This is a genomic window from Arthrobacter sp. TJ-236 (assembly GCF_058269235.1).
In genome coordinates, this window is the sequence record NZ_JBZCNI010000001.1 from 1318555 (window position 1) to 1763435 (window position 444881).

Consider the following 444881-nt stretch of genomic DNA (forward strand, 5'->3'; position numbering starts at 1 on the left):
AGATGAGGGATTCGAACCCCCGTAGGCGTTGCCAGCTGATTTACAGTCAGCCCCCTTTGGCCGCTCGGGTAATCTGCCGAACGTCTTCACTGGAAGACCGCCCGCGGCAAGCGCGGACAAAAGAACTTTACAGACAAACCCGCCCCGAGACGAATCGACCGTCGGCTAGAGACCGGCAGCCACACGCCGCTCGATCTGCGCGTAGAAGGCGTTCGCCTGCTCGGGCGTGACCAACCGGAGGAGGACCGCGCGGTCGAGGTCCGCGCGCACGCCGGCGAGCCGCTCGCCGTCCGACGTCGCGGGGTACGCGGTGGTGGCGAGATCCACCCCTCCCACGGTGAACGCCGTGTCCGCCCCGAGAACGACGTCGTCCAGGCCACGCCCGGCGTCGTCCGCGTAGGCGGAGCTCGCGCTCACCACCCTGGTCGGGGCCGCGAGGGCGGGCGCTGCACCGAAGCCGGTCAGCGAGGCCGCGGTGGCCGCGGTGGCCGCGGCGAACACGGAACCCGCGAGGGCCTTGCGGAGGCGGACGCGGTAGCGGCGGCGTGGCTGGTCGGGCATGATCTTTCTCGCTCCTTCGGTGCATCGTCTGGCCTCACCGTGTCACCGGAATCTGTACTCCCCTCCCGCTCCCGCTGGGTGCGGGCTGTGAAGGGCGCGGCGCCGTCGAGCGGGGTTGGCGATAAGCTGGAGGCCAGAAAACCCAACCATCTCCAGGAGGCATCGTGGCGAGTGAATCCACGTTCGACGTCGTGAGCAAAGTGGACAAGCAGGAGGTCGCCAACGCGCTGAACCAGGCGCAGAAGGAGATCGTCCAGCGGTACGACTTCAAGGGGGTCGGCGCGGAGGTGGACTTCAGCGGCGAGAAGATCCTCATGAAAGCCAACTCGGAGGAGCGCGTACTCGCGGTCCTCGACGTCCTGCAGTCCAAGATGATCAAGCGCGGCATCTCCCTGAAGTCGCTCGAGACCGGAGAGCCCTACGCCTCCGGCAAGGAGTTCCGGCTCGAGACCGAGATCAAGGAGGGCATCGCCCAGGATCTCGCGAAGAAGATCAACAAGCTCATCCGCGACGAGGGGCCCAAGGGCGTCAAGTCGCAGATCCAGGGCGACGAGCTCCGGGTCAGCTCGAAGTCGCGCGATGACCTCCAGGCCACCATGGCCCTGCTCAAGGGCTTCGACGAGGCCGATCTGCAGTTCGTGAACATGCGCTGACCCTGCAGGAGACGACACGACGACGGCGGCCCCACTTCTTCGCTGGAAGGTGGGGCCGCCGTCGTTCGTGATGCAGTGCGGAGGAGGGTGACGCCTAGCGCCGGGGAGCCCGGGCCATGCCCTCGAGGCGGGCGATCCGCTCGCCCATGGGCGGGTGCGTGGCGAACAGCCTGCTCATGCCGCCGCCGCGGAACGGGTTGGCGATCATGAGGTGCGAGGTGTTCACGAGCCGCTGGTCCTGCGGCAGGGGTGCCCGCTGCGTACCGCTCTCGAGCTTGCGCAGTGCCGAGGCGAGGGCCAGGGGGTCATCCGTGAGGGCGGCGCCGTCCTCGTCGGCGTCGAACTCGCGCGTGCGGCCGATGGCCGTCTGGATGAGGCCCGCGGCGAGCGGCGCGAGGATCGCGAGCAGCAGCGCCCCGATGGGGTTGCCGCCCTGCCCACGGTTCCCGCCCATCATGCCGGTGAAGGCGAACATCTGCGCCACGGACGTGATGACGCCTGCGACGGCCGCCGCGATGGATCCCGTGAGGATGTCCCGGTTGTAGACGTGCATGAGCTCGTGGCCGAGCACACCGCGGAGTTCGCGCTCGTCGAGGAGCTGCAGGATCCCCTGGGTGCAGCACACGGCCGCGTTCTCGGGGTTGCGGCCGGTGGCGAACGCGTTGGGCGCCATGGTGGGCGAGACGTAGAGCCGCGGCATGGGCTTCTGGGCGCGGGCGCTCAGCTCCCGCACGATCCGGTACATGGCGGGCGCCTGCTGCTCCGTGACCTCCACGGCGCGCATGCTGCGGATGGCGATCTTGTCGCTGTTCCAGTAGCTGTAGAAGATCGAGCCGACGCCGATCAGCGCGAACAGCCAGATGAACATGGAACTGCCGGTCGCGGCGGCGATCGCCGCGCCGAACACGAGGAAGACGCCCATGAGGGCGCCGAACAGCAGTGCCGTCTTGGCCCCGTTGAAGTGGTTGTGCACTGGTACTCCTTGTGACGAGAGGGCGGGTGGGCCCGTCAGGTGAAACGGCGCACCCTCGCTGCCCGTTCCTGTCATGGTACGAGTCCGGGCTGACGTACGCCGGCTCAGGGCTCTGGACGCCGCGAATCGTACTGTGCGAAGCGCGGCTGCCAACGCGCGACGGCGAGCACCAGGAGGGCGCACGCGATCCCGCCGACGACGGCGGTCCACCCCTCTCCCAGCCACGTGGCCTGACCGCCCGCCACCATGTCGCCCAGGCGTGGGCCACCGGCGACGACGACGATGAAGACGCCCTGCAGGCGCCCGCGCATGGCGTCCGGTGTGGCCGACTGCAGGATGGTGTTGCGGAAGACGCTGCTGATCGAATCGGCGATGCCTGCCAGCACGAGGCAGGCCGCGGCGGGCAGCACCCACACGGAGAGCTCGCCCTCGCCGGGCCGGGGCAGGGCGGAGGAGGTGGCCATCACGACCACGAGTCCGAAGCCGGCCACGGAGGCACCCCACCCCACGATGGACCAGATGACGGCGAGGCCCTGCCGGTGGATGTGCCCGAGGGGCCCGGAGAACAGCCCGGCGAGCACCGCCCCGAACGCGCCGGAGGCGAGCAGGATGCCGACCGTGAGTTCCCCTCCACCGATCAAGACCGCGCCGACGGCGGGCAGGAGCGCGCGCGGCTGGGCGAAGATCATCGCGATGAGGTCGAGGATGAAGGTCATGCGGATGTTGGGGCGGGTGCCGAGGAACCGGAAGCCCTCGAGCACCGTGGCGAGCCCGGCCCTGCGCGTCTGGCCCTCGGGCGGCAGCGGCGGGAGCTTGTAGAGCGCCCACAGCGCGAAGGTGAACGTGACGACGTCGACCGTGTACGTCCAGGCGTAGCCCACCTGCGCCACGAGCACGCCGGCGAGCAGCGGGCCGAGCGTGAACGCCAGTCCGAAGGTGATCATGCTGAGCGCGTTGGCGGCGGGCAGCAGCTCGGGACGGACGAGGCGCGGGATGATCGAGCTGCGGGTGGGCTGGTTGATACCGGCGGCACCGGATTGGACGGCGATGAGGAGGTAGAGCAGCCAGACGCTGTCGACGCCGATCCACGCCTGCGCGGCGATGGCCATGGTGGTGCCCCACAGCGCGAGCCCGGACCAGAGTGCAACCTTCCGGCGGTCCTGGGCGTCGGCGATCGCTCCGCCGTAGAGCCCGGCGACGACCAGGGGCACGAGCGCGAAGAAGCTGAGCAGGCCCACGCTGAACGTCGACTGCGTGAGGGAGTAGATCTGCAGGCTGACGGCCACGATGGTGAGCTGGGTGCCGATGGCGGACAGCGCGGTGCCGATGTAGAGCCTGCGGAAGGCCGGTGACTCCTTCAGCGGGGTGATGTCGGCGAGGAGGCGGGGCACGGCACGAGTCTAGTGGTGCAGTGGTTCGCACCGGCAACGATTCGCGCAGAGAGGGCTAGGCGAGCCTGCGGACGGGGTTCCCGCCCATCCACGCCGCGATGGCCTCGACCGCCTGGGTGTAGAAGACCCGGTAGGTGCCGTCCGTGACGTACCCGAGGTGCGGTGTGAGCACGGTGCGCGGGGTGCTGCGGAGCGGGTGGTCGGCGGGCAGCGGCTCCACGTCGAAGACGTCGAGGGCGGCTCCGCCGATACGTTCCTCGCGGAGGGCCTCCACCAGGGCATCGGTGTCGATCAACGGCCCGCGGGAGGTGTTCACGAGGAGGGCGGACGGACGCATCAGCGCGAGCTCGGCTGCCCCCACGAGGCCGCGGCTCCGATCACTGAGTTTGTAGTGGAGCGTGATGACGTCCGAGGTGCTCAGCAGCTCCTCCTTCGTGACCGCTCGGACGCCGAGCCCCGCCGCGTGCTCGGGGTCGAGGTTCTGGCTCCACGCGACCACGTCCATGCCGAACGCAAGGCCGATCCGCGCCACCCGTGCCCCCAGCCGTCCGAGCCCCACCACGCCGAGCCGCCGGCCCTCGAGATCGCCACCCACGGTCGTCTGCCAGCCGCCGTCGCGCATCCCGACGTGCTCCAGCGGGATGTTGCGGAGGGCGGCGATGATCAGGCCCCAGGTCAGCTCAGCGGTGGCGGACGGCGGCGAGTCCGTGCCGCACACCACGATCCCTAGGGCAGCGGCGGCGTCGAGGTCGATCGCCGCGTTCGCCCTGCCGGTGGTGACCAGCAGGCGCAGGCCGGGCATTCGCCGGAGCCGCGCAGCCGTGAAGGCGGTCCGCTCCCGCATCGCCACCACGACGTCGGCGCCCTCGAGCAGCGCCACGAGGTCGTCGTCGTCGGACACGGGACGGCGCACGAACTCCACGTCCGCTGCCACTGAGTCCCACGGCGCGTACCCGGCGGCAACCCCCTGGTAGTCGTCCAGAACCACGATCCGCATCTCGACCTCCTCCTCTCCGTGCGGGCCTCGGCCCGGGGCGGGAAGCGCCTCAATCAAGCTCGGTCACCCTCCCGTCCGTGGAGCGCACCCCTACGAGCTCCAGCTTCCCATCCGCGGCGACCCGGTAGGCGATGGTCTGGCCGTCCGTCAGGTAGGCGGCGGACTCGTCGGCCGAGATGTCCTGCGTCATCTCCCGGCCCTCGAGGACGTACGGCCACTCGATCGGCCCGCACACGGACACGGTGCCGTCCGGGTACGCGAGACCGACGGCGCTCAGGATGCCGCCCGGCCCGACGGCGACGAACGGCTCCTGCCCTTCGGGCAGCACGAGGTCACTCGCGACCTCCTGCGGGAATCGGCCGAGGCCGGCTTGCAGACTCTCGACGACGTCGCACGCCGTGAACGTACCCTCGCGACGGGGTGCGCAGGCTCCTGTGTCCGGGTCGCAGATGATCACGGACCCCGTGGTGCCCGTGAGCCCGTCGGGCAGGAAGCGGACACGGGCGTCCGTCGGCACGGGCGACGGACAGGCGTGCGGATTCACGGAACAGACGTCGAGGGGTACACCCGCCCGGGGCTGCACGGGCGTGGTCGCGGAGGGCGGTGCAGGAACGGCGGTCGCGGTGTAGGCCGCTCCCGCGAGGAGCAGGAGGCCGGCGACGGCGAGCGCGCGTCGTCGTCGTGCTCCGGCGTGCGGCGCGGGCGCCGGGTCCGCGGCGTCAGCTACCGGGGAGGGCGCACCGAGGTCCGTGATGCGCACGGAAGCATCATCGGAGGGGACGGCGTCCTTCGGCATGGACCCAGCCTGTCGCCGCAGTGCCGGGACCGCAAGCGTCAGGGGGTGCCGGGCTCCGCAGCCGCGAGGGCGCGGTCGATCTCGTGCAGCACGCGCTCGTCCTTGATGGGGCGGAAATGCCCCATGGTGTCGAGCTGGATGTTGCGCGCGCCCTCCACGTGGCTGCCGCCGGGGATGTGCGGGTCGAAGCGGCCGTAGATGGACGTGATGCGGGAGTTGAGGTCGAGCTTCGCGCGCAGCGTCCGGAGGGTGCGGTTGCGCGGCGAGAACGCGCGGATGCTGGGGAGGAGGAAGAACTCCGCGTAGATGGAGCCCGAGAACGGGGTGTTGACGGCGACCAGGCGGGTGATGCGCGCTCCGGCGTCGGGCAGGGTCATGAGGAACTTGCCGATCAGCCCGCCCTTGCTGTGGGCCACCACCACCACGTCCGTGAGGTCGAGCTCCTCGAGGTACGCGGCGGCCACGCGGGCCATGTGCTCCACCGTGCCCCGGTTGTAGCCGAGCTTCTGCACCACGTGCACGGGGTGGCCGGCGAGGTGGAGGTGCCGGGCTACGGGCCGCATGAACTGCCAGGTCTCGTAGATCCCGGGGATGAGGAGCACGGGCACCTTGCCGGGCGGGGCGTCGGGCGGAGGCGTGAGGTACTGCGCGGGGTCCACGCGGAAGAGGAAGCCGTGGGCCTGCCAGTAGCCCACGTAGGCGTAGTCGAGCGCCCAGGCCCAGCCGCGTTTCAGGAGATTCACCCTCCCCACGGTAGCGAGGACGGCGGAGCTGCGGGGCGCGGATACCGGCGCGGCTTATTATGACTAACTCAGATTAAGTGGTTGGATGGGGCCATGACGCAGACCGCAGCCACTCCCGAGGCCCGAGAGGTCCTCTGGGCGGCTGCCCTGCATGCGGGCGGGCGTCGCGTGACGCGCCAGCGCCTCGCCGTCCTCGCCGCTGTCGAGCAGGTCCCGCATTCCACGGCCGACGACGTCGCTGCCGCCATGGCCGCCGCACTACCCCAGATCACCGTGCAGTCCGTCTACGTGATCCTCGCGGACCTCACGGACCTCGGTTTGCTGCGTCGCATCGAGGCGCCCCACTCCCCTGCCCGCTACGAGACGCGCGTGGGCGACAACCACCACCACGCCGTCTGCACCGGCTGCGGGCGCATCGAGGACGTGGACTGCGCCGTGGGTCACGCACCCTGCCTCACCCCCGCATGGTCCGCCGGGGCCCGACGCATGACCATCCAGATCGCGGAGGTCATGTACCAGGGCCTCTGCGACGACTGCCGCGCCGGATCCGGCGCTCCCCCACACCACCCCTGACGATCCCTAGAAGAAGGAGCACCATGTCCGTGTTCAGTACCACGCAGTCCGGCGCCCCGGTCATCGATGACAGCAACTCGTCCGTCCTCGGCCGTGACGGCGCCATCCCCCTGACCGATCACTACCTCATCGAGAAGCTCGCCCAGTTCAACCGCGAGCGTGTCCCCGAGCGCGTGGTCCATGCCAAGGGCGGCGGAGCCTTCGGCGTGTTCGAGACCACCGAGGACGTCAGCATGTACACCCGTGCGGCGCTCTTCCAGAAGGGCGCGACGACGGAGACCCTCGCCCGGTTCTCCTCCGTGGCCGGCGAGCAGGGCTCACCCGACACCTGGCGCGACCCCCGCGGCTTCGCCCTGAAGTTCTACACCTCCGAGGGCAACTACGACCTCGTGGGCAACAACACCCCGGTGTTCTTCATCCGCGACGGCATCAAGTTCCCCGACTTCATCCACTCGCAGAAGCGCCTTCCCGGCACCAACCTGCGCGACGCCGACATGCAGTGGGACTTCTGGACGCTCAGCCCCGAATCCGCGCACCAGGTGACCTGGCTCATGGGTGACCGCGGCCTGCCGAACTCGTGGCGCACCATGAACGGCTACGGCTCGCACACCTACATGTGGATCAACGAGTCCAACGAGAAGTTCTGGGTCAAGTACCACTTCAAGTCCAACCAGGGCCACGAGGTCCTCACCGTCGACGAGGCGGAGTCGCTCGCCGGCTCGGACGCCGATCACCACCTGCGCGACCTCTCGGAGAACATCGCCAAGGGCAACCACCCGAGCTGGGACCTCAAGGTCCAGATCATGCCGTACGACGACGCCAAGAACTACCGTTTCAACCCGTTCGACCTCACGAAGGTGTGGCCGCAGGGCGACTACCCGCTGATCCCGGTGGGCACGCTCACGCTGAACCGCAACCCGGAGAACTACTTCGCGCAGATCGAGCAGGCCACGTTCGCGCCGTCGAACTTCGTGCCCGGCATCGCCGCGAGCCCGGACCGCATGCTGCAGGCGCGCATCTTCTCCTACGCGGACGCGCACCGCTACCGCGTGGGGACCAACCACGCGCAGCTGCCGGTGAACATGCCAAAGAACGAGGTCAACAACTACTCGAAGGACGGCGCCGCGCGCTACCACTTCAACTCGGCGTCCACTCCCGTGTACGCACCGAACTCGGTGGGCGGCCCCGCGGCCGATCCGTCGCAGTACGGCGCGCACGGCGGCTGGGAGAACGACGGCGACCTCGTCTACGCGGCTCACTCGCTGCACGCCGAGGACGACGACTTCGGCCAGGCCGGGACGCTGTACCGCGAGGTGTTCGACGACGCCCAGCGCGCCCGCTTCCTCGAGACCATCACCGGTGCCGTGGGTGGGGTGCAGAGCGATGACATCCGCGCCCGCGCCATCCAGTACTGGGCGAACGTGGACGCCGAGCTCGGAGCCAAGCTGGCCGCGAACCTCGGCCATGGCGTGACGCCGGCCACCGAGTCGGAGGCCGCGCTCTACTAGGCGCTTCGCAGGGAAAATTGGCAGTGAAGGAAGGGGCGGATCCGCATGGGTCCGCCCCTTCCTGCGTCTGGCTGCTCAGACGCCGTCCAGCAGCCCGATCGACACGTCCCACAGCCGCTCCGCGTTCACGGGGTCCAGCGCGTAGGGCCGCACGCCGTACAGGCCGTCGACGATCGCCGGGACCGTCTCCGCCTGCCGGCAGTCCTCCAGGTACAGCCCGCCCACGCCGTCGAGCAGGGGTGAGGTGGCCGCGAACACCGAGGTGGCCGCGCCCTGAGCGGGGGTCTTGCCGGTGAACCCAGCGGCGGCGGACTGCGCCTTCACCGCGGCGAGGACGTCGGGATCCCAGTGGCGCTGCAGATTGGTCCAGATGCCGCCGGGCATGAGGGCGTTGGCGGTGATGCCGTCCTCCGCCCACCGCCGGGTGGCCTCGACGGCGAACAGGACGTTCGCCGTCTTCGACTGCCCGTAGGCCTGACCGGCGTCGTACGGCCGGCGGTCGAAGAACAGGTCCCCGTACACGATGTCGGAGTTCCCGTGACCGCTGGAACTGACCGACACGATCCGCGCCCCGTTGGCAGCAACGAGCGCCCGGTGGAGGTGCAGCGCGAGCGCGAGGTGCCCGAGGTGGTTCGTCGCGAACTGCAGTTCCCAGCCCTGCGCCGTCCGGAGCTCCGGCGTCATCATGATGCCCGCATTGTTCACGAGCAGGTGCAGCGGGCCCGTCCACGCGTCGGCGAAGGTCCGCACGGACGCGGGGTCGGCGAGATCGAGCCTCCCCACCTGCACGACGGCGCCCGGCACGGTCGCGCGGATGTCGTCCGCCGTACGCGCCCCGGCGTCGAGGTCCCGGACGGCGAGGGTCACCTGCGCCCCGGCATGGGCGAGAGCGCGCGCGGTCTCGACGCCGATGCCGGACGCGGCGCCGGTCACCACCGCCGACCGGCCACCGAGGTCGACGTCAGCGACGACGTCGAGCGCCGTGCTCTCCGCCGTGAAGGGTGAGGTGAAGGCGCTCATCGTGTTCCTGTCCTGGTTCCCATGGGTCAGCCCAACCGCGTCGACGAGATACCGCCGTCGATCGCGAGAACGCTCCCCTGCATCATGCGGGACGCGTCGGAGACGAGGAAGAGCACGCCCTCGGCGATGTCCTCCGGCTGCACCACCACGCCGGCCGGTGTGGTGGCGGCCATCGCGTCGAGGACCATGGCGGCGGCTTCGTTACCCGGCGTCAGGGTGACTCCGGGCGAGACGGTGTTGACCCTGACCCCGCGCGGGCCGAACTCGGCGGCCCAGGAGCGGGTGAGCTGCTCCACGGCGGCCTTCGTGGCCGTGTACACGGCGGCGAACGGGTTGCCCACGGAGCCCATCCAGGAGCCGACGTTGACCACGGCTCCACCGCCGGCCGCGACCATGGCGGGGAGGAGCTCCGCCGCGAGGACGTGGGGTGCGCGGAGGTTGACGGCGAGCATGGCGTCGAGGTCCGCGTCGGCGAGGTCGGCGGTCGGTGTGGCCGGGTAGATGCCTGCGTTGTTGACCAGGATGTCGATGCGTCCGCCGAGCAGCGCGGTCGCATCCGCCGCGAAGCTCCGGAGGGCCGGGTAGTCCGCGCCGAGGTCGACGGCGAGGAAGCGGGCCTCTCCGCCGTCGTCCGTGATGCTCGCGACGACGCCCTGGCCGCGCGCGGCGTCGCGCCCGGTAACGAGGACGACGGCGCCTGCCGCTGCGAGGGTGCGGGCGATCGCGGCGCCGATGCCGCTGGTGGAGCCGGTCACGAGGGCGGTGCGGCCGGCGAGGGGGGTGGTGGCGAGCGGTGATGGTGTCATGCTCCAGTTCTAAACTCCTACGAGGGGCGCCACCAGATCAGGGCGGACCGGGGCATGGCAGGGCCACCCTGGACGCCGGGCGAACTCCTACAGTGGAGGCATGCCCGCCAACCGCCAGCAGCTCGGAGCGTTCCTCCGCTCGCGACGCGACGCCCTGACGCCGGCCGAGGCCGGGATTCAGGCCTTCCCCGGCCCGCGGCGCGTGCCGGGGCTGCGCAAGGAGGAGCTGGCCGTGCTCGCCGGCGTCAGCGCCGACTACTACAGCCGCCTCGAACAGGGGCGGCAGGCGAACATCTCGCGGAGCGTCCTCGACGCGCTGGCCCGGGCCCTCCGCCTCGACGACGTCGAGCGGACGCACCTGTACACGCTCGCGGACCCGTCGATCCGTGCGCGGCCCGCGGTCGCCGCGGAGCAGAAGGCGGACCCCGGCCTGCTGCGGCTCCTGACCGCGCTCGACGACGTCCCCGCCTTCGTCCTCGGGCGGCGCAGCGAGATACTCGCGACCAACGCACTCCTCACCGCGGTACTGCGGGACTTCCCGCCGTCGTCGTCCCTGGCCCGGTTCATGTTCTTCGACCCGATGGCGCGCGAGCGCATCGTCAACTGGGAACACTTCGCGGCCACCACCATGGCGGCTCTGCGCGGCGAGCTGGGCCGGCATCCCGAGGATGCAGCGCTGATCGCGCTGATCGACGACCTCACCGGCGCCGACCCCGACGCCGCGCGCTGGTGGGACGATCACGGGGTCCAGGACTACGCCTCCGCGGCGAAGCGCATCCTGCACCCGATCGTCGGCGAGCTCTCGTTCGACATCGAGACCGTCCTACCGCCCCGCGCCGTGGACCAGGTGATCGTGGTCTACACCGCGCAGCCCGACTCCGACACCGCACGGAAGCTCCCGTTCCTCGCCAGCTGGAGCCTGGAGCGTGCCGTCAGCTCGTGACGGTGGTCGGTTCGCGTGCACCCGGCCTGTCACTCGTCCGGGTCCACGTCCTGCGATCGTCCCGACGGCAGCGGACCATCGGAAGCCTTCCACTCGTCGGGCCGTTCGCCGGGATCGCCCTCCGGACGGTCGGCGGCGTCCTTGCGTGCACGGCGCGCCGCTGCCTCCCCGAGACCGATGTGGAACCAACGGGCTGATCCTTCGTCCTTCCCTGCTCACGATGCTCAGCTCCGGACAGGACGCCCGGAACGGCGGCCGCTGCGCGAGACAGCCCCCGGTGACGATGACTCGTTCCCGGGGATCAGGCTCAGGGCGCGGTGATGAAGCCGTTCTCCACCATGAACTCGAAGGCGACGTCCGCAGGTTCCTCGCCCTCGACGTCGACCCTGAGGTTCAGCTCGCGGAGCGCCTCATCGGTGAGGGTGGGCGCCACCTGCGCGAAAACGCCCTCGAGCTCCGGGTAGCGCTGCAGCGTCTCAGCGAAGAACACCGGGGCGGCGTTGTACGCGGGGAAGAAGCCGAGATCGTCCTCGAGGATGGTCAGCCCCAGCGCGTCGATCCGCCCGTCCGTCGCGAAGACCTCGCCGAAGTTGCAGGCGCCCGTGTCCGTGGCCCCGTAGATGGCGCCGGTCTCGTAGATGCCGATGTTCTCGTCCGGCACGCCCGTCGCCGCTCCGCGCTCCAGCCCGTAGTGCGCCAGCATGGGTGACATACCGTCGGCGCGCGAGTTGAACTCGGCCTCCACGCAGAAGGTGCGCTCCTCGGGCGGCAGCTCCGCGAGCTGCGACATCGCGGTGATGCCGCCGAGCTCCTCGACGGCCTCGCTGCGCACGGCCATGGCATAGGTGTTGTTCAGCGGCGCGGGCTCGCCCCAGATGAGGCCGTTGACGACATCGGCGTCGCGGACGGCCACGTACTGCTCCTCCTGATCGGGGATCCCGGCCGCCTGACCGAGGAAAGCGAGCCAGGCGGTACCCGTGTACTCCCACGTGACATCGGCCTCGCCGGCCACCATCAGATCGCGCACCGGCTGCGAACCCGGTGCGTTGGTGAGATCGGTGACCTCGAACCCCGCGGCCTGCGCCGCCAGCACGGAGATCTTCCCGAGGATCAGCTGCTCCGTGAAGTTCTTCGACGTGACCGTCAGTTCGGCGCCGGCAGCGCCCTCGATGGGGCGGATGGAGCCCGGCCCGGCGTCGGGCACGTAGGACGTGGCGGGCTGCAGCCCGCATGCGGACACGGCGGACAGAACGACGGCGGCTCCGGCGCACGCCGCGAGCCCGCGGACCCGGCGGCGGCGTCTCGCCACCGTGGTGCCCGGACGGTGATGGTTCCTGGTGCTCACGAGAGTCCCTTCGGTCGCGCGACGAGTTCGACGACGCGGCCCGCCCAGTCGACGAGCAGCGCCAGCAGCGCGACGAACACCGCCCCCGCGATGAGCACGCGGGAGAGGCTCAGGTTCACGCCCGTGGTGATGAGGATGCCGAGGCCGCCGCCGTTGATGAACGTGGAGAGCGCGGCCGTGCCGACGAGAAGCACCAACGCCGTGCGAATGCCCGCGAGCATGATGGGTACGGCCAAGGGAAGCTCCACCCTGAACAACACGGCCGCGGCACTCATGCCCATCCCGCGCCCGGCCTCGACGAGCCGTTCGTCCACCTGGTTGAGCCCCACCATGGTGTTCCGCAGCACCGGCAGGAGCCCGTACAGGACGAGCGCGACGACGGCGGCCCGGAAACCGAACCCCAGCCATGCCGCGAGCAGCACCACGAGGCCGATGGCGGGCGCCGCCTGCCCGATGTTGACGACGGCGAGGATGGGACCGGACACGCGTCGGAAGGGTCCGCGCGTGAGGAGTATCCCGAGGGGGATCGCGATCACAAGGACGATCAGCGCTGCGAGGAGGGTCAGTGCCAGATGCTCCCGGGCGTACCCGAGGATCGCGGCGGGGCTGAGCGTGGTCTGCTCGGTCGGCGTGAGCTCCGCCGTCAGCAACCACACGGCCAGCAGGCTGAGCGCGATGAGGATCGCCGTGAGCTGGAGGACGAGCGCGCGCCAAGATTGCCGGCGGACGCCGTCGATCGGTGGCTGTGGCGCACGCGGGACGTCCGCGGCGACCTGTGGGCCACCGCCGGTCGATGCCTCACTCATCGTCGGTGACCTTCCCGGCCGTCTGGAGGGATCCGGCGTCATCGGCGGAGAGGTCCACGGCGGCCATGCCGCTCGTGTTGATGCCCACCGGACGACCCTCCGCGTGGGAGGTCCTCGCCCGGGCGTGTGCCTGGCTCATGGCCACCATGACCGTCTCGACGTCGATCACGCCGAGGAAGCGGTCGCGGGAGCCGGTCACGAGCGAGGCACCCACCGAGGAGACCAGCATGATGTCGAGGGCGTCGTTCAGCGTGGCGCGCTCGCCGACCACGGGAAGCCGGTGATCGCGCGTCTCGGGGACGCGTTCCAGGCGGGCGAGCTGCCGCCGCGAGAGCCACTGGATCGGTCGATCGCGATCGTCGAGGATCACCGCGTGGTCGTGCCCCTCGGCGTCGAGCCGTGAGAGGACGTCCGTGGTCAGCGCCCCCGGTTTCGCGGTCACGGCAGCCTGCAGGTCCACCTCGTTGACGCGGGTCAGGGTGAGCTGCTTCAGCCCGGCGCCGGAGCCGATGAAATTCTCGACGAACTCGTTCGCGGGCTCCGCGAGGATCCGCTCGGGGGTGTCGTACTGCACGAGCTGCGCACCCTCGGTGAAGATCGCGATCCAGTCACCGAGCTTCACGGCCTCGTCGAAGTCGTGCGTGACGCAGACGATGGTCTTCTGGACCTCGCGCTGGATGCTGATGAGCTCGTCCTGCAGGCGTACCCGCGTGATGGGGTCCACGGCGCCGAAGGGTTCGTCCATCAGGAGCACCGGCGGGTCCGCGGCGAGGGCGCGGGCCACGCCGACGCGCTGCTGCTGGCCGCCGGAGAGCTCCCGCGGGAATCGGTCACGGTACTCGGCAGGCTCGAGCGAGACGAGCTCGAGGAGTTCGTCCACGCGGGCGGTGACCCTCTCCTTGCTCCAGCCGAGCATCTTCGGAACGATCGCGATGTTCGCGGCGACGGTCATGTGCGGGAACAGTCCGCCGGCCTGGACCACGTAGCCGATGCGACGCCGCAGGGTGTCCGCGTTGATGCCGGTGACGTCGTCGCCGTCGAGGACGATCCGACCCTCGGTGGGCTCGATGAGCCGGTTGATCATCTTCAAGGTGGTGGTCTTGCCGCATCCGGACGGACCGACGAGCATCACGATCTTCCCGGCGGGGATCTCGAGGGTCAGGCCGTCCACGGCGGCCTTCTCCTGGCCGGGGTAGCGCTTGGTCACCTTGTCGAGCAGGATGCTCGCTCCGGAGACCTGCGCTGCGGGGTCCTGCTGTGAAGGCTGGGTACGGGGGGAGTCAGACACGGATACCTCGCGGGATGGTGAGCCGGCTGAGGCCGACGAGAAGGAGATCGAGGACGAGAGCCAGGATGATTACGGCAACGGTGCCGGTGACCACGGACTCGAGGGAGTTGGCGCCGCCGAGGCGCGCCAGACCGGTGAAGATGAAGCCGCCGAGGCCGGGGCCGAGGACGTAGGCGGTGATGGCGGCGATGCCCATCACCATCTGGGCGGAGACGCGCACGCCCGCGAGGATGACGGGCCACGCCATGGGGAGCTCGACGCGCCACAGGGTCTGGAACCGGCTCAGCCCGACGCCGCGGGCGGACTCGAGCACGGAGCCGTCGATGCTCGTGAGCCCCACCACCGCGTTCCGAAGGATCGGCAGGGTGGCGAAGAAGACCACCACGATGACGGCCGGGAGCACACCGAAGCCGAACGGGGCGATCAGCAGACCCACCAGTGCGAACGCTGGGATGGTCAGCCCGATCGCGGAGACGCTGTTCGCCGCCGCGGTCAGCCCCGCACTGCGGTACACCAGGGCTGCAACCACCACCGCCAGCACCGTGGCGAGCACGAGGCACTGCGCCACGAGCGAGAAATGCTGCCAACTCGCGAACAGGATCTGACCGAACCTGTCGCGCACGAAATCGATCACGTCCCACCTCCTCCATACGTCCCCATGCCTCGGGGGTGCGGCCGTTCCGCCCTCTCGCGCGCCGAACGGGCCGGGGCAGGTCATCAACACTACGCCTACTGATGATCGTCCCCCGGGCCGCTCGACGTCGGCGCATACCGTCCGGCGCATCGACTCCGCGTGTCGGACCTGCGCGCATCGCGGTGGTGGCACGTGGTGCTGGACGGTGCGAGACTGCAGCAGACACCGCACGTACGCCTGGGGACCGAGGAGGGAGACGACATCGAGAACGACTTCACGGTCACGCAGGACGCCGGGATCGCAGAGGTCGTGTGGCGGCCGGGGTCCGTGATCGGGCCGGCCGAGCTCGACGTCCTGGCGAACACGATCACCCACGCACCGCGGTGGCAGTCGCGTCCCATGCTCGTCCACCTCGATCTCATCCGGCACATCACACCGGCGGCCCGCCAGATGCTCGTCGCGTACCGCCACGAGGGGCCGATCGCGCTCACGGGCAGCGACCCCGTGGACCGGGTACTGGCCGCGTTCATCGCCCAGTCCCGCAGCCGCACGCGCTACTTCGCCCGGACCGAGGAGGCCCGCGCGTGGCTGGCCTTCCTTGAGCAGGACCGCCGCGCCGCCGCGCCGAGAGCTCAGCTGCCCCTGGAACCCAGCGAGCGGTCAGACCTGGTGACTGCTTCACCTCAGCCCTGACGCCCGGTGGTCGATCACCGGGCGTCAGGGCTGAGGTGATCGCGGGAACCGGGTGCTTACCGGTTGCGAGCTCATGCCTTCGATGGGAGGCCCGCCGTGGGCCTGTCAGGTGCTGTCACTACACTTCGTGCAAGGGGACGGGGATGGTGATGGATACACCGGAGCGGCGCTTCACGATCGAGTGCGAGGACGGTACCCTCGTGCGTGTCCGCTGGTCGCCCTCGCTGGTCCTCCGCAGCTCGGACGGCCGCTCGCTCACGGAGGCCCTCGACCACGCACTTCCCGGTCGCCGCGCGCACCTGCTGATGTTCCTGAACGGTATGGCCTTGCTGAGTCAGGGCGCGCTGGCGTACTTCGCCCAGCGGGCGTCGCTGTCCGCCGTCGCCCTCCTGGGGCCGTCCGTGCTGGACCCGGCGCTGACCGAGTTGTACCTCGAGGTCTACGAGCCGCCGTTCCCGGTCGCCTACTTCGACGCCGAGACCGCCGCCCGCTCGTGGCTCACACAGCAGCCCTTGATCGGCCCGCCGCTCGACCCGCCGTTCCCGTCCCCGCGCGACCCGCAGTCCCCGCCGTCGGAGTCTCCAGGCTGACCTAGATTGGGGAGATGGACTCCGCACACGACGACGGCCGCCCGACACCGCGCATCAGGGTGGGTGTGTACCTGGTCCGCGGTGCGGGCGAGAACACCCAGGTGCTGGTCTTCGACCAGGTGGACCATCCGGAGGCCGGCACGCAGGTGCCCGGCGGCGGCGTGGACCCCGGGGAGTCCCTCGACGCCGCCGCCCGCCGCGAGGTGCTCGAGGAGACGGGCCTCGTGATCGACGGCCCGCTGCGCGCACTCGCGGCCGGCCACATGCTCATCGACTTCGCACCCGGTGAGCAGGTCAGCGTGTTCTTCGAGGCACGCACGGACGAGTCCCGGAACGGGTGGGACCACGTGGTCACGGGCGCGTCCGGGACGCCCGGGCCGGGTGACGACGTCGGGCTCCTGTTCCGCTGCTCCTTCGTGCCGCTCTCCCGGGCGATCGCGGCGGCGGACTCCTACCACTTCAGGTACACGCCCCTGATCGCCCGGGGCTGACCTGCAGGCGTAGTTTCGCCTCACCGGGGACTAGCGGGCTGCGAGCTCCCGTTCCTCCGCGACGGTGCGCCCGGCGGGTTCCTCCCGCTCCAGACGCGCACCCTCGACGTCGACGTCGGGCAGGGTCCTCTCCAGCCACCCGGGGATCCACCATGCATGCTTGCCCAGCAGGTACATGGCCGCGGGCACGAGGGTCATGCGCACCACGAAGGCGTCGAGCAGCACGCCGAACGCGAGCCCGAAACCGATGGGCCGCACCATGGCGAGGTGGGAGAAGACGAAGCCCGCGAAGACCGAGACCATGATGATGGCCGCGGCGGTCACCACGCGGGCGCCGTGGCTGAAGCCGATGCGCACGGCAGCCTTCGGGTCATCGCCGTGCACGTAGGCCTCACGCATGCCGGACACCAGGAACATCTGGTAGTCCATCGCGAGCCCGAAGAGCACCCCGATGAGGATGATCGGCAGGAAGCTCAGGATGGGCCCCGGGTTCGTCACACCGAAGATGTCACCGAGCCAGCCCCACTGGTAGATGGCCACGGTGGCCCCGAAGCTCGCGAGTAGTGAGAGCAGGAAGCCGGCGGTCGCGATGATGGGCACGAGGATGGAGCGGAAGACGAGCAGCAGCAGGATCAGCGAGAGCCCCACGACGATCCCGAGGTAGAGCGGCAGGGCCTCCATCAGCTTCGCCGAGACGTCGATGTTCGCGGCCGTCTGCCCGGTCACCGCGATGGGGACACCGGTCTGCTGCTCGATCTCGTCCGTGGCCTGGCGGAGGTCCCGGACCAGGTTCTCGGTCGTCTCGCTCGCCGGACCCTCCTCGGGGATCACCTGGAAGATGGCCGTGCGGCCGTTCTCACTGACTGCGGCGGGAACGGCCGCGGCGACGTCCGGTACCTCGCGGAGGAGGTCGTTGACGTCGAGCTGCAGGGCGGTGCGGGCGGCCTCGTCGCCCGTCTCCGGCAAGGAGGCGACGACGATCAGCGGACCGTTGGTTCCCTCCCCGAACTTCTCGCCGATGGTGCTGTAGGCCTGGAAGGCCGTGGAATCGGCCGGCTCCGTGCCGCCGTCGGGCAGCCCGACGCGCAGCTGCGCGGCGGGGACGGCGATCACGCCGAGCACGAGGACGCCGGCCAGCACCGTGAGCACGGGGAGTCGGGTGACGAACCCGCCCCACCCGGCACCCTTGGCTGCGCGGGCATCGGCGACGGAGGTCGCGGACGCACCGCCCACCGGCACCTCGGCGGAGTGCTTGCTCCCCGTGGCCCTGGCCCAGCGCCGCTTGGAGATGACGCGCCGGCCCATGACGGCGAGCAGCGCGGGGGTGAGGGTGAGCGCCACGATCACCGAGACGGCCACCGTACCGGCGGCCGAGAGGCCCATGACGGTGAGGAACGGCAGCCCGGGTACGGCGAGGGCCGCGAGCGCCACGACCACGGTGATACCGGCGAAGAGCACGGCGTTACCCGCCGTGCCGGTGGCCCGGGCGATCGACTCGCGCGTCTCCATGCCGCGGAGCATCTGCGTGCGGTGGCGGTTGACGATGAAGAGGGAGTAGTCGATCCCGACGGCGAGCCCGAGCATCAGGGCGAGCACCGGGGAGATGCTGTTCATCTCGATCACGCCGGAGAGCGCGAACGTGAGGCCCACGCCCACACCCACGCCGATGACCGCCATGAGCAGCGGCAGGCCCGCCGCGATCAGCGTGCCGAGCATCAGGATCAGCACGACGGCGGCAACGGCGAGGCCCACGGCCTCGGTGGCACCGACGATCCCGGAGACGTCCTCGACGATCTCCTTGCTGTAGTCCACGCCGACGCCCGCGGACTCCGCCTGCGCGGCCGCTTCCTGCACCGACTCCCGCAGCTCGGGTGACACGCCGTTGATCTGCTGCTCGAACTGCACGCTCGCAACGGCGGCCGTGCCGTCGTCGGACACCAGCTTCACGCCGGAGGAGGCGTCCAGCTGGCGCTGCGCCAGGTCGAGTTCCGTGCGCCCGGACTCGAGCTGCGCGCGTCCGTCCTCGAGCGTGGTCCTGGTGGCGTCCAGCTGCGCCTGCCCCTGGGCGAGCTGCTGCTCCGTCGCCGTCGCCTGCTCGGGTGGGAGCTGCGCGCGTGCCTGCTCGAACTGGCGGCGCTGTGCGTCGAGGTCCGTCTGTCCCTGGGCGAGCTGCTGCTCACCGGCGGTCAGCTCCGCCTCGCTCGCGTCGAGCTCGGCACGCCCCGCGACGAGCTCCTGCTCGCCGCCCGCCACCTGGTCCGCGACGGCGAACGGATCCACGACGCCGCGGACCCCGTCGAGGTCCGCGACCTCGGTCAGGGCGGACTGCACGGCGGCGCGCTGCTCCGGCGTGAATCCACCGTCGTCCTCCGCCGTGAACACGACGGTGCCCGTGCCTCCCACGGCGTCGGGCAGTTCCTCACGCAGCCGATCCGAGATGCGCTGCGATTCCGTGCCGGGGATCGTGAAGTTGTTGGTGAGGGTGCCCGAGAACGCGACGGCGGCACCGCCGACCGCCAGCATGATCGCCAGCCACGCGGAGATCACCCACCACCGTCGGCGATACGCGAACGAGCCGAGCCGATAGAGCAGGAAAGCCATGGGGGGTCCTAGCGCACGAAGGGAATGGGGCAGGTGGTGGGTCGGTGGTGGGAGCCTCGACGAGCGGTGTGGGCCGGTCGCCGGTCAGGCAGGGCGGTCGGGTCTCACGGGTCCGGCCGTGGGATCGGCGAAGCCGTCCCGCAGCATGGTGAGGGTCCCGAGGATGCGGTCCTCCAGGTCGGCGCCCGAGGCGTCGTCGGACGTGCTGGTGCCGGGCGCACCGGCGAAGGCGGTCGTCGAGGACGCCCAGTCGCGCATCGCAGCCTTGGTGCAGGCGAGCACACTCGCCACCAGTGCGCTCAGGTAGAGCTCCGAGGCCGAAGGGCCGAGGCGCAGGCGGAGTACCTCGACGATCCTCGCCTCCGCGCGCTCCCAGGCATGGAGCTGCGCACGCAGCAGATCGGGGTTCAGCTCGGCCATCCGGAACAGCTCACCGTGCTGGCCGAGCCCTTCCATGCGCGTGGTCTCCGCGAAGGAACGGATGATCGAGTCGAACAGGGGCTCATCGGTGACCTGGTCGAACACCGTGATGGCCGTGTCCATGAAACCGTCCATGCGTACCGTGAGGGCATCCTCGGCGCTGTGGAAGTAGTTGAAGAAGGTGCGGCGGGAGACGCCGGCCCGCTCCGCGATCTGGTCCACGGTGAAACTCCCTGGACCCACCGACCGCGCGAGGTCGAACGCCGCGTCGGCAATGGCTCGTCGCGTGTCGATCTTGTTCTGCTCACGCCGTCCGGGCGGTTCGGCGGTTTCGGTTGTCTGCACCGCTCAAGCGTACCGATCATTTTGCACGGTGTGCAACAAGAGCTCTTCGCCCAGCCATCGCCGAGGATGCGGTCGTAGTCTGGCACCGGTTCCGTTCCCGATCGAGAGGCGCACCCCCATGAAGACCCTGACCCTCGGCTCCGGCCTCGACGTCTCCCAGCTCGGCCTCGGCTGCATGGGCATGTCCGCGTTCTACACCGGCTCCGGCACGGACGACGCCGGAGCCCTCCGGACCCTGCAGCGCGCCGTGGACCTCGGGGTGACCTTCTTCGACACAGCCGAGATGTACGGCCCTTACACGAACGAACAGCTGCTGGGCCGCGCCTTCGCGGGCCGACGCGACGACGTCGTGATCGCCACGAAGTTCGGCACCATCTCACACATCGCGGGCGGCACCCCCGGACTCGACGGCAGCCCGGAGAACGTCCGCCTCGCCGTCGACGGCTCCCTGAAGCGCCTCGGCACCGACCACATCGATCTCTACTACCAGCACCGCATGGACCCCACCGTCCCGGTCGAGGACACCATGGGCGCACTCGCGGGCCTGGTCGAGGAGGGGAAGATCCGTCACATCGGCCTGTCCGAGGCGGCGCCCGCGACCATCCGGCGGGCGCACGCGGTGCATCCGGTCACCGCCCTGCAGACCGAGTACTCGCTGTGGAGCCGCGAACCCGAGGCGGAGATCCTGCCGCTCGTGCGCGAACTCGGCATCGGCTTCGTGCCCTACTCCCCGCTCGGCCGCGGCTTCCTCACGGGCACCATCCGCTCGGTGGAGCAGCTGGACGCGTCGGATTTCAGGCGCACCAATCCCCGCTTCGCCGGGGAGAACCTCCAGGCCAACATCCGGATCGTCGAGGCGGTGGACCACGTAGCGCGGCAGCTCGGCGCCACCCCCGGGCAGGTGGCGCTCGCGTGGCTCCTCGCGCAGGGCGAGGACATCGCACCGATCCCCGGGACCAAGCAGGTGGCGTACCTGGAGGAGAACGTCGCCGCGGCCGACCTCGCCCTCTCCGCCGGGCAACTCGCCTCGCTCACCGCCCTCCAGGCCCCGGTCGGGGACCGCTACGAGGACATGTCCACGATCGACCGCTGACCGGAGGCGATGAGCCGACAGAAGCCGCTCCCGTCGGTTCATGCTCCGCTGTACTATCGGGTCATGGGTCAGCATCACCACCACGGTTCGACGACGGCGCCGCGCGCGCCCCTGGCGGGTGCCCTCGCCATCACGCTCGGCGTCTTCGCGCTGCAGCTCGTCGGAGCCGTGTGGACCGGGAGCCTCGCGCTGCTCTTCGACTCGGTGCACGTCCTCACCGACGCCGCGGGGCTCGCCATGGCCCTCGGCGCGGCGACCCTCGCCGTCCGGCCGGCCACCGCCCGGCGCTCCTGGGGTTTCCGCCGGGCGGAGGTCATCGCCGCGCTCCTGCAGGCCGCGTTCCTGCTGGCGGTCGGCGCGTACGTGCTCGTCGAGGGAGTGCGGCGTCTCATCACGCCGGAGGTCGTCGCGGCGCCCGAGATGATCGTCTTCGGCGTGATCGGCCTGGCCGGCAACCTCGCGGCGCTCGGGCTCCTCGCCCGGCACCGGACCGCCACCTTCAATCTCCGCGCCGCCTTCCTCGAGGTGCTGAACGACGCCCTCGGGTCCGTGGCCGTGATCGTCGCCGCCGTCGTCATCACGCTGACGGGCTGGATGCGCGCCGACGCCGTGGTGGCACTGCTCATCGGGGCGCTGATCATCCCCCGCACCCTGAAGCTCCTCCGCGAGACCATCGACGTGCTGCTCGAGTCCACGCCCGCCGGCATCGATCTCGAGGAGGTGCGCGCGCACATCGCCCGCCTCCCGCAGGTCCGCGACGTGCACGATCTCCACATCACGCAGATCGCCACCGGCCTGCCCGTCCTCACGGCGCACATCGTGGTGGACGACGCCTGCTACCGCGACGGCTCGGCGCACGCCGTCCTCGACCAGTTGCAGGAGTGCGTGGGTCAGCACTTCGAGGTGGGGATCGACCACTGCACCTTCCAGATCGAGCCCCTGGGTCACGTGCCGCACGAGACGGAGCTGAGCCACTGATGCTGCAGACCGTGACGTCCACCTCGGTGCTGGGGCGTGTGGGCACCGCCCTCTCGGACCCCACCCGCGTACGGATCCTCGTGGCCCTGACGGAGGCTCCCGCCTACCCGAGCGAGCTGGCCGACGCCCTGGGCGTGAGCCGCCAGAGTCTCTCCAACCACCTGTCGTGCCTGCGGGGCTGCGGACTCGTGGTGTCCGTCCCGGAGGGTCGGCGCACGCGGTACGAGCTCGTGGACCCGCGGCTGGGGCACGCCCTGAACGACCTGCTGGGGATCGTCCTCGCCGTCGACCCCGGCCACCACACCCACTGAGCAGCTCCTGGGTCCCGCGCACCTGGACCCGCTGCGCGGCGCAGGCAGGAAGGGACCCGGCGATCGCCGGACCCCTTCCTGTTCACCTGTGCGCGGGTCAGCCCATGAGGCGTGAGCGGATGAGGAACCGCTTGCCCTCCGGTGCCTCGACCGAGAAGCCGCTGCCGCGTCCGAGTACCACGTCGACCGTCAGGTGCGTGTGGCTCCAGTACTCGAACTGCTCCCGGGACATCCAGAACTCGATGAGCCGCGGCTCGCCGTCGTCCTCCCCCGCGGGTGCGGCGACCCTGCCCTCCGCACCCGCCGAGACGTCCAGGACGCCGAGCAGCACGTCCGCCTCGGCCGTGATGAACTCCCCCGCCGGGTAGCACATGGGCGAGGACCCGTCGCAGCACCCGCCCGACTGGTGGAACATCAGCGGCCCGTGGATGAGCCAGAGCCTGTCCAGCAGTTCCACCGCGCTGTCCGTCAGCGCCACCCGCGAGAAGGTGTCACCCGGGATGGTCACCGAGGCTTCGACGGTCATCGCATCTCCTAGAAGAACCCGAGCTTGGATTCCGAGTAGCTGACCAGGAGGTTCTTGGTCTGCTGGTAGTGGTCGAGCATCATGGCGTGGTTCTCGCGGCCGATACCCGAGGACTTGTACCCGCCGAACGCAGCTCCTGCCGGGTAGGCGTGGTAGTTGTTCACCCACACGCGCCCCGCCTGGATCTCACGGCCTGCGCGGTAGGCCACGTTGCCGTTCCTCGACCACACACCGGCGCCGAGTCCGTACAGGGTGTCGTTCGCGATCTCCATGGCCTCGGCGTAGTCGTTGAAGCGGGTCACGGACACCACCGGCCCGAAGATCTCCTCCTGGAACACGCGCATGCTGTTGGTGCCCTCGAATACGGTCGGCTTCACGTAGTAGCCCTCGGCGAGGTCGCCTTCGAGCATGTTGCGCTCACCGCCGATCAGGATCTTCGCGCCCTCCTGCGTGCCGATGTCCATGTAGGAGAGGATCTTCTCGAGCTGATCGTTGGAGGCCTGCGCACCCACCTGCGTATCGGTGTCCAGCGGGTTGCCCTGGATCATCTTCTCCACGCGGGCGATGGCGTCGCTCATGAAGGAGTCGTAGATGGAGCCCTGCACGAGCGCGCGCGACGGGCAGGTGCAGACCTCGCCCTGGTTGAGGGCGAACAGCGCGAAGCCCTCGAGCGCCTTGTCGTAGAAGGAATCGTTGCTGTCGGCGACGTCGGAGAAGAAGATGTTGGGGCTCTTGCCACCGAGCTCGAGCGTCACCGGGATGAGGTTCTGGCTCGCGTACTGGCTGATCAACCGGCCCGTGGTCGTCTCGCCGGTGAAGGCGATCTTACGGATGCGCTTGCTCGAGGCCAGCGGCTTGCCGGCCTCGACACCGAACCCGTTCACCACGTTCACCACGCCCGCGGGCAGGATGTCGCCGATCAGCTCCATCAGGACCAGGATCGACGTCGGGGTCTGCTCGGCGGGCTTCAGCACCACGGCGTTACCCGCAGCGATGGCGGGCGCGAGCTTCCAGGTGGCCATGAGGATGGGGAAGTTCCACGGGATGATCTGCCCCACGACGCCGAGCGGCTCGTGGTAGTGGTAGGCCGTCATGTCCTCGTCGAGCTGGGACAGGTGCCCCTCCTGGGCGCGGATGGCGCTGGCGAAGTAGCGGAAGTGGTCGATGGCGAGCGGCATGTCCGCGGCGAGGGTCTCACGGACGGGCTTGCCGTTGTCCCAGGTCTCGGCGACCGCGAGCAGCTCGAGGTTCTCCTCCATGCGGTCCGCGATCCGGTTGAGCACGGATGCGCGCTCCGCCACGGAGGTCTTGCCCCACGCGGGAGCGGCCTTGTGTGCGGCGTCGAGGGCGAGCTCGATGTCCTCGGCCGTGCCGCGTGCCACCTCGCAGAAGGCCTTGCCCGTCACCGGTGAGATGTTCTCGAAGTACTGGCCCTTGATCGGTGGCGCCCACTCACCGCCGATCCAATTCTCGTACCTCGGCTTGAAACTGACCTTCGAACCGTCCTGGCCTGGCTGGGCGTAAACAGTCATTGTCCAACTCCTCGAATCCGCTGCGTACAGGACGTCGTCGTCCGTGTGCACAGCCTAGGAGGAAGGAAGTTGCACCGACGTTGCATCGTCACCGCTGCGCATCCCTCGCGGGGCGGGGTACGCGGCACGTAGGGCAAGCCGACGCCGGCCGGACACGGGATCAGGAGGGCGAGGACGTGCTCTCGGCCGATGGGACAGCAGACGGCGACGGCGTCCCGGTTGCCGGGATGCCAGGTGCCGGACTAGCAGGTGCCGGAGTGCCAGGTGCCGGAGTACCAGGTGCCGGGGTGGCGGGATCCGTCGGGTCCTCGGGATCGCCGCACGGTGGTGTCACGGGATCCGCCTCCTCGCCCGGCGCAGGCTCACCCTCGACGGGCGCCGGCGACGCAGGAGGAGCCTCAGGCCCCGGTGTCGGCGGAGGAGTCATCCCCGGCGTCGGCGCAGGAGCCGGCTCAGGTGTTGGCGACGCGGCCTGCAGGTCGGTCGGACCAGGGGTCGCCGGCGCGGCGGCACCCGGCTGCGCAGGTGCTTCCTCGCCGGGCACCTCTGGCGTCTGGTCGTCGTCGGTGTCGCACGAGGGATCCGGGTCGCTCGTGCCGGGCGGCGGAGGCGTCGGCGGTGCCGGAGGCGTCGGCGGTGCCGGAGGCGCGTGCGGTTCGAGAGGCGCAGGAGGTGCGGGCGGTCCGGGAGGCGTCGGCGGCCCCGGAGTCGCGGGAGGTCCCGGAGGCGCAGGCGTCGTGTCGGAGCCCTCGCCGTTCGGCGGAGTGATGCTGCCGCCGTCGGGACGGCTGTTGCCGCCCAGCGACGTCCCACCGTCCGCGAGCCCGTCGTTCTGGGCCCTACCGTCGGCGACGAGCGGTGACTCCTGCCGTCCCGCTCCGACGGCCAGTGCGTCGGAGACCGGAGGCTGCTGATCAGACCGCGTGGACGACTGCGCCCAGGCCGGGATGTCCGAGACATCGGCCTTCCCCGGCGTGTAGTCCTCGAGCGCACCCTTGCGCTCGCCGTGCGTGGTCGTCTCGAGCGTCCAGCGCGCGGGGTCGACGTGTTCGCCGTCGAGGATCGTCTCGAAATGCAGGTGGCAGCCCGTCGAGGAGCCTGTGGTGCCGAGCGTGGCGATGGGTTCGCCGCCGTCCACGGTGTCCCCCACGGAGACCGAGATGGCTTCGAGGTGGTTGTAACTGGTGATCAGACCGTTTCCGTGATCCACCTCGACCCTGTTGCCACCGCCCCACTGGTGCCAGCCGACGGCCCGGACCGTGCCGGCGTCCGCCGCGTACACCGGCGTCCCGCACGGAGCCGCGAAGTCCTGGCCCGTGTGGAACTCGCCCGCCTGACCGGTGATGGGGCTGGTGCGGAAGCCGAATGGCGAGGTGGGCACCAGGACGTCGAGGGGTGCGAAGAGTGCGCCCTCGGCGGGGCGGTTCGCCGGGACCGAGGTGGTGGAGATGTTGCTGGACCCTGCACCGGAACCCGCGCCGGCTGCGGCGTCCGTGATCCCGAGAGGCACGAGGAGGAAGGAGCCCACGGTTCCGGTGGGGATGAGGGCGTCGTCGACCAGGCCTGACAGCGTCACGGTCGGGGTGCGGTCGGGACCGACGGCGGATGCCGACTCCCAGGACTGCGGCACCACACCCTGGAAACCGACGAAGCAGACCACCATGGCGAGCGTCGCGTTCATCTTCGTGCGCGAGGCGCGGTTCCTCGCGGGCACCGTCGGTGTTACCTGGTGCTGTCCAACCTGCGTCACGAAATCCCCTTGTAGACCTGCTGTGTATGGCGGCCGCTGCACGCGGGATATGAGCCCACGTGACCATCTCAGCCACCATGGTCAACGGTAGTCTGCCGCCCGGCACCGCGAGACGGTTTTATTGCAATTCAGCAACAAAGTTTCGGGAAACATGAGGTGACGCAGAGGCAGCGAGCTCCGCCTCCACCTGCTCCAGGTGCGCGACGACGACGGCGCGCTTCGGTGACCGGGCCGGCAGCACCCGCAGCGCGAGGTGCCAGGCCTCGACGTCGTCCGCCGCTTCCGGTAGGGCGACGTAGTCGGACACCGTCTCCGGTGAGCCGTCGTTGAGGACGGCGTCGCGCAGGAGGGTGGACACCTCGCGGCGGAGGCGACCGATGGCCGGTGCCTGCGAGCGCGGCAGGACCGGCCCCCTGTAGATGCCCAGGGCCATGCGGTGCGCGCCACGGTGGAGGTAGTTGAGCACCTGCAGGGCGTCGACCACGAGGTCGGAGCGCAGCCGGTACGGGCGCGATTCGGGCACCACGGCATCGCCGTGCGCGGCGAGGACCCTGCGGAGCCGCAGCATCTCGGCCCTCGCCGTCGAGACGGAGGCACCCTCGGGGTAGGCCATGACGGTGAGCTCGTCCGCCGAGAGCCCTTCGGGATGCAGCGCCAGCAGCACGAGCAGCTCGGCGTGGCGGAGGCTCAGCTCGAGCGAGGCCACACCGGCGTGCAGGATCCCGTGATCCGTGCCGAGAACCTGCAGGCTGTCCCGGTAGAGCGCCGCCCGTGGCACCGACGCGCGCCTGGTCTTCGGCGTCGCCAGCCTGCGTTGCAAGCGGTGGATGCTCAGGTGTGCCTGCGCTGCCGCCACCGCCGCTTCCACGAGCGCCAGCGTGTGGGGGGCGACGGCCTCGCCGGCACCGGTGATGTCGATGACGCCGAGCACGGTGCCCGAGTCGGGATCGTGCAGCGGCACGGCGGTGCAGCTCCAGGGCCGGACATCCGGATTGAAGTGCTCCGCCCCTGCGATCTGCACGCTCCGCCCGAGGGCGAGGGCCGTTCCCGGGGCGCTCGTACCGACGGTCGCCTCGGACCAGTCGGTACCCGCCATGAACAGCATGCCCTCGGCACGGCGTCGCAGCTCACGGTCACCATCGACCCAGAGCAGACGCCCGTTCTCGTCGCCCACGGCCACGAGCATCCCCGCCTCGAGGCTCGGCTGGACGAGCAGGCGGTCGATGACGGGCATGACGGCGGCGAGCGGGTGGCCACGGCGGTAGGCCTCGAGCTCCTCCTCGGAGCAGAAGAGGGCGGCCTGCGCGGTGCCCGGCCGCGGGTGGAAGGTCAGCGACCTCATCCACGATTCCCGGACCACCCCGCGCAGCTTCCCCGCGACGTCGGCGCCGTGCTCGAGGGCCTCGTGTGCGGCGAGCGCCCCGCGTTGCAGCGCGTCGGACGAGAGATCCGCGACGGCGGCTCGGGACGGCGACATCGGCACTCCGCTTCATGACCTGTCCCACGATCGACGTGGGACAGGTCACAGCATAGCGGCGCTACTCCCCGCGGGAAATGGCGACCATGTCCTCGCGGGGAACGAGCTTCACGCGCTCCCGGATCACCTCGGCGTTGCCCGAGGTGTTCACGAAGTTGGCGCCGAGCTTCGCCTCGTGCGCGTCCAGCTTCAGCCAGCCGTCCCAGGTGGTGTAGCGGACGCCGCGCTCCTCGAGGAGGTCGATGATCGCGTCCTCGGAGGGGTTCTCGGCCGGCGGGAGGTTGAGCCTGTCCTCGAGGAGATAGCCGATGGTCTCCAGGGCGTCACCCTTCGTGTGCCCGATGAGGCCCACCGGACCGCGCTTGATCCAGCCGGTCGCGTAGATGCCGGGCACGTGGTTGCCCTCCTCGTCGATCACGCGGCCGCCCTCGTTGGGGATGACCCCGCGCTTCTCGTCGAAGCCGACCTCGGGCAGTTCGGACCCGAAGTAGCCGATGGCACGGTAGACGGCCTGCACCGGGTAGTCGATCATCTCGCCCGTGCCGCGCACGGATCCGTCACCCGTGAGCTCGGTGCGCTCGAACCTCATCCCGGCCACCTTGCCCGGCGTCTCCGGTGAGTCGTGGATCGCCACGGGAGAGTGCAGGAAGTGGAGGTGCAGCCGGCGGGAGGCGCCCGTGGGCTCGTCCTCGACCAGCCAGTTGGTGAGCGTCTTCACCATCGTCTTGGTCTGGTTGTTGGTGGCGATCTGCTCCTCGGACCCGGCATCGAAGTCGAAGTCCTCCGGGTAGAGGACGATGTCCACGTCGCGCGAGTGCGAGAGTTCGCGGAGCTCGAGGGGCGTGAACTTCACCTGCGCCGGTCCGCGGCGACCGAACACGTGCACGTCCGTCACGGGCGAGGCCTTCAGCCCCTGGTACACGTTGTCGGGGATCTCCGTGGACAGCAGGTCGTCCGCGTGCTTGGAGAGGATCCGCGCGACGTCGAGGGCCACGTTGCCGTTGCCGATCACCGCGATCTCCTTGGCCTCGAGCGGCCAGTCCCGGCTGACGTCGGGGTGGCCGTCGTACCAGGACACGAAGTCGGCGCCGCCGAAGGAACCCTCGAGCTCGACGCCGGGGACGCTGAGATCGGCGTCCTTGATGGCACCCGTCGCGAAGATCACGGCGTCGTAGAAGCGGCGGAAGTCGGAGAGGGTGAGGTCCCGGCCGTAGTTGATGTTGCCGAGGAACCGGATGTCACCGCGGTCCAGGACCTTGTGCAGGGCGTTGACGATGCCCTTGATGCGCGGGTGGTCAGGTGCAACCCCGTAGCGGATCAGCCCGTACGGCGCCGGGTACTGGTCGAAGAGGTCGATGCTCACGGCGAAGTCGCCGTCCTTGACCTCGTTCGACTTCGTGAGGATGTCGGCGGCGTACACGCCGGCCGGACCTGCGCCGATGATCGCGACCCGCAGCGGCCGGGCCGCAGCTGAGGTAGACACTGGATTGCCTTCTTTCGAGCGGAGATGATCCTGATCGACAGCTGTGCACGGAATAAGCGCACAGTTCCTTATTCTAAATGGCGCACGCCCCGCGGAGTTCAAGGAGTGGCGGAGGTCTCGTCCGGGGGTACACGGCGGGCGGCGGTGCCGCGCAGCGTGATCGAGGACCCGTGCAGGGTCGGGTGGCCGGGCGTCGGGGAATAAAAGCGCTGCGGCGGCCCGTTCCGCTGCTCGTGAGAACTACGGGTGTGCAGTCCGGCCGTCAGCCGAGGAGCGAGAACTCCGTCGGCATCCTCTTCGGCACCGCCGCCTATGGCCTGTGGGGCCTGCTCCCGCTCTTCTTCGTGATCCTCGCGCCCGCCGGGCCCATCGAGATCGTGGCGAACCGCGTTCTCTGGTCCCTCGTCTTCTGCGCCCTCCTGCTGACGGCCATGCGGTCATGGCGCCCGGTCGTCACGGCACTGCGCACCCCGAGCATCGTGGGCACGCTCGCCGTCGCCGCCCTGCTCATCGCCGTCAACTGGTTCGTCTACACCTACGGCGTCACCTCCGGTCAGGCCATCGAGGCCTCCCTCGGCTACTTCATCAACCCGATCGTCTCGGTGCTCATCGGCGTGGTGGTGCTGCGCGAGAAGCTGCGGCCCCTCCAGTGGACCGCCATCGGCATGGGGTTGCTCGCCGTCGTGGTGCTCGCCGTCGGCTACGGGTCGGTGCCGTGGATCGCCCTGACTCTCGCGTTCTCCTTCGGCATCTACGGCTTCGTCAAGAAGAAGGTCGGCTCCCGGGTGGACGCCGTCTCGAGCCTCAGCATCGAGACGGCGGTCCTCACGCCGATCGCCGCCGCCGTGATGCTCTGGCTCGGCTCCACCGGCTCCGCGACACTGATCACCGAGGGCACCGCGCACTTCTGGATCATGGCGTCCTCCGGCATCATCACGGCCGTGCCCCTGATCTTCTTCGGAGCGGCAGCCCGCCGCCTGCCCCTGACGACCATCGGCCTGCTGCAGTACCTCGCCCCGGTGATCCAGTTCCTCCTGGCCCTGCTCGTGTTCGGCGAGGAGATGCCGTTCGAGCGGTGGATCGGCTTCGGGCTCGTCTGGCTCGGCCTGGTCCTCCTCACCATCGACATGCTGCGCACGGTGCGGCGCCAGCCGCGGATCGCGCGCGCTGCGGAGCCCGCGGTCAGCGCCGCCTGACCGGACGGCGGGCGCGCCGCGTCTCCGCATGCGGGGGACGCGACGACGGCGGGTGGTCCCTTCGGTGGATCACGGCGGGGCACCATCTTCGTGCCATGACCAGAGCACAGGCAACGGACTTCCTCGTCGCGGCTGCCGTGCACCTCGCCCGGTTCGGCGTGATCATCGGCGGCCTCGCCCTCGCTCCCCTGCTCGGGATCGGCGGCTGGTATGCGGGCCTCTTCGTGAACGGCCTCTGCTGTGTCTTCGCCGCAGCCCTGGTGACGCGGTTCCGGTTGTGGCACCGCATCGGCATCACGCGCCTGTGGGCCGGTCGCAGCGCGGCTCTCTTCCTCCTCGTGCTCCTGGCCGAGGCCCTGTCATGGCTCCTGCCGTCAGGGCTCGACGTCGCACCGCCCGGCGTCGCCCTCTAGGTCCTGACGTTGCTCCTGGTCGGGTTCAACGAGGAACTCATCAGCAGGGGCGTGGCACCTACGACATCCTGACCAACGTGCTGCTCTCCGGCGTCGTGGGGTTCGCGATGGCGGCCTTCCAGTACCGCTTCCACTGGATCCTGCCGCTGGTGCTCGTCCACGCGCTCGCCGACTTCACGGCCGTCCATGCACGGGAGCCGCACGGGGACGTTTTCGCTGCCCTGACCGGCGTGATGTTCGTGGTGCTGGGCGCCGTGATGCTCCGCGGGCGGGTGTCCTCGACGTCGCGGGTGGCCGAAAGAACGACGGCGTGACCCCGCCCGCCGCGGTCCGAAGGGTCAGCGCTCGGCGCGGACCCACTCCCTCGGCACGACCACCATCGGCACCGGGAGTTCGCGCAGCATCTTGTTCGCCGTGGCCCCGAGGAACAGCTGACGGCGCTGCGCGAGGCGGCTCGATCCCACGATCACGAGCTCACCCGGATCCCACTCGATGTTGTCGATGGCCTGCTCGATGGTGCGGCCGTGCGCCACGATGATGGACGTCTCATGACCCTCGGGCAGCTGCTCCACGGCGCGCGCGAGGACGGAGTGCGCGTGCTGGTGCGCCCGGTTGATCGCCTCACCCGAATCCGAGTGCTCATGGACGTCGAGGGCAACGAGCGAGACGAGCCGGAGCGGCAGGCCACGGCGGGCGGCGGACTCGACCGCGACGTCCAGGGCTCCCTCCGCACCGGGGCGCGTGCCGACGGCGCAGGTCATGCGGGTGAAGGCGGCGCGGTGCCGGTAGCCGCGGGGCGCGAGGGCCACGGGGAGGGGTGAGCTGTGCAGCACGGCGTTGGCGACACTGCCCACCGTGAAGCGGCGGAGGAGCCCGTTGCCCGCGGCGCCGATGACGATCAGCCCGGCATCGACGTCGTGCGCGGTCTCGAGGAGTCCCTGCGCGAAGGAGTCCGCGAGCCGCACGTGCGTGGTGACCTCGATACCGTCGGGGACGTGCGCCTTCGCGCGGTCCAGCGCCTCCTGCGCCCGGCGTCCACCGGGAGCCACGCTGCCGTCCTGGGGCCAGTCGAGCACGGTCACGAGATCGATCCCGGCCGACTGCGTGAGAGCCAGGGAGGTCGCGAGTTCCACGGCCTCCTGTCCGCGATCGTTCTCGGTGTAGCCGACGACATAGCGCACTGGGCAACCCTTTCCCTGCGGTGGCGGCCTCCCTACGAGGACCTGGTGACGAGGCCGTGGTGACGACGTGACGGCGCGGCCCCGCCCGGAGACGGGCGCGGCGGCGTCGGATCACTCTAGCGCAGGGGTTCGGGGCCTGCCGGAGCCTGTCCGCGGGCCAGGACGTCCTGCCGGAAGAACGCAGGATTGATGCGCGACCACACGAGCATGAGCACCGCTCCGAGCAGGATCACGCCGATCCCGAGGATGAACACCATGCCCACGCCGAACAGCTCGGACCCGGACCCGTACTCGGGGTCCATGGAGTCGACGGCGGTCTTCACGAACATGACCATGAGGATCACGCCGCCCAGCAGCGGCGCGAGGAAGCGGAACAGGAACCCGCGCACGCTGGAGAACGCCTGCGCCCGGAAGTACCAGACGCACGCGAGGGCCGTGATGCCGTAGTAGAAGCAGATCATGAGCCCGAGGGCCGCGATGGTGTCCCACAGGGCGTTCTCGGACGTGAGGCGCGTGAACACGTAGAATCCGCCTGCGGCGAGCGCGGCGGCCACCGTGGCGAAGCTCGGTGATTTCCGCTGCGGACTGATGCGTCCGTAGCCCTTGGGCAACGCCTGGTAGTGCCCCATGGCGAGGAGGGTGCGCGCCGGCGAGACGAACGTGGACTGCAGCGACGCCGCCGAGGAGCTGAGCACGGCCATGGACATCAGGATGGCGAAGGGGCCCATCACGGGCCCGGCGAGCGCCGCGAAGATGCTCCCCTGGTTGTCCGGGTTACCGGCGCCGAACTCGCCGTCACCGACACCCGCGAAGGCGAGGGTCGCGAGCGCGACCGTCAGGTAGATGACCACGATGACGACGACGGTGAGCGCACCGGCGCGCCCCGGCGTCGTGCGCGGGTTGGTGGTCTCCTCGTTCATGGTGAGGGCCACGTCCCAGCCCCAGTAGATGAAGATCGAGAGGGAGACCCCGGCGGCGAACGCCGAGAAGGAGCCGACCGCGAAGGGGTTGAACCAGTCGGCGCTGATGGTGGTGGCGTCGAAGGCGGAGCCGTTCGCCACGTGGATGAACGCGGCGATGGCGAACCAGGCGAGCACCACCAGCTGGAACGTGACGAGCACGTACTGCACCGTCTTCGTGGCCTCCATGCCGCGGTACGAGACGTAACAGGCGAGGGCGATGAACACGAGCGTCGTCGCGATGTTCACCGGGAGGTCCAACGTGAGGTCGGCCAGCGCCGGGTCGTCGAAGAGCTGCGAGAGGAGAAGGTAGAAGAAGTCCACCGCCACGGCTGCAAGGTTGGAGAGGACGATCACGGTGGCGGCGATCAGCCCCCAGCCGCCCATCCACCCGACCCACGGACCGAACGCCCGCGTGGCCCACGTGAAGGAGGTCCCGGAATCGGGCATGGCGGCGTTGAGTTCGCGGTAGCCGAGAGCCACCAGCAGCATGGGGATGAACCCGACGAGGAAGATGGCCGGCAGGTTCACGCCCACTTCCGCGACGGTGGGGCCGAGCGCCGCCGTGAGCGTGTAGGCGGGGGCCACGCAGGACACCCCGATCACGACGGCGCCCAGCAGGCCCACCGTCCCGGAGTCCAGGCCCTTCCGGCTGAGGCCGGTTCCCCGTTCGGTCGTCTCGTCGATGCTCATGCGCGTGCCTCCGATGATGGGCCCGGCCCGACGGCGGGTGGGGCGTAGGTGCGCGGGACCACGACCATGGGGACGGTCAGCGTGCGCAGGATCTTGGCGGCCGTGGACCCGAGGAAGATGCGCGTGTGCTGCGCCAGGCGGCTCGATCCGACGAGCAGCACCTCCCCCTCGTCCCAGGCCAGGGCGTTGATCGCTTCCTCGATGGAGGTTCCCCGCGCCGTCTCGACGCTGACGCGACCTCCGGCCGCGAGCGGTGCCGCCGCCTCGGCCAGCAGCCGGTTCGCATCCTCCTCGGCACGCTCCGGGTCCGGCAGACCGGTGTCGAGCGGTACCAGCGAGACGAGCCGGAGGGGTAGGCCCCGGCGTTCGGCGGACGCGATCGCGACGGCGATGACGTCGTCGGCCCCGGCCCGCCGGCCCACGGCGCACGTGAGGCGCGTGACCGGATCGGTGCGGCGGTAGCCCTGCGGGGCGAGGGCCACGGGCACGGGGGCCGCGTGGAGGAGCGCCCGGGCCACGTTGCCCACGCTGTAGCGGCTGGCCAGACCGCGGGTGCTGGCACCGATCACGATCAGTGACGCCTCGGTGTCCTCCGCGGCGCGGATGAGCCCCTCCGCGTTGGACTCCGCCCGGATCACCACGCCGCGGGCGGTGACGTCCTCGGGCACCAGGGCGAGGCCCTCGTCCATCCACTCCTGCATCTGCTCGGTGAGGAGGGTGTCGAAGCCCTTGTCCGGCGGGTAGGTGCCCGCGTACAGCGAGTGCTCCGGTGTCACGAGCACCAGATCGAGGGTGGCGTCCTGGCGGCGCGCGAGGGCGACGGCGAGGCTGACGGCGTCATGCCCGCGTTCGTCCGCGGTGTACCCGACGATGTAGCGCATGGCTCAAGCCTCCTTGGTGGAACCGGTGGACTGCAGGCCCGCCGAGAGGGCGCGGTCCACGGCGACGGCGGTGCGGCGGCCCATCCGGATGGCGCCGTCCACGTGCTGGTAGCCCTCGGCAGCGATGTCCGAGCAGGACCAGTGGATGGGGCCCACCGGGGTCCGCTGGTCGCGCCCGTAGCGGTGCAGGCCGCCGAGGTCGTAGCTCGAGGCGTAGGCGCCGCGTGTCCATTCCTCGGAGGCCCAGTCGGATTCGTAGTACACCTCGGGTTCGAGGGCCTGCGGGCCGAGGAACCCGGCGATCGAGGAGAGGATGCGCTCCCGGCGCTCGTGCGGCGGCAGCTCGAACATGGCGTCCGCCCGCTCGTCGGACACGAAGCCCACCAGGGTGCCGCGGGGATCCTCGAGGTTCGAGTTGTCGTAGACCTCCTGCACGATCGAACCGGCGCTGAAGCCGGTGCCGGAGAGGCCCTCCTCCCGCCAGAACGGCGTGGCGTAGACGGCGTGCACCTTGATGACGAGGCCCAGTGACTGGTGCTGGTGCATCTGGAGCTGTCGGCGCGGCAGCGGAGGCTCGTAGCTGATGCGCGAGTACAGGTTGGGCGGCACGGCCACCACCGCGTAGCGCGCGTGCACGGTCGTGGTGTCCGAGACCACCGTGACGCCGTCCACGCCGTCGATCCCGCTCCAGCGGAGCGTCCGTACCGGGCTGGACAGCACCACGTCCTCGCCGAGGTCCGCCGCCATCCGCTCCGAGACCGACTGCATGCCGCCGATCACGCGCCGGTCGAGGATGAAGTTCTCGTCCACGAGGTTCGAGAAGGAGCCTGCACTCGCCGCCATGAGGACGGCCTGCAGCGCCGAGAAGGAGTGCGCGGGCTTCGTCAGCATGCCGCCTGCGATGAACAGGCCGATGTTGTCACAGGCCTCCTCGTCGTCCGAGTGCTGCCGCAGCCAGTGGTGGAAGGAGATCGTGTCGAGGGCCCGTGCGTCCGGGTGGTTCCAGGGTGCCTCGGGGCCCGCCTCCGCGACGATCTCGTCGAGGACGGCGATGAGCCGCTCCATCTCCTCCCGCGTGTAGTCGCCGACGGGGAACATGTCGCCGGAGTAGCGGATGGGTTCGCCGTCGGGGCCGATGTAGACGGAATCACCCTCCCGGTAGCGGGGGTAGGTGTCGAGGCCCAGCTCGCCGAGGAGTGCGATCAACGCGGTCTGGTCCGGCGACACCCACTGCCCGCCGAGTTCGAGCACCGCGCCGTCGACGACATCGGTGTGCGTGCGCCCGCCCACGCGGTCCCGCGCCTCGAGGACGGCGACGCTCCGCCCCGCCCGCCGGAGCTCCCGCGCAGCGGTCAGGCCCGAGGGCCCCGCTCCGATGATCACGACGTCGCGCTCGATGGTTCTCACGTGTTCCTTCCCGGCTCCATGACGCAGGCCACAAAATGAATGCCATTCATTATTGCGCCTACTATAGCTACGGGCATCCGTTCGGGGAAGGGCCGGCCGGCCCGGGATGCCGCGACAGGAGGACCACCGATGACGCCACCGCCGCCGCCCGCACCGGCGCCTCGACGGGCCGGGCGGCCACCCCGCAGCGTGCTCTCGAAGGAGCGCATCACGGAGGCGGCCCTGGAACTGATCACGCAGTCGGGGCACGAGGGCCTGACGATGTCCGCTCTCGCCCGACGCCTCAGGGTCGCCGCGTCCGCGCTCTACAACCACGCCGCCTCGAAGCAGGAGGTGCTCGGCTGGGTGCAGGACCACGTCATGACCATGGTGGACGTCGGCGCCTTCACCTCGGAGGCCTGGGACGAGGCCGTGCGGCGGTGGGCGTGGTCCTACCGCGAGGTCTTCGCGCGGCACGCCCCGCTCGTCCCGGTCATCGCCGTGATGCCCGTCGCCGACGCTGCCGGGACACTGCGGATGTACGAGGAGGTGGCCCGCGGCTTCCGCGACCGCGGCTGGCCCGAGGAGCGGATCGTCCCCGCGATCGTGGCACTCGAGTCCTTCATCTACGGCTCGGCGCTGGACGTCGTGGCTCCCGTCGACATCTTCGAGGCAGGAGGTGCCGCGGAACAGTTCCCGGTCTTCACGGCGGCGGTGAGGAGCGCCACGGCCTCGGCCGGCGAGGATCCCGCGGCGGATGCCGCCTTCCGGATCGGCCTGGAGAGCATGATCGCGGGCCTGCGGCTGCAGCTGGCCGCCTACTCGTCCTGACGCGCGGGGTGCACGAGCCGCCCCATCCGGTACGCCGTGGAGCGCAGCACGTCCACGAAGGCCGCACCCTCCGTATCCAGCCACTCGGTGAGGGCCAGCTCGAACACCGTGACGCCGTAGCGTGCCACCAGTCGGGCCTCGCGGGTCTCCACCCCGTGCCGTTCGAGCGCCGCACCGATCACGTCACCGAGCACCAGGTTCTTCAGCAGCTCCCGCTCGCGGAGGCCCTGGTCGGATTCGATGATGGCGCGCCGGGCCAGGATGTCCTCGCGCCAGCCCTCGAAGGGGCCCCTCGCCATCGCCTCGAACCCGTGCATCACGAGACCCAGCGGTGAGAGGAAGGCAGGCGCTTCGGCGACCAGCGCCTCGACGACGCCGGGGAGCTCCCGCTCCCGGAGGAACAGGACGTCCCGCTTGTCCGGGAAGTGGCGGAAGAACGTCCGCGTGGTGAGCCCGGCCCGAGCCGCGATCTGCGGGACGGAGGTCCGGCCGTACCCCTGCTCGGTGAAGAGCTCGACGGCGGCCCGCTCCAGCCGGAGGGCGGCGTCCGGAGCCCATCTGCTCATGATCCCACCGTAGCCGATGACACGGTATGTCATAGCGCGGCACCGTGATGGCAGACCAGGACATCGCAACCTCGATCAAGCGGCACCCATGCCGACCGATCGAGCGCCACTCCTCATCCCTGCCGGCACATCCCTCGAGCGAGGCACGGGGGCCTGACGCCTGATGAGCCTACTGATTGCTAGACCATCTAGCTTTACGGATCCTGAGTTAGCTGTTAGCGTTCGAGGACGGTCAAGCAACGGCCTACCGCATGTCGATTTACCGAGGTACACCATGTCTGTTGCACCCATCACTCTCGTAGCGCCCACCCCGTCCGGATCTCGTGACCATGGCGCCGCGGTTGTCCCCGAACGTTCCACCCTCGACTTCGCTGCTCCGGCCGAAGCTCCTGCGGGCCCCACGCTTCCCGATGTCCCGCACGACCTCTCGACCATCACCACTCGCGAGCTGCGCATCATGAGCAACCAGCTGTACCGCGTCCTCGACACCGACTTCCCGCCGTTCGGCGTGCAGGAGGACTACGAGGCCGTCGTCGAGGCGCTCGCCCAGCGCGAGGCCCGGGCGGCGGAGCAGACCGAGGCTGAGGAACTTCGTGAGAAGTTCCGCGACAACGCCGTCAGCTCGCGCTTCGAGCTCTTCCACGACGGCACGATGGTCGGATACGTGAAGTACGACATGCGAGCGGGCCGCGTACGGCTGCTCGAGACCGTGGTGGGTCCGGCCTACCACAGCGCGGGGCTCGAACCCGTCCTCATGCGGAACACACTGCTCAACATCCACCGCCGCCGCCTGGTGCCCCTGCCCTACTGCCCGCACGCGCAGGCCTTCCTGGCCGACAACCCCCAGTTCCGGGCACTGATCCCCACGAAGTAGCCCAACCGGGAGACCACGAGACCCCGCAGCGAGATCCTCGCTGCGGGGTCTTCTGCGTGCGGGCCTTCCTCCTCGTTCCGCTGTGCCCGGTGCGTCAGGCTGCGGCAGCCCGGATGGCGGCCTCGAGGACGTCCAGGCCGTCGGCCAGCAGATCGTCCGTGATCACGAGGGGCGGCAGCAGACGGATCACGTTGCCGTAGGTGCCGCAGGTCAGGATGATCACGCCCTCCCGCAGACAGTGCGCCGCGATCGCCTTCGTCGCGTCCGCATTCGGTGCCTTGCCGCCGCCCGGCATCACGAACTCGAGCGCCAGCATGGCACCCCGCCCGCGGAGCTCGCCCATGATGCTTCCCTCACCGAGCTCCTGCTGCAGGGCCGTGAACCGCTCCGTCACCATCTGCTCGATGTGGCGGGCCCGCCCGGCGAGGTCCTGCTCCTTCATGGTGCGGATGGCCCCGAGGGCTGCCGCGCACGCCACCGGATTCCCGCCGTAGGTACCGCCGAGCCCGCCGGCGTGGACGGCGTCGAGCAGGTCCGCCCGGCCGGTGATGGCCGAGAGCGGCATGCCGCCCGCGATCCCCTTGGCCATGGTGATGATGTCCGGCACCACGCCCTCGTGGTTCACCGCGAACCATTCACCCGTGCGGCAGAAGCCCGACTGCACCTCGTCGGCGATGAAGACCACGCCGTTGGCCGTGGCCCATGCGGCCAGCGCCGGCAGGAAGCCGTCGGCGGGGACGATGAATCCACCCTCACCCTGGACCGGCTCGATGATGATGGCGGCGACCGACTCGGCGCCGATCTGCTTCTCGATCATCGTGATGGCACGCTGCGCCGCCTCGGGACCCGTGATGGCCGGGTTCTCCTCGCGGAAGGGGTAGCTCATCGGTACGCGGTAGATCTCGGGCGCGAACGGCCCGAAGTTGGTCTTGTACGGCATGGACTTGGCCGTCAGCGCCATCGTGAGGTTGGTTCGGCCGTGGTACGCGTGGTCGAACGCGACGACGGCGTCCCGGCCGGTGGCGAGGCGCGCCACCTTGACGGCGTTCTCCACCGCCTCGGCCCCGGAGTTGAACAGGACGGTGCGCTTCTCGAAGTCGCCCGGGGTCAGCTCGGCGAGCTGCTCGGCGACGGCGATGTAGCCCTCGTAGGGGGTCACCATGAAGCACGTGTGCGTGAAGTGCTCCACCTGCTCCTTGACGGCATCGACGACGGCGGGGTCCGAGGCGCCCACGCTCGTCACCGCGATACCGGAGCCGAGGTCGATGAAGGCGTTGCCGTCGACGTCGTGGATGATCCCGCCGTCGGCGTCCGCCACGTACACGGGCACGCCCGAGGCGACGCCCTTGGCGACGACGGCGGCACGGCGCGCGGCCAGTTCGGTGGACCTGGGGCCGGGGAAGTCGCCGGTGATGCGCCGCTTCTGCTCGAGCCTGAAGCGCGGGACGGTGACGCCGGGAGTGGTTGCGAAGGTGGTCATCGTGTTCCTCGTCTTTCCTGGATCCGAGCCGTGCTCAGGCGTCCAGCACGCTCATGACGTGCTTGACGCGGGTGTAGTCCTCCACGCCGTACATGGAGAGGTCCTTGCCGTAGCCGGAGTTCTTGAAGCCGCCGTGCGGCATCTCGGCCGTGAGCATGATGTGCGTGTTGATCCACACGGCCCCGAAGTCGAGGTCGCGGGAGACACGCATCGCGGTGCCGTGGTCAGTGGTCCACACGCTTGATGCCAGGGCGTAGTCCACGCCGTTGGCCAGGCGGACGGCCTCCTCCTCGGTGGCGAACGTCTGGACCGTCAGCACGGGCCCGAACGTCTCCTGCTGCACCACGGCGTCGTCCTGCCGGGCGCCCGTGATGATGGTCGGCTCGAAGAAGTAGCCTTTCTCGCCCGCGCGCTTGCCACCGGTGGCGATGCTGCAGTGCTCGGGCAGCGCGTCGATCACTGCGTTCACGGCGTTGAAGTGGTTGATGTTGTTGAGCGGACCGAAGTAGTTCTCGGAATCGTCGTCGCTGCCGGTCCGCAGGGTGGCCGTGTGCTCGACCATCGCCGCCACGAGCTCGTCGTGCGCCTCCTCCTGGACGAGCACACGGGTGATCGCGGTGCAGTCCTGGCCCGCGTTGAAGAACGCGAACTCGGTGATCGCCTCCGCCGTCCTCCTCAGGTCCGCGTTCGCGAACACGACGGCGGGGGCCTTGCCGCCGAGTTCGAGGTGCGCCCGCTTCAGGCCCTTCGCCGCGCTCGAGGCGACGGCGATGCCCGCGCGCACGGACCCGGTGATGGAGACGAGCCCCGGCACGGGGTGCTCCGTCATGGCGGTGCCGGTCTCCGCGGTGCCGAGCACCACGTTGAGCACGCCGTCCGGCAGGATCCCCTGCGTGAGGCGCGCCAGCACGAGCGTGGACTCGGGCGTGGTGTCACTCGGCTTGAGCACCACCGTGTTACCCGCGGCGAGCGCCGGCCCGATCTTCCAGATGGCCATGAGGAAGGGGTAGTTCCAGGGCGCCACCTGCGCCACGACGCCGATAGGCTCGCGACGCACGTAGGAGGTGTGGCCCTCCAGGTACTCGCCGGCGGACTTGCCCTCGATGATGCGCGCGGCGCCGGCGAAGAAGCGCAGCTGGTCGGCCCCCACGGCGACCTCCTCGGCGGCGATCATCTCGCGCACCTGACCCGTGTTGCGGTGCTGCGCCTCCACGAGTTCGTCACTCGCGGCCTCGATGGCATCGGCGAGTTTCAACAGCATCAACTGTCGCTGGCTCGGCGTGGTCCGCTTCCACGTGGTGAAGGCGCGGGCGGCCGCCTGCATGGCGTCGTCGACGTCCGCGGGCGTGGAAATGGGCGACTGCGCCACGACCTCGCCGTTGGTCGGGTTCACGACGTCGAGGAACTCGACGCCGACGGGCGTCACGAAAACGCCGTCGATGAAGTTCCTGAGGGTCTCGGCCACGTGGCTCTTCCTTTCGGGGGGGGGTGGGGAGGCAACACGCCACCTGCGTTCGCACCGACCGTACCGCCGCCCGGGAGAGTCCCGCCACGTCCTGCTGCACAGAACCTCCGGGTACCCCCGGTGCAGGAGCACAAGGGCGCGCTACGCTGTGCGCATGGCCATCTCCCTCGACGACCTGCTGGCGGACCCCGCGCTGGGCCTCGTGCTCGAGGGCGCCGCACCGCCGCCCGCACAGGCCATCCAGTGGGTCGCCGTCACGGAACTCGAGGATCCGCGGCCTTTCCTCAACGCTGCCGAGGTGGTGCTCACCACGGGCATCCGCCTCACCACCCCAGCCGCGCAACGGGCTTTCGTGCAGCGCGCGCACGAGGCGGGCGTCCTCGCCATAGGGTTCGGCGTGGGGCTGACGTTCCCGGGCATCCCCGCGGACCTCCTCGCTGCGGCCGACGCCGTGGGCCTGCCCACGTTCCGCGTGCCCTACGAGGTTCCCTTCATCGCGATCGGCAAGCGGGTGGCGGACGCCCTGTCCGCCGATCATTATGCGGGGCTCGAGACACTCCTCGAGGGGCACGCGACCCTCGCCTCCACTCTGCTCGGACAGGGCGGGCTGGACGCGCTGCTCGCCGAGCTCGCCCGCATGCTCGGCTCCGACGTCGCCCTCTTCCAGTACGGCGCACGGATCGCAGGTGCCGCCGCCCCCGCCGCCCGCCAGGTCGCGCGTCCGGGGCGCGGAACCGGCGTCGTCGGCCGTGCCACGTCCCCGAGGACGGCGGACGGCGGACGGGAGGCTGGCGGCGCGGACGGGACCATGACGGCTCCCGGCAGATGGCACCGGCTGCCGATCGCGACGGGCCTCAAGGACCGCTGCACCCTCGCCATCGCCGAGCCCTGCGCACCCGCGGCCATCCTGACGTACGCCCAGACCCTCATCTCCGTGGAACTGACCAATCAGGCCCGGAACAGGACAGGGGCGCGCACCGCCGCGGGCCAGGTACTCGAGGACGTGGTGCGGGGCACGCTGGACGGTCCGGAGGCAGCGGTCCGGCTCGCGGGGCTCGGCGTGGACACCGCGGCGCGCCACCGCGTGGTGATGGTCGACGTCGCCTCCGGCCAGCGGCGCGCCCTTCGCACCCTCCCCCTGCCAGACGGGCTGGGCGCCGTCGTCGAGGCGCTCGTCGACGAACGTCTCGTCCTCGTGACCCCGACGTCGGGCACCGCGGAGGCGGAGGCGCTCGGCCGCTACCTGCACGGGGCGGGCCTCACCGCGCGGATCGGCGTGGGCGGTGCCTACGTGCAGCCGCAGGGGCTCCGGTGGAGCTACTTCGAAGCGGCGGACGCCCTGCAGCGGGGCCGGCCCGTCAACATCGCCGAACGTCTCACTCTCGCGTCACTGCTCATGGCGAGCGCCGACGTGCCACTCGCGGACTTCGCCGCCGGCACGCTCGCACCCCTGGAAGCGTTCGACGAAGCGCACCGCGCAGGCCTCGTCCTGACCCTGCGCCGCTACCTCGACCTCGACGGCTCGGTGGCCGCCGTCGCGGCGGACCTCGACCTGCACCGCAACACCATCCGCTACCGCCTGCAGCAGGTCAGAGCGCTCACCGGGTACGACGCCGCCGTCACGGCCGACCGCGTGCATCTCTACCTGGCGTTGCGCATCCGCTCGCTCAGCTGACAGCACGAACGGCGTGCGTACCCATCCGGACGGACGTCACGCACGAATAGCCGCCACCATCAATGCCGAGGACGCGTGCAATCATGAGTTCCAGATGTGCCGGTCTCAAGGTCCAGGGGTAACCATGTCACTGCTTCATGCCGACGAAACGGAACTGCAGGAATTCGCCCGTCAGGCGGTGCTCCAGGACTACGGCCTGCCGTCGGGCAGCACCGGCGAGGCGCGGCCGGGCGGCGCTGGCGCGGAGCTCGGTTACGACACTCCGCCGGAGCTCCTCGACCTCGTGAAACTCGCGGTGCGCATCAGCGGCATGGATGCGGGCGTCATCAACATCATCACGGCGGATGAGCAGCACCAGCTGGCCGCCGTGGGCGTGGACGCCGCCGTGTGCTCGCGGGACGACTCGATGTGCTCGAAGGTGTTCACCACGGGCGCCATCACCGCCCTGGCCGATGCCTCCGCCGACCCCCGCTTCGTCGACAATCCCTTCGTCAACGGGCGCATCGCGCAGGTCCGCTCCTACGCGTCGGTGCCCCTCGTGACCGAGACCGGCTACGCGCTCGGATCCCTGTGCGTCTTCTCCCCCGCCACGCGTTCCTTCGACGCCGAGCAGCGTGAGGGCCTCGAGATCCTCGCGCGCCAGGTGGTCGAGATCCTCGAGCTGCAGTTCAAGACACGCCAATTGGTGGCCGCCCTCGAGGTGGTGCGCCGCAGCAACGAGGATCTCGCGGGGTTCGCGGCGCGTGTGAGCCACGACCTCAAGAATCCCCTCACCGCGATCCTCGGCTACACCGAGCTCAGCGAACAGGACACGGACGTGCAGGCGAGCGGCCCTGCTGCCCGCTACTTCAGCATCATCCGCGGCAGTGCGAGCCGCATGCTCTCCACGGTGGAGGAGGTGCTCGAGTTCTCCCGTATCGGTGGCACCATCACGCGGCAGGCCGTGCGTCTGAGCACCATGATGAGCGCCGTACTCCAGGACGTGCTGCCGCTGACCAGCTCCTACGATGCGGTGGTCCTCGTTGAGGACACCGAACTGTTCGTGGACCGGGCCCAGGTCACGGCGCTCCTCCAGAACCTCGTCTCGAATGCCATCACGTACTCGGAGCCGGGAGTTCCCCCGCGCATCGAGGTGGTGGCCACGAGCGGTGAGTCCCAGGTGCTCCGCGTCATCGACCATGGCAAGGGAATCGACCCCGCGGACCGCACGCGCGTGCTGGAGCCGCTCGTCCGGTTGCACCGCGACGGCGATCCGGCGGGCAGCGGTATCGGCCTCGCCACGTGCGCGCGCATCGCGGCAGCCCACGGAGGCTCCATCACCATCGGCGGTACTCCTGGCGGTGGTACCACGGTCACGGTCGACCTCGGACCGGAAGCCTGACCCCTGGCCGTGAATGGCTGCCGGGGGTCCATGCGCCGCGGTGCTGGGCGCTGCGGCCGGAAGGACCGGCTCCGGCCTACTCCCGGGACCGGACCGGCATACCGAGACCGGCCTACCGGGACTGCAACTGCTGCGCAGGACGCGCGTGGGCCATCGGCACCCGAAAGGTGAAGGTGGAGCCCTCGCCCTCCACGCTGGTGCACGAGATGGTGCCGCCGTGGCGTTCGACGATGGCCTTCGACAGCGCGAGTCCGAGCCCGACGCCCGGGATGGCAGCGTTCCGGGCTGCCGACGTACGGAAGAACTTGGAGAAGACGCCGGACAGCTCGTCCGCGGACATCCCGCTCCCCTCGTCCGTCACGCTGCATTCGACCTGATCGTCCACCGCCGTCGCGCGGACGGTCACCCTGCCGCCGGCGGGAGAGTACTTGACCGCGTTGGAGAGCAGATTGTCGAGGACCTGCGCGATGCGCGGACCGTCACACACGGCCATGAGGCCGGGGTCGCTGAGGTCCTCGAAACGCACCAGTGGATTGGCGTTGCGCTCCGACGCCGTCCTGACGCGCTCGCGCACCAGCTCGGACACGTCGGTCGTGGTCGGGGAGATTTCGGGCGAGGCCTCGGCCGATGACAGGAGGTCGATCACGAGCTTGTGCAGACGCTCGGAGTTCCGTGACACCACGTCGAGGCCACTGGCCACCTCGGGATCCAGGTCCGGCATCCCGGTGAGCAGTTCGAGGTACCCACGAATGGCGGTCAGGGGGGTCCGTAACTCGTGGGACACCGTCGAGACGAACTCGTCCTTGGCGTTCAGCGCGGCCACCAGCTCCGTGACGTCGTTGAACGTGACCACGGACCCTTCGCGCGTACCGGTCTGCGTGGTCATGAGGCGCGACGACGTGGAGAGAACCCGCTGGTTCGGCTGCTGCCCCCACCACACCAGGTAGTCGGAGAAGATCTGGCCCTCGGCAGCCCGCTGGGTGGGTCGACGCGAGGCGGGCATGACCGTGCGCCCGTCCTGCAGGTACAGGTCGAGCTCGGCCTCGGCGGTCCCGGCGGCGCCTCCCGCGAGCTCGTGGAAGCGTTCGATCTTCCGGTTGGCCAGCACGGGCGTGCCTGCCTCGTCCACTGCGATCAGCCCGATGTCCACGCTGTTCATCACGGTGTCGAGGAGCCGCTCGCGCCGGGCGCTCTCCTGGAGCAGGCGATGCAACTCCGCGTCCTTCTCCTCCACCACGCGCTGCTGGGCCATCATGCTGGCGGTCATCACGCGCATGGTCATCCCGATGGCGAGCATGATGAAGGGGAGGAGGAAGGACTGCGTGAGGGACTGCGACGTGACGGGGATGTCGGTCACGAAGATGGGTACCCACACGATGGCGAGCGAGGCCAGGAAGCTGAGGGCGATCAGGGCGCGGGGAAACAGCCCGGAGGCCGCGAGCCAGATGACCGGGAACACCGTCAGCAGACCCACACCGGTGATGATGGTCCCCGAGCCGTGACGCATCAATCCGATCGGGATGAAGTCGAGCAGGGGGATGACGATGAAGGCCCCGTACGGCAGCCGATCCCAGGGGGTGACGATGCAGAGGATCAGGAGGACGGCCTGCAGGGCGACGCCGATCAGGAAGGGCGTGCTGGCGAAGAGATCGCGGTGGAAGAACGCTCCGCCGACGAGGACCAGGAGCACGGTGAGGCTGAGCGGAAGCTGGCTGAGAATCACGCGGGAGCGCATGGTCAGCTCGTGGAATTGTCGCGTGTTCAACGTGAGGTAGGAGAGTACCCTGTCCATACCGCCGCCCCCTCTCCATCCGCAGGTTCCACGCGCGCGCCGTGGCCCGGGCGCGCTGGCCCCGGTGCCAATCTAACGCGGCACTCCCGCGATTCGTCTCGCGGCAGCGGCGGGACTTCCTCAAGTTCTGTTCAGCTTCCGCGCAACAAACCGTCGACCATGGCGAGGGTCCCGCACCCGCCGGTCCGCCCGTAGCGTTTAATGAGCATCATGACTGACCCCCCGGAGATTCGTCGCGCACTGGTGATCGAGGACGACGCCGACATCAGGAGCTTGCTGGTGCAGATCCTTCTCCGTGAGGGCTTCGAGGTCAGCGAAGCGGGCACCGCCCGTGAAGGGCTCGAGAAGGCACGGGCCGGTGCCGATCTCATCACGCTGGACCTCAACCTGCCGGACGGCGACGGCGTGGAGATCTGCCGCGAGGTGCGAGGCTTCTCGGACGCCTACATCCTGATGATCACGGCGCGAACGGACGAGATCGAGCGGCTCACGGGCCTCGAGACCGGCGCTGACGACTACATCAGCAAACCCTTCAGCCCCCGCGAGCTGGTGGCGCGGATCAACTCGCTCTTCCGTCGCCGCAGCCGGCAGGCGGAGGCCGACGTCGCCAATGCCACCGAACGCACCCGGGCCGCCGAGGTGCAGCAGAACCTCCTGCCCCGTGACGACCTCCGGTTGCAGGACTACGAACTCGCCGGTAAGTTCCGCCCGTCGCGCAGCGTGGGCGGTGACTTCTACGACTGGTACGGGACCGACGGCGGGTTGCACCTCACGGTCGCCGACGCCATGGGCAAGGGGATGGGTGCCGCCCTGATCGCCGCGACCGTCCGGGCGATCATGCGCTCGGTCGCCGCGCAATCGGACATCGAGGGCGCCTTCGCGACGGCAGCCCGCGCCGTCGAGACGGACCTCGAGCAGACGAACTCGTTCGTGACGCTCTTCCATGGTCGCCTCAGAGCTGCCTCAGGTGTGGTGCAGTACGTCGACGCCGGGCACGGGCTGGCCCTGCACGTCGCCGCGGACGGGAGCGCCACCCGCCTCGCCTCCGCCGGACCGCCCGTCGGAGCATGGCCCGACCAGGTGTGGGCCGGCGCCAGCATGCAGCTCGAACCCGGGGACTCCCTGGCCATCGTCAGCGACGGCCTCCTCGACATCTACGAGACGGTGGACGAGTTCACCACGGCCGTTGCCGACGTCGTCTCCGGTGCAGACACCGCCGAGGCGGCCTGCGCGGTCCTGCTCCATATGGCCGACGTACCCGAGGTCGCGGACGACGTCACCGTCGTCGTCCTGCGGCGAGGACACACTGCCTGACGGGACGTCCTCGTGACATCCCACTGAACCATCGACGGAAGAGGAAGCACACATGGAGTTCACCACCGAGGACAAGGGTCGCTACACGGAGGTGGCGGCGACCGGTCGCCTGAACATGGTGGCCGCCCCGAAGCTGCGCGAGGTGGTGAACCGCGTGGTCGATGCCGGCGGGAAGCGCATCGTCGTGAATCTGGCCGGCACCAGCTTCATGGACTCCTCGGGGCTGGGAGCGCTGATCGGCTGCCTCAAGCTCGCCCGTCAGCACGGTGGTGACCTCCGGATCGCCGCCGCCCAGCCCCAGGTGACCATGGTGCTCGAGCTGACGAGCATGCACCGTGTCCTGACGCCGCACGCCACACCCGAGGAAGCCTTTCCGCATGACTGACGAGGTCCTGGCCCGACGGAGCCTCACGGAGCCGGCCGGCGACCAGGCCATCGAGAACCTCCATGCACTCCTCGACCAGCTCTGGCTGGACGCCGCTTTCGTGCCCGCGACGGACCAGATGGCGTTCACGACGGCGGTGATCGAGGCGGCGAGCAACGTGGTGCAGCACGGTGTCCCCGCCGAGGGGGCCACCCTCGCCCTCGGCGTCGACCTGACGGTGGAGACCACGCGACTGCGCGCCGTCATCAGCGAGATCGGCGCGGAGGCGCTCGACCCGGTTCCCGATCTCGAGGGCCCTCCACCCCCGATCCAGACGCCGACGGACGACGGCGCCCTCCTCGAGGACTTCGACGAGTCGGGACGGGGCCTGTCCATGATCCGGGCGCTCGTCACCACGGTCACGGTGGAGCGGCAGGGCGACACGAACGTGTGGGTACTCTCGCGCGACTCCGACGGGTCGCCGGACGCCACCACCTAGGGCAGCGCCGGCCGTCCCAGGAACTCCGCGACGTCCGCGTACACCGCGCGTGACTCTGGGAGACGCGGGAAGGCGGGGAACACGTGGAAGCCACCCGGATAGACCCTGAGCGTGACATCGGCCCCCGCGGCCACCGCCCTGTCGCGGAACATCACGGCGTCCGCCATGCAGACATCGCGCGTCCCCTGGTAGATCCGCGTGACGGGTACCTGCGCCAGCAGCTCCTCGGGGGCGCAGGCCGGGCTGACCAGCGGTGTGCGGGGATCGTCGCCTCCGGCCCACCACGAACCGGCGCGGACACCGCCGGCCACCGACAGCATGGGATCGACGGCGTCGTACTTCGGGATGTCCGGATTGGTGCCGGTGACGTCGAGCCACGGCGAGAAGACCGCGATCCGCCCCGGCGCGGGCAGCCCCGCGTCACGGAACGCCCACGGCTGGGCGACGGCCAGACCGCCACCGGCGGAGTCGCCCATGAGCGTGACGTCCTCCGGCTGCGCGGTCTCCAGCACCTGCCGGTACACCGACACCAGGTAGGGGAACGCGTCCTTGTAGGTGCTCTCCGGCGCCAGACGGTACAGCGGGATCGTGACCGCTGCGCCCGTCCGCTTGGTGAGCTCGGCGACGATCCACCAGTGCGGCCGGCCGAGCTCGTTGATGTAGATGCCGCCGTGCGTGTAAATGATGTGCGAGCGCGTGGCACCGAGCAGCGGCCGCACGGTGATGGTGCGGACCCCGTCCACCTTCCGCTCCTGGATGGTGTGGGTCTGCTTGAACGTCCACGGGATCGCGGCCATCGAGGGGTAGGTGCGGCTCGGGTACTTCGCGTCCACCCACTCGGTGCCCGCGAGATTGCGCTTGGTGGGGAGGAGACCGATCAGCCGGGAGGCAAGCCGCATGGCTCGCGACCCGTCGGCTGCACTCGGTTCGGGAAGTGCGGCGGACGTCGTCCGTCCGTCCGTGGTGCGTCCCGCCGTGGGCTGGGCGGCGCCCTCGGCCGCCTCGTCGCTCGTCATGGAGCCAGCCTAAGCCCGGCTCCGGCGTCGTCGCCTGCTCTGTCATGCTGGTCGGGGCCGCATGACGCGATGTACTCCCCCGCCCCCGGGCGGTCGTGGACTGGCCTTACCCCGCACCGACACCAGCAGTGAAAGGACGGACCGAGCCGTGCAGCTCGCCCTCGGCGCAGACCTCCTCGGCGTCTTCTTCTTCGCCGTCTCGGGGTCGCTGCTGGCCGCTCGCAAGGGGTTCGACCTCGTCGGCTCGCTGCTCCTGGCCTCTCTGGCATCACTGGGCGGCGGCGTGGTGCGCGACCTCATCATCGACATCCCGCCTGCCGCCTTCACGAATCCCGCCTACCTGCTGCCACCGCTGCTCGCGACGGTGGTGGTCTATTTCGTGTTCTCGGGCGTGGAGCGCGTCAAGAGGGTCCTGGTCCTGTTCGACGCCGCGGGCCTGGCCCTGTTCTGCATCACCGGGACCATCACCGCGCTCGAGGCGGGCCTGCACCCGGTGTCCGCCGTGTTGCTCGGCGTCACGACGGCGGTGGGCGGCGGCCTCCTGAGGGACGTCGTGGCGAACGAGATCCCCCAGCTCTTCGACCCACGCGACATCTACGCGCTGCCGGCGATGCTCGGCGCCACGGTCGTCGCGGTGCTGTATCTGACGGACACCTTCACGCTCGTGACCGGGATGCTGGCGGCGTCGCTCGTGTTCTCGCTGCGCGTGCTGGCGTGGCGCTACGGCTGGCACGCCCCGCTCGCCGCCCGGACATGGACCGCACGACGCCGGACCACCCGCTGACGCTGCTGCGCTCGGCCGGACGAAACTGGCGGCGGTCTCGCCGTCGCGCGCGCAGGGCAGCAGCCGGGCGGCGGTCTCGCCGTCGTGCCCGGCGGGGCAGCCGGGTAGCAGCCGGGCGGCGGTCTCGCCGTCGTGCCCCGTGTGCGAGACGTGGCCCAAGCGACGCCATGTGTCGGTGATGGGCGCCGTCGCCCAGCGACCGGCACCGCCCGGCGAGCGACAGCACCGACCGGTCCACGCGGATGCCGTCCGTGCAATGCCGGGGCGATCGTCCGCGGTGGACCCGCCCACGAGGTCGGCGGCTAGGATGGTCGAATTCCCACCCCCTCTCCTGGAGTACTTGTGACTGAGCTGTTCGCCGACAAATTCCGCGCCCTGGTGCCTCAGTATTTCGAGGACGAGTGGGTCGAGGAGGACGGCCTCTCCGAGGAGGAGCTGGCCGAACTCCTCCAGGGCAAGGACTTCGAGCTGCCGCTCGCCCTGCGTGAGTTCTACCGGGCCGTCGGCGCCACCGAGGACATCATGGAGGCGTTCCACTTCTTCTGGGACCCCGATGAGCTGGAGATCGAGGACGGCTTCCTCCTGTTCCTCGAGGACGAGGAGGAGCAGTACGCGTGGGGCATGCGCGTCGGCCAGCTGAACGTCCCGGACCCGATCGTGTGGCGGCGGAACAATGCCCGCGGTGAGTGGCAGAGCGAAGAGGGCACCTTCAGCGAGTACGTCCTCGACCTCTTCGAGTGGGTCTTCGAGGAGAACGACGAGGACGAGGAGAACTGATGGAGTTCGCCCACCACGCACCCGAGGGGTACCGCTGCCCGTTCTGCGACCTCGCGCGCGGTGACTTCAGCAATCCGCGGAACCTGTGCCGACCGGGCGACGTCATCTACTCCGACGACCTCGTGCTCGCGTTCATTGCGTCCCACGGCTTCGAGCCGAATCCCGGTCACGTGCTCATCACGCCACGGGAGCACATCGAGCTGCTGTACGAACTGCCCGACGACGTCGCCGGCCGCCTGATGACCGTGACGCGGGACATCGCGGTGGCGATCAAGCTGGCATGGGAGCCCGACGGCGTCTCCACCCGGCAGCACAACGAGCCGGCGGGCAGCCAGCACGTGTGGCACTACCACCAGCACGTCTTGCCGCGGTGGCACGACGACGGCTTCTACTTCACGCCGAAGCGCCCCATCGTGGACCCTGCCATCAGGGCGCGCAAGGCGGACGAGCTGAGGGCCCACCTCCCGGCGTCCTAGCGTCAACGGGGCGTCCTTTCAGGTGCTGCTGCGGGTTGGTGCTCGCGCTTCCGACCTCGAACCGCGTGTCGCGGAATGACATGCCGGTTGTTCGGGTCCTTCGGCACGGAAGAGCGTGCACGAAACAGCCGCCGCACCATCCGTCAATGTATGGGACGGCGCCCGAGCGCCGCGAGGACCATCGCCAGGAGGTTCTCCGGCGCGAACATTACGTCCTCGTAGCAAAAACGCAGTACCAGGTACCCGTTGATCATCGTCATATTGTTTCTCCTGCGGTCACGCCGTAGGGCCTGCCGGTCCGAATGGAATGCCGCTCCGTCGATCTCGACTATCAGGAAGCCCTCCACCAGGAAGTCGACCCGCCCCACTCCCGCTAGAGGGACCTGCGAACGGACGTCGAGGCCGGCACCGCGCAGGAGCAGCCGCACCACCACCTCGATCGCGGACTCTCCGGTGAGATCCACTGATGCGAGCGCAGCGCGGGCCCGGCCGTTGAACGGGCCCGTGAGCCTCGACTCGATGAAGGCGGCCGTCGTGGCACCGCGCCGCAAGGCGCACTCCACCATCGGCACCGACTCCCCGGCCGGCCTGCACTGCAGGACGTGCACGAGGACATCGGCGAGGCCGACCAGTGGCATGCGGGGGTGCGGAGGAACGGATTGTCCACGATGGTTGACGCACCCCTCGGCTGATCGCCCCGGCCGACTGACGTGCAGGTTCGACGACGGCCGGACGCACCATAGCCCGTAGTGTGCAGCAGCGGACAGGCAGGTCAGGCGTGCGCCGGCCGCCAGCGCACGAACGAGATCGGGCGGCGCCTCGGGAAGTGCAAGAATTCCCCGGCGTATGCGGAGAATCAGGCCGGCGTCGATCGCTCGCTTGATGGTTCGCTCCCCCACCCCGCGTTGGAGGAGCGCGGAGGTGCGGGCCACACCACCGGAGGATCGGAGAATCTGCTCAGGCGTCATGCACCCAGCCAAGGTGCTGACGCCCGGCGTCGCCAGTGGACCGGCGGCCATGTGGACCAGCGGATATGCAGACCGGCGGCAATGTGGACCGGGCGTGCCCGTGCACACGACGCATAGGCATGCGGCGTCGTGCACGCGCTTCAGCACGCGAAGCGCGTGTCGTGGGGCGCCACGCCGGACCTCGACGGCGACCGGCCGGGAAGCGCGCGCGCGAAGCCGCAGGGACGGCGCACCGGGTGAGCCGCCAGAAGCCGCAGGGACGGCGCACCGGCGTGAGCCGGCAGAAGCCGGAGGAGCGCTAGACGTCCCTGCTGACCACCGCGTACGCGAAGCTCGTCAGGGCCCGCTTCACCACGCTGTCCGGCAGCGGAGCGAGAACCTCCACGGCGTCCTCGGCCCACTGCTGCGCCACGGCCCAGGCGGCCTGCGTCTGCGGGTGCTCACGGACGGCGGTGACCGCAGCCGCGAGCGCCTCGTCCGAGGTGAGGTCGCTGTCCACCAGCGCGACGACGTCGGCCGCCGACACGTCGCCCGCCGCGGCAGCGCGCCGCAGCAGGAGGACGGGGAGCGTGGGAACGCCTTCGCGCAGGTCCGTGCCGGGCGCCTTGCCCGACTTCACCTTGAGCCCGGTCACGTCGATGACGTCGTCGGCGAGCTGGAAGGCGACGCCCACCTTCTCGCCGTAGGCCACCATGATGTCGACGACCTCGCGCGGCGTGTCAGCGAAGATCGCACCGAGCTGGCCGGACGCGGCGACGAGCGAGCCGGTCTTGTCCGCAATGACGGAGAGGTAGTGCTCGAGGTCGTCCTGCCCGTCGCGGGGTCCCACGGTCTCGTGGAGCTGGCCGAGGCAGAGCCGCTCGAAGGTGCGGGCCTGGATGCCGAGCGCTTCCCCGCCGAGTTCGGAAACGAGGATCGAGGCGCGCGCGAAGATGAGGTCGCCCGTGAGGATGGCCACGGAGTTGCCCCACACCTCGTGGGCCGTGGGTCCGCCGCGGCGGAACGGCGCCGAATCCATGACGTCGTCGTGGTACAGCGTCGCGAGGTGGGTCAGCTCGACGACGACGGCGGCCTGCACCACCTTGGTGCGCGTCGGGTTGCCGAGGTGCGAGGCGAGGATGGTCAGGAGGGGGCGGATACGCTTGCCCCCGGCCTCGACGAGGTGCCGGCTGGTGGCATCCGCGAGCGGATCCGAGTTGGCGATGGCCCCGCGGAGCTGCTTCTCCACCTCCATGAGGCACGAGGAGACAGACGGGCCGAGCTCCGGGTCCTCCGCGATGAGGTCGAAACCGGGAGGCAGACGGACCGCCTCGGCGTCGTCCGGAAGGTCCGTCATGTTCAGCGCGCTGCCCCGACCCACGCTGGTCCACCCGGAGTTGAAGGAATCTGTCACGGTCTAAGACTAACCACGTGCGGCGGCGCTGTGCGCATGCAGGCGGCCCGCCAGCGACGGCTGGTTGGAGGTCTTGGGCACCAGGGACTCGAGGAGGTGGATGACGCGGTCCTCGAAGCCCTTCCCGCCCGAATCGGTGAGGTTGCCGAGCATCCGCACCACGAAGCGCATGAGCAGCGGCACCGGCATGCCGGTGCGCAGGGCGAGTGTGAGGATGGCGGGCTTGCCGATGAGGTGCGCGAAGATGCGGCCCATGGTGAAGTGACTGCCCCACTGCTCGCGGACGTAGGGCGCGTACCCGGACATCACCTGGTCACGGCCGAGCACCGAACCGATACCCTCGGCCCGCACGATGAACTCGGCGGCGTAGCGCGCGGACTCCATGGCGTAGGAGATGCCCTCGCCGTTGAACGGGGACACCATGCCCCCGGCGTCGCCGAGCAGCAGCATGCCGGGGCTGTAGTGCGGGGTGCGGTTGAAGCCCATGGGGAGGGCGGCGCCGCGGATCTCGCCCACCTGGTTCTCCGATGAGAAGCCCCACTCCGAGGGCATCCCCGCGGTCCAGTCGCGGAGCACCTGCTTGTAGTCGAGCTTCCCGAACTCCGCGGAGGAGTTGAGGATGCCGAGACCCACGTTGGAGGTGCCGTCGCCCACCCCGAACACCCAGCCGTAGCCGGGAAGGGGCTTGCCGGTGGCGTCGGGCAGCTCGAGCCAGCCCTCCATCCATTCGTCGTCGGTGCGCGGGCTCGTGAAGTAGGTGCGGACGGCGACGCCGAGCGGGCGGTCGTCGCGCTTCTGCATCCCGAGGCTCACGGCGGTGCGTGTGGAGTTGCCGTCGGCCGCCAGGACGACGTCGGCCGCGAAGTCGCGGGTCTCGCCCGTCCTCCGGCCGTCGGCGTCCAGCAGGTTCACGGTGACGCCGGTGACGCGGCCGGTCTCGTCGCGCACGGCCGTGGTGACGGAGTGCCCCTCGAGGATGGTGGCGCCGGCGGTCCGCGCGTGCGACGCCAGAGCCTCGTCGAAGCCGAGGCGCGTACGGACCAGCCCGTAGTCGGGGAAGTCGCTCAGCTCGGGCCAGGGCACCTCGATGCTCCGCTTGCCGGCGATGAGGCGGAGGCCGCGGTTGCGCCGGAAGCCCTCACCCTCGCCGTGCGGCAGGCCGAGCAGCTGCAGTTCGCGGCTCGCGCGGGGCGTCAGCCCGTCCCCGCAGACCTTCTCGCGCGGGAAATAGGTCTTCTCGAGGACGGTCACCTCGACCCCGGCCTGCGCCAGGTAGTAGGCCGCCGTGGAGCCCGCGGGCCCGGCGCCGACGATCAGGACGCGCATCTAGCTCACGGCCGTCGTGCGGCGGCGCAGGCGGACCTGCCCCGGCAGCGGTGGTTCCTCGCCGGGGGCGGCAGGTGCCTTGACGGCCCGGTGGACCGCGACGATCCCGCCGTTGAGGTTCCGGTACCGGACGTCCTCCCAGCCGCTCTCGCCGATCCAGGCGGCGAGCTCGTCCTGGCCCGGCCAGGCGCGGATCGACTCGGCGAGGTACACGTAGGCGTCCGGGTTGGAACTGACCTTGCGGGCGATCGCCGGCAGGGCCCGCATCAGGTACTCGGTGTAGGTGGTGCGCCAGAGGGCCACGGTGGGCTGGGAGAACTCGGCGATCACGAGGCTACCGCCGGGGCGCGTGACCCTGAGCATCTCGGCGAGTGCCTTCTTCGGCTCGTTGACGTTGCGGAGGCCGAAGGAGATGGTCGAGGCGTCGAAGGAGTTGTCCGCGAACGGGAGGTTCGTGGCGTCGCCGGCCACGAAATCGATGTCCGGGCGCCGGCGCTTGCCGACCTTCAGCATGCCGAGTGAAAAGTCGCAGGCGACGACGTCGATGCCGGCGTCCGCGTACGGCTCGCTGGACGTGCCCGTGCCGGCCGCGAGGTCCAGGACCCGTTGGCCGGGTTCGGCCGCGACGGCGTCGACCACGATCCGGCGCCACCGACGGGTCTGGCCGAGGGACAGGACGTCGTTGACGACGTCGTACTTGGGCGCCACGTCGTCGAACATGGCTGCTACTTCGTCAGGCCGCTTCTCCAGCGATGCACGATTCACCCCGTCATTGTCTCAAACAAATGACGGCGCCCCTGACGCCCGGAGGGAGGCCCGGCAGGAGGCCGGGGGCGGCGTCGGCGCGGATTCCCGCGTGAAACCGCGGAGTAGGCTTGAAGCATCATGAGTACTTCGTCCCTCACCGCGCTGACGCCCGCGCCCGGACAGTCCCGCGGGCTCCGCAGCATCACGGTGGCCCGCGCGGACATGGACCCGCGGTCGGGCCTCCTCGAGTACGTGGTCCGCAACGACGTCCACACCTGGATCCGCCGCGGCGGCGGCCTCGTGGCCTACGGCGAAGCCGCGCGTTTCACGGTCACCGGCCCGGATCGCTTCACCCAGGCCCAGGCGTGGTGGCGCCGCGAACTGGCTGGTGCGCACGTGGTGGACGAGCTCGACGTCCCCGGCTCCGGCCTCATCGCCTTCGGCTCGTTCGCCTTCTCGAAGACCTCCCTCCACGAGTCCCGCCTCATAGTCCCCGAGGTGGTGGTGGGCTGCGACGCCGCGGGCAGGAGCTGGCTCACGTTCATCACGGACGACGCCGACGCCGAGCTGAGCGCGGAGGCCGCCGAGGCGGCCCTCGCCGCCTACCTGCTCGAGCCCGATACGGACCGCATGCCGAGCCCGGGCGACACCCTCGGACCCGGCGTCCTCAGCGAGGACCAGTACAAGACGGCGGTGGCGGAGGGCGTCACGCACGTCCAGGCCGGCGAGCTCAGCAAGCTCGTCCTGGCGCGCGACGTCGTCGCGCACCTCGACAGCCCCATCGCCACCGCGCAGGTGCTCCGTGAGCTCGCGGTGCGCTACGAGGACTGCTGGACCTACGCCGTGGACGGGCTGATCGGTTCCACCCCCGAGATGCTGATCAAGGTCGAGGAGAACACCGCCCGGGCCCGGGTGCTCGCCGGCACCCTGGACCGCGCGAACGCCCCCGCGGACGACCCCGACTACGCGACGCGCGTCCTCGCCGGCTCGGACAAGCAGCTGCACGAGCACCAGATCGCCATCGACTCGCTGACGGCAACACTGCAGCCCTTCACGAGCTCCATGACCTCGCACAGCGCACCGTTCGTGCTGCAGCTGCCCAACGTGTGGCACCTCGCCTCCGACGTCACGGCGCAGCTCGCGGCCGACGACGACGGCCAGGTACCGACGTCCCTGGCCCTGGTGCAGGCCCTGCACCCCACGGCGGCCGTGTGCGGCACCCCGACCACGGTGGCCGGCGCGCTGATCCGCGAACTCGAACACCTTCAGCGCGGACCGTATGCGGGGCCGGTGGGCTGGATCGACGCGAGCGGCAACGGCGAGTGGGGCATCGCCCTGCGGGGCGCCGTGGTGGAGACCCCCACCCGCGTGCGGCTCTACGCGGGCTGCGGCATCGTGGAGGGCTCGCAGCCCGAGGCCGAGCTCGCCGAGACCTGGAGCAAGTTCCGACCGATGATCGAGGCGCTGGGCCTCAAGCGCCGGGCGTAGCCACGTCGCTCCACCCACGTCTGGCTACAATCAGCAGGGCTTTTTCACCGTTCAGCGTCATCCATCCGCTCAAGTGAGGTAACCATGCTTTCCAACAAGACCGGCCTGCTGGCCGTGGCCGCAGCCGCCGTCCTGGCGCTCAGCGCGTGCGGAGGGGGCTCGGACGACGCGGGCTCCGCCGAGGAAGGTGGGCTCGATCTCGTGTCCGACGGCTCCCTGACCGTCTGCTCGGACATCCCCTACCCGCCCTTCGAGTACGAGGAGAACGGCGAGTACACCGGCTTCGACATGGACCTCATGAAGGAGATTGCCGCCGGGATGGACCTCGAGCTCGCAGTCCAGGACGTCGGCTTCGACGGGCTCCAGAGCGGGGCCGTGCTCGGCGCCGGGACCTGCGACATCGGTGCGAGCGCCGTGACCATCACCGCGGATCGCCAGGAGAACCTCGCCTTCTCGGACCCGTACTACGACTCCCTGCAGTCCATCCTCGTACCCGAGGACTCCGACGTCGCATCGATCGAGGACCTCGCCGGCAAGAAGGTCGGCGTCCAGCAGGGCACCACCGGTGCCATCTACGCAGAGGAGAATGCGCCGGAGGCCGAGCTCGTCCAGTACCCCTCGGACGCCGAGATGTACGCGGCGATCCAGGCGGGCAACGTCGACGCCCTTCTCCAGGACCTGCCGGTCAACCTCGGCCACACGGAGGACGGCGCCTTCACCATCGCCCAGGAGCTGCCCACCGACGAGCAGTACGGCTTCATCATGTCCAAAGAGGGCAGCGAGGAGCTGGTGACCGCGGTCAACGAGCAGCTGGCCACGCTGCGCGACGACGGCAGGTACCAGGAGATCTACGACACCTACTTCTCGGAGTAGGAACACCACGGTCCGTGCGGCGTCGGTGTCGATGACTCCGGCGCCGCACGGGCGCCACCTCCCGAAGGAAGGTCGTTCCCCCGCGTGAAACGCTCGACACGCAGACGCCTCACGCAGGGCGTCCTCTACGCGGTATTCATCGCCGTGATCCTCGTCGTCCTCCTGTCTGCGGACTGGGGGCGAATCCAGCCCTACTTCTTCAACCTCGACGTGGCACGGGAGGCATTCCCCGAAGTCCTCACGATCGCGGCGAGGAACACCATCGTCTACACGGCGATCGCCTTCGTGGGCGGCATGCTCTTCGGGCTGCTCCTTGCGCTCATGAAGCTCTCCCCCGTCCTGCCCTACCGCTGGCTCGCGACCGCCTACATCGAACTCTTCCGCGGGCTGCCGGCGCTTCTCGTGATCTTCGGTTTCGCGTTCGCGGTGCCCATCGCCTTCCAGTGGCAGGCTCCGGGCGGCAGCGTGGGCGCCGGGCTGATCGGCCTGATCGTGGTCTCGGCGGCCTACATCGCGGAGACCATCCGAGCGGGTATCGAGGCTGTGCCCAAGGGCCAGGTCGAGGCTGCCCGGTCCCTCGGCATGGGGTCCACGTGGACCCTGATCACCGTCGTGCTCCCGCAGGCGTTCCGCATCATCACCCCTCCCCTGACGAACGAACTCGTGATCCTCATCAAGGACACCTCGCTGCTCTTCATCGCGGGCATGGCGATCGGTGACCGTGAACTCACGACCTTCGCCCGCGACTCCCTGACCAACTCGGCGAACGCGACCCCGCTGGTGCTCGCGGCCCTGCTCTACCTCGTCATCACGTTGCCGCTGACCCAGCTCGTCGCGAAGCTCGAACGACACAACAAGAGAGGCCGTTGATCCGCATGGCACGCACAGCATCGGGAACCGCGGCGGTCCCGGCGATCGAGGTCCGCGCACTCTGCAAGAACTTCGGCAGCAACGAGGTGCTCAAGGGCATCGACTTCCACGTGGACCAGGGCGAGGTGGTCTGCGTCATCGGCCCTTCGGGCTCCGGGAAGTCCACCCTCCTGCGCTGCGTGAACCGCCTGGAGGAGCCGACCTCCGGCACGGTCATGGTGGAGGGCATCGACATCACGGACAGCGAGACCGACCTCGACGACGTCCGCACGCGCATCGGCATGGTCTTCCAGCAGTTCAATCTCTTCCCGCACCTCAGCGTGCTGAAGAACCTCACCCTCGCCCAGCAGCGCGCCAAGAAGCGGGGCAAGGCCGAGGCCATCGAGGTGGCGCGGCGCAACCTCGCCAAGGTAGGGCTCTCGGAGAAGGCCGACGCGTTCCCCTCCCAGCTCTCGGGTGGGCAGCAGCAGCGCGTCGCCATCGCGCGGGCCCTGTCGATGGACCCGGACATGATGCTCTTCGACGAGCCGACCAGTGCCCTGGACCCCGAACTCGTCGGCGACGTCCTGGAGGTCATGAAGCAGCTCGCCCGCGAGGGCATGACCATGATGGTCGTGACGCACGAGATGGGTTTTGCCCGCGAGGTGGGCGACCGCGTGGTGTTCATGGACGGCGGCGTGGTGGTGGAGCAGGGCAAGCCCGAGGACGTGCTCGGCGATCCGCAACACGAGAGGACGCAGCTCTTCCTCTCGAAGGTGCTCTAGCTAGGAGACCGTCACGTCCGCGACGGTGCGGCGGATGCGCGCGTGGAGGTCGCGGAGCGAGCCCCGGTCGGCGCGCACCTCGACGACGGACCGTCCCACGATGGGCCCCGCGAGGGCGGCGTCGAGATCCTCCGGCGTCGTCGCCCGTGCGTACCGCACCCCGTACGCGGCGGCGAGGGCCGCGACGTCCACGCTGTGCGGCGTACCGAACAACCGCTCGACGGCGGCACCGTAGCGCGCCGTGGTGGTCGCCGCCCCGTGCTCGAGCAGGCCGAAGATGCCGCCTCCGGCGTCGTTGAGCACCACGATCTGCAGGTCGGGCTGCGGCTCCCCGCTGCCCAGCAGAAGCCCGCCGACGTCGTGCAGGAACGTGAGGTCCCCCATCAGTGCCCGCGTTGGGATCCCCGCGGCGAGGGCCACGCCGGTGGCGGTGGAGATGGTGCCGTCGATCCCGGCCAGGCCGCGGTTGGCGTACACCTCGAGGGGGTGCCAGTCGGTGGCGGCCACGAGGTCCACGTCGCGGATGGGGTTGGAGGACCCGAGCACGAGGTTCCCGTCGGTGTGCTCCCAGACGGCGTCGGCGACGTGGAGTCCCGTCAGCCGGCCCTCCTTCTCGAGCAGCATGCGGATGGCGGCATCGGCTGCGGCTCCTGCCTCGCGCCAGCACCTCAGCCACCCAGGCGCCCCGCGCCCGGCGAACGCGAGCAGCTCGGGCAGGGAGTCGATGATGCGCTCCGGGCGCTTGCCCTCCTCGAACCAGGCCACCGGCTCGGGCAGGTAGAGCGCGTGCTCGACGTCGGCGCGGGCGAGCAGCGCGGTCACCGGCCGGGAGAGGGTGGGCCGCCCGAACGTCACGACGCGCGTGATCGCCGACCCGATGTGCTCGAGCAGCAGGCGGTACGGCGCGATGGCGCTACTGCCGAAGCGTGCGTTCGACGACGGCTCGGCGAGGAGGGGAAGGTCGAGGTGCGCGGCGAACACGGCGGCGAGCTCCCCGGCCCCATGGCCCGCGACGACGACGGTGGTGGCGTCGGCGCCCCCGTCTGATGCGGCGCGGGGCGTCGCGGAGGTCGCCGCATGGCTCGTGTCGGCGGGCTGAGCGGCGGTCGGATGTTCGCCGATGGCAGCGGTCGCAGCGGGTATGACCGCGGCGGCGGGTGACGCGGTCATACCAGCCATGGAGGTCGGCGCGGGCGACGCGGGCGTAGCGACCGTCGTGGGCGACTCCTCCACAGCGGGCGACGGCGTTGTCGCGGCGGACGATGCCGGCACTGCAGCAGCGGTCCCGGCGGCGGACGTGGAGTCGGCTGTTCCCGCCGGGACGAGCGGGTCGCGGAAGGCGAGGTTGAGATGTGCGGGCCCCGGGGGCGCCGTCGTCCTGCCGCCGGCCGGTGATCCGACGGCGGCGTACAGCGCGGCGCCGATGCGGGCCGTGGGGTCATCCCCCGCCGGGACGTCGATGCCGGCGCGCACGTGCACGCCGAAGAGGTCCGGTTGCACGGTGGTCTGGTTCGCGCCGGTACCGCGCAGTTCCTCGGGCCGGTCCGCCGTGATGACCACGAGCGGCACAGCGGCGTGGTTCGCCTCCATCACCGCCGGCAGGAGCTCCCCCACCGCGGTACCCGACGTCGTGACGATCGCCGCGGGACGGTGCCCGCCGAGGGCGAGCCCCAACGCGGTGAAGGCACCGGAACGTTCGTCGATCCGGACGTGCAGCCGTACGGTACCCGCCGCTTCCGCCTCGGCGAGCGCGTACGCGAGGGGCGCGCTCCGCGACCCGGGAGCGATCACGACGTCCGTCACCCCTGCGGAGACCAGCGCGCGGATGGCGAGCGCGGCCGCGGTGGCGGAGTCGAGGGATTCGAGGGAGCCAGGAGGAGTTTCGGTCACGCCTCCATCCTCACACCACAACCGGCCCGCGGGGTTCTCCCTCGGGAGTGGACCGCGCCGAGGAACCTCCCGTCGGTGCGTCGGGAGGAATCCGGCCGATACCCGCGGAAACGACGACGCACCCCCTCCGGCCGGAGGGGGTGCGTCGTCGTGCGCCAGGTGCTACTTGCCGTCGCCGCTCTCGCGGGCCTCGGCGACCGAGGACTTCGGGCGCGGCTTGCCCGGCTGACGCTTCCCGCGGCCCTTGTGGTCCTCCTTGGGACCCTGTGCGCCGTTGTAGATCTGCACCACGGACGGACGCGGCAGGGCGGCCTCACCCGCACGGGGGATGCCGCCGAGGGGCACGTAGTCCGGGAAGAGCGAGGACTGTGCGGCCCACGAGCCGTCCTCACCCGGGTGCTGGACGGCGACGAAGACGCTTCCGTCCTGGTCGCGGATGACCGGCCCGCACGTCTCCGCCTCGCGGGGCACCGCGAGGAACTGCTGCACGCGGCCGCGCTCGGCGCCCACGAGACCCACCTTGAAGAGGCCGTCGTTGAAGCCGATGGTGCCCGGCTGACCGTCGGTCGAGATCCAGAGGTTGCCCTCGGAGTCGAACGCCACGTTGTCGGGGCAGGAGATCGGCGAGACCTGGTTGGTGGGGTAGCCGGAGAAGTACGTGGCCGGGTTCTTCGCCGGGTCACCGCAGACGAGCAGCAGGTTCCAGGTGAAGCGGGTGCCGGTCGCGTTGCCGCCGGCCTCCGTGAGCTCCACGACGTGTCCGTCGCGGTTCGCCGTGCGGGGGTTGGCCTCGTCCGCCACGGCGTTGGTACCCACGCCGCGGTTGGTGTTGTTCGTGCAGGCCACGTAGACCTTGCCCGAGACGGGGTTCGGCTCCACGTCCTCGCAGCGGTCCATCTTGGTGGCGCCCAGCTTGTCCGCGGCGATGCGCGTGTACACGGCCACCTCGGCGGCGGTCATGCCTGCGACCACGGACTGGTTGTCGATGAGCAGGGGCAGCCACTCGCCCACGCCGTCGAATGCGCCGTCGGTGGGAACCGCGCCGCTGCCGTTGATCTCGGCCACGGAGTTGCCCTGGAACCGAGCCACGTAGAGCGAGCCCTCGCTCAGGAGCGTCATGTTCGCGCTACGGGCGGCGGGGCTGTTGCCCGGCTGCACCTTCTTCGTGGACACGAACTTGTAGAGGTAGTCGAAGCGCTCGTCGTCGCCCATGTACGCGACCACGCGGCCGTCGGAGGCGACCGTCACGTTGGCGCCCTCGTGCTTGAAGCGGCCCAGTGCGGAGTGCTTCTTCGGCGTGGACGTCGGATCGAAGGGGTCCACCTCGACGATGTACCCGAAGCGGTTCGTCTCGTTCTCGTAGCCCGCGTTCCGCGTGTCCCAGCGCGGCTCGTCGATCTCCCAGCCGCGCGAGGTGGGGCGGTTGGTGATGCCGTAGCGGCGGTCGCCCGCACTGGTACCGGGTGCCACGAAGTAGCCGTTGAAGTTCTCCTCGCCGGAGAGGATGGTGCCCCACGGCGTGGTTCCGCCGGCGCAGTTGCCGAGCGTGCCGAGGATGGAGCGGCCCGTGGGGTCGTCCTTGGTCTTCAGCAGGTCGGAGCCCGCGGCGGGGCCCGTGACCTCGTAGGGCGTGGTGGTGAGGTAGCGGCGGTTGAGCGGTGCGCCCTGAACGTAGGACCACGGCTTGCCCGGGCCCTTGCGCTCGAGCTCGACGACGGAGAGTCCGTGGGCGGCCTTGCCGATGCCGCGGACCTCGGCGGCGGGCAGGGTGGGCGGCACCATGATGTTCTCGTTGGTGTACTCGTGGTTCGCGAACAGCACCGCGCGGCGGCCCTTGCTGCCCTCGATCTCGATGACGTCGGTGTAGTCGCAGTTGTAGCCGAACTGCAGGGTCTGCGCGGCGGCCGTCTGGTTGTTCGGGTCGAACGCGGGCGCGCCGGCGAACAGCGGGTCACCCCAGCGGATCACCGGCTTCCAGCCGTAGCCCTGCGGAACGGTCATGTCGTCCACGAGGGCGTCGACCGGCGGGATGGCGTTGAACGCGAGCGGACCGGAAGGCACGCCGGGCTTCTTGCCGGGCGCGGCCTGGGCCGGCGATGCGCCTGTCTGGGACGCGACGAGCAGCGTCAGTGCGCCCGCGGCCCCCACGCCGAGTGCGCTGCGACGCGAGTACTCGCTCGAGACGATGTCGCGGAAGTAGTTGTTGCTGCTGGTGTTGCAGACGGCCTCGGAGCACGCATTGTCACACTTGAGCGCGCAGGTGACAGCGCTGCGCTTGCCCTTCGTGTGGCCGAGCATGGGGAGCAGGCGGCGCGTGGTTTCAGTCATGGGGGTGTACCTCTCACGGAGATGAACGGCGTTCGCGGTCAACAGTGCCGAGATGACCTGAACAGCCGATGGGCGCGTCGGTGAACACGAGGTGAACGGCGCCCGAACAGGATCTGCTCCGTCACCCGGCCGGGAGCACCGCCTCCTGCAGCACGTCCTCGAGGGACACGGCCCGGGACCGGGCGAGCTGCCGCTCCCGGGCGGCCTGCACGAAGGGGTCGAACAGCGCGGTCTCGGTGGGGCTCTGCTCCGGGTGCCACTGCACGCCGATGCAGAAGCGGTTGTGCGGCAACTCGACGGCCTCGACGACGCCCTCCGCGCTCCACGCCGAGGGCTGGAGGCCGAGCCCCAGGCGGTTCACCGCCTGGTGGTGGGACACCGGTGCGCCCTCGAGCCGTTGCCTGCCGAGGATGGGCGCCACCTGGGATCCGGGCCTCAGATCGACGGGGATCGGGGTGAAGCGGTGGTCGCCGAGCTGGTAGGTGCTGCCGCGGACGACCTCGGGGAGGTGTTGGTGCAGTGACCCGCCGAGTGCGACGTTGAGCATCTGCTCGCCGCGGCAGATACCGAGCAGGGGCAGGTCCATCCGGACGGCCTCCCGCGTGACGGCGTGGTCCCAGGCGTCCCTCAGCCGGTGGGGCTCGTCCGTCTCCGGGTGCCGCGCCTCGCCGTAGAGGGCCGAGTCGACGTCCCAGCCGCCCACGACGATCACGCCGTCGAGCCACGAGAGCAGCTGCCCGACCACCCCGCCGCCCGTTCCCTGCGGGGGCAGCAGCACGGGGATGGCGCCGGCGGCGAGCACGGGCTCGAGGTAGTTCCGGGGCAGGAACGCGGCGTCGAGGGTCCCGCAGCCCTCCGTTACCGCGGGATCGAGGTAGAACGTCAGGCCGACGACCGGCAGAGGCTGCGCTTCTGAACCTGTCAAGGGTGTGTTCCTTCCACGAAGACCATGGACGATTCACCCTGGACCGCTCGCGTTGACCGCGTATTTCCTGCGTGTGATCATCCCGTGTCGCCCGCGGCGGCCCCCCGCTCCCGCGCTGCGAGGATCGCGTACGTCCGGGCCAGCCGCGCCAGCCACCAGCGCCTGGTCCCCTCCGGCGCCGCGAACGCGCCGAGCCTCTCCTCGGACACCTCGACCTCGCGGACGGGCAGGGTGCCGTCCACGGGCACGAGGGAGGCCTCGGTCACGTCACCCGCCATGAGCGAGACGGTCGCGAGCCCGCAGGCGTAGGGCAGGGTGGGCAGCGCGGCGGCCAGGGCCACACCGGCCCGGATGCCCACCGAGGAGTCGAGTGCGGAACTGACGACGGCGGGGAGCCCGGCCTGCCCGATGATCCGCAGGGCCCGCCGCACTCCCCCGAGCGGCGGCGCCTTGATGACCAGGAGGTCGGCGGCGTCCTCGCGGGCCACGAGCAGGGGGTCCTCCTGACGGCGCACGCTCTCGTCGGCGGCCACGAGGACGGGAAGGCCGCGGCGCTGCAGCTCGAGGCGGACGGCCCGCAGTCCGGGTATGTCCGCCGCCGGCTGCTCGGCGTACTGCAGGTCGAAGGGCGCGAGCGCCTCGAGGGCGCGCAGCGCCTCGTCGACGCCCCACCCGCCGTTGGCGTCGATCTTGATCCCGGCGTGCGGCAGGAGGCGGCGCACCTCGGCCACGCGTGCGACGTCGTCGTGGAGTGCCTGACCGCGCTCGGCGACCTTGACCTTGACCGCGTGGACCGCGCCGAAGCGCTCCAGCACGGCCTCGACGGCGCCGGGCCCGACGGCGGGAACGGTCGCGTTCACCGGCACCGCGTCGCGCCGCGGTGCGGGGAACCCGAGCCACGCGGCCTCCACGGCCCCGGCGAGCCAGGCGGCCGACTCGGCGTCGTCGTACTCGGTGAAGGGGCAGAACTCGCCCCACCCCGCGGGCCCGCGGACCAGGAGCAGCTCCCGCTGGAGCACGCCCCGGAAGCGCACGCGCATGGGCAGGGACACCACGCGAGCCGACGCGACAAGCTCCTCGAGCGGAGGCAGGACGGCTTCGGCGCCGGGGTCGGGGGTCCCCTCGGGGGCGGGCGGCGTCTGGGGTGTCACAGGCTCAGGCTAGCGGCGCGGGTGTGGAACCATGGAGGCGATGACGTCGCAGCGAACATCCCGGGGACCAACACGTGCAGCGCGCTCGCCGCTGCTGTTCGTGCTCGCCGCGCTCGCATGCGCCGTGGTACTCGGCTGGACCTACTGGGCGTTCGTGCGGACCACCACGGGGCAGTTCGCCGACGAGTCCGCGTGGCGGGAGGCGGGCGTGGCGGCGCCGGACACCCAGCTGCCGTTCCTGAGCTTCCTTGACACGCTGCCCGCCGTCTCGATCGTCGTGGCGGCGGCGGCGATCCTCTTCGTCGCCGTCATCAGGAAGCGCTACCCGGCCGCCCTGATCGCGGTCGGCGTGATCGGCGCCTCGAACCTGACCACGCAGATCCTCAAGAACCTCGTCTTCGACCGCCCGGACCGAGGCGTGGCCACACTCGCGTTCAACTCGCTGCCGTCCGGCCACACCACGCTCGCGGCATCGGCGGCCGCGGCGGTGTTCATCATCGTGACGCCCCGCTGGCGCCCGTTCGCCGCAGCCGCGGGCGGGGCGTACTCGGTGCTCGCCGGCGCCGCGACGTTCCTCAACCTGTGGCACCGCCCCGCCGACGTCGTCGCCGCGCTCCTGGTGGTGGGTTTCTGGACGCTCATCGGGGGCCTGGCCGTGATGCGCACCGGGGACCACTGGAACTCCTGGCGCGGGTTCAACTCGTCCTGGCCGGCGGCACGCCTGTGGCTGGCACTGTGCTGGGTGCTCGGGCTCGGCGGACTGGCGGTCTGCGCAGCGCTGTATCTCGCCGTGCCGGCACTCGGGCCTGCCGCCGAGCCGGGCACCGCGAGCGTTCCCCTTTTCTTCTGGTCAGGGCTCGCGTGGATCATCGGCACGGGCTTCACGCTCGCCGCCGCGGCGGGCTGGCTGTTCGCCGCTCAGGCGCGGACGACGCCGCGCGTCACCTCCCCGTAGCACTCGCACGTCATCTCCCCGTAGCACCCGGGCGCCGCCGCCGCACGCGGTGATCGAACCCCGTCCGGCCATTGAGCCGGGGCCCGCACGCTGCCACGCTGACTGGACCGGTCGGTCGAGGGAAGAGGCGTTGGATGAGAGCCATGGTGTACCGCGGGCCCTACAAGATCAGGGTCGAGGAGAAGCCGATGCCCGTCATCGAGCACCCGAACGACGCGATCCTCCGCGTCACGACCGCCGCCATCTGCGGCTCCGACCTGCACCTGTACCACGGGCTCATGCCGGACACGCGGATCGGCCACACGTTCGGCCACGAGTTCATCGGCGTGGTCGAGGAGGTGGGCCCCTCGGTGCAGAACCTGAAGCGCGGCGACCGCGTCATGGTGCCCTTCAACGTCTACTGCGGCTCCTGCTACTACTGTGCGCGCGGCCTCTACTCGAACTGCCACAACGTCAACCCGAACGCGACGGCGGTGGGCGGCATCTACGGCTACTCGCACACCACGGGCGGGTACGACGGCGGTCAGGCCGAGTTCGTGCGCGTGCCCTTCGCGGACGTGGGCCCCCAGCTCATCCCCGAGTGGATGGACAGCGAGGATGCCGTGCTGCTCACCGACGCCCTGGCCACCGGCTACTTCGGCGCGCAGCTCGGGGATATCGTGCAGGGTGACACGGTGGTGGTCTTCGGGGCCGGCCCCGTGGGGCTCTACGCCGCGAAGTCCGCGTGGCTCATGGGCGCGGGCCGCGTGATCGTGGTCGACCACCTCGAATACCGGCTCGAAAAGGCCCGCGTGTTCGCGCAGGCAGAGACCTTCAACTTCGCGGAGTACGACGACATCGTGGTCGAGATGAAGAAGACCACCGACTGGCTCGGAGCGGACGTCGTCATCGATGCCGTGGGTGCGGAGGCGGACGGCAACTTCCTCCAGCAGGTCACCGGCACCAAGCTCAAGCTGCAGGGCGGCTCGCCCATCGCGCTGAACTGGGCCATCGACTCCGTCCGTAAGGGCGGCACGGTCTCCGTCGTCGGCGCCTACGGGCCCATCTTCAGCGCCGTGAAGTTCGGCGACGCACTCAACAAGGGGCTGACGCTGCGCATGAATCAGACGCCCGTGAAACGCCAGTGGCCGCGCCTGTTCGAGCACATCCAGAACGGGTACCTGAAGCCGAACGACATCGTCACGCACCGCATCCCGCTCGAGCACATCGCCGAGGGGTATCACATGTTCTCGGCGAAGCTCGACAACTGCATCAAGACCCTCGTCATCGCGAACCCGAGCTAGGAGGCTCCCCGTGTCAGTGCCCCAGCAGAGGTCGTCCAGCGATCCGACCGAGCCCACCGGACCGCCCACGCCCTCGCCGTCGTCGTCCTCCCGGTCCACCCCCTACGTGGCCAACAAACCCAAGGACGTGCCGTCCCCCGAGGCGCTGCGCGCGCGCATCCCGGGGTGGGGCGTGGACCTCGACCCCAAGGACAGGCCGTCCTACCCGCGGGAGGTCTACGACCCGGGGAGCACGGGGGCCCACTGGGATTACCCGGACGAGCAGCCGGGCCGGGAGGGGCGCGAGCGCTCGATCGAGCACGGACAGTTGACGCCGGTGTTCGGCACCAGCGCTCCCCTGCACGGCGTCTCCGGCGGGATCCGCCGGTACGCCTACCGGTACAGCGAGGGGCGTGCGGCGCACTGGCTGCTGCTGTTGCTCGGGGACCGGGTGGACGCCTGGGGTGCGCATGCGTCGTCGTTCGTGCGCCTGCGCCCCGACAACCCGATCACGGAGACGGGCGTGCTGTCCGAGGGGCGTCGCCACGGAATCGCCTCCCGGTTCGGGAAGAACCGCGCCGACGTCAACCACCAGTGGATCGACCCGATCGTGGTCGGCGGCCCGTGGGTCGCGGGAGCGGCGGGCGCTTTCGTCGTCGTGCGGGCCCTCGCCCGGCGCGTCCGCGCGTAGCCGGCCTACTCTCGAGGGGGCTTCCTCCCACTCCACGGTGGCATCGACTGGGAATGAAGCAGCATTCCCACGTGTGCGTCCTCTGAAGTGGGAGGAGCCGCCCGACGTCGGCCGCCCAGCGACCGCGCGACGGGGCGACTGAGCGACTGAGCGACTGAGCGACGGGGCGACTGAGCGACGGGGCGACGGGTCTACTGCGCGACGGGTCTACTGCGTGACGTCCGTCTGCAGAACCGCGCAGGACGGCGCCGCGCAAACCCTGCGGGCGCGCGTCAGTGGTGCGGGCCCGCCGATCCGGGCGAGCCCTTCGGGATGAAGTACCAGAGCACGCCCGCGCCGAGGAATCCGAGCGCGGCGGTCGCCCAGATGCCCGCTGACAACGTGGCCAGCGCCGTGACGAGGGCCAGCAGCGCCGGGCCGCCCATGTTCCCGAGATCGGTCAGGAGGCGCCAGATCCCGAGGAACTGCGGGCGCCCGGGCGAGGGCGAGAGGTCCGCGCCGAGCGTCATCACGATCCCCGAGCCGATCCCGTTGCCGAACCCGATCAGGAGTGCCACGAGCAGCAGCCCCACGGACTCCGAGGTCAGCGGCAGGAGGGTGAGGGCGGTGCCCATGATGAGCATGCACGGCACGGCGATCCACCGGCGCCCCTTGAGATCCATGATCTTGCCCGAGGGGTAGAAGATCAGCATGTCGATCGCGCCCGAGAGCCCGTAGATGAGTGCCGTTGCCGAGGCGTCGAGGCCGATGTTCTCGGCCCACAGGGGCAGCACGGCCTGCCGTGTGGAGCGGACCGCGGCGATGAGGAGCACCCCGATGCCCAGGGTCAGGAAGACGCGCGTGTGGCTGCGCATGATCGAGCGCACCGTCGGCGGGGGCGGGAAGGCGGAGGAGGACGACGACGGCCCCCCACGGCCGGCCGCCACGAGCTCGGGGACACGCCAGCTGAGGGCAGCGGCGGCGAGGCTCGCGATGCCGCCCACCCAGTAGGCGCCGTCGAGCCCGAGGACGCTCATGGCGGCCGCGGCCGCGAACGGGCCGATGAACACGCCGATGCGGGTGACCCCGCCCAGGGTGGAGAGGGCCCTCGCCCGGTAATGGACCGGCACCGCTTCCGTGAGATAGCTCTGCCGGGCCAGTCCGAAGACGGCGCCGGACATCCCCACCATGAAGACGGCGGCCGCGAACACGGCCAGCGTGGGTGCGGACAACGCGAGGAACATCGCCACCGCGCACCAGAGGGCGGCACCGACGAGGGCCTTGCGCTCACCGAAGCGGGTGGCAATGAGGGTCGCCGGGACGTTCGTGACCAGGGAGCCGATGCCCGAGAGCGTGATCACGAGCGCCGCCGTCGCGACGTCCGCCCCGAGGTCGCGGGCGGTGAGTGCGATGACCGGGAGGATCGCTCCGGTCGCCAGGCCGTAGAGCAGCGACGGACCATAGGCTCCCACCGCGATGGAGCGGAGATCGAAGTCCTTGGGCACCGTCCAACCCTAGTCCGCGGCCGTGCGGGTGCCGGTGCGCTTCCGATGGGGCGTGGTCGGCGAGATCCCGGTCAGCGCCTCATCGAATCAGCACGCAGGGTCAGCACGCCGGGTTGCTACTGACTACGTGGCGCTATTCGCCGCCGTCGGCCCCGAGCCCGCCGGCGTCGAAGGTGGCTCCACCGATGCCCGGCCAGTCGGTGAGGCCGCCGTCGTCGCTCGCGTTCGTGACGGTGGGCGTGGTGTCCCCCGCCCGCAGGTTCGCGATCCTCGTGTAGTCCGGTGCGTCGTCGTCGTCCGGCAGCTGCCACGCCGCCGGGTCCACCGTGTCGAGCGGGACACCCGGGGGCACCTCGCCGGGGATCTGCACCGCGGCATCGGGCCCGAGGGCGCTGACGACGCTCACCTGCAGGGGCACACCCTCGTCATCGTGGTTCGTCATCGATCCTCCGCTTCCTCGTCGGTTCCTCGCCGGTCGGTCGTCAGGGCGCTACTGCTCCTGCTCCGATGATCCCGTGTTCCGCCCGTCCGTCAAGGGGCCCAGTTCCTCGAACAGGGTGAGCTGCAGCCCGGCCGGTGCGCGCAGCCTCGCGTTGAGGGACCGCCAGGGCGTCTCGACGGGCGGTGCGGTGACCTCGGCGCCGCCGTCGCGCGCCCGCACGGTCGCGGCAGCGGCGTCGTCCACCTCGAAGGCCACCCTGATGCGATCGCTCGGCGCACCACCGGCCTCGACGTCGTCGATCATCCGCTTCTGCGCCGGGTTCGCGAGCTCGAGCGTGGCGCGGCCGGCGTCGAGGATGATCACCCGGGCCTCACCCTCACCCTGGAACGCCGCCTCCTCGCGCAGGCCGAGGACGTCCCGGTAGAAGGTGACGGCGGCCTCGTGGTCCTCGACCTCCAGGACGAGGCGCAGCTGCCGGACACCGCGGGTGGAATGGGTTGCATCAGCCATGACGGCAGCCTAGGTGAGCAGGATCGGCACCGACAGGCCCAGCCCGGCCGCGGCGAGGCCGAGCAGCGCAGTACCGGCGCCCGAGAGGATGGCGGCCCGGGCCTCCCCAGCCTGCAGCAGGCGGACGGTCTCGAGGCTCGCGGTGCTGAAGGTCGTGTACCCGCCGAGGAATCCCGTGCCCGCGATCATCACCCACGACGACGGCAGCGCGCCCGTGAGTACGAGCCCCGTGAGCAGCCCGAGGAGCAGCGAACCGCTGATGTTGATGATCATGGTGCCGAGCGGGAGACGGGATCTCGTGCGGGCGCGGATCACGCCGTCGAGCACGAAGCGCGCAACCGCGCCCAGCCCGCCCGCCGCACCGATCGCGAGGACCTCGAGCGGGTTCACGCAATGCCCCCGGGGTCTCGGGGGGAAGAACGACGGCGGGACGGACGACGGCGGGACGGACGACGGCGGGACCGGCCCGCCGCCACGATGCCGAGGACCGCCGCGCCGAGCCCGGTCAGGACCGACACGGCGAGGTAGGCGGCGCCGGCGAGGCCGCGGCCCTCCCCGATGAGCAGCGCGGAGTCGACGGCGAGCGCGCTGTAGGTCGTGAACCCGCCGAGGAAACCCGTTCCGAGAAGGAGCCGCGCCGCCCGCCGCCCGCCGACGTCGGGCCCGCGTACCGCGAGGGCCTCGAGGAGCAGCCCCAGGGCGAAGGCCCCCGAGACGTTGATCAGGAGGATGCCGAGCGGGAGTCCGGCGGGTGTCGGAACCACCGCGGTCAGGCCGAACCGGGCGAGCGTCCCGGCGGTTCCGCCGAGGAACACCAGGGCCAGCGACGCCGGCCGGGCGTGAAGGGGCGTGCCGCCGTCGTGCGCCGCGGCGCTGCCCGCTGACGAGCCGCCGCCGGGCAGCGGGCCGTGCTCAGACAACGTGCCGGGCGAGGAAGTCCAGGGTCCGTACCCAGGCATCCTCGGCGGGTCCGCGACGGTACGCGAAGCGGTTCGAGTCGTTGAAGAACGCGTGGCCGGCGTCGGGGTAGACCATAGCCTCGAAGTCCACGCCGGCACCGGACATGGCGGCGCGGAGCTCCGGCAGGGCGGCGACGAGGCCGTCGTCCTCCTGCCCGTAGAACGCGAGGACCGGCGCCTCGATGCGCCGGAGTTCCTCGTCCGTGAAGTCGGCGTGCCCGTAGAAGGGAACGGCGGCGAGCAGCCGTGGCTCGTGCACGGCGAGCGAGAAGCTGTACGAGCCGCCGAAACAGAACCCGATCACTGCGACCCGCCCGGCGACGTCCTCGTCGGCGTGCAGATGGTCGAAGCAGGCTTTCACGCGCTCGATCGTGACGGCGGCGAACGCCGGGTCGCGAAGCGGGGCGAGCAACGCACGGAGCGTGGGCTGCGCGGCGTTCCGGGCCTCCGGGTCGGGGTTGACGATCGCCTCACCGAGCCCCGCGGTGTTCTCCTCGGTGACGCCCTGATCAGCCAGGAGGTCAGGGGCGACGACGACGTACCCCTCGCGTGCGAAGCGGTCGGCGACGTCGCGGGTGTGGCTCACGAGGCCCCAGATCTCGTGGATGAGCACGAGCCCTCCGCGCACCGTGCCCTCGGGCCGCGCGACATAGGTGGTCAGGGGTCCCGACGGGGTGTCGATCTGCTGCAGGGTGCTCATCCGCCCACACTTGCACGCTTGCCGGGGGGCACGCCAGCCGCTGGAAAGGTCATTGCGGCGCCCCAGGCGGTCGGGCGGTCAGGCGGTCAGGCGGTCAGGCGGTCAGGCGGGCCACCATGCGAAGTTCGTGCAACGGCGGGTCGAAGCGGTCGTCCTTCGTGACGCCGTCCTTCGACCAGCCGTGCCGCTCGTAGAAGGCGATCCCCCGATCGTTACCGTTCGCCACCCACAGGTAGCCCTCCGCATAGCCCATTCCGGCGAGCTCGGCGACCGATCGTGTGAACAGCACCGAGCCGATGCCGCGGGACCACCACGAGGGGGTGAGATTGAGTGCCTGTAGTTCGCCCACACCGGCGTCGACGGCGTCCCGCGGCTTCCCGAAGCCCGACCAGCCCGCCACCCGACCATCAACGACGACAACCAGGTGCCGGACGTCCGAACCACCCACCGAGAGCCGGCGCTCCCATCCCGCCGTGAGTCGATCGAGATCCATGGCGGCGAGGTACGCGGCGGGCAGGATGTCGACGTAGGCCGCACGCCAGGCATCGATCTGTGAACGCGCGACACCCCGCGCGTCGGATGCGAGGGCTTCCCGGATCATGACGTTCGGCTGCATACTCCCCCTCGATCAGGGTGACCGTGGCTGTGGCCACCTAGGGTAACGGTATGTCCCTCCCCAGCCTGCCGGGTGGAGCTCTCCTCCGGGCCCTGTCCCTCGGTGATGCTCGCGCCCTCGCTGCGGCCTACATCGCGAACACCTCGCCCCGTGGGAGCCGTCGCGGCAGGCATCCTTCTTCACCGAGCAGGGTCAGGCAGCGCTGATCGCCACCCACCTGGGAGCGGAGGCGTCCGGAGCTGCGAGGGGGTGGGTGATCGGGCTGGAGGACGCCGTCATCGGCACCATCACGCTGAGCGGGATCGTCCGCGGCCCCTTCCTGAACGCGCATCTCGGCTACTGGCTGGATTCCCGGTTCCAGGGCCTCGGCATATGCTCCGCTGCCGTCACGGAGGTTCTCCGGCGTGCTCGCGACGAGCTGGGACTGCATCGCGTCCAGGCGTCGGTCATGCCTCGGAACACGCCCTCGCGCCGCGTGCTCGAGCGCGCGCACTTCACCTTTATCGGCACTGCGCCGTCCTACCTGCTGATCGCAGGTACGTGGGAGGAACACCTCCTCTACCAGCGGATCCTGTGCTGACGCCGGGGCAGGGACGGCGGGACGCCGGTCCGTCCGAGCGCGCCTCCGCGGGGGAAGCGAAGGAGTGATGCCCTCGACGGCCGTTGAGGCTCTCCTCTGTGACTGTTAGTTTTGTGACCCAACACACAGCGACGTGCGGAGGCGACATCATGAGTCATCAGTCCGAGGGAGCAACGACCAGCGCGGGGGCCGCCCGCCGCGAGGACGAGACGGAGGAACCGTCGCAGTCCGTGGGCCGCGTGTGGCTCCTCAGGGGCGTCGGAATCGTGGTCGCCATCGCGATCTACCTCCTGCTCGGCGGCGCGGACCTCTCGAACGACGCCCGGATCGTCGCGGCCATTGCCGGCCTCATGGCGGTCTGGTGGATGACCGAGGCCCTGCCGCTCTCCGTGACCTCGCTCCTGCCGATCGTTCTGATCCCGATGCTCACGGAGTCAACGGTCGCGGAATCCACGGCACCGTACGCCAATCCCATCGTGTTCCTCTTCCTCGGCGGGTTCCTGATCGCGATCGCCATGCAGAAGTGGAACCTCCACCGTCGCATCGCGCTGCTGACGCTCCGGCGCGTCGGCACGCATCCCAGGCGCATCATCCTCGGCATCATGATCTCCACGGCGTTCCTCTCCATGTGGGTCTCGAACACCGCCACCGCGCTCATGATGCTGCCGATCGCCCTCAGCGTCCTCACCCTCGTGGTCGAGAACAGCCGCGGCAGCACGGCCACCGAGGGCAGCACGAAGAAGGACCTCGCCGCCGGGAAATCGGTCAGCGACGTGGTGGAGGACAAGGAGGTCAGGGTCTTCGGCGTCGCGCTGATCCTCTCCGTCGCGTGGGCGGCGACCATCGGCGGCCTGGGGACCCTCCTCGGGAGCCCGCCGAACGCCATCGTCGCCGGGTACATCCAGACGGAGCTCGGCGAGGATGTCGGGTTCGTCCAGTGGATGATGCTCGGCGTGCCGATCGTCATCACCTTCATCGCCCTCGCCTGGCTGCTCATCACCCGCGTGATCTTCAGGTTCACGCTCGAGGAGATCCCGGGCGGGAAGGAGCTCATCGAGAACGAGATCTCCAAGCTCGGCAGGATGAGCCAGGGCGAGCGGGTGGTCCTCGCGGTCTTCGCAGGCGCGGCCTTCCTGTGGATCGTCCCCGGGCTGGTCTCGAACATCGGCGCCGTCGCCACGGCCGCGCCCTGGCTAGGGAGCTTCGACGACACCGTGATCGCCATCGCGGCGGGCATCGCCCTCTTCCTGATCCCCGCGGACAAGAAGGGGAACATGACCCTCGTGTGGAAGGACGCCGAGAACGGCCTCCCCTGGGGCGTGCTGCTGCTCTTCGGCGGGGGCCTGTCGCTGGCCGGGGCCGTGGCGAGCACCGGACTCGACGCATGGTTCGGCGAGCGCGTGAGTGGCCTCGGCGCGCTACCCGTGATCCTCGTGCTGGCCGCCGTGGTCACCATCGTGCTGCTCCTGACCGAGATCACGAGCAACACCGCGACGGCCGCGACGTTCATCCCGATCCTCGGCGGAGTGGCCGTGGGTATCGGTATCGACCCGCAGACGCTGCTGATCCCCGCCGCGTTGGCGGCGACCTGCGCCTTCATGCTGCCCGTCGGCACGCCGCCGAACGCGATCGTGTACGCGACCGGGAACGTGAAGATCTCCGAGATGGTGCGCGGCGGGATCGTCCTGAACCTGGTCGGCGTCATCCTCATCACCATGTTCACCGTGATCATCGGGCCGTACGCCCTGGGACTGGTGCTCTGACAGGGCATTCGAGCTGCGGGATCCTCTTTTCTCCGAGCGGACGATCAGGTTACTTTGGGAGCCTAACCATCGGGTGCCACCCAGGGCGCCCCGCGACCAAGGATTCCCATGCCCCTTCCAGTACGTTCCCGCAGCTCGGCGTCATTCATCAACCTCTCCCTCGGCGCCCTCGTCCTCGCCGCGGCGCTCGCCGGATGCTCGGCTCCGGAGGAGCCGGTGGCGGTCGAGGCTCCCTCCACCGCTGCGTCGCCCTCCGCTGCCCCGTCCGCATCCGCCGCCGCCCCTTCCGCATCCGCCGCGGAGTCGCCGTCGTCCGCCACCCCACCGCACTGGGCCTACGTCGGCGAGGCGGGCCCCGACCACTGGGGTGAACTCGCCTCGGAGTTCTCCACGTGCGCCACGGGGACGTCGCAATCGCCCATCGACCTGCCGTCGGACGCGGCCGCCGAGGCGGACGATCTGGTGCTGACCTACAGCCCCGTCGGCGAGGAGGCGACGGACACCGGCCACACCCTCCAACTCAACGCCCAGCCAGGGGCGGGCCTCATCTACAACGGCGTCGAGTACACCCTGCAACAGATGCACTACCACGACCCCTCGGAGCACACCGTGGACGGATCGGCAGCACCCGTGGAGTTCCACTTCGTGAACAAGGACGCCGAGGGCAACCTGCTGGTCATCGGCGTGCTCGGCGTCGCGGGTGCGGAGAACCCGGCCTTCGACCCGCTGATCGACGCCGCTCGCGCAGGAGGCAGCCCCGAACCGGCGACCATCGACGTGCAGAGCATGATGCCCTCCTCCCTCCAGCACTTCGCCTACACCGGCAGCCTGACCACGCCGCCCTGCTCGGAGGGCGTCCAGTGGCTGGTCATGCAGACCCCCGTGGAATTGAGCCAGGAGCAGATCGACACGCTCACCGGCCTGTACGAGGGGAACAACCGGCCGGCGCAGCCCCTCAATGAGCGGGCGGTGCACGTCGGCGGCCAGTGACGCGCGGCGTCCCTACCGAGCCGGGCCGCGGTGCTGTTGAGTGGGGTCATGAGACGCATCCTGATCCTCGGCGGCACCGCCTGGCTCGGCCGGGAGATCGCCCGGCACTTGATCGACGACGGCGACGACGTCACCTGCCTCGCCCGGGGGGCCTCCGGCCCGCCACCGGAGGGCGCCACCTTCGTGCACGCCGACCGTTCCTCACCGGGCGCCTACGACGCCGTCCGGGACACGGAGTGGGACGAGATCGTCGAGATCTCGTGGAACGTGCAGCACGCCCGGGAGGCGCTCGACGCTCTCGCGGGGCGCGCCGCGCACTGGACGCTGATCTCGTCCTGCTCCGTGTACGCGGCGCACGACGAGCCCGGAGCGGACGAATCGGCCGCCCTCGCCACCCCGGCGGACCCACCCGACCACGACGACTACGCGACGGCCAAGGTGCTGTGCGAGCAGGCATCGGTGGAGGCGCTCGGCGAGCGCCTCCTGATCGTGCGCGCAGGGCTGATCGTCGGGGCCGGGGACGGCAGCGACCGCTTCGGGTACTGGGTGGCCCGGTTCGCCCTGGCGGGCACGGAGGACGTCCTCGCACCGGATCTCGCCGGGCGCTCCGTCCAGGTCATCGACGTGCGGGATCTCGCGGCCTGGACCGTCGCGGCAGGCAGGGCCGGCGTGAGCGGCGCCTACAACGCCGTCGGCGATGCCCAGCCGTTCGCCGACGTCCTCGCCGAGGCCCGAGCCGTCGCGGGACACTCGGGCGGCGTGATCGAGGCACCCGCGGACTGGCTCGTTGACCAGGGCGTGACCTACTGGGCCGGCCCGCGGTCCCTGCCGCTCTGGCTCCCCGATTCCTTCTCCGGCTTCAACCGCCGCAGCAATGCGGCCTTCCATGCGGTGTCCCGCGCCCTCTCGCAGGGAGCGGCCGGCGCGCTGCGGAGTCTCCGGGAGACGCTCGAGTCCACGCTCGACGACGAACGCTCGCGCGGTCTCGACCGCGAGCGCAGGTCGGGGCTCACGCGGGAGGAGGAGCAGGAACTCCTCGACCGGCGCCGGCTCGTCGCGGCGCCCTAGCTCCTCGACCTCGGCAGGTACCCCTCGACCTGGCTGATGGGCCGGGCCGCTGCGGTGTCCGGGTCCGCCCCGAACTCCTTCTTGGCCCGCCGCTGCCGCAGGAGATCCCAGCACTGGTCGAGGTTCTCCTCGAGCCTGCGCAGGCGCTGGGCGTTCTCGAGTCCCTGCACGCTGTCCCCCTCGTGCTCACGTAACGCGTGTTCCTCGTCCACCAGGGATCGGATGGTGGTCAGGATGTTCTGGTCGTCCATGCAGGGCCTCCTCGCCGGGTCTGCACGTACCGTACCCGCGGACGGCCCACGTGACCAGACCCGGCGGGCACAACGGTCCGGCGCCGGTGCGCCGGTCCGGGGAACAGGGTCCGTCCGCCTCCCGTTGAACTGCATGACCCCTCTCGGAAGGCATCACCCTGCGCATCCTCCTCATCGGCATCGACGGCTCCGGCAAGAGCACGGCCGCCGTCGACCTCGCGCGGGCACTCACGGCCCGGGGGGACCACGCCGCCGTGTTCAGGACCCCCGCTGGCCGCAGGACCATGGCCCGCTGGTGGTCAGCCCTGCGCTGGACGCCGGGTCCCCGGATCCTCGACCTGCTCGAGACCCCGGCGCGCGTGACCAACGCACTCGTCGACGAGGTGCGGCTGCGCAGGTTCGACGGCGTCGCGGTGATCGACCGGGGGCTCCACTGCCAGCTCGCTCTCCGCGCGGCTCGCGGCCTGCCGCGGGGGCGGTTCGTGCCGCGGCTCCTGGGTGTGCTGCCCCGCCCCGACGTCGTCGCCCTCTTCGACGTCCCGGTCGAGGTGGCACTCGGGAGGGTCATCACCCGCGGCACGGACGTCGAGGACCCCGAGCACCTCGCCGCGCTGGCCTCCGCCTACCGGGAGCTGCCGGATGTCGGCTCGTTCGCCGTGGTCGACGCCTCACAGCCGCCGACCGCCGTCCTGCACGACCTGCTCGCGCTCGTCGACGCGCACGGTCACGCGCTGCCGTCGGAGCGCGTGCTGGCCGCCTGACGTCCCCGCGCACTGATTCAGCGACGTCGGCCGATCGGTCGCGGTGGACCGGCTCGGGTCAGAGCGCCGTGATGGTCCAGCCGGTGCGGTGTGACTCCCCCGGTTCGAGGACCACGAGGTCCTCGCCGGTGGAGAAGGCCTCGGGAGGGCACGTCATGGGCTCCACGGCCAGGCCCAGTCGCGTGCTCTCCGGCTTCTGCGGTAGGTCGGCCGTGTGGATCTGCACCCAGGGGCAGGTGGCATCCCAGGTCATCGCCGTACCCGTGCCCGCCCCCGGATCCGTCACCCGGACCGTGGCCAGTCCGCTGCCGTCGCGGATGATCCCGGTGAAGGCGTGGTCGATCTGGACGTCACCGACGGGCCGGGCGGTGCGGAAGTCGAAGGCCGTGCCGGCCACCGGCTTCTTCGCGATGGGCAGCAGCCGGTCCGGGCTGACCGTGAGGACGGTCGTGGCGGGGAGCTCGAACACCCAGTGGTCCAGCGGAGACGGGCCCGCCAGGAGGTAAGGGTGCGGGCAGACCCCGTACGGTGCCCTGCGCGTACCGGTGTTGGTGGCCCGCACGTCGGTGCGGAAGCCCAGCGAGTCGACGGAGAACCGCGCCTCGAGGGCCAGTTCGAAGGGATAGCCGTCGGAGGGATGGACCACGCACGCGAGTGTCACCGACGAGGCCGAGTGGTCCAGGAGGGTCCACGATGCCGCGTACACGAGCCCGTGCAGCGCAGTGCCCCGCTCGGGTTCGTTGATCGGCAGCTCGTACTCGACGCCGTCGAACGTGTACCGCCCGTCGCCGATCCGGTTGGGCCAGGGCGCCACGAAGGCGCCGCGGAAGTTCGGCATCTCCTCGTCGGCACCGAAGCCGACGGTCAGAGGCCGCCCCTGGTGGGTGAGCTCGCGGACGGTGGCCCCGAGGCCGAGGACGACGGCCGTGTAGCCGTCGCCCTCGATCGTGTACTCAGGACCATGTGCATCGAGCGGACTCATGCCAGGGAGAGCGCCGTCCAGGAGACGGGCGGCAGGGTGACGGTGACGGTCCCGCCGTCGATCACCGCGGAGGTGTTGGTCTTCATGCTCACGCGCTCCGGCTCCTCGAGGGTGTTCTTCGCATACACGTCGTCGTCGAACAGGGACTGCGCGTCGACGGTGCTGAACCCGTTCAGGGCAGCGATGTCGATCGTAACGGTGATCTCCTCCTCCAGTGATCGGTTGACGAGGAACACGGCCGTGTTGCCCGTCGCGTCGTCGTGCGTGGCGACGGCGTCGACGAGCGGCACCTCACCGTAGGTCCTCGTCCCGTAGGTGCCGGCGTCGAGCTTGAGTTCGAGCACCGAGCCCTGCGCCAGCTTCGAGGTGAGCGCAAAGGGGAAGAAGGTGGTCTGGCGCCAGGCCGGGCCACCAGGCTCGGTCATGATGGGCGCGATCACGTTGACGAGCTGCGCGAGCGACGCCGACGTCACGCGGTCCGCGTGCTTCAGGAGCGAGATCATGAGGTTGCCGAACACCACGGCGTCTGCCACCGAGTAGCAGTCCTCGAGCAGGCGCGGGGCCACGGGCCAGTTGTCGAGGCCCTTGATCTTGTCCACGTTCTCGAAGCGGCTGATGTACCAGACGTTCCACTCGTCGAAGGAGATGTTGATCGTCTTGGAGCTCTGGCGCACGGCCTTCACGTGGTCCGCGGTGGCCACCACGGAGTCGATGAAGTGATCCATGTCCACGGCCGAGGCCAGGAACGAGCCGAGATCGCCGTCCTTCTCCTCGTAGTAGGCGTGGCAGGAGATGTAGTCGACGTCATCGTACGTGTGCGAGAGCACCACGCGCTCCCATTCGCCGAAGGTCGGCATGTGGGCGCTCGACGAGCCGCAGGCCACCAGTTCGATGGACGGGTCCAGTTGGCGCATGGCCTTCGCCGTGCGTGAGGCGATCTTACCGTAGTCCTCGGCGGAGCGGTGCCCGAGCTGCCAGGGGCCGTCCATCTCGTTGCCGAGGCACCAGATCTTGACCTCGAACGGGTCGGGGCGGCCGTGGGCCATGCGCTGGTCGGCGAGCGAGGTGCCCTTGGGCAGGTTCGCGTACTCGAGCAGTTCCAGCGCCTCGAGCGTGCCCCGGGTTCCGAGGTTCACGGCCAGCATGAGGTCGCTGTCCACCTTCCGGAGCCAGGAGGCGAACTCGTGCATGCCCACCTGGTTGGTCTCGGTGGAGTGCCAGGCGAGGTCCAGGCGGGTGGGGCGCTCCTCGCGGGGGCCCACGCTGTCCTCCCAGCGGAAACCGGAGACGAAGTTGCCGCCCGGGTAGCGGATGGTGGAGACCCCCATCTCCTTCACGAGGTCGATCACGTCCTGGCGGAAGCCCTCGTCGTCGGCCGTGGTGTGGCCGGGCTCGTAGATGCCGTCGTACACGTGGCGCCCGAGGTGCTCGACGAAGCCGCCGAAGATGTTGCGGTTGATCCGCCCGACCGTGAAATGGGGGTCGAGCGTGAGACGTGCGTTCTGCATGGGACTACTTTCGTTGCGCGTGCGGCTGTGAGCGGCGGGAGGGATCTCGAGGGGACGGTGGGCAGCCCGGGGGCTACTTGAGCGATCCGAGTGAGAGCCCGCCCTGCCAGTACTTCTGGAGGGAGAGGAAGGCGATGATCAGCGGGATGATCGAGATGAACGCGCCCGTGGTGATGAGGTTCCACAGCGCCTCACCGCCGCTGCCCGCGTTGGAGAGGGCGGTCCACCCGTTGAGGCCCACCGTCACGGGGAGCAGCAGCGGGTCGCTGAGGACCGCCAGCGGCAGGAAGAAGTTGTTCCACGTCCCGACCACCGAGAGCAGCAGGACCGTCACGATCCCCGGGCGGAGCAGGGGCAGGGCGATGGTGAAGAACGTGCGGATCTCACCGGCGCCGTCGATCCGCGCGGCGTCGAGGAGGTCGTCGGAGATGGCCTCCTGGGCGAACACGCGCATGAGATACACCCCGAACGGGCTGAGCAGCGAGGGCAGGATGACGGCCCAGATGGTGTTCACGAGGCCCGCTTCGCTCAGGAGCACGAAGGTGGGGATCACGAGGGCGGTCAGCGGCACCATCACGGCACCGAGGAGGATCCCGAAGAAGGCGCCACGGCCGCGGAACTTGTACTTCGCGAAACCGTAGCCGGCGAGCACCGCGAGGACGGTGGCCCCCACACCGCCTGAGATCGCGTAGAGGAACGAGTTGCCGAGCCAGCGCCAGTAGATGCCGTTCTGGCGGTCGAAGAGGCCCTGGACGTTGTCCACGAAGTGGAACTCGTCGTCGAACCACAGCGGCCCCCCGGAGCCGCCGAACAGGCCCGCGGTGTCCTTGGTGCTCGCGACCGTCAGCCACCAGATGGGGGTGATGAAGTAGATGACGAGGATGAGCAGGAAGATGTGGGAGCCGATGCGGGGGCCGCCGTTGCGGGCCCGGCTGCGTGACGCCGCACTGCGGTTCCCGCGGCCTCCGTCCTGCTGCTTGATCGTGTCTGTGACGAGGGCCATGGCTTATTTCAGTCCGCTCTGCTTGCGGGTCAGGAAGAGGAAGAAGAACGAGAACACGAACACCACGATGCCGAGGGCGAAGGAGATGGCCGAGGCGTAGTTGAACTGGCTGTAGGAGAACGCCAGCGAGAAGGCGTACATGTTCGGCGTGTAGTCCGTCGGTATGGCTCCCTGAGCGACACCCCGCAGCACCTGCGGTTCGGTGAAGAACTGGAGCGTCCCGATCAGCGCGAAGATGACCACCATCACGAGTGAGGAGGAGATCATGGGGATCTTGATCCTCGTGGCGATCTGCCGGTCGGACGCGCCGTCGAGCACGGCGGCCTCGTAGATGCCGGGATCGATCCCGCGGAGTGCCGCGTAGATGATGATCATGTAGTAGCCGGCCCACTGCCAGGTCACGATGTTCACGAGACTGCCGAAGATGGCGTCCTGGGCCAGGAAGTTCGGTGCCTCGGCCCCGAACAGGGCGAAGACGGTGCTCGCCGGGCCGAACCGCGGGCTGTAGAGGAAGCCCCACATGAGGGCTCCGATGACCACCGGTACCGCGTACGGGATGAAGATCATGAGGCGGGAGAACTTGGACGCCCAGGTGGCGAGGTTGTCGAGCACGAGCGCCGCGACCAGCGCCACCAGCATCTGCGCCGGGATCATGATGAACGCGAACTTCGCGACCGTCACGAGGCCCTCAAGGAACAGCGGGTCCCCGAACGCCTTCACGTAGTTGTCACCGCCCACGAAGCGGTTGCCCGTGGCCAGGGTGCTGCTGAACAGGCTCATCCGGAACGCGAACACCAGCGGCAGGATGAGGAAGACCACGAAGACGACCGCGAACGGCGCCACGAAGAGCCACCCCCAGCGCTGTCGGCGCCGGAAGCTGCGATCGGGCCGGTGCTTCACCTGCTGCGGGGTTCCGGGTGGTTCGGCGCGGTGGGACGACGTCGGCGCGGTGGTCGTTGCCATGGTGGTCTTTCCTCAGGCTGTGGGGCGGATGACGCGGTGGACGGGGTCCACGAATGCCGGAGGGAGGGTGCGCGCACGGAGCACGCACCCTCCCCCAGGTGCTACTTCAGGGTGAAGCCCTGCTCGGTCGCGTACTGCTCGAGGGACGCCTGGAGGTCGTCGAGCGCCTGGCTCGCGTCCTTCTCGTCCTGGACCATCGCGAAGATCTGCACGGTCAGCTGGTCGTAGGCGTAGCTCTGGAAGGGGCTGTACGTCGCACCCTCGTAGCCGGCCGCGGCCTCGAGGAACACGTCCTTGTTGATCTGCTGGCCACCGAAGAAGGGGTACTCCTTGTCGGCGAACTCCTGCGAGTCGAGAACCGGCGCGTAGGACGGGAAGAGCGCCCCGACCTCGATGCCCAGGTTCATCTGCTCCTCCGAGCCGAAGATCTCCTTGGCGACGCGAGCCGACAGTTCCTTGTCGCCGGCCTGCTCGGTGACCGCGAAGGTGGAGCCACCCCAGTTCACCTGAACGGGGTTGGCGGCGTCCCACTGGGGAAGCGGCGCTGCTCGCCACTGCGCATCAGGATCGGCGTCGGAGAGGCCCTGCAGGTAGCCGGGGCCCCACGCCGCTGCCAGGTACACCGCGTACGTGCCGTCGACGAGCTTGGTGTTGTAGTCGGGCGTGAAGGCGTCATCCGTGGCGACGAGGCCGTCCTTGATCAGCCCGTCCCAGTACTCGAGGACCATCTTGGCGCCGTCGTCGTTCACGTTGATGCCGATCTCCTGCGAATTCGCGGAGTCGTAGTCGAACGGCTCGGAACCCGCCTGGGCGAACAGCGCCTGGTTGAAGGCACGTCCGTTGGTCGGGAAATCGGTGAGGACGCCGGGGGCACCGGAGGCTTTCAGCTGCTCGGCCGCGGCGCGAAACTCCTCCCACGTGGTGGGCACGGCGATACCTGCGGCATCGAAGATGTCCTGTCGGTAGACCATGCCCATGGGTCCGCCGTCCACGGGGATCGCGTACACCGCGTCACCGCTCGAGGCATCCTCCCAGGCACCCTCCGCGTAGTTGGCCTCGACGTCCGCCGCGCCGTACTCGGTCAGGTCCACGAGGGCGTCCCGGATGGTGAAGGAGGGCAGCACCTCGGACTCGAGCTGGATGACGTCCGGCGCGCCGGAGCCCGATTCGATGGAGGTGGAGAAACGGGTGTACTCGTCGTTGCCCTGCCCGGCGTTGGTCCAGCAGATCTGGACGTCGTCGTTGGCGTTGTTGTAGGCGTCCACGACCTCGTTGAAGCCCGGGTACCAGGCCCATACGGTGACCTGGGGCGCATCGGCGTTGACGATCGTGTTGGTGCAGGAGGCCGCCTCCTCGCTGCCGCCGCCTTCGCCACTGCCACCGGAGCAGGCGGTCAGTGCAATAGCAGAGGCGGCGACGATGCCGGCCGTTGCCAGGAACTTGGCTTTCATATCTTGTGCTTCCTCTCGCGGTGGGGGTCCACCGTGGTCCGCCTCGGGGGCGGCCTGTCCAGGTGCTGCAGGGAGGAGGATCAGCCGGGACGCCAGGTGAGAGCGCCCACTCGAATCTTCCTTGATCCGGGTCCGTCCTCCTGCGTGGGCACCTCGCGGGGCGAGGGTGTCGGCAAGCGTCGGTTCCGATGTTTACATCGTTGTAGGTAAACGATGTAGAAGAAGCATGCAGAGTGAGGCCCGTCACTGTCAAGCGCCATGGACAGGGAAAGCGCATCGACGCCCGAACCGTGATCGCCGGAGGCGATCAGGCAAGGGTGGGCGCCCTCCGCCGCGCGGGCGCGCAGGGGTCCCCGGCTCACTGCGCCGGCAGTTCCGGCCGGAGTCACGCTAGAACGGACGGGTGAGCCGTCTACCCGGCAAGCGCTGAGGATTCCCGTTCGATGACCCGGTAGCGCGCCTCGAACTCGCGCGGCCTCATGTCCTTGTCGCGTCCGGCGATCCGCTCCTGCAGCACGCGGACCGCGGTGTCGGCGATCTCCACACGGCCGGGATCGATCGTGGAGAGCGTGGGCAGGGAGTACTGGCCCTCGTCGAGGTCGTCGAAGCCGATCACCGCGACGTCGTCCGGGATCCGGCGGCCGGCCTCCTGCAGCACGCGCATCGCGCCGAGCGCCAGGGTGTCGTTCATGCCGAACATGGCGTCGAACCCCACGCCCGATTCGAGGAGCTCGCGCATCGAGGTGGCGCCGTTGGCCCGGTGCCAGAAGGTGGTGTACCCCACCAGGGCCGGATCGAAGGGGATCCCTGCCTCCTCGAGCGCCTGCTGGTACCCGCGCAGCCGGAGGCCGGCCGAGCCGATGACCTCGCCACGGTGACCACCGACGACGGCGATGCGACGTCGGCCCTTGGAGATCAGGTGCGCCGTGGCGGCGCGTGCCGATTCGACGTTGCTCATGGTCACGTGGTCGGTGGGTCCGTTGAAGATGCGCTCACCGAGCAGCACCAGGGGGAAGTTCACGTTGAGGTGATGGGCGTCCTCGTTGGACATGCCGAGCGGGCTGAACAGCAGGCCGTCGGTCATCTGCAGGCGCGGGCTCCGGAGGATCTCCAGTTCGCGTGCGCGGTCCCCGCCGCCGGTCTGCTCAATCAGGACCTTCAGGCCGCGCCGCTCGGCGGCCGTGATGACGGCGTCGGCCAGTTCGGCGAAGTAACTGAGAGAGAGCTCGGGCACGGCGAGGCCGATCACGCCCGTCTTCCCCGACCGCAGGCTGCGGGCCGAGAGGTTCGGGCTGTACCCGAGCTCGTTGATGGCCTCCATGACGCGCTGCTTCGTGTCGGCGCGGATGTGCTGGTAGTCGTTGATGACATTGGAGACGGTCTTGATCGAGACCCCGGCCGCGAGCGCAACGTCTTTCAATGTCGCCGCCATGCCGCTCCTCGAATGCCGTGGTGATGCGTGGTACGCCACGCGTTGTGCGAGTCTACAACGTTGTAGGATGAGCGGACATTCTCCCGGGGCTGTCGCCGCGCCATCATTCGTGCATGGTCCCGGCGCACACCCTTCCCGAGGACACCGACCGGACAAGGACCACCATGCTCCAGCAACAGGTACGCGACAGGTTGAACTGGGCCGGGAACTACGAGTACCGCGCCCGGTCGCTCGAGCATCCCACCTCCCTGTCCGAACTGCAGCGCGCCGTGGCCGGCGCCACGCGGGTCAGCGCCCTCGGCTCCCGGCACTCCTTCAACGACACCGCGGACACTCCAGGGACGCTCATCGCCCTGGACGTGATGGATCCCGACGTGGTCATCGACGAGACCGCGATGACCGTCACCATCGGCGCGGGCGCACGGTACGGAGTGCTCGCCGAGCTCCTCCAGCGCCGCGGCTTCGCCCTCCACAACCTCGCCTCGCTCCCCCACATCTCGGTGGGTGGCGCCATCGCCACGGCCACGCACGGATCGGGGGACGGCAACGGTAACCTCGCCACGGCCGTGGTGGGGCTCGAGCTCGTGACGGCCTCGGGCGACGTGCTGGTCGTCCGGCAGGGCGATCCCGACTTCGACGGCATGGTGGTGGGACTCGGCGCGCTCGGCGTGGTGCACCGCGTGACGCTCCGGATCGAGCCGACGTTCAACGTGCGCCAGGACGTCTTCACGGAGGTCCCGTGGGAGGCGGTCCTCGGGAACTACGACGCCGCCACCTCCGCGGCCTACAGCGTGAGCCTCTTCACCGACTGGACCAGCGACACCATCACGCAGGCGTGGCTGAAGAGCAGGATCGACGCCGGATCGGCGCCCACGGAGTTCTTCGGCGGCACGCCCGCCGACCGCGCCCAGCATCCGGTACCCGGCGTCCCCGCGGACCACTGCACGGAGCAGCTCGGCGAGCCGGGCCCGTGGTCGGACCGTCTGGCGCACTTCAAACTCGCCTTCACCCCGAGCAACGGCGAGGAGCTCCAGACGGAGTACCTGGTGGGCCGCGAACATGCCGTGGATGCCATCCGGGCCATGCGGGCGCTCGGTCCACGGATGGCACCCCTGCTCCAGGTGTCCGAACTCCGCTCCATGGCGGCGGATTCCCTCTGGCTCAGCAACAACCACGGCCGCGCCGGCATCGGGCTCCACTTCACGTGGAAGCGCCTGCAGCCCGAGGTCGAGGCGCTCCTGCCGGAGCTCGAGGCGGCGCTGGCGCCCTTCGGAGCCAGGCCCCACTGGGGCAAGCTGTTCACCGCCACCGCAGCCGACCTCGCTCCCCTCTACCCGCGGTTCGACGACTTCCGGGCACTCGCCCGTCGCCTGGACCCCGAGGGGACGTTCCGGAACGCCTTCCTCGACCGCACGGTGTTCGGCTCCTAGCCCCGTCCTCCTGACCCCGTTCGTAGTCAGTGCTTGCGGGTCAGCCAGGTCCAATGGGCCAGGGTGCGGAGGCGGATCAACAGTGCCCTCGATTGCTCCGGCCCGTAGGGCAGGATCGGGATGGCCTTGGTCATGTCGACGGACGCCTCGTCCATGGCCATGCGGGTCACCCTGATGGCACTGCGCATCTTGTTCATCTGCGTGGTCACCTCGGCCATCCCCACGGGCGCGCCGTGCCCGGGCACCACGACGTCGTACAGGTCCTCGAGCGCGATCATCTTGCCGAGCGTCCGCACCCAGTCCACGGGGAACGAGTCCTCGAAGGCCGGGTCCGCCCCCTCCTCCACGAGATCCCCGGCGAAGAGCACGTTGCCCGCCCCCACGAGGAGATCGTGGTCGGTGTGCCCGCGTCCGAGGTGGAAGAGCGTGGCGTGCACGTCGCCGAGATCGAGGTCCACGGGTGCGCCGTCCACGAGCCTGTTCGCAGGCAGGACGGCGGTGCCCGCGCCGTCGTTCCCGGCCATGCCCGGCTCCACGCCCGCGACGAGCGCGCGCTGCTCCTCGCCCGTCTCGCCCTGGGCCGCACTGCACCGCGAGGTGGCCCAGATGTCCTCGACGCCCTGGGAGCGGAAGTGGTCGTTGCCGAAGAAGTGGTCCGCGTGCGCGTGGGTATTGACGACCACCAGCGGGAGGTCCGTGATGTCACGGACGTGCGCGTACACCTCGGCGGCCGATCGCGGCCCCTCGCCGGTGTCCACCACGAGGGCCTTCAGAGTCCCGACCACGAGCCCCACGTTCATCCGGAAGCCGGCGGTGGACAGCACGTAGATGCCCGGCGCGAGTTCGTTCCAGGGGCTGGGGGTCTCGGCGCTGGGGGCGTCGGCGGTCATGGGTACCTCTCGGGGTCGGCGGCAACTCCCCCAGTCTAGGTGCCGGTCGCCACGGCATCAGGGGCGCTGCGGGGGCGTTCGGGAACGCGGAGGTACGGGAGGAAGACGTTGATCAGCGGCCCGATCAACAGCGCGAAGGCCACGGTCCCGAGGCCCACCGAGCCCCCGAGCAGCCAGCCGAGTGCCAGGACCGTCCCCTCGATGGCCGTGCGGACCACCCAGATCGGGACGCCGCAACGGGCGTGCAGGCCCGTCATCAGCCCGTCGCGCGGACCCGGACCCAGCCGGGCACCCAGGTAGAGGCCGGTCGCGACGGCGAGCAGCACGAGGCCTCCGACGAACAGCAGCACACGCGCCCACAGGGCGTCGGGTGCGCCGAGGACCGCCAGCCCCACCTCCGCGCTCGGGCCCACGAGCAGCGCGTTGAGCACCGTGCCCACGCCGGGCCGCTGACGCAGGGGGATCCAGAGCAGGAGCACGATCAGCCCGATGATGTTGGTCATGAACCCGAACGGGATGCCGGTCTGCAGCGAGCCGCCCTGCGCCAGGACGTCCCACGGGGAGACACCGAGGGTGGCGCGGATCATCATGGCGAGCGCGAGGCCGTAGAGGAACAGGCCCACGAACAATTGCAGCCAGCGCCGTACGCCGAGGAAGGTCATTGATCCAGTAGAGCCGGGAATTGGACTTACATCAAGATGCCAATCGTGGCATGGTGGCCCCATGATGGTTCTGAGCGCCCCGCGCCTCGCGGCCGAACTCGGTGCGTGGCGGACGGCCGGGCCCGGCTACGCCGCCCTCGCGGACCGCATCCGGCTGCTCGCCCTCGACGGCCGGCTGGGCCTCGGCACACGGTTGCCCGCCGAACGTGAGCTCGCCGGCCGGCTCGGGGTCAGCCGCACGCTCGTGGCGGCGGCCTACGCCCAGCTACGCGCCGCCGGGTACCTCGAGAGCACGCGCGGTTCGGGCAGCGTCGTCGCCATGCCCGGGCGGGGACCGGGTAGCGAGGACGACGACGGCGCGGCCGGCGTCGTCCTCGACTTCAGCAAGGCCGCGCTCCCCGCGGCACCCCAGGTGGGTGAGGCCGCCGGCGCGGCGGCCCGTGCGCTCCCGGCCTACCTCAACGGCGACGGGTACGACCTCTCGGGTCTCCCGAGACTGCGGCAGGCCCTCGCCGACCGGTACACGGCGCGCGGCGTACCGACCACCCCCGCCCAGATCATGGTGACGCTCGGGGCGCAGCACGCCATCTCGCTGCTCGCGCGGACCCTGCTGACGCGCGCGGACACCGCGCTGATCGAGGCACCGAGCTACCCGCACGCCTACGCGGCCCTGCGGTCCGCGAGCAGGCGGCTCGTGCCCGTGACCGTCGATGCGCGGCGCGGGTGGGACGACGACGGCCTCGCACAGGTGTTCCGGCGCGCCCGGCCCACGCTGGCGTACGTCATGCCGGACTTCCACAACCCCACCGGCGCCGTGATGCCCCCCGCGCAGCGCGAGCGCCTCATGGCCGCGGCTGGAGCGGAGGCCACCCTGGTGGTCGCGGACGAGACCATGGCGGAGTTGAGGATCGACGGCGCGCCCGAGCTGCCGCTGGCCGCCTACGGCCCCGCCGTGCTCATCGGTTCCATGGGCAAGACGGTGTGGGGCGGCCTGCGCATCGGGTGGATCAGGGCGGAGGAAGCGCTCATCCAGAGGCTCGTCCACTCGCGGTACGCGCACGATCTCGGGACGCCCATCCTCGAGCAGCTGATCGCCCTCGAGCTGCTCGGCACCTACGACCAGCTGCTCCGGCTCCGTGCCGCACAGCTGGGATCGGGGCGGGCACTGCTCGAGACCCTCCTCGGCGCGGCGCTGCCGTCGTGGGACGTCCCGCGGGTGGACGGCGGCCTGTGCACCTGGGTGCACCTCGGGAGTCCGGTCAGTTCGCAGCTCGCGCTCGCGGCACGGGACAGGGGCCTGCTGCTCGGCGCAGGCCCCCGCTTCGGCCCCGGCGGGGTGTTCGAGCGGTTCCTCCGCGTGCCGTTCAGCTACCCGGAGGAGGACACCCGGCGGGCGGTCGGCGTCCTCGCCGAGGCCTGGGCCTCGGTGGAACCGTCGGCCCGCGTGCAGGAGGAGTTCACGCCGGCGCTGGTCTGAGCGGGGTGGGGGCGCAGCGTGCTTCGCCGTTCGGGCTCCTCGAGGGCACACTGTCCGCATGGCCTTCGAGCGCTTCCCGATCCGACGGGTGACCGAGCACCCCGAGCATCCCCTCGCCCGTCGCAGCTGGCCGGCGACCCTCGCGCCGGTCGCCTCGATCCTCGACCACGGCCTCGACCTCGGACCCGCCACCGTCCTCGTGGGTGAGAACGGCTCGGGCAAGTCCACCATCATCGAGGCCATCGCCCTGGCGTACGGGCTGTCCCCCGAGGGCGGGTCGACGGGCGCGCAGCACACCACCCGTGCCTCCGAGTCGGTCCTCGCCGATCACCTCCAGCTGGTGCGGAATGCCGGCACCACCCGCCGCGGGTACTTCCTGCGGGCCGAGACCATGCACGGCTTCTTCAGCTACCTCGAATCGAACCCCAGCATGAGCCGACCGGACGCCGCCTTCCACGAGATGTCCCACGGCGAATCGTTCCTCGAACTCGTGGTCGACAGGTTCCGCGGGCCCGGGCTGTGGGTCCTCGACGAACCGGAGTCGGCGCTGTCCTTCTCCGGATGCCTCGCGTTGCTCGGGGTCCTCAAGGAACTCGTGGCGTCCGGGACGTCCCAGGTGATCCTGTCCACACACTCGCCCCTCCTCGCGGCGTTGCCACAGGCGAGGATCCTCGAGGTGGGCAGCTGGGGGCTGCGACCGCGACGGTGGGAGGACCTCGACCTCGTCACCGCCTGGCAGGCCTTCCTCACCTCACCCGAGCGGTACCTCAGGCACCTGTAGCGCATCGGGCGGATGGCGGACCGTCGCGCAGGGAGAGCTAGCGCACCATCCGGGCGTCGGTGATGGACGAAGCCGTGGTGCTCCGCCAGCACGTACAGGGTGAACAGCTGCCGCTCCCAGGGAGGCTGATGACCCTCCGCGGCGGGGCTCGGTGCCGACATCGCGAACCCGACGAGGCCGCCGTCGTGCTCCGCGACCCGCAGGGACCACTCCTCCCGCGGCGCCCCGAGCATGCGCGTCCACATGTCGACGCGCCCCTGCAGGTGCGCCTCGTCGAAGTAGTCCGTCGGCAGCAGGTGCCCGTAAGCCTCCCGCCACGTGGACACGTGCACCTCGGCGATCCGCGTGGCGTCCGCGGGGACGGGTGTCCGGAGCACGATGGGCGTGCCCTGGCGTCGGCTCAGCTCATGGTGGGACCGCATGGGCCCGGCTAGCGCGCGGCTCCCGCGAGGGACCCCACCAGCGGTGCTTCGTCCTCCGTGTGCACCATGCAGAGGATCTGCCGGTCGCCCATCGACGACCACCCCTCCTCGGTGGGTGACAGAGCCGTGAAGTACAGCTCTGATTCGTCGTAGGACAACCCGACGAAGGCCTCGAACTCGGTCGCGCAGAACGCATCGGCCGCGTCGGCGACCGAGGCATCGCCGGGGAAGTCGCCGTCAGGCAGCGTCGACTCTGCGTAGGCTTCGAAGACGTGGTCCTCCTGACAGGGGACGGCGGTCACCTCGCTGACGCCGACCCGTTCGCCGGACGCGGCGGCCTCAGCCTGATCGGGAGGCGCTAGCGTCGACGTGCAGTCCCCTACCTCGAGGGACAGGACGTTGGTCTCCGCTTCGGTGACGATCTCACCGGCCTGGTTGCGATCGGGCGCCGGGAGGTCGCGACTGAGCAACGAACACCCTGAGGTGCCGAGAAGGAGCACTCCCGTCACCACGCCGATACCGAGCCGGACACCTGCAGTCTTCTTGATCACCCTTGCGCTCCCCCACCGTCACGGCGCTGCTGATGCGATGCCGACTGAGGAGATCATAGGGGTGGCGTGAGCACATCGGCGTGATGACGCTCGAGAACCCTACGGCTTCATGCTCACGGTGCCGCATCGACGACGGAGGTTCACGGGATGGCCCCACCCTAACGAGCACGCCGATCGGGCGCCGCCGCCACGCGCCGTGACAGAGTGACGCATGACCGCTCTGCGCCGCACCCTGCCGGGCATCTTCTCCTTCGTGGTGTCCTTCCTCGCCGGAGTGGCTTTCGTCGCCGGCTCCGCAGTCCCCTCGACGTACATCGCCGCCCACGCGACCTCGGCGCTCCTCGGGCTCGCCGCTCCGGTCGGGTTCCTCCTCATCGGCAGGGCTGTGGGTCATCGGTTCGACGTCGTGAAGATCGGCGCGGTGATCCTCGCTCTGGGGAGCCTTCCGATCCTGATCGCCAACGGCCTGTACCTCTCATGGGGATCATCCGACGCGAGCGCCGGGGACATCGGCGGGTTCGCCCTCCTGCTCCTCGGGTGGATCGCGCTCCTCGTCACGTCCGTGGCCGGTGCCGTCGGACTCCCTGCCGCGCGCCCGGAGCTCGATACCTGAGGAAGTGACTCACCTGCAGGCCGACCAGTCGGTCGGTTCTCCTGATACTCTTCCCTCATGTCCCATCGCGAACGCATCCTCGACACCGCGCGGACGCTCACCCTGAGCGCCGGCACCATCCCCTCCCTCGATGCCATCGCCGCTGCGGCCGGCGTCTCGAAGGGCGGTCTCATGCACCACTTCCGGAGCCGGGCCGCGCTCGTCGAAGGTCTCGCCGAGCAGATGATCACGATGATGGACGGCGCCCTGGCGGCAGCCGTCGAGGACCACCGCGTCGTCGAGACCTGGCTCCGCCTGTCGATGTCGCGGGAGGAGGCGGATCTGTACCGGGCCCTCCTGCTGGCGTTCACCGACCTGGGTTCCTCGACGGGCGATCTCCTCGGCGAGGCGGCCGCTGCATCCGCGCGGTGGGAGCGACTCCTCGAGGCCGAGCTCGGCGATCCGGTGGCGGCGTCGGCGGTGCGCCTGCTCGGGGACGGGCTCGTCATGAACGCGGTGACCGGTGAGACGGTGCCGTCCGTCGAGGCCCTCCTCGTCTGGATCGGCACGAAGGGCGGTGCGGCATGACCGCCGGGCTGCTCGCCGTGATCGCGGGCCTGGCCCTGGCCGACTCGTTCAACCCGGCCACCATCGTGGCCATCACCCTGATCCTGCTGACGGTACCCACCCGCCCGGTACCCGCCGCGCTCGCCTTCGTCGTGGGCGCCATGAGCACCGTCTTCATCCTCGGCGCCGTCATCTTCCTCGCCGCGGGAGCAGCGGCCGACGCCGTGGGGGACGGTCTGGTGTGGCTGCGCCGGATCGTGTTCGTCATCGCGGCGGTGACACTCTTCATCGCCGGGTTCCGCCGCCTCAGGGAGCGCGAGCGCAAGGGCATCACCCTGCCCTCGTGGTTCGGCGTGGGCACGGCACTGCCGCTCGGCGTCATCATGACGGGCGCGGACCTCCCCAACGCCTTCCCCTACTTCATCGCGATCGAGCGGATGGTCGACGCCGACACCTCGACGGGCACGGGGCTGCTCGTCCTCGCCGGGTACGCCGTGGTGTACTGCGTGCCCTGCCTGATCCTGCTCGCGCTCGGCATGGCGCACGGCGACACAGTGCGAGCCCGGCTGCAGAAGGTCTACGAGCGCTTCTCGACGGGCACGGTGAAACGCTCCGTACCCGCCGCGCTGGGCCTGTTCCTGCTCGCACTGGGTGTCCTCAGCATCGCCCTCCTGCCCTGATCGACGCAGCCCGTCGGTCCGGGACGAGTTCTCTCCCGCGCTGGATCAGGCCTCGAGCACGGCCCCCTGCCGGCGCCCGGTGAGATGTGCTGCGAGGTACGGCGCCGTGACGCTCGTCCCCTGATCGAGCCGTGCGACGTCCTCCGGGGTGCCCGTCGCGACGATGGACCCTCCCGCCGAACCACCGCCCGGTCCGAGGTCGATCACCCAGTCCGCTCCCGCCACCACGGACATGGTGTGCTCCACGACCACGACGGTGTTGCCCGCCTCCACGAGCGTGCGCAGCTGCGCCAGGAGCAGCACGACGTCGGCCGGGTGCAGACCCGTGGTCGGCTCGTCGAGCAGGTACAGCGTGTGGCCACGCCGCGCGCGCTGCAGTTCGGTGGCCAGCTTGATGCGCTGGGCCTCCCCGCCGGACAGCTCCGTGGCCGGTTGGCCGAGCCGGAGGTAACCCAGCCCCACCTCGCGGAGCGTGTGAAGGGAGCGTGCCGCCGCGGGCACGTCGGCGAGGAACCCGGCGGCGTTGTCGACCGTCATGGCGAGCACGTCGGCGATGCTCCTCCCCTCCAGCGTGACCGCCAGCGTCTCCTCGTTGTAGCGCGCCCCGTGGCAGGTGGGGCACGGACCATAGCTGCCGGGGAGGAAGAGTAGTTCGACGGACACGAATCCCTCGCCCTGGCACGTCTCGCATCGCCCGCCCTGCACGTTGAAGGAGAAGCGCCCGGCACCGAATCCCCTGGTCCTCGCCTCGTCCGTCGCAGCGAAGGCCTTCCGGACGGCGTCGAAGAGCCCGGTGTACGTCGCGAGGTTCGAGCGGGGCGTCCGCCCGATCGGCTTCTGGTTGACGCTGACCAGCCGGTCCACGGCCTCGAGCCCGCTGATCCCGGCGACCGGTGGCCCGACCACGCCGTCCCGCTCGCCGTCGTCGTCGATTTCCTCCGGGGTGTCGTTGCGCACGTGGGCGCCCACGGCCTCGGCCAGGACGGTACTGACGAGGGTCGACTTCCCCGACCCGGACACCCCGGTGACCGCCGTCAGCACGCCCACCGGGATCTCGGCGTCGAGCCCGGCGAGATTGTGGCGGTGGATGCCGGTCAGGCGCAGCCACCCGGCGGGCGGGCGGGGTGGGGGCGTCCTGCCACCACCGGGTCCGCTGCCGGCCGGTCCTGCCCCCTCGAGGAAAGGTGCGGTCTTCGAGGCGGGAACATCGGCGAGGCCTTCGACCGGCCCGCTGTAGAGGACCGTGCCGCCGCCCTCGCCCGCACCTGGTCCCACGTCCACGATCCAGTCGGCATGACGCACCACGTCCATGTTGTGCTCGACGACGAAGACCGAGTTCCCGGCATCCTTCAGTTCTTCGAGCACGGCCAGGAGCGGCTCGACGTCGGCCGGGTGCAACCCCGCGGACGGCTCGTCGAGCACGTAGACCACGCCGAACAGGCCCGAGCGCAGCTGGGTGGCGATCCGCAGCCGCTGCATCTCGCCGGGCGACAGCGTGGGGGTGGCACGGCCGAGACTCAGGTACCCCAGGCCGAGGTCCACCAGCGTGCCGAGCCGCTGCACGAGGTCCCCGCTGATGGTCACCGAGACCTCGGTCCCCTCGCCCGAGGTCCAGGACCGGTGGGCGGTGGACGGGTGCTCCAGCGTCGCCGCCGGTTCGAGGTGCGTTGCGAGCTCCGCCAGCGGGAGCGCGTTGGCGGCGGCGATCGAGAGGCCGGCGAAGGTCACCGCGAGTGCTTCGGGCCGCAGGCCGCTCCCACCGCAGACACCACACGGCCCGGATTCCATGAAGGGCAGCACGCGATCGCGCATCTGAGGGCTCTTGGAATCGTGGAGGGTGTGCAGGACGTAGCTCTTCGCACTCCAGAAACGTCCCTTGTAGGGCTTGGCCACGCGGTCACGCTGCGGGGTCACCTCGACCACCGGCTGCTCCTCGGTGAACAGGAGCCAGGTCCGGGATTCCTCGGGCAACTCGCGCCACGGGACGTCGATGTCATGACCGAGTTCGCTGACGACGTCGCGCAGGTTCTTCCCCTGCCAGGCGCCCGGCCAGGCGGCGATGGCGCCCTCGCGGATACTGAGCGACGGGTCCGGCACGAGGGACTGCTCCGTGACGTCGCGCGCGATCCCGAGGCCGTGGCAGCGCGGGCAGGCGCCGGCCGCCGTGTTCGGCGAGAAGGCATCCGACTCCAGCCGGCCGGCGGCGTCGGCCGGGTAGGTGCCGGCTCGGGAGTAGAGCATGCGGAGGGAGTTGGAGAGGGTGGTCAGCGTGCCGACGGTCGAGCGGGCGCTCGGAGTGCCGCGCCGCTGCTGGAGGGCGACGGCGGGCGGCAGTCCCGTGATCGAGGCGACGTGCGGCGTGTGGCCCTGCTGGATCAGCCGCCGCGCGTACGGCGCCACGGACTCGAGATAGCGGCGCTGGGCCTCGGCGTAGATGGTGCCGAAGGCGAGGGAGGACTTGCCCGAGCCGGAGACTCCCGTGAAGGCGACCACGGCGTCCCGCGGGCAGTCGACGTCCACCCCGCGCAGATTGTTCTCGGTGGCGCCGATGACCCGGACGAAGCCGGGTCGGGTGGTCGGGGTGCCGGAGGGGACTGTTTCGGAGGACTCGATCACCGATACAACCCTAGGGTCCGCGGGGCGCCGGTGTCGCCACGGCATCGAGCACCCCCTCCCCGGCGCCTCCCGATGGGCTGGCGGGTCACGGCGCCGCGGCGGTCGGTGGAGGGCACCTCACCCGAGTCCGATCCGTCGCCCCTCCCTGGACACCTGCCCCTGCTCCTGCCCCTGCATGATCGAGGCCGCGACGCGGCCCGTGGCTGCAGCGACGGAGGCGTCGAGGGCGCTCCTGTCGGCGGACTCGGACTCGTGGACGAAAGCTGTGGTCCCGTGGCGCATGCCGCAGAAGCCGATGATGCCCTGCTCCACCTGCGTGGTGAACGACGTCGCGTACCCGTGCCGTGTGAACGACTCCTCGGCCGTTCCCGTCAAGGGGATCAGATGCATGGTCAGATGCTGGAGCCGCGGCTGCACCCTGCCGCCGTCGTCGTCGAACGCCCATCCGGCGATGAAGATCCGGTCGATCCATCCCTTGAGGAGCGCCGGCATGGACCACCAGTACACCGGGAAGACGAGCACCACGTCCGTGACGGCGTCGAGCCGTTCCTGCTCGCGCAGGACGGAAGGATGGCGCTGCCCCACCCCGCGGTACAGGTCCCGGTCCTCGGCTGTGAAGCGGGGGTCGAAGTGCTCCTGGGCCAGGTGCGCGAACCGAGGGTGCTGCCCTTCGAAGAACGCACCGAGACGGGCTGCGACATGGTGCGTCAGGGATTCCGGATCGGGGTGGGCCGTGACGATCAGGACGGTCACGGAGTCTCCCCATCCGCCGACCGGGCGGGCAGCAGGCGCGTCATGCGATGACCGCCGTGACTTCGGCCTCGATCAGGATCCCCGGCTCGAAGAGGATGTCGACCCCGATGAGTGCAGCGGGAACCGTCGGCATGCCGAACTCCTCCCGAGCCCTGTCCATGCCCTCGGTGAAGGCGTCGTACATCTCCGGCTTCCACCCCGCGGCGTACCACGTCACGCGGACCACGTCGTCGAAGGTTGCTCCCGCAGCGGCGAGGGACTTCGCCACGTTGCGGTGCACCTGGACGATCTGACCTGCAAGGTCACGCGGCGCAACCAGGTTGCCCTCCTCGTCCCACGCCACCTGCCCGGCGATGTGGACCTGTCGCGAGCCGGTCGCCACGGACACGTGATGGTACAGAGGGACCGAGATGTGATTCTCCGGATTGATCAGGGTGACGGGCATGATGTGTCCTTCGGTGGGATGGCGATCGAACAATAAGTTCAAGCGTGAAGTCATCGTAGCAGAATCACTTCACGCGTGAAGTGAAAGCCGTCGATACGATGACTCCATGGCTTCCTCCCCGAGCGTCCACCCCCGCGGCAGTGCGCCGGGACCCGTCGCCTGGCTGTCCCCCGACGAGAAGGAGGCCTGGACCGGGCTGGTGTCGCTGGTGCTCCTCATGCCGGGGCGCCTCGAGGCGCCGCTGCAGCAGGACGCCGGGCTGACCCTCTTCGACTACCTGACCCTCAGCCACATCTCCGAGACACCGCATCACGAGATCCGCATGAGTGAGCTCGCGTACCTCGCGAACGGGTCCCTGTCCCGTCTGTCCAACGTGGTCAAGCGCTTCGAACAGCGGGGATGGGCAACCCGGTCGTCCGACCCGTCGGATGGGCGGTACACCCTCGTGGCCCTCACCGAGGCGGGGTTCGATGTCGTGGTGGCGGCAGCGCCGACACACGTCCGGGCCGTCAGGGAGACCGTCCTCGACCCCCTCGACGAGGACGACCAGCGCGCGCTCGCCGTGATCGCCCGGAAGCTACGTACCCGCCCGGAGGACCTGGCGTGATCGGCGGATCATAGATCGCGCCGTCCTCGAGCGGAACCACCGGCCGGCACCAGCCACGTCGTCGCGACCGTTCCTACGCGTTCCTACGCAGGAGTGATGGCCGACATCAACGGAGAGTTCCCGACACTGGACGATCCCACTCCCGACAACGACGCCCTGCCGCGGCCGTCGCCACGGACGTACGGCACGTTCGACGACCACGTGGACGACGACGCCCTGGCGCTCGCGACCGAGCGCGAGGAAGTGGCCCTGGGCCTGAAGGACTACGTCCCGGACGACGTCCCCGACGCCACGGATCCGCTGCCCCCGGAAGCGGCCCCGGAAGCCGACCTCGCCCAGCGCGGGCTCCTCGGCATTCCGGACGAGTCCTGAGAGACGCCTGACAGCGGCCGGCGACCTGCGGAGCGCCGGGCGCCGGGCGCACTGCCGACGGACCGTGCCGGCGGCCGACCGTATGGTTACAGGTCGGCGACGAGGGCTCCCGGGTTCTCGATCGCGTCCGCGACGAAGCGCAGGAAGCCGCCCGCCGTGCCGCCGTCGCACACCCGGTGGTCGAAGGCGAGCGTGAGCTCGGTGACCTTGCGCACCGCGAGCTGTCCGTCCACCACCCACGGCCGATCGATGATGCGCCCCACGCCGAGGATCGCCGACTCCGGGTAGTTGATGATCGCCGCGCTGCCGTCCACGCCGAACACGCCGTAGTTGTTCAGCGTGAACGTCCCGGAGGAGAGCTCCGACGGCGTGGCGCGCCCCTCGCGCGCCAGCACCGCGAGGCGGCGGATCTCGGCGTCGAGCTGCCTCGCACTCATCGTGTCCGCCCGGCGGACGCTCGGGACCACGAGGCCGCGGTCGGTCTGCGCCGCGATGCCGAGGTTCACGCCGTCCACCCGCACCTGCTCCTGCGTGCCGTCCTCGCGCGTCACGATCCGGCTGTTCAGCTCGGGATACCGGGCAAGGCCGGCGACGACGAAGCGCGCCACGAAGGCCAGGAGGCTCGGCGTGGCGTCCGGCGCGGCACGCTTGAGGCTCGCGCGGAGGTCTACGAGGGCGGTGGCGTCGACGTCGACCCACACCGTCGCTTCCGGGATCTCCCGGCGGCTCCGCGTCATGGCGTCGGCGATGGTCCGGCGGACCCCGCGGAGCGGCGTTCGCTCCGTGATGGCGAGCCCGGAGCGTGCATCCGTCCCGGCGTCCGACGTCGTCGGCACAGGCGCGGCGTCCACCATGCTCACGGCTGCTGCCGGGGGCGCGGTCGCCGGTTCCTCAGCACCCGCCTGGACCTGCCGGGACGCGAGCGCCTGTTCGACGTCGCGCCGGAGGATGAGCCCTTTCTCCCCCGTGCCCGCGATGTCCGTGAGCCGTACGCCGTTGTCGCGCGCGAGCTTCCGGACGAGCGGGGACACGCAGATCGGCGCCACGGCGTCCTTCGACACCACGGCGACGGAGGCGACCGGCACTCCGCCGGAACGGGCCGATGCCTTGCGTGCGCGTGTCCGGCCACCCGTCAGCCCACCGGGCGTCCCGTACCCGATGAGCACGTTGCCGGAACCGGTGTCGGAAGCCGCAGCGGCCGCCGTGTCCCCGGACGTCGCCGCGGTCGGGACTCCGGCGTCCTCGCGCAGCTCGGCGGCGGCGACGGCCAGCGTGGCGACCTCCCCGGGTACAGTCGAGGCGTCAGGCACCTCTGAGTCGGCCCCTTCGGGCCGCACGGAGAGGAACGGCGCTCCGACATCGAGCACCTCGCCCGGCTTACCGTGCAGCACGGCCACCACCCCGGCGAAGGGCGACGGCACTTCGACGATCGACTTCGCGGTCTCGACCTCCGCGATGGGCTGGTCGACCACCACGACGTCCCCCTCGGCCACGAGCCAGGAGACGAGCTCGGCCTCCGTGAGGCCCTCCCCCAGATCCGGGAGCGCGAACACCTGCAACTGCGGCGAGACGGCGGGTGCGCTCACGGCTGGTCCTCCCACTGGAGGTCGTCCACGGCGTCGAGGATCCGGTCCACGCTCGGCAGGTAGAAGTGCTCGAGCTTCGGCGACGGGTACGGGATGTCGAACCCGGTGACGCGCAGCACCGGCGCGGCCAGCGAGTGGAAGCAGCGTTCCTGCACGCGCGCCACGATCTCCGAGGCCACGGAGGCGAAGCCCGGCGCCTCGGCGACGACGACGGCCCTGCCGGTCCGCCGCACGCTCTCGCACACGGTCTCGTCGTCGAACGGGACGATGGACCGGAGGTCGATGACCTCGAGGGACCGGCCCTCCTCGGCGGCGGCGGCCGCGGCGGCGAGCGCCGTCGGGACGGACGGACCGTAGGTGATCAGCGTGGCGTCGGTCCCGGCGCGGGCGACGACGGCGCGGCCGATCCGCTTGGGCGCCTGGCCGTCGTCGTACGTGCGCCGGAGTTCCTCGAGGTCCACCTCCTCCTTGGACCAGTACAGCTTCTTGGGCTCGAGGAAGACCACGGGGTCCGGTGACGCGATGGCCTCGCGCAGCATGAAGTAGGCGTCGCGGACCGTGGCCGGAGCGAGGACCGTGAGGCCGGGGGTGTGCGCGTAGTAGGCCTCGGAGGAATCGCAGTGGTGCTCCACCCCACCGATCCCGCCGGCGTAGGGGATCCGGATGACCATCGGCAGGCGCACCTTGCCTTTCGTCCGGTTCGCCATCTTCGCGACATGGCTGACCACCTGCTCGAAGGCGGGGTAGGCGAAGGCGTCGAACTGCATCTCGACCACCGGCGTCATGCCGTTCATGGCCATACCCACGGCCATGCCCATGATGCCGGCCTCGGCGAGCGGAGTGTCGAAGCAGCGTTCCTCGCCGAAGCGGGCGGTGAGACCGTCGGTGATGCGGAAGACCCCGCCGAGCGGCCCCACGTCCTCACCGAACATGAGAACGGTGGCGTCGGCCTCCATGGCGTCGGCGAGCGCGGCGTTGAGCGCCTTGGCGAAGGTGGCGGTGGCCCGCTTCACGGGCGCCGCCTGCTGGCCTTCGGGGGCCGCGACGGGTGCGTCGGTGATCTGGGTCATCGCTGGTCCTCCCCGGCGGCTTCGTTCCCGGTGGAGCCGTCGCCGGGATGCGACGCGAGGCCGTCCCGGCTCAGTTCCTCGCGCAGCTGCTCGGCCTGCTCACGCAACTGGGTGGTCTTCTCGTTGAAGACGTACTCGAAGAGTTCTGCCGGATTCACGTGGACCTCCGTGTTGAGACCCGCGCGGATGGTCGCCGCCACGGCGTCCGCTGCGTCGGCGAGCTGCTGCTCGCCGTCGTCGGTCAGTAGGTCGAGGCTACGCAGGTAGGTGCGCATGCGCGTGATCGGGTCCTTCGGCACCCACCGCTCCACGTCGTCGGCCGTGCGGTAGCGCGTGGCGTCGTCCGCGTTCGTGTGTGCCTGCATGCGGTACGTGTGCGCCTCGATGAGCGAGGGGCCGCCGCCGTCGCGCGCGCGGTCCACGGCGGCTCCGAGCACGGCGAGCAGCGCGGCGAGATCGTTGCCGTCCACGCGCTCCCCCGGCATGCCGTAGCCGATCGCCTTGTGCGCGAGGCTGGGCGCCACGCTCTGGTGCTTGAGCGGCACGGAGATGGCGAACTCGTTGTTCTGGATGAAGAACACCACGGGCACGTGGAACACTGCGGCGAAGTTGAGCGCCTCGTGGAAGTCGCCCTCGCTGGTGGCGCCGTCGCCGCACATCGCGAGGACCACCGTGGGCTCTCCGCGCAGCTTCGCGGCATGCGCGACGCCGACGGCGTGGAGCAGCTGGGTGGCCAGCGGTGTCGCCTGAGTGGCCACGCGGTGCTCGTAGGGGTCGTACCCGCCGTGCCAGTCACCGCGCAGGAGGGTGAGGACTTCCAGCGGGTCGACGCCGCGCGTGATCACCGCGACCGTGTCGCGGTACGTGGGGAACAGCCAATCCTCGTCGTCGAGGACGACGGCGGCTGCCACCTGGCACGCCTCCTGACCGTGGGACGAGGGGTACACGGCCATGCGCCCCTGGCGGACGAGCGCGTTGGCCTGGTCGTTCACGCGGCGGCCGGTGACGAGCCGGGCGTACGCGCTGAGCAGGAGGTCGCCGTCGGGCAGGGAGTAGTGCTCGTCCGGGACGTGGGTGCCCTCCGGGGACACCAGCTGGACGGGTTCCGCGGACGGCAGGAGTGCGCCGGCGGATGATGCATCCCGGCCTCTCGATCCGCCCATCAGGCTCCCGCGGCCTTCGTTGGTTGCCGTGCTCATCCTGCCTCCGTCGTCCACCGCTGAAGCGGCACTCTCAAGGCGCCGGGGTCGAATCCGACGCTGGATGCTGTGTTGCTCCAGTATGGGCAACTGAGCCGTTCGTATCCACGGATCGGCCCTAGTGTGGATGTTCGTGCGCGAAGCGCCGTATTCTGTGGACAAAAGCTCGATGTGACGCGCATTACGTGAGGAAGTGTTCCGATGACCGAGGGGCCGCTCGACGACGTCGACCGACGCATCCTGGCCGAGCTCACCAGGGACGGCCGGCAGTCCGTGACGTCGGTCGCCGAGAACGTCCACATCAGCCGCGCGCACGCCTACTCGCGCATCGCCCGGCTCACCGAGACGGGTGTGCTCACGCGCTTCACCGCCATCATCGATCCGACCAAGGCGGGGCTCCGCTCCTCCGCCTACGTGACGCTCAAGGTCCGCCAGCACTCGTGGCGCGAACTGCGCGAGGTCCTCCGGGCCATACCGGAGGTGCATCACATCGCGCTCGTCGGCGGGGACTTCGACGTGATCCTCCTGGTACGTGCCCGCGACAACGTGGACCTTCGGCGCGTCATCTTCGACCAGCTGCAGTCCATGCCCGGCGTCCTCGACACGCAGACCTTCCTCGTCTTCGAGGACCTCGACACCCGCTGATACCGACCCGCTCCGGCGGTCCCCATTATGCAGCGGAGCGGCGGGCTGCATAATGCAGAGGGCGGAGGCTCAGCTCCGCCGTAGCGCGAGAGTTCTCGATGGGGGAACCATGACGAACGACGCATCACCGGGCGGCACCGACAGTACCGAGCACGACGACTCCCGCCGCGGAGTCCCGCCGATCCCGCCCGGGCCCCTCAGCGGTCAGCAGCACTCCGATGGGTCCCCGGAGCGGACCGGCCCCGTCCCGGCTTTCGCTGCGCCGGACCCGCATGCGCCGCCGACCGGTCCGCGGTCGTCGCCGTCGATGCCACCGCCCGCCGGTCCCGGCTCCTTCGCGTCGGCGCCCGGGCAGCAGGGCTCCTACCCCACCGGCCCCGGGCAGCCGGGCTCCTACCCGATGGGAGCCGGCCAGCAGGGCTCCTACCCGATGGGAGCCGGCCAGCAGGGGCCGTACCCGATGGGACCCCCGCCGCGGAAGGGCGGCCTGCCGGTCTGGGGCTGGGTCCTGATCAGTGTGGGCGTGGTCGTCGTCGGCTTCATCGGGCTGATCGTCACGCTGTTCTTCATAGGCCTGGCAGCGAGCAGTACGCCGTCCTCCTCCGGCTCCGATCCCGTTCCCGCTCCCACCGAGATCGCCATCCCCGAATTCACCGACGACGCCGGTGCCGGGACGGCGATCGACGTCCCCGAGGTGCAACCGCTGGACGTCGCGACGACCTTCACCAAGGCGCCCTCGTGGGGGCTTCCGCCGGACCCGTGGACGATCGACGAATCACCCGTGGAGGGCATCTTCTACTTCAGTAACGACAATGGATGCAGCATGGAGCTCGAGCAGTCCATCATCGAGCCCGTGGAGGGCTTCGACGACCTGACGAGCGACGCCACGGCGAGCCAGAGCTACCTGACCCTCCTGCTCGAATACTTCGCGGAACTCGAGGGCGGCACCGCCGAGGGGACGCCCGGCTCGGTGCCCGTGAGCATCAATTTCGCGGGCGGACCGACCATGGATCTCGCGACCAGCACGCTGCCGGGGCTGACGCTCGACGGCCAGACCGGCGTGCGACTGATCGCCACCCGCGCCATGCCCGTCAACGGCGGCGTCGTGAGCACGATCATCACGTGCCCGCAGTCCGTCCTCGACGCCGAACCTGCCTACTTCGAGCAGGCCGTCGCCCAGCTGTACATCCTGCCGACGCCGTAGGTCACACCTGACGTCCGATCAGTCACGAGCGTGTGAGCTGCCCTCGGCCGCCACGGCGGAGGGCGCCTCGATCCGTGCGCGCGAAAGTGCGGCAACTATGCTCGGGCGATGGGTACCGTCTTCGATTCCATCGACAGCCGTCTGAGGTCCTGATCGAGGAACAGCCCGTGTGGTTCGTTGCCACCGCACCTTCGGGCACGGATGAGCACGTCAACGTGTCGCCCCGGGGCCACGATTCGTTCTCCGTCCTCGGGCCCGGCCGCGTGGGCTGGGTCGACTACACGGGCAGCGGCATCGAGACGATCGCGCACATCCGGGAGAACGGACGGGTCTGCATCATGTTCACCTCCTTCGACAAGCGACCCCGCATCGTCAGGCTCCACGGGCGAGGAACCGTGTTCCTTCCCGGGACAGCTGGGTTCGACGACGTCGTAGCGCTGCATCCGGAGCATCCGAGTACGCGGGCGGTGATCACGGTCGATATCAGCCGGATCAGCGACACCTGTGGATGGGGAGTGCCTGTCATGAAGGTCGAGGGTGAACGCGACCTCTTGCGTCTGCAGGCAGAGAAGCTGGGTTCCGACGGCCTTGCCGACTACCGCCAGCGGCGGAATGCGGAGAGCATCGACGGCCTGCCCGGCTTCCCGGTCGTCCCCTAGCCGGGAATGGACGTGGAAGCAGGCACTCCTCTTCGCCGTCGTGACCGGTCATGGGGCCCGAGAAGGGCTGCCGTCGGCCTGAGTCAGCGGCCGAAACGCGGCGCCCGCTTCTCCCTGAATGCCTCGAGGCCTTCGCGGTAGTCCTCGGACGCCCCGAGCACGCCCTGGACGTCGTTCTCGCCCCTGATCGCCTCCCACAGGCCGAGGCGTTCGTCGCGGATCCGGCCCACGAGCTGCTTCGACGCGACGAGGGACAGCAGCGGTCCGCTCGCGGCCCGTGCGGCCTTCGTACGCGTGAACCCGAGCAGGTCGGCGGCGGGGACGGCCCGGCTGAACAGACCGCCTGCCACCGCCTCCGCACCGGTCATGAGGTCCCCGGTGTACATGAGGTCGAGCGCGCGGTGCGAGCCGAGCCGGTCGGTGAACAGCGAGTGTCCACCGGAATCCAGCACCAGCCCGAGGTTCGCGAACGGCGAGCCGATCTTCGCATCCTCGGCGACGTAGACGACGTCGGTGGCGATGAGCAGGCCGAGGCCCACACCAAGGCAGGCACCCTGCGCCGCCGCGAAGGTCGGCGCGGGGAATTCGGCCATCTTCCTCAGCAGCGGCGTCAGAGTCACGTCGAGGAACGCGTAGGCGTCGTCGTCCTCGAAGGTGATGGCACCGAGGTTGCGGCCCGCGCAGAACGCGCGCCCCTCGCCGCGCAGCACCAGGGCGCGGACGGTGCCCTCGCGCACGCCCGCTGCGGCGTCGTCGTACGCGGCGGCGAGATCATCGAGCGCCTGGACGTCCACGGCGTTGAGCCGGTACGGAGCGTCCAACACCACCTCGGCGATGCCGTCGGCGATGGTCAGACGCACCATCGAGGGAGCCGGATCGGCGGGCGCGACCGACGGCGGGGTTTCTGCGGGCACGGGTACTCCTAGGCGTCGTAGTCGACGGCGACGGCGTCGCTCGTCGGGTGGGCCTGGCACGTGAGCACGTAGCCGTTCGCCACCTCGTCGGGCTCGAGGGCGTAGTTCTCCACCATGTCCACCGTGCCCTCGACCACCTTGGCACGGCAGGTGCCGCACACTCCCCCTGCGCATGCGAAGGGCACGTCGGGCCGTACGCGGAGCGCGGCGTTCAGGATGGATTCGCGCGCATGGGTGGGGCTCTGGACGGAACCTCGGAGACCGTCGAGGTTGAAGGAGATGGTGTAGTTCTCACCGGCCTCGGCCTGCGCGACCGGACGCCCCACGCTCCCCTCGGGACGCGTGGGCTCACCGGTGGTGAACAGCTCGAAGCGGATCTTCTCGGCCGGGACGCCGCGTTCGGCGAGCGAGTCCCGGCACAGCTGCACCAAGTCGAAGGGCCCGCAGAGGAACCACTCGTCCACGTCCTCCGTGGAGATGACCGTGCCGAGCAGCATCTCCAGCTTCTCGGCGTCGATCCGCCCGGTGAGCAGGGGCGAGATGCGCTGCTCACGGGACAGCACGTGGTGCAGGGCGAAGCGGGCGGGGAAGCGGTCCTTGAGGTCGGCGAGTTCCTCGAGGAACATCACGTCCATGGCTGCTCGGTTCGCGTAGACGAGGTCGAAGCGCACGTTCGGCCCGCTCGCGAGCATCGACCGGGCGATCGAGATGACGGGGGTGATGCCGGACCCGGCGGCCACCGCGACGAGCGAGACGGCCTGTTGCCCCGCCGTCGTGCGCGGCGTGAACTGGCCGAGCGGGCTCATCACGTCGAGGGTGTCCCCGGCCTTCAGCGATTCGTTGGCCCAGGTGGAGAAGACGCCCCCGAGGTCACGCTTGACGGCCACCCGCAGCTCGCCGGGACGCGGGTCGGCGCAGATCGAGTAGCTGCGCCGCACCTCCTTCGGCTCGCCGTCGACATCGAGCGTGGTCCGGAGCGCCACGTACTGGCCGGGCAGGTAGTCGTACTTCTCCTGGAGCTCGGCGGGGACGTCGAGCGTGACCTCGACGGCGTCCTCGGTCAGGCGGCGCACCTCGCGCACCGTGAGGCGGTTGAACGCGCTCCTCCGCTGAGTGGAGGGGGCGAGGACGACGGCCATCAGTGCACCTTGAAGTAGTCGAAGGGTTCCCGGCAGTCGTTGCAGACGTACAGGGCCTTGCAGGAGGTGGAGCCGAAGCGCGTCATCTCGCGGGTGTTCAGGGACGCGCACTGCGGGCACTTGACGCTGAGCCCGATGCGCACGGGACCGGCCGTGGTGAGGCCCGAGGGCGGCGCGATGCCGTACTCGGCGAGCTTCGCCTTGCCGTCCTCGCTCATCCAGTCCGTGGTCCAAGCAGGTGAGAGGACGAGGCGGACGGCGACCTCGCAGTAGCCGGCGCCCGTGAGCGCCGCGGTGACGTCGTCGCGGATGGCGTCCATGGCGGGGCAGCCGGAATACGTCGGAGTGATGGTCACGAGGACCTGTCCGTCCTCGGACACGTGGGCGTCACGCAGGATGCCGAGGTCCTCGATGGTGAGCACGGGGATCTCCGGATCGCAGACCGTCGCGGCGATGTCCCAGGCCGCGGCGTCCACGGCGGAGGACGGCCGGAGGTCCATGACGGTCACCATGACGCCCCGGGATGCTCGCGGGCGAGGACCTGGAGCTCGGCCAGGATGTAGCCGAGATGCTCGCTGTGACGGCCGAACCGCCCGCCGCCCACGGCACCGGGCACCTGCGGGACGTCCAGCTCGGCCTCGGCCAGCACGGCCTGCACCGCGGCGTCGAAGGGCTCACGGAGGCTGCTCGGGCGCACCGCGGCGTCGCCGAGCTTATCGAGCAGCGGGTGGTCGGTGAAGAGCTCCTCGACGTACGGCCAGGTGAGCCTGAGCCCGGCGATCATCCTGCGGCGCGACTCCTCGGTGCCCTGGCCGAGGCGGAGGATCCACTGGATGCTGTGGTCCCGGTGGTAGTCCACCTCCTTGACCGCCTTGGCGGCGATCGCGGCGAGCGTCGGATCGCTCGAGCGCACCAGGCGCGAGTAGAGCTCCCACTGGTAGAGCGCGACGACGAACTGGCGCGCGATGGTGCGGGCGAAGTCCCCGTTGGGCTGCTCCACGAGATGCACCGAGCGGAACTCCGGCTCCCGGCGGAAGTAGGCGAGATCGTCCTCGGTCTTGTCCCAGGCCTGGCCGGCGTAGGTCAGGAAGGACCTCGCGTGCCCGATCTGGTCGAGCGCGATGTTCGCGAGCGCCACATCCTCCTCGAGCTCGGGGGCACGGGAGATCCACCAGCCGAGGCGCTGGGCGAGGATCAGGGCGTCGTCCCCGAGCCACAGTGCGTACTGCGCGACGGCGTCGGTCGGCTTCGCCTCGAGCAGTGCGATGTCCTCGGGACGGAGCGCGTTGCCCGGGGTGATGCGGGTGGCGCTGGCGTTGGCCTCGCTCACAGGTGCTTCACCCCCTCGCTCTTGGTGTAGTACGTGGCGTGACGGTAGTCCTTGCCCTGCGGGGACTCGAAGAACTGGTCCTTGGAGTCGGGGTCGCTCGTGATGATCGCGGTCGCCGGCACCACCCACAGGCTGATGCCCTCGTTGCGGCGGGTGTACAGGTCACGGGCGTTCCGCAGGGCCATCTGCGCATCCGGTGCGTGGAGCGACCCGGCGTGCACGTGCGAGAGTCCGCGCGAGGACCGCACGAAGACCTCCCACAGGGGCCAGGCCGCGCGCGGCGCGCGGGGGCCCGACGACGGTGCTGTGGCGCCGTCGTCGCCCGTGGTCGATCCGCCGGTCACCTACGCCGCCTGCGCGTGCTTGAGAGCCTGCTTCTCGGCGTAGGCCGCGGCGGCCTCACGCACCCAGGCACCGTCCTCGTGCGCTTCGCGACGCCGTTCGAGGCGCTGCGCGTTGCAGGGTCCGCGGCCGGCGAGGACCTCCTTGAACTCGTTCCAGTCCAGGGGTCCGTGCTCCCAGCGGCCGGTCTCGTCGTTGAAGCGGACGTCCTTGTCCGGCAGTTCGAGCCCGAGCACGGCGATCTGCTCCACCATCATGCCGACGAAGCGTGCGCGCAGCTCGTCATTGGAGTGGCGCTTGATCTTCCACTCCATGGACTTCTGCGAGTTGGGTGAGTCCTCGTCCGGCGGGCCGAACATCATGAGCGACGGCGCGTACCAGCGGTTGACGGCGTCCTGTGCCATGGCCCGCTGTTCGGGGGTGCCGTTGGCCAGTTCGAGCAGGATCTCGAAGCCCTGCCGCTGGTGGAAGGACTCCTCCTTGCAGATGCGCACCATCGCCCGGCCGTAGGGTCCGTAGGACGCACGGCACAGCGGCACCTGGTTGCAGATGGCGGCGCCGTCGACGAGCCAGCCGATGGCACCGATGTCCGCCCACGTCAGGACCGGGTAGTTGAAGATGCTGGAGTAGCGAGCCTTGCCGGCGATGAGGTCCTCGGTCATCTGGTCACGTGAGGTGCCGAGCGTCTCCGCCGCCGAGTAGAGGTAGAGACCGTGGCCTGCTTCGTCCTGCACCTTGGCCATGAGGACGGCCTTGCGCTTCAGGGACGGCGCCCGGGTGATCCAGTTGGCCTCGGGCTGCATGCCGATGATCTCGGAGTGCGCGTGCTGGGAGATCTGCCGCGTCAGGGATTTCCGGTAGTCCGCGGGCATCCAGTCGCGCGGCTCGATCCGGGAGTCCTGCGCGATCAGTTCCGTGAAGAGACGCTCGCCGTCGGCGTCGTGGTCCGCGCGGGTTCCCGCGTCGATCGCTGTCGTCGTCATGGTGCTACCTCGCTGATCTCGACGGCGCGGCTATTTACCGACCGTTCGTTCAGTATAGGGAGGGGCGGGAGTGGCAGTCAACGGTCCGGCGGCCCTGACGGGGGCATACTGACCGAACGGTCGTGCAAAAATGACGGCATGACCGCCGCCGGAGGATCCCCGCTCACGACCGCCCGCAGGGGCCGACCGGGCTACGACCAGCAGTCGGTCCTGACCGCCGCCGTGGCCGCCTTCAACCGGCACGGCTACGAGGCCACCTCCATGGGGATGCTGGCCGAGGACCTCGGCATCAGCAAGTCCGCCATCTACCACCACGTCCCGTCGAAGGGCGACCTGCTGCGGCTCGCCCTCGACCAGGCGCTCGGCGGTCTCGAGGCCGTGGTGCAGGACGATCGCGCGAGCACCGGCGCCGCGGATGCCCGCCTCGAGTTCGTGCTGCGCGGCACCATCGCCGTGCTCATCGACCGTCTGCCCTTCGTGACCCTGCTCCTGCGGCTGCGGGGGAACACCGAGGTGGAGCGGGAGGCGCTGGAGCGACGACGCACCTTCGACCGGCGCGTGGCGGACCTCGTGGACGCCGCCCGCCGGGAAGGCTCCCTCCGCAGCGACATCGATCCGAGGACCACCACCCGGCTCATCTTCGGGACGATCAACTCGATCGTCGAGTGGTACCGCCCCGGTGGACCGCTGACCCCGGACACCCTGGCCGACGACATCATCGTCATGGTGTTCGACGGCCTGCACCGGCGCTGACCCGCCGCGTCAACGCTCTCGCGAGCCGCGCCGTCGTCCGCGGAGCCCCGCCTCCCGCCGTCGGGCGCGACGTTGACCCGCCGTCGTTCGCGGCGCTACTCGGCGCCGTCGTCGGGTACGGGCTGAGCCGTGCCGTACAGCCGCCGCACCAACTGCTCGATGTCCGGCTCCTGCAGCGAGAGGTCGGCCACCTCCGCGGTGGTCGAGATCGCGGCCAGCAGCGCGGCCGCGCTGACGCGGCGTGGATCGAAGGCGATGCTGTGGCGCACGCCCTGGGCCTCGACACCGACGTGGCGGGCGCCGTCGGGCAGAAGGAGCAGCCGCGCGTCGACCACGGGTTCGGCGAGGTCCACCATCATGGTGCGGGTGCCGCCGTCGAGCCCCGCGAGCTCCGTGAGGGCGCCGTCGAACACGAGTGCGCCGTCGTCGACCACCAACACGCGGCGGCAGAGGCGCTGGATGTCGCTCATGTCGTGCGTGGTGAGCAGCAGCGTGGTGCCGTGCTCGCGGCGCTCCACGTCGAGGAAGTGGCGGAGGCTCTCCTTGCTGATCATGTCGAGTCCGATGGTGGGCTCGTCGAGGATCACGAGTTCCGGCCGGTGGAGCAGGGCCGCGACCACCTCGCCGCGCATGCGCTGCCCCAGCGAGAGCTGACGTACCGGGGTAGTGAGGAAGCCGCCGAGGTCCATGCGTTCCACGAGCTCGTCGAACCGCGGGGACCAGTCCGTCCTCGGTAGCCGGTGCATGGCGGCGAGGATCGGGTAGGAGTCCTGCAGCGGCAGGTCCCACCAGAGCTGGGAGCGCTGGCCGAACACCACGCCGATGCGCCGGGCGAGGGCGCGGCGATCGGGCACGGGGTCGAGCCCGCACACGCGGACCGTGCCCGAGCTGGGCACGAGGATGCCCGTGAGCATCTTGATCGTCGTCGACTTGCCCGCGCCGTTCGCCCCGATGTACCCGACGGCCTCGCCCGGCTCGACCGTCACGGTGATGTCGCGCACGGCGTGCACCACGCGCCGTCGGCGCCGGAACCGGCCCGCGGACTCCATCACGTCGAAACTGCGGCTCAGCTGCTCCGCCTCGATGATCGCCATGTCAGCCCCCTGCTCCGGTGTACTTGCGGATCGCTGCGCGCCACAGCAGCAGCATGGCGCCCGAGAGCAGGATCGCGGCAGGCACGTTCAGCCATCCCGTCCAGGCGGGGATGGCGGCCGAACCCTCGACGCCGAGGATCACGAGGCTCGGGGCGTAGGCCACGAGCGTCGCCGGGATGACGAACGTGAAGAGGATCTGCATGGGCAGGAACAGCGCCGCCCCGGGCATCGTGGAGACGTACCGGCCGCCGTAGGTGAACGCGTTGGCGAACTGCCGTCCGTCCAGCAACCAGAACTGCATGGCCCCGGCGCCCAGGAAGAGCGCGCAGAAGATCACGGCGCCGGCCACCGGCGTGACGACCATCAGCAGCACGGTGGCCGGGCTCCAGTCGATGTCCGTGAGCACCAGGGCGACGACGAGGGCGGCCACCGCGAACAGGGCCCGCCCCACGCGCCGCAACTGCAGGTCCATGGTCATGAGCTGCAGCAGCACGGGCACCGGGCGGACGAGCAGCACCTCGAGCTTGCCCGTCCTGATGGCCTCGGCCATCGAGTCCGTCTCCCCCATGACGAGGTCCGCGATGGCGAAGGAGAGCGACGCGAGGCCGAACACGAGCAGCGTCTGCGCGAAGGTCATTCCCCCGAACGCCGGGACGTTGCTCACGATCACGTACAGCTCCACGAATTCGGTGAGCCCGAGCACCACCTGCCCCACGAGGTCCGTCACGAAGCTGCCGCGGTAGGCGAGCTGCGAGCGCAACCGCGAGCCCACGAGCATCCGCACGAGAACCGCCGTGCTGACGGGCCGGCTGTCGGCGTCGAGCACCTCACCCACCCTGCACCACCAACTTGGACGCGCCACGGCGCACCATGACGTGCGCAAGGGCCACGAGCGCGCCGAGCCACAGGACCTGCACGACGACGAGGCCCACGCTCTCCGCGCCGACGGTCCGGCCCGCAAGGATGTCCGCCGGAGTCTGCAGCATGGACGGGAACGGGGTGGCACGCGCCAGGTCGGCCAGCCAGGCGGGGAACCACGAGATCGGGACGAGGAACCCGCTGAGGAGGTTCATCAGCACCATGTACAGCATCCAGAACCCGCGGATCTCGACGAGCCAGAACGCGAGCAGGTTCACGATGAAGAAGCCCATGAACGTCAGCGAGAACGCCGCGAGGATCGAGACGGCGGCGAGGAGGTACGGGCCCGCCGTCGTCGGCAGTGACAGTCCGGTCACCAGCGCCCCGACGACCAGGGGCGGGATGCCGCGCGGCAGCAGGTCGAAGGCGGCGCGACCCAGGTCCTGCGACCAGTACGAGCCCACGAGGCTCACCGACCGCGTGAGGTCGATCGCGATGTCGCCGGTCCTGACCCGCCGCGAGAGCTCGGTGTTGCCGAAGAGCCCGAGGGGGCCGAGCAGCGCCTGCCCGATCCACACGTAGGTCGCGGCCTCGACCGCCGAGTAGCCCCCGATGCTCCCGCCCGCCGTCGCGATGGCGCTGAGGAGGAGGGAGGCCCGGATCAGGCCGAAGATGGAGTTGGTGAAGGCTCCTGCGAAGGCCGCGAGGCGGTAGGTGGAATAGCGCCGGAAGGACGATGCCGTCAACTCCCAGTACGCGCGCACCGGCCCGAGTCTAGTACCAGGCGCGGGGGCGCCGTCGTCGTGCGATTGGGCCCGCCGTCGTGCCGTCCGCCCCGGCCGACGTCGGATCCTCCCAGTTCACGTGCCGCTGAAGTGGGAATGCTCACGCATTCCCTTTCGACGACGCCTTGCTGTGGGAGGAAGCCTTGTCCACATAGCTCGCCCTCCCGCGAAGACCCTGGTTTCGGCACACGAAGCTCCTACCCATGGATGTGAAGCAGTACCTCGATCAACACGGCGGCATCGGTCGAGCCCGTGACATGGCAGCCGCGGGTGTATCGGAAGCCGCACGTGCACGCGCGGTCAGGAAAGGCGTCGCCACTCGGCCGGCGCGCGGGATCTACGCGCTGCCGGGTCACGACGGGCTTGCTCTTCGCGCCCTGTCACTCGGCGCGGACCTCGCATGCATCAGCGCGGCACAAGCCCGCGGTCTCCGGGTCATGCGGCAGCCGAGGAAACTGCACCTCGCCGTGGACCACGGACGAGGCATTCCCGGCGACGATCTGCTCATACATCGCGCGGTCCGACCGGTCTCGGACCTCAGCGTCTGCCTGCAAGCCGCTCGTTGCCTCCCCGAACTCGACGCGCTCTGCATCCTCGAGAGTGCAGTTGTCGCACGACGCGTAGCGATCGCTGATCTACGAGAACGCGCCACGTTCAAGAATTCCGGAGCCCTGCGCAGGCTGCTTGCTCTGATCGATCCCCACTCGGAGTCCATCCTCGAGACCGTTGCGCGATATCACCTCCTCCGCGCAGGACATCACGTTGCGTCCCAGGTGCACCTCCCCGGCGTGGGGCGGCTGGACCTCGTTGTCGACGGTGTGCTCGGGGTAGAGGCCGACGGGCGGCAACATCACACGGACCGCCGTGAGTTCGAGGAGGATCGGCGCCGCTGGAACCTCTTGACCACCCGCGGCTACCCGGTCCTTCGCGTGACCTACGCCCTGCTCGTCAACGAGCCTGACCGGTTCATCCTGCTGGTGGAGTCCGCCCTCGCCACACTTTCTCGCTCCCGCTGAGCTGCAGTTCACCCGCGTTGTGCCGGCGCGACGACTATGCGTGGGCGCTTCCTCCCACTTCATCAGGTCATCAACCGGGAATGCTCGAGCATGCCCACTTCGAGGGCTGATGAAGTGGGAGGAGCACGTGGCCTCAGGGGAGTTCCGAGCCGGGCCGCATGTTCCGCCCGACCTGGCGCCGCCTGAGGCACCCAAGCAAACGGTTGGACCGGCAGCAGGCTCCGCCAGTCCCCAGGCCGCACGCTCTGGCGCAGGCGCCGAGGCAGCCGAGCCCCGGCATCCCGCTCTGGCGCAGGCGCCGCGTGCAGCCGAGCCAGCCGAGCACCGGCATCCCGCTCTGGCGCCGCCCGGCGCCGCGCGCTCCGGCCCCGGCGCCGCCCGAAGGCGCTACTTCTGCACGAGGGTCAGGACGTCGTAGGTCGCCACGATCTCGTCGTCCTGGTTGTGCAGGACGGCGTCCCAGGCCACCTCGCCGTACTCGTCCGTCTCCCGCGGCGTGATCCGCTTCGCCGTCAGTGTCACGCGGATCGAATCACCGGCCGCGACCGGCGTGATGAAGCGCAGATTCTCCAGGCCGTAGTTGGCGAGGACGGGCCCCGGCTCGGGGTCGACGAACAGGCCCGCACCCCAGGAGAGCAGTAGGTAGCCGTGCGCCACGATCCCTGGGAAGAACGGGTTCGCGGCGGCGGCTTCCTCGTCGGTGTGCGCGTAGAACGTGTCCCCCGTGGTCTCGGCGAACGCGCTGATGTCCTCGAGCGTCACCTGGCGCAGCTCCGAGCGGACGGCGTCCCCGATGCGGAGCGTCGCGAGGTCCTTGCGGAACGGGTGCACGTCGTCGAACCGGCGGTCCGCGCCCGCGTGCCACTCGCCGGTGATGCTGGTGAGCATGTTCGGGGAACCCTGCACGGCGGTGCGCTGCATGTGGTGCAGCACGGAGCGCATGCCGCCGAGCTCCTCGCCGCCGCCCGCGCGGCCCGGTCCGCCGTGGACGAGGTGTGGCACGGGCGAGCCATGGCCGGTCGACGAGCGGGCGTCCTCGCGGTTGAGGATCAGCACCCGGCCGTGGTGCGCGGCGATACCGAGGACCAGTTCCTGCGCGACGACGGGATCGTTGGTGCAGACCGTCGCGACGAGGGATCCGGCCCCGAGGGCGGCGAGCCGGATGGCGTGCTGGACGTCGTCGTACCCGATGACGGACGCGACGGGACCGAAGGCCTCGACCGAGTGCAGCGCCCCGGCCTCGACGTCCTTCCAGGTCAGCAGGACCGGTTCCATGAACGCCCCGCCCGGCGCCTTGCCGGACGTGTTGTCGCCGAGGACGACGTCGGGCGCGTCCAGCGACCCGAACGCGACGGACGCGCCACCGGCGATCAGCTCGCGTACCGACTCCTGCACGCCCTCGAGCTGCGCGAGGGAGGCCAGCGCCCCCATCGTGACACCCTCGGCCCGAGGGTCACCGAGCGTCACGCGCGTGCGGATGCGCTCCCCCGCAGCCGCGACGACGTCGTCGACCAGTGCCTCGGGAACGATCGACCGGCGGATGCTCGTGCACTTCTGGCCCGCCTTGACCGTCATCTCGGTGACGAGGGACTTCACGAAGGCGTCGAACTCGGGGGTGCCGGGCACGGCGTCGGGGCCGAGGATCGCGGCGTTGAGGGAGTCGGTCTCGCAGGTGAAGCGGACGCCGCCGCGGGCGATGGACTCGTGTGCCTTCAGGTGGTTGGCGGTCGAGGCCGAGCCGGTGAAGGACACGAGGTCGCGGTAGTCGAGGTGGTCGAGGATGTCCCGGGCGGGGCCGGAGATGAGCTGCAGGGCACCCTCGGGGAGGATCGCCGAGCCGACGATGAGCTTCACGACGGCGGCGGTCAGGAAGCCGGTGGGCGTGGCGGGCTTCACGATGGTCGGGACGCCGGCCAGGAACGCGGGTGCGAGCTTCTCGAGCATGCCCCAGACGGGGAAGTTGAACGCGTTGATCTGCACGGCGACGCCGGGGATCCGCGTGTGGATGTGCGTGCCGAGGAACGAGCCGTCCTTGGACAGCACCTCGGGCGGCCCGTCGACGATCACGTGCGAGTTCGGCAGCTCGCGGCGCCCCTTCGACCCGAAGGTGAAGAGCACACCGATGCCGCCGTCGATGTCCACCATCGAGTCGATCCGCGTGGCGCCGGTCGTGGCCGACAGCTCGTACAGAGGGTCGCGGTGTGCGTTCAGGTACTGCGCGAGCTCCTTGAGCTTGAGCGCGCGCTCGTGGAAGGTGAAGCGTCCCAGCGCGGCCTGTCCCGTGGTGCGCGCGAACGCGACGGCCGCCGCGGTGTCCATGCCCGCGGTGCTCACGATCGCGAGTTCCTCCCCCGTGCTGGCGTCGCGGACAATGGTGCCGTCCGCGTCCGCGGCTGCGCGCTCGGGTGTCCACCAGGCGTCCTCGAGGAAGCTGGGGACGACGTCGATCTGTACTCGTTCCGGGGCGGTTGTCATGTCCGCTCGCCTTTCACTGGTGCTGCAGGATGCGTGGTGGGGCCGGGGCCGGGGCCGGTCGCGGGCGCGGAGGGTTCCGCCCAGTCGAAGAAGCCTCGCCCGGACTTCCGGCCGAGCTCTCCCCGGGCCACCTTCTCGCGGAGCACGGCCGGCGGCTCGAAGCGCTCCCCGAGAGTGGATGCGAGGTAGTCGGCGATGCCGAGGCGGACGTCCAGGCCCACGAGGTCCGTGGTGCGCAGGGGCCCCACCGGGTGCTTGTAGCCGAGGACCATGGCGGCGTCGATGTCCTCGGCGCTCGCCACGCCCTCCTCGAGCATGCGCATCGCCTCGAGCGCGATCGCGACGCCGAGCCGGGAGCTCGCGAACCCGGGCGAGTCACGCACGACGACGGGCGTCTTGCCGAGCGCGGCCACCCACGACCGCGCGGCCGCGTGGAGCTCGTCCGACGTCCGCGACCCGAGGACCACCTCGATGAGCGTGGACGCCGGCACCGGGTTGAAGAAGTGCAGGCCGCAGAACCGCTCGGGGCGCTGAAGCACGTCCGCGAGCGCGTCGACGGAGAGGGAGGAGGTGTTGGTGGTGAGCCAAGCGTCGGCGTCGAGCACGTCCTCCACCGCGCGCAGTGCCCGGCCCTTGAGGGCGGCGTCCTCGGGCACGGCCTCCACCACCAGGCCGCAGGGCGCGAAGGCCGCGTAGTCGGTCGAAGCCCGCACGCGGGCCGCGAGATCGTCGGCCGGAACCGCCGTCGTCCCCCGCTCGACGCTCCGGGTGAGCGCCTGGCGGACGCGCGCGAGCCCGGCGTCGGCCGCAGCGTCGTCCCGCTCGACGACGACGACGTCGACGCCCGCGAGCACGAAGGCGTGCGCGATCCCGGCGCCCATGCGGCCGCCGCCGAGGACGCCGACCGTCTGAGGAACGGCGAGGGACGTGGTCATGAGCCCTTCTTCCGGTCCAGGAAGCGCTGCATGCGCTCGAACTTGGCGTCGGACTCGAACAGGATGGCCTGCGCGAGCTGGTCGATCATGGGATGCGACTCGCGCGGGGCGTGGAACACGCTCTTCGTGATGCGCGTGGCCAGGGGATCCTGCCGCCCGATGCGGTCGGCGAGATCGTGCGCGGCCTGCAGGAGGTCTGCGGGCTCGTGGAGAGCGGTGACGAGCCTCGCCTCCAGCGCCTCCTCGGCGGTGAGGATGCGCCCGGCGAGCAGGATCTCCTTCGCGAGGGGCTCCCCCACGAGTTCCTTGAGCCGCCACGTGGCGCCGGCGGCCGGGAGGATACCGAGACCGGTCTCCGGGTTGCCGATCCTCAGGCGAGGCGTCCCGATCCGGAAGTCCGCCGCGAACGCGAGCTCCGCGCCGCCGCCGAGGGCGTAGCCGTCGAGCGCGGCGATCACCGGCAGCGGCAGGGCGGCGATGCACGCGAAGAGGGTCGAGTTGATCCCGGCGAGCGCGTCGTCGCGGCGGCGCTCGCGCAGCTCGGCGATGTCGGCCCCCGATGCGAAGACGCCCTCGGACCCGATGAGGATCAGCGTGCGCGGCGACTGTTCGAGGTCGGCGCACACCGCGTGCAGCTCGTCCACCATCTGCCGGTCGATGGCGTTGCGCGCCTCGGGGCGGTGAAGTTCGACGACGAGCCTGTCGGGCCCCTCGGTCAGCAGCAGGGCCGCGGGCATCAGAGGGCCTCGAGGAGCATCGCGGTGCCCTGCCCCACGCCCACGCACATGGTGGCCAGGCCCAGCCGACGCGCGGGTCCGCCGAGTTCGCGTTCCATGCGTCCGAGCAGCGTGACGGCGATGCGCGCGCCCGAGGAGCCGAGGGGATGACCGAGGGCGATCGCCCCGCCGTCGCGGTTCACGACGCCCTCGTCGAGGCCGAGCCTCCTGATACACGCGAGTGCCTGGGTGGCGAAGGCCTCGTTGAGTTCGACGGCGCCGAGGTCACCGATGCCGAGGCCCGTCCGGTCGAGGATCTTCTGCGTGGCGGGGACCGGGCCGATGCCCATGATCTCCGGCGGCACCCCGGCGGAGGCGCCGTCGACGATGCGTGCCCGCGGTGTCAGCCCGTACCGCTCCAGGGCCGCCTCGGAGGCGACGATCACCGCGGAGGCGCCGTCGTTGAGGGAACTGGAGTTGCCGGCGGTGACGACGCCGTCGGGCCGCACCACCGGCCGGAGCCTCCCGAGCACCTCGAGCGTGGTGTCGGCGCGCGGGCCCTCGTCGGTGTCGACCGAGAAGGAGGTCTTCCCGCGGCTCACCTGCACCGGCACGATCTCGTCGTCGAACCGTCCGTCCCGGATGGCGGCGAGCGCCCGCTCGTGGGACCGCAGCGCGAAGGCGTCGGCGTCGTCGCGCGTGATGCCGTCCAGCGAGGCGAGCTCCTCGGCCGTCTCGGGCATCGAGTACGTGGTCTTGTCCCGCGCCGCGAGGGCCGGGTTGGTGAAGCGCCAGCCGATCGAGGTGTCGAACACGGCGCCCGGCTTGGCGAACGCCTTGTCCGGCTTCTCCATGACCCAGGGTGCGCGGCTCATGGACTCCACACCGCCGGCGATCACGACGTCCGCCGCTCCGGCCTTGACCATGTGGGAGGCCATGATGATGGCCGAGAGCCCGGAGGCGCAGAGGCGGTTGACGGTGATGCCCGGCACGGTGTCCGGGAAGCCCGCGAGCAGGGACGCCAGGCGCGCGACGTTGCGGTTCTCCTCGCCCGCTCCGTTCGCGTTGCCGAGGATCACCTCGTCGACGACGGCGGGATCGAGGCCCGCGCGCCCGGTCACGGCGGTGAGGACGAGCGCCGCGAGGTCGTCCGGTCGCACGCTCGAGATCGCTCCGCCGTAGCGACCGACCGGTGTGCGGACGCCGCCCACCAGGAATGCCTCGGCCATGGTCGTCCCCTCGTCGAAAGTGGTGCAGCCTCGCCCAGTGGGCACGAATTACCGAACGCTCGTTCTGTAAAGACCGCCTCCAGAATTGCACGCCCCTCCTACGCGGTCAACCGCGCCCGATCCCTGATTCCCGCGTGCTGACGGCCGTCCGGTGGGTCGGGGATCCCGGTGGCAAGATGGGAACCATGACCGCTCACGACGCGCCCGACGCCGCTCGCCTACCCGTTCCCCCGCCCGCGAAGAAGGTGCCCTTCGAGCGGACCCACCACGGCGACACGTTCGTGGACGAGTACGAGTGGATGCGTGAGAAGGAGAGCCCCGAGCTCGTCGCCCACCTCGAGCGCGAGAACGCCTACACCGATGCCGTCACCCGCCACCAGGAACCGCTGCGCGAGGCGATCTTCACCGAGATCAAGGACCGCACGCAGGAGACCGACCTGTCCGTCCCCGCCCGCAAGAGGGGCTGGTGGTACTACTCGCGGACGGAGGAGGGCAAGCAGTACGGGATCCAGTGCCGCGTCGCCGCGACCGACACCGGGAACCTGGATCGCGACTGGACACCGCCCGAGGTGGTGCCCGGGCAGCCCGTGGAGGGTGAGCAGATCATGCTCGACGGCAACGTCCTCGCCGAGGGCAAGCCCTTCTTCTCCCTGGGCGGCCTGTCCGTCACGGAGGACGGCACGCTGCTCGCGTACTGCGAGGACAACGCCGGCGACGAGCGCTTCACGCTCCGCATCAAGGACCTCACCACCGGCGACCTGCTCCCCGACGAAGTGCCCGACGTCTTCTACGGGCTCGCCTTCTCCCCCGATGGCACGCGCGTCTACTACACGGTCGTCGACGACTCGTGGCGGCCCTACCAGGTCCGCGTCCACACGCTCGGCACCCCCGTGGCGGACGACGACGTCGTGTACCAGGAGGACGACGTCGCCATGTGGACGGGCTTCGAGATCTCCGCGGACCGCACGCAGCTCCTCGTCAGCATCGGCTGCTCGGAGTACAGCGAGACCCGCGTCCTCGACCTCGCCTCGCCCGCGGACGGTCTGACGACGCTCATCTCCCGCGACGAGCGCATCCTGTACGACGCCGAGCCGGTCACGATCGACGGCATGCGCCACTACCTCCTCACCCACGACCGCGACGCGAAGAACTCGATGGTGAGCCTCGTGGCGGCCGCCGAGTTCGCGCGGCCCCTCGCCGAGCAGCAGTGGACCACCGTGATCCCGCACGACGACGCCGTCCGCGTCAACGGCATCGCCATCACGCGCACGCACCTGATCCTCTCGGTCCGCAAGGACACCATCGAGCGCGTGCAGGTGCTCCCGCTCGCCGGTCTCGGGACGCCGGACCAGGCACTGCCCTCCGAGCCCGACTTCGACGAGGAGCTCTTCACGAGCAACCTCTCCAACGCGGAGTTCGACTCCCCGATCATCCGGCTCTCCTACGCCTCCTACCTGACGCCCCCGCGCGTGTACGACTACGTGCTCGGGGACGGCTCGCTCGAACTGCGCAAGGAGACGGAGGTTCGTGGCGGCTACGACCCGGCCGCGTACGTCGCCGAGCGGCAGTGGGCTCCGGCGGCCGACGGCACGCTGGTCCCGTTGTCCGTGGTCCGGCGCGCCGACCTCCGCCAGGACGGCGCCAACCCTGCCGTGGTCTACGCCTACGGCAGCTACGAGGTGAGCATGGACCCGGCGTTCTCGATCGCGCGGCTCTCCCTGCTGGACCGCGGCATCGTGTTCGTCACGGCCCACATCCGCGGCGGCGGCGAGATGGGACGGAGCTGGTACGACCAGGGCAAGAAGCTGGCGAAGAAGAACACGTTCACGGACTTCGTCGACGCCACCGACCACCTCGTCGCGTCGGGCTGGGTGGACGCGGGGCGGGTCGCCGCCATGGGTGGGTCCGCAGGAGGGCTCCTCATGGGGGCGGTGGCCAACCTCGCTCCGGAGAAGTACCGCGCGATCGTGGCGCAGGTGCCCTTCGTGGACGCCCTCACCACCATCCTCGACCCGGAGCTCCCGCTGTCGGCGCTCGAGTGGGAGGAGTGGGGCAACCCGATCACGGACCCCGAGGTGTACCGCTACATGAAGGAGTACACCCCCTACGAGAACGTCCGCGCCGTCGCGTACCCGCGGATCGCCGCCGTCACGAGCTACAACGACACCCGGGTGCTCTACGTGGAACCGGCGAAGTGGGTCGCGAAGCTGCGGGAGACGACCACGGGCACGGAGCCGATCGTCCTGAAGACCGAGATGGACGGCGGCCACGGCGGGGCCAGCGGCCGGTACTCCCGCTGGCGGGACGTCGCGTGGGACTACGCGTTCGCGGCCGACGCCGTGGGCGCCACGGAGGTGCTCGCCCGCTCCACCAGCTCGGTCGAGTAGATCACGGGCTCCGGGTGCGAGCCCGGGGCCTCGATCTCCTCGAGGAGCATGGAGCCGGCCTTCACGGCCATCTCGACCATGGGCTGCGTGATGGTGGTCAGCGGCGTCGCGGCGGTGGCGCCGACGGCGTGGTTGTCGTACCCGATCACCGCGACGTCCCCGGGCACGCTGCGCCCGGACGCCTTCACGGCCTCGATGACGCCGAGCGCCATGAGGTCCGACGCCGCGAAGATGCCGTCGATCCCCGGGTGCTCGGCGAGGAGGTTCCGCGCTGCTACCGCGGCTCCCTCCGTGGTGAAGTCCGCGTGGACCACGGGACCGTCGCGGATCCCGGCCTCGGCCAGACCTGCCCGCCAGCCCGCCAGGCGGTCGACGGCCGCGGTCATGTCCGCCGGACCGGCGACCGTCGCGAGGCGCCGCCGGCCGATCTGGGCGAGGTGCCGTGCCGCGAGCCGGCCGCCGCCTTCGTTGTCGGTGTCCACATAGGTGACCTGCGAGGTCGTGTCCCACGGGCGCCCGATGAAGATGGTGGGGAGCCCGGTCTGCGCGAGAGACCTCGTCCAGGAATCGGCCTCGTGGTGCGAGACCACGATCGCCCCGTCCACGTGCCCGCCGCGCAGGTAGCGCAGGGTCCGCGCGGAGTCGTCGTCGGCCCTCGACATCAGCAGCACCAGCTGCACGTCGGTGTCCCTGAGCGCCTCCGTGATGCCGGTGATCACCACCGCGAAGAAGGGATCCATCATGACGCGGACGTCCGGCTCGGGGATCACCAGGGCGATCGAGGACGTCCGCCGCGTCACGAGGCTGCGCGCCGCCCGGTTCGGGATGTACCCGAGTTCGAGGACGGCGCGGTCCACCGCCGCCTGCGCCTCCGGGCTGACGCGGTCCCCCCCGTTGATCGCGCGCGACGCCGTGGAGCGCGACACCCCGGCCGCGAGCGCGAGATCCTCGAGCGTCGGGCTCGGCCGGGCCGCGACGTGCCGCAGCGACCGGGGCGGAGAAGCGCTCATCACACCGACAATACGACACCCGCCCTTCCGGCATCCGTGGGCGCGGTGCCGTCGGAGGTGCCGGTCGCGGCGAGGTCGACGGGCGCACCGGTCACCGTGTTGGTGGCCGCGAGCTGTGCGTACCAGAGGGCGCTCGCCTTCGGCGTGCGCTGCTGTGTCGCGTAGTCCACCCGTACCAGGCCGAAGCGCTGGTGGTAGCCCCAGGCCCACTCGAAATTGTCCATGAGGGACCACGCCAGGTAGCCGCGCAGGTCCACGCCGTCGTCGAGCGCGTCCTTCATGGCCCGCACGTGGGCGTCGAAGAAGCCCAGGCGGTCCTGGTCGTCCACGAAGCCGTCGTCGTCGGCCCGGTCGTTGTAGGCGGCACCGTTCTCGGTGACGTAGATCGGGATGCCCGCGGGACCGGTGTACTCGTCCTGCAGCCGGTTGAGCAGGCGGCGGAGTCCGTCCGGCTGCACCTCCCAGTCCATGGCGGTGACGGGCAGGCCGCGGGGCACGGAGCGGACGCCGTGCGCTGCGACGTACGGCGAGGACACCGGACGCTCGAGTGGCGCGTGCCCCTCCTGCGGTGCGGCCTCGTCCGAGGGCGTCGTGGTGACGGCCTCGCCGTGGTAGTAGTTCACGCCGAGCACGTCGAGCGGCGTGGCGATGATCTCGAGGTCGCCCGGCAGGATGTGATCCTCGAGGCCGAGGTGGGCGACGTCCGCGAGGACGTCCGCGGGGTAGGCCCCGCGCAGCACCGGATCGAGGAAGATCCGGTTGAACTGGCCGTCGATGCGACGCGCGGCGTCGCGGTCCGCCTCACTCGTGGGATCGAGGGGATCCGGCACGGTCAGGTTGAGGGTGATGCCCAGCGTGGCGTCGGCGTCCCGGCGGCGCAGTTCCTGCGTCGCGAGACCGTGCCCGAGCAGCAGGTGGTGCGCCGCCGCGAGTGCCGCCGTCGGCTCCTGGCGCCCGGGAGCGTGCACGCCGGCTGCGTAGCCGAGGAAGGCCGCGCACCAGGGCTCGTTCAGCGTGGTCCAGATGCGCACGCGGTCCCCGAGGGCCTCGTGCATCACGGCCGCGTAGTCCGCGAACCGGTACGCGGTGTCGCGGTTGGTCCAGCCGCCCTTGTCCTCCAGGGCCTGCGGGAGGTCCCAGTGGTAGAGGGTCAGCCACGGCGTGATCCCGGCCTCGAGGAGCTTGTCCACGAGTCGCGAGTAGAACCGGATGCCCTCGACGTTCGGGGTCACCCCGTCCGGCATGCAGCGTGACCACGAGGTGGAGAAGCGGTACGCCTGGAGGTTGAGGCTCTTCATGAGCTCGACGTCCTCGCCGAACCGGTGGTAGTGGTCGCATGCCACGTCGCCGTTGTGGGCGTCCGCCACGGCGCCCGGCACGCGGGAGAAGGTGTCCCAGATGGACGGCCCCCTGCCGCCCTCGCGGGCCGCGCCCTCGATCTGGTAGGCGGCCGTGGCCGCTCCCCAGAGGAAGCCCTCGGGGAAGGTGATGTCGGTGGTACTCATCCTTTGACTGCTCCTTGCATGATGCCTGCCACGAGTTGGCGGCCCGCAACGGCGAAGAGGAGCAGCAGCGGGATGGTGGACAGCACGGCCCCGGCGAGCACGATCGAGTAATCGACGAAGTGCGCCGCCTGGAGCAGCTGAAGTGCCACCGGCAGGGTGGGGTTGGACGGATCCAGCACGATGAACGGCCAGAAGAAGTTGGTCCACGTCGCGACGAACGTGAACAGGGCGAGCATAGCGGCGGCCGGCCGCGCGGCGGGAAGCCCCACGTACCAGAAGGCCTGAATCATCGACGCGCCGTCGATCCGCACGGCCTCGATCAGTTCGTCGGGCAGGGCATCGCGCAGGTACTGGGTCATCCAGAAGACCCCGAAGGCCGTGACGACGCCGGGGATGATCACGGCCCATAGCGACCCGGTCCAGCCGAGCTTCGCCATCACGATGAACAGGGGGACCACGCCGAGCTGCGTGGGCACCGCCATCGTGGCGATGACGAAGACCAGCAGGGCCTTGCTGCCGCGGAAGCGGAGCTTGGCGAAGGCGAACCCGGCCAGGGTGGAGAAGAGGACCACCGAGGCGGCCGTGACCGTCGAGACGATGATGCTGTTGGAGAGTGCCTTCCAGAAAGGGATGCTGTCCAGCACCGTGGCGGCGTTGGCGAAGAAGTTGCCACCGGGCGTCAGCGGGACCCCCTGGCTGATCACCGAGCTGTCGTGGCTGCCGACGAGGAAGGACCACCAGAGCGGGAACGCGGAGCCGAGGATCACAGCACCGAGGAAACCGTAGGTGAGGAACCCGGGCCGGCGCATGGTGCCACCGGGGGCCCCGCGGCGCCGGGTACCCACCCCGCGCTGGGCTGCGCGGGCGGCCCCCTTACCCGCGGTCTGCTCGATCATGGGGATGGAGCTCACTTGCGACCTCCCTGGGTGGCGATGCGGCGGGTGATGAGGAAGTTGGCCATCGCGATGAGGACGATGATCAGGAACAGCAGCCAGGCCACGGCCGAAGCCCTACCGAAGTTGCGCTGGCCCCAGCCGAGCTCCCAGATGTACATGGTGAGTGTCTGCCACTGACGGTCGGCTCCACCGAGACCGGCCTGGTCGAACACGCGTGCCTCGTCGAAGACCTGGAGGCCACCGATCGTCGCGGTGATCACCACGAAGATGATGGTGGGGCGGAGCATCGGGACGGTTACCGAGAAGAACTGGCGGAGGCGTCCGGCGCCGTCGATGGTCGCAGCCTCGTAGACGTCCCTGGGGATGGCCTGCATGGCTGCGAGGAAGATCAGCGCGTTGTAGCCCGTCCAGCGGAAGTTCACCATGGTGGCGATCGCCGTGTGACTCGCGAACGAGTCGGCGTGCCAGCGGACCGGGTCCAGCCCTATTCCCGACAACAGCTCGTTGACCAGGCCTGCCTGATCAGCGAACAGGTTGTTGAAGATCAACCCGACGGCCACGGGGGCCACCACGAACGGTACGAGGACGCCCATCCGCCAGAAAGTCCTGGCCCGGAGGTTCGCATCCAGCACCGCCGCGATGGCGATGGCGAGGACGACCTGCGGGACGGACGAGAGGAGGAAGATGCTGAACGTATTGCCTACCGCGTTCCAGAAGAACGGCTGCGCGAGCACGAACTCGTAGTTCTCCAGTCCGGTGAACTCGCCCTGGCCACCGATGAGGTTCCAGGAGTGGAGCGAGACCCACGCCGTGTAGATCAGCGGGAAGAGCCCGGTGACGGCGAAGAGGACGAAGAACGGCGAGATGTAGAGATACGGAGACAGCTTGACGTCCCACGTGGACACCTTCTGGGAGAAGGCGACCCGCTTCACGCTCTTCTCGTGCGATGAGCGCTGCTTCGTGGGGGGTGGGGTATGGACCCGGTCCGTGACGGCCATCGGCTACAGAGCGCCTACTGCGGTGACGAACTTCTCCCAGGAGGAGTCGGGATCATCGGTCTGGTCGACGTCGACACGGGTCAGGGCCTGCTGCATCGCGTCATTGATCGCGAAGTACTTGGGGCCCTTGAACGGGGTGACCTCGATGGCGTTGGCCCGGTTGGCGAGGATCTCACCGGTCGGCGCGTCGTTGAAGAACGCGTTCGTCTGACCCTGCAGTACGTCGCTGTCCAGCGCCTCGACCTGGCTCGGGAAGGTGCCCTTGGACTCGAAGGCCTTGATCTGCTGCTCGGGGGCCGTGAGCCACTCGGCCAGCTTCTTGGCCTCGGCCTGGTTCTCACCCTGAGTAGGAACGGTCAGGTAGGACCCGCCCCAGTTGCCGCCGCCGCCGGGGAAGACATCAGCGATGTCCCAGCCCTCGACGCCTTCGGCGTTGCCCTCGATGACGCCGAGCATCCAGCCCGGGCAGAGCTTCGTCGCGAACGCGTCGGACTGGAAGCTCGCTACCCAGTCGTCCTCCCACTGCGTGAGGTGTGCGGAGAGTCCGTCCTCGACGGAGGCCTGCAGGACCTGCTCGTAGATGTCCTTGACCTCGGGGTTGTCCGTCGCCATGACGGTGCCGTCGTCCTCCTCATAGGCGTTCTGGACCTGGTTGATCATGCCCTGGTACGTGGCTCCCGCGGAGTCGAACCAGGCCACTCCGTCGCTGGCAGCGACGAATTCCTTGCCCTGGTCGAAGTAGTTCTGCCAATCGCCCTCGAGCATGTCCGCGACGGCTTCGCGGTCGCTGGGAAGCCCTGCCTTCTCGAAGAGGTCCGCCCGGTAGCAGACGCCCTGGGGCCCCGCGTCGGTGCCGTAACCGATGAGGGAGCCGTCCTCGGTGGTGGCGGCGGCGGTCTTGAAATCCAGCCACCGGCCCTCGACGGCGGGGTCGGTCAGGTCGGCGAACTGATCAGGGTACTCGAGCAGCTCGGGCAGCCAGTCGACCTCGATGCCCTCGATGTCCGACAGGCCGGAGCCGGCAGCGAGCCTCGTGGTGAGGTTGTCGCGGGCCTCGTTGGAAGTCGCGGCCTTCTTGTGCTCGATGGTGACGTTGGGGTTGAGCTCCTCGTATTCGGTGAAGAGGTCCTCGTAGCCGAACTCGTTGAACGTTCCGACGGACAGGGTGACGTCCGCGGTGCCGGTCTCGCCTTCGACGCCGGCATTGTCCGATCCGCCGGATCCGCAGGCGGAGAGGGTCAGCGCCAGGCAGGCGGCCGCGGCGGAAAGTGCTGTGATACGTGCTGATTTCTGCACGATGACTCCTTTGTCAGCTGGGTGCCCGCCACCGTGTGGGGCGGGTGAAGGTTCCGGAGCCACCGCAGAGGGTGACCATCGCCGGACGAACGGGTGTGGAACCGGGAAAATGAGGGCGGCACGGACGCCGGAGGGCGCGGCGGGCCACCGCTGAACGGGATACGGACGAGAGCAGACCCTTCGAATGATCTGTTCGGTGGGAGCGCTCTCACGCCGTCGAACCAGAGTCACTGTGACGCGCGCCACTGTCAAGTGGGAGCGCTTCCACGCCATCGCCAGGGAGACCTCATCTCTGCATCGCCCCATGTCAGGGGCTCGTAGCCCTCGACCGCCGTGATCGAATCGTTATCTTCCACGCCGTCGTCGGAGGGGTGGACGCCGCCGCTAGAGTGACCTGGATACGCCCGAGAACCACCTTCCGGCCCGAACCCAGGGACCCACGCACCCCAGCGGTGCGACGATACGAGGAGCAAGCGCCATGACCGCCGACCAGCCGATCCCCTGGACCATCACCCTCGGCGAGCTCGACGAGAAGATGGGCGTGAAAATCCTCGAGCAGTCCGTCGAGCGGGTCGTCGCCACCATGCCGGTGGAGGGCAACCGGCAGTCGTTCGGGCTGCTCCACGGCGGCGCCTCCCTCGCCGTCGGGGAAGCCGTGGGGTCCTGGGCCGCGGTGATCCATGCGTCCACTCTCGGCAGGACCGCCGTGGGGGTCGACGTCTCGGCGACCCATCACAGGAGCGCGCGGGACGGGGTCATCACCATCACGGCGACACCGCTGCATCTCGGCCGGACGCTCACCACGCACGAGGTGCTCATCACCTCCGAGGACGGCCGTCGGCTGTGCACGCTCCGCATCACCAATCTCCTGCTGGACAAGCCGGCGCCCACGAGTACGGTTGGCCCATGAATCCGTCGAAGCGTTCCCCCGCCCTCCGCCTCGCCGTCGTCACCGCGGCGGCAGCGGCGGCACTGCTCGGCGGAGCGGCAGCACCCGCCGTGGCTGCTCCCAACGCCCCCCTCTCCTACGTGGCGCTCGGTGACTCCTACGCCTCCGGGTTCGGGGCGGGCCAGTACGTGAACGCCTGCGGCCAGTCACCCCTCGGCCTGCCCGGCATCCTCGACTCGAAGAAGCAGGTGCAGCTCGTCGCGGACGTCACCTGCGCGGGTGCGAAGGTCGCCACGGAGGAGAAGGGCGCCATCGACCTCCCCGAGCAGGTGGCGCAGGCCAGCGCCGTCGGCGCCCTGTCGGCACGGACCGACCTCGTGACCATCTCGGCGGGAGGGAACGACGCCGGTTTCGGCCTGATCGCCGGAGCATGTATCGAGCGGTCCACCGCCGTGTGCGAGCAGGTCATCGCCGGGCAGAAGGCCACTGCGCTCCCCGTCCTCGGGCAGAATCTCGACGCCCTCTACGATTCGATCGCCGCGGCCGCACCCCGGGCGGAGGTCGTGGTCACCGGGTACCCGCACCTCTTCTCCCCCGAATTCGGCACACCGTTCATCCCCGTGGCCTCGCAGACGGCCTTCAACGCCGGCATCGACGCGGTGAACGCCGTGATCCGACACCAGGCCGAGGCGAACGGTTTCACCTATGTGGACCTCGTGCGGAAGTTCGACGGTCACGGGCTCGGTTCCCCCGACCCGTGGATCACCTTCACGCTGGGAGCGGAGGACAACCTGCACCCGACCGCCGAGGGCTACCGGTCCGGCTACTTCCCCGCCGTCCGCAGCGCCGTGAACCTGGCCCAGCTCCAGCGCTAGGGCGACGCCCAGCTCCAGCGCTAGGGCGTCGTCCACCCCGGTTCGGTCAGGCGCGCTGTCAGCGCGTCAAGCTCCGCCTGCGTGAGCCCGGCGTCCAGCAGGAACTGCCGGGCGTCGAGGGTGCGGAGCAACTCCTCGAGGTGACCCTGGGCGTCGAGGAGCGTCGCAGCGAGTTCCTCGTCCGTCTTCGGCGGTTCGTGCGGCGTCTCCTGCGAGCGGTAGCGCGCGTTGATCGCCGTCACGGCCTGGGCGTAGTCCGCGGAGATCGCGGCGTCCGGGATGCCGGCCGCGCTGAGCAGCAGGGCCATGACCATGCCCGTGCGGTCCCGGCCGGCCGCACAGTGCACCACCACGCCACCCGCGGGCGCGCCGGCCACCGCGCGGGCGATGCCCGCGAAGCGCTCGGGCCAGCGTTCGAGGTTCGTCCGGTAGTACTTCGGTGTGCTGAGGTAGGGGCCGCAGAGGGCCATGAACTCCTCGTCCGACTGGTCCTCGGTGGGCAGGTTGACGTGGCTGAAACGGTCCAGCACCGCCTGCGGCACCGGGGGGTCCTCGGGCCTGCGACCGAGCTCGAAGCCGTTCCGGAGGTCGATGACGGTTCGCACGCCGTCGTCCCACGCCTGCTGCCAGCCGGCGGCCGTGACCCACTCGTGCCGGCCCATGCGGTACAGCCGCCCCGGCTGGACGCGGCCTTCGTCGTCGCCCGTCCCGCCGAGGTCACGGGCGTTCACGGCCCCGTCCCAGTCGACGGGGGCTGCGGTCGCGGCGGCGGGGCCGGGGGAAGCACTCATGGCGGCAGCGTAGCAATCGTCGCCCGACCCGCCGGCCCTCTCCGCTCCGGCGTGCGCGGCTACACTCGACGGGTGACTTCCGAGCTCCCGGCCCAGGTATCCGACCTCTTCGATCCCACCCGCTGGCGCGTGGTGACGGGCTTCGAGGACTTCACGGACCTGACCTACCACCGCGAGGTGGAGCGCGACCCCGACGGCGCCGTCCTCCGCGATCTGCCGACCGTGCGGATCGCCTTCGACCGCCCGGAGGTGCGCAACGCCTTCCGGCCCCGCACCGTGGACGAGCTGTACCGGGCCATGGATCACGCCCGGATGACCCCCGACGTCGCCACCGTGCTGCTGACCGGCAACGGCCCCAGCCCGCGCGACGGCGGACACGCCTTCTGCTCGGGAGGGGACCAGCGCATCCGGGGCCGTGACGGCTACCGGTACGCCGAGGGCGAGACCCGGGAGTCGATCGACCCCGCCCGTGCCGGGCGCCTGCACATCCTCGAGGTGCAGCGGCTGATGCGCACCATGCCGAAGGTCGTCATCGCCGTCGTCAACGGGTGGGCGGCCGGGGGTGGCCACAGCCTCCACGTGGTGGCCGACCTGACCATCGCCTCGGCGCAGCACGGGCGCTTCAAGCAGACGGACGCGACCGTGGGCAGCTTCGACGCCGGCTACGGATCGGCGCTCCTCGCGCGCCAGATCGGCCAGAAGAAGGCGCGGGAGATCTTCTTCCTCGCGCGGGAGTACTCCGCCCGGGAGATGGTGGAGATGGGCGCCGTGAACGAGGCGGTGGACCACGCCGAGCTCGAGACCACGGCCCTCGCCTATGCCGCGGACATCGCACGTCAGAGCCCCCAGGCCCTCCGCATGCTGAAATTCGCCTTCAACCTGGCCGACGACGGCCTGGCGGGCCAGCAGGTGTTCGCCGGTGAGGCCACCCGCATGGCCTACATGACGGACGAGGCGGTGGAGGGCAAGGAGGCGTTCCTGGAGAAACGCGCTCCCGACTGGTCCTCGTTCCCCTACTACTTCTAGGAGCGGCGTGGAACTGCTGCCCGTCCACACCCCCGAAGGCTTCGACCCCCTCGGACTGCTGAAGCCCCTCGCCGCCGCGCTGGCCGGTGAGGGCCCAGCCGTCGCGCCCCACGCCGATGCCGCCGCGACCTTCGCCGAGACCCTCCCCAATGACGAGATCGCGGCGGTGATCAGCACGTCGGGTTCCACGGGCACGCCGAAGCGCACCATGCTGAGCGTGGACGCCCTCGCCGCCTCGGCCATGGGCACCGCGTTCGCGCTCAAGGCCGAGGGTCAGTGGCTCCTCACCCTGCCGGTCCACTACGTCGCCGGTTTCCAGGTGCTCGTGCGCTCCCTCTTCGCGGGCACGCAGCCCTGGGTGATGGACACCTCCGCAGGCTTCACGCCCGCTGCGTTCACCGACGCCGCGGCCGAACTGACCGATCGGGTCCGCTTCACGTCCCTCGTCCCCACGCAGCTGCACCGCCTGCTCGTGGACCCCTCGCCCGAGACGCTGCGCCTCCTTCGCCGCTTCGACGCGATCCTCCTCGGTGGCGCTCCCGCAGGGGCGCCGCTCCGCGCCCTGGCACGCAGCCACGACCTGAAGATCGTCGAGACGTACGGCATGAGCGAGACCTGCGGCGGGTGCGTGTACGACGGCGTTCCGCTCGACGGCGTGGATCTCCGCTCCGAGGACGGGCGGCTGTCCATCGGCGGTTCCGTCCTCGCGGACGGGTACCTGGGGGCGCCGGAGCTGACGCGTGAGAAGTTCGTGTTCACGTCGGGGCAGCGCTGGTTCACCACCGACGACGCCGGGGAGGTCGGCGACGACGGCACGGTCACCGTGCACGGGAGGCTGGACGACGTCATCATCACCGGGGCGCTCAAGGTCTCCGCCGCCACGGTGACCGCCGTGATCGAGCAGCTCGCCGGCGTCGAGCAGGCGATGGTGCTGGGGATCAGCAGCGACGAGTGGGGCACCGCCGTGGCGGCCGCCGTCGTGGGTGACGTCGAGGCCGAGGTCATCCGCCAGGCCGTGCACGTCGAACTGGGAGCGCACGCCGTGCCCAAGGCGATCGTGACGCTCGACGCGTTCCCGCTGCTGCCCGGCGGCAAACCGGACCGCCGCACCATCCTCTCGCTCCTCGAACGCGCCTGACCGCGTCCGCTCCACCCGACCAGAAGGAACATCCGTGGCGACTGCCGCTCAGTGGCTCGAAGGAGCCCGCCCCCGCACGCTTCCCATGGCCTTCGCGCCCGTGATCATCGGAAGTGCAGCTGCCTTCGGGCTCGGATCGTTCAAGCCGCTCAACGCCGTTCTCGCGGCGCTCGTCTCCGTGCTGCTGCAGGTCGGCGTGAACTACGCGAACGACTACTCGGACGGCATCCGCGGCACGGACGACGAGCGCGTGGGCCCCCTGCGGCTCACCGGCTCGGGGGCCGCGAAACCCGGTCAGGTCAAGGCAGCCGCGTTCGCGTGCTTCGGCCTCGCGATGCTCGCGGGTCTGGCCCTCGTGATCCTCGCGCAGTCCCTGGTGCTGATCCTCGTGGGCGTGGGCTGCATCGCCGCAGCCTGGGGGTACACCGGCGGCAAGAACCCCTACGGGTACCGCGGCCTCGGCGACGTCTTCGTGTTCGTGTTCTTCGGACTCATCGCGACCCTCGGCACCACCTTCACGCAGGCCAACGCGGTGAGTGCCGCCGCCTGGGTGGGAGCCATCTCCACGGGCCTCATCGCGACGGCCCTGCTCATGGCCAACAACGTGCGCGACATCCCGACGGACCGCGCGGTGGGCAAGAGGACGCTCGCGGTGCGCCTCGGCGACCCCGCCGCCCGCGTCACGTACGTCATGATGCTCGCGGCGGCCGTGCTGCTGCCGCTCTTCCTGAGCAACGAGTACCCGTGGGTGCTGGTGGTGCTGCTGCTCATCCCCGCCTGCCTCATGCCGAGCTGGCTGATGCTGAAGGGCAAGAAGCGCAAGAGCCTGATCCCGGTGCTGAAGCAGACCGGTCTGATCAACCTGGCGTTCAGCGTGCTGTTCGCGGCGGGCATCGTCATCAGCAGGCAGATCGCCTGACGCCTTGCGCCGACGTCGTAGGACGGCCCGTCAGGCGGACGGGTCGCGGGGCTTGCGGTCCGCGTTGACCGGCATGTTCGGGTCGAGGGCGTCCTCGGCGGCGGCGTCGTCGAGCTCCACGGCCGACCGGACGGGAGGTGCGCCGGGGGTGAAGCGACGCTGCAGGGTGGCCGCGGCGTCGTCGCGCAGCGTGCGGGCGAAGAGGTACGTGATGCACCAGGCGAGGATCGCGGCGAGCACCGCGGACACGAAGAGCCCGATCCCCAGCAGCACGCACGCCACGTAGAACACGACGATCAACAGCAGGCGCAGTGCAGTGAATTTGAGGAAGGCCACGCTTCAAGTTTACTCGCCTACACTTGGCGCATGCCCCGCCTCCTGCTCTTCGCCGCGATCCTGGGGGTCGCCGTCATCATCTACGCACTCATCGATTGCGTCATGAGCAGGAAACACGATGTGCGGAGTATCTCGAAGACCGCATGGTTCGTGACCATCCTGGTTCTGCCCCTCATCGGCGCGGGAATGTGGTTCCTGCTCGGCCGTCCGCGCAACGAGGGCCCGTCCGGACCGCGGCGCCCCGCTCCCCGCAAACCGACCGCGCCCGACGACGACCCCGCCTTCCTCCAGAACCTCGAGACCCAGCGCCGCCAGCAGGCGCGCGAGAAGGAACGGCGCCTCCGCGAGCAGCAGGAGAAAGCCCGCGAAGGCAAGACCGGAGACGCCGGCAAGGACTCCCCCACCGACGACGGCAAGCACGACGGCGAGGGCAACGACGACGCCGGCTCCGGCCCGGCGGGGGCGCACCGCCCCTGAGCGCAGTCCCACCGACGCACCGCCTCTGACCTCCGCACCTCGTTCGTCTCCGCGGGGTATCGCCCTGGCCTCCGCTCCCGTGGATCCACATGCCACCCCCGCCGAATTCCCGGCCTCCGGATCAGTCACCCGAGTGCCTGCCGGGCTGATTCTGCACGCACCTGACTCCCCGATCGACTGCCTGCCGTCCTGTGCGCGTCGGCGGCGCCGGGTGACCGACGGCCGCACCGTCCGCCCGTCCGCGCATCAGTTCACACTCAGTCCGGTCCGACGGTGCGGACCATGGCACGAGGCCTGCTTCGTCGCTCTGGTCGAGGAGGGCTTCCCCAAGGCATGCAACGACACGGTCGTCATGTCGATCCGAGGCCAGCTCGGCTCACGCGGTTCGTCAACTTCTGGTGACGTGGCGTTCGGTTCTCGGCGATCGGCTGGAGCCTGAGGAGGGCTGTCTTCCACTGCAGGACGAGTCATCCGCCTGTGGCTGGGCATGGCCCGAGATACGAGTGCAGAGGCGTCCATCTGCGGGCGAGCCACTAAGCCCGATGACGTTGATCCGCGCGTCGAGCCCCGAGTCCATCGGTCCACAGTTGACTGTTAACACCGCACCTCAGTAGTGTGCTTCTGGTCACGTCCGTCAGTGTGAGGTCAATGATGATGTTCCACCCCCGACTTGTGTGCTCGTCCATCAGTTTTCGACACCTGAGCCTTCCGGTTGCCCTCAGCACCATGAGGAGGCTTGGTTTCTCCACGCTGGATCTGGGTGCTCTCCCAGGCGTTTGCGATCACGTGCCCTTCGTTCTGAACGCCGAGGCGGTGGAGGGTGTCAGCTCCACCATTCGGTCCGCTGGGATGGATGTCTCGTCGATCAACGCGGACATCGGCGATCTCACAATGGTCCTCGACCCCGGAGCCGCCACACGACGCGAGGAACATCTCGACCTGCTGCTGGGGCTGGCCGTGAACGTCGATGCGCCTGCCCTGGTCCTTCCCTGCGGAGCCCAGTCTCGAGAACCGGTTGACACCCTCAGGAGAGACATGGTGCGTATGGCAGACGCGCTCGAGGAGGCTTCACGACGTGCTGCAGCTGTCGGAGTAGAGATATGGGTGGAAGCACCGCACTTCTACCGCCTGTGCTGGGACCTGGATCGGACCGTCGATCTTCTGGCGCACCTACCCGGGACCGTGGGTCTTGTCATGGATTTCAGTCACCTCGAGGCCTCGGGTGCAGATGCCGTCGAGTACGTCGAGATCTTCCGGCAGAGGATCCGTCACGTACACCTCCGGGATGCCGTCGCCGGTGATATCAATCGCAGCATCGGCAGGGGGACCGTCGACTTCGAGGCCGGCCTCAGAGCGTTGGAGGTATCCGGATACGACGGTCGCTTCTCCCTCGAACTCGAGACCCGGGACGTCATCGATGATGAGCGTCCACAGGCGACGGCGGCGGCCGCAACCTATATCTCCCAATTCCTCGGCTCCCCCGCGGCATGACTCCCGTGCCCGTTCGGGCACTTCCCCTGATCCAGCACCTGAACCCGTTCCACGACAAGCACCAGCAAGAGCACCATGACCAGTACAGGAGCATCATGCCCAGCGCCCAACGAACCGCCGTCATCACCGGAGCGACCTCTCCCCGCGGAATCGGCATCACCACCGCCCGCCGCTACGCGCAGGACGGGTGGGCCATCGTCGTCCTGGACCTCAATGGCGAAACGTCCGCGAAGGTCGCCACGGAGATCAGCAAGGAATTCGGTGTACCCGGATTCGGCTACGCAGTCGACGTCACCAGCGAGCCCTCCGTCACTGCAGCCCGAGCTGCCGTCGCAGCCCACATCTCAGCCGGCAACCTGCCTCCCGTCGGCGCCGTGGCGAACATCGCAGGCATCACCTCACCCGTCCCCTTCCTCGAGACCACCCTCGACTTGTGGAACAAGGTCATGGCCGTCAACGCCACCGGCACGTACCTGGTGACAAAGGCCTTCCTGCCTGCCATGCTCGAGAACGGGTGGGGCCGCATCGTGAACATGTCCTCCGTCTCCGCGCAGCGCGGCGGCGGTGTCTTCGGCAAGGTCCCCTACTCCGCAGCCAAGGCCGCGATCCTCGGCTTCACCAAAGCACTGGCCCGGGAACTGGCCGATAGCGGCGTCACCGTCAACGCCGTCACCCCAGGGGCCGTCGACACCAACATCCGGGTCGGCAGCACCCCAGAACAGGAAGCGGCCCTCGCCCGGGACATCCCCCTGGGTCGCACCGCGACGACGGACGAAATCGCCGGAGTCATCGCCTTCCTATCCTCTGATGACTCCTCCTACCTCACCGGCACCACGATCGACATCAACGGCGGAAGCCACATTCATTAGGTCCGGCTCTCTTCCCCTCCGTGGCATGCGGTCGATGGGTAGTTGGTACGCGGCCTGATGGACACATCGCGGTGGCCCCTTCGCCGACCCAGCCGCCCGGAGAACCTCCAACGAACGCGCCGTTTGTCAACTGTTGACAAGTAATGTGCCGCGGGTCACACTTGTGTGAACGCAGTGTTAACAGTCGACAAGCCCTTCTGAGTAAAGGATAACGATGAGCAACGAAGCTCTCCAGATGCGAGGCCACGTTCACGGAACGAAGGATGCCCGCAAAGTCGCCGTCGGATCAGGCGTCGGCGCCGTCATCGAAACCTACGACTTCATCGGCTTCGGAACCGCCGCAGCCCTCTACTTCGGACCGGCGTTCTTCCCCGGCGCCGATCCGGTCACAGCCACCCTGGCCTCGTTCGCCACCCTGGGCGTCGGCTTCGCTGCCCGCCCGCTTGGAGGCATCATTGGTGGCCACCTCGGGGACAAGGTAGGCCGCAAGCCCGTCCTCGTGGCCTCCCTGATCATCATGGGTCTGGCGACCTTCGCCATCGGGCTCCTGCCCACGTACGAGACCGTGGGCATCCTCGCCCCGATCCTTCTGGTCATTGTCCGCATCATCCAGGGCCTGGCGTTCGGTGCCGAATGGGGGGGCGCAATCCTCATGAGCTACGAACACGCCCCCTGGAAGTCCAAGGGCAAGTACACCGGCATCGTCCAGGCAGGCTTCCCCGTCGGACTCCTCCTGGCGAACCTCGTCTTCCTCGCCAGCGCCAACCTCATCGGGGACTGGGCCTGGCGCATACCGTTCCTTGCCAGCATCGTGCTCGTTGCCGTCGGCCTGATTATCCGGTCCAAGGTGCCTGAGTCCCCCGTTTTCGAGGACGTCAAGGAACAGGGCGACATCGTTCGGAACCCCATCGTCCAGGTCGTTCGCCAGGACTGGCGCAGCATCGTGCGTGGCATCTGCCTCCGCGTCGCCGAAACAGCCGGCTACGCCGTCGCCGTGACCTACATGATCTCCTACCTGAACACGACGGAGCTGGCGACACGGACCGAAACCCTGACGTCCCTCTGCGTGGCCTCGTTCATCGGCATCTTCGCCACCATGGCATGGGCGCGCCTCACCGACCGCATCGGACGCCGACCCCTCTACGTGTGGTCCTGCGCATTCGCCGCCCTCTTCGGCATCCCCATGTTCCTGCTCGCCAACACCGGCCTGTTCATCTGCGTGATGATCACCATCGTCATCTCCTACGCCGTCTGCCAGAACTCACTGGCCGGCGCTCAGGGAGCATGGTTCCCCGAACTCTTCCAGGCCAAGACCCGGGCATCCGGAGCTTCGCTCGCCTACCAGATCTCGGCCATGGTGTCCGGCTTCACGCCCTTCATCACCACCCTGCTCTACATCCAGCTCGGCTGGCTCGGCCCGGCACTGCTCTTCTCCACCTACGCCCTCATCGGCCTCGTCGCAGCGCTGATGACCCGAGAGACCTGGGGACCGAAGGAACGACAGCTCGCCGAGGAAGCCGGTAAGAACGTCCCCCTCCCCCAGCACGTCTGACAACCCCTCTGCCTGATACTTCTGACCGATACCGCTTCCGGGAACCAGAAAGAGCACCCATGACTCTGACATCCAGCCCCGCCACCAGCGCCCGACCCACAAACGGCCCCAGCACTACCGCCGCGGACACCACTGTGAGCGGCGCCGACCACCCCGATTTCAGCGCCCGCGTCGCCGCCGTCGAGGCGGCCGCCTACCGGGCCCGCCACTACGCACTCAACATGGGCGAAGTGCAGGGCCAGGGCTACGTCGGTCAGGCGCTGGGTTCCGCGGACATGTTCGCTGCCGTCTACGCCGACCAGCTGCGCTTCCGCCCCGCAGACCCGCACTGGACCGGCCGCGACCGGTTCCTGCTCTCCACCGGCCACTACGCCATCGGGCACTACGCCGCGCTGGCCGAAGCCGGCATCATCCCCCTCCATGAGCTCGAGACCTACGGGTCCGATGATTCCCGGCTGCCCATGTCCGGCATGGCCTCCTACACCCCCGGCATGGAGATCTCCGGCGGGTCCCTCGGGCACGGACTCGGCGTCGCCGTCGGCCTGGCACTGGGACTGCGGCTGCAGGGCTCCGAGTCGAGGATCTTCAACTTCCTCTCGGACGGCGAACTCGACGAGGGATCAACCTGGGAAGCGGCCATGGGAGCCCACCACCACCAGCTCGGCAACCTCACCGCTTTGGTCGACATGAATGCGCTGCAGGCCGACGGCGCCACCAAGACCGTGCTCAGCATCGAACCTGCCGCTGACAAGTGGGCGGCCTTCGGCTGGCACACCCAACGCGTGAACGGCAACGACGCCACGGCTCTCCTGGAAGCGCTCGACAACATTGCCCGCGAAGCCGCCCCCACCGGACGTCCCTCCGTCATCCTCTGCGACACGAAGGTCGGCAAAGGCGTGCCTCTGCTCGAGGAGCGGGAGAAAGCCCACTTCATGCGCATCGAAGAACACGAATGGCAGATCTGCCGTGAGCAGCTCACCGCCGGAGACGAAGGAAAGGCCGCGCAATGAGCACCACCACCAGCACCAGCACCACCACCGAGGCCCCCGACACCACGGCCGCCGTGAAGCCGAAGCTCAAGACCTCCGCCATGATCGCCTCCTTCGCCGATCCCGGACAGAAGACCGCCCCGGCACCATTCGGGCACGCACTGGTCAAGGCAGCGGAGCACAACCCCAAGATCGTCGGTCTGACCGCGGACCTCGGCAAATACACGGACATGCACATCCTCGCGAGGGCCTACCCTGACCGGTTCTTCCAGATGGGCATGGCCGAGCAGCTCCTCTTCGGAGCCGCCGCAGGGATGGCAGAAGCAGGACTCGTTCCCTTCGCTTCGACCTACGCGGTGTTCGCCGCCCGACGTGCCTATGACTTCCTGTGCCTGGACATCGCAGAACCGAATCTCAACGTCAACATCGTCGGCGGGCTTCCCGGGCTGACTACCGGATACGGGCCGAGCCACCAGGCAACAGAAGACATCGCCATTTTCCGCGGCATGCCGAACCTCACCATCGTGGACCCCTGCGATTCCCTCGACATCGAGCAGGCCGTTCCCCAGCTCGCCGCCTCCGACGGACCGACGTACCTTCGCCTGCTCCGAGGTAACGTCCCGACCGTGCTCGACGAGTACAATTACACGTTCGAGCTCGGCAAAGCCAAGGAACTCCGCCCCGGAAGAGACGTCCTGTTCATCTCCAGCGGCCTCATGACGATGCGGGCGCTGCAGGCCGCCCAGGACCTTGCCTCCCACAACGTCGACGTCGCAGTGCTCCACTCCCCCACCATCAAGCCGTTCGACGACGAGACCGTGCTTCGTGAGCTCGGCAAGGACCGCCTGGTGGTGACACTGGAGAACCACACCGAGATCGGCGGCCTGTTCGAGACCGTTGCCGGCGTCGCCGTCCGCAACGGTGCCTGCAGCAAAATCGTGCCGATCGCGCTGCCTGACCTGTTCCTCGACGCCGGCGCCCTCCCAACCCTGCACGAACGGTACGGTCTGTCCCGCGACCGCATCGTTCAGAAAGTCCTCAGCGAACTGGCGTAGCCCAGCCCGAATCCTTCCTGAAAGATGTCGGAAGCCGCCACTGTGAAAGACCGGTCGATCCGTAAGATCAATGTCAACTAATAAATGTCGACATTCACCACCGGCGAAGGACCCATCATGACGGCAGCACCACCATCACTCCTTGGAGGACTGGAAAAGAACAATCTCCGCCAACTGGCGCTGACTGCGTTGCGGCGTGCCATCACGACCGGAGAGCTGGCTCCGGGAACGCATCTGGTCGAGACGGAACTGTCGGAAAAGCTTCAGATCAGCCGGGGCACGTTGCGCGAAGCCATGCGGCAGCTGCAACAAGAAGGGCTCATCTCCGCTGGAGCGCGGGGACGGTTGTCCGTCCGTCACCTCGGCAGCTCCGATGTCCGCGATATCTTCCAGGTACGAGCGGCCCTGGAGGGACTGGCTGCCCGGATGCTGTCCGAGCAGAGCGATCGGGGTGCGATCGTGCGCGAGCTGGAGGACGGTATTGAGCGCATGGAGGAGTCGGCGGACGGTGCCCTGGACGACCGCATCGAAGCTGACCTGCACTTCCACCAGACGCTCTGCACCCTCACCGGCAACCAGACCCTGTTGCACTCCTGGAAGTCACTCGAGGGCTCGATCCGCATGAGCGTCATGTATGCCGGGGTGCACCAGGCCCTGAGCAATATGAGTCCACACCGGCACGCAGGCATCGTGATGGCGATCAAGATCGGCGACGCACCCGGAGCAGCCCGCGCAGTCGAGGAACACATGTACGAAACAGCACAGGTCCTCACCGGCAACGGCCGCTGAGTTAACGCACCGGTAGGACCTGGCGTGCCGAGCTACGCTGTCCTGCCTACCGAGCAGGACCCCGTCAGTCGACCGCCGCCGTAGGGCGCCGATTGAGCATCCGCCGGTGGTTCTTGTCGGGTAGGCAGTTGCTTCGAGCAGGAAGTGCGCGGCGTCATCGAGGGCTTTGCGTGCTTCGGGGAGTTGGTCCTGACGCATCGGCCAGATGCGGACCAGTCCGGGCCATGCGTCCAGGCTGACTCGTACACGGTTCTCGGACCGGAGGTCAAGGACTGGTCCGCTGTTCAGGAGGTCAAGACCCTCCTTGTTCCTCAGGCCCATCACATGCGAAAGGCCCCGCAGCGATGATTGCTGCGGGGCCTCGTGGCCGTTCACGTGGTGCTCAGCCCGCGTAGCTGTGCAGTCCCGCGAAGTAGATGTTGACGATCGTGAAGTTGAAGACGATGCAGAGGTAGCCGACGATCGACAGCCAGGCCGCCCTCGTACCGGTCCAGCCGCGCGTCGCACGGGCGTGGAGGTAGCCCGCGTAGACGGTCCAGATCACGAACGTCCAGACCTCCTTGGTGTCCCAGCCCCAGTAGCGTCCCCAGGCCTGCTCGGCCCAGATGGCACCTGCCATGAGCGTGAAGGTCCAGCCCACGAAGGCCACGGCATTCAGGCGGTAGGAGAGGTTCTCGAGGCTGAGAGCGGAGGGTACGAGCCGGAGGAATTTGGCGCCGTCCGCCTTGCCCGCGAGCAGCTTCGCCTCGCGGTTGGTCTGCAGGAGCTGCAGCACGGACATCGCGAAGGTGATCGTGAACAGTGCCGATGACGCCACGGCGATCGAGACGTGCACCACGAGCCAGTAGCTCTGCAGGGCCGGGATCAGGCGCGCCACGGGCGTGGGGAAGCCGACGGTGGCGGCACACAGCATGATGACCACGAGGCCGATCACGAAGGACCCGATGAAGCGGAGGTCCTTCCGCGTGAGGGCGACGAGGAAGATGACGGCGACGAAGAAGGCGCCGGTGGTGCAGAACTCGTACATGTTGCCCCACGGCACGCGGTGCGCGGCGAGGCCGCGGGTCACCACTGCGGCACCATGGATGACGGCGGCGAGCACCGTCAGCGAGACGGCGACGCGCGCGATCCCGCGACGTTCGCCGGACCCGTAGTCCATGGAGTCGTCGGCCGTGACGGGGGCTGCGGGCGCAGTGACGGACGCTCCGGCATTGCCGCGTGCTCCCACTCCTGCGAGGACGGGCGCCGCCTTCTCGCTCGCCAGGCGGCTCTCGAGCGAACCGATGGTCGAGCTGGACCGCACGAGATCGAGCACGAAGAAGATCAGGGCCACCACGTAGGCGATGGACGCCAGGAGCATGAAGAGCTCACTGACTTGTCCGAGCTCTTCGTTGACTGGTACTGGCATCAGTTGTCCTTCGAGTTGAGATGTGTCTGCCGCGTGCCGGAGGCAGGTCCTGCGCCGACGTCCTGCTTACCATCGTCCTCCGCTGCGGCGCCCTGCACCAACCAGCGGTCCGCGAGCAGCTTGCGCACCGCGGCACCCTCGGCGGGTAACCTGTGGTCCTCGCCGCGCGCCAGGAGCCCGTACTCCACCATGAGGCGGCCGTCGGGGTGCTCGCCTGTCCGCACCCAGAGCCTGCGGCGTCCGATGAAGAGCGACGCCGTGAGTCCCAGCAGGGCGAGGGTCGAGAAGACCAGCGCGCCGATCTCCCCGGGATCGTGGTGGATGTCGAGGGCCACGTAGCGCCGCAGGCCGTCGAACGTGATGGAACCCTTCCCCTCGGGGAGGTCGTAGGTCTGGCCGACGCCGAGCACGATCCCGCCGTCGTCGTTGTTCCTGCTGTTGAGCTCGGTCAGGTTCTCCGTGTCGAGGACGTACACGTTCTCGGGGGTGCCGTCGTCGAGCCCGAGGTCGCCGTAGTAGGAGTTCAGGTTGAGCTGCGGGTTGAAGGGGTCCGGGTCCCGCGAGAAGGAGACGCCCTCCTCGTCCACGAAGGCCGTGGGCAGGAAGAACCCCACGAATCCGAGCTGGTCCGGCTGGGCATCGGGCGCCTTGACGACCATCAGCGACGTGTACATGCCGTCCGAGGGGACGGACACCACGGGACCTTCCGAGGCGATGTTGCCCTCGCCGTCGCGCACCGTCACCACGGGCGCGTACCCGTTGCCGACGAGGTACACGTTGGTGCCGCCGATGGTCAGGGGCGCGTTGACCTTCAGCACCTCCGAGGTTTCGGGCTCCCCCGGCCCGTCCTGGGTGGTGAGGTTCGCGGTGAAGTCGAGCGGCTGCCCGTAGCTGCTCTGCTGCTCGCGGTCGAAGCGGACGTCGAAGGAGTCGAGCCTGATCGAGTAGGGCTCGAGCTGGTCGTCCGAGAAGTTGGAGCCCGGGCTGAAGCTGTCGTAGCCGATCAGCGTGTTCACGAAGCTGTCGCCCTCGACGATCACCTTCTGCCCGTTGTACCCGAACAGGCCGCCGACGGCGACGGAGATGAGCACGCCGATCAGCGACGTGTGGAACACGAGGTTGCCGAGTTCCTTCGACAGGCCGCGCTCCGCACCGATGGACGGGCGGTCGGTGGCGGCGTCGCGCACGTCCACGCGGTAGCCGCGCTTGCGCAGCATCACCGCGGCCTCCTGGGCGGCGGACGACGGCGTGAGCCCGGCTGCGCGCACCTGGTGCGCCGGCACCTCGAGCGTGCCGTAGACCGGCAGCCGGGAGAGCCGCTTGGGCGTGCGCGGCGGCGTCGACCGGACGGCCTTCGAGTGCGCGATCGCCCGCGGGATCACGCAGCCGATGAGCGAGACGAAGAGCAGAAGGTAGATGGAGGAGAACCAGACGGAGGAGTAGACGTCGAAGAGCTGGAACGCATCGAGGACGGGGCCGGTGTCAGGGTTGTCCTGGAGGTACTGGGTGACCACCGCGGGGTTCGCGGGACGCTGCGGGAACAGCGAACCCGGCACCGCGGCGACGGCGAGGAGCAGCAGCAGGAACAGCGCCGTCCGCATGCTCGTCAACTGCGTCCACGCCCACCGCAGGGTACCCACGAAGCCGAGTGTGGGCAGCACGACGTCGGACCCGGGGCGTCCTGCACCGTCGGTCCGTCGGTCCTGCGTGAGGTCCTGCTTCACCGTTCCTCTTCCGTCACTGTCATCGTTCGTCGTCGTTCGTCGTCGTTCGCGGCCCTGCGGGGGCGTCATCCTCTCAACGCCCGAGCCGCCGTTCGCGGTCCCGTTCACTGCTGCCCGTCAGATCGGCAGCACCACGTTCCCGATCACCAGGTCCTGCAGCCGGGTCACCCAGAGGTTCCAGACACCGGTGACCATCAGGACGCCGACCAGCACCAGGAGGCCGCCGCCCGCGCGCTGCAGCAGCAGCCGGTGCCGCCGGAAGAATGCCATGGCCCCCATGCCCCGCCGCACACCGAGGGCCACGAGGAGGAACGGCAGGCCGAGGCCCAGGCAGTACACGAACGTCAGCACCGCGCCTTTCAGCGCCGTGGCGTCGTCGCCGGAGATCGCGAGGAGCTGCACCGCTCCGAGGGTGGGGCCGATGCACGGTGCCCACCCGAGGCCGAACGTCACCCCGAGCAGCGGCGCCCCGAGGAGCCCCGCGGGTACACGGGCGTGGACGCGGCTCTCACGCTGGAACCAGGAGAGGCCACCCATGAAGACCACGCCGAGGAGGATCACCACCACACCGAAGACCTGGATCAGCCAGCCCTGCGAGACCGTCAGGAAGGCTCCCAACTGACCGAACAACGTGCCGTAGGCCATGAAGACCACGGAAAACCCGAGCACGAAGAGCCCGATACCGGCGACCATCCGCCCGCGCCTCTGCTTCTCGAGATCCACCCCGGTGAGCCCCGTGACGTACCCGAGGTACCCCGGCACGAGCGGGAGTACGCACGGGGAGGCGAAGGAGACCAGTCCGGCGAGCAGTGCGACGGGCAGCGCGAGCAGCATGGACCCGTTCAGCACGGTGTCGGCGAAGGCGTTCCCGGCCACGAGGGGAACCGACGCGCTGAGGGAGCCCGTCATGGTCGGCGCCGCAGCGGCGCGTCAGCTCTCGAGCGCATCGCTGATCAGAGCGTCCAGCGTGCTGCGGTCCGCGAGCCCGAGGATGCGCGCCGAGACGCGGCCCTCGCGGTCGAGCACGATCGTGGTGGGAACAGCCGTGGGAGGCACGTACTGGGTCATGTCCAGCAGCACCCCGCCGTTCTTGTCGGCGAAGCTCTTGTACGGGATGGCGAAGCTGCGCTCGAAGGCCTCGGCGGTGGCCTGCTCGTCGCGGATGTTGACGCCGTAGAAGGCGGCACCCTGCGGTGCGTACTCCTCGTGCAGGGAGACGAGGTCCGGTGCCTCCTCGCGGCAGGGCGCGCAGGACGCGTACCAGAAGTTGAGCACGGTCACCTGGCCGTCCCAGTCGGCGCTGGAGACCTCGGTGCCGTCGAAGAGTGCCCCCTCGATCGCCACGGGCTCCCCGCGCTCGCTCGCGGCGTACTCCGTCACCGAGCCGTCACCGGCGATGTAGTTCTTGCCGTCACCCGCTGCTGCCTGCTGCGCCAGCGGATCATCGGCCGTGCAGGCGGTGAGCGCGAGTGACACCGGAACGACGACGCCGAGGAGCACCCGGAGCACTCCTGTACGGCGGTTGCCCTGGCGGCGGGAGATGGTGGTCACAGCTTCTTCCGTTCATTTCTACGACGTGTAGTAATTCTATTACGCCCCGGGGACATTCGCGGCACCGGGCAGCAGATCGGCGCACGGCTCGGCGTAGCGGACACGCCGGACGACGTCGCCGTCGAAATCGAGCGACGTGACCGACGTCAGGGTGCACTCACGCTGGCGCGGGTCGTGCCAGAGGCGCCGCTGCTCCGCCGCGAGCCTCGTGACCCAGATGGGCAGCTGATGGCTCACCATGATGGCCTCGGGCGGGCGCTCGGCGTCGCTCCCCGCCAGCGCAAGGGCGCGCAGCCGTGCGTCGTGCACGCCGGCCAGGACGCGATCGGCCTGGAGGGTGTACGGCTCGCCCCACGACGGACGGAAGGGGTTGACGAGCAGTGGCCAGTAGCGCGGCTGCCGCAACCTGCTCTTGATCCGCGACATGCCCTCGAAGCGGTTCTCCGCCTCGATGATGCGATCGTCCGTCTCGATCTCGAGGCCCAGGGCATCGGCGACGGGCTGCGCGGTCTCCTGGGCCCGCGTCAGTGGCGAGGCGACGAGGTGCACGATCGCCGCGCCGTCGGCCTGCTGTCGGGCGAAGTGCTCCGCGACCTGTGACGCCATCCGGCGGCCGAGGTCCGAGAGGTGGAACTCCGGGAGCCGTCCGTAGAGGACTCCGTCCGGGTTGTGGACCTCTCCATGGCGCACCAGGTGCACGGTTGATCGCTGCATGGGTCCAGTTTCCCGCATCCGCACGCACCTCGGCCAATCGCGGATGGGTGGGCAGCCCGGCCTCCTCCGTGAAGGAGTGTGTCGCGGCGCGCTGGACGCCGAGCGCCCCCTCGGAATAAAACATGCATACGCATGCTTTTGTAGTGCGTACCTACCCACACACTTCCCAGGAGATCACCATGACCGTTCCCTCAGGCCTCACTTCCGGCACCTGGTCCTTCGACCCCGCACACAGCGAGGTCGGTTTCAGCGTCCGTCACGCCGGTATCAGCAAGGTGCGCGGCTCCTTCAAGGACGTCGATGCGTCGCTGACCGTCGGCTCCTCGCTCGAGGACTCGACCATCAGGGCCACCATCAAGACCGCCTCCTTCACCTCCGGTGACGAGAACCGCGACGGACACGTCAAGGGCGCCGACTTCTTCGACGTCGAGCAGTTCCCCGACATGACCTTCGTCTCCACCTCGCACGCCGGCTCGGGCGAGACCTACACCATCACCGGTGACCTGACCATCCGCGGCATCACGAAGTCCGTGGTGCTCGACGCCGAGTTCAACGGCGTGGCCGTGGATCCCTTCGGTGCAACCCGCGCCGGTGTCTCCGCGTCGACGACCATCTCCCGCAAGGACTTCGGCCTGACCTGGAACGCCGCCCTCGAAGCCGGTGGCGTGCTCGTCGGCGACAAGGTGACCATCACCATCGAGGCCGCCTTCGTGGCTCCGGCTCCCGCCACCGTCTGATCCCTCCGTCCGACCTGAGCGTCGGACACGCCCCGCGCATCCGCTTCCCGGACAGCGAGGCATCCGCCGCCGGCCGGCGTCGTCCCCACGGACGACGCCGGCCGTCGTCGTTCCTGGCGCTTCACCATGTGAGCCCCTCCCTCACCGATCGCCGCTGCCGAGGGTGGGCGCCGCTCTGGTGCGGCTCGAAGGCGACGAACTAGGGTGATGGTGATCGATCACCAGTGCACCGCGCAGGGAACGTCCGATGGGGGCACCGGCGGCGGGCAGCAGCAGACATCACGACGGAGGACGCCGCAATGAGCACGCCACAGGACAACCCGAACGGACCGGGCTGGAGCGCGCCCGGAGGCAAGGACAGCGGGGCCGGGCAGCCGAACCAGGGGAACCACGGCTACCAGGCGGCCCAGCCCTCGGGCTACGCCTACCCCACCCAGGGTGGGGGAACCCACGCGGGTGCTCCGGCCGACAAGGGGCCGGCACCCAAGGAGGTCATGCGGGCCTACTACCTGATCCTCGCCGCCGGTGCCCTCTACCTGATCGCCACGACGTTCTCGACGCTCATCGCGTCATCAACCATCGAGGTCGGCGGGTCTGCTTTCGCCGGCCTGACCATCGCCTTCGCCGTCATCGTGACCGCCATCTACGTTGTACTCGCCGTCTTCATCCGGAAGGGTCACAACTGGGCGCGCATCACGGCAACCGTCCTCGCCGGCTTGAACCTCGCCGGTACCCTGCTTTCGCTCGTCAGCCTGCCCTTCCTCAACGACATGGCAGCGGCAAGCGGCACGCAGTCCACGTCCGGGCTGTCCGTCGCCCTGAGCACGATCACGACGCTCCTCGGGGTTGCCGGCGTCGTCATGACCTACCTGAAGCCGGCCCGCCCGTACTTCGCGCCACGGCAGCTCGGGTACTGATCCCCGAACCTGAAACGGCTGGGACGCGCTACTGGGCGCGGGAGATCGGATCGAGATCCGTCTCCTGCGCCCTCTGTGCGTGATAGGCCAGGATCTGCAGCTCGGTGGACATGTCCACCTTCCGCACCTGGACATGTGGCGGCACCTGCAGCACCACGGGAGCGAAGCTGAGGATGCTGGAGATACCGGCAGCGACGAGGCGATCGCAGAGCTCCTGCGCCACCGCCCCGGGGACGGACAGCACCGCCATGTTGGCGCGCGTGCGCCCGAGGATCCCCTCGAGGTCGTCCACCGCGCCGACCCTGAGGAACCCGACCTCGGACCCGATGACCATCTGGTCGGCGTCGAGGAGCGCAACGATCTCGAAGCCGCGGGACACGAAACCCGAGTAGCCCGCGAGGGCGCGACCGAGGTTGCCGGCCCCGATGATCGCCACCCGCCAGTCGAGGGTCAGGCCGAGGGCCGTGGACACCTGGCGGCTGAGGTACTGCACGTCATACCCCACGCCACGCGTGCCGTAGGAGCCGAGGTAGGAGAGGTCCTTCCGCAGCATCGGGGAGTTCACGCCGGCGGCATCGGCCAACTCCTCGGAGGAGACCCTCTCGATCCCGTCCGCCAGCAGCGTGGTGAGGGCCCGGAGGTAGATGGTGAGTCGGGCCACCGACGCCGGAGGGATCTGGCGCGCCGCGTCCGGGACGGGGTGCAGGCCTGGCATGTCCGGCAGTGTCACAGTCATCGGCTCCGTTGGTAGCACCGCCGCACCTGGCGGTGTGCGCGTGTCCGGTCCCGCGGCGTCGGGGGCGGAAGTAACCCCACTGTATGCGGGCACCACGGGGCCCTCCAAGCCAGGCGGTCACGGAGCGTTCGAGGGGCTGGTGACCGACGGGCATCGTCGGGAGAGGCGGGCGCCGAGCGTCACCCTGACGACGTGCCGGCGTCAGCGGGGAGGCGCGAGCAGGCGGCGGAGTCTCGCCTCGTCGATGGACCAGAAGTCGCGCTGCACGCCATCGATGAACAGCACCGGCAGCTCCTCCGCGAACCGCGCCCCGAGCTCCGGCTCCTCCGCCACGGTCACCTCACGCCAGTCATGGCCGAGGTCGGCGGTGACGCGGGCGACGACGTCCCGCGCGGCGTCGCACAGGTGGCACTGGGCGCGGGTCAGGAGGACCACGCCGGCGCCGACCGATCCGGGTTCGCGCTCGACGGGGTCCGTGGGCTCGGTGGGGTCCAGGGGATCCATGGGGTCCATGGGGTCCACCGTACTGCGGAGCGCCTGGCCGCACGCGGGCGGTGCGAACAGCATCGCTAGACTCGGAGCATGCCGGATGCCAGCCGGGGTCTCGGACCCTCCACAGAGCGTCCGCAGCCGTCCTCGACCGGGGAGGCCGCGTTCTTCGACGTCGACAACACGCTCATGCGCGGTGCGAGCCTGTTCCACGTGGCCCGGAAGATGTACCAGCGCAAGGCGTTCACCCTGCGATTCGCGGCGGGGCTCGCCTGGAAGCAGCTGCGCTTCATCATGCGCGGCGAGACGATGACGGACGTGAACTCGGTGCGGGACGCGGCGCTGGCCTTCGCGATCGGGATCGCCCACGAGGACATCCTCGCGCTGGGCGAGGAGGTCTACGACGAGATGATCGCCTCCAAGATCTGGCCCGGCGCGCGGGCCCTCGCCGAGCAGCACCTCTCCTCGAACCGGCAGGTGTGGCTCGTGACCGGCACGCCCGTGGAGGTGGCCGCGGTGATCTCGAGCCGTTTGGGGCTCACGGGCGCGCTCGGGACGGTCGGGGAGGTCGCGGACGGCCTGTACACGGGACAGCTGGTCGGTGACTTCCTGCACGGACCCGCGAAAGCGGCCGCGGTGCTGGCCCTGGCCGAGAAGGAGCACCTCGACCTCGCACGCTCCTGGGGCTACAGCGATTCCTACAACGACATCCCCCTGCTCAGCGTGGTGGGCCACCCGGTGGCGATCAACCCCGACAGCCGCCTCCGGCGTCATGCCCGCGCCAACAACTGGCCCGTCTACGACTTCCGCAGCGGCCGGCGCGCGGCCACGCTCGGCCTGCGGGTCGCGACCGTGGCAGGGTCCGTGTACGGCCTGTGGCGGGGGTTCTCGAGGTTCAGGGCGCACTGACCGTCCCTCGCCTGGCGGCTCCGGTGGAACGACGACGGCCCGGCATCCTCGCCATGAAGCGGGAGTCCGGGCCGTGCGGGTCACTGCGGCAGTGAGCCGGGCGCTGCTACTTCTTGTTGCGGCGCTGGTGACGGGTCTTGCGAAGCAGCTTGCGGTGCTTCTTCTTCGCCATGCGCTTGCGGCGCTTCTTGATTACTGAACCCATAGAGTCCTCACAAACTGTTGTGGTGCCAGGCCTTCCCGCGGCCGTGGCCTCGGAGCAGCACTGGTGACGGAGGCGTATGCCTGCTGGCATCTACCCGGATGACGTACACAGAAGAGCGGGCAGTGGCCCGCCCAAAAGCTCCTTAATAGGGTACATCCGTTTGGTGAACGGCCCGGACGGCCCGGCGATCATGCGCTCTCGGACTGCCCGTCCACTTGCGCCTGCTGCAGGAATTCCTCGACCGCCGACTCGGGGACGCGGTAGGACCTGCCGAACTGCACAGCCGGGAGATCGCCCGAGTGGACGAGACGGTACACGGTCATCTTCGACACCCGCATGAGGTCCGCGACCTCCGCGACCGTCAAGAACTGCACATCCGAGAAGTTAATCCCGTCTGCCATCTCACCACTATTCCTTTGCATGAAGGCCTGAATCCACTTCGGGAACGGTTCGAAGGGGCATCCGAGGGCGACTGATCGGCGTGTCGCCTTGAATGATCAGGATTATCCGCCTAGGCGTTCACTGTAGTGGCTGATGTGACCAAAGTGAAAGGCCACGACTACCGCCCGCGAGGGTGCCCGGCGCGCTAGCGGTCGGCGGACGGATCCCGCCGCCGCCTGAGCTGCGAGATCAGGTCCCCGGCACGTTCCGCCGCACGGCCCATGGTCCGTCCGATCGGACGCCGGGCGTCGACGCCGGATGTCGGCCCGTGCCCGGCGAGCACCGCTGCCGCGAGCACGTCGGGTATCGGCTCCAGCTCCGCGTCGGGCACCGGAAGGACGACGGACCCCGGCACCGGGGCCTCCCCGACCTCCGCCGGCGCGGACGCGGATGGTGAACCGGCGGTCCCGTCCACGCTCCCGGGAACCGCAGTCGTCGTGGGATCGGGGCGCTCCTCGAACTCGGAGAGCCAGGCCCGGACGTGGTCGAGCGGTGCGGTCTCGAGGGAGTAGAAGCGCTTCTGGCCCTGGGCGCGCATCGACACGAGACCGGCCTCGCGAAGGACCTTCAGGTGCTTGGACACCGTCGGCTGGCTGACCTGCAGCTCGATGACGAGCTCCCCCACCGCCCTGTCACCCTCGCGCAGCGTCTCGAGGATCTGCCTCCGCGTGCCCTCGGCGATGACGGCGAAGACATCATCGATTCCCATCCGCCCACCCTAGCGATATATACGCCGTGAGGCATCCTGCGCGCGCTTCCCCGCCCGGTGTTCTGCGGCGGACGCGGCTCAGTCGAACCAGGGATCGAGCCCGTGCAGGGGGAACACGGATTTCCGGGTGGCCATCACCGTACGGTCGAGGTCGTCGCTCGGGTCGTAGCCGATGTCCCACGACCGCCACCAGGTGTCCGCGCCGTCGCCCATGAGCCGCGGGGTGTCCAGGCCGTGCCGTTCCAGCACGTAGTCCCGCCACGCTGCGGGCACGGGGGTCGCGGGCCCGATGGCGGAGTTCGCGGCCACGGCGACGAGCAGCGCCCAGGACCTCGGGACCACGCTGGCGAGGGCGTACCCACCGCCGCCCGTCGAGATCCACCGCCCGTCGCAGAGCGCGTCCGCGAGATCCCGTACGCCGACCATCAGGGCATGCTGCGCGTCCACGCTCACGCGGAGGTTGGTGAGCGGGTCCTCGCGGTGCGAGTCGCAGCCGTGCTGGCTGACGATCACGTCGGGGACGAAGGCGGCGGCGAGCTGCGGCACGACGGCATGGAACGCCCGGAGGAGGGCCGCGTCGCCCGCGGTGGTGGGAAGAGCGACGTTGACGGCGTACCCCTCGGCGCCCGGCCCGCCCGTCTCCGCGGCGAAGCCTGTGCCCGGGAACAGGCTCATCCCGGTCTCGTGCAGCGAGATGGTCATGACACGGCGGTCGTCCCAGAAGATGCTCTCGGTGCCGTCGCCGTGGTGTGCATCGACGTCGATGTAGAGGACACGCTCGGCACCGCGGTCGAGGAGCCGCTGAATGGACGCGGCGGCGTCGTTGTAGATGCAGAAGCCACTGGCCCGCGCTCGGGACGCGTGGTGCATACCGCCGCCGAAGTTGACGGCACGCACGGCGGTGCCGTCCATGAGGGCCTCCGCCGCGCCTAGGGAGCCACCCGCGAGGCGGGCACTGGCCTCGTGCATGCCGGCGAACACCGGGTTGTCCTCGGTGCCGAGGCCGAAGGCGGCGTCCGGGCGGTCGGGGTTGCCGCTGGCGTCGCGGACCGCCGCGATGTACGCGGTGTCGTGCACGGAGGCCAGCTCGTCGTCGGACGCGACCTCGGGCGAGGCGACGGTGACGCCGTCGAGGTCCAAGAGCCCGCAGTCGCGGGCGAGACGCGCCGTGAGGTGAAGGCGCTCGGGGTTCATGGGGTGCTGACCGCCGAAGTCGTAGGCCAGCATGGAGCTGTTCCAGACGACCTGGAGAGGTGGAGCCGACCCGGCGCGCGTTGACATCAAGGCAAGGGTACGCGATGCCGGATCGTCCGACGACGGGCATCGGTGGGATGCTTTACTACTGCAGGAACACTGCGCACATGGAACCGGCACTCGGGGCAGAGCGGACGTCAATGGTTAGTCAACAGCCACGCTGGCTGAAGGACGATCGGAACAGGTACTTCGGGTTACTGGCCTCGGTCCGCGACTTCGTCGACTCCTTCGCCAACAGCTCCCCCGCCCGGCTGGCCCTGTTCATCTTCACCGCGGTGATCCTTCTCTTCACGGCCCTGCTCAGCCTCCCGATGTCCTCGAGCACGGGTGAGGTGACGGCCCTGCACGACGCCTTCTTCACGGCGGTCTCGGCCGTGTGCGTCACGGGCCTCACGGTGGTGTCCACCGCCACCCACTGGTCCTTCTTCGGGCAGGTGGTGATCCTCCTCGGCATCTTCATCGGCGGCCTCGGTACGCTGACGCTCGCCTCCCTCCTCGCGCTGATCGTGAGCAAGCGGCTCGGTGTACGCGGCAAGCTGCTGGCGCAGGAGGCCCTGAACAACGCGAGCCGCCTCGGCGAGATCGGCACGCTCCTGCGGATCGTCATCACCACGTCCGTGGTCATCGAGGTGGTCCTCGCGCTCGTGCTCATCCCCCGCTTCATCATCCTCGGGGAGCCGATCTGGCAGGCGGTGTGGCACGGCGTCTTCTACTCCATCTCCGCCTTCAACAACGCAGGCTTCACACCCCACACCGACGGCCTGGTGCCGTACGAGACCGATCTCTGGATCCTCACGCCGCTCATGGTCGGCGTCTTCCTCGGCAGCCTCGGGTTCCCCGTGATCATGGTGCTCGTGCAGGTGCGCCACCGCTTCTCGAAGTGGACCCTGCACGCGAAACTCACGGTCTTCGTCTCGCTCATCCTCCTGGTCGCGGGCACGTTCGCGTGGGGATTCCTCGAGTGGGAGAACGACCGCACCGTCGGGAACCTCGGAGTCGTGGACAAGACCATCCACGCCCTCTTCGCCTCGGTCATGACGCGTTCCGGCGGCTTCAACCTCGTGGATCAGAACGCCATGAACACCACCACCATGCTCCTGACGGACGCCCTGATGTTCGCCGGGGGTGGCTCGGCCTCCACGGCGGGTGGTATCAAGGTCACCACCATAGCCGTCATGTTCCTCGCCATCGTGGCCGAGGCGCGCGGTGACAACGACGTCCGGGCCTGGGGGCGCACCATCCCTTCCGGCGCCATGCGCGTGGCCATCTCCGTGATCTTCATGGGCGCCACGCTCGTGCTGATCGGCAGCGCGCTGATCCTCAGCATGACCGACGAACCCCTCGACAAGGTGGTCTTCGAGGTCATCTCCGCCTTCGCGACGTGCGGCCTCAGCACCAACCTGAGCGCGGAACTGCCGCCCGCCGGCAAGTACGTCCTGTCCGCCCTGATGTTCGCAGGGCGCATGGGTACCATCACCCTCGCCTCGGCACTCGCGCTGAGGCAGCGCAGCACGCTCTACCGCTACCCCGACGAGAGGCCGATCATTGGCTGAGAGACCCGCCCACAACGCCCCCGTCCTCGTGATCGGCCTCGGCCGGTTCGGGGCCGCGACCGCCGAACAGCTCGTCAAGCAGGGCCGTGAGGTCCTCGCGATCGAACGTGACCCCCAGCTCGTGCAGAAGTTCGCGAGCATCCTCACGCACGTCGTGGAGGCGGACGCCACCAACATCGACTCGCTCCGCCAGCTCGGCGCGCAGGAGTTCTCCGCCGCCGTCGTGGGGGTGGGTACCTCGATCGAGTCGAGCGTGCTGATCGCCGCGAACCTCGTGGATCTCGGTATCGACCACCTCTGGGTCAAGGCCATCACGCCCTCGCACGGCAAGATCCTCAAGCGCATCGGTGCGAACCACGTGATCTACCCCGAGGCGGACGCGGGGCAGCGGGCCGCCCATCTGGTCGGTGGCCGCATGCTGGACTTCATCGAGTTCGACGACGGCTTCGCGATCGTCAAGATGTACCCGCCGAAGGAGACGCAGGGTTTCACCCTCGCGGAGTCCTCCGTCCGCTCGAAGTACGGCGTCACGGTGGTCGGCGTGAAGTCGCCGGGCGAGGACTTCACGTACGCCCGCGCGGACACCAAGGTCTCGGGGCGCGACATGCTGATCGTGTCCGGGCACGTGGACCTGCTCGAGCGCTTCGCCGGCCGGCCCTAGATGCTCCGACGCGTCGGCGGGCGTGCTGCCGTCCTGATCGGCGGCGCCCTCGTGCTCGCCGTCGTCGTGCTCGCTGCCCAGATCCACGGACTCGACCTCCGCGTGTACCGGGAGGGCGCGCTCGCGCTGCTCGGCCGCGCCGGGGACACACAGCTGTACGACGACGCCCTGATCACCACGGACACGCGCGGCCTGCCGTTCACGTACCCGCCGTTCGCGGCGCTCCTCCTCGTCCCCCTCGCGCTGGTGCCGGAGGCCGCAGCCCTGGTGGTCGTTACAGCACTCACCTGCCTCTGCCTCCTCGGGGTGGCCGCCGTCGTGGTGCGGTACGTCGGCGCCGCGACCCGTGGAGCCCGCCCCGACTGGTTCACGCCGGCTGCACTCCTGGCCGCGATGCTGCTCATCGGGATCAGCGGCCCCTGGCGGGAGGGGCTGGGGTTCGGGCAGATCAACGCGCTCCTGATGGTGCTGGTGCTCGCGGACGTCCTGCGATCCACCCGCCTGCCCTCCGGGGTACTGATCGGCCTGGCCGCAGGGATCAAGCTCACGCCGCTCGCGTTCGGGCTCGTGTTCCTGGCCCGGCGTGACTGGCGGTCCCTGGCGTGGATGGCGGCATCCTTCGCGGGCACCGTGGCCGTCGGGTGGCTGCTGGCGCCCCGGGAGTCCGCGATCTTCTGGCTGAAGGCGCTCTTCGACTCGTCGCGCGTGGGAGCCACGGCGGACCTCTACAACGTGTCGCTCAATTCCATCGCCACGCAGTCCGGTCTGCCCGAGGCACTGCAGCGCCCCGCCTGGCTCGTCGCATGCCTCCTCGTGATCGCGGTCGGCTACGTCGCGGTCAGGCGGGCGGACGACGACGGCGACCCCCTCCGCGCGGTGACCGCGAACGCCGTGGTGATGCTCGCCATCTCCCCGATCTCGTGGTTCCACCACTGGGTGTGGGTGGCGCTGCTGATCCCCGTGGGCCTGGTGGCTGCGGGCCGCACCGCCGGTGCACGCCGGACCGCGGGGCGTGTGATCGTGGCCGCCATGGTGCCGGTGATGATGTTCTCCTCCATCACGATCACCCTCACGTTCACCGGCACCGTGTCCGGCGAGGGTCCCCTCGCGCTCCGGATCTTCACCTCGCTCGGCGTCCTGCTCCCGGTGGCACTGCTGGCCCTCTGGGCGCGGACACCCGTCAGGGCGACGCCGGGCCCGAGAGTTCCCGTGTGATCTCCGCAGCACGGGCCGTGGCGGCGCGCGCGCCGTCGGTGACGGTCCGCGCGAGCCCGAGCCGCTCGAACGTCTCGATGGCGCTCTGCGTGGTGCCGTTGGGGCTCGTGACGGCGCGTCGCAGTGCCGCGGCGTCCGCCCCGTCCTCGGCCAGCATGAAGCCCGCGCCGGCCACGGTCTCGCGCGCGATCAGCGCGGACAGGTCCGCGTCGAGACCGAGCTCCACCCCCGCGGCCGCCATCGCCTCGGCGAGGTAGAACGCGTAGGCGGGTCCCGATCCGCTCACGGCCGAGAGCGCGTCCACCTGGTCCTCCGGGATCTCGACGACCGTGCCGGCGGAGCCCAGCAGGTCGCGTGCGAGCTGCACCTGGTCGGGACCTGCCGAGGTTCCCGGCGAGACGGAGAGCACTCCACGGCCCACCCGCGAGGGTGTGTTCGGCATCGAGCGGATGACGGCCTGGCCGTCGGGGAGGGCTCGCTCGAGCATCTCGATGGTTACGGCCGCAGCCACGGAGAGCACCACGGCCGAGGTCTCGAGGGATCCGGCGATCTCGCGGGCGAGCGGTACGGTGCCGACAGGCTTCACCCCCAGCACGACGACGTCCGCGCCGCGCACCGCCGCGCGGTTCGCGCCGTCGTCCTCCGCGGTGGCGAGGGCGGTCACGCCGTGGCGCTCACGGAGCTCCGCCGCCCGCTCGCTCCGGCGAACCGTGGCCACCACGCGTCGGGGATCGAGCCCGGCCGCGAGGAGCCCGGCGAGGATGGCTTCGTTCATGGATCCGCAGCCCAGGAAGGCGATGCGCGGCGTCGCGTCGGTCATGCTGATATCCTGCCACGAGGGTCTCACAGACTACTCCCAGCATCCTCGCCGTTGCCGCCCAACGTGGCGTCCTAGTGTTGGTACTACCTCAACGAGGTGCGAGTGATGAGGACCGGAATTCCTGATCCGGTCCGGCGTCGGTGGCAGCAGATGATCCCCCCAACATCTGCACAGGCCACCGGCGCCATCCTTCGTTAACGGCACTTCACGAGGACGCCGGGTACGCCCGGGTCCTCGCTACAGCTGACCGAGGTTGGACCTGGCGAAGCGCAGCGTCTCCGCCAGCCACTCCTCGCGCTCCCCCGCACCGCGCGCACGGCGTGTGCTCACCTCGACCGCGACGACGCCCTTCCACTGCGAGTCCGCGAGGTGTGCGAGCGCCTCTGCGCACCGCTGCGTACCCTGACCGGGCAGCAGGTGCTCGTCCTTGCCGTTCGGCGTGCCGTCGGTCAGGTGCACGTGCGCCAGCCTGCTGCCGAGCGCCTTGATCTCCTCGTAGGAGTCCATGCCGGCGATCGCCGCGTGGGAGAAGTCCCAGGTGATGCGCTCGTAGGGCTCGGGGACGGGATTCCAGTGCGGCAGGTACGCCTTCGCCTCGCGGCCCCGGACCTTCCACGGGTACATGTTCTCGACGGCGATCTCCACGCCGTACTCGGCAGCGATCCGTGCGATCCCCTCGGGGAACACCTCCGCATACCCGGTCTGCCAGCGGAACGGGGGGTGCGTCACCACCGTGGACGCCCCCACCTCGGCGGCCATCGCGGCGGACATCTCGATCTTCGTCCAGGCCCGCCCCCACACCTGCTGGGTGAGCAGGAGCGTCGGCGCGTGGATGGCGAGGATGGGGAGCTCGAACCGCTCCGCGAGGACGTTCAGTTGCGAGGGGTCCTGGCTCACCGAGTTGTTGGTGACCATCACCTCCACGCCGTCGTACCCGAGGTCCTGCGCCAGCGAGAAGGCGTCCACCACGGAGAGCGGGTAGACGGACGCGCTGGAGAGGGCCACGGGAATTGCGGGAACGGCGGGCATGGGAGCGGCCACGTCAGACGCCGCCGATCACGGGCGTCCGGCGTGTCGCATCGAGCTGTGCGTGCCCCACACCGGCACCCGGGAGCGGTTCGTCGGCGTCGAACATCTTCGCGTCGAAACGGCGCAGGAGCAGCCCTTCGCGCAGTGCCCACGGGCAGATGTCCATGCCGGGCACGTCGAAGAGCTCCAGCGCGCACTCCGCCACGAGGGCACCCGCGAGCACCTGCGGGGCGCGCGTTTCGGAGACGCCGTCGAGGCTCGTGCGGTCGTCGATGCTCATCGCACTGAGGCGCTTGGTCCAGAGGCGCAGGTCCTCGAGGCGCAGCTCGCGCCGGACGAACGGCCCAGCGGCCGAGGGTGCCGCTCCGGCGATCCGCGCGAGCGAACGGAACGTCTTGGAGGTCCCGGCGACGAGGTGCGGCCTGCCCAGCGGGGCGAAGCGCGGCACGGCCTCCTCCAGCGTCTCGCGGATGTAGCGCCGGAGGGCCTTCACGCTCTTGGCCGACGGCGGATCGCCCTGCAGCCAGTCGCGCGTGAGCCGGCCGGCACCCAGCGGTACGGACAGCGCCACCTCGGGGAGCTCGTCGGTTCCCATGGCCATCTCGAAGGAACCGCCGCCGATGTCGAGGTTGAGGATGGAATGGGCGCCCCACCCGTACCAGCGGCGCACGGCCTGGAAGGTCACCGCCGCCTCCTGGTCGCCGGAGAGCTCCTGGAGGTCCACGCCGGTCTCGGCGCGCACACGAGCGAGGACCTCGCGGCCGTTCCGTGCCTCGCGGATCGCCGAGGTGCAGAAGGCGAGGAAGTCCTCGGCGTCGTGGCCCGCGGCGAACGCACGCGCCTCACGCACGAAGCCCACCAGCTCGTCCTGGCCCTTACGCGAGATGCTGCCGTCCTCGTCCAGGTACGCGACGAGTTGCAGGGGCTTCTTGTGCGAGGCAAACGGCACCGGCCGTCCGCCCGGGTGAGCGTCCACCAGAAGCAGGTGCACGGTGTTCGAACCGATGTCGAGCACACCTAACCGCATCTACCCACCACCTTCCGGACCGCGCCCGTCGAGACCTTGTTCGTCATGCTGCCCGCTCCTCGCGTGCGTGGGGGGGCTACTTGCCCGCCGCGACCTTGCGCTTCGCCGGCGCCCGGCGCGTGGTCTTCTTCGGCGCCGGCCCCTTCGCGCGCTTCTCGGCGAGCATGTCGATCGCCTGCTCCAGAGTCAGCTCCTCGATCGCCATGGAGCCGGGCACCGTGATGTTCGTTATGCCGTCGGTGACGTAGGGGCCGAAGCGGCCGTCCTTCACCACGATCGGCTTCTCGCTCACGGGGTCGTCGCCGAGCTCGGCCAGCGGCGGCGTGACGGTCCTACCACCGCGCTGCTTGGGCTGCTTGTACATCTCGAGGGCCTGCTCGAGGGTGATCGTGAAGATCTCCTCCTCGGAGCCGATGGACCGCGAATCGCTGCCCTTCTTCAGGTACGGGCCGAAGCGGCCGTTCTGGACCGTGATCTCCTTACCCTCCTCGTCCGTCCCGAGGACGCGCGGCAGGTTCATGAGCTTGAGGGCTTCCTCGAGCGTCACGGTGTCCACGGACATGGACGCGAACAGGGAACCCGTGCGGGGCTTGACCTTCGCGGGCTTCTTGGGCGGCTTCGGCTTGCCGTTCTTGTAGTACTCGACCGGCTGGTTCGCGAGGTCCTCCGCCGTCACCTCGGGGATCAATTCGATCACGTAGGGGCCGTACCGGCCGTCGCGGGCCACGATGGTGCGTCCCGTCTCCGGGTCCTGACCGAGCTCGCGCTCCTGCGACGTCGGTGCGTTCATGAGCTCGATGGCCTTCTCGGCCGTCAGCTCGTCCGGCGCGAGATCATCGGGGACGTTCGCGCGCTGCGGCTCGGTGCCCTCCGGTGCGTCGGCGGGCAGCGGCTTCTCGAGGTACGGGCCGAACTTGCCCACCCGCAGGGTGATGCCTTCGGCGATCTCCACCGAGTTGATGCGGCGGGCGTCGATCTCGCCGAGATCGTTCACGATCGTGTGGAGCCCGGTGCCCTTGCGGTCGCCGTAGTAGAAGCTGTTCAACCACTCGACGCGGCCGGTCTCGCCTCGCGAGATGCGGTCGAGGTCCTCCTCGAGCTCCGCCGTGAAGTCGTAGTCCACGTAGTCGTTGAAGTGCTCCTCCAGAAGGCGCACCACCGAGAAGGCGATCCAGCTCGGCACGAGGGCCTGACCCCGTGACGTGACATAGCCGCGGTCCATGATGGTGGACATCGTCGCGGCGTACGTGGACGGGCGGCCGATACCGCGCTCGTCGAGCACCTTGACCAGCGATGCCTCCGTATAGCGCGGCGGCGGCGAGGTCTCGTGCCCCACGGCCTCGATGGCCTTCGCACCCAGCGCGTCACCCTTTGCGACGTTGGGCAGGCGCGTGCCCTGAGCGTCGTCGTCGGTGCCGTCCTCGTTCCGATCGGCGTCGCGGCCCTCCTCGTAGGCGGCCATGAAGCCGCGGAAGGTGATGACGGTGCCCGACGCCGAGAACTCCGCATCCCTGCCGTCCGCGCTTCTCGCGCCCAGGCGCAACGACGCCGTCGAACCCTTGGCATCGGCCATCTGCGAGGCGACGGTGCGCTTCCAGATCAACTCGTACAGGCGGAACTCGTCACCCCGGAGTCCCTGTGCCACCTGGGCGGGCGTGCGGAAGGAGTCGCCGGCGGGGCGAATGGCCTCGTGGGCCTCCTGCGCATTCTTGGCCTTGCCCTTGTACACGCGCCGTGACTCCGGGACGTACTCCGGCCCGTAGAGCTCCGACGCCTGCCGACGTGCTGCGTTGATCGCCTGGTCCGAGAGCGACGAGGAATCGGTACGCATGTAGGTGATGTACCCGTTCTCGTACAGGCGCTGGGCCACCTGCATGGTGACCTTCGAGCTGAAGCGCAGCTTGCGGGCCGCCTCCTGCTGGAGGGTCGACGTCGTGAACGGCGCGGCCGGACGACGCGTGTAGGGCTTCGTCTCGAGCGAGCGGACGGTGAACTGCGCGCTCTTCAGCCCCGTGGCGAGCGAGCGTGCGCTCTCCTCGTCGAGGCGAACGGCGTTGGCAGCCTTCAGCTCACCGCGGTCGGAGAAGTCCTTGCCGGTCGCGATCCGGCTGCCGTCCACGGCCACGAGCTTCGCGGGGAACGCGCTGCCCTTGCTGCTGTCCTCGGGCGTGAAGGTGCCCGTCAGGTCCCAGTAGGACGCCGTGCGGAACGCCATGCGCTCCCGCTCGCGTTCGACGACGAGACGCGTGGCGACGGACTGGACCCGCCCTGCGGACAGACCTCGCGCCACCTTCCGCCACAGGACGGGCGAGATTTCGTAGCCGTAGAGGCGGTCGAGGATGCGGCGGGTCTCCTGGGCGTCGACCATGGGGATATCGACGTCGCGCAGTTCACCCATGGCGCGCGTGACGGCTTCCTTGGTGATCTCGCCGAAGGTGAGGCGGTAGACCGGGACCTTCGGCTTCAGGACCTGCAGGAGGTGCCAGGCGATGGCCTCGCCCTCGCGGTCCGCATCGGTGGCGAGGTAGAGCTCGTCGGCGTCCTTGAGCGCCGCCTTCAGTTCGGCGACGGTCTTCCGCTTCTCGGGCGAGACGACGTAGTACGGCTCGAAGTCCTTGTCGAGGTCCACGGCGAACTTGCCGACGGAGGTCTTCTTGAGCTCTGCGGGGAGGTCCGAGGGCTGCGGGAGGTCCCGGATATGGCCCATGGACGCTGCGACCTGGAAACCCTCGCCGAGGTAGCCCGAGATGCTCTTGATCTTGCTGGGAGATTCGACGATGACGAGTTTCTTGCCGTGCTTCTTGTCCGTGGCCTTGGTCGGCACTTCTCTCCTATATATGCGAGTGCGATGCAGGCGGCGCATCAGGACCGTCCGTTCGGAAAGCCGGTGGCCGCGTTCCCCAGTATGCGCCACCCCTGCCTGCACAAGGGTAACCGCTGGTTTCAGGCCGCCGGAATCAGGAAACCCTCCCGCACGAGGTGCTCGACGTCGAGCAGCAACTCGGCGGTGAACGCCGGATCGGGCCGTTCCAGGAGCATCGCGAGGGCCCTCGCGATCTGCCCCGCGGTGAGGTCGCCGTCGCACGCCGAGGCGAACCCGGCGAGTTCCGTGCTCAGGAGCGAGGTGCGCCGGAGACCTGCCCCCTGCCGTAGGAGGATGACCCCCGGGTGCTCGGCGCCGGGCCGCTGATGGCGTTCCTCGGTGACGTCCTCGGCCACCAGCAGGAACGCGTCGGCGATGCCCACGCCCGAGGCCGCCTGCTCCGTCCGCGCCGCGAGCCAGTCCCCGCGCTCGACGGCGGCGGCGAGGTGAGGGCCCACCGGCTGCTCGATCTCGTGCGTGATCTCCTCGAGCGTCACGCGCACGAGGTCGCTCGGCGTACGGGGCCGCCGTAGCCACACCGAGCCGAAGCCGATGCCCTCGACGTTTCGCGACGCGAAATCGCGGAGGTAGGCGGCGAAGCTCCTGACGTGGGCCTCGCGGTCGCGGGTCTCCGCGGCGTCGCGCAGCCAGGTCTCGGCGTACTGCACCGGCGTGAGCTGCTCCCGCTGGATGATCCACGCATCGACGCCCGCCGGGACGAAGGCGCCCACGCGCCGGTCCCAGGGTGTCCCCTCCGTGATCTCCCAGTTGCCGAGCAGCTGGGCCGAACCGCCCGGCACGAGCACGCGCGTGACCTCGCCGATGAGCGAGGCGACGATCGCATCCCCTGCGAGCCCGCCGTCGCGGTAGGTGTAGATGTCGCCGCCCTCACGCGGCGTGATGACGAAGGGCGGGTTGGACACCACGAGGTCGAACAGCTCGCCCTCGACCGGGTCCAGCATGTTGCCGAGGCGCAGGCTCACGCGATCCCCCGGACGCTGGGGGTCGATCCCGAGCGCCGGCGCGTTCAGGAGGAGGTTGAAGCGGGCGAACGCGAGAGCCCGCTCGGAGAGATCGGTGGCCGTCACGTGCCGCGCATGCTGCAGGAGATGGAAGGCCTGGATGCCGCACCCCGTCCCGAGATCCAGTGCGCGGTCCACGGGCTTCCGGATGACGGTCTGGGCCAGCGTCAGGGACGCCCCGCCGATGCCGAGCACGTGGTCGTGACGCAGCGGACCAGGGCGTTGCTCGGCCCCGAGGTCGCTCGCCACCCAGAGGTCACCGCCCACGTCGGACGCGGTGGGACGGAGTTCCACCGCGGCGCGCCATACGGCGTCGTCCGTGGTGTCCTCGTCGGTGCCGGGTTCGTGGGCGCCGGGTTCGTGGGCGCCGGGTTCGTGCTCGCCGGGTTCGTGCTCGCCGGGTTCGATGAGCCTGAGTCGCCGGAGGCCGACGACGCCGGTGCCGGGGAACGCGGCGGCGAGGAGCTCCTCGGTCACGGTCTCCCCGAGCAGCCACAGCAGGACGGGGACAGCCCGCGCACGCTCCTCGACCGGGCCGCCCTGCGACCCGTCACCGAGGAGGCGTCGGCACTCCAGCAGGGCCGGGACCAGCTGACCGCGGCCGAGTGCCGCATAGGCGGGAGCGCCGAGCAGCGAACCGGCGCCGTCGACCGTGTAATCGAGCGCAACCAGGTCAGCAGCGAGCGCTTCGACGAGTGCGAGGTCGCGGCTCGACGGCGCCGAGGGGACGTCGTCGTCGAACTCGGTGTGACGCGGGATGTCGGGGATCATCATCAGGCGGCGCCCACGGCGAGGTCGCCGTCCGTGGTGGTCGCGTTGCATCCACCGGGACACCGCAGCGTCCGAGGATCGGCGGCGCAGTCGTCGCAGAAGAGGGTGAGTGAGCGGCACGCGGGGTCGGAGCAGTTCTCGTACCGGCTGGTGGGCGCCGCGCAACGGGCGCAGGACCCGAGCGTGACGGCGTCCTCGCTGAACTCGAGGTGCATGCGCTTGTCGAAGACGTAGAGCGAGCCCTCCCAGAGGCCCTCGTCGCGGAAGGTCTCGCCGTAGCGGACGATCCCGCCGTCGAGCTGGTAGACCTCCTGGAAGCCGCGGGCGACCATCAGGCTCGAGAGCACCTCGCAGCGGACCCCGCCCGTGCAGTAGGTGACGATCGGCTTGTCCTTCAGGCCGTCGTACGCGCCGGAATCGAGCTCGCGCACGAAGTCGCGCGTGGTGCGGACATCGGGCACCACGGCTCCCCTGAAGCGGCCGATCTCCGCCTCGAAGGCGTTGCGGCCGTCGAAGAAGACGACGTCCTCCCCCGCTCCGCGCTTCGCGTCCACGAGGGCATGCAGGTCCTCCGGGGACAGGTGCGTGCCGCCGCCCACCACACCGTCGTCGTCGACCCGTAGCTCGCCCGGCGCACCGAAGGAGACGATCTCGTCCCTCACCCGGACGCTCAGCCGCGGGAAGTCCTCGGCTCCGCCGTCCGACCATTTGACGTCCAGCCCAGCGAAACCGGGATACTCACGGGTCCGCTTCACGTACTGCTTCACGGCACCGACCTCGCCGCCCACCGTGCCGTTGATGCCGTCCTTCGAGATCAGGATCCTGCCGCGCAGGTTCCATTGCTCGCAGAGAGCGCGCTGCCACAGTCGGACGGCGTCGGGATCAGGGAGCGGTGTGAAGGCGTAATAGAGGGCTATGCGGTTCGTGGACACGGATTCAAGCGTACGTCGCGTCTCGAATCGATCACTCTGGGGCCGGCCTATGTCATTGGTCGCGTCCGAGAACTATGGTTCAGCACATGGGCGCACATGCTGATCACGACCTGTTCCGGACCTGGCTCTCGGGGTGGTTTGCGTGCCGCGGTTACGAGGTGAAGGACGACGGTCGCAGTGCATCGGTGCTCCTCACCGACCAGCAGAACCAGACCGAGCACCTCCTCTTCGATCCGACCGTCGAGCTGTTCCTCGAGCTCGCGCGGGAGACGAAGCAGGACCCGCTGCGCGTGCTGTCCGTCGTCTCCAACCGCACCCAGGAGCTCATCGACGCAGCGGCCCCCCTGGGGATGCGCGTCACCGACCGGCAGCAATCCCTCATGAGCGTGGACATGCACGGGCAGGACGTTGAGGACCCGCGCGCTCCCGGCGACGAATTCACTCTCGAGCGGAGCTCGGAGGGCGCGTGCCGACGTGTGATCGTCCGGGCGAACGGTCAGGAGGCCGCGCGGGGTTCGGTCTCCGTGGTCGGCGAACACGCCGTGTACGACCGCATCGTGACCGAGGAGGCGTTCCGTCGCAGGGGCCTGGGCAGTTACGTCATGCGCGCGCTGACGGCTGACGTCCTCGAGGACGACGTCAGCACCGGGCTGCTCATGGCGTCCGCCGACGGCCGCGCCCTGTACGAGTTCCTCGGCTGGCAGCATCTCGCCGACGTGTTCGTCATCAGAGGATAAAGCGCTCGGACGCCACGGTGTCCGGCCCGCCGATGGGAGGATGGCCGTGTGGCCGCGCACGACTCCCTCATCTCCCTCCTCGGGGGCGGTACCGACCCCGAGCAGTTGATGCATGTGCGGGAGATCCCTGCCCGCGCGGCGGAGCATGCCGCCTGGCCTTCCTGGGCTCACGACGACGTGGTCCATGCGTTCGCGCGACGCGGCGTCCACCAGCCGTGGCGGCACCAGGTCGAGGGTGCATCGTCGGCACATTCCGGTACGCACACGATCATCGCGACCGGAACGGCGTCGGGTAAGTCCCTGTGCTACCTGCTGCCGGTCCTCGACGAGATCCACCGCAGCGAACTGCAGGACCGCACCACGCTGGCACCCACGGGCTCGGTGGCGCTCTACCTCGCGCCGACGAAGGCCCTGGCCGCCGATCAGCACTCCGCTGTCACCGCGCTCGGCCTTCCCACCGTGCGCGCCGAGACCTACGACGGTGACACCGAGTCCGGGGCGCGCCGCTGGATCCGGGATCACGCGAACCTCGTCCTGGCGAACCCCGACATGCTGCACTTCGGGATCCTGCCGAACCACACCTGGTGGGCGCGCTTCTTCCGCCGTCTCAAATACGTCGTGATCGACGAGGCCCACAGCTACCGGGGTGTCTTCGGATCCCACGTCGCGAACCTTCTGCGGCGGCTCCGGCGTATCTGCGCGAGCTACGGTGCGCATCCGGTCTTCATCGGCGCGTCCGCCACGTCGGCTGACCCGGCGGCGTCCTTCGGGAAGCTGATCGGCGCTCCCGCTACGGCGGTCGACGAGGACACCTCGCCTCACGGGTCCACGACCGTGGCGTTCTGGGAACCGCAGCTCACGGGCACACGGGGCGAGAACGGCGCGGCGACCCGCAGGACGGTGATCGCCGAGACGTCCGACCTGCTCGCCAACCTCGTGTCCGCCCACGTTCGCACCATCGCCTTCATCAAGTCGCGGCGCGGCGCCGAGAGCATCGCCCAGACCTCCCGCCGCATGCTCGAGGACGTGCATCCCGACCTGCCGCACCGGATCGCCGCGTACCGCTCCGGGTATCTCCCGGAGGAACGGCGGCTCCTCGAGACCGCGCTGCGCAGCGGTGAGCTCCTCGGGGTCGCCAGCACGTCCGCCCTGGAACTGGGCATCGACATCTCCGGGCTGGATGCCGTCCTCGTGGCCGGCTGGCCGGGCACCAGGGCCTCGCTCATGCAGCAGATCGGCCGCGCGGGGCGGTCCGGGCAGGACTCCCTCGCGGCCTTCGTGGCGAGCGACGACCCGCTCGACACCTACCTGGTCCACCACCCCGAGGCGGTCTTCGACCTCGCGGTCGAGGCCACCGTGTTCGATCCCTCGAACCCCTACGTGCTCGGGCCCCACCTGTGTGCCGCCGCTGCGGAGCTTCCCCTCACGGACGCGGACCTCGACCTGTTCGGGCCGACGTTCGAGGACCTGCTCGGGACGCTCTGCGAGCAGGGCTTCCTGCGACGACGGCCGGCCGGCTGGTTCTGGACGCACCCGCAGAGCGCCGCGTCGATGGTGAACCTGCGGGCGGACGGCGGCGGTCCCATCACGATCGTCGACGCCGACTCCGGGGCACTGCTCGGCACGATGGGATCGGCGCAGAGCCATTACCAGGCGCACGCCGGTGCGGTGTACGTGCACCAGGGACGCACCTACGTGGTGGAGGACCTCGACGAGGAGAACCACTGTGCCACGGTGTCCCGTGCGCAGCCCGACTTCTACACCCAGGCGAGGGACGTCACACAGATCGAGGTCATCGACCGCGACATCAGCCGCCTGTGGGGAGGCGTGCTCGCGAACTTCGGTGACGTCAAGGTGACCACCCAGGTGGTGTCCTTCCAGCGCAAGGCGTTCTCCTCCAACGAGGTGCTCGGCGAGGAGCCGCTCGACCTCGCGGCGCGTGACCTCTTCACGAAGAGCGTGTGGTTCGAGATCAGCCCACAGCTGCTCGAGGCCGAGGGGATCTCGGCGGAGGAGCTGCCCGGCGCCCTGCACGCGGCCGAGCACGCCGCGATCGGGCTGCTCCCGCTGGTCGCGTCGAGCGACCGCTGGGACATCGGCGGTGTGTCGACGGCGCTGCACGCGGATACCGGGCAGCCGACCATCTTCGTGTACGACGGGCACCCGGGCGGCGCCGGCTTCGCCGAACGTGGTTTCGAAGCCGCGCGGGTCTGGCTGGCGGCCACCCGCGACGCCATCGCGGCATGCGAGTGCGAGACGGGCTGCCCCTCCTGCGTGCAGTCCCCCAAGTGCGGCAACCGCAACAACCCGCTGAGCAAGGGCGGCGCCGTCGCGGTGCTGTCCCTGATCCTCCAGCAGGCCGGCACCGACGACGTCCCGGCCGGAGCCGCCCGGGACGCTCACGATCCGCTTCCCCCGGTCCGGTCCTGACTTCCTCCTGATCGTCCGTTGCGAGTCGATCCGGACCGACCCCGGCCCGTCACGACGGGGGGCCGGCACGAGCCGCTCCCTTCGCATCCGGCAGCGGTCCGTGCGTGGGGACGACAACCCGCACGACCACCGTCGACATCCCTGGACCGCCCACCTCGCACGCGGTCAGCTCCGCCCCGTGCTGCTCCGCCGTGAGCCGAGCCTCAGAGCATGGGTCACCCGGTCTGAGGCCTCGAGCCGCGTCAGCTGCGGCGAGCGCCGCGAGGTCTGCTGCTGTCGCGGCCTTCGAGCCGGCGGTGGTCGCGTGCATCATGAGCGCGCCGACGGCGACGAGCATCAGGGCGAGCAACGCCAGGCCGGACATCAGCAGCGTCCCTGCGCCGCGCTCGCCGTCGCGACCCTCGTTCTCGCCGGTGGGCGTCACCGTGTCAGTCATCCTGCTCCGTCCTCCCCGTGGCCGATGCGCTCAGGTCGAGGTCCAGCAGACCTGTCAACGGACCGTCGACCGTCGTCCGCACCTCCACGACGGTCCACCCCTCACGGATGGAGACGGTCGCTACGGCGTCCTGACCCGCCAGCCGCTCGGCAGTCCGCTGGACGGCGTCCGGTGATTCGCCCCGCATCACCTCCCGCGCTCCGGCACGCGCGGCTTCCTCGAGCCGGAGTTGCTGAGTGCCGACATGCGCCGTGCCCAGCAGCAGGGCGAGGAGGACCACCAGGGCGGGCAGGGCGACAGCCACCTCTGCGGTGACGGCCCCACGATCGGCAGCGCAGGCGTCGCTCCTGGAGCGGGCCATGCGCTGTATCGAGTGGACCGGCGTGCGCGTGCGACGGACACCCGAGCCGTTCGGGGTCACCCCTGCACGTCGGTCCGCAGCGCCGCCCCGGTGGCTCCTCATCAGCCGAAGTTCAGCGCAGTCGTGATGAGTGACGTCAGCAGGCCCTTGATCTGGCTGCTCGACAACACCGCGACGAGCAGCGCAGCGAAGCCGACGGCCGCGAGCGTGGCGATCGCGTATTCCGCAGTCGCCATACCGGCTTCGCGATCCTGGAGATCCTCACCCGGTGCCGCCCTCCGGCGCCGCATCACTCCGCGCCGTTCCGCCCGGTTGAGCGTCGCGTCGTCGGGATCGGATCCGACGAGGTGGAGACCGGATGCAACACGCCCCTCACCGGGACGAACCATGGCCCGGCCCGGTGAGGGAGTGACATCGAGCCCGCCGGGTCGAACAGTTCCGGCATGGACGGGCTGGGACGCGCAGGTGCCACCCACCGTCGTCGGTCTGACGAAGGGGGAGCCCTCCGTGCGCTGCAGCTGTGTCTTCATGGTCATGTCATGTCCTTCCGGTGGTCGCGGTAGACCCGCGTCGGGTGCGACGGTCGTCGCTGAACAAACTCTTTCCCGGGCCGGCTGCCGCAGCTCCGTGAACGGCGCCTAAGTGGATAACCTCCGGCCGCTTACCCGAGGACGACTGCCCGGCGACATGTGCGCGCCGGCCTGTCCTGCACATCCCCGCGACCTCCTGCCACGTCAGAGCTCGGGCAGGAGCCCCAGGACAACGGGAACGACACCGAGGCAGATGAACGCCGGCAGGGAGCACAGCCCGAGCGGCAGCACCAGTTGCACTCCGAGGGCCGCCGCACGCCTGTCCACCTCCCGGTTGTGGCGGCGCCGCAACTGACCTGCATGCGCGTGCAGCAGCGCGGCGGACGGTGCTCCCGTCGACGTGGCGAATCGGAGCCCCTCCCTGAGCTCCGCGAAGGCAGCGGCCCGCGCCGGGGCCGGCCGCGCCGCTGCGGACGGCCCGTCGTCGACACGACGGTCGATCCCCGCCTCCCATGCGGCGTCCCAGGAGGCGCCGAGCAGACGCGCCGCATGGACGCGCGCGAGGGCGGTGGACAGGTTCTGCTCGCACGAATCGGACACGGTCGACAACGCCCGCTCGACCGATGAGCCCGCCGTCAGGAGCGCGCCGAGCAGATCGAGGATGAGGGCGGGGTCCTCCAACCCGGGACGTGCCGCGACCCTCGCCGCGGACGCCGTCCGTCCGGGTCCCCTGCGCCCTGAAGGAAGCACCAGGAGCACCGCCGTCGACGCCAGCAGAAGAGCCACGAGGAGGCCGGTCATCGGGTCTCCCCGCCGGCTCGCCGGACCAGTCGTCTCGACCAGGTCCGGGCCGCGATCGTGAGCAGGACACCTGCCAGCAGGGCGAACTGCCCGGAAAGGGAGGTCGTCAGCAACACCAGAGGATTGATGCCCAGCCCGAATCCCAAGCCGAGACCGACCACGGGCAGCCAGGCCAGCAGGACGACCGTCGCCCGGGGCCCGGCCAACGCCGTCTCCCTGGACGCCGCACCGTCGAGCTGGGCGTCGAGTTGCGTGGCGTACTGCTCGAGGATCCCTGCGAGCGGCGCACCACTCCGCTCCGCGACCTCGAGGCACGCCGCGAGATCCACCCACATGCGGTCGAGCACGCGTTCCCGCCCCGACCGGCGCCCCTCCTCGGGGGGCGCGCCACGAAGGGCTTGCGGGACACTCAGACCGAGCACCGCCGCGCGCCCTGCCGCCTCGAGCGTCGGAACCGCGGCGGCCGAGAACGCGGAGGTGGCTGCCGCATGAAGTCGAAGCATGTCCGACCACAGGGCGTGCGGTGGTCGACCCGCCCGCAGCAGACCGGCCAGCTGATGGATGAACAGGGGGAGCTCGTGCAGTTCCAGCTCCCGCGACCTCCGTCCCAGCCGCACGCTCCGCGCAGTCGGCGCCGGTGACGGGCGGCGCCGACCGTCCACCCGGTTCTCCGGACCTCGCTGCTGCCGTGCATCCGGAGGCCACCGCCCACCTCGAGCGCGCACGGTGAGCACCAAGCATCCGGCGGCGAGCAGGAGCGCGACGGCGACGCCCGTCATGGCGCGGGGGCCGGCGCGGTCCAGCCCACGGAGGCCGCGAAGTCCGGCCAGCCCTCCTCCGCCCTGCAGCTCACTCCGTCGTCGACGAGGACGGGGCGGATACGGAGGCCTCGGGCGGAATCCAGCACCACCAGTCCGATGCTCTCCACGCGTCGTCCCGCCGGACCGCGCGTGACATGCACGACGACATCGAGCGCGCTCGCTGCCTGCTGTGCGACGGCGTCCGCCGACATGCCCGAGAGCGAGGCGAGGGCAGCCAGCCGCGCGGGGACGGCGGCTGCGCTGTTGGCGTGGATGGTTCCGCCACCGCCGTCATGGCCGGTGTTCATCGCCGTCAGCATCTCCCGGACCTCGGCGCCCCTGCATTCTCCGACGACCAGACGGTCCGGGCGCATCCGGAGGGCCTGCCGCACGAGGTCGGTGAGATCCGTGACTCCCGCCCCCTCGAGATTGCCGTGCCTCGTCTGCAGGCTGACCGTGTGCGGGTGCTCCGGAGCGAGTTCCGCGGCGTCCTCGACGGTGACCACGCGCTCGTGGTGTGCCGCCAGACCCAGCAGAGCGGACAGGAGGGTCGTCTTGCCTGTACCCGTGGCACCACTGATGAGGAAGTTCATCCGCCTCCTGATCATCAGGGTGAGGGCCTCCGCCGTCACGGGCGCCAGGGTCCCGGAGGCTTGGAGCTCCCGCACGGAGAACACCCGGGACCGCCTGATCCTGATCGACAGCAGCGTGCCCGTGGTCGAGATCGGCGGCAGCACCGCATGGACGCGCAGCCCGTCGAGTCGCACGTCGACCGCGGGGCAGCCGTCGTCGAGCCGGCGTCCACCGGCCGCGACGAGGCGGACGGCGAGGGAGCGCACCTCGTCCTCGTGGGAGAAGATCCGGCCGACCCTCCGGAGGCCCTCGGCCCCGTCGACCCAGACCTCGTCGGGCCCGTTGACGAGGATGTCGGTGACGCCGGGGTCGGCGAGCAGCGGTTCGAGCGCACCGAGGCCTTCGAGTTCCGCGCGCACGCGGTCGAGCGCGGACAGCGTTCCCTCCGACCCGAGCAGTCTGCCGCTCGAGCCGACTGCCCCTGCGAACGCCGCGGCCGTGACCTGGACCTCGCCGGTCAGCACGGCCCTGCGGACCGCATCCACCATCGACGCACCTGCACCGTCGCCGTGCAACGCAGGCGGGACTCCATCCCGTGCCCGGACATCGGCGTCCGCGGCCGGCCGCTCAGCCGCACGCAGAGCTCGTCGGGTCGGTCGGTGGTCCGCGACTCCTCCATTCACGACGACGGGGCCCAGGTGCGCCCGACGGCCTCGACGGCCGCTCGCGCGCGTCGGGGTACGGCGAGGCCGGCGGTTCGCCCGGCGGCCTCCGCGCCCGCCGCACCGCGCACGAACGGAAGGAAGGGCAGAGGCCCCGGGCGCCCGACGACGTCCGCCACCAACCATGGATCGAGACCGTCCACCACGGGACCGCGGACCACGACCGTCACCGGGACCGACCCGTGCATCGCGAGGATGCGCGGCACCGCGGCGACGGTCCGCGGCCGCGACGGAACCACCAGGACGAGGTGATCACAGGCGGCGACCAGCGTCCTGTCGCCTCCGGCGACGCTACCGAGGTCGATGACCGTGACGTCGAAGGCGCCGCGCGCGGCGTCGAGGACGGCCTCCGACGTGCGCATCGGCTCTCCCGACGCGCTCAGGTATGCGTCGCCGGCGTCGTGTGAGAGTACCGCCACTCCCCTGTCCGTGGGCAGCGCTGCCGCGAACTGCTCGGCGTTGAGGGTGCCACGGATGTCGGTGAGGTCGCGCCAGCGGACACCATGGCTCGACTCGAGTCCGAGCGCCAGATCGACGCCCCCGGCGAGCGGCGCACCGTCGATGAGCAGCGTTCCCCTGCCGCCCTCTGCCGCCCACCGCGCGCACCAGTAGGCGAAGGTACTCGCTCCGCATCCACCCGCGGCGCCCATGATGCCCGTCACCGCCCCGGTAGCGGCCGGATTGAGTCGGCGCCCGATCGTCTCGGCGAGCCAGCCCGCGCCCTGCGGCAGGATCACGACCCGCGAGGACGCGAGATGGGCGGCTGCTCCCCACACCCGCGGTTCGTCCTCGCTGGTGCCCACGACGACGACCTCGCGCTGCCCCGACAGGGAGATCGCCTGGCCCTCACTCACGATCAGCACGACAGGATCGAGGGCCAACGCGTCGGTCGCCAGGTTCTCGAAATGGGGCGTCACGCCGGCGGCGGCACAGGCGCGAGCGACCTGGTCGCGGACGAACTGGGAGCCTCCGGCGAGAACCACCGGGGGGCGGCGGGGCGGCGGGATCGACTGCGTCATGGACCAAGGATGGTCCGAGCCGGACGGCGCCCCCGAGCGGGGTTGCGCTATGTGGACAACCAGCACGGCGCACCCGACGACGGGACGCCGCGAGCGCGACAGCCACCGATTGCCAGAATGACACCGCGGCAGCCGAGAATGTCCTCATGTTCATCGCCGTGGCCGCAGCACCTGCGGCGTCCGATCTCCGGGGCGGCGTGCTGGTGCAGGAACTCGACGATGCAGGCGTCCCGATCGCCGAGCCGCGTGCCGTCCCGACGACGGAACTCCCGGACGTGGTCCGCGCTGCGGAACAGCGGCGGCCTCGGTGGGTGTGGGGTTCCACGCGCCTCTGGTACCCGGACCTGCTGGCCGCGGGCGTCGACGTCGAGCGCTGCTGGGACCTCGCGCTGACGCGCGCCGTGCTCGCGAACTCACCCTTCTGCCGGCCCTCCCCCTACCTCGACTCCGTGCGCACGTCATCGGCGCCGTCGGACACCCCGGTCCCGTCCCGGATGCTGCCGCCGGCGCGGATGTCCCCGGACCAGCACTCGCTCTTCGACGATCCGCGCCCCGCCGCCGCCGCCGGGCCCGTGCTCGACGACGTCGTGGCCGAGACTCGCGCACAGACGGCCGCCGTCGCGGGTGCCCATCGGTCCGCGCGCCTCGCCCTGCTCGTGGCGGCAGAGTCCGCCGGGGCGCTCATCGCGACCGAGATGGAGCACTGGGGCCTCCCCTGGCGGCGCGACGTCCACGAGGCGCTCCTCGAGACGGCCCTCGGACAGCGTCCGCCCGAGGGCGCGCGCCCGGCGACGCTCGAACGTCTCGCCGGGGAGCTGCGCGACGCCCTCGACAATCGGAGCCTCAACCCCGACTCCCCGCAGGACATGTTGCGTGCGCTGCACCGAGCGGGAATCGATGTGAGGACGACCCGCTCGTGGGAGCTCGAGCAACACGGGCATCCTGTCATCGGTCCGCTCCTCGAGTACAAGAAGCTGGCGCGGCTCCTCACCGCGAACGGCTGGGGCTGGCTCGACGCCTGGGTGCACGAGGGCCGCTTCCGTCCCGAGTACGTGGTGGGCGGCAGTGTGTCCGGTCGGTGGGCGTCGCGCGGGGGCGGTGCCCTGCAGATCCCCCGGCAGGTCCGCGACGCGGTGCGACCCGACGACGGGCATGTGTTCGTCGTCGCCGATGCCGCCCAGCTCGAACCGCGTGTCCTCGCGGCGCTCGGGCGGGACTCGGCGCTCGCGGACGCGGCCCGGGGCAAGGACCTGTACCAGGGCATCGCGGACCAGGGGTTCGGCGGTGACCGCGCCCAGGCGAAGCTCGCCATGCTCGGTGCCATGTACGGAGCCACGAGCGGCGAGTCCGGGCGTCTGATGCCCCAGCTCACGCGCGCCTACCCGCAGGCCATCGGCGTCGTGGAGGAGGCCGCCCGCACGGGTGAGTCGGGCGGCGGAGTCGCGAGTCACCTGGGCCGCGGCTGCCCTCCCGCAACCGAGGACTGGTCCGCGCGTCAGCGCACGACGACGGCCGAGGAGCAGCGGCGCGCCGACACGGCGGCGCGGGCGCGAGGACGATTCACGCGCAACTTCGTGGTGCAGGCGACGGCGGCGGAGTGGGCGCTGTGCTGGCTCGCCGAGATCCGACGGCGGCTGGCTGGAAGCGGGATCCCCTCCCCCAGGAGCCGTATCGCGTTCTTCCTGCACGACGAGGTGATGCTGCACGTGCCGCTGGGGTCGGCGGAGGAGGCCACGGACATCGTCCGGGACGCGGCGCGGGCGGCCACCCGGCTCGTCTTCGGGGTCATCCCCGTCGAGTTCCCCGTCACGACGGTCACGGTGTCCTCCTACGCCGACGCCAAGTGATCCGCTGACCGTCCTGCCGGTTATCCACAGATCGGCGCAGCGGCCAGCGCCCGCCCCCGCCTCGCCTCTACGGTGACAGGACACAAGGGGGGAAGGGCTGGGTGCATGAGCGTTCTGACGATCGACACGGACAGGTACACGGAGGCGGCGGAACTCGCCGCGGCGGCCGGCCGGGGGCTCGCGGACGCCGTCGCCTCGGCGGATGCCGTGCTCATGGGAACGGGCGGCATGGCGGGGTGGGACGCCCTGGGCACCGATTGGGCTGGGTCCTACGATCCCGCGGCCAGGGACGTCCTCGAGGCGGCCCGGGCCCTCGCGCTCGCATCGGCGGACTCAGCGCGGGCGTTGACGTTCTCGGCAGGCAACTACATCGCCGCCGAGCACGTGGCGTCCATGGGCCTCACGGCGCTCATCGAACCGCTCCTGCCGTCGTCGATGCCCGAGGCGACGTCGTCCTGCCTCCCCTCGGCCTGTGAAGCGCACGTGGCGCTGCCGCCGGAGTACTGGGACATCGTCGCGGGGGTGGCCGGCATCATGTGGCCCACGGGGGATCCGGCGCTCCTCAGGAGCGCAGCGGCTGCGTGGACCACACTCGCCTCCGACGTCGAGCACAGGATCGGCGGCGGCACGCAGCTCGCGGAGGACGCGGTGGTCGGGTTGCTGGCGGAGGACCTCGCCCTCTTCCGCACCCGGAGTGCCATGGTGCGCGAGGCAGGCACTGCGATCGCGCTGTCCTCGCGGGACATCGCCGCGGGGTGCGAGGCCCTGGCAGGGGCGATCGAGACGGCGCACCAGGAACTGATCGACGAGACGCGCGCTTTCGCCGAGGACTGCCTTGAGATGCTGGCCGTCGGCGTGGCCTTGAGCTTCCTGACCTTGGGAGGGTCCGCAGCGATCACCTCCCTCATCGGGGTGGCGCGAACAGCACAGATGGTGATGAAGGTCCGTCAGACCATCGAACGTCTCACCGCGCTGGGCAGAGCCGCGGTCGTCGTCGCGAGCAGGCTTCCCGGAGCCGCGCGCCTCACCACCGGACTGCAGAGCCTGGCCCGCGGACCCTCGGCCCTGCGCATCACTGGCGGGACGGCAGGACGCGCGCTGCCGTCCTGGGCACCACCAACGTCCGCGGCCCTGTCGACACTCGCACCCGCGGTGCGGATCATCCGTCCGGTCGGAGCAGCGGGAGCACGCCTGCTGGACTCCAAGGCGGTGTCCGTCGCCCTGTCCAGCCCGGCTGCGCTCGTACGCGAGCAGCTCTCGCACCATGTGGGTCGGCGGGTCCTCGGTACCGCCGCCGGGCCCGGCGACGCGACGGAGCAGGTGCTCACGATGGCGGGCCGATCCGCGTCCCCGATGATCGTGCGCGCCGCCGCAGCAACGCAGATCGGAATCACGAGCAAGGAGCGATGGGACAACGCCACCGCTCTCGTGACCCTCCCCGCCTCACTCAAGGAGCGCTACGCGCCCGCCGCCCCCGGCACGCTCGCCCCCGCCGCCGGTGGTCCCGGCCGCCTCACAGCGGTGCGGCGATCTCCTGCGACCGGTCCCACGGCTGTGTCCAGCCGAGGCCCTCGAACATCGCATCCAGCAGCATCGCAGTGAATCCCCAGATGATCGCGTGCGGAGTGACGAAGGCAGGGGTGCGGCTCACGAACCCGTTGCGTCGGAGCACAGCGGTCCGGCGGTTCCCCGGTGCCAGAAGCGTGCTCACGGGGCATCGGAATACCGATTCGGACTCGGCGGCGTCGACCGCGTGGACGGCGGTCTGCTCACGCCACCACCCCAGCACCGGCGTGACCATGAAGTTGCTGACGGGAAGATCCACCTCGGGAAGGGACCCGAGGACGTCGACGCCCCTCGGGTCCAGGCCCGTCTCCTCCCGCGCCTCGCGAAGGGCCGCGCCCGCTTCGTCGGCGTCACCCGCGTCGATGCCGCCGCCGGGGAACGCCACCTGACCGGGATGGTTCGACAGCGTGGACGCGCGCATGACGAACAGGAGATCGAGATCCGTAGGACCGGGCCGCGAAACGAATGGCCCGGTTTCGTCGTCCTGACGCGGCGTGTCGACCGGCCCGGTGAACGGCGCGCCGAGCGGGGTGTCGAGCGGGGTGTCGAGCGGTGCGTCGTCCGGCGCGGGATACGCACGGTCACCCGACGGATCCTCCTCCGCCGCCCGTTCTCCGAACAGCACGAGCACGGCAGCACGGCGGCTCAGCTCCGGATCGAGCACGGCGAACTGCCAGCCGTCGGGGGCGAGGAGCGTCGCGTCAGGGCGGTCCATCGACCGGACCCACGACGTCAGCTCGTCACGGGCACTCACGGCCCGGGCTGCTTCATCGTCCCGAAGAACGTCGGAAGATCCATCCGGTCCGCCCCTGCCCGGATCAGGCACGCCTCAGGCACCGAGCCCGTGACCGGCCTCCCGGAGCTCCGCCCGGGTCCGCCCGTTCCTCATGAGCTCGAGGAGGTCCTCGCGCCCGGGCGCGAGCTCGTACTTGAGCAGTTTCGCAGCCTTCATCGGGTCGGTCTCGCCCTCCCCGAAGGCGGGGCACAGTGCCGCGACCGGACAGACGCCGCACGCGGGCTTCTTCGCATGGCAGATCCTCCGGCCGTGGAAGATGACCCGGTGGGAGAGCAGTGTCCAGTCCTTGCGCTCGAACAGCGGCCCCACCTCCAGTTCCACCTTCACCGGGTCGTCCGACGTCGTCCAGCGGAAGCGCCGCGACAATCGCCCGAAGTGCGTGTCCACCGAGATGCCGGGGGCGCCGAAAGCGTTGCCCAGCACCACGTTCGCTGTCTTCCGACCCACACCCGGGAGGGTCACGAGCTCCTCGAGTGTGGCTGGTACGTGGCCGTCGAACTCGTCGACGAGTCGGCGGGACAGCGCGAGCAGGCTGTTCGCCTTGGCGCGGTAGAAGCCGGTGGGCCGGATGATCTCCTGGAGCTCGAGCTCATCCGCCTCGGACAGCGAGCGCGCGTCGGGGTACCGCTCGAACAGGGCCGGAGTGGTGAGGTTCACCCGGACATCGGTCGTCTGGGCGGACAGCACGGTCGCCACGAGCAGCTCGAAGGCGTTGCGGAAGTCCAGCTCCGCGACGGCGTACGGATAGGTCTCGCCCAGGATCCTGTTGATCTTCCTGGCCCGGCGCTTCAGCGCGACCGGCGATTCGTCCTGCGGTTTCGGCTTCACTGCACCCACTCGATCCCGTCCGTTCGGTCCTTCTACCGGCTCACCCGACTATCGATCTGTCCGCGTCACGACCCACCCGCCTCGCGACCCGTCCCGACAGGGCGCATCGCCCCATTGGCGGATTAGTCCCGCGGCGCCCGTTCGATGTTGCGCAGATCCCGCAGGATGCCGATCGCGCCGGTGCGCTTGTCCTGCACCAGGAACTCACGGCCGCGATCCTCGATGCCCACTTCCCAGTCCCCGGGCTGCAGGACGAAGATCTCGCGCCCGTTCTGCTCGTCGAACACGGGCCGCGGGGACCCGACGGCGAACCAGAACGCCTCGACGACGTCCTCCTCCTCGGCCGATCGCGTGGCCGTGATGGGCTCCTGCCGTGCACGGCCCTGCGTGGCGTCCTCCGTCGGCGTCTCATCGCGGATCGCCTCGTGGACTCTCGTCCGGTCCGTCACCGACCGGGAGTCGTCGACGTCGTGACCGCTGCCGAGGTCGGGTCCGTCGACGGCCGAGGCCTGATCTGCCTGGTTGCCGACGACGTCGTGGTGCTCGATGGGCTCGTCGCGGTCCTGGATAGGCCGGTAGCTCGCCGTCGCATCGTCCATCGCATCGCCGGAACCACGGGAATCACGGGCACCGACGGCGCTGGCGCCGTGGCCTGCATCGTGGTCCGTCCGGTCGGCGGTTGCGCCCGGTATTGGGTCCGCCTGTGTCGGTGCTCCGGTTGATCGACCGAGGCCGAACAGTCCGGCGCCCGTCGTACCGCGATCGCCTCCGGGTGCCTGACCGGTGAGTGCCTCACCCGACGGGGATCCGACTGCGGTCTCCTTCGACGGTGACGCAGTCTTCACGGGCTTCGCGGGCTTCGGCGGCCGCGGCCTCGCCGCGGTGATGGGACGGGCCAGCGGGTGGGCGGCGGACTCCGGCCGCTCCAGGAAGTCGTCCCGCACGACGGGCAGGTGCGGCCCGACGACGGTGGCTGCCACGAGCGCCAGGGATCCGAGCAGCGCGATGAAAGGGCCGATCTGGAACGCGGTGACGGTCTGCAGGAAGAAGAAGGTGGCTGCGAGCACTGCGGTGACCGAGGCGAACTGGTCCACCGAGAGGGACCCGACGCGCAGGCCCGAGCTGCCGAGGCGCCGGCCGGCCAGGAGCGCCAACGCGATCACAGGCAACAGCATGCCGACGCCGACGAAGAAGAGCGATGCGCTGCTCCAGAACGTCGTGTAGAGCACACGGCCGCCGACGAAGGGCAGGAGCGTGCCGATGAACATCAGCAGGACGCCCCCACCGAACACGAGTTCCCGCGTGGTGAAGGGCCCGAGGACCGCCTCGGACGGGCCCACCTGACTCGGCTCGGAGGCGGTGGTGTCGGCTGCGGCGCCCTGAGTATCGGAGATGCCGGGAGACGGGGCGGTTCCGGTGGTGCCGGACGGAGCTGCAACCACCGTCGATGCCCCTGACGTGGTCGCGTCCGCGGCGGGCTGACCCACCGTCTGCCGGCCCTCGAGTGGTTCACTCATGTGGTACTCCCGTTCCTCGCGGCGGTCACCGGCGGTGCCGCCCGGCGTCGTTCAACTGATCCCACCCTAGCCACCGGCCCCGGCCTTCTCCACCAGGCGTCGTGGCGGTGGCGCCCATCCGCTCACCGCACAATCGGCGCAACTCGGCTAGGTGATGTGACGCCAGCCACAGGAGTGTCGGGTGGACTCGATAGTCTTCCGTCAGGCACGAGGTGGTGCGGGCGGCCCGCACGGCCCGTGCGCTCGAGCACTGCCGACCTTCATCATCACCGTCTTCGACACGCCACCAAAGGGGTAAGACCATGAACGCCGAGCGACAAGGCGACGCCTTCGAGAACCTGCTGCACGAGGAACGCCGCTTCCCGCCCAGCGCCGACTTCGCCGCGAACGCCGTCGCCCAGCCGTCCCTCTACGACGAGGCGCGCGCGCAGGGTGCGGAATTCTGGGCCGCGCAGGCCCGCGCGCTCCTGACGTGGGACACCGATTTCACCCAGACCCTGGACTGGTCGGACGCTCCCTTCGCGAAATGGTTCGTCGGAGGGACGATCAACGCCGCGTACAACGCGCTCGACCGCCACGTCGAGGCCGGGCTCGGTGACCGCGTGGCCATCCACTTCGAGGGTGAGCCCGGCGACACCCGCACCATCACCTATGCGGAGCTGACGCAGGAGGTCAAGAAGGCCGCGAACGCCTTCGAATCGCTCGGCGTGCAGAAGGGCGACCGCGTCGCGGTGTACCTGCCCATGATCCCCGAGGCCGTCGTCACCATGCTCGCGTGCGCGCGCATCGGGGCAGTGCACTCGGTGGTGTTCGGCGGGTTCTCCGCGGACGCCCTCCGCAGCCGCATCGACGACGCCGAGGCGAAGCTCGTCGTCACGTCCGACGGCACCTACCGGCGCGGCAAGCCCAGCGCCCTGAAGCCCGCGGTGGACGGCGCCCTCGAGAAGGACGGTCACACCGTCACGAATGTGGTCGTGGTGCGGCGCAACAACGAGCCCGTCGAGTGGACGGAGGGCCGGGACGTCTGGTGGCACGACGTCGTCGAGGGCGCCTCGGACGAGCACACCGCCGTCGCGCACGATGCCGAGCACCCCCTCTTCATCCTCTACACGTCCGGTACCACCGGGAAGCCCAAGGGGATCCTGCACACCACCGGCGGCTACCTCGCGCAGACCGCGTTCACGCACAGGAACACCTTCGACCTCCGGCCGGAGACGGACGTATTCTGGTGCACCGCGGACATCGGCTGGGTGACGGGCCACAGCTATGTCACCTACGCGCCGCTGGTGAACGGCGCCACGCAGCTCATGTACGAGGGGACGCCGGACACCCCGCACCAGGGCCGGTGGTGGGAGCTGATCGAGAAGTACAAGGTCAGCATCCTGTACACGGCCCCGACGGCCATCCGCACGTTCATGAAGTGGGGCCGCGACATCCCGAAGAAGTGCGACCTCACCTCGATCCGCGTGCTCGGCTCCGTCGGGGAGCCCATCAACCCCGAGGCCTGGATGTGGTACCGCGAGGTCATCGGCGGCGGCAACGCGCCGATCGTCGACACGTGGTGGCAGACCGAGACGGGCGCGCACATGATCGCCCCCATGCCCGGGGTCACCGCGACCAAGCCCGGCTCGGCGCAGGTGGCGGTCCCCGGCATCGCGATCGACGTCGTCGACGAGATGGGCGAATCGGTGCCGAACGGCTCCGGCGGCTATCTCGTGATCCGCGAACCGTGGCCGTCGATGCTGCGCGGCATCTGGGGCGACCCGCAGCGGTTCAAGGACACCTACTGGTCGCGGTTCGACGCCATGTACTTCGCGGGCGACGGCGCCAAGAAGGACAGCGACGGCGACATCTGGCTCCTGGGCAGGGTGGACGACGTCATGAACATCTCGGGCCATCGCCTCTCGACCACCGAGATCGAGTCGGCGCTCGTGAGCCACCCGTCGGTGGCGGAGGCCGCCGTCGTCGGGGCGAGTGACGAGACGACCGGTGAGGCGGTGGTCGCGTTCGTGATCCTCCGCGGATCCGCGAAGGACGACGACGACATCGTCACGACGCTGCGGAACCACGTGGCGAAGGAGATCGGCCCCATCGCGAAGCCGCGGAACATCCTGGTGGTCCCGGAACTGCCGAAGACCCGCAGCGGGAAGATCATGCGCCGCCTGCTCAAGGACGTCGCGGAGGGCCGGGAGGTCGGCGACGCCACGACGCTGTCCGATCCGACGATCATGCAGCAGATCGCAGTCTCCCTGCGGAAGTAGCCGAACTGCGGAAGTAGGCGAACACGCGAAAGGCCCCCGCGCAGGCGGGGGCCTTTCGCGTGTCAGGTCCGGATCAGCCGATGGTGGCGTCGACCGTGACCTCGATGTTGCCGCGCGTGGCATTCGAGTAGGGGCACACCTGGTGGGCCTGCTCCACGAGGGAGTCCGCCATATCCTGGTCCACGCCGCCGATCTCCGCGTGCAGGGCCACGGCGAGCTGGAAACCTCCGCCGTCGACCGGGTTGATGCTGACCTCGGCGGTGACCGCGGTGTCGCTGATCTTCGCCTTGCTGCGGCCCGCGACGAGCTTCAGGGCGCTGTGGAAGCAGGCGGCGTAGCCGACGGCGAAGAGCTGCTCGGGGTTGGTGGCGCCGCCTGCCCCGCCCATCTCCTTGGGGACGGCGAGGTCGACGACGAGCTGGCCGTCGTCGGTACGCGCTTCTCCGTTGCGTCCATCTCCTGTTGCAGTGGCCACTGCGGTGTAGAGAGCACTCATGGTGTCGATCCTTTCGTCCCGGCGGCTCCGGTGGCCGCTCCCTAGTAGACTAACCAGTAACTCTACTCAGGTGAAATCTGATGCGGGGTTGCGAGCAATCGATGGGAAGGATCAGTCATGCCGCTTCAGGTACCCGTGCGGGAGCGCATCCTCGCGTCCGCCACGCGACTCTTCGACACCACCAGCATCCGGGCCGTCAGTGCGGACAAGGTGATTGCCGACGCCGCCACCACGAAGGTCACGTTCTACCGGCACTACCCCTCGAAGGACCACCTGGTGGTCGCCTATCTCGAGCAACAGCTCGGGCTGCTCCAGAACGCCGTGGAGCAGCAGGTGAGGGCGGGCCGCGATGCCTGTAGCCTGCTCGAGTGGCTGGCCGAGGCCAACGGGAAGGCCGCCTGCCGGCCCGGGTTCCGCGGGTGCGTCTTCATCAACGCCGCGGCGGAGTACCCGGCCGAGGGCGGTGCGGTGCGCGACGCCGTCGGGCGGTACAGGGCGTGGCTCCACGCGGTGGTGACGGAACAGCTGACCACGCTAGGGGTGGAGGCACCCGAGGCTGTGGCGCATCAACTGATCATGCTGCGCGACGGCGCCATGGTGCACGGTTTCATGAGCGATCCGACGGCCGTGACCGCATCCCTCCTGACGGCCGGCCGCGCTCTCGTCGGCGCTCACAGGTCTGCGTGTCCACCCCTGTGACCTTCGTCCTGAAACGTGGCCCCGGCGCGCCGGCGAGAGGAAGATATCAGCGTGTCCACAACCCTTCAGCAGCCTCCCGTCACCAACCCCCGCATGGCCCGCCGCGTCGCCGGAGCCTCCTTCGTGGGGACAGCCCTCGAGTCCTACGACTTCTACGTGTTCGGCACCGCCGCCGCGCTCGTGTTCAACGTCGTCTTCTTCAGCGAGCAGGATCCCCTGGCAGGAACCCTCTCGGCCTTCCTCGTGTTCGCCATGGGGTTCGTCGCCCGCCCGCTCGGCGCCATCCTCTTCGGGCACCTCGGGGACCGGATCGGCCGCAAGCGCACCCTGATCTGGACCATCACCCTCATGGGCCTCGCGACGGGCACCGTGGGCCTGCTGCCCGACTACACCACCATCGGCATCTGGGCGCCCATCATCCTCACCGCGCTGCGCTTCCTGCAGGGACTCTCCCTGGGCGGTGAGTGGGGCGGCTCCATCCTGATCGCCACCGAGCACGCCGAACCCCGCAAGCGGGCGCTGTACGCGTCGATCCCCCAGCTCGGCTCGCCCGTGGGCACCATGCTGATCTCGGCCATCTTCCTGGTGCTGACGGTCGTGGCCCCGGACATCATGACCACCTGGGGCTGGCGCATCCCGTTCCTGCTCGCGTTCCCGTTCCTCGCCGTCGCCCTCTACCTGCGCCTGGCCATCGACGAGACACCCGTGTTCAAGCAGGCGAGCGAGGGGCACCAACTGCCCCGCATCCCCTTCCTCGAGGTCCTGAGGTCGCAGCCGGCCGCGATCGTCGTCGCCATCGCCGCAGCGGTCCTCGGCATCGGCTCCTACTTCCTCATGGTCACCTACACCCAGGCCTACGGAACCGAGACGCTCGGCCTCTCCCAGGCCACGGTGCTCAACGCCGCCCTCATCGGGTCGATCCTCCAGCTCGGCACCATCCCGGCGTTCGGCTACCTCGCGATGCGCATCGGCTCCGCGAAGGTCGTCGCCGGCGGGGCCCTCGGGACGGCCGTGATCGCCTTCCCGCTGTACTGGATCATCAGCATCGCGACCGAGCCGATGTACATCGCCGCGATCATCCTCGGAGGCATCCTGCCGACGGCGAGCTGGGCCGCCCTCGGCGGCCTCATGGCGGACATCTTCGAGCCGACGACGGCGTACACCGCCCTCTCCTTCGCCTACAGCATCGCCGCGATCATCGCCGGATTCGCGCCGTCCATCACGCAGCAGTTCGGCATCGCCACCGACGGCGCGTGGTGGCACCCCGGCGTCGTCCTCGCGGTGATGAGCCTCGTGACCGTGGCAGGGGCGCTCGGCGCCGTGCGCCTGCGCGCCCGCCTCGTCGCGGATGCCGGCGCCTGAGCCCACGCGCCGGCGCAGCACGGGTGCGGCATAGTTGAGGCATGACGCCGCCCGCACCCTCCATCCTCGTGGTCAACGGACCGAACCTGAACCTGCTGGGCACCAGGGAACCGGACGTCTACGGGACGGCGACCCTGGACGACGTGCTGCGTGTGGCCGAGGAGGCAGCCCGTGCGAGGGGGTGCACCACGACGGCCGTGCAGTCCAACCACGAGGGCGTGCTGATCGATGCCATCCACGCCGCGCGGTCGACGTCCGCGGGCATCGTCATCAACGCGGGCGCCTTCACGCACACCTCGATCGCCATCAGGGACGCCCTGGCCGGCGTCGGCCTGCCCGTGGTCGAGGTGCACATCAGCAACGTGCACCGGCGTGAGGACTTCCGTCATCACTCCTACATCTCGGGCGTGGCCGACGCCGTGATCGTCGGTGCGGGCGTGGACGGGTACCGCCTCGCCGTCGATCACCTCGCCTCGACACTGGTGCCGGCGGGCGGCGCCGGCAGCGCATCGTTCCCGGAACGTTAGACCCGGACGGGCGACGCCGCGCGGGGGCGACGGCGGTGATAGGGCACGATGGTCCTATGACGGACATCACCCCTGAGGACGGCGCGACCGGCCTGCCCCTGAATCCCGACGCTCCCCTGCTCGAGGTGCGCAACCTCGCCGTGAGCTTCCGGACCACGCACGGCGAGGTCCATGCCGTCGAGGACGCCAGTTTCACGCTGCAGCGCGGCAGCGCGCTCGCGATCGTCGGGGAGTCGGGATCCGGCAAGTCCACCACGGCCATGGCCTGCATCGGCCTGCTCCCGGGCAACGGCCGGGTCACGTCCGGCAGCATCCTCTTCGAGGGCCAGGACCTCGTGGGTCTGGCCGAGTCGAAGATGCGCTCCATCCGCGGCCGCGCGATCGGACTCGTGCCACAGGACCCGATGTCCAACCTCAACCCGGTCACGAAGATCGGCACGCAGGTCGCCGAGACGCTCCTCGTCCACGGCATGGCGACGAAGAAGAACGTCAAGCAGCGGGTTCTCGACGTGCTGACCGCGGCGGGACTGCCCGACGCCGGTGAGCGCGCCAAGCAGTACCCGCACGAGTTCTCGGGCGGCATGCGCCAGCGGGCGCTCATCGCGATCGGCCTCGCGTGCCAGCCGCGCCTGCTGATCGCGGACGAGCCGACGTCGGCCCTCGACGTGACGGTGCAGCGCACCATCCTGGACCAGATCGACTCGATGACCGAGCAGCTCGGTACGTCCGTGCTGCTCATCACGCACGACCTCGGTCTCGCCGCCGAGCGCGCCTCCCAGCTCGTGGTGATGCACCGCGGCCGCGTGGTCGAGGTGGGTCCGGCGCAGCAGCTGCTGAACGATCCGCAGCACCCGTACACCCAGTCCCTGGTCAAGGCGGCACCGAGCGTGGCGGCCGTCCGCCTGCGCCCCGGCGCCTTCACGGCCGACGCACCGTCCCGCCTCAAGCTCGCCGAGGCCGTCTACGCGGAGCACGAAGCAGATCGCGACGGCGCCGCGACCACCGATCGGACTGCGAGTACTGACGTGTCCTCGGATGCAGCTGCGCCCGCAGAGCGGACCGGTTCCGGCGCCCATGCGGCGACGACGACGTCCGACCGCCCGACCGGCGCGCCCGCCGCTGCCGCTCACACCCCTCCCGCGAACATCGTGGAGCTCCGCGACCTGACGAAGATCTACAAGCGGCGCGGCAGCAAGGAGGACTTCTACGCGGCGAAAAACGTGACGCTCGATGTCCCGCGCGGGCAGACCGTCGCGATCGTGGGCGAATCGGGCTCGGGCAAGACGACGACGGCGCGCATGCTGCTCAAGCTCATCGAGCCGACGTCGGGGACCATGACCTTCGACGGCATGGACGTCGCCACCCTGGACAAGGCGCAGCTCAACGACTTCCGGCAGCGCGTCCAGCCGATCTTCCAGGACCCGTACTCCTCGCTGAACCCGATGTTCACCATCGAGCGCATCGTCGAGGAGCCCCTCAACGCGTACAAGCGCGGCTCGAAGAAGGAGCGCTCGGCCAGGGTCCGGGAACTGATGGACCAGGTCTCCCTCCCCCAGAACGCGCTGCGGCGCTACCCGGCGGAGCTCTCCGGCGGGCAGCGGCAGCGTGTGGCGATCGCCCGGGCCCTCGCGCTGCAGCCGGAACTGATCGTGTGCGACGAGCCCGTCTCCGCGCTCGACGTCCTGGTGCAGGCGCAGATCCTCACGCTGCTGGGTGACCTGCAGTCCGAACTCGGTCTCAGCTACCTGTTCATCTCCCACGACCTCGCCGTGGTGCGCCTCATCTCCGACTACGTCTGCGTGATGAAGGACGGCGAACTGGTGGAGGCCGCGAGTTCCGAGGAGGTCTTCCAGAACGCGCGCCACCCGTACACGCGGAAGCTCCTCGCGTCGATCCCGGGGAACGAGCTCAACATCGAGCAGGACATCGCCTCGTAGCGTCCCCCGCCAGGCCCCGAACCGCCGAGAATCGGGTGGCCCGGATCGATCACCAGTCGATCCGGGCGAAGGCCTCCCGCAGCCCCTGCCCGCGCGCGGGGTTGAGATGGCACACCCAGGCGATCCTGCCCGCGACGTGCTCGCGGAACGCCGGGTGGCCGCGTCGTTGGGACTCCACCCCATGCACGCGGCAGTTGTGCAGGATCGCCCTCAGGCGGTCGTACTCCGCGCGCGTCACGTTGGGGTGCGCATTGACGACGACGCCGGTCACCGACTGCCGGACGGACGCCCCGCGGATGCGCGTCTTGGTCCGGTTCACCGCATACCCCTCGTCCGCGACGATGCGCTCCACGCCGCGGACGAAGGCGTCGGCCCGCCGGCGCAGACCCGCGGGGCCGCTGAAGGCGAGATCGTCCGCATACCGCGTATAGACGCCGCCGGCGCGCTCGGCCCAGCCGGTCAGCCGTGCGTCGAGCCGTCGCACGGCGAGATTCGCGAGGGCGGGCGACGACGGCGCACCCTGCGGCAGGTGGGGTGCGCGCAACGCCTGCAGCAGTGCGAAGCGGTCGGCGGGCGTACCGCCGTCCGGCATGGCCCGCAGCACGGCCTCGGGCACGGAGTGCGTGCAGAGGCCCGTGAGCGTGTGCGCCGTCGCCTCCGGGTACCCGGCCCGGCGCAGCGCACCGAAGACGCGCCCCGGGGTGACGTGCGCGAAGAACGCGGTGAGGTCCAGGGAGATCACCACCTCGGCGCCCGCGTGCGGCGCGGCGTTGCTCCGGGCGCTGCGACCGGGAACGAACCCGTGGGCAGCCGGGTGCAGGGGCAAGGGCGTGAGGATGCGGTCGAGCACCCGGCGCTGCACCGTCCGGAGCCGGAGGCCCGGCACTTCGAGGAGCCGCGGCACGCGACCCGGCCGGACACGCCACACGCAGCGGTAGTGCCTCAGTGCGTCGTCGCCCGCCCGACGGTTCCAGAGGCGGGTGTCCGCGAACCAGTCCAGCTCCCCCGGCGTCAGGCGCAGCTCGCGGGCCAGCCAGGCCAGGTCCGCGGCATCGGTACCGCCGGGTCCCGGCCCGACGTAGTGGACTGCGTCCGAGGCCGAAACCGTTCCCGAGGCCGGAACCGAGTCCGAGGCCGGAACCGAGTCCGAGGCCGGTGCCGACGACGGCTCTCCCGACGGCTCGAGAAGGAACCGCTCGGGGCGGATCGGCTCACCGCGCCGCGCCGCCTTCGCCACCGCGGTGGTGAACACCGGCTGCGCGAGGATCCAGCTGGCCAGCTCGCGGCGGGCGCCCGAGGGGTGCCGCGGGTAGCCCGAGAGCACCGCACGCACCAGCGGGCCGAGCCAGCGCCGCCGCGCCCCGAGGATCAGGGCACCCGCGGCGACGAGATGCTCCCGCTCCCACTCGGCAACCTCGAGGAAGGCCGTCGCGAGGAGATGGGCGAGGCCGTCGGCTCCCGGTGACGGCTGGCGGGCGAGGACCTGCGACGCGGGCGTGACGCTCCCGCTTCCCCGCGGAAAAGGCGGGCGGGTGCCACCGGCCGCCGTCGATGCCCTCGATACGGTGCTGTCCGTGGCTCCCCCTCGGTCCTCGCGATCGTGCGACGGGCCCCGGCCGACCTGCCTCCTGTTCGGGCGCTGAGCTGCGCGGAGCGCAGTCGGGCGCCTGAGGTGCTCCGGTTCTGGTCGGTCTGCGTGCCCCGGGGTAACCCCGGAGAGGACCACGCACAGCATGCGCGATCCGCCTCGGCCGGGGCCCGTCGGGCTCACCCTAGCAACGGGGTCCCCCGGCGAGCTGTACCAGCACCCCGTGGGCACATAGATTGGCGTCAGCACTGAACAGACGAGCGAACGGCGGGACGTCCATGAAGACCGGAACAGCACAGGGAACGACGACGCCGGAGGCGTGGCCCGCGCTGCGCGTCGCGGACTGGGCGGACACCCGGGCGACCCTCCACATGTGGCTGCAGGTGGTGGGCAAGGTCCGCATGCTGCACGCCCCTCTCGTCAACCACTGGTGGCAGGTGCCCCTCTACGTGACGCCGCGCGGTCTCGGGACGTCCTCCATCCCCTACCGCGGCGGGCTGTTCGACCTCGAGTTCGACGTCGTCGCGCACCAGCTCGTGGTGCGCAGCAGCTCGGGCGGGCACCGTACGGTCCCCCTCGAGCCGCAGTCCGTGGCCCGCTTCCACGAGCGCGTCATGGCGGCACTCGCGGAGCTCGACATCGATGCGCCGATCCGGCCCGTGCCCACCGAGGTGGACCCCGCGGTGCCGTTCGCCGAGGACCACCACAACGACTCCTACGACGGCGACGCGGTCGCGGCGTTCTGGCGGCAGCTCATGCAGGCGGACCGCGTGATGACCCTCTTCCGCGCCGAGTTCCTCGGCAAGGTCAGCCCGGTGCACTTCTTCTGGGGCGCCATGGACCTCGCCTGCACGCGCTTCTCCGGCAGGCCCGCCCCGACGCACCCGGGTGGAGCCCCGAACTGCGGGGACTGGGTCATGGTGGAGGGCTACTCCCACGAACTCTCGAGCTGCGGGTTCTGGCCCGGCGGAGGGGAGGAGGGCGCGTTCTACTCGTACGCGTACCCGGAGCCGGAGGGCTACAAGGACACCCCCATCGACGTCGAGGGCGCCTTCTACAGCGAGGAGTTCCGCCAGTTCCTGCTGCCCTACGAGGCCGTGCGGACGTCCGCGGACCCCGACGCCACCGCCCTCGCGTTCTTCCGCGCCACCTACCGCGCGGCCGGGACCACGGGTTCGTGGGACGAGGGCCTCGTCATCGACCCCCACCGGCTCGACCAGCACGCCCGCCCCTAGGACCGCTCGACCCCACGACGGCGCGGTGCTTCGCTCGTGGGCCGCGCGGACCCCGGACACACCGACGGCCACCACCTCTGCAGGTGATGGCCGTCTGTGTGTCGTGCTGTGTGCGGTGGTCTACTTCCTCCGGGTCTTCGGGTCGAGCGCCTCACGCAGTGACTCCCCGAGCAGGGTGAAGCCGAGCGCGGTGATGGCGATGCAGGCGCCAGGGAGGAAGGCCAGCTGGGGGGCGACGGCGAGCTCTGCCTGCGCGTAGGTGAGCATGCGGCCCCACTCCGCGGCCTGGGGAAGCCCGCCACCGAGCCCGAGGAAGGACAGCGCCGCGGCGTCGATGACGGCGGTGGCGAGCGTCAGGGTGGCCTGCACGATCACGGGCCCCATGCTGTTCGGCAGCAGGTGGCTCATGGTGATGGTGCGGCGGCTGAGCCCGAGGGTCTGCGCCGCGAGGATGTAGTCCGCGCCGCGCTGCGAGAGCATCGACGAGCGCAGGAGCCTCGCGAAGATGGGGATCTGCGAGACGCCGATGGCGATCATGATCGCGTACGCGCCCTGACCGAGTACCGCGGCGATGCTGACGGCGAGGAGCAGGTTCGGCACGGAGAGCAGGATGTCCACGAAGCGCATGATCACGTTGTCCACCCAGCCGCCGAGGCCACCGGCGAGGACGCCGAGCAGCATGCCGCCCGCGAGCCCGAGCGCCGTGGAGACCACGCCGATCAGGAGCGAGGCCTGCGCGCCCCAGATGAGCTTCGAGAGGACGTCACCGCCGAACCGGTCGAGGCCGAGCGGGAAGCCGTCGATCTCCCCGGGCCCGGGGATGGTGGTGGGCGTGATCGAGGTGCGGCCCGGGAGGTCGTTGCCGCCGTAGGGGGCCAGCAGGGGCGCGAGGAGGGCCACCAGCAGGAACAGCCCGATGATGACGGCGCCCACGATGGCCTGCGGGTTCTTCCGGAGTCGGAGGAAGGCGTCCTTCCAGAGACCGGTGCCGCGGCCGGTGTCGATGGCCGGGTCGTTGGGGGCGGCTGAACCGCCGGCGGCGGGAGGCAGGATGGTACTCATTGCACACGCACCCTCGGGTCGATGACGGAGTAGGACAGGTCGACGATCAGGTTGATCAGGGCGTAGAGGATCGCGATGAAGATGATGAAGCCCTGCAGCACGGGGTAGTCCAGGCCGAAGATCGCGTCCCGCAGGAACCGGCCGATGCCGTTGAACGCGAAGACGGTCTCGGTGAGCACGGCTCCCGAGATGAGCAGGCCGAGCTGGAGCCCGATGGTCGTGACCACGGGCAGCAACGCGTTGCGGAGGATGAAGCTGCCGCGGATGGTCTTCTCCATGAGTCCCTTCGCGCGGGCGGTGCGGACGTAGTCCGCGTTCTGCACCTCGAGCACCGAGGCGCGCGTGATGCGGACGATGATCGCCAGCGGGATGGTGCCGAGGGCGAGCCCCGGGAGGATGAGGTGGAGCACCGCGTCCCACGCGGCGTCGTACTCACCCGTGAGGAGGCCGTCCAGCACGTAGAACTGCGTGTAGTGCGTCGCGTCGATCCGGGCGTCCTGCCGGCCGTCGGGCGGCAGCAGGGACCACTGGATGGCGAAGAGGTACTTGAGGATGAACGCGAGGAAGAACACCGGCACCGTGATGCCGATCAGGCTGAGGACCACCGAGCTGTGGTCGAGGATCCGCCCGTAGTTCCGTGCCGCCAGGTACCCGAGCGGAATGCCCACGCCGATCGCGAAGATCAGGGCGACGACGGTGAGCTCGATGGTCGCGGGGAACCGCGTGGCGAACTCCTCGAGGACCGGGCGGCCGGTGTTGATGGACACCCCGAAATCACCCTGCAGCAGTTTGCCGATGTAGGTGAGGTACTGCACGATGAGCGGCTGGTCGAAACCGTACAACTCGTTGACCCGGGCCACGGCCTCGGGTGTGGCCCGCTCCCCGAGCAGGGCCGTCGCGGGGCCCCCGGGCAGGCTGCGCACCCAGAGGAACAGGAGGACGGACAGTCCGAACAACGTGGGGATGAGCAGGGCTATCCGCTTGCCGATGACGCGTAACACGGGAGGTTCCTTCCGGTTGTCCGGCCGAGGCCGGGCAGGGGTGGTACAGCGCGGATGGAGCCGGCCCCCTGACAGGGACCGGCTCCATCCGGGTACTGCTACTACTCGCTCAGCTCGATGTCCGTGAAGACCTCGTCGTTGACCGGGCTGGCCGGGTAGGACGTCACACGGGGTGCGAACGCCAGGGAGGGGGCTGGGTGTGCGAGCGGCACGGCCGGGTTGTACTCGGCGATCTGCTCGTTGATGTCCCGGTACAGCTCCGTCTGCTGCTCGCGGTCACTGATGCCGCGGGCCTCGTCGAGGGCCGCGAACAGCTCGGGGTTGTTGAACCCGAACTCGAGCTTCTCCTGACCGAAGAACACACCGATGAAGTTGTCGGTGTCGTTGTAGTCGCCGGTCCAGCCGAGGAGGTGCAGACCGTGGTCCGGGGTGCCCTGCACCTGGTTCAGGTAGTCGGGCGACCAGGCGGCGGGTGCCGGGTTGACGGTGATCCCGACGTCGCTGAGCTGGGCCTGCAGGTTGGTGAAGACCTGCTCGGGCGTCGGCATGTAGGGGCGCGAGACGTTCGTCGGGTAGTTGAACGTGACGTCGAAGCCGTCCGGGTAGCCGGCCTCGGCGAGCAGTTCACGCGCACGCTCGGGGTCGTACTCGTAGGTGGTGACGTCCTCGTTGTAGCCGTCCACGACCTCCGGGATGAACTGCGTGGCGACGTCGGTGCCCTCGGGGAGCGTCTGGTCGACGAGCGCCTGCTTGTCGATCGCGTGGTGGATCGCCTGGCGGACCAGGGGGTCGGCGAGCTCGGGGACGGCCTGGTTCATCCCGAGGTACAGGATGGTGAACGGGTCGCGCGGCGTGATGTTGAAGCCGGCGTCCGCGAGGGACTGCGTGTCGGCGGGAGCCACGAGGTCGTAGCCGTCGATGTCACCGGCCTCGAGCGCCTGGCGGCGCGCCTGCGGGTCGTCGATGATGCGGAAGATCGTGTTCGTGATCTGCCCCTTGTCGCCCCAGTAGTCCTCGTAGATCGAGATCTCGAGCTGCTGACCCACGTTCCAGGAGTCGAACTTGAACGGGCCGGTGCCCACCGGGTGGCCGAGCGCGTACTCGCTCAGTGAGGGGGTCTCGGCCGTGCCGCCGATGTCGTCGGCCGCGTACTCCTCGAGCGCCGTGGGGCTCTGCATGGCGAAGGCGGGCAGGGAGAGCGCGGCGATGAAGCCCGCGAACGGCTTCGCGAGGTTAATGGTGACCTCGTTGTCACCATTCGCCTCGCAGGACTCGTAGACCGCGTTCTCGGGGCTGTCGGCGAAGCCACGGAACAGCGACCCGTAGTAGTAGGCCACCGTCTCGGACTGCTGGATGCCGGTCCAGTTGTACCAGCGGTCGAAGTTGAAGCACACCGCTTCGGCGTTGAAGGGTGTGCCGTCGTGGAAGGTGACGCCTTCCTTGAGCTGGAAGACCGTGGAGAGGCCGTCCTCGGCCGTCTCCCAGGACTCGGCGAGCAGCGGGGCCGGGTCGGCGGTGCCGGGTTCCACGCCCACGAGTCCCTCGAAGATCTGGCGGCTCACGCGGAAGGACTCGCCGTCGCTGGCGAATGCGGGGTCGAGCGACTTCGGGTCGGCGGAGGCCGCGAAGACGAAGGTGCCGTCGACGGCGGATTCGCCCTCGGCACCGGTGTTCTCCTCGCGCTGGCTCTGCACGCAGCCGGTCAGGAGGAGTGCTGCGATGGAGATCCCTGCGGTGAGCGCAGCGCGTTTTCTCGCGACTGCACCGCGCACGGATGTGCCTCGGTTGGTCATGTGATGCTCCCTGTGACGAGTGGTTCGAACCGGATAATCGTGTATCCGCGAAAGATCGCAGCGCCGGGCGCGCGGATCCGTGTGACGAGCCTAACTTCCGGCAGAGCGGCGGACGTCATTTGGGCGGGGTGCATGGTTACGATTTGGCATCACGGGCCACTCGGCGCCGCGCTGCAATCAGCCCGGCATCGGCCGGCCACGCGGCGGACACACGATCGACACAGGAGCACCATGACGGGTACCCGGACGACGACGGCGGAACGCTACCGGCGCTTCGCGGAGGTGGAGGCCCGCGGCTACTCCCCGCTCTACGACGCCTGGTGCAGCGGCGTGGCCGGGGACGCCGAGGTGCTCGGGCTGATCGACCGACTCCCGGAGACCCGCCGGCAGCCGAACCTCCTCCTCGGCGCCGCGCGCTTCCAGGGAGTACCGCTCGACGACGCCGCCTACGGCCCGTTCCGCTCCTTCGTGCTGGCGCACTGGGACGGCATCCGCTCGGTCATGGAGTCTCGCACCACCCAGACCAACGAGGCCGGGCGCTGCGCCGTCCTGCTGCCCTACCTCGCGGCCATCAGCGCGAGCGAGGACCGGCCGCTCGCCCTCGTGGAGGTGGGCGCGTCCGCCGGCGCCTGCCTGTACCCCGACCGCTACGCCTACTCCTACTCCTACTCCTACTCCCCCTCCGCGTCGCTGGTCACCGGGACGGAGCTCCGGCCGGGCGGCGGGTCACCCGTGCCGCCGCTGGAGTGCGAGGTCTCCGGCGAGGTCGCGCTGCCGGACCGTCTTCCCGAGGTGGTGTGGCGGGCGGGCATCGACCTGAATCCCCTCGACGCGTCCGACGACGTCGATCGACGCTGGCTGGAAGCCCTCGTGTGGCCGGAGCACACCTTCCGCGCCGAACGCCTCCGGGCCGCCCTCGACGTGGTGCGCGCCGACCCGCCGTTGCTCGTCCGGGGCGATCTCGTCACCGGCACCGCCGACCTGGTGGCGCGCGCTCCGGCGGGCGCCGTCGTCGTCGTGTTCCACAGCGCCGTGCTCGCGTACGTGGACGCCGCAGGGCGGAGCCGGTTCCGCGACTCGATGATGCGGCTCGTCGGCGACCGCACGCGCCCCGTGCACTGGCTCTCGCACGAGGGCCACGGCACGCTGGCCGGCGTGCCGGGTGCGCTGGAGCGTGCGCCGGGCGAGCTGGACGGCCGGTTCGTGCTGCAGCACAACGGCCGCACGGTCGCCCGGACGGGACCGCACGGCCAATCGATCGAGGGACTGACCGAGGACTGATCGAGGGGCTGGACGGTGAGGTGGGTCAGCCCCGGGTGCACTGACCCGCGGACACGGCGTCCTGCAGGTCCGGGGCGCTCTCGGCGATGGGCCGCAGCTCCTCGAGGGACAGGGCGTACCCCACCGGGGCGTCCGCCGTGGACTTCGCGAAGACGACGCCGGCAACACGGCCCTGCAGGTCGAGGAGCGGCCCGCCGGAGTTCCCCTGCTGCACGTTCGCGGCGAGGCTGTAGACCTGCAGCGGCTGCGGGTCCGCACCGTAGATGTTGTTGACGAGCACGGGCGAGAGGTTCTGGATGCTGGCGGGCTGGATGCGGTACGGGCCGCCTGCGGGGTAGCCGGCGAAGGCCGCCGTCGTGCCGTCGTCCAGTTCGTCGCCGAGAACCAGCGGCGCGGCCTCGAGGCCGTCGACGGCGATCACCGCGATGTCGCGCGCGGTGTCCAGCTGCACCACCCGTCCCGGCAGCGCACCGTTGCCCGGCACCTCCACCACCGGCTCGTTGACGCCGGCCACCACGTGGGCGTTGGTGATCACCCGGCCGGGCGCGATGACGAACCCGGAGCCCGTCTGGTTCTGGCCGCACTGGAAGGCGGTGCCGGTGATGCGCACCACCGAGGCCGCGGCGGCCGCGAGCTCGGGGGTGTCCACGGAGGCGTCCGGCACCGCCGCGGGGGTCGCGGGCCCCACGCTCTCGAGGATGGTGGGGATGCCGTCGTCCACCACGACGGTGCGCAGCTGCGCGAGCCAGGACTGCACCGGCCCCGGCGTCACCGAGTCGATCCCGCGGATCACCTGGGACGCCGCGAGCTGCTGCGACACGAGCGGAACGCCGAGCGTGCCCACGCTGAAGGCCAGCATGGACAGGACGAGCGCCGCGACCGCCACGTTCACCACTCCACCGAGGAGCCGGTCGATCACCCTGAGTGGCGGGAAGTCCGACCAGCGGCGGATGGACGCGCCGAGCGCGGACCCGACGGCCTGGCCCGTGACGATCAGGACCACGACGGTGGCGATGACGGCGACGAGGCGCCAGGGGTTGTCGGGCACCCAGGCGCTCACGAGCGGGATGGCGAAGAACGCCGCCACCGCACCCGCGGCGAAACCGGCGATCCCGCCGAGCGTGACGAGGAAGCCGTTCCGGAGTCCCGTGACCAGGTAGCCGAGGAGCACCACCACCAGGATGACGTCGAGGAGCGTGAACTCACCGACACTGAATTCCTGCACGTGATCTCCCTGGCTGAGGTGGGACGGGACACGGCGGCGCTCCCGACACTGACCGCGATTCTAGCCGCGCAGCCTGACAGGACGGTCTCAGGACGAGCGCTGCCCGGCGCCGGAGCGTGTATCAGTCGTCACATCTGCTCCTGTACGGCAAGATGGTCAGGAGACACGAGCGGAACCGCCGACCGACGACGCAACAGGAGTTTTCATGGACATCGAAGTACTGCGCCGGGCGCCCCTCTTCGCTTCGCTGGGCGACGACGTGTTCGCCGCGCTGACCGACGAGCTCATCGAGGTGGACCTCCCGCGCGGTTCGTCCGTGTTCCGCGAGGGCGACCAGGGCGACCAGCTGTACTTCATCGTCTCCGGCAAGATCAAGCTCGGCCGCACGGCCCAGGACGGACGCGAGAACCTCCTCGCGATCCTCGGCCCCGGTGAGCTGTTCGGCGAGATGGCCCTGTTCGATCCGAGCCCCCGCACCGCGACGGCGACCGCCGTCTCGGAGACCCGCCTCGCAGGCCTCCGCAACGAGAACCTCCACACGCTGCTCGAGACCCGCCCAGAGGTGTCGGCCCAACTGCTGCAGGCCCTTGCGCGCCGTCTCCGCCGCACCAACGAATCCCTCGCGGACCTGGTGTTCTCCGACGTCCCGGGCCGCGTCGCGAAGGCCCTGCTCGATCTCGCGGACCGCTTCGGCCGTCCGGCCACCGACGGCGTCCTCGTGGCGCACGAGCTCACGCAGGAGGAGTTGGCCCAACTCGTCGGCGCCTCCCGCGAGACCGTCAACAAGGCCCTCGCCGAGTTCGTGCAGCGTGGCTGGCTCCGCCTCGAGGCGCGCGCCGTCGTCATCCTGGACATCCAGAGGCTCCGTCAGCGCAGCCGCTGAGACGCGGGCGACGCCTCCCCGGCGTCCCGCCGCGGTGCCCGTCGAACCTGGCCGGTGAACCTGGTCTGCGAACCTGGTCGCCGGACCTAGAGGCCGCGCTGCACCGATCCGCCCTCGGTGAGCTTCGGGCACTCGACCTCGAGCACGAGGGAGCCGTCCTGCTCGGAGAGCTGCGGGTGGTAGACCTTCACCGGCCGCTTGTGCGAGAGGTAGGCGATGCAGCCGCGCGAGGACCCGATCTTCTCGAGGATCACCTCGACGGCGGGCACCGAGAGTTCACTCAGCGTCCGACCCACGGAGTTCGGCTGGCCCACCTCGTCACCGAGACGCGTGGTGTCGCGGTCGGCGATCTCCTGCGCGGCCCAGCGCCATTCGCCCCACACACCCTTGCTGGCGAGGATGCTCGGCTCCTGGTTGACGGGCTGCGCGGCCGCGAAGTAGTGCGTGTCGAAGCGACGGTGGGCGAAGTCGGGGCTCAGCCAGTGCGAGAGCGGCTTGATCAGGTCCGTGCGGACACCGAGACCGCGGCGCCTCAGGATGTCCGCGAAGCTGCACTCACCCTCGTTGATGGCCTCGCGTGCCTTCATCCACTCCCGCGCATGGGTGCCCTCGACCAGCGAGGAGGCGTCCGCGCCCGCGAGCAGCACCCCGCTCTCCTCGAACAGTTCGCGGATGGCGCAGAGCACGTGGCGGCGGGCCACCCTGTGGTCCTCGACGCCCAGCGTCTTCGCCCACACCGTGGGCGCGGGACCGAACCAGGGGATGTCGTCGTCGTCGGACTCCTCGATGCTCCCGCCCGGGAACCCGATGACCCCGAGCGGTGACTGCCCGCGCCGGTAGGTGAGGTACGTCTCCGTACCCACAGCGGTGTCGCGGATGAGGACCACGGACGACGCCGGGCGGGCCTTCAGCGGCGTCCGCTCGCCGTGTTCCACCCAGCTCTGGGCGGCGGTGAGCTGATCGGCGTTCACGGGGAAGTGCCGTGTGCAGAGACGGTCCACGGCCTAGACGAACTCCGCGATGACTTCGACCTCGACGGGCGAGTCGAGGGGAAGGACGGCCACACCCACGGCGGACCGGGCATGGACACCGGCCTCGCCGAACACCGACCCGAGGAGGTCGGAGGCCCCGTTGATCACGGCTGGCTGCCCGGTGAAGGAGGGATCGGACGCGACGAAGCCGACCACCTTGACGATGCGCGTGACGCGGTCGAGGTTCCCGATCCGGCTCTTGATCGCCGCGAGGGCGTTGACGGCGCAGGTCGCGGCCAGCTGCGCGGCCGTCTCGGCGTCGACGCCGTCGAGCGCTCCCACCTTCCCCGAAGCTGTGAGTTTCCCGTCAATGAAGGGCAGCTGGCCGGAGGTGTACACGAGAGAGCCGGTGATCACGGCGGGTACGTAGGACGCCACCGGCGGGGCGACGTCGGGAAGTGAGAGTCCGAGCTCCGCCAGCCGCGCCTCGACCGCGGAAACAGCGGGAAGTTCCGCCTGCACCCCTAGCTCTTCTCCCGCTTCAGGTAGGCCACGAGACCGTTGCCGTCGGGCCCCGGAACCACCTGCACGAGCTCCCAGCCGTCCTCGCCCCACTGGTCCAGGATCTGCTTCGTCGCGTGGATGATGAGCGGAATCGTGGAGTACTCCCATTTCTTCATGGGGGAAGCCTATCGCTTGCCCGTAAACTGGAATAATGGCTGCGCGCAAATCTCCCCTCTTCGACACGGCAACCACCCTCGGCAAGATCGTCGCGTTCCTCGGGATCAGCGGACTCGCGGGCGTACTCGCCGCGGGCCTGCTCGTCCCCGTGGCCGCGGCAGCCGGCACGGGTGCGTCCGCCTCCATCCAGTTCTTCGAGGAACTCCCGGCGGAGCTCGAGCGAGAGGCGCTCGCTCAGCCCACCACCATCCTCGCCGCTGACGGATCGCTGATCGCGACGCTCTACGAGGAGAACCGCCAGCCCATCACGCTCGACCAGGTGTCCCCGTACATGAAGGATGCACTCATCGCGATCGAGGACTACCGGTTCTACGATCACGGCGGCGTGGACATGGAGGGCATCTTCGGCGCGATCGCGAGCAACCTCACGAGCGACACCACCCGCGGTGCCTCCACCCTCACGCAGCAGTTCGTCACGAACGTCCTCAACGACACCGCGCGGCAGAACGACGGCGTCGCAGTTTTCAACGGGAGCAAGTCCGTGGGTGACAAGCTCCGCGAGATGAAGCTCGCCATCGCGGTGGAGAAGGAACTGACGAAGGACGAGATCCTCGAGGGTTACCTCAACATCGTGCAGTTCAGCGGCACCAGCTACGGGGTGCAGGCGGCGTCGAAGTACTTCTTCAACGTGGACGCCAAGGATCTCAACATCCAGCAGAGCGCACTTCTGGCCGGCGTGGTCAACGGGCCCACCGTCTACAGCCCCGAACTGAATCCGCAGGGGGCACTCGAGCGCCGGAACATCGTGCTCGGCGCCATGCTCACGCGCGGCAAGATCACCCAGGCGGAGCACGATGCCGCCGTCGCGACGGACCTCGGCCTCGCCATCACCCCGACGCTCAGCGGCTGCGTGGGAGCGGCTCAGGCGCCGTACTTCTGCGACTATGTCACGCACCTCATCCTGAACGATCCCGCCTACGGCGAGATCACCGAGGACCGGAGGAAAGTGCTGTACCGCTCCGGGCTGTCAATCAAAACAACACTCGACTCCCGTGTTCAGGCGGCTGCGCAGACCGCCGTGAACGAGACGGCGAATCCCGACACCACCGACGGCGCCGTGGGGCACGCGATGACGAGCCTCGAGCCCAAGACCGGCAACATCCTGTCGATGGCACAGAACACTCGTTACCTCCCAGGTGATGCTCCCGGTGACTCCGTCCTGAACTTCAGCGTCGACCAGTACCAGGGCGGCGATCCATCGAAGAACCTGGGCGGCGTCGGAGGATTCCAGCCCGGGTCTACCTTCAAGCCGTTCACGGTCGCGGCCTGGGTGGACAGCGGCCGGTCCCTGAATACGACCATCGACGGACGGAAGCGCACCTACCCCGAGAACGACAAATGGCCGGCCAGTTGCCTTCCTGGCGGTTCTTACACCGTGCTGAGCGAAGATGGCAAGGGCTACACCCCACAGAACTACGGTGACACCAACTACGGGCCGTCCACGGTGCTACGCGGCCTGGCACAGTCGTACAACACGATCACCATGGAGACCGCCCGTCAGCTGGACATGTGCAAGATCTTCGACATGGCCTACGACATGGGCGTCCACAACGGCAAGAGCGCCAGTGGTGCGGAAGAGAAGCTCGATGTACTTGCTCCGGGGCTCATCGGCGGCGTACAGGACGTCGCCCCGCTCTCCATGGCCACCGCCTACGGCGGCTTTGCCAATGAAGGCAGTGTCTGCAAGCCCCGGGCGATCACTGAAGTGACCGCAGCCGATGGAACGAGCTACCCCGTGCCTCCGGTCGAGTGCAACCAGGCGATTTCGAAAGAAACGGCACGCGGCGTCAACTTCGCAACCCAGGAAGTCATGAGAGCAGGCTCGGGGCAGCTGCTGGAGTACGGGGAAATCCCAATGGCGGGCAAAACCGGCACCAATGACCAGCGATCACAGACGTGGTTCATGGGGTACAACTCCGGGATGGTGACGGCCAGCTGGATCGGCAACTGGAAGGCCGGCAATACGTCGCTCAGCGGCCTGCAGATCGGCGGCCGGGTCTACCCCGAGATCGACGGCTCCCTGATCGCGGCGCCCTCATGGGCCCGCTTCATGCAGCAGATCCCCGGCCTCTACGTGGGAACGCCGTTCGCCAACCCGCCGGCCAGCATGATCAACGGATCCCAGCGTGGCACCACGCAGCCCGCCACCGGAGGCACTCCTCGCCCGACGGTGCCCGCGACGCCGGGCACCGGGACCACCGGCGCAGGCACGGGCACCGGCGCGGGAAACACCGGGAACACCGGGGCGACTGGCACCGGCGGTTCCACGGGTGGTACGACTGGAGGCGCAGCGGACACCGGGACATCGGGTGACGGCGGCGACACCGACGGCGGCACTGGAGGAAACGGCTAGCGTGACATCGACTCAGACATCCCGGAGCGGGGCACCGCTCGGCTGGGCGGCAGGGCTCACCCTGACCGCGGCAGCCGCAACTCTCTCCTACGCCTCGGCCGTCGAGCGCACGCTCTACCAGGTGCGGGAGGAAACCCTGGCCATCCTCCCGGCCGGGTCACCTCCCCTGAAGGTCCTGCACCTGGCGGACATCCACATGGTGCCGGGCCAGAAGTCCAAGGCGGACTGGCTGCACGGTCTGGCGCGGCTCAAGCCGGACCTCGTGGTGAACACGGGGGACAACCTCAGTCACCGCAAGGCCCTTGCACCGCTCCTCGAGGCGCTGGAACCGCTGTTGAAGGTGCCCGGCGTCTTCGTGCCCGGCTCCAACGACTACTTCGCGCCCGTGTTCAAGAACCCGCTCCGCTACTTCGCCGGCCCGTCGATCGCCCCGAAGGAGTCCACCCCCCAGGACCTCCCCTGGGCGGACATGTTCAGCGCCTTCGGAGCGGCCGGCTGGGTGGACCTGACCAACAGGTCGCAGTCCGTCGGGTTCGGGAACCTGCGTATCGACTTCACCGGGGTCGACGACCCGCACCTCGGCCGCGACAGCTACGTCCCCTATCCGGCGGGCAGCAGCACCTCGGCCGAGGCTCCCCACATCAGGATGGCCCTCACGCACGCGCCCTACCAGCGGGTCCTCGACACCTTCACCGACGGCGGCGCTGATCTCATCCTCGCCGGTCATACGCACGGCGGGCAGGTCTGCGTGCCGGGGTACGGCGCCCTCGTCAGCAACTGTGACCTGCCGACGTGGCGCGCACGCGGACTCACCCAGTGGGAGACCAACGGCCGCTCGGTGCCGCTCAACGTCTCGGCAGGGATCGGGACATCGCGCTTCGCGCCCATCAGGTTCGCCTGCAGGCCCGAGGCCGTTCTGATCACCCTGACTCCGCGGAGCACGCGCTAGCCCTCGAGGGACAGAGGCGGAACTGCCGGTTCCCTCCCGCGGGCGCTGGCCTAGGATGGTTGCTGAGGGCCACCAACAACCATCTAGCATCGAGCATCGAAGAGTCGGCATGACGGACAAGACAAACACGCTGTGGGAATCGCTCGGACGGCTCTATCCGCACGTCCGGCCGGTCATCCCGCGCCTCGTCCTCGGTCTCCTCTGCGCCCTCGGCGCGAGCGTAATGGCGCTCTCCATCCCGCAGGTTCTCCGTGTCCTCATCAACGACGCCCTGGCCGAGGGTGGAACGGCACGCACCGTCTGGATCGCGTCCGGCGTCGTCCTCCTCCTCGGCGTCCTGGAGGCCACGTTCGTGGCCCTGCGCCGCCAGTTCGTCATCACCCCGGCGACGACGGTGGAGACGAACATGCGCACCTCCTTCTATCGCCACCTGCAGAACCTGACGGTCGAGTTCCACGACCGATGGGGCAGCGGCCAGCTGCTCTCGCGGGCCATGAGCGATCTGAACCTCATGCGGCGGTGGATGGCCTTCGGCCTGATCATGCTGGTCGTCACGTCGCTGACGGTGGTCATGGGCGTGATCATCATGTTCTTCATGAGCTGGGTGCTCGCCCTCATCTTCGTCGCGGCGGCCGTGCCGCTGATGATCTACGGCTACCGCTTCCGCACCTCCTACAGCCGTGTCTCGCGCAGGAGCCAGGACCAGGCCGGTGACCTCGCCACCACGGTCGAGGAATCCGTGCGCGGCATCCGCGTACTCAAGGCGTTCGGCCGCAGCCGCGAGGCGCTCGAGGACTTCGAGGACCAGGCGGAGGAACTCCGGCAGACCGAGATCGTGAAGGCGAAGTCCCTCGCCACGTTCTCGATGATCGTGACGCTCCTGCCCGAGCTCGCGCTGGGGACCTCGCTGATCGTGGGCGTGACCCTCGCGGCGAGCGGGGACGTCTCGATCGGCTCCCTCGTGGCGTTCTTCGCCACGGCGGCCGCCGTGGCCGGGCCCGTCGAGTTCATCGGCCCCCTGCTCGCCATGACCTTCACCGCCAAGACGGCGATCGATCGCCACTACGAGGTCATGGAGTCGGAGAACACCATCACCGATGCGGCCGAGCCCCAGGACCTGCCGACGCCGCGCGGGGAGATCGTCTTCCACGACGTCCACTTCCGCTATCCGGACGCACAGGAGGACGCCGGTGACGTGATCGCGGGCGTGGACCTGACGCTCCGCGCCGGCGAGACCATGGCCCTCGTGGGCGTGACCGGCAGCGGCAAGAGCACGCTGCTCCAGCTCGTCCCGCGGCTCTACGACGTGACGAGCGGCAGCATCACGATCGACGACGTGGACCTGCGGCAGCTCACCCTGGAGCGGCTGCGAACGCTCGTGGCCGTCGCGTTCGAGGACACGACGCTCTTCTCCACCTCGGTCCGTGACAACGTGCTGATGGGGTCGGATGCGGAGGGCCCGGAGGCGGACCGCGTGCTCGCCGAGGCGCTCGAGGTCGCGCAGGCCCATTTCGCGTACGACCTCCCGCTCGGGTCCGACACCCTGATCGGCGAGGAGGGCCTCAGTCTCTCCGGCGGCCAGCGCCAGCGGATCGCCCTCGCCCGGGCCATCGCCGCCCAGCCCACGGTCCTGGTGCTCGACGATCCCCTGTCCGCGCTCGACGTCGCCACGGAGGAGCGCGTGGAGGAGGGCCTCCGGGCCGTACTGCACGCCACCACGACGCTGATCGTCGCGCACCGCCCCTCCACCGTTGCGCTGGCGGACCGCGTGGCCCTCCTGCAGGACGGCCGGATCGCCGACGTGGGCACCCACTCGGAGCTGCTCGCCCGGAGCGACCACTACCGCTATGTGATCGCAAGCCTCGACGACGAGGAGATCGCGCAGCTCGGTCGCGAGGCCCAACCCCGGCACGACGACGAGGATGCGCTCGCATGAGCCGCACCACCGCTGCGCCCGGGCAGGCGCCCAGGGACGACGACGACCCGAAGGGGACGTCCGCCGGCGTACTCAACGAGGACGACGTCCTCCTGAACCGCGCTCAGAGCAAGTCCGTCCGCGCCCGCTCGTTCCGCCTGCTCGGCTCGCTCATCCGGCCCAACCGGCGCCAGTTCGTCTGGACCGTGCTGCTCGTGGTGATCTCGCAGGCGGCCCGGGTGGCGGGGCCCGCCATCATAGCCTTCGGCATCGACCGCGCCCTGCCCACGCTGATGGCCGGCGATCCGAGCATGCTGTGGATCGCCGGGGGCACCTACCTGCTCGCGGCCGTCCTGGGCGCCGTGCTCACCGCCGGGTACGTGCGGGCGACGGCGCAGCTCAGCCAGGCCATGCTGCTGGACCTCCGCGTCCGCGTGTTCCGGCACACGCAGCGCCTCAGCCTCGAGTTTCACGAGAAGTACACGTCCGGCCGCATCATCTCCCGCCAGACCTCCGACCTCGAGGCCCTGCGGGAGCTGCTCGACTCCGGCGTGAGCTCCCTCGCCTCGGGCGCCATCTTCATGATCCTGACGGCGGCCACGATCTTCGCGCTCGACTGGCGCACGGGGTTCCTGATCCTCGCGGCCGCGGTGCCGATGTTCCTCCTCGCACGCTGGTACCAGAAGCACTCGCAGATCGCCTACCGCGAGTCCCGCGTGGTCTCGGCCCGGCTGATCGTGCACTTCATCGAGACCATGACCGGCATCCGCGCCGTGAAGGCGTTCCGCCGCGAGCGGGAGAACGCCGAGCGCTACGACGAGCTGGCCGAGGACTACCGCACCGTCACTGTCCGCTCCATCAACCTCAACGGGGTGTTCCAGCCGGGCCTCGTCCTCATCGGCAACGTGACGGTCGCCCTCGTGCTGGTCTTCGGCGGGTTCCGCGTGCTGGGTGGCACGCTCGAGGTCGGTGCACTCCTGGCGCTGCTGCTCTACAGCAAGAGGTTCTTCCAGCCCGTGGAGCAGATGGCCATGTTCTACAACGCGTTCCAGTCGGCTGCGGCCGCGCTGGAGAAGGTCTCCGGGCTCCTCGAGGAGGTCCCCACCGTCCGTCCGCCGAAGAACCCCGTGGCGCTGCGTGAGCCCCGCGGTGACGTCCGGTTCCACGATGTCGAGTTCCGGTACGGCGACGGCCCCGTGGTGCTGCCCGCTCTCAACCTGTCCATCCACGCAGGCCAGACCGTGGCCCTGGTCGGGCAGACGGGGGCGGGGAAGTCCACCCTCGCCAAGCTCATCGCCCGGTTCTACGACGTCTCCGAGGGGCGTCTCACGCTCGACGGCGTGGACCTGCGGGAGCTCGCGCCGGAGGACCTGCGCCGCGCCGTCGTCATGGTCACGCAGGAGGCCTTCCTGTTCAGTGGCTCCGTCGCGGACAACATCGCGCTCGGCAGGCCGGATGCCACGAGGGCCGAGATCGAGCAGGCGGCCCGGGCCGTGGGTGCCGAGCAGTTCATCCTCGAGCTGCCGGACGGCTTCGACACCGACGTCAACAAGCGCGGAGGCCGTGTGTCCTCGGGCCAGCGCCAGCTCATCAGTTTCGCCCGAGCGTTCCTCGCCGACCCCGCCGTCCTCATCCTGGACGAGGCGACGTCGTCCCTGGACATCCCGAGCGAACGCCTGGTGCAGGAGGGGTTGCAGAAACTCCTCGGCAACCGGACGGCGCTCATCATCGCGCACCGTCTGTCCACGGTGGCCATCGCGGACCGCGTGCTCGTGGTGCACGACGGCCGCGTGGTGGAGGACGGTACGCCCGCCGAGCTGATCGGCGGGACCGGACGGTTCGCGACGCTGCACGCGGCGTGGAAGGACTCGCTGGTCTGAGCCGACCGACGGCAACCTGCGCGGTTTTCGTCGCCGCGCATCCTCGGCTATCCTTGGACAGTTGCCGTTCGGGAGCTTCTTCCGGCCCGGCGACACCGGGGTGTGGCGCAGCTTGGTAGCGCGCGTCGTTCGGGACGACGAGGCCGCAGGTTCAAATCCTGTCACCCCGACCCAGTTCACACGAAAGGCCCGTCGGCACCAGCCGACGGGCCTTTCGCATGGGTGCAGGTACTCAGCGCTGCGGGACGGTGACGACCTCGTAGCCGTTCGGGTTGACCGCCCCGAACTTGGCGTTCGCGAACCCGAGCGTGTTGCCGAACAGGGCAACGGTCGTCGGGACGTTGAACAGCGGGCTCGTGATGACGTCCTCCACCTCGCCGGTGGTGAGGTCCTTCGACAGGTCGATCACGCTGACCTGGTTGATGCGGTTCTGCACCGCATACAGTGTGTCGCCCTTGGCGAGGATGCCGTCGACGTTCGGCAGCGCGCCGGTCGCGATCGGCGCGCTGACCCCCGTGGTGGGATCGACGGTGTACACGGCCTGGTTCGCCGAGTGCGCCACGATCAGGGTCCTGCCGCCGTCCACCGAGGTGATGCCGTTCAGGTTGAAGCCGGGAGTCACGAGCGCGGCCGGGCCGGTGAGCGCGATGGTCCGCACCTCGCCGATCTCGCCCTGCGGACCGATCGGGAGGAAGTACAGGTCGGAGCTGCGTGAGTTCGCGAAGTACGCGCCGTCCTTCGTGAGGGTGACGTCGTTGATGAAGGCGTCGCCGGTCGCGAGCTGAACGTCCGTCACCGGCTCCCCCGTCCGGGTGTCGTACACGTAGGCCTGTCCCGTGGCCCCTCCGGCGACGAAGAGGAGGTCGTTCCGGACGTCGGCCTTCAGGCCCACGGCCACCCTTCCGGCGGGCGCGTCGATGAATTCCACCGCGGTGCCCTTCCGCACATCGCCGCGGTAGATGTCGCCGTCGGCGAGGTCCCCGGCGTAGAACGTGCCACCCTTGCCGGCGGCGATGCCCTCGGCACCGGATGCACCGGGGAGGGGGATCAGGGTGTCCTGCTGCGCCGATGCGGTAGGGGACGACGGCGGCGCCGCGACGGCGGGCGTCGCGGACAGCAGGAGGCCACTCGCCGCGGCGACGGCGACGGCGGCGCAGGTCATCGCGAGGCGGCGGCCTGCCGCCGGGCGCGTGGTCTCGGGCGTGGTCTGGGAAGTGATGCTCATCGTGCTCCTCGATGTTCTGGACGACGACGGCGCTCCGAGCGGACCGCCGTGCTGCGCGTATCGGGTTGACATGATGCGGATCGACGTCGGTACGCCGGCCCGCGTGCACTGCTGCGACTGGGAGGCCGCACGGCGAATCCTGAGCATCCGCCTTCTGGGTAACGCTCCGGTCACGGCCTTTGTCCCCCACCCCGGCCGTCATCGGCGTGACCTCGTCGGCATCGGGTCCTCTCAGCGCGTCCGGACCGGTCGGACAACGCCGTCGTGCGGTGGTCGCCTGGCTTCGTTGTCACCTTCTCGAGGCGCAAGGGTGTGTCGGCCCACGACACGCCGCTGGCACGCGTCCCATCCCCGTGAAGGCGACACCGAAGCGCGGACGCGACAGCGGGTCGACCTGCGAACACCGGAGGACGACGACTGCGGGTCAGGCGAAGGTGCGCCCCGTCAGCCGCTCGTAGGCCTCGACGTAGCGGGCGCGCGTGCGTTCGACGACGTCGTCGGGCAGGGCCGGCGGTTCGGACGCGCGGTCCCAGCCGGAGGCGTCCGAGGTGAGCCAGTTCCGCACGAACTGCTTGTCGAAGGAGGGCTGCGCCTGACCGGGGGCGTACAGCGCGGCGTCCCAGAAGCGCGAGGAGTCAGGCGTCAGCACCTCGTCGCCGAGCGTGATCGCACCGGTGGCCGGATCGAGCCCGAACTCCACCTTCGTGTCCGCGAGGATGATGCCCCGCTCGCGCGCGATCGCCTCGGCCCGCGTGTAGATGTCCAGGGTCAGGGCGCGTAGCTCTGCCGCGGCATCGTCACCGACGGTCATGACGACGGCGTCGTACGTGATGTTCTCGTCGTGCTCCCCCACCTCGGCCTTGGCGGACGGGGTGAAGAGGGCCGGCTCGAGCCGCGAGCCGTCCACGAGCCCGCCGGGCAGCGGGAGCGAGCACACGGTGCCGGAGGCACGGTACTCGAGCAGACCGCTGCCGGTCAGGTAGCCGCGGGCGATGCACTCGATCGGGTACATGATCAGCTTCCGGCAGATCATGGCCCTGCCCTCGACGGCGGCCGGCACGCCCCCCGCGGCATCGGACGCGAGCACGTGGTTGGGGATGCCCCCGAGACGCTCGAACCACCACAGGCTCAGCTGGGTGAGCACGCGCCCCTTGTCGGGGATCTCGGTGGCGAGCACGTGGTCGAAGGCGCTGATGCGGTCGCTCGCGACCACGAGGACGACGCCGTCCGGCCCGTCCTCCGGCTCGTAGAGGTCGCGGACCTTGCCCGAGTAGACGTGCCGCCAGCCCGGCAGCTCCAGGTGCGCCGGGGCGAAGACGCTCATGCGTGCGCTGCCGGCACGACGGCCGCACCGCCGGCTGGACCACCCGGCGCCGGAGCGCCGGACGCCGTCAGGGCGATGTCCGTGCGGAACTGCCCGCCCTGCAGCTCGATCTCCGCGAGGCCCTCGTACGCCGTGGCCCGCGCGGCGGCGAGCGAGTCGCCGAGGCCGACGACGGCGAGCACCCGCCCGCCGGAACTCACCACCTTGCCGTCGCGGAGGGCCGTACCGGCGTGGAGCACGCGGGCTCCCGTCACCTTGGCGGCGCGCTTCAGTCCCCGCACCCGACGACCCGTGACGGGGGCGTCGGGGTAGTTCTCGGAGGCCAGCACCACGGCGACGGCGGTCTTCGGCGACCAGGTGAGCGGGCCGATCCGGTCGAGGGCGCCCTTCGCCGCGGCGAGCAGCACGCCGCCGAGGGGTGTGGTGAGGCGCGCGAGCACGGCCTGCGTCTCCGGATCCCCGAAGCGGGCGTTGAACTCGATGACGCGCAGCCCCCGGGAGGTGAGCGCGAGGCCCACGTAGAGCACACCCGCGAAGGGCGTTCCCCGATGCGCCATCTCGGCGATGACGGGCTGGGCCACCCGCTCGATCACGTCCTGGACGAGGCCGTCCGGGACCCACTCGAGCGGCGAGTAGGCCCCCATACCGCCGGTGTTGGGCCCCTGGTCGCCGTCGTGGATGCGCTTGAAGTCCTGGGCGGGGGCGAGCGGCACCACGGTGCGCCCGTCCGAGAGGACGAAGAGGGAGACCTCGGGGCCGTCGAGGTACTCCTCGATGACCACGCTGCCACCCGCGGCGAAGCAGGCCGACGCGTGGGCGCGCGCTTCGTCGAGATCGTCCGTGACCACGACCCCCTTGCCCGCCGCCAGGCCGTCGTCCTTCACGACGAACGGGGCGCCGAAGGTGCAGAGGGCCTCGTTCGCCTGCTCGTCGTCGGTCGCGACGCGCGCCATGGCCGTGGGGACGCCCGCAGCGGCCATGACCTGCTTCGCGAACGCCTTCGACGCCTCGAGCTGCGCGGCGGCGCGGGTGGGTCCGAAGACGGGGATGCCGGCGTCGATCAGGGCGTCCGCGACCCCTGCGGCGAGGGGTGCCTCCGGGCCGATCACCACGAGGTCGGCCGCGAGGCGGCGCGCGAGCTCCGTCACGACCGCGGGATCGTTCGCGTCGACGTCGTGCACCGTGACGTCCTCGGCGATGCCCGCGTTGCCCGGCGCGGCGTGCACCTCGCGGACGAAGGGGTCGGCCAGCAGGGCCAGGACGATGGCGTGTTCGCGGCCGCCGGGGCCGAGGACTAGAACCTTCACAGTAGGACAGCCTACGGGAGCGCCGCAGAGCACGGAGGAAGCGCGGAGGATGCACGGAGGGGGGTACGGAGCCGCAGGGAGGAGCGGCGCCGTCGGGTGGCCGGGTCGCTGCGTATGCGGCGGGCACCTCGCCTACCCATACCCGCTCTGGGCCTCTCCGAATACCTGACATGAGCAAAGCCACCAGTCCCCGCCGCGGCCAGACCCTTCTCGCCGCCCTCGCCGGCATCCTCGCCGCAGGCGTGGTGCTGGGTGTCGCCGAACTCGTCGGCGCCTTCTTCCGCGCCAGCGCCACCCCGGTCATCGCGATGGGCTCCACGTTCATCGATTTCACCCCGCCGTGGATGAAGGACTTCGCGATCGCGACGTTCGGCACCAATGACAAGCTGGCCCTCCTGGTCGGCATGGGTGTCACCATCACACTCCTCGCGGCCGTCCTCGGCATCGTCGCCCTCCGGCGCTGGGCTCTCGGCGTCGCCGGGGTGCTCCTCATGGGGGCCATCATCGTGGCCTGCGTGCTGACCCGCGCCGGGGCGGCCCTGCCCGATGCCGTGCCCACCGTGGTCGGTACCGCCGCGGGCCTGCTGGCACTCCGCTGGCTGACGGCGCGGCTCCGGCACGCCGCCGTGGCTCCCTCCCCCGAGCCCGTGCTCGTCGGGGCAGGCGCACCGGCGTCGGGATCAGCAGGGTCCGACGGCGTCACCATCACCGAGCGCCCCGCAGGCACGGTGCACGACGACGCCCTCCTTCGCGCCGGAGCCTCCTCGAGGCGCCCCGCCGGCACCACCTCCCGCCGCGGCTTCTTCGCAGCGGCCGGCATCACCGCCGTCGTGGCTGCAGCGGCCGCCGGTGGCGGGCGCCTGCTCGCCGGGGCCCGCAACAACGTGGCAGCGGTCCGGGACAGCCTCGCCTTCCCCGCCCCCGCGAGCCCCGCACCGGCCCTCCCGGCAGGTGTCCAGTCGCCGACCCCGGGCGTGACGCCGTTCATCACCCCCAACGCCGACTTCTACCGCATCGACACGGCGTTGAGCGTGCCGCAGCTCGCCACCGACACCTGGGAGCTCCGCGTGCACGGCATGGTCGAGGAGGAGTTCACCCTGACCTTCCAGGACCTTCTCGACGCCGACCTGATCGAGCGGCACGTCACCCTCACCTGCGTCTCCAACCCTGTGGGTGGCAACCTCGTGGGCAACGCGAAGTGGCTCGGCTACCCGCTCCGCGAGGTGCTGGCACGCGCAAAGCCCCTGGACGGCGCGGACATGGTGCTCTCCACCAGCTCGGACGGCTTCAGCGCCTCCACTCCCCTGCCCATCCTGCAGGACGACCGCGATGCCATCCTCGCGATCGCCATGAACGACGAGCCCCTCCCCCTGGAGCACGGCTTCCCGGTACGCATGGTGGTGCCGGGCCTCTACGGCTACGTCTCCGCGACGAAGTGGGTGGTGGACCTCGAGGTCACGCGTTTCGCGGACAAGACCGCCTACTGGACCGACCGCGGGTGGTCCGACATGGGGCCCATCAAGACGATGTCGCGCATCGAGGTACCGGCCTCCTTCGCGAAGGTCGGTGCCGGCAGCGTCATGCTCGGCGGTGTCGCCTGGTCCCAGCACCGGGGCATCACCGAGGTGGAGGTCTCCGTGGACAACGGCGAGTGGCAGCCCGTGACCCTCGCGGCCGAGGCCTCGGTGGACACCTGGCGCCAGTGGTCGCACGAGGTGACCCTCGAGTCCGGTCTGCACACCATCCGCACCCGGGCCACCGACGCCGAGGACGGCGTCCAGACCGAGGAGCGCGCGGACACCGTGCCCAACGGGGCGTCCGGCTGGCAGTCGGTCCAGTTCACGGTCACCTGATCCCCGGCCAGGTGTCCTCGCCGGCCCACAGGGCTGCAGTCCCCGTGCCACACAGGCCTGCGCCTACCGGATGTCCGTTCCCTCCGGTGGGCGCAGCCGCCGTGGGGAACGGAAAAGACGTAGGGAATACTGGGACCATGCCCTCCACCTTCACCTCGGCGTCCGCCGTGGACCTCGCCGTCCTGGAACGCAGCGGCTTCATCGAGTCGCGCCACGTCGGTGCCGCCGTCGTCCTCGCCGCGGACGGCTCGGTGGTGACCGAGCTCGGCGACATCACGAGCCCGATCTTCCCCCGCTCCACGCTCAAGCCCTTCCAGGCCCTTGCGAGCATGAAAGCCGGGGTGCCGCTGCGCGGTCCGCAGGTGGCGCTCGCCACGGCCAGCCACGTGGGGAGCAACCGGCACATGGACGTGGTGCGGACCATGCTCGACGCCGCGGGCGTCACCGAGGAGCACCTGCAGTGCCCCGCCGACTGGCCGCAGGACGAAGCCGCCCGCAACGAGCTGGTACTCAGCGGCAAGGGTAGGCAGCGCATCGCCTTCAACTGCTCGGGCAAGCACGCGGCGTTCCTCTGGGCCTGCACCGAGAACGGCTGGGACACCGACACCTACCTCGAGGCGTCGCACCCGCTCCAGCAGTCCATCGCGTCCGTGATCGAGGAGTACACCGGTGAGACCGTGGCGGCGTGGGGCGTGGACGGCTGCGGCGCACCCGTCGGCGCCGTGTCCCTGACGGGCCTCGCGCGCGGTATCGGCAGGATCGCGAAGGCCCCGGCGGACAAGCACGCCGATGCCCGGGCTGCCACGATCGCGACGGCGATGCTCGACTACCCCTGGGCCGTGCACGGCGAGGGCAGGGAGAACTCGGTGGTCATGGAGGACCTCGGGATCATCGCCAAGAGCGGCGCCGAGGGCGTGCTCGTCCTGTCGGCCCGCACCGGGGCCACCCTCGCCCTCAAGGTGCTCGACGGCAACTCCCGCGCCGCCACCCTGGTGGGGCTGACACTCTTCGCCGCGACCGGCGCCATCGACGCCGAGCGCGTGGGCCCGGTCCTCGAGAAGGTGGTGTCACCGATCCTCGGAGGTGGGCGCTCCGTCGGCAGCCTGCGGCTCGCCGCCCCCGTCATGGCGCTGCTGGACTAGGAACGGACCGCGACGGGCATGGCACGACGACGCATCTCGCCCGAGGACGGGCACCGCGCGCTGCAGGACGTGGCGGCCGGCACCGCCCCGCGGCCCGTCCTCGCGACCGCCGTGCGGTTCACCCTCGAGGAGCTGGCAGAGGTCTGCCCCGGCAACAGCGTGGAGGTCCGCGTGCCACCGTTCGGCGTGACGCAGTGCGTCGAGGGACCGCGCCACACCCGCGGGACCCCGCCGAACGTCGTCGAGACCGACGCCACCACCTGGCTGGGCCTCGTCACCGGCTCGCTCACCTGGGCGGACGCGGTTGCGGCGGGCAGGGTGGCGGCCTCCGGCTCGCGCGCAGACCTCGGCGCCCTGCTTCCCCTGTTCGGCCGGCACACATGAGCGAGGGCCTCACGCTGCTGAGGAACCGCACCTCGTCCGCGGTCCGCAACGAGTCACCCTGGGCGTGGTCCACGGGACTCGCGGCGTTCGTCCTCTTCACCGTCTTCTCCGTGACGCAGTGGATCCGGCTGGAATCCCCCTCGTGGGACCTCGGCATCTTCACGCAGCTCGCCAAGGCCTACGTGGAGCCGGGCGCCCCGATCGTGCCCATCAAGGGTGAGGGCTTCAACCTGCTGGGCGATCACTTCCACCCGCTCCTCGTGCTGCTGGCACCTGCCTACGCGGTGGCGCCGTCGGGCCTCACGCTCCTGATCGTGCAGAACCTGCTGTTCGCCTTCTCCGTGGTGGTGGTGGCGCGCACCGGCATCCGGATGATCGGCACGCTCGCAGGGACCGCGGTGGGTGGCGCGTACGCCCTCTCGTGGGGGCTGCAGTCGGCCGTCGCCGCCCAGTTCCACGAGATCGCGTTCGCGGTGCCCCTGCTCGCCCTCGCCCTCGAGGCGGTGCTCCGCCGGCGTGTGGGCCAGGCGGTCGTCTGGGGCGGGCTGCTCGTGTTCGTCAAGGAGGATCTCGGGCTCACGGTGATGGCCCTCGGCGTCGTGCTCGCCTGGCGGCTGCGGACGGTCGCGGGCCTGTGGCTCGCGGCGTGGGGCGCCCTCTGGCTGATCCTCTCCGTCCGGGTCATCCTGCCCGCGCTCAATTCGGGCGGGGAGTACGACTACTCGGACCGCATCGACGTCGGCGCGATGCTCGCGGACCCCGCGGGCGCCGTCGTCGACCTCGTCTCCGGGGCCGCCAAGCACGAGACCCTCCTGCTCCTGCTGCTCGCGGGAGGCGTGCTGTTCCTCCGCTCGTCCCTCGCACTGGTCCTCGTGCCCACACTGCTGTGGCGCTTCGCTTCGGGTCAGGAGGGGTACTGGGGGCCCGAGTGGCACTACAGCGCCGTGCTCATGCCCGTGCTGTTCCTCGGGCTCGTGGACGGGGTGCACCGCCTGCGGCGGAGCCGCCGGGAGTGGGTCAGGGCCGCGGCGCTCCTCGGTGTGCCCACCGCCGTCGTGGCGTGCCTGGTCCTGCTGCCCGCGCAGAAGTTCGCCGTGCTCGCCGAGCCGGAGACGTACCGGGTGTCCGAGCGCTGGGATGCCGCGCACCGCATGATGGACCTCGTACCCGAGGACGCCTCGGTGGAGAGCGGCGTGGTGCTCATGGCCTACCTCGTGCCGGACACCCGGGTGTACTGGCTCGGCAACGCGAACCCGGCACCGGACTACCTCGTGGTGGACGCCGAGGACTGGAGCTGGGGTGCGGTGCGCCCGAGCGACGCCGAGCGGCACGCCGAGGAGCGCTATCCCGGCACCGGTTACGCCCTGGTGTTCGACGAGGCGGGCTACCAGCTGGTGCAGCGGCAGCGATGAAGCCCGGTAGCCTTAAAGCATGACCCCCGACCAGCCTGCGCAGAACGAGACGCCCCTGCCCGCCGATGCGGACGGTCGCCTCGACCCGCGGGGCGCGGTCCCAGCGGACGGCCGACCGGCCCCGGCGGACCGCGAGGACGTCCCGGGCGAGGCCGAGGACCTCCGCTCGGACCGCGAGGCAAGCGCCGCGGATCCGAGCGCGCACGTGCAGCCGGTGGCCCGAGCAGCCGGCACCGAGCCCGGCGTGGGTGATGACGCCGAACCCCGGCGGGAGGACGCTCCGGCGTACCGCGACGTCACCGTGCGGCGTGCTCCGAAGTTCGTGCCCTTCATGATGATCGGCGCGATCCTCGGCTTCACCGCCGCCCTCGTGGTCGCCTACACCGGCCCCGAGGACCCCACGCTGACGCGCGAGTCGGTCCTCGGGTTCTTCACGGTGGCACTTGCCATCCCCGGTCTGCTGCTCGCGGCCCTGCTGGTGCTGATCTTCGATCGCAGGAGCCTCAAGCGCGCCGAGCGGGCACGCGCCGAGCGCACGTTCGACGACGACTGACGGGCACCGGCCCCGATCCCGGCCATTGCGCCGCGTGAGAGAATGGGCCCATGGTGCGCGGCGACGGACAACTTTCCCATGATCTTCTCCCCGGCGAAAAAGGCCCTCAGGACGCATGCGGCGTCTTCGGGGTGTGGGCGCCCGGCGAGGAGGTCGCCAAACTCACGTACTACGGCCTCTACGCCCTGCAGCACCGGGGGCAGGAATCCGCGGGCATCGCGACGAGTGACGGCCGCAGGATCAACGTCTACAAGGACATGGGGCTCGTCTCGCAGGTCTTCGACGAGTCGACCCTCAACACGCTGACGGGGCACATCGCCGTCGGGCACTGCCGCTACTCCACCACCGGCTCCTCGCACTGGGCCAATGCGCAGCCCACCCTCGGTGCCACCGCCGCGGGCACCGTGGCCCTGGCGCACAACGGCAACCTCACCAACTCGGCCGAGCTCCACCGCATGGTGCTCGATCGCGGGAAGCCCCGCGCCGGTGAGCTCGCGCAGGGCAACACCACGGACACCGCGCTCGTGACGGCCCTGCTGGCGGGCGACGACGACCGCTCCCTCGAGCAGACCGCCATGGAACTGCTGCCGAGCATCCGCGGTGCCTTCTGCTTCGTCTTCATGGACGAGGGCACGCTGTACGCCGCGCGCGACGCCTACGGCGTCCGCCCCCTCGTGCTCGGGCGCCTCGAGCGCGGCTGGGTGGTCGCCTCCGAGCAGGCCGCCCTCGCCACGGTGGGCGCGAGCTTCATCCGCGAGATCGAGCCCGGCGAGTTCATCGCCATCGACGAGGACGGCGTGCGCAGCAGCCGCTTCGCCACCCCGACGGCGGCGGGCTGCGTCTTCGAGTACGTGTACCTGGCTCGGCCGGACGCCTCGATCGCCGGCCGCTCGGTGTACGAGTCCCGTGTGGAGATGGGCCGGCAGCTGGCGCGGGAGAACTCGGCCCCGGGTGACATCGTGATCCCCGTGCCGGAATCCGGGACCCCCGCGGCCGTCGGGTTCGCGGAGGAGTCCGGCATCCCCTTCGCCCACGGGTTCGTGAAGAACGCCTACGTGGGGCGCACGTTCATCCAGCCCAGCCAGACCCTCCGCCAGCTCGGGATCAGGCTCAAGCTCAACGCGCTCGAGTCCGTGATCCGCGGCAAGCGCATCATCGTCGTCGACGACTCGATCGTCCGCGGAAACACGCAGCGCGCCGTCGTGCGGATGCTGCGGGAGGCGGGCGCCGCCGAGGTGCACGTGAAGATCTCCTCACCGCCCGTGCGCTGGCCGTGTTTCTACGGCATCGATTTCGCCTCGCGCGCCGAGCTCATCGCCAACGGCGCGGCCGTGCAGGAGATCGCCCAGTCCATCGGCGCGGACAGCCTCGCGTACATCTCCGAGGACGGCATGATCGACGCCACGCTGCAGCCCCGCGAGAGCCTGTGCACCGCGTGCTTCACCGGCACGTACCCCATCGAGCTCCCCGAGGCCGACCGCCTGGGCAAGAACCTGCTGGAGCGTCTGGACCCGGCCGACAAGGTCGGTGCCACCGGCTGCGACCCGGGCCCCGACGCCGAGTTCGAGGCCGTGCTGACCGACGAGGACAAGAAAGAGCGGGTATGAGCGTGTCCGGACCCATCACGTACGCGAGCGCCGGGGTCGATGTGGAGGCGGGAGACCGCGCCGTCGAACTCATGAAGGACGCCGTCCGCGCGACCCACGGTGATCAGGTCATCGGCGGGGTGGGCGGCTTCGCCGGCCTCTTCGACGTGTCCCGGCTCCTGACCTACACGCGGCCGTTGCTGGCCACCTCGACCGACGGCGTCGGCACGAAGGTCGCGATCGCGCAGGCCATGGACATCCACGACACCATCGGGTTCGACCTCGTAGGGATGGTGGTGGACGACATCGTGGTGGTCGGCGCCGAACCGCTGTTCATGACGGATTACATCGCCTGCGGGAAGGTGGTCCCGGAGCGCATCGCGGACATCGTCCGCGGCATCGCGGCCGGGTGCCGCGTGGCGGGCACCGCGCTCGTGGGCGGCGAGACCGCGGAGCACCCAGGCCTGCTGGGTGAGCACGAGTACGACGTCGCGGGCGCCGCGACCGGCGTGGTCGAGGCGGACCGGGTGCTCGGCCCGGAGCGCGTGCGGGCGGGCGACGTCGTCATCGGCATGGCGTCCTCCGGGCTCCACTCCAACGGGTACTCGTTGGTGCGCCGCGTGATCAACCAGGCGGGGTGGGCGCTGGACCGCCAGGTCTCGGAGCTCGGCCGCACGCTGGGTGAGGAGCTCCTCGAACCCACGCGGGTCTACGCCGCCGACTGCCTGGCACTCGCGCGCGACGACGCCGCCCAGGTGCACGCGTTCAGTCACGTCACCGGCGGCGGGCTCGCCGCGAACCTGGCGCGCGTGCTGCCGCGCGGCCTCGAAGCCACCGTGGACCGCTCCACCTGGGGCCTCCCGCCCATCTTCACGCTGGTCTCGCAGCTCGGCGACGTGCCGCTGCCGGACCTCGAGCGCACGCTCAACCTCGGTGTCGGCATGGTCGCCGTCGTCGGGGCCGCGGGTGCCGACGCCGCTCTCGCGCGACTGAACGACGCAGGCGTGCCGTCCTGGGTCATGGGCTCCGTGGCCGCCGCGGGGACGGGCAGCACCGACGGGCCGGACTACGTGCAGGGCGCCAAGGGAGTGGACGGCGGGTCCGTGCGGTTGCTGGGCGCCTACGCCTCCTGACCCGCGCGACTCCCCCGGACGACGAAGCCCCTGACCTCTCGAGGAGGTCAGGGGCTTCGTCGTGGAAGGGCCGGCCGGTCAGCGCTTACCGGTTTGCTTGCGGGTGACCACGACGTCGAACGAGCTGGTCCTCTCGTTCCCGGCCTTGTCCGTCGTGGTGCAAGTGACGGTGGTGGTACCGATGACGAAGCGCGAGCCCGACGCCGGAGCGCAGTTCAGCGGTACAGCGCCGTCGAGGGTGTCGATCGCCGAGGGCAGGTCATAGGCGACCTTCACTCCGCTCGCGCCGTTCGACACCGCCTGGATGTCCGACGTGTCGGCGATCCGCGGCGGCAGCACGTCGGCCGGCCGGGCAGGAAGCCTGGACGGATCGACGATGCCCCAGTACGCGGGGGTGACCTGCAGCTCGTCGTCGAAGGGGAGCGGCTGCTCCCAGGGACGTGCCATCGGCCAGGTACGGAGCCAGGTGCGGGCGTTGCTGATGCCCCAGATGGTCACCGAGTCCACGGACTCGTTGTTCTCACGGAGCATCGAGAACAGGTCCCGGTAGTAGTAGCCCACTTCGGCTGCTGCGTCGGCGTCGTTCTCGAAGGCCGGGCTGTACGGGTCCACGGGTGCACCGCTGACGTCGGCACCCTGGTTCTCGGTCGAGGCGTTGACATCCAGCTCGGTGATGGCCTGGAGCAGCTGCGGGTTGAGCCGCTCCACCGCCACGATGGAATCCTCGAGCCACTCGACCGGCCGGGCGACGTCCACGTGGGCCTGGTGGCCCACGCCGTCGATCGGCACGTCCCGTCCCTCGAGCGCGCTGATGAGCGAGAGGTAGTCCGCCCGCTTCTCCGGCATCTCCGTGTTGTAGTCGTTGATGAACAGGGCGGCGTCGGGGAAGTAGCGGTCCGCCAGACGGAACGCCTCGTCCACGAAACCCTCGCCGAGCACCTGGAACCAACGGCTGTCACGCATGTCGTGCGGGTTGGCGGTGTCGCCGTCCGCGACGACCTCGTTGACCACGTCCCAGGCCCAGATGGGGCTGTCGCCGTCCGGGTAGCGGGCGTCGATGTGGTCCGCGATGCCCTTGATGTGCGCGTCCATGCGGGCTTTCAGCAGGGCCTGGTCCGCGGGACTGTTCGTGAGGTCACGGGCGCCGTCCTTGAAAAACCACGCCGGGGTCTGCGAGTGCCATGCCAGCACGTGCCCGTACACCTCGATGCCGTTCGCATCGGCGAAGTCCAGGAGCTGGTCCAGCTGGGTGAAGGTGAACTGTCCCTCGACCGGCTGCACGCTCTCGGGCTTGCCCGCGTTCTCCGGGGTGATGGCGTTGTAGTGCTTGCGGATGAGCTCCGCCGCCTCTCCCACGGTCTCGCGGGAGTCGATGGCCACGCCGACGTGCTCGATCCCGTCCGCCCCGAGGACGTCCTTGAGCCCCGGCACGTCCGCCTGGATGGGCGTCTCGACGTCCGCCGCCAGGCTGAAGTCGTCCAGGAGGAAGTCCACGCCCACCGGTCCCTCGACGTAGACCTGCACCTTGTCGGCTGCTGCTCCGAGCGTGTAGGTGCCCTTGAGTTCGGTCCAGCCGTCGGCGGAGACGCTCGCGCTCGCGCCGGCCACGCTGTCGTACCCGCTGCCGCCGCCGTTGTCACGCTGCACGGAGGCCTTGAGGGATGCGGGCTGCTGGCCCGGTGCGAGCTTCGCCCACACCGAGATCTCCACGGGCTGCCCCACGGGGAGGCCTGCGGTGACGTCCAGCGCTGCACCGTGCCAGGGCTGCGTGCGGTTGGTCACCAGCAGGCTCCCGGTACCGGTCCGGGCGTCACCGGAGCCCGCGACCTGCACGCCGTCGCCCCGGGCGGTCCAGCCGTCCGTGCCGGCCTCGAAATCACTGGAGACACCGGGGGCCACCGGCGTGGTCGCCCCACCGGTCGCGCCGCCGCTCGGCAGCGCGAACGTCCAGCCCTCGGCGATCTTCTCGTCGAGCACCGTGCGCACCGCGGCGACCGTGTTCGACCGGTCGCCGCCGCCGTCGTGGGCGAGGACCACCGCGCCGGGCGTGAAGGCCCGGCGGAGGTTCGCGGTGAGCGTCCCCTCGCTGAGGTCGTTGCCGTCCCAGTCCGAGATCACGTTCCCGAGACCGAGCGGCTGCATGCCGAGCGCCGCGGCGACCTCGCCGGTGGAACCCCAGCTGCCGTTCGGTGCGCGGAAGTAGGGGACCTGGAGCGTGGGGTCTCCGGCGGCGGCGCGGATGATCCGGAGGTTCTCTTTCAGATCGGTCTCCACCTGCGCCTGGGTCCACGAGCCCATGTCGGCGTAGGACGTGCCGTGGTTGCACAGTGTGTGGCCCTCGGCGACGATGCGCCGCAGGAGCTCGGCGCCGCCGTCGGCCTGGATGTTCTGTCCGATGACGCAGAACGTCGCGGTGACGCCCCGCTCCTTCAGGAGGTCGAGGACCGCGCCGGTCTCGCCCGGATTGGGGCCGTCGTCGAACGTCAGCGCCACGACGTTGCCGGTGCCCCGTGCGGCGGCCTGCGGCGTCGCGGTCGGGTTGACGGCTCCGCCCGGCACGAAGCCGGCGTCCGGGGTGGGCTGCCAGGCGCCGCCGTCGCCTGCTGCGGCGGTGCCCGTGATCACGACGTCGTCCACGAGGTAGTCGTAGGGCGCACCGAGATCTGCCGTGCCGAGATAGGCGCGCAACGCGGCAGGGTCTGCGCCGGTCGGCGCGTCGAACGTGCCGCTGATGGTGGTCCACACGTCGGCGGACACCGTGGTGTTGCCCACCCAGGTGTAGGACGGTTCGACGACGAAGCGCGCCGACGTCGTCGTTCCCGCCGGGGCGGAGAGCTTGACCTGGGCGGAGAACGAGTAGGTCCCTCCCGCCTGCAGGAGGTTGGCCGGCGTCTTGACGCCGTCGTAGTCGTTGGCCCTTCCGGTGACCAGCAGCGCCTTGTCACCGTCGGCGTCCACGACGGAGAGCGTCGAGTTGCCGTTGGCGACCAGCGGCCCGAAGGCGCTGTCCTCGAAGTCCTCGCTGAGGAGTACTGCCGGATCCACGGCGTGCGCGGCGGGCAGCGCCAGCGCGCCGGCGCCGGCCACCAGCCCGAAGGCCGTGGCACCTGCGATCAGACACCGTCGTCGTTGCATGGTTCGTCCTGTCCTGTCGGTTGTTCGCTCGTGAGCTCTCTCCGAGGTCACGGTCTAGCGGTTCCCGCGTCCGGGAGCTGCCTGCTCGAGGGTGTCCTGGAGTGCGTAGTAGGAGGGCTTGCGCGAGAAGTCGTTCCGCATGACGGTGGCTTCGCCCTCGCCGCTGAAGAACACCGGGACCCACGAGTACTTGTCGGTGAAGCCCCAGATGGTGAAGGAGTTGCACTCGTCCACCGCGACGCACGCCTCGAGGGCGCGGTCGTAGTAGCTCGACTGCGTGGCGAGCTGCGCAGCCGTGGGGGCGGTACCCGCCGCGACGTCCATCCGGACGTCGATCTCGGTGATGGCGGTCTCCAGTCCGAGGTCGTCGAAGCGCTGCAGGTTGGTCTGGAGGTCCCCGGGGAAGCCGTAGCGGGTGCTGAGATGGCCCTGGATGGCGAAGCCGTCCACCGGGACGCCCTGGGCCTGGAGCCTGGGGATCAGTTCGAGGTAGGCGTTGCTCTTCGCGTTGACGCTCTCCACGCCGTAGTCGTTGAAGAACAGCTTCGCCTTCGGGTCCGCCTCGTGCGTCCACCGGAAGGCGTCGGCGATGATCTCGGGGCCGAGTTCGCGGATCCAGATGTTGTCCGTGGTGCGGAGCGAGCCGTCGTCGTTGAAGATCTCATTGGCGACGTCCCACTGCTGGATCTTGCCGGCGTACCGTCCCACGACCGTCTGGATGTGGTCCTTGAGGATGGCCCGCAGCTCGTCCTTGGTGAAATCGCCCTCCTCGAGCCACGCGGGGTTCTGGCTGTGCCAGAACAGGGTGTGTCCGCGGACCACCTGCTTGTTCTCCTGGGCGAACTGGACGATCGCGTCCATCTCGGCGAAGCGGTAGGTGCCCTGCTCCGGGTGGACGAATTCCCACTTCAGCTGGTTCTCGGGTGACACGGAGTTGAATTCCGCCGCGAGCAGGGAGCGGTACTCCTGGTCGAAGGTGAACGGGTCGGGGTAGGGCTGGTCCTCGTGGTGACCGCCGCCGGCGACGGCCGTGCCGATCCTGAGGTCCTTCGGGGCCACCCAGCGGAGGGTGTCCTTCTTGTCGATGCCCTTGGTGACCCCGGGCTTCCGGGTCGGCTGTTCGGGTGCGGCGTGGGCCGTGACGGCGACGGGCAGAAGCATGGCCGACGCGAGGACCGCAGCGGCGATGGATGAACGAACCTGCATGAGCTCTCCTTTGAGGTACCTGAGGCGTGGAGTTCCGAGACTCCGACCGATAACTTCCGGAAGTTTCCGGAAATACCGTTGCTGTAGGTTAGGGACACGGCACCCGGAACGTCAAGGGTGCTGATCTTTCGACCCGGGGGTGCAGGACTGCAGCGCCCGTGTCCCGAGGAGGACCGCATGCAGGACAAGGCCCAGGCACCGCCCCAGCCGGCCGTGACCATCTCGGCCATCGCCGCGGCGGCGGGCGTCTCCATCCCGACGGTGTCGAGGGTCCTCAATGGCAGGTCCGACGTCGCACCCGCAACGCGCGAGCGCGTCGAGACCCTGCTCCGCGACTCCGGCTATCGCCGTCGAGGAGCGGTGGCACCGACTCCGTCGGGCCTCGTGGATCTCGTCTTCAACGACCTCGACAGTCCCTGGGCGGTCGAGATCATCCGGGGCGTCGAGGAGTCGCTCAACGCCGAGGGGCTCTCGGTGGTGGTCTCGGCCATCCACCGGAGGGGCGGTGCGGACTCCACGCGGAAATGGCTGGACATCCTTGCGGACCGGGCGAGCGACGGCGCCATCCTCGTCACCACCGATCTCGACTCCTTCCTGCACGCGGAGCTGCAGCGGCTGCACCTCCCCGTGATCGTGATCGACCCCGCGGGCGTGCCCGATCTCGACGTGCCCACCATCGGCGCCACCAACTGGACGGGGGCCGTGACCGCGACGGAGCACCTGCTGCAGCAGAGCCATCGGCGGATCGGCTTCGTCGCCGGACGGCCAGGCCTCTGGTGCAGCCGCGCACGGCTGGACGGGTACAGGGCCGGGCTCGATGCCGCCGGTATCGCCTTCGTCCCGGAGCTCGTGGCCGACGGCGACTTCGACTACGCATCCGGTTTCGCGGCCGGCATCGAACTGCTCGCGCTCGACGACCGCCCCACGGCCATCTTCGCGGCGAGCGATCAGATGGCCCTCGGTGTGTACGAAGCCGCCCGGCAGCGGGGCCTCCGTATCCCGGACGACCTCAGCGTGGTCGGCTTCGACGACCTCCCGGAGGCGTCATGGGCCTCGCCTCCCCTGACGACCGTGCGGCAGCCGCTCTCGGAGATGGGGATGCTCGCCGCCCGCACTCTCGTGCGCCTCATGCGCGGTGACGCCGTGGAGAGCCCGCGGATCGAACTCTCCACGAAGCTGGTGGTGCGGGCGAGCGTCCGTGCCCTGGGGTCCTAGGCCGCGTCCGGTCGCAGCGCAACACCGGATGTCACTCTTGACTCTCCTCTGAAAACGAATATGTTTGAGACGGCAACATATTACTTCTCAACACTCCTGGAGCACTCAATGACGATCGAGCCCACCCGCGATGACAAATTCTCCTTCGGACTCTGGACGGTGGGCTGGGAGGCCCAGGACCAGTTCGGTTCCGCCACCCGCGCGCCCCTCGACGTCGTGGAGGCCGTCAACCGCCTGAGCGACCTCGGCGCCTACGGCCTCACCTTCCACGACAACGACCTCTTCCCCTTCCACGCCACCGCCTCCGAGCGGCAGACCGAGATCGACCGCCTGAAGGGCGCCCTCGAGTCGACCGGCCTGACCGTCCCGATGGTCACCACCAACCTGTTCAGCCACCCCGTCTTCAAGGACGGCGGCTTCACCAGCAACGACCGCAATGTGCGCCGCTTCGCCATTCGCAAGGTGCTGGAGAACATCGACCTCGCCGCCGAGCTCGGTGCCAAGACCTTCGTGATGTGGGGCGGGCGTGAAGGCAGCGAGTACGACGCCGCCAAGGACATCCGCGGCGCCCTCGAGCGCTACCGCGAGGCCGTCAACCTGCTCGGCGACTACGTCACCGACAAGGGCTACGACATCCGCTTCGCGATCGAGCCCAAGCCCAACGAACCCCGCGGCGACATCCTGCTCCCCACGCTCGGCCACGCCATGGCGTTCATCGAGACCCTCGAGCGCCCGGAGCTGGTGGGCATCAACCCCGAGACCGGGCACGAGCAGATGGCCGGGTTGAACTTCACCCACGGGATCGCGCAGGCCCTCTACCAGGGCAAGCTCTTCCACATCGACCTGAACGGCCAGCGCAGCATCAAGTTCGACCAGGACCTCGTGTTCGGTCACGGTGACCTGCAGAACGCCTTCTCGCTCGTGGACCTCCTGGAGAACGGTGGCCCCGACGGCGGACCCGCCTACGACGGCCCCCGTCACTTCGACTACAAGCCGAGCCGCACCGAGGACATGGACGGCGTGTGGGAGTCCGCCTCGGCGAACATGCAGACCTACCTCCTGCTCAAGGAGCGCGCAGCGGCGTTCCGTGCGGACCCCGAGGTGCAGGCAGCCCTCGAGGCATCGCGGGTCTCCGAAATCAACCAGCCCACGCTCAACGAGGGCGAGGGCTACGAGGCACTCCGCGCCGACCGCTCCTCCTACGAGGACTTCGACGCCGATGCCTACTTCAACGGCAAGGGTTTCGGCTTCGTGAAGCTGCAGCAGCTCTTCATCGAGCACCTGCTCGGAGCCCGCTGACCCATGCGCGGCTCCGGGCTGGTGACCGGCGTCGACTCGTCGACGCAGAGCTGCAAGGTCGTCGTGCTCGACAGCCGGACGGGTGCGGAGGCGCGGGCGGCCCGCGCCTCCCACCCGGAGGGCACCGAGGTGGACCCGACGGCGTGGTGGGAGGCGCTGCTCACGGCACTCTCCTCCGCGGACGGCCTGGGGGACGACGTCGATGCCCTCGCGATCGCGGGTCAGCAGCACGGCATGGTGCTGCTGGGCCGTGACGGCCGAGTGCTCCGGGACGCCCTGCTCTGGAACGACACCCGTTCCTCGGGCGCCGCACGCGACCTCATCTCCGAACTCGGGGTCGACGAGCTCGTGGCGCGGACCGGCTCCTCGCCGGTGGCCTCCTTCACCGGCACGAAGGTGCGGTGGGTACGGGATGCCGAACCGGAGATCGTGCCGCGGATCGCGGCCGTGGCACTGCCGCACGACTGGCTGACGTGGCGCCTGCGCGGATTCGGCCCCGAGGGCGACGCGCCCCTCGGGCCCGTCCTCGAGGAACTGGTCACGGACCGCTCGGATGCGAGCGGGACCTCCTACTGGAACCCCGCCACGGGGTCCTACGACCTCGACCTGTTCGAGCGCATGCTCGGACGTCCCGCCCGAGAGGCAAGGGGGACGAACGGGCCGGGACAGGAGGCGGACCCCGCGTCGGTCATCCTCCCCCGCGTCCTCGCGGCGGACGCCGTGGCCGGCACGGTGCACACGTCCTTCCTCGCCTCGGACCGCAGGATCGTCCTCGGCGCAGGTATGGGCGACAACGCCGGCGCAGCCCTCGGGCTCGGCACCGAGGAGGGCGACGTCGTCGTGTCCCTCGGTACCAGCGGGACGGTCTTCGCCGTCGCGGCGGACGCCGTGGCCGACGCGTCCGGGACGGTGGCGGGCTTCGCCGATGCCAGCGGCCTCTTCCTGCCCCTCGTCGCGACACTCAATGCGGCGAGGGTGCTCTCCTCCGTGGCGGGGATGCTCGGCGTGGACCACGACGGCTTCGCCGCCCTGGCGCGCGACGCCGAGCCGGGATCCGGCGGCGTGGTGCTCGTGCCCTACTTCGAGGGGGAACGCACACCGAACCTGCCGACCGCGAAGGCCAGCATCCACAACCTGAGCATCGCCTCCGGCACGCGGGAGAACCTCGCCCGCGCGGCGATCGAGGGCATGCTCTGCGGCCTGGCCGACGCGCTCGACGCCGTCCGTGCCGCGGGCGTGGCACCGCGGCACCTGCTGCTGATCGGTGGTGCGGCACAGAACACTGCGGTGCAGGATGTCGCGGCACAGGTGTTCGACCTGCCCGTGCGCATCCCGGCTCCGGGCGAGTACGTGGCACGGGGCGGAGCCGTCCAGGCTGCGTGGGCCCTGTCCGGGGCGAGGCCGCGGTGGAGCGTCGAGACCCTGGAGGGCCGCGCCGTCGATCACCGGCCGGTCATCCGTGAGCAGTACCGGGCGGCGGTCGGCTCAGTCCGCTTCTGAGCCCCGCCTCCGACCTCCGTCCCCGGACCACGGACGTACAGGAAAGGCACCGCCCCTCGGGAGCGGTGCCTTTCCTGTTCCGGCTGAGTTCCGGCTGCGTTCCGGCCGGCGCGCCGGTCAGGTGCCGATCAGGTGCCGATCAGATGCCGGACTGGTGATTGATGCCCACCTGGTCCACCTTGCGGTGGAAGCTCATACCGGCCTTGCCGCCGAGGATCGCCGCGATCAGCGGGATCAGGACGGCGATGGCGAGGGCGATCAGGCCGCTCGCGGTGAGGGCGCTGCCGTCCACGGGGATGCTCGGCGCACCGTTGAGGCGCGAGAGGACGTTGAACTGGTCACCGGCCACGGCCGCGAGGATCGCGAGGACGATGGCGATGATGATGCCCCAGAGCCAGACGGCCAGGCCCTGCTTGGCGCCGTCGAACCGGGCCATGCGGCCCGCGACGTACCCGCCGCAGTAGTAGGCCAGGAAGAGGATCACGGCCAGGACGATCCCGCTCACGATCCCGATGGTCTGCGCGTTCTGCTGCGCCTGGTCGGCGGCCTCGGTCGCGCTGCTCGAGTTCGCGGCCCCGACCCCCACGCCGATGGCCGTGGCCAGCGCACTGAGGATGACGGTCAGCCCGATCGCCGTCAGCCAGCCGAAGAAAGCCGACCCGAACTTGATGCCGCCGAACTGCTCCTTCTCCGCGGCGACGACGTCATTGCGCCGGCTCTTCGGGGTGCTCGCGCCCGATGTGTTCTCTGTTGCCATGATGCTCGTGCTCCTTGATGAGTAGGGAAGATCGAACCCCTCGCGATGCCGGATCGGAGGAGATGATCAGTCTGCTTACTACCGTGACGGATCACGCATGCCGAGCGCAAGCGACTTATGTTGCCCCCCGTGCAACGTTTTTTCTGTCCCGCGCTGTCGTGTCAAGGGAGGAGGAGGGGCGCGAGGCGGGCTCACCCTCAGGGAATGAGCGGGGATCGTTCGCACAGCCGGGGGCGTCACGGCTCATGACACGGCCGGTTCCACCACCGACGACGCGGATGATCCGTCAGTCCTTCTCCGGCGTCTCCTCCGCGGCGTCGCGGGCACTCTCACCGGTGACGTCGACGGCGGAGGGATCAGCCAGCCCGGCGCCGCCGAGCGGCTCGGGGTGCCACCGTTCCAGGCGCCACCCAGCGGCGCGCGAGCCGTCGAGGAAGGCCGCGCCCGTGTTCCTGATGTCGAGCCGGGCGGCCCGGTCGCCGTCCATCCCGGTCCACACGGCAGTCACGACGCGGATCGCCGCCCCGTGGGAGACGACGACGACGATCTCGTCCTCGCCGTGGGATCCGGCGATGCGCCCCACCGCTGCGTCGAAGCGGTCGAGGAAGCTCCGCCCGTCAGCACCGCCCGGCAGCGTCCGCCGGAGATCGCCGTGCATCCAGCCGATCAGGCAGGCCGCGTAGTCCTGCCGCGCGGTCTCGTCGGCACGCATCTCCAACTCCCCCGCCGAGATCTCCTCGAGCCCGGGAAGCACCTGTACCGGCAGGGCCCGTGCGAGACCGAGGGGCGCTGCGGTAAGCCGGGCACGGGTCAGGGCCGAGGCGTAGATGCCGGCAATCGGCTCACCTGCCAGGGCCGCGGGAAGAGCTGCGGCCTGCGCTTCGCCGAGGGCGGTGAGCGGCGCTCCGGGAGCCGCCGTGTCGAGGGCACCTGCCACGTTGCTCGGGGTCTGTCCATGACGGACGAGGATCAGGCGCACGGGCCCAGCTGGAGTGCCGGTTCGTCGTTCTCAGCCAGTGCCTGCTCGGGCACGTTGACGTCCTGACGCAGATGGGCGTCGTCGGGCACGTGCGTGGTGTCGTCGTGGGAGGTCACGCCCCCAGACAACCACGCAGCCCTGACCGCGCGCCACCACGGCCGCGAGGATTCGCCGGCTGTTCACCGGCGCCGTCGGCCACCGGGTCGGGCCCGGAGCCGTCGAAAGGTTCCACCTGCGCGCCGAAGGCCGGGTATAGGCTGTGGGGATGTCTTTGCCGGCGGGGGAACCGCGCGTCACCCTCGCCCAGTTGTCAACAGCGGCCGGTATCTCCCTCTCCACGATCTCCAAGGTGTTGAACGGCCGCTCCGACGTGTCGGCGACAACCCGTTCGAAAGTCGAGGAGCTCCTGGAGGAGCACGGCTACCAGCGCCGCACCATGTCCGCAATGCGCTCCTACCTCGTGGAACTCGTGTTCCACGAGCTGGAGAGCGCCTGGGCCCTCGAGATCATCCGGGGTGTCGAGAACGTGGCGCGTGAGCACGGCATGAGCGTCGTACTGACGGAGTCGGGCACGCGCCACGCGCCCGGGCCGGAGTGGATCGAAGGTGTCATGGCCCGCCGGCCGGCCGGCGTGGTCCTGGTGTTCTCGGACCTTCCGGAGCACTACCGGAGAAAGCTGGCATCACGCTCCATCCCGTTCGTCATCATCGATCCCGCCGGTGACCCGTCACCGGACGTGCCGTCGGTAGGGTCCGCCAACTGGTCCGGCGGCATGATGGCCACGCGCCACCTCATCGACCTCGGCCACACGCGGATCGCCGCGATCAGCGGCCCCGAGGACATCATGTGCTCCCTCGCGAGGATCGACGGCTACAGGTCGGCCATGAATATGGCCGCCCTGGCGATCGAGCCCGGGTTCGTCCGCTACGGCAACTTCCACGTGGACGGCGGCCGCGACCACGCGTTCTCGCTGCTCCGCGGGAAGAACCCGCCCACGGCGATCTTCGCGGGCAGCGACCTCCAGGCGCTGGGCGTGCTCGACGCCGCCCGCCAGATCGGCCTGCGGGTCCCGGAGGAACTGTCGATCGTCGGGTACGACGACCTGCAATTCGCCCAGTGGTCCAGCCCTGCGCTGACCACGGTGCACCAGCCGCTGCTGCAGATGGCGGAGGAGGCAACCCGCATGGTCCTGCGGCTGCGCAGCGGTGAGCGCCCCAACAACCTCCGGCTGGACCTCGCCACGAGCCTCGTGGTCAGGCAGAGCACCGCGGCGCCCGCCGGCGCCCTCGCGCCCGACGGCGTGATCGGCCAGCGAGCCTGAGGAACACCCACCCTCACTAGGATGGGATGTGCCAGGTGCCCACCGCGCTCCTGCAGGACGAAGGAGGCGCCGACCCGTGCAGCCAGCCGCCCGCGCCCTGAACGGGCCCGAAGGACTCCGCGCGCAGAGCCTGTCGCAGATCCTGACGCTGGTGCACCGGAGCGGCCCCCTCTCGCGGGCAGAACTGACCCGACGCAGCGGCTTCAACCGGTCCACCGTCGGGTCCCTCGTGCAGGCCCTCACCGAGAAGAACCTGGTGCAGGAGGTGGAACCCGCCATCGACGGGCGGGTGGGCCGCCCCAGCCCGATCGTCCGCGTCAACCCAGGCATCGCGGTCGTCGCCGTCAACCCCGACATCGACGCGCTGACCGTAGGGCTCGTCGGCCTTGGCGGCCACGTGCACCGGCGGATCCGCCGCGAGACACCGGGCATCCCCACGGTCGCCGAGGTCGTGGAGCTCGCGCGCGAGCTCCTGCAGGAACTCGAACCCGACCTGTCACGCCTGGACCGCGTCATCGGTGTCGGGATCGCCGTCCCCGGCCTGGTGACCGCCCGGACCGGCCGCGTGCTGCTGGCCCCTCACCTCGGCTGGCAGGACGCCGATCTCACCACCCCGTTCAGCGAAGCCCTGGGTCTGCCGGTCGTGGTGGCGAACGACGCCTTCCTCGGATTGCTCGCCGAGAGCATCTTCGGTGCGGCCCTCGGGGTGGACGACGCCCTCTACCTCAACGGCAGCGCGAGCGGTATCGGCGGCGGGGTCATCACGGGCGGCGCGCATCTCGTGGGGAGCCGCGGCTACGGCGGCGAACTCGGCCACACGTCCGTGCGGCCCGGTGGTGCCCCGTGCCACTGCGGCCGGTCGGGGTGTCTCGACGCCGAGGTACGGCTGGAACGGCTGCTCGGAGCAGCGGGGATCGACGCCGGCGGGATCGAGGCGCTGGAGCAGGTCCTCGCCGGCACTCCGGATCCTGCGGTGGACGCGGAGGTGGACCGCCAGCTCGAGCTCCTGACCGCGGCCCTCGTCGACGTCACCAACATCTTCGACCCGCGGCTGATCGTGCTCGGTGGATTCCTCGGGGTTCTCGCGAGCTCACGCGAACACCAGCTGAGCGACGCCGTGAACGCCGGTGCGCTCGCCGGTGACGTGGAGGTCCGCCGTGCAGCGCTCGGGTCGGAACTGCTCCTCGTCGGAGCCGCGGAGCTGGCTTTCCAGTCCCTCCTGGCCTCACCCGCTTGAGACATCCGGTACCTGCCCGCCCGTCTCGCAAAAGCAAGAACCCACCAGCGCTCACTGGTGGGTTCTCGTATGACGCTGTGGCAGCTCAGCCGGTGCGGCGCGAATCGCTCTCGCCGTCGTCGTCCAGCTCGTCGCCGTACTTGTCCGCGTACTCGGAGTAGTCCGGTTCGACCGGCTCCGGTATCTCGGTGCGTCGATTCGACGCTCGACCATCCGGTCCTGTGAGCTCTCGCTGCAGGGCGGTGTAATCGGTGGCTGGGCTGAAGTACTTCATGTCCCTGGCCTGCTTGGTAGCTTTTGCCTTTTGACGGCCGCGCCCCATGGCGTGACCCCCTTTGTGCGTCGATCCGAGGGTGGTCACTGGGGCACGAGGCCCAAGGCTGCAGCGAGGCCCCGGAGTATTTGGTTAATTCGTCGTAAGTATAGGTTACATGCTCGGAGCGGCATCCGAGCGTCGGCGCCCAAGGCCGTCGGACAGCCGATCCGGTGGAGTGGGTGAACCGGAGGCGTCGGTCCGCCCCCGCACGGCCCACACCCGTGCTCCGGCCCGAATGTGGATAGAGTCGAGGGCACATCGCGGGCGGCCGGCGCGCGGCATCGGGAACCACGAGCAACGAGGAGACAGCGGCTCACCATGAAGCACGAGGAGCACGTTCCCACGGGACCCGAGCCCGACATCGCGCCCGAACCGGCTTCGTCACCCGAGCACGGGTCACACCCCGTCACCATGGCCGAGGACGGCGTCGCCGATGACCGCGCCCCGATCTCCGGGAGCGCGCACGACGACGAAGCAGACACCGCCGAGACCCCCGACGTCGCGGCGGACACCACTGGCGCGCACGACGACGACACCGGCCCCGCCGGCGAGGTCGCCGACAGCACGGACGCCGAACCCGTGGGCGGCCCCTACGCATTCGAGCCCGAGGGAGGGGAGCCCGGGGTCGGCGATCCGGGCCCGTACCCGGGCCTGAGCCCGAGCGTCGACCCCGGCCATGTGGGCGGCCCGGATCCGGTCGAGGGAGGTCAGCCGGATCGTGATGCCCTCGACGACACCGATCACCTCGGTGCGGAGGGTGGCGGCCCGACGAGCACCGATGGCGCCGCCGGCACCGCAGGAGCCGCAGCCGGCGTGACGAGCCTCGCGACCGCTACCGACGGGTCGCGTCCAGGCTGGACTCCTACAGCGCCCGGCGCCGACGCGCAGTACAGGCGCGACCGCACGCAACGGAAGCGGACCCGCCCGCTGCTGCTCGCGCTCGCGGCCGTCGTCGTCGTGCTGGCACTGCTCACCTGGCTCCTGGTCTCGCTCTTCGGCAGCTCGGAGGACGAGGACCTCGTGGACCCGTCCTCGCTCGCGACCGGCGAGTGCCTCGCGGGCTTCACCGTCATCACCGAGGACGCCCGGCTCGTCGACTGCTCCGAACCGCACAACGCCCAGCTCCTCGCCAGCGAGAGCTACGGCGAGGACGACGCGTTCCCGGGCCGCGAGCAACTCGCCGCCCGGGCCGAGGAAGAGTGCTCCGAGGCCTCGGAGTCGATCGACCCCGACGTCGTCACGGAGGACCTCGAGGTGACACTCCTCCGCGCCACACCGACCGAGGGCACGTGGGCCGACGGCGATCGGCGCGTCGACTGCTTCGCCGTCCTCGAGAACGGCGCGACACTGGATCGGAGCATGCTGCTCCCCTGACCCGTCAGGGGGGTCCGGGGTGTCCACGGTTCTGAAGGGGACGCAGAAGGGGGAGGGACCGATGGCCCCTCCCCCTTCTCCGTGCGGCTAGCGTGCGGCGTGTACCGAGAGCCCGCCCTCGCCGGCTCCCGGGACGCCGATCGCATCGGCCGCCGGCTCCTGCCGGTCGACCACCACGGTGTCGCCGTCCACGATGTCACCGGCGAGGATCCCCCGTGCCAGGCGATCCCCGATCTCGCGCTGCACGAGCCGGCGCAGCGGCCGGGCGCCGTACGCCGGATCGAAGCCGGTGAGCGCCAGCCACTCGCTGGCAGCGGCACTGACGTCGAGTTCCAGGCGGCGGTCCTGCAGTCGGTCGCCGAGGGCCTTGACCTGCAGGTCGACGATGCGCGAGAGCTCGTCGAGGCCCAGCGGGTCGAAGATGACGACGTCGTCGAGCCGGTTGAGGAACTCCGGCCGGAAGTTCGCGTTGACCGCGGACATCACGGCGGAGCGTTTGGCGGCGTCGTCGAGGGACGGGTCCACGAGGAACTGCGAGCCGAGGTTGGAGGTGAGCACGAGGATCACGTTCCGGAAGTCCACGGTGCGGCCCTGCCCGTCCGTGAGCCGGCCGTCGTCGAGCACCTGCAGCAGGAGGTCGAACACCTCGGGGTGCGCCTTCTCCACCTCGTCGAGCAGCACCACGCTGTAGGGCCGGCGCCGCACCGCCTCGGTGAGCTGGCCGCCCTCCTCGTAGCCCACGTAGCCCGGAGGAGCACCTACCAGGCGCGCCACCGAGTGCTTCTCGGAGTACTCGGACATGTCGATGCGGATCATGGCGCGCTCGTCGTCGAACAGGAAGTCCGCGAGCGCCTTGGCGAGTTCCGTCTTACCCACACCGGTGGGGCCGAGGAACAGGAAGGAGCCGGTGGGCCTGTTCGGGTCGGACACACCCGCCCGCGCGCGACGAACCGCGTCGGACACGGCGGTGACCGCCTTCTTCTGCCCGATCAGGCGCGCCCCGATGACGTCCTCCATGGCGAGGAGCTTCTCGCTCTCCCCCTGCAGCATGCGGCCGGCCGGGATGCCGGTCCACGCGGAGATGACCTCGGCGATGTCGTTCGCCGTGACCTCCTCCGCGACCATGAGCTCGGGCGCGTTGACACTCTGCTCCTCGGCGGCCTGCGCCTCGCGGAGCTCGCGCTCCACCTGCGGGATCTCGCCGTAGAGGATGCGCGACGCCGTCTCGAGATCACCCTCGCGCTGCGCGCGGTCGGCGTGGGAGCGCAGGTCGTCGAGCGAGGCCTTGAGGTCACCCACGCGGTTCAGGCCCGCCTTCTCGGCCTCCCACCGTGCGTTGAGTCCGTCGAGGTCCTCCTGGCGGTCGGCCATCTCGGCGCGCAACGCCTGGAGCCGTTCGAGGGACGCCTCGTCCTTCTCGCGGGACAGCGCCATCTCCTCCATGTGCATGCGTTCCAGGGACCGGCGCAGTTCGTCGATCTCCACGGGAGCGGAGTCGATCTCCATGCGAAGGCGCGAGGCTGCCTCGTCCACGAGGTCGATCGCCTTGTCAGGGAGCTGCCGGCCCGGGATGTACCGGTTGGACAGGGTGGCCGCCGCGACGAGCGCGGAATCGGCGATCGAGACCTTGTGGTGCGCCTCGTACCGCTGCTTCAGCCCGCGCAGGATCCCGATGGTGTCGGGCACGGTCGGCTCCCCCACATAGACCTGCTGGAAGCGGCGCTCCAGCGCCGGATCCTTCTCCACCCGCTCGCGGTACTCGTCCAGCGTGGTCGCGCCGATGAGCCGGAGCTCGCCGCGGGCGAGCATGGGCTTGAGCATGTTGCCGGCGTCCATGGACCCCTCGGAGGCACCGGCGCCGACCACGGTGTGGAGTTCGTCGATGAACGTGACCACCTGGCCGTTGGACCCCTTGATCTCCTCGAGGACGGCCTTCAGCCGCTCCTCGAACTCGCCGCGGTACTTCGCGCCGGCGATCATCGAACCGAGGTCCAGGCTGATGAGCGTCTTGCCACGCAGGGACTCCGGGACGTCCCCGGCCACCATGCGCTGGGCGAGCCCCTCGACGACGGCGGTCTTGCCGACACCTGGCTCGCCGATGAGCACCGGGTTGTTACTGGTGCGTCGGCTGAGCACCTGCACGACCCGGCGGATCTCGGCGTCGCGCCCGATCACGGGATCCAGCTTGCCGCTGCGGGCCACCTCGGTGAGGTCCACGCCGAACTTCTCGAGGGCCTGGAAGGTGTTCTCGGGGTCGGGGGTGGTCACGCGGCGGTCGCCGCGCACCCCGGGCAGCGCCGAGGCGAGCGCCTCCCGCGTGAGCCCCACACCACGGAGGATGGAGCCCGCGGTCCCGCCGTCCGCGGCGAGGGCGAGGAGCAGGTGCTCGGTCGAGACGAACTGGTCGCCGAGCGTCTCCGCCTCCTGCTGGGCTGCGCTGACGACCTGCAGCGCGCCGCGGGAGAACTGCGGCTGGGCGACGGACGAGCCCGACGACGACGGCAGGGCCTTGATGGCGGAACTCGCCTGGACGCTGATCGAGTCCGGATCGGCGCCGGCGGCCTTCAGGAGGGCGACGGCGATGCCCTCGCGCTGATCCATGAGGGCCTTGAGGAAGTGCGGTGCGTCGATCTGGGCGTTGCCCGCCGTGGAGGCGTTCATGGCCGCGGCCGACAGCACCTCACGGCTCTTGGTGGTGAAGTTGGTATCCACGCGCGGTTCCTTTCCGAGTGTGCAGGGGGCGTGACGATCACATTGAGTGTACTCGACTCAACTTTTCACGGGCAGCGGATATTCCCCTTGCATCGCCGCGGACGGACGCTCCGCGGGCCCGGCTCAGGGCGCGGGTACCAGCAGGTCGGCGAGCAGCTCGTCGATCTGCTGGTGCGCGAAGGCCGAGGCGTCCTCGCCGAAGACCCACCGGAGGTGACCGGCCACCTCCACGGAGACCACCCCCAGCATGCGGTGCCACCCGACGATGAAGGGCTGAACCTCCCCCGCCCGCATGGGCAGCCCGAGCCGTGACGCCGTCGCCACGAGCGACGCCCGGACTCCCGGCGCGAGGCTCTCGTCGTCGACCGCACGAAGCCGTCCGGCGGCCCGCGCCTCGACGAAGAGCGATCCGAACAGGGCACCGAAGCGCTGACCCGCCTCCACGGTCGGTCCACCTGCGGGAGCCGCATAACCGATCAGCGGCGTCCCGTACACGAGACCGAACTCGGGCCGGTGCTCGAGAGCCCAGGCGCGGAACGCCAGGGTGGCGGCCAGGATGCGGCCCTCGACGTCGTCGGGCCGGCAGGCGCGCAACGCGTCCTCGCACGCGGCGGTCACCTCATGGGTGCAGGCCGTGATGAGCAGGGTGAGCAGATCGTCCCGCCCTCGTACGTACCGGTACAGGGCGCCGGCCGTGACCCCGAGACGCCGGGCCACCTCGCGGACCACCACCGCATCCGGACCTCCCTCGACCAGGAGGGAACGGCTCGTCGCGACGATCGCGTCGATGGTCAGGGGCGTCGTGACCACGGGATGTGCCTCCGAATCTCGGGTCTTGTGCTGTGAACACTGTTCACCCTACTATCGGTGAACAGTGTTCACCCTTGCGAGGAGTTCTCCGATGCGCGTGCTCTATCTGCTCCTGGCCGTCGTCGGCGGCGTCGGCACCTGGACCTTCAACCTTCGATCCATGGCCGCGCAGGAGGACTATCTCGCCGGCTGGTTCGCGAGTGCCGCGTCGACCTCCGCCGCCGTGGATGTGATCGTGGTCGCCTTCGTCGCCTGCATGTTCATGATCCTCGAGGGCAGGCGCCTCGGCATGTCCCGGGCGGTCTGGCTCCTCGTCCCCCTCAGCTTCGTCATCGCCATCGCGTTCACCTTCCCGCTGTTCCTGGCCTGGCGGGAACACCACCTGATGCGGACCGTCGACGGCGGCGCCCCCGCGCGCGCCGAGCGGGTGCCGTCGTGACCACCGCGGCGGTCCTGCGCGCCGGGTGGCGGGTGAGCCCGGCGCTCATGCTCCTACTCGCGTGCGCCGTCGTCGTCCTCCCGATCTCGGCCGTCCTCGCCGTGGCCGACCCCACGCAGGTCGCGGGGGCTCCCGTCTGGAACAAACCGCTCAAGTTCGCCCTGTCCTTCGTCGCGTTCGCACCCGTGATGCTGTGGATCTACGGGCGGATCGAGCGCGGCCGGTTCACCCGGGCGGTGCTCGAGGTGCTCGGCTGGGCACTGATCGTGGAACTCGGCGTCCTCGTCCTCCAGGCCGCACGCGGCAGAGCCTCGCACTTCAACACCGCGACGCCGCTCGATACGACCCTCTGGGCCGTGATGGGTGCGGGCATCGGAGTCTTCTCGCTGTGCGTGATCATCGTCGGCGTTGTGCTCGCGCGGAGACGGCTGGACGGCGGCCTCGGGCTGGCGGTGCAGCTGGCCGTGCCCCTCATGACCGTCGGAGCGCTCAGCGGCTACGTCATGACCGGTCCCCGGCCCGGCCAGACGGGAATGGGCCCGGTGACCGGCGGCCACACGGTCGGCTCCTCCGACGGCGGTCCCGGCCTGCCCCTGCTCGGGTGGTCCACCGACTTCGGGGACAGCCGGGTGGCCCACTTCGTCGGGCTCCACGCCCTGCAGGCCCTGCCGCTCGTCGCGCTCGCCCTCACCTGGCTGGTCGGCCGCGGCGTGCTGAACCTCTCGGAGCACCGCATCCGTCGGATCGTCGCGGTGGCCGCGGTCGCCTATCTCGGCCTCATGCTCACCCTGTTCGTGCAGGCGCAGCGCGGCCTGTCCGTCGTCGCGCCGGACGCCCTGACCCTCGGGATGGGTGCCATGCTCGTCCTCCTGCCGGCGGTGATCGCCCTCGGTCTCGCGCTGCGGGGTGACCGCACGCCCGGCGCTCCAGCCCCGCCGTCGGTGGGGGCCCTTGTGCGCTGAGCCACGCGTGACGCACCGCGGGTCCGCTCCCGGGCGTTCGGGCTCAGCCATAATGGCCCCATGGGGAACCTCCACCGTGCCACGACCGTCCTGACCATCGCCGCCCTGGCCCTCGGCCTCACGGCCTGCACCGACGACCGCCCGACCGCGGAGGATGCCGCCAGGACACTCGCTGAAGGCCTCGCGCAGCTCGATGTGGGGCAGTCCGCCTTCGCGGGGACCGATCCGGCCGCCGTGACCGCCGACCTCGCCACGATCACGGACGGTTTCGGCCCGGAAGCGCCGGCCGTCACCGTGCGCGGCGTGGAGGAGACGGGTGAGGACAGCGCGACGGCGACCCTGGACTACGTGTGGGACCTCGACGACACGGACCAGGACTGGACCTACAGCACGACGGCGGACCTCACGCGCGTCGAGGACAACTGGCAGGCGGCGTGGGAGCCGGACGTCTTCGTCCCGAACCTCCTGCCGGACGAGAAGCTGACCCTCGCGAGCGTGCCCGGAGACCGGGGTGACATCACCGGCGCGAACGGCGAGGTGATCGTCACGCAGCGCCCGGTGATCCGTGTGGGCATCGACAAGACCCTCGTCCCCGAGGCGCAGTGGGCGGCGTCGGCACGCGCTCTCGCAACACTCCTCGAGCTCGACCCGGCCGGCTACGAGGAACAGGTGACGGCCGCGGGTGCCGAGGCGTTCGTCGTCGCCCTCGTGCTGCGCGACGACGCCGGCCGCACCGTGACGGACGCGCAGATCGACGCCGTCCCCGGTGCCCTCCGCCAGGCGGACACGCTGGAACTCGCGCCCACCCGCACGTTCGCGCGGGAGCTGCTCGGGAGCGTCGGCGAAGCCACGGAGGAGCTCGTGGAGCAGTCCGGCGGGGCCATCCGGGCCGGGGACGTGACGGGGCTCGGCGGGCTCCAGCTGCAGCACAACGCCCAGCTCACCGGCACCCCCGGGCTCGAGGTCAACGCCGTCGCGGTGGATGATCCCGCCACCCCCACGCAGCGCCTGTTCGGCAAGCCCGCCGTGGACGGCACGGATCTCGCCACCACCCTCGATCCCCGCCTCCAGTCCCTCGGTGAGGACGTACTCGCGGACGAGCCCTCGGCGTCGTCGATCGTCGCCATCCGGCCGAGCACCGGCGAGATCCTCGCCGCCGCCAACGGACCGGGCAGCGAGGGGCTGCAGACGGCCCTCCTCGGCCAGTACCCGCCCGGTTCCACCTTCAAGGTCGCCACGAGCCTCGCGCTCCTGCGCAAGGGCTTCACGCCCGAGACGCCGACCGAGTGCACGGAGGAGGTGACCGTGGACGGCCGCACGTTCAACAACGCCAGCACCTACCCCGCGCAGTTCCTCGGCACCATCCCGCTCCTCGAGACCTTCGCGCAGTCCTGCAACACGGGCTTCATCAGCACGCGCGGCGACATCACGCAGGCCGAGCTGGCGAGCGCGGCCGCTGACCTGGGGATCGGCGTCGAGGCGGCCATCGGCACCCCCGCGTTCTTCGGAGCCGTGCCCACGGAGGCAGAGGGTACGGCGCAGGCCGCCGCGATGATCGGCCAGGGCGAGGTCCTCGTCTCGCCCCTCTCGCTCGCCACCATGGCGGCTAGCGTCGGGGCCGGGGCGCGGGTGACCCCCACGCTGCTCGCCGCCGGGGAGTCGACGGACCTCGATCCCGGCTCGGAGAGTGCCGCGGAGACGGCGGCTCCCACGGACGATGCCACCTCACCGGACGATGCCGCCTCACCGGGCGACGCCGCCGAGGATCCGGCCACCGACGCCCCGCCGAGCGCGTTCTCCGCCGCCGAGGCCGCGACCCTCCGCACCCTGATGTCCGCCGTCGTCAGCCAGGGCGGCGCCCAGCTCCTGCAGGACGTGCCCGGGGAGCCCGTCCTCGCGAAGACCGGTACCGCCGAGTTCGGCAGCGAGACGCCGCCGCGGACCCACGCGTGGGTCGTGGCGATCCAGGGCGACCTCGCGGTGGCCGTGTTCGTCGAGGAGGGCGAGCTCGGGTCCACCTCGGGCGGCCCGCTCATGCAGGCGTTCCTGGCAGGTGCGGCGTCCTGACCGAGGGCGCATAACGGTTTGTCCACTTTCACGACATGGGGGTCAGAGAAGCGCAATGCATCGCATAGGTTGATGTCCGAGCGGGCCGCACGGCCCACTGACCTAATTCCGCAGTTCACCGTGAAAGGGTCTCAGTGACCACTGCAGCAATCACCATAGGCGTCATCGTCGTCGTCGTCATCCTCCTGATCGTCCTGGCGATCCTCGCCAAGATGGCACTCCACATCGCCAGTCCGGACCAGGCGCTCATCATCTCGTCGAAGGACAACAAGGGGCAGCCCGACGTCGACAGCCAGCGCGTCGTCTTCGGCCGCGTCTTCATCAACCCGTTCTCCCAGCGGGCGTACCCGCTCTCCCTGGCGTCGCGCCAGGTGTCCCTGCGCATCGAGGGCATCTCGCTGAACGGCATCAAGCTGCACCTCACGGGCGTGGCCCAGGTCAAGGTGGGTGGCGACGCCGATTCGGTGCGCAAGGCCGCGCAGCGCTTCCTCAACCAGCAGGACGCCATCGACCACTACACGCAGGAGACGCTCTCGGGCTCGCTGCGCTCCATCGTGGGCACCCTGACCGTCGAGTCGATCATCCGTGACCGCGCCACCTTCGCGAAGAGCGTGAAGGAGGAGGCCGAGCACTCCATGCACAACCAGGGCCTGGAGATCGACACCTTCCAGATCCAGTCCGTGGATGACGACTCCGGCTACCTGAAGAACCTGGGCCGCCCCGAGGCGGCGTCCGCCGAGCGCAATGCGAAGATCGCCGAGGCCCGCTCGGTCCAGGAGTCCGAGCAGGCGCGCGCCATCTCCGACGAGCAGGTGGCACTCGCACAGCAGCAGCTGATCATCCGCCGGGCCGAGCTGAAGGAAGCAGCCGACGCCCGCCAGGCGCGTGCGGACGCCGCCGGGCCGCTGGCGCAGGCCGAGCAGAACGAGCAGGTGATCATCCGCGAACAGCAGGTGGCCCTCCGCCGGGCGGAACTGCGCGAGCGCGAGCTCGACACCGAGGTCCGCAAGCCGGCCGACGCCGAGAAGTACCGGCTCATCCAGCAGGCCGACGCGAAACTCGAGGAGCGTCGCCGCGCCTCGGAGGCCACGGAGATCGAGGCCCGCGTGGACCTCGCGAAGCGGAAGCTGAGCGCGGAGGGTGACAGGGTGTCGGCCGAGGCCGACGCCGCCGCGAACACCGCCCGCGGTAACGCCGAGGCAGCCATCAACGAGGCCAAAGGCCGTGCGGAGGCAGCTGTCATCGCGTCACGAGGTGATGCGGAGGCGCAATCCACCGAAGCACGCGGCAAGGCGGAGGCCGCCGGTATCGCCGCGCAGGCCGAGGCCTACAAGCAGTTCAACCAGGCCGCCATCCTGTCGAAGGTCCTCGAGGTCCTGCCGTCCATGGCGCGGGAGATCGCGGCACCGATGTCCGCCATCGACACCATGACGGTGGTCTCCACGGACGGTGCGAGCCAGCTGAGCAGGAACGTGACGAACGGTGTGCAGCAGACCACGCAGTTGGTCAAGGACACCACGGGTCTCGACATCATCGGGCTGCTCGGTGACCTGCTGAAGAACGCCGACAAGCCGGGCACGGGCTCCAGTGCGGGGTCCAGCGGAGGCTCAACCGTGGTGGGTGGACCCGAGTAGACTCCCGGCACGCGCGAGCTCACGCCGCGCAGCACAGCACGGGTGGTGGAGGAGCCGCGACGGACGCCGTCGCGGCTCCTCCTTGCTGTGCGGGGCGCCGCCGGGCAGGTGGCGCGCAGAAACGCACAGCGGCGAAGTGCTATACAGGGTTCTACACGACGGCAGTTGACGGTCTCGAGCGGTCGTGGAGGGTTCCGGAGGTCTCACGGAGCCCTGCACCACAATCGGGCGGCGCGCCTCGGGCGCCCGCTCCACGGGGAGGTACTCATGCACCACGCGCAAGGGCCCACGCGCTTCACACCCCATCACGTCGAGCCCGACATCGTGGTGGTCCAGTGGCAGCCTTCCATCCGCTTCACCGAGCAGGACGCCGCGGACATCATCGGGTACATGCGGACCCTCGGCACGGACGGTCCGCGGCCCCTGCTGGTCCGACCGGCGGGTATGACCTCGATCTGCCGCGCCGCACTGAAGTCCTTCGCCCAGCCGGGCTGGGTCTCACGGATGGCCGTGACGGGCCGGTCGCTGATCGACGGACTGCTCCTCGACCTCTACAACGAGCTGTACGCCCCGCCCTTCGAGGTGCGTCACTTCGACGACGAGCACGCGGCCCTGCGCTGGTTGCGATCGCCCGACGAATCCCGGCCTCAGCGCACGCCGACTCCGTCCGCCCTCGCCGAGCGAGCTTCCGCCGGAGGGTTCCGCCGACGGACGGACAGGTTCAGCGGTAGGTAGGCAGATAGGTGGTCGAGGGCACGATCACCTTGCCCAGCGGTGCCAGCGAGACGGGGATGAGCTTGAGGTTCGCGATGCCGAGGGGGATCCCGATGATGCTCACGAACATCGGGATGGCCGTGAGCACGTGGCCGATGGCGATCCAGATCCCGGCCACGAGGAGCCAGATGACGTTGCCGATGGCGGGCAGCGCTCCGGTGGTCCCCCCGCGGTGCACGACCATCTGCCCGAAGGGCCAGAGGGCGTAGACGCCGATCCGGAACGAGGCGATGCCGAACGGGATGGTCACGATCAGCAGGCAGCAGATGATGCCCGCCGCGAAGTAGCCGAGGGCGAGCCAGATGCCTCCGAAGAGGAGCCAGATGACGTTCAGGAGTGCGTTCATGCATCCATTGTCCCGCACCCTCGGTAGGAACACCGAGGCATGTTCTCCGGGCTGTCCCTCAGGTCACCGGATCGGGATGACCTGCGGACATGACAGGACCCCCGGGCGCGGTGCGCTCGGGGGTCCTGTCATGGTCCTGCGTGACTAGCGGGTGCGGCGATCGTTCGACGCGGGAGCGCCGGCCCGGCGGGAGCCACCGGCACGGCGGGCGCCCTCGGTGCGGGGCGCCGACGGGGCGTGGTTCCGCTGGCCTCCCGCGGCAGGGGCCGACGGGCTGCGCTGACCGCCCGCGGCGGGCGCGGACGTGCTGGACCAGCGGACGGCGTCGCCCACGCGCTGCCCGGAGGCGGGACGCCTGCTGCGCGTCGACGTCTCCGATGCCGTGCGCGGCTCCTCCGAACGACGGCGGGTGCCCGACGCCGCGGACCCTCCGCCGTCGGACCCGAAACGCGGTGCCTGCGGCTGGTCCTTGCGGCGCTCGGCGCGGTTGCCCTGAGCCTGCGGCTCGGCGCTCACGCGGCCACGACCGCCTCGACCGCCGGCCGACGGAGCGGCGGTGCCACGACGGGCGCGCTTGCGCTCGGCGTTCGCACCCGTCGAGGTCCCGTCACCCCGGGGGGTCTCGCGGGAGGACTCACGCGCAGCGAGCAGAGCAGCACGGGTACGCGGGTCGATCCTGTCCGCGACATCGCCGATGAGCGACTGCACGAGGGGCGAGGTGGCCTTCACGTTCTCGAACGCGACGTCGACGCCGGCCGCCTTCATGAGCTTCTGGACCTCGGACTTCTGCTCGGGCAGGGTGATCGTGACCACCGTTCCCGAGGAACCGGCGCGCGCCGTGCGGCCCGAGCGGTGCAGGTAGGCCTTGTGCTCCGTGGGCGGGTCCACGTGCACCACGAGCTCGACGTCGTCCACGTGCACGCCGCGGGCTGCGACGTCGGTGGCCACGAGGACGCGGACGTCGCCCGAGGAGAACTCGGCCAGGTTGCGGTCGCGGGCGTTCTGCGACAGGTTTCCGTGGAGGTCGACGGCGGGGATGCCGGCGTCCGTCAGGGTCTTCGCGAGCTTCCGCGCATGGTGCTTGGTGCGCATGAAGAGCAGGCGGCGGCCGGTGCCGGAGGCCAGCTGGACGATCAGCTGCTTCTTCTGGGTCTGGTCGCCGATGAGGAGCACGTGGTGCTCCATGGTGGTGACGGCGGCCTGGGGGTCGTCGACGGAGTGGGTCACCGGGTTGGACATGTAGCGGTTTACCACCTTGTCCACACCGTTATCCAGAGTGGCCGAGAAGAGCAGCCGCTGGCCCTCCTTGGGTGTGGTGTCGAGGAGCTTCTTGACCACGGGCAGGAAGCCGAGGTCCGCCATGTGGTCCGCCTCGTCGAGGATGGTGATCTCCACGGACTCGAGGCTGATGAGCCTCTGGCGCATCAGGTCCTCGAGGCGGCCCGGGCAGGCGATGACGATGTCCACGCCGGCCCGGAGCGCCTTCTCCTGGCGCTGCTGGGACACACCGCCGTAGATCACGGTGGTGTTCAGGCCGAGCTGCTGCGCGAGCGGCTCGACGGTGGCGTTGATCTGGGTGGCGAGCTCGCGGGTCGGCGCGAGGACGAGGGCCAGCGGACGCCCGGGCTTGCGGCGGTACGCCGCTTCCTGCTCGGCGAGGCGGGCCACCATCGGCAGCGCGAAGGCGAGGGTCTTGCCCGAGCCGGTGCGGCCGCGGCCGAGGACGTCGCGCCCGGCCAGGGAGTCCGGGAGGGACTTGACCTGGATGGGGAACGGTTCGGTGATGCCCTGCACGGCGAGGTTCTCGACCAGCGCCTTGGGCACACCGAGGGCAGCAAAAGTAGTCATGTGAAGTACACGAGCTTTCTTCTCATCTTCCCCGGCGCCGGTTGGAGCAGGGGTTCGCCGAAGAAAAATCAGACAGTGTCCACCGCGCTCACGATCCTGGGAGCTTCATGCGGGACAAAAGAATGCGTTCTATCGACGCAGGCTGCGCGTGTGTCACGCGGAGGGTCTCCGCCGTGCGCAGGCAAGTTCTTTTACTTTACCAGCAGGTTGCACCGTTCCCGGCATCAGGGCGGGCCGATGTGTGCCGCGGCACGTCCGGGCCCTTCTGTTCGGTCAAGCGGATCCAGGACCAGCCGTCGCACGGCCCGCACGTGCTGGGCGCGGCCCGGACGACGACGTCGCACCCGGTGCGGTGCCACCGGTCGGGGACCTCGCCACGGCAGGTCGGATCTGCGAGGGTGGAGGGACGCCCGCACCCGCCTGCCAGGAGGAATTCTGTGACGCTCTCCCCCGCTGCACTGCTCGCCGACGCCCGCGACCTCGCGGGTGACATCACGGACCTCCGCCACCGCCTGCACCGCCACCCGGAGATCGGCCTCGATCTCCCCCGCACGCAGGAGAAGGTCCTCGCGGCACTCGACGGCCTGCCGTACGAGATCACCCTCGGCACGGACACCACCTCGGTCACGGCGGTCCTCCGCGGCTCGGGTGTGCCCTCCCCCGGGACGCCGCACGGCGGCGCGAAGACCGGCAACGCTGCCCCGCCCCTCGTCCTGCTCCGGGGTGACATGGACGCCCTGCCGGTCCAGGAGACCACCGGGGTGCCCTATACCTCGGAGGTCGACGGCGCCATGCACGCCTGCGGCCACGACCTCCACACCGCCATGCTCGCGGGCGCCGCGAGGCTCCTCGCCGACCGCCGCGCCGACCTACCGGGCGACGTCGTGCTGATGTTCCAGCCGGGCGAGGAGGGGTACGACGGCGCCGGCGTCATGATCCGCGAAGGCGTGCTCGACGCCGCGGGGCGGCGACCCGACGCCGCCTACGGGCTGCACGTGGTCTCCTCCCTCATCCCCACGGGCGTCGTCGCCAGCCGTGGCGGACCGCTGATGTCGGCGTCGGACGGGCTCATGATCACCGTGCGCGGGATGGGCGGGCACGGCTCGTCACCGCACTCGGCGAAGGATCCCGTGACGGTCGCCGCGGAGATCGTCACGCAACTGCAGGTCATGGTCACGCGGCAGTTCAACATGTTCGATCCCGTGGTGCTGTCCGTCGGTGTGCTGAAGGCCGGAACCAAGCGGAACATCATCCCGGAGACCGCGCGCATCGAGGCGACCGTCCGGACGTTCAGCGCGGCCAACCGGGAGCGGATGGCGGAGTCGGCACCCCGCCTCGCGCAGCACATCGCCCGGGCACACGGTCTCGAGGCCGAGGTGGAGTACGTCCACGAGTACCCGCTGACCATCACGGACCACGACGAGACGGCGCACGTGGAGGCGCAGGTCGCCGAGTTGCTCGGCCCGGACCGGTACGTGACCATGCCGAACCCGATGAGCGGCTCCGAGGACTTCTCGCGCATCCTCGAGGCCGTGCCCGGCAGCTTCGCGTTCCTCTCGGCCGTGACACCCGGCGTCGATCTCGCCGCGTCGCCCTACAACCACTCGCCCTACGCGGTGTTCGACGACAGCGTCCTCGCCGACGGCGCGGCCCTGTACGCGCAGCTCGCCATCTCGCGCCTCCAGCTGGGAGCCGCCCGGAGCTAGCGGCTGGGAGCACCGCTCCTCGACCCGGGTGCCGGTACCCTTGGGGGCGATGGAATCCGACGCCCCCAGCTCCGAGCAGCAGCACCGAACCCAGCCCCTCTCCTTCGTGCGGCGCGGCTCGCGATTGCAGGGCCGACGACGCGAAGCATGGGACGAGCTGGCAGCGGCCTTCCTGATCGACGTCCCCCGGGTGGAGAGCGCGGACACGTCCGTGGCCCCCGGCTTCGTCCTCGACCTTCCGGCGACCTTCGGGAGGACGGCGCCCCTCGTCGTCGAGGTGGGCTCCGGCCTGGGCGAGGCCATCACCCACGCCGCCGAGCAGCGACCCGACCGCGACCACCTGGCCCTCGAGGTCTACCGGCCCGGGCTGGCGCAGACCATGCTGAGGATCAGCCAGAAGGACCTCACGAACGTCAGGACGGCGCAGGTGGATGCCGCGGCGGCCTTCGCCGGGATGATCCCCGCGGCGTCGGTGGGCGAACTGTGGACGTTCTTCCCCGACCCCTGGCACAAGGCGCGGCACCACAAGCGCCGCCTCGTCAAGCAGGACTACGTGGAGCTCGCGGCCCGCGTCCTCGAGCCCGGCGGCGTCTTCCGGCTCGCCACCGACTGGTCCAGCTACGCCGTCCAGATGCGAGCGGTCCTCGACGCCAGCCCGGACTTCGAGAACCTGCACGACGGCGAGCGCCGCGGCGCCGACAGTCCGCTCACCCAGGTGTGGGAGAGCGGCGTGGAGTCGGTGGTGGGTGGCGCGCCGGTCCGTGAGGGCCGCGACCCCGTCAGCACCGGGAACACGGGAGCCAACGAGGGCGTGGACGACGTCGGCGGGTGGGCGCCCCGCTTCGAGGGGCGGCCGCTGACGAGTTTCGAGAACAAGGCGATTACCGCCGGTCGGATGGTCTTCGACCTCGCGTACCGGCGCCGTTGACGCACCGAGCTGACCGTGGGGAGGGCCATCGGGAGAGTAGTTCGGAGCCTGCTGGGGAGCGCGGTCAGGAGGGCCGGGAGCCCGCTGGGAAGCGCGATCCGGAGGGCCGGGCGCTCACCGGGGGCTGCCGGTCGGGAGCGCGACCCGGGGAGTCGGCGGAACCCGTGACGGCGCACGCACGGGCGCGTGCCCGGACGGCGCGACGATGAGCGACGGCACCTGGCAGGGACACCCGAAGGACTCCCGCGCGTACCGGCGGATCCTCCTGGCCCTGCTCTTCGCGGGCCTCGCGACCTTCGCTCAGCTCTACTCCCTGCAGGGTGTGCTCACGGGCGTGGCGGCGGATCTGCAGGTCTCGCCGGCGGACGCCGCCCTCTCGGTCTCCGCGGCCACGCTGGGCCTCGCCGTCGCGGTCATCCCCTGGTCGGCGGTGGCGGACCGCGCCGGACGACGCAGGACCATGACGTGGGCGATCACCGTGGCCGTGGTGCTGGGGTTCCTCGCGGCGGCGGCTCCCTCCTTCGAGGTGCTGCTCGCCGTCCGGTTCCTCGAGGGCGTGGCCCTCGGCGGTGTCCCGGCGACCGCGCTCGTGTACCTGTACGAGGAGGTGCAGAAGCTTCACGCCGCCGTCGCCGCCGGGACCTACATCGCGGGGACCACCCTCGGCGGGCTCGCCGGCCGCCTGGTGGCCGGTCCCGTGGGAGAGCTGTTCGGCTGGCGCGCCGGTGTCCTCGCCGTCAGCATCATGGCCGCCGGTGCCGCCGTCGCGTTCATGGTCCTCGCGCCCGCCGCACGCGGCTTCCGGCCCACCCGGCGCGGCTCCGGGCCGGGGCTGGCCGCGCGCGTCGGCGTGAACCTCCGCTCGCCCCGCCTGCTGGCGGTCTACGCGCAGGGGTTCCTCCTCATGGGCGGCTTCGTGGCGGTCTACAACTACCTGGGCTTCCACCTCGAGGGGCCTCCGTTCCTCCTCCCCGCCTCGCTCGTGAGTCTGCTCTTCCTCGCCTACCTCTCCGGCACCGTCACCTCACGCCTGGCGGGCGGACTGAGTGTCCGCTTCGGACGCCTCGCGGTCCTGGTCGCCGCGATCCCCGTCATGCTCGTCGGTCTGCTGGTCACGCTATCGCCGTCCGTCCCGCTCGCGGTGCTCGGGCTCGTGGTGTTCATCGGCGGGTTCTTCGCGGCGCACTCGGTCTCCTCGGGGTGGGCCCCGGCGCTCTCCTCGGAGGGCCGGGCGCAGGCCTCCGGCCTGTACAACGTGGCCTACTACGCGGGCTCCAGCCTGCTCGGCTGGGTCGGTGGCCTGTTCTTCGGCCATCTGGGCTGGTCGGGCGTGGTGCTCTTCACCGGTGCACTGGCGGTGACCGCGGGGCTCATCGCCGTCGTCGTCCTCCGTGGTGCGCCCGGCAGCGCGGCGACGCAGCGCTCCTGAGAGCGCGGCGACACGTCCGTTCCACTGGGCGGCGCCCCGCCGCGGCCCCGGCGGACACCTCCCGCCGGGGCCATCCCGCAGGGTAGATTCACTCAGGTCGGAGCGACCGGAGGATCCCGGGCGCACACACCGAGGGAACGCGAGCACCATGGGCATTGTGAACCGCCGGGCCGGTGTTCGGCGCGGCCGGAAGGATCCCATCGAGGCCTTCTGGCAGTGGTGGGCGGCGGACGGCGAGGAACTGCTCACCACCGCCACCCGCGCGGGTGACTTCGACGCCTACGTGGACGTCATGACGCAGCGCGTGCACGCGATCGCCCGCGGCCTCGAATGGGAGACGCGGAACGGGCAGGAGTCCGAGCACACGCTGTGCATCTCCAGCGGCGGCGACGCATCCCTCCGGCCGGTGGCCGAGCGCTGGTACCGGGCGTCCCCGCCCGCGGGCCGCCGGTGGGAGTTCATCCCCGCGCGGAGCGCCAAGCCGGACATGCTCGATTCGACCATCACCTACCGCGGCCGCACGTTCGATCTCCGCCGCACCACGGTGCATGCGAGGGTCACCCGCGCGGGCGACGGCTTGATCGTCTCCGTGCACAACCCCGGCTTCACCGGCCAGTGGGACGACGAGCACGGCCTGTGCGTCCTGCTGCTCGAATGGCTGCTGGGTGAGGACGACGTGGAGCGCTGGGTCCGGCGCGTCGACTGCATCGTGCACGACGTCGTGGACAGCTTCCCCGCGCGAGAGCTCCCCGGGCGCGTGGCCGAGCTGGCGAGGACCCTCCCGGAGCCCGGCTGGATCGTCATGCAGGGCAAACACGGTTCCGGTGAGCCGGTCTTCGTCCGGGTGCTGCGACCACTGCGGTGGATCGACCATCCGCAGTTCGACCTGCACACCGCTCTGCGCCTGCGCTACGACGCCGACGACGCCGGGCTCCCGGTCGCCGCGGCCCTCCCCGGCCTCGACGACATCGAGGACCGCACCGTCCGCGCTCTGGGAATGCGCGGCATGCTCGTGGCCGTCGAGACCTCCAAGGGCGTGCGGACGCTCCACTTCTACTCCGATTCCGAGGACCAGAACGGGCGGGACGTCCTCGACCGCGCCGCGCAGGGCCTGCGGACGATCACCGCCAGACACACTCCCGACCCCGGCTGGAAGAAAGTGCAGGACTTCGCATGACCCCTGATGCCCCTGGAACCATCCGCGTCCCCACCTTCGTCGGCCACGTGATCGGCGGCTCGTTCGGCATGGTGTTCGTCCTCGTGAACTCCTCCACGCTTCCTCCGGCGCTCGCGGTGGTGCTGCGGGTGCTCGCGGTGGCCGCGTTCGCCGTCGTCCTCGTGGCGTTCTTCCGCACGGCCCGCGAGATCCATGGGTCCGGCGGACCCCGGCCCGTCGGCTTCACCCGGTTCTACTGGGCGGTGGTCGCCGTGGAGGCGATCGCACTCTTCGGCGGCCTCGCGCTCCTCAGGACGATCGAACCCGCCGCGGCCCTGGGCTGGATCGCCCTCGTGGTCGGCGTGCACTTCTTCCCGCTCGCGCGCCTCTGGCCCGAGGGTCGAGCACAGCTGACGAGCATCGCCACCCTCATGACCGTCCTCGGGGTGGTGGGACTGGTCCTCGCGTTCACGACCCACAGCGCCGGGCTGGTCGCCGTCGTCTCCGGCGTCGGGTCCGGCGTCGTCCTGCTCGGCTGGTCGCTGCGGCAGGCGATCGATACGCTCCGCGGACGTTCCGTCGCCGCTACGCGCGCCTAGTCCCTCCCGGCGGCAGGAGGGCCTGGAGCGTGAGGGACGCGATCGCCCGGCCCTCGGCCACGGCGGTCTCCTCGTCCGCGCCCCGCAGGATCATCCCGAGCACGCCCGTGTAGACCAGCACTGTGCGGTCCGCCGCAGAGCGAGCCCGGTCCGCGCCCACCAGCGGTACCGCGAGCTCGACGAGCCGCTCGGTCAGGAGGCGGGTGTCACCGGCCAGCACGTCGTCGAGAGCACTCCCCCGCTGCGGCGTCTCCGCGGCGACCCCCAGGAACATGCACCACCGCGACGGCGTGAGCGCGCCGCGGAGGCGGAGCAGGGCGTCGAAGACCGCGAGCAGGCGGTCCTCGGGGGACGCCGCCTCGTCGATGCACTCCTGCCAGAGATCCGCCCACCGCTGCAGCCGCCGCTCGAGGGCCTGCGCCATCAGCCCCTCCTTGGTGCCGAAGTGCGCGTACAGCGTCGCCGGCGAGACACCCGCGCGGGCGAGGATCACGTCCACCGGGGTGCTCGTGACGCCGTGCGAGGCCGCGAGATCCTCGGCGGCATCGAGCAGACGGTCACGAGCTGATGATTGCGCTGGCATGGACACACCCTATAACGTTCGTTTCAATGAAACGCTCGTTACAGTCTGCCCGCGCTCGGTCGGGCCCGATTCTCCTCGTCTCCGGCGTCGCCCTCATCGCCACGACCTACGGCCTGGCGAGGCTCGGCTTCGGGTTGTTCCTGCCGGTCTTCGCCTCGTCCTTCGCGCTGACGCCGGCTACCAGTGGCATGCTCTCGTCGGGATCGTCCCTCCTGTACTGCGTCGCGTCGGGCCTCGGGCTCCTCTGGGCAGGCTCCCGCCCCCGGACGGTCGCGGTACTCGCGGGTCTCACAGCCACCATCGGGAGCCTCGGCATCGCAGCAGCGCACTCGACCGCCGTGTTCGCCGTCGCCGTCCTCCTGGCGGGTATGGGAGCCGGCTTCGCCACACCCGCGCTGGTCGAGCTCGTGCGGCGCAACGTGCAGCCGTCCCGTGAGCGGCGCGCGCAGTCCACGGTCAACTCCGGCACCGGTTTCGGGGTCGTGCTGGCCGGGATGCTGTCCCTCGTGCTCGGCGACGCGTGGCGTGTGGCGTGGATCCTCGTCGCGGTGATCGCCGTGGTGTCGACCGTCGGCGTGCTGTGCGGTGACGGCGATCCGCGGAGGTCGGTGCAGGAGCGGGCGGCGGGACGGAAGCAGGAACGGGCGGCGGGACGGATGCAGGAACGGGCGGCGGTCCGGGCAGCGGCGCAGGGACGTGTGCAGACGCGTGAACAAGTGAAGCTGCGCGACGGGGCGACGCTCGGGAGCGGTGTCCGCACCCTCGGGGGAAGTCTCCGCGACCTCGTGAGGCCGCTCGCGGGAGCGGTGCTGCTGGGCGTCGGCAGTGCGGCGGTCTGGGTCTACGGCCGCACCGTCCTCGAGGACGTCGGAGGGATGAGTCCGGCGGCATCCGCCGGAGCGTGGATCGCGCTGGGCGTGGGCGGCGGCGCCGCGGTGCTGCTGTCCCGGTGGCTCGCGTCCCGGCCGATCGCCCTGACCTGGCCCCTGACCTGCCTCGGAACCGCCGGCGCCACGGCGCTCGTGGGTGTCCTCCCGACGGTGACCGTGGCGGCGATCGCCGGGGCTCTGCTCTTCGGCCTCACCTACACGGCGGCGACGTCAGTGCTGATCCTGTGGGCCACGACGACGCCCGGGAACGGTGCCGCGGGAACGTCCGCCCTCTTCATCGCGCTCGTCCTCGGTCAGGCGGGCGGGGCGTTCCTCACGGGGATCCTGCTCGGGATCATCGCTCCCGGTGCCGCGTTCGCCCTCGCGGCAGCAATGTGCGGAGCGGCAGCGGCGGCCGCCCTCGGCGTCAGAACGCCGACGACGGGAGGTCCCGCTCGCCCTCCCGCACGGCCGTGATGATGCGCTCGGCGACGGCCTTCGGGTCCTTGCCCTGGGGGAGCTTCGGCGCCTCACCGGCGATGGGCCGCGTGGCGAGGCCGGTCTCGGTGTGCGGCGGCCGCACGTCGAGCACCCTCACGCCCTGCTTGCGCAGCTCGAGGGTCAGCGCCTTGCCGTAGGCACTGAGGCCCGCCTTCGTGGCGGAATACGCGGCCATGCCGGCGGTGGGGCTCTCGGCGACCACGGCACTGATCTGCGCGATGAAGGAATCCTTCGCGAGCTTCGGCGCGACCTCCCGCATGAGCCGCATGTAGCCGAGCAGGTTCACGAGCATGAGTTCATCGAGGGTGTCGTCGTCCACCTCGACGGCCGGGCCGAAGGCCACCACACCCGAGGCGAAGACGACGCCGTTCAGTTCCCGCCCGTACACGGCGGCCGCGATGTCAGCAGGGCCGGTGGGCTTGCCGAGATCGGCGGCGACCTGAGCGGTGACGGCGTCCCCGAGCTCCGAGGCGAGCGCGGTGAGCTTCTCCTCGGACCTGCCGGAGAGCGTGAGCTGCGCGCCCTGGGCGGCGAGTTGGCGGGAGAGCTCCGCTCCGAGCACTCCGGTTGCGCCGACGACCAGGACATGGGACCCGCTGAGCTCAGTCATGGGCCGAGTCTAACAACGGCGACCGACGCCCCACGGGCCACTGGCGACAACCGAGGACGCTACGGGCGGCCGCCGCCGTGCCGCCGCTTGAGCTCCTCGAGCTCCTGCTGCGCGGCGACCTCCGCCTCCAGTTCCTCGAAGGCCTGTTCCAGCCGGGGCGAGGAGGGGTCGGACCAGGAGAGTTCCTCGCGACCCCGGGCCTGGGCCTCGAAGCGGCGCACCTCGAGTTCGGCGTTGCGACGGGCCGCATCGATGGCCGCCGACTCCCGCGAGGACGCGCCGAGCGCCTCGTGGACGCCTCTCGTCGCCTCCGCCGCGGCCCGCCGGGCCAGGAGGGCGTCGTACTCCATCGCGTTGCGCTGCAGGCGCTCCTCGAGCCGCCGGACGTCGTCCTGCACCCTCCGCGACTGGTGCTCGGCCTCGGCCAGCTGGGAGGTGAGGGCCTCCAGCCGCTTCCGTGCGGAGATCGACTCCCGGATGGCAGCGCGCGCAGCGTCGTCGTCGCCGCGCTGCACGGCCGCCTCGGCCGCCCGCTCGACCCGGTGGAGGTAGAGGGCGGCCTCGTTGGCCGAGAGGCCGATGCGGTGATGGTGGGCGGCGAGGTCGGCGGCGCCGCGGCGGGCCTGGTCGAGGAGCGCGTGCTGGGACCGCTGGGCCTCCTCGGCCTGCACGCGCGGGTTCTTCTTCGCGTCCGCGGCGGCCGTGCGGTTCGCCGTGACGATGCGCTGGATGCGACGCCTGATGGTCACGCTCTACCCCCGAAGCCGTTGGATCACTGGTACCGAGACCAACAGTTCACCAGGCCTGGCGGTTCCCGTAGGTGTCACGCCAGGTGCTCATCGCCGAGATCTCGGTGCGCAGCCGCGCGGTGGCCTGCTCGAGCTGCAGCGTGTCCATCGAGCGGGAGGTCGCCAGGAGGGAGCGCCGGAGATCGGCGGAGAGTTCGTCGAGTGCCCGCGCCTGCGCCGAGAGGTCCCGGGTCCACTCCTGCTTGAGCGCGCGGTTGGGCTCGCGGTCCGCCGCCTTCAGAAGGGTCTCGAGGGACGCTGCGGCGCGGTCGATCTCCGCGGCCGCGCGCGGGAGGTCACCCACGGGGCGGTGCTGTGCCGCAGCTTCCTCGAGGGCGAGATGCGTGGCTCGGGAGGATCGCGTGAGGTTGCTGATCAGGCGGGCGGGTTCCCGCGTCAGGGGATCGGGCGCGTAGGCGCGCGCGGCGAGCATCCCGCGGTCCCGCGTGCGCTCGATGATCCGGGAGCGCTTGACCTTCCGGACCACGAGCCAGCCGGCCACGCCCGTTCCGGCGCCCAGCGTCGCGAGGATCCCGGCGCCGACCGCCAACGCCGCGATGATCGGCTCAAGCATCAGGACCTCCCGGTTCGACGTGCATGGTTCCAGTCTCCTCGCCCGCCCCGACGATTACCACCCGGCGACCACCCGACTACCACCCGACGGCGTCGGAGGACGACCGCGCGCGCTCCGGATCGGGCCGCCAGACCACGAGAGCCTGACTGCGCGGGCGCGGCCGCTGACCGCGTGCCAGCGTGACGACGTCGCCCGCGAGGCCCGCGGCGAAGATCCTGCTCGATTCCGACCGACCACGCTGCGCGGAGAGTTCGGAGGACAGCTCCGACACGCGCGCCTGCAGGGCGGCCACCTTGTTCTCGAGCTCGAGGATGCGTCGGATCCCCTCGAGGGAGACGCCCTCCTGGGACAGCCGCTGGATCTCCCGTAGCGTGCCGACGTCCTTCTGCGAGTAGCGCCTCGCCCTGCCGGGCGCCCGGCTAGGGATGACGAGCCCCAGGCGGTCGTACTGACGCAGGGTCTGGGGGTGCATGTCGGCGAGCTCCGCGGCCACGGAGATGACGTAGACGGGCATCGTGTAGTCCATCGGTGGCGTCCTTCCGTGCCGGTCCTCCCGGCGTTCGGTCGAATGTACTGTTACAGCCGCGCCTTCGCGGCAAGGCCGGCGCGGGGGTCGGCGTCCTTCGTGGCGTCCCTGAAGGCCTCGACGGCGGCCTCGGCCTCCTTGGACAGGTTCTGCGGCACCACCACCTCGACCGTGACCAGTAGATCCCCCGTGGCCTTGGAGGTCTTGACGCCCCTGCCCTTGAGGCGGAGCGTCCGGCCCGACGGCGTCCCCGCGGGAATGCGCATCCTCACCAGCTCGCCGGAGAGTGTCGGCACCTCGATCTCCGCACCGAGGGCGGCTTCCGGGAAGGTGACCGGGACGGTGATGCGGATGGTGTCGCCGTCGCGCTTGAAGAGCGGGTGATCCTTCACGGACACCGCGACCATGAGGTCTCCCGGGCCCGCCTGCCCGGGCTGACCCTTGCCCTTCACGCGGACCTTCTGCCCGTCGCGGATGCCCGCGGGGATGCGCACGTCGATCTGCTCGCCCGAGGGCTCACGCAGGCCGATGGTGGTGCCGTTGATGGCGCCCGCGAAGGAGATGGACGTGGTGGCCGTGCGGTCGGCGCCCTTCTGCGGACGTGGCTGCTGGAAGCCGCCGGGGAAGGTGCTGCCGCCCATGCCGCCGCCGCCGAAGAGGTCCGCGAACTCCGGCGGGAGGTTGCTGTTGGAGAAGCCGGTCCGCTGGCGCGGCCCCGCACCCTGGCCGAAGAGGTTCCCGAAGATGTCCTCGAAGCCCGCGCCGCCGCCGGCGCCAGCGCCCGGGCCCCCGGCGGAGAAGCGCGCGCCGCCGCCCATCGCACGGATGGCGTCGTACTGCTGGCGCTGCTCGGCATCGGACAGCACCGAGTACGCCTCCGACACGTCCTTGAACATCCGCTCGGACCCGGCATCCCCCTGGTTCTGATCAGGGTGATGCTGGCGTGCGAGCTTGCGGTACGCCTTCTTGATGTCGGCGTCGGACGCATCCTTGGAGACACCCAGGATCTTGTAGAAATCCTTGTCGACCCAATCCTGACTAGCCAATCGGAGTCTCCTTTCCTAGGAAGAACAATGAAGTACGGCGGGTCAAAAGCCATTTGAGGGCCCCTTAACCCGGGAGAGCCGGGCGGAGCACCGAGGAAGGCGGCTTTAATATTTCCCAGCGAGCTCTGCGAGTCGGGAAATTTCGTTGCCGCCGTTCGGTGTCCGCCCGGCGATGCAATCTACTCGGGTACTGCGACGATCACCTGCGCGGCCCGGAGGACGCGCTCCCCCTTGCGGTAGCCCGCCCGGAGAATCTGGCTGACACTGTCCGTCTGCACCTCGGCGCTCGGCTGCTGGATGAGGGCCTCATGGATGTTCGGGTCGAACTCCACCCCCACCTCGTCGATCCGCGTCAACTCGTACGTCCTGAGCACGTTCTCGAGCTTCCCCGCGATCGCCGCGAACGGGCCCTCGGCGAGATCGCCGTGCTGACGCGCGGCATCGATGTCGTCGAGGACGGGCATCAGCGTGGTGATGACCCCGATGACCGCCTGGTCCCGTGCGACGTCGCGGTCACGCTCGACGCGGCGCCGGTAGTTCACGTACTCGGCCTGCAGCCGGAGCAGATCGTTGCGGAGTTCCGCGACCACGTCCACCGCCGGGTTGCTCTCGCCGCCGGCCTCGTTGAGGATCGCCTCGGCCTGGGCCAGGGCGTCCCCCTCCGACGCGTCGGCCGCGGGAGCGGCCGGGCCGCCGGCCGCGGGATCCCCCGCAGCCGGCTCACCGGCGTCGTCCTGCTGCCCACGGACCTCACCGGTCTCGGGATCGATCTTCCGGTTGTCGCGGAAGTTCACCGGTTCCGCCTGGTGCTCTTCGTCGTTTCCGTGGTGCGGCATGGCTACTTCTTCTCGTTGGTGTCGTCGTCGACCACCTCGGCGTCGACGATGTCCTCGTCGGCGCTCGCGGAGGCGGACTGGTCATCAGCGGGGGCGCCACCGGCCTGCGAGGCGTCCTGCTGCGCGGAGGCGTAGATGGCCTCGCCGAGCTTGGACTGGGATGCCTGCAGCTTGTCGAACGCGGTCTTCACCTCGTCGTCGTTGTCCTGGCCCTCGAGCGCCTTCTTGAGGGCGTCGACGTCGGCCTGGACCTCCGTGCGGACCTCCTCGGGCAGCTTGTCCGAGTTGTCGGCGATGAGCTTGTCCACCGAGTAGGCGAGCTGCTCGGCACCGTTGCGGGTGTCGGCAGCCTCGCGGCGCTTCTTGTCCTCGGCGGCGTGCTCCTCGGCCTCGCGCACCATGCGGTCGATGTCCTCCTTGGAGAGGGACGAACCACCGGTGATGGTCATCGACTGCTCGGTGCCGGTGCCCTTGTCCTTCGCGGACACGTGCACGATCCCGTTGGCATCGATGTCGAAGGTGACCTCGACCTGCGGCACGCCGCGGGGGGCCGGGGCGATGCCGGTCAGCTCGAACGTACCCAGCGGCTTGTTGTCGCGGGTGAAGTCGCGCTCGCCCTGGAAGACCTGGATGGCCACGGACGGCTGGTTGTCATCCGCCGTGGTGAAGGTCTCGCTGCGCTTGGTCGGGATGGCCGTGTTGCGCTCGATGAGCTTGGTCATCATGCCGCCCTTGGTCTCGATGCCGAGGGAGAGGGGCGTGACGTCGATCAGGAGCACGTCCTTGCGCTCGCCCTTCAGCACACCGGCCTGCAGTGCGGCGCCGACGGCCACGACCTCGTCCGGGTTGACGCCCTTGTTGGGCTCCTTGCCGCCCGCGAGCTCACGGACGAGCTCGACGACGGCGGGCATACGCGTGGATCCGCCCACGAGGACGATGTGGTCGATGTCAGCGACCTTGATGCCGGCCTCGGAGATGACGTCGTTGAACGGCTTCTTGGTGCGGTCCAGCAGGTCCTTCGTCAGGTCCTGGAACTTGGCACGCGAGAGGTGCTCGTCGAGGTGCACGGGCCCGTCCGCCGTGACGGAGAGGTACTGGAGCGAGATGTTCGTGGAGGTGGCCGAGGAGAGTTCCTTCTTGGCCTGCTCGGCAGCTTCCTTGAGGCGCTGCAGGGCGATCTTGTCCTTCGACAGGTCCGCACCCTTGGCCTTGGCCTGCGAGAGCAGGTAGTCGACCACGCGCTGGTCCCAGTCGTCGCCGCCGAGGCGGTTGTCGCCAGCGGTGGACCGCACCTGGATGGTCGAGAACGCGTCCTCGTCCTTGCCGACCTCGAGGAGCGAGACGTCGAACGTTCCGCCGCCGAGGTCGAACACGAGGATCAGCTCGTCCTCCTTGCCCTTGTCGAGGCCGTAGGCGAGGGCGGCCGCGGTGGGCTCGTTGACGATGCGCAGCACCTTGAGGCCCGCGATCTCACCGGCCTCCTTGGTGGCCTGGCGCTCGGCGTCGTTGAAGTACGCCGGAACGGTGATGACGGCGTCGGTGACCTTCTCGCCGAGGTAGCTCTCCGCGTCGGTCTTCAGCTTCTGGAGCGTCCGCGCGGAGATCTCCTGCGCGGTGTACTTCTTGCCGTCGATGTCGACGTTCCAGGCGGTGCCCATGTGGCGCTTGACGGAGGCGATGGTGCGGTCGATGTTGTTGACGGCCTGACGCTTGGCGATCTCGCCGACCAGGACCTCGCCGGACTTGGAGAAGGCGACGATCGACGGCGTGGTGCGGGCGCCCTCGGCGTTCGCGATGACGGTGGGCTCGCCACCTTCGAGGACCGAGACGACCGAGTTGGTGGTTCCGAGGTCAATACCTACTGCACGTGACATGCAAGTTCCTTTCGACTGCCCGGGATTTGCGAGGCGCTCATCCGCCGGGCGCGTGGATTGAGCGTTCTGCACTCAACTGTAGTCCCGCGGGTCGGTAGGACCAAACCGGGTTGAGTCGAACCGACTCAGGTTGACAGCTCAGGCAGCAGGCACGGCGGTGATCAGCCCTTCCCGGAAGGCGTCGACGAAGAGGGCGTGATCCTCCCGCACCCGCTCCGCGTAGGACTCACCGAAGGTGACGATGTCCTCGATGAACGCCTCGGTCGCCGAGCCGACGGCGGCGAGGATGGCCGTCTCGGTACGGAAGGGCACGAGGTCGTGGTCGCTGTCCTCGTCGGTGGAGCAGTGGATCTTCGCCGTCGCCTGCCCCAGCGCCTCGAGCACCGGGGCCATCTGGTCCGGTTCGGTGAGGTCGTCCCAGGAGAGGTCGCGCTTGTAGGGCGAGAGTTCGGACACCACGAAGGAGACCCCGCGGAGGGTGGTGTGGCCGAGGAAGGGATCGGTGTGCGGCTGCAGTGATCGCTGACTGATCACGGCCCGGTGCCCGTCGTCCTCGAAGAAACCCCGGACGCGCTCGTCGTCGACGATCCGGCTGGGCGCCGCGATGGCCGACTGCTTGAGGGTCACGATGATGTCGTTCTCCTGTGCCTCGTCGAAGCCCTCGATCAGCACGTTGTAGGCGGGCAGCCCGGCACTGCCGATGCCGAACCCCTTCTTCCCCACGATGCCCTTCACGCGGTAGTACACGCGCCGTCGGGACCTGTCACCGTCGGGGATCGTCTCCAGGTAGCGCGCGAAGGCCTCGGCCACCTCCGCGTACTCGGCGTCGTCCAGCATCCGGATGGAGCCGTCGTCACGGAACTGCCGCTCGTCGTCCACGATCAGCGTGAGTGCGTCGAGCAGGCGTGTCCGCCGCGCCGAGCGGGCCTGCTGCAGGACGCGGTGGATGGTGCCCTCGGTGTTCTCGAGCCCGAAGGCGAAAGCCGACTGCTCGTCCTCGACGTAGTCCGCCACGCGACCGAGGTAGGCCTCGAGATAGGTACGCGCGAGAGCGCGGACGGACTGCGACGGCAGCGCCTTCTGCCAGCACAGCAGCGTCAGGGACGCGACGAGGCGGCGGAGGTCCCAGGAGAAGTGGCCCACGTAGGCCTCGTCGAAATCGTTCACGTCGAAGATGAGCCGACCCTCGTTGCTCATGTAGGTGCCGAAGTTCTCCGCGTGCAGATCGCCGTGGATCCAGACCCGGGCGGTCCGCTCGTCCGCCCAGGCGTCGTCGAGCTCCGCCATGTCCGTGTAGAAGAGGGCGGCGCTGCCGCGGTAGAACGCGTACGGATCAGCGGCCATCTTGCGGAACCGGGCGCGGAAGGCGAGTGGATCCGCCACCATCAGGTCCTGGTGGGCCTCGACGAGCGTGCTGACGATGAGCTGCTGACGTACGGTGCTGGCGTCCATGCGCCCACGGTACGCGCGCAACCTGTGCGGCCGGCGGCGGTGATGCGATACTTCCCGGATGGACCTGGACCAGTGGTGGATGCTCGTGATGCCGCAGACGCGTGACTGGCTGATCGCGCACAACGGCGAGCCGCTCTCGCCAGAGGTGGTGGCCGACATCAGCCGGGCGGGCGGCCTGATCGCCTCCGAGACCTGGTGGATGGGCGAGCGTGGACCGGACGGCGTCCACCTGTCCGACGCCGCCACGGACTGGATCGAGGAACGCGCCAACCTCGAGCGGTGAACGGGGAGGGAGCGGTCACCCGAGGACGAGCATCACGGCGAGCGCCAGCATGACGACGGCGATCAGGGCGTCGAGCACGCGCCACGCCGACGGTCGCCGGAAGAGCGGGGCGAGGTAGCGGGCGCCCACCCCGAGACCGGTGAACCACAGCACGGAGCCCAGCCCGGCGCCGGCGGCGAACCACCACCTGCCGTCGGTGCCGTGCGTGCTCGCGAGGGAGCCGAGCAGCAGCACGGTGTCGAGGTACACGTGCGGGTTGAGCCAGGTCAGGGCCAGGGACGTCCCGAGTGCGGCCTGCCACGACGTGGCCCGCGTGCCGCCCTCGGCGTCGAGCGCCTCCCCCTGCACCGCGCGCCGTGCCGCGAGGACCGCGTACCCCGTGAGGAAGAGGGCCCCGGCCCACCGCACGACGTCGATCAGCACCGGCGCGCGCTCGATGATCACCCCGAGTCCGCCGACGCCGAGGCCGATCAGCAGCAGGTCCGAGACGGCGCAGACGGTGACGACGAGGGCCACGTGCGAGCGCCGTAGGCCCTGCCTCAGCACGAAGGCATTCTGCGAGCCGATCGCGATGATGAGGGTGAGGCCTGCGGCGAGCCCGGTGGCGACGGTGGTGATCATGCCTCGAACGTAGGGCGTGACGCCCGGTGTAGACCAGCTAATCCTTCTTCAGCATGGTAAGAAGTGCTCATGAAGGACGTCGACGCCGCTCAGGCGCGTGCTCTCGCTGCCATCGTGACCTGCGGCAGCTTCGAGGCCGCGGCCGAGGCGCTCGCCATCACGCCGTCGGCCGTGAGCCAGCGCATCCGGGCTCTCGAGCTGTCCGTCGGGCGCCCGGTCGTATCGCGCACACGACCTCTCCGGCCCACGGAGGCCGGGCTCGCCGTCGTGCGCTTCGCCCGCCAGTTGGATCTTCTCGCGGCAGATCTCGCCCTGGAGCTCGCGGCGACCGGCGAGCAGGAGCGGCAGCACATCACCATCGTGGTGAACGGCGACTCCCTCCACACCTGGGTGCTGCCCGCCCTCGCCCCCGTGGCGGGGAACCTGCAGATCGAGGTGCTGCGCGAGGACCAGGAGTACTCCCTCGAGCTCCTGCGCAGCGGCGCGGCATCGGCCGCGATCACCTCGGTGGCCACTGCGGTCCAGGGGTGCAGCGCACATCCGCTGGGTGTCATGCGGTACGTACCGGTGTGCACGCGCGAGTTCCGGCGGATCTAGTTCAGCGCCGGCGCCACGCCGGACGAGCTCGCCGCCGCGCCGGTGATCGTGTTCGACCGCAAGGACGACCTCCAGGACCGCTACCTCCGCAGCCGCTCCCCCGGCGTCCTGGCGCCACCGCGTCACTACGTGCCGGCCGCCCAGGAGTTCGCGGAGGCGATCAGGCTCGGCATGGGCTGGGGGCTCATGGCGGAACTGGAACTGAGGGAGGGCGCGGCCGGTCTCGTCACCTTCGACCCCGGCGCTCACGTGGACGTCCTGCTCCACTGGCAGCAGTGGAGGCGTGGATCCCGGGCGCTCGGCGCGGTCAGCGACGCGGTGCGCCGGGCTGCGGGTGTTCTTCGACGGCAGGAGACCCCGTCATGACCTCGCCCCGGACCCGGGCGACCTCTCGGAAGTGTCGGTCGGCGTTGCTACCATGGTTGAGCGGGCGCACGCCCGTCGACAAAGGCAAACCTGGTGCGAGGCAGGGACGCAAAGCCACGGGACCCTCGGGGTCAGCCGGGCCGCCGAAGAGAACAGGGTCACGAAGCATGTTCCGGAGACGACATTCCGATGCATCCCGACCGGTAGCCGATGGCCTCGGCCGTTGCCCGGCACACGTGGTGACCGCGAAGGCCTCACCGCGCACTCCACGAACATCGGCCCAGTATGAATAGCGCCCCGGTCAGCGACCGCCGCGCGGCCGTGGTGATCGAGGACGATCTCGATATCCGCAATCTTGTGTGCGCCATCCTCGAGCAGGGCGGCTTCCAGGTGTCCGGGGCCACCACCGGGCGTGAGGGCGTGGACGCCGTCCGCGCCGAACAACCCACGGTCGTGACGCTGGACATAGGCCTCCCGGACATCGACGGCTACGAGGTGCTGCGCCGCATCCGCGCGACGACCGACTGCTACGTGGTGGTGCTGACGGCGCGCGACGAGGAGACGGACATCCTCACTGCCCTGCAGGCCGGGGCCGACGACTACGTGCTCAAGCCCTTCCGACCCCGCGAATTGCGGGCGCGGATCGACGCCCTGCTGCGCCGGCCTCGTGTCAGCGACGTGGCACTTCGTCTCGAGCCGCCCTCACCGGACGCCGTCGTCATCCCGCCGTCCGGAACCGGCGGCGGCGCACCCGCGGACGTCCTGCGCCATGGGAACCTGGTGGTGGACGGCGGTACCCGCACGGTGGAGTGCGCAGGCAAGGAACTGCCCCTCACGAAGACCGAGTTCAACCTGCTGCACGAGCTGCTGAACAGCAAGGGCGCCGTGCGGACCAAGGAGGATCTGGTCCGGGTGTCCCGCGGCAAGGAGTACCGCGGCTACAACTTCGTGAGCCGGACGGACGAGCGAGCCATCGAGGTGCACATCGCGAACCTCCGCCAGAAGCTCTCGCGCAGCGAGGGTGACCCGGACCTGATCACCACGGTCCGCGGCGTCGGCTTCAGGATCATGCCGAGTCGCTCGGCCTGAGCCGGAGCCGTCAGACCGATCCGGGATAGGTCAGCTCGAGCTGCCGCAGGGTGTCCGCGGCGCAGGCGCGGAGCACCTCCATCACGTCGGAGCCGGCAGACGCGTCCGCGGCGAGTGTGGTGCGCGCGGCCCGTGCGGCATCACCCAGCCGGCCCGCCCCGATCATGTCGGCCGAGATGCTGAGACTGATGACGGCATCCCTCGCGCCGGTCGTGTCACCATCGCGCAGTCGCAGGTCCAGGCGGTCGAGCTTGTCGCCGAGGCTCGTGGAGAAATCTCTCGCGAAGCGGGATACCACAGCTGTGTCCGAGAAGTCCTGCCGCATCTCCCGCAGTACCCGCGGATCCAGGACCATCGAGGGCGCGTCCGCTCCTGGAACGGCGTCGTCGGGGGAGGCCGCGCCGTCGTCCTGCTGGAAGCCGCGAGGCTGCGGAGTGGGATGCGTGGACACCCCCTCAGGGTAGCCACGGCTGAGTGCCCAGTACCGGTATCCACAGGTTCTTGCGCAAAGCCTGAGGATGATGCCCTCGACCTCACCGCGCCTCCCCCATCTCCTGCGGATCGGAAGAGGTCCAGCTCTCACTCCCCGGGAGTGATCGTGTATTCGAGGACCTGACGGGGATCCCCGTCCTGCCAGTTGACGCTGATCTGGACGCCGGAACCGAGCTTCGTCCCGACCGGCAAAGCCTTGTCGTGCGAGGCGTACAGGCCGGATTCGACGTCGGACACCCACTGGTCCACCGCCTCCGCCTGCACCCCGTAGGTGTCCACGGAGGCCACCACCTCGGCGACCAGCTCGTCGGGCTCATCGAAGACCCGGAACAGGGTGATGGTGTCCACGGCCGCACCACCCGAGGCGTCGAAGAGCTTCAGCGTGGGCGTCTCGAGCACCACCTCGCCCTCCGGCATCCTCACCGTGACCTCGAGCGGAGTGATTTCGTCCACCGTCACCATGGGAATGAAGGCGTCATCGGCGAGACCGATGTCGGACTTCGTCAGGGCGCCCGATGCGAGGTTCAACGTGGCGGACCGCGCATCCTTGATCGCCTCGACACCTCCCTCGTCGAATCGCGAGGATCCCGCCCTTGTCAGTTCCATGGCCTGTGCTCCTTCGTTGCTGCCTGATGACGAACACGCGGTGAGCGCCAACGCCGCGCACATCACGATGCCAGCGACGGTCCGCCGGAGGGTCGCACGCGTCACTGGTTCACCTCCACACCGAAGCCATCGATGATCCTCTGCGTGAGGTCGGGGATGGTGTTGGAGGGCCGGTTGGCCTCGAGCCGGTCGCCGAAGTCGGAAGCGATGATGCGCCGCGCCTCCTCCGGGTCGTTCTGCAGCAGCTCCTGGTAGCCCGGCAACGTGTCCTCCACGATCAACTTCCACCTGTCCTCCTGGTTGGCGATGTTCCCGTCGGGAAGTCCTGTGGTCCAGTCCACGCTGCCCTGCAGTGGGTTGTCCCGGCCGAAGACCGTCTCGGGTCCCGGTGCCCCCTCGGAGCCGCTCAGCGGATAGACCTCGGGGTAGCTCGTGGCACCGGCAATGCTCGGCTCCCCCACCAGGGTCATCCCCCACGTGACGACATCCCCCGTGCCCGAGCCGGAGGTGCCCATGAAGACCGCGAGCTGCTCCAGCTGCTCCAGATTCGCGCCGATCATGCCTGTGGCGGTCATGCGTCCCCCACTCCTCTGCTCGTGGCCTGGCTCATTGCCCTGCCCTCGACACCGGCGAGGATCTCACCACAGGCTATGGCGGGCGCCGGGTGGTGTCCGTGGAGAGAGGTGCCCATGTCCACCTCCGGGCAAGGACACCGGAGGGAAGGCCGATGTCACCGTGGTGACGGTACCCGTCCGAGCGCCGACGGCCACCAGATCGTCGGACCGAGGTCGTAGGCGAGGGCCGGGATGAGCAGGGAACGCACCAGCACCGTGTCCAGCAGCACGCCGAACGCGACCACGAAGGCGATCTGCGCGAGGAACAGGATGGGGATGACCCCGAGGGCAGCGAAGGTGGCGGCGAGGACGACGCCCGCCGACGTGATGACACCTCCTGTCACGCCGAGCCCACGCAGGACCCCCGGCCGGGTGCCGATGCGCAGCGACTCCTCGCGGACGCGGGTCATGAGGAAGATGTTGTAGTCCACGCCGAGCGCCACGAGGAAGACGAACGCGAACAGCGGGACCGAGGCGTCGGCGCCCTCGAAGCCGAAGATGCCGTTGAACACCAGCGCCGAGACGCCGAGCGCCGTCGCGTTGGACAGCGCGACGCTCGCCACGAGCAGCACCGGGGCGAGGACGGAGCGCAGCAGCACGATCAGGACCAGCAGGATCACGAGCAGCACGATCGGGATGATCTTCACGAGGTCCGCGAGCGCGGTGTCGTTCGTGTCGATCGCCACCGCCGTGACGCCTCCCACGAGCGCGTCCGTCCCGGCGTCGTCGAGCGCTGTCCGCAGCTCGCGCACCACGTCCTCGGCGCGGTCCGAATCGGCCTGGTACTCGAGCGTGCCGCTGATGAGCACGCGGCCGTCCTCGACGACGGCGGCACCGGTGGGATCCGCCGTGACCATGGCGTCGGAGATGCCCGCCTGCCCCGCGACGACGTCGAGCGCGGCCTCCTGCTCCACCTCGGGTGCCACGACGTACACCGGGCTGCCCGAGCCGGCGTCGAAGTGACGGGCCAGGGCGTCCTGACCGTCCACGGCGTTCGAGGGCGTGAGGATCAGGGCCGACTGCGGCACCCCGTTGGCCTGCAACTGGGTGAGCCCGAGTGCCCCCGCCACCAGGATGAGCAGCGAGGCCACCCACACCGCGCGCGGACGTCGCGCCACCAGCAGGGCCACGCGCCGCCACACACCCTTCAGCCTCTCCAGGCCCGTCTCGGCACTGACCGCCGCGGGGTCGTCGAGGGCAACGTGCCTGCCGTGGTGGGGTGCCGTCACGGTGGCCCGCTCTGCATTGAAGCGCGGGCGGAGCGGCCAGAACGCCGCCCTGCCGAAGAGCACCAGGAAGGCCGGGAGCAGCGTGAGAGCAGCGGCGAGCGAGAAGACGATGCCGATCGCGGCGATGGGCCCGAGGCTCTTGTTCGAGTTGAGGTCGGAGAAGAGCAGGCAGAGCAGGCCGAGGATCACCGTGGCGCCGGAGGCGAGGATGGGCTCGAACGAGCCGCGGTAGGCCACCCGGATGGCCTCCCACCTGGTGCGGTGCTCGGTCAGCGCCTCGCGGAAGCGCGCCACGAGCAGGAGCGAGTAGTCGGTGGCGGCGCCGATCACGAGGATGGACAGGATGCCCTGGCTCTGCCCGCTGAGCTGGATCCACCCGAGCTTCGCGAATCCGAAGACGAGCAGGATCGAGGTGGCCAGCGCGAACACGGAGGTCAGCAGCACGAGGAAGGGCAGCACGAGGGAGCGGTAGACCGCGAGGAGGATGAGGAACACGGCGCCGAGGGCGACGGCGAGCAGGATCCCGTCGATGCCGCCGAAGGCGGCCACGAGGTCGTTCGTGAAGCCCGCCGGCCCCGTGACGTAGCCGGTGACGCCGTCGGGCAGGTCGTCCTCGAGCGTGGTCCGGAGCTCCGCGACCACCTCCTCCAGTTCGGCGTCGGAGGAGACGAACGCGATGTACTGGACCGCGAGGCCGTCCTCCGACGGCACGGGCCCGACGACGGCGGGAGCACCCTCGGCGGGCGCCTCGAGGCCCTCGACCGAGCCGAGCGTGGCTCCGAGCTCCTCGTAGCCGGCGAGGTCGGCGGGTGCGATCGCCGTCGAGGACTCGGCGACGATCACCGCCGGGATGGCGTCCGACTCGCTGAACTGCTGCTGGAGCTCACCGGCCTCCGTGGACTCGGCGCTCGCCGGCAGGAAGGAGGCCTGGTCGTTGCTCGAGACCTCCTCCAGACGGCCGAACGTGGGCCCGCCCACCGCGGCTCCCGCCAGCCAGATGAGGACGACGACGACGGGCAGCACGACCCTGAGCCAGCGGTTCTTCATGTCTCTCCAGACCTCGGAATCAATCTCTATCGCAGAGTATATCTATGATGGAGATATATCGAACTCGCTCTAAGCTGAGCACGGAGGTGGTACATGACGACGCGCCAGGAGCTGATGGCTCTTCTGCGGCAGTTCACGATCGAGACGGACCGTTACGTCGGGGCCGCGAGCGACCGCGACAGCCTGTACCGGACGGACCTCCACGCGCTGAGCATCATGATGGGCGCCGCCGGGGCAGGCCTGACCGTCACCCCCGGCATGCTCCGCGAGGAGCTGAACCTCAGCTCTCCCGCGACCACGGCCCTCGTGGACCGCCTCGACTCCGCCGGCCACGTGACGCGGAAGCGCAGCGAGGTGGACCGCCGGCAGGTTCACCTCGAGCTGACGGACAAGGCCCGCACCACCGGCGCGGCACTGTTCGCGCCGCTGGCCCGGCGGATCGACGGCGTCTTCGACGGGTACTCCGACGAGCAGCTGGCCCTGCTCCGCACCATGATGCAGAGCGTCACGGAGGCCACCGTCGAGGCCACGAAGGACGCGCAGGGCGGCTGACCCGCGCTAGTCTCCACCCATGAACGAGGAGACCTACTCGCACGGCCATCACCCGAGCGTGCTCGCGGCGCATGCGGCACGCACGGTAGCGACCTCCGCGGCGTACCTCGAGCCGCTCCTGGAGGCCGGGATGGACGTGCTCGACGTCGGCTGCGGCCCCGGAAGCATCACCGCGGAGTTCGCCGGCATCGTGGCGCCCGGCTCCGTGCTCGGCATCGACAGCTCCCCCGACGTCGTGGCCCAAGCCGTGGAGCTGTACGAGGACATCCTCAACCTCGAGTTCCGCACGGGCAACGTCTACGACCTCGACGCCGCCGACGAGTCCTTCGACGTGGTGCACGCCCACCAGCTGCTGCAGCACCTGGCCGATCCGGTGGCCGCCCTCCGCGAGATGCGCCGCGTCCTGCGGCCCGACGGTGTGGTGGCCGTGCGCGAGGCCGACTACGGTGCCATGACCTGGTACCCGGAGGTCACGGAGCTCGGCGAGTGGCAGGAGCTCTACCGCAGCCTCGCGCGGAGCAACGGCGGCGAGCCCGACGCCGGGCGGCGCCTGGCGTCCTGGGTGTCCGAGGCGGGCTTCACCGGCGTCGAGGTGACGTCGTCGACCTGGGTCCACGCGGCTCCTGAGGACCGCGCGGCCCACGCGGCGTCGTGGGCGGACCGGGTGCTCCACTCGGCGTTCGCCGAGCAGACACTCGAGCGGCGCCTGGCGGACCAGCGGACCCTCGAGCGCCTCGCCGACGGATGGCGGCGCTGGGCACGGCTCGACGGCGGCGTGTTCCTGACGCCGAGCGTGGAGATCCTCGCGCGTGGCTGAGACCGGACACTCGCATGATGACATCCGCCGGACACCGCCGGGCCGCTGGGAGAAGATCGGGATCATTGTCACGCTCGCCCCGGTGGCACCGATCTTCCCGATCTCCGCCGCTCTCGAGGCCCTGGGGTTCTCCTTCTGGGAGCGCATCGCCGTGAGCCTCCTGGTCTTCAGCGTCGCCGCGTACTTCCTGTTCCGGCGCGTGCGGCGCGAGAGGGTGCAGCGCCAGGCCGCGGATCTGGGCCGTGGCGTCTTCGAGTGCGGCATCCGCTTCCCGCGCGCACGCCCGGGCTCGCTCTCCGACGTCTGGGAGTTCGGCACCGCGCGCCTGCGCGACGGGACACTGCAGGTCCAGGGCCAGGTGGGTGATCTCGACGCAACGCCCGTCGGGCGGCTGAAGACCTTCGCGAACGCCACGCTCATCGGGGAACCCGAGGGCAATCGTCCTCCGAAGCTCGTGGCCGGGTACCGGCGGTGGCCGGCCACCTTCCTGCAGACCGACGGCGGCCTCCTGCAGGTCATAGCGCCGCCCACCGCGACCGCCGTCTTGAAGAAGGAGCTGACGGCGTGACCGGATGGGCAGCTCTATCCATCGCGGCATGACGAACCGTGGCCTAGGCTGACGGCAAAGGTCTCGACCAAGGGGAACGGGCATGTCGAACGGCATCATCGGGCCTGACTCTGCAGCAGCGCGGGAGCTCTCGACCATCACACTCCTGGACCCGCACGTCCTCAGGTTCCTCGTATGAGCGCGCCCCTCTGGCGGCCCCGACAGTGGGATTCCCATGTGCCGCCGAGGCTCAAGGAGCCGTACCCATGGGCGCACCCCAACTACCGGGAAAGTGTCCACCCCTTCAGTAATCCCCGGAACACGGTCCTGTTCGGTGTGGGACTCGTCCTCGCCGGACTTCTCATGGCGGGAACATCCACCGACAGCTATCGAGACGAGGGCGACCCCGCGGCCCTATGGACAGGAGCGCTTCTTCTCGTGATGTTCGCTGCCGTCGGAGCGTGGGGCGTCCATCTTGGCGCGACCCGCCTCCGCTGGATCCGGCGATTCCGCGACGAGTACGGCTTCTCGCCCTTCGACCGACAGCCCGACGGAGCCGCGCCACTTCGGAGCTGGAACCAGGGCTAGGCTTCTCGGATGTACCGCATCATCACCGTCTGCACGGGGAACATCTGCCGCTCCCCCATGGCGGAACTCATGCTGACGCAGGCCTTCGCGGAGGCGGGCATGGCCGACGACGTCGCCGTCGACTCCGCAGGCACCACGGACTGGGAGGCGGGGCGGCCCATCGACGAGCGGGCGGCCACGAAGCTGGCCGAGCTCGGCATCGAGAGCCACCTCCACCGCGCCCGCCGCTTCGAGCCGACCTGGTACCGCGAGCGCGACCTCATCCTCGCCCTGGACCTCGACCACTACGGCGCTCTGCGGACCAACGCGCCCGACGACGACGCCCGCGATCGCATCCACCTGCTCCGCGAGTTCGACCCGGCCACCACGGACTCGGACCTCGACCAGCTCGGCATCTACGACCCCTGGTACGGCGACGCCAGCGACTTCGACGCGACGTGGCGCCTGGTCGAGGGCTCGGTGGACGGGATCGTCCGCTACGTCGCCCACGAACTCGAGGCCGGCTCCTCCGCCGACACCGAGACCGACGACTGACGCGCGGGCCGTGCCACTCACAGCTCCCCTCCTGATCGCGATCGACGGTCGCTCAGGCGCCGGCAAGACGACGCTCGCCGTGGAACTCGCCGCACTGCTCCGCGAACACCACACCGTCAGCGTCTTCCATCTCGAGGACGTCTATCCGGGCTGGGACGGGCTGCAGGGCGGCATCGACCGCTATGTCGAGCACGTCCTCGGGCCTCTTCGTGCCGGGCAGTCCGCCCGCTGGAACGCATGGGACTGGGTGCACGGGCGGGACGGCGCGGAACATACCACCGCGGCGGCGGACATCGTGGTGCTGGAGGGCGTGGGCGCCGCCGCAGCAGCAGCCCGGCAGCACCTCGATGCGATCATCTGGGTGGAGGCCGATGCCGACACCCGCCACCGCTCGGCCATGGCACGCGACGGCGATGCCTACCGGCCCTTCTGGGAGCGCTGGGCCGCGCAGGAGGACGCCTGGCTCCTGCGTGACAGCCCCGCCGTCGCCGCGGACGTCGTCGTGCGGGGTCACCACGGCCCGCCGTCACCCTCCGCCGTGCGCCTGGCCCTCACCTCGCTGCCCGCGTGCGCCGTGCTGCTGGCACCCGAGCGGGCGGAGCGGCGCGGGCTGACACTGGAATGCGCCACGCTCGACGCCGACCCCGACTGCGCCGCCCTTTTCTCCAGGCTCTACGGCGAGGCACCGGCAGCAGTGTGGCTGGACAGTTCCGACGCCGCGGGCTCCCCCGGCCCCCGCAGCAGGTTCAGCATCATGGCCGACGACGGCGGTGCGTTCGGGCAGCAGGCGCACCACCGGTCCGGCGTCACGGAGGTCACGGCGGGAGCGGTGACCGCACGCGTCCGCGCCCCCTTCTTCCGCTGGCTCGAGGACGTGTGGGGCCGCCGCGCCGTGCGCGCACCCGACGGCTACGCGTGTGGATTCGCGCTCGGCTGGATCGGCTACCTCGGCTACGAGCTCAAGCGGGAGACCGGCGGCTCGGACCACCCCGGGAACGACGGCGCCCTGCCGGACGCGGCACTGCTCTTCGCCGGACGTGCCGTCGTGGTGGATCACGCCAAGAGGACCGTGCACCTGCTGACGCTCGACGACGGGCGGCCGGACCGCGAGCGGGACGACTGGCTCGACCGCGCGGGGCAGGCCGTCCTCGAGGCGGCGTCGCCCCTTCCCCCGCCGTCTTCTGCACCTGCGCCATCGCCTCTGCCACCCCTGCCCGTCCCCGTGTTCCTCGGGAGGGATTCCCGTGACGAGTACCTCGCGAAGGTGAGGCGCGCGCAGGCGGAGATCACCGAGGGCACCACGTACGAGGTGTGCCTGACCACGGCGCTGACCGCGCGCGTCGGGACGATGGACCTCCTCGCGGCATACCTGCGCCTCCGGGCGGTGAGCCCCGCACCGTTCGGTCATCTGCTCCGCTTCCCCGGGTTCGCCGTGGCCAGCACCTCTCCCGAGCGGTTCCTCGCGTTGACCGCGGGCGGTGACCTGCGCGCCGAGCCGATCAAGGGCACACGCGGCCGGTCCGCGGACCCCGCCGTGGACCGCGCACTCCTCGAGGACCTCAGGACGTCGGAGAAGGACCGCGCGGAGAACATCATGATCGTCGACCTGCTCCGCAACGATCTCTCGCACCACGCGGTGCCCGGGTCCGTCCAGGTGACCCGGCTCTGCGCCATCGAGACCTACGCCACCGTGCACCAGATGGTGAGCACCATCGACGCACGCCTCCGGCCGGGCAGCGCGCGGGCCGGCGTCGTGGCCTCCGCCTTCCCCGCGGGGTCCATGACGGGCGCGCCGAAGATCAGCACCATGCGGATCCTCGACGGTCTCGAGCAGGCACCGCGCGGCCCCTATTCGGGGGCCGCTGGTTACTTCAGCCTCACCGGTGCGGCCGATCTCGCCGTCGTCATCCGGACACTCGTGCTGCAGGAGGAAACCGGCGCGGCGGGCACCACGCTGTCACTCGGTGTCGGTGGTGCGGTCACGGCCGATTCCGATCCCGGCGAGGAGTGGGACGAGGTGCGGACGAAGGCGCACGGCGTGCTGTCGGCCCTGGGTGCGAAGTTCCCGGACTGATTTCCCGGTCTGACTTCCGGTTGCCGAGCGCTGAAGAACTAGCATGGGCGGACCACGGGCGGTGATCCGAGCGGCGAGCGTGCAAGGGGGCGTCATGGGGAGTACGAGGGCCGGCGTCGTCGTCGCGGGTTTCCTCGCGTGTGCGGCGTACAGCGTCGTCGGGTCCCTCCAGATCCTCGTGTGGAGTCCGCTGGCGGTCGTTCCGGGGCGCGAGCTCGAGGAGATCTACCGCCTGATGGCCGACGCACGCGAGCCCATGGCGGTGACGTCCGTGCTCATCTGGGGCACTCTCGGCCTCCTCCTCGGAGCGTCCGTCGCCATCGCGAGCACCGTCCGCCGGTACTGGACCGCCCAGCAGGTGCTGGTCCTCTACCTCGGGGTGCTGGTCCTCGGCGGGCCGTCCTTCTTCGCGGCGTCCTTCAACCCCGGCATGAGCATGGCCGACGCCTTCGTGACCCACGGTGGCGACAGGACACCGTGGGGCCTCGTGCTGTGCAGCATCAGTGCGGCGGCGCTGCTCACCCTCGTCGGGCTGGGCTGCCGTGGAGTGCTGCAGGAGCGGGCGCGCACCCGATCGGCGACGCCGTGACACCCCTGTACGTCCGCTTCCAGGCGCCGACCCCGAACCGTCGGGGCATCCGTCCCGGCGTCTTCGCGCTCACGAACGCACTCGGTCGGCGGGGCCTCCTGACCCCCGAGGACCACCAGTGGTGGCTCACGACGAACGCCTGGTGTGACAACGCGTACGCGCACCCGGACGTGTACGACGACGCCGTGAACCCGGGCGCGCACGCGTGGTTCAGGTCCTCGGCCACGCACCTGATCGACGTCGCGGAGGAGTACCGCGCGCTGCTCGCCCGCTACGGCGTGGCCTGTGAACGGGTCGAAGCGGACACCCCGGGCCGGATCATCTACGTGGACGACGTGCAGGTCGTCGTCGTGCAGGATGAGCCCATGACACTCGACGACGAGCTCGACCTGATCCTCGCGCGGCGTGACCGCGCGGACATGCAGCCCACGCTCGACGCCCTCCTGCCGATCCTCGCAGCGCATCCGCAGAATGCCCGCGTGCTCTACGAGGTGGCCGGCGCATACGACACCGCGGGGCAGGAGGAGCAAGCTCGCCCCCTCTACGAGGACGCCCTCGCAGCCGGGCTCGACGGCGACCTCCTCATGCGGTGCTCCGTGCAGTACGGCTCCACCCTGCGCAACCTCGGCGAGCTGGAAGCATCACGGGAGGTGTTCGCCCGAGCGCGGGCGGCCTTCCCGGACTCCCCGTCGCTCGGAGTGTTCGAGGCCATCACGCTGCACGCCCAGGGCAGGCCGCACGAGGCCGTCGCATCCCTGCTCGAGCTGCTGGCGGAGACCGCGCACACGCCCGACATCGAGCGCTACGCCGCGGCGATCCGGGCGAACGCGGCGTTCATCCGCACACTCGACGGCCATCCGACGACGGCGTAGCCCCTGCGACCTGAGCGAGCGGACATCCGCCGACTCGATTCAGGATCGCAGCAGCGCCTGGACCACGCGGAGTCCCCAGCTCGCAGTCGCGCGCGTCACGAGGCGTGCTCGCCGTCGTCGGCCCCTGACGCCGCGAGCCGCGAGCGCAGCGCGGCGTTCTCCGCCTCCAGGGCATCCAGCCGGCGCCGTATCGGGGCGGCGATCTCCTCGACCTGGCGGCGCGTGTACTTCGGCTCGATGTGCTGCGGGCAGTTCCAGTCGAACGCCTCGACGGTGACGATCACGGCCCGCTCGACGACGGCGTCGTAGCCGTCGACGGCAAGGGACGCCACGAGCTCCGGCTCCTCGTCGGCGAAGACCACCCTCGCGGTGCCGAACAGCTTCAGTCGCCTGCGCCCTGCGTAGTCCATCGCGATCAGGGACACCCGGCCGGAGCCGCTCAGGTTCCCCATGGAGACGTACTGGAGGTTCCCACGGAAGTCGGCCCAGGCCAGTGTCCGCTCGTCGAGCACCCGCAAGAAGCCGGGCGGGCCGCCGCGGAACTGGACGTAGGGCCAGCCCGTCTCACCCATGGTCGCGAGATAGAAGCCGTCCCGTTCCTGGAGGAAGTGCGTCACCGTCCGCGTCAGGGTGTCAGCATCCGCCCGCCGCCGTGCCTCGGTTGCGCGCCGGCCGAAGAACGCAGCGCTCCCGTAGCGCTCCTGTACCTCCTGAACTGCGGGAGTGAAGGCGATCCCGGCAAACTGTCCGCTCATGAGGGGCCTCTCGGTGGCTGGTTCGATGTATAGTATCCTAATAGTTAGTGCACGAACAATATTCCCGACAGGACTCCCCCATGACTCCTCAGAACGACGACGACCTCCTCCTCGAGCGGCAATTGTGCTTCGCGCTCTCCGTCGCCTCCCGCAGCGTGATCGGTGCCTACCGGCCGGTCCTCGAGGACCTGAACCTCACCCACCCGCAGTACCTGGTGATGCTCGCCCTGTGGGAGGAGAGCCCGCGGACGGTCCGATCCATCGGCGACGCCCTCGCCATGGAATCGGCGACGCTCTCACCCATGCTCAAGCGGCTCGAGGCCCTCGGCCTGCTGACGCGCACCCGCGTTCCCGGCAACGAGCGTGCCCTCGCGGTGGATCTCACCGCGGCGGGGACTGCCCTCCGCGAGCGTGCCGTCACCGTCCCGACCACCATGATGCAGCGCCTCGGCCTGAGCCGTGCCCAGGTCGACGCCCTGAACGACGCGATGCACGGCATCATCAGCGCCACAGGGACCACGTTGCCCGGTCGCCCGGCGCGCACCCCGTGACGCCTCCGATCCCCCGGCACCACCCGACAGGAAGGACACGACGATGAGCGAGAAGGAACCCTTCTCGGCCCGCTTCATGGCGGCGACCGGCAAGCTGAGGATGTTCTTCGGGCCGGCGCAAGGCGGCTCGACGGCGGGGCCGATCGTCTACCAGGACGACGAGGCGCACCACCGCCGCCAGGCCGAGCTCGAGCAGTGGACGGTGGTCAGGAACCCGGACGGCTCCACCTACCTGACCCCCCGCAAGCCCACGGAGGACTAGCGACGCCCTGCCCTTGCAGCGGGCGCCGAACGGCTGTGACGCCGCACCGGCCTCCGCTGATCGGCGGGAAGCTGCGGATACGCTGTCCGTCATGACAGTCCTCGTGTTCCTCGACCCGGCACATCGCGACGGCAGGGTCGTCGACGCGACGCAACCACAGCTCATGGCCACCGATCTCGGAGCCACGCGCGGCGACGGCATCTTCGAGTCGATGCTCGCCGTGGACGGGGCACCGCGTAAGGAGCAGGCACACCTGGACCGGCTGGCGTCGTCGGCCGCGGCCCTCGACCTGACCGTGCCCGACGCCGACGCCTGGGGCCGTGCCATCCGCACCGGGCTGCGCGAATTCGCTGCTGCCGAACCCGAGCGGACCACCGCCGTCGTCAAGCTGATGGCCACGCGCGGCGTCGAGGGCTCGGGGCGCGCGACGGCGTGGGTCCAGGTGGCGCCGGTGCCCGCCGCGACCGCCCGGCAGCGCGAGGCCGGCCTGAAGGTCCTGTTCCTCGAACGCGGGTACGACAGCACCGTCGCGCAGCGCGCGCCGTGGCTACTGATGGGCGCCAAGACGCTCTCGTACGCCGTCAACATGGCGGCGGTCCGCTACGCCAAGGCGCAGGGCGCCGACGACGTCATCTTCACCTCGTCCGACGGCAAGGTGCTCGAGGGCCCGACGTCGACCGTTCTCCTCGCCTATGACCGCGACGGCGTGAAGACCCTGCTCACCCCGCAGCTCGAGAGCGGCATCCTCGCCGGGACATCGCAGAGCGCGCTCTTCGCCGCGGCGAAGAGGGAAGGCTGGGAGCTCGGGTACGGCCCGCTCGAGCCGCACCACCTCCTCGACGCCGACGCCGTGTGGCTCATCTCGAGCATCCGGCTGCTCGCTCCCGTCCTGTCGCTCGATGGGCAGGAGCTGCGCACCTCAGCGGCGCTGACGGCGGAACTGAGCGATCTCGTGGACCGCTTCGTCTGACCCACTCGGGAGCGGGCTCTGCAGTGCTGTTCGGCGATCTACATGTTTGGTTGATTCGACCGACCAGAGTTCAGAGGCGCCGATCGGTGGTTCGTCGGGATCTGGGTCGCACGAGTGACACCTGCGACATCGAAAGGCCGTTGGTGTCAGGCTGCGCCAGGAACGATGAAATCTGCTCGCTCTCGCGTGTTGTCCCGTTCGAAGTCGTCTTCCTCGATCAGCCAGCGATGCTGAAGATCGCGGTGAGTATCTCCGTCGCGTTCCGATCCCCTGCGCCGTCGCTCGAATTCATCACCGGCTCAATCGCGCTGTTGGTAGGCGGCGTCGTGCCCTCAGTAGGCGGTGCGACACCTGATCCTCGAATCGATCCCACCAGCCGGAGACCGGAGGTCCTCCACACCTCCATTGTGGCAACTGCTTCAACATCTGGTCCTGACGCTCGGCCGTCAGCCCTTGGTCACGCATCGCTGAGGGTGCGCTGGCGGCCCGTGCTCGATGTGGCGCTGCATGACGCTCCTTCCCCCGGCCTTTTTGACCCGCCGCACTCCGATGTCCTAGCGTCGTCCTAGCAATCATGAGTTCCAGCCACAGGCCCTGGCCGGTTGGACAGCAACCCTCTCCCGTAGTGGGGTGCTCCAGGTGAAGATTGGGCCGCCGGGTCAAGTCCCCCGGTTGGCAAGTACGGCGTCGTGCGGTCCTCCGAGGGGTCTTGTCCCTGGAGGGACCGCCCAACGCTCAGCCCAGAACAGCGAGCGTGTCACCTCAAAGTCATTCCCATCCCGTCGCTGCCCCGTCGGCAGCGCGCCCTCCCTCGTCACGCCCCCCTGCAGTTCCGCGGTACCTCCGCGCCATCTCGAAGGACACACCCATGATCACCTCACGCAGGCTGCTCGCCGCCGCCGCCGTCCCCCTCCTCGCCCTGACCACCGCCTGCGGCCTCTCCGGCGGGGACTCCGCCGGTGGCTCCGAGACCGTCCGCATCGGCGTCGTCGGCGCCAGTGACCCCGAATGGGCCACCTTCACGCAGGCCGCCGAAGACGAAGGCATCTCGGTGGAGATCGTCGACTTCGCCGAGTACACCCAGCCCAACCCCACGCTCTCCGAGGGCGAGCTGGACCTCAACCAGTTCCAGCACCTGGTGTACCTCGCGCGCTACAACGTCTCGAGCGACTCCGACCTCGTGCCCGTGGGCTCCACCGCCATCTACCCGCTGGGCCTCTACTCAACGCAGTACGAGTCCGTCGAGGACATCCCCGACGGCGCCACCATCGCCATCCCGAATGACGAGTCGAACCTCGCGCGTGGCCTCCTCGTGGCGCAGTCGGCCGGTCTGCTGACCCTGCGCGACGGCGGCAGCGCTTTCTCCACGATCGACGACGTCATCGCCGAGGAATCCCGCGTCACCGTCACCACGCTGGATGCCGCGCTCACCCCGACGTCGCTCCCCGACGTCGCGGCGGCCATCATCAACAACGACTTCGTGCAGGACGCCGGCCTGAGCTTCGACGACGCCATCGCGCAGGACGACCCGAGCGATCCCGCGTCGGCCGCTTACGTCAACGTCTTCGCATCCCAGAACGAGGAGAAGGACAACGAGACCTACCAGCGCCTCGTCAGCATCTACCAGGACACACAGGCCGTGCTCGACGACGTCCAGGAGACCTCCGGCGGGACCGCCGAGTTCGTGAAGGTTCCCGCCGAGGAACTGCAGTCCACCCTCGAGCGCGTCGAGGAAGACACCCGCGCCCAGGGCTGACCGCCCCCCCACCCGCCGACGGCCGGCCGCACCCCGGCCGGCCGTCGGCATGTCAGAAAGGCGACCATGCCGCTCATCGAACTGCGGAACGTCACCAAGAGCTTTCCCGCGGCCCGCCGGGGCGATCCCCCGATCACCGCGATCGACGACGTCAGCCTGGACATCGAGGCCGGCGAGATCTTCGGCATCATCGGCTACTCGGGAGCGGGCAAGAGCACACTCGTCCGCCTCATCAACGCCCTGGAGAGCACCACGTCGGGCGAGATCGTCGTCGACGGCCAGCAGGTCACCGGCGTCCCCGACCGCAGGCTGCGGAAGCTGCGCCTCGACATCGGCATGATCTTCCAGCAGTTCAACCTCTTCAGCGCGAAGACCGTGTTCAACAACGTGGCGTACCCGCTGCGCGTGGCCGGCAGGAGCCGGGACGAGATCCAGGCCCGGGTCACCGAGCTGCTCGCCTTCGTGGGCCTCGCCGACAAGGCCTCCGCCTACCCGGAGCAGCTCTCCGGCGGGCAGAAGCAGCGGGTGGGGATCGCCCGGGCACTGGCCACCTCGCCGAAGATCCTGCTCGCGGACGAGGCGACCTCCGCACTCGACCCCGAGACCACGCACGAGGTGCTCCGGCTCCTCCGCCGCGTCAACGAGGACCTCGGCATCACGATCGTGGTCATCACGCACGAGATGGATGTCATCCAGACGCTGGCCACCAAGGTGGCCGTCATGGACCGGGGGCGCATCGTGGAGCAGGGCAACGTGTTCGACGTCTTCTCCGATCCGCAGGAGGCTTCATCCCAGCGGTTCGTCGCCACCGTGGTGCGAGGCATCCCGGCGCCGGACGAACTCGCGGCGCTCCGCGAGCGCCACGCCGGGCGCATCGTGACATTCTCCTTCCGCGACGGCGACGCCTCCCAGGCCTCCGTCTTCCTGGAGCTCGCCTCCGCCGGCGTCGAGTTCGAACTGATCTACGGCGGCATCAACGACATCCGCGGCCGCGCCTTCGGACACCTCACGCTCGCCCTCACCGGACCCGACGCCCAGGTGGACGCCGCGCTGGCCGGCCTCGCCGCTCGCACCACCGTGAAGGAGCTCTCCTGATGGACGACCTCATCCCCCTCACCCCGCAGCTGTGGGAGGCCACGTACGAGACGCTCTACATCGTGGGCCTCAGCCTGCTGTTCGGCGGGCTCGGCGGCCTGCTGCTGGGGCTCGGCCTCTACACCACGCGGGCCGGCAGCATCCTCGGGAACCGGCCCGTGTTCGGTGTGCTGAACCTCGTGGTCAACATCTTCCGGCCCATCCCGTTCATCATCTTCCTCGCGGCGGCGCAACCCCTGGCGCGCCTGGTGACGGGCACGGGCATCGGGAACAGCGCCATCATCTTCACGCTCTCCCTCGCGGCGGCCTTCGGGATCAGCCGCATCGTGGAGCAGAACCTCCTGACGGTCCAGCCCGGCGTCATCGAGGCGGCGCGATCGGTGGGTGCCGGCCGCCTGCGGATCATCCTCACCATCCTCATCCCCGAGGCCCTCGGTCCGCTGATCCTCGGGTACACGTTCATCGTGGTGGCACTCGTGGACATGTCCGCGGTCGCGGGCGTGGTGGGCGGCGGAGGGCTCGGCAACTTCGCCATCCAGTACGGCTACCGGCAGTTCAACCCCGTGGTGACCTGGGCGGCCGTGATCGTGATCATCATCCTCGTACAGGCCGTGCAGTTCCTCGGCAACGGACTGGCTCGGAGAGCGTTCCGGCGCTGACGGGCCAGGCGGCTCGCGACAGCCGTTCCGGAGTGATTGCGGATGCAGGTCGTGGTGCCGCGAACCTCACCGACCGACTCCGGAGAGTAGTGGCTAGTTCTCCTCCGGTTCGGCCGTGGGCGTGCCGAGGCTCCACGGCTCCTCGGGCTCCAGGGACTCCGCAGCCTGGACCGTGTCCACTTCCCACTGCTCGGAGGCCTCCGTCAGTGGATGGCGGACCGGATTCCGCTCGCCCGCATCGTTGAATTCCGGGTAGGGCAGCGGATCGTTCTCGGTGCTGGTCATTTCCCGATCCTACTCACCACCCCGTGACCTCCCCGTGGGGCGCCAGTCTGGTCCGCTCCGAGGTCCTGTGCTATCCGCGCGACAGGCCCGCGTGTGATCCTGGGTCGATGCGACCTCTGCGCTATTCGATCAACGTCTCGCTCGACGGCTGTGTCGACCACACGGCCGGCACCGTGGACGAAGAGACCCATCACCACGCCGCGCAGACCATCGCCCGTGCGGACGCCATCATCCTCGGCCGCACCACCTACGAGCTGATGGAGTTCTGGCGGACGGCTGAGGACCTTCCGCCCTGGATGCAGCCCTTCAAGGAGTCCATCAGCGCGGCCAGGAAGTACCTGGTGTCGAGCACCCGCGAACCGGACGGCTGGAACACCGAGTCGCTCACCGGCGACCCTGTCGAGGCGGTCCGGAAGCTGAAGGAGCAACCGGGTGACGGGCTGTACGTCGGCGGTGTCACGTTGCCTCTCGCCCTCGCCGACGCGGGACTCATCGACGAGTACGAGTTCGTCGTGTCCCCGACGCTCGTCGGCCACGGACCACGGCTCTTCGAGGGACTCGCGAAGCCGCTCGACCTGCGGCTCGTGGGGATCACCGACTTCGCCTCGGGGGTGCGGGCAGAACGCTACGTCCCGGCTGGCAGCTCGTCGTCGCCCGGCGGGCAGTAGCGGCCGCTTGAGTCGGTCATTGTCGGCTTGCACTGGCTACCCTTCGGTGTGGGCACACGCAACTTTCTCATCGAGGGCGGATCCGGGACCGGGAAGACGGCCGTCTGCGAGGAGTTGGCGAGACGCGGCTACCACTCGATCCACGGTGACCGGGAGCTCGCCTACCAGGGCGACCCGCTGACAGGCGCACCGACCACCGGGATCACGGGCACCGCCGCGCATGACCATCACCTGTGGGACATGGCGAAGGTCAGAGCGCTCGCGGCTGATCAGCAGGCGGACGTGACCTTCTTCTGTGGCGGATCACGGAACGTCCACTCCTTCCTCGATGTCTTCGACGGCGTGTTCGTTCTGCGGGTCGACGCCGAGACCCTCGCGCACCGGTTGGATCAACGGCCCGACGACGAGTGGGCAGGGTTCAAACGTCACGCGGAGCGCGCGCTGATCATGCGCCTGAATGCCGACCGAGAAAACGTCTCCGGGTCGGATGTCGTGATCGACGCGACCGCACCACTCGACGTCGTCGTGGACACCATCCTCACCCTGAGTGGGCTGCACGAGTCCCGTGACAACTGCGGGCGCTCCTGATCTCCCGCGGGAAGCAGTAGTACCGGAGCAGGGAATACCGGAGAGCGGGCCGGGGCCCGTGCGGCGGCTCAGGACAGGATGAAGTTCCACGTCCCGGCCAGCACGGCCGCCGTCGCCGCGCCCCCGGCGATCACGAGCCCCACGGCGGCCACGACGGCGTCGAGCCGGGAGTAGGTGCTCTCCCGCGCCCAGGTGCGCGTTGCTCCGCCGAACCCTCGCGCCTCCATCGCCGTCGCGAGGCGTGTGGCGCGTCGGATGGCCTGCACGATCAGGCCGAACGACTGCCCCATCAGGTTCCGCGCCCGCGCCACGACCGAACCGCCCGACCCGACGCCGCGTGCGTGCCGAGCGAGTCCGAGTGTCTCCCACTGCTCCACCAGCAGGCCGACGAGCCGCAGCGACGCCAGCCCGCCGAGGACGAAACGGTGCGGCAGGTGCAGCTTCTGGGCGAGGGCGTCGGCGAGGTCCGTGGGATCGGTGGTGAGCAGGATGAAGATGCCCGGCAGCGCGAGCGCGAGCCCGCGCAACCCCACCGCGATCCCGGCCGCGACGGAGCCCTCGGTGAACAGGAACGGGCCGACGTCGAGCAGCACCCCGCCCGTCTTCTCCGCCAGCAGCGCGGTGCCGTACGCACCGAGCGCGGCGGCGATCAGGAGCGGCCAGATGCGCCGCGCGAGCCCCACCACGCTGATACCGAGCAGGGGCATGAGCAGCACTTCGGCGGTGAGGACGACGGCGGCGCTCACCCAGTCGATGCTCGCCAGGAGCACCAGCGTGATGACGGTCGCCGCGAACAGTTTCGACACCGGGTTGGCGCGCACGAGGGTGCGCCCGGTCAGGACGGGTGTCAGGGCGTCCGCACTCATGCGGCACGTCCCGGGGCGACGGCGCTCACCGCGCCACCAGCGTTCCGGTACCGGCCGCGATGTGCAGGGTGGCTCCGCCGAGCTCCGCCACGAACTCGGCGTCGTGCGTCACGGAGACCACGGCCACGCCGTCGTCGATCAGTTCACGCAGGAGCGTGACGAGTTCCGCCCAGGTGAGGGCGTCCTGGCCGAAGGTCGGTTCGTCGAGGATCAGCACGCGGGGCGCCGTGGCGAGCATCGTCGCGACGGAAAGGCGCCGCTTCTCACCGCCCGAGAGCGTGAACGGGTTGGCCTGCAGCAGATGCGTCAGGCGCAGCCGCTCGGCCAGACGATCGACCCTGCCCGACACGTGCGCTCCGCCCACGCGCTCCGGCCCGAACGCCAGTTCCTCCCCCACCGTCGGTGTCAGGAACTGGTGTTCGGGCTCCTGGAACACCGTGCCGATGCGTTCCACCAGCTGGGTGGATCGCCATCGGAACGGATCCTCTCCGGCGTCGCCGGCGAGTGCCGGGCCCGCTGTCACCGCTCCCCCGCGCGGCTGGAGCAGGCCGCCGAGGGTGAGTGCCGCCGTCGATTTCCCGGCACCGTTCGGCCCCGTGATGCCGAGGGCAGCCCCGGCGCTCACGGTGACGTCGAGCTCCGTCACCGCCGCCGGTCCCCGCTTGGTGCGGGCGACGGACAGGGAACGCGCCGTCAGCAGCGGCTCATCGACCGGAGCTTCGCCTCGCGGCTGCGGCCCGCCCACCACCGGCCGGTGCCCGGGCACCCAGACGCCGGCCGCGACGAGCCGCGCGCGCGTTGTCCGTTCGGCGAGCACGACGCCGGGAGGACCGTCCGCGAGCACGCCGCCGTCGGCGTCGAGCACGATCACGCGATCCACCACGTCCGCCCACACCGCCACGCGGTGCTCGACGACCACGAGCGTGGCACCCGTGCGGTCGAGGACACGGACCACGGCGTCGCGGACCTCGAGGACTCCCTCGGGATCGAGGTTCGCGGTCGGCTCGTCGAGCAGGAGCAGCCCGGGCTCCATGGCGAGCACCGAGGCGAGGGCGAGTCGCTGCTTCTGGCCGCCGGACAACGCCGTGGTCGGGTGATCGAGGGGCAGGTCCAGGCCCACGGCGTCGAGGGCGCGGCCCACCCGCCGCCAGATCTCTTCCCGCGGGACGGCGAGGTTCTCGGCGGCGAAGGCCACTTCATCGCCGACGCGCGCCAGGACCACCTGCGTCTCGGGATCCTGCAGCACGAGCCCGGCCCTCCCGCGGGCCGCAGCGGGGTGGGCGCCGTCGAGCGTCAGCTCACCTTCCTGCTCACCTTCGTCGTGCGCGCCGAGCAGCCCGGCGAGGCCGTGGAGCACGGTCGATTTGCCGGCTCCTGACGCCCCGAGGAGCAGCACGCGCTCACCCGGTGCGATGTCGAGATCGAGGTGGCGGGCGGCGAACGCCTTCCGGCCCGCATGGCGCCACCCCCAGCCACGGGCGCGGACGTGCGCTCGGTGTGAGCCCGTGGCCGGCGTGTGCACTGGTGTCACACGTCCGCCGTGCGGCCTGCGGCGAAAGCGGACAGGACGCCCGTCTTCGCGAGCCCGCGGAGGGCCAGCCAGCTGAGCAGACCGGCGATGACCACGCCCGAGATGCTCGCGAACACCACGTACATGAGCTTGAACTCGATGGTCCAGAGCGTGTTGTAGAGGATGTTCTCGCTGATCGAGAGGGCAAGGCCGGCGCCGAGGCCTGCGAGCAGGGCCACGGAGAGGTTCCACTTCCGGTAGGCGAACAGCAGGAACACGAGCTCTGCACCCGCGCCCTGGATGGCGCCCGAGAGCAGGGTCGCCATGCCCCACTGCGTGCCGATGAGGGCGGACACCGTGGCCGCGAGCACCTCGCAGTAGATGGCCGCGCCGGGCTTGCGGATGATCAGGCCGCCGAGCACTCCGGCGATCAGCCACCCGCCGGTGTAGAGGCCCGAGAGGGGCGGGAAGCCTGCCGTGAGCACGCTGATGCCGCTGTAACCGGCCGACCAGGCGGCGAAGACGACGCCGACGGCGACCGCGATGACCGAGGCCACCACGATGTCGACGACGCGCCACTGCCGGGTGGAGGGGGCTGCGCCGCTGCGCGACGTTGATCGGGACGTCGATGGGGATGTGGATGATGCCATGGTGCTTCCTCCTGAGGTACAGGAGGGGAGAGTGCCGGGCGAGCAGCGGATGCGGCAGCCGAGCACTCTGAGAACTCGACTCCCTTCGCCGGTACTAACCGGATCAGGTTCGAGGGTCTGCGGTGGTCCGCACTCTCAGCGCCCGATCCGGCGGCGTACCGCGGATCTGCGCTCCCCTGTCGTTTCGTTGCTAGAGCGTTCACGATCCTACACCTGACGTGCCGGCCGCTCGGCGGCAGAGTGCGCCCGCAGGATCAGTCGTCGTGGCGCTCTTCCAGGTCGGGAGAGCGGAGTAGTCACCGGCGCGGTGATCGTGTCACGTGCCCGCTCCGGAGCGGGAGCGCACGCGTCCCATCGCCGCGGAAGACCCGCTGCGACGCCGCAGGAGCCGGGCTAGGGTGGAGGAAGGACGACGACAACTCAGAAGGAGAAATCATGGACGTTGTGTTCAAGCTGCTCGGTGTGGGACTCAGCGCGGGTGCGGGCTTCGTCGGCACCAAGCTCGTCGACTTCCTGTGGCAGAAGATCACCGGCGAGGCACCGCCCAAGAGCAAGGACGGGCTCGAGAACACGCTCCGCTCGGCCCTGATCTTCGCTGTCATCTCCGGCGCGGTGAGCACCATCATCCAGGTGCTGACGAACCGCTCCACCCAGCGGGCCATCAAGCGCTTCTCGAAGACCCGCGACCTCACCTGAGCTGGGGCCGCCGGGAACGGTGACCTGGTGCCGTCGGGAACGGCTGACGGGCGGCCATCGTCATCAGACGTCCCGGCGCTTCAGTTCTGGGCGCGCAGTTCCGGCATGACCGCCTGGAGGATGCGGTGCAGACTCATGCCGATGGCCGCTGCGGCACCGAAGGGGACGTCCCTGGACGACGCCTCGTAGGCCGCGAGTTCGAGGTCCTTGAGCGCTTGCTCGGCTGCCTCGAGCGTCTCGGCGTCGCTCTCCTCCACGGTCCAGAGGTCGAGTACATCGCCGACCGCCGTGAACGCCCGCTGCAGCGTCGGCCGGACGGACGCCGGTAGAGGACGCTCACGGGACGTCCCGTGCAGTGCGTCCTGCAGCATGTTCGTGATGTTGAAGGTGTGCGAGGCGACCACCTCGAGTACTTCGACCTGTCGATGGTCCCGCCGCAGGTCACGCGGGTGGCGGCGTCGCCGGACGTTGCCCTTCCGGCTCTCGTCCGCATACTGCAGCGCGTCCCGGGCATTCCGGGCCGAGGTCGTCAGGTCCTCCCGGTGCTGCGCCCACCGGGCGTCGTCCGCCGCCCATTCCTCCTGCAGCGCCTCCCCCATCGCGCGCAGTTCTGCGGCAGCCGTCCGCCGCAGGCCGCTGATGCGCCCCACGGCGTCGTCGAGGTTCAGCGGAGGCAGGATGAGCGCGCTGACAGCCAGACCCACCCCTACTCCGACCACCGTCTGCACGAAGTAGCCGAGGGAGTAGCCGAGGTCCTCGTTGCCGATGACGAGAACGAAAAGGCCCGCCGACGCGATGCCGGAGCCGCCTCCCGCCGTTCGTCGGAGACTACCTGCGAGCAGCACACCCACTCCGACGACGAAGGCGATCGTCAGCCAGTTCGGCTCCCCGGCCCAGACGGCGATGTGGGCCAGCACGATCCCGATCGTGAGACCGGCCACCGTCTGGAGCCCCAGCTTCACCGTCCCGGCCACCGTCGGGTACATCGCGAGCAGGGCTCCCAGCGGTGCGTAGTAGGGGTAGTCCGACGGCGTACCGGGCAGGGCGAGGGCGATCGTCCAGGCGAGCGCGGCAGCGAGGGCCGCCTTGCCCGCCAGGAGGAGCTGCGGATTCACCACGGCTCCGCGCAGGCGGTCCCTCAGCTCGTCGTCGAAACGCGCAGCCAGGACTCGATGGGCCGTCGTTCTCCTTGTTCTGGCCATCTCCGCAGTATCGCACCCGCTCATGGCATCCGTTCGAGCCGATCCCGGTCCGGCGACCGGCCGTCATCTGCGTCCCGGACCGGTAACCCCAGCGCTGCGAGAACCCGCCGCGCCTGGGCCGACCGGGAGGGTTCCTCGAGCGTGATGAGCGCCTTCCAGAGCGCCCACCCGCGGCCGCGCTGCCATTCGGCGTCGCCCAACGCCAGCCGGGTACGGAACCGGTCCCGTGCAGGTGCGGCCAGCGAGGCCCAGGCAACCGCGAGGTCACAGGCGGGGTCGCCGACGCCACAGCAGCCGAAGTCGATGACCGCGCCCAGCCGCCCGTCACGCAGCAGGATGTTGCCGGGCGCAACGTCGCCGTGGAACCACCTCGGACCGCCGTCGTCCTCTGCCGCGAGCGCTGCCGCCCATTCCGCGAGCGCCGCCTCGGCGTCGACCCGCGGGCCGCTCCGCGCTGCCAGTCCTCCGACGGCAGCTCGCACCTCGCCGTCCAGGACCGCCAGGGGTGCGCCGCGGAGGGCGCTGTGCTCCCCGGGAGCAGGTCCTACGGGCGCCACTGCCCGTAGCTCCAGCAGGAAATCGGCGAGATCGTCGGCGACGGCGTCGGCGAGCGTGCTCCCCGACGCCGCCGGTGTACCCGGGATCCAGCGCCGCACCGACCATTCGAAGGGGTAGCCGCACCCCGGCCGGCCCACCGCGAGCACCTCGGGAACGGGAAGGCGGAGGGCGTCATGGAGAACAGGCAGCCAACGCGCCTCCTTCCGCACCTGCGGCACGTACCCCGCGGCGGACGGCAGCCGGGCGATGAGCCCGGCGCCCACACGGAAACTCCGGTTGTCCCAGCCGTCCTCGTCGACCGGCCGCACGTCGAGCCCTGCCCAGTCGGGGAACTGTTCCGCGAGGAGGCTCCGCACGAGGTCGGCGTCGATCAGCAGGGCGTCGGAGGTCATGGCGGCACGCTAGCGGGAGATTCGCCGCGCGCGCCAGGGGATGCCGCGGGCCGCGACGCTCGCAGCAGGCGGGACCCGTGGCCCCGCAGCGCCCCGCCTAGGATGGCCGCATGGAACACGACGCCGCCCCGGTGCCCTGGGCGACCGCCCGGGCTGAGAACCGCGACAACTGGGACGACCGCGTGCCGCTCCACGAGGAGGCCTACGCACGCGATGCCTTCGACGACCCCGCACACCTCAGCGAAGTGGTTCGCGAGGACCTCGCCGCCCTGGCGCCGTTCCTGCCGGACGGCTCCGTGGCCGGGCTCGACGTCTGCCATCTCCAGTGCCACATCGGCACCGACACCCTCTCCCTGGTCCGCGCCGGTGCGCGGGTCACCGGCGTCGACTTCTCCGCTCCCGCCCTCCAGTCGGCGGCGCAGCTCGCGGACCGTCTCGGCCTCGAGGCCACCTGGGTCGAGACGGACGTCCTCGACGCGCGGGCCGCCGTCGTCGGCGAGTTCGACGTCGTCTACACGAGCATCGGGACGGTCACCTGGCTGCCCGACCTCGGGCGCTGGGCCCAGCAGGTCGCCGCGCTCCTCAGCGACGGCGGCACCTTCTTCATCCGCGACGGCCACCCCTCGCTGTACTCGATCGACGAGGACGCACCCGGGCTGGTCCTGCGGTACCCGTACTTCGGGAGCGGACCGCAGGTGTGGGACGAGGAGCACTCCTACGTGGGGGACGGGAAGCTCGCGCACTCCAGGACCTACCAGTGGGCGCACCCCCTCTCGGAGATCCTGACGTCGCTGATCGCGGCCGGCCTGCAGATCATGCACGTCGCCGAGGCGACCACGCTGCCGTGGCGCTTCTCCTCGCGCATGGTCGAGGTACCCGGCGGGTGGTCCTGGCCCGAGGGCGAGCGGGACCTCGTGCCCTGCACCTACACGATCGTGGCCCGGAAGCCGCCCTCGGTCTGACACTGCAGCACGCCCCGAGCCACATCGTTTCCGTGGACCCGACCGCGACCGCGGGACATACTGGCCGCATGAGCACCCTCACCGCAGAGCAGATCCTCGACGCCGGCCTCGACGACTGGCGCCAGCTGGCCCAGGCCCTGCACGCCCGGTTCCGCACCGGCGACTTCACCACGGGCCTCGCCCTGGTCTCCGCCATCGGGGAGCTCGCGGACGAGGCCGACCACCACCCGGACATCACCCTGACCTACCCGCACGTGGACATCACGCTCCTCAGCCACGACGCCGGCGGCGTGACAGGGCGCGACGTGGACCTCGCCCGCCGCATCAGCGACCTCGCGAGCGAGCGCGGCATCACCGCCGACCCCGCCGCGCCGACCGTCGTGGAACTCGCGCTGGACACCGCGGACGTCGCCGCCGTCGGGCCCTTCTGGGCGGCACTGCTCACGGGCGACGCCGGAACCGTGGACGGCGACGACGTCGCCGACCCGACCGGTCGCGTACCCCTCCTCTGGTTCCAGCACACCGATGCGCACGAGACCACGCGGCAACGCTTCCACCTCGACGTCTGGGTGCCACACGACGTCGCGGAGGCACGCATCGCGGCGGCCGTCACTGCCGGCGGCACCGTGGTCGACGACGCGCAGGCCCCCTCGTTCACCGTCCTCGCGGATCCGGAGGGCAACCGCGCCTGCGTCTGCACGGCGCTGGAGCGCTGACGCTCCCCGTCGGAAGGGCCGTGCGGGGCAAGCGCCCGAAGCCCCATTTCCTATAGCATCTAGGAAAACGACCGAGAGGAATCGCAATGACGCGACTGTTCAACACACCGGAGGACTTCGTCGACGAGATGCTCACGGGCTTCGTCGCAGCATCCTCCCGATGGGTCCAGCAGGTTCCCGGCGGTGTGGTCCGCTCCACGCGGTCGGGAACTCCCACCGTCTCGCTCGTCATCGGCGGCGGCAGCGGCCACTACCCGGCCTTCGGTGGTCTCGTGGGGCCGGGCCTCGCACACGGCGCCGTCATGGGCAACCTCTTCGCATCACCCTCCGCCCACCAGGTCCGCACCGTCACCCGCACGGCCGATCAGGGCCGCGGCGTCCTCCTCAGCTACGGCAACTACGCCGGCGACGTGCTGCACTTCGACGAGGCGCAGGCGGAACTGCGCGAGGCCGGGATCGACGTCCGGACCGTGGTCGTCACGGACGACATCTTCAGCGCGCCCAAGGGCGAGGAGACCAAACGGCGCGGCATCGCCGGGGACCTCACGGTGTTCAAGGTGGCCGGCGCCGCGTGCGAGGAGGGCTACGACCTCGACGGCGTGGAGCGCGTGGCGCGCCTCGCGAACCACCGCACACGCTCGCTCGGCGTCGCCTTCGGCGGCTGCACCCTCCCCGGCGCCGACGCACCGCTCTTCGGGGTCCCGGCCGGACGCATGGCAGTCGGCCTCGGCATCCACGGTGAGCCCGGGATCGACGAGGTGGACGTCCCCACCGCCGCCGGTCTGGCGGAACTGTTCGTCGAGCGCCTCCTCGACGAGGTGCCCGAGGGCGTGGACCTCGCCGGAGCCCGCGTGGTGCCGCTCCTGAACGGCCTCGGCAGCGTGAAGTACGAGGAGCTGTTCGTCGTCTACGGCACGGTGCACCGCCTGCTCACCGAGCGCGGCCTCACCGTCGTGGACCCCGAGGTCGGCGAGCTGTGCACCAGCTTCGACATGGCCGGTTGCTCGCTGACGCTCCTGTGGCTCGACGACGAGTTGGAGCGGCTCTGGACCGCCCCCGCGGACACCCCCGGCTTCCGCCGTGGGCAGGTGGAGACGCAGGAACGCTTCGACGCCGTGGTGCAGGACGACGCCGAGGACACCGTGGGCAGCGCGTCACCGGAATCGCAGGCTGCCGCCTCGCTGATCGCCGCGGCGCTCGAGGCCGTGGCCGCCGTGATCGACGAGCACGCGGACCACCTCGGCCGGCTCGACCAGGTGGCGGGCGACGGCGATCACGGTATCGGCATGCAGCGCGGCTCCCACGCCGGACGCGACGCCGCGCGGGAGGCCGTGGCATCCGGAGCGGGAGCGGACACGACCCTCCGCCGCGCCGCGAACGCCTGGAGCGACCGCGCCGGAGGCACCTCGGGCGCCATCTGGGCCACGATGCTCAAGACGGCCGGCCAGGCACTCGGTGACGACGCCGCACCCGTACCCGCCGACGTCGTCCGCGCGGTCGAGGCGGGGCGCGACGCCGTCATGGCCTTCGGGAAGGCGTCGGTGGGCGACAAGACGATGATCGACGCGATCGTCCCGTTCGCCGAGGCGTTCGCGGCCCGCGTCGCCGACGGCGCGGACCTGCGCTCGGCCTGGACGGATGCCGCAGGAGTGGCCACGCAGGCCGCCGAGCGGACGTCGGAGCTGAAGGCGACGCTCGGGCGGGCGAGGGCCCACGGCGACAAGTCCGTGGGCACCGCGGACCCCGGTGCCGTCTCCTTCGCGCTGATCTGCACGGCGACGTCCATGCTCGACACGCCTGCCCGGACCTCTGCATCCTGACGTCCGCACCCTGACACCCGGACCGACGCCCCCACGACCACGAAAGAACCAGGAGAGACCATGGCACTCAGGATCATCATCGGCTGCGACGACGCCGGCTTCCAGTACAAGGAGATCCTCCGCGGGGACCTCGAGCAGAACGAGCTCGTGGAATCCGTGGTGGACATCGGGGTGGGCGCCGACGGGCACACCTCCTACCCGAAGATCGCCATCGAGGCCGCGGAGCGCGTGGCCCGGGGCGAGGCCGACCGCGCACTGCTGATCTGCGGCACCGGGATCGGCGTGGCGATCGCCGCGAACAAGGTCCAGGGCATCCGGGCCGCCACCGCGCACGACTCCTTCTCCGTGGAACGCTCCGTGCTCTCGAACGACTGCCAGGTGCTGTGCATGGGCCAGCGCGTCGTCGGCATCGAGGTGGCACGGCGCATGGCGCGCGAGTGGCTCACCTACACGTTCGACACCTCGAGCGCATCGAAGGCCAAGGTGGACGACATCTGCTCCTACGAGGGCGTGTAACCCTCCATGCCTGCGACCCCGCGCTTCACCATCGGCTCGAGCCTGAAGATGTACTTCGGGCACCGGCGCCAGGTCGAGTGGACGCGGCAGGTGGCGGAGATCGCGGCGGTGCACCCGGCCGTGCTCGGTGACCTGGTGCAGCCGTTCATCATCCCGACCTTCCCGTCCATCCCGGCCGTCCGCGACCTCGCCGCTCCGGCGGGGATGCTCGTGGGAGCGCAGGACGTCCACTGGGAGGAGGCAGGCGCCTTCACCGGCGAGGTGTCGGCGTCCGAGCTGGCCGAGCTCGGGATCTCCCTCGTGGAGATCGGCCACGCTGAGCGCCGGGCGATGTTCGGCGAGACGGACAGCACGGCGTCACGCAAGGTCCGGGCCGCCTTCCAGCACGGCCTGACCCCGGTGCTGTGCATCGGGGAACGGGACCGCGTGGACGCAGGGGACGAGGCCACCGCCGTCGAGCAGTGCCTGCGCCAGCTCGAGGCCTGCCTGGAGGACGCGCGGCACGCCGGCTCGCCGGGCGGCCTGATCGTCGCCTACGAACCGGTGTGGGCCATCGGCGCGCCGGATCCCGCACCCGATGACCACATCCGGGCGGTGACGAGCGCCCTGCGTGACCACGTGGCGGCGGATCCGCTCCTCGACGACGCCCGAGTGATCTACGGTGGAAGTGCCGGCCCGGGCCTGCTGACGCGTATCGCGGACTGCGTGGACGGCATGTTCCTCGGCCGCTTCGCGCACGATCCCGCGGCGTTCGAGGCGATCCTGGACGAGGCATGGGAGTTAGGGGACACACGATGACGGCGAACACGATGGCGGACCCACCCGCCGACCCGCTGGGCGACGGCGGGATCGAGGAGATCCCCGGGATCGACCGACGCGGCCTGCGGGACCGCGTCCACGACCGCATCCTCGACATCCTGCTCTCCAGTTCCATGGAGCCCGGTGCACGGCTGTCCATCGACACCCTCGCCAAGCAGTTGAAGGTCTCCCCCACCCCCGTGCGTGAGGCCATGGTGCAACTCGAGCGCACGGGCCTCGTGACCCGCCAGGCGCTGAAGGGCTACCGCGTGGCGCCCCCGCTCGGCCGGGAGCAGCTCGATGAACTCTTCGAGGCGCGCATCATGCTCGAGCTGGAGGCCGCGCGGCTCGCGGCCCCTCGCGCGGCCTCCTTCCTCCCCGCACTGCGGCGGGCTCACGAGCACCACCACGAGATGGGCGAGCGAGTCACCGCCGCCATGATGCGCGGCTCCGTTCCCGTGCGCACCATCCACGACTACTTCGACGCCGACGCCGCGTTCCACACCGTGATCCTCGATGCCGCGGGCAACCGGTACATCCGTGACATGTACGGGAACCTGGGCGCCCTCACGCACCGCATGCGGCAGGCCGTGATCCGCGGTACCAACGACGTCGCGGAGGCCGCCACCGAGCACGCCGCGATCCTCGAGGCGTTCGCCGGCGGCGACGACGCGGCCCCGGTGAACGCGCTCAGGGCGCACATCGAGGGCGTCCGCAGCAGATCGCTGAACGACTCCGTCTGACAGGCCCATCCCTGATCGGGCCTTGCTGAGGGCTGCTGCGCCGTTTATATTTCCTATAGGATCTTTCATCCGGCGAACTCTCATGCAATGGAGCACTGACATGTCCCCGCAGCCCGCATTCACCGCGCAGGAGTGGCCCATCGCCACGTGCCTCCACGGGATCCCCACCGTCACACGCGAGGGGGTGGCACTGCACGACGCCGGCGCGGAGGTCTGGGACGAGATGTTCGCCGAGGTGGAGCGCGTGGGGTTCTCACTCGCCGAACTCGCCGACAGCCACGTGCGGCCCGCGGACCTCGAGCCCTCCCGCCGCGACGAGTTCCTCTCGATCGCCGCCTCGCACGGCGTCCGGATCCCGTCAGTCCACCTGCAGCGCCAGAGCGTGATCATGCCCGGTCACGAGGAGAAGAACCTCGCCTACGCGCACCGCACCATCGACGCCGCCGCCGCGTGGGGCATGGAGGTCTTCTCCACCGGCCTGCACCAGCCCTTCAGCGATGCGCAGCGGAAGGCCCTGTGGTTCTGGACCGCCGAAGGCCCGAAGGACCCTGACGATCCCGAGCTCTTCGCGACCGCCGTCGCACGGCTCCGCGAACTCGGCAGGCACGCGGCCGACGTCGGGCTGAAGATGTCTCTGGAACTCTACGAGGACACTTACCTCGGCACCGGTGACAGCGCGGTGCGCCTCGTCGAGGAGATCGGCCTCGACAACGTGGGCATCAACCCCGACATCGCGAACCTGATCCGCCTGCACCGCCCCGTCGAGGACTGGCGGGAGCTGCACGCCAAGCTCCTCCCCTACGCCAACTACTGGCACGTCAAGAACTACTCGCGGGACGAGGCGGCGGACGGATCCTGGGCCACCAGCGTCCCCACCTCCATGGAGGCCGGCCTCATCAACTACCGCCAGGTGATCCGCGACGCCGTGGACCTCGGCTTCGACGGCATCTTCCTCTGCGAGCACTACGGCGGGGACAGCCTCGGCAACTGCGCCACCAACCAGACGTACATCCGCTCGCTGCTCCCCGGAGGGAAGACCACATGACGCAGGAACCAACCGGCCGGAGGATCGCCGTCGTCGGCTCCGGTTACATGGGCGGAGGGATCGCGCAGGTCCTGGCACTCGCGGGCCACACCGTCCGGATCGCCGACGTCAGCGCGGAGATCGCGGCCTCGAACCTCGAGCGGCTGCTCACCGAGGCCGACCAGTTCACGGCGGACGGCCTGTTCCCCGCGGATGCCCGGGCCCGCATCGAGGCGAACGTCTCGGCGGCGGAGTCCATCGAGGCCGCCGTCTCGGACGCCGAGTTCATCGAGGAGGCCGTGCCGGAACGCCTCGAGATCAAGCACGAGACGCTGCGGCGCATCTCCGCCGCCGCCCTGCCCGACGCCGTGATCGGCTCCAACACCTCGACCATCCTCATCGCCAGCCTGGCCGAGGCGGTCGAGCGGCCCGAGCGTTTCCTCGGCGTCCACTTCTCCAACCCGGCGCCGTTCATCCCCGGCGTCGAACTCATCCCGCACCCCGGCACCGCCGACTCCGTGCTGCCCATGGTCGAGGAGATCGTCGCGTCCACCGGCAAGGAGACCGCGCGGGTCAAGGACGCCACCGGCTTCGTGCTCAACCGCCTGCAGTACGCGCTGTTCCACGAGGCCACGCAGATCGTCGAGGAGGGCATCGCGACGGCGGACGACATCGACACGATCGTCCGCACGACGTTCGGGTTCCGCCTGCCGGTGTTCGGGCCCTTCGCGATCGCCGACATGGCCGGGCTCGACGTCTACTCGTTCTGCTACGCCTCGCTGCAGACCCGCTGGCCCGAACGTTTCGCGACCCCCGAGTCGCTGAAGAACCTCGTGGACGCCGGACACTTCGGGACGAAGACCGGCTCCGGGTACCTCGATGTGCCAGCCGATCGTACCGCCGAGCTCATCGCCTACCGCAACAGGGCCTACGTGGCCATCAAGAAGCTCATGGACGAGCTGGGCCCCGCGCCCATCCACTGACACCAGCCCCCCACCCACCCCAGGAGACACCCATGGCATCTGCTTTCCCCGACTCACGGTCCGTCGTCCTCACGGGCGCGGCCTCGCCCCGAGGTATCGGCCGGGCGTCCGCGCACTACCTGGCCGGCCTCGGCTGGAACATCGGCATCATCGACCTCGACGCCGAAGCGGCTCAGTCCGTCGCCGAGGAGATCGCGGCGGAACACGGCGTGACGGCGGCGGGTGCCGGCGCCAACGTGGCCGACGAGCCCGCGGTCCGTGCGGCCTTCGACGACCTCGAGGCGAAGCTGCCGCAGATGGTGGCCCTCGTGAACCTCGCCGGCGTCTCCAGCCCCGTACCGTACCTCGAGGTCACACCCGAGGAGTGGAACCGCGTCATGGGCATCAACATGAACGGCGTCCACTTCGCCACGCGGCGGGCCGTCGAGTCGATGGTCGGGAACGGCGTGGGCCGCGTGGTCAACCTGTCCTCGGTCTCCGCGCAGCGCGGCGGCGGTACCTTCTCGAAGACCGTGTACTCGGCGGCGAAGGCCGGCGTGATCGGCTTCACGCGGTCCGTGGCGCGGGAGCTGGGCGGGCAGGGCATCACGGTCAACGCCATCTCGCCCGGGCCCATCGACACCGACATCATGGGCGGCACGCTCACGGAGGAGCGGAAGACCGCCATGGCGGCCGACGGCGTCCTCCCCCGCATCGGGACGCCGCGCGACATCGCTGCGGCCATCGCCTACCTCATCAGCGAGGACGCCGGCTTCGTGACGGGGCAGACCCTGAACGTCGACGGCGGCCTCTACATGCACTGACATGCGCGACTGGTCGAAGTCCCGCCTCCTGTTCCTCGCCGTCGGGGTCGTCCTCGTCGGCATAGGTCTCTGGCTCATCGTGCCGTCCCTGGTCGGCTAGGAGTCAGCGCAGTCCTCCGCTCCACCCCACGCGTCACCACTTCCGAACAAGGAGAGCCCCATGTCCGCAACGGACGCGGTCAAAGACGACCTGGACAGCCCAGCGCTCGCCTCCGCCGTCAAGAAAGCAGCCCGGCACCTGATGCCGATGCTGATCATCCTGTACTTCGTCGCCTTCCTGGACCGCACCAACGTGGGCTACGCCGAGGATGCACTCGAGATGGACCGCGGTATCAGCGCCGGTGCGTTCGCCCTCGGCGCCGGCATCTTCTTCATCGGGTACGCGATCTTCGAGATCCCCTCCAATCTGCTCCTCAAGAAGTTCGGCGCCCGGTGGTGGCTCGCGCGTATCGCCATCACGTGGGGCATCGTGGCCTCGGCTTTCGCCTTCACCAGCGGCGACACCATGTTCATCGTGCTGCGGTTCCTCCTCGGCGTCACCGAGGCCGGGCTCTTCCCGGGCGTGATCATGTTCCTCTCCGAGTGGTTCCCCAACAAGGTCCGCGTGCAGATGTTCGCGCTGTTCTACCTCGCGCAGCCGTTCTCGCAGATGCTCGGCAACCCGATCTCCGGTGCGCTCATCTCCTTCGGTGACACCTACACCCCGTGGCGCGGCTGGCAGGTCATGTTCTTCACCGAGGGCATGATGGCGGTGGTCGCCGGCATAGCCGCCATCTTCTTCCTGATCGACAGTCCACAGAAGGCCAAGTGGCTGGATAAGGACGAAAAACGGGCGCTCCTGCGGGTCATGGAGGCGGAGGACGAAGTCCGGGCCAGCGACGGTCCGTCGGGCATCGTCCGCGCCATGGGCAACTGGAAGGTCTGGTACTTCACCATCATCTACTTCTGCCTGCAGGTGGCGGTCTACGGCACCACGTTCTACCTCCCGCAGCAGGTCAGGCGCATCATCAGCCCCGACGCCGAGTTCTGGCAGATCGGCCTGATCTCGGCCATCCCGTGGTTCGTGGGCCTCTTCGTCTGCTACTACGTGGGCAAGAACGCCACGACCATCCGGCGCCGTCGCGTCTGGGGCACCATGTTCTACGTGTCCACGGCCGTGGCGACCATCGGTGCCGCCCTCGCCGGGGAGGCGGGCATGCCGGTCCTCGCGATCGCCTTCCTGGTGGTCTCGGTCTCCAGCTTCCTGGCGTGCGGGCCCATCACGTGGTCCTACCCGACGGCGTTCCTGACGGGTACGGCCGCCGCGGCGGGCATCGGCCTCATCAACTCGCTGGGCAACCTCGGCGGCTTCGTGGCCCCGATCATGCGTACCGCCGTGGACCAGCGGTTCGTCACTGAAACGGGAATGTTCGGCACCATGTCCGTGGGTGTCTTCGCCTTCGTTGCGGCCGTGATGTTCATCCTCACCAAGCGCATGCGGTCGAAGTCGGACGCACTGCTCGAGGCCGAGGAAAAGGCCACGGCAACTCCGGGACATTGATGGCCGTCAACGAACAGTCCCTGCTCAAAGCCTTCCCCGCCGAGTACGCCGTCGCGGCGGCCGACGTCGCGGCGGCCGTCCGGCACGCACCGGACGGCCGACGCCGGGTGTTCGTGGTGCTCGACGACGACCCGACGGGCACGCAGTCGGTCGCCGACCTCCCGGTGCTCACGCAGTGGGAGGTCGGCGATTTCGCCTGGGCGTACCAGCAGGGCACCCCGGCGGTCTACGTCCTGACCAACACGCGGAGCCTCGACCCCGCGGAGGCCGCCACCCGTAACGAGGAGGTGGTGCGCGCGGCGCTCGCAGCGGCGGCGGACGTCCCGGCCTCGGGCCCCGCTCCCCTGCGGATCAGCTTCGTCAGCCGCAGCGACTCCACCCTGCGCGGCCACTTCCCGCTGGAGACGGACACCCTCGCGGCCACGCTGCGGGACGTCACCGGCGAGGAGGTCGACGGCGTGGTGGTGGTCCCGGCGTTCCCGGACGCCGGGCGGGTGACCATCGGCGGGACGCACTACGTCCGTGGCCCCGGCGCGGACCGCCTCACACCCTCAGCGGAGACGGAGTTCGCCTCGGACGCCAGCTTCGGATACCGCTCCTCCTACCTGCCGGACTATGTGGAGGAGAAGAGCGGCGGCCGCATCCCGGCGGACTCGGTGATCGTGCTCGACCTCGGGGTCATCCGGTCCGGAGGCACCGCGGAGGCGTCGTCGCGCGCCATCGCCGACGCCGTCGGGCACGCCCGCGCGGGAACGCCGATCGTCGCGGACATCGTGGCGGAGAACGATCTCCGCGCGCTCTCCCTCGGCCTCGACGAGGCGGAACGCCGCGGCTCCTCCCTGCTCTACCGGGTGGGCCCGCCGTTCATGCGGGCCCGCGCGGGCCAGGAGGTGCCGGCGGTCCTGACCGGTGCCGAGAGCTACGACCGGCCGGAGGGCTCCACGGTCGGCGGGCTCGTCGTCGTCGGCTCGCACGTCGCCGTGACCACTCGGCAGCTCGAGGCACTGACCACGCGGCACCCGAACGCCGTCGTCGTCGAGATGGACGTCGCGCAGCTCCTCGACGCGCGCGCCGAGGCGCACCTGGACGCCGTGGTGTCCGCGGTGGTCGAAGCCCTCGCCGGACAGGACGTCGTCCTCCACACCAGCCGCTCCCTCGTGAGGTCCCGGTCGCCGGAGGAGAGCCTGCGGATCGCGCGCACGGTGTCCGCCGCCGTCGTCGACGCCGTACGGCGGGTCCTCGCGCTCGCACCACCCCGCTTCGTGATCGCCAAGGGTGGCATCACGTCCTCGGACGTCGCCGCGCACGGGCTGCAGATCCGCCACGCCATGGTGCGCGGGCCCATGCTGCCCGGCATCGTCAGCCTGTGGGAGCCGGTGGGCGGGCCCGCGCAGGGCATACCTTTCGTGGTGTTCGCCGGTAACGTCGGGGACGACGACTCCCTCGTGGACGTGGTGCGGAAGCTCAGCGCCGCGTGGACGGGACCTGCCCCCACCCAAGCATCGGACGGATCACATGACTGACTACGCGGTAACGGTTCTCGGCCTCGGCGCGATGGGGCTGCCGATGGCCACGCGGCTCGCGACGGGCGTCTCGGTGCGCGGGTTCGACATCGCGGAACCCCGCCTCGCGCTCGCCCGTGAGGCCGGTATCCGCACGTTCTCCTCGGCGCGCGAGGCCACCGAGGGGACCGACGCCCTGCTACTGGCGGTCCGCAACGCCGACCAGCTCGACGAGGTGCTGTTCGGCCCCGAGGGGGTGGCTCCCGCGCTGCGGCGCGGCGCCGTCGTGATCCTCACGAGCACCGTGGGCACCGACGCCGTGGCGAGTACCGTGCAGCGGCTCGCCGAGTACGGGGTCGCGCTCGTGGACGCGCCGCTCTCGGGCGGGCCGAAGCGGGCGGGCGAGGGCGATCTGCTGATCGTGGTGGGCGCGGCACCCGAGGCACTCGACGCCGCGCGACCCGCCCTCGAGCTGCTCGCCTCCACCCTGACCGTGGTGGGTGACCGCCCCGGCGACGGCCAGGCGGTGAAGACCGTCAACCAGCTGCTGTGCGGCATCCACATCGCCGCAGCAGCAGAGGCCCTCGCCCTCGCCGACGCGCTCGGACTCGACCGCGCCGCCACCCTCACCGCTCTCGAGGCGGGCGCCGCAGGGTCCTTCATGCTCTCCAACCGCGGCCCGCGGATGCTCGAGGCGTACGACGACGGCGGCGCCGAGGTGCTGAGCCGCCTGGACATCTTCGTGAAGGACATGGGGATCGTCGGCCGTGCCACCCGCGCACACGGTCTCCCTGCGCCCCTCGCCGCGGCCGCCGAGCAGCTGTACCTCCTCGGGCAGGCCCAGGGACTGGCCGCGGAGGACGATTCCGCGATCATCCGGGTCGTCGCGCCGCAGCGCCGGGCGGACTGACGCCGGTTCGTCCGCGGGTCCGTAGCGCTCTTCGGACCTGCGGCTAGAGTTGCCGCGTGGATACCTCCTGGCTGCTCGTGCTCCTCGTCCTCGTGGTCCTGTTCGCGAGCATCAGCATCGTCGGTGCCCTGAACCGCATCCGCGACGCGAGCGAACGCAGCGCGGATCTCCTGGAGCGACACCTCGCGGACTCCGTGAGCCGCGACTCCTGACCGACGCTTCCCCGGAACTCAGCGAGGACGATCGCGCCCTGGACCGACTCCGTACAACTGTGCAGGGGGACACACGGAGAACCGCCGATGCGTCCCTCGTGTCCGGGCGATTACCGCCCCGGTGTGGGGACCGCCGGCTCGGGATCCCTGGTGAGCGTCAGGATCCCGTACCGCATGGCCCCGCTGCGGTACGCGAGGATCAGGCGGGGGATGCTCAGGAGGAACACGCGGTTTCGCCCCCGGACGGCGAGGCGCCGGGTCTCGCGGTCGACGATTAGGACCTTCAGGAGGCGACGCGCGCAGATGCTCCACGTGCGCGCCACGCGAGCGCTGACGTCCTCGTAGCCGGTGACGGTGAACCCGGCAGCCACCGCCATCCGCTCGTAGTCCTCGCGCGTTCCCATCGAGGGGAGCCTCCCCTCGCGGCAGATCGGCTCGAGCAGATGGCGTACCTTCCATGGGCCGGCGCCCGTCTCCGCGAGCCAGGCACAGACGACGAAGCGCCCGCCCGGCGTCACCACGCGGTGGGCCTCGGCGAAGAACCGGGGCTTGTCCACCATGTGTTCGCTCGATTCGATCGCCCACGCCGCGTCTGCGCTCCCGTCGGGTAACCCGTTCGCCAGCCAATCGCGAACCTCGATGGTCACCCCGGGTACGGGCAGGGCATCCGCGAAACGGGCCTGCTCGGCGGAGAGCGTGAGGCCCGTGACGCGGATCCCGCGCGTCTCTGCGAGCCGCCGGGCGGTCGATCCGTAGCCGCAGCCGATGTCGACGCACGTGTCACCCGACGAGAGCTCGAGCCTGTCCCCCACCGCGTCGCTCAGAGCGACGACGGCCTCGGCCGGCGTCTCGCGGCCGGTCGTCCACAGCCCGTGATGAACGTGATCGCCCCAGACCCGCAGGTAGACGGGATCGAGTTCGTCGTAGTGGTCCGCGACAGCGACGGCGTCCTGGGAGGTGTCCGGAAGAATCACGCCCTCACAGTACGACGCCGGCCGTCCCCGGTCCACGCGGCCGACTCCTTCGGCGGTATCTCGGTCAGCCTCTCCGCGCCGCCTGGACGATCATGAGCGGTTCCTCCGCCGAGCCCGCGAACGCCGTGCCGTCCCAGTCGCCACTGACGGTGACGACGGCGAGACCCGCCCGGTCGAGGTCCGTTGTGATCTGCTGGAGGCTACGGAACTGCAGGCGTTGCTCGACGTCCACCACATGACCCGCGTCCACGAACTCGTTGTGGCACCGCATCGTCACCACGCCGTCGTCGTCGGGAGGCGTGGTGCTGGTCGATTCCCGGAGCCGGCCCGCGACGGTACTGCGCTCGCTCCCGGGATCGTTCCATCCAGCCCACGCCCGCGCTCCCGGGTTCCGGGTCTCGAAGGCGAGCACTCCCTCAGCGTCCAGCCCCCGGGCGATGTCCTGCAGCGCGGCGTGCCAGTCGTCGCCGATGATGTGCATCGCGACGTTCCCGGTCATCAGGATCAGATCGCTTCCCCGGGTGTCGATCAGCGCCGACGTGCCGAGCCGCCACTCGACGGCGTCGCCCCGGGGCCGTGAGCAGGCGTACGCGAGCATCGCCGCAGCGGGGTCGATCCCCACGACCGTCCGCCCCGGGGTCGCGAGGGTCACCGTCAGGAGGCCCGTTCCGCAGCCGAGGTCCGTGATGCGGGTCGCGCCGGTACTCGCCGCGAGCGAGCGGTAGTAGTCGTGGTCCCGTCCGCCCGGGTTGTCCGTGTCGTACAGCGCTGCCAGGAGGTCGTCGTCGTACTCGTCGTGGGCGGCGCTCACGGTGTAGGGCACTGCTACGCCGCGCCCTCGCGCGGGAAGACGCCGTCGAGGTAGGCGCCGAGCTCGCGGGGGCTGAACGGCTTCGGCATGAAGTGATCAGATCCCGCGAGCAGGCACTGCTCCTGCGTGAGATGCGGAGGGCGGGCCGAGATGGTGAGGATGTGGGCGTCGGTCACCGCCCGCAGCTGCGAGCAGAGGTCGATCCCGTCGATGTCCGGGAGGTTCAGGTCGAGGGTGATGAGCGTGGGCTGCACCTGATCCACGAGGCTGCGGCCCTCGGCACCCGTCACGGCCTCGTGCGCCGTGAAGCCGTGGGAGCGGAGCACGATCACCAGGAGCTGACGGATGTCGGCGTCGTCCTCGACCACGACGGCAGCGCGATGCGCGCCGTCCTTCCGCACTACCGACTCCATGGTGTTCGCCCCTCGATCGCAGTCACCCTATCGCGCAGTGGGCTGTCGATCCACCGGAGCGACGCGTTAGAGCCCTCCGGCGAGCCACTCCGACAGGCGAGCGACCGGATACTTCCCCGCCGCCTTACCGTTCCGCGCGCGGCGGCAGGATCGCGACGCAATCTGCGCGAAGAGGTGTGAGGAGTGCTTCGGTGATGTCCTCGAGCTGGTGGGCCTGCGCGGGCGTCAGGCGGCTGAAGACGAGTGTCCGGACTTCTGCGACGTAGCCCGGTTCGATCTCATCGACGACACGCGCGCCCACGTCGGTGAGACGCGCGAGGACCTTCCGCGCGTCCCGGGGATCGATGCTGCGGACGACCAAGCCCCTCGCCTCGAGGCGAGCCACGATCCGCGAGAGATGGGACGGGGTGACGCCGGCGGTGGTTGCGAGGTGTGTCATGTAGGCCTCGCGTTCTTCGGTGAGTGAGAGCCGGCGCAGTACCTGGTAGTCGGCGTGACCCATCCCGGCGACACGTTCGAGATGGGTGTCCAGGGCGACCGGCAGCCACATCATGACCCCGATGAGCAGCGACCAGGCGCGGTCCTCCTGCGCGGGCAGTGCTTCCGGGGAATCCATCCCGCCATTCTAGCGACGCTTGCCATGGCAAGGACCCGGCCGTAGGGTTACTTTCCGTGGCAAGGAAATGTCGTGCCCATCGACAGGAGACCCCATGCGCGCTGCACGCTTCCATCACCACGGCGATCCGGACGTCCTCGTCATCGAGGAGGCGGCCGAACCGCATGCCGTCGCGAACTCGGTGCGCATCAAGGTCCAGGCCGTGAGCGTGAACTCCATCGACTACCTGCTGCGCCAGGGCGTCATCCAGCATGTCCTACCGCTCCCACTCCCGGCCATACCGGGACGTGACGCCGTCGGGATCATCGATGAAGTGGGCGAGGGGGTGTCCGGCGCGTCCGTCGGCGATCTGGTGTTCGGGCTCGGCGGCGTCAGTGACACCACCGCGGAACTCGCGGTGCTGACGCGGCCAGTACGCGCCCCGTGTCGATCACGTCCTACCCGTCTCCTCCATCCGGCGCGCACATGCGTTGGCGAAGAGCGGAGCAGGCAAGGTCGTGGTCACGCTGACGACCACGCCGGTGGACGTCACTGCCGTCCTCACTCCGCTCGAGGCCGAGTTCAGCAGGGTGAGCCTCGTGCTGAGGAACGCGATCGACGAGGTGGTCCGCGAACCCGGCTGCATCCGCTACGGGATCACCGAGGAGAGCGAAGGTCGCATCGTCCTCACCGAACACGGTGAGTCACTCACCGGGCTGCTGGCCGAGCCCATCCGGATCGTTCGTTCCGACCGGGCCGCGTAGCCCGATCAGCTGAACTGCACAGCGGCGAGGTCCTCCAGGGTCCTCCAGTACCTGGCGGCGACGTCGAGGTCCTGGGCGTCGTCGGGAACGACGGCGAAACCCGGTAGACCGCTCAGGCCGCGCAGCTGTTTCGGGCCGTAGTAGGCGCCACCGGCAGCCTGTGGTGAGGTGGCCGCGTAGAGCGCGGGAAGTGCCCCGATCCCAGGGTCCTGCCAGAGTGGCCGTACGTACCGGAAGCGCAGACCTTCCGGCGAATCGGGCCCCGGCCCGTCCAGGACGATGTTCGTGCGGCACACACCGGGATGCACGGCGATGCTGGTGATGCCCCAACCCGCGGCCTTGCTGCGGCGCTCACATTCGAAGGCCATGAGCAGCTGCCCGAGCTTCGTGTCGTCATACGCTCGCCCGTAGTCGTAGCTGTCGACCTTTTGGAGGTCGTCGAAATCGATGGAGCCGACCCGCGAACTCGACGTCCAGATGATGCGCGGCGCCTCGGCCTCCTGAAGAAGGGATCGCAGCCGGGCGGACAGCGCGAACGGCCCTCGTGCGTTGGTGGCGAAGACGCGTTCCAGGCCGTCCGCAGACTCTTCGCGGCCCCTGCGCCCCTGCACCCCTGCATTGTTGACGAGCACGTCGAGGCCCTGCCCGGACTCCTCCATGCGTCGGACGAAGAGGCTGACGGACCCCAGATCGGCGAGGTCGAGGGTCTCGGCGCGGATGATGGCCCCCGGGACCTCGGCGCGGATCCTGCGTGCGGCCTCCTCACCACGCTCGCGGTTGCGGGACGCGATCGTCACGTCCGCGCCGGCGGCGGCCAGTGCGAGCGCCTGGTGGTACCCGATCCCGCTCCTGCCCTCGTTCGGGTAGCCGTTGCCACCGGTGACGATCGCACGCCTGCCGACCATCGACGGCATGTCCTCGGCGGTCCAGTCGGGCAGCTCTGCGCCGGGGGCCGTGAGCCGGGCCGCCCCGAAGCCGACGGTGCCCGCCGCAGCTCCGATCCCCGCCATGGTGAGCAACGATCGGCGGGAGAGCTGGCGACGTCCAACGGTCGCGTCGGTGGCTTCGGTGCGGCGCTGTGCTGACGGTGTGGAGTCGGTTTTCATGATCGTGTCCTTCGGTGTGTGTCCGGGGTCGATCGGCGCAGGAACGCAGCGGCTACCGGAGAGTGATGGATTGGACGTGAGCGCTCACGAAGAGGCCGCGGTGAAGAGCGCACGGGGAGAAGGGCGCGCTGGCGCTCCTGAGTGAGTACGGGGAACGGCGACGACGTCGGGTGACGAGCCGCGGAGATCTGCTCCGCCGTCGACGGCGCTGGTGGTCCGACGGACCTGCTCGGGGAAGGCTAGGCGAGTGGCCCGACCGGCCGGCTGAGAGCGTTGATCAGGAAGCGCGAGACGATCTCGGCTTCCGCAGGTCCGATGACCTGCGACGCACTGTATCTGCGGAGCGCTGCCTGCATCACGCCCACCATGAGTGAACGGGTGAGAGCGGGGTACTCCACCGGCGCGAACTCCCCTGCTTCGACACCCGCTCTGACGACGTCGATGATCAGATCGCCGATCTGATCCCGGAAGGGGATGACGGCGTCGGTCAAGCGCTCCTGCCGGAGCGCCCGCTCGATCGTCTGCATCGCGATGAAGGCGCTCGTGCTCCGGGCGTGTTCGGTGAGCAGGACGATCACGATCTCGCGGAGGCGCTCGGCCGGCGTTATCGACGTGTCGTCGGCCCGCTGCGCCACCGCGTCGCCCACCTCTGCACTGCCGCGCCTCGCCGCCTCGACGAGCAAGGTGACGGTGTCGGGCGCGTAGTTGTAGACGGCGGTCCGGGCGATCCCCGACCGTTCGGCGACGTCGCGCATCGAGATGGTCTCGAAGGGGCGTTCGAGGATGAGTTCGTCGACGGCGTCGAGCAGCAGGCTCCAGGTGTGCAGCTTGTGTTCGGCGATCGTCGCCGCTGAGATCTTGGGCATTGATCTCCCCTCTCCGGTCCCTGCCAGGTGGGCATCGCGAGGGCATGGCCTTCGCTCGGTCGATGGTGCGCGCACCGTGCTAGACCCGCGTGAGGTCTCCCCTGGCGATCTTGACGATCGCGAACAGGGCAACGGGTACCACGCTGAAGATGTTGATGATCATCAGTGTCTCATTGAGAGCGGCCGCGTCCCATGGAGCGCCAGTGGGATCCAGGACCGTCTGTGGTCCGCCCCCGGCGATGAAGGTCGTCGTGGAGACGACGGCGAACATCGCGTAGGCCAGGACCGGCTGGAGGTAGGACACCGGCCGCAGGCGGCTCTCCGAACGGGCTGGGCGCCGGGTCTGACGAGCAGCGAGGATCAGGGTGAAGACCTGGAAGAAGGTCCACGTGACGAACCACCACCCCAGGTAGTTCGTGAAGGGGACGCCGAACACCCCTCCCCCGTCCTCCCAGACCCAGATGCCCCGGACGGTCGAGATCAGGGAGTCCGCTCCGACGTCGAACATCGTCATGACGGCACCGGAGAGCGCCGGGAGAGCGAGGACGTTGATCCGTCCGCCACGGGTGCGGAGGTCCAGGCGCTCGTCCGCACGGTCGAGCAGTGCGTTGGTCGTCATCCAGCTGACCCAGCCGATGCCGAAGTAGATGACCCCGATGATCACCGGGACGTAGAACAGCTGTGGCATGAGCGTGTAGTAGTAGTTCCCGAACGGGAACCCCGTGATGATGCTGAGGTTCTCCCAGGCGTTGCTGAGCACGAAGCAGATGGCGAAGAAGGCGAGGAGCAGCCGCCATCCGTACCGGCGGGAGCCCTGGATGACGGCCAGCGCCAGAGCGCTCAGCGAGACGGCCTGAGCAGCCGCGGGCAGCCCCGCCAGCGGGATGATGACGGCGGCAGCAGCAGCAGCCGCCACTGCGCACCATCCGAGGAGTCGACGGACCCTCCCCTCTGATGGTCTGCCAGCGTCTCTCGCCGCTGGCCGGAGTACGTCGGTCGCTGGTTCATGGACTGGTTCGTGGACTGATGCATGCATCGGGATCGTCTCCTCGAGGGGGTGTGCAAGTTATTGACATGTTGTCAGGAAGATAATTACATAGTGTCATGAAGAAGAACAAGAGCCTCCGGACGGCAGCGCGTTCCGGGACGGACGCCGGGCGTGACTCTGCCGAAAGTGTCAGCACGAGGACGATCGCCGCCCTCCTGGGTGCCGCCTACACGTGCACGGTGCTGTGGGTGACGCTGCGGCCGATCCCCTGGGCGGCTGCCGGCTCCGAGGGAAACCGGGGAATCCTGGACGCGGGAGCGTGGGTCGACGGGCCGGGATGGACCGAAGGCCGGCCGGTGGAAGTCCTCCTCAACGTCCTGATGTTCGTGCCCGTCGGGATCACGGGAGGTCTGCTCGTCCGGGGTGTGGCCGCTCTGATAGGCCCGTTGGTACTCACCGTCGTCATCGAGCTGGTGCAGATCCCACTCGACAGGATCTCCCATCCTCGTGATCTCGCCGCCAACGCAGTAGGCGCGATCGTCGGACTGATCGTGGTGATGATCCTCCGTCGTCGGCGGGGGCTCCGACGCAGCGCCCTGCAGCCATACCGCGGACCGGCGCCCGTTTCCGAGGGGTGGCCCGAGGGGTGGTCTGACAGACCGTGGATAACCGATGACGGACACGGTAGACAGAAGGCTTCAGCCGAGGAGGCACAGCATGATCGATCGTGAGGGTTTGAGCTCGTTCCTGCGTCATCGCCGAGAATCATTGCAGCCCGAGGACGTCGGCATGGTGCGGGGTCAGCGGCGGCGGACGAACGGCCTCCGCCGGGAGGAGGTTGCAGCGCTGTGTCATATGTCGAGCGACTACTACGCCCGGATGGAACGTGGCACCGGGCCCCACCCGTCGGAGCAGATGATCGCCTCGATCGCCCAGGGGCTCCACCTGACCCTCGGTGAGCGTGATCATCTGTTCCGCCTCGCCGGGCACACCCCGCCCCACAGGGGCACCGACAGTGAGTTCGTGAGCCCCGGACTGCTCCGGATCCTCGACCGGCTCACGGACACCCCTGCGGAGATCATCACCGAGGTCGGGGACACGCTCCGGCAGACCCCGCTCGGCAAGGCTCTCTTCGGAGACGCATCGCGGCGCAGCGGACCCGGTCGGAGCATCGGGTACCGGTGGTTCACCGACTCCACGGCCAGGGACGCCTACCCACCCGAGGAACGCGACCGGCTGTCCCGCGTCTACGCCTCGGGGCTGCGTCAGCTCGTGGCACTGCGTGGCCCGGGCTCGCGGGCAGCCGAGCTCGCCGCGCTCCTGCAGGACGACGCCGGCTTCCGCAAGGTCTGGGACACCCAGGAAATCGGGGTGCAACCACCCGAGATCAAGCGCTTCCACCACCCCTCGGTGGGCCGGCTGGATCTGAACTGCCAGACCCTGCTGGATCCGGATCAGTCCCACCGTCTCCTCGTCTACACGGCCGTACCCGGCAGTGACAGCCACGAGAAACTGCAGCTGCTGGCCGTGCTCGGCTCGCAGGTCATCACGTCCTGATCACCGACGCGTCGGCATCCGCTGTCCGGTTATCCGTGGATCGACAGGTCCTTCATGTGGCGGAGCAACCGGTGAATCATCGGAGCAGGAACCGGATCCGGTGACCCACCCCTCGAACGAAGGAACGTCCCATGCCTCGCACCCATGACATCACCCTCCCCGACCTGACCGGGAAACTCGCCGTCGTCACCGGAGCGAGCGACGGCATCGGTACCGTCATCGCGACCCGCCTGGCCGGGGCCGGCGCGGAGGTCATCATGCCCGTCCGCAACCAGGCCAAGGGCGACGCCGCAGCGCAGCGCATCCGCGCCGCCGTCGAGGGCGCGAAGGTCAGCACCCGATCGATGGACCTGTCCTCGCTGAGCTCCGTCACATCCCTCGTGGCCACGCTCGTGTCCGAGGGGCGCCCCATCAACATCCTGATCAACAACGCCGGCGTCATGCAGCCGCCCACCCGCCAGGTGACCCGCGACGGCTTCGAGCTGCAGTGGGGCACGAACCACCTCGGCCATGTCGCGCTCACCCTCGGCCTGCTGCCGCTCCTGCGCGAGGGCCGGGCCCGGGTCACCCACCAGACCAGCGTCGCCGCCCGGAAGGGTGAGATGACCTGGGACGACCTGAACCACGAGCGGAACTACGACGTCATGAAGGCATACCTCGGATCCAAGATCGCCGTCGGCCTGTTCGCCCGCGAACTCGATGCCAGGAGCCGCGCCCACGGCTGGGGTATCAGCAGCAACCTCTCACACCCCGGCGTCTCACCGACGAACCTCCTCGCGGCACAGCCCGGCATGGGGCGCGACAGGACACCCGCGTCGCGCCGCCTGATCGGACTCCTCTCCCGCATCGGCATCGCCGGCACCCCCGAGAGTGCTGCGCTGCCGGCTCTCATGGCCGCGACCGACCCCGAATACGGTGGGGACCAGTTCTTCGGTCCCCACCGCACCATCGGTGGGGCACCTTCTGTCCGGGAATTCTGGGCGCCCCTTCGTGACATGGACGATGCCCGCCGCCTCTGGGAGGTATCAGAGCAGCTCGTCGGGACACGGGCGAGTCACTGAGCTCCCGAGGCGGTGACGCGCAGGCGCCTAGGAGGCGGTGGTGCGGCGCCGCACGAGGTAGGTCCCGCCGGCCGCTGCAGCCAGGACGAGACCGCCTCCGAGAGTCATGAGCCCGGCGTCGTTCGAGGACGGCTCGACCACCGCGCCGGTCGCGGCGCCGCCGGACGGCACGCCACCCATCTGTGTCGCCACCAGGGTTCCGCACAGCGCCGGGGCCGTGGCGCCGAGGGGGAGAGCCGCGGCGGGCTCGGGGGTGAGGTCGCTGCGGCTGTTGTACACCTCGGGTGTGGTCGGGGTGGTGGCGGGGGGCTCTTGTGGTGCTGACGCGGTGTTCGCCGTCGAGCGGCACAGCCCCCCCGGATCGGCACTCCCGCGTTCCTGCCGCGGTACGCCCTCGTCGGCTTCATGGTGCGTCGCGCTCAGCAGACGCGGCCACCGCGATACCGGGCGGGTCACTCGCTTTACAGGCGGCGCTTCACCCGTGTAGGGGAGCGCACTACGCGGGCGCGTACCGCGGGCACGACGACGGTGATCAGGTGGCGCCGGTCCGCGGCCCGTCCGTCGGCGGCGCCGACGAGCGTCCGCCGTCGTCGTCCGGGCCGCGATCCTTGCCGTCGTCGTCCGTGCCGCTAGGGACCGTGCCGCTGCGGTCCGCACGGCGATGGTCCTCGCCGTGCGGGTCCGCGACCGCGCGCGCGACGACGTCGTCGAGCTCGTCGAGGGTGAGGAGGTCGCGGCGGAGGTGCCGCGTCCGGTAGCCGGCGCGCCCCACCATGTGCGCGGACACCGGGCTGACAAGCAGCTGGAACACCCAGCAGAGCACGAGTACGGGTACCAGGAGCCAGCTGCCGGACTCGACGGCGAGCGCGAGGAGGAGCAGGAGGAGTCCGAGCACCTGCGGCTTGGTGGCCGCGTGCATGCGGGAGAGCAGGTCGGGGAAGCGGACCAGGCCGATGCCTGCGGCGAGGGACATGGAGGCCCCCGAGATGAGGAGCGCGGCGACGACGACGTCCTGGAGCATGGCGCTACTTCCTGTCCGTCACGAAGCGGGCCATCGTCACGGAACCGATGAACCCGATCAGGGACACCACGACGAGCAGGATCAGGTTGTCCAGGTGCCTGTTCACCACCATGTTCAGCACCAGGGCGCCGCCGATGATCGCGAGGACGACGTCGAGCGCGAGCACGCGGTCGAGGATGGACGGTCCGCGGGCCACGCGGTAGAGCGCGAGCCCCGCCGCGACGGCGAGGATGATGCCGGCCACGAGCGCGACGACGCTCATGCGCCCCCCTCCTCTCGCCGCAGCGCCGCGAGGTCCGCGCGCGTGCCCATGATCCGGATGAGCCAGGCCTCGGTGGCGCGGACGTCGCGGCGCACCACGTCGGCGTCGGCCGCGCTCGTCACGTTGAGACAGTGCAGGTAGAGCGTGGAGGTGGAGCGGTCCACCTCCAGCACGAGGGATCCGGGGATGAGCGAGAGCGCGTGCCCCGTGGCGGTGACGAGGAAGTCGGAGTGGCTGCGGAGCTCCACGGCGACGACGGCGTTCCGCAACCTCGGCCCGCGGGCAACGGCGAGCCAGATCACCTGCAGGCTGGCGACCACCAGCTGGGCGAGGAAGCGTCCCACGAAGGCGAGCGCCAGGAGCACGTTGAACCGGCCGGTGAGTTCGACGGGCGGCAGGTAGAACACGTTGACGACCACGTAGGCGATCACCGCTCCGAAGAGCAGGGTGCCGGGGCTGAAGTCCTGCCAGAGCGCTCCCCACACGAGGACGAGCCAGATGACGAGGGGGAGCTCGGTGATGAGGGGGATTCGCTGGCGGGTCATTCGTCCGCCCCCGGTCCGAGCACGGCCTCGATGTAGGGGGTGCGGTCCAGCATCTCCTGCGCGGCGGCGTCGCTGAGGGCGAAGAGCGGCCCGGCCAGGACCGTGAGGGAGAGCCCGAGCACCACGAGGCCGATCGTGGGACCGGTCATGGTGCGCGGCAGCAGGGTCACGGGGTCCTTGCCGGCGAACCGCCCGCTGTCCTCGCCGGTGACGTGGCGTGAGGTGCCGATCATGGAGCCGTCCGCCTTGCTCGCGAGGAGGATGGGATCCGGCTCGTCGGCGTCGGCCGGGCTCCGCCAGAACGCCCTGTTCCAGACCCGCGCCATGACCAGCAGCGTCAGGAGGCTCGTTGCCACCCCGCCGGCCACGAGCGCATACGCCAGCGGCGTGCCGAGGTCCACGCCGGCCTGGATCAGCCCGAGTTTCCCGAGGAAGCCCGAGAACGGCGGGATGCCCGCGAGGTTCATGGCCGGCAGGAAGAAGAGGATGCCGAGCAGCGGCGAGAGCCGCGCGAGACCACCGAGACGGTCCACGTTGGCGGTACCGCCCCGCCGTTCGATCAGCCCGGTGACGAGGAAGAGGCTCGTCTGCACGATGATGTGGTGTGCCACGTAGTACACGGCGGCGCCCAGGCCGATCCGCGTGGAGACCGCCAGCCCGAACACCATGTAGCCGATGTGGCTGACGAGGGTGAAGGAGAGCAACCGCTTGAGGTCGGACTGCGCGAGCGCCCCGAGGATCCCCACGATCATGGTCAGCAGCGCCACGACCATGAGCAGGGAGTTGATGCGATCACCCGGGAACAGGAGCGTCTCGACGCGCACCATCGCGTAGACGCCCACCTTCGTGAGCAGGCCGGCGAACACCGCCGTCACGGGCGCCGGCGCGGTCGGGTAGGAGTCGGGCAGCCAGAACGAGAGCGGGAACACCGCTGCCTTGATCCCGAACGCCACGAGCAGCATGAGGTGCAGCACCATCTGCGTGGCCGGGTCCACGCTCTCGAGCTTCACCGCGAGGTCCGCGAGGTTCACGGTGCCCGTGGCCCCGTAGATCATGCCGATCGCGATGAGGAACAGTATCGAGGACACCACGCTGACCACCACGTAGGTGACGCCCGCGCGGATGCGCGGCGCCGATCCACCGAGGGTCATCAGCACGTAGCTCGCGGTGAGGAGGATCTCGAAGCCCACGTACAGGTTGAACAGATCACCCGTCAGGAACGCGTTGGAGACCCCGGCCACGAGGATCAGGTAGGTGGGATGGAAGATCGAGACCGGGCCGTCCTCGTCGCCGTCGGCCATGCCCTGCCCGGCCGCGTAGATCAGCACCGCGAGGCTCACCGCCGAGGAGACCACGAGCATGAGCGCGGAGAACTGGTCCACCACGAGCACGATCCCGAAGGGCGGCGCCCACCCGCCGAGCGCCACCGCGTGCGTTCCGGTCGCGGGCGCACCGAGGAGCATGACCACCTCGAGGATCAGGGTCACCGAGAGCGTGGAGATGCTCACGGTGCGCTGCGCGCGCGAGTGGCGCAGCAGCAGGAACGTCACGGCCGCGCCGAGGAACGGCAGGACGACGGCCAGCGGCGCGAGATCGGCGGCGATCACGGAGTGCCGCTGTCGTCGCGCTCGTCGCGGTCGTTCCCCGCGTAGGTGCGCGGGTGGTGGTCGGACACCGATTCGAGGAAGTCGGACGGAGCGGCCGCCACATCGGCGTCGTCCTCGTAGTCGTAGCTCGACTGGTCGGCCACGCGCAGGTCCTCGGGATCGTCCTGGACGTCGTCCTTGCGCCCGAGCACCCAGGAGCGGTAGATGATGCCGAGCATGAACGCCGTGACGGCGAAGGTGATGACGATCGCCGTGAGGATCAGTGCCTGCGGGAGGCTGTCCGTGTACTCGGCCTCCGGCGTGCCGGCCGCATAGAGCGGCGACCGCCCGCCACCACCGCTCATCGCGAGGATCAGGATGTTGGCACCGTTGCCCATGAGGATCAGGCCGAGCAGCACGCGCGTCAGGCTCCTCTCGAGCAGGAGGTAGATCCCGGCCGCGAAGAACACGCCCATGAGGACGATCAGCGTGACGTTGACCGTCATCGCCTCACTCCCTCGGTGGCGGGCGGCACCAGGGCATCGGCGCCGGCGTCCTCCTCGACGGGGTCCTCGTCCTCGCTGCGCTCGTCGATCTCGGACCCGAGGCTCCGGAGGACGTCCAGCACCAGGCCGACGACGATCACGTACACGCCGATGTCGAACACCGTAGAGGTCACGAACTTCACGTCGCCGATGATCGGCAGCCAGAACTCGAGGATGTAGCTCTCGAGGACGGCGCCCCCGACCACGAGCGGCGCGAGCGCGGTGAGCGTGACGATCGCGAGACCGGCACCGAGGAGCACCCCGGCGCTCACCGGGCTCGCCTCGGCGAGCTCGAAGCGCCCGCCCGCGAGGTAGCGCACGGCCAGGGCGAGGCCCGCCAGGAGGCCTCCCGCGAACCCGCCGCCCGGCAGGTTGTGGCCGGCGATGAGCAGGTAGACCGAGAGCATGATGATGGTGTGGAACAGCAGGCGCGTGACCACCTCGAAGATGATGGAGCGCCGCTCGGGGGCGAGGGTGCGGCCCGCCACGAGCCACGGATCACGGGAGACGTCGGCGAAGCGCGCCGCCAGCCGGCGCGCGGCGTCCTGCCTGCCCCCGGCGTCCAGCGGCTCCTGGCCGCGGTCCACCGAGCCGTCCTCGACGCCGTCGGCCCGCTTCCGCCGATCGTTCCGGCCGCGCACGAAGATGAGGCTCGCCACCCCGGTGGCCGCGATCACGAGCACGGTGATCTCCCCGAAGGTGTCCCAGGCCCTGATGTCCACGAGCAGCACGTTGACGGCGTTCGCCCCGCCGCCGACGTCATACGCGAGCTTCGGGTAGGCGAGCGAGATCGGCTCGGCGCTGCGGGAGGCCATCGCGGACATGGCGATCACCGCCATCACGGTGCCGAACGCGATCCCGAGGCCGGCGCGGAGCAGGCGGTGCCGGCTCTCCGCCCGGCTCCACAGGCGCGCCGGCAGCGAGCGGAGGGCCAGCACGAAGGCCACGAGCACGATCGTCTCGACCAGCAGCTGGGTGAGCGCGAGGTCCGGCGCCCCGTGCAGGGCGTAGAGCACCACCATGCCGTACCCGGTGACGCCGACCATCAGCACGGCCATGAACCGCTTGGCCGCACGGAGGGCTGCGAGGATCCCGACCACGATCACGACGGCGACGACCATCTGGGCCGGGGATTCGGCTACCTGGAGGTCGGTGGACAGGGGCGCGTCGAGCAGGATGAGCGCCGTCAGCGGCGTGAGGATCGCGGTCACGAGGATCACGAAGAGGTAGAAGGCCAGGGAACCGCGCTGCGTGCGTCCCGTGATCCACACGGCGACGTCGTCGAGCACGCCGATCCCCGAGCGGTAGACCACCTCGGAGTCACGAACCGCCGGCACGCGGTCCTGGAGCCGGCCGAAGGGCGTGCGGGCAGCGTGGAGGGCGAATCCACCGGCGAGCGTGAGGACCGAGAGGAACAGGGGCAGGGAGAAGCCGTGCCACAGGGCGAGGTGCGGGGCGTCGCCGTCGGACGGGAAGAGCGCCGCGTACGGCTGGACGGCGGCGTCCAGCGGTACGGGCCACAGGCCGAACACCACCGTGGCGACCGCGAGGACGGCCGGTGCGAGCACGAAAGAGGTACGGACCTGCCCCAACGGGGTCTGGCGCACGCCGTGCTTGAGCGCGAAGGCGCCCCAGACGAAGCGCGCGCTGTACGCCACCGTGAGCATGGACCCGAGGACGATCCCGCCGAGCAGGAGCGTCCCCGTGACGCCCTCCTCCGCACGGTGCACGAACGCCTCGTAGACCGATTCCTTCGCCACGAACCCGAACAGCGGCGGCACCCCGGCCATGGAGCCCGCGGCAACGAGCGCGACGGCGAAGAGCAGGGGCGACGTCGCTCCCACGCCGGAGAGCACGCGGAGATCGCGCGTGCCCGCCTGATGATCGATGATGCCGACCACCAGGAACAGCATGGCCTTGAAGAACCCGTGCGCCAGCAGCAGACCCAGCCCCGCGACCGCGCCGTCGCGCCCGCCGAGACCGGTGACCATCACGAGGAAGCCGAGCTGGCTCACCGTCCCGTAGGCAAGGACCAGCTTGAGGTCGTGCTGCCGCAGCGCCCGCCAGCCGCCGATCAGCATGGTCGCCATGCCGAGCACCATGATCACCGGGTACCAGAAGGCGGTCTCGCCGAACCCCGGGGCGAAGCGGGCCACCAGGAAGACGCCGGCCTTCACCATCGCGGCGGCGTGCAGGTACGCGCTCACCGGGGTCGGCGCAGCCATGGCACCCGGCAGCCAGAAGTGGAAGGGCACGAGCGCGGACTTCGTGATCGCCCCGACGAGCACCAGCGCGATCGCGACGTCGATCACGGTGCCACGCGCCGTCAGAGCCTCTGCGTCGGCGAGGATCGTCGAGATCCGGTAGGTCCCGGCGGTCTCCCCCAGCATCACGAGGCCCACGAGCATCGCGAGCCCGCCGAACGTGGTGACGATCAGGGCCTGGAGCGCTGAGCGCCGTGCCGAGAGCCGCGTCCTCGAGTACCCGATCAGCAGGTAGGAGAGGATCGTGGTGAGCTCCCAGAAGATGAACATGAGGATCAGGTCGTCCGCCGTCACGAGCCCCACCATGGCTGCCGCGAACGCCAGGAGCTGCGCCCCGAAGGCGCCGATGTCGTGGTCCTCGCTCGTGAAGTAGCGAGCGCAGTAGAGGAGCACGAGCGCACCGACGCCGAGGATCAGGATGCACAGGACGGCGGCGAGGGCGTCCAGCCGGAAGGCGAACTCGAGGCCGAGGCTGGGCACCCACGGCACGGTCACCGACGGCGGACCGTCCGCCCGGTCGCCGGGGATCTCCTGCGGCGCGGCGAGGACCGCGGGAAGCTGCACCATGAGCCAGACGAAGGCCGCCGCGGGGGCTGCGGCGAGGACGAAGAACGCGGAACGTCCGAGGCGGGCGAAGAGCAGGGGCGCCGCGAGTGCCACGGTGAACATGGCGATCAGTACGGCGAACATGGTGTCTCGATCTTCCGCTGGAGGGACGGTCGGGCTCCTTCCATCCTAGTCGGGCGGAAAGTTGAAGCTTCCACCACTCCCCTCGCGCGACGCGACGTGAAGGCGGTCATCGCACTGCGCCGCGGCGCTAGCATGCACTCATGAGCACTCACCCGCCGCTGCCGCAGCCCGCGGAGGCCCCGGCCCCTGCGCCCACCGTCGGCTCGGGTAGGATCTTCAGCCGTCCGGTCCTCGCCTGGGCCTCGTGGGACTGGGGATCGGCCGCGTTCAACGCCATCATGACCACCTTCGTGTTCACGGTGTACCTCACGTCGGAGGCCTTCGGCGGGGAGGAACGCGCCTCGCAGGTCCTCGGATGGGGCCTCGCCGCGGCGGGCCTGCTGATCGCCCTCCTGGCGCCCGTGACCGGGCAGCGCTCCGACCGCGGCGGGCGGCGGAAGCTCTGGCTCGGTGTCAACACCCTGGTGGTCGTGATCCTGACGGCGCTGTGTTTCTTCGTGTTCCCGGGGCCCGGCTTCCTCATCCTCGGCGTGGCCCTGATCGCCGCGGCGAACCTCTTCTTCGAGTTCGCAGGCGTCAACTACAACGCCATGCTGACGCAGATCTCCACCCCCGGGACGGTGGGCCGTGTGAGCGGCTTCGGCTGGGCCATGGGCTACGTGGGCGGGATCGTGGCGCTCGTCGTGGTGCTCGTGGTATTCATCCAGCCGGTGGTCGACTGGGCCGGAGCCTCGAGTGAGAACGGGCTGAACATCCGGCTCGTCGCCGTGTTCTCCGCACTCTGGTTCGCCGCGTTCGCCGTCCCCGTGATGTTCGCGGTGCCCGAGGTGCGGCGTCGCTCGGAGGCGACGAAGCTCGGGTTCCTGGCGTCCTACGGCCTGCTCGTGCGGCGCGTGAAGGTGATCTACCGGGAGAGCCCGCACACCATCTACTTCCTGCTGGCCAGCGCCATCTTCCGGGACGGCCTCGCCGCGGTCTTCACGTTCGGTGGCATCCTCGCCGCCGGGGCCTTCGGTTTCTCCGCGAGCATGGTGATCGTCTTCGCGATCGCCGCGAACGTGATCGCCGCGATCGGCGCAGTGGTCGGCGGGTACCTGGACGACCGCGTGGGGCCCAAGCGCGTCATCATCGGCGCTCTCGTGGGCCTGCTCGTCGCCGGGACGGCCATCCTCGTCCTCGGTACCGGGACGTACTCCTTCATCGGCATGGAGTGGACGTCGGACACCACGTTCTGGGTCTTCGGCCTGATGCTCACCCTGTTCGTGGGACCCGCGCAGGCATCCTCGCGTGCCTACCTCGCACGCCTCGCTCCGGTGGGCGACGAAGCCGAGCTGTTCGGGCTGTACGCCACGACCGGGCGCGCCGTCAGCTTCCTCGCCCCCACGCTGTTCGCGCTGTGCATCGGGATCTTCGGCTCACAGCTCTACGGCGTGATCGGCATCCTCGTGGTGCTGCTCGCAGGACTGCTCGTGCTGCTGCCGGTGCGGCCGCCCGCACGCGTGACCCGCGCCGTCGTGCCGGAGGCCTGACGTTGCAGCGGCCGCCCGCTTCCACGGACCGCCTTCGTCGTCGGCTTTCGCCACCCGCACCGCGTGTCGGGAAGGAACACGCCGGAGGACCGGGCATTCGGAGTCGAAAAGGGACAACGATGGCGGCTCCCCGCCGACTCTCCCGCCGATTCCTCCCGGGGAGCTCTCGCTAGATGCTGGTGCGGTGGAAGTTCAGGTGGCTGCGGGAGGCCGTGGGACCCCGCTGGCCCTGGTAGCGGTTGCCGTACTCGCCGGAGCCGTAGGGGTGTTCGGCCGGTGAGGTGAGCTTGAAGAAGCAGAGCTGCCCGATCTTCGAGCCGGGCCACAGCTTGATCGGCAAGGTCGCCATGTTCGAGAGCTCGAGGGTCACGTGCCCGGAGAAGCCGGGGTCGATGAACCCCGCCGTGGAGTGCGTGAGGAGGCCGAGGCGGCCGAGCGAGGACTTCCCCTCGAGGCGCGCGGCGACGTCGTCGGGCAGGGTCACGGTCTCGTAGGTGGAACCGAGCACGAACTCCCCGGGGTGCAGGATGAACGGCTCGTCCGGCGCCACCTCGACGAGACGCGTCAGGTCGGGCTGGTCCTCGGCCGGGTCGATGTGCGCGTACTTGTGGTTGTCGAAGAGCCGGAAGTAGCGGTCTATCCGCACGTCGACGCTCGAGGGCTGCACCATCGCGGGGTCGAGCGGGTCGAGGACGATTCGCCCGGCGTCGAGTTCCGCCCGGATGTCGCGGTCTGAGATCAGCACCGTCCAAAACTACCAGCCGGGCGTCAGCGGCCTATCTCCGTGCGGACGGCGAAGAGCTCCGGGAAGAACGTGAGCTCGAGGGCACGCTGCAGGAAGCCGACGCCGGAGGATCCGCCGGTTCCCGTCTTGAAGCCGATGGTCCGCGCCACCGTCTTCAGGTGCCGGAAACGCCACAGCTGGAAGTTGTCCTCGAGGTCCACGAGCTCCTCGCACGCCTCGTAGATGTCCCAGTGACCGGCGGCATCCTCGTAGACCTCCTTGTAGAGGGCCACGAGGGCGGGCTCGAACGCGTGGGCCAGCGTGACGTCCCTCGTGAGCAGACTCTCGGGGACCGCGTAGCCGCGCCGGGCGAGCAGCGCGATGAATTCGTCGTAGATGCTGCTCTGGCCGAGGAGTTCCGTCAGCAGTGCCTGCGCGGCGGGGTCGGCGTCGAACACCTGGATCATTGCGGCGTTCTTGTTGCCGAGGAGGAACTCCACCGCGCGGTACTGGTAGGACTGGAAGCCGCTCGAGGAACCCAGCTCGCCGCGGAACTCGGCGTACTCGGACGGCGTGAGCGTCGCGAGCACCGACCACTGTTCGGTGAGGGAGCGCTGGATGTGCTTGATCCGCGCGATCCCCTTCATGGCCGATCGCAGGTCGTCACCCTGAAGGTGCAGCCGCACGGCCCGCAGTTCGTGCAGCACCAGTTTCAGCCACAGCTCCGAGGTCTGGTGCTGGATGATGAACAGCATCTCGTCATGGTGCTCCGGCGTGCTCACCGGATGCTGCGCGTCCAGCAGCTTGTGCAGTTCCAGGTACCCGCCGTAGCTCATCTTGTCCGAGAAGTCCCGCTCGATGCCCTGCTCGAGGTCCCGGGTGTTCCGCTCCACCGTCATGGGCAGAAGCCTACGTGCCGCCCGAATGTCCGAGCCCGGGTCTACCTTGGGGACCAGTCGAAGGAGGCACCATGAACCCCGCCCGTACCGCCCGTACCGCCCGTCCCGCCCGCTGCGGCATCGTCCCGCCGCACCTGCTCTCGCGCCTCGCCGGCCTCCGGGATCCACGGCTGTCCGTCGCGTCCCGCGCCGCCCGGCACGCACTGCTCGAGCTGGATCCGCTCGTCGCGGAACGCTCCGACAGGCTGCGTGCCCCCGTGCGCAGCGGCAGCTCGGTGGTCGCGGGCACCCTCACCCGGCGCATCCACGACGCCGGTGGCCGCGAGGAACTGCCGGGAGCGCTCGTGCGGGCGGAGGGCGCCCCACCCACGGGCGACGTCGCCGCGGACGAGGCGTACGACGGCCTCGGCGCAACGTACCGGCTCTTCAGCGAGGTGTACGGCCGCTCCTCGATCGACGGCGCCGGCAAGGCGCTCGACGCCACCGTCCACTACGGCGCCAACTACGACAACGCGTTCTGGGACGGCGAGCGCATGGTGTTCGGGGACGGCGACGGCGAGATCTTCGGTCGGTTCACGGCGTCCCTCACCGTGATCAGCCACGAGCTCACCCACGGATTCACCCAGTACTCCACCAACCTGGAGTACCAGGGGCAGTCGGGCGCCCTCAACGAGTCGCTCTCGGACGTCTTCGGCGTGCTCGTGGAGCAGCGGGAGCTGGACCAGGACGCCGGAGCGGCCGGCTGGCTCGTCGGCGCGGGGATCTTCACGGAGGAGGTGCAGGGCTCGGCTCTGCGCTCACTGAAGGCACCGGGAACGGCGTACGACGACGACGTGCTCGGCAAGGACCCCCAGCCCGGGACCATGGCCGACTACGTGGAGACGACCGCCGACAACGGCGGCGTCCACATCAACTCGGGTATCCCCAACCACGCCTTCTACCTCGCCGCCACGTCGCTCGGGGGCCGGGCGTGGGAGGGCGTGGGGCAGGTCTGGTACGACACCGTGATGAGCGGCGACGTCCCCAGCGACTGCGACTTTCCCACCTTCGCCCGGGCCACGACCGCGGCTGCGACGAAGCGCTTCGGACAGGACAGCGCCGAGGCGGGCGCCGTCGCCGGGGCCTGGTCAGAGGTGGGTGTGATGGCGTGAGGATCGAGATCACGCGCTCGGGCGGATTCGCCGGACTGACCCGCACCTGGACGCTCGAGGTGAGCCGCACCGAGGCCGAGCAGCGGTGGCTGCCCCTCGCCGCCGAGGCGGATGCGGCGGTCGGCGGCGCGGGAGCCGAAGCAGGTTCGTCAGGTGCTCCGGGCCTCACGGGTTCGTCGGGCGGTGCGGACAGCAGTGAGGGCCAGGGCATCTCCGGCCCGACGACCGGAGGCCGCGGAGCCTCTCCCGGGCAGCAGCGCGACCGCTTCACCTACCGCATCGCCATCGGCTACACGGAGGTGTACCTCGCGGAGAGCGCACTCGCCGACCCCTGGCGGGAGCTGATCGCGCGTGCTCGAGCCGCGACTCCGGCCCGCCCGGCGGTCGACGGCGACCCTGCAGGCACGACGACGGGCGGCCGAGCCTCTCAGCCGGAAGCGACGGACCCGGGCGCGGCGGATCCGAGCGCTGCTGGTTCGGACGCGGCTCGTTCGGACGCGGCTCGTTCGGACGCCGCTGGTTCGGACGCCGCTGGTTCAGACGCAGCTGGTTCAGACGCAGCTGGTTCGGACGCGACGGATGCGGGCGCGACGGATACGGGCGCAGGGAAGCCGATAGCCCCGGAGCCGGCGTCGACGTACGGCGAAGCGGAGGGCCGGAGCGCGACGCCCGGCTCACCTCCGCCGTCGAAGCCGTGACCGTGGCCGCGCTGGTCGTCGAAGCCGCTTCATCCGACGCCGCCTCGAAGGAGGCGTCGTCGTGATCGGGCAGGTCGTACGGCGCTCCCGGGGCCGCCGGGCCCGGGTCGCCACGCGAACTGTTGTAAGGTGATGGAGCGGTTCCACCGCATGCGGGCGTAGCTCAATGGTAGAGCGCTAGCTTCCCAAGCTCGATACGCGGGTTCGATTCCCGTCGCCCGCTCTTCTCCTCCCCGGCCGGCACCTCGATGTGCCCAAGGCCACCCTCCCCGGCCCGTTCTGCGCACGGCGGCGGCAGTACCCTTGAAGCGATGATTCGCACGATGTTCGCCTCCAAGATCCACCGCGCCTCGGTGACCCACGCCGACCTCCACTACGTCGGCTCCGTCACCGTGGATCTCGACCTGCTCGAGGCCGCGAACATCCTGCCCGGCGAGCTCGTCTCGATCGTGGACATCACCAATGGGGCCCGGCTCGAGACGTACACCATCGCCGGCGAGCGCGGTTCCGGCGTCATCGGCATCAACGGGGCCGCAGCCCACCTCGTCCACCGGGGCGACCTCGTCATCCTCATCACCTACGTGCAGCTCACCGACGCCGAGGCCCGCAGCTTCGTCCCCACGGTGGTGCACGTCGACGCGCACAACCGTGTGGTGCAGCTCGGCTCGGACCCCGCCGAGGTGGTCACCGGCGACGTCGCCCGCCCTCCCTACGCCCTGGACAACAGCGCCCTCCCCCGCTGACCCGCTGCTCGTCCGGGCCCGATCCGGGCAGGATTTCCTGCCCCTCACATCGCACGTCCTGGGCGTCCACGACTCGTTGCAGGATTGGAAGCACACTTCCTAGCGCAACCGTCCGTGAAGGCATATGGTCACAAAACGAAGGTTGCTCAGGCCGTCGGCCCCCTCGGCCGGCAGTCGGGCTGTCTACAAGGATGTGGAGGCTCGGTAGGAATGCGGATGAGACGAAGGACGCGCGAAAGCGCGAAGAACCGCCCGAAGGCCGCCGCCCTGGCGGGCCTGTTGATGGGAACACTGGCGATGAGCGGGTGCGGTCCCGCCGAGGCGGACAACGCCCTCACCTGGTACATCAATCCGGACGCCGGGGGCCAGGCCGCCATTGCCCAGAAATGCACCGACGAGTCCGGTGGCCGCTACACCATCGAGACCTCCCTGCTCCCGAGTGACGCCGCCTCGCAGCGCGAGCAGCTCGCCCGGCGCCTCGCCGCGGGTGACTCCTCGCTCGACATCATGAGCCTCGACCCGCCGTTCATCCCCGAACTCGCGGAGCCCGGCTTCCTCGCGCCCGTGCCCGACGACGTCGCGCAGAGCACGTCGGAGAACGTGGTGGAGGGTGCGCTCGCGGGCGCCACCTGGAAGGACGAACTCGTGACCGTCCCGTTCTGGGCGAACACGCAGATCCTCTGGTACCGGAAGTCGGTGGCCGAAGCCGCGGGTCTCGACATGACGCAGCCCGTCACGTGGGACCAGATCATCGACGCTGCGCAGACCCAGGAGAAGGTCCTCGGGGTGCAGGGCGCGCAGGCCGAATCCATGACGGTGTGGGTGAACGCACTCATCGCATCGGCCGGCGGATCCATCATCGTGGACCCCGAGGCCACCGCCGACACCATCGAACTGGGTCTCGACTCCGAGGCCGGTGTCGCTGCGGCGGAGGTCGTGTCCCGGATCGGCCGGGACGGGCTGGGCGGCCCCGGGTTGCCCACGCAGACCGAGAACACCTCCCTGACGCAGTTCCAGGGCGATTCCGGCTCCTTCATGGTGAACTACCCGTTCGTCTGGCCCGCCACCACGGGTGCCGTGGAGGCAGGAACGCTCGATGCCGCGGTGGTGGATGACATCGGCTGGGGAATCTTCCCGCGCATGTCCGAGGATCAGGAGGCCGCTCCCCCGCTGGGCGGCATCAACCTCGGCGTCGGCGCGGAGAGCGACAACCCGGAGCTCGCCTACGAGGCCATCCAGTGCATCGTCTCGGTCGAGAACCAGTCGGAGTACTTCGTGACCAACGGCAACCCGCCGTCCAACACCGAGGCCTACGAGGACCCGCGCATCGCGGAGACGTTCCCCATGGCCGAGACCATCAGGGACTCGCTGCAGGTGGCGGCTCCCCGGCCCCAGACCCCGTTCTACAACGAGGTGTCCACCGGCATCCAGCAGACCTGGGCGCCGCCCGCCGCCGTCGACCCGGAGACCACCCCGGGCACGTCGAGCGACTTCATCACATCGGTCCTCAGAGGGGAGAAACTCCTGTGACCTCCGCAATTCCCGCCCGGACGACGACGGCGTCGTCGGCAGAAGCTGGCCCACACCTCGAGCGCGACACCGGCGAGAAGAAGGGGCGCAAGGCACCCAAGCAGTACAGCGACCGCGTGCGCGCGGAGCGGCGTCTCGGCTGGATACTCGCCGGACCGGCGTTCGCGATCATGCTGCTCGTGACGCTCTACCCGATCGTCCAGGCCATCTACGAGTCGCTCTTCCGATTCCGACTGACGGCGCCCGGGGAGCGCGAGTTCATCGGTCTCGAGAACTACCTCGTGATCCTCTCCGACGGCGTCTGGTGGGCGGACTTCACGCGCACCGTGCTGATCACCATCGTCACCGTCGCCGTCGAACTGGTGCTCGGCTTCGCCCTCGCGCTGGTGATGCACAAGGCCCTGAAGTCGGTGCGCGGGCTCCTCCGCACCGCCATCCTCGTGCCCTACGGCATCATCACCGTCGTCTCCGCCTTCGCCTGGTTCTACGCCTTCGACATCGACTCCGGCTACATCAACAACTGGTTCGGCTGGCTGCCCGGCATCGACGAGAACACCAACTGGTTCGCGGAGCCCGGGACCTCGCTGTTCGTGATCATGGCCTCCGAGATCTGGAAGACCACGCCCTTCATCTCGCTGCTCCTCCTCGCCGGCCTCGCGCAGGTGCCGGACGAGCTGAGCGACGCCGCGAAGGTGGACGGCGCCACGTGGTGGGAGCAGATGCGCAAGGTGATCATCCCCAACATGAAGGCCGCGATCATGGTCGCCGTGCTCTTCCGGGCCCTCGACGCCTTCAGGATCTTCGACAACGTGTTCATCATGACCAACGGGGCGAACGGCACCGAGGTCCTCTCGCTGCTCGCCTACCGCCAATCGATCAGCAGGCTCGAGATCGGGCTCGGCTCCGCCGTCTCCGTGCTCCTGTTCGTCTGTGTGCTCATCATCTGCTTCATCGCGATCAAGCTGTTCAAGGTCGATCTCGCGGGAACGCAGGGAGGGAAGTAATGACCAGCACCAAGAGCAAGCTCCTCTGGGCACTCGCCACCGTCCTCGTCCTCGTCTACGCGCTCTTCCCCGTGCTCTCCATCCTCGCCACGTCGTTCAAGTCACCGAGCGACCTCACGAGCGGGAAGTTCCTGCCGTCGTCGGGCACGGCCACCACCGGCAACTACGAGCAGATCCTGGTCGGGGACGCGCAGGGGTTGTTCCTCTCGGCCCTGCGCAACTCGATCGGCATCTCGCTGATCGCCACGTTCATCGCCGTCGTGCTGGCCACGCTGTGTGCCTACGCGATCGCCCGGCTGGACTTCCCGGGCAAGAAGCTCGTGCTCACCACGGCACTCGCGGTCTCGATCTTCCCGGTCATCTCGATCGTGACGCCGCTGTTCAACCTGTGGCGCACCATCGGGCTGTACGACACGTGGCTCGGCCTGATCATCCCGTACCTCTCGCTGACCCTCCCGATATCCATCTGGACCCTCGCCGCGTTCTTCCGGCAGATTCCCTGGGAGCTGGAGCAGGCCGCGCAGGTGGACGGCGCCACGACGTGGCAGGCGTTCCGGAAGGCCATCGTGCCGCTCGCGATGCCCGGCGTCTTCACGACGGCGATCATCGCGTTCTTCATCGCCTGGAACGACTTCGTGTACGGCATCTCGCTCACCTCCACGGAGGCCGCCCGGCCGGTTCCGGCAGCGCTGGCCTTCTTCACCGGGGCCTCGCAGTTCGAGGCTCCCACCGGGGCCATCTCGGCGGCGGCGATCATCGTCACCATCCCTGTGGTCCTCCTCGTCCTCCTCTTCCAACGCCAGATCGTCTCCGGCCTGACCTCGGGCGCCGTCAAGGGCTGACGCCCGACGTGTTCACGTAAAGGATCAACACCATGGCTTCCATCACCCTGAATCACCTGGTCAAGAAGTACGGTGACGGCTTCCCCGCCGTCAACGACATCAGCATCGACATCGCCGACGGCGAATTCATCATCCTCGTGGGGCCCTCCGGCTGCGGTAAGTCCACACTGCTCCGCATGATCGTGGGCCTCGAGGACATCACCGAGGGCGATCTCCTGATCGACGGCAAGCGAGCCAATGACAAGGCTCCCCGCGACCGCAACCTCGCGATGGTGTTCCAGAACTACGCGCTGTACCCGCACCTCACCGTGTTCGAGAACATCGCGTTCCCGCTGCGCCTCGCCAAGGGCAAGCACACCGAGGACCAGGTGAAGAAGCTCGTCACCGAGGCGGCTGCGACGCTGGAACTCACCGACCACCTGCAGCGCAAACCCGCCAACCTCTCCGGCGGTCAGCGGCAGCGCGTCGCGATGGGCCGCGCGATCGTCCGGCAGGCGGACGCCTTCCTGTTCGACGAGCCGCTCTCCAACCTCGACGCCAAGCTCCGCGGCCAGATGCGCTCGGAGATCTCGCAGATGCAGCGTCGCCTCGGCGTCACCTCCGTGTACGTGACCCACGACCAGACCGAGGCCATGACCCTCGGTGACCGCGTGGCCGTGCTGAAGAAGGGTGAGCTCCAGCAGATCGCCTCGCCGCGGGAGTTGTACGAACAGCCCGTCAACCTGTTCGTCGCCGGTTTCATCGGCTCGCCGTCGATGAACTTCCTGCCCGCGACGCTCGACGGGAACATCCTGCGGACCGCCCTCGGCGATCTCGAGATCCCCGCCGAGAAGGCCCAGAAGGCGGCGGGCAAGAAAGTCGTCCTCGTCGGCGTCCGGCCCGAGTTCTTCGAGGACGCCAAGCTCGTCGAGGACCACAAGCGGGTGCACGGCTCCACGTTCCACGCCACACTCACGCACACCGAGTGGCTCGGCAACGAGCAGTACGGCTACATCAACTTCGACCCGGCGCCGGAGATGCGCGAGCTGCTCAACAGTCTCGCCCGCGACATGGATGCGGACGAGCTCCGCCCGCAGGTCGTCGTCACGCTCGACGCCGCCAGCCGCATCCGCGGCGGACGTGAGGCCGAGATCTGGCTCGACACCCGCAAGCTCCACCTGTTCGACGCCGAGAGCGGTGACAACCTGACGCGCGACGTCGAGGCGGGCGCCCAGCTCACACGCGAGGCCGGCGAGGACCGCGAGGAGGAGATTGCGACGGCGCAGGGTTCGAACGGCGGCTTCGGTGGCGGCGGTTCGAACGGTCAGACGGCCGACACCGGCCACACGGGCACCGGTCACTCCGGCGGTGCCACCGCGGCAGGCGGAAACCACTCCGCCTGACCGCTCCACGGCGCCCCTCCGGCATCGAGGTTCAGCACGTCCACAGCAGGGCCGGCACCCGGCGAGGGCGCCGGCCCTGCTGTGTAGTCTGACCCTATGGTCGAACACGACGCCGCAGCCCAGGTCGCCGCCATCACCGCCGGGTACGTCTTCGAGGGGCCCACCCTGCACCTCGGAGCCGCCCTGGTGGACGGAACGCTGCACCCCGGCGCGCAGGTCGGTCTGCCGCTGGCCATGATGAACCGCCACGGGCTGATCGCCGGGGCCACCGGCACGGGCAAGACCGTCACCCTGCAGGTCATGGCCGAGCAGCTCTCCGCACACGGCGTCCCGGTGTTCCTCTCCGACATCAAGGGCGACCTCACGGGCCTCGCCGCCGCGGGCACGGCGACGGACAGGCTCACCAAACGCACCTCGAGCGTGGGGCAGGAGTGGACGCCCACGGCCTTCCCCATCGAGTTCCTCTCCCTCGGGGGCGACGGTCCCGGCATCCCCGTCCGGGCCACCATCTCCTCGTTCGGGCCCCTGCTCCTCAGCCGGGTCCTGGACCTCAACGAGACGCAGGAGTCCAGCCTGCAGCTGGTGTTCCACTACGCCGACAAGAACGGCCTCGAGCTCTACGACCTGGCGGACCTCCGCGCCGTCATCACCTTCCTGACGTCCGACGACGGCAAGCCCGCCCTCGAGGCGCTCGGGGGCCTCTCCTCGGCCACCGCCGGGGTGATCCTCCGCGAACTCGTCACGCTCGAGGCGCAGGGCATGGACGTGTTCTTCGGCGAGCCGGAGTTCGACACCGCCGACCTGCTGCGCACCGCGCCCGACGGCCGCGGCATCATCTCGGCGTTGGAACTCGTCACCCTGCAGCGGAAGCCCCGCCTGTTCTCCACGTTCCTGATGTGGCTCCTCGCCGACATGTTCGAGGAGCTGCCCGAGGTGGGCGACCTCGACAAGCCCCGGCTGGTGTTCTTCCTCGACGAGGCCCACCTGCTCTTCGCGGGGTCCTCGAAGGCGTTCCGGGAATCCATCCAGGCAACCGTCCGGCTGATCCGCTCCAAGGGCATCGGCATCTTCTTCATCACGCAGACCCCGAAGGACATCCCGGCGGACGTCCTGGGGCAGCTGTCCAACAGGGTGCAGCATGCACTGCGGGCCTTCACGCCCGACGACGCCAAGGCCCTCCGCGCCACCGTCTCCACCTTCCCGACCAGCGCGTACGACCTCGAGGAAGTGCTGACCTCGGCGGGAATCGGCGAAGCCGTCGTGACCGTCATGAGCGAGAACGGAGCGCCCACCCCGGTCGCATGGACACGCCTCCGCTCCCCCGAGTCGATCATGGGGCGGGCCCCCGAGGACACCGTGCCCGCCGTCGTCGCCGCGTCCGCGCTCCTTCCCCGCTACCGCGACGCCGTGGACAGCCACTCCGCCTACGAGAAGCTGAGTGGCCTGCCTGCACCGCAGCCGGGCGCAGCAGGCGGCGGTTCGACGACGTCGGACGCCCCGTCAGCGCCCGTCCCGGCCGGAACGGGAGGGGACGGCACTCCGCCGCCCGCTACCGGCACACCGTCCGATGACGGCGCTGCGCGGTCACGCGAGGAGCGCGACGCCGAGGCGCGGCGCATCGAGGAGGAGATCCTCGGGATGCCCTCGCGGCCCGCCCGCGAACGCCGGCAGGACGCCGCCGGCGGATCCGGCGGTGGGTCCGGCGGCACCGGCCATGGCTACGGTGACCGCGACCACCGGCGCGATGGCACCGCGCCCTCCCGCGCAGGCGGCGGGTACGACGGCGGCACGGGCGTTGGCTACGGCGGTGGCTACGGCGCCGGTACGAGCGGCGGGTACGACGGCGGCGCCTACGGGACGCCGTCGACCTACGACTCGCGCGGCGACAGCGGCTACGGGCGGGATTCCGACCGACGGCCTCCGGCGCAGCAGTCGCAGCGCGGGCCCGGGAAGGACGAGATGGCGGACCTCGCACTCAAGGCGGCCGGTGTGATCGGGAAGGAACTTGCGCGAGGTCTCTTCGGCACCAAGCACAAGAAGCGCCGGTGGTACTGAGCAGGCACGCATCGCGTCCGGCCGGAGGTGCCTGCCGGTGGTGGTGATCGAGATCCTCAGCTCCACCCTCACGGCACTCGGCGTGGGGCTCCTCCTCGCCGCCCTGGTGATCCGGCTCGTCTACGGCTCGTGGACGAAGACCCAGGCCATCAGCTTCGAGCACGAGGGGCACCCGTACTTGCGCTGGCACGACAACCGATACCGCATCGTCGAAGCCCTGTGGTCCAGCGGGAGCCGGCGCCGGAAGGGCAGCGTGCAGCCGGCGCCGCTGCCACCCGGTGAGGACGTCGTGATCCACTACCACGCGCGTCACCCGACCCAGTGGTCGCTCGAGGAGCCGTACCGCGGCACGCGCACCCTCGCCGTCGTCGGCCTCGTGTGTGCGATGGCCGGTGCCCTCCTGGGGTTCCTGCCCGGTTGAACTGCGCCGGCGGGTACCGTGGACGCTGTGCACACCACCCCGGTCGTCAAGGTCCTCGCAGCCTGGCTGCTCGGGCTCATGCTCGTGGGGGCCGCGTTCATCGGCACCGTCGCCGTCCTCAACGGGCGCGCCTACAGCCCCGAGCACCAGGTGAACCTCTACCTCGACGCCCTGCGCAGCGGCGATGGTGGCGCAGCGCTCGGGCTGCTCAACGCGACCGTGCCGGACGGTGCGGACGCCACGCTGCTGGACGGCGACGCCCTGCAGCGCTCCACCGCCGCCCTGCAGGACGTCCGGGTGGGTGACGCGCAGGCCGACGGCGCGGACCGCGTCGACGTCCCGGTCACGTACACGCTCGACGGCGCGGCCGGCACCACCGTCTTCACGCTGCAGCGCGAAGGCCGCACGTGGGGGTTCTTCGACGACTGGCGGTTCGAGCAGGGCGTCCTGCCCGCCGTCGAGCTCTCGGTCGTCAACGCGTCCACCGCGGACGTCAACGGGGCGGAGATCGGACTGCCGGATGGCAGGGCGCGGCTCGCGGCGTTCTACCCGGCAGTCGTCGCGGCCACGTACGAGGGCCGGTACTTCGCCGCCGCCGAGCGGCGTGTCGCCCTGACCGACGCCCAGGCTCCGCCACCGCCCCTCGGTCTCGCCACCGAGGCGACCCCCGACCTGACCCGGGCCGTCGACGAGCAGCTGCGCGCCTTCCTCGACGGGTGCGCCGACCAGACCGTCTTCCAGCCCGCCGGCTGCCCCTTCGCGTACCCCACCAACGAGCGGCTGGCGGGCGAGATCGAGTGGTCCATCGACGAGTACCCGGCGGTCGTCATCACCCCGAACGACGGTGGGTGGCAGGTGTCACCGCTGCGCGGCTCCGCGCGGATCGACACACGTCTCATCGACTTCTTCTCGGGCGCCGTCCGGGACGTCTCGCAGCCGGTGCCGTTCACGTTCGACGCCGACCTCACCGTCTCCGAGGAAGCCATCGTCATCACGCCCCGCGTGAGTTACTGACGCCGCCGTTCCTCGGCGCTCACGCTCAGGGATCCGGCGGTTACGGGATCAAACGCTCTGCGCGGTAGCGGTCGAACAGCGATGTGAAGGCGTCCGGAGTACGACGGTAGCCCATGAAGCCCGCCACGCGGCTCTTGCCCATGTCGGTCACCACCTCGATGTCCCGGCCGAGGTCTCCGTCGGTGTGCCACCACGAGGCCACCTTCTCCAACCGCGGTTCGGCGAGGCCGTGGCGTTCGGCGAGCTCGGCCCACTCGGACTCACGCCCGGCCATGGTCTGTTCAAGCGGTCGAGGAGCTCCGTCGAAGCCTTCCCAGTCCACACCGAAGTATGCGGCGAGCTGCGGCCACATCCAGCGCCACCGGAAGACGTCCCCGTTGACGATGTTGAAAGCTTCGTTCGCGGCGCCCGGCGTGGTCGCCGCCCAGAGCATGTGCTCGGCGAGGAGACCGGCGTCGGTCATGTCGGTGAGGCCGTTCCACTGCGTCTCGGACCCGGGGAACACGAAGGGCTGGCCGGCCTCCCTGCAGAGCGTCGCCTGCGCCGCGAGCGTCAGTCCCATGTTCATCGCGTTACCCACCGCGTGGCCGATGACCGTATGGGCCCGGTGCACCGACCAGGTGAAGCCCTGCGCGGCTGCAGCGGCGAACAGCTCGTCCTCCTGCGCGTAGTAGAAGTTCCGCACGGGCAGGCGCGGCTCCTCCTCGTGGAACGGGGTGTCGGCCATCTCGCCGGCGGCGTAGGCCTCGAACGGGCCGAGATAGTGCTTCAGCCCGGTCATGAGGGCCACGTGGGCGACGTCCTTTCCGCGGAGGGCCGCCAGGAGATCACGCACCATCCCGGCGTTGACCTCGATGTTCTCCTCCTCGGTGTCCCGCCGCGACCACGCCGTGAAGAACACCTGCGACGGGTTCTCGGGGGCGAGTACCTCGGCCAGCTGGTCGGCGGAGGTGAGGTCGGCGGAGAGCCAGCGCACGCCGTCGCGCCTCGCACCGGGCGTGCGCGACAGCGCCAGGACGTCCCGGCCCTCCCGGGTGAGCAGGTCGACGAGGGCCGACCCGGCGATACCCGTGGCGCCGACCACCAGCGCCGGCCCAGGCGCGGCATCGCTCCGTGTCGCCGCCACGCTCGTCGACGTCGTGTGCGCCGAGCGTGTGTCGGTCGGTGTCAGTTCCGCCGAGCGCGTACCTGCCTGCGTCGCGTCAGCCGAGCGAACGTCCGTCGGGATCCCGTGGTCATTGATCTGCTCGTGCGTCGTCATACTCGCGACAAGCCGGGCACGTCGGACGTTATTCCGCCGACCAGACTGTCCTGGGCACCTGCCTCCGTCGTCGGATGACGGACGGACGTCCTGACCGGCATCGAGGAGCGCAAACCCGGGCCATTGTGTCCGCTCCCGGGGTACATGTCCCACGGGTCTGACCACCCGCCGCGGCGGACCCCAGAAAAGGTGCCGTCGCCGCGGCGGACGCCTGCCGGGCGGTACCTGGGGCTAGTCGAGGCCGCGGAGGTCCAGGGTCAGCTCGGTCTCGCCGTCGGCCGTGACCTTCACCGGGATGCCCCAGTCCTGCTGGTACAGGTGGCACGCCGCGTGGTCGGGGATCTCCCCGCCGGGCTCGCCGTCGCAGGAGGCCGCCCGCGCGGTGATGTGCAGCACGCCCTCGCCGGCGTCAGGCGAGAGGACAAGCTCGCGCGCGAGCCCCGTGGATGTCCCGCCGCCCGAGACGAGCAGTGACTCCGGGGAGGCGCTGATCGTGAGTTGCGTGGGGTCGCCCCAGCGGTCGTCGAGCTTCTGGCCCTTGGGAGCGGCGAACCGCACGGTCAGGGCCACCGGACCCGCGGACATGGGCGACGTCGGGCGCTGCGTCTGGGAAGCACCCTCGTCCACGGCGAGAGCCTCCTTGGGCAGCGGCACGCGGACCAACTGGTGCTTGTTCGCCTCGACGACGATCAGCAGCGGGTCCCCTCCCTCGGCGACAGGCGTGAGGTCCACGAGCACGTCGGATGGCTCGGACAGGCCGCGCACGAGGGTGGACACCTCCCGCGTGGCCGGGTCGTAGCGGCGCACGGCGCCGTTGTAGGTGTCGGCGATGGCCACGGAGCCGTCGGGCAGGGCCGTGACGCCGAGCGGGTGCTGCAGGCGCGCCTGGTCGGAGTCGCCGTCGCGGAAGCCGAAATCGAACAGCCCGGTGCCGATGGCGGTCTGCACCTGCACCCGGCGGCGTCCGTTGACCTCGAGGAAGGACATCTGGCGCACGGCGGACGTCTCGGAGTCCGCGATCCAGAGGGTGCCGTTCGCGTCCTCCGCGAGCCCGGAGGACTGCGCGAACCAGGCAGCGGAGGCGTCGCCGTCGAGCAGACCCTCCAGCCCGGTTCCGGCAAGGACCTCGACGGCGTGCGTGCGGGGGTCGTAGCCGAAGATCTGGTGCGTCCCGGCCATCGCGACGACCACGCGCTCGAGCGTCGTCGACCACAGCACGTCCCACGGGGAGGACAGGGAGATGTTCAGGGCGTCCGTCCCGAGCTGCGCCTCGGTCAGGCGCGGCGTCTCGCTCTCCGCTCCGACCACGTGCGCGTTCTCCTGCAGCCCGGCCTTCGTGTGGTTCCCGGCGTCGAGCAGGCGCTGCGTGCCGTTGCCCGCGAGGGTGCGTACCTCGCCGGTGGCGAGCGTGACCCCGCGCAGCCGGTGGTTCACGGAATCGGCGACGACGACGTCGTACCCCACCTCCGCGGCGACGTCGGCCGGCAGCAGGGCGACGCCCTGCGGCTCGTTGAAGCGGGCCTCCCCGGCGGTGCCGTCCTGGAAGCCCTTGGTGCCCGAGCCGATGGTGCGGCGCACGGTCACGAGGTCCGCCTCGAGCTCGACGAGGCGGTGGTGACCGGTGTCGCCGACGAGGAAGGTACCGGTGCCGGGCAGCGCCACGGCCTTGCCCGGGAACCGGAGGTCGCCGGCAGTGCTCTCCGCAGGGACGTACGGTCCGTCGCCGCGGTGCAGGGTGCCCTTGGTCTCGTGCTCGGCGACGAGCTCCTCGACGAGCGAGGTGAGCCCGGCGGCATGGCCCTCACCGGAGAGGTGCGCCACGATGTAGCCCTCGGGATCGATGACCACGAGTGTGGGCCAGGCGCGTGCCGTGTAGGCCTGCCAGGTTCCGAGTTCGGGGTCGTCGAGCACGGGGTGGTGGATGTCGTAGCGCTCGACGGCGGCCGCGAGGGCCACGGGGTCCGCCTCGTGCTCGAACTTCGGGGAGTGCACGCCGACCGTCACGAGGACGTCGGAGTACTGCTCCTCGAGGGGGCGCAGCTCGTCGAGGACGTGCAGGCAGTTGATGCAGCAGAACGTCCAGAAGTCGAGGATCACGATCTTGCCGCGGAGGTCCTCGAGCTGCAGCTGCTGACCGCCGGTGTTGAGCCAGTTCCGCCCGGTCAGCGCCGAACCGCGTACCCGGTAGTTCGCACGGGTACGCGGGGACTCGACGGTCATCGGCCCGTTCCTGCGGAGTCGGCTGCGGACGCCGAGGTCCCCGAGCTGTCCGGGTAGGAGCCCTCGGCGGGGCGGAGGGGCGGGGTGGTGCTGCGGGAGCCGGCGTCACGCGCGGCAAGATCGGCGAACATGCCGTTGTAAGCCGCGAGGTCGGCGTCGTTATTCCTGTCCGCCGCGCGGTCCTTCCGCTTGGTCTCCCGTGCATCCGACCGCGACCACATGATGGCCACGCCGATCGCGAGGAGCAGTGTGGGTAGCTCGCCGACGCCCCAGGTCACGGCGCCTCCCACCTGCTGGTCGGCCAGCGCCGAGGCGCCCCACTCGCGGCCCATGTTGCCGAACCAGGACGCCTCGAGGAGCGAGGTGGATCCCATGAGGGTCACGCCGAAGAATGCGTGGAAGGCCATGGTGGCGAAGAGCAGCAGGATCCGCATGGGGTACGGCGCCCTGAACGGCACCGGATCGGAGCCGATCATGGACAGCACGAAGATGTAGCCCGTGATGAGGAAGTGCGTGATCATCAGCTCGTGGCCCACGTGCTCGCGCAGGGCGAAGCCGAAGAGCGGCGAGTAGTAGAAGACCACGATGGACGCCACGAAGTTACCGGCCGCGAAGATCGGGTGCGTGATGATCTTCGACGGCCAGGAATGCACGATCACGAGGATCCACTCGCGGAGCCCGCGCGTGCCGTCGCGGCGTGCGGAGAGCGCCTTGAGCGCCAGCGTGACGGGGGCACCGAGCACCAGGAACAGAGGGACCACCATGGTCAGGGCCATGTGGTCGATCATGTGGGCGCTGAACAGCACCATGCCGTAGATGGCGGGAGCGCCCGAGGTGAAGTAGGTGAGCAGCAGCAGCCCGATGATCCAGCTGACGAGCTTGAACGGCGACCAGGAGTCCCCGCGGCGGTGCAGCTTCATCACACCGAGGACGTAGGCGACGCCGAACGTCAGCGCCACCGTGATCCACAGCCAGTCCGGCCGCCACTCGGTGAGCCAGCGCTGCATGGTGGGCTCGGGCGGGAGGTCGTACCCGGTGAGGATACGCGCGGGTCCGGCTTCCGTCGGCAGCTCCTCGGCGCGCGGCGGGGCGGTGCGGCCGAGCGCACCGGCCACACCGGACACGGCGCCCATGATGACCAGTTCGACGGCGATGAGCTGCCACAGCACGCGGCGTGCGGACAGCTTCGACGCGGCCGATCCGGAGGGGGCTGTGAGCTGCGGGATGATCCACTGCCGGTGCATCCAGCCGATACCGCCCAGCAGCAGCGTGGCGATGGTCTTGAACGTGACGAGCAGGCCCCACTGGGAGCTCAGCTGCCCGAGGTCGGTGATGCGCAGGCTGGCGTTCACCACCCCCGAGGCGACGACGAGGACGAACGCGAAACCGGCGAGCGCGGAGAACCGCTTGAGGACCGGCAGCGCCTGGTCCCCGAGCTTCCCGCCCACGACGGCCAGGGAGATGATGCCACCGACCCAGAGGCAGACGCCGACGAGGTGCAGCGCGATGGAGTTCACGGCCGCGTTGTGGTCGTTCCCGCTGGCGGAGTGCCCGATGAGCGCCATGGGCAGCAGGTTCAGCAGCGCGAGCACGAGGGTCAGCGCGAGGCCGACCTGGGACCGCACACCGAACAGGACGGTGGCGAGGACGGCGGAGACGATCGAGGTGACGAGCCAGGCGCGGCCGGTCGAGAAGTCGGTCAGGAACGCGGCGAGTCCCTGCGTGTAGGCGGGGTCCGTGCTGAGCGGCAGTCCGGCGGCGTCCGAGTAGGTGAACAGCATGACGCCGAGGGCGCCGAGCGTCCAGGCCACAGCCGAGACGGCCGCAAGGATGAGGACGCGGGTGAAGGCGGGGTGCTCGGCGGCGTCGGCCTTGGGTGCGCGGCCCTTGCCCGCGACCTGGCGCGGGAGTATGACCACGGCGAAGACGAGCGCTCCGATGGTCGCGGCGGCGGCGGTGTTGTTCAGCACCTTGGCGACGGGCAGGCCCCAGCGTGTCAGCGCTCCGGGATCCCCCAGCTGACGCGCCGCGGAGGCGCCCGAGTACAGCAGGGCGACCACGAGGGCGAGGAGGACGACGGCGCCGGCCAGGATCAGCCACACCGGTCCGACGGCTCGTTCCGGGGAGGCCGCGGAAGTCACCTCGCGGGATTGCTTCGCTGTAGTGGACACGTACACCATTCTCTACCCGAAGTAGAAATAGGGCTAATTCCTTGCGCGGTTTCGCCCTCTGGCGAAGGGCGGCCCCAGGGGGCCGGAACGACGAAGGACCGCTGCCGTCCTGGCAGCGGTCCTTCGGTCACAGCGTGTGGGGCCTACTTCGCGGAGGCCTTGAGCTTGGAGCCCGCGGTCAGCTTGACGCTGTGGCCCGCGGCGATCTGGATGGTCTCGCCGGTCTGGGGGTTGCGGCCCGTGCGGGCGGCGCGGCTGGTGCGCTCGACGGCGAGCCATCCGGGGATGGTGATCTTCTCGTCCTTGGCGATGGACTCTGCGAAGACGTCGAACAGGGCGTCGAGGACGCCGTTGACGGCAGCCTGGCTGGTGTCTGCCTTCGCTGCTACCTCTGCAACAAGCTCACTACGGTTCTTGGCCACTTTCGGTCCTCCTGGACGTTGCTGTTGGGAACGAGCTCTTCACGGTCATGGAAGAACCTCTGTCCGAAAACCTACCAGCTTCGCCGCGTGATTCCGCGTGTTTACAGGCCTTTCCGGCCCGGAGCGGCCCGATGTACGGCCTTTTCGAGCCGTGTGGAAGGACCTCGGCGCACAAACGGAGAAGCCGGCGACCCGAGGGCCACCGGCTTCTCCACCACCGCTTTCGAAGCGGTGGTCACTGCAGTGTTACCAGCTGGACTTGGTCACACCGGGCAGCTCGCCCCGGTGCGCCATGTCGCGGAAGCGGATACGCGAGATACCGAACTTTTGGAGCGTGCCACGGGGGCGCCCGTCGATCTGGTCGCGGTTACGCAGACGGACCGGCGACGCGTTGCGGGGAAGCTTCTGCAGGCCGAGGCGTGCGGCTTCGCGAGCTTCGTCGGTGGCGTTCTCGTCCACGAGGGTCTTCTTCAGCTCGAGGCGCTTTGCGGCGTAGCGCTCCACGATGACCTTGCGCTGCTCGTTGCGAGCAATCTTCGACTTCTTGGCCATGCCTAGCGCTCCTCTCGGAATTCGACGTGCTTGCGGATCTTGGGGTCGTACTTCATGAGGACCATGCGGTCCGGATCGTTACGACGGTTCTTGCGCGTCACGTAGGTGTAGCCCGTGCCGGCAGTGGACTTCAGCTTGATGATCGGACGTACGTCCTTGTCCTTCGCCACTAGAGCTTCACTCCCCTCGCGAGGATCGACGCGACGACCGCATCGATGCCGCGCACGTCGATCGTCTTGATGCCGCGGGCCGAGACCTGCAGCGTGACGTTACGGCGGAGGGAAGGCACGTAGTAGCGCTTCTTCTGAATGTTGGGGTCGAACCGACGCTTGTTGCGGCGGTGCGAGTGCGAAATGCTGTGTCCAAAGCCGGGCTCGGCTCCGGTCACTTGGCAGTGGGCTGCCATAACTCTCCTCCAGATTAGATGAACGTGACGGAATCACTTGTGGAGCGTCCCGCCACCAGTAATGACACCGTTATTACTGCAGCTTTCCGGAGGTTGACCTGGCAGGGTGAGAGCCTGCCGAAGCGCCTCGCCGCGGGGAAGACGGTGAAGACCAGGCACGCGCGGCCTCTCGGCCGGCTGCGCCTGGGATTCCAGGTAGTCGCGGGTAGTCGGGCCGATCCCGTGTCGAGGACGACACAGCACCAGCCACGGCCAAACGCCTTACCATACTACCGACCGGATCCGGCCTCGCCAAACCTGATCCGGCACCACTCCGATCGGCTCGGCCCCGCCCGTGATCACGCCCCTCGGGCGGCTCCCGCACCGCCCCGGGAAAGGGGCCGCCGGGAGGACTCGGCGATGGAACGGAGGCGGAACGGCGAGAGGTTGGACGAGGGGCGTGGGGTCAGTCGGCGGGCGTGCCGTCGCGGTCCACGAGCATCGGATCCTCCGGCCCCGCACCGATCCGTTCGCCGGACACCTCCGCGTCCGAATCCACGATCGCGTGGCGGACCGTGGCCCCCTCGCGCACCGTCACGCGGTTGAGCAGCACCGAGTGCTCGACGACGGCGCCGGCCTCCACCGTGACGCCGGCGCCGATCACGCTCCGCCGGACCGTTCCGCGGATGGTGGCACCCGGGGCGATCAGCGAGGACGCGATGCTGGCGCCCTCGGCGATGAACGCGGGCGCGAGCTGCGGCGGCTCGGTGAGGATGGGCCACTGCGGGTCGCCGAGGTCGAGGCCCTCGCCGTCCAGCAGGTCGAGGTGGGCGCGGAGGTAGTTCACGGGTGTGCCGAGATCACGCCAGTAGGTGGTCAGCCGGTGCTCCGCCACGTTCCCGCGCTCCACGAAGTAGGGCACGAGGTGGTGGCCGTAGTCGCCGAGGTCCTCGTGGTCGTCCTGGAGTGTGTCCAGCGCGTCGAGGAGGGCGTCGGCCGAGTAGAGGAACACCTCGGCCGTGACGAGGGAGGTCCTCGGCTCCTCCGGCTTATAGGCGAAGCCGGTGACCGTGCCGCCGTCGTCCACCTCCACCACGCCGTGGGCTGAGGCGTCGCCCGCGAAGTCGACCGTGACCATGGAGAGTTCGGCGCCCGCCTCGCGGTGCGTCGCGACGACGTCGCGGTAGTCCAGCCGGTACAGGTGGTCGGAGCTCAGCACGAGCACCAGGTCCGGTGCGAAGTCGCGGATGAAGGCCGCCTGGCGCAGCAGGCCGTCCGCGTTGCCCTCGGCGAAGCCCTCCCCCTCGTGTCCGCTGAAGGGCGGGAGCACCAGCAGGCCGCCGCGCGTCCGGTCGAGATCCCAGGGCCGGCCGTTGCGGAGATGGTCGTTGATGGTCTTCGGCTGGTACTGCTCCATCACCCACACGTCCGAGATGCCGCTGTGGTGGAGGTTGGACAGCGCCACGTCGATCAGGCGGAAGCTCCCGCCGAGCGGCATGGCCGGCTTGGCGCGGTGATCGGTCAGGACCCCGAGGCGGCCGCCGGCTCCCCCGGCGAGCACGATCGCCAGGATGCGCGGATGTGCGGGGTGCCGGGAGCCGGCGGAGGGGCTCATGCGGTCCTCATTCCTCGGGCGTCCTGCCGGACGGACGCTGATGTTCCTGCGTCATCGAGCTCGGACCCGGGATCCTCCGCGTCACCGGGCGTGCCCGGCGCACACTCGGCGAGGATCCAGTGCGTACCGTCGAGCCGGCGCAGGATCTTCCGGCCGATCCGCTCCAGATCCGCGACGTCCTCGGCGTCGAGGGGATCGAACACCGACGCGCGGACCTGCTCCACGTGCGAGGCGGCGAGTTCCGCGAGCATCTCGGATCCCGCTGGTGTCAGGGACGCGGTGGTCACGCGACCGTCCGACGCGGACGGCAGCCGGGCCACCCACCCCCGGCCCTCGAGCTTCTTCACCACATGACTGAGTCTCGAGAGCGACGCCGTGGACCGAGCGGCCAGCTCGCTCATCGGCAGCGACGAGCCGTGCGATTCCGAGAGCATGGCGAGCACGTGGTAGTCGAACAGGGTGATCCGCGCCTCGCGGAAGAGCTGCGCGTCGAGGGTCGCGGGCAGGAGCGAGGTCACGGCCTGGAGCGCCAGCCAGGCGCGCCGTTCGTCGGGTGTGAGCCAGGGCGCCGCCATCCGTTCATTCTGGCACAGCGCCCGGACGCGCTCCCGGCCCCGACGGGTCCTTCCGCGCCCTTGCCCCGGCGTCACGGACCGCCCTCGCGCGGCCTCCGTGGAGAGGGTCCCGTCAGTGCTCGACGACGGCCCGGAGCGGGTGGGTCGGCGTCGGGTACCGCGCGGTGAGGGTGTCACCCGAGGAGACCTTCCGCAGGCGCCGCCCCACCCAGGGCGTCAGGTACTCCCGCGCCCACTGGGCGTCAGCGCGTACCTGCTCGAGCCGCGTGAGGGAGGGGCGGGCGTCGAGTCCGGGGACGTCGATCCGGTGCGAGGCCTTCAGCGCCTCCAGCACCCGGACCGCCATGAGCGTGTGCCCGGCCGTGGACATGTGCATCCGGTCCACGTCCCAGTAACCCCAGTCCTGGAACTCCCTCAGGCGCCAGTAGTCCACCAGCGTTGCCCCGTGCCCGTCCGCGATCTCCCGCACCCACTCGTTGTAGATGGCCGTGCGGCCGCGCGTGGTGCCGAACACCGCGGACCCGGACGCGTCGAAGCCCGTGAAGAGGACCACCTCCGCACCGCCCGCGCGCAGCCGGCCGATGCCGGCGTCGTACTCACTCATGAGGCCGTCGATGTCGATACGCGGCCGCAGGATGTCATTCGCGCCCGCGTAGATGGTCACGAGCGAGGGTTGCAGCGCGAGCGCCGCGTCGATCTGCTCGTCGAGGATGCCGCGCATCGTGCGGCCGCGGATGGCCAGGTTGGCGTAGGTCCAGGACGGGTCGGCCAGGATCAGCTGCTCGGCGACGCGGTCGGCCCAGCCACGGACGCCGTTGGGTGACTCCGGATCCCAGTCGCCCACCCCCTCCGTGAAGGAGTCTCCGAGGGCCACGTAGCGCGAGGTGTTCATCACGTCCAAAGATTACCCTCGCCCTCCTCATGGCGCGGGATAAGCTTCGTCGGAGCCGCTCGTGACGGGCCACGGCCTCCGCCGGAGCCCGTCACCGACCGTCGCAGCTCAACTCCAGCCCGTCACCGCCCGAAGGACGCCATGCCCGTCGATGCATCACCCCACGCCGCTCCGGACCCGGACACCGCCGAACCCGCCGGGTCGGGCAGCACGCGCCGCGCCGCGCTGATCATCAACCCGATCAAGGCCACCGGCTCCGACGTGCAGGACGCCGTAACGCGGATCTCCGCGGAGGACGGCTGGGAGGCACCCCTGATCATCGAGACGACGGCGGATGATCCCGGACACGGTCAGGCGCGCGAGGCACTCGAGGCCGGCGTGGATCTGGTCATCGCAGCCGGTGGCGACGGCACCGTCCGGTGCGTGGCCGAGGAACTCGCCGGGACGAACACCATGATGGCGCTCGTGCCGCTGGGCACCGGCAATCTCCTTGCCCGGAACCTCGACATCGCCGTCGATGATCCCGGAGCCGCCGTCGAGGCCGCCTTCCGCGGCACGGAGCGACGGATCGACGTGGTGCACGTGACCGTGGACCGCGCCCAGGACGCGTCGGTGTTCCTCGTGATGGCCGGCGTCGGGTTCGACGCCGCGATCATGTCCGACACCCGGGACGACCTGAAGGACAAGGTGGGCTGGCTCGCCTACGTGGACGCCGGGCTGCGGAACCTCCCCGGGAAGCCCACGCGGAGCAGCATCTCGATCGACGGCGGCAAGCCGTTCGAGCGGCGCCTGCGCAGCGTGATGGGCGGGAACTGCGGCAAGATCATGGGCGGCCTCGAGATCTTCCCGGGCGCGAGGATCGACGACGGACTGATGGACATCATGACCGTGGCCCCGAAGGGCAAGCTGGGCTGGCTCGCGGTGGTCGGCAAGCTGGTGTCCCGCGGGAAGGGCAAGGACCCCTCGCTCGAGTACTTCCAGTGCCGTACCGCGGAGGTGACCCTCCGCGAGCCGCTGGAGGTGCAGCTCGACGGCGACCCGCTGGGCAAGGCGACGCACATGGCGTTCGAGGTCAAGCCAGACGCCCTACGCCTGCGGATGCCCCTCGGGTACAAGGACCCCGCGGTGGTCAGCGACCCGCTACCCTGACGGGTGAGAACCGGGGCCCCGCCCCGGCCCCGATTCCCGTCAGGAGACGAATGCCCTCGCTCGGCGAACTGATCGCTCCGCGTCGGCTCGGTGGCAGCTTCCGGTGGCTGCTCGCCTCCACCTGGACCAGCAACGTCGGTGACGGCATCGCGCTCTCGGCGGCTCCCCTGCTGATCGCCTCGGTGACGTCGTCGCCGTTCCTCGTCGCCGCCGGCGCCATGATGCAGATCCTCCCGTGGCTCCTGTTCGGGCTCGTGGCGGGATCCGTCGCGGATCACCATGACCGCCGTCGTCTCGTCATGCTCGCCAACGGGGTGCGGGCCGTGATCGTCACGGGCCTCGTGGCGGTGCTCGTGACCGGCCAGGTGAGTATCTGGGTGGTGCTGGTCTCGGCGTTCCTCTACGGCACCGCGGAGGTGTTCGCGGACACGGCAGGCAGCACGCTGCTTCCCATGACGGTCCCGTCGGCAGACCTCGGACCCGGCAATGCCCGCATGCAGGCCGGGTATCTGGTGGCCAACCAGCTCGTCGGGCCACCGCTCGGCGCCTTCCTCTTCGCGATCGGCTCGTTCTGGCCGTTCACGGTGCAGGTCCTCTGCGTGAGCCTCGCGGTCGTCCTCGTGGCCCGGATGGCGCGGACACCCCGTCCGCAGCAGGAACCTTCGGCCCTCGTCGAGGGCGCCCGCCCCCGTCCCATCCGCGAGGGCCTCGCCTGGCTCCGCGGCAACGCGCCCGTGCGGACCCTGATCCTCATCATCCTGATCTTCAATGTCACGTGGGCTGCTCCGTGGAGCGTCCTCGTGCTCTATGCCACCGACTACCTGGGCCTCACCGCCGTCGGCTACGGCCTGCTCGCCACCTCGGCCGCCCTCGGCGGGCTCGTGGGCGTCAGCTCCTTCGGCTGGCTCGAGCGCCGGGTGCGCCTGGCCACGCTCATGCGCGTGTGCCTCAGCCTCGAGGTGGTGATGCACCTGGCCTTCGCCCTCACGACGTCGGCCGCCGTCGCGTACGTGATCATGTTCGGCTTCGGCGTCTACGCCTTCATCTGGACCACCATCTCGACGACCGTGCGGCAGCGTCTTGTCCCGATGCCGCTCCAGGGGCGGATCGGCTCGGTGAACCTGGTCGGCGTGTTCGGCGGGCTCGTGATCGGGCAGCTGCTCGGCGGGCTCATCGCCCAGGTGTGGGGGCTCACCGGGCCGTGGTGGTTCGCCTTCGCCGGCTCGGCGATCACGCTGGCCCTGATGTGGCGCGCCATCTCGAACATCTCGGCCGCCGCTCCCGCGCTCGAGGGCTAGAGCCAGGGCTGCGGGTCCACCTTCTCGTCGCCGACCATGACCTCGAAGTGCAGGTGGCACCCGGTGGAGTTGCCCGTGCTGCCGACCGCACCGAGCGCACCACCGCGGCTCACGGCCGCTCCCTGCGCGACGTCGATGACGCTGAGGTGGTTGTAAGTGGTCTGCATGCCGTCACCGTGGTCCACGACGATCCGCTGCCCGCCGCCGTAGGCGTGCCATCCCGCCTCGACCACCGTGCCGTCGTCGGCCGCGGTGACGGGGGTGCCGCACGCGCTGGCGTAGTCGAGCCCGGTGTGGAGTTCCGTGCCGTAACCGCCCATGGGATTGACCCGGTGCCCGAAGGTGGAGGCGACGGTCCCCTCGGCGACGGGCACGGCGAAGGCCTCCCGCTCCTGGACCACGGGCGAGACCGACGCCGAGAGGGCACGCGCACTCGCGATGCTCGGGGCGATGCCGTCGGTCGCCGGGCCCGCACTCTCCAGGCGGAAGGCCACCTCCGCCCCGGAGGGCGCGGTCACTGCCGGGGCGGCCGCACCGGCGGTGACGACGGCGTCCGGCTGCGCGGCGGTCGGTGCTGCCGCGGTGGTTGACGGCGCGACCGTACCCATGAGCAGCCCGGCCGAGGCGAGCACCATGCCGGCCGTCGCGGACTGGTCGCGGAGACGTGCCAGACCGGAGCGGTTCCGAGTCCCGTTCCGGCGTGCCCGCGCGCCGTGCGGACGGCTGTGGGAGCGGCGCTCCCGGCGGCTCGGCGTCGGTTCGTCCGGCATCTCCGCGCCGGCAGGGGACGTTGTGAACAGGGCGTGGGGTTGCTCGGCGTGAACGGCCTCGAGCGGAACAGCTGGGGCAGGGTGGGTGGTCGCGGCGTCGGATCGGCCCCGCAGTTCCCGACGCGTGGGGAATTGCTGTGCGGGAACCTCCACCGCGGGAGCGCCTGCGGTGGCAGTGTCCGGCTCGGGGGTACCGACGACGGCGGCGCGGCGACCTGACGCCGGACGAACGGCACGGGCGGCACCGGCGGCGGGTGCGGCGAGCGGGAGAGGCGCGACGGGCGCCACCGGGGCCACCGGGGTTGCGGACACATCCGCTGGCGCGACGCCGATCGGGTGGAGCGCATCGTCGATCGAGCGTCGCTCCGGGACCTCTCCACGCGCCTCGCCGATCGCAGTGGCCCTCAGGGAGCGGCGGCTGGGCAGCGTGTGGCAGTCGGACCCGAGCAGGACGGGGTGCTGCTGGTGCACGCGAGCGACGGGCGCACGACGGCGCCCGGACGTAACCGTCTGGGTCAACTGCTTACCTCTCTGGGGACGCCGGCGGAGTCAGCTGTCGGGTTCGAGCAAGAGTCGACTCGGCCCCCTGCCAGGCTCCGGTGCGGACCTGCCGGATACGGCAGCGCACCACGAGCACTGTGGGAGGGCTTCACCCCGAGGCGGCCTGCGCCGCCGTGATCGTGGGTCCTCCGCCCCTGTCACGAGTTGGTCAGGCGGTCCGCTGACAGGGTTGGGCGTACGGACCTGGATCACGTCTTCGGGCTTTGCTGCTCACACTGTAGGGGAGGAAACCCGTAGTTACAATTCCGTTATACACGCTGTGAACAATCAGTGGGATACTGCGGAATCCTGCGGAAAGCCGTTGGAAAAATTGAGGTGCGCACCACCCTCAGGTCAGTTCCGCCCGGCCCTTCCGCCAATACCCCATGAAGGCCACCTGCTTGCGGTCCACGCCGACATCGCGCACCAGGTAGCGGCGGAGACCGCGCACCACAGCCGCTTCTCCCGCGATCCACGCGTAGAACGGCTGGGTGCCCGGCGGGCGGTCGGGGTTGATGGTCGACTGGACGATCGCCGTCTCGAGCAGCTGCGGGGTCTCCCACAGGATGGTGCGGTCCACGTCCACGTCCTCCGGCTCGCTGCCGCCCCGTGCATCCCCGGATCCGGCGAGGGAGACCCAGCCCGGCACCCGGACGGCGTCGCGTACGGCGGCCTCGAGCGGTTCACCGTGCGGCTTGCCGTCGCGCGGGAGCCAGGTGACGGTCACGGACGACGGCGTGTGCAGCTCCTGCACGTCCGCAGCGGTGGGCACCTCCAGGAACGCGTGCCCGCCGACGTCCGCGGGCAGCGACTCGAGGATCGCACCGATCGCGGGCACCGCGGTCTCGTCGCCGGCGAGGAGCACGTGCTGGGCGAGGCCGGGGCTCCACTCGATGCCCCCGTAGGCGCCGGCCGTCAGGCACTGCGCTGCTGCGGCGTTGGGCCCGATCACGCACACGCGGTCACCAGGGCGGCTCGCCGCGGCCCACTCGGCAGCGGGGCCGCCGCGGCCCTCGGCGTCGAGGTGCATCACGAAGTCGACGTCGATCTCCGGGACCGCGCCGTCGCAGCGCGAGGCCCGCACCGTGTAGGTGCGCATGGATCCGCGCTCCTCGGCCTCCATGGCGAGCCAGGACTGGTACCAGCTCGCGCTGTCACCGCTCGCCATCACGCCCGCGATGTCCGGGCACGGGCGTCCGGCCGAGGGGATGATGATCTTGATCCGGAGGTCGAGGCTGTCCCCGGCCACTCCGAAACCCTTCAGGCACGCCCCGCCGAAGGTGATCCGGCGGAAGTTCGGGCTGAGGTCGCGCACGCGGGTGACGGCGACGTCGAACGCCAGCACCATCGGTTCGGTGTCCGCGGCAGTACGCCGTGCGGTTCGCTCGGTCACGTCGGTCATGATGCTGCCTCCACAGGGGTGGGAACGGAGTCGTGCGGGTTGGGTCGGTAGCCGGCCTGCGGTGGCGCAGGTGCTCCGTGGCTCTCGTGTTTCTCGTTGCTCTCGTGGTCCCGGGCACCGTGGTGGCGCCCGACCGGGACCACCATGGGCGTCGCGGACACGGGGTCCTGGATGATGCGGCAGTCGAGGGTGAAGACCCCGGACACGATCTCCTCGGTGACCACGGCGGCCGGCGGACCCTCCGCGACGATCCTGCCGTCGCGCATGGCGATGAGGTGGTCCGCGTACCGCGCGGCGAGGTTGAGATCGTGCAGCACCATGACCACGGTGGTGCCGGCGCGGCGGTTGAGATCGGTGATGAGGTCGAGCACCTCGATCTGATGGGTGACGTCCAGGAAGGTGGTCGGCTCGTCCAGCAGCAGGATGCCGGTCTGCTGGGCGAGGGCCATGGCGATCCAGACCCGCTGGCGCTGCCCTCCGCTGAGCTCGTCCACGCTGCGGTCGGCGAGCTCCAGGGTGTCGGTGGCCTCCAGTGCGTCGGCCACGGCGGCGTCGTCCTTCGGCGTCCACTGCCGGAACCAGCCCTGGTGCGGGTACCTGCCGCGCCCCACGAGATCGGCCACGCTGATGCCGTCCGGCGCCACGGGCGTCTGCGGCAGGAGGCCGAGCACCCGCGCCACGGACTTCGTGGACTGCTGGTGGATGTCCGTGCCGTTGAGGATCACCGTGCCCTGCGCGGGCTTCAGGAGCCGTGCGAGTCCGCGCAGGAGGGTGGACTTCCCGCAGGCGTTCGCCCCGACGATCACCGTCATCTTCCCCGCGGGCAGGGTCACGGTGAGTCCGTCGACAACGGTCCGTTCGTCGTACGCGAGGGTGATCGCCTCGGCGGCGAGGGTGTCAGCCGTCGCGCCGTCCGCACGCTGCTCGGTGGTGGTCACGGTCAGCCTCCCTGTCCGGAGCGGTTGGCGGTGGCGAGCAGCCACAGCAGGAACGGGGCGCCGAGGGCGCCGGTGACGATCCCGACGGGAAGGGCCGTGCCCGGAACGAGGTTGGCGGCCACGAAATCGGCCGCGAGGACGATCACGCACCCCACGAGCGCTGCCATGGTGAGGGACGGCCGGTTGCCGAGCAGACGCCGGGCGATGGGACCCGACAGGAAGGCGACGGACGCCACGGGGCCGGCCGCGGCGGTCGCCACGGCGGCAAGGGCCACGGCCGTGACCATCAGCCCGAGCCGCGCGGCCTCGACGCGCAGGCCGAGCCCGGAGGCGGTGTCGTCACCGAGCTCCAGCCCCCGCAGGCTGCGGGAGAGCACCGCGATGGCCGGGAGCAGCACCAGGAGGAAGAGCACCAGGACCGTGACGCGGTCCCAGGAGCTCGAGTTGAGCGAACCGCTGAGCCATAGGACGGCCTCGGAGGCGGTGCGGAGGTCGGTGCGCGTGATGAGGAAACTCACCAGCGCGTGCATCACCGCCGCGGAGCCGATCCCCACGAGGATCAGGCGGTAGCCGGCCACTCCTCCGCGCCGCGAGATCAGGTAGATGGCACCTGCGACCACCAGCGCGCCGACCAGGGCGGAGACCGACACCGCTGCTCCGGCCGCCCCGAAGAGCACGATCGCCGTCACGGCCGAGGCGCTGGCCCCGTAGCTGATGCCGATGATGTCCGGGCTCGCCAGCGGGTTGCGGAGCATGGTCTGGAAGACGGCGCCGGCGATCCCGAACGCCGCACCGATCAGCACGCCGATCACGGCGCGCGGCAGCTTGTTCTCGAGCACGATGAACGAGGCACCGGGGATGTCCGCACCGCCGAGGATGCGGAAGAAGTCCGGGATGGTGACGGTGTAGGACCCGAGCAGCACGGCGACGGCGAACAGCACCACGATGAGCGCCGCGGCGGCGCCCATGCGCGTGGCGGTGGACCGACGACGGCGCGAGCGGATGGCGGACAGCCGCGCGGCAGGGAGCGCCGGCGCCTCAGGGGCGCCATCGGGAGCCGGCGCGGCGGGGACGCGGTGGAGGGCGGTGCTCACAGCTGGGCCATCCGGCGCCGGCGCACGAGCCAGACGAAGAAGGGAGCGCCGATGACGGCGGTCATGATGCCCACCTGCACTTCGCCCGGTGGCAGGATCACACGCCCCACGATGTCCGCGCCGAGGAGCAGCACGGGCCCGAGGAGTGCGGAGAACGGCAGGATCCACCGGTAGTCCGGCCCGACCACGAGCCTCACCATGTGCGGTATCACGAGCCCCACGAACGCGATGGGCCCCGCCGCCGCCGTGGCGGCACCGCACAGGATCACGACGCCGAGGCCCGTGATCCCGCGAGCGACGTTCACGTTCTGCCCGAGCCCCCGCGCGATGTCGTCGCCGAGAGCGAGGCTGTTGAGCACCCTGCCGGTACCCAGGGTCAGGACCAGCCCGGCCAGGAGGAAGGGCGCGACGGCGCCGATGACGTCCCAGCCGCGGCCCGCGAGCGTGCCGACCTGCCAGAACCGGAACGCGTCGAGCGTCTCCTGGCTCGAGACGAGCACGGCGTTGGTCAGGCTGGCGAGACCGGCCGCGAGGGCCGCGCCCGCGAGGGCGAGCTTGACCGGCGTCGCGCCTTCGCGGCCCAGGCTCGCCACGGCATAGACGAGGACGGCGGCGGCACCGGCACCCGCGAAGGCGAACCAGAGGTAGCCGGAGGCGCCGTTCACGCCGAACAGGTAGATGCCCACCACCACCGCGAGAGCGGCGCCCGCGTTGATGCCGAGGATCCCGGAATCGGCGAGGGGGTTCCGCGCGATGCCCTGCAGTGCGGCGCCCGCGGCGGCCAGTGCAGCCCCGACCAGCAGCCCCACCACGGTGCGCGGGATGCGGGAGAGCACCACCGCGTGGTCACCGTTCGCGGGGTCGAACGCCGTGAGGGCGCTGATCATGGTGCCCGGGGCGACGCTCCTCGCCCCGATGGTGAGCGAGGCGACGCAGAGCGCCGCAAGGACGAGAGCGGCGAGGGTCAGGCGGAGGAGCATGGCGGGCGTCGTCGACCGGCGACGCCCGGGGTCGATCGTCTCCGGCAACGGCACGGAGGAGGCCTGGACTGCCATGGAGCCTCCCTCAGACGGACGATCTTCTCTGAAGTAAGGCTAGCCTAGGCTTCCCCGCATTAGGAAACGCTCCCGTTGCCTAATTGGCCACTCCCCCGGCCGACGGCGAGACCCACCGTGACCCCGCGGCCGGCCTACGCTGCTGCGGGCGGCGTGCCGTCGCCGAACGGGCGGCCACCCAGGGACTCGCGTCCGTGGGCGGAGGTCCACCCGGAGAGGTCAGGACCCTTGGGGACGATCCCGGTGGGATTGATGTCCTCGTGGACGATGTAGTAGTGCTGCTTGATCTGCTCGAAGTCCACCGTGTCGCCGAAGCCGGGCGTCTGGAAGAGGTCGCGAGCGTAGCCCCACAGGGCAGGCATCTCGCTGAGCTTGTTCCTGTTGCACTTGAAGTGCCCGTGGTACACGGGATCGAAGCGGACCAGCGTCGTGAAGAGCCGGACGTCGGCCTCGGTGATGGTGTCCCCGACCAGGAAGCGCTGACCGGTCAGGCGCTCCTCGAGCCAGTCGAGTGCCGTGAAGAGGCGGTCGTAGGCGGCCTCGTACGCCTCCTGCGAGCCGGCGAAGCCGCAGCGGTACACCCCGTTGTTGACCTCCGTGAAAACGCGCTTGTTGACGGTGTCGATCTCCTCGCGGAGGTGCTCGGGGTAGAGGTCCGGAGCGCCGTCGCGGTGGTACTCGCTCCACTCGCTCGAGAAGTCGAGCGTGATCTGGGGGAAGTTGTTGGTGACCACGGCGCCCGTGGTGGTGTCGACGATCGCCGGCACGGTGATGCCGCGTGAGTAGTTCGGGTCGCGCTTGAAGAACGCCTCCTGCAACCGCTCGATCCCGAGCACGGGGTCACGGCCGTCGGGGTCGAGGTCGAAGGTCCAGGACCGGCTGTCATGCGTGGGGCCGGGCGTGCCGAGGGAGATGGCGTCCTCGAGGCCGAGGAGCCTCCGGACGATGATGGTGCGGTTGGCCCACGGGCAGGCACGGGCCGCGACGAGCCGATAGCGCCCGGGCTCCACCGGGTACCCGTCCGCGCCGTCGCGCGTGATGCGCGTCTCGATGTACTGGGTGTCCCGCGTGAACTCCTTGCCACCGGTCACATAGGAACCCTTGGTGCTGTGGTCTGACTGCTCTGACTGCTGCGTATCGGTCATGTCCGTCAGTCTAGGGTCGCGGACGGACAGGAGGCCCGGTCGCAGTGCGACCGGGCCTCCTGGACGGAAAGGGGGATGTCCTAGCTGCGGCTGGATTCGCGACCGTACTTCTCGCGCAGTTCCCGGCCTTCGCGGATCAGCTTGATCTTCTTCTCCTGCTTCTTGTCCGCGGCCTTGGTGTCGCGCGGCGGGAGCTGGATGGTCTCCTCCGCCTCGATTCCACCCTGCAGCTGGCGGCCACGCTCCATCTCGGCGTCGAACTCGACGCCGAACAGCAGCGAGAGGTTCGCGAGCCAGAGCCACAGCAGGAACACGATGACACCCGCGATGGCTCCGTAGGTGGCGTTGTAGCTGCCGAAGTTGGAGACGTAGAACGAGAACCCGGCCGTGGTGATCGCCAAAACGATCAGCGCGATGAGGCCACCGAGGCTCATCCAGCGGAACTTGGGCTGCTTGATGTTAGGCGATCCGTAGTAGAGGACGGCGATCATGAGGACCGCGAAGAACACGATGACGGGCCACTTGGCGATGTTCCAGATGGTCAGCGCGGTGCCACCGAGCCCGATGGTGTTGCCGACCGCCTCGGCCACGGGGCCGGACAGCACGAGCATGAGGCCCATGAGGACGATCAGCAGGAGCACCACGATGGTGATGAGCAGCACCTGCGGGCGCAGCTTGAGGAGACCGCGGCCCTCCTCCACCTCGTACACACGGTTCATGGCGCGGGAGAAAGCGAGCACATAGCCGGAGGCGGAGAAGATGGCACCCAGCAGACCGATGACGAAGCCGAGACCAGCAGCTTCATTCGAAGCGAGGGCAAGGATCTGCGGCCGGATGGTGTTGACCGTGTCTTGCGAGGTGAACCCGCGGACGATCTCGAGCAGGGCATTGGTCGTGTTCTCGGCCTGCCCGAAGAGCCCGAGGAGCGAGAGCAGCGCGATGATGCCGGGGAAGATCGCGAGGACCGCGTAATAGGTCAGCGATGCGGCGAGGTCGGTGCACTGGTCCTTCCCGAACTCGCTGACCGTCCGCTTGAACACGTACTTCCACGCCGGCTTCTTGACGTCCTTCGGATCGTCGGGCTTCCGGGAATCGTTCGGGTCAGGAGCGTTCTGCGCCTTCTTGGAGGTTTCGCTCGGTGCGCCCTCGCGGACCTTGCTGTTACTGCTCACGGTGACCTCCGGGTTCGGCCCCGGTCGGTCCCGAGGCGGCTGGCTGCGCTGTACGTCTGCTTCAACTGCACCATAAGCTTACTTAGTAGTCCAGTCCCGAATCGGTGCGTCCACGTGCCCTTCCCCGTTCCACGTCCAGGAGTAGAAGCATGCGCATTGCAGTCACCGGCGCCACCGGCAACGTCGGCACCGCCGTCCTCGCGCGGCTGAAGCGTGCCGCCGCCTCCAACGAGACAATCCAGCACTCCGGCCCCACTGCCCCAGGGAACGCCGGCATCATCTCCGTCACGGGGATCGTCCGCACCGTCCCTGATACCTCCGCGGAACCGTACGACGGCGTCGACTGGCATGCCGTCGACATCGGCACCGATGACGGCCGCGACGCCCTGACGCGTGCGTTCGAGGGGGTCGACGCCGTCGTGCACCTCGCGTGGGCCATCCAGCCCAACCGCGACGAGGCAGCGATGTACCGGACCAACGTGACCGGTACCGCGAACGTCCTCGCGGCGGCCGGCGCGGCCGGGGTGCGGCAGGTGGTGTGCGCCTCGTCGGTCGGGGCCTACTCTGCTGCCGACAAGGACACCCGCAAGGACGAGACCTGGCCCACGGAGGGCATCGCGTCCTCGCACTACAGCCGGCACAAGGCCGCGCAGGAGCGCCTGCTCGACACCTTCGAGCGGGAGTACCCGGAGATCCCGGTGGCACGGCTCCGCCCCGGGCTGATCTTCCAGGAGCAGGCCGGCAGCGAGATCGGCCGGTACTTCCTGGGGCCACTGGTACCGAAGATCCTGCTGGGCGGCGTGCCGCTGCCGATGGTCCCCATTCCGAAGGCTTTCGTGTTCCAGGCCGTGCACGCCGACGACGTCGCCGACGCCTACTGGCGGGTGATCGTGCACCGCGCGTCCGGCGCCTTCAACATCGCCGCCGAGCCGGAACTGAACCCCGAGCGCGTCGCCGACCTCCTCGGCGCGAGCAGGGTGATCGGCCTGCCGGTGCGCGTGCTGCGCTGGATCGTCGCCGGGAGCTGGGGCGCCGGTCTGCAGCGCACCGATCCGGGGTGGATCGACATGGCAGCCGGCAGCCCGGTCATGGACGTCACTCGCGCCCGTGCCGAGCTGGGCTGGGAGCCGCAGCGAACGTCCCGCGAAGCCATGGCAGAGGTGCTGGCCGGTCTCCGCAGCGGCAGCGGACGGAATGCCTCACCCAAGCTGTACCGGCGCTCGGACGGCTAGGCCACCGCATTCACGCGGCTGCGACGGCGTCCGTTCGGTCAGCGCGACGGCGGTCAGGCGCCGGCGGCCGCACCGGGCGCCGGGACCCGCACCTCCGCACACGCTGCGGGGCTGGGCTCCGCGGCCTTCACCAGCGGGATGCCCTCGGGCAACTGGTCAGGCGTCGCTGGCATGCTCGCGGTGAACACCGCTCCGCCCTCGGGCTGGTTCCGCACGCTGAGAACACCGCCGTGGCTCTCCACGATCCGCCGGCAGATCGCGAGGCCGAGACCCGTGCCCGAGGCCTGGCGCAGACCGTTCGCAGAGCGGTGGAACTCCTCGAAGACGAGTTCCAGGTCACCCTCGGGAACCCCGATCCCGTTGTCCGCGACACTCACCATGGTTCGGCCGGTGGACGCCTCCACGGAGGTGGTGATGCGCACCTCCGCGGCGCCGTCCTGACGCCCGTACTTCATGGCGTTGCCGATCAGATTCTCCAGGAGCTGCAGGAACAGGCGCTCGTCGGCATACACGGGCTGCGGTGCGTCGATGACGAACCGGACGTCCGGCAACTGCGTGCCGGGCAGGGCGGTCCGCACGTCCACGATGTTCGCCGCGAGGCGCGCGACGTCGAGCTCGGACGCCGTCAGCTTCTCCTCCTTGGCGAGGCTGTAGGCCAGCAGGTTCCGGATGAGGTTACGCATGCGTCGGCTCGCCTGCTGGAGTCGCTCGATGCTCGCGCGGCGCTCGGCCGCGGGCAGGTCGGGGTCCTCGAGCATCTCGAGCCAGCCGTCGAACACCGTGAGGGGCGTCAAAAGATCGTGCGCCACGACGGCGGCGAACCGGCTGAGGTCCTGCTGATGCATACGTTCTGCCGTGACGTTGTGCATCACCACGAGCGCGCCCTGACCGTCCGGAAGCGGCACGGCGTCCACCGTCAGGTGCATGACCTCGCCGTCCCGGTGCGTGAGGTCCACGTCCATGCGCTCGGTCGCGACACCCTGCAGCGCCAGCGTCAGGGGGTTCTCCGCGTCCTCCAGGGTTGAGCCGTCCGTCTTCGTGACCTCGTACTCACGAATCCGCTCCTCGCCCGGCTGGGCCTTGCCCAGCCACCGCTCGCTCGTAGCATTCTGGAACACGAGGCGCCGCCCGGGCCCGGCCACGAGGACGCCGTCGTTCATCTTACCGATCACGAGGTCACGGAGGTCCGCGGCGGCCTTGGCCTCGGCAGTGGCCCGGTACAGGCGGTCGATCAGGCGGCGTCGCTCGTCCATGCTCAGGGCGAGGACGGCGGAGAGGGAGAAGGCGATGAACATGAACGACTGCGCCACGTATGCCGCGGCGCCCGGCCCGAGATCCTGGAAAGGTCCGCGACCCTCCAGCGTGAAGAAGACCAGGAAGGCGCCGCTGACCAGTCCGTGCAGCATGGCCCACCCCGAGCGGAGGCGGAGCCCGGCCCACATGTGCGCAGGAATGGTGGCGTAGGCGACCGGAAGCGCCGAGGCGTTGGCGAAGGTTGCGACGTACAGGATGACGGAGACGACGGCGAGCATCGCGTACTCCGCACGCCGCGCGGGCGGCAGCGACGAAGGAATGTGTCCGGCAGCCCGGGGACGGATGCTCGAGGCGATCACGATGCCCAGTGATCCGAGTGCCGTGAGCGACACCGCGTGGCGCACGAGCCACGGGATGAAGGCGGCGAGGGGCTCGGGAGACCCGTTCAGGGCGCTGCCGACGACGATCACCAGGGCGCCGACCGCGCACGCCACGAGGGCGATGGAGCCCATACGGAGATAGTCCCCGACGGTCCGGACGTCGAGACCGGGCACGAAGCGGCGGAACAGGGCAACGGCGACGATTGTCTGGGCGACACTGCTGACGGCCACCGCCACGCCGAGCACGGGGCTGAGTCCCGTGATGAGGTTCACCGCGGCGAGGATGGGCAGGCTTGCCACGACCGAGACGGCGAGGTCCGCCCGCGAGCGCGACGCCCACAGCCCCCAGAGGAAGGAGATGCCCGCCGCGGGCCAGACCAACGCGAGACCGGAGGACTCGAGGTTGGTGCTCCGCCCGAGGGCGGCCGCAGCGACGAGGACCAGGCCGAAGAGGAGGTGCAGGGCCGCCGGCGGCAACGCCACAAACCGCCCCGCGATCGCCTGCATTCGCCCCTTGCTCATGCCACTACCTGTTCAGAAACGTGAATGTTCCCGCCGCCGGACCAGGACGAGCGGGTGCGAAGCCGGAAGACCGCCGCGTCAGACAGCCTAACGGCTGATGACCTGCCGCACGGGAGGACGTGACTCTGCTGCGAGCGCTTCGTCGCGACGATGCCACTTCGAAGGCGAGCCGTCGCATGACCGAGCCATCGCCGGGATGACCGACCGACCCCTGACCGAGGTCACCGATCAGCGGAGGCAAGGACGCCCGAGATGAGCAGTTGCACGAGGACATCGGCCTCGTACGCGCCGTCACCGGCCGCACCGATACAGAGGTTGCCGATCCCCTTCAGCACGTTGTACGCATCGACCGGCGGGTGCCCGTTCACTGGTTCGAGCGCCGCCCCGAGGAGCGAGGCGCACACCGGGACGAGGCGATCGACGAAGTAGGCGTGGAGAGCGTCGGACCCCGCGCTGTCCCCCTGCAGCGCGCCGGCCAATCCGTGCTTCGTGACCAGGAATTCCACGAACAGTGTCACCCAGGCACGTAATGCCACCTCGGGCGTGGCGCTCTCCGAGAGCAATCGCGGACCGGCGTCCGCGCAGGCCTCGACCTGGCGCCTGTACACCGCGACCACGAGCTCCGAACGCGTCGGGAAGTGACGGTAGATCGTTCCCGTGCCGACGCCGGCCTTCGCTGCGATCTCCCGCACCGGGGCGTCCACCCCGGAGGTCACGAACACCGCTGCAGCTGCGTCCAGGAGAGCCTGCTCGCTCTGACGTGGTCGACCGACCTGCTTGGCCGGCACACGCCGCGGCCGTTCATCGTGCGTGTCGATCACACCGCCCCCTGCTGAGCCGACCCCTGCTTGCATAACGGAACATTGTTCCGTTATGTTTCGGAACGACGCTCCGATACCCGCATCGTAAAGCGCGACCATTCGAAAGGAAAGCTGCCATGACGTCGTCACTCGTCGACACACTGGAGGGCATCATCGGTGCCGCCACCCCGGTCGTCTCCGTCGCCCCTCTCGGACTCTCCGCTCCGGGGCGATCGCTCCCGCTGCAGGTGCGCGTCTCCGTGCCTGCAACCGGTACGGATCTTCCTGTCGTGGTGTTCTCTCACGGCAACGGGTGGAACTTGGACGGGTACGCGCCCCTGACGGCGTTCTGGGCTTCCCGCGGGTTCGTCGTGATCCAGCCCACACACCTGGATTCACGCCGGAATGGCTTCGGATTCGACCATCCGGCGTTCCCGACGATCTGGACCGAGCGGATCGCTGATCTCACACGCATCCTCGACCAGTTGGATGCTGTCGAGGCCGCCGTCCCCGGGCTTGCCGGCCGGATCGATCCCAGCCGGGTCGCCGCCACCGGTCACTCCTGGGGCGGACAGACAGCTCAGGCCCTCCTCGGAGCGCGGATCTTGGACGATACGGGGCAGGTCGGCGAGGACATGACCGACAGTCGTGTCACCGCGGGCATCCTGTTCGCCGCAACCGGTGTGGCCGGTGATGACCTGCACCCGTTCGCGCAGGCGAACTTCCCCTTCATGCGCCCCTCGTTCCAGGAACTGACCGCCCCGACACTCGTTGTTGCCGGTGACCGTGACCAGTCGAAGATGTCCAGCCGCGGACCCGACTGGTTCACCGACGCCTATACGTACAGCCCCGGCGCCACCGACCTCCTCACGCTCCACGGAGCCGAGCACGCTCTTGGCGGGATCGTCGGATACGACGTTGCCGAGACCACCGACGAGCATCCGGAGCGCGTCGCTGTCATCCAGCGAATGAGCACCGCCTTCCTCCGGACGGCCCTGCAGGGTGAACGGAACAGCTGGCCCGCTGCCCGTGCCGCCTTCAGGGACAGCGCCGGTCCGATGGGCCGCGTCGACAGCAAGCACTAGGCGCTGGTCGGTGCACTCCTCGCCGACGCTTCCCACGTGAACACGACGTCAGGGCGGAACATCCATGCAGCCGAAGCGCTTCCTGCCCGGTGACCTCGTCGCCGACCACGTGGAGTCCGGCGTCTGCACCCGTGATACCGGAGCGGTTGGCGTCCCGGACGGGACGCACCAGGGGCGGGGCACTCAGTGCCCCGCCCCTGGTAATTCCGCCGACGACGCGTCAGGCGAGGCTGGCGGTGTCGATCACGAAGCGGTAGCGCACGTCCGAGGACAGCACGCGCTCGTAGGCCTCGTTGACGGCGTCGGCCGTGATGACCTCGACCTCCGGGGCGATCCCGTGCTCGGCGCAGAAGTCCAGCATCTCCTGGGTCTCACGGATCCCGCCGATGCCCGAGCCCGCGAAGGACCGGCGCTGGTTGAAGAGCGTGAAGACGTGCAGCGGCAGGGCGTCCGCCGGCGCACCCACGTTCACCATGGTGCCGTTGAGCCGCAGCATCGAGAGATACGCGTCGAGGTCGATCTTCGCGCTCACGGTGTTGATGATGAGGTCGAAGGTCGTGGAGAGCTTCTCGAAGGTCTCGGGATCGCTCGTGGCGTAGTAGCCCGTGGCGCCGAAACGCTTGCCGTCCTCCTGCTTGCTCAGGCTCTGCGAGAGCACGGTGACCTCGGCACCCATGGCGTGCGCGATCTTCACGGCCATGTGGCCGAGCCCGCCGAGCCCCACGACGGCGACCTTCTTGCCCGGCCCTGCGTTCCAGTGGTTCAGCGGGGAGTAGGTGGTGATGCCGGCGCAGAGCAGGGGTGCGGCCGCCTCGTAGGGGATGGCCTCGGGCACCTTCAGCACGAAGTGCTCGTCCACCACCACGTGCGTGGAGTAGCCACCCTGGGTGATGGTCCCGTCGCGGTCCTTCGCGCCATAGGTGCCGACGTTGCCCTCGAGGCAGTACTGTTCCTCGCCGGCGGTGCAGTTCTCGCACTCGCGGCAGGAGTTCACCATGCAGCCCACACCCACGCGGTCCCCGACGGCGTGGGTGGAGACCTCGGAGCCGACCTCGTCGACGACGCCGACGATCTCGTGACCGACGGTCAGCGGGTACTGCTGCGGGCCCCACTCGCCGCGGACGGTGTGAATGTCGGAGTGGCAGATGCCCGCGTAGGCGATGGAGATCAGGACGTCCTTCGGCCCCACCTCGCGACGTTCGATGGTGGTGGGGACGAGGGGTTCGGTGGCTGACGGCGCGGCGTAGGCGTTGACGGTTGTGATGGCGTTCCTCCTGGAAGGTTCGGGAGCGGCGGGCGGGCGTGCTCGCCGTGGGTCTCCCTCGCGGTACTCGCTCCTCCCACGGTAGGTCCTGCCGGCGCTTCCTGCAGAACCGGTACCTCCTGCAGACCATCATGCGCTCCGCGAACACCACTGTGCCGATTGTGGCTCCCCACCCCCGCGATGGAGGATGGGAGGGCAGCTCCCATCCTCGACAGGAGACCACCATGGAGTACTCGTACGACGTCCTCGTGATCGGCGGAGGACCCGCCGGCATGGCCGCCGCGACTCGCGCAGCAGAACTCGGAGCCCGCACCGCCGTCGTGGAGCGCTCCGCCCTCGGCGGCACGTGCGTCAACTCGGGCTGCGTGCCCACGCGCGTGCTCGCGAAGACCGCGCGGCTGTTCCGCGAGGTACGCACCGCCTACGACTACGGGATCGTGGTGACCGAGCCGTCCGTGGACTGGGACAAGACGGTGCAGCGCGTACGGGCGACCGTCGCCCGGGTGCTCGACGCCAAGGGCTACGGCGCCACCATGAAGCGGCTCTCGATCGAGCTCCTCGAGGGCGATGCGACCCTCACCGGCCAGCACTCCGTCGTGGTCGACGGCCGCGAGGTCACGGCGGCGTCGATCATCCTGTGCATCGGTGGCAGCGGACGCCGCCTGCCCATCGAGGGCGCCGAGCACGCCGTCCTCCCCCACGAGGTCCTGGGACTCGAGAGCCTGCCGGGCAGCGTCGCGATCATCGGCGGCGGCCACACCGGCGCCCAGATGACCACCATCTTCGACGCGCTCGGCTCCGAGGTGCTGCTCCTCGACCTCGCGCCGCGCATCCTCATGACGGAGGACGACGACGTCGCGGCGGCCGTCACCGCGAGCTTCACCGGCAAGGGCGTGCAGGTGGAGACCGCGATCGGCGGGATCGACAGCATCGTCAAGGGCGAGGACGGCCTCACCCTGACCTGGAAGCGCGACGACGCGCAGCACTCCCGCGTGGTGGACGCCGTCATCATGGCCGCGGGCTGGCCCGCGAACCTCGGCGGCCTCGGGCTCGACGCGGCCGGCGTGGAGACCGCCCGCTCGTTCATCCCCGTGGACGAGTACCTCCGCTCCAACGTGCCCCACATCTACGTGGCGGGCGACGCCAACGGCAGCAGCATGCTCGTGCAGGCCGCCGTGTTCGAGGGCGAGACCGCCGCGGAGAACGCCGTGCTCGGCGCCACCCGCACCACACCGCACCACCTTCTGCCCGAGGGCGGCTTCACCGATCCCGACTACGCCGGCGTGGGCCTGACCGAGGCGAAGGCACGTGAGCGCGACGCCGAGTGTCACGCGGTGACCGTGCCCTACGCCGTCGTCGAGCGCCCCATCATCGACGACCGCGAGCAGGGCTTCCTGAAGCTCGTGATCGACCGGCGGCGTGAACTCATCCTCGGCGCCCACGCCGTGGGCGAGAACGCCGTCGAGGTGGTCACCGCCGTGGCGTCGGCGATGGCCGCGGGTACGGACCTTGCCACGCTGGCGCGCGTGAAGTTCGCGTACCCCACCTACAGCGCCGTGATCGGTCACGCCGCGAGGGCCGGGCTCCGGCACTAGCGCGGCACGCGCGCCAGGATCCGGTACTGCGGGTTCTGCTCGAGGAACGCCCTGGCCGCGGGGCACCCGGGGATCACCCCGAGGCGCCGCTTGTGCGCATGGAGCATGGCTTGCCGCAGGAGGATCGGCGTGAGGCCCCGGCCCTCGAAGCCGGGCGACTCCACGAGCGCTCGCAGCGTGAGCCGACCGTCCACGAGGGAGTACCTGAGGTAGGCGGCCAGTGAGCCGTCGAGGAACAGCTCGAAACGGGAGCCGAAGGCGGAGTTCTTGAACACCTGGCGCCGCGTCTCGGCGGTGCTGTGTGTTCGCGCCTGCGCGGCGCGCGCCTCGATCTCCTCGACGGCGGCGGCGTAACGCTCACCGGCGTCGAACGGAGGCCGCTCGGCGTCGAGCAGCAGGAACATCCGGTTGGCGAGGACGCGCAACTCGGACGTCGTGACGTCGGTGAGGTCCAGGGTGGCCAGTGCCGTGCGCATCCATTCCGCTTCGCGCTCCCGCTTCGTGGGAGGTGCTGGGACGAGGATGTGCTCGTTGCCCGCGGGACCGCCCGTGAGCTGGTCCTGCTCGCTGGGCTGGTCCAGATCGCTGGGCTGGTCCTGCTCGCTGGGCTGGTCCGGATCGCTGATCAGGGAGGGGGTGCAGACGGCAGACGGGTCGAGCATGTCCGGCAGGGTCGAAGGTTCTGTCATAGAAGATCCGATGATGGTCAGGTGCCGCAGCCCGCTGCTGGACCGTGGCGTGACAGACACTAGCTGCCACCACCCCCAGAAAACTCAGGAGTGTGCCGGGTGCGACCCCGTCCGAGCGGCACGCCGGGCGTCCTGGCGGCGCCAGATCGCGGCCATGACGGCCCCCGAGACGTTGTGCCACACGGAGAAGATGGCCCCGGGCAGCGCCGCTTCCGGGGTCAGGTACGTCCGCGCCAGACCCGCCGCGAGGCCCGAGTTCTGCATGCCCACCTCGATGGCCGTGGTCCTCCGGGCGGTCAGCGGCAGCCGGAAGAGCCTCGCGGCGCCGTACCCCAGCGCGTACCCGAGACCGTTGTGGAGCACCACTGCAATAAGGACGAGGAATCCTGCCGAGGCGATGACCGCGGCGCTGCCGGAGACCACTGCGATCACCACCACGGTGATGGCGGCGACGGAGATCCACGGGAGGGCCGGAAGCAGGCGCTCGACCACGCGGGGGAGGAACAGGCGCACGAGGAGGCCCACGATCACCGGGATGAGCACGATCTGCAGGATCGTCCCGCCGATCGCGGCGGCGTCCACCGGCATGTACTGCCCGGCGAGCCACAGGGTCAGCAGCGGTGTGAGGAAGGGGGCGAGCAGCGTGGAGACCGAGGTCATCGCCACGGAGAGCGCCACGTCACCGCGCGCCAGGTAGGAGACGACGTTCGACGCCGTCCCGCCCGGGCAGCAGCCCACGAGGATCACGCCGGCCGCGAGCGCGGGTGGGAGCCCCAGGGCCAGCGAGATGGCCCAGCCCAGCAGCGGCATGATGAGGTACTGCGCCACCACACCGATCACCACGGGCACCGGGCGCCGCCCGATCACTGCGAAATCCACCGGGGTGAGCGTCAGTCCCATGCCGAACATGATCACGCCGAGGAGAGGATTGACGAGCGGCCCGAGACCCGTGAAGGTCGACGGCGTGAGCACCGCCACGAGGCCGCCGGCCAGGATGAGGAGGGGGAAGAGGGTCACCGCGATCCGCGCGCTGCGGTCCTCGGCCGTGCTGGGAGCGGTGCTCGTGGGATCCATGGGTCAAAGGAATACCACGGACCGCCCGCACCTGCTTTGCTACAGTGACTTCCACCGAAAGGCAAGGCTACTTACCAACGGACCGACGGCAGGGATCACGATGGCGAAGCCCGACAAGAAGTTCACCGCGACCGAGGAATCGACGAGCAAGCATCCGCACGACTGGGGCCGCGCCATGGCTGTCGCCATCTGCCGCCTGACCGACATGGCGCGCGAGGCGGGCGACCCCGTGCACGACGAGGCGCTCATCGGGGAGGACCTCCACCTGTTCGTCGCCGACACCGAGCACGGTGTGTCCATCACGATGTCCTGGACCCCGAGCGAGCGTCAGGCAGCGGAAACTCCCGCTCTGACAGCGGGAACGGACGACGGCGGCCCGGACGGCGGCGTCGGCAGCGCCGCGGGAGGCACCAGCGACGGCGGCGAGGAGTCCCCGCACAGTACTGCGGATCAGCGGTTCGACCCGACCGGTAACAGCACGGCCGGTCTGGGTCAGTAGCACCGGACGCGCCCGCCGTCGAGCGCTAAGCAGGCTTATGATTCCCGGGGTAGGCTGACAGGAGGAACACCCGCCGACCCCGTGGAGGACAGCATGAGTGAGCGCAAGAACCCGGATCCCTCGAACGCCGGCAACCCCGACCCGGAGCAGATGAACCTCACGGGCCTCGAGCCCGGTGGCGGAGTACCCCCGGGAGAGACGCCCCCGGGCGAGGCGAGCACCACCTGGCAGCAGCCCACCATCGAGGACAAGCCGCAGTCGAAGGGCATCACGGGCCTCTGGCTCGGGCTGATCGGCATCGTCGTCCTGCTGGTCCTGGTCTTCATCATCGGCAACATCGTGGGGATCGTCGACATCGGCTGACGCCACCGGCAGCAACCGACACCCGCTGCCACCGGCTCGTACCGAGCACCTCGCACCACGCGAAAGCCCCTCTCCACTGTCGGAGAGGGGCTTTCGTCGTACCGGTGGTGTCGCGGGAGGCGTTACGCCTCCGCGCCGTCACGCAGCTTGTAGTAGTCGATCAGGGCGGATTCCTCCTCGGCCGAGAGTTCGTACGAACTCGCGGGCTTCGGGGCGTCCGTGATCTCCTTCCGGGTCCATGCCACGTGGAGGTCGTCGCCCTCGAAGCGCGAGTCGGCCAGCGGGATGTAGTGCTTCCGGGAGTTCAGCAGCCCGAGGGAGACGGTCACCCACGCGGGGATCCCCGATTCCTTCTCGAGGTGCACGTCGTTGACGACGCCGAGCTTCTTGCCCTTGCTGTCCCACGCCGTCGCGGCCTGGAGCTTGGTGATTTCGGCCTGAGCCATGGAGCTTCCCTTCGAGAGTCGGTTCGCGACCATTCCAGCCGAGATCGGTCGCGAGGGCAATCCGCGCCCCCGCGCGGGGTCACGCCTTGTCGGCGGCCTCGCCGAGCAGCGGCAGGAATCTGTCGAGGGCCCAGACCAGGCTGAGCGGGTTCGCCGCCGAGATGGAGAGGGTCAGCGTGTTGTCGCTGTCCGCCACGAGCGCACCGCTCTGCACGGCGGGGATCTGTCCGAGGAGGGGGTCGGTGCCGATCGCGGCCGCGGTGTCCGCATCGGGTACCCAGGTCACGAAGACGTCGGAATCGAGCTCGTTGGCGCGCTCGGCCGACCACGGGATGAAGAACTCCTCGGAGCCCGTGGTGGCGTCGGTGACGACGTCGGCCTGCACCATGCCGAGCTCGGTGAGGAACTTGGGCCGGTTGTCGTTCGCGGTGTAGACACTCACGCCGTCGGCCGTGCCGGGTTCAAGGTTGCCGTAGATGAAGCTCTTGCCCTCGAGCTGCGGGTACTCGGCCGCTGCCTCGGAGATGGCGGTCTCCGTCTCCGTCACGAGCTCCTCCGCCGCGTCGCTGAGACCGAGCGCCTCACCGATGATCCGCGTGGAGTCCTGCCAGGCGGTTCCGTAGGCGAGTTCGGGGTACGCGATCACGGGCGCGATCTTGCTGAGGGTGTCGTAGTCCTCCTGCGAGATGCCGGAGTAGGCGGCGAGGATCACGTCGGGGTTGGTGGCGGCGATGTCCTGGAAGGCGATGCCATCCGTCTCCGAGTACTGCACCGGCGCATCCTCGCTGCCGATCTCCGCGCCGAGCTCCTCGAGCTTGGCATCCTTCCACGGGGTGGACTGGTTCTCGTTGCCGCCGTAGGAATCGGCGGGCATCCCGACGGGCACGACGCCGAGGGCCAGGGACACGTCCGCATTCACCCAGGAGACGGTCGCCACGCGCTCGGGCTTCTCCTCGAGGGTCGTCTCGCCGAACGCGTGCTCGATCGTGACGGGGAAGGCACCGGCGTCCGCAGTTGCACTGCTCCCGCCGGTGCTGGTTCCGGAGGTGCCACTGTCGGCGGGACCGGTGGAGCAGGCGGAGAGGGAGAGGACGGCGACGGCGGCGACGGCGATCAGGCCGCGAAGGCGCGAGGGGGCCATGTGGTTCCTTGACTTCTGGGACCTCTCGATGAGGCCTCGGGACGGGGTAGAAGTAAGGCTAGCCTAAGCGCCGAGCAATTACGAAATGCTTTCGTTGCGTAATGCGTCAGGGTGTTACTGCTCCCTGGCCCTCCGCGTCTCGCGGTCGTTGGCCTTCTGCAGGGCCTCCACCAACTCGTCCTTCGACATCGAGGAGCGTCCCTTCACGTCCAGCTTCTTCGCGAGGTCGTACAGGTGCTGCTTCGTGGCGTTGGCGTCCACCCCACCGGCCGTCGGCCGGGCCTCGGCGCTGCTGCCCGCGGCCTGATCGTCCGAGGGACCCTTCTCCGCCTTCGGTTCCCAGTGGTCCCCCACCTTCTCGAACCCGTGCTTCAGGGAGGCGAACGCCGTGCGCCTGGCACGTTCGCCGTCGCCGCCGTACTGCTCCTCGGCGGCGTCGAGCGTCGCGGCAAAGGTGTCCTGCGCCTTCCGGTCCGATCTCTGCAGCGTGCTCGGCAGCGTCTCCGGCTTGACCTTGCCGTCCTTCGTGAATCGCGCCATGGTGCGTCCTCCTGCGTCGTCGTGGTCGTCCTAGCCGGCCGGTATGACGACGGCGCTCGCCGTGTCGTTCCGGGGCTCGGCCGCCGCTTCGGCGGAGAGCCCGTCCGGGGCGATCTCGAGCATGCTCGCGGTTCCGAAGACCCCCTGGCCCACGGCGATCCTATGTCCCCGCGCGGTCAGCCCGTCCACCGTTGCCTGGGGGGCGGAACCCTCGACATCGAGCACGTTGTTCGCTGCGTACGGGAAGGTGGACGCCGGGAAGGCCGTGCTCACGTAGCGCGGCCGCGCGATCGCCTCGGCTGGGGAGAGCCCGAAGTCCACGACCCCCATGAACTGCTGCAGCTGCCCCTGCGGCTGGGTGTCCACCCCGGTGTTGCCGCCCAGCAGGTACGGGCGGCCGTCACGCAGGGCCATGTACGGGTTGGAGGTGTGGCGCACGGTGGCACCCGGCGCCACCACGTTCACGTTGCCCTCCTCCAGCGACATGAACTTCATGCGCTCGTTGATGTGGATGCCGGTGTCCCCGACCACGAGGAAGTGCCCGCCGATGCTCGTGGTGACGGCGGCCGCGTTCCCCGCGGCGTCCGTGATCTGGAAGGTCGTGGTGTCCGATGCCGTGCGCTCCAGGCCGCTGCTGATGGGCCACGCGGCCGCAACACCCGGATCGATCCGCTGACGCTGGGCCGCCGCGTACTCCTCGGAGAGCAGCTGGTCCACGGGCACCGGGGTCCTCTCGGGGTCGCCGACCAGCGCGAAGCGGTCCGCGTAGGCGAGTTTCGTCGCCTCGACCTGCGTGTGCACGACGGCGGGATCGTCCGGTGACAGGCCCTCGAAGGTGTCACCCCTGAGGATGCTGAGCGCCTCCAGCATGGCGATGCCCTGGCTGTTCGGCGGGTTCTGGAAGACAGTGACGTCCTCGGTGTACGCGAGGGAGATCGGCTCGACGATCTCGGCCGAGTACTGCGCGAAGTCCTCACGCGTGAGGTACCCGCCGTTCGCGTCGGAGTACGCCACGATCGATTCCGCGATCGGACCGCGGTAGAAGTGGTCCCGTGCTGCCTGGACGGCGGCGTCACGCCCGCTCGGCAGGGCGGCGTCGTACGCGGCGGCGAGGCCCTCGAAGGTGGCCGCCATCTCCGGCTGGACGATGGTGCTGCCGGTCGCCGCGAGCGCGCCGTTGCGCACGTACAGTGCGCTGAGCGCGGGGTCGGCGCGGATCTGGGCCTCGTGCACGCCGAACCAGTAGGTCATCTCGGTACTGACCGGGTACCCGGTGCGCGCGGCGTCGATGGCCGGGGCGAGGATCACGCCGAGGTCCAGCGTGCCGTACTCCTGCAGCCACAGCATCCAGCCGTCCCACGCGCCGGGCAGGATCGCCTGGTGCATGCCGGGCGCCCCCGCACGGCCCGCGTAGTCGGCGAGGGTGGTCCGGCTGCCCGTGGGGCCCACACCGTTGACACTCGTGACCGCGCCGGTGCCCGCTTCGTAGTAGAGGCCCCAGGTGTCGCCGCCCAGCGCGCTCGAGTAGAACGGCTCGACCACGCTGAGGACGGCGGCGACGGCGAGCGCGGCGTCCGCCGCAGTGCCGCCCGCGGCCAGGATCTGCGCCCCGGCGTCGGTGGCGCGCGTGTTCGACGAGACGACGGCCTGGACCTGGGCGGGTGCGGCAGGGGTCGGCGCGGCGTCGGCGGGCGGCGTCGTCGGTACCTGGGTCGGTTCCGGGGTGGGGCTCGGTGTCGCCTCAGCCGCCGAGGACGAGGCGGTGGGTTCGGACACGGCCGTCTGCTCCCCCGCGCCGGAGACCCGGTTGACGATCAGCACCACCGCGCCGATCAGCAGCAGGACGGCGACGGTGACGGCAGCGACGAGGGGGAACGAGCGGCGCATGGGGGCCTCCTTTTCGACAGATGGTAGAACACGCAGATGAGACCCGCGCCGTGCTGGACCCGACGGCCGGACCGCCGCCGGATGCTCAGCACCCTGTGCACGCGGTGGCGGGCCGGGTACGGTGAACCACACCAGCCATTGGGCACCGCCAACCGCAGGGGATGCGGACCGGCGCCCGGCCGCCATCACCTACGCGCCAATGGAGGACATCCGTGATTCGCAGCAGCACCGACCGCCCCACCACCCGTACCCGCCGCTCCACCCGGTCGAGGTCCCTCGCCCTCGGCCTCACCACCCTGCTGGCACTGCCGCTCCTCACGTCGGGACCGGCGCAGGCCAAGGGCAACTTCCCGTCGCCCAACGGCACCACCAGCATCGCGAGCATTCTCACCTACGCGGACACCGTCAAGGAGCTCGAGAAGATCGAGCAGAACTCCCGGTACGGCGTGGACGTCTTCACGCTCGCCGAGGCGGGCACCACGGTGAACACGAGTGAGCAGGGCCGTGACCTCTACGTCGCGACGGTGGGCGACGGGCCGCAGGACGTCTGGGTGCAGGGCCGCATCCACGGCAACGAGCCCTACGGCGCCGAATCCATCCTGAGCCTGCTCAAGGACCTCGGGACCAACGGCTCCCCGGAGTACGACGAGATCCGCGACGCCTTCACCATCCACTTCATCCCCATGTACAACCCGGACGGCAGCGAGCTGAACATCCGCCAGACCGTCCTCTGGGACAGCGCGGCGAACGCTCCCCGCACGGACGCGAACGGCCAGAACCTGATCGTGGACCTCAACCGCGACTGGGTGACGGGCAAGTTCCAGGCACGCGAGTCACTCGCCTTCTACGAGTACTGGACCAAGGTGGACCCGGCCTACGGCATCGACATCCACCACCAGGGCCTCAAGCAGCAGTACGGGACGGGCGACGACGTCACGCTCTCCCTCGGGATCTCGCTCGCGCCGGGCGGGCCCACGCTGCCCACCCTGCAGGGTGGCGCGTACGACGTCCTCACCCGCCAGATGCACGGCTACGTGTACGAGGAACTGAAGGGCGCCGGCTACATCACCATGGACCGGTACCAGGTGGGCGGCAGCCTCGAGATCGACATCAAGGGCGGCGTCGTCTCCGCGATGATGCTCGGACTGAACCACCAGAACCTCAACCCCGAGGGGCATTCCAACCCGGTGGTGTTCTTCGAGACCTCCGGCAACACGAGTGACGGTTCGCTCGGCCAGAAGGCCCGCGGCAAGAGCATCCAGCAGAACATCGTGGCCATGCGCACGCTGCTGAGCGGCCTGGCGAACGGCGAGGTGCAGCAGACGGATCCCGCGGTGTGGGAGGAGATCCCGCACGCCCCGGTCACGGGCTACAGCACGGACTACGCGGGCACCCTTCCCGTCACGCCGTAGCACCAGTGCGGCTCACACAGCGAACGACGACGGCGCCCCCGCGGTGAGCGGAGGCGCCGTCGTCGTTCACCCTCGGGCGCCCAACGCTCAGCCGACCCGTTGCAGGCGAGCGAGCCCGCGTCCGTGCTGGGTGGCCTGATCCTCGGCACGGAGCTTCAGTTCGTCGGCCAGCTCGGTGAACTGGTCGAGGGCGGGGTTTACGCCGACGAGCGTGAACTCGCGGGTCACCACGTCGAGGTCCAGCTGCCAGACGTCCTCGAGGATGCGCCGCATCCAGGAGGTGGCGTGGTCCCAGCCCTCCTTCGGTGTGCCGGCGGAGTAGTTACCTCCTTGTACCGTCACCAGCACGGCAGGTGTGCCCGCCGTCGCGGGAACTGCGCCCGGGGCCATGCGTGGATCGGTGAGAACCATGTCGACGTAGGACTTGAAGTGCTGGGAGACGCCGAAGTTGTACAGCGGCACGGCGAACAGCATCGCGTCGGCGGCCACGAGCTCGTCGGTCAACTCGCGTGCCAGGGCAACAGCTGCCTTCTGACCGGGTGTCCGGCCGGTGTCGGGCGTCATCGACGCGCCCACGGCCTCCGCCCATGCTGTCGCGGGGACGGGTTCGGTTCCGACATGACGTCGGGTGATCACCGAGTCGGGGTGAGCGGCGCTCCACTCACCCTCGACGATGTCGCCCAGCGCGCGGCTCGTGGAACCCTCGGTGCGGATACTGGCATCAAGACGGAACAGGGACATGACACTCCTCTAGTGATCGCGGGTCGTCGACCCGCTTACAGTTACGATCGGTAACTCAACCCGGCAGGCCCCCGTTACCGCAAACGACCCCCTGTTACGCAGGAGTAACTCAGAGGAGTGCCGATGACGCAGCAGACGAGTATCAATGCCCTCCAGGCTCGGCTGATCGAGTCCATGCCGACGATGGCCGACCTGTGTACGAGCGACGACCCGGACCTGTTCCGATCACTGCTCTCCCGCATCGGCGACAAGTGGACCCTGCTGGTGATCGGTGTCCTCGGCGAGGAACGGAAGAGGTTCACCGAACTCTCCGAGATCATCCCCGGCATCTCGCGCCGCATGCTCACGGTGACCCTGCGTTCACTCGAACGCGACGGCCTCGTCTCCCGGACGGTCTACCCGGAGGTGCCGCCGCGGGTCGAGTACGAACTCACCGCTCTCGGGCGCTCGCTCCAGAGCGTGGTGCTGACACTCGGGGACTGGGTGAGCGAGCACCAGCACACTGTGAGGAACAACCGACACTCGTTCGACAGCGACAAGCGCGGAGTAGACGGTGCCGGCGATTGAGTGCGGACGCGGCATCTTTCACCGGCAGCAAAAGGTCAACGCTCGATCTCTTCGTCGCTCGAACCGAGCGCGACCTGCAGCACCGATGCACGTCAGCTCCCGGGCGACCTGACAGCGAGCTACGGACGGACGAAACCGTTTGCTTACACTCATGGCATGAGCAGCGCCGGAGGCATCGAGGGATGCCAGATAATCCTCGTCAATCCTGACGGCGCCGTCCTCCTGCAGCTTCGCGATGACAAGCCCACCATCGCGTTTCCGAACATGTGGGCCATCCCCGGCGGCATGCTCGAACCGGGAGAATCAGCCAGGGCGTGCATCCAACGCGAAGTCCAGGAAGAACTCGGAATCGTGCTGCCGGCGGATTCGATTCACTTCCTCACAAGGACCTGGCGATCGTACGGGGTGGAGAACACCTTCACCGCACCCTTAGGAGTGGACCTGGACGATCTCACGTTGACCGAGGGCCAACGCATCGCCTGGTTCTCCGAGTCGCACGTGGGAGCGATGCATCTTGCCTACGAGGACAACGCAGTACTGGCGGAGTACTTCTCACATCACGCAACCATGGGTCATGCGAACTCCTGAGAACCTCTGCACCCCTAGCTCCAGCGCGCGTCACCGTCGACGTACAGCCAGCGCCCGCCCTCCCGGGTGAACCGGCTGCGCTCCTCCAGCAGCCCCGCCTTCCCACCGCTGCGGAACGACGCCCGGTACTCCACGAACCCTGCATCGTCCGACGGACCGCCGAGGGTCGAGTCGACGATCTGCAGGCGCCGCCACTCCACGTCCCCGTCGAGATCCACGCCGTCCGGTCGGGTCGACGGATGCCAGGAGTCGAGCAGGTACTGCTCGAGCCCGAGGGCGAAGGCGGAGTACCTCGACCGCATGAGGGCGAGCGCCGTCGCCGCGGCGCCACCCCGGTGGAGCGGTGCGCAGCACTCCTCGTACGGCGCGGCGGACCCGCAGGGGCAGGTGTCGGCGGGCATGGGATCAGGCGGTCTCGTCGGCCACGCGGACGAGGACCTTGCCCACGGCCCCGCTCTCCACGGCGTCATGGGCGGCGCCGGTCTCCTCGAGCGGGAACCAGGTGAGGGGAAGCCCGGCATCCTCCCCGACGGGCAGCGCGCCGTCCCGCAGGGCGGCGGTGATGTCCTCCGCCGCCGCGTCGAGCGCCTCCTGCCCCACGGTGTAGAGCAGCAGGCCCTGCCACCGGACGTTCTTCACGAAGCTCGCGATGATCGGAGCGGAGAAGTCGTCCCCGCCGTTGTTCGCGTAGTAGGCGATGCTGCCGTGGTTGGCGATCACCGCCACGTCGAGCGCCGCGTTCTGCGCGGGAGACACCTCGACGACGTGATCCACGCCGTCGGGCGCGGCCTCACCGATGCGATCCGCGAGCGCGTCGTCGGGATAGCGCAGCACGTGGTGTGCCCCCGCAGACCGGGCGAGCTCGGCCTTCGCGTCGCTGCTGACCGTGGCGATGACGGTCGCCCCGGCCCAGACGCCGAGCTGGATCGCCGCATGGCCCACCGCCCCGGCGCCGCCCTGCACGAGCACCACACGCCCCGCGAGGGCACCGGGCGCGAGGCGGGAGGGGCCGTGTTCGTGGACGGTCAGCGCACGGTGCGCCGTCATGGCGGGCACGCCCAGGCTCGCCGCGAGAGCGACGTCGACGCCGTCCGGCAGGCCGACCGCACGCTCGGCGGGCACCACGGCGAACTCCTGAGCCGTTCCGGTGGGTCGACCGTGAGCCGCCAGGTACAGCCAGACGCGGTCACCGATCCGGTGACCCGTGACGCCGTCGCCCACGGCGTCGATGACGCCTGCGCCGTCCTGGTTCGGTACCACCTCGGGGAACGGGACGTCCCCGCCGGCGCGGGCCTTCCAGTCCGTGGGGTTCACCCCGGAGGTGACCACACGGACCCGCACCTCCCCCGGACCCGGTTCCGTCACCTCGCGTTCGACGACGGAGAGGACGGACGAGGGGCCTGTGGAGGAATAGACGATTGACTTCATGGCTGACGGAACCACCGAGGCCGGACCGGCATTCCCGCCGCGCGGGGTCCGGGCGGGTGCCCGCGAGCGGATGACCCGACGGCGGGAGCGACGCCGCTCAGCCCGTGGGGAGGCTCACCCGGAACTCGGTGCGGCCGGGCTCGCTCTCCACGACGACGCCGCCTCCGTTCGCCTCGACGAGCGCCTGCACGATCGCCAGGCCCAGACCGGTGCTGCCGGTACTCGTGGTCCTCGCGGTGTCCCCGCGGCGGAAGCGTGTGAAGACCGCTCCGAGCAGAGCGGGGTCGATCCCCGGGCCGTCATCCACCACCGTGATCCGCACCGAGCCCTCCGTGCGCCGCAGCGTCGTGATGATCGAGGTACCGGGCGGGGTGTCGGTGTGTGGCGATTCTTTCGCCCAGCTGTGCGTACGCTGTGCGGCCCGGCCACCGGGCGCGGGATCCGTCCGGGCACGACGACGGCGCCCCTGCTCGTCCGCGGAGGCGCCGTCGTCGTTCGTGGTTCGGTGGTCGCTGCGTCAGCCGCGCGCGGCGAGGAACGCCTCGAGGGCCGGCAGGTCGTCGGTGTTGATGTGGTCCACACCGGCATCGGCGAGCTCGGTCCAGACCGCCTCGCGGGCGGGGCCCGGGAGGTCCGGCGTCTCCCAGAAGCGGACGCGAGAGCCCTGCTCGTGCGCCGCTGCCACGTAGGCCTCGAGCTTCGCGCGCTCGGCAACGGGCATCTCGCCGATCCCGCGCCACGTGAACAGCTGGGTCCAGTTGTTGCTGATCAGCGGCATGAGCGACGACGGCAGCGCGCCTCCGAGGTCCGTCGCCCGGCCGTCGTAGAAGCTGAGGCGCTGGCGGTCCGCGGCCATGGTCGCGAGCGGGCGGTTCCCGCTGATGACCACGCTCACCGCGCCCTGCTTGACCTTGCCGTTGCTGTAGCGCGTGAGCATGCTGCGGTGCTCCTCGAGTTCGGCCTCGATGGCCGCCCACGTCTGCTCGGCGTCTCCCTTGATGTCCACGAGGAGCTGGAACTCGCCGTTCCAGCCCGGGTACACCCCGCTCGCGCGGCCCTGGACGAGCTCGTCCAGCGGGTCGAGGTACAGGCTCTCCAGGGTCACCCCGGGCGTCACCTCGTCGAGATCGTGCGCCACGAGGAGCTCGCCGTCCACGAGCCAGACGTCCGCCTCCACGCTCGTGAAGCCGCTCGCCAGGGCGTCGTACAGCGGGCGGTCGTGCTCGTAGTCGTTGTGGGCGTGGGCGGCGGCGTGCGGTGTTCCGAGCACGACGTCGTCGCGCGCGGGCGCGGCGGACGCGGGCAGTGCGGCCGTGGTGGCGAGGGTCGCGCCGGCGAGGAGCACGGCGAGCGGGCGGAGCTTCATGGGTGGGGCCTTTCCTTGGGGGACGTCCCGTCCACCGTAGGAAGCCGAGGTGATCAGCAGACTGCCTGCGGGCGACCCACCGGTGAACGGCGCGTCCCGGCCGACTCCGCCTCCGCGCCGCTCCCCCCTCAGCCGAGGGTCTTGAGGTACCTGACCAGCTCCCGCGGCGCCGACACCGGCGCCACTGCCTCGACCGCCGCGTTGTAGTTCGTGTTGGTGTTGACGTCGTACGTGAGGATCCGGCCGTCCGCCGTCTCGATGAACTCGATCCCGCACACCTCGAGGTCGTTCCGACGCGCGAACTCCTCGAAGCGCGCGATCACCGGGTGGTCGAACCCTTCGCGGAGGCTGAAGAGCTGCTGGTCCGGCTCGGGCTCGATCGTCGCCCCGGGCGGCATGATCGGCTTGCCCGTCTCGGGATCGATGGCACACGCGTCCGCGGGGCAGAGCTGGAACCCTCCGCGCGCGGTATCGGCCTTGATGGCGTAGACGAACGTGCCGCCCACGATCTCCGCCCTGGTGATGAACGGCTCGGCCGCCTGGATGTAGTCCTGTACGAGGGTTATGCCGTCCTGCGGCTCCTCGAATTCGTCCGACGCCACGTACGCGGCGAGTTCCTCGTGGGTGTCGAACTTCCGCACGCCGAGGCCCTTGCCGCCCTGGTTGTGCTTCAGGATCAGCGGCAGGTCGAAGCCCTGCGCGGCCTCGAGGATACGATCCCGGCCGATCGCGGCCACGGTGCGCGGGGTGTCGATCCCTGCCGCCCTGAGCGCCGTCAGCTGGTCCACCTTGCTCATCTCGAGCTCGAGGACCCGGCGTCCATTGACCGTCCGCCGCCCGTGCGCCTCGAGCCAGGAGAGCACGGACCGGGCGTAGTCCTTGGACAGGCCGTGGTCGCGGGTGTGCGCCGAGGCACTGATGCGTGACCAGAAGATGCCTTCCGGCGGCACGGCATCGAGGTCCAGCACGCCGTCGGTCAACAACCACTCCACCACCTCGACGCCCTCGGCCTCGAAGGCTTGCGCGAACGGCGGGAACCACTCGGGGTTCTCGTGCAGGGCGTAGACCGTGGTCACGGTGGGGTCCTTCCGATCGGTGGGTGTTTCCCGCATAACCTGCGTGGTCAGGCCCCTATTCCGGCGTCCGGCCGGCGCGGCGCCCGGTGAGCCGTTGCGCGGTGGCGCTCAGCCGGGCGCCGCTACCCGGTGAGCCGTTGGGCGGTGGGGCGCACAGCCGGTGGACCGTCCCACTCTGCAGCATCGACGCGTGGGCTGGTGAGCACATGCCCACGGTGGGAGGCGTCACTGTGGGATCGTCCGCACCGCGGGCGCCTCCGCGGATCGCCACCGCGCCCGGACATCCCCGTTCCTCCCAGTGCACGGCTCGTTCCTGAGGGATGAACGCGGTATTCCCTACTCAAGCACCCGTGGAGTGGGAGGAAGCGGACCTGGCGAGGTCTTGTCCAGCGGCACGGGGCAGCCTGAGGACCGCGGGCGTCTATCCGCGGCCCGCACTGGTGGCTAGAGTCGCGGTAGCCACCACGGAGCGGCCACGGGCAGGAACGGGGGACGGATGCGCACGAGCCCACAGCGGAGGTGGAGCGGGGGCCTGCTTCTCGCGGGTGTCAGCTGCGCGCTTGTGGGAGTGGCGCTCGTGGTCGCTGCCCTGACCGCTCCGTCGGGGAGCTTCGGCTGGTTCGCCTACGCCCCGCTCTCCGAGACGACCTTCGTGCCCGGTGACGGACGACCGGCCGCCGTCGACCTCTTCGGGTACGGGCTTGCCGTGGTAGGCCTCGTGATCCTCGCCTGGTCGCTCGGCCGCGGACGGCATCCGCGCGGTGCGTTGCTGCCGCACCTCCCCACCATGTGACGCTCGTGCTCGGCGGGCTCGCCGCGGCGGCGACCCTCGCCGTCCTCGCTGGTGGCGCCACGCTGCTGGCCTCTCCGCCGGGCTTCGACGCCCTTCCCGTGCGACCCGCGCCCGGTCGGGAGCTCAGCGTCGCCTACAGCTCGGACCTCACCATCACCCTCGATGACCCCTACGGACCTACGATGACGCCAGGTCTCCTGCTGCTGGTCGGTGGCCTGTGCCTCTGCGCCGCCGTGACGGGATGGCGGACGGGCCACCCCGGAGCGACCGGGCGCGGCCTTCCCGGGCACGGACGACCCGACGAATTGGGCGGGCCGGGCGGGCCGGGCGGGCCGGGCGGGCCGGGCGGGCCGGGTGCACCGGCGGGTACGGACGCATGACCGTCCACCCGCGGATCGTGACCCTCGCCGGGCTCACGTGCGTCGTCGTCGGACTGACCGTCGCGCTGCTGGGCGACGACCGGGGCACAGGCGCATCGACGGCAATCGGCTGGTCGCTGCTGATGGCGGGCATCGCCGCGGGCGCATGCGTCATCGGCTTTGCCCTCGGGGCCCGACGCCGGAAGCCGTAGCTCCCGCCGCGCGCGCGGAGTCGCCCTCGAAATAGCCCTCGAATAGCCCGGGAAGAAGACCCGGCAACGGCCCCGTGCGAACGGCGACGGCCGCCCGAGGGAACGCGGCGACGGGTACCCGGCAACAGCCCCCGCGCCACCGCCGCCTACTGCGGGATGAAGATCCCGTTGCCCGGCCCCAGCGGCAGATCGAGGTAGAAGAACACCGTCAGGATGGCCACCCAGGCGAGCCAGAACGGCACCACGAAGGGCAGCATCCGCGCCATCAGCGTGCCGAGGCCGGCCTCGGGCTCGTACTTCCGCAGCATGGTCAGCAGCACGATCATGTAGGGGTTGAGCGGGGTGATCACCTGCGTGGCGGAATCACCCACGCGGAAAGCGCCCTGGATGAAGGCGGGCTCGTACCCCAGCAGCGCGAACAGCGGCACGAACACCGAGGCCATCAGCGTCCACATCGAGGACCCTGAGACGATGAACAAGTTGAGGACGGACGCCAGGAGGATGAACGCCATGATCGCCGGGTACCCGGTCAGTCCGATCGCCTGAAGGCCCGAGGCTCCCGCCACCGCGATCCAGGACCCGATGCCGGACCAGTTGAACAGCGCGATGAACTGGCCGAGGATGAACGCGAGCACCAGGAAGCCCGCCATGTCCTTGATGGCCTCGCCCATGACGCGCGGCACGTCGCGCCCCGTGGTGATGGTCCCGACGATCCGCCCGTAGACCAGCCCGGGGATGGTGAAGAGCAGGAACACGATGAACACGATCGAGCTGAGCAGCGGCGAACGCGGCAGGAAGCCGCCGGTCTCGTTCCGCCACGGCGACTCGGGCACGATGACGGCCACCAGGATCACGAGGGCGACGATCGCACCGACGATCATCGACCACTTCAGGCCCCGGGCTTCGACGGGCTCGAGCTCGGCCGTGAGGATCACGGGCGCGGAGGCTTGCTCACCGTCCTCGACGATCTCGTCCACGGGCACCTTCTGGCGGTCGAGGCGCGGTTCCAGCACCTTGTCGATGATGAAGCCCGCGATGAGGATCAGGACCACCGAGGACGCGATGTTGAAGTAGTAGTTCGAGAGCGGCGTCACGGGCGAGCCGGGGTTGGGCAGGTTCTCGGTGACCGCCGTCGTGATCCCGGCGAACAGGGCGTCGAGGCTTGTGACGAGCAGGTTGGTGGAGTAGCCGGCTCCGGCCGCCGCGAAGCCGCCGAGGAGCCCTGCGACCGGATGGCGTCCGGCCGCCTTGAACACGAGGGCGGCCAGCGGCGGGATGATCACGAACGCGGAGTCCGACATCACGGACCCGACCACGCCCACGAACCCGACGGCGTAGGGCAGCGCCCACCGCGGGGCGGATCCGAAGACCCGCCGGATCAGCGCGCCGAGCAGGCCGGACTTCTCAGCCACCCCGACCGCCAGGAGGATGGGCAGCACCGTGGCGAGCGGCGGGAAGCCGAGGTAGTTGGCGCCGATGTTCTGCGTCAGCCAGGTCATGCCCTCACCCGTGAACAGGCCCTTGATGACGGTCGCCTCCTCGGCTCCGGGCACCTGCACGGTGACGTTCGCGAGCGCCATGAAGGTGGTGACGACGGCCGTGATCCCGAACAGGATGAGGAAGAGCATGAAGGGATCGGGCAGCTTGTTGCCCACCCGTTCCACGCCGGTGAGGAAGCGGTCCGTCAGGCCGGGGCGGGCTGCTGCGGTGGATGACATGTGTTCTCCTTGGCTGCTGCTGGGCGTCGGGCGAAGCGTCGGGAGGTGCGTCGTGGCGGTGCGTCGTGGCGGTGCGTCGTGGCGGTGCGTGGGGAGCGGAACGGTCAGTCGAAGTAGGAGGGCACGTCGATGGCGCCGCCCTGCTCCTCGAACTCGTGCTCGACGGCTGCCCGCAGATCGCCGTCGAACAGGTAGTCGAGGGCGGTGAGCGCGAGGCCGGCGGCGCCGTCGACCGCGCCCTCCAGCGCAGCCGGACCGGCAGCCGCCTCCGCGAACCCGCGCGTGTGCAGCGCGGTGGACGGCTCGGCGATGCGGATGAGCGGGTGGATGCCGGGGATGCGGTAGCTGACGTTCCCGAAGTCGGTGGACGCGGCGAGGGTGTCGGAGACGACGCCGAGCGGCAGCGGCGAGCGCCCGCGCCGCTGTTGCGCCGCGACCCAGCGGCCCGTGAGCGCACCGTTGGTGCGGATGGGGAGCGACGGCGGGTGCTCGTCCCACTGGAGCTCCACACCCGTACCGGTCATGAGCGCCGCCCCGCGGGCGATGTCCTCGAGGCGCGCGCTCAGGTCCTTCAGCGTGGCCGGCTGCTGCGACCGGGCGTAGAGCTTCATGACGGCGCGGCCGGGGATGATGTTGGGGCTGTCCCCGCCGTGCGTGATGGTAGCGTGCACGCGGTCCGACGGCGGGAGCTGCTGGCGCAGCAGGCCGATGCCCTGGTAGGCGAGGCTCGCGGCGTCGAGCGCGTTGCGGCCCATGAAGGGCTGGGCGGAGGCGTGCGCCTCGACGCCCATGAAGGTGAGGGTCAGCAGGCGCCGGCCGAGCCACACCTGGTCGGCGAGGTCGTACCCGTAGGGGTGCACCATGACGGCGGCGTCGACGTCGTCGAACGCCCCGTTGCGCGCCATGACCTCCTTGCCCGTGTGCCCCTCCTCGGCCGGGGTGCCGAGGAGCAGCACGCGTCCCGGAAGGCGGTCGGCCACGGCGGCGAGCCCCAGGAACGCCCCGAGACCGGCGGCGGCTATCACGTTGTGACCGCAGGCGTGGCCGATGACCGGCAGGGCGTCGTACTCCGCGAGGATCGCGATGGTCGGGCCCTTGGCGGCATCACCGATCTCGGCGCGCACCGACGTCTCGACGCCGTGCACCCCCAGCCGGGCGTCGATGCCGTGCCGGGTGATCTCCTGGTGCAGGAGCATGGCGCTGTGGTGTTCCTGGAAGGCGGTCTCCGGGTGCGCGTGCAGGTGGCGGACCACGTGCTCCAGCCTCGGGGCGAGGGCGTCCACGGCCTGCTCGACGACGTCGGACAACTCACCCGGTGCGCCGTCGAAGGTCGACGGCGTGGGTACGGCCTCGGCGGCGAGCCTGCGCGTCCGGTCGTCGATGGACTGCAGGTAGGCCTGGTCGGGGCTGGTGGGCTGACTCATTCGAGTAGCTTAGGCAACAGTCAGGTCACTGGGCAGTCCGGCGTGTTAACACCGGGTAACGCCCGGCGGGTTGCCCGTTCGGTGTCCGGTCAGGTGTCCGGTCAGGTGTTCTCGTCGGGCGGTCCGGTCAGCCGGGCAGGTCGAGGCTGATGATGCGGTCGTCACCCTGCGGCGCCGCAGTGTCGCGGCCGGTGTTGTTCGTGAGGACCAGCAGCCGGCCGTCCGCTGCCTCGAGCACGGCGCGGAGCCGCCCGTACTCGCCGACGAGGTAATCCGTCCGTGTGGACGGGTCCCCCACCGGAACGGCCCGCAATGTGGCGCCGCGGAGATTCGCGATGAAGATCGTGTCATCCACCACGGTGATGCCGCTGGGGCTCGCCTCCGCCGGATCCCACTGCTGCACCGGGTCCACGAAGCCGTCCTCCCCGGCGATGCCCTCGACGACCGGCCAGCCGTAGTTCTTCCCGGGCTCGATGATGTTCAGCTCGTCCCAGGTGTTCTGGCCGAACTCGGTGGCGAACATGGTGCCGTCCGCCGCCCACGCGAGGCCCTGCACGTTCCGGTGTCCGTGGCTGAACACGAGCGAGCCGGGGTAGGGGTTGTCCGCGGGGACGTCGCCGTCGGGGGTCATGCGCAGGATCTTCCCGGCGCGGGAGTCGAGGTCCTGCGCACTGTCCGGATCACCGGCGTCGCCTACGCCCGCGTAGAGCATGCCGTCCGGTCCGAAGGCCAGCCGGCCGCCGTTGTGGGTGGTGTTGCGCGGTAGTCCGTCGACGAGCGTCTCGGCATCACCCAGCGAGAGCGAGCCCGGAGCGCCCTCGACCTCGATGCGCTGGATCCGGTTGCCGTCCGCGCCGGTGGAGTAGGCGTACAGGCGGTCCTGGTCGTCGACGGCGAGGCCGAGCAGTCCGCCCTCACCGCCGGGTTCCACGCCCTGCACCACGCCGACCTCGCGCTGCTCCCCGTCCGCGGCGATCTCGACGATCCGCGCGGAGTCTCGCTCGCTCACGAGCAGCGCGTCGCCGAGGTAGGTCAGCGACCACGGCACGTCGAGATCGCTCGCGAGATCCTCGGCGGCGAGGTCCGCGCCGATCGTGACGTCGGCGGAGGCACCGCGGGGCGCCCCGCCGGACGTCGGCGCGCATCCGGTGATGAGCGCGGTGGCGAGGACCAGAGCCGTGAGGCCCAGGAGCGGAGTGCGGTCGATCATGTACGTATCCCTTCCGAGCGCGGGCGGATCCGAAGCAGGGACCGCCGGTCGGCCTCGAGGGTGAACGGACCGACCCTCCCCGTGAACGTCCCGGACCGACGGCGGGTGCCGCGGCCCGGACGGCAGCACGACCCCGCACTCCTAGACTGGTCGCATGACCGCAACCCTCGTGGCGAAGGACCTGTCCGGGGGCCACGCCCACCGCACCCTCTTCTCGAACCTCGACCTCACGGTCGCCCCGGGCGACGTCGTCGGCGTGGTGGGCGCGAACGGCGCCGGCAAGACGACGCTGCTGCGACTCCTCGCCGGTGCCGACACTCCCCTCGCGGGAACGGTGCGCACCACGCCGCCGGACGCCTTCGTGGGCTGGTTGCCCCAGGAGCACGAGCGCCTCGCGGGCGAGACCGTCGCCGCGTACATCGGTCGCCGCACCGGCACGACGGCGGCGACGCTCGCCATGGAGGAGGCCGCGGCGGCGCTCGGCAGCGGCGCGAAGGGCGCGGACGACGCCTACGCCGTCGCGCTCGACCACTGGATGTCCTCCGGCGCCGTGGACCTCGAGGACCGCATGCCCGCCGTGCTCGCCGACGTCGCGGGAGCCATCGATCCGGCCACACCCACCACTGCCCTCTCCGGCGGGCAGCTGGCCCGCGTGGCCCTCGCCACCCTGCTGCTGAGCCGCTTCGACATCGTGCTCCTCGACGAACCCACCAACGATCTCGACCTCGCCGGCCTCGAGCGCCTCGAGGCGTTCATCCAGAACCTCCGCGGCGGTGCGGTGCTCGTGTCCCACGACCGCGAGTTCCTCGCGCGCTGCGTCACCACCGTCGTCGAGCTCGATCTCGCGCAGAACAAGGTGGCCGTGTACGACGGCGGCTACGACGCCTTCCTCGAGGAGCGCGCCGTGGCGCGCCGGCACGCACGCGAGGCGTACGAGGAGTACGCCGACAAGAAGCAGGACCTCGTCTCGCGCGCACGGGTGCAGCGCGAGTGGAGCTCACAGGGCGTCCGCAACGCGATGAAGAAGAGTCCCGACAACGACAAGATCCGCCGACGGGCGAACATCGACTCCGCCGAGAAGCAGGGCCAGAAGGTGCGCCAGATGGAATCGCGGATCGCCCGCATGGAGGAGGTGGAGGAGCCCCGCAAGGAGTGGCAGCTGCAGTTCACCATCGGTGCCGCGCCGCGCTCCAGCTCGGTGGTCGCCACACTCAACGCCGCCACGGTGACGCAGGGCTCCTTCACGCTCGGCCCGGTCTCGCTGCAGGTCAACGCCGGCGAGCGCATCGGCATCACGGGCCCCAACGGCGCGGGCAAGTCCACTCTGCTGCGCCTGCTGCTCGGGCACCAACGCCCTGACGGCGGCGGCGCGTCCCTCGGCTCCAGCGTGGCGGTCGGGGAGATCGACCAGGCCCGCGGCCAGCTCGCCGAGACCCTGCCGCTGGGGGACGCGTTCGAGGCCCTCGTCCCGGAGATGACGCAGGGTGAGGTGCGCACGCTGCTCGCGAAGTTCGGGCTGAAGGCGGACCAGGCGCGAGCCGTCGTCGGCTCCCTCTCCCCCGGTGAGCGCACGCGCGCAGGCTTGGCCCTGCTGCAGGCGCGCGGCGTCAACCTCCTCGTGCTCGACGAGCCCACCAACCACTTGGACCTTCCCGCGATCGAGCAGCTCGAGGACGCCCTGGAGTCCTACACGGGCGCCCTGCTCCTCGTCACGCACGATCGCCGGCTCCTCGAGAACGTGAGGCTGGACAACCGGTGGAAGGTTTCCGGCGGCCAGGTGACCGCTGACGCGTGACACGATGAAGGGGAAGCGCGACGAGCCGCTTCCCGGACGAGGGGTGCCGTACCCGGAACGCGACAAGACGGCCCGCGGAAGGACGTCATGGCGTGGATCGTACTTGTCATCTCGGGAGTGCTGGAGGCCGTCTGGGCCACTGCGCTAGGAAAGTCGGAGGGCTTCACGAAACTGGGGCCCACGGTGGTGTTCGGGCTGGCGATCGTGGCGAGCATGGCGGGTCTCGCCTACGCGATGCGGAGCCTGCCGGTCGGCACGGCCTACGCCGTGTGGGTGGGGATCGGCGCCTCACTGACCGTCGTCTACGCGATGGTCACCGGCACGGAACCGGCGTCGCTCCTGAAGATCGTGTTCCTGCTCATGATCGTGGGCGGCGTGATCGGCCTGAAGCTGGTCCACTGAGCTCCGGGCACTGATCCCCTGATGCCCTGATGCCATGGACCGCGCGTCATCGGACGCCGATCAGCGCCTGCACGGCGGTCGCCAGCTCCTGCAGCGAGAAGGCATCGGCGGGCGTGAAGCCCCGCGAGGTCTCCGAGATGACGCACAGCGACCCCACGCGCCAGCCGCCCGGTCCGCGGACGGGGTAGCCGGCGTAGAACCGGATGTGCGGGGCGCCGGTCACCAGCGGGTTGGCCATCAGCCGCTCGTCCTTCGTCGCGTCCGTGACCACGAACGCGCCGGAGCCGCCCACCGTGTGGTGGCAGAAGGACGTTGCACGCGGGCCGTCGGTGCCGATGGGGCCGGCGACGGACTTGATGATCTGGTGTTCGGCCGTGATGAGCGCCAGGGACGCCGAGCACCCCGGGAAGCGGCGCACCGCCTCCCGGGTCACGGCGTCGAACTCCTCCTCTCCGCCGGGGCGGAGCAATCCGGTGCGTTCCAGGGACGCCAGCCGCAGGGCCTCGGCGCGGACGGGACCGACGAGCGGCGCGATCAGGTCGGCGGGAGTCACGTCCCAGCCGGGGTAGGAGCGGAACATCTCGTCGCCGTCGAGCCACGCCGGTTCGCTGTGCATCGGAGCGCGGAGGCCCCTGTCCGCGCTCTCGTCGAGCAGCACGTTGACCGCGCGTGCAATGAGGTTCCTGTCCTTCCGAGCCGCGGTCAGCAGACCGTTGAGGTACGCATCCACCTGGATGCCGTCCTCCGAGCCGCCGAGCCCGGCGTAGACCACCCAGACGTCGAAGGCGCTCAATCCGCCCTCCACCAGCGCCTGCTGGGCCAGCCACTGCTGTGGATCGCGCCTCATCCGTCCCCCATTGTCATCCCGGCATTCTCGGTCCGTATCCCACGACTGTGACGTACGGCACTACCGCTGAACCTTGTTCGTCACCGGTCGCCCCACGGATGAGTCCGCCTCTCCGTACCCAACCGTGGGAACCGACGGGTCGCTTGCGCCAAAACAGAGGCTGAGGCCCCGGTTCAGTTGAGGCGCGCTCGTCAGAGTGGAGGCAGGCCCGCTGGAGGACCACGACGAGGAGATGGACATGCAGCACGAGGAGACGCGGACGGCGATGAGCTTCGCAGGGCTCACGGCCTACGAGACGTGGATGCACTACTGCAACATGGGCGGCTCCACCGACTACTTCGAGTTCGATGCGTACCTCCACGGCGTCCTCGCGCTCGAGACCGACGACGCCGACCTCGTGGCCCAGGCGGTCAACGAACTGATCGACGACACCTGCCCCGACGTGGCGCCCCACTGCCGCGCACCCTACTCCTGGCGCCCCGCACCCCGCGCCGCCTGCCTCGACATCGACGAGGACGGCGAGGACATCGTGGGCCTGTCCTCGGTGCTCCCCCTCGGCGCCCTCGCCCAGCCCCCCGCTCGGCAGACCTTCGCGTCCCGCCTGCTCACGGGCCTGGACGTGCGCTCACTCGGCCGTCCGGGCATCCCGCTTCCCCCGGGATCGCACGCCGAACTCCTCGGCGACATCCTGGGCAGCGGCGTCGACGGCGTGAACGGCGGCCAGGGCGTCCTCGGCCGGATCGTCCCGAGCGACACCCCGTAGCTCCCGGCGGCGCATCTAGCGGCCTGGCTCCCGCTCGAGCGCATGGTCGTGCTCGGCGTGCGCCTTCCGGATGAGGTCCATGAACTCGGTCTCGTTCCGGATGAGCCGCTTGTACTTCTCCGGCAGCTTCTTGAGGTCCGCCTCCTCGGCGCACAGCTTCGCGTAGATCTTCTCGCGCTCCACGATGTCCGTCTCGTAGGTCAGATCCACGTACTCGGTGGCGTGCCGCTTCGCGCCCGAGATCGCGTTCTTCGCCCGGCCCTTGGGGCTGAGGACGGACGCCAGGACCGTGACCACCAGCACCCCGAGGATCACGCTCAGCGAGAGCCCCGTGCTGATCTCCACCACGTCCACATGCTCACCGTTGTTGATGAACGGCAGGTTGTTCTCGTGCAGTGCGTGGAGGATCAGCTTCACACCGATGAACCCGAGGATCACGGCGAGCCCGTAGGAGAGGTAGATGAGGCGGTCCAGCAGGCCGTCGATGAGGAAGAACAGCTGGCGCAGGCCCATGAGCGAGAACGCCGTGGCCGTGAACACGATGAACGTGTTCTGCGTCAGGCCGAAGATCGCGGGAATCGAGTCCAGGGCGAAGAGGATGTCCGTGGCGCCGATGGCCACCATGACGAGCAGCATCGGCGTGAGCACCCGCTTGCCGTTCTCCACGGTGAACAGCTTGTCGCCGTCGTAGTGCTCCGACGCCGGGAGGAAGCGCTTGGCGAGGCGGATGATCGTGCTGTCCCCGCCGTCGTCGTGCCCGCCGGGCTTCAGCAGGTTGCCCGCCGTGATCAGCAGGATCAGGCCGAAGATGTAGAACACCCAGGCGAAGCTGTTGATCAGCGCGGCGCCGAGGAAGATGAAGCCCGTGCGCGCGATCAGCGAGAACACGATGCCGAAGAGCAGCACCTTCTGCTGATCCGCACGGGGCACCTTGAAACTCGCCATGATGATGAGGAACACGAACAGGTTGTCCACCGAGAGAGCCTTCTCGGTGACGTAGCCCGCGAAGTACTCGGTGCCCATGGTGGAGCCGCCGAACACCAGGACACCCACGCCGAAGACGAGCGCGATCCCCACGTAGATCGAGGACCACACCGCCGACTCCTTGAGGCTCGGCGTGTGTGCCTTCCTAACGTGGAAGAAGAAGTCGAACACCAGCAGGCCCACGATGAAGACCACCGTTGCCGTCCAGACGTACAGGGGTACTTCCATGCGGCGGCTCTCCTCGAAGGTGATGCGCGTGTCGGGGTGACCCTCGTAACGCTACTGGCCCCCCTCTAGACTGACGCAGTCCGCACCTATATGACGAGGGAACCCGACGATGAGCCCCACGAGCCCGATGATGCGCGCCGCGGTGCTCCGAATCGCCGATCTCGCCCGCCCCTACAAGGGGAGCACCCCGCTGACGCTCGAGTCGGTGCCCGTGCCCGAACCCCGTGCCGGTGAGGTACGGGTGCGGATCACCCGGGCGAGCCTCTGCCACTCCGACCTCTCGGTGATCGACGGATCACGGGTGCGCCCGCTGCCCATGGCGCTGGGCCACGAGGCCACGGGCGTCGTCGACCGCGTCGGTGCCGGCGTGGACGACGTCCGCGAGGGTGATCACGTGGTGCTCGTGTTCGTCCCGGCGTGCGGCTCCTGCCGCGCCTGCTCCGCCGGGCGCCCGGCCCTCTGCTACCGCGGCGCCGAGGCCAACGGCAGCGGTGACCTCCTCCACGGGCCCGCCCTGCTCACGGGGCAGGACGGCGGGCGCATCAACCACCACCTCGGCGTCTCCGCCTTCGCCGAGTACGCGGTGGTGGCCCGCGAATCGGTCGTGGTGATCGACGACGACGTCCCCTTCGACGTCGCCGCCATGTTCGGCTGCGCGGCGCTCACCGGGATCGGAGCCGTCCTCAACACCGCGGCGGTCCGGCCGGGGCAGTCCGTCGTCGTGTTCGGACTCGGCGCCGTGGGGCTCATGGCCGTCATGGCCGCCGCGAAGGTGGCCCGGGCGCAGGTCATCGCCATCGACCCGCTGCCCGCCAAGCAGGAGCTCGGCCTGCGCTGCGGTGCGGAGCTTGCGGGAGCGCCCGACGACGCCGCCGAGCTCGTGGGACGCCTCACCGACGGCGGTGCGGACGTGGTCATCGAGGCCGTGGGCAGTGCGCGCGTCATCGAGTCCGGCCTCGAGCTGCTCGCCCGCGGAGGCGCGGTGGTGTCCGTGGGCCTCCCCCGCCCCGACCAGCGCATGGACCTCCAGGCCCTGCAGTTCGCCGGAGCGGGCCGGCGCCTGCTCGGCTCCTACATGGGCGACGCCGTGCCCGAGCGTGACCTCCCCGCGTACCTCGACCTGTGGCGCCGGGGCATCCTGCCGGTGGAACTCCTCCACACGGACACACGCCCGCTCGAGGACCTCAACGAGAGCCTCGACGCCCTGGCCGAGGGCCGTGTGGTGCGCCGCATCTTCACCCTCGACTGACGTCCCCGGGTGACCGGCGCGGGTCGCGGGCTGGTCCGAAGCGTGCTTACCATGAGGAAGCACGCCTACCCGAAGGAGAACGACCATGCAGCAACGCACACTCGGATCTGTCCAGGTCAGCTCGATCGGCCTCGGGGGAATGCCCATGTCCATCGAGGGTCGCCCCGACGAGGACCGCTCCATCCGCACCATCCACGCCGCGCTCGACGCCGGCGTCACCCTGATCGACACCGCCGACGCCTACCACCGCGACGCCAACGAGGTGGGCCACAACGAGACGCTCATCGGCCGCGCGGTCAGCAGCTACGGCTCCGACACCTCGCACGTCGTCATCGCCACGAAGGGCGGCCACCTCCGCCCCGGTGACGGCTCCTGGACCCAGAACGGGCACCCGGACTACCTCAAGGAAGCCGCGAAGGCCTCGCTCCAGCGCCTCGGCGGCGACGCGATCGACCTGTACCAGTTCCACCGCCCGGACACCGAGGTGCCCTACGAGGACTCCATCGGTGCCCTCAAGGACCTGCTGGACGACGGCGTGATCCGCATGGCGGGGATCTCGAACGCCACGGTGGACCAGATCCGGAAGGCGAACCAGATCCTCGACGGCAGGCTCGTCTCCGTACAGAACCAGTTCTCCCCCGCCTTCCGTTCCAGCGAGGACGAGCTGCGCTACTGCGGCGAGAACGGCATCGCCTTCCTCCCGTGGAGCCCGCTCGGAGGCATCCAGAAGGCCAGCGGACTCGGTGAGAGCTTCGCGCCCTTCCAGGAGGCCGCGGACAAGCATGGTGTGAGCCCCCAGCAGGTCTGCCTCGCCTGGGAGCTGGCCCTCGCGCCGACCGTCATCCCCATTCCGGGCGCCTCGCGGCCCGAGAGCATCACGGACTCCGCGAAGGCCGCCGAGCTGCAGCTCTCCGACGAGGAGATCGCCGCACTCTCGCAGACCGCCTGAGCCTCGGCCTTCTCAGGCCGGACCCGCCTCGACGCCCGCACGTCCTCCGGGAGGTGCGGGCGTCGTCGTGCCCGCACCTCCGTCGGGGTTCGCCGCGGCGGGTGCTCACACCCGGGGGTACTGCACCCCTGCAAGGAAGCAGATGCCCCGGGTTTGGAGCGAGGCGGTCATCGCATCCTCCGGAGCGGATTTTGAACGGCCGGTTGATGCGACTCCGGAGCGGCCGGCCGAACGCCGTAACGGTCCCCGTTGCTAGGCTGAGGAGATGTCCTCGAACCCCGTAGCCCTCATCACCGGCGCCTCCCGGGGCATCGGCCGCGCCATCGCCGAGGAGCTCGGCTCCACCCACCACCTGCTGCTCGGCGGGCGTGACCTCGGCGCGCTGGCCGACCTGTCGTCGTCGTTCCCGTCGGCGGAGCCGTTCGCCGCTGAACTGCGCGACGCCGGCCAGGTGGCCGCCGCCGTCGCCGGTATCCCCCGGCTCGACGTGCTCGTGCACTCCGCGGGCGTGCTGCGGATGGGCGCGGTGGCGGACGTCGCGGACGACGCCTGGCGGGAGAGCTTCGAGGTCAACGTGTTCGCGGTCGCTTCGCTCACCCGGGCACTGCTGCCCGCACTGCGCTCCGCCGGGGGGCAGATCATCGCGATCAACAGCGGCTCGGGGTACGCCTCCGGTGCGGGCTCGGCCGTCTACAGCGGCACCAAGTTCGCCCTGCGCGCGCTCACCGACGCCCTTCGCGAGGAGGAGCGTCCGCACGGCGTGCGCGTCAGCTCCATCCACCCCGGCCGCGTCGCCACCGACATGCAGGAACAGCTCCAGGCATGGGAGGGCAAGGAATACACCCCCGAGGCGTGGATCCAGCCGGACCAGGTGGCGAAGGCCGTGCGCCTCGCCGTCGATGCCACCCGGGAGTCGACCATCGAGTCACTGAGCATCCGGCCGTCGGGCATCAGCCTGGGCTGACGGCTGACGGCTGACGGCTGACGGCTGACGGCTGACGGACCTGCCGTGCGTGCATCCACCCGTGGTGCGCATTCCCGGGGTATCTGCTCCCCTGCGGGGGTGAAGTACCCCCGGGTCTGGACACCCGCCGCGGCGGACCGCCCTGAGGCATGACCAGTTGCGAGACGGTTGCGGGTGGAAGGGGGCCTTTCGTCAGGCCGGGTGGACCACGCGGGGCTTGCCGAACTGGGTCTGCACGCCCGGCGAGAACAGCACCGATTCCGGCGGGCCCTCGACGCGCAGGCCAGCCGAACCGAGGAGGGCGTCGTCGAACTCGGTCAGCACCGCAGGGTGCAGCGGCCACGGCGTATGGGTGTTCGGGATGTACAGGGTCCGCCCCGCGAGGGTGCTGTGCAGCCCGAAGCGCGCCGTCAGCTCGAGCGAGAGGTGATCGTCGGCGATGGTGTCGACGTCGGGCCGGACCGCGAAGCGCGTGCCACCCTGCCTCCGGAAGCGGTCGACGTCGTACCCGTACTCCTGGTCCGGACCGGATCCCCGGACGATGGGCGCGCACCGCGACCACACGTACGGGATACCGCCGGCCCGCGCGGCGAGCACAACGGCGAGGCGTGAGGCGTCGAGGGTCACGAACACGACTCCGCGCGTCCCGTCCGGCCCCCGCGAGTAGAGGCGCACGTTGATCTCGGTGAAGCTGCCGAAGAACGGCACGGGCAGCCCTTCGCCGATCCCCGCTCCGACCATCCGGAACCCGATGAGGCCCACCCAGGAGGAGCCGTCCACGACGTCGGGCACGACGCCGGCCGGCATGTAGCGCGCCACGGCCTCCGGCGCGATCCGCCAGTGCAGGAACACGGCGTCCGCCCAGAACTGGTCCATGATGACCGGGCGCGGCAGCTCCGGCGCGAGATGCCAGCCATCGGGCCGCGTGTCACGGGGCGGTACGGCGTGCGCCTCATGGCGCGTCTCAGGCTTCGGCACGGTCATATCAGCGGCTCCCCGCGGTCGTCGGGATGGTGGGTGATTAAGTCCAGTCCACCATGCGCGCAGGTCGGACCGCGCACTCGTCGGGGCCGGGCCACACGCGCGCGGGGCCCGACCTCAGAAGGCGTAACGGATCCGGCAGTAGGGCAGGTGCGTGGCGGCGAGGCGCAGGAACTCGTCGAGGTAGCCGCGCTTGTCGTAGGCCATGTAGCGCACGTTGGCGAAGCCGTTCTCCGAGCGCTTCGTCTCCTGGAGCTCGGGCCGCCAGAGGATCTCCTCCGCCTGCGGATGCCACCCGAGGTTCACCTCGTGCAGCTGCTGGTTGTGCGTGAGGAAGATGACCTCCGCGGCGAGCTGCTGCTTCGCTGCGGGCGGGAGGGCGGCGTCGAGCTGCTGGAAGAGCTCCCGCCAGTCCTGTTGCCACCCGGGCGTGACGATGACCGGGGAGAAGTTCACGTGCACCTCGTAGCCCGCCTCCACGAAGTCGTTGATGGCGGCGATCCGCTCGGCCACCGGTGTGGTCCGCACGTCGACCATACGGGCGAGCTTCTCCGGCATGAGCGAGAAGCGGATGCGGGTACGGCCCTGCGGATCCCACCCGAGCAGCTCGCGGTTCACGTACTTCGTGGCGAAGGAGAGCTTCGCAGTGGGCAGATCGCGGTACAGGTTCACGAGGTCCTGCACGTTGTCGCTGACGAGGGCGTCCACCGAGCAGTCGCTGTTCTCCCCGATGTCGTACACCCAGGCGGTGTCGTCGCATTGGTTCGGTTCCAGCTTCATGCCCTGACGGCGAACGTGCCGCTCGAGATAACCGCTGATCTGGTCGATGTTGGCGAACACCGTGATGGGGTTGCTGTACCCCTTGTGCCGCGGGACGTAGCAGTAGGCGCACGCCATGGCGCACCCGTTGGCCGTGGACGGCGCGATGAAGTCCGCCGACCTGCCGTTGGGTTTGGCCGTGAGCGACTTCTTGACGCCGATGATCAGCGCCTCCGTCTTGATCCGCACCCAGCGCTTGACGTTCGCCTCGTCACCGCTGAGCTCGGGGATGCGCCAGTGGCTCGCGACCTCGACGACGTCCGCCTCCGGCCAGCGCGCCAGGATCTCCTGGCCCCGCGGGAGCGCGGCAGCCGCCGGCTCGACATAGATCCGACTGATCTGGAGCAGCTTGGTGGCCTGCAGCATGGAACCCTTCTCGTGGCGGCGAATGCATCAAGACTACGAACCGCCACCGACACTTCCGGGGCCCGGCGATCCGCACCTACGCTGGTCGCATGGCGCTCCCGGGAGAGGACGACGACGGCGCGAGGCACGGCGTCGTCGACCTCGGCCTGCGCGACTCCGGAGGGCGATCGGGCGCATCCTACGCGTCCGGCCGAGCGGGAGGCACAGGCCCGGCACCGGTGGCAGGACCAGCCACGTCGGTGGGCACGGTGGGGACGACGGGCGTATCCGGCCCGCGACAGGAATCGGGAATCGACGACGACGCAGGTGCGATCGACGCCCCATCGGCAGGACCCCCCTATAGGCCGAGGAGCCGACGTCGGGCTGCCGCAGTCGCCATCGCGGTGCTCGCCGTGCTCGTCGTCGCCGCGAATCTCGCGCCGCGCGACCCCGGAGCAGCGCCCGAGCGGGGCGTCCGCGCGCAGGATCGACCGCTCGCGGTCTGCGAGGCCGTCGCCTTCGCGAACCAGACGGGCGGACTGCCGTCGAAACCGGCCGTGCTCCCGCAGCGCGCCACCGGATACTTTTCCTTCATGGACGCCGGGAGCGCATCCGCTGTTGCGAGCGGGCTCTTCTACCGGGACGGCTCCGTGTCCCTGTGCCGGCCCGTTGCCGACCCTGGGAAGGGCGAGCCGCGTCCCGAACAACCCGAGCTGCCGGCCCTGAGCGACAACCGCACCTACGCCTACGAGATGCGCGGCGGCGAACTGACCCTGGTGGGGGAACGGGCGGCGGACGGCACCATCACGCGTCGGGAGGAGTGAGGTGAGCCCGCTCGTGCCACGCCGCACCGGGGTGTCGCGCCGATCTTGCGGAATTCCTGCGTCCTGACGGCGGTCGGCGCCCGGATCGCGATGACAAAATTACTCCGACGGAGCACACGCCATCGGAAATCCCCTGTCGCGGCGATCGAAGTCAGAAGAGGTCTCAAGTCGATGAGTACACCACGCCCGCCCGCTGCCGGGGGATCTGCGGCCCACACCCGTCCCACGCTCCTCGTCATGACCGGTGGTCGCGAGGCCGAGCGCACGGGAGCCATGGCCGACCGCCTGGCACTGGAGACCGAGCATCTCATCGAGGCCCTGGAGGAATCGGTGGCGCGGCTGGCGCTCGCCCACCGGGCCAGCACGCCGCTGGTCCAGGACCAGATCGCCGACGACGAGGCGTTCGCCTGGGTGCAGCAGTCCATCGAGGACGTCTCGGCCACCCTGCGCGGCCTGTCCCTCGGCCGGGTGTCCGTGGACGACGGTTCCACCGAGACCGCACTGCGATCGGTCAGTAACCCCGCCTGATCTGCCTCACGAGTGCCTCTGACGCAGTACTGACGCGCGTTGCCCGGTGACCTCAGGCGGCGTCGGGAACGTACTGCTCGTACTGTTCGAGAGTTCCGTCCACCACGGGCATCTCGATGTCGGTCACGGTGCCGGCGACGCTCAGGGAGAGCACCGTCCTGGCTCCCGCGGCGTCGTCCGACGTCCGCAGCATCGCCTCGTTCGTGTCCAGCGGCAACTCGCCGTCAGCGGGCACCGTGAGTTCGAGGCGGTCGTCGTCGTCCTCGACGACCACGATCACCTCGTCCTCCGTGCCGTTGACGAGTGTTCCGAGCAAGCGCGCCGGCTCGCCCTCCCCCGCCGTCACGAGCAGCATGCTGCGGACCTCGATGTCCCCGACCGAGCCGTCGGAGCCAACGGCGATAGCGGCCCGTGATTCCTCGGCGGGCGTGCCGCAGGCGGCGATCGAGACGAGTGCGGCAGCGGCTGTGAGGGCGTGCAGGACGCCGGTGGAGCGACGCATCGGGTTCCTTCCGTGGGAGGTGGGGTCGCTCACCACTCTAGGGAGGCACCGTGTCGGTGCGGGTCTCGATGCCGCAACGTTTCCGCCGGCCGGACGGAAACGGGCGGAAGACGTCGGGCGGATCAGATGGACTGACGCGCCCGGATCCCGGCCCTGCCCATGGCATCCGTGTACGCGGACTGGATGTCCTTGAGCCACAGTTCCTGGTTCGCCGGGGTGCCCTTGAAGGCACGCTCCCCGGGCGAGCGGACCTCGTAGATCTTGAAGCCCCGCTTCGCGATGGCCCTGTTCTCGAGCTTCATGAGGCGGCGGGCGGCCTTGTGGGCGTCTGCTCCGTGCGCCACCAGCGCCGATGCGCGGGGGACCTGCTGCAGGAAGGTGAGGAGCGGCTTCACGCCGTCGGCGATCTGGTCCATGGTGAGCGCGCGGTCCTTGCCCTCGGGCAGGTACCAGGGGTGTGCGTTCCACGGCATGATGGCGTCGGGACGCAGGCCCACGGCCTCGTAGATCTGCGCCATGCGGATGCTGCTGGGGTCATCGTTCTCGAAGGAGACGAAGCCGGACGGCAGGGATGCCCCGGGGTTGGAGAAGAGACTCACGATCTTGCAGCCGTCGACGTCGTGGACGGGGTCGATGTACGGCACCTCGGAGCCCGGCTTCGCCTCGGCCAGGGTGTCGCACAACCGGTTGACGTCCTCGATCTGCGGATCGTATCGCTGTTCCCACTGCTGGGCCCTGTACGTGGGGTCTGCCATGCGCTGTACCAATTCCGCCTCCTCGCGGACGGCGCCAGAGGTGGCGCGAACATGTCCGCAGACTCCAAGACTACGCCAGTCGCCGTCGGGCGCCTTCGACGCGCGCCCTGACGGCAGCCCGGCGACGGGCCCTGACCGCTGCGCGGCGCTCTCGCTCACCAGTCGTGGACGGTGCCGTCGGAGAGGCGGTTGTAGGGCAGGTAGGCCTGCTGGTAGGGGAACGACGCCGCGGCCTCCTCGTTGAGCTCCACGCCCAGGCCCGGCGTGTCGCCGGGGTGCAGGAAGCCGTCCGTGAACGTCATGGACTGCTCGAACACCGTGGTGGTCTTCTCGCTGTGCTCCATGTACTCCTGGATCCCGAAATTGTGGATCGCGAGCCCCACGTGCGACTGCGCCGCCAACCCCACCGGTGACACGTCCGTGGGCCCGTGGAACCCCGACTTGATCTGGTACTGCGCCGCGTAGTCCATGACCTTCTTCAACGGGCTGATCCCACCGAAGTGCGTGGACGCCGCCCGCACGTAGTCGATGAGCTGCTCGCGGATCAACGTCTGGAAGTCGAAGACCGTGTTGAAGACCTCACCCACCGCCAACGGTGTGGTGGTGTGCTGCCGGATCAGCCGGAACGCGTCCTGGTTCTCCGCCGGCGTCACGTCCTCCAGCCAGAACAGGTCATACGGTTCCAGCGACGTCCCGAGCTTCGCGGCCTGGATCGGCGTCAGCCGGTGGTGCGCATCGTGGAGCAGCGGCAGTTCCGGACCGAACTCGTTGCGGACCGCCTCGAACACGGTGGGGATGTGCCGCAGGTACGCCCGGGTGTCCCAGTCCTCCTCCATGGGCTGCGCGCCCCGGCCCGCCGGCTCGAAGTCGTACCGCTCCCCCGTCGCCTGGGCCTGCGCAGCCACCCCGTAGAGCGCGGTGACACCCGGCACCGAAGTCTGCACCCGGATGGACGTGTAGCCCTCCTCCAGGTGGTGCCGGATCGAGTCGAACAACTCCGGGATGTCCCGGCCGGAAGCATGCCCGTAGGTGCGCAGCGCCGTCCGCGACGCACCTCCCAGCAGCTGATAGACCGGCATGCCGGCGGCCTTGCCCTTGATGTCCCAGAGCGCCATGTCGACCGCGGCGATGGCGGCCATCGTCACCGGACCCCGACGCCAGTACGCACTGCGGTACAGGAACTGCCACGTGTCCTCGATGCGGTGGGGGTCACGGCCGATGAGCAGCTGGGTGACGTGCTCCGTCAGGTAGGACGCCACCGCGAGCTCACGCCCGTTCAGCGTCGCGTCCCCCAGGCCCGTCAGCCCCTCGTCCGTCGTGATCTTCAACGTCACGAAATTACGGCTCGGGCTCGTCACGATCACATCGGCAGCAACGATCTTCATGCGTCCTCCTGGGGGTAGTCCACGTAGGCGAAGCGCCGGCTGTCCGGCGCCCAGCTGTTGACGTTCACCGTGCCCTGGCCGCCGAACAGCGCGACGGCGTCCCAGGCGTTGCGCGCGTCGGCGTCCGCCACGCGCAGCACCACGGGCTCGTTCCCGGGGTGCCCCTGAACCCCGGGCGCGTAGCTCAGGTAGACGAGGCGGCTGCCGTCGGGTGCGAGGTGCGGGAACCAGTTGACCCGCTCGTCGTGCGTCAGCTGCTCCACGCCGCTCCCGTCCGGGCGCATGCGGAAGAGCTGCGAGTGCCCGGGCGTGGTGGCGGCCCGCTCCGAGTTGAAGTACAGCCACCGGCCGTCCGGGCTGTACTCGACGCCGTCATGCGGGCGGTCCGTCTCGGTGAGCCGCCGGGTGGCGCCGTCGGCCACGTCCACCGCATAGATGTCGTGGGCGGGGTCGCTCTTCGCGCGGCCCACGTGCACGAGCGTGCGTCCGTCCGGCGAGACGCCGTGGAGGTACCGGGCGTGGAGGCCGTCGTCGGGCCTCGTGACCCTACGGGCGTCCCCGCCCTCGGTCGGCACCTCGTACAGATGGCCGTCCTGCGAGGAGAGGTAGAGGAAGCGGCCGTCCGCGGAGAGCACGTGATCGTTGTTCGCGTCGGTGACCGTCCCGGTGAACAGCACCCGCGGCTGACCACCGGCCGCAGCGGCCGTGCGGTAGAGCAGTCCGTCGCAGTTGAAGACGAGCCAGGCGCCGTCGGGCGTCCAGTTCGGCGCCTCGATGACGAAGTCCTCGGTCTCGAAGACGCACGAGGACGTCCGCGTGCCCACATCGAACACCATGAGGCGTGCACGTTGCCCCGGGAGCAGTCGGCGCCACGGCCCCGCGGCGTGACGCGGCCCGTCCGTCGTCGTGGTTCGCTCGTTCACCGTCGTCCTCCCGCGTGGCCCTGGGCAGCTCGGTCCCGAGGGGGCGGCGCCGCGGACGTCCGCAGCGCCTGCCCGGCTCAGGAGAGGGTGGAGGCGAACGGGTCCCAGTCCTCGGGCAGGGGCTCCGCGGCGGTGGCCGTGCTGGAGAGCGAGACGAACTCGCCGGCATCCACACTCTCCGAGATGGAGACCATCGCGTCGAGGACGTGGAAGGCCATCTCGCCCTGCGCGCGGTGCGGGCGGCCCTCGCGGAGCGCCCGTGCCATCTCGAGGACGCCGCTGCCGCGCGTGGAGGTCGCACCGACGGCGGGGATGGTCTCCGGCTCGTCGGAGCCGCGACGCGTGATCGTGAGGTCTCCGGTGAAGTTGTTCGGGTCAGGGAACGCGAGCGTGCCCTCGGTCCCGGTGACCTCCACGAAGCCTGCGCGCTTGAGCGGAGAGTCGAAGCTGAAGATGCTCTGCGAGGACTCCCCGTTGGCGAACTGCGCGATCGCGCTGACGTGGGACGGCACGGTGACGTCGAAGACCTCGCCGGCCTTCGGACCCGATCCGATGGTCCGCGTCTCGCGGGACTTCGAGCCGAACCCGGCCACCTTCGTGATGGCGCCGAAGGTCTGCACGAGGGTGGTCAGGTAGTAGGGGCCGATGTCGAACAGCGGACCGGCCCCCTCCTGGAAGAGGAACGCGGGGTTCGGGTGCCAGGACTCCGGGCCGGGCGACTGCATCAGGGTCAGCGCCGTCAAGGGGACGCCGATGTCACCGCGCGCCACGAGCCGCAGTGCGGTCTGCAGCCCGGCCCCGAGGAAGGTGTCCGGTGCGCAGCCGAGACGCAGGCCGGCCGCGTCCGCGGCCTTCAGCAGCCCGAGCCCGCTCTCGCGATCGAGCGAGAAGGGCTTCTCGCTCCACACGTGCTTGCCGGCGGCGACGGCGGCGGTGGCCACCTCGACGTGCGCCGCGGGGATGGTCAGGTTGACCACGATCTCGACGTCGGGGTGGTTCAGGGCGTCCTGGACGCCACCGGAGGCGGCGACGCCGAACTCGGCGGCGCGGGTCGCGGCGACCTCCTCGAACATGTCGGCGACGATGTGCACCGTCACGTCGGGGAAGCCGGTCAGGTTGGTCAGGTACTCCTTGCTGATGACCCCGGCGCCGATGACGGCGACTCCCACGGGCCCTGTGCGCTGGGTGTGCACGGCGTCGCTCATTTCTTTCCCTCGTTCAGGTAGGTGAGGCTGTCGGCGACGGCCGTGAAGACGTCCCCGTCGAAGTCGTCGAGTTCCACCACGGCGGCCTCGAGGCCCGGAACGGCGTCCAGCACGTCCCAGACGCGCATGGAGCCGTGACCGACGGCCACCTGCTCCCTGTCGTTCTTGGTGAGCGGGCCGTCCTTGATGTGGACGAAGCGCACGCGGTCACCCAGGCGGCGCAGCAGCTCGGCGGGGTCTTCGCCGCCCACGGCGGCCCAGTAGGTGTCCACTTCGAGGACCACGGCCGGGTCGAGGTGGCGGGCGAGCACCTCCAGCCCGGAGACGCCGTCGATGCGCTCCTCGAGCTCGAACTCGTGGTTGTGGTAGCCGACGGTGATGCCGTACTCGGCACCCTTGCGCGCGGCGGCGTTGAGCGCCTCGGCGGTGGCCTTGATGTCGGCTTCGGCGGTCCAGTGGCTGCGCTCCACGTGGGGATCGATCACGGTGCCGATGCCGAGCTTCCGCGCGGCCTCGAAGATCTCGTCCTGGTCGGCGCGGAGCAGGGGCGCGTGTCCCGAGGGGGCGCTGAGGCCGTTGGCGAAGAGGGCTTCGGCGAGTTCGTCCGCGGTGGCCACGAAGTTGTAGGGCTCCACCGCGGTGTAGCCGAGATCGGCCACGCGCTTGATGGTGCCGGGGAGGTCCGCCCCCATCGCTGTCCGCAGTGTGTAGAGCTGGAGTGAGTACGTCACTGGAGGGTCTCCTCGTCGAGATCGGGGTGGAACTGAACCGGTTCAGGCACTACGACGAACCTAGGTGATATGTGGAAGGGGGTCAAGGAATTCCTCGCGCTAGGGTGGTGCCCATGGCCAGAGAGACGATAGCGAGCCTCGCCAAGAGGCTCGGCATCTCGAAGGCCTCCGTGTCCTACGCCCTCAACGGCCAGCCCGGCGTCAGCGAGCTCACGCGGCGCCGCGTCCTGGACCTCGCCGAGGAGCTCGACTGGTACCCCAGTTCCTCCGCCCGCGCCCTCTCCCGCTCACGCGCCGGCGCCGTGGGCATGGTGCTCTCGGCGGACCCCCACCTCCTCGGCACCGAGCCGTACCACATGGGCCTCCTCGCGGGCATCGAGACCGCACTGGCGGAGGGCGATCTCGCGCTGATGCTCCGCATGGTCACGAAGGACCCGGCCCACGAGCGCGCCACCTACGAACGGTGGGCCGGCGAGCGCAAGGTGGACGGCGTGCTGCTCTTCGACCACCTGCGCGAGGATCCCCGCCCCGCGCTCCTGGAGCGTCTCGGGCTCCCGTTCGTGCTGCACGGCGCCCCGATGTCCACGGCGCCGCACGGCTTCTCCAGCACGACGGCGGACCACGCCGCGGATTCCGCCACCATCCTCGACCACCTGCGCGGGCTCGGGCACCGGCGGATCGCGCACGTCTCCGGCCCGCAGCTGTACCTCCACGAGGAGGAGCGCATCCGGCACGTCCGCCGGTGCGCCGAGCAGTACGGCCTGGAGGTGGTGCACCACGAGGCCGACTACTCCCTCGAGTCCGGGCGGCACGCGGTCACCGCGCTCCTCGGCGGGGCATCCGGTGACGCCTCCGGTGGGGGATCCGGTGAGCGACCCACCGCCGTCGTCGTCGGGAACGACCTCATGTCCATGGGGGCCCTGCTGGCCCTCCGCGCGCTGGGCCTGCGCTGCCCCGAGGACGTGATGCTGGTGAGCTGGGACGATTCGCTGCACTGCCAGCTCTCCTCCCCCGGCGTCACCTCGCTCGCGCGGAACCCGTGGCGCCAGGGGCGGGTGGCGGCCGAACTGCTGCTGGCTCTGCTGGACAACGGGCAGCCCCGGACACAGGCCATGCCACCGAGCGAACTCGTGGTGCGGGCGAGCACCGCCGCGTGAGCGCTTCGGAATAGTCGCGTCTTCCGCTGTGTCGCTCATCTTGCTCTCATCCGTGCTGGTTAGCCTGAGCAGGTACGGCTTCCCGCCGTGACCTGCAGCCGGTGACTACCTGGGGATCGCCGGCCGAACCACGAGTGAGGTACGCATGCGAGATCACCAGGGCCCCGAGTCCGCCCACGGCCGCCCGCGGGTGCTGATCGTCGCGACCGGCAGGGACCGCGGTGCACTGGCAGCCGTCCGCGCCTTCCACGCCGCAGGATGGTTCGTGGGCGTCGGCACGCCCGAGGGCGGCGGCGTCCTCGGCTCGTCGTCGGCCTGCGACGCCACCTACGTGGTCCCGAGACCACGGAACGACGGCCTGGCCTTCATCGCCGGCTTGAACGCCGCCGCGGCGGACGGCTACGACCTCGTGTTCGGCGGGGGCGACGACTGGATGGCCGCGCTCTCCGCCTACCGCGGCGAACTCCTCCTGCGCGTGGCGCACCCCGCGTTCGACGTCGTCGAGACGGTCCTCGACAAGGTGCGGCTCGGTGAGTACGCCGCGAAGGTGGGGCTTGCCGCCCCCCACACCGAAGTGGCCACCGACGAGGCGCTCGCGCACTGGGACGGCCCCGTGGTCGTGAAGTGCCGGGAGCACTGGGCACCCCAGCAGACCCGCCCGCTGCGCATCGAGGCCAAGCGTTTCGCCTCCGCCGACGCCGCGCGGCCCCAGGTCGAGCGCATCCGCGCCGCAGGAGCCCGCCCCGTGCTGCAGGCGCCGATCACCGGGACGCTCGGGGCCGTCATCGGCGTGTTCCACGAGGGCCGTCTGCTCGGCCGGACACAGCAGGTCTCGCCGCACCTCTGGCCCACACCGAACGGCGCCTCGGCGCGCGCCGTCACCGTCCCCGTGGACGAGGAGCTCGCCGCAACGGTGGAGGCCCTGCTGCTCGAGCTGGGATGGCACGGCCTCGTGGAACTCCAGTTCCTCACGGGCGCCGACGGCGTACCCCACCTGATCGATCTCAACGGCCGCTTCTTCGGCTCCCTCGCGCTCGCGGAGTCCGCCGTCGACGGCCTGGTGCGCACCTGGGGCGAGACCGTCCTCGGTGTGGACACTCCGCACCTCGCGGACGGCGCGGCCGGACGCCGGTACTCGTGGTTCGCCGGGGATCTGCGGCGTGCGCGCCTCGAGCGGCGGAACGGCCTGCTGCTCGACGTCGCCTCCACCGTCCGGTGGTCCCTCACCGCCCGGCACAGCACGTGGAGCCCGCAGGACCCGTGGCCCTCCCTGACGCTGGCGCTCGGCAGGGTGGGTGGCCGTCGCTACGTTCAGGTCCTGCGGCGGGCCGCGCGCAGCATGTCCAGAGGGACCAGGCGCTCCGGTGCCCGCAGGAGTACCAGCCCGGCGATGTAGACGGCGAGGACACCCACGCCGACCACGGCACCGACGAGCAGCGGCGCTCCGCCGTCGAGGAGAGCGAGCAGGCCGGCGCCGCTTCCCATCGCCACCGAGCCGATGACCACGGCCCGGACCAGGAGCTTCCGCGTGCGCGCGCCGTCCACCGCCCCGTGCCGCCGTGCGAGCAGCACGCCGTTCGCAGCGGCCGCCGCCACGAGGGAGACGCTCGTGGCGAGCGCGATGCCCGCCACCCCCATCACGGGTGCCAGCAGGAGGTCCCCGACGACGTTCACGACCATCGCGGCGAGCGCCACGAGCACGGGCGCCCGGGCATCTCCCAGGGCGTAGGACGTACTCACGAACACCTGCCGGACGCCCATCGCCACGAGCGCGGGGGCGTACCAGAGCACCGCGACGGCGGTGGCAGCGGCGTCGTCCTCCGTGAACGCGCCCCGCCCGTAGGCCACCCGGACGAGAGGGAGCGCCGCCACCACCAGGACCAGGGTCAGCGGGACCAGGACGGTGACGGTGACGGACAGGCCGCGGGTGACGAGGCGCCGGATCTCCGGCGCGTTGCCGGCCGCCGCGCCGAGAGCTGGGTAGAGCGGCACGAGCAGCGAGGCGATGAGCAGGGTCTCCGGGAGGTTCACCAGGCGCCAGCCGTAGGAGAGCGCGGTGATGGCGCCGTCCCCCAGGGTGGAGCCGACCGCCCGGTCCACGAGCGAGTTGACGTTGCCGATCGCGCTACCCACGAGCAGGGGCGGCATGAGGCGGGCGATCTCCCGGAAGCCGCGATCACGCAGCGCGAACCGGGGGCGGATCCGCAGGCCGATCCCGCGCAGTGGCGGGAACTGGAGGAGCAGGCGGGCGGCCGATCCCACCACGAAGCCGACGGCGAGGGCCTGGATACCGAACCGCGGCCCGAAGAGCCCGGCAGCGCCGATCATGATGATGTTGAAGGGCACGCCCTGCAGCGAGGACCAGACCACGCGCTGGTGGGCCTGCGCCACGGCGGCCAGGAGGTCCGTCCCCGCCACGAGCACCACGGCGAGCAGCATGATCCGGGTGAGCGTCACGGCGAGGTCCGCCTGCTCGCCCTCGAAGCCGGGAGCGAGCACGGCGGTGATCGGGGCGGCCAGCAGGCCGACGACGACGGCGCCGAGTCCCAGCACGATCATGGCGACCGTGATCGAGGTGTCGAAGGAGCGGTGACCGCGGCAGGTATCGCCCTCGGCGGCGACCTCGCGGGAGACCACCGGGATGACGGAGCGGGCCATCGCGTACGCGATCAGCCCCAGCACGACGTTCATCAGGCCCTGCGCCACGAGGTAGGCGTCGAGCTCGGGGCCCGCGCCGTAGACCGCGGCGATGACGACGTCGCGCACGAAGCCGAAGACCGTGGAGACCGCCGTCAGGGCGGTGACGACGACGGCGGCACGGGACACGCTCACTTCCGCCGCCTCCTGATGCGTGCCCGGTTCGGATCCCGATCATTCTGGCACGGCCGGGCCGTTCCTCCGTGCGTCACCCCGCCGGTCCTCCCTCCGGCGTGGGGCCGGGCGTAGGGTCGGACCACGGCTTCATCAAGGAACGCGTGCCCTCGATCCTGCTGGTCGACGGCATGGGGGTGCAAGGTGATGCCCACGCGGGTGGAACCGTCCAGCACCTCTCACGCGTCCGTGCCGATCCCACCCGGCCCAATCTGCGGCAGGTGCACCTGATCCCCGCCGAATTGTTCGACGACCTCGAGCGGGACGGCTTCACCGTGGGACCCGGTGACCTGGGCGAGAACATCACCACCCGCGGCGTCGATCTCCACGCCCTCCCCGTCGGCACCCTGCTGCTCGCCGGCCCCGACGCCGTGATCGAGGTGCACGGCCTGCGGAACCCCTGCTGGCAGATCGACCGCTTCCAGGACGGACTCCTCAGGGCGGTGCTCCCACGGGACAGCGACGGGACCGTGCACCGACGAGCGGGGGTCATGGGCACCGTGCACCGCGGAGGTGTCATCACGGCCGGCGACGCCCTGACAGTCGAGTTACCCGCGACCCCTCATCGACCCCTCGAGTGCGTCTGACCCCCGGCGCCGTCACCCGGACGCGTACCGCAGCGCGGTGCTAGGTTGGATCGCAGTGACATCCTTCTTCTTCCTGTGACGTCGAGTCCCTCCAGCAGCTCCCCGGCGCTTCCCTCGGAAGCGGTGATCCCGTGCGCCCCGGAAGGGAACTCCTTCGTGAGTTCCCCTGGCACCCGGACCCCCGCCGATCCCACCCGGAGAAGACATCATGAGCACACCCTCCACCAGCCACCCCACCTCCCCCGCCGAACGCCGGCACCTTCGCCCTGACTGCAGCCGGTGCTTCGCCCTGTGCTGCACGGCCCTCGGTTTCTCCCGCAGCGCGGACTTCGCCGTCGACAAGCCCGCCGGGACTCCCTGCCGAAACCTCGACGCCCGATTCTCCTGCACCATCCACGACAGCCTGCGCCCGCGAGGCTTCACGGGATGCACCGTCTTCGACTGCTTCGGAGCCGGCCAGAACGTCGCGCAGAACCTCTTCGAGGGGGTCAGCTGGCGCGCGGCACCCGAGACGGCCCCTGCCATGTTCGCCGCCTTCGCGACAGCCCGGAAGCTGCACGAGATGCTCTGGTACCTGGCCGAGGCAGCGGTCAGGACCTTCGATCCGGAGACGTCGTAGGCGGCGACGCGGCTGGGCTCGATGATTGAGGCGGCCCTGACCGACAGGCAGCGGATCACGGCCCTGGACGTCGACGAGGTGCACATAGAGGTGCGTGCGGTCCTGATGGACGTCAGCGAGGAGGTGCGCTCCTCCTACCTCGCGACGGGCGGTGAGCACCTCGGCGCCGAGCTCGTCCCCGGATCCGACCTGATGGGGCGGCGGTTGTCGCGGAGGTCCCTGTGCGGTGCCGACCTCCGGGGTGCCTACCTCATCGCCGCGGACCTGCGGGGCAGCGACCTCTCGGGCGCGGACCTCCTGGGCGCGGATCTACGGGACGCCCGCCTCGACGGCGCCGACCTGTCGACGTCCCTGTACCTGACGCAGGCGCAGGTCGCGGCCGCCCGGGGGGATGCGACGACCCTCCTCCCCGGCGATCTCGAGCGACCGCCTCACTGGTCCTGACGGAGGAGCGTGAGGTCTCGCCGGACGTAGCGCAGGTGCGCCCACTCCTCCTCGAGGATCACCCGGAGGCAGTCGCCCACGGTGGGGTGCCAGTCGCCGCCACCCCACGGGTTCTCGCGTTCCTCCGCGAGGAGGTCCTTTGTCGCCGTTGCCAGGACATCGGTGACCTGCTGCTGGCGCTCCTCCCGGACCGCGAGGACCTCCTCGTAGGACGGCGGGTCCTCGCGGAAGATCGACAGGTCGAATCCCGCCTCGGCCGCCCCGGTGAACATCAAACCGATCTCGTGGAACGGCTGCGGTGTCCCGAGGATCCCGCGGCCGAGCCAGGCGTCGGTCGCCAGGACCAGATGCCGCAGGGTCTGGGACAGCGACCACTCGTCCGGCACGTGCGCGTCGACCAGCTCCATCGGGGTATCCGCCACGGTGCCCTGCCACGCTGCCTGCACGGCGAGCCACCCCTCACGCAGGCCGTCGGGGGTCTGCGCCTTCTGCAACTCGCGGCCGGGGAACAGCCGGTTGAGCTCGGCGTCCACCAGCGGCACCACGTCGACCCCGTTGACGAGGAGTCTGCCGAAGAAGAGGTCATGGCTGTCGATGTCGAGTCCGTCCACGTCGACGCCGCGCATGGTCATGCCGCTGACGTCGGAGAACCGGAGGGTGGCACCGCGGAAGCCGGTCCTGACGAAGGTTGCGCCGTCGAACTCTCTCGTACCGAAGTAGGTCGTCATCGCCTCATTGTGGGGTGGACGGGCGTCAGGAGCCAGAGGTGCTGGCCCCGACATCGTCGTCCCGCACGTCCGGTCAGGGCGGCACGGCACCCGTCCCGGCGGCGATCAGGCGGAGTCCCTGATGATCAGCCGGTAGCTCAGCGGCGCCTTCGAGCTGCGGGTCCGCTCGTCAGCTCCGTCCATGATGCTCGCCAGGACATCCACCGCCCGGCGTGCCAGGTCCGACTTGTCGATCGCGAGGGTCGTGAGTTCGGGGGTGACCAGCTCACCGACGTCGAGCCCGTCGATGCCGACGACGCTGATCCTCCCGGGGACCGACACCCCGGCGCGGATCAGGCCCTTGAGGGCGCCGATCGCGAGGATGTCGTTGTAGGCGAGGATGGCGTCCATCGCCGGGTAGCGGTGGAGCAGTTCCGCGGCCGCGACCATCCCGCCGGTGGTGGTCTCCTCGGCGCGGAACTCGGATCCCACGGACCACGGCAGCCCGTGTGCCTGGAGGTACCGCCGGTATGCTGCCCGACGCGCGGAGTCCATCTGCACGGTGTCGATCATCGCGATCTGGCGGCGCCCGGCAGCGACCAGGTGGTCGAGCGCCACCTCGACGCCCGCCGCGTGGTCGAACTCGACGAAGGAATCGAAGCCGTCGTCGGCCGACCCGTCGAGGATGACGGTGGGGATGCCGCTCACGGCGCGCTTGAACACGTCGAGCGGGAGGGCTCCCACGCTGCCCGCCTGGCACCCCGTGATCACGAGGGCGTCGACGCGCCGGAGCAGGGATCGCAGCCGCGCTCCGGCGGTCTCCTCGGTGTCCCCGACGTCGCAGAGGATCACGCTCCATCCGCGCTCCGCGGCGATGCGACTGAGGGCTGCTGCGAGCTCGGGGTAGTAGGGGTTCCGCAGGTCCTCGACGACGAAGCCCACCGTGGTGTCCCTGCCCCTCACCAGGCCCTGCGCCGCCCTGTTGGGCCGGTAGTTCAGGGCGCGCGCGGTGTCGATCACGCGCTGGCGGGTGACGTCGCTGATATCCGGCAGGCCGTTGAGGGCACGGCTGACGGTCTGGCGTGACACCCCGGCTTCCCGTGCGACATCGAGGATCGTCGCGGCCTTCGGTGTGCTTGCCATGCCCGTCAGCCTAGTGCTAGCGTTCCGTGAACGCTCCCGTGAACGTTCACGGACTGCGTCTCACCCCCCACACGGCGGGTATGTGCTGACCCGTCGCACCTTCCCGCTCCCCGCGGTGGCGGACGCGCGGGTCGACGACGACAGGTGGCAGGACATGACAGATGGGGACCACCGGAGTGAACGTGATCTGCGGGCCCCGACGCTCCGGGATGTCGCTCTCCGGGCGGGCGTGTCCGCACAGACCGTCTCGCGCGTGGTGAACAACCAGCCCATGGTGCACCGTGAGACCCGGCGGGCTGTCTGGGCTGCCGTCGGCGAGCTGCGCTATCGACCGAACCGGGCGGCACGAACCCTCGCGACGCGACGCTCGCAGCTGATCGGCGTCGTCCTCCCGGCCGACGGGCGGACCGACCACGGCGCGTCCCTCCTCGCGATCGACCACGCCGCGCAGCAGCGCGGGTACGCCGTCGTCGTCCGGCACATCTCGACGACGGCGCCCGCACTGACCCGGGGACAACTCACCCTGCTCGTGGACCTCGGCGTCGAAGGGCTGATCATCGCGTCCCCCGCAGCGGAGCTCGTCGAGGCGGTCGCGGCACTCGCCGCTCCGGTCCCCGTCGCCTATCTCGACGCGGCCCCGGACGCCGGCCACAGCCCGGACTCCTGGTACGGGCAGGCCGCGAGGACCGCCGTCGACCAACTCGTGGCCCTCGGCCACGAGCGCACCCGGAAGGCCTGACATGACCGCCACCCGATCCCCGTCCCTGCGGCCCGGCCGCGACCCCGAGCGCGCACGCCTCGGCGTCAACGTGCTGTTCTTCACCAACGGCGCGATCTTCGCGAGCATCCTCCCCCGGTACCCGGAGATCAAGGAGGCACTGGACCTCACGAACACGGCGTTCGGCGCCGCCGTGGCCGCCTTCCCCCTCGGCGCCCTGGTGGCGGGACTCGCCGCCGGCGCCCTGATCCGGCGGTTCCGGTCCTCGCGCGTGGCGATCGTCGCGACCCTCCTGTGCGCGGCCGGGATCCTGCTGGCGGGCACGGGCACCAGCTGGCTGCTGCTGGCCGGCGGCCTCTTCCTCGCGGGGGCGATGGACTCCATCACGGACGTCGCCCAGAACTCCCACGGGTTGCGCGTGCAGAAGCTGTACGAGCGCTCCATCCTCAACTCCTTCCACGCGGTCTGGAGCATCGGCGCCGTCGGCGGAGGGGCGGTGGGAGCACTCGCGGCGCAATCGGGCACGCCTCTCGCACTCCACCTGGGGCTCACCGCCGTGGTCTTCGGGGTGGCCGCCTGCGCCATCTACCCGCTTCTGCTCGCCGGACCGGAACCGGACGAGGAACCGGACCGAGATCCGGCCGAGGAACCCGGGGTGGAACCAGAGGGGGAACCCGCAACGGACGGGCGGACGGCGGACCGCCGGGACCGCCGCTCGCCCGCTGTGGCCGGGTACGCCGTCCTCCTCGCGCTCGTCGTCATCGCCTCCTCCGGTGCCATCGTGGAGGACGCCGGGAGCTCGTGGGCCGCCATCTACCTCAGCGGCTCACTCGCCGCCTCGTCCTTCACCGCCGGGCTCGGGTTCATCGCCCTCCAGGGCATGCAGTTCGTCGGGCGGCTGATGGGGGACCGCCTGGTGGACCGCTTCGGCCAGCGGCTCATCGCGCGCCTCGGAGGGCTGTGCGTCCTGCTGGGGATGGGCGGAGCACTCGCGTTCCCCAGCATCCCGACCACGATCGTCGGCTTCGGCCTCGCCGGACTGGGCGTGGCGACGCTCATCCCCGCGGCGATGCACGCAGCGGACGAGCTGCCCGGGTTCCGAGCCGGGACCGGGCTGACCCTCATCAGTTGGCTCCTGCGCCTCGGGTTCCTCGTCTCGCCGCCGGTCATCGGCGCCGTCTCCGACGCGACCGAGCTGCGGTACGGGCTCCTGATCGTCCCGTTCGCGGGTCTGCTCGTGATCATCCTGGCCCGCGTCCTGTCCCCGAGGGCACGGGCCTGACGTGCCCGTCGCGCGCCGCACGTCGCGGCGCGCGTGAGCTGCCCGTCCGTCTGACAGGCTGGTCAGATGGACGACGCGACGCTGCAGCAGAGGATCGAACGCTTCTACGAGCAGGAGTTCGACGACGACGACCCCGCGGGCACCGTCGCGCGGATGACAGACCTCCTCGCCGACCGGCCGGAGGGCGACGCCGAGGCCCTCTTCGAACGAGCTGGTGTGCACGACGCCCTGGGGCTGGAGGAGCAGGCCATCCCCCTCTACCGCCGCGCGATCGACGCCGGGCTGGAGGGTGAGAGCTCTCTCCGCGCGCCGATCCAGCTGGCAAGCTCCCTCCGCAACGTGGGCGGTGCGGCCGAGGCCGTCACGATCCTCGAGGGCATGCCCCCTGCGGGCCCCGACGAGAGCGCCCGTCTGGCCTTCCTCGCCCTCGCCCTGCACGACGACGGGAGGCACGGCGATGCCCTGAGGACGGCCTTGCTGGCACTGATACCCACGCTCGACGGCTACAAGCGCTCGCTCACCGAGTACGCGGCAGAGCTGCGCGGCTGACCGGGTGGGTGTCGACCTGCTCGCGGCGAGTACGCGGGAAATCACGGCGGCGGCATCGGCGGCGGATGATCCCCGTCAACGGGCCGCGTTGGACGAGATCCAGCACCACCTCCGCGAATTCGGACAGGACGCCCTCCGGGAGTTCCGCGAGGAGTCGGGCATCACCGGCGAGACCTGGTTCTCCCCTGTAGTTCTCGACGCGGACATCCACGCCCTGTCCCCGTCCTTCGGGCCCTGCACCAGCCACCTCGACCTTGCGTACGCCGCCGTGGTCCCGCGCAGCGCCGGGATGAGCGTCAGCGCGGAGAGCGAGGATCTCCAGTGGTGGCCGCTCGATGCCCTGCCCCCGGGCGGCGTCGGCGGCCTCGCGGAACGCGCCGACCGCGTGCTGCGCATGGTCGAACGGCAGCGTCGCTCCGGCGGCACCTGAGGTGTGACGAAAGCGGGGAGGGTGTGAGGACGGGACCGGCGAGGGTGCGGTCGTGAACGGATCACGGCGAGTTCGCCACGGTCGTGACGACGCAGGCCCTCCTCGCCCTCCCGCCGGCCTGACCGGCCTCCCGCGTCAGGAACTCCCGGGGCCCTGCGGCGCGAGCGCCCACGCCGCGATGGTCGCGGCGACCTCGGCCGGCGGGACGCCCACGGTGTCCACCACGTGCGCCTCCGCACCCAGCCAGGAGCGGATGGCCTCGTCGTACGGCTCGAGGTACCGGAGCCGGAACGAGGACGGGCCGAGCACGGAATCGTCCATGATCCGCGCGCGCAGCGTGTCCTGGTCCGCGTGCAGCACGACGTGCCGGACCGGCACCCCGTACGAGGCGAGGCCCTCACTGATCTCGCGCCAGTACTCCTCGACCAGCACGGTCATGGGAATCACGAGCGTGCCGCCGGTGTACTCGAGGATGCGCCGGGCCGTCTCGACCACGAGCGGCCGCCAGGGCGGCCAGTGCTGGAAGTTGTCGGTCTCGGGCAGCCCCGGGTACACGTCCATCAGCGTCTCGCCGACCTTCTCGGCGTCGAACACCTGCGAGTCCGGGATCAGCTGCTGCACGAGCCGGGCGGTGGTCGTCTTCCCTGCGCCGTGGGTGCCGTTCAGCCAGACGATCATGGGCCCATGCTAGCCACGGCGGCCCCGACGACGGTCGCCTACCCGGCCGCCGCGAGTGCCGCGCCGAGCGCCAAGGCGTCGCCTGCGAGCGAGAGCGCCCCCCGCACGCCCGACTCGTCGGCCAGGGCCGGCGCCACCACGTAGCCGCTGGCCATGTCCGTGAGCGGATGGTCGCCGAGCGCGCCCCCCACCAGGACGGCGAGCTGCGCACGCACGGCGTCGAGCAGCCCGGGCGTCTTCAGCACCCCACCCCCCGCGATGATGCGCTGCGGTGCCGCCGCGTACGTGACCGTGGCCAGGAGCTGCGCGATGTAGTAGGCGGAGAGTGCGACGGCGTCGCGGCGCAGCGGACCGAGGTCCGTCCCGGGCCGCCCCCAGCGGGCGGTGATCGACGGACCGGAGGCGAGGCCCTCCAGGCAGTCGCCGTGGAACGGGCAGACTCCCGCGAAGGTGTCGGCGGGGTGCCGCCGGATCACCAGGTGACCCATCTCGGGGTGGCTGCGCAGCGTGAAGGGCGCACCGTTGACCACGATCCCGGCGCCGATCCCCGTTCCGACCGTCACGTAGGCGACGTCGTCGACCCCGCGGCCGGCACCGAAGCGGTGCTCACCGAGCGCCGCCCCCGTCACGTCCGTGACGACCCGCACGGGGGTCCCGGGTGCCAGCCGGAGGTTCGCCACCAGATCGGTGTCCTGCCAGCCGGGCTTCGGGGTCGACGTGATCCACCCGAAGCGGGGCGACGAGGCATCCACCTCCACCGGGCCGAAGGAGGCGATACCGACGGCGTCGAACCTGCCGCGGACGGCGTGGGGCGCGAGGAACTCGCGGATGGCACCCAGGGTGCGCTCGGGCGTGGTGGTGTCGATGCGCGCCTGGTCCACGAAGGTGCCGGGTTGCAGCGGGTCCGCGACGGCGCAGATCACCTTGGTGCCGCCGGTCTCGATGCCCGCGATCACCGTGGTACATCCCCTGGTGCCGCCGACGCCGCGCGGGAGCCGGACGCTCCCGCACCGCTGAGCGCGGCACTGTCACCGATGCACCGGATGATCGGCGAGCGCTCGGCGACCGCGAGGTCACCCCCGGAGAGCGCGCCGCCGTCGCGCCTGCTGACGGTGAGGACGGCGGTCTCCCCGGGCAGGAGCGTCAGCATCATCTCGTCAACCGCGAGCTCGCGTGCCGGTACGTCCAGCGCGTCGGCCAGCCGGTCCGCGAAGAGGCAGAGGTCACGGAGCAGCGTGTGTGCCTCGATGGATACCCGCACCACGCCGTCGGCGGCAACGGCGTGGGCCGTGAAGGACGGTTCGGCGATCACGAGGTCGGCGTCGGGCGCGAAGAACCACGTGGAACGCAGCCCGTCGACATCCGCCACGAGGAACTCGGACGTACTCGCCACGGCGAAGGACGCCGGCAGCGGCCCCCGCGCGGTGCCGTCGGCCGCGGCGGTGAGGGTGATCGCCTCCGAGGCGATCACCTCGCCCTCCATGGTCAGGCGGCGCACGACGACGTCGGCCGTCCACGCGGCGAGGCCGTCGTTGACGATCACGACCTCGAGGCCGTCCGGTCCGGTGGGATCGGACGTGCCGCCCGCCGTGACCGGCACGATCGCCAGTAGGTGGTCGGCGAAGGAGCGGCGGAGCGCATACCAGACGGGCTTCTCGATGCCGTCGCCGTCCACCGCGGACCAGCTGAGCACGGGCCAGCAGTCGTTGAGCTGCCAGATGACCACGCCGGCGCACCGCTCGCGGGTCCGCAACCACTCGGCACCGGCGGCCTGCGAGCGCGCCTGCACCATCTGCGTCAGGTAGTGCCAGTCCTCCGCGGCGGTGGGCTCGCCGAAGTAGGGAGCCATGCCGCGGGCCAGTTTCTCCATGCCGTCCGCGGCACGCATGTGGTGGGCCACCTGCGGGTTGTCCGGCACGAGGTCACCCTCGGTCACGACCCTGCGGAGGGTGGACCAGGCCGGGGGCGCGCACCAGCCCATCTCGGACACGAAGGGCGGATCGACATCGCGGTAGTGCACGTAGTCGACGTTGTTCCAGACCTCCCAGATGTGCACGGGCCCGGACTCGCGGCCGTTGGGGTGCTCGTCCAGCGACCCGGACCACGGGCTGTTCGGGACGTACGGGCGGGAGGGGTCCAGGCGCGCGATGACGCCGGGCAGCACGTCGGTGTAGAAGGCCGCGCCGTAGGGCCGGTCCTCCAGGATCTCGGGCCAACCCCAGTCGTACATGCCCCACACGCACTCGTTGCCGCCGCACCAGATCACGAGGCTCGGGTGCGAGGAGAGCCTCGCCACGGCCTGCTCGGCCTCGGTGGTGACGGCCGCGATCATCGCCTCGGACTCGTCGTACGCGGCGCACGCGAACAGGAAGTCGTGCCAGACCATGAGGCCGCGCTCGTCGCAGCCCGCCATGAACTCCTCGGTGGAGAAGTAGCCGCCGCCCCAGACGCGCAGCAGGTTCGCGCCTCCCGCCACGGCCTGGTCGAGGCGCTCGCCCAGGCGCTCCTCGGTGACCTCGGCGATGAAGGGATCATCGGGAATCCAGTTGTAGCCGCGCGCACGCACGCGCCGGCCGTTGACGACGAGCGCCCAGCGTGAACCGAGGGCGTCGGGCTCCTCCTCCACCACCACCGTGCGCAGGCCGATCCGCCGCTCACCCACCGCGTGGGCGCCGCCGTCGTCGTGCACCTCGACGTGGAGACCGTAGAGCGGCTGGCCGCCGAGGCCCACGGGCCACCACAGCTCGGGGTTCTCGACCGTGAGGTAGAGTACGGTGTCCTCGCCCGCCACAGGCACGGTGACCCGCGCGGCCTCGCCGCCGTCGGGCGCCGTCAGCACGCCGGTCACGCGGAGGCCCGCCGCCGCGGCGGCCGTCTCCAGACCCACGCTCACGGAGACGCGGGCCGATCCGCCGTCGAGCGCGACGGCGGGGCGAATCGACGCGATGCGCGCGCGGGTCCACGCCTCCAGGCGGATGGGCTGCCAGATGCCGGCGGTGACGTAGTGCGGCCCCCAGTCCCAGCCGAAGTTGCACGCGCTCTTGCGGACGAACGGGTACGGCTCGTCGTACGGGCGGGGCAGCTCGCCGACCTCCGCCTCGCAGGCGTGCGCGGCGTCCCAGGCGGAGCCGAACGTGATCTCGAGCAGGTTCTCCCCCCGGATCAGCAGGTGCGCCACGTTCCAGCGGTAGGCGATGTGCTGATCCGCCGTCGTGGCCACCTCGTGCCCGTTCAGGCGGACGGTCGCGAAGGTGTCGAGGCCCTCGGCGACCAGTTCCAGGCGGTCCCCGGCAGGCTCCCCGTTCCAGTCGAAGCGCCTGGCGTAGGTCCAGAGCGAGTGCCCGATCCACATCTGGTCGGCCTCCCGCAGCCCCACGTCGGGATCGTTGAGCAGACCGGCGGACAGCAGATCGGTGTGCACCTGGCCGGGCACGGTCGCGGCGATGGCCTCGCGGGAGGTCGCGTACGACGGCGAGCCCTCCGGTCCGTCGGTCCAGATGAGCTGCCAGGCGCCGCCGAGGTCGAGGGACTGCGGGGCGGGGGTGGGAACGTTCATGCACGTGCTCCAGGTGGTTCGGGCGGCGCCGGTGCGGCGCCGGTGTGGTCTCGGTGTGTCGGTGCTGGGTGCCCGGGCGGGTCAGGCGCTGAGGCGTTTCTCCGGGTTGGGTGCGGCCTCCGCGAGGAGCCGCGTGTACTCGTGCTGGGGATTCAGGATCACGTCGTCGGCCGGTCCGCGCTCCACGATCTCCCCCTTGTACATCACCAGGATGTCGTCGGAGAAGTGGCGGGCGGTCGCGAGGTCGTGCGTGATGTAGAAGACGCCGAGGTTCTCCTCGCGCTGCAGGTCGGCCAGCAGGTTGAGCACGCCGAGGCGGATCGAGACGTCGAGCATCGAGACGGGTTCGTCCGCCACGAGGATCTTCGGCTCGGGTGCCAGCGCACGGGCGATCGCGATGCGCTGACGCTGGCCGCCGGAGAGTTCGTGCGGCTTGCGCTCGGCCATGTCCGGGTCGAGCCGCACGCGTTCCAGCAGCGCGGTCACGCCGGCCATGACCTCCTCGCGGCCCGTGGCCTTGCCGTGCAGGATCAGCGGCCGCCCGATGTGGTGGGCGATCGAGTGGTACGGGTTCAGGGAGGCGAACGGGTCCTGGAACACCATCTGCACGTCGCTGCGGTACTGGCGGAGGCCCGCCCCGCGGCGTCGCACCGGCTCGCCGTCGAGCATGATGCTGCCCGAGGTCGGCTTCTCCAGCTGCATGAGCAGCTTCGCGAGCGTCGACTTCCCGCTGCCGCTCTGGCCCACGAGGGCAACCGTGCGGCCGCTCTCGATCGAGAAGCTGACGTTGTTCACGGCCTTCAGGACGCTGGACCTCATGCCCTCGCGGAGCTTGTACTCCTTGACGAGGTCCTGGACGGCGAGGGTGCTCATGGGCGGTCTCCGTTCTGGGTCCGGGAGCCGCCGCGGATGAAGTCGCCGCGCGCTCCCGTGAGGCTGGGGAAGGACGCCAGCAGGCGATTCGTGTACTCGTGCTGCGGGTTGGTGTACAGCTCCACGGCGTCGCCGAGCTCCACGATCTCGCCCTCGCGCATCACCGCGATGCGGTCGCTGATCTCGAGCAGCAGCGGGAGGTCGTGGGTGATGAAGATGACCGCGAACCCGAGGTCCGCGCGCAGCCGCGTGATCTCCCGGAGGATCTCCCGCTGCACCACGACGTCGAGGGCCGTGGTGGGCTCGTCCATGATCATGACCTGAGGGTCCAGCGCCATGGCCATGGCGATCATGACGCGCTGCCGCATGCCGCCCGAGAGCTCGTGCGGGTAGGAGCGCAGCCGCCCGCGGTCCACGCCCACGCGCTCGAGGAGGTCGCCGCACTTCGCGCGGCGTTCCTTCTTCGACAGGTCCGGGCGGTGGGTGGAGAAGATGTCCTCCATCTGCCGCTGGATGGTGATGACGGGGTTGAGCGAGTTCATGGCGCCCTGGAACACCATGGCGATCTTGTCCCAGCGGAAGGCCCGCAGCTCCTCGCCGCTGAGCTCGTTGAGGTCGATCGAGTAGCCCTCGCGGGAGTGGAAGTGCGCGCTCCCGCCGGTGATCACGGCCGGCGGCTTGAGCAGCCGGTTGATACCGTAGGCGAGCGTCGACTTGCCGCACCCGCTCTCGCCGGCGAGTCCGAGGATCTCGCCGCGCCCGAGGGAGAGGGTCACGTTCTTCACGGCCTTCACCACGCGCTCACCCTTGTACTCGACGCTGAAGTCGTCGATGGTCAGCACGGGGTGCTCGCGCGCCTGGGCGGCGCGCTGTCCGCGCTCGTCGCGGTCGGGGCGCACGACGTCGTCGTGCCCTGCTGTGGAGGACGCGCGCCCCTCCGCGCGATCACCGAGGTCCTCGATGCTGACGGCGTGGGCACCGCGGTCCGCGCCGCTCACAGGGCATCGTCCTTCGTGGCCGCACGGAGCTCGGCCTTGCTGATCTTCCACGAACGCCGCGCGGCGCGGGTCTGGGAGCGCAGCTTCGGGTTGATGATCTCGTCGATCGAGAAGTTGATGAGCGCCAGTGCCGCGCCGAACAGGGCGATCATGAGTCCCGGCGGCACGAACCACCACCAGGCACCCAGCCGGAGTGCGAGGCCGTTCTGTGCGTAGTAGAGCATGGTGCCCCAGGTGAAGGAATCCGCGGCGCCGAGGCCGAGGAAGGAGAGCCCCGCCTCGCCGAGGATGGCGAAGATGATGGCGAAGACCACCTGCGAGGCGAGCAGCGGGATCAGGTTCGGGAGGATCTCGACGCCCAGGATGCGCCAGGACTTCTCACCGGAGACCCGCGCCGCGGCCACGTAGTCGCGGTTGCGCACGCTCAGGGTGAAGCCGCGCAGCACGCGGGCGGAGCCTGCCCAGCCCGTGAGCGCCAGCACCACGGAGACCAGAAGGATGCTCTTCTCGGGCACGTAGCTGGAGATGATGATGACCAGCGGCAGCCCGGGGATCACGAGCATCACGTTGCTGAACAGCGAGAAGGACTCGTCGAGCCAGCCGCCGAAGTAGGCGCCGATGATGCCGAAGAAGGCCGAGAGGAAGAGTGTCAGCACGCCCACGATCAGGCCGACCGTGAGGGAGCCGCGCGTGGCGTGGGCCAGCTGCGCGAAGACGTCCTGTCCGGTCTGGGTGGTGCCGAGGAGGTAGCCGTCCGCGGGGCCGGCGAGCCCCACGTTGTTGACCTCCGACGGATCTCCGACGAGGAACGGGGCGACGATCCCGAAGAGGGTGATGCCGCCGGCGATCGCGAGGCCGATCGCGAGCTTCGGCGTCATGGGGGGCAGGGAGCGCTTCGGCCGGGTGGACCGGGCGCTCGCCGCGGCGATCCCCGGATCCTGGGTGGTGGTTGTCATGGCGATCCTAGGTTCGGGCCCGGGTGCGGGGATCGATGAACGAGTAGAGGAGGTCGACGATCAGGTTGGCCCCGAGGACGGACAGCGTGATCACGAGGAACAGGCCCTGCATGAGCGAGTAGTCGTTGCTGCCGACGGCGTTGAGCAGGGCCGAGCCGATGCCCGGGTAGGAGAACACCGCTTCGGTGACGATGGAACCGGCCACCACGAAACCGAGCGAGATCGCGAAACCCGCCACGGACGGCAGGACGGCGTTGCGCGCGGCGTAGGTGGTCATGATGCGGCGCGGGCGGAGACCCTTGGCCTCGGCGGTGAGGATGTAGTCCTCGGAGAGCGTGGACACCATCATGTTGCGCATGCCGAGCATCCAGCCGCCCACCGAGGAGATCACGATGGTGAGCGCGGGCAGCGTGCCGTAGTAGACGACGCTGCCGATGAACGCGAGGTTCCAGCCCGGGCGCACCTCGTAGACGTTGTACCCGCCGTTGAGCGGGAAGAGGTCCCACATGCCGCCGAGGACGAACAGCAGGATCAGCGCGAGCCAGAAGTAGGGCACGGACTGCAGCATGGTGGTCACGGGGATCAGGTTGTCCAGCCACGAGCCGCGTTTCCAGCCCGCGAGCATGCCGAGCGCCACGCCGAGCACGAAGGAGATGACCGTGGCGATGCCGATCAGCCCGATGGTCCACGGCAGGGTCTGGCCGATGATGTCGGTGACGGAGGCCGGGAAGAAGGCCACCGAGGTACCGAGGTCGAGGGTGACGAGCTTCCCGAGGTACTGCCAGTACTGCACGAGGAGCGGGGCGTCGGTGTTGGTCCCGAGGAGCAGCTCCACCGCCTCGCGAGCCTCGGGCGTCACGGGACCGCGCTGGGCGAGCTTGGCGAGCATGATGTCCACCGGGTTGCCCGGCAGAAGGCGGGGGAGGAAGAAGTTGACCGTCAGGGCGGCCCAGAAGGCCACGAGGTAGAACCCGAGCTTCTGAAGGATGTATTTCATGGGGAGGGACTTTCCACGGCTGGTCGGGTACGGGCCGGCCGTCGGGCGGGAGTCCCTGGGGACACCCCACTCGACGGCCGGCGCCGGCCTGGAGGACTGTTACTCGGCAGGCGTGATGCTCTTCAGCACGATCCCGTTGTCCCAGGCCTTCCAGGTGGCCGCGAGGGCGTAGGGGTCCTCGTTGGTGGGCCAGCCGGTGGCGCGCTCCGTGTTGAACTCGGTGAGCAGGGAGTTCACGTAGATGGGGATGTACGGCATGTCCCGGACGATCTCCTCCTGGATGATCCCGTACTGCTCCTTCTGCACCGCTTCGTCGTTCGTGGAGCGTGCGGCCGCCAGGGCCTCGTCCACCACCGGGTTGGAGTAGCGCGCGGTGTTGTTGTTCAGCGCGGACTCACCCACCGGCGTCGTGTTCGCCGAGTTGTACCACTTCTCGTACGCGTAGTACGGGTTGTTGGAGGGCTGCAGGCCGATCGATTCCAGCGTGAGCTGGTACTGGCCGATGTTGAGGTTGTTCACCCACTCGTTGTAGGTGATGGCCGTGGGGTTGAGCTCGATCCCCACCTCGCGGAGCTGCTGCGACATGGCGCCGTTCAGCGAGATGAAGTCGCTGTACCCGGTGACCGTCTGGATGCTGAGCGTGAGGCGCTCGCCGTCCTTCTCGCGGATGCCGTCACTGCCCTCGGTCCAGCCGGCCTCCTCGAGGATCTGCCGGGCTTCCTCGACGTTCGCGGTGGCCGGGGTCTCGGCGTTCTCGGGATCGGCGATCCAATCGGCGTCGCGCTCCGGGAGCACGAGCGTGGGCGATGCCGTTCCGGCGAAGCCGCCGCCGGCCAGCGCGTTCAGCTGCTCGCGGTCGATGCCCTGGTAGATCGCCTGGCGGACGGCCGGGTCCGTCTGCGGGCCCTCGCAACCGAGTTCCTCGTTGGAGCAGGTGAAGATCGAGGCAGTCAGGGCCGGGGTGTTGACGTAGGAGAGGCTCTCGTTGTCGGCGAGGATCTGCTCCAGGCCGGGGAGGAACGAGCTCATCCAGTCCACCTCGCCCGCGAGGAGGGCGCCGGTCGCGGCGTCGGCCGTGTCGAGGGAGATGTACCGGACCTCGTCGATGGCGGGCTTCCCCTCCTCCCAGTAGAGGTCGTTCTTCTCGAGGAGGTAGCTCTGCGCCGTGAAGTCGGCGACCTTGAACGGGCCCGTGCCCACGGGGTTCGAGTTGATCTCCGTGATGGGGTCCGCCACGTTCTCCCAGATGTGTGCCGGGACGATCCCGCGGTTGCCGAGCACGCTCGGCTCCTGCATGAAGGAGTTCTCCTCGAAGGTCAACACCACCGTGGTGTCGTCGGTGGCCACGGCCGTGGCGGCGAGGCCGGTGGTGTTCAGCTCCGGGGTCTCGTTCACGAGGTTGAAGGTGAAGGCGACGTCGTTCGCCGTGAACGGCTCGCCGTCGGACCACTGGACACCGGCGCGGGTCTTGATGGTCAGTTCCGTGCCGTCCTCGTTCCAGCTGAACGACTCGGCCAGGAGGGGCGTGGGCGGCTCGTCGGAGGCCGCGTTGTACCAGAACAGCGGCTCGAAGATGACGCCCAGCGTGGGCTGGAGCGCCGTCGAGGAGAAGGGGTTGAAGTTCTCGGAGATGGTGCCGGTCGCTCCGTTGAAGACGGTGATCGCGGTGCTCTCCGAGCCACCGTTCTCGTTCGCCGCTCCCCCGCCGCCACCGGCACAGCCGCTGAGGGTGAGGGTTGCGACGCCGAGCATCGCCGCGGCGGCCAGGCCCAGTCGCCTGCGGCCCGAGAGTGTTGAGGACATCTTTGTACCTTTCATCTGTGGCGGCGACGATGCCGCGGACAGGCCGACCGGATGGACCGGGACGAACCGTTGACTACTTTCTTAGGCCACTTTATTATCTAAGTCAAGTAAGTCTGTGACTTATGTCTCACGCTCTGAACCAGCCGGAATGCCTTCAAGGGAGAACAGCATGCTTGGTCGTACTCAGCACTCGCGCACAGGACGAACCGTCGCCGCACTCGGGGCCGTGGCAGCACTCGCCGCAGGGCTGCTCTCCGCCGCTCCGGCCTCCGCGGCACCACCGTCGCCCGACGTGCAGCGGAGTGGCCCACCCGTGGCGGTGGATCTCGCGGACGGGAAGGCGACACCGGAGACCCGCTCACTGTTCGCGTACCTGCAGTCGGTCCGCGGCAATGGGATCCTCTTCGGTCACCAGCACACCACCGACTACGCGGTGACGGATCCCGCCCCGAACGGGCTCGCCTCCGACGTCAAGAACGGCGTGGGTGACTTCCCCGCCATCTTCGGGTGGGACTCGCTGATCCTCACCGGGGACGAGCGGCCCGGCATCTCCGGGGCGACGCTGGACCAGAACGTCGACGTGCTGGTGGACGGCATCAAGAAGGCGGACGCCCTCGGCGGCATCAACACCATCAGCTCGCACTTCCCGAACTTCGCCACCGGTGGGCGCTACAACGACACCGGCGGCAACGCCGTGCGGCAGATCCTGCCCGGCGGTCCGAACAATGCCGCGTTCCTCGAATACCTCGACGCGTTCGCGGACGTCGCCGAGGAATCGGTGGACGAGGACGGCAAGCGGATCCCGATCATCTTCCGGCCGTGGCACGAGAACAACGGCGGGTGGTTCTGGTGGGGCGCCGGCCACACCACCAGCGCCGAGTACCAGGAGATCTTCCGCTATACGGTGGAGTACCTGCGGGACGTCAAGGGCGTCCACAACTTCCTCTACGCCTACTCCCCGAACGGGACCTTCGGCGGCACCCCCGAGACCTACCTGAAGACGTACCCCGGCGACGACTACGTGGACATCCTCGGGTACGACCTCTACGACGGCACGAACGGCAGCCAGCAGTGGCTCGACTCCCTCGTGGCCGACACCGCGATGATCTCGCGCATGGCGGACGAGAAGCGCAAGGTCTCGGCGCTCACCGAGTTCGGCATGAGCGGGGCCCTGAAGCCCAACGGCCAGAACCCCGACCTCGGCTGGTACACGAGCATCCTGAACGCCCTGCGCAGCAACCCCGATTCCGCGAAGACGGCCTACGCGCAGACCTGGGCGAACTTCGGGTTGGAGCAGTACTTCGTGCCCTACCCCGCCTTCGGAACCACCCCCGAGCATGAGCTCATGCCCGATTTCCGCGCATTCCACGCCGACCCGGCGAGCTACTTCGCCGGTGATCTGACGAACGTGTACGAGCGCCGCACCCTGCCCGTCCAGCAGAAGGCGACGGTGCACATCGTCACCCCCACAGACCGCCAGCGTGTCACCGGCCCGACGACGACGGTCCGCGTCAGCGCGGCGGGCGTCAGGAACCCGCAGGCCACCTTCTCGGTGGACGGCGGCCCGGCACAGGCCCTCACCCTCGACGCCGCAGGGTACCTCTCCGGCTCGTACACCGTGCCCAACGGCAACCAGGAGTCACGGACCGGCGTGCTCCGCGTCACCGTCACGGAGGGCAACGGCAAGGGCAACAAGGCCACCTTCACCGATGAGGCGCTGCTGCTCCTCGGCCCCGCACCCGTTGCCGTACCCGGGGTCGTCGACACGTTCGAGGGCTACTCGGGCGACGACGTCACACTCGACGAGGTGTACACGAGCGCCGGCGTCAACGCCATCGCCCACTCCGCCGAGAACAAGGCAGGGGGAAGCTACGGACTCTCCTACAGCTACGACTTCGCGTCGCAGAACTACACGGGGATCGGCCGCACGGTCGATCAGGACTGGTCCGGCTTCACCTCGCTGAACGCCTGGATGCTGCCCGACGACTCGGGCACCGGCGCCACGCTGCAGGTCGTGGCCGACGGCGTCTACTTCGAGTACAACGTGCCGCTCTCGGGTACCGCACCGCTGCAGGTCTCGGCGCCGTTCTCCGAGTTCAAGCCGGCCTCGTGGGACACCGCGAACGCGGGCGCCGTGCTCGACGCCGGGAAGCTGGCGAACGTCACCCAGTTCAGCCTCTACCTCGGACAGGGCCAGAACGGCGTCCAGCAGGGCACCATCTACGTGGATGACATCATCGCCAGGTAGAGCACGCAGCACACGAGGGACCGGCGACGGCGGCCATCGACCGTCATCGCCGGTCCCTCCTCTGTGCTGCCGGTGTGGCTTGTCGGTGCTGTCCCGGCGCCCTACATTGAGCCCCTGAGCCACACCGACGCCTCTCGCCCCGGCCCCGCGCAGCCCCCCGCAGCCGACGCGTCGGTCTCGTCGCCGACCTCGCAGCCGGCGTCTTCGCCGGTGTCTTCGCCGGTGTCTTCGCCGGGCTCGGCGGCGGGCTCGGCGGCGGGCTTGGACGCGGGCTCGGCGGCGGCGGAGGACGCGGCGGCACGGGGCCTCGCCGTCGAGCTCGTGAGCCGCGACGGCGAAACCGATTTCGGCGACCTCGCGGCGGCGCAGGGGCTCTCGGAGGACGACGGCGTGAAAACCCTCGTCGTCAAGATCAGCGGTGGCACCCCGGTCTTCGTCCTGATCCCCGGCACGAGACGCCTGGACTGGGCGAAGCTGCGCGCCCTCCTCGCCGTGAACAAGGCCTCCCTCGTGACACCCAAGGCCGCGCTCGAACTGACCGGGTACCAGCCCGGCACCATCACGCCTCTCGGCAGCCGCACGGCGCTGCCCGTCTACGCCGATGAGCGGATCACTGGCCGGGTGGGTATGGGATCGGGTGCGCTCGACACGCTGCTCTTCACGGACGCCGAGGCCCTCCTCGCCTCCCTCGGCGCGGTCGTCGGGGACGTCACCTCCGCCGTGACGCGGTGAACCGGATCCTCAGTCCAGCACCCGGGCGTAGCAGACGGAGTGGTCCTCGCCCGCGTACAGGCCGAAGTTATCGATCCGCCGGTACCCCTCACGCTCGTAGAAGCGCATGGCATCGGGCTGCTCCGTCCCGGTCTCGAGCAGCAGCTCCCGGCAGCCCCGGGCGCGCGCCTCGTCCTCCAGATCACGCAGCACCGCCGTGGCGACGCCCTGGCCGCGCAGCTCCGGCCGCACGTACATCCGCTTGATCTCGAACCCGCCCTCACCGAGCGGACGCAGACCGCCACAGCCCACGGCCTCGCCGTCGGCCGTGCGTGCGACCACGAAGTAGGGCACGTTGTCCGCGGTGGGCGGCTCGCCCGGTTCGTGGTCCTCGCTCCCGTAGCGCACGTGCAGCTCCGCCTGCTGAGCGGTCCGGAGGAGCACGGCGTCGGGGGCGTCGTACGTGGTGCGATCGATCGTGAGGTGCACGGGTCTCCGTTCGGCGGCGGGTGTCAGCTCCATCCTTCAGGATCCGGACCCCCGCCTGCATCACCCGGCCGGCTCGGCCTGCAGGTGGACCAGCACCGCCTGCTCGGGACTGAGCACGCCACCGGCCTCGACGACGTCCGCAGGCTGTCGCTTTGGTGAGGCACGGGACGGTCAGGGTGTGCCTCGGGCCACGGGACCAAGCCCTTCAATGCGTGCACACCGGGGCGGGCGCCGCATGGTGATCGAGGTCCGCCTATCGCTGAAGGCCCATTGGTACTAAGTTCATCTACTGAAGATAGTGACCGATCAGAGGACATACCGTGCTGCAGGGAACCATCGTCTTCGCCGGTGACAGCGTGACGGATTGCGGCCGCCGCGAGGATCCCGAAGGGCTGGGTCACGGCTACGTGCGTCTCCTCGCCGGCAACGAGACGCTGGTCGGCGCCCGGGTCCGCAACGCGGGCGTCGGCGGGGATCGCCTGGCCGATCTCGGCGAGCGCTGGCACCAGGATGTCGTCGCCCTCGAGCCGGACCTGGTCACCGTGCTCATCGGCATCAATGACACCTGGCGCCTGTTCGACAGCGGACAGCACTCCGACCCGTCGGCGTTCGAGGATCGCTACCGCGGCCTGCTCGGCGCGTTGGGACCCGCCACGCGCATCGTCCTGATGGAGCCCTTCGTGCTGCCGATCGACTCAGGGCAGGAGGCCTGGCGCCCCGACGTGCAGACCCGGATCGACGCCGTCCACCGCCTCGCGGTCGAGTTCGGAGCAACGGTGGTGCCGACGGATCGCACACTCCGCGAGAGGGCCGCGACCCTCGGGGCAGAGGCACTCGCCGCCGACGGCGTGCACCCCACACCCCTGGGCCACCAGGAGATCGCCGACGCCTGGATCAGGGCCGTGGAGCGGTGACCGCGGCCGACGAGCGGAGGTCGACGGCCCAAAAGGTTAAGCCTTCAACTTCCCGAGGCCCTGAGCTACCATGGACCGTGATCGAAAAGACCCGCCGCCGCGAGTCTTCCCGAGGTAAAATCATCGACCTCATCCGCTCCTGGGGGCCGATCAGCCGGGTGGAGTTGGCCGAGAAGACCGGGCTCACCCAGGCCACCATCTCCACGCTCGTGAGAACCCTCCTGTCCGAGAACATCGTGGTGGAATCCGGCCGTGGTGAATCGACCGGCGGAAAACCCCGGATGTTCCTCGAACTGAATCCTGCATCGCGCCTCGGCCTCGGCGTGCACATCGGGCAGGACTACATCACGTACATCGTGGCCGACCTCCGCGGGCACGTGATGGCGCGGCGACGCGTCGAGGGCCCGGGAGACACCAGCCCCCTGACCGTGGTGAGCCGTATGACGCGTGACATCGACGCGCTCATCCTCGAGTCCGGCGTGGCACGGTCGAGCATCGTCGGGCTCGGCATCGCGACGCCGGGGCCGCTCGACCGCGTGGCCGGCACGGTCCGGTACGCGCCGTCCCTGGAGATCTGGAGCGACTTCCCCATCAGGCGGGCGCTCTCCTCCACCACCGGCTTCCACTGCGAGTTCGACAACGACGCGACCGCCGCGGCGATCGGCGAGTACTGGCTCGGCGCCACGGAGGGGTACTCCACCTATGCGTCGGTGTACATGGGCTCCGGCATCGGCTCCGGGATCGTCATGGACGGCACCATCTACCAGGGCGTCAGCTCGAACGTCGGGGAGATCGGTCATGTGAGCGTGGACGCCAGGGGGTTGCCCTGCCCGTGCGGGAACATCGGCTGCCTCGAGCTGTACGCGAGCCCGAAAGTGGTGGTGGCGCAGGCAGCCGCTGCCGTCGTAGCCGGGACGCTCGACCTCCCGCTCACAGGGGTGATCTCGGAGGACTTCGCGGCCATCGGTTCGGCAGCGACCGACGGCGACGAGACGGCGCTCCGCCTCATGCGGGAGTCTGCCGAGTACGTGGCCAGCGCGGTGATCTCCATGGTGAACCTCCTCGATCTCCAACTCATCGTCCTCGCCGGAAGCGCCTTCTCCACGGCCGGGAGCTTTTATGTGGACATCATCTCCAGTGCCCTGGCGGAGCGCGCACTGGCCCGCGCCATCCATCCGGTCGAGGTCCGGCTCTCGGTCAACGGGAACGACGCCGCGGCGCTCGGCGCCGCGACCCTGGTGCTGCAGGACAGGCTGTCCCCGCGCAGCCTCAGATCGGTCTCCTTCGCCTGAGGGACCTGATACGCCCGATGCGCGGTCGGCGACTCCGGAGCGGGTCAGAGCGCTATGAGGGCATCCACGATGTCGCACGTCTCGGTCCGCGTGGTGTAGTCCGCACGCACGTCCATGAGCCGGATGGTGCCGGTGGCGTCGCTGACGAGCACCGTGGGGTACGGGATGGTCGTGGTGCGGTCCATCGCAGCACCCACCACGTCCATCCCGAGCGCAGCCCGTGCGCTCATCGCCTCCTCGCTCGGAGTCATGACGATCCCCAGACTGCGGGCGAGTGCGTTTCCCTCGTCGCAGTACAGGTCGAGCGTCACTCCCTCCGCCCGGGCGGAAGCGGCCGCCCTGTGCGGATCCTGCGGGCTGACCGCGAGGAGCCTCGTCCCGAGGGCGTCCACGACCGGTCGCAGCTCCCGCTGGTAGGTCCTCAGCGCGATGGTGCAGAACGGGCACCACGAGCCGCGGTAGAAGACGATCACGGCGGCGGCACCGACGAGCAGCGTGCTCAATCGCTCGGACGAGCCGTCCACGCCGCACAGCACGGCGTCCGGCAGTTTGTCACCGACCACCGCCGTGTCCCTCGGCACACCGGCACGCCGGAGGTCCTGCTGCTCGCGCTCGAACACCCTCGCGAGCTCGGGGCCGATGCGCGCGTTGAAGGTGGGTAGGAAGTTCTCGACCTGCGACGCGATCGTTGCCGTGAAGTCCGTCCTTCGCTTCATTCGCTCTCCTTAGGGCAGGCATCGACATGCCCGCACCCGCACCCATTGTGGTGGAGGTCACCAACGATTCCCAGTAACGGCTCGCACGCGCCCGGTGTGGGATGCGCGAACAAAGGACCGCTTCACCCGCGCCACGGCACGTGTTCGGAAACCGACGGCTCAGCAGGAGCCCTCTGCGCTTAACCTGCGCGGATCCTTCGGCACACTTCAGCGGAAGTCCGCCCTACTGTGCTTCGTCCGGCGGCAGAATAGAACCAGACCGCTGACACCCCGGCAGATCCTTCAGCCCGGAGCAGGCGCTCGACGACAACGGCAAACCCGGCGCGAGCCGGGGACGCAAAGCCACGGGACCCACGCGGTCAGCCGGGCCACCGAAACCAGTGAGGTCACATGTCTCCCGCTCTTCGCTCCCCGTTCCCGGCATCACTTCCGAGCCCAGCCGTCCTCCGCCTCGTGATCATCGCGGTGACGAGCGTGCTCCTTCTCGTCGGCCTGACGCCGTCGTCCGCCGGTGCGGCCGCGACGATCAGCCTCAGCAGCGCGACGGGCGCGCCCGGAGCCGCCGTGACCGTGACGGGCGCGGGCTTCCCGAAGCGCGCGACGACGACCCTCACCGCGGGTTCAGCGACGGTCACCGTCACGACGACGTCCACCGGCACCTTCCGCACCTCGGTGGTCCCGGCGGGCTCCGGCGCCATCACGGTGACGGCGACGGCCGGCACGGTAGCGGCTCGCGCCACCTACACCGTCATGCCCGTCGCCGCGGCCCCGGCACCGGCCGTGAACCCGGCGAAGGGCATCCGGTTCGGCGTCGGTACCAACGGCGGCCCCGCGGCCGCAGCCGAACTCGACGAGGTGGCGCGCCTGGCCGGCGAGGCGCCCTCGATCGTGCTCTCCTACAAGGACTTCCGGCAGCCGGCCCCCATCGCGGAACTCGACGCCGTCCGCGCGCGTGGCGCGGAGACCCTCCTGACGTGGGAGCCCTGGGCCTGGGGTGGCGGCGTCGACCAGCCCGCCTACTCGCTCGACCGCATCACGGCGGGCGACTACGACGCCCACATCCGCGAGTGGGGCCTGGCACTCGGCGCCTGGGGCCAGCCCGTGTACCTGCGCTTCGCGCACGAGATGAACGGCGACTGGTACCCGTGGGCCGAGGGTGTCAACGGGAACGGCGCGGGCGACTACGTCGCGGCCTACCGCCACGTCCATGAGGTCATGGCCTCCACGGGTGCCTCGAACGTGCGTTGGGTCTGGAATCCGAATGTGCCCTACTGGGGCTCGACTCCCCTCGGCGGCCTCTACCCGGGAGCCGGGTATGTCGACGTCGTGGCGCTCGATGGCTACAACTGGGGCACCTCGCAGTCCTGGAGCGCATGGCAGGAGCCGGAAGCACTGTTCGGCGAGGGCCTCGCGCAGCTGCGACAGCTGGCTCCCGGTAAGCCGATCGTCATCGCGGAAACCTCCGCGTCCGAGCTCGGCGGCTCGAAGGCAGGGTGGATCAGCAGCCTCTTCGGCTACCTGTCCGCCCAGCCGGACGTCGCCGCCCTCGTCTGGTTCCACATCGACAAGGAAGCGGACTGGCGCATCAACAGCTCCACGACGGCGTCCGATGCCTTCAGAGCGGGGCTCACCTCACGTCGGTGACTCCGGTGCAAGCTGCCCCCGTCGGTGGCGCGTTCCGCACGTCCGTCACACTCGTGCCGTGCTTGCACGTCACCTTGAGACAGCAATCAACATGCTTGAAGTGTCCCGTTTAGGGCACCATCACCGGGCTTTTTCTCGGGCGGGGCATATGGGAATCGCATTGATCGGGCGTGAGTAACTCAGGCGAGTCAGCAGCCGCTCCGTCATTTGTGTCCCACTGAAGGACCGGCTTGCGGGACGAGTCGAAGGAACTTGTTCGTAGTAGCTTTGCTCGAGAACAAGAGGCTGAACAGCGCCCACCTCCATATCAGCGGGAGACAATTTGAACAACGGATCTGCCCATCCGACAGTCCGCCGCGGCACAATCTGGTGGACGATGCAGAGCATAGCTTTTGGTGTGCTCACGGTTGCACTAGTGTTTCTCGCCTTCTGGAAGCCCTCCACTGGAGCGACGATCGCAGCCGTTGTAGCTGCTATCCTCGGACCACTTTTGATCTTCACGGCGATCAAGCGAATCAGAACCCTTCGCCACGAATATCGATACTCCAGTGATGACGTGTAGCAGGCTGATAAGAGGAGACGCTCCATCTCACTTGAGGATCCCCTACCGGTGCGTGAGCGTTCGGGGAGACGACCGATACGATTCCGGCATGAGTAGGAGTTGGGCGCTCCGGTTGCGTGATAGAGAGGGCCAGCTCGCCGATCGCTTCGACGCACTGCCCTTGCCGCGGCGGCGGATTTTCGCGTTCTTGTCTGTTTTTCTTGTCCTAATGTCCGCCGCACTTATAGTTGTCTCCGCCGACGCCAGCTTCGCGCACGCCCGAGAAGTTGTCGCCACGGGACCCCGCCGAAGTGCACCGATCACCAAGATCGATTACGGCGGGCGTAGCTCGGAGTACTACTACGTGGAGATTCAGGGGCAGGAACGCGAGATCGACTTCGCCCACTTCTTGCCCGACAAGTCGATCGGCGCGCAAGCTATATACGTCGTGGATCCCCTGGACCCAGATCACCTAATCGCTGTCGGCAGCCCATCGGACTGGAGCCGCGACTTCTGGTGGGACGCCTTGTCACTAGGTGTCACAGCGGCGGTGGTCCTACTTCTCGCGGGTTTAGTTGCGGGTCGGATGGTTCCTGAGGACGGTGGCGCGATCTTGGGGAAGCTCTTACCTGACCCGAAAAACACACGTGCCAGGCGGCGCCGACGGAGACGCAAGGGCGGCGTCAGCGGCCGTCACGTCGACTAGCGCTCTGCCCAATCTCCACATGTACGTCCGAACCGCATAGCCATCCTCCATTCGGACAGCTTCAGGGCCAGCTGATCAAGTGCGGTGTCTCATGGCTGAGTGGCCGTTCCGAGTGCTGGCGAGAGGTGCGTGACCTCGGTAGTTGTGTTCGTCGGGCGTCGCAGGCTTGGATCGGATCATGTACCCCACGCGAATCAACACGGATGCGATGCCGATCAACCTCGCACTTCTCATCACAGGGATAGGCGTAGCCGTGATCGTCCTAGTCATCGTTGGGGCAGTAGTCGTCGATCGCGTCGATAAGGCCAAGGATCGGCGGTCAAGGAAGTAGCACGGTGGTCGATCCCTTCACCGGACGTGGGAGAGTGCTCCCCTTGAGCTCGATTGGTATCCGCCACACCTTTCGCTAACCCGCCTCGGGCTGCTTCATGGTTTCAACGGCAAGAGGGTTCCTTAGCGAAGGAAGAGCGCCAAGTGATCCCTCAGCCTGTTCGTGGACCCCTGGATTCCTCAAGTTTAAGGTGCTGCTGTATCCGGATCCGCTCACCGCCGGCCCTGCGATACTTCCATCATGATCATCGACATCAGAGCCATGCTCGACCGCGTCGTCGCGGAGGTGTTCGATGAGAACTTCACTGCGACACCAATCGCTTCCATCGACGACTCTTGGCTGCACGGGGTCCACTTAAGCAACCGCTCCAGGATGGACCGCACAGCAATCATCCGGGCAAGCTACGGGAGGATGGACGCCCTTGTCCCTGAGTTGGACGTCCAGACCATCCTTTTCGACTATGACGACGTGGAAGCAAGAAAGGAAGCCGAACTTCGAAGGCTCTGCCTCGTCATGCGCGCCTACCTTCGAGGGGGCGGACGCGTCGAGCAGCGACGGCGGTTCCTCCGCCGAGGCACGCTTCCGGTCCTGCGCATCGAGGTGGACGGCCTCGAATGGCGCCTTGGCCGGCGCCTTTCAACCGTGCCCGACCCAACAAGCGAGGAAGTAAACGCCCGCTAGAAAATCCTTTCGAACGACACTCACACAAGTCGGTCCGCTCATATTCCACTGTGAGGTGCATCGATCTGAGTGGAAATTCAAAGGGCGAGCTGGAAGCCCGGCCTGAGTAAAGCAGCGGGCCGTAAGTAGTATCCAAAGGGTGATGATTTCATATGAGCACTGGATCCGCTTCCGCAGCCAGAATCTGGGCATGGTGTGGCAGGCCGACGACGGAACCGGCAAGGACGACGGTGATACCGACCGGGTGCTTGTCGACGACGGCCGGATAGTATCCGCGCGAACCCCCATCGAGCTTGAGAGGGTGGCACACCGCTACGGTCTGAGCCTCGAGAAGGGAAAGGACGACGTTCAGAACCTGGACGACCTCGAACGCTTACTGGAACTGCCGGCCTCGGACGAAACCTGCGCGCAGCTACTCAGCGGGTGGAACCTGTTCAACGATATTGCCCGCAGTGTCGGAAGCTCCTTGGATGATCGCGGACCGGAGGCCTCCGCGTGCTACGACAAACTCTTCTACGGCAACAACCTCGAAAGCATCACCCCGGCCGGCGAGCACTACAGCCCGGACTTCAGCCACGGCGAACGCCTCCTCATAACCGAGGTACTCAACCGTGGCCGCGTCATTCTCAGCACCCACATCTAAACCAACCCACGATCCGAACCACAGGATCTCCTCACTGTCGCGATATACCCGCCCGAGAAAGCGCCCGCTGAGGGATCCTCAGGGGACGTTCGGCTCCCGTCCGTCTTGTATCCGTCATCCTTGACCTATGTGGTGGAAAGCTAGGAAGGTAGCTCGCGCGGAGCTGAAGGAGCGGATGAATCGCGTCCGGGAGCTCGAGCGGTTTCCTGAGCCTACTTATGGCCTTGCCCCGCATTGGCAGGCAGTCCTTGATGGGCGCCGGGAATTCGCCGGATCTGTCGAATCCGGGCCATGGGCGGGGCATCAAGTTTTCGTGATCGTCTGGGGCTCGGCCGCTATCGACCGCATCTACGAGCCGGCAGACTTCCTATGGTCAGCTGACTACTGGCGTACTGATCCCGACGCTCCTGGCGCCGACGAGGGAGAAACAGTCGCCAACGTCGTCACGCTCGATGAGGTGTATGAGTTCTTGGGCGGCGAGGTTGTGCTCTGGTACTCCCCACTCAAGTCCTTGGAGAGAGTTGCACTCATGTTTGGTGGTGATGGTCACAACACTCCGAGCTGAACTCCCGCTTGACCTCATCTGACAGCGAGACGCGACTGCCGCTGAGTCCGCTCAGGGATCGGCTAGCGGGCGGCCGGATCCGCCTGTGGACTCCCATCCAGGAGGGGCGATGCTCCCTGCCCCGTTTGCGAGACCGATCTGGGGATAATCACGGTATGAGTGCTGTGCATGTAGTGCTGGGGTTGCGAACTGTTGTCCGCTACTGGAGACAGCGGGAGTGGCCGAGGTTCTGGAGGGAGGATCCTCGACTAACTGCGAGGCAGGAGTTCGTCCTCGATGGCCAGGTGTTGTCGCAGGTTTTCGACCTGACCGAGCGCTTCCTGCTAGCCGAGGAGAGCGCGTTGACATCAATTGACGCTCGAGCAGCCGTCACTCAGATCCTCCGGCTGCTCGGCCACGCGGAACCAGACTTCGACGGTGATCGCGTTGCACTACTTGTCTGTCCTGCTTGCATGGAGGCTGGCTGCGGGTCCCTGAGTGCGGCGGTCGAACGGACAGGTGATTGCGTCACGTGGTCGAATATCTCGTGGCAGGACGCGACGGGTAGCGAGGCCAGGCCGGTACTAGGACCAAAAGTTCTGTCCTTCGCGCGCGATCAGTATGAGGAAGTGCTGACGGCTGCCCTGTCCAGGTGGCAGGTACTCGCCGACGACCAGGAAGGTCTTGGATCTGGCGCCGCCGATTTGTTGGCGTATCCGTTGCTTGCGTTCGAAGAAGACAACGACCCGGTTCATTTCCTTCGTGATCGTTTAGAACTGGAAGGCATACAGGAACTCTTCATACACGGCGAAATCATGCTTCTCGTCGACAGTCACGGCACCGAGTATTCGTACACACCGGGGAACGTGCCCTACCTCGAGCTGCAGAGCACAGGCTCAGCTTCCATGGCAGCGGTTTTGAAGAAAGTCTGTGAACGCGCAACCTACCTTCGTAGCCGAAATGCTCTGTACCGTCGCCCCGATTCAGGTCAGCCCGAAATAGATGTCCAAGACGATCTGACGCGAGCTTTCGACCTTGCTCGGGAGTACTCACTCGACTAGAACACCTCCGTAACCACCACGGGTGCTACCTCAGCCGACTGACCGCTCAGCGATCCTCACTCGCACTCGCACTGGTCCCGAAGGAGCCTGGATCGGTTTAGTGTCAGGCCGCATAGTCGACGACCAGCTTTCGGGCAGGTGAAGTAGTCACAAGCGCCGGCGGGTGACTCATGGGGTTGGTGGCGGGACGGCGTCGGAGCGACGAAACATGTGCTGTTCTGGCCGCGGTTAGGGTTGAAGCCATGTTTGACATGGGGGCGGTGCTGGAAGCAGAGCGCTTGGTGGTGGGGTACGCGGGGTCTTCTGTGTGCGGGGAGGTGACCGTCGCGGTGAGCCCCGGAGAGATCCTGGCTGTCGTGGGAGTCAATGGTGCCGGGAAGTCCACGGTGGTTCGCACGCTGGCAGGTCGACAGGCACCCTTGAACGGGGAGGTCCGGGTTCACGGGCTACCGGCTATGCCGGACGCCATACCGTTCAGACGTCAGGTCGCCGCCGTCTTCGACGAGGACGTGTTCTTTCCTTCGTTGACTGTCCGTGAGCATTTGTTGCTGGTGGCGCGAGGGCATTCGGTACCCGACCCTGAGGCCGCTGTCGACGCTGAGCTGAGCTTCTTCGGTCTCCTGGACCGGTCCGGCGCGGTTCCGGACGCCCTGTCCTCCGGGCAACGACGCCGTCTGCTGCTGGCCGCGGGTCTCATTCGATCTTCGTCCCTGTTGATCCTCGACGAACCGGAACAACGCTTGGATCCGGTGATGCGGGACGCTTTGGCGCAGCGCATCGTGCGTCGCGCCGAGACCGGTAGCGCGGTCGTCCTGGTGACGCATGATTCACGAATGCTCGTCCAGAGCGCGACGTCGTGCCTGGTCATCGATGAGGTTGTCGAACCTGTCAGCCCTGAACGGGGAGCGGAGATCATTGCTGGACCCTGACACGACCCGAACGCCCACTACGTCAGAAGGGCCGGACAGCGACGCGGACGACCTTGCGCACAACCTCGCGAAGGACGTAGTGCGTTTCACCCGGGGTGCTTCCCGACGGTTCAACAAGTCCCGTTCCTCTGTGCGGGATCTCTTCATCGACATCTACTCGAACGCGTTGGCTGGTGCCTGCGTGATCATGCTGGTGGTGTCCCTGGTCCTGGCACTACGCGATGAGATCACGGCCCGGGATCTTGGGTCAGGCTCCCTGGTGGCGGCGTCCTGGCAGGTACTACCAGCGGAAGTCTTCTGGATCTTCCTGACCTACTTGGCATTGGTCGGGATCACCATGACGGCCCGAAAGGTGGGACCGGTCACCGTGAGCAGGGCCCACGGCGTCTGGTGGTTGCCGTTACCCGTGAGCCGTCGCCCGATGGTCCTGCCGTCCTTCCTCAAACGACTCATCACCACCGGCGCTGGTGCTTCCATCGTGTACGCCGCGTACAGCTTCCTCACCTTCGGCGACCGGTCAGTGGTCGAGCACGCTGGTTCCGCAGCGACCTTCGGCGCCGCCACGGTCATCGCCGTCAGCAGCGCCGCGATCCTGCAACTGACACCCGACCGTTCCCGTGTCCTTCGCCTCAGCACGCTCATCGGCTTCATCCCCGTCGCCGTTCTTCCCTTCCTCACCACCACACCATGGCCGCTCCTTGCTACTCTCACAGCAGCGATCATCCTGAGCATCTACGTCCTGCCGCGTAGTGGGGACGTTCTTGGTGCGGAACTCGTGCGCGGCGGTGCCGTGTCAGGCCACGCCGAAGCGTCCATCTTCTTCCTCGACGTCAACGAGCTCCGCCGGTCCCTCACCGTCGAATCAACATCCTCGAGCGCACGAGCCAGTCGTTTCTACGCACGCCCCACCCGAACACCAGCGACTGCCATCATCCGCGCGGACATCGTGGCGTTCCTTCGCCTGCAACCAGCACCCATCGGCGCCCTCACCTGGTGGGGGATTTGTCTGGCCGTTGCCCTGATCACCCCTTCCCTGCCCGTCCTCGTCCAACTCGGGGTGATCCTCATCGCGGCCTGCGCAACAGCGGCTGGAACCGGGACGGTCGCACGACACATCGCCGTGCTCCCGGAACTGGACGCACTCCTGCCTGTTGCGCCGGCACTGGTGCGAAGCAGCCGTATGCTCATGCCCTGCCTGGCCTCGATCACATGGATGATCGCGCTTACCGCCTCACTCACAGCACTGGGCGCCACCGGGCCGCTGCTGATCCTGCTCGGCGCACTAGCCGGTATCGGCATGGGGGCAGGAGCTGTCCGCGCAGCCAGCCGCCCACCCACGGACTGGACCCTGCCACCTGTGGAAACACCGTTCGGACCGATCCCCGCCGATCAAGGATCATCCCTCCTACGCGGCACTGACATGACGATCCTGGCGATCGCCCCGGTCCTGCTAGCTCTCTACCTCGGCACAGTGCACCCCTGGCTCATCATCGCCCAATGCCATGCCACCATCACCGCGGTCGCCGTGCACATTCTCACCCCATCAAACGGACGGTAGCGGATCGGCCAACGGACTTGCATTGAGTCCCCGTGCACCCAAACCGCAAGGGGCCGAACGCTGTGCTAGACACTCCTCTGACCGTTCATCTGCTTGCAGCTCAGAACGATGCCGTTTCTAAGGACCGATCTTTGAGACGATTTCCGTTGGCTGCACATAACTAGGTGGATGACGTCGTCGTCTGACCATCGAGTGAACGGGGATCGACCTGATGCACGGATATCGGCAGTGGCCGCACAGGTGAGCGACATGGATTCACTCGCGCGCATACAGCGCGGGGACCGGGAAGGATTGCGCATCCTCTTCCGCCGGCACCTGCCCATCGTCTATGGCGCGGCCTTTGTGGTGACCAGGAATGAACCCGATGCCGAGGAGGCCGCTCAGGACGCGTTCTTCCTGCTCTGACAGAAACGCAGCGAACTGAAAATTGTCGGTGATTCGATGCTGCCCTGGCTGATCGTGACGGCGCGGTTCGAGGCATCCAATCGACGGCGAGCAGCGAACCGGCGCGAGACGGTACCTCTGATCGAAGACCACGACGTCAGGGTCTCCGACAGCCCAGAAACGATTGTCTTGGCGGCAGAGCTACAACGCCGTCTCACCGTAGCGATCGAGGATCTCCCTCCCCTAGACCGAGACCTCATCAACTCCTGCCTGGTCGAAGGCGCGAGCTACGAGGAAGCAGCCGCGTCTGCCGGTATTACCCATGGCGCAGTACGCAACCGCCTCTCCCGAGCCCGACAGCAACTCCGCCTGCAGATGACCGCTGAGAGGAACGAAGCATGAACACCCCAACGCCACTCACACCCATCCCGGATGAGCACTCCATGCGCCGGATGGAAGCTGCTCTTTTCGCCCGCATCGACGCCACCGAAACTCATGCACCGGTTCCCACCACAAAGCGGGGTCCCAATCGAACGATAAAGGCCAGCTCCCCTCGACGCAGATGGCAGTGGGTCGGGATCAGCTCGGTGGCAGCCGCAGTGCTGGCTGTCACCCTCGTGCTTACCGACGTGGTCGGCTTTGCCGGTTGGCGAGGGGCGCGGATACCGCAGCGGCCGCCGTTCTGGAGCAAGCGGCGAGTAGCGCGGTTCAGGTCTCCGATCCCGCCGTCGGTGAGGGAGAGTACCTACTGGTGGAGACCAAGGCAGTGCACCTCAACTCGACAGAGAGCACTTCCTTCCTCGCGCTCACGACCGACCAGATGTACATCCCCGCAGATCGCAATGACAAGTGGGTCTGGTTTCGCCCCGTCAGCCAGCCCTATGGGTCCTTCGGCCCGGAATCCCAAGCGGCATCAGATGCGAACTTCGCCTCGATCTACGCCGAGTACGGCAAGGACTACGTCGAGAAGCTCCGCGCACCCGCCGGCCGCTGGTACAGCGGCGACTCCCAGGTCTCCCCGGAAGCACTGTCCGACCTTCCCCGGGACCCACATCAACTACTGAACTACATCTACCGCACCACCCTCGGCTCCGGCCCGTCCCAAGACGGAGAAGCCCTGGTCTTCATCGCCGACAGGTTGCGCACAGGAGTGCTACCCGCCGACGTGCGGGCATCCCTGTACCAGGCGGCGGCGCTCATCCCCGGCGTCGAGTTCGTCGAGGACCAGGCAACCCTCGACGGTCGGACCGGTACAGCGATCGGCCGGGTAGAAACCAACGGCAACTTCCGGCAGGACCTCATCGTCGACCCCGACACCGGCCTGTTCATCGGCGAACGAAGGACTCAGCTCGACGCTTTGGGCGGGATTCCCGCCAACACCGCCACTTCGTGGACCACGGTCACGACCACAGTGGTCACAGAGGCTCCGGCCGGGGGAACTCAGAACGGGGCTGCGGACGAGATGGGCTGCACACCCATCGCCGACGGGGGCTTCTATTGCCCGCCGTCAGATCTGCCGGACGCGCCATGACCAAATTCCACAGCTACTTCGGGGCAAGTGTGCTGGGTTCGGTTCCAATTAACGTCCGTCAAGCCATGGCTCAACGCCCCGCGAGGCTGCCTCGGATATGCGCGGCGGGTGTGTCGTGGCATGGCATTCTCGATCCATGCCACTCATTCAGGTAAGCAACGCCACTCCTTCATCGAGCGAGAAGAAGCGAGAGCTGTTAGCGGCTCTCACTGAAACTTATGCGTCGGTGATGGGTATCCGGCCCGACACGATCCGAGTGATTCTTCATGAGGTACCTCGGGAAAACTGGTCGGTCGCAGGGATTACTTTGGCCGAGTCCGGTCAAGACGAAAGGTTATGAAAGAGACTTTTTCAGGCGTTACTGACAACCGTAGTTGGTGTGCGGTAAGCCTTGAGTGAGGAGTCAAGCAGTTGCTGGCTCATCATCATGAAAAGTCGTACGGATAGGGATCGGCTTACGGGCATTGACGGACGTGATCCGCCGATCAGGTCATGGGTGCCCTTCAGCTTTGCTGACGGCGCTCTCGGCAGACGTGTGGCGCTCGGGTCTACCAGCTGCTCTCCATTCGCGCTTGGGCAATGGGGCCGCACCGGTCGGTACCGTGTCGAGGTAGTCGCGGTACTTTGATCGACCCGGGAAGTCCAAGGCCCCGATCAAGTCGGGCAACATCTCGAAGAAGATGCGTGCTGCTAATCCCAGGATTTCGAGCATCATCGATCTCGGCCCGACCTGTGCCCGGTCATCATGCCTCGTAGCCTACGCCGCCGCCGTACTACTTGGACGGGGATCGGCCTGCGGACACATCGAGGTGATTGATGGGGAATCGCATGGACGGGGATCGGCACGTAAGTTGGTGTGCTGTGGGAATCAACGATTGAAAACAGGAGTAAGCAATGGCGCAGCGCGTGCAGGTCGAATTGGTTGATGACCTCAATGGTGAGACAGCAGACGAAACAGTGCGGTTCGGGCTTGATGGCACCGAATACGAGATAGACCTCACCACGGAGAACGCCTCCAAGCTCCGCGCCGCTATCTCCGAGTACGTGGAGAATGGACGTAAGGCCAGCACCGGACGCCGGAACCAGAGCGCCTCAAAGGCTGGCGGTACCGCGAGCCGTTTCAAGCGTGAGGACACCCAGCAGATCCGCGCATGGGCGCAGGAGAACGGGTACAACCCCAGCTCGAGGGGCCGGATTAACCAGACCATCATCGACGCATATAACGAAGCCCAGAAGTAACAGCTGCCGGCCCCGCGCGAAGACGGACTCAACGGTCCGGCGGATGCGAATCCCTCCAGCTCCTAGCAGGCGGTCCCCTGAGTCCCGTGGTCCTTCTCTCGAGCTGAGGCAGGAACGCAGTCAGGGCGAGGCAACTGTGGAGGCCGCGCGCCAGGACCAGCGCGCAACTTCGCACTGCGACCCACTCCCCCAGCACCCACGCCGGCGTTGCATCATGTCTAGACCTTCGATGATTCTTGTTGCGAAAGTCGCGAATGGACCCTAGAGCAACGTGAAGTAAGCGCCCATGCACTGTGGTGTTGGGGTGTACCTCAACGCAACGCTTCCGTCTGCTGCGAGAAGAGCGATTACACCTCTCGCAGGGTCAACAAGGTGTGGCCGTAAGGGGAAGCAGGTTCCACCGTTCCCGTTTGATGGAACCCAAGCTTTCCCAGGACCCGTCGAGAGGCAACATTCCAGTCCCACACGCCCGCCCACAACCGGGGATAGCCAGCTTCGTCGGCCCATGCGGTAACAGCGCGCCCTGCCTCGGTGGCGTAACCGTTCCCGTGACTTACTTGGGAAAGCTCGAAAGCCAGTTCAGGCTCCTCGGCAGACCCGTTCCCAGTAGTGATCAGGCCGCAGTAACCGATCACTACCGAGGTATCTTTCCGTTGGACTGTCAGGAGCCGAGGACCTGGCGCTTCGCACAGCTCGCCAAGCCTCGCGGCGATATCCTCCACGGCCGGCCGGCCTTCACCGTCGATACGCCGATGTTCCGGCACCCGCGGATCACGCTCCGTCCACAACTGACGCAGCACCGCGGCGTCAGTGATGATCTGAGGCCTGAGAATCAAGCGATCAGTCTCAAGAGGCCCGAGCAACGGAACGAGCGGAGAAGACATGCTCGCATCATCTCAGCACCTTCGGCGAATACTGCCCTGTTCTGCGGGCATAACCGCTCAGGGCTGTGACTAGCATGAGGTCAGACCGACCACTGTCGTTCGGGTACTTCTGCATCACCTCAAGCTTGCCCTCGACCTGGGAGTGAGGACCTCATGGTCCTGAAAGTTAGAGAACGGACCAACAATGACGTAGCGAGCATCGTGCGCTGGGTGCCCGACGAGCGGTCGCTGTACCTCTTCACCGGACCGCGCCTGTCCTGGCCGCTGACGGAGGATCGCCTTGCAGGGATGGCAGATATACCGGGCCTTACCGCTTGGAGCGTCATCGACGAGCGCTCAGAGCTGGTCGGTCACTTCGATCTAGCGATTGAGCAAGGTAACGCGCGGATTGGTCGAGTCATCATCGACCCGGCAAAGCGCGGGCAAGGACTAGCCCAACCGCTCATCGAAGCCGCCATCGCAAAGACACGTGAGCTCGGTGCGTCGCAACTCGACCTGACGGTCATCGCCGACAATCTTCCTGCAATCCGAACCTATCAACGGGCTGGCTTCGTCACCCTTCCCGACTCCCCACGACCCGACGTAAAGGTGATGACCCGCTCCCTCTGACGATGCGCCGGGCGTGCGACCATCGCCGACCCGCGTTGTGGAAGGTGTACCTCAACGCAACATCGCTAGTGACGTGTATCAAGTTCACAAGGATGCCGCGAAGTGCGAGCTGTCAGTGCTCCGACCAACAACGCTTAGATCAGTCTTCTGGTGCGTTGTCGACTATGGAGTAGGTGATAGCAGTGTGCCCGTTGACTTCGTCGGCGCCGAGCCCGTAGACCGCGTAGGTGGCGACGGTGCGCTCTCCAATGACGAGCCCGTTGGCTGGGTCAATGATGATTTCCTGTCGGATGCCGGCGCGTAGAGGTTCTGTGCGTCCGATGGCGGTGCCTGTAACTCCGTCGAGGTTCACTTCTTCGCTGGCATCGACGCCAGGGATCAAAGCCAGGGCGTCGTAAAGCCCTGCCCGGAGGTCCGCGGGCACGAGACCGATCTTCAGCAGATCGGTGATCTGCACGAAGTTGTCCTCGTCGCGGGACGCGGATCCACCGGTGTAGCGGGAGTTCGCCCAGTTCAGCAGGGCCTGCCCGTCCCGAGGTAGCGCGGCCATTTCTTCTTCGCTGAGCAGTCCCCACGGATTCCCGTAGAAGTTCCCGTCCGGTGCCCGTTCGACGTCGATCTGTCCGGGAACGGGGGCGGCGATACCCCAGTCGCGTTCCAGGACCCAGTCCTCGGACTCATCCCCTGGAACGTAGACGCCGATGATCTGCTGGTAGGTCGAAGTCTGGCTGGGATCTGCCGCGTTGCTGCTGTTCTGCCACTGCCCGCGCTTGCTGACGAGCAGGTACTGTCCGGGCGCGGGTTGCAGGTCGGTGTACGCGGCGGTCGCCGCGGCGACGTCACGTAGCACCCCGGCCGCGTGCGCGCTCTGAGCTGTGAGGCTCATCTGGCCCAATGCCACTGCCCCGACCGCTACAGCGGCGGTCGCCAGCACAGCTGTGCGAGCTCGGTGCGATCGCGGCTGACCCGGCCCTGTCTGATAGGACTTGTCCGAAGACGGTGCCGTCCGGTTGCCGGGCGTGGTGTGGCGTGCAGGGCGGTAGCGGGTGGGATCGTCGGCCCCTTGAAGGGTCGGCAGGGACACGAGCTGGTGGCGTAGGGCTTCCCGCCGGTCCGCCTGGAACTGTTCTGTGCTCATCAGGTGCTCCTTCCGTTCATCGTCTGGCCTGTGTTGGTGCGATCGTTGTTTTCGGTTGTCGTGGTCGGCGCGGCAGGTGCCAGCGTTGGGGGTGAGCGGTCCGGCCGGCCGATGAGGGCGGCCTCTTCGTAGAGCGATCCGAGGCGCTGCTTAGCTCTGCTGAGCCGGGACTTCACGGTCCCCTCAGCGACCACCAGGACACTGGCGGCGTCCCTGATACTCATGCCCTCCACCACGCACAAAGTCAGAACATCCCTGTCCAAGGGACGTAACCGGCGGAATGCCTCACCCAGCGACACCAACTCCCCGAGACGTTCGTCAGCGTCGCTCACATCCTCGGCCACATCATTCGCCGGTGCGGGAGGGGGAAGCTGGGACAGGAAGTGCCGGTACCGGCGTTGCTGGCGCACGTGGTTTCGGATCAGGTTGTTCGCTGTCACCAGCAGCCACGGAAGGATCGATTCATCGACTATTCGCACGTGCATTCGACGCCGCCACGCCTCGTAGAACACCATCGCCGTGACGTCCTCCGCGGCCGGATGCATGCTCAGCAACCTCAACGCGTGACGTAACACCCGCTCGTGATGACGATCGAACACCACCCCGAACGCGTCACCGTCACCATTGACGACCTGACGCCACAACACCCCATCCGACGCGATCACCTGTGCACCCATACCCCTTAGTGTCCGATCACCACCCAAGGTTCCACCCAAACAGCGGAAAGTTTTGGGCTCCCACTGCACCGTCGGGATCCTCCTGAACGCGTGCGGCCCCTTATTGCCCAAGGTGTACCTCAACGCAACATGCGCGGTGTCCGAGCTGATGCATATGTTCAACACAGCAACGTAAGACCGAACACCGCCGAAAGTGATTAAAGGCTGACTGTCACAATCCGCCGCTCCACGACACTTACTGGGTGGAGGTGTGAAGTGAACACACGCGATACGAAGACGTTGGTAACCACCGACGAGGACCTGGTCAGCCGACTAGTCCGCGGAGATGACAGAGCGTTCTCCGCCCTGTTCGATAAATACTCACCGACGGTTTACCGCTACGCCTGGGGGTTGACTGACTCCCGTAGCGAGGTACCCGACATCGTGCAGGAGACGTTCCTGCTCCTGTGGCGACGCCGCAAGGACGTCCGCATGGCCGAGCAATCGGTCCTTCCCTGGCTCCTGCTGTGTTGCCGGAACACCGCCTACAATCTCAACAGGACTCGTCGCCGCACCGATGCTGATGAGCTCACCGATCCGTCGCCCGGTTCCTCAGCCTGGCATCGCCGCGTAGACCACGACCGGGCCGTAGAGGAACTGGCGTGGATCCTCGAGGAAATCGCTGCGCTACCCGAGGTCGACCGGAAGCTGTGCGAGCTCTGCCTCGTCGAGGGTCGCAGCTATGACGAAGCCGCCACGTCCCTGGGCATCAGTCCACCAGCTGCCCGCAAACGCATCGAACGTGCTCGGCGCAAACTGCGTGCCAGCACAGCAACCAACCCCACCGCTTAGGGAGAAGGCCGTGCCCATCACCTACGAACCACCGACCAATCGGCACATCGCCGAAGAACTCGTTCCCGTTCGGGCCTCCCTGATGCGCCAGGTTCCCCGCCAGCGAACGATCAAGCGGGCATCCATAACCGCTGCCGTCGCTGCAGGCTTGTCAGTGGGAGGCGTCTCCGTCGCAATCGGAACGGGATCGGACTACTACGCCAGCGTCGAGTTCATGACCAAACCGCAGTACGTCCAGGAATTCGCTGACTGCATGACCGCAAGCGGATGGGAGCCCCTCGCCGGCAATGGCAACCCCTACGACCCATCCGAAGTGCCGGCGGTGCACTTCCTGCACCTCGCTGAAGACAGCGGGATTTTGGGCGCCGACGCTGAAGCGTGCCGGGCAAGCATCGCCGATACAGTCGGGGAATCGATCATGCCCGACGACTTCTAGCCTTCGCCACGGTCAAACATGACACCGCAGCCGGTCTGACGGACCACAATAGTCAGGACGGCCCTCAAGCTGGCGGTGCGGAATTCCAACGAACGGGGACTTCCGTACCGCCGCCCACTCCTGTTCTCAAGCGAGTATCACCCGTTGTCGATGACCTACTGACTACACAGCAGCGGTCGCTCCTTACGTGCGGCCGCCGTTGCACGGGGTGTACCCCAACGCAACGCCTCCCAGGTCGGGAGACACACGCATCAGGCACCTTTGCGCCCGTTTTTATCGTCCCGGTCAACCGCCCGCTCTCCGCCACGGCGGGGCAACCGATCTTCTCGATTCCTGGAGTCGCTCGCACGGGCGAAGAACGACCGGCTTACGGGCGCACCTCGACTCGAGGTCAGGTGTAGTTCGAGGTCAGGTGTAGTTCAAAGATGCCATGCACGTTGGATAACGCTCTTATGGGTCAGGAAGGGATACAACTGAAAGATGCGATGGATAGATAAATGGATGGACGATACGGATTGGCCTCAGGATCCACAACTGAACATCTTCCGAGCAGGAGTCTGGGAGCTCTCGCTCAATGGCGAGGTCAAGGGGTGGGTTACCACTTCGATCAGTCCTATGCGAGTTCTGCCAGCGTTTTGGTTGAAGCTGGAGCGCATGTGGACTCAGGTGCACTGGCTTGAAGGGGGACATGAGTATTTGGAGGAGGATTACGGTCCCGGGTGGTACTCAGCGGAGGAATTACGGAGCGGGTACTTTGTCACTGCCCAGCCTCCAACTGGTGAAGACGTGCGTCTGAACGCAGTCGCTCTTCTCGGCTCCGAACGTGACCGTGTGTGGGCTGAGCTAGAACACGGAGTAGAGCCACAGGACCGGTCAAGATAGGCGCCCTGCAGGCTGTGCGGTAGCTGGTCCCCCAGCGCGACGTCGCTAGTGCATTCTGTGGAGATGCAACCGAGTAAGCACGAGTGGAAAAGTACAGTAGCCGCGGTCATCGCGCTGCTCAACAATCTGGACCCGTACGGCCTCGAACCTGGCACTGCGGAAGGTGCGCCGCACGACGAGTACGAGGCTGAGGCGCACTCCCTGGCTAGCTTGCTGCTCAACACCGGAACGGTCAGTAGAGATCAGGTGGAAGCGATCTGGCGAAAATGGTTCCAGGAACCACTGAGCGAAGTCGTCGGTGCTGCAGAAGCGGAACGCTTCTGCAGCAACCTCCACTCACTCAACGACGCAGCTGAAGGCCCCTGACGTTCGCCAGACGATTTCTCTACGATCCTGCAGCCGCCGTTCGGTGGCCGATTCGGGATGGCTATGCGGTTCGGACGTACATGTGGAGATTGGGCAGAGCGCTAGTCGACGTGACGGCCGCTGCCGCCGCCCTTGCGTCTACGTCGGCGCCGCCTGGCACGTGTGTTTTTCGGGTCAGGTAAGAGCTTCCCCAAGATTGCGCCACCGTCCTCAGGAACCATCCGACCCGCAACTAAACCCGCGAGAAGTAGGACCACCGCCGCTATGACACCTAGTGACAAGGCATCCCACCAGAAGTCGCGACTCCAGTCCGATGGGCTGCCGACAGCGATTAGGTGATCTGGGTCCAGGGGATCCACGACGTATATAGCTTGCGCGCCGATCGACTTGTCGGGCAAGAAGTGGGCGAAGTCGATCTCGCGTTCCTGCCCCTGAATCTCCACGTAGTAGTACTCCGAGCTACGCCCGCCGTAATCGATCTTGGTGATCGGTGCACTTCGGCGGGGTCCCGTGGCGACAACTTCTCGGGCGTGCGCGAAGCTGGCGTCGGCGGAGACAACTATAAGTGCGGCGGACATTAGGACAAGAAGAACAGACAAGAACGCGAAAATCCGCCGCCGCGGCAAGGGCAGTGCGTCGAAGCGATCGGCGAGCTGGCCCTCTCTATCACGCAACCGGTGCGCCCAACTCCTACTCATGCCGGAATCGTATCGGTCGTCTCCCCGAACGCTCACGCACCGGTAGGGGATCCACCAGCGGGACGGCCACGAAGGCAGTCATTGCCCCGATTTCTGTCAGATTGTCTGCTCATCTACGAGTTGTGTGCGCGCTTCCAATAGAACTCGCTCATAGTCCAGCTCGTCGAAAACAAACGCAACGGCGTTCTCGATCTGCTCTGTCTCAGGATCGTAGGAGTTGTCCCAGCCGAGACGAGACCAATACACCTTCCCATTCGCCCGGCTGATCTCCACGGTCACCCCGCCGCAACCCTCATCCCAGCAGGCACCACAGAACAAGAGCCAACCGCGATCCCAGTACTGGTGCGCCCGGCGCCCGAGGAGCCGATCAATCTGCTCTGCCGCGAGATCTGGACGAGCAGGTGTCATGAGGGAGACGTTCCCTGACGCAAGGTCGTGTCCTTCCCACTCCTGAATCCAGGTAGACAACGGCTTACCGTCGACGAGGAAGTCCAAGTGCACCGACACTGTGTGCTCAGTATGACCACGACGAAAAAGACCCCGCCTTCTCCAAACAGTGCCGGGGACACGTCGCTCAGTAAGGGTTAGCACATTCGTCATCGCCCCATCCTTCCCGAAGCCCTCGAGGTAACCACACTCAGCGTCCATTGGACGATCCCGCAACGGGACTCGTTTGAGGACCCTGAGCGGCATGACGGGCTGAGTAGATGCTCAGCGACGTGCCGGTATGATCCGGAAATGGATGAAGCCGAGCTGTTGGTCACCTGGCGTTTCGATCACTCCCCGACCTCGCACAACGTTGCTGCCGCTCTGCGTGAAGTCGGGCGCTACCAGGCGCCAGAGGGGCGGAGCATCATGCAGGTGGTTGTCTGGCCATCCGACGACCGTGCCAACTTCACCATCCAGATAACCTGCTCCTCGATTCCAGAAGATGAGGACGACTGATGCCTACTCCCCGTGAAGAACCCGTGTGGTCGTACGGCCTGAGCATCCCCTTTGGGAAAGACAGAGGGGACTTTTCCGCTTACATGGATCACCTCGCGACAACGCTCGAGCAAACTTCCCCCAGCGACATCCGGTCAATCGTCATTTTTCAGGAGTGGGTCCAAGAGTGGGATGACAGCGAGGAGTTGAACGAAGAGGGATACGCGGAGTGGGCGTGGACGGCGACAGTCAACCAAACCCCTCCTCGAAAGACCCTCATCTGAAGCCGTTGCTCCCTCGGAGGTTCATACAGGGATCGTCATACGGGACAGCAAGAGGCGCAGGACCCGTCCGCCACGTTCCTTCAGTGAACGAGCAACTGCGGATACCCGAGTAAGCGCCCGATAGATTCGGAGCAGGATCCCACACAGTGATCGCGCAACGCTGTCTCCTTCTGACTGAGCCGCTGGAGCCAGGCTCCGGAAATGCTCAGCAGTGCGCCACGCTCGGCACTCGCCGTTCTCTCGATCGGCTTCCTGCTGATGGCAGTAGCTCTGATCTTCGTCAGCGTGTACCTCCGTGACTCGATCGGTACCGTCGCACGCCTGCTTCTCAGCGCCATCACTGTAGCCATCGCCGCGGCCGTGCCTGCGTTCTGGCGATGCTGTAGGACCAGCAACCGAAGGAGTCCCTGCGCACTTAGCCATCGGCTTCCGGTCAGCGTGAGCGGGTCAGGCAGCTTCAGCTGCAGCGATCACGGAGGTAGCGATGCCGATCGCTGTCGGATCGGCGTCTGTCGAGAGGTCGACGACAGTCAGTAGTGGCACCTCGAACGCGGCCTGACGACGGCTGCGGTCGGGAGGACGGGAACGAACGGGGACTCCGCTGCAGCGTTCTCCGCGCTCGCCCCGCTCAGCGGCTGACAGCGCGGACACCACCAGGTCCGCCGGTACCCGGGATCGTTCGGCACCTCCGCGCGGACCGCGACCGTGGTGCCGCAGCGGAGGCATGGTTTACCCGCCCTGCCGGCGACCCAGTGCTGCTCCCCCTTGCGCGTGTTGCCCGTGGTCACCTGGTAAGCCGAGCGGTGCGTCGCGGAGAAACGCAGGCAGCGGGCGCCCAGGGTCACGAGGGCGTGGAGGTCCACCTCGGCGACCATGGTGTCCGGGTGCACGCCGCGGAGGAAGCACAGCTCGTTGGCCCACAGGTTGCCGAACCCCGCGACGTTCCGCTGGTCCAGGAGGGCCGCGGCGATGCGGCGTCCGGGGTCCCGGGCCAACCGGCGCACGGCCTCCGGCGCGTCCCAGTCGTCCCGGAGTGGATCGGGGCCGAGGTGCCCCACGACGTCGTCCTCGGCCTTCGTGGGGACGAGATCCACGACGGGCAGGTCCATGCCGTAGGCCGTGGGGCCGCCCGTGGTGGCGAGGAGTACGCGGACGTCCGGCAGCAGCGTGCGGGGCAGCCGCTTGCCGGGCGCCGTGATGGTCCATGAGCCCTGCATCAGGAGATGGGTGTGCAGCGTGAGCCCGGAGTCGAGGCGCATGAGCAGGTGCTTGCCGTGCGTCACGTGCTCGAGCACCCGCATGCCGTCGAGTGGCTCGGTGGCATGAGCGGCCACCCGGAGATCACCCCGGCTGAGGAGGCGCCCGTCGAGGCCGGCGCGCATCCTGCGCGCGAGCCGGTAGACGCTGTCCCCCTCCGGCATCCGACCTCCCTGTTCCCTGCAGCTACGCGTTCACACCGTGTACGACTCACGCTAGCCGTCGCCACCGACACCTTCGTAGGCCGCATCCACCCGCCCCGCTATCCATTCGAGCCCCCGTTGTACAGCAGCGGAGTGGGGAGCCCTTCGCCCTCGCCCGGCACCCCCGGGTGGTCTACATTCGGGGAAACCCAGATGGAGGGAGAACAGCATGAAGAACAAACTCGTCTTCGGGGCAGGCCTCGCGGTCGGCTACGTGCTCGGCACCAGAGCGGGCAGGCAGAGCTACGAGCAGATCAGGACCAAGGCGCAGCAGCTGTGGAACAACCCGAAGGTGCAGGACACCGTCGCGTCCACCACGGGCACGCTCAAGAGCAAGGCGCCCGAGGTGCAGGAGAAGCTGCAGGGCGTCCTCAAGAAGGGCGGCGCCGGAGCAGCGGACGACGGCGCCAAGGCACCCCAGACGCCCGGAGCGGACGTTGGCGCGAGCGGTGACCTGCCCCTCGGCGTACCGCCGGTGGTCTCGGCCCTCGACGACGCCGGTTCCGGCACCTCGAGCAGCTCCGGCACCTCCGGCATTCCCGACGACGTCACGGACCTCGGGATGAACACGGGACCGACCGCAGGACTGGACAGCGCGTCCGACGGCGGGCTGGACGGCGGAGGAGACCACAGGGCCGCGAGCGGCATCACGCCCGGGACCCTCGGTCCCAGCGGAGGCGACCCCCTCGACATCGAGGAGACGCCGTTCCAGCAGCAGGACGAGGACACCCGGCCGGATCTCGGGAAGTAGAGGACCGCCCTGGGCGGCGCGCGCCGCGCAGGGGGTGCAGGCCGCAGGAGGGCTCCGGTCTCGACGGGGCCCTTCTGCCGTGCCCGAACCACACCCCCGGATCAACCGCACGGGCTACAGCCGACTAACTACTCGGCCTCCCGATCGACCGGGGCCCCCGGCTGCCCGACTACCCGTCAGACCTCCCGAGTTGGCTGCCCGGCCGTCACACGCCCTGTTCCACCGGCCGCCTCACCTCGAGGCAGGCGTCGCACTCCTCCCGCACCAGGATCGCGTTGATGGCGACGGCCACCCGGTAGGCGTCCCCCGCCGCCGGGAGGAGCTGAGCCGCCGGGTCGGCGAGGTTACCCACAGCCCACACGCGTGCCACCGAGGTGCGGCCCAGGTGGTCGGTCTCGAGGCAGCCGTCGTCCCGCCGGTCGCAATCGAGGGCGTCGATCAGCGGCGACCCCACATCCGCACCAGGTTCGCAGAAGAGGGCGGAGCAGGGGATCACCGAGCCGTCGTCGAGCCGGACCGCCTGCAGCGCACGCGGCACCCCGGGAGCATCGGACGCATCATCGGCGTCGCCCGCGTCCGGCCTCGCCTCCGAATCCGCCGACGCCAGCTCGAAGCCGGCCACCATCCCCTCGACGATGCGTACGCCGCGGCTGCGGAGTCGGTCCGCGTCGTCATCGGACACCGGACCGAGCAGGTGGGGGAAGAACGTGACGTCGTCGGACCACTGCCGCAGCAGCACCGCCTGGTCCACCGACGCCTCGGACGAGCCGAGGACGCCGAGCGTGCCGTCCCGCACTTCCCAGCCGTGGCAGTAGGGGCACTGGAGGAGTCCGCGCCCCCAGGCCTCGCGGGCACCGGGGACATCCGGGAGGACGTCCCGGAGACCCGTCGCCAGGAGGACCTGGCGGGCCGGGACTGAGCGGCCGTCGTCAAGCTCCACCGAGCAGCCGTCGTCGGACGGGGTCACCTGCCGCGCGGACCCGTCGAGGAAGGTGACCGCGTAGGGCGCGAGGTCCTGCCGTCCGAGCTCCACCAGCTCGGCGGGCGGCGTGCCGTCGCGGGTCAGGTAGCCGTAGGCGGCGTGAGCGGGCTCGTTGCGTGGCGCACCGGCGTCGATCACCGCGACCGCCCGTCGCGCACGCCCGAGCACCAGCGCGGCGGTGAGACCGGCGACCCCGCCGCCCACGATCACGACGTCGTACGTCCCCTGCGTCTCCATGCAACCATCCGACCACGCGCACCCGGGCCCGCGGCGTCGCAGATTCTGCTTGCGGTCAGGCCTCCGGGGGTGCGATGCCGACCTCGCGGCCGAGCGCGCGCACGAGGGACGCGAAGCGCTCGCTCCCGGCGAGATCCTCCACCAGCACCGCCTTGCCGTCCTCATCTGCGAGGGGGATGCGCCAGTTCGGGTACTCGTCATTGGTGCCGGGCTGGTTCTGCGTGCGGCGCTCGCCCACAGCGTCCGCGAGCGCGACGCCGAGCAGCACCGAGGGCGTCTGAGCGATGAACCGGTGCAGGCCCTCGACGGTCTCCTGCACTCCCGCCTCACCCTCGGCGAGGAGCCCGCGCTCACGCAGCAGCGTGAGGAACTTCTCCTGCACTGCCCTGTCCTCGGCCTGCTCCTCCTCCACCGGTCGGCTCAGGAGGCCCAGCCGCTCGCGGAGCTTCACGTGCTCCCCCGCGAGGTAGCCGGCGCTCGGTGGGAGGTCGTGCACGGTCACCGTGGTGAGGCAGCCC

The 444881-nt window shown here is 69.7% G+C and carries 439 protein-coding genes, 3 tRNA genes, 4 pseudogenes and 6 riboswitches (2 of these 452 only partly in view); of the genes and pseudogenes, 213 read left to right on the forward strand and 233 right to left on the reverse strand.

Features of this window, described 5'->3' with window-relative positions:
• Nucleotides 1-78: transfer RNA gene (locus AC4D16_RS06170), tRNA-Tyr, on the reverse strand; it reaches 4 nt to the left of the window's first position.
• An 87-nt stretch (nt 79-165) separates the two neighbouring features.
• On the reverse strand, nt 166-561 hold the full coding sequence (locus tag AC4D16_RS06175) for a hypothetical protein (RefSeq protein WP_490954301.1): 396 nt from the start codon (nt 559-561) through the stop codon (nt 166-168).
• A 164-nt stretch (nt 562-725) separates the two neighbouring features.
• Here AC4D16_RS06175 and AC4D16_RS06180 point away from each other — a divergent pair, with 164 nt between their 5' ends.
• Nucleotides 726-1214, forward strand: a complete 489-nt coding sequence (locus AC4D16_RS06180; protein WP_490948260.1) for a YajQ family cyclic di-GMP-binding protein — start codon at nt 726-728, stop codon at nt 1212-1214.
• 94 nt (nt 1215-1308) lie between these two features.
• On the opposite strand, the gene htpX is transcribed toward AC4D16_RS06180, so the two are convergent.
• From htpX to AC4D16_RS06205, 5 genes are all read right to left on the reverse strand, one after another.
• Nucleotides 1309-2187 (reverse strand): zinc metalloprotease HtpX, encoded by an 879-nt coding sequence (gene htpX, locus AC4D16_RS06185; protein WP_490954302.1) that lies wholly within the window; start codon nt 2185-2187, stop codon nt 1309-1311.
• A gap of 104 nt (nt 2188-2291) precedes the next feature.
• Entirely contained in the window at nt 2292-3578 is a 1287-nt protein-coding gene (locus tag AC4D16_RS06190; RefSeq protein ID WP_490954303.1) for an MFS transporter, read from the reverse strand.
• A gap of 55 nt (nt 3579-3633) precedes the next feature.
• Nucleotides 3634-4575, reverse strand: a complete 942-nt coding sequence (locus AC4D16_RS06195) for a D-2-hydroxyacid dehydrogenase family protein (RefSeq protein WP_490954304.1) — start codon at nt 4573-4575, stop codon at nt 3634-3636.
• Between the two features lie 49 nt (nt 4576-4624).
• Complete coding sequence (locus tag AC4D16_RS06200; protein ID WP_490954305.1) at nt 4625-5371, reverse strand: hypothetical protein; 747 nt, start codon at nt 5369-5371, stop codon at nt 4625-4627.
• Between the two features lie 38 nt (nt 5372-5409).
• Complete coding sequence (locus AC4D16_RS06205; protein WP_490954306.1) at nt 5410-6114, reverse strand: esterase/lipase family protein; 705 nt, start codon at nt 6112-6114, stop codon at nt 5410-5412.
• Nucleotides 6115-6207: 93 nt separating this feature from the next.
• Between AC4D16_RS06205 and AC4D16_RS06210 the strand changes: the two genes are divergently transcribed.
• Together AC4D16_RS06210 and AC4D16_RS06215 are read left to right on the forward strand one after the other, a co-directional pair.
• A complete protein-coding gene (locus tag AC4D16_RS06210) occupies nt 6208-6687 on the forward strand; it encodes a Fur family transcriptional regulator (RefSeq protein ID WP_490954307.1) in 480 nt (159 codons plus the stop codon).
• A gap of 23 nt (nt 6688-6710) precedes the next feature.
• A complete protein-coding gene (locus AC4D16_RS06215) occupies nt 6711-8195 on the forward strand; it encodes a catalase (RefSeq protein WP_490954308.1) in 1485 nt (494 codons plus the stop codon).
• Between the two features lie 75 nt (nt 8196-8270).
• Here the strand turns inward: AC4D16_RS06215 and AC4D16_RS06220 are convergent, their stop codons facing one another.
• Together AC4D16_RS06220 and AC4D16_RS06225 are read right to left on the reverse strand one after the other, a co-directional pair.
• Nucleotides 8271-9215 carry an SDR family NAD(P)-dependent oxidoreductase gene (locus AC4D16_RS06220; RefSeq protein WP_490954309.1) on the reverse strand — a complete coding sequence of 315 codons (945 nt, stop codon included), beginning with the start codon at nt 9213-9215 and terminating at the stop codon, nt 8271-8273.
• A gap of 26 nt (nt 9216-9241) precedes the next feature.
• Entirely contained in the window at nt 9242-10021 is a 780-nt protein-coding gene (locus AC4D16_RS06225; protein ID WP_490954310.1) for an SDR family NAD(P)-dependent oxidoreductase, read from the reverse strand.
• Nucleotides 10022-10121: 100 nt separating this feature from the next.
• Between AC4D16_RS06225 and AC4D16_RS06230 the strand changes: the two genes are divergently transcribed.
• A complete protein-coding gene (locus tag AC4D16_RS06230) occupies nt 10122-10964 on the forward strand; it encodes a helix-turn-helix transcriptional regulator (protein ID WP_490954311.1) in 843 nt (280 codons plus the stop codon).
• A gap of 307 nt (nt 10965-11271) precedes the next feature.
• Here the strand turns inward: AC4D16_RS06230 and AC4D16_RS06235 are convergent, their stop codons facing one another.
• The 4 genes from AC4D16_RS06235 to AC4D16_RS06250 are packed head-to-tail and all read right to left on the reverse strand — an operon-like array spanning nt 11272 to nt 15037.
• Complete coding sequence (locus AC4D16_RS06235; protein ID WP_490954312.1) at nt 11272-12309, reverse strand: glycine betaine ABC transporter substrate-binding protein; 1038 nt, start codon at nt 12307-12309, stop codon at nt 11272-11274.
• Nucleotides 12306-13115 carry an ABC transporter permease gene (locus tag AC4D16_RS06240; protein WP_490948247.1) on the reverse strand — a complete coding sequence of 270 codons (810 nt, stop codon included), beginning with the start codon at nt 13113-13115 and terminating at the stop codon, nt 12306-12308. Before AC4D16_RS06240 ends, AC4D16_RS06235 begins: the two co-directional genes overlap by 4 nt.
• On the reverse strand, nt 13108-14403 hold the full coding sequence (locus AC4D16_RS06245) for an ATP-binding cassette domain-containing protein (protein WP_490954313.1): 1296 nt from the start codon (nt 14401-14403) through the stop codon (nt 13108-13110). Before AC4D16_RS06245 ends, AC4D16_RS06240 begins: the two co-directional genes overlap by 8 nt.
• Nucleotides 14396-15037 (reverse strand): ABC transporter permease, encoded by a 642-nt coding sequence (locus AC4D16_RS06250; protein ID WP_490954314.1) that lies wholly within the window; start codon nt 15035-15037, stop codon nt 14396-14398. Before AC4D16_RS06250 ends, AC4D16_RS06245 begins: the two co-directional genes overlap by 8 nt.
• Before the next feature lie 159 nt (nt 15038-15196).
• Between AC4D16_RS06250 and AC4D16_RS06255 the strand changes: the two genes are divergently transcribed.
• The 3 genes from AC4D16_RS06255 (at nt 15197) to AC4D16_RS06265 (ending at nt 16811) form a co-directional block, all read left to right on the forward strand.
• Nucleotides 15197-15730 (forward strand): hypothetical protein, encoded by a 534-nt coding sequence (locus AC4D16_RS06255; RefSeq protein WP_490948244.1) that lies wholly within the window; start codon nt 15197-15199, stop codon nt 15728-15730.
• Between the two features lie 143 nt (nt 15731-15873).
• The gene (locus tag AC4D16_RS06260) at nt 15874-16320 is read left to right on the forward strand and encodes a DUF7793 family protein (protein ID WP_490954315.1); all 447 of its coding nucleotides are present in this window, start codon (nt 15874-15876) and stop codon (nt 16318-16320) included.
• A 14-nt stretch (nt 16321-16334) separates the two neighbouring features.
• A complete protein-coding gene (locus tag AC4D16_RS06265) occupies nt 16335-16811 on the forward strand; it encodes an NUDIX domain-containing protein (RefSeq protein ID WP_490954316.1) in 477 nt (158 codons plus the stop codon).
• A 30-nt stretch (nt 16812-16841) separates the two neighbouring features.
• On the opposite strand, the gene AC4D16_RS06270 is transcribed toward AC4D16_RS06265, so the two are convergent.
• Entirely contained in the window at nt 16842-19412 is a 2571-nt protein-coding gene (locus AC4D16_RS06270; protein WP_490954317.1) for an MMPL family transporter, read from the reverse strand.
• Between the two features lie 84 nt (nt 19413-19496).
• The gene (locus AC4D16_RS06275) at nt 19497-20177 is read right to left on the reverse strand and encodes a TetR/AcrR family transcriptional regulator (RefSeq protein ID WP_490954318.1); all 681 of its coding nucleotides are present in this window, start codon (nt 20175-20177) and stop codon (nt 19497-19499) included.
• A gap of 118 nt (nt 20178-20295) precedes the next feature.
• Between AC4D16_RS06275 and AC4D16_RS06280 the strand changes: the two genes are divergently transcribed.
• The 3 genes from AC4D16_RS06280 (at nt 20296) to AC4D16_RS06290 (ending at nt 22559) form a co-directional block, all read left to right on the forward strand.
• Nucleotides 20296-21270, forward strand: a complete 975-nt coding sequence (locus tag AC4D16_RS06280) for an aldo/keto reductase (protein WP_490954319.1) — start codon at nt 20296-20298, stop codon at nt 21268-21270.
• Nucleotides 21271-21333: 63 nt separating this feature from the next.
• Nucleotides 21334-22248, forward strand: coding sequence for a cation diffusion facilitator family transporter (locus AC4D16_RS06285; RefSeq protein WP_490948238.1), 915 nt, complete (start codon nt 21334-21336; stop codon nt 22246-22248).
• Nucleotides 22248-22559, forward strand: coding sequence for an ArsR/SmtB family transcription factor (locus AC4D16_RS06290; RefSeq protein WP_490948237.1), 312 nt, complete (start codon nt 22248-22250; stop codon nt 22557-22559). Before AC4D16_RS06285 ends, AC4D16_RS06290 begins: the two co-directional genes overlap by 1 nt.
• A 97-nt stretch (nt 22560-22656) precedes the next feature.
• Here AC4D16_RS06290 and AC4D16_RS06295 read toward each other — a convergent pair whose 3' ends face one another.
• The 5 genes from AC4D16_RS06295 to AC4D16_RS06315 form a co-directional block, all read right to left on the reverse strand.
• Nucleotides 22657-23085, reverse strand: a complete 429-nt coding sequence (locus AC4D16_RS06295; RefSeq protein WP_490954320.1) for a DUF779 domain-containing protein — start codon at nt 23083-23085, stop codon at nt 22657-22659.
• Nucleotides 23086-23093: 8 nt separating this feature from the next.
• Nucleotides 23094-24617: an acetaldehyde dehydrogenase ExaC gene (exaC, locus tag AC4D16_RS06300; RefSeq protein ID WP_490954321.1), complete on the reverse strand. Its 1524-nt coding sequence runs from the start codon at nt 24615-24617 to the stop codon at nt 23094-23096.
• A 160-nt stretch (nt 24618-24777) separates the two neighbouring features.
• On the reverse strand, nt 24778-26367 hold the full coding sequence (locus tag AC4D16_RS06305; RefSeq protein WP_490954322.1) for a M23 family metallopeptidase: 1590 nt from the start codon (nt 26365-26367) through the stop codon (nt 24778-24780).
• 118 nt (nt 26368-26485) lie between these two features.
• The gene (locus AC4D16_RS06310) at nt 26486-27844 is read right to left on the reverse strand and encodes a GAF domain-containing protein (RefSeq protein WP_490954323.1); all 1359 of its coding nucleotides are present in this window, start codon (nt 27842-27844) and stop codon (nt 26486-26488) included.
• A gap of 61 nt (nt 27845-27905) precedes the next feature.
• Nucleotides 27906-29327 (reverse strand): FAD-dependent oxidoreductase, encoded by a 1422-nt coding sequence (locus tag AC4D16_RS06315; protein WP_490954324.1) that lies wholly within the window; start codon nt 29325-29327, stop codon nt 27906-27908.
• Between the two features lie 233 nt (nt 29328-29560).
• Between AC4D16_RS06315 and rarD the strand changes: the two genes are divergently transcribed.
• The 3 genes from rarD to AC4D16_RS06330 all read left to right on the forward strand — a co-directional run bounded on the left by rarD (nt 29561) and on the right by AC4D16_RS06330 (nt 31250).
• Nucleotides 29561-30523: an EamA family transporter RarD gene (gene rarD, locus AC4D16_RS06320; RefSeq protein ID WP_490948231.1), complete on the forward strand. Its 963-nt coding sequence runs from the start codon at nt 29561-29563 to the stop codon at nt 30521-30523.
• Nucleotides 30524-30618: 95 nt separating this feature from the next.
• Complete coding sequence (locus AC4D16_RS06325) at nt 30619-30936, forward strand: hypothetical protein (RefSeq protein WP_490954325.1); 318 nt, start codon at nt 30619-30621, stop codon at nt 30934-30936.
• 77 nt (nt 30937-31013) lie between these two features.
• Complete coding sequence (locus AC4D16_RS06330) at nt 31014-31250, forward strand: hypothetical protein (RefSeq protein WP_490954326.1); 237 nt, start codon at nt 31014-31016, stop codon at nt 31248-31250.
• 24 nt (nt 31251-31274) lie between these two features.
• On the opposite strand, the gene AC4D16_RS06335 is transcribed toward AC4D16_RS06330, so the two are convergent.
• The 4 genes from AC4D16_RS06335 to AC4D16_RS06350 all read right to left on the reverse strand — a co-directional run bounded on the left by AC4D16_RS06335 (nt 31275) and on the right by AC4D16_RS06350 (nt 36057).
• Entirely contained in the window at nt 31275-32117 is an 843-nt protein-coding gene (locus AC4D16_RS06335) for a universal stress protein (RefSeq protein WP_490948228.1), read from the reverse strand.
• A 116-nt stretch (nt 32118-32233) separates the two neighbouring features.
• Nucleotides 32234-33769, reverse strand: coding sequence for an APC family permease (locus tag AC4D16_RS06340; RefSeq protein ID WP_490954327.1), 1536 nt, complete (start codon nt 33767-33769; stop codon nt 32234-32236).
• Nucleotides 33766-34650, reverse strand: a complete 885-nt coding sequence (locus tag AC4D16_RS06345; protein WP_490948226.1) for a universal stress protein — start codon at nt 34648-34650, stop codon at nt 33766-33768. Before AC4D16_RS06345 ends, AC4D16_RS06340 begins: the two co-directional genes overlap by 4 nt.
• A 3-nt stretch (nt 34651-34653) precedes the next feature.
• Entirely contained in the window at nt 34654-36057 is a 1404-nt protein-coding gene (locus tag AC4D16_RS06350) for a flavin monoamine oxidase family protein (protein WP_490948225.1), read from the reverse strand.
• Nucleotides 36058-36186: 129 nt separating this feature from the next.
• Between AC4D16_RS06350 and AC4D16_RS06355 the strand changes: the two genes are divergently transcribed.
• Nucleotides 36187-36867: a TetR/AcrR family transcriptional regulator C-terminal domain-containing protein gene (locus AC4D16_RS06355; RefSeq protein ID WP_490954328.1), complete on the forward strand. Its 681-nt coding sequence runs from the start codon at nt 36187-36189 to the stop codon at nt 36865-36867.
• On the opposite strand, the gene AC4D16_RS06360 is transcribed toward AC4D16_RS06355, so the two are convergent.
• On the reverse strand, nt 36855-37433 hold the full coding sequence (locus AC4D16_RS06360) for a TetR/AcrR family transcriptional regulator (protein ID WP_490948223.1): 579 nt from the start codon (nt 37431-37433) through the stop codon (nt 36855-36857). The genes AC4D16_RS06355 and AC4D16_RS06360 overlap by 13 nt on opposite strands.
• A 274-nt stretch (nt 37434-37707) precedes the next feature.
• Here AC4D16_RS06360 and AC4D16_RS06365 point away from each other — a divergent pair, with 274 nt between their 5' ends.
• Complete coding sequence (locus AC4D16_RS06365) at nt 37708-38307, forward strand: GNAT family N-acetyltransferase (RefSeq protein ID WP_490948222.1); 600 nt, start codon at nt 37708-37710, stop codon at nt 38305-38307.
• 94 nt (nt 38308-38401) lie between these two features.
• Here AC4D16_RS06365 and gabT read toward each other — a convergent pair whose 3' ends face one another.
• Entirely contained in the window at nt 38402-39787 is a 1386-nt protein-coding gene (gene gabT / locus AC4D16_RS06370) for a 4-aminobutyrate--2-oxoglutarate transaminase (protein WP_490954329.1), read from the reverse strand.
• A gap of 34 nt (nt 39788-39821) precedes the next feature.
• Nucleotides 39822-41252 (reverse strand): gamma-aminobutyraldehyde dehydrogenase, encoded by a 1431-nt coding sequence (locus AC4D16_RS06375; protein ID WP_490954330.1) that lies wholly within the window; start codon nt 41250-41252, stop codon nt 39822-39824.
• Nucleotides 41253-41406: 154 nt separating this feature from the next.
• On the opposite strand from AC4D16_RS06375, the gene AC4D16_RS06380 reads away from it, so the two are divergent.
• Both AC4D16_RS06380 and AC4D16_RS06385 read left to right on the forward strand, forming a co-directional pair.
• Nucleotides 41407-42927, forward strand: a complete 1521-nt coding sequence (locus AC4D16_RS06380) for a PucR family transcriptional regulator (protein WP_490954331.1) — start codon at nt 41407-41409, stop codon at nt 42925-42927.
• Nucleotides 42928-43051: 124 nt separating this feature from the next.
• Nucleotides 43052-44308, forward strand: a complete 1257-nt coding sequence (locus AC4D16_RS06385; RefSeq protein WP_490954332.1) for a sensor histidine kinase — start codon at nt 43052-43054, stop codon at nt 44306-44308.
• 112 nt (nt 44309-44420) lie between these two features.
• On the opposite strand, the gene AC4D16_RS06390 is transcribed toward AC4D16_RS06385, so the two are convergent.
• Nucleotides 44421-46100, reverse strand: coding sequence for a sensor histidine kinase (locus AC4D16_RS06390; protein WP_490954333.1), 1680 nt, complete (start codon nt 46098-46100; stop codon nt 44421-44423).
• Nucleotides 46101-46310: 210 nt separating this feature from the next.
• Here AC4D16_RS06390 and AC4D16_RS06395 point away from each other — a divergent pair, with 210 nt between their 5' ends.
• From AC4D16_RS06395 to AC4D16_RS06405, 3 genes are read left to right on the forward strand one after another with little or no spacing between them, the layout of a single operon-like run.
• Nucleotides 46311-47414, forward strand: coding sequence for a PP2C family protein-serine/threonine phosphatase (locus AC4D16_RS06395; protein WP_490948216.1), 1104 nt, complete (start codon nt 46311-46313; stop codon nt 47412-47414).
• Nucleotides 47415-47466: 52 nt separating this feature from the next.
• A complete protein-coding gene (locus AC4D16_RS06400; protein ID WP_490954334.1) occupies nt 47467-47799 on the forward strand; it encodes an STAS domain-containing protein in 333 nt (110 codons plus the stop codon).
• Nucleotides 47792-48277 (forward strand): ATP-binding protein, encoded by a 486-nt coding sequence (locus AC4D16_RS06405; RefSeq protein WP_490954335.1) that lies wholly within the window; start codon nt 47792-47794, stop codon nt 48275-48277. Before AC4D16_RS06400 ends, AC4D16_RS06405 begins: the two co-directional genes overlap by 8 nt.
• On the opposite strand, the gene AC4D16_RS06410 is transcribed toward AC4D16_RS06405, so the two are convergent.
• Nucleotides 48274-49293, reverse strand: a complete 1020-nt coding sequence (locus tag AC4D16_RS06410; protein ID WP_490948213.1) for an alpha/beta hydrolase fold domain-containing protein — start codon at nt 49291-49293, stop codon at nt 48274-48276. The two genes, AC4D16_RS06405 and AC4D16_RS06410, sit on opposite strands and share 4 nt — an antisense overlap.
• 148 nt (nt 49294-49441) lie before the next feature.
• Between AC4D16_RS06410 and AC4D16_RS06415 the strand changes: the two genes are divergently transcribed.
• The 3 genes from AC4D16_RS06415 to AC4D16_RS06425 all read left to right on the forward strand — a co-directional run bounded on the left by AC4D16_RS06415 (nt 49442) and on the right by AC4D16_RS06425 (nt 51330).
• Nucleotides 49442-50077 carry a trimeric intracellular cation channel family protein gene (locus AC4D16_RS06415; RefSeq protein WP_490948212.1) on the forward strand — a complete coding sequence of 212 codons (636 nt, stop codon included), beginning with the start codon at nt 49442-49444 and terminating at the stop codon, nt 50075-50077.
• A gap of 342 nt (nt 50078-50419) precedes the next feature.
• A complete protein-coding gene (locus AC4D16_RS06420) occupies nt 50420-50854 on the forward strand; it encodes a hypothetical protein (RefSeq protein ID WP_490948211.1) in 435 nt (144 codons plus the stop codon).
• Nucleotides 50854-51330 (forward strand): HIT family protein, encoded by a 477-nt coding sequence (locus tag AC4D16_RS06425; protein WP_490948210.1) that lies wholly within the window; start codon nt 50854-50856, stop codon nt 51328-51330. The genes AC4D16_RS06420 and AC4D16_RS06425 overlap by 1 nt, the downstream gene beginning before the upstream one ends.
• Nucleotides 51331-51473: 143 nt before the next feature.
• Here AC4D16_RS06425 and AC4D16_RS06430 read toward each other — a convergent pair whose 3' ends face one another.
• The 5 genes and pseudogenes from AC4D16_RS06430 to AC4D16_RS06450 all read right to left on the reverse strand — a co-directional run bounded on the left by AC4D16_RS06430 (nt 51474) and on the right by AC4D16_RS06450 (nt 55782).
• Nucleotides 51474-51968, reverse strand: coding sequence for an endonuclease domain-containing protein (locus AC4D16_RS06430; RefSeq protein ID WP_490954682.1), 495 nt, complete (start codon nt 51966-51968; stop codon nt 51474-51476).
• Between the two features lie 195 nt (nt 51969-52163).
• Nucleotides 52164-52349, reverse strand: a pseudogene (locus AC4D16_RS06435) (type IV toxin-antitoxin system AbiEi family antitoxin domain-containing protein); the annotation flags it as partial.
• A gap of 247 nt (nt 52350-52596) precedes the next feature.
• Complete coding sequence (locus tag AC4D16_RS06440) at nt 52597-53691, reverse strand: polyprenyl synthetase family protein (RefSeq protein WP_490954336.1); 1095 nt, start codon at nt 53689-53691, stop codon at nt 52597-52599.
• Between the two features lie 9 nt (nt 53692-53700).
• Nucleotides 53701-55017 carry a geranylgeranyl reductase family protein gene (locus AC4D16_RS06445; RefSeq protein ID WP_490954337.1) on the reverse strand — a complete coding sequence of 439 codons (1317 nt, stop codon included), beginning with the start codon at nt 55015-55017 and terminating at the stop codon, nt 53701-53703.
• Nucleotides 55018-55782 (reverse strand): demethylmenaquinone methyltransferase, encoded by a 765-nt coding sequence (locus tag AC4D16_RS06450; protein WP_490954338.1) that lies wholly within the window; start codon nt 55780-55782, stop codon nt 55018-55020. It abuts the gene before it with no gap.
• Between the two features lie 120 nt (nt 55783-55902).
• Here AC4D16_RS06450 and AC4D16_RS06455 point away from each other — a divergent pair, with 120 nt between their 5' ends.
• The 4 genes from AC4D16_RS06455 (at nt 55903) to AC4D16_RS06470 (ending at nt 59759) form a co-directional block, all read left to right on the forward strand.
• Nucleotides 55903-57252: an isochorismate synthase gene (locus AC4D16_RS06455; RefSeq protein ID WP_490948206.1), complete on the forward strand. Its 1350-nt coding sequence runs from the start codon at nt 55903-55905 to the stop codon at nt 57250-57252.
• An 84-nt stretch (nt 57253-57336) separates the two neighbouring features.
• Nucleotides 57337-58125, forward strand: coding sequence for a transporter substrate-binding domain-containing protein (locus tag AC4D16_RS06460; protein WP_490948205.1), 789 nt, complete (start codon nt 57337-57339; stop codon nt 58123-58125).
• 84 nt (nt 58126-58209) lie between these two features.
• The gene (locus AC4D16_RS06465; protein ID WP_490954339.1) at nt 58210-58995 is read left to right on the forward strand and encodes an amino acid ABC transporter permease; all 786 of its coding nucleotides are present in this window, start codon (nt 58210-58212) and stop codon (nt 58993-58995) included.
• A 5-nt stretch (nt 58996-59000) separates the two neighbouring features.
• A complete protein-coding gene (locus tag AC4D16_RS06470; RefSeq protein WP_490948203.1) occupies nt 59001-59759 on the forward strand; it encodes an amino acid ABC transporter ATP-binding protein in 759 nt (252 codons plus the stop codon).
• Here AC4D16_RS06470 and menD read toward each other — a convergent pair whose 3' ends face one another.
• From menD to AC4D16_RS06490, 4 genes are all read right to left on the reverse strand, one after another.
• Nucleotides 59760-61649 (reverse strand): 2-succinyl-5-enolpyruvyl-6-hydroxy-3-cyclohexene-1-carboxylic-acid synthase, encoded by a 1890-nt coding sequence (gene menD / locus AC4D16_RS06475; RefSeq protein WP_490954340.1) that lies wholly within the window; start codon nt 61647-61649, stop codon nt 59760-59762.
• A 162-nt stretch (nt 61650-61811) separates the two neighbouring features.
• Entirely contained in the window at nt 61812-63977 is a 2166-nt protein-coding gene (locus AC4D16_RS06480) for a PhoX family protein (RefSeq protein ID WP_490954341.1), read from the reverse strand.
• Nucleotides 63978-64098: 121 nt separating this feature from the next.
• Complete coding sequence (locus AC4D16_RS06485) at nt 64099-64902, reverse strand: gamma-glutamyl-gamma-aminobutyrate hydrolase family protein (protein WP_490954342.1); 804 nt, start codon at nt 64900-64902, stop codon at nt 64099-64101.
• Nucleotides 64903-64979: 77 nt separating this feature from the next.
• The gene (locus AC4D16_RS06490; RefSeq protein WP_490954343.1) at nt 64980-66053 is read right to left on the reverse strand and encodes an o-succinylbenzoate synthase; all 1074 of its coding nucleotides are present in this window, start codon (nt 66051-66053) and stop codon (nt 64980-64982) included.
• 40 nt (nt 66054-66093) lie between these two features.
• Here AC4D16_RS06490 and AC4D16_RS06495 point away from each other — a divergent pair, with 40 nt between their 5' ends.
• From AC4D16_RS06495 to AC4D16_RS06505, 3 genes are all read left to right on the forward strand, one after another.
• Nucleotides 66094-67008 carry a phosphatase PAP2 family protein gene (locus AC4D16_RS06495; protein ID WP_490954344.1) on the forward strand — a complete coding sequence of 305 codons (915 nt, stop codon included), beginning with the start codon at nt 66094-66096 and terminating at the stop codon, nt 67006-67008.
• 134 nt (nt 67009-67142) lie between these two features.
• Nucleotides 67143-68291, forward strand: coding sequence for a zinc-dependent alcohol dehydrogenase (locus tag AC4D16_RS06500; protein WP_490954345.1), 1149 nt, complete (start codon nt 67143-67145; stop codon nt 68289-68291).
• 106 nt (nt 68292-68397) lie between these two features.
• Entirely contained in the window at nt 68398-68961 is a 564-nt protein-coding gene (locus AC4D16_RS06505; protein WP_490948763.1) for a hypothetical protein, read from the forward strand.
• Nucleotides 68962-69233: 272 nt separating this feature from the next.
• Here AC4D16_RS06505 and AC4D16_RS06510 read toward each other — a convergent pair whose 3' ends face one another.
• The 7 genes from AC4D16_RS06510 to AC4D16_RS06540 all read right to left on the reverse strand — a co-directional run bounded on the left by AC4D16_RS06510 (nt 69234) and on the right by AC4D16_RS06540 (nt 73672).
• Complete coding sequence (locus AC4D16_RS06510; protein ID WP_490954346.1) at nt 69234-70445, reverse strand: MFS transporter; 1212 nt, start codon at nt 70443-70445, stop codon at nt 69234-69236.
• 133 nt (nt 70446-70578) lie between these two features.
• Nucleotides 70579-70887: a hypothetical protein gene (locus tag AC4D16_RS06515; RefSeq protein ID WP_490954347.1), complete on the reverse strand. Its 309-nt coding sequence runs from the start codon at nt 70885-70887 to the stop codon at nt 70579-70581.
• Nucleotides 70888-70935: 48 nt separating this feature from the next.
• Complete coding sequence (locus AC4D16_RS06520; protein WP_490954348.1) at nt 70936-71397, reverse strand: VOC family protein; 462 nt, start codon at nt 71395-71397, stop codon at nt 70936-70938.
• Nucleotides 71398-71406: 9 nt separating this feature from the next.
• The gene (gene crcB, locus AC4D16_RS06525) at nt 71407-71787 is read right to left on the reverse strand and encodes a fluoride efflux transporter CrcB (protein WP_490954349.1); all 381 of its coding nucleotides are present in this window, start codon (nt 71785-71787) and stop codon (nt 71407-71409) included.
• A complete protein-coding gene (locus AC4D16_RS06530) occupies nt 71784-72317 on the reverse strand; it encodes a fluoride efflux transporter FluC (protein WP_490948194.1) in 534 nt (177 codons plus the stop codon). The genes crcB and AC4D16_RS06530 overlap by 4 nt, the downstream gene beginning before the upstream one ends.
• Entirely contained in the window at nt 72310-73056 is a 747-nt protein-coding gene (locus AC4D16_RS06535) for a dienelactone hydrolase family protein (protein WP_490954350.1), read from the reverse strand. The genes AC4D16_RS06530 and AC4D16_RS06535 overlap by 8 nt, the downstream gene beginning before the upstream one ends.
• 94 nt (nt 73057-73150) lie before the next feature.
• On the reverse strand, nt 73151-73672 hold the full coding sequence (locus AC4D16_RS06540; protein WP_490954351.1) for a GNAT family N-acetyltransferase: 522 nt from the start codon (nt 73670-73672) through the stop codon (nt 73151-73153).
• 217 nt (nt 73673-73889) lie between these two features.
• Here AC4D16_RS06540 and AC4D16_RS06545 point away from each other — a divergent pair, with 217 nt between their 5' ends.
• From AC4D16_RS06545 to AC4D16_RS06560, 4 genes are all read left to right on the forward strand, one after another.
• Nucleotides 73890-74252 carry a GNAT family N-acetyltransferase gene (locus tag AC4D16_RS06545; protein WP_490954683.1) on the forward strand — a complete coding sequence of 121 codons (363 nt, stop codon included), beginning with the start codon at nt 73890-73892 and terminating at the stop codon, nt 74250-74252.
• A 149-nt stretch (nt 74253-74401) separates the two neighbouring features.
• Entirely contained in the window at nt 74402-76015 is a 1614-nt protein-coding gene (locus AC4D16_RS06550; protein ID WP_490954352.1) for an SLC13 family permease, read from the forward strand.
• Between the two features lie 108 nt (nt 76016-76123).
• Nucleotides 76124-77005, forward strand: coding sequence for a carbonic anhydrase (locus AC4D16_RS06555; RefSeq protein WP_490954353.1), 882 nt, complete (start codon nt 76124-76126; stop codon nt 77003-77005).
• 48 nt (nt 77006-77053) lie between these two features.
• Nucleotides 77054-78073 (forward strand): NAD-dependent epimerase/dehydratase family protein, encoded by a 1020-nt coding sequence (locus tag AC4D16_RS06560; RefSeq protein ID WP_490954354.1) that lies wholly within the window; start codon nt 77054-77056, stop codon nt 78071-78073.
• Here AC4D16_RS06560 and AC4D16_RS06565 read toward each other — a convergent pair.
• Complete coding sequence (locus AC4D16_RS06565; RefSeq protein ID WP_490948187.1) at nt 78070-78324, reverse strand: DUF2630 family protein; 255 nt, start codon at nt 78322-78324, stop codon at nt 78070-78072. The genes AC4D16_RS06560 and AC4D16_RS06565 overlap by 4 nt on opposite strands.
• Nucleotides 78325-78503: 179 nt before the next feature.
• Between AC4D16_RS06565 and AC4D16_RS06570 the strand changes: the two genes are divergently transcribed.
• Entirely contained in the window at nt 78504-79085 is a 582-nt protein-coding gene (locus AC4D16_RS06570) for a dTMP kinase (RefSeq protein ID WP_490954684.1), read from the forward strand.
• Between the two features lie 58 nt (nt 79086-79143).
• Here the strand turns inward: AC4D16_RS06570 and AC4D16_RS06575 are convergent, their stop codons facing one another.
• From AC4D16_RS06575 to AC4D16_RS06600, 6 genes are all read right to left on the reverse strand, one after another.
• On the reverse strand, nt 79144-80067 hold the full coding sequence (locus AC4D16_RS06575) for an aldose 1-epimerase family protein (RefSeq protein ID WP_490954355.1): 924 nt from the start codon (nt 80065-80067) through the stop codon (nt 79144-79146).
• The gene (gene arfA, locus AC4D16_RS06580) at nt 80064-81575 is read right to left on the reverse strand and encodes an arabinosylfuranosidase ArfA (protein ID WP_490954356.1); all 1512 of its coding nucleotides are present in this window, start codon (nt 81573-81575) and stop codon (nt 80064-80066) included. Before arfA ends, AC4D16_RS06575 begins: the two co-directional genes overlap by 4 nt.
• A gap of 73 nt (nt 81576-81648) precedes the next feature.
• Nucleotides 81649-82578, reverse strand: a complete 930-nt coding sequence (locus tag AC4D16_RS06585) for a carbohydrate ABC transporter permease (protein ID WP_490948183.1) — start codon at nt 82576-82578, stop codon at nt 81649-81651.
• 3 nt (nt 82579-82581) lie between these two features.
• The gene (locus AC4D16_RS06590; RefSeq protein WP_490954357.1) at nt 82582-83541 is read right to left on the reverse strand and encodes a carbohydrate ABC transporter permease; all 960 of its coding nucleotides are present in this window, start codon (nt 83539-83541) and stop codon (nt 82582-82584) included.
• Between the two features lie 101 nt (nt 83542-83642).
• A complete protein-coding gene (locus tag AC4D16_RS06595; RefSeq protein WP_490948181.1) occupies nt 83643-84992 on the reverse strand; it encodes an ABC transporter substrate-binding protein in 1350 nt (449 codons plus the stop codon).
• A 412-nt stretch (nt 84993-85404) separates the two neighbouring features.
• Nucleotides 85405-86424 carry a LacI family DNA-binding transcriptional regulator gene (locus AC4D16_RS06600; protein ID WP_490954358.1) on the reverse strand — a complete coding sequence of 340 codons (1020 nt, stop codon included), beginning with the start codon at nt 86422-86424 and terminating at the stop codon, nt 85405-85407.
• Between the two features lie 164 nt (nt 86425-86588).
• On the opposite strand from AC4D16_RS06600, the gene AC4D16_RS06605 reads away from it, so the two are divergent.
• Nucleotides 86589-87854, forward strand: a complete 1266-nt coding sequence (locus AC4D16_RS06605; RefSeq protein WP_490954359.1) for an FAD-binding protein — start codon at nt 86589-86591, stop codon at nt 87852-87854.
• A 26-nt stretch (nt 87855-87880) separates the two neighbouring features.
• Here the strand turns inward: AC4D16_RS06605 and AC4D16_RS06610 are convergent, their stop codons facing one another.
• Together AC4D16_RS06610 and yczE are read right to left on the reverse strand one after the other, a co-directional pair.
• Entirely contained in the window at nt 87881-88744 is an 864-nt protein-coding gene (locus AC4D16_RS06610) for an MBL fold metallo-hydrolase (protein WP_490954360.1), read from the reverse strand.
• 35 nt (nt 88745-88779) lie between these two features.
• Nucleotides 88780-89406 (reverse strand): membrane protein YczE, encoded by a 627-nt coding sequence (gene yczE / locus AC4D16_RS06615; RefSeq protein ID WP_490954361.1) that lies wholly within the window; start codon nt 89404-89406, stop codon nt 88780-88782.
• Between the two features lie 61 nt (nt 89407-89467).
• Between yczE and yczR the strand changes: the two genes are divergently transcribed.
• Entirely contained in the window at nt 89468-90883 is a 1416-nt protein-coding gene (gene yczR / locus AC4D16_RS06620; protein ID WP_490954362.1) for a MocR-like transcription factor YczR, read from the forward strand.
• 58 nt (nt 90884-90941) lie between these two features.
• Complete coding sequence (locus AC4D16_RS06625) at nt 90942-91664, forward strand: AAA family ATPase (protein WP_490948175.1); 723 nt, start codon at nt 90942-90944, stop codon at nt 91662-91664.
• Nucleotides 91665-92094: 430 nt separating this feature from the next.
• Here the strand turns inward: AC4D16_RS06625 and AC4D16_RS06630 are convergent, their stop codons facing one another.
• Nucleotides 92095-92637, reverse strand: a complete 543-nt coding sequence (locus tag AC4D16_RS06630; protein WP_490954363.1) for a septum formation family protein — start codon at nt 92635-92637, stop codon at nt 92095-92097.
• Between the two features lie 211 nt (nt 92638-92848).
• On the opposite strand from AC4D16_RS06630, the gene AC4D16_RS06635 reads away from it, so the two are divergent.
• From AC4D16_RS06635 to AC4D16_RS06645, 3 genes are read left to right on the forward strand one after another with little or no spacing between them, the layout of a single operon-like run.
• On the forward strand, nt 92849-93250 hold the full coding sequence (locus AC4D16_RS06635; protein ID WP_490954364.1) for a hypothetical protein: 402 nt from the start codon (nt 92849-92851) through the stop codon (nt 93248-93250).
• A gap of 57 nt (nt 93251-93307) precedes the next feature.
• Nucleotides 93308-93817 carry a TetR/AcrR family transcriptional regulator gene (locus tag AC4D16_RS06640; protein ID WP_490954365.1) on the forward strand — a complete coding sequence of 170 codons (510 nt, stop codon included), beginning with the start codon at nt 93308-93310 and terminating at the stop codon, nt 93815-93817.
• Nucleotides 93814-94476 carry a GAP family protein gene (locus tag AC4D16_RS06645; RefSeq protein ID WP_490954366.1) on the forward strand — a complete coding sequence of 221 codons (663 nt, stop codon included), beginning with the start codon at nt 93814-93816 and terminating at the stop codon, nt 94474-94476. The genes AC4D16_RS06640 and AC4D16_RS06645 overlap by 4 nt, the downstream gene beginning before the upstream one ends.
• A 45-nt stretch (nt 94477-94521) precedes the next feature.
• On the opposite strand, the gene AC4D16_RS06650 is transcribed toward AC4D16_RS06645, so the two are convergent.
• The 3 genes from AC4D16_RS06650 to AC4D16_RS06660 form a co-directional block, all read right to left on the reverse strand.
• Entirely contained in the window at nt 94522-97137 is a 2616-nt protein-coding gene (locus AC4D16_RS06650; RefSeq protein WP_490954367.1) for an excinuclease ABC subunit UvrA, read from the reverse strand.
• Nucleotides 97138-97209: 72 nt separating this feature from the next.
• Entirely contained in the window at nt 97210-97845 is a 636-nt protein-coding gene (locus tag AC4D16_RS06655) for an NAD(P)H-dependent oxidoreductase (RefSeq protein WP_490954368.1), read from the reverse strand.
• 40 nt (nt 97846-97885) lie between these two features.
• Nucleotides 97886-98290: a RidA family protein gene (locus AC4D16_RS06660; protein WP_490948169.1), complete on the reverse strand. Its 405-nt coding sequence runs from the start codon at nt 98288-98290 to the stop codon at nt 97886-97888.
• 106 nt (nt 98291-98396) lie between these two features.
• Here AC4D16_RS06660 and AC4D16_RS06665 point away from each other — a divergent pair, with 106 nt between their 5' ends.
• Together AC4D16_RS06665 and AC4D16_RS06670 are read left to right on the forward strand one after the other, a co-directional pair.
• Nucleotides 98397-98897, forward strand: coding sequence for a MarR family winged helix-turn-helix transcriptional regulator (locus AC4D16_RS06665; protein WP_490954369.1), 501 nt, complete (start codon nt 98397-98399; stop codon nt 98895-98897).
• Between the two features lie 96 nt (nt 98898-98993).
• Complete coding sequence (locus AC4D16_RS06670) at nt 98994-99269, forward strand: hypothetical protein (RefSeq protein WP_490954370.1); 276 nt, start codon at nt 98994-98996, stop codon at nt 99267-99269.
• A gap of 86 nt (nt 99270-99355) precedes the next feature.
• On the opposite strand, the gene AC4D16_RS06675 is transcribed toward AC4D16_RS06670, so the two are convergent.
• The 3 genes from AC4D16_RS06675 to pdhA are packed head-to-tail and all read right to left on the reverse strand — an operon-like array spanning nt 99356 to nt 103088.
• The gene (locus AC4D16_RS06675) at nt 99356-100855 is read right to left on the reverse strand and encodes a dihydrolipoamide acetyltransferase family protein (RefSeq protein ID WP_490954371.1); all 1500 of its coding nucleotides are present in this window, start codon (nt 100853-100855) and stop codon (nt 99356-99358) included.
• On the reverse strand, nt 100852-101925 hold the full coding sequence (locus AC4D16_RS06680; RefSeq protein ID WP_490954372.1) for an alpha-ketoacid dehydrogenase subunit beta: 1074 nt from the start codon (nt 101923-101925) through the stop codon (nt 100852-100854). Before AC4D16_RS06680 ends, AC4D16_RS06675 begins: the two co-directional genes overlap by 4 nt.
• Entirely contained in the window at nt 101922-103088 is a 1167-nt protein-coding gene (pdhA, locus tag AC4D16_RS06685) for a pyruvate dehydrogenase (acetyl-transferring) E1 component subunit alpha (RefSeq protein ID WP_490948762.1), read from the reverse strand. Before pdhA ends, AC4D16_RS06680 begins: the two co-directional genes overlap by 4 nt.
• A 237-nt stretch (nt 103089-103325) precedes the next feature.
• On the opposite strand from pdhA, the gene AC4D16_RS06690 reads away from it, so the two are divergent.
• From AC4D16_RS06690 to AC4D16_RS06700, 3 genes are all read left to right on the forward strand, one after another.
• A complete protein-coding gene (locus tag AC4D16_RS06690) occupies nt 103326-103769 on the forward strand; it encodes an Lrp/AsnC family transcriptional regulator (protein WP_490948164.1) in 444 nt (147 codons plus the stop codon).
• Nucleotides 103770-103878: 109 nt separating this feature from the next.
• On the forward strand, nt 103879-104973 hold the full coding sequence (locus AC4D16_RS06695; protein ID WP_490954373.1) for a hypothetical protein: 1095 nt from the start codon (nt 103879-103881) through the stop codon (nt 104971-104973).
• Between the two features lie 167 nt (nt 104974-105140).
• Nucleotides 105141-105632: a pyridoxamine 5'-phosphate oxidase family protein gene (locus tag AC4D16_RS06700; RefSeq protein WP_490954374.1), complete on the forward strand. Its 492-nt coding sequence runs from the start codon at nt 105141-105143 to the stop codon at nt 105630-105632.
• 83 nt (nt 105633-105715) lie between these two features.
• On the opposite strand, the gene AC4D16_RS06705 is transcribed toward AC4D16_RS06700, so the two are convergent.
• Genes AC4D16_RS06705 through paaA form a run of 6 tightly spaced genes read right to left on the reverse strand, consistent with a single transcriptional unit; the run spans nt 105716 to nt 110340 of the window.
• Entirely contained in the window at nt 105716-106495 is a 780-nt protein-coding gene (locus AC4D16_RS06705) for an enoyl-CoA hydratase/isomerase family protein (protein WP_490954685.1), read from the reverse strand.
• 59 nt (nt 106496-106554) lie between these two features.
• The gene (gene paaE / locus AC4D16_RS06710; protein ID WP_490954375.1) at nt 106555-107685 is read right to left on the reverse strand and encodes a 1,2-phenylacetyl-CoA epoxidase subunit PaaE; all 1131 of its coding nucleotides are present in this window, start codon (nt 107683-107685) and stop codon (nt 106555-106557) included.
• A complete protein-coding gene (paaD, locus tag AC4D16_RS06715) occupies nt 107685-108197 on the reverse strand; it encodes a 1,2-phenylacetyl-CoA epoxidase subunit PaaD (RefSeq protein WP_490948160.1) in 513 nt (170 codons plus the stop codon). Before paaD ends, paaE begins: the two co-directional genes overlap by 1 nt.
• Nucleotides 108191-109015 carry a 1,2-phenylacetyl-CoA epoxidase subunit PaaC gene (gene paaC, locus AC4D16_RS06720; RefSeq protein ID WP_490954376.1) on the reverse strand — a complete coding sequence of 275 codons (825 nt, stop codon included), beginning with the start codon at nt 109013-109015 and terminating at the stop codon, nt 108191-108193. The genes paaD and paaC overlap by 7 nt, the downstream gene beginning before the upstream one ends.
• The gene (gene paaB, locus AC4D16_RS06725) at nt 109012-109359 is read right to left on the reverse strand and encodes a 1,2-phenylacetyl-CoA epoxidase subunit PaaB (protein WP_490948158.1); all 348 of its coding nucleotides are present in this window, start codon (nt 109357-109359) and stop codon (nt 109012-109014) included. Before paaB ends, paaC begins: the two co-directional genes overlap by 4 nt.
• Nucleotides 109360-110340 (reverse strand): 1,2-phenylacetyl-CoA epoxidase subunit PaaA, encoded by a 981-nt coding sequence (gene paaA, locus AC4D16_RS06730; protein WP_490954377.1) that lies wholly within the window; start codon nt 110338-110340, stop codon nt 109360-109362.
• Nucleotides 110341-110478: 138 nt separating this feature from the next.
• On the opposite strand from paaA, the gene AC4D16_RS06735 reads away from it, so the two are divergent.
• Nucleotides 110479-111093 (forward strand): TetR/AcrR family transcriptional regulator, encoded by a 615-nt coding sequence (locus AC4D16_RS06735; RefSeq protein WP_490954378.1) that lies wholly within the window; start codon nt 110479-110481, stop codon nt 111091-111093.
• 95 nt (nt 111094-111188) lie between these two features.
• On the opposite strand, the gene AC4D16_RS06740 is transcribed toward AC4D16_RS06735, so the two are convergent.
• The 3 genes from AC4D16_RS06740 to AC4D16_RS06750 are packed head-to-tail and all read right to left on the reverse strand — an operon-like array spanning nt 111189 to nt 113809.
• Complete coding sequence (locus tag AC4D16_RS06740) at nt 111189-112187, reverse strand: ABC transporter ATP-binding protein (protein ID WP_490954379.1); 999 nt, start codon at nt 112185-112187, stop codon at nt 111189-111191.
• Between the two features lies 1 nt (nt 112188).
• The gene (locus AC4D16_RS06745; RefSeq protein WP_490954380.1) at nt 112189-113013 is read right to left on the reverse strand and encodes an ABC transporter permease; all 825 of its coding nucleotides are present in this window, start codon (nt 113011-113013) and stop codon (nt 112189-112191) included.
• Between the two features lies 1 nt (nt 113014).
• Nucleotides 113015-113809 (reverse strand): ABC transporter permease, encoded by a 795-nt coding sequence (locus AC4D16_RS06750; RefSeq protein WP_490948153.1) that lies wholly within the window; start codon nt 113807-113809, stop codon nt 113015-113017.
• 224 nt (nt 113810-114033) lie between these two features.
• Here AC4D16_RS06750 and AC4D16_RS06755 point away from each other — a divergent pair, with 224 nt between their 5' ends.
• A complete protein-coding gene (locus AC4D16_RS06755; protein ID WP_490954381.1) occupies nt 114034-114846 on the forward strand; it encodes a type IV toxin-antitoxin system AbiEi family antitoxin domain-containing protein in 813 nt (270 codons plus the stop codon).
• A gap of 387 nt (nt 114847-115233) precedes the next feature.
• Here the strand turns inward: AC4D16_RS06755 and paaZ are convergent, their stop codons facing one another.
• From paaZ to AC4D16_RS06775, 4 genes are read right to left on the reverse strand one after another with little or no spacing between them, the layout of a single operon-like run.
• Nucleotides 115234-117321 (reverse strand): phenylacetic acid degradation bifunctional protein PaaZ, encoded by a 2088-nt coding sequence (gene paaZ / locus AC4D16_RS06760; protein WP_490954382.1) that lies wholly within the window; start codon nt 117319-117321, stop codon nt 115234-115236.
• Entirely contained in the window at nt 117318-118256 is a 939-nt protein-coding gene (locus AC4D16_RS06765; protein WP_490954383.1) for a 3-hydroxyacyl-CoA dehydrogenase family protein, read from the reverse strand. Before AC4D16_RS06765 ends, paaZ begins: the two co-directional genes overlap by 4 nt.
• Nucleotides 118253-118993, reverse strand: coding sequence for an enoyl-CoA hydratase/isomerase family protein (locus AC4D16_RS06770; RefSeq protein ID WP_490954384.1), 741 nt, complete (start codon nt 118991-118993; stop codon nt 118253-118255). Before AC4D16_RS06770 ends, AC4D16_RS06765 begins: the two co-directional genes overlap by 4 nt.
• Entirely contained in the window at nt 118993-120201 is a 1209-nt protein-coding gene (locus AC4D16_RS06775; protein ID WP_490954385.1) for a thiolase family protein, read from the reverse strand. Before AC4D16_RS06775 ends, AC4D16_RS06770 begins: the two co-directional genes overlap by 1 nt.
• A 185-nt stretch (nt 120202-120386) precedes the next feature.
• Between AC4D16_RS06775 and AC4D16_RS06780 the strand changes: the two genes are divergently transcribed.
• Nucleotides 120387-122588: a S9 family peptidase gene (locus AC4D16_RS06780; RefSeq protein WP_490954386.1), complete on the forward strand. Its 2202-nt coding sequence runs from the start codon at nt 120387-120389 to the stop codon at nt 122586-122588.
• On the opposite strand, the gene AC4D16_RS06785 is transcribed toward AC4D16_RS06780, so the two are convergent.
• The 5 genes from AC4D16_RS06785 to AC4D16_RS06805 are packed head-to-tail and all read right to left on the reverse strand — an operon-like array spanning nt 122519 to nt 128293.
• The gene (locus AC4D16_RS06785; protein ID WP_490954387.1) at nt 122519-123598 is read right to left on the reverse strand and encodes a LacI family DNA-binding transcriptional regulator; all 1080 of its coding nucleotides are present in this window, start codon (nt 123596-123598) and stop codon (nt 122519-122521) included. The genes AC4D16_RS06780 and AC4D16_RS06785 overlap by 70 nt on opposite strands.
• Complete coding sequence (locus AC4D16_RS06790; protein ID WP_490954388.1) at nt 123598-125103, reverse strand: GH1 family beta-glucosidase; 1506 nt, start codon at nt 125101-125103, stop codon at nt 123598-123600. The genes AC4D16_RS06785 and AC4D16_RS06790 overlap by 1 nt, the downstream gene beginning before the upstream one ends.
• Nucleotides 125100-126014, reverse strand: coding sequence for a carbohydrate ABC transporter permease (locus AC4D16_RS06795; protein WP_490948145.1), 915 nt, complete (start codon nt 126012-126014; stop codon nt 125100-125102). The genes AC4D16_RS06790 and AC4D16_RS06795 overlap by 4 nt, the downstream gene beginning before the upstream one ends.
• Nucleotides 126011-126997: a carbohydrate ABC transporter permease gene (locus AC4D16_RS06800; protein WP_490954389.1), complete on the reverse strand. Its 987-nt coding sequence runs from the start codon at nt 126995-126997 to the stop codon at nt 126011-126013. The genes AC4D16_RS06795 and AC4D16_RS06800 overlap by 4 nt, the downstream gene beginning before the upstream one ends.
• A gap of 3 nt (nt 126998-127000) precedes the next feature.
• Nucleotides 127001-128293, reverse strand: coding sequence for an ABC transporter substrate-binding protein (locus tag AC4D16_RS06805; protein WP_490948143.1), 1293 nt, complete (start codon nt 128291-128293; stop codon nt 127001-127003).
• Nucleotides 128294-128771: 478 nt separating this feature from the next.
• Between AC4D16_RS06805 and AC4D16_RS06810 the strand changes: the two genes are divergently transcribed.
• Nucleotides 128772-129203 (forward strand): PaaI family thioesterase, encoded by a 432-nt coding sequence (locus AC4D16_RS06810; protein WP_490948142.1) that lies wholly within the window; start codon nt 128772-128774, stop codon nt 129201-129203.
• Nucleotides 129200-130057 (forward strand): SGNH/GDSL hydrolase family protein, encoded by an 858-nt coding sequence (locus AC4D16_RS06815; RefSeq protein WP_490954390.1) that lies wholly within the window; start codon nt 129200-129202, stop codon nt 130055-130057. Before AC4D16_RS06810 ends, AC4D16_RS06815 begins: the two co-directional genes overlap by 4 nt.
• Before the next feature lie 20 nt (nt 130058-130077).
• Here the strand turns inward: AC4D16_RS06815 and AC4D16_RS06820 are convergent, their stop codons facing one another.
• Entirely contained in the window at nt 130078-130848 is a 771-nt protein-coding gene (locus tag AC4D16_RS06820; protein ID WP_490948140.1) for a tyrosine-protein phosphatase, read from the reverse strand.
• A 72-nt stretch (nt 130849-130920) separates the two neighbouring features.
• On the opposite strand from AC4D16_RS06820, the gene AC4D16_RS06825 reads away from it, so the two are divergent.
• Genes AC4D16_RS06825 through AC4D16_RS06835 form a run of 3 tightly spaced genes read left to right on the forward strand, consistent with a single transcriptional unit; the run spans nt 130921 to nt 133931 of the window.
• Complete coding sequence (locus AC4D16_RS06825; RefSeq protein WP_490948139.1) at nt 130921-131874, forward strand: 1,4-dihydroxy-2-naphthoyl-CoA synthase; 954 nt, start codon at nt 130921-130923, stop codon at nt 131872-131874.
• Nucleotides 131875-131881: 7 nt separating this feature from the next.
• Nucleotides 131882-133012, forward strand: a complete 1131-nt coding sequence (locus tag AC4D16_RS06830) for an AMP-binding protein (RefSeq protein WP_490954391.1) — start codon at nt 131882-131884, stop codon at nt 133010-133012.
• A 34-nt stretch (nt 133013-133046) separates the two neighbouring features.
• Nucleotides 133047-133931 carry a 1,4-dihydroxy-2-naphthoate polyprenyltransferase gene (locus AC4D16_RS06835; protein ID WP_490948137.1) on the forward strand — a complete coding sequence of 295 codons (885 nt, stop codon included), beginning with the start codon at nt 133047-133049 and terminating at the stop codon, nt 133929-133931.
• A gap of 30 nt (nt 133932-133961) precedes the next feature.
• Here the strand turns inward: AC4D16_RS06835 and AC4D16_RS06840 are convergent, their stop codons facing one another.
• Nucleotides 133962-134267, reverse strand: coding sequence for a DUF4229 domain-containing protein (locus AC4D16_RS06840; protein ID WP_490954392.1), 306 nt, complete (start codon nt 134265-134267; stop codon nt 133962-133964).
• A 30-nt stretch (nt 134268-134297) separates the two neighbouring features.
• On the opposite strand from AC4D16_RS06840, the gene AC4D16_RS06845 reads away from it, so the two are divergent.
• The 7 genes from AC4D16_RS06845 (at nt 134298) to AC4D16_RS06875 (ending at nt 141489) form a co-directional block, all read left to right on the forward strand.
• Nucleotides 134298-134744, forward strand: coding sequence for a PLD nuclease N-terminal domain-containing protein (locus AC4D16_RS06845; RefSeq protein ID WP_490948135.1), 447 nt, complete (start codon nt 134298-134300; stop codon nt 134742-134744).
• Between the two features lie 654 nt (nt 134745-135398).
• A complete protein-coding gene (locus AC4D16_RS06850; RefSeq protein WP_490954686.1) occupies nt 135399-136235 on the forward strand; it encodes a sugar phosphate isomerase/epimerase family protein in 837 nt (278 codons plus the stop codon).
• 95 nt (nt 136236-136330) lie between these two features.
• Nucleotides 136331-137104 carry an SDR family NAD(P)-dependent oxidoreductase gene (locus AC4D16_RS06855; RefSeq protein WP_490948760.1) on the forward strand — a complete coding sequence of 258 codons (774 nt, stop codon included), beginning with the start codon at nt 136331-136333 and terminating at the stop codon, nt 137102-137104.
• A 214-nt stretch (nt 137105-137318) separates the two neighbouring features.
• Nucleotides 137319-138656, forward strand: coding sequence for an MFS transporter (locus AC4D16_RS06860; RefSeq protein ID WP_490948133.1), 1338 nt, complete (start codon nt 137319-137321; stop codon nt 138654-138656).
• Nucleotides 138657-138715: 59 nt separating this feature from the next.
• On the forward strand, nt 138716-139666 hold the full coding sequence (locus AC4D16_RS06865; protein ID WP_490948132.1) for a transketolase: 951 nt from the start codon (nt 138716-138718) through the stop codon (nt 139664-139666).
• Complete coding sequence (locus tag AC4D16_RS06870) at nt 139663-140700, forward strand: transketolase family protein (protein WP_490954393.1); 1038 nt, start codon at nt 139663-139665, stop codon at nt 140698-140700. Before AC4D16_RS06865 ends, AC4D16_RS06870 begins: the two co-directional genes overlap by 4 nt.
• 117 nt (nt 140701-140817) lie before the next feature.
• Nucleotides 140818-141489: a GntR family transcriptional regulator gene (locus tag AC4D16_RS06875; protein WP_490948759.1), complete on the forward strand. Its 672-nt coding sequence runs from the start codon at nt 140818-140820 to the stop codon at nt 141487-141489.
• A 382-nt stretch (nt 141490-141871) separates the two neighbouring features.
• On the opposite strand, the gene ccsB is transcribed toward AC4D16_RS06875, so the two are convergent.
• The 5 genes from ccsB to AC4D16_RS06900 all read right to left on the reverse strand — a co-directional run bounded on the left by ccsB (nt 141872) and on the right by AC4D16_RS06900 (nt 146886).
• Nucleotides 141872-142897 (reverse strand): c-type cytochrome biogenesis protein CcsB, encoded by a 1026-nt coding sequence (ccsB, locus tag AC4D16_RS06880; RefSeq protein ID WP_490948130.1) that lies wholly within the window; start codon nt 142895-142897, stop codon nt 141872-141874.
• Nucleotides 142897-144621: a cytochrome c biogenesis protein ResB gene (gene resB / locus AC4D16_RS06885; protein WP_490954394.1), complete on the reverse strand. Its 1725-nt coding sequence runs from the start codon at nt 144619-144621 to the stop codon at nt 142897-142899. Before resB ends, ccsB begins: the two co-directional genes overlap by 1 nt.
• Before the next feature lie 117 nt (nt 144622-144738).
• Nucleotides 144739-145530, reverse strand: coding sequence for a cytochrome c biogenesis CcdA family protein (locus AC4D16_RS06890; protein ID WP_490954395.1), 792 nt, complete (start codon nt 145528-145530; stop codon nt 144739-144741).
• Nucleotides 145531-145551: 21 nt separating this feature from the next.
• Complete coding sequence (locus tag AC4D16_RS06895) at nt 145552-146172, reverse strand: TlpA family protein disulfide reductase (protein WP_490948127.1); 621 nt, start codon at nt 146170-146172, stop codon at nt 145552-145554.
• A 39-nt stretch (nt 146173-146211) separates the two neighbouring features.
• Nucleotides 146212-146886, reverse strand: coding sequence for a histidine phosphatase family protein (locus AC4D16_RS06900; protein WP_490948126.1), 675 nt, complete (start codon nt 146884-146886; stop codon nt 146212-146214).
• A gap of 179 nt (nt 146887-147065) precedes the next feature.
• Here AC4D16_RS06900 and AC4D16_RS06905 point away from each other — a divergent pair, with 179 nt between their 5' ends.
• Both AC4D16_RS06905 and AC4D16_RS06910 read left to right on the forward strand, forming a co-directional pair.
• Complete coding sequence (locus tag AC4D16_RS06905) at nt 147066-147623, forward strand: YceI family protein (RefSeq protein WP_490954396.1); 558 nt, start codon at nt 147066-147068, stop codon at nt 147621-147623.
• Nucleotides 147624-147922: 299 nt separating this feature from the next.
• On the forward strand, nt 147923-148540 hold the full coding sequence (locus tag AC4D16_RS06910; RefSeq protein WP_490954397.1) for a hypothetical protein: 618 nt from the start codon (nt 147923-147925) through the stop codon (nt 148538-148540).
• A gap of 28 nt (nt 148541-148568) precedes the next feature.
• Here AC4D16_RS06910 and AC4D16_RS06915 read toward each other — a convergent pair whose 3' ends face one another.
• Together AC4D16_RS06915 and AC4D16_RS06920 are read right to left on the reverse strand one after the other, a co-directional pair.
• Nucleotides 148569-149255, reverse strand: coding sequence for a redox-sensing transcriptional repressor Rex (locus AC4D16_RS06915; RefSeq protein ID WP_490954398.1), 687 nt, complete (start codon nt 149253-149255; stop codon nt 148569-148571).
• A 222-nt stretch (nt 149256-149477) separates the two neighbouring features.
• Nucleotides 149478-149843, reverse strand: a complete 366-nt coding sequence (locus AC4D16_RS06920) for a glutaredoxin family protein (RefSeq protein ID WP_490954399.1) — start codon at nt 149841-149843, stop codon at nt 149478-149480.
• A gap of 15 nt (nt 149844-149858) precedes the next feature.
• On the opposite strand from AC4D16_RS06920, the gene AC4D16_RS06925 reads away from it, so the two are divergent.
• Nucleotides 149859-150674, forward strand: a complete 816-nt coding sequence (locus AC4D16_RS06925) for an HAD family hydrolase (protein ID WP_490954400.1) — start codon at nt 149859-149861, stop codon at nt 150672-150674.
• A 106-nt stretch (nt 150675-150780) separates the two neighbouring features.
• On the opposite strand, the gene AC4D16_RS06930 is transcribed toward AC4D16_RS06925, so the two are convergent.
• From AC4D16_RS06930 to AC4D16_RS06945, 4 genes are all read right to left on the reverse strand, one after another.
• Entirely contained in the window at nt 150781-150879 is a 99-nt protein-coding gene (locus AC4D16_RS06930) for a 30S ribosomal protein bS22 (protein ID WP_003792170.1), read from the reverse strand.
• 188 nt (nt 150880-151067) lie between these two features.
• Nucleotides 151068-151280: a helix-turn-helix domain-containing protein gene (locus AC4D16_RS06935; RefSeq protein WP_490948120.1), complete on the reverse strand. Its 213-nt coding sequence runs from the start codon at nt 151278-151280 to the stop codon at nt 151068-151070.
• A 185-nt stretch (nt 151281-151465) separates the two neighbouring features.
• Nucleotides 151466-152029, reverse strand: coding sequence for an ArsR/SmtB family transcription factor (locus AC4D16_RS06940; RefSeq protein ID WP_490954401.1), 564 nt, complete (start codon nt 152027-152029; stop codon nt 151466-151468).
• 78 nt (nt 152030-152107) lie between these two features.
• Entirely contained in the window at nt 152108-153310 is a 1203-nt protein-coding gene (locus AC4D16_RS06945; protein WP_490948118.1) for an acetoin utilization protein AcuC, read from the reverse strand.
• A gap of 113 nt (nt 153311-153423) precedes the next feature.
• On the opposite strand from AC4D16_RS06945, the gene AC4D16_RS06950 reads away from it, so the two are divergent.
• The 3 genes from AC4D16_RS06950 to AC4D16_RS06960 are packed head-to-tail and all read left to right on the forward strand — an operon-like array spanning nt 153424 to nt 156712.
• Nucleotides 153424-154836, forward strand: a complete 1413-nt coding sequence (locus AC4D16_RS06950) for a TrkH family potassium uptake protein (RefSeq protein ID WP_490948117.1) — start codon at nt 153424-153426, stop codon at nt 154834-154836.
• A complete protein-coding gene (locus AC4D16_RS06955; protein WP_490948116.1) occupies nt 154829-155497 on the forward strand; it encodes a potassium channel family protein in 669 nt (222 codons plus the stop codon). The genes AC4D16_RS06950 and AC4D16_RS06955 overlap by 8 nt, the downstream gene beginning before the upstream one ends.
• Nucleotides 155498-156712: a glycosyltransferase 87 family protein gene (locus AC4D16_RS06960; RefSeq protein WP_490954402.1), complete on the forward strand. Its 1215-nt coding sequence runs from the start codon at nt 155498-155500 to the stop codon at nt 156710-156712.
• On the opposite strand, the gene proC is transcribed toward AC4D16_RS06960, so the two are convergent.
• The 6 genes from proC to trhO all read right to left on the reverse strand — a co-directional run bounded on the left by proC (nt 156678) and on the right by trhO (nt 165176).
• Nucleotides 156678-157532, reverse strand: coding sequence for a pyrroline-5-carboxylate reductase (gene proC / locus AC4D16_RS06965; protein ID WP_490954403.1), 855 nt, complete (start codon nt 157530-157532; stop codon nt 156678-156680). The two genes, AC4D16_RS06960 and proC, sit on opposite strands and share 35 nt — an antisense overlap.
• Before the next feature lie 237 nt (nt 157533-157769).
• Nucleotides 157770-158561: a sugar phosphate isomerase/epimerase family protein gene (locus AC4D16_RS06970; protein WP_490948114.1), complete on the reverse strand. Its 792-nt coding sequence runs from the start codon at nt 158559-158561 to the stop codon at nt 157770-157772.
• A 13-nt stretch (nt 158562-158574) separates the two neighbouring features.
• Nucleotides 158575-159588: a Ppx/GppA phosphatase family protein gene (locus tag AC4D16_RS06975; protein WP_490948113.1), complete on the reverse strand. Its 1014-nt coding sequence runs from the start codon at nt 159586-159588 to the stop codon at nt 158575-158577.
• 76 nt (nt 159589-159664) lie between these two features.
• Nucleotides 159665-162412: a type I DNA topoisomerase gene (gene topA / locus AC4D16_RS06980; protein WP_490948112.1), complete on the reverse strand. Its 2748-nt coding sequence runs from the start codon at nt 162410-162412 to the stop codon at nt 159665-159667.
• Nucleotides 162413-162531: 119 nt separating this feature from the next.
• Nucleotides 162532-164247 (reverse strand): DUF7059 domain-containing protein, encoded by a 1716-nt coding sequence (locus AC4D16_RS06985; RefSeq protein WP_490954404.1) that lies wholly within the window; start codon nt 164245-164247, stop codon nt 162532-162534.
• Nucleotides 164247-165176, reverse strand: coding sequence for an oxygen-dependent tRNA uridine(34) hydroxylase TrhO (gene trhO, locus AC4D16_RS06990; RefSeq protein WP_490954405.1), 930 nt, complete (start codon nt 165174-165176; stop codon nt 164247-164249). The genes AC4D16_RS06985 and trhO overlap by 1 nt, the downstream gene beginning before the upstream one ends.
• 86 nt (nt 165177-165262) lie before the next feature.
• On the opposite strand from trhO, the gene AC4D16_RS06995 reads away from it, so the two are divergent.
• Together AC4D16_RS06995 and AC4D16_RS07000 are read left to right on the forward strand one after the other, a co-directional pair.
• Nucleotides 165263-165913 (forward strand): GNAT family N-acetyltransferase, encoded by a 651-nt coding sequence (locus tag AC4D16_RS06995; protein WP_490954406.1) that lies wholly within the window; start codon nt 165263-165265, stop codon nt 165911-165913.
• Between the two features lie 48 nt (nt 165914-165961).
• Nucleotides 165962-168343: a DEAD/DEAH box helicase gene (locus AC4D16_RS07000; RefSeq protein ID WP_490954407.1), complete on the forward strand. Its 2382-nt coding sequence runs from the start codon at nt 165962-165964 to the stop codon at nt 168341-168343.
• Between the two features lie 49 nt (nt 168344-168392).
• Here AC4D16_RS07000 and AC4D16_RS07005 read toward each other — a convergent pair whose 3' ends face one another.
• From AC4D16_RS07005 to ssd, 7 genes are all read right to left on the reverse strand, one after another.
• Nucleotides 168393-168779, reverse strand: coding sequence for an Rv3654c family TadE-like protein (locus AC4D16_RS07005; protein ID WP_490954408.1), 387 nt, complete (start codon nt 168777-168779; stop codon nt 168393-168395).
• The gene (locus AC4D16_RS07010; protein WP_490954409.1) at nt 168772-169140 is read right to left on the reverse strand and encodes a TadE family type IV pilus minor pilin; all 369 of its coding nucleotides are present in this window, start codon (nt 169138-169140) and stop codon (nt 168772-168774) included. Before AC4D16_RS07010 ends, AC4D16_RS07005 begins: the two co-directional genes overlap by 8 nt.
• Nucleotides 169141-169241: 101 nt before the next feature.
• Complete coding sequence (locus AC4D16_RS07015; RefSeq protein ID WP_490954410.1) at nt 169242-169676, reverse strand: DUF4244 domain-containing protein; 435 nt, start codon at nt 169674-169676, stop codon at nt 169242-169244.
• A gap of 198 nt (nt 169677-169874) precedes the next feature.
• Nucleotides 169875-170471 carry a type II secretion system F family protein gene (locus AC4D16_RS07020; RefSeq protein ID WP_490954411.1) on the reverse strand — a complete coding sequence of 199 codons (597 nt, stop codon included), beginning with the start codon at nt 170469-170471 and terminating at the stop codon, nt 169875-169877.
• Entirely contained in the window at nt 170468-171250 is a 783-nt protein-coding gene (locus AC4D16_RS07025) for a type II secretion system F family protein (RefSeq protein ID WP_490954412.1), read from the reverse strand. Before AC4D16_RS07025 ends, AC4D16_RS07020 begins: the two co-directional genes overlap by 4 nt.
• Nucleotides 171247-172392 carry a TadA family conjugal transfer-associated ATPase gene (locus AC4D16_RS07030; protein WP_490954413.1) on the reverse strand — a complete coding sequence of 382 codons (1146 nt, stop codon included), beginning with the start codon at nt 172390-172392 and terminating at the stop codon, nt 171247-171249. Before AC4D16_RS07030 ends, AC4D16_RS07025 begins: the two co-directional genes overlap by 4 nt.
• 131 nt (nt 172393-172523) lie before the next feature.
• On the reverse strand, nt 172524-173585 hold the full coding sequence (gene ssd, locus AC4D16_RS07035) for a septum site-determining protein Ssd (protein ID WP_490954414.1): 1062 nt from the start codon (nt 173583-173585) through the stop codon (nt 172524-172526).
• Between the two features lie 146 nt (nt 173586-173731).
• On the opposite strand from ssd, the gene AC4D16_RS07040 reads away from it, so the two are divergent.
• Complete coding sequence (locus tag AC4D16_RS07040; protein WP_490954415.1) at nt 173732-175432, forward strand: bifunctional 3'-5' exonuclease/DNA polymerase; 1701 nt, start codon at nt 173732-173734, stop codon at nt 175430-175432.
• 105 nt (nt 175433-175537) lie between these two features.
• A complete protein-coding gene (locus AC4D16_RS07045) occupies nt 175538-177034 on the forward strand; it encodes a WXG100-like domain-containing protein (protein ID WP_490948099.1) in 1497 nt (498 codons plus the stop codon).
• Here the strand turns inward: AC4D16_RS07045 and AC4D16_RS07050 are convergent.
• From AC4D16_RS07050 to AC4D16_RS07060, 3 genes are all read right to left on the reverse strand, one after another.
• Nucleotides 176946-177752 (reverse strand): NUDIX hydrolase, encoded by an 807-nt coding sequence (locus AC4D16_RS07050; protein ID WP_490954416.1) that lies wholly within the window; start codon nt 177750-177752, stop codon nt 176946-176948. The genes AC4D16_RS07045 and AC4D16_RS07050 overlap by 89 nt on opposite strands.
• A gap of 75 nt (nt 177753-177827) precedes the next feature.
• On the reverse strand, nt 177828-178622 hold the full coding sequence (gene nth / locus AC4D16_RS07055; protein ID WP_490954417.1) for an endonuclease III: 795 nt from the start codon (nt 178620-178622) through the stop codon (nt 177828-177830).
• A 122-nt stretch (nt 178623-178744) separates the two neighbouring features.
• Nucleotides 178745-180139, reverse strand: a complete 1395-nt coding sequence (locus AC4D16_RS07060; RefSeq protein ID WP_490954418.1) for a hypothetical protein — start codon at nt 180137-180139, stop codon at nt 178745-178747.
• A 302-nt stretch (nt 180140-180441) separates the two neighbouring features.
• Here AC4D16_RS07060 and acs point away from each other — a divergent pair, with 302 nt between their 5' ends.
• The gene (gene acs, locus AC4D16_RS07065) at nt 180442-182400 is read left to right on the forward strand and encodes an acetate--CoA ligase (RefSeq protein ID WP_490954419.1); all 1959 of its coding nucleotides are present in this window, start codon (nt 180442-180444) and stop codon (nt 182398-182400) included.
• A gap of 73 nt (nt 182401-182473) precedes the next feature.
• Here the strand turns inward: acs and AC4D16_RS07070 are convergent, their stop codons facing one another.
• Nucleotides 182474-182896, reverse strand: coding sequence for an organic hydroperoxide resistance protein (locus tag AC4D16_RS07070; RefSeq protein WP_490954420.1), 423 nt, complete (start codon nt 182894-182896; stop codon nt 182474-182476).
• 117 nt (nt 182897-183013) lie between these two features.
• On the opposite strand from AC4D16_RS07070, the gene AC4D16_RS07075 reads away from it, so the two are divergent.
• Genes AC4D16_RS07075 through AC4D16_RS07090 form a run of 4 tightly spaced genes read left to right on the forward strand, consistent with a single transcriptional unit; the run spans nt 183014 to nt 187421 of the window.
• Entirely contained in the window at nt 183014-183595 is a 582-nt protein-coding gene (locus AC4D16_RS07075; protein ID WP_490954421.1) for a TetR/AcrR family transcriptional regulator, read from the forward strand.
• A 51-nt stretch (nt 183596-183646) separates the two neighbouring features.
• Complete coding sequence (locus tag AC4D16_RS07080; protein ID WP_490948092.1) at nt 183647-184957, forward strand: MFS transporter; 1311 nt, start codon at nt 183647-183649, stop codon at nt 184955-184957.
• Nucleotides 184958-184998: 41 nt separating this feature from the next.
• A complete protein-coding gene (gene aroQ / locus AC4D16_RS07085) occupies nt 184999-185484 on the forward strand; it encodes a type II 3-dehydroquinate dehydratase (RefSeq protein WP_490948091.1) in 486 nt (161 codons plus the stop codon).
• 56 nt (nt 185485-185540) lie between these two features.
• On the forward strand, nt 185541-187421 hold the full coding sequence (locus AC4D16_RS07090; RefSeq protein WP_490954422.1) for a dipeptide ABC transporter ATP-binding protein: 1881 nt from the start codon (nt 185541-185543) through the stop codon (nt 187419-187421).
• Between the two features lie 49 nt (nt 187422-187470).
• Here AC4D16_RS07090 and AC4D16_RS07095 read toward each other — a convergent pair whose 3' ends face one another.
• Entirely contained in the window at nt 187471-189156 is a 1686-nt protein-coding gene (locus tag AC4D16_RS07095; protein ID WP_490954423.1) for a reverse transcriptase family protein, read from the reverse strand.
• 131 nt (nt 189157-189287) lie between these two features.
• Between AC4D16_RS07095 and AC4D16_RS07100 the strand changes: the two genes are divergently transcribed.
• Entirely contained in the window at nt 189288-190244 is a 957-nt protein-coding gene (locus tag AC4D16_RS07100) for a DUF5996 family protein (protein WP_490954424.1), read from the forward strand.
• 120 nt (nt 190245-190364) lie between these two features.
• Here the strand turns inward: AC4D16_RS07100 and AC4D16_RS07105 are convergent, their stop codons facing one another.
• From AC4D16_RS07105 to AC4D16_RS07115, 3 genes are all read right to left on the reverse strand, one after another.
• On the reverse strand, nt 190365-191306 hold the full coding sequence (locus AC4D16_RS07105) for an ABC transporter permease (protein ID WP_490948087.1): 942 nt from the start codon (nt 191304-191306) through the stop codon (nt 190365-190367).
• Nucleotides 191303-192307, reverse strand: a complete 1005-nt coding sequence (locus AC4D16_RS07110; protein ID WP_490948086.1) for an ABC transporter permease — start codon at nt 192305-192307, stop codon at nt 191303-191305. The genes AC4D16_RS07105 and AC4D16_RS07110 overlap by 4 nt, the downstream gene beginning before the upstream one ends.
• A 101-nt stretch (nt 192308-192408) precedes the next feature.
• The gene (locus tag AC4D16_RS07115; protein WP_490948085.1) at nt 192409-194100 is read right to left on the reverse strand and encodes an ABC transporter substrate-binding protein; all 1692 of its coding nucleotides are present in this window, start codon (nt 194098-194100) and stop codon (nt 192409-192411) included.
• A 231-nt stretch (nt 194101-194331) separates the two neighbouring features.
• On the opposite strand from AC4D16_RS07115, the gene AC4D16_RS07120 reads away from it, so the two are divergent.
• Complete coding sequence (locus AC4D16_RS07120) at nt 194332-195381, forward strand: DUF2332 domain-containing protein (protein ID WP_490954425.1); 1050 nt, start codon at nt 194332-194334, stop codon at nt 195379-195381.
• A 25-nt stretch (nt 195382-195406) separates the two neighbouring features.
• Here AC4D16_RS07120 and AC4D16_RS07125 read toward each other — a convergent pair whose 3' ends face one another.
• The gene (locus AC4D16_RS07125) at nt 195407-196606 is read right to left on the reverse strand and encodes a MarP family serine protease (protein ID WP_490948083.1); all 1200 of its coding nucleotides are present in this window, start codon (nt 196604-196606) and stop codon (nt 195407-195409) included.
• Nucleotides 196607-196811: 205 nt separating this feature from the next.
• On the opposite strand from AC4D16_RS07125, the gene AC4D16_RS07130 reads away from it, so the two are divergent.
• Nucleotides 196812-197489, forward strand: a complete 678-nt coding sequence (locus AC4D16_RS07130; RefSeq protein WP_490948082.1) for a Crp/Fnr family transcriptional regulator — start codon at nt 196812-196814, stop codon at nt 197487-197489.
• An 86-nt stretch (nt 197490-197575) separates the two neighbouring features.
• Here the strand turns inward: AC4D16_RS07130 and AC4D16_RS07135 are convergent, their stop codons facing one another.
• From AC4D16_RS07135 to sp36, 3 genes are read right to left on the reverse strand one after another with little or no spacing between them, the layout of a single operon-like run.
• Entirely contained in the window at nt 197576-198490 is a 915-nt protein-coding gene (locus tag AC4D16_RS07135) for an NUDIX hydrolase (protein ID WP_490948081.1), read from the reverse strand.
• A 3-nt stretch (nt 198491-198493) separates the two neighbouring features.
• Nucleotides 198494-198982, reverse strand: a complete 489-nt coding sequence (locus AC4D16_RS07140; protein ID WP_490948080.1) for a RidA family protein — start codon at nt 198980-198982, stop codon at nt 198494-198496.
• 2 nt (nt 198983-198984) lie between these two features.
• Nucleotides 198985-199140 (reverse strand): Sp36 family protein, encoded by a 156-nt coding sequence (gene sp36, locus AC4D16_RS07145; protein WP_490948079.1) that lies wholly within the window; start codon nt 199138-199140, stop codon nt 198985-198987.
• A 35-nt stretch (nt 199141-199175) separates the two neighbouring features.
• On the opposite strand from sp36, the gene AC4D16_RS07150 reads away from it, so the two are divergent.
• From AC4D16_RS07150 to AC4D16_RS07170, 5 genes are all read left to right on the forward strand, one after another.
• Nucleotides 199176-201554, forward strand: coding sequence for a transglycosylase domain-containing protein (locus AC4D16_RS07150; protein ID WP_490954426.1), 2379 nt, complete (start codon nt 199176-199178; stop codon nt 201552-201554).
• 1 nt (nt 201555) lies between these two features.
• A complete protein-coding gene (locus AC4D16_RS07155; protein ID WP_490954427.1) occupies nt 201556-202503 on the forward strand; it encodes a metallophosphoesterase in 948 nt (315 codons plus the stop codon).
• A 109-nt stretch (nt 202504-202612) separates the two neighbouring features.
• The gene (locus AC4D16_RS07160) at nt 202613-204439 is read left to right on the forward strand and encodes an ABC transporter ATP-binding protein (protein ID WP_490954428.1); all 1827 of its coding nucleotides are present in this window, start codon (nt 202613-202615) and stop codon (nt 204437-204439) included.
• Complete coding sequence (locus AC4D16_RS07165; protein WP_490954429.1) at nt 204436-206298, forward strand: ABC transporter ATP-binding protein; 1863 nt, start codon at nt 204436-204438, stop codon at nt 206296-206298. The genes AC4D16_RS07160 and AC4D16_RS07165 overlap by 4 nt, the downstream gene beginning before the upstream one ends.
• Nucleotides 206299-206394: 96 nt before the next feature.
• Nucleotides 206395-206468, forward strand: a tRNA-Pro gene (locus tag AC4D16_RS07170).
• 62 nt (nt 206469-206530) lie between these two features.
• Here AC4D16_RS07170 and AC4D16_RS07175 read toward each other — a convergent pair.
• The 3 genes from AC4D16_RS07175 to purD all read right to left on the reverse strand — a co-directional run bounded on the left by AC4D16_RS07175 (nt 206531) and on the right by purD (nt 210154).
• Complete coding sequence (locus tag AC4D16_RS07175) at nt 206531-207523, reverse strand: NHL repeat-containing protein (protein ID WP_490954430.1); 993 nt, start codon at nt 207521-207523, stop codon at nt 206531-206533.
• A 424-nt stretch (nt 207524-207947) separates the two neighbouring features.
• The gene (locus AC4D16_RS07180) at nt 207948-208847 is read right to left on the reverse strand and encodes a phosphoribosylaminoimidazolesuccinocarboxamide synthase (protein WP_490954431.1); all 900 of its coding nucleotides are present in this window, start codon (nt 208845-208847) and stop codon (nt 207948-207950) included.
• The gene (purD, locus tag AC4D16_RS07185; RefSeq protein WP_490954432.1) at nt 208844-210154 is read right to left on the reverse strand and encodes a phosphoribosylamine--glycine ligase; all 1311 of its coding nucleotides are present in this window, start codon (nt 210152-210154) and stop codon (nt 208844-208846) included. Before purD ends, AC4D16_RS07180 begins: the two co-directional genes overlap by 4 nt.
• A 170-nt stretch (nt 210155-210324) precedes the next feature.
• Between purD and AC4D16_RS07190 the strand changes: the two genes are divergently transcribed.
• The 7 genes from AC4D16_RS07190 to purM all read left to right on the forward strand — a co-directional run bounded on the left by AC4D16_RS07190 (nt 210325) and on the right by purM (nt 218217).
• Nucleotides 210325-212007, forward strand: coding sequence for a molybdopterin-dependent oxidoreductase (locus AC4D16_RS07190; protein ID WP_490948071.1), 1683 nt, complete (start codon nt 210325-210327; stop codon nt 212005-212007).
• A 137-nt stretch (nt 212008-212144) separates the two neighbouring features.
• Nucleotides 212145-213149, forward strand: a complete 1005-nt coding sequence (locus AC4D16_RS07195; protein ID WP_490954433.1) for an asparaginase — start codon at nt 212145-212147, stop codon at nt 213147-213149.
• Between the two features lie 18 nt (nt 213150-213167).
• The gene (locus tag AC4D16_RS07200; RefSeq protein ID WP_490954434.1) at nt 213168-213533 is read left to right on the forward strand and encodes a sterol carrier family protein; all 366 of its coding nucleotides are present in this window, start codon (nt 213168-213170) and stop codon (nt 213531-213533) included.
• Complete coding sequence (locus tag AC4D16_RS07205; RefSeq protein WP_490954435.1) at nt 213530-214945, forward strand: DUF2079 domain-containing protein; 1416 nt, start codon at nt 213530-213532, stop codon at nt 214943-214945. The genes AC4D16_RS07200 and AC4D16_RS07205 overlap by 4 nt, the downstream gene beginning before the upstream one ends.
• A 19-nt stretch (nt 214946-214964) precedes the next feature.
• Nucleotides 214965-215498, forward strand: coding sequence for a hypothetical protein (locus tag AC4D16_RS07210; protein WP_490954436.1), 534 nt, complete (start codon nt 214965-214967; stop codon nt 215496-215498).
• A 50-nt stretch (nt 215499-215548) separates the two neighbouring features.
• Nucleotides 215549-217105 (forward strand): amidophosphoribosyltransferase, encoded by a 1557-nt coding sequence (purF, locus tag AC4D16_RS07215; protein ID WP_490948066.1) that lies wholly within the window; start codon nt 215549-215551, stop codon nt 217103-217105.
• Nucleotides 217102-218217, forward strand: a complete 1116-nt coding sequence (purM, locus tag AC4D16_RS07220; protein ID WP_490948065.1) for a phosphoribosylformylglycinamidine cyclo-ligase — start codon at nt 217102-217104, stop codon at nt 218215-218217. The genes purF and purM overlap by 4 nt, the downstream gene beginning before the upstream one ends.
• Nucleotides 218218-218295: 78 nt before the next feature.
• Here the strand turns inward: purM and AC4D16_RS07225 are convergent, their stop codons facing one another.
• Nucleotides 218296-221352 (reverse strand): endo-1,4-beta-xylanase, encoded by a 3057-nt coding sequence (locus AC4D16_RS07225; protein WP_490954437.1) that lies wholly within the window; start codon nt 221350-221352, stop codon nt 218296-218298.
• A 54-nt stretch (nt 221353-221406) separates the two neighbouring features.
• Nucleotides 221407-222558, reverse strand: a complete 1152-nt coding sequence (locus tag AC4D16_RS07230; protein ID WP_490948063.1) for an endo-1,4-beta-xylanase — start codon at nt 222556-222558, stop codon at nt 221407-221409.
• 177 nt (nt 222559-222735) lie between these two features.
• Between AC4D16_RS07230 and AC4D16_RS07235 the strand changes: the two genes are divergently transcribed.
• From AC4D16_RS07235 to AC4D16_RS07245, 3 genes are all read left to right on the forward strand, one after another.
• Complete coding sequence (locus AC4D16_RS07235) at nt 222736-223773, forward strand: LacI family DNA-binding transcriptional regulator (RefSeq protein ID WP_490948062.1); 1038 nt, start codon at nt 222736-222738, stop codon at nt 223771-223773.
• 108 nt (nt 223774-223881) lie between these two features.
• A complete protein-coding gene (gene xylA, locus AC4D16_RS07240; protein ID WP_490954438.1) occupies nt 223882-225072 on the forward strand; it encodes a xylose isomerase in 1191 nt (396 codons plus the stop codon).
• Between the two features lie 3 nt (nt 225073-225075).
• Nucleotides 225076-226572 (forward strand): xylulokinase, encoded by a 1497-nt coding sequence (locus AC4D16_RS07245; protein ID WP_490954439.1) that lies wholly within the window; start codon nt 225076-225078, stop codon nt 226570-226572.
• A 139-nt stretch (nt 226573-226711) separates the two neighbouring features.
• Here the strand turns inward: AC4D16_RS07245 and AC4D16_RS07250 are convergent, their stop codons facing one another.
• The 3 genes from AC4D16_RS07250 to AC4D16_RS07260 form a co-directional block, all read right to left on the reverse strand.
• Entirely contained in the window at nt 226712-227329 is a 618-nt protein-coding gene (locus AC4D16_RS07250; protein WP_490948059.1) for a hypothetical protein, read from the reverse strand.
• A 286-nt stretch (nt 227330-227615) separates the two neighbouring features.
• Nucleotides 227616-228308, reverse strand: coding sequence for a histidine phosphatase family protein (locus AC4D16_RS07255; protein ID WP_490954440.1), 693 nt, complete (start codon nt 228306-228308; stop codon nt 227616-227618).
• Nucleotides 228299-228424 carry a hypothetical protein gene (locus tag AC4D16_RS07260; protein ID WP_490948057.1) on the reverse strand — a complete coding sequence of 42 codons (126 nt, stop codon included), beginning with the start codon at nt 228422-228424 and terminating at the stop codon, nt 228299-228301. The genes AC4D16_RS07255 and AC4D16_RS07260 overlap by 10 nt, the downstream gene beginning before the upstream one ends.
• Before the next feature lie 149 nt (nt 228425-228573).
• On the opposite strand from AC4D16_RS07260, the gene AC4D16_RS07265 reads away from it, so the two are divergent.
• Together AC4D16_RS07265 and AC4D16_RS07270 are read left to right on the forward strand one after the other, a co-directional pair.
• Entirely contained in the window at nt 228574-229629 is a 1056-nt protein-coding gene (locus AC4D16_RS07265) for a LacI family DNA-binding transcriptional regulator (protein ID WP_490948056.1), read from the forward strand.
• Between the two features lie 76 nt (nt 229630-229705).
• On the forward strand, nt 229706-230866 hold the full coding sequence (locus AC4D16_RS07270) for an ROK family transcriptional regulator (RefSeq protein WP_490954441.1): 1161 nt from the start codon (nt 229706-229708) through the stop codon (nt 230864-230866).
• A gap of 85 nt (nt 230867-230951) precedes the next feature.
• On the opposite strand, the gene AC4D16_RS07275 is transcribed toward AC4D16_RS07270, so the two are convergent.
• Nucleotides 230952-231188, reverse strand: coding sequence for a DUF3073 domain-containing protein (locus AC4D16_RS07275; protein ID WP_490948054.1), 237 nt, complete (start codon nt 231186-231188; stop codon nt 230952-230954).
• Nucleotides 231189-231500: 312 nt separating this feature from the next.
• On the opposite strand from AC4D16_RS07275, the gene AC4D16_RS07280 reads away from it, so the two are divergent.
• Nucleotides 231501-232556 carry a septum formation family protein gene (locus tag AC4D16_RS07280; RefSeq protein ID WP_490954442.1) on the forward strand — a complete coding sequence of 352 codons (1056 nt, stop codon included), beginning with the start codon at nt 231501-231503 and terminating at the stop codon, nt 232554-232556.
• 87 nt (nt 232557-232643) lie between these two features.
• Here the strand turns inward: AC4D16_RS07280 and clpB are convergent, their stop codons facing one another.
• The gene (gene clpB / locus AC4D16_RS07285; protein WP_490954443.1) at nt 232644-235268 is read right to left on the reverse strand and encodes an ATP-dependent chaperone ClpB; all 2625 of its coding nucleotides are present in this window, start codon (nt 235266-235268) and stop codon (nt 232644-232646) included.
• A 123-nt stretch (nt 235269-235391) separates the two neighbouring features.
• Nucleotides 235392-236078 carry a TetR/AcrR family transcriptional regulator gene (locus AC4D16_RS07290; protein WP_490948051.1) on the reverse strand — a complete coding sequence of 229 codons (687 nt, stop codon included), beginning with the start codon at nt 236076-236078 and terminating at the stop codon, nt 235392-235394.
• A gap of 91 nt (nt 236079-236169) precedes the next feature.
• Here AC4D16_RS07290 and AC4D16_RS07295 point away from each other — a divergent pair, with 91 nt between their 5' ends.
• The 5 genes from AC4D16_RS07295 to AC4D16_RS07315 all read left to right on the forward strand — a co-directional run bounded on the left by AC4D16_RS07295 (nt 236170) and on the right by AC4D16_RS07315 (nt 241915).
• Complete coding sequence (locus AC4D16_RS07295; protein ID WP_490948050.1) at nt 236170-236517, forward strand: DUF2834 domain-containing protein; 348 nt, start codon at nt 236170-236172, stop codon at nt 236515-236517.
• Nucleotides 236514-237479, forward strand: a complete 966-nt coding sequence (locus tag AC4D16_RS07300) for a hypothetical protein (protein ID WP_490954444.1) — start codon at nt 236514-236516, stop codon at nt 237477-237479. Before AC4D16_RS07295 ends, AC4D16_RS07300 begins: the two co-directional genes overlap by 4 nt.
• 60 nt (nt 237480-237539) lie before the next feature.
• Nucleotides 237540-239546, forward strand: a complete 2007-nt coding sequence (locus AC4D16_RS07305; RefSeq protein ID WP_490954445.1) for a penicillin-binding transpeptidase domain-containing protein — start codon at nt 237540-237542, stop codon at nt 239544-239546.
• A gap of 134 nt (nt 239547-239680) precedes the next feature.
• Nucleotides 239681-241180, forward strand: coding sequence for a flotillin family protein (locus tag AC4D16_RS07310; RefSeq protein WP_490954446.1), 1500 nt, complete (start codon nt 239681-239683; stop codon nt 241178-241180).
• A gap of 267 nt (nt 241181-241447) precedes the next feature.
• Nucleotides 241448-241915 carry a DUF7793 family protein gene (locus AC4D16_RS07315; protein ID WP_490948046.1) on the forward strand — a complete coding sequence of 156 codons (468 nt, stop codon included), beginning with the start codon at nt 241448-241450 and terminating at the stop codon, nt 241913-241915.
• Here AC4D16_RS07315 and AC4D16_RS07320 read toward each other — a convergent pair.
• Nucleotides 241902-242300 carry a YccF domain-containing protein gene (locus AC4D16_RS07320; RefSeq protein WP_490948045.1) on the reverse strand — a complete coding sequence of 133 codons (399 nt, stop codon included), beginning with the start codon at nt 242298-242300 and terminating at the stop codon, nt 241902-241904. The two genes, AC4D16_RS07315 and AC4D16_RS07320, sit on opposite strands and share 14 nt — an antisense overlap.
• 144 nt (nt 242301-242444) lie before the next feature.
• Complete coding sequence (locus AC4D16_RS07325; RefSeq protein ID WP_490954447.1) at nt 242445-244148, reverse strand: DEAD/DEAH box helicase; 1704 nt, start codon at nt 244146-244148, stop codon at nt 242445-242447.
• A 437-nt stretch (nt 244149-244585) separates the two neighbouring features.
• On the opposite strand from AC4D16_RS07325, the gene AC4D16_RS07330 reads away from it, so the two are divergent.
• The 5 genes from AC4D16_RS07330 to AC4D16_RS07350 all read left to right on the forward strand — a co-directional run bounded on the left by AC4D16_RS07330 (nt 244586) and on the right by AC4D16_RS07350 (nt 249966).
• The gene (locus tag AC4D16_RS07330; protein ID WP_490954448.1) at nt 244586-245854 is read left to right on the forward strand and encodes a M20 metallopeptidase family protein; all 1269 of its coding nucleotides are present in this window, start codon (nt 244586-244588) and stop codon (nt 245852-245854) included.
• A 49-nt stretch (nt 245855-245903) separates the two neighbouring features.
• Complete coding sequence (gene trmB / locus AC4D16_RS07335; protein WP_490954449.1) at nt 245904-246782, forward strand: tRNA (guanosine(46)-N7)-methyltransferase TrmB; 879 nt, start codon at nt 245904-245906, stop codon at nt 246780-246782.
• Between the two features lie 205 nt (nt 246783-246987).
• Nucleotides 246988-248211, forward strand: coding sequence for an MFS transporter (locus AC4D16_RS07340; RefSeq protein WP_490954450.1), 1224 nt, complete (start codon nt 246988-246990; stop codon nt 248209-248211).
• 148 nt (nt 248212-248359) lie between these two features.
• Nucleotides 248360-249388 carry a DUF695 domain-containing protein gene (locus AC4D16_RS07345; protein ID WP_490954451.1) on the forward strand — a complete coding sequence of 343 codons (1029 nt, stop codon included), beginning with the start codon at nt 248360-248362 and terminating at the stop codon, nt 249386-249388.
• On the forward strand, nt 249385-249966 hold the full coding sequence (locus AC4D16_RS07350) for a hypothetical protein (RefSeq protein WP_490948039.1): 582 nt from the start codon (nt 249385-249387) through the stop codon (nt 249964-249966). The genes AC4D16_RS07345 and AC4D16_RS07350 overlap by 4 nt, the downstream gene beginning before the upstream one ends.
• Here the strand turns inward: AC4D16_RS07350 and AC4D16_RS07355 are convergent.
• Complete coding sequence (locus AC4D16_RS07355) at nt 249953-250549, reverse strand: TetR/AcrR family transcriptional regulator (protein WP_490954452.1); 597 nt, start codon at nt 250547-250549, stop codon at nt 249953-249955. The genes AC4D16_RS07350 and AC4D16_RS07355 overlap by 14 nt on opposite strands.
• Before the next feature lie 26 nt (nt 250550-250575).
• Between AC4D16_RS07355 and AC4D16_RS07360 the strand changes: the two genes are divergently transcribed.
• A complete protein-coding gene (locus AC4D16_RS07360) occupies nt 250576-251895 on the forward strand; it encodes an MFS transporter (protein WP_490954453.1) in 1320 nt (439 codons plus the stop codon).
• On the opposite strand, the gene AC4D16_RS07365 is transcribed toward AC4D16_RS07360, so the two are convergent.
• The 8 genes from AC4D16_RS07365 to AC4D16_RS07400 all read right to left on the reverse strand — a co-directional run bounded on the left by AC4D16_RS07365 (nt 251846) and on the right by AC4D16_RS07400 (nt 259625).
• On the reverse strand, nt 251846-252529 hold the full coding sequence (locus tag AC4D16_RS07365; RefSeq protein ID WP_490948036.1) for an SDR family NAD(P)-dependent oxidoreductase: 684 nt from the start codon (nt 252527-252529) through the stop codon (nt 251846-251848). The genes AC4D16_RS07360 and AC4D16_RS07365 overlap by 50 nt on opposite strands.
• Before the next feature lie 59 nt (nt 252530-252588).
• Nucleotides 252589-253278, reverse strand: coding sequence for a PspA/IM30 family protein (locus AC4D16_RS07370; RefSeq protein WP_490954454.1), 690 nt, complete (start codon nt 253276-253278; stop codon nt 252589-252591).
• A 46-nt stretch (nt 253279-253324) separates the two neighbouring features.
• Complete coding sequence (locus tag AC4D16_RS07375) at nt 253325-253891, reverse strand: hypothetical protein (protein ID WP_490954455.1); 567 nt, start codon at nt 253889-253891, stop codon at nt 253325-253327.
• Between the two features lie 76 nt (nt 253892-253967).
• Entirely contained in the window at nt 253968-254417 is a 450-nt protein-coding gene (locus tag AC4D16_RS07380; protein WP_490954456.1) for a heat shock protein transcriptional repressor HspR, read from the reverse strand.
• A gap of 50 nt (nt 254418-254467) precedes the next feature.
• Nucleotides 254468-255463, reverse strand: coding sequence for a DnaJ C-terminal domain-containing protein (locus tag AC4D16_RS07385; protein WP_490948032.1), 996 nt, complete (start codon nt 255461-255463; stop codon nt 254468-254470).
• 179 nt (nt 255464-255642) lie between these two features.
• Nucleotides 255643-256299 (reverse strand): nucleotide exchange factor GrpE, encoded by a 657-nt coding sequence (locus AC4D16_RS07390; RefSeq protein WP_490954457.1) that lies wholly within the window; start codon nt 256297-256299, stop codon nt 255643-255645.
• A 2-nt stretch (nt 256300-256301) separates the two neighbouring features.
• The gene (dnaK, locus tag AC4D16_RS07395) at nt 256302-258173 is read right to left on the reverse strand and encodes a molecular chaperone DnaK (RefSeq protein WP_490954458.1); all 1872 of its coding nucleotides are present in this window, start codon (nt 258171-258173) and stop codon (nt 256302-256304) included.
• A gap of 138 nt (nt 258174-258311) precedes the next feature.
• Nucleotides 258312-259625, reverse strand: a complete 1314-nt coding sequence (locus AC4D16_RS07400) for a DUF2252 domain-containing protein (protein ID WP_490954459.1) — start codon at nt 259623-259625, stop codon at nt 258312-258314.
• Nucleotides 259626-259683: 58 nt separating this feature from the next.
• On the opposite strand from AC4D16_RS07400, the gene AC4D16_RS07405 reads away from it, so the two are divergent.
• Nucleotides 259684-259908, forward strand: coding sequence for a hypothetical protein (locus tag AC4D16_RS07405; RefSeq protein WP_490948028.1), 225 nt, complete (start codon nt 259684-259686; stop codon nt 259906-259908).
• Between the two features lie 15 nt (nt 259909-259923).
• On the opposite strand, the gene AC4D16_RS07410 is transcribed toward AC4D16_RS07405, so the two are convergent.
• Nucleotides 259924-260529, reverse strand: a complete 606-nt coding sequence (locus AC4D16_RS07410; RefSeq protein ID WP_490954460.1) for a LysE/ArgO family amino acid transporter — start codon at nt 260527-260529, stop codon at nt 259924-259926.
• A 69-nt stretch (nt 260530-260598) separates the two neighbouring features.
• Between AC4D16_RS07410 and AC4D16_RS07415 the strand changes: the two genes are divergently transcribed.
• From AC4D16_RS07415 to AC4D16_RS07425, 3 genes are all read left to right on the forward strand, one after another.
• A complete protein-coding gene (locus AC4D16_RS07415) occupies nt 260599-261126 on the forward strand; it encodes an ArgP/LysG family DNA-binding transcriptional regulator (protein ID WP_490954461.1) in 528 nt (175 codons plus the stop codon).
• A gap of 42 nt (nt 261127-261168) precedes the next feature.
• A complete protein-coding gene (locus AC4D16_RS07420; protein ID WP_490954462.1) occupies nt 261169-261492 on the forward strand; it encodes a hypothetical protein in 324 nt (107 codons plus the stop codon).
• A gap of 73 nt (nt 261493-261565) precedes the next feature.
• Nucleotides 261566-261640: riboswitch (cyclic di-GMP riboswitch) on the forward strand.
• Between the two features lie 137 nt (nt 261641-261777).
• On the forward strand, nt 261778-262581 hold the full coding sequence (locus AC4D16_RS07425; RefSeq protein ID WP_490954463.1) for a response regulator transcription factor: 804 nt from the start codon (nt 261778-261780) through the stop codon (nt 262579-262581).
• Nucleotides 262582-262591: 10 nt separating this feature from the next.
• Here the strand turns inward: AC4D16_RS07425 and AC4D16_RS07430 are convergent, their stop codons facing one another.
• From AC4D16_RS07430 to AC4D16_RS07445, 4 genes are all read right to left on the reverse strand, one after another.
• On the reverse strand, nt 262592-263032 hold the full coding sequence (locus AC4D16_RS07430) for a hypothetical protein (RefSeq protein WP_490948024.1): 441 nt from the start codon (nt 263030-263032) through the stop codon (nt 262592-262594).
• A 128-nt stretch (nt 263033-263160) separates the two neighbouring features.
• Nucleotides 263161-263679 carry a hypothetical protein gene (locus AC4D16_RS07435; protein WP_490954464.1) on the reverse strand — a complete coding sequence of 173 codons (519 nt, stop codon included), beginning with the start codon at nt 263677-263679 and terminating at the stop codon, nt 263161-263163.
• Nucleotides 263680-263780: 101 nt separating this feature from the next.
• On the reverse strand, nt 263781-264254 hold the full coding sequence (locus AC4D16_RS07440; protein ID WP_490954465.1) for a hypothetical protein: 474 nt from the start codon (nt 264252-264254) through the stop codon (nt 263781-263783).
• Between the two features lie 155 nt (nt 264255-264409).
• Nucleotides 264410-266569, reverse strand: a complete 2160-nt coding sequence (locus AC4D16_RS07445; protein WP_490954466.1) for an MMPL family transporter — start codon at nt 266567-266569, stop codon at nt 264410-264412.
• Between the two features lie 93 nt (nt 266570-266662).
• Between AC4D16_RS07445 and AC4D16_RS07450 the strand changes: the two genes are divergently transcribed.
• From AC4D16_RS07450 to AC4D16_RS07485, 8 genes are all read left to right on the forward strand, one after another.
• Nucleotides 266663-267121, forward strand: a complete 459-nt coding sequence (locus AC4D16_RS07450) for a MarR family winged helix-turn-helix transcriptional regulator (protein WP_490948020.1) — start codon at nt 266663-266665, stop codon at nt 267119-267121.
• 19 nt (nt 267122-267140) lie between these two features.
• The gene (locus AC4D16_RS07455; protein WP_490954467.1) at nt 267141-267938 is read left to right on the forward strand and encodes a methyltransferase domain-containing protein; all 798 of its coding nucleotides are present in this window, start codon (nt 267141-267143) and stop codon (nt 267936-267938) included.
• Nucleotides 267931-268506, forward strand: a complete 576-nt coding sequence (locus tag AC4D16_RS07460; protein WP_490954468.1) for a hypothetical protein — start codon at nt 267931-267933, stop codon at nt 268504-268506. The genes AC4D16_RS07455 and AC4D16_RS07460 overlap by 8 nt, the downstream gene beginning before the upstream one ends.
• Nucleotides 268507-268680: 174 nt before the next feature.
• Nucleotides 268681-269073 (forward strand): hypothetical protein, encoded by a 393-nt coding sequence (locus AC4D16_RS07465; RefSeq protein WP_490954469.1) that lies wholly within the window; start codon nt 268681-268683, stop codon nt 269071-269073.
• A 9-nt stretch (nt 269074-269082) separates the two neighbouring features.
• The gene (locus AC4D16_RS07470) at nt 269083-269607 is read left to right on the forward strand and encodes a low molecular weight protein-tyrosine-phosphatase (RefSeq protein ID WP_490954470.1); all 525 of its coding nucleotides are present in this window, start codon (nt 269083-269085) and stop codon (nt 269605-269607) included.
• A 10-nt stretch (nt 269608-269617) separates the two neighbouring features.
• Nucleotides 269618-271681, forward strand: coding sequence for a chorismate-binding protein (locus AC4D16_RS07475; RefSeq protein ID WP_490954471.1), 2064 nt, complete (start codon nt 269618-269620; stop codon nt 271679-271681).
• 94 nt (nt 271682-271775) lie between these two features.
• Nucleotides 271776-272270 (forward strand): hypothetical protein, encoded by a 495-nt coding sequence (locus AC4D16_RS07480; RefSeq protein WP_490954472.1) that lies wholly within the window; start codon nt 271776-271778, stop codon nt 272268-272270.
• Entirely contained in the window at nt 272267-273142 is an 876-nt protein-coding gene (locus AC4D16_RS07485) for a tetratricopeptide repeat protein (RefSeq protein ID WP_490954473.1), read from the forward strand. Before AC4D16_RS07480 ends, AC4D16_RS07485 begins: the two co-directional genes overlap by 4 nt.
• 95 nt (nt 273143-273237) lie before the next feature.
• On the opposite strand, the gene AC4D16_RS07490 is transcribed toward AC4D16_RS07485, so the two are convergent.
• A complete protein-coding gene (locus AC4D16_RS07490; protein WP_490954474.1) occupies nt 273238-273897 on the reverse strand; it encodes a pyridoxamine 5'-phosphate oxidase family protein in 660 nt (219 codons plus the stop codon).
• 80 nt (nt 273898-273977) lie between these two features.
• Between AC4D16_RS07490 and AC4D16_RS07495 the strand changes: the two genes are divergently transcribed.
• The 6 genes from AC4D16_RS07495 (at nt 273978) to AC4D16_RS07520 (ending at nt 279190) form a co-directional block, all read left to right on the forward strand.
• Nucleotides 273978-274448 (forward strand): MarR family winged helix-turn-helix transcriptional regulator, encoded by a 471-nt coding sequence (locus AC4D16_RS07495; protein WP_490954475.1) that lies wholly within the window; start codon nt 273978-273980, stop codon nt 274446-274448.
• 43 nt (nt 274449-274491) lie between these two features.
• Nucleotides 274492-274710: a hypothetical protein gene (locus AC4D16_RS07500; RefSeq protein ID WP_490954476.1), complete on the forward strand. Its 219-nt coding sequence runs from the start codon at nt 274492-274494 to the stop codon at nt 274708-274710.
• Nucleotides 274711-274801: 91 nt separating this feature from the next.
• Nucleotides 274802-275680 (forward strand): aminodeoxychorismate lyase, encoded by an 879-nt coding sequence (locus tag AC4D16_RS07505; protein ID WP_490954477.1) that lies wholly within the window; start codon nt 274802-274804, stop codon nt 275678-275680.
• A 570-nt stretch (nt 275681-276250) separates the two neighbouring features.
• Nucleotides 276251-276368: riboswitch (SAM riboswitch) on the forward strand.
• Nucleotides 276369-276548: 180 nt separating this feature from the next.
• Nucleotides 276549-277436, forward strand: coding sequence for a MetQ/NlpA family ABC transporter substrate-binding protein (locus AC4D16_RS07510; protein WP_490954478.1), 888 nt, complete (start codon nt 276549-276551; stop codon nt 277434-277436).
• Nucleotides 277437-277502: 66 nt separating this feature from the next.
• Nucleotides 277503-278531: a methionine ABC transporter ATP-binding protein gene (locus AC4D16_RS07515; RefSeq protein ID WP_490954479.1), complete on the forward strand. Its 1029-nt coding sequence runs from the start codon at nt 277503-277505 to the stop codon at nt 278529-278531.
• Complete coding sequence (locus AC4D16_RS07520) at nt 278531-279190, forward strand: methionine ABC transporter permease (RefSeq protein ID WP_490954480.1); 660 nt, start codon at nt 278531-278533, stop codon at nt 279188-279190. The genes AC4D16_RS07515 and AC4D16_RS07520 overlap by 1 nt, the downstream gene beginning before the upstream one ends.
• 93 nt (nt 279191-279283) lie before the next feature.
• On the opposite strand, the gene AC4D16_RS07525 is transcribed toward AC4D16_RS07520, so the two are convergent.
• Nucleotides 279284-279475, reverse strand: a complete 192-nt coding sequence (locus AC4D16_RS07525; protein WP_490948000.1) for a hypothetical protein — start codon at nt 279473-279475, stop codon at nt 279284-279286.
• 107 nt (nt 279476-279582) lie between these two features.
• Between AC4D16_RS07525 and AC4D16_RS07530 the strand changes: the two genes are divergently transcribed.
• Nucleotides 279583-280143, forward strand: coding sequence for a dihydrofolate reductase family protein (locus tag AC4D16_RS07530; RefSeq protein ID WP_490954481.1), 561 nt, complete (start codon nt 279583-279585; stop codon nt 280141-280143).
• Nucleotides 280144-280191: 48 nt separating this feature from the next.
• Nucleotides 280192-280731, forward strand: a complete 540-nt coding sequence (locus tag AC4D16_RS07535) for an AAA family ATPase (protein ID WP_490954482.1) — start codon at nt 280192-280194, stop codon at nt 280729-280731.
• A gap of 68 nt (nt 280732-280799) precedes the next feature.
• Here AC4D16_RS07535 and AC4D16_RS07540 read toward each other — a convergent pair whose 3' ends face one another.
• Genes AC4D16_RS07540 through AC4D16_RS07550 form a run of 3 tightly spaced genes read right to left on the reverse strand, consistent with a single transcriptional unit; the run spans nt 280800 to nt 283757 of the window.
• On the reverse strand, nt 280800-281597 hold the full coding sequence (locus AC4D16_RS07540; protein ID WP_490954483.1) for an energy-coupling factor transporter transmembrane component T family protein: 798 nt from the start codon (nt 281595-281597) through the stop codon (nt 280800-280802).
• Between the two features lie 25 nt (nt 281598-281622).
• Nucleotides 281623-283128 carry an ABC transporter ATP-binding protein gene (locus tag AC4D16_RS07545; RefSeq protein WP_490954484.1) on the reverse strand — a complete coding sequence of 502 codons (1506 nt, stop codon included), beginning with the start codon at nt 283126-283128 and terminating at the stop codon, nt 281623-281625.
• Entirely contained in the window at nt 283125-283757 is a 633-nt protein-coding gene (locus AC4D16_RS07550; RefSeq protein ID WP_490947993.1) for an ECF transporter S component, read from the reverse strand. The genes AC4D16_RS07545 and AC4D16_RS07550 overlap by 4 nt, the downstream gene beginning before the upstream one ends.
• Nucleotides 283758-283820: 63 nt before the next feature.
• Nucleotides 283821-283945: riboswitch (TPP riboswitch) on the reverse strand.
• Between the two features lie 247 nt (nt 283946-284192).
• Here AC4D16_RS07550 and AC4D16_RS07555 point away from each other — a divergent pair.
• Complete coding sequence (locus AC4D16_RS07555; protein WP_490947992.1) at nt 284193-284453, forward strand: DUF4235 domain-containing protein; 261 nt, start codon at nt 284193-284195, stop codon at nt 284451-284453.
• An 80-nt stretch (nt 284454-284533) separates the two neighbouring features.
• Here the strand turns inward: AC4D16_RS07555 and AC4D16_RS07560 are convergent, their stop codons facing one another.
• Both AC4D16_RS07560 and AC4D16_RS07565 read right to left on the reverse strand, forming a co-directional pair.
• Complete coding sequence (locus AC4D16_RS07560) at nt 284534-285655, reverse strand: FUSC family protein (RefSeq protein WP_490954485.1); 1122 nt, start codon at nt 285653-285655, stop codon at nt 284534-284536.
• A gap of 20 nt (nt 285656-285675) precedes the next feature.
• Complete coding sequence (locus tag AC4D16_RS07565; protein ID WP_490954486.1) at nt 285676-286605, reverse strand: aminoglycoside phosphotransferase family protein; 930 nt, start codon at nt 286603-286605, stop codon at nt 285676-285678.
• Between the two features lie 110 nt (nt 286606-286715).
• Here AC4D16_RS07565 and AC4D16_RS07570 point away from each other — a divergent pair, with 110 nt between their 5' ends.
• From AC4D16_RS07570 to AC4D16_RS07630, 13 genes are all read left to right on the forward strand, one after another.
• Nucleotides 286716-287567: a class I SAM-dependent methyltransferase gene (locus AC4D16_RS07570; protein ID WP_490954487.1), complete on the forward strand. Its 852-nt coding sequence runs from the start codon at nt 286716-286718 to the stop codon at nt 287565-287567.
• Between the two features lie 68 nt (nt 287568-287635).
• Nucleotides 287636-288283 carry a 4a-hydroxytetrahydrobiopterin dehydratase gene (locus tag AC4D16_RS07575; protein WP_490954488.1) on the forward strand — a complete coding sequence of 216 codons (648 nt, stop codon included), beginning with the start codon at nt 287636-287638 and terminating at the stop codon, nt 288281-288283.
• An 86-nt stretch (nt 288284-288369) separates the two neighbouring features.
• Entirely contained in the window at nt 288370-290103 is a 1734-nt protein-coding gene (locus AC4D16_RS07580) for a dihydroxyacetone kinase family protein (protein WP_490954489.1), read from the forward strand.
• Between the two features lie 60 nt (nt 290104-290163).
• The gene (locus tag AC4D16_RS07585; protein WP_490947986.1) at nt 290164-290619 is read left to right on the forward strand and encodes a ribose-5-phosphate isomerase; all 456 of its coding nucleotides are present in this window, start codon (nt 290164-290166) and stop codon (nt 290617-290619) included.
• Nucleotides 290620-290625: 6 nt separating this feature from the next.
• The gene (locus tag AC4D16_RS07590; protein WP_490954490.1) at nt 290626-291417 is read left to right on the forward strand and encodes a triose-phosphate isomerase family protein; all 792 of its coding nucleotides are present in this window, start codon (nt 290626-290628) and stop codon (nt 291415-291417) included.
• A complete protein-coding gene (locus AC4D16_RS07595) occupies nt 291414-292160 on the forward strand; it encodes a GntR family transcriptional regulator (RefSeq protein ID WP_490954491.1) in 747 nt (248 codons plus the stop codon). Before AC4D16_RS07590 ends, AC4D16_RS07595 begins: the two co-directional genes overlap by 4 nt.
• A 100-nt stretch (nt 292161-292260) precedes the next feature.
• The gene (locus AC4D16_RS07600) at nt 292261-293205 is read left to right on the forward strand and encodes a sugar phosphate isomerase/epimerase family protein (RefSeq protein ID WP_490954492.1); all 945 of its coding nucleotides are present in this window, start codon (nt 292261-292263) and stop codon (nt 293203-293205) included.
• Nucleotides 293202-294167 carry a 3-hydroxyacyl-CoA dehydrogenase family protein gene (locus tag AC4D16_RS07605; RefSeq protein WP_490947982.1) on the forward strand — a complete coding sequence of 322 codons (966 nt, stop codon included), beginning with the start codon at nt 293202-293204 and terminating at the stop codon, nt 294165-294167. The genes AC4D16_RS07600 and AC4D16_RS07605 overlap by 4 nt, the downstream gene beginning before the upstream one ends.
• A gap of 32 nt (nt 294168-294199) precedes the next feature.
• On the forward strand, nt 294200-294970 hold the full coding sequence (locus AC4D16_RS07610; protein ID WP_490954493.1) for an SDR family NAD(P)-dependent oxidoreductase: 771 nt from the start codon (nt 294200-294202) through the stop codon (nt 294968-294970).
• A gap of 160 nt (nt 294971-295130) precedes the next feature.
• Nucleotides 295131-296510, forward strand: a complete 1380-nt coding sequence (locus AC4D16_RS07615) for an MFS transporter (RefSeq protein WP_490947980.1) — start codon at nt 295131-295133, stop codon at nt 296508-296510.
• Nucleotides 296510-298033, forward strand: a complete 1524-nt coding sequence (locus AC4D16_RS07620) for a four-carbon acid sugar kinase family protein (RefSeq protein ID WP_490954494.1) — start codon at nt 296510-296512, stop codon at nt 298031-298033. Before AC4D16_RS07615 ends, AC4D16_RS07620 begins: the two co-directional genes overlap by 1 nt.
• Nucleotides 298026-298922: an NAD(P)-dependent oxidoreductase gene (locus tag AC4D16_RS07625; RefSeq protein WP_490954495.1), complete on the forward strand. Its 897-nt coding sequence runs from the start codon at nt 298026-298028 to the stop codon at nt 298920-298922. Before AC4D16_RS07620 ends, AC4D16_RS07625 begins: the two co-directional genes overlap by 8 nt.
• Before the next feature lie 56 nt (nt 298923-298978).
• Nucleotides 298979-299134, forward strand: coding sequence for a hypothetical protein (locus AC4D16_RS07630; protein WP_490947977.1), 156 nt, complete (start codon nt 298979-298981; stop codon nt 299132-299134).
• Between the two features lie 110 nt (nt 299135-299244).
• Here the strand turns inward: AC4D16_RS07630 and AC4D16_RS07635 are convergent, their stop codons facing one another.
• The 4 genes from AC4D16_RS07635 to AC4D16_RS07650 form a co-directional block, all read right to left on the reverse strand.
• The gene (locus AC4D16_RS07635) at nt 299245-300108 is read right to left on the reverse strand and encodes a class I SAM-dependent methyltransferase (RefSeq protein ID WP_490954496.1); all 864 of its coding nucleotides are present in this window, start codon (nt 300106-300108) and stop codon (nt 299245-299247) included.
• A 64-nt stretch (nt 300109-300172) separates the two neighbouring features.
• The gene (locus AC4D16_RS07640; protein WP_490954497.1) at nt 300173-300931 is read right to left on the reverse strand and encodes a class I SAM-dependent methyltransferase; all 759 of its coding nucleotides are present in this window, start codon (nt 300929-300931) and stop codon (nt 300173-300175) included.
• Between the two features lie 2 nt (nt 300932-300933).
• Complete coding sequence (locus AC4D16_RS07645) at nt 300934-301332, reverse strand: response regulator transcription factor (protein ID WP_490947974.1); 399 nt, start codon at nt 301330-301332, stop codon at nt 300934-300936.
• Nucleotides 301333-301456: 124 nt separating this feature from the next.
• Nucleotides 301457-301948 carry a MarR family winged helix-turn-helix transcriptional regulator gene (locus AC4D16_RS07650; protein ID WP_490954498.1) on the reverse strand — a complete coding sequence of 164 codons (492 nt, stop codon included), beginning with the start codon at nt 301946-301948 and terminating at the stop codon, nt 301457-301459.
• A 94-nt stretch (nt 301949-302042) separates the two neighbouring features.
• Between AC4D16_RS07650 and AC4D16_RS07655 the strand changes: the two are divergent.
• Both AC4D16_RS07655 and AC4D16_RS07660 read left to right on the forward strand, forming a co-directional pair.
• Nucleotides 302043-302354: pseudogene (locus AC4D16_RS07655) on the forward strand (alcohol dehydrogenase catalytic domain-containing protein); the annotation flags it as partial.
• Nucleotides 302355-302445: 91 nt separating this feature from the next.
• The gene (locus tag AC4D16_RS07660; RefSeq protein ID WP_490954499.1) at nt 302446-302691 is read left to right on the forward strand and encodes a putative quinol monooxygenase; all 246 of its coding nucleotides are present in this window, start codon (nt 302446-302448) and stop codon (nt 302689-302691) included.
• 5 nt (nt 302692-302696) lie between these two features.
• On the opposite strand, the gene AC4D16_RS07665 is transcribed toward AC4D16_RS07660, so the two are convergent.
• From AC4D16_RS07665 to AC4D16_RS07675, 3 genes are all read right to left on the reverse strand, one after another.
• Complete coding sequence (locus AC4D16_RS07665; protein WP_490947971.1) at nt 302697-303797, reverse strand: SDR family NAD(P)-dependent oxidoreductase; 1101 nt, start codon at nt 303795-303797, stop codon at nt 302697-302699.
• A 239-nt stretch (nt 303798-304036) separates the two neighbouring features.
• Nucleotides 304037-304663 (reverse strand): TetR/AcrR family transcriptional regulator, encoded by a 627-nt coding sequence (locus tag AC4D16_RS07670; RefSeq protein WP_490954500.1) that lies wholly within the window; start codon nt 304661-304663, stop codon nt 304037-304039.
• 79 nt (nt 304664-304742) lie between these two features.
• On the reverse strand, nt 304743-305579 hold the full coding sequence (locus AC4D16_RS07675; RefSeq protein WP_490954501.1) for a carotenoid biosynthesis protein: 837 nt from the start codon (nt 305577-305579) through the stop codon (nt 304743-304745).
• A gap of 188 nt (nt 305580-305767) precedes the next feature.
• Here AC4D16_RS07675 and AC4D16_RS07680 point away from each other — a divergent pair, with 188 nt between their 5' ends.
• The 3 genes from AC4D16_RS07680 to AC4D16_RS07690 all read left to right on the forward strand — a co-directional run bounded on the left by AC4D16_RS07680 (nt 305768) and on the right by AC4D16_RS07690 (nt 308269).
• On the forward strand, nt 305768-306382 hold the full coding sequence (locus tag AC4D16_RS07680; RefSeq protein WP_490954502.1) for a VanZ family protein: 615 nt from the start codon (nt 305768-305770) through the stop codon (nt 306380-306382).
• Nucleotides 306369-307208, forward strand: a complete 840-nt coding sequence (locus AC4D16_RS07685) for a helix-turn-helix transcriptional regulator (RefSeq protein WP_490954503.1) — start codon at nt 306369-306371, stop codon at nt 307206-307208. Before AC4D16_RS07680 ends, AC4D16_RS07685 begins: the two co-directional genes overlap by 14 nt.
• Nucleotides 307209-307339: 131 nt before the next feature.
• Nucleotides 307340-308269: an SDR family oxidoreductase gene (locus AC4D16_RS07690; protein ID WP_490954504.1), complete on the forward strand. Its 930-nt coding sequence runs from the start codon at nt 307340-307342 to the stop codon at nt 308267-308269.
• Between the two features lie 27 nt (nt 308270-308296).
• On the opposite strand, the gene AC4D16_RS07695 is transcribed toward AC4D16_RS07690, so the two are convergent.
• From AC4D16_RS07695 to AC4D16_RS07725, 7 genes are all read right to left on the reverse strand, one after another.
• Nucleotides 308297-308548, reverse strand: coding sequence for a hypothetical protein (locus tag AC4D16_RS07695; protein WP_490954505.1), 252 nt, complete (start codon nt 308546-308548; stop codon nt 308297-308299).
• 253 nt (nt 308549-308801) lie between these two features.
• Nucleotides 308802-309290 carry a monovalent cation/H(+) antiporter subunit G gene (gene mnhG / locus AC4D16_RS07700; protein WP_490947964.1) on the reverse strand — a complete coding sequence of 163 codons (489 nt, stop codon included), beginning with the start codon at nt 309288-309290 and terminating at the stop codon, nt 308802-308804.
• Nucleotides 309291-309294: 4 nt separating this feature from the next.
• Nucleotides 309295-309552, reverse strand: coding sequence for an MrpF/PhaF family protein (locus AC4D16_RS07705; protein ID WP_490947963.1), 258 nt, complete (start codon nt 309550-309552; stop codon nt 309295-309297).
• Complete coding sequence (locus tag AC4D16_RS07710) at nt 309549-310097, reverse strand: Na+/H+ antiporter subunit E (RefSeq protein WP_490954506.1); 549 nt, start codon at nt 310095-310097, stop codon at nt 309549-309551. Before AC4D16_RS07710 ends, AC4D16_RS07705 begins: the two co-directional genes overlap by 4 nt.
• Nucleotides 310094-311704 (reverse strand): Na+/H+ antiporter subunit D, encoded by a 1611-nt coding sequence (locus AC4D16_RS07715; RefSeq protein ID WP_490954507.1) that lies wholly within the window; start codon nt 311702-311704, stop codon nt 310094-310096. Before AC4D16_RS07715 ends, AC4D16_RS07710 begins: the two co-directional genes overlap by 4 nt.
• The gene (locus AC4D16_RS07720) at nt 311701-312189 is read right to left on the reverse strand and encodes a Na(+)/H(+) antiporter subunit C (RefSeq protein WP_490947960.1); all 489 of its coding nucleotides are present in this window, start codon (nt 312187-312189) and stop codon (nt 311701-311703) included. The genes AC4D16_RS07715 and AC4D16_RS07720 overlap by 4 nt, the downstream gene beginning before the upstream one ends.
• On the reverse strand, nt 312186-315182 hold the full coding sequence (locus AC4D16_RS07725) for a Na+/H+ antiporter subunit A (protein WP_490954508.1): 2997 nt from the start codon (nt 315180-315182) through the stop codon (nt 312186-312188). Before AC4D16_RS07725 ends, AC4D16_RS07720 begins: the two co-directional genes overlap by 4 nt.
• Before the next feature lie 140 nt (nt 315183-315322).
• Here AC4D16_RS07725 and AC4D16_RS07730 point away from each other — a divergent pair, with 140 nt between their 5' ends.
• Nucleotides 315323-316711, forward strand: a complete 1389-nt coding sequence (locus AC4D16_RS07730; protein ID WP_490954509.1) for an MFS transporter — start codon at nt 315323-315325, stop codon at nt 316709-316711.
• A 169-nt stretch (nt 316712-316880) separates the two neighbouring features.
• Here AC4D16_RS07730 and dcd read toward each other — a convergent pair whose 3' ends face one another.
• Together dcd and AC4D16_RS07740 are read right to left on the reverse strand one after the other, a co-directional pair.
• The gene (dcd, locus tag AC4D16_RS07735; protein WP_490954510.1) at nt 316881-317456 is read right to left on the reverse strand and encodes a dCTP deaminase; all 576 of its coding nucleotides are present in this window, start codon (nt 317454-317456) and stop codon (nt 316881-316883) included.
• Nucleotides 317457-317479: 23 nt separating this feature from the next.
• Nucleotides 317480-318334, reverse strand: coding sequence for a tryptophan 2,3-dioxygenase (locus tag AC4D16_RS07740; RefSeq protein WP_490947956.1), 855 nt, complete (start codon nt 318332-318334; stop codon nt 317480-317482).
• 71 nt (nt 318335-318405) lie between these two features.
• Between AC4D16_RS07740 and AC4D16_RS07745 the strand changes: the two genes are divergently transcribed.
• The 11 genes from AC4D16_RS07745 (at nt 318406) to AC4D16_RS07795 (ending at nt 329174) form a co-directional block, all read left to right on the forward strand.
• The gene (locus tag AC4D16_RS07745) at nt 318406-319485 is read left to right on the forward strand and encodes a M4 family metallopeptidase (protein ID WP_490954511.1); all 1080 of its coding nucleotides are present in this window, start codon (nt 318406-318408) and stop codon (nt 319483-319485) included.
• Nucleotides 319482-320183 carry a hypothetical protein gene (locus tag AC4D16_RS07750; RefSeq protein WP_490954512.1) on the forward strand — a complete coding sequence of 234 codons (702 nt, stop codon included), beginning with the start codon at nt 319482-319484 and terminating at the stop codon, nt 320181-320183. Before AC4D16_RS07745 ends, AC4D16_RS07750 begins: the two co-directional genes overlap by 4 nt.
• A 152-nt stretch (nt 320184-320335) precedes the next feature.
• Nucleotides 320336-320406 (forward strand) — tRNA-Gly (locus tag AC4D16_RS07755).
• 88 nt (nt 320407-320494) lie between these two features.
• Nucleotides 320495-320926: an aspartate 1-decarboxylase gene (gene panD / locus AC4D16_RS07760; protein ID WP_490954513.1), complete on the forward strand. Its 432-nt coding sequence runs from the start codon at nt 320495-320497 to the stop codon at nt 320924-320926.
• A gap of 216 nt (nt 320927-321142) precedes the next feature.
• Entirely contained in the window at nt 321143-322456 is a 1314-nt protein-coding gene (locus AC4D16_RS07765) for a sugar ABC transporter substrate-binding protein (RefSeq protein ID WP_490954514.1), read from the forward strand.
• Nucleotides 322457-322572: 116 nt separating this feature from the next.
• Nucleotides 322573-323460 (forward strand): carbohydrate ABC transporter permease, encoded by an 888-nt coding sequence (locus tag AC4D16_RS07770; RefSeq protein ID WP_490948758.1) that lies wholly within the window; start codon nt 322573-322575, stop codon nt 323458-323460.
• Complete coding sequence (locus tag AC4D16_RS07775) at nt 323460-324302, forward strand: carbohydrate ABC transporter permease (RefSeq protein WP_490947951.1); 843 nt, start codon at nt 323460-323462, stop codon at nt 324300-324302. The genes AC4D16_RS07770 and AC4D16_RS07775 overlap by 1 nt, the downstream gene beginning before the upstream one ends.
• A gap of 32 nt (nt 324303-324334) precedes the next feature.
• Nucleotides 324335-325684, forward strand: a complete 1350-nt coding sequence (locus AC4D16_RS07780; RefSeq protein ID WP_490947950.1) for an ABC transporter ATP-binding protein — start codon at nt 324335-324337, stop codon at nt 325682-325684.
• Nucleotides 325685-325780: 96 nt separating this feature from the next.
• Nucleotides 325781-327739, forward strand: a complete 1959-nt coding sequence (locus AC4D16_RS07785) for a helicase HerA-like domain-containing protein (protein ID WP_490954515.1) — start codon at nt 325781-325783, stop codon at nt 327737-327739.
• Nucleotides 327740-327779: 40 nt separating this feature from the next.
• Nucleotides 327780-328160: a hypothetical protein gene (locus AC4D16_RS07790; protein ID WP_490954516.1), complete on the forward strand. Its 381-nt coding sequence runs from the start codon at nt 327780-327782 to the stop codon at nt 328158-328160.
• Between the two features lie 27 nt (nt 328161-328187).
• Entirely contained in the window at nt 328188-329174 is a 987-nt protein-coding gene (locus AC4D16_RS07795; protein ID WP_490954517.1) for a hypothetical protein, read from the forward strand.
• A 40-nt stretch (nt 329175-329214) separates the two neighbouring features.
• Here the strand turns inward: AC4D16_RS07795 and AC4D16_RS07800 are convergent, their stop codons facing one another.
• The 10 genes and pseudogenes from AC4D16_RS07800 to AC4D16_RS07845 form a co-directional block, all read right to left on the reverse strand.
• Complete coding sequence (locus AC4D16_RS07800; protein ID WP_490954518.1) at nt 329215-330435, reverse strand: SDR family oxidoreductase; 1221 nt, start codon at nt 330433-330435, stop codon at nt 329215-329217.
• 231 nt (nt 330436-330666) lie between these two features.
• A complete protein-coding gene (locus AC4D16_RS07805) occupies nt 330667-332655 on the reverse strand; it encodes an NHL domain-containing thioredoxin family protein (protein WP_490954519.1) in 1989 nt (662 codons plus the stop codon).
• A complete protein-coding gene (locus AC4D16_RS07810) occupies nt 332652-334826 on the reverse strand; it encodes a bifunctional copper resistance protein CopD/cytochrome c oxidase assembly protein (RefSeq protein ID WP_490954520.1) in 2175 nt (724 codons plus the stop codon). Before AC4D16_RS07810 ends, AC4D16_RS07805 begins: the two co-directional genes overlap by 4 nt.
• Before the next feature lie 143 nt (nt 334827-334969).
• Complete coding sequence (locus AC4D16_RS07815; protein ID WP_104181350.1) at nt 334970-335248, reverse strand: HU family DNA-binding protein; 279 nt, start codon at nt 335246-335248, stop codon at nt 334970-334972.
• 246 nt (nt 335249-335494) lie between these two features.
• Nucleotides 335495-335800 carry a 30S ribosomal protein S14 gene (gene rpsN, locus AC4D16_RS07820; protein ID WP_158502799.1) on the reverse strand — a complete coding sequence of 102 codons (306 nt, stop codon included), beginning with the start codon at nt 335798-335800 and terminating at the stop codon, nt 335495-335497.
• Nucleotides 335801-335802: 2 nt separating this feature from the next.
• Complete coding sequence (rpmG, locus tag AC4D16_RS07825) at nt 335803-335970, reverse strand: 50S ribosomal protein L33 (RefSeq protein WP_019481734.1); 168 nt, start codon at nt 335968-335970, stop codon at nt 335803-335805.
• Nucleotides 335970-336206, reverse strand: coding sequence for a 50S ribosomal protein L28 (gene rpmB / locus AC4D16_RS07830; protein WP_043441573.1), 237 nt, complete (start codon nt 336204-336206; stop codon nt 335970-335972). The genes rpmG and rpmB overlap by 1 nt, the downstream gene beginning before the upstream one ends.
• Before the next feature lie 445 nt (nt 336207-336651).
• The gene (locus tag AC4D16_RS07835) at nt 336652-337800 is read right to left on the reverse strand and encodes a glucose-1-phosphate adenylyltransferase family protein (protein ID WP_490954521.1); all 1149 of its coding nucleotides are present in this window, start codon (nt 337798-337800) and stop codon (nt 336652-336654) included.
• A 104-nt stretch (nt 337801-337904) separates the two neighbouring features.
• Nucleotides 337905-338375, reverse strand: a pseudogene (locus tag AC4D16_RS07840) (MarR family winged helix-turn-helix transcriptional regulator); the annotation flags it as partial.
• A gap of 112 nt (nt 338376-338487) precedes the next feature.
• Nucleotides 338488-339267, reverse strand: coding sequence for an SGNH/GDSL hydrolase family protein (locus AC4D16_RS07845; protein WP_490948757.1), 780 nt, complete (start codon nt 339265-339267; stop codon nt 338488-338490).
• A 141-nt stretch (nt 339268-339408) separates the two neighbouring features.
• Here AC4D16_RS07845 and AC4D16_RS07850 point away from each other — a divergent pair, with 141 nt between their 5' ends.
• Together AC4D16_RS07850 and AC4D16_RS07855 are read left to right on the forward strand one after the other, a co-directional pair.
• Nucleotides 339409-340416: a diacylglycerol/lipid kinase family protein gene (locus AC4D16_RS07850; protein WP_490947942.1), complete on the forward strand. Its 1008-nt coding sequence runs from the start codon at nt 339409-339411 to the stop codon at nt 340414-340416.
• A gap of 50 nt (nt 340417-340466) precedes the next feature.
• Nucleotides 340467-341714 (forward strand): MFS transporter, encoded by a 1248-nt coding sequence (locus AC4D16_RS07855; protein WP_490954522.1) that lies wholly within the window; start codon nt 340467-340469, stop codon nt 341712-341714.
• On the opposite strand, the gene AC4D16_RS07860 is transcribed toward AC4D16_RS07855, so the two are convergent.
• The 7 genes from AC4D16_RS07860 to AC4D16_RS07890 all read right to left on the reverse strand — a co-directional run bounded on the left by AC4D16_RS07860 (nt 341711) and on the right by AC4D16_RS07890 (nt 349830).
• Complete coding sequence (locus tag AC4D16_RS07860) at nt 341711-343003, reverse strand: M23 family metallopeptidase (protein ID WP_490954523.1); 1293 nt, start codon at nt 343001-343003, stop codon at nt 341711-341713. The two genes, AC4D16_RS07855 and AC4D16_RS07860, sit on opposite strands and share 4 nt — an antisense overlap.
• Nucleotides 343004-343006: 3 nt before the next feature.
• Nucleotides 343007-343210, reverse strand: a riboswitch (cyclic di-AMP (ydaO/yuaA leader).
• A gap of 163 nt (nt 343211-343373) precedes the next feature.
• Complete coding sequence (locus tag AC4D16_RS07865) at nt 343374-344426, reverse strand: siderophore-interacting protein (RefSeq protein ID WP_490954524.1); 1053 nt, start codon at nt 344424-344426, stop codon at nt 343374-343376.
• Nucleotides 344423-345364: an ABC transporter ATP-binding protein gene (locus AC4D16_RS07870; RefSeq protein WP_490954525.1), complete on the reverse strand. Its 942-nt coding sequence runs from the start codon at nt 345362-345364 to the stop codon at nt 344423-344425. Before AC4D16_RS07870 ends, AC4D16_RS07865 begins: the two co-directional genes overlap by 4 nt.
• A 2-nt stretch (nt 345365-345366) precedes the next feature.
• Complete coding sequence (locus AC4D16_RS07875; protein WP_490954687.1) at nt 345367-346332, reverse strand: FecCD family ABC transporter permease; 966 nt, start codon at nt 346330-346332, stop codon at nt 345367-345369.
• 122 nt (nt 346333-346454) lie between these two features.
• The gene (locus AC4D16_RS07880) at nt 346455-347513 is read right to left on the reverse strand and encodes a FecCD family ABC transporter permease (RefSeq protein WP_490954526.1); all 1059 of its coding nucleotides are present in this window, start codon (nt 347511-347513) and stop codon (nt 346455-346457) included.
• Nucleotides 347514-347647: 134 nt separating this feature from the next.
• On the reverse strand, nt 347648-348658 hold the full coding sequence (locus tag AC4D16_RS07885) for a glutathione S-transferase family protein (RefSeq protein ID WP_490954527.1): 1011 nt from the start codon (nt 348656-348658) through the stop codon (nt 347648-347650).
• Nucleotides 348659-348738: 80 nt separating this feature from the next.
• Nucleotides 348739-349830 carry a YihY/virulence factor BrkB family protein gene (locus AC4D16_RS07890; RefSeq protein ID WP_490954528.1) on the reverse strand — a complete coding sequence of 364 codons (1092 nt, stop codon included), beginning with the start codon at nt 349828-349830 and terminating at the stop codon, nt 348739-348741.
• A gap of 149 nt (nt 349831-349979) precedes the next feature.
• Between AC4D16_RS07890 and AC4D16_RS07895 the strand changes: the two genes are divergently transcribed.
• Nucleotides 349980-351062, forward strand: coding sequence for an NAD-dependent epimerase/dehydratase family protein (locus AC4D16_RS07895; protein WP_490954529.1), 1083 nt, complete (start codon nt 349980-349982; stop codon nt 351060-351062).
• Nucleotides 351063-351115: 53 nt separating this feature from the next.
• Here AC4D16_RS07895 and AC4D16_RS07900 read toward each other — a convergent pair whose 3' ends face one another.
• Complete coding sequence (locus AC4D16_RS07900) at nt 351116-353218, reverse strand: sensor histidine kinase (protein ID WP_490954530.1); 2103 nt, start codon at nt 353216-353218, stop codon at nt 351116-351118.
• Nucleotides 353219-353439: 221 nt separating this feature from the next.
• Nucleotides 353440-354039 carry a TetR/AcrR family transcriptional regulator gene (locus AC4D16_RS07905; protein ID WP_490947932.1) on the reverse strand — a complete coding sequence of 200 codons (600 nt, stop codon included), beginning with the start codon at nt 354037-354039 and terminating at the stop codon, nt 353440-353442.
• A 116-nt stretch (nt 354040-354155) separates the two neighbouring features.
• Between AC4D16_RS07905 and AC4D16_RS07910 the strand changes: the two genes are divergently transcribed.
• Entirely contained in the window at nt 354156-355103 is a 948-nt protein-coding gene (locus tag AC4D16_RS07910) for an alpha/beta hydrolase family protein (RefSeq protein ID WP_490954531.1), read from the forward strand.
• Between the two features lie 220 nt (nt 355104-355323).
• On the opposite strand, the gene AC4D16_RS07915 is transcribed toward AC4D16_RS07910, so the two are convergent.
• Nucleotides 355324-356367: an NAD(P)-dependent alcohol dehydrogenase gene (locus tag AC4D16_RS07915; RefSeq protein WP_490954688.1), complete on the reverse strand. Its 1044-nt coding sequence runs from the start codon at nt 356365-356367 to the stop codon at nt 355324-355326.
• A 224-nt stretch (nt 356368-356591) separates the two neighbouring features.
• Here AC4D16_RS07915 and AC4D16_RS07920 point away from each other — a divergent pair, with 224 nt between their 5' ends.
• Entirely contained in the window at nt 356592-357962 is a 1371-nt protein-coding gene (locus AC4D16_RS07920; protein WP_490954532.1) for a dihydrolipoyl dehydrogenase family protein, read from the forward strand.
• On the opposite strand, the gene AC4D16_RS07925 is transcribed toward AC4D16_RS07920, so the two are convergent.
• Nucleotides 357959-358651, reverse strand: coding sequence for a GNAT family N-acetyltransferase (locus AC4D16_RS07925; RefSeq protein WP_490954533.1), 693 nt, complete (start codon nt 358649-358651; stop codon nt 357959-357961). The two genes, AC4D16_RS07920 and AC4D16_RS07925, sit on opposite strands and share 4 nt — an antisense overlap.
• 84 nt (nt 358652-358735) lie before the next feature.
• Nucleotides 358736-359725, reverse strand: a complete 990-nt coding sequence (locus AC4D16_RS07930; RefSeq protein ID WP_490954534.1) for a bile acid:sodium symporter family protein — start codon at nt 359723-359725, stop codon at nt 358736-358738.
• Between the two features lie 100 nt (nt 359726-359825).
• On the opposite strand from AC4D16_RS07930, the gene AC4D16_RS07935 reads away from it, so the two are divergent.
• Together AC4D16_RS07935 and AC4D16_RS07940 are read left to right on the forward strand one after the other, a co-directional pair.
• Complete coding sequence (locus AC4D16_RS07935) at nt 359826-360224, forward strand: hypothetical protein (RefSeq protein WP_490954535.1); 399 nt, start codon at nt 359826-359828, stop codon at nt 360222-360224.
• Nucleotides 360225-360317: 93 nt separating this feature from the next.
• Nucleotides 360318-360587, forward strand: a complete 270-nt coding sequence (locus AC4D16_RS07940) for a DUF6480 family protein (protein WP_490947926.1) — start codon at nt 360318-360320, stop codon at nt 360585-360587.
• Between the two features lie 122 nt (nt 360588-360709).
• On the opposite strand, the gene AC4D16_RS07945 is transcribed toward AC4D16_RS07940, so the two are convergent.
• From AC4D16_RS07945 to AC4D16_RS07960, 4 genes are all read right to left on the reverse strand, one after another.
• Nucleotides 360710-361033 (reverse strand): PRC-barrel domain-containing protein, encoded by a 324-nt coding sequence (locus AC4D16_RS07945; protein ID WP_490947925.1) that lies wholly within the window; start codon nt 361031-361033, stop codon nt 360710-360712.
• Nucleotides 361034-361112: 79 nt separating this feature from the next.
• Nucleotides 361113-362174, reverse strand: coding sequence for an iron-siderophore ABC transporter substrate-binding protein (locus AC4D16_RS07950; RefSeq protein ID WP_490954536.1), 1062 nt, complete (start codon nt 362172-362174; stop codon nt 361113-361115).
• 114 nt (nt 362175-362288) lie between these two features.
• On the reverse strand, nt 362289-362714 hold the full coding sequence (locus tag AC4D16_RS07955; RefSeq protein WP_490947923.1) for a ChaB family protein: 426 nt from the start codon (nt 362712-362714) through the stop codon (nt 362289-362291).
• 30 nt (nt 362715-362744) lie between these two features.
• The gene (locus tag AC4D16_RS07960) at nt 362745-364601 is read right to left on the reverse strand and encodes a gamma-glutamyltransferase family protein (protein ID WP_490954537.1); all 1857 of its coding nucleotides are present in this window, start codon (nt 364599-364601) and stop codon (nt 362745-362747) included.
• 212 nt (nt 364602-364813) lie between these two features.
• Here AC4D16_RS07960 and AC4D16_RS07965 point away from each other — a divergent pair, with 212 nt between their 5' ends.
• Nucleotides 364814-366013, forward strand: coding sequence for a M14 family zinc carboxypeptidase (locus tag AC4D16_RS07965; RefSeq protein ID WP_490954538.1), 1200 nt, complete (start codon nt 364814-364816; stop codon nt 366011-366013).
• Between the two features lie 87 nt (nt 366014-366100).
• On the opposite strand, the gene AC4D16_RS07970 is transcribed toward AC4D16_RS07965, so the two are convergent.
• Nucleotides 366101-366754 carry an FMN-dependent NADH-azoreductase gene (locus tag AC4D16_RS07970; RefSeq protein WP_490947920.1) on the reverse strand — a complete coding sequence of 218 codons (654 nt, stop codon included), beginning with the start codon at nt 366752-366754 and terminating at the stop codon, nt 366101-366103.
• Between the two features lie 123 nt (nt 366755-366877).
• Here AC4D16_RS07970 and AC4D16_RS07975 point away from each other — a divergent pair, with 123 nt between their 5' ends.
• Nucleotides 366878-367321, forward strand: coding sequence for a winged helix-turn-helix transcriptional regulator (locus tag AC4D16_RS07975; protein WP_490947919.1), 444 nt, complete (start codon nt 366878-366880; stop codon nt 367319-367321).
• Between the two features lie 156 nt (nt 367322-367477).
• Nucleotides 367478-367909, forward strand: a complete 432-nt coding sequence (locus AC4D16_RS07980) for an NUDIX hydrolase (RefSeq protein ID WP_490954539.1) — start codon at nt 367478-367480, stop codon at nt 367907-367909.
• A 14-nt stretch (nt 367910-367923) separates the two neighbouring features.
• Here the strand turns inward: AC4D16_RS07980 and AC4D16_RS07985 are convergent, their stop codons facing one another.
• From AC4D16_RS07985 to AC4D16_RS08005, 5 genes and pseudogenes are all read right to left on the reverse strand, one after another.
• The gene (locus AC4D16_RS07985; RefSeq protein WP_490947917.1) at nt 367924-368310 is read right to left on the reverse strand and encodes a YchJ family protein; all 387 of its coding nucleotides are present in this window, start codon (nt 368308-368310) and stop codon (nt 367924-367926) included.
• Between the two features lie 4 nt (nt 368311-368314).
• Complete coding sequence (locus AC4D16_RS07990; RefSeq protein WP_490954540.1) at nt 368315-369337, reverse strand: NADPH:quinone reductase; 1023 nt, start codon at nt 369335-369337, stop codon at nt 368315-368317.
• 97 nt (nt 369338-369434) lie between these two features.
• Nucleotides 369435-369698: pseudogene (locus AC4D16_RS07995) on the reverse strand (ATP-binding protein); the annotation flags it as partial.
• A gap of 156 nt (nt 369699-369854) precedes the next feature.
• A complete protein-coding gene (locus AC4D16_RS08000; RefSeq protein WP_490954541.1) occupies nt 369855-370703 on the reverse strand; it encodes a phosphatidylinositol-specific phospholipase C/glycerophosphodiester phosphodiesterase family protein in 849 nt (282 codons plus the stop codon).
• A gap of 128 nt (nt 370704-370831) precedes the next feature.
• On the reverse strand, nt 370832-371815 hold the full coding sequence (locus AC4D16_RS08005) for an ATP-grasp domain-containing protein (protein ID WP_490954542.1): 984 nt from the start codon (nt 371813-371815) through the stop codon (nt 370832-370834).
• 460 nt (nt 371816-372275) lie between these two features.
• Between AC4D16_RS08005 and AC4D16_RS08010 the strand changes: the two genes are divergently transcribed.
• Genes AC4D16_RS08010 through AC4D16_RS08020 form a run of 3 tightly spaced genes read left to right on the forward strand, consistent with a single transcriptional unit; the run spans nt 372276 to nt 373143 of the window.
• The gene (locus tag AC4D16_RS08010; RefSeq protein ID WP_490954543.1) at nt 372276-372572 is read left to right on the forward strand and encodes a hypothetical protein; all 297 of its coding nucleotides are present in this window, start codon (nt 372276-372278) and stop codon (nt 372570-372572) included.
• Entirely contained in the window at nt 372569-372952 is a 384-nt protein-coding gene (locus tag AC4D16_RS08015; protein ID WP_490954544.1) for a hypothetical protein, read from the forward strand. The genes AC4D16_RS08010 and AC4D16_RS08015 overlap by 4 nt, the downstream gene beginning before the upstream one ends.
• Nucleotides 372949-373143: a hypothetical protein gene (locus tag AC4D16_RS08020; RefSeq protein ID WP_490954545.1), complete on the forward strand. Its 195-nt coding sequence runs from the start codon at nt 372949-372951 to the stop codon at nt 373141-373143. The genes AC4D16_RS08015 and AC4D16_RS08020 overlap by 4 nt, the downstream gene beginning before the upstream one ends.
• 146 nt (nt 373144-373289) lie before the next feature.
• Here AC4D16_RS08020 and AC4D16_RS08025 read toward each other — a convergent pair whose 3' ends face one another.
• The 3 genes from AC4D16_RS08025 to AC4D16_RS08035 form a co-directional block, all read right to left on the reverse strand.
• A complete protein-coding gene (locus tag AC4D16_RS08025) occupies nt 373290-374861 on the reverse strand; it encodes an AbgT family transporter (protein WP_490954546.1) in 1572 nt (523 codons plus the stop codon).
• Nucleotides 374862-374965: 104 nt separating this feature from the next.
• The gene (locus tag AC4D16_RS08030; protein WP_490954547.1) at nt 374966-376285 is read right to left on the reverse strand and encodes a M20 family metallopeptidase; all 1320 of its coding nucleotides are present in this window, start codon (nt 376283-376285) and stop codon (nt 374966-374968) included.
• A gap of 127 nt (nt 376286-376412) precedes the next feature.
• The gene (locus AC4D16_RS08035) at nt 376413-377495 is read right to left on the reverse strand and encodes a PQQ-dependent sugar dehydrogenase (protein WP_490947909.1); all 1083 of its coding nucleotides are present in this window, start codon (nt 377493-377495) and stop codon (nt 376413-376415) included.
• Nucleotides 377496-377649: 154 nt separating this feature from the next.
• Between AC4D16_RS08035 and AC4D16_RS08040 the strand changes: the two genes are divergently transcribed.
• Both AC4D16_RS08040 and AC4D16_RS08045 read left to right on the forward strand, forming a co-directional pair.
• Nucleotides 377650-379290, forward strand: a complete 1641-nt coding sequence (locus tag AC4D16_RS08040; protein WP_490954548.1) for an ABC-F family ATP-binding cassette domain-containing protein — start codon at nt 377650-377652, stop codon at nt 379288-379290.
• Between the two features lie 9 nt (nt 379291-379299).
• A riboswitch (guanidine-III (ykkC-III) riboswitch) is annotated at nt 379300-379367 on the forward strand.
• Nucleotides 379368-379377: 10 nt separating this feature from the next.
• Entirely contained in the window at nt 379378-379692 is a 315-nt protein-coding gene (locus AC4D16_RS08045; protein WP_490947907.1) for a DMT family transporter, read from the forward strand.
• 46 nt (nt 379693-379738) lie between these two features.
• Here the strand turns inward: AC4D16_RS08045 and AC4D16_RS08050 are convergent, their stop codons facing one another.
• Nucleotides 379739-380539, reverse strand: coding sequence for a GAF domain-containing protein (locus AC4D16_RS08050; RefSeq protein WP_490954549.1), 801 nt, complete (start codon nt 380537-380539; stop codon nt 379739-379741).
• 238 nt (nt 380540-380777) lie between these two features.
• On the opposite strand from AC4D16_RS08050, the gene AC4D16_RS08055 reads away from it, so the two are divergent.
• Nucleotides 380778-381302, forward strand: coding sequence for a hypothetical protein (locus AC4D16_RS08055; RefSeq protein WP_490954550.1), 525 nt, complete (start codon nt 380778-380780; stop codon nt 381300-381302).
• 15 nt (nt 381303-381317) lie between these two features.
• On the opposite strand, the gene AC4D16_RS08060 is transcribed toward AC4D16_RS08055, so the two are convergent.
• On the reverse strand, nt 381318-382514 hold the full coding sequence (locus AC4D16_RS08060; RefSeq protein ID WP_490954551.1) for a TerC family protein: 1197 nt from the start codon (nt 382512-382514) through the stop codon (nt 381318-381320).
• A 130-nt stretch (nt 382515-382644) separates the two neighbouring features.
• Between AC4D16_RS08060 and AC4D16_RS08065 the strand changes: the two genes are divergently transcribed.
• The 3 genes from AC4D16_RS08065 to AC4D16_RS08075 all read left to right on the forward strand — a co-directional run bounded on the left by AC4D16_RS08065 (nt 382645) and on the right by AC4D16_RS08075 (nt 385676).
• Complete coding sequence (locus AC4D16_RS08065; RefSeq protein ID WP_490954689.1) at nt 382645-383763, forward strand: alcohol dehydrogenase catalytic domain-containing protein; 1119 nt, start codon at nt 382645-382647, stop codon at nt 383761-383763.
• A gap of 85 nt (nt 383764-383848) precedes the next feature.
• Entirely contained in the window at nt 383849-384712 is an 864-nt protein-coding gene (locus AC4D16_RS08070; RefSeq protein WP_490947903.1) for an aldo/keto reductase, read from the forward strand.
• A gap of 265 nt (nt 384713-384977) precedes the next feature.
• Nucleotides 384978-385676 (forward strand): SDR family oxidoreductase, encoded by a 699-nt coding sequence (locus AC4D16_RS08075; protein WP_490947902.1) that lies wholly within the window; start codon nt 384978-384980, stop codon nt 385674-385676.
• A gap of 192 nt (nt 385677-385868) precedes the next feature.
• Here the strand turns inward: AC4D16_RS08075 and AC4D16_RS08080 are convergent, their stop codons facing one another.
• Together AC4D16_RS08080 and AC4D16_RS08085 are read right to left on the reverse strand one after the other, a co-directional pair.
• Nucleotides 385869-386552 (reverse strand): YqjF family protein, encoded by a 684-nt coding sequence (locus AC4D16_RS08080; RefSeq protein WP_490948753.1) that lies wholly within the window; start codon nt 386550-386552, stop codon nt 385869-385871.
• A 222-nt stretch (nt 386553-386774) separates the two neighbouring features.
• Entirely contained in the window at nt 386775-387842 is a 1068-nt protein-coding gene (locus AC4D16_RS08085) for a spore photoproduct lyase family protein (RefSeq protein ID WP_490954552.1), read from the reverse strand.
• A gap of 89 nt (nt 387843-387931) precedes the next feature.
• Between AC4D16_RS08085 and AC4D16_RS08090 the strand changes: the two genes are divergently transcribed.
• Both AC4D16_RS08090 and AC4D16_RS08095 read left to right on the forward strand, forming a co-directional pair.
• Nucleotides 387932-388645 (forward strand): hypothetical protein, encoded by a 714-nt coding sequence (locus AC4D16_RS08090; protein ID WP_490954553.1) that lies wholly within the window; start codon nt 387932-387934, stop codon nt 388643-388645.
• A gap of 171 nt (nt 388646-388816) precedes the next feature.
• Complete coding sequence (locus tag AC4D16_RS08095; RefSeq protein WP_490954554.1) at nt 388817-389173, forward strand: hypothetical protein; 357 nt, start codon at nt 388817-388819, stop codon at nt 389171-389173.
• Between the two features lie 52 nt (nt 389174-389225).
• On the opposite strand, the gene AC4D16_RS08100 is transcribed toward AC4D16_RS08095, so the two are convergent.
• The 6 genes from AC4D16_RS08100 to AC4D16_RS08125 all read right to left on the reverse strand — a co-directional run bounded on the left by AC4D16_RS08100 (nt 389226) and on the right by AC4D16_RS08125 (nt 394674).
• On the reverse strand, nt 389226-389675 hold the full coding sequence (locus AC4D16_RS08100) for a hypothetical protein (protein WP_490947898.1): 450 nt from the start codon (nt 389673-389675) through the stop codon (nt 389226-389228).
• A gap of 122 nt (nt 389676-389797) precedes the next feature.
• Nucleotides 389798-390430 carry a uracil-DNA glycosylase family protein gene (locus AC4D16_RS08105; RefSeq protein ID WP_490947897.1) on the reverse strand — a complete coding sequence of 211 codons (633 nt, stop codon included), beginning with the start codon at nt 390428-390430 and terminating at the stop codon, nt 389798-389800.
• 155 nt (nt 390431-390585) lie between these two features.
• Nucleotides 390586-391815 (reverse strand): D-mannonate dehydratase ManD, encoded by a 1230-nt coding sequence (gene manD / locus AC4D16_RS08110; RefSeq protein WP_490954555.1) that lies wholly within the window; start codon nt 391813-391815, stop codon nt 390586-390588.
• Entirely contained in the window at nt 391812-392738 is a 927-nt protein-coding gene (locus tag AC4D16_RS08115; RefSeq protein WP_490947895.1) for a TolB family protein, read from the reverse strand. Before AC4D16_RS08115 ends, manD begins: the two co-directional genes overlap by 4 nt.
• Nucleotides 392739-392815: 77 nt before the next feature.
• Nucleotides 392816-393943 carry a Gfo/Idh/MocA family protein gene (locus AC4D16_RS08120; RefSeq protein ID WP_490947894.1) on the reverse strand — a complete coding sequence of 376 codons (1128 nt, stop codon included), beginning with the start codon at nt 393941-393943 and terminating at the stop codon, nt 392816-392818.
• Nucleotides 393940-394674, reverse strand: coding sequence for a sugar phosphate isomerase/epimerase family protein (locus AC4D16_RS08125; protein WP_490947893.1), 735 nt, complete (start codon nt 394672-394674; stop codon nt 393940-393942). Before AC4D16_RS08125 ends, AC4D16_RS08120 begins: the two co-directional genes overlap by 4 nt.
• 113 nt (nt 394675-394787) lie before the next feature.
• Here AC4D16_RS08125 and AC4D16_RS08130 point away from each other — a divergent pair, with 113 nt between their 5' ends.
• Both AC4D16_RS08130 and AC4D16_RS08135 read left to right on the forward strand, forming a co-directional pair.
• Nucleotides 394788-395831 (forward strand): LacI family DNA-binding transcriptional regulator, encoded by a 1044-nt coding sequence (locus AC4D16_RS08130; protein WP_490954556.1) that lies wholly within the window; start codon nt 394788-394790, stop codon nt 395829-395831.
• A 145-nt stretch (nt 395832-395976) separates the two neighbouring features.
• Entirely contained in the window at nt 395977-397227 is a 1251-nt protein-coding gene (locus tag AC4D16_RS08135; RefSeq protein ID WP_490954557.1) for an ATP-grasp domain-containing protein, read from the forward strand.
• Here AC4D16_RS08135 and murJ read toward each other — a convergent pair.
• Complete coding sequence (murJ, locus tag AC4D16_RS08140; protein WP_490947890.1) at nt 397143-398663, reverse strand: murein biosynthesis integral membrane protein MurJ; 1521 nt, start codon at nt 398661-398663, stop codon at nt 397143-397145. The genes AC4D16_RS08135 and murJ overlap by 85 nt on opposite strands.
• 143 nt (nt 398664-398806) lie before the next feature.
• Between murJ and AC4D16_RS08145 the strand changes: the two genes are divergently transcribed.
• The 3 genes from AC4D16_RS08145 to AC4D16_RS08155 all read left to right on the forward strand — a co-directional run bounded on the left by AC4D16_RS08145 (nt 398807) and on the right by AC4D16_RS08155 (nt 400352).
• Entirely contained in the window at nt 398807-399289 is a 483-nt protein-coding gene (locus tag AC4D16_RS08145; protein WP_490954558.1) for an MOSC domain-containing protein, read from the forward strand.
• Between the two features lie 208 nt (nt 399290-399497).
• Nucleotides 399498-399908 (forward strand): hypothetical protein, encoded by a 411-nt coding sequence (locus AC4D16_RS08150; protein ID WP_490954559.1) that lies wholly within the window; start codon nt 399498-399500, stop codon nt 399906-399908.
• Between the two features lie 21 nt (nt 399909-399929).
• Nucleotides 399930-400352, forward strand: coding sequence for a pentapeptide repeat-containing protein (locus tag AC4D16_RS08155; RefSeq protein WP_490954560.1), 423 nt, complete (start codon nt 399930-399932; stop codon nt 400350-400352).
• On the opposite strand, the gene AC4D16_RS08160 is transcribed toward AC4D16_RS08155, so the two are convergent.
• Together AC4D16_RS08160 and AC4D16_RS08165 are read right to left on the reverse strand one after the other, a co-directional pair.
• Nucleotides 400340-401080, reverse strand: a complete 741-nt coding sequence (locus AC4D16_RS08160; RefSeq protein WP_490947886.1) for a DinB family protein — start codon at nt 401078-401080, stop codon at nt 400340-400342. The genes AC4D16_RS08155 and AC4D16_RS08160 overlap by 13 nt on opposite strands.
• Nucleotides 401081-401185: 105 nt before the next feature.
• Entirely contained in the window at nt 401186-402202 is a 1017-nt protein-coding gene (locus AC4D16_RS08165; protein WP_490954561.1) for a LacI family DNA-binding transcriptional regulator, read from the reverse strand.
• Between the two features lie 154 nt (nt 402203-402356).
• Between AC4D16_RS08165 and AC4D16_RS08170 the strand changes: the two genes are divergently transcribed.
• From AC4D16_RS08170 to AC4D16_RS08185, 4 genes are all read left to right on the forward strand, one after another.
• Complete coding sequence (locus AC4D16_RS08170) at nt 402357-402941, forward strand: LacI family DNA-binding transcriptional regulator (RefSeq protein ID WP_490954562.1); 585 nt, start codon at nt 402357-402359, stop codon at nt 402939-402941.
• A gap of 1 nt (nt 402942) precedes the next feature.
• Entirely contained in the window at nt 402943-404202 is a 1260-nt protein-coding gene (locus AC4D16_RS08175; protein WP_490954563.1) for an MFS transporter, read from the forward strand.
• Between the two features lie 66 nt (nt 404203-404268).
• The gene (locus AC4D16_RS08180) at nt 404269-404751 is read left to right on the forward strand and encodes a tetratricopeptide repeat protein (protein WP_490954564.1); all 483 of its coding nucleotides are present in this window, start codon (nt 404269-404271) and stop codon (nt 404749-404751) included.
• Between the two features lie 4 nt (nt 404752-404755).
• Nucleotides 404756-405181 carry an NUDIX hydrolase gene (locus AC4D16_RS08185; protein WP_490947881.1) on the forward strand — a complete coding sequence of 142 codons (426 nt, stop codon included), beginning with the start codon at nt 404756-404758 and terminating at the stop codon, nt 405179-405181.
• Between the two features lie 135 nt (nt 405182-405316).
• Here the strand turns inward: AC4D16_RS08185 and AC4D16_RS08190 are convergent, their stop codons facing one another.
• The 8 genes from AC4D16_RS08190 to AC4D16_RS08225 form a co-directional block, all read right to left on the reverse strand.
• Complete coding sequence (locus tag AC4D16_RS08190) at nt 405317-405859, reverse strand: AAA family ATPase (protein WP_490954565.1); 543 nt, start codon at nt 405857-405859, stop codon at nt 405317-405319.
• 38 nt (nt 405860-405897) lie between these two features.
• A complete protein-coding gene (locus tag AC4D16_RS08195) occupies nt 405898-406815 on the reverse strand; it encodes an ROK family protein (RefSeq protein WP_490954566.1) in 918 nt (305 codons plus the stop codon).
• Complete coding sequence (locus tag AC4D16_RS08200; protein ID WP_490954567.1) at nt 406812-409415, reverse strand: glycoside hydrolase family 2 protein; 2604 nt, start codon at nt 409413-409415, stop codon at nt 406812-406814. Before AC4D16_RS08200 ends, AC4D16_RS08195 begins: the two co-directional genes overlap by 4 nt.
• Before the next feature lie 81 nt (nt 409416-409496).
• Complete coding sequence (locus AC4D16_RS08205) at nt 409497-410288, reverse strand: ABC transporter ATP-binding protein (RefSeq protein WP_490954568.1); 792 nt, start codon at nt 410286-410288, stop codon at nt 409497-409499.
• A complete protein-coding gene (locus AC4D16_RS08210; protein ID WP_490954690.1) occupies nt 410285-411130 on the reverse strand; it encodes an ABC transporter ATP-binding protein in 846 nt (281 codons plus the stop codon). Before AC4D16_RS08210 ends, AC4D16_RS08205 begins: the two co-directional genes overlap by 4 nt.
• A gap of 152 nt (nt 411131-411282) precedes the next feature.
• Nucleotides 411283-412242: an ABC transporter permease gene (locus AC4D16_RS08215; RefSeq protein WP_490947876.1), complete on the reverse strand. Its 960-nt coding sequence runs from the start codon at nt 412240-412242 to the stop codon at nt 411283-411285.
• Nucleotides 412243-412249: 7 nt separating this feature from the next.
• The gene (locus tag AC4D16_RS08220; protein WP_490947875.1) at nt 412250-413239 is read right to left on the reverse strand and encodes an ABC transporter permease; all 990 of its coding nucleotides are present in this window, start codon (nt 413237-413239) and stop codon (nt 412250-412252) included.
• A 99-nt stretch (nt 413240-413338) separates the two neighbouring features.
• Entirely contained in the window at nt 413339-415042 is a 1704-nt protein-coding gene (locus tag AC4D16_RS08225; RefSeq protein ID WP_490954569.1) for an ABC transporter substrate-binding protein, read from the reverse strand.
• A 169-nt stretch (nt 415043-415211) separates the two neighbouring features.
• On the opposite strand from AC4D16_RS08225, the gene AC4D16_RS08230 reads away from it, so the two are divergent.
• Both AC4D16_RS08230 and AC4D16_RS08235 read left to right on the forward strand, forming a co-directional pair.
• Nucleotides 415212-417290: a glycosyl hydrolase gene (locus AC4D16_RS08230; RefSeq protein WP_490954570.1), complete on the forward strand. Its 2079-nt coding sequence runs from the start codon at nt 415212-415214 to the stop codon at nt 417288-417290.
• A 222-nt stretch (nt 417291-417512) separates the two neighbouring features.
• Nucleotides 417513-418022: an aminoacyl-tRNA deacylase gene (locus AC4D16_RS08235; RefSeq protein ID WP_490954571.1), complete on the forward strand. Its 510-nt coding sequence runs from the start codon at nt 417513-417515 to the stop codon at nt 418020-418022.
• 9 nt (nt 418023-418031) lie between these two features.
• Here the strand turns inward: AC4D16_RS08235 and AC4D16_RS08240 are convergent, their stop codons facing one another.
• Nucleotides 418032-418523 carry a GNAT family N-acetyltransferase gene (locus tag AC4D16_RS08240; RefSeq protein WP_490954572.1) on the reverse strand — a complete coding sequence of 164 codons (492 nt, stop codon included), beginning with the start codon at nt 418521-418523 and terminating at the stop codon, nt 418032-418034.
• A gap of 287 nt (nt 418524-418810) precedes the next feature.
• Between AC4D16_RS08240 and AC4D16_RS08245 the strand changes: the two genes are divergently transcribed.
• Together AC4D16_RS08245 and AC4D16_RS08250 are read left to right on the forward strand one after the other, a co-directional pair.
• Entirely contained in the window at nt 418811-419404 is a 594-nt protein-coding gene (locus tag AC4D16_RS08245; RefSeq protein WP_490947870.1) for an SGNH/GDSL hydrolase family protein, read from the forward strand.
• 77 nt (nt 419405-419481) lie between these two features.
• Entirely contained in the window at nt 419482-420696 is a 1215-nt protein-coding gene (locus AC4D16_RS08250) for an ROK family transcriptional regulator (RefSeq protein ID WP_490954573.1), read from the forward strand.
• Between the two features lie 44 nt (nt 420697-420740).
• Here the strand turns inward: AC4D16_RS08250 and AC4D16_RS08255 are convergent, their stop codons facing one another.
• The gene (locus AC4D16_RS08255; protein ID WP_490954574.1) at nt 420741-421412 is read right to left on the reverse strand and encodes a peroxiredoxin-like family protein; all 672 of its coding nucleotides are present in this window, start codon (nt 421410-421412) and stop codon (nt 420741-420743) included.
• A 301-nt stretch (nt 421413-421713) separates the two neighbouring features.
• Nucleotides 421714-421788: riboswitch (cyclic di-GMP riboswitch) on the forward strand.
• Nucleotides 421789-421802: 14 nt separating this feature from the next.
• On the opposite strand from AC4D16_RS08255, the gene AC4D16_RS08260 reads away from it, so the two are divergent.
• The 13 genes from AC4D16_RS08260 (at nt 421803) to AC4D16_RS08320 (ending at nt 433204) form a co-directional block, all read left to right on the forward strand.
• Nucleotides 421803-423056 carry a glycoside hydrolase family 26 protein gene (locus AC4D16_RS08260; RefSeq protein ID WP_490954575.1) on the forward strand — a complete coding sequence of 418 codons (1254 nt, stop codon included), beginning with the start codon at nt 421803-421805 and terminating at the stop codon, nt 423054-423056.
• 650 nt (nt 423057-423706) lie between these two features.
• A complete protein-coding gene (locus AC4D16_RS08265) occupies nt 423707-424303 on the forward strand; it encodes a hypothetical protein (protein WP_490954576.1) in 597 nt (198 codons plus the stop codon).
• A gap of 571 nt (nt 424304-424874) precedes the next feature.
• The gene (locus AC4D16_RS08270; RefSeq protein WP_490954577.1) at nt 424875-425315 is read left to right on the forward strand and encodes a hypothetical protein; all 441 of its coding nucleotides are present in this window, start codon (nt 424875-424877) and stop codon (nt 425313-425315) included.
• A gap of 190 nt (nt 425316-425505) precedes the next feature.
• Nucleotides 425506-425958, forward strand: a complete 453-nt coding sequence (locus AC4D16_RS08275) for a hypothetical protein (RefSeq protein ID WP_490954578.1) — start codon at nt 425506-425508, stop codon at nt 425956-425958.
• A 127-nt stretch (nt 425959-426085) separates the two neighbouring features.
• A complete protein-coding gene (locus AC4D16_RS08280; RefSeq protein WP_490954579.1) occupies nt 426086-426523 on the forward strand; it encodes a hypothetical protein in 438 nt (145 codons plus the stop codon).
• Nucleotides 426524-426678: 155 nt separating this feature from the next.
• Nucleotides 426679-427563, forward strand: coding sequence for a hypothetical protein (locus AC4D16_RS08285; RefSeq protein ID WP_490954580.1), 885 nt, complete (start codon nt 426679-426681; stop codon nt 427561-427563).
• 242 nt (nt 427564-427805) lie between these two features.
• Nucleotides 427806-428492: an ABC transporter ATP-binding protein gene (locus AC4D16_RS08290; RefSeq protein ID WP_490954581.1), complete on the forward strand. Its 687-nt coding sequence runs from the start codon at nt 427806-427808 to the stop codon at nt 428490-428492.
• A gap of 130 nt (nt 428493-428622) precedes the next feature.
• Nucleotides 428623-430050, forward strand: a complete 1428-nt coding sequence (locus AC4D16_RS08295) for a DUF6297 family protein (RefSeq protein ID WP_490954582.1) — start codon at nt 428623-428625, stop codon at nt 430048-430050.
• A gap of 249 nt (nt 430051-430299) precedes the next feature.
• The gene (locus AC4D16_RS08300) at nt 430300-430455 is read left to right on the forward strand and encodes an RNA polymerase sigma factor (protein ID WP_490954583.1); all 156 of its coding nucleotides are present in this window, start codon (nt 430300-430302) and stop codon (nt 430453-430455) included.
• 36 nt (nt 430456-430491) lie between these two features.
• On the forward strand, nt 430492-430836 hold the full coding sequence (locus AC4D16_RS08305) for an RNA polymerase sigma factor (RefSeq protein ID WP_490954584.1): 345 nt from the start codon (nt 430492-430494) through the stop codon (nt 430834-430836).
• Nucleotides 430837-430996: 160 nt separating this feature from the next.
• On the forward strand, nt 430997-431965 hold the full coding sequence (locus tag AC4D16_RS08310; RefSeq protein ID WP_490954585.1) for a CU044_5270 family protein: 969 nt from the start codon (nt 430997-430999) through the stop codon (nt 431963-431965).
• Nucleotides 431966-432101: 136 nt separating this feature from the next.
• The gene (locus AC4D16_RS08315; protein WP_490954586.1) at nt 432102-432305 is read left to right on the forward strand and encodes a tautomerase family protein; all 204 of its coding nucleotides are present in this window, start codon (nt 432102-432104) and stop codon (nt 432303-432305) included.
• Between the two features lie 554 nt (nt 432306-432859).
• Entirely contained in the window at nt 432860-433204 is a 345-nt protein-coding gene (locus AC4D16_RS08320; protein ID WP_490954587.1) for a histone-like nucleoid-structuring protein Lsr2, read from the forward strand.
• 347 nt (nt 433205-433551) lie between these two features.
• Here AC4D16_RS08320 and AC4D16_RS08325 read toward each other — a convergent pair whose 3' ends face one another.
• Complete coding sequence (locus AC4D16_RS08325) at nt 433552-434088, reverse strand: GNAT family N-acetyltransferase (protein WP_490954588.1); 537 nt, start codon at nt 434086-434088, stop codon at nt 433552-433554.
• Between the two features lie 153 nt (nt 434089-434241).
• Here AC4D16_RS08325 and AC4D16_RS08330 point away from each other — a divergent pair, with 153 nt between their 5' ends.
• Nucleotides 434242-434697, forward strand: coding sequence for a GNAT family N-acetyltransferase (locus tag AC4D16_RS08330; RefSeq protein WP_490954589.1), 456 nt, complete (start codon nt 434242-434244; stop codon nt 434695-434697).
• 139 nt (nt 434698-434836) lie between these two features.
• Here the strand turns inward: AC4D16_RS08330 and AC4D16_RS08335 are convergent, their stop codons facing one another.
• Together AC4D16_RS08335 and AC4D16_RS08340 are read right to left on the reverse strand one after the other, a co-directional pair.
• On the reverse strand, nt 434837-435598 hold the full coding sequence (locus tag AC4D16_RS08335) for a hypothetical protein (protein ID WP_490954590.1): 762 nt from the start codon (nt 435596-435598) through the stop codon (nt 434837-434839).
• A 236-nt stretch (nt 435599-435834) separates the two neighbouring features.
• Complete coding sequence (locus AC4D16_RS08340; protein ID WP_490954591.1) at nt 435835-436512, reverse strand: RNA polymerase sigma factor; 678 nt, start codon at nt 436510-436512, stop codon at nt 435835-435837.
• A gap of 255 nt (nt 436513-436767) precedes the next feature.
• Here AC4D16_RS08340 and AC4D16_RS08345 point away from each other — a divergent pair, with 255 nt between their 5' ends.
• The 3 genes from AC4D16_RS08345 to AC4D16_RS08355 all read left to right on the forward strand — a co-directional run bounded on the left by AC4D16_RS08345 (nt 436768) and on the right by AC4D16_RS08355 (nt 439027).
• Nucleotides 436768-437343, forward strand: coding sequence for an RNA polymerase sigma factor (locus AC4D16_RS08345; protein WP_490954592.1), 576 nt, complete (start codon nt 436768-436770; stop codon nt 437341-437343).
• A 10-nt stretch (nt 437344-437353) separates the two neighbouring features.
• Nucleotides 437354-437779, forward strand: a complete 426-nt coding sequence (locus AC4D16_RS08350; RefSeq protein ID WP_490954593.1) for a hypothetical protein — start codon at nt 437354-437356, stop codon at nt 437777-437779.
• 945 nt (nt 437780-438724) lie between these two features.
• Nucleotides 438725-439027 carry a hypothetical protein gene (locus AC4D16_RS08355; protein WP_490954594.1) on the forward strand — a complete coding sequence of 101 codons (303 nt, stop codon included), beginning with the start codon at nt 438725-438727 and terminating at the stop codon, nt 439025-439027.
• 101 nt (nt 439028-439128) lie between these two features.
• On the opposite strand, the gene AC4D16_RS08360 is transcribed toward AC4D16_RS08355, so the two are convergent.
• Both AC4D16_RS08360 and AC4D16_RS08365 read right to left on the reverse strand, forming a co-directional pair.
• Nucleotides 439129-439725, reverse strand: coding sequence for a hypothetical protein (locus tag AC4D16_RS08360; RefSeq protein WP_490954595.1), 597 nt, complete (start codon nt 439723-439725; stop codon nt 439129-439131).
• A 96-nt stretch (nt 439726-439821) separates the two neighbouring features.
• Entirely contained in the window at nt 439822-440220 is a 399-nt protein-coding gene (locus AC4D16_RS08365; protein WP_490954596.1) for a hypothetical protein, read from the reverse strand.
• 243 nt (nt 440221-440463) lie between these two features.
• Here AC4D16_RS08365 and AC4D16_RS08370 point away from each other — a divergent pair, with 243 nt between their 5' ends.
• A complete protein-coding gene (locus tag AC4D16_RS08370) occupies nt 440464-440670 on the forward strand; it encodes a hypothetical protein (RefSeq protein ID WP_490954597.1) in 207 nt (68 codons plus the stop codon).
• The gene (locus tag AC4D16_RS08375) at nt 440670-440933 is read left to right on the forward strand and encodes a hypothetical protein (RefSeq protein ID WP_490950957.1); all 264 of its coding nucleotides are present in this window, start codon (nt 440670-440672) and stop codon (nt 440931-440933) included. The genes AC4D16_RS08370 and AC4D16_RS08375 overlap by 1 nt, the downstream gene beginning before the upstream one ends.
• A 530-nt stretch (nt 440934-441463) precedes the next feature.
• Here AC4D16_RS08375 and AC4D16_RS08380 read toward each other — a convergent pair.
• Complete coding sequence (locus AC4D16_RS08380; RefSeq protein ID WP_490954598.1) at nt 441464-442354, reverse strand: DNA-formamidopyrimidine glycosylase family protein; 891 nt, start codon at nt 442352-442354, stop codon at nt 441464-441466.
• A 208-nt stretch (nt 442355-442562) separates the two neighbouring features.
• Here AC4D16_RS08380 and AC4D16_RS08385 point away from each other — a divergent pair, with 208 nt between their 5' ends.
• The gene (locus AC4D16_RS08385; RefSeq protein WP_490947862.1) at nt 442563-443144 is read left to right on the forward strand and encodes a hypothetical protein; all 582 of its coding nucleotides are present in this window, start codon (nt 442563-442565) and stop codon (nt 443142-443144) included.
• Nucleotides 443145-443349: 205 nt separating this feature from the next.
• On the opposite strand, the gene AC4D16_RS08390 is transcribed toward AC4D16_RS08385, so the two are convergent.
• Together AC4D16_RS08390 and malQ are read right to left on the reverse strand one after the other, a co-directional pair.
• On the reverse strand, nt 443350-444363 hold the full coding sequence (locus AC4D16_RS08390) for an NAD(P)/FAD-dependent oxidoreductase (RefSeq protein ID WP_490954599.1): 1014 nt from the start codon (nt 444361-444363) through the stop codon (nt 443350-443352).
• Between the two features lie 55 nt (nt 444364-444418).
• A protein-coding gene (gene malQ / locus AC4D16_RS08395; protein ID WP_490954600.1) for a 4-alpha-glucanotransferase crosses the window boundary here: on the reverse strand, nt 444419-444881 show its end. It continues 1700 nt past the right edge of the window; 463 of the gene's 2163 nt are visible here — the last part of the coding sequence; its start codon lies beyond the right edge, outside the window; it ends in the stop codon at nt 444419-444421.

Bases quoted from the DNA above. Each gene is read 5' to 3' on its own strand.
- AC4D16_RS06175 (WP_490954301.1), bottom strand. From the start codon at position 561: ATGCCCGACCAGCCACGCCGCCGCTACCGCGTCCGCCTCCGCAAGGCC.
- AC4D16_RS06195 (WP_490954304.1), bottom strand. From the start codon at position 4,575: ATGCGGATCGTGGTTCTGGACGACTACCAGGGGGTTGCCGCCGGGTAC.
- AC4D16_RS06200 (WP_490954305.1), bottom strand. From the start codon at position 5,371: ATGCCGAAGGACGCCGTCCCCTCCGATGATGCTTCCGTGCGCATCACG.
- AC4D16_RS06210 (WP_490954307.1), top strand. From the start codon at position 6,208: ATGACGCAGACCGCAGCCACTCCCGAGGCCCGAGAGGTCCTCTGGGCG.
- AC4D16_RS06215 (WP_490954308.1), top strand. From the start codon at position 6,711: ATGTCCGTGTTCAGTACCACGCAGTCCGGCGCCCCGGTCATCGATGAC.
- AC4D16_RS06220 (WP_490954309.1), bottom strand. From the start codon at position 9,215: ATGAGCGCCTTCACCTCACCCTTCACGGCGGAGAGCACGGCGCTCGAC.
- AC4D16_RS06225 (WP_490954310.1), bottom strand. From the start codon at position 10,021: ATGACACCATCACCGCTCGCCACCACCCCCCTCGCCGGCCGCACCGCC.
- AC4D16_RS06230 (WP_490954311.1), top strand. From the start codon at position 10,122: ATGCCCGCCAACCGCCAGCAGCTCGGAGCGTTCCTCCGCTCGCGACGC.
- AC4D16_RS06240 (WP_490948247.1), bottom strand. From the start codon at position 13,115: ATGAGTGAGGCATCGACCGGCGGTGGCCCACAGGTCGCCGCGGACGTC.
- AC4D16_RS06260 (WP_490954315.1), top strand. From the start codon at position 15,874: ATGGTGATGGATACACCGGAGCGGCGCTTCACGATCGAGTGCGAGGAC.
- AC4D16_RS06265 (WP_490954316.1), top strand. From the start codon at position 16,335: ATGGACTCCGCACACGACGACGGCCGCCCGACACCGCGCATCAGGGTG.
- AC4D16_RS06270 (WP_490954317.1), bottom strand. From the start codon at position 19,412: ATGGCTTTCCTGCTCTATCGGCTCGGCTCGTTCGCGTATCGCCGACGG.
- AC4D16_RS06280 (WP_490954319.1), top strand. From the start codon at position 20,296: ATGAAGACCCTGACCCTCGGCTCCGGCCTCGACGTCTCCCAGCTCGGC.
- AC4D16_RS06285 (WP_490948238.1), top strand. From the start codon at position 21,334: ATGGGTCAGCATCACCACCACGGTTCGACGACGGCGCCGCGCGCGCCC.
- AC4D16_RS06290 (WP_490948237.1), top strand. From the start codon at position 22,248: ATGCTGCAGACCGTGACGTCCACCTCGGTGCTGGGGCGTGTGGGCACC.
- AC4D16_RS06295 (WP_490954320.1), bottom strand. From the start codon at position 23,085: ATGACCGTCGAAGCCTCGGTGACCATCCCGGGTGACACCTTCTCGCGG.
- exaC (WP_490954321.1), bottom strand. From the start codon at position 24,617: ATGACTGTTTACGCCCAGCCAGGCCAGGACGGTTCGAAGGTCAGTTTC.
- AC4D16_RS06310 (WP_490954323.1), bottom strand. From the start codon at position 27,844: ATGTCGCCGTCCCGAGCCGCCGTCGCGGATCTCTCGTCCGACGCGCTG.
- AC4D16_RS06325 (WP_490954325.1), top strand. From the start codon at position 30,619: ATGACCAGAGCACAGGCAACGGACTTCCTCGTCGCGGCTGCCGTGCAC.
- AC4D16_RS06340 (WP_490954327.1), bottom strand. From the start codon at position 33,769: ATGAGCATCGACGAGACGACCGAACGGGGAACCGGCCTCAGCCGGAAG.
- AC4D16_RS06345 (WP_490948226.1), bottom strand. From the start codon at position 34,650: ATGCGCTACATCGTCGGGTACACCGCGGACGAACGCGGGCATGACGCC.
- AC4D16_RS06355 (WP_490954328.1), top strand. From the start codon at position 36,187: ATGACGCCACCGCCGCCGCCCGCACCGGCGCCTCGACGGGCCGGGCGG.
- AC4D16_RS06360 (WP_490948223.1), bottom strand. From the start codon at position 37,433: ATGAGCAGATGGGCTCCGGACGCCGCCCTCCGGCTGGAGCGGGCCGCC.
- AC4D16_RS06365 (WP_490948222.1), top strand. From the start codon at position 37,708: ATGTCTGTTGCACCCATCACTCTCGTAGCGCCCACCCCGTCCGGATCT.
- gabT (WP_490954329.1), bottom strand. From the start codon at position 39,787: ATGACCACCTTCGCAACCACTCCCGGCGTCACCGTCCCGCGCTTCAGG.
- AC4D16_RS06380 (WP_490954331.1), top strand. From the start codon at position 41,407: ATGGCCATCTCCCTCGACGACCTGCTGGCGGACCCCGCGCTGGGCCTC.
- AC4D16_RS06385 (WP_490954332.1), top strand. From the start codon at position 43,052: ATGTCACTGCTTCATGCCGACGAAACGGAACTGCAGGAATTCGCCCGT.
- AC4D16_RS06390 (WP_490954333.1), bottom strand. From the start codon at position 46,100: ATGGACAGGGTACTCTCCTACCTCACGTTGAACACGCGACAATTCCAC.
- AC4D16_RS06395 (WP_490948216.1), top strand. From the start codon at position 46,311: ATGACTGACCCCCCGGAGATTCGTCGCGCACTGGTGATCGAGGACGAC.
- AC4D16_RS06400 (WP_490954334.1), top strand. From the start codon at position 47,467: ATGGAGTTCACCACCGAGGACAAGGGTCGCTACACGGAGGTGGCGGCG.
- AC4D16_RS06405 (WP_490954335.1), top strand. From the start codon at position 47,792: ATGACTGACGAGGTCCTGGCCCGACGGAGCCTCACGGAGCCGGCCGGC.
- AC4D16_RS06410 (WP_490948213.1), bottom strand. From the start codon at position 49,293: ATGACGAGCGACGAGGCGGCCGAGGGCGCCGCCCAGCCCACGGCGGGA.
- AC4D16_RS06425 (WP_490948210.1), top strand. From the start codon at position 50,854: ATGGAGTTCGCCCACCACGCACCCGAGGGGTACCGCTGCCCGTTCTGC.
- AC4D16_RS06430 (WP_490954682.1), bottom strand. From the start codon at position 51,968: ATGCCACTGGTCGGCCTCGCCGATGTCCTCGTGCACGTCCTGCAGTGC.
- AC4D16_RS06445 (WP_490954337.1), bottom strand. From the start codon at position 55,017: ATGCGCGTCCTGATCGTCGGCGCCGGGCCCGCGGGCTCCACGGCGGCC.
- AC4D16_RS06455 (WP_490948206.1), top strand. From the start codon at position 55,903: ATGAGTACTTCGTCCCTCACCGCGCTGACGCCCGCGCCCGGACAGTCC.
- AC4D16_RS06460 (WP_490948205.1), top strand. From the start codon at position 57,337: ATGCTTTCCAACAAGACCGGCCTGCTGGCCGTGGCCGCAGCCGCCGTC.
- AC4D16_RS06470 (WP_490948203.1), top strand. From the start codon at position 59,001: ATGGCACGCACAGCATCGGGAACCGCGGCGGTCCCGGCGATCGAGGTC.
- AC4D16_RS06480 (WP_490954341.1), bottom strand. From the start codon at position 63,977: ATGACTGAAACCACGCGCCGCCTGCTCCCCATGCTCGGCCACACGAAG.
- AC4D16_RS06495 (WP_490954344.1), top strand. From the start codon at position 66,094: ATGACGTCGCAGCGAACATCCCGGGGACCAACACGTGCAGCGCGCTCG.
- AC4D16_RS06500 (WP_490954345.1), top strand. From the start codon at position 67,143: ATGAGAGCCATGGTGTACCGCGGGCCCTACAAGATCAGGGTCGAGGAG.
- AC4D16_RS06515 (WP_490954347.1), bottom strand. From the start codon at position 70,887: ATGACGAACCACGATGACGAGGGTGTGCCCCTGCAGGTGAGCGTCGTC.
- AC4D16_RS06520 (WP_490954348.1), bottom strand. From the start codon at position 71,397: ATGGCTGATGCAACCCATTCCACCCGCGGTGTCCGGCAGCTGCGCCTC.
- AC4D16_RS06535 (WP_490954350.1), bottom strand. From the start codon at position 73,056: ATGAGCACCCTGCAGCAGATCGACACCCCGTCGGGACCCCTGACCACC.
- AC4D16_RS06540 (WP_490954351.1), bottom strand. From the start codon at position 73,672: ATGCAGCCGAACGTCATGATCCGGGAAGCCCTCGCATCCGACGCGCGG.
- AC4D16_RS06550 (WP_490954352.1), top strand. From the start codon at position 74,402: ATGAGTCATCAGTCCGAGGGAGCAACGACCAGCGCGGGGGCCGCCCGC.
- AC4D16_RS06555 (WP_490954353.1), top strand. From the start codon at position 76,124: ATGCCCCTTCCAGTACGTTCCCGCAGCTCGGCGTCATTCATCAACCTC.
- AC4D16_RS06560 (WP_490954354.1), top strand. From the start codon at position 77,054: ATGAGACGCATCCTGATCCTCGGCGGCACCGCCTGGCTCGGCCGGGAG.
- AC4D16_RS06565 (WP_490948187.1), bottom strand. From the start codon at position 78,324: ATGGACGACCAGAACATCCTGACCACCATCCGATCCCTGGTGGACGAG.
- AC4D16_RS06575 (WP_490954355.1), bottom strand. From the start codon at position 80,067: ATGAGTCCGCTCGATGCACATGGTCCTGAGTACACGATCGAGGGCGAC.
- arfA (WP_490954356.1), bottom strand. From the start codon at position 81,575: ATGCAGAACGCACGTCTCACGCTCGACCCCCATTTCACGGTCGGGCGG.
- AC4D16_RS06585 (WP_490948183.1), bottom strand. From the start codon at position 82,578: ATGGCCCTCGTCACAGACACGATCAAGCAGCAGGACGGAGGCCGCGGG.
- AC4D16_RS06590 (WP_490954357.1), bottom strand. From the start codon at position 83,541: ATGGCAACGACCACCGCGCCGACGTCGTCCCACCGCGCCGAACCACCC.
- AC4D16_RS06595 (WP_490948181.1), bottom strand. From the start codon at position 84,992: ATGAAAGCCAAGTTCCTGGCAACGGCCGGCATCGTCGCCGCCTCTGCT.
- AC4D16_RS06600 (WP_490954358.1), bottom strand. From the start codon at position 86,424: ATGGCGGCGACATTGAAAGACGTTGCGCTCGCGGCCGGGGTCTCGATC.
- AC4D16_RS06605 (WP_490954359.1), top strand. From the start codon at position 86,589: ATGCTCCAGCAACAGGTACGCGACAGGTTGAACTGGGCCGGGAACTAC.
- AC4D16_RS06610 (WP_490954360.1), bottom strand. From the start codon at position 88,744: ATGACCGCCGACGCCCCCAGCGCCGAGACCCCCAGCCCCTGGAACGAA.
- yczE (WP_490954361.1), bottom strand. From the start codon at position 89,406: ATGACCTTCCTCGGCGTACGGCGCTGGCTGCAATTGTTCGTGGGCCTG.
- yczR (WP_490954362.1), top strand. From the start codon at position 89,468: ATGATGGTTCTGAGCGCCCCGCGCCTCGCGGCCGAACTCGGTGCGTGG.
- AC4D16_RS06625 (WP_490948175.1), top strand. From the start codon at position 90,942: ATGGCCTTCGAGCGCTTCCCGATCCGACGGGTGACCGAGCACCCCGAG.
- AC4D16_RS06635 (WP_490954364.1), top strand. From the start codon at position 92,849: ATGACCGCTCTGCGCCGCACCCTGCCGGGCATCTTCTCCTTCGTGGTG.
- AC4D16_RS06640 (WP_490954365.1), top strand. From the start codon at position 93,308: ATGTCCCATCGCGAACGCATCCTCGACACCGCGCGGACGCTCACCCTG.
- AC4D16_RS06645 (WP_490954366.1), top strand. From the start codon at position 93,814: ATGACCGCCGGGCTGCTCGCCGTGATCGCGGGCCTGGCCCTGGCCGAC.
- AC4D16_RS06650 (WP_490954367.1), bottom strand. From the start codon at position 97,137: ATGCCGTGGCGACACCGGCGCCCCGCGGACCCTAGGGTTGTATCGGTG.
- AC4D16_RS06660 (WP_490948169.1), bottom strand. From the start codon at position 98,290: ATGCCCGTCACCCTGATCAATCCGGAGAATCACATCTCGGTCCCTCTG.
- AC4D16_RS06665 (WP_490954369.1), top strand. From the start codon at position 98,397: ATGGCTTCCTCCCCGAGCGTCCACCCCCGCGGCAGTGCGCCGGGACCC.
- AC4D16_RS06670 (WP_490954370.1), top strand. From the start codon at position 98,994: ATGGCCGACATCAACGGAGAGTTCCCGACACTGGACGATCCCACTCCC.
- AC4D16_RS06680 (WP_490954372.1), bottom strand. From the start codon at position 101,925: ATGACCCAGATCACCGACGCACCCGTCGCGGCCCCCGAAGGCCAGCAG.
- pdhA (WP_490948762.1), bottom strand. From the start codon at position 103,088: ATGGGCGGATCGAGAGGCCGGGATGCATCATCCGCCGGCGCACTCCTG.
- AC4D16_RS06690 (WP_490948164.1), top strand. From the start codon at position 103,326: ATGACCGAGGGGCCGCTCGACGACGTCGACCGACGCATCCTGGCCGAG.
- AC4D16_RS06695 (WP_490954373.1), top strand. From the start codon at position 103,879: ATGACGAACGACGCATCACCGGGCGGCACCGACAGTACCGAGCACGAC.
- AC4D16_RS06705 (WP_490954685.1), bottom strand. From the start codon at position 106,495: ATGGTGCGTCTGACCATCGCCGACGGCATCGCCGAGGTGGTGTTGGAC.
- paaE (WP_490954375.1), bottom strand. From the start codon at position 107,685: ATGGCCGTCGTCCTCGCCCCCTCCACTCAGCGGAGGAGCGCGTTCAAC.
- paaD (WP_490948160.1), bottom strand. From the start codon at position 108,197: ATGGTGACCGTCATGGACCTCCGGCCGTCCTCCGCCGTGGACGCCGCG.
- paaA (WP_490954377.1), bottom strand. From the start codon at position 110,340: ATGACGACGACAGCGATCGACGCGGGAACCCGCGCGGACCACGACGCC.
- AC4D16_RS06735 (WP_490954378.1), top strand. From the start codon at position 110,479: ATGACCGCCGCCGGAGGATCCCCGCTCACGACCGCCCGCAGGGGCCGA.
- AC4D16_RS06740 (WP_490954379.1), bottom strand. From the start codon at position 112,187: ATGGCGATCATCGAGGCGGAGCAGCTGAGCCGCAGTTTCGACGTGATG.
- AC4D16_RS06755 (WP_490954381.1), top strand. From the start codon at position 114,034: ATGGATGTGAAGCAGTACCTCGATCAACACGGCGGCATCGGTCGAGCC.
- paaZ (WP_490954382.1), bottom strand. From the start codon at position 117,321: ATGACAACCGCCCCGGAACGAGTACAGATCGACGTCGTCCCCAGCTTC.
- AC4D16_RS06765 (WP_490954383.1), bottom strand. From the start codon at position 118,256: ATGACCACGTCCCTCGCCGTTCCTCAGACGGTCGGCGTCCTCGGCGGC.
- AC4D16_RS06770 (WP_490954384.1), bottom strand. From the start codon at position 118,993: ATGCCCGCGGCCCTGCTGCTGACCGAGGGGCCCGACAGGCTCGTCGTC.
- AC4D16_RS06775 (WP_490954385.1), bottom strand. From the start codon at position 120,201: ATGGCCGAGGCATTCCTGGTGGGCGGCGTCCGCACACCGGTCGGTCGC.
- AC4D16_RS06780 (WP_490954386.1), top strand. From the start codon at position 120,387: ATGACCGCTCACGACGCGCCCGACGCCGCTCGCCTACCCGTTCCCCCG.
- AC4D16_RS06785 (WP_490954387.1), bottom strand. From the start codon at position 123,598: ATGAGCGCTTCTCCGCCCCGGTCGCTGCGGCACGTCGCGGCCCGGCCG.
- AC4D16_RS06790 (WP_490954388.1), bottom strand. From the start codon at position 125,103: ATGAGTACCACCGACATCACCTTCCCCGAGGGCTTCCTCTGGGGAGCG.
- AC4D16_RS06800 (WP_490954389.1), bottom strand. From the start codon at position 126,997: ATGGCCGTCACGGACCGGGTCCATACCCCACCCCCCACGAAGCAGCGC.
- AC4D16_RS06810 (WP_490948142.1), top strand. From the start codon at position 128,772: ATGACCGCCGACCAGCCGATCCCCTGGACCATCACCCTCGGCGAGCTC.
- AC4D16_RS06815 (WP_490954390.1), top strand. From the start codon at position 129,200: ATGAATCCGTCGAAGCGTTCCCCCGCCCTCCGCCTCGCCGTCGTCACC.
- AC4D16_RS06820 (WP_490948140.1), bottom strand. From the start codon at position 130,848: ATGAGTGCTTCCCCCGGCCCCGCCGCCGCGACCGCAGCCCCCGTCGAC.
- AC4D16_RS06845 (WP_490948135.1), top strand. From the start codon at position 134,298: ATGCCCCGCCTCCTGCTCTTCGCCGCGATCCTGGGGGTCGCCGTCATC.
- AC4D16_RS06850 (WP_490954686.1), top strand. From the start codon at position 135,399: ATGTTCCACCCCCGACTTGTGTGCTCGTCCATCAGTTTTCGACACCTG.
- AC4D16_RS06855 (WP_490948760.1), top strand. From the start codon at position 136,331: ATGCCCAGCGCCCAACGAACCGCCGTCATCACCGGAGCGACCTCTCCC.
- AC4D16_RS06860 (WP_490948133.1), top strand. From the start codon at position 137,319: ATGAGCAACGAAGCTCTCCAGATGCGAGGCCACGTTCACGGAACGAAG.
- AC4D16_RS06865 (WP_490948132.1), top strand. From the start codon at position 138,716: ATGACTCTGACATCCAGCCCCGCCACCAGCGCCCGACCCACAAACGGC.
- AC4D16_RS06870 (WP_490954393.1), top strand. From the start codon at position 139,663: ATGAGCACCACCACCAGCACCAGCACCACCACCGAGGCCCCCGACACC.
- AC4D16_RS06875 (WP_490948759.1), top strand. From the start codon at position 140,818: ATGACGGCAGCACCACCATCACTCCTTGGAGGACTGGAAAAGAACAAT.
- ccsB (WP_490948130.1), bottom strand. From the start codon at position 142,897: ATGCCAGTACCAGTCAACGAAGAGCTCGGACAAGTCAGTGAGCTCTTC.
- AC4D16_RS06890 (WP_490954395.1), bottom strand. From the start codon at position 145,530: ATGACGGGCTCCCTCAGCGCGTCGGTTCCCCTCGTGGCCGGGAACGCC.
- AC4D16_RS06900 (WP_490948126.1), bottom strand. From the start codon at position 146,886: ATGCAGCGATCAACCGTGCACCTGGTGCGCCATGGAGAGGTCCACAAC.
- AC4D16_RS06905 (WP_490954396.1), top strand. From the start codon at position 147,066: ATGACCGTTCCCTCAGGCCTCACTTCCGGCACCTGGTCCTTCGACCCC.
- AC4D16_RS06910 (WP_490954397.1), top strand. From the start codon at position 147,923: ATGAGCACGCCACAGGACAACCCGAACGGACCGGGCTGGAGCGCGCCC.
- AC4D16_RS06915 (WP_490954398.1), bottom strand. From the start codon at position 149,255: ATGCCAGGCCTGCACCCCGTCCCGGACGCGGCGCGCCAGATCCCTCCG.
- AC4D16_RS06920 (WP_490954399.1), bottom strand. From the start codon at position 149,843: ATGCTGTTCGCACCGCCCGCGTGCGGCCAGGCGCTCCGCAGTACGGTG.
- AC4D16_RS06925 (WP_490954400.1), top strand. From the start codon at position 149,859: ATGCCGGATGCCAGCCGGGGTCTCGGACCCTCCACAGAGCGTCCGCAG.
- AC4D16_RS06930 (WP_003792170.1), bottom strand. From the start codon at position 150,879: ATGGGTTCAGTAATCAAGAAGCGCCGCAAGCGCATGGCGAAGAAGAAG.
- AC4D16_RS06935 (WP_490948120.1), bottom strand. From the start codon at position 151,280: ATGGCAGACGGGATTAACTTCTCGGATGTGCAGTTCTTGACGGTCGCG.
- AC4D16_RS06940 (WP_490954401.1), bottom strand. From the start codon at position 152,029: ATGGGAATCGATGATGTCTTCGCCGTCATCGCCGAGGGCACGCGGAGG.
- AC4D16_RS06945 (WP_490948118.1), bottom strand. From the start codon at position 153,310: ATGTCAACGCGCGCCGGGTCGGCTCCACCTCTCCAGGTCGTCTGGAAC.
- AC4D16_RS06950 (WP_490948117.1), top strand. From the start codon at position 153,424: ATGGTTAGTCAACAGCCACGCTGGCTGAAGGACGATCGGAACAGGTAC.
- AC4D16_RS06960 (WP_490954402.1), top strand. From the start codon at position 155,498: ATGCTCCGACGCGTCGGCGGGCGTGCTGCCGTCCTGATCGGCGGCGCC.
- proC (WP_490954403.1), bottom strand. From the start codon at position 157,532: ATGACCGACGCGACGCCGCGCATCGCCTTCCTGGGCTGCGGATCCATG.
- AC4D16_RS06970 (WP_490948114.1), bottom strand. From the start codon at position 158,561: ATGCCCGCCGTTCCCGCAATTCCCGTGGCCCTCTCCAGCGCGTCCGTC.
- AC4D16_RS06975 (WP_490948113.1), bottom strand. From the start codon at position 159,588: ATGCGGTTAGGTGTGCTCGACATCGGTTCGAACACCGTGCACCTGCTT.
- AC4D16_RS06985 (WP_490954404.1), bottom strand. From the start codon at position 164,247: ATGATGATCCCCGACATCCCGCGTCACACCGAGTTCGACGACGACGTC.
- AC4D16_RS06995 (WP_490954406.1), top strand. From the start codon at position 165,263: ATGGGCGCACATGCTGATCACGACCTGTTCCGGACCTGGCTCTCGGGG.
- AC4D16_RS07005 (WP_490954408.1), bottom strand. From the start codon at position 168,779: ATGACTGACACGGTGACGCCCACCGGCGAGAACGAGGGTCGCGACGGC.
- AC4D16_RS07010 (WP_490954409.1), bottom strand. From the start codon at position 169,140: ATGGCCCGCTCCAGGAGCGACGCCTGCGCTGCCGATCGTGGGGCCGTC.
- AC4D16_RS07015 (WP_490954410.1), bottom strand. From the start codon at position 169,676: ATGACCATGAAGACACAGCTGCAGCGCACGGAGGGCTCCCCCTTCGTC.
- AC4D16_RS07020 (WP_490954411.1), bottom strand. From the start codon at position 170,471: ATGACCGGCCTCCTCGTGGCTCTTCTGCTGGCGTCGACGGCGGTGCTC.
- AC4D16_RS07025 (WP_490954412.1), bottom strand. From the start codon at position 171,250: ATGACGGGCGTCGCCGTCGCGCTCCTGCTCGCCGCCGGATGCTTGGTG.
- AC4D16_RS07030 (WP_490954413.1), bottom strand. From the start codon at position 172,392: ATGGTGGATGCGGTCCGCAGGGCCGTGCTGACCGGCGAGGTCCAGGTC.
- ssd (WP_490954414.1), bottom strand. From the start codon at position 173,585: ATGACGCAGTCGATCCCGCCGCCCCGCCGCCCCCCGGTGGTTCTCGCC.
- AC4D16_RS07040 (WP_490954415.1), top strand. From the start codon at position 173,732: ATGTTCATCGCCGTGGCCGCAGCACCTGCGGCGTCCGATCTCCGGGGC.
- AC4D16_RS07045 (WP_490948099.1), top strand. From the start codon at position 175,538: ATGAGCGTTCTGACGATCGACACGGACAGGTACACGGAGGCGGCGGAA.
- AC4D16_RS07060 (WP_490954418.1), bottom strand. From the start codon at position 180,139: ATGAGTGAACCACTCGAGGGCCGGCAGACGGTGGGTCAGCCCGCCGCG.
- acs (WP_490954419.1), top strand. From the start codon at position 180,442: ATGAACGCCGAGCGACAAGGCGACGCCTTCGAGAACCTGCTGCACGAG.
- AC4D16_RS07070 (WP_490954420.1), bottom strand. From the start codon at position 182,896: ATGAGTGCTCTCTACACCGCAGTGGCCACTGCAACAGGAGATGGACGC.
- AC4D16_RS07075 (WP_490954421.1), top strand. From the start codon at position 183,014: ATGCCGCTTCAGGTACCCGTGCGGGAGCGCATCCTCGCGTCCGCCACG.
- aroQ (WP_490948091.1), top strand. From the start codon at position 184,999: ATGACGCCGCCCGCACCCTCCATCCTCGTGGTCAACGGACCGAACCTG.
- AC4D16_RS07090 (WP_490954422.1), top strand. From the start codon at position 185,541: ATGACGGACATCACCCCTGAGGACGGCGCGACCGGCCTGCCCCTGAAT.
- AC4D16_RS07095 (WP_490954423.1), bottom strand. From the start codon at position 189,156: ATGCTGTGCGTGGTCCTCTCCGGGGTTACCCCGGGGCACGCAGACCGA.
- AC4D16_RS07100 (WP_490954424.1), top strand. From the start codon at position 189,288: ATGAAGACCGGAACAGCACAGGGAACGACGACGCCGGAGGCGTGGCCC.
- AC4D16_RS07105 (WP_490948087.1), bottom strand. From the start codon at position 191,306: ATGAGTACCATCCTGCCTCCCGCCGCCGGCGGTTCAGCCGCCCCCAAC.
- AC4D16_RS07115 (WP_490948085.1), bottom strand. From the start codon at position 194,100: ATGACCAACCGAGGCACATCCGTGCGCGGTGCAGTCGCGAGAAAACGC.
- AC4D16_RS07120 (WP_490954425.1), top strand. From the start codon at position 194,332: ATGACGGGTACCCGGACGACGACGGCGGAACGCTACCGGCGCTTCGCG.
- AC4D16_RS07130 (WP_490948082.1), top strand. From the start codon at position 196,812: ATGGACATCGAAGTACTGCGCCGGGCGCCCCTCTTCGCTTCGCTGGGC.
- sp36 (WP_490948079.1), bottom strand. From the start codon at position 199,140: ATGAAGAAATGGGAGTACTCCACGATTCCGCTCATCATCCACGCGACG.
- AC4D16_RS07150 (WP_490954426.1), top strand. From the start codon at position 199,176: ATGGCTGCGCGCAAATCTCCCCTCTTCGACACGGCAACCACCCTCGGC.
- AC4D16_RS07160 (WP_490954428.1), top strand. From the start codon at position 202,613: ATGACGGACAAGACAAACACGCTGTGGGAATCGCTCGGACGGCTCTAT.
- AC4D16_RS07165 (WP_490954429.1), top strand. From the start codon at position 204,436: ATGAGCCGCACCACCGCTGCGCCCGGGCAGGCGCCCAGGGACGACGAC.
- AC4D16_RS07175 (WP_490954430.1), bottom strand. From the start codon at position 207,523: ATGAGCATCACTTCCCAGACCACGCCCGAGACCACGCGCCCGGCGGCA.
- AC4D16_RS07180 (WP_490954431.1), bottom strand. From the start codon at position 208,847: ATGAGCGTCTTCGCCCCGGCGCACCTGGAGCTGCCGGGCTGGCGGCAC.
- AC4D16_RS07190 (WP_490948071.1), top strand. From the start codon at position 210,325: ATGAGCAAAGCCACCAGTCCCCGCCGCGGCCAGACCCTTCTCGCCGCC.
- AC4D16_RS07195 (WP_490954433.1), top strand. From the start codon at position 212,145: ATGCCCTCCACCTTCACCTCGGCGTCCGCCGTGGACCTCGCCGTCCTG.
- AC4D16_RS07200 (WP_490954434.1), top strand. From the start codon at position 213,168: ATGGCACGACGACGCATCTCGCCCGAGGACGGGCACCGCGCGCTGCAG.
- AC4D16_RS07205 (WP_490954435.1), top strand. From the start codon at position 213,530: ATGAGCGAGGGCCTCACGCTGCTGAGGAACCGCACCTCGTCCGCGGTC.
- AC4D16_RS07210 (WP_490954436.1), top strand. From the start codon at position 214,965: ATGACCCCCGACCAGCCTGCGCAGAACGAGACGCCCCTGCCCGCCGAT.
- purF (WP_490948066.1), top strand. From the start codon at position 215,549: ATGGTGCGCGGCGACGGACAACTTTCCCATGATCTTCTCCCCGGCGAA.
- purM (WP_490948065.1), top strand. From the start codon at position 217,102: ATGAGCGTGTCCGGACCCATCACGTACGCGAGCGCCGGGGTCGATGTG.
- AC4D16_RS07225 (WP_490954437.1), bottom strand. From the start codon at position 221,352: ATGCAACGACGACGGTGTCTGATCGCAGGTGCCACGGCCTTCGGGCTG.
- AC4D16_RS07230 (WP_490948063.1), bottom strand. From the start codon at position 222,558: ATGCAGGTTCGTTCATCCATCGCCGCTGCGGTCCTCGCGTCGGCCATG.
- AC4D16_RS07235 (WP_490948062.1), top strand. From the start codon at position 222,736: ATGCAGGACAAGGCCCAGGCACCGCCCCAGCCGGCCGTGACCATCTCG.
- xylA (WP_490954438.1), top strand. From the start codon at position 223,882: ATGACGATCGAGCCCACCCGCGATGACAAATTCTCCTTCGGACTCTGG.
- AC4D16_RS07245 (WP_490954439.1), top strand. From the start codon at position 225,076: ATGCGCGGCTCCGGGCTGGTGACCGGCGTCGACTCGTCGACGCAGAGC.
- AC4D16_RS07250 (WP_490948059.1), bottom strand. From the start codon at position 227,329: ATGGCAACAGAGAACACATCGGGCGCGAGCACCCCGAAGAGCCGGCGC.
- AC4D16_RS07265 (WP_490948056.1), top strand. From the start codon at position 228,574: ATGTCTTTGCCGGCGGGGGAACCGCGCGTCACCCTCGCCCAGTTGTCA.
- AC4D16_RS07275 (WP_490948054.1), bottom strand. From the start codon at position 231,188: ATGGGGCGCGGCCGTCAAAAGGCAAAAGCTACCAAGCAGGCCAGGGAC.
- AC4D16_RS07280 (WP_490954442.1), top strand. From the start codon at position 231,501: ATGAAGCACGAGGAGCACGTTCCCACGGGACCCGAGCCCGACATCGCG.
- AC4D16_RS07295 (WP_490948050.1), top strand. From the start codon at position 236,170: ATGCGCGTGCTCTATCTGCTCCTGGCCGTCGTCGGCGGCGTCGGCACC.
- AC4D16_RS07305 (WP_490954445.1), top strand. From the start codon at position 237,540: ATGGGGAACCTCCACCGTGCCACGACCGTCCTGACCATCGCCGCCCTG.
- AC4D16_RS07315 (WP_490948046.1), top strand. From the start codon at position 241,448: ATGCACCACGCGCAAGGGCCCACGCGCTTCACACCCCATCACGTCGAG.
- AC4D16_RS07320 (WP_490948045.1), bottom strand. From the start codon at position 242,300: ATGAACGCACTCCTGAACGTCATCTGGCTCCTCTTCGGAGGCATCTGG.
- AC4D16_RS07325 (WP_490954447.1), bottom strand. From the start codon at position 244,148: ATGACTACTTTTGCTGCCCTCGGTGTGCCCAAGGCGCTGGTCGAGAAC.
- trmB (WP_490954449.1), top strand. From the start codon at position 245,904: ATGGAATCCGACGCCCCCAGCTCCGAGCAGCAGCACCGAACCCAGCCC.
- AC4D16_RS07340 (WP_490954450.1), top strand. From the start codon at position 246,988: ATGAGCGACGGCACCTGGCAGGGACACCCGAAGGACTCCCGCGCGTAC.
- AC4D16_RS07345 (WP_490954451.1), top strand. From the start codon at position 248,360: ATGGGCATTGTGAACCGCCGGGCCGGTGTTCGGCGCGGCCGGAAGGAT.
- AC4D16_RS07350 (WP_490948039.1), top strand. From the start codon at position 249,385: ATGACCCCTGATGCCCCTGGAACCATCCGCGTCCCCACCTTCGTCGGC.
- AC4D16_RS07355 (WP_490954452.1), bottom strand. From the start codon at position 250,549: ATGCCAGCGCAATCATCAGCTCGTGACCGTCTGCTCGATGCCGCCGAG.
- AC4D16_RS07360 (WP_490954453.1), top strand. From the start codon at position 250,576: ATGAAACGCTCGTTACAGTCTGCCCGCGCTCGGTCGGGCCCGATTCTC.
- AC4D16_RS07365 (WP_490948036.1), bottom strand. From the start codon at position 252,529: ATGACTGAGCTCAGCGGGTCCCATGTCCTGGTCGTCGGCGCAACCGGA.
- AC4D16_RS07375 (WP_490954455.1), bottom strand. From the start codon at position 253,891: ATGCTTGAGCCGATCATCGCGGCGTTGGCGGTCGGCGCCGGGATCCTC.
- AC4D16_RS07380 (WP_490954456.1), bottom strand. From the start codon at position 254,417: ATGGACTACACGATGCCCGTCTACGTCATCTCCGTGGCCGCGGAGCTC.
- AC4D16_RS07390 (WP_490954457.1), bottom strand. From the start codon at position 256,299: ATGCCGCACCACGGAAACGACGAAGAGCACCAGGCGGAACCGGTGAAC.
- dnaK (WP_490954458.1), bottom strand. From the start codon at position 258,173: ATGTCACGTGCAGTAGGTATTGACCTCGGAACCACCAACTCGGTCGTC.
- AC4D16_RS07400 (WP_490954459.1), bottom strand. From the start codon at position 259,625: ATGGACGCCAGCACCGTACGTCAGCAGCTCATCGTCAGCACGCTCGTC.
- AC4D16_RS07405 (WP_490948028.1), top strand. From the start codon at position 259,684: ATGGACCTGGACCAGTGGTGGATGCTCGTGATGCCGCAGACGCGTGAC.
- AC4D16_RS07410 (WP_490954460.1), bottom strand. From the start codon at position 260,529: ATGATCACCACCGTCGCCACCGGGCTCGCCGCAGGCCTCACCCTCATC.
- AC4D16_RS07415 (WP_490954461.1), top strand. From the start codon at position 260,599: ATGAAGGACGTCGACGCCGCTCAGGCGCGTGCTCTCGCTGCCATCGTG.
- AC4D16_RS07425 (WP_490954463.1), top strand. From the start codon at position 261,778: ATGAATAGCGCCCCGGTCAGCGACCGCCGCGCGGCCGTGGTGATCGAG.
- AC4D16_RS07435 (WP_490954464.1), bottom strand. From the start codon at position 263,679: ATGGAACTGACAAGGGCGGGATCCTCGCGATTCGACGAGGGAGGTGTC.
- AC4D16_RS07440 (WP_490954465.1), bottom strand. From the start codon at position 264,254: ATGACCGCCACAGGCATGATCGGCGCGAATCTGGAGCAGCTGGAGCAG.
- AC4D16_RS07445 (WP_490954466.1), bottom strand. From the start codon at position 266,569: ATGAAGAACCGCTGGCTCAGGGTCGTGCTGCCCGTCGTCGTCGTCCTC.
- AC4D16_RS07450 (WP_490948020.1), top strand. From the start codon at position 266,663: ATGACGACGCGCCAGGAGCTGATGGCTCTTCTGCGGCAGTTCACGATC.
- AC4D16_RS07455 (WP_490954467.1), top strand. From the start codon at position 267,141: ATGAACGAGGAGACCTACTCGCACGGCCATCACCCGAGCGTGCTCGCG.
- AC4D16_RS07465 (WP_490954469.1), top strand. From the start codon at position 268,681: ATGAGCGCGCCCCTCTGGCGGCCCCGACAGTGGGATTCCCATGTGCCG.
- AC4D16_RS07470 (WP_490954470.1), top strand. From the start codon at position 269,083: ATGTACCGCATCATCACCGTCTGCACGGGGAACATCTGCCGCTCCCCC.
- AC4D16_RS07480 (WP_490954472.1), top strand. From the start codon at position 271,776: ATGGGGAGTACGAGGGCCGGCGTCGTCGTCGCGGGTTTCCTCGCGTGT.
- AC4D16_RS07490 (WP_490954474.1), bottom strand. From the start codon at position 273,897: ATGAGCGGACAGTTTGCCGGGATCGCCTTCACTCCCGCAGTTCAGGAG.
- AC4D16_RS07495 (WP_490954475.1), top strand. From the start codon at position 273,978: ATGACTCCTCAGAACGACGACGACCTCCTCCTCGAGCGGCAATTGTGC.
- AC4D16_RS07500 (WP_490954476.1), top strand. From the start codon at position 274,492: ATGAGCGAGAAGGAACCCTTCTCGGCCCGCTTCATGGCGGCGACCGGC.
- AC4D16_RS07505 (WP_490954477.1), top strand. From the start codon at position 274,802: ATGACAGTCCTCGTGTTCCTCGACCCGGCACATCGCGACGGCAGGGTC.
- AC4D16_RS07510 (WP_490954478.1), top strand. From the start codon at position 276,549: ATGATCACCTCACGCAGGCTGCTCGCCGCCGCCGCCGTCCCCCTCCTC.
- AC4D16_RS07515 (WP_490954479.1), top strand. From the start codon at position 277,503: ATGCCGCTCATCGAACTGCGGAACGTCACCAAGAGCTTTCCCGCGGCC.
- AC4D16_RS07520 (WP_490954480.1), top strand. From the start codon at position 278,531: ATGGACGACCTCATCCCCCTCACCCCGCAGCTGTGGGAGGCCACGTAC.
- AC4D16_RS07525 (WP_490948000.1), bottom strand. From the start codon at position 279,475: ATGACCAGCACCGAGAACGATCCGCTGCCCTACCCGGAATTCAACGAT.
- AC4D16_RS07530 (WP_490954481.1), top strand. From the start codon at position 279,583: ATGCGACCTCTGCGCTATTCGATCAACGTCTCGCTCGACGGCTGTGTC.
- AC4D16_RS07540 (WP_490954483.1), bottom strand. From the start codon at position 281,597: ATGAGTGCGGACGCCCTGACACCCGTCCTGACCGGGCGCACCCTCGTG.
- AC4D16_RS07550 (WP_490947993.1), bottom strand. From the start codon at position 283,757: ATGGCATCATCCACATCCCCATCGACGTCCCGATCAACGTCGCGCAGC.
- AC4D16_RS07555 (WP_490947992.1), top strand. From the start codon at position 284,193: ATGGACGTTGTGTTCAAGCTGCTCGGTGTGGGACTCAGCGCGGGTGCG.
- AC4D16_RS07560 (WP_490954485.1), bottom strand. From the start codon at position 285,655: ATGGCCAGAACAAGGAGAACGACGGCCCATCGAGTCCTGGCTGCGCGT.
- AC4D16_RS07565 (WP_490954486.1), bottom strand. From the start codon at position 286,605: ATGACCTCCGACGCCCTGCTGATCGACGCCGACCTCGTGCGGAGCCTC.
- AC4D16_RS07570 (WP_490954487.1), top strand. From the start codon at position 286,716: ATGGAACACGACGCCGCCCCGGTGCCCTGGGCGACCGCCCGGGCTGAG.
- AC4D16_RS07575 (WP_490954488.1), top strand. From the start codon at position 287,636: ATGAGCACCCTCACCGCAGAGCAGATCCTCGACGCCGGCCTCGACGAC.
- AC4D16_RS07580 (WP_490954489.1), top strand. From the start codon at position 288,370: ATGACGCGACTGTTCAACACACCGGAGGACTTCGTCGACGAGATGCTC.
- AC4D16_RS07585 (WP_490947986.1), top strand. From the start codon at position 290,164: ATGGCACTCAGGATCATCATCGGCTGCGACGACGCCGGCTTCCAGTAC.
- AC4D16_RS07590 (WP_490954490.1), top strand. From the start codon at position 290,626: ATGCCTGCGACCCCGCGCTTCACCATCGGCTCGAGCCTGAAGATGTAC.
- AC4D16_RS07595 (WP_490954491.1), top strand. From the start codon at position 291,414: ATGACGGCGAACACGATGGCGGACCCACCCGCCGACCCGCTGGGCGAC.
- AC4D16_RS07600 (WP_490954492.1), top strand. From the start codon at position 292,261: ATGTCCCCGCAGCCCGCATTCACCGCGCAGGAGTGGCCCATCGCCACG.
- AC4D16_RS07605 (WP_490947982.1), top strand. From the start codon at position 293,202: ATGACGCAGGAACCAACCGGCCGGAGGATCGCCGTCGTCGGCTCCGGT.
- AC4D16_RS07610 (WP_490954493.1), top strand. From the start codon at position 294,200: ATGGCATCTGCTTTCCCCGACTCACGGTCCGTCGTCCTCACGGGCGCG.
- AC4D16_RS07615 (WP_490947980.1), top strand. From the start codon at position 295,131: ATGTCCGCAACGGACGCGGTCAAAGACGACCTGGACAGCCCAGCGCTC.
- AC4D16_RS07620 (WP_490954494.1), top strand. From the start codon at position 296,510: ATGGCCGTCAACGAACAGTCCCTGCTCAAAGCCTTCCCCGCCGAGTAC.
- AC4D16_RS07625 (WP_490954495.1), top strand. From the start codon at position 298,026: ATGACTGACTACGCGGTAACGGTTCTCGGCCTCGGCGCGATGGGGCTG.
- AC4D16_RS07645 (WP_490947974.1), bottom strand. From the start codon at position 301,332: ATGGAGTCGGTAGTGCGGAAGGACGGCGCGCATCGCGCTGCCGTCGTG.
- AC4D16_RS07650 (WP_490954498.1), bottom strand. From the start codon at position 301,948: ATGGATTCCCCGGAAGCACTGCCCGCGCAGGAGGACCGCGCCTGGTCG.
- AC4D16_RS07665 (WP_490947971.1), bottom strand. From the start codon at position 303,797: ATGAAAACCGACTCCACACCGTCAGCACAGCGCCGCACCGAAGCCACC.
- AC4D16_RS07670 (WP_490954500.1), bottom strand. From the start codon at position 304,663: ATGCCCAAGATCTCAGCGGCGACGATCGCCGAACACAAGCTGCACACC.
- AC4D16_RS07680 (WP_490954502.1), top strand. From the start codon at position 305,768: ATGAAGAAGAACAAGAGCCTCCGGACGGCAGCGCGTTCCGGGACGGAC.
- AC4D16_RS07685 (WP_490954503.1), top strand. From the start codon at position 306,369: ATGATCGATCGTGAGGGTTTGAGCTCGTTCCTGCGTCATCGCCGAGAA.
- AC4D16_RS07690 (WP_490954504.1), top strand. From the start codon at position 307,340: ATGCCTCGCACCCATGACATCACCCTCCCCGACCTGACCGGGAAACTC.
- mnhG (WP_490947964.1), bottom strand. From the start codon at position 309,290: ATGCTCCAGGACGTCGTCGTCGCCGCGCTCCTCATCTCGGGGGCCTCC.
- AC4D16_RS07705 (WP_490947963.1), bottom strand. From the start codon at position 309,552: ATGAGCGTCGTCGCGCTCGTGGCCGGCATCATCCTCGCCGTCGCGGCG.
- AC4D16_RS07710 (WP_490954506.1), bottom strand. From the start codon at position 310,097: ATGACCCGCCAGCGAATCCCCCTCATCACCGAGCTCCCCCTCGTCATC.
- AC4D16_RS07720 (WP_490947960.1), bottom strand. From the start codon at position 312,189: ATGACGGTCAACGTCACGCTGATCGTCCTCATGGGCGTGTTCTTCGCG.
- AC4D16_RS07725 (WP_490954508.1), bottom strand. From the start codon at position 315,182: ATGTTCGCCGTACTGATCGCCATGTTCACCGTGGCACTCGCGGCGCCC.
- AC4D16_RS07730 (WP_490954509.1), top strand. From the start codon at position 315,323: ATGAGCACTCACCCGCCGCTGCCGCAGCCCGCGGAGGCCCCGGCCCCT.
- AC4D16_RS07740 (WP_490947956.1), bottom strand. From the start codon at position 318,334: ATGACGGTGGAGCGGAACACCCGGGACCTCGAGCAGGGCATCGAGCGG.
- AC4D16_RS07745 (WP_490954511.1), top strand. From the start codon at position 318,406: ATGAACCCCGCCCGTACCGCCCGTACCGCCCGTCCCGCCCGCTGCGGC.
- panD (WP_490954513.1), top strand. From the start codon at position 320,495: ATGATTCGCACGATGTTCGCCTCCAAGATCCACCGCGCCTCGGTGACC.
- AC4D16_RS07765 (WP_490954514.1), top strand. From the start codon at position 321,143: ATGAGACGAAGGACGCGCGAAAGCGCGAAGAACCGCCCGAAGGCCGCC.
- AC4D16_RS07775 (WP_490947951.1), top strand. From the start codon at position 323,460: ATGACCAGCACCAAGAGCAAGCTCCTCTGGGCACTCGCCACCGTCCTC.
- AC4D16_RS07780 (WP_490947950.1), top strand. From the start codon at position 324,335: ATGGCTTCCATCACCCTGAATCACCTGGTCAAGAAGTACGGTGACGGC.
- AC4D16_RS07785 (WP_490954515.1), top strand. From the start codon at position 325,781: ATGGTCGAACACGACGCCGCAGCCCAGGTCGCCGCCATCACCGCCGGG.
- AC4D16_RS07800 (WP_490954518.1), bottom strand. From the start codon at position 330,435: ATGACGACGCACGAGCAGATCAATGACCACGGGATCCCGACGGACGTT.
- AC4D16_RS07805 (WP_490954519.1), bottom strand. From the start codon at position 332,655: ATGACCGTCGAGTCCCCGCGTACCCGTGCGAACTACCGGGTACGCGGT.
- rpsN (WP_158502799.1), bottom strand. From the start codon at position 335,800: ATGGCCAAGAAGTCGAAGATTGCTCGCAACGAGCAGCGCAAGGTCATC.
- rpmB (WP_043441573.1), bottom strand. From the start codon at position 336,206: ATGGCAGCCCACTGCCAAGTGACCGGAGCCGAGCCCGGCTTTGGACAC.
- AC4D16_RS07835 (WP_490954521.1), bottom strand. From the start codon at position 337,800: ATGAGCCCCTCCGCCGGCTCCCGGCACCCCGCACATCCGCGCATCCTG.
- AC4D16_RS07845 (WP_490948757.1), bottom strand. From the start codon at position 339,267: ATGAACACCTCGCGCTACGTGGCCCTCGGAGACTCCTTCACGGAGGGG.
- AC4D16_RS07850 (WP_490947942.1), top strand. From the start codon at position 339,409: ATGCCCGTCGATGCATCACCCCACGCCGCTCCGGACCCGGACACCGCC.
- AC4D16_RS07855 (WP_490954522.1), top strand. From the start codon at position 340,467: ATGCCCTCGCTCGGCGAACTGATCGCTCCGCGTCGGCTCGGTGGCAGC.
- AC4D16_RS07865 (WP_490954524.1), bottom strand. From the start codon at position 344,426: ATGACCGACGTGACCGAGCGAACCGCACGGCGTACTGCCGCGGACACC.
- AC4D16_RS07875 (WP_490954687.1), bottom strand. From the start codon at position 346,332: ATGGGCGCCGCCGCGGCGCTCATCGTGGTGCTGTTCGCCGTCGCCGTG.
- AC4D16_RS07880 (WP_490954526.1), bottom strand. From the start codon at position 347,513: ATGGCAGTCCAGGCCTCCTCCGTGCCGTTGCCGGAGACGATCGACCCC.
- AC4D16_RS07885 (WP_490954527.1), bottom strand. From the start codon at position 348,658: ATGACCGATACGCAGCAGTCAGAGCAGTCAGACCACAGCACCAAGGGT.
- AC4D16_RS07895 (WP_490954529.1), top strand. From the start codon at position 349,980: ATGCGCATTGCAGTCACCGGCGCCACCGGCAACGTCGGCACCGCCGTC.
- AC4D16_RS07900 (WP_490954530.1), bottom strand. From the start codon at position 353,218: ATGAGCAAGGGGCGAATGCAGGCGATCGCGGGGCGGTTTGTGGCGTTG.
- AC4D16_RS07910 (WP_490954531.1), top strand. From the start codon at position 354,156: ATGACGTCGTCACTCGTCGACACACTGGAGGGCATCATCGGTGCCGCC.
- AC4D16_RS07920 (WP_490954532.1), top strand. From the start codon at position 356,592: ATGGAGTACTCGTACGACGTCCTCGTGATCGGCGGAGGACCCGCCGGC.
- AC4D16_RS07925 (WP_490954533.1), bottom strand. From the start codon at position 358,651: ATGACAGAACCTTCGACCCTGCCGGACATGCTCGACCCGTCTGCCGTC.
- AC4D16_RS07930 (WP_490954534.1), bottom strand. From the start codon at position 359,725: ATGGATCCCACGAGCACCGCTCCCAGCACGGCCGAGGACCGCAGCGCG.
- AC4D16_RS07935 (WP_490954535.1), top strand. From the start codon at position 359,826: ATGGCGAAGCCCGACAAGAAGTTCACCGCGACCGAGGAATCGACGAGC.
- AC4D16_RS07940 (WP_490947926.1), top strand. From the start codon at position 360,318: ATGAGTGAGCGCAAGAACCCGGATCCCTCGAACGCCGGCAACCCCGAC.
- AC4D16_RS07945 (WP_490947925.1), bottom strand. From the start codon at position 361,033: ATGGCTCAGGCCGAAATCACCAAGCTCCAGGCCGCGACGGCGTGGGAC.
- AC4D16_RS07950 (WP_490954536.1), bottom strand. From the start codon at position 362,174: ATGGCCCCCTCGCGCCTTCGCGGCCTGATCGCCGTCGCCGCCGTCGCC.
- AC4D16_RS07955 (WP_490947923.1), bottom strand. From the start codon at position 362,714: ATGGCGCGATTCACGAAGGACGGCAAGGTCAAGCCGGAGACGCTGCCG.
- AC4D16_RS07960 (WP_490954537.1), bottom strand. From the start codon at position 364,601: ATGCGCCGCTCGTTCCCCCTCGTCGCTGCCGTCACCGTCGCCGTCCTG.
- AC4D16_RS07970 (WP_490947920.1), bottom strand. From the start codon at position 366,754: ATGTCCCTGTTCCGTCTTGATGCCAGTATCCGCACCGAGGGTTCCACG.
- AC4D16_RS07975 (WP_490947919.1), top strand. From the start codon at position 366,878: ATGACGCAGCAGACGAGTATCAATGCCCTCCAGGCTCGGCTGATCGAG.
- AC4D16_RS07980 (WP_490954539.1), top strand. From the start codon at position 367,478: ATGAGCAGCGCCGGAGGCATCGAGGGATGCCAGATAATCCTCGTCAAT.
- AC4D16_RS07985 (WP_490947917.1), bottom strand. From the start codon at position 368,310: ATGCCCGCCGACACCTGCCCCTGCGGGTCCGCCGCGCCGTACGAGGAG.
- AC4D16_RS07990 (WP_490954540.1), bottom strand. From the start codon at position 369,337: ATGAAGTCAATCGTCTATTCCTCCACAGGCCCCTCGTCCGTCCTCTCC.
- AC4D16_RS08000 (WP_490954541.1), bottom strand. From the start codon at position 370,703: ATGAAGCTCCGCCCGCTCGCCGTGCTCCTCGCCGGCGCGACCCTCGCC.
- AC4D16_RS08005 (WP_490954542.1), bottom strand. From the start codon at position 371,815: ATGCGGGAAACACCCACCGATCGGAAGGACCCCACCGTGACCACGGTC.
- AC4D16_RS08010 (WP_490954543.1), top strand. From the start codon at position 372,276: ATGCGCACGAGCCCACAGCGGAGGTGGAGCGGGGGCCTGCTTCTCGCG.
- AC4D16_RS08020 (WP_490954545.1), top strand. From the start codon at position 372,949: ATGACCGTCCACCCGCGGATCGTGACCCTCGCCGGGCTCACGTGCGTC.
- AC4D16_RS08025 (WP_490954546.1), bottom strand. From the start codon at position 374,861: ATGTCATCCACCGCAGCAGCCCGCCCCGGCCTGACGGACCGCTTCCTC.
- AC4D16_RS08030 (WP_490954547.1), bottom strand. From the start codon at position 376,285: ATGAGTCAGCCCACCAGCCCCGACCAGGCCTACCTGCAGTCCATCGAC.
- AC4D16_RS08035 (WP_490947909.1), bottom strand. From the start codon at position 377,495: ATGATCGACCGCACTCCGCTCCTGGGCCTCACGGCTCTGGTCCTCGCC.
- AC4D16_RS08040 (WP_490954548.1), top strand. From the start codon at position 377,650: ATGACCGCAACCCTCGTGGCGAAGGACCTGTCCGGGGGCCACGCCCAC.
- AC4D16_RS08045 (WP_490947907.1), top strand. From the start codon at position 379,378: ATGGCGTGGATCGTACTTGTCATCTCGGGAGTGCTGGAGGCCGTCTGG.
- AC4D16_RS08050 (WP_490954549.1), bottom strand. From the start codon at position 380,539: ATGAGGCGCGATCCACAGCAGTGGCTGGCCCAGCAGGCGCTGGTGGAG.
- AC4D16_RS08055 (WP_490954550.1), top strand. From the start codon at position 380,778: ATGCAGCACGAGGAGACGCGGACGGCGATGAGCTTCGCAGGGCTCACG.
- AC4D16_RS08060 (WP_490954551.1), bottom strand. From the start codon at position 382,514: ATGGAAGTACCCCTGTACGTCTGGACGGCAACGGTGGTCTTCATCGTG.
- AC4D16_RS08065 (WP_490954689.1), top strand. From the start codon at position 382,645: ATGCGCGCCGCGGTGCTCCGAATCGCCGATCTCGCCCGCCCCTACAAG.
- AC4D16_RS08070 (WP_490947903.1), top strand. From the start codon at position 383,849: ATGCAGCAACGCACACTCGGATCTGTCCAGGTCAGCTCGATCGGCCTC.
- AC4D16_RS08075 (WP_490947902.1), top strand. From the start codon at position 384,978: ATGTCCTCGAACCCCGTAGCCCTCATCACCGGCGCCTCCCGGGGCATC.
- AC4D16_RS08080 (WP_490948753.1), bottom strand. From the start codon at position 386,552: ATGGACCAGTTCTGGGCGGACGCCGTGTTCCTGCACTGGCGGATCGCG.
- AC4D16_RS08085 (WP_490954552.1), bottom strand. From the start codon at position 387,842: ATGCTGCAGGCCACCAAGCTGCTCCAGATCAGTCGGATCTATGTCGAG.
- AC4D16_RS08090 (WP_490954553.1), top strand. From the start codon at position 387,932: ATGGCGCTCCCGGGAGAGGACGACGACGGCGCGAGGCACGGCGTCGTC.
- AC4D16_RS08095 (WP_490954554.1), top strand. From the start codon at position 388,817: ATGAGTACACCACGCCCGCCCGCTGCCGGGGGATCTGCGGCCCACACC.
- AC4D16_RS08100 (WP_490947898.1), bottom strand. From the start codon at position 389,675: ATGCGTCGCTCCACCGGCGTCCTGCACGCCCTCACAGCCGCTGCCGCA.
- AC4D16_RS08105 (WP_490947897.1), bottom strand. From the start codon at position 390,430: ATGGCAGACCCCACGTACAGGGCCCAGCAGTGGGAACAGCGATACGAT.
- manD (WP_490954555.1), bottom strand. From the start codon at position 391,815: ATGAAGATCGTTGCTGCCGATGTGATCGTGACGAGCCCGAGCCGTAAT.
- AC4D16_RS08120 (WP_490947894.1), bottom strand. From the start codon at position 393,943: ATGAGCGACGCCGTGCACACCCAGCGCACAGGGCCCGTGGGAGTCGCC.
- AC4D16_RS08130 (WP_490954556.1), top strand. From the start codon at position 394,788: ATGGCCAGAGAGACGATAGCGAGCCTCGCCAAGAGGCTCGGCATCTCG.
- AC4D16_RS08135 (WP_490954557.1), top strand. From the start codon at position 395,977: ATGCGAGATCACCAGGGCCCCGAGTCCGCCCACGGCCGCCCGCGGGTG.
- AC4D16_RS08150 (WP_490954559.1), top strand. From the start codon at position 399,498: ATGAGCACACCCTCCACCAGCCACCCCACCTCCCCCGCCGAACGCCGG.
- AC4D16_RS08155 (WP_490954560.1), top strand. From the start codon at position 399,930: ATGATTGAGGCGGCCCTGACCGACAGGCAGCGGATCACGGCCCTGGAC.
- AC4D16_RS08160 (WP_490947886.1), bottom strand. From the start codon at position 401,080: ATGACGACCTACTTCGGTACGAGAGAGTTCGACGGCGCAACCTTCGTC.
- AC4D16_RS08165 (WP_490954561.1), bottom strand. From the start codon at position 402,202: ATGGCAAGCACACCGAAGGCCGCGACGATCCTCGATGTCGCACGGGAA.
- AC4D16_RS08170 (WP_490954562.1), top strand. From the start codon at position 402,357: ATGACAGATGGGGACCACCGGAGTGAACGTGATCTGCGGGCCCCGACG.
- AC4D16_RS08175 (WP_490954563.1), top strand. From the start codon at position 402,943: ATGACCGCCACCCGATCCCCGTCCCTGCGGCCCGGCCGCGACCCCGAG.
- AC4D16_RS08180 (WP_490954564.1), top strand. From the start codon at position 404,269: ATGGACGACGCGACGCTGCAGCAGAGGATCGAACGCTTCTACGAGCAG.
- AC4D16_RS08190 (WP_490954565.1), bottom strand. From the start codon at position 405,859: ATGATCGTCTGGCTGAACGGCACCCACGGCGCAGGGAAGACGACCACC.
- AC4D16_RS08200 (WP_490954567.1), bottom strand. From the start codon at position 409,415: ATGAACGTTCCCACCCCCGCCCCGCAGTCCCTCGACCTCGGCGGCGCC.
- AC4D16_RS08205 (WP_490954568.1), bottom strand. From the start codon at position 410,288: ATGAGCACCCTCGCCGTCCAGGACCTCGTCAAGGAGTACAAGCTCCGC.
- AC4D16_RS08215 (WP_490947876.1), bottom strand. From the start codon at position 412,242: ATGACAACCACCACCCAGGATCCGGGGATCGCCGCGGCGAGCGCCCGG.
- AC4D16_RS08220 (WP_490947875.1), bottom strand. From the start codon at position 413,239: ATGAAATACATCCTTCAGAAGCTCGGGTTCTACCTCGTGGCCTTCTGG.
- AC4D16_RS08225 (WP_490954569.1), bottom strand. From the start codon at position 415,042: ATGTCCTCAACACTCTCGGGCCGCAGGCGACTGGGCCTGGCCGCCGCG.
- AC4D16_RS08230 (WP_490954570.1), top strand. From the start codon at position 415,212: ATGCTTGGTCGTACTCAGCACTCGCGCACAGGACGAACCGTCGCCGCA.
- AC4D16_RS08240 (WP_490954572.1), bottom strand. From the start codon at position 418,523: ATGGAGCTGACACCCGCCGCCGAACGGAGACCCGTGCACCTCACGATC.
- AC4D16_RS08255 (WP_490954574.1), bottom strand. From the start codon at position 421,412: ATGAAGCGAAGGACGGACTTCACGGCAACGATCGCGTCGCAGGTCGAG.
- AC4D16_RS08260 (WP_490954575.1), top strand. From the start codon at position 421,803: ATGTCTCCCGCTCTTCGCTCCCCGTTCCCGGCATCACTTCCGAGCCCA.
- AC4D16_RS08265 (WP_490954576.1), top strand. From the start codon at position 423,707: ATGAGTAGGAGTTGGGCGCTCCGGTTGCGTGATAGAGAGGGCCAGCTC.
- AC4D16_RS08270 (WP_490954577.1), top strand. From the start codon at position 424,875: ATGATCATCGACATCAGAGCCATGCTCGACCGCGTCGTCGCGGAGGTG.
- AC4D16_RS08275 (WP_490954578.1), top strand. From the start codon at position 425,506: ATGGTGTGGCAGGCCGACGACGGAACCGGCAAGGACGACGGTGATACC.
- AC4D16_RS08280 (WP_490954579.1), top strand. From the start codon at position 426,086: ATGTGGTGGAAAGCTAGGAAGGTAGCTCGCGCGGAGCTGAAGGAGCGG.
- AC4D16_RS08285 (WP_490954580.1), top strand. From the start codon at position 426,679: ATGAGTGCTGTGCATGTAGTGCTGGGGTTGCGAACTGTTGTCCGCTAC.
- AC4D16_RS08290 (WP_490954581.1), top strand. From the start codon at position 427,806: ATGTTTGACATGGGGGCGGTGCTGGAAGCAGAGCGCTTGGTGGTGGGG.
- AC4D16_RS08300 (WP_490954583.1), top strand. From the start codon at position 430,300: ATGGATTCACTCGCGCGCATACAGCGCGGGGACCGGGAAGGATTGCGC.
- AC4D16_RS08305 (WP_490954584.1), top strand. From the start codon at position 430,492: ATGCTGCCCTGGCTGATCGTGACGGCGCGGTTCGAGGCATCCAATCGA.
- AC4D16_RS08310 (WP_490954585.1), top strand. From the start codon at position 430,997: ATGGCAGTGGGTCGGGATCAGCTCGGTGGCAGCCGCAGTGCTGGCTGT.
- AC4D16_RS08315 (WP_490954586.1), top strand. From the start codon at position 432,102: ATGCCACTCATTCAGGTAAGCAACGCCACTCCTTCATCGAGCGAGAAG.
- AC4D16_RS08320 (WP_490954587.1), top strand. From the start codon at position 432,860: ATGGCGCAGCGCGTGCAGGTCGAATTGGTTGATGACCTCAATGGTGAG.
- AC4D16_RS08325 (WP_490954588.1), bottom strand. From the start codon at position 434,088: ATGTCTTCTCCGCTCGTTCCGTTGCTCGGGCCTCTTGAGACTGATCGC.
- AC4D16_RS08330 (WP_490954589.1), top strand. From the start codon at position 434,242: ATGGTCCTGAAAGTTAGAGAACGGACCAACAATGACGTAGCGAGCATC.
- AC4D16_RS08340 (WP_490954591.1), bottom strand. From the start codon at position 436,512: ATGGGTGCACAGGTGATCGCGTCGGATGGGGTGTTGTGGCGTCAGGTC.
- AC4D16_RS08355 (WP_490954594.1), top strand. From the start codon at position 438,725: ATGCAACCGAGTAAGCACGAGTGGAAAAGTACAGTAGCCGCGGTCATC.
- AC4D16_RS08360 (WP_490954595.1), bottom strand. From the start codon at position 439,725: ATGAGTAGGAGTTGGGCGCACCGGTTGCGTGATAGAGAGGGCCAGCTC.
- AC4D16_RS08370 (WP_490954597.1), top strand. From the start codon at position 440,464: ATGGATGAAGCCGAGCTGTTGGTCACCTGGCGTTTCGATCACTCCCCG.
- AC4D16_RS08375 (WP_490950957.1), top strand. From the start codon at position 440,670: ATGCCTACTCCCCGTGAAGAACCCGTGTGGTCGTACGGCCTGAGCATC.
- AC4D16_RS08380 (WP_490954598.1), bottom strand. From the start codon at position 442,354: ATGCCGGAGGGGGACAGCGTCTACCGGCTCGCGCGCAGGATGCGCGCC.
- AC4D16_RS08385 (WP_490947862.1), top strand. From the start codon at position 442,563: ATGAAGAACAAACTCGTCTTCGGGGCAGGCCTCGCGGTCGGCTACGTG.
- AC4D16_RS08390 (WP_490954599.1), bottom strand. From the start codon at position 444,363: ATGGAGACGCAGGGGACGTACGACGTCGTGATCGTGGGCGGCGGGGTC.